Raw genomic sequence first — 448,495 nt, forward strand, 5'->3', positions numbered from 1 at the left:
ACGTACGCCTGGTGCCCGGTGTCGAAGATCAGCGGGTCGGCGGGCGATTCGAAGACCCGGTGCAGCGCGATGGTCAGCTCGACGACGCCAAGGTTCGGGCCGAGGTGGCCTCCGCTCGCCGCCACCTTCTCGACCAGGAACTCGCGGATCTCGGCCGCGAGCTCGCGCAGCTGCGGCGCCGTGAGGCCGCTCAGGTCTTCGGGCGACTCGACCCGGGAAAGCACTCCCACCTGACTTCGCTCCCTCCGGGACAACCCCGTGTGATTCGGACCAGTTTACGGACGCCGCCGTACGGGGCGAACCGGCGACCGCGGGGCGCGAACAGGGCTGGGCGCCGCGCGGTGCGTTTCGGTTCACGGTACCCGCTCACCGGTACCCGCCGCCGTGCCGTGAGAATCACACCGACGGCGACCACGGCGAGGGGAGCGACAGTGAGCGGGAAGAAGCACGGCGGCGCGGGGACGATCACGGTGACCGGGCACGGCACCGCGCGCGGTGTGCCCGACGTCATGCGGGTGGACATCGCGGTGGAGACGCGCGCCGACACCGTCGCGGTGGCCTACGGCCGGGCGGGCGAGCGGATCGCGGCGGTCACCGCCGCGCTGCGCGGGCACGGCGTGCGCCCCGCCGACATCGGCACCAGCAGGCTCTCGGTGCGCACCGAGACCACCTGGCAGCAGGAGCACGGCTCGCAGATCGTCGGCTACCTGGCCGACGCGGCGCTGGCGGTGTCGCTGCGCGAGCTCGGCGACGACGCCGACCCCGGCCCGGCGGCGATCATCGCGGCCGCGGTGGAGGCCGGCGGCGACGACGTCCGGCTGGGCGGGCTCACCTTCGGGCTCGCCGACCCGGAGGCGGTGCTGGTCACCGCGCGCGACGCGGCCTGGGAGAACGCGCTGGCCAAGGCGCGGCGGTACGCCGAGAGGGCCGGGCGCGCACTGGGTCCCGTGCGCGACATCGTCGAGGGCTCCGGGGCGGGTGCGCCGGTGCCCCAGCTGAAGATGGTCTCGGCGACGCTGGGCGGAGCCGAGTCCGGCTCGATGCCGGTGGAGCTCGGTGAGCAGGAGATGGCCGCGCACCTCCAGGTGACCTGGGAGCTCGCGGCGCCCGGGCCGGACCGCGCCGAGTAGGGCCGCCCCTTGGCCGCGTTCAGCGCTCCAGCAGGGCGAGGCACTCGACGTGGTGCGTGCCGGGGAAGGAGTCGACGACGCGCAGCTCGGTGAGCTCGTACCCGCCCTCCCGGTAGAGCCCGAGATCGCGGGCGAAGGCGGCGGGGTCGCAGCCGATGTGCACGATCCGGGCGGGGCCTGCGGCGGTGAGCGGCGCGATCACGTCGCGGCCCGCGCCCGCTCGCGGCGGGTCGAGCACGACGGCGTCGGGCAGCGGCGGGCGGGCCGCGAACCACTGCTCGACCCGCAGCACCTCCAGGTCGACCCAGGGCAGGTCGGCCAGCGCGGCCTGCCCCGCGCTGACGGCGCCGGAGGCGGACTCCACCGCGTGCACCGCGCCGCCCGGCCCGACCTGCTCGGCCAGCCCGGCCGCGAAGACCCCCGCGCCGCTGTAGAGATCCCACGCCCGCTGCCCCGGCTCCAGCCCGGACCACTCGGCGATCCGGTCGGAGTAGAAGTCGGGCGCGGCGCGGTGCGCCTGCCAGAAGGCGGTGGCGGGCAGCTCCCAGCGCCGCTTCCCCACCCGCTGCACGGCGGTGCCGTCGCCGTGCAGCAACCGGGTGGCGCGCGGGGCGTGCGCGGCGGTGCGCCGGGCAGCGGCATTGCGCCTGGACTGCTCGACCCGGCGCCTGCGCGCGGCCGCGGGCGCGGGCCGGTCGGGTGGCGCGATCTCCACCACGTGCCTGGTCCCGGCGGAGTCGACGGCGACGACCAGGTCGGCGCCCGGGGTGAAGCGCTCCTGCTCCAGCCACTCGACCGCGCCCGCGACCGGCTGCGGGCAGCGCAGGTCGGGGACGATGCCCGAGCTCCGGTAGCCGTGCACCCCGGCGCGGCCGTCGGCGTCGACCACCAGCCGGACCCTGGTCCGCCAGCCGCCGGTCTCGTCCGGCGGGCCGAGCGGCTCCACGGTGATGTCGCGCTCGATCAGCGCGATCCGGCGCAACTGCTCGGCGACCACGCTCGCCTTGAGCTGCCGCTGCAGCGCGGGGGTGGCGTGGGTGAAGTCGCAGCAGCCCGCGCCGCCGGGCCCGGAGACCGGGCAGGTGGCGGGCACCCGGCCCGCGGCCGCCTCGACGATCTCGATCGCGTCGGCCCTGGCGAACGAGCCGCCCCGATCCTCGGTCACCCTGGCGCGCACCAGCTCTCCGGGCAGCCCGTGCCGGACGAAGACCACCCGGCCCTCGTGCCTGCCGACGCAGAAGCCGCCGTGCCCGGGCGGCCCGAGCCGCACCTCGAATTCGTCGCCGACGCTCACGAGCGGTCCTCGTATCCGCGGCGCACCGCACCCGGCGCGTTCACCACACCCTGCTTTCTCGCCTTGGCCGAGGAGCTGAGCTGCCACGGCACGCTGGTCACCATGACGCCCGGCTCGAAGAGCAGCCTGCCCTTGAGCCGCAGCGCGGACTGGTTGTGCAGCACCTGCTCCCACCAGTGGCCGACCACGTACTCCGGGATGAACACCGTCACCACGTCGCGCGGGGCGTCCTTGCGCACTCGCTTCACATAGTCCAGCACCGGTTTGGTGATCTCCCGGTAGGGCGATTCGACCACCTTGAGCGGCACCGCCATATCGCTGCGCTCCCACTCGCGCACCAGCTTGCGGGTATCGGCGTCGTCCACGTTCACGGTCACCGCCTCCAGCGTATCGGGCCGCATGGCGCGGGCGAAGGCGAGTGCGCGGCGGGTGGGCAGGTGCAGCGTGGAGACCAGCACGATGGCGTGCGCGCGGCTGGGCAGCACGCCGTCCCACTCGGTCTCGGCCAGCTCGCGGGCGACCGAGTCGTAGTGCTTCCTGATCAGCTTCATCACCACGAAGATCGCGACCATCAGGAAGATCGCGATGTAGGCGCCCGCGAAGAACTTGGTCATCAGCACGATCACCAGCACGGTGCCGGTGGCGGTGAGGCCGATGGCGTTGATCACCCGGGAGCGCTTCATCCGCCTGCGGTGCTCGGCGTCGGTCTCGGTGCGCAGCAGCCGGGTCCAGTGCCGCAGCATGCCGGTCTGGCTGAGCACGAACGAGACGAAGACGCCGACGATGTAGAGCTGGATGAGCTTGGTCACCTCGGCCCCGAAGAGCACCACGAAGGCGATGGCGGCGCCGGAGAGGAAGAGGATGCCGTTGCTGAACGCCAGCCGGTCGCCGCGGGTGTGCAGCTGGCGGGGCAGGTAGCGGTCCTGGGCCAGGATCGAGCCGAGCACGGGGAAGCCGTTGAAGGCGGTGTTCGCGGCGAGCACCAGGATCAGCGCGGTCACGATGGTGATGAAGAAGAAGCCGATCGGGAAGCCGGCGAAGACCGCCTCGGCGAGCTGGGCGATCAGCGTCTTCTGGTGGTAGTCGGCGGGCGCGCCGATCAGGTGCGCCGGGTCGTGCGCGTAGACGACGCCGATCCGCTCGGCCAGCAGGATGATCCCCATGAGCAGCACGATCGCGATGCTGCCGAGCAGCAGCAGCGTGGTCGCGGCATTGCGCGACTTGGGCTTGCGGAAGGCCGGGACGCCGTTGCTGATCGCCTCGACGCCGGTCAGCGCGGCGCAGCCGGAGGAGAAGGCGCGCGCGATCAGGAAGGCGAAGGCGAGGCCGTAGAGGTGCTCCTCCTCGGCGTCAAGCCCGAAGCCGGCCGATTCCGCGCGCAGGTCGTCGCCGAGCACGTACACCTGGAACAGCCCCCAGCCGAGCATGATGAACATGCCGGCGATGAAGGCGTAGGTCGGCACCGCGAAGGCGGTCCCCGACTCCCGGACCCCGCGCAGGTTCACGGCGGTGAGCAGCGCGATCGCGACCACCGCGAAGAGCACCTTGTGCGTGGCGACGAACGGGATCGCGGAGCCGATGTTGGAGGCCGCCGACGAGATCGAGACCGCGACGGTGAGCACGTAGTCGACCAGCAGCGCGCTGCCGACGGTGAGCCCGGCGTTCGGGCCGAGGTTGGTGGTGGCCACCTCGTAGTCGCCGCCGCCGGAGGGGTAGGCGTGCACGTTCTGCCGGTAGCTGGCGACCACGACGGCCATCACCGCGGCGACGGCGAGCCCGACCCACGGCGCGTACAGGTAGGCGGAGATCCCGGCGGCCGAGAGGACCAGGAAGATCTCCTCCGGCGCGTACGCGACCGACGACATCGCGTCGGAGGCGAAGACGGGCAGCGCGATCCGCTTCGGAAGCAGGGTGTTCCCGAGCGAATCACTCCGGAACGGCCTGCCGAGCAGCACGCGCTTGGCGGCCGTCGTCATCTTGGACACCGGAGCGAGCATAGAGTGCCGTCCGGTCTCCCGCCCGCCCGACCGGGGCGTTTCCGAATGGAGGCGATCCCGCGGCGACGCCCGCCACGCCGGTGTTTGCCGGAGGGGCGCGCGGGGAAACGTGCCGGGAGGACAGCACGGGCGGTACGGTTCGGATGCCGGATCGGCCGCGGACCGGGCGCCACGGTTCAGGAACGAGGTTGTGGTGTACGTAGTGATCATGGGGTGCGGGCGGGTCGGCTCCTCGCTGGCGCGCGCGCTGATCCGGGTCGGGCACGAGGTGACGGTGATCGATCGCGATCCCAGCTCGTTCCTCCGCCTCGGCACCGACTTCCCCGGCAGGCAGGTGGTCGGCGTCGGCTTCGACCGGGATGTGCTGACCAAGGCCGGGATCGAGCGCGCCGACGCCTTCGCCGCCGTCTCCTCCGGCGACAACTCCAACATCATCTCGGCGCGGGTGGCGCGCGAGATGTTCGGCGTGGAGCGGGTCGTCGCCCGGATCTACGACGCCAAGCGCGCCGCCGTCTACGAGCGGCTCGGCATCCCGACCATCGCCACCGTCCCGTGGACCACCGACCGCTTCCTGCGCACCCTGATCGCCGACACCAGCACCACCACCTGGCGCGACCCGACCGGGACGGTGGCCGTCACCCAGCTGGCGCTGCACGAGGAGTGGTCCGGCCGCACCGTGCGCGACCTGGAGCGCGCCGTCGGCGTGCGGGTGGCGTTCGTGCTCCGCTTCGGCCGCGGGCTGCTGCCGGACACCAAGACCATCGTGCAGGCCGACGACGTCGTCTACGTGGCGGTGCCGTCGGGCAGCGTCGGCGAGGCCGTCGCCATGGCCGCCAAGCCCCCCGCGAGCGAGGACTGAGAATGAAGGTCGCCATTGCCGGAGCCGGCGCCGTCGGCCGCTCCATCGCACGCGAACTGCTGCGCGGCGGGCACCGGGTGATGCTGCTCGAGCGCGAGCTGTCACACCTCGACGAGGAGGCCATCCCGGACGCGATCTGGGTGCACGCCGACGCCTGCGAGCTCTCCCTACTCGAAGAGGCGGGGATGGAGACCTACGAGGTGGTCATCGCCGCGACCGGCGACGACAAGGTGAACCTGGTGCACAGCCTGCTCGCCAAGACCGAGTTCGGGGTGAGCCGGGTGGTGGCGCGGGTGAACGATCCGCGCAACGAGTGGCTCTTCGATTCGTCCTGGGGGGTGGACGTCGCCGTCTCCACCCCGCGGCTGCTGGCCTCGCTGGTCGAGGAGGCCGTCTCGGTCGGCGACCTGGTGCGGCTGATGACGCTGCGCCAGGGTCAGGCGAACCTGGTGGAGATCACCCTGCCGAACGACACCGCGCTGGCCGGCAAGCCGGTCCGCTCGCTGCGGCTGCCGAGGGACACCGCGCTGGTGACGATCCTGCGCGGGGGCCGGGTCATCGTGCCGCAGGCCGACGATCCCTTCGAGGGCGACGACGAGCTGCTCTTCGTGGCCTCGGTCGAGGCCGAAGAGGATCTGCGAGTAGCCCTCGCGGACCACGGCATCCGCCCCTGAGGCGGGCCCTGACGCGCTCAGGCGGCGGCGGTCTGCAGTTCTGCGGCGGTCTGCATCTCCTTGCGGAGCTTGTTGAGTGCGCGGTGCTGCATGACCCGGACCACGCCGGGGCTGGTGCCGATCGCCTCGGCGGTCTCGGCCGCGCTCCAGCCGAGCACGATCCGCATGACCAGCACCTGGCGGTGCGCGGGGGCGAGCACCTTCATCAGCTCGCGGGTCTCGGTCCTGCGCTCGGAGGCCAGCGCCCACTCCTCGGGGCCCGCGGCCGGGCAGGCCGTGTCCGGCATGTCGGCGGTCGGGTAGGCGGTGAGCTGGCCGCGGCGGAAGGCGTCGGCGACCTTGTTGGCGGCGATGCCGTAGACGAAGGCCAGGAAGGACTTGCCCTGGTCGCGGTAGCGCGGGATGGCGTTCACGGTGGCGATCAGGATCTCCTGCACCACGTCGTCGGCGGTGACCTGCAGGTGCGCGCTGTTGCCGAGGCGGGCCAGGCAGTACCGGCGGACCAGCGGCTGCACGATCCGCAGGATCTCGCCGACGGCCCGCTGGTCGCCTGCGGCGGCGGGGCCGATCAGCGCGTCCAGCTCGGCGCCGATGCGCCTGCTCTCGGAGTTCACCGCGGTGGCGGCCTTGGCGGGACGGCTCGAAGAGATCCGGGTGGAGTGCGTCGCGGTGGTGTGCTCGGTAACCATTGCTCCGAGGTCCTTTCTCGCCGTGTGGTATTCGGTGACGAGAAAATCGTCCGTCGAAACGGAGCTCGGAAACAGGTACCCCAGGGTGGGGAACACCCCCACCTCCCGGTGGTCCGGGCACCCCCTAGCGGGCGGCGTGCCGCCCGGCGGGCTTCGCGGTCTTGACCGGGGCGTGCCCGGCCCGGCGCACCGCCCACACGGTGACCACCAGCGCGACCGCGGTCAGCGGCCAGCCCATCCCGATCCTGGCGACCGCGAGCCAGCCGGTGTGGTCGGTGTCGTACAGCTCGGACTGCACCAGGTAGCGGGCGCCGAAGACGACCACCCAGGCCAGCGTGGCGAGGTCGTAGAGCCGGACGACGGCCTGCTCCTCGCGCCAGGCCGAGCCGTGGCCGTTCAGCACGCCCCAGATGACCCCGACCAGCGGCCTGCGCACCACGATCGAGCCGAGGAAGATCCCGGCGTAGACCAGGCTGGTGTAGATGCCGAAGAGGAAGTACCCCTTGGCCTCGCCCACCCGGTAGGCGATGAAGGCGCAGATCCCGACGCCGATGAAGCCGGAGATGGCGGGCTGGATCGGGCTGCGCCGCACCAGCCGCCAGACCAGGATCGCGGCGGCGACGCCGAGCGCGGCCCAGACCGCCGCGGTGAGCCCCCACAGCGTGTTCACCGGCACGAAGACCAGCACCGGGAGGGTGGAGTAGATCAGGCCGCTGATGCCGCCGAGTTGCTCGAGGACGGTCTGTTCGGAGCGCTCCGCCCGCGCTTCGGGTTCGGCGGCGGGCTCGTCCCTGGTCCCGGTGTCGTCACTGGTCGGCATACGTCAGCTGTTCCCACGCAGTTCGTAGTAGGGGTTGAAGATCACCTTGCGGCCGTCCCGCTCGCCGACCCGGCCGCGCACCAGGATCTTGCGGCCCGGCTCGATGCCGGGGATCCGCTTGCGCCCGATCCACACCAGGGTGATGGCGTCGGTGCCGTCGAAGAGCTCGGCCTCGATCGCGGCGCCCACCGCCTTCGAACAGGCTTCGACGCTGCGCAGCCTGCCGAGCATGGAGACCTCTTCGCCGCGGCGGCACTCGGAGGCGCGACACGCACCGGAGGCCTCGGCCGACTCGGCCAGCTCCTCGGCGTCCAAGTGGTCGATATCCGCGGTCAGCCTGCGGCCGAGGCGTCGGAAATATCCCGAGGCAGCGGATGACATGGCACGCTCTCCTGGCATTCGCGACGTGGGTTGCACGCCGTCGTGGTTTCTCGCGCAGGCCGGTTGTGGCCGCACAACGCCAACTGTAGATGGCGGGGAGTTGCCCCGCTACGCTCGGCCCGATGTTGCTCTTCTGCGAACCGGCCGCGGTGGTGGCCCTGCCGGGTACCGGCTCCGATTCGCACTTCGCGCAGCGCGCCTTCGGTGCCGCGTGCACCGCCCGTGACCTGCGGATCGTCGCGGTGCAGCCGGATCCGGGCGCGGTCGTCGCGAGCTGCCTGGATGCGCTGGATTCGGCCGCCCGCCGGTATGGCCGGGTGGTCGCGGCGGGGATCTCGCTCGGGGCGGCGATCGCGGTCGAGTGGGCGGGCGCGAATCCGGGGTCCGCGGCCGGGGTCGTCGCGGGGTTGCCTGCGTGGACCGGGGGGTCGGGCGGGGAGTCTCCGGCGGCGCTGAGCGCCCGGGTCACCGCGGAGTCGGTGCGGGCCGACGGGCTGGAGGCGACCATCGCGCAGATGCGGGCGAGCAGCCCCGCCTGGCTGGCGGAGACGCTGACCCGCTCCTGGCGCGGGTACGGCTCCGCGCTCCCGGACGCGCTCCTGGAGGCCGCGGACTACTCCTGGCCCGCCGAGCCGCTGCTGCGTTCGCTCGCCGTGCCGACGGTCGTGGTCGGGGCCGTCGACGACCCCATCCACCCGTTCCCCGTCGCCGAGCAGTGGGCGGCGCTCATCCCGGGCGCGGTCCTGCACAAGATGACGCTCGCCGAGTTCGGCGCCGACCCGGCCCTGCTCGGCCACCTCGCCCTCGGCACCCGCTGAGGGAGCTGGGTCAGTTGCGGTTGAGCTGCTGCATGGCCGAGCCCTCGGCGCCCCGGCGCGGCTGATCCGGCACCGGCTGCGGGACGACCGGGCGCGGCGCGGCCGCGGCGGCAGCGGCGGCCTGGGCGGCGGCCTGCGCCTGCGCCGCCTCGACCTGCTGCTGGTGCGCGGCGGCCAGCTGCTCGGCCAGATCCTTGGGCAGCACGACCGGCAGCGGGTCCCGGACCGGAAGCGGCTCGGTGCCCCGCCGGACGACGGTCTCGCTCATGATCGCCCGCGCCGCCCGCACGAGCGGCCCGTCGTCGGCGACCGAACCGGTCGGCCCCGCGGCGACGAGCCGCACCATCCAGCGGTACCCGTCGACGCCGATGAACCGCAGATCGGCGCCCTCGGTGACGGCGACCAGCTCGCGCCCCCACGGCCCGTTCTCGGTGGAGACCTGCGCGCCGTCCTTGCGCAGCGACTCGGCCAGATCGGCGGCGACCGTGCGCCACTGCCCGGATGTCTTGGGCGCGGCGTAGGCGGCGACGGTGAGCCGCCCGTGCTCGGTGGCCAGGTGCACCGCCTGCGGCGTGCCGTCCCCGGCCATCTCCACCTGCAGCTGCCCGCCCGGCGGCACCGGGATGATCACCGAGCCGAGGTCGAGCCGCTGGTCGGCGATCGCCTCCAGCTCCGCGGTGACGTCGGCGTAGTCGTACGGCCCGCGCGGGGTGTCCCCGCTCGCGCGGGCGACCGGCACCTCGGCCTCGACTTCGGCCTCGGCCTCGATCTCCGGCACGCTGTGCTCGGAGCGCCGTGCCGCCGCGTCGGCGGGCTCGTCCCCGGCGCGCCCCGGCCCACCGGCACGCCTGCGCCTGCCCTCGCGGCGCGGCGCGGGCTCAGGCGCAGGCGCGGCGGCGACCTGCACGGGGTGCTCGTCGGTGTCGTAGTCGTCCTCGAACGGCTGGAACCCCGGATCGCCCGGGTAGAGCACCGGGATCGGGTGCTCGTCGGTGTCGTACTCGTCACCGAAGTCGTCGTCGTAGTCGCCGTGCTCCCCGGCCCGGCCGCTGCCCTTCTTCCCCCGTCCGAAGATTCCCATCACGCCTCCTCGGCGAGGCTCGCGTGCCCGCCGCTCGATCCGTAGCCCCCCGCGCCCCGCGCGGTCTCGTCCAGCGTCTCGACCTCGATGAAATCCACCAGCTCCACCCGCTGCACGAGCAGCTGCGCGATCCGGTCGCCGCGGCGCAGCTCGATGGCGGTGCGCGGATCGTGGTTGATCAGGCAGACCTTGATCTCGCCGCGGTAGCCGGCATCGATCGTGCCCGGCGTGTTCACCACCGAGAGCCCGGTCTTCGCCGCCAGCCCGGAGCGCGGATGCACCAGCCCGACCGTCCCCTTCGGCAGCGCGACCGCGATGCCGGTGCCGACCAGCACCCGCTCCCCCGGCTCCAGCACCACGTCCTCGGTGGTGCACAGATCGACCCCCGCGTCACCGGCATGGGCGCGAGCGGGAAGGGGGATGCCGGGATCTGTCCGCAGCAGGGGTATCGGTGACAGTGCACTCACGGGGGACGAGCCTACGCGCAGGCGAGGCGGCTTCGTCGCCTAGTGTTGAGTCGTGTCCGACCTGCCCGATCCCGTGAGCAACCCCGCGAACCCGGGTGCCGACCGGCGCGCTTGCGCACCGGCGCCCGAACCGGCGACGCGCCCTCCGGCGCCGTCCTATCGGGAGCGGCTGTGGGTGCCGCTGTGGTGGTGGCCGATCGGCTTCGGGGTGGCGGCTCTGCTGGCCGCGGAGATCCACATGGGCGGGCACGGCGTGCGCGCGTGGCTGCCCTACGCGGCGCTGCTTCCGGTAGCGGCGTGGGTGCTGCTGTGGTTCGGCAGGCATCGCCTCGAGGTGGCCGCCGACGAGCGGGGCAACCCCGAACTGCGGGTCGACCGGGCACACCTCCCGGTCGAGTTCGTCGCCCGCGCGGCGATCGTGCCGCCCGCGGCGAAGAGCGCGGCACTGGGTCGCCAACTGGACCCGGCCGCGTATGTGCAGCACCGCCCGTGGGTGCGGCCGATGCTGCTGCTCGTGCTCAACGACCCGGACGACCCCACGCCGTACTGGCTGATCAGTACGCGCAGGCCCGAACGGGTACTCACCGCGCTCGGACTGCCGAGCGCGGCCGATTGATCGTGCGCTCGCTCAGGAGCCGCAATCCATGCAGATCAGCTGATTGCCCTTCTCGCTGGCGAGCCTGCTCCGGTGGTGTACCAGGAAACAGCTGGAACAGGTGAACTCGTCCGCCTGCTTCGGAATCACCCGAACGCTCAGCACTTCCTCGGACAGGTCCGCGCCGGGAAGCTCGAACGACTCCGCGGTATCGGATTCGTCGATATCCACGACGGCGGACTGCGCCTCGTTGCGACGAGCCTTCAGCTCCTCCAGCGAATCCTCCGACACGTCGTCGGATTCGGTGCGCCTCGGTGCGTCATAGTCGGTTGCCATGTCGTCTTCCCCTCGTCCTTACTCCGTATATCCCGGATCGGCGTGGTCACACCGATCCCTGTCGGGAATCGACCTGATCCACACCGCCCCGCCGGTGGCACACATCACACGGCTACCGGCTCTCCACCAGGAGCGGATCCGGGGATCCACGCCCGACGGCGCTTGGTGAACGCGGGACATGCCCTGCTTGTTCCCGCGACCGACCACGCCATTCCACCAGGGTGATTCGATCTGGGCCGCCAGACAATAGCGGACCACGGGGGAAAAGTCGCAACCGAAACACACTCGCCGCGCAACCGACCTTTCACCGACATCGGGCGACCGCTCGTCGTGCGCCGGGCGGCCACACCGTTACGCGTGGCGCTGCCCCGCCGTGACGTTTCGTAGAGTGTCACCGTGGTTTCACTGATCACCGAAGGACGCGCATCCGACCGCAGCGGTCGGCCCTTCATCCGCCGGCGCATCGAACCGTGGCTCATCCTCGTCGGCGTCCTGGCGTTGGTGTCGACGGTGATCTGGATCAAGGCACTCACCATGGAGGACACCGACACCACAGCGATGAGCTGCAACTCACCCAGTCCCGCCACCGGCCAGGGCGCCACCGCCCAGCCCGTCGCACTCGGCCAGCGGGTCGGCGCGGGCCGGCTCGACGAGGTGGAGCCCGCGCCCCTGCAGAGCACCAAGGTGCGCGTGCTGAACGCCAACAACCAGCGCGGCCAGGCCGCGCACGTCGCCTCCCAGCTCGGCGATCTCGGCTTCGCCGGGGCGCCGGGGCAGCCGGTCGGCAACGACCCGGTCTACGTCAACGGCGACCTGGAGTGCACCGGCCAGATCCGGTTCGGGGTGAACGGCCGCCCGGCCGCCGCCTCGGTCCAGCTGGTGGTGCCCTGCGCCGAGCTGATCGAGGACCAGCGCGGCGACGACAGCGTCGACCTGGTGCTCGGCTCGCTCTTCCGGGACATCCGGCCGAGCACCGACGCCGAGGAGGTGCTGCGCTCGCTGAAGAACCCGGCGCCGGGCGGCGCCGCGCTCGACGTCGAGCTGCTCGACGCCGCCCGCAAGGCGCAGTGCTGAGCCGATAGCGCGGCGCGACCAGCCGCCGCGTCCGGCCCGGCGGCGCAGGCGTCGCCGGGCCGGCTCAGGGCTGCGGGATGGGCGCGGCCGCGCCGGTGCGCTCGAAGAGCGCGAGCAGTTCGTCCGCGATCCCGGGCGCGGCGGCGAGCACCAGGTCGCCCGCCGCGCCGACCGCGGTGGCGGGGGGCAGCACCAGCCGCGCCCCCGCCTCCTCGGCGACCAGGGCGCCCGCCGCCCAGTCCCAGGTGTTCAGCCCGTGCTCGTAGTACGCATCAAGCCTGCCCGCGCCGACCAGGCACAGATCCAGCGCGGCGGCCCCGAGCCTGCGGATGTCGCGCACCGCGGGCAGCAGCCGTGCCACCAGCCCGGCCTGCTCGGTCCGGCGCGCGGTGCCGTAGGCGAAGCCGGTGCCGACCAGTGCCATCGACGCCTCCCGGACCGGGGTGCAGCGCAGGTGCTCGACGGTGCCGTCGGCGTCGACGCGCAGCGCGCCGAGCCCGCGCGCCGCGCTGTAGGTGGCGGCGCGCTCCACGTCGACCACCGCGCCCGCCACCGAGCGCCCGTTCCGCATCGCGGCCACCGAGACGGCGTACCCCGGCAGGCCGTAGAGGAAGTTCACGGTGCCGTCGATCGGGTCGATCACCCACGCGATCCGGTCGCCCGCCTCCGCGAAGTCGCCGCCGCCCTCCTCGCCGACCACCAGGTCGTGCGGGCGCTGCTCGGCGAGCAGGGCCCGCACCAGCTCCTCGGCCTCGGTGTCGACCACCGTCACCGGGTCGGTCGGGGTGCTCTTGGCCTGCACCGCGCCGTCGGCGACGATCCCGGCCGGGCCGAAGACCTCGGGGCGGCGGGCGCGCACGTGCGCGGCCGCGCTCTCGGCCAGCTCGACCGCGATCCGGCGCAGGTCGGCGGGGTCGGTGGTGGTCGCGTCGGTGGCGGCGGCGTCGAGCGCGGCCGGGTGCGGTGCTGGGGTGGGATGCGGCACGGCACCCATGCCATCACAGATCCCGGACGGGCGCGCGAGGGCGGTCGGCGATCATGGTCCGGCGCGCCCGACTACCCTTTGTCGTGCACGACACAGCGCCGTCGTCGGGCAACCCGACCTCACGCGGCACCGGGGACCTGTGCGGCGCGATGTGGACCACGACACCGGCACAGGAACGAGGGGTTGAGAGATGTCCGCTCGGGGGCACGCATTCGGGATCGACATCGGCGGCAGCGGTGTCAAGGGCGCTTCGGTGAATCTGGACACCGGTGAGCTCGCCCAGGAGCGCATCAAGATCGCGACGCCGCAGCCCTCCACCCCGCAGGCGGTCGCGGCGACCGTTGCCGAACTGGTCGCGAAGGCGGACTGGGACGGCCCGGTCGGCATCACGCTGCCCGCGGTGGTGCTGGACGGCGTCGCGCGCACCGCGGCCAACATCGACCGCGGCTGGATCGGCACCGACGCCCGCGCGCTCTTCGCCGAGGCGCTCGGCGGCAGGCAGGTCACCGTGCTCAACGACGCCGACGCGGCGGGGCTGGCCGAGGACCGCTACGGCGCGGCGCGCGAGTACTCCGGCTCGGTCCTGCTGCTCACCTTCGGCACCGGGATCGGCTCCGCGCTGATCTACCACGGCGCGCTGGTGCCGAACACCGAACTCGGGCACATGGAGGTCGGCGGGATGGAGACCGAGCACCGCGCCGCCGCCTCGGTCAAGGAGCGCAGGGAGCTGAGCTTCGAACAGTGGGCCGCCGAGGTGAGCACGGTGCTGATCGCGCTGGAGAACTTGTTCTGGCCGAATGTCATCGTGGCCGGTGGCGGCATCAGCCGGGACAGCGACCAGTGGATTCCGCTGCTCACGAACCGCACCCCGGTGATCCCCGCGCACCTCAGGAACACCGCGGGCATCGTCGGCGCGGCGATGGCGGTACACGACGGCATCACGCCCTGACGCGGAACGGCGCCACCTGGGCGCGGGCCGCGAATCTGCCCGTCGTTGGCATGGGTACCCTGGTTCGATCGTTACAATGGAACCTGTCCGGCGGAAAGCCGCCAACTCCCACCCGGCACACCGGCTCGCGCCGGTGCGAGCCGACAGCCGGCGCTCCGCCGGCGCCACCCGACAGACCGCTCCGCCGGATCACTCTGGCGTGACGCCGCACGAGACCGTCACGAAAGGGCGTACGTGGTAGCCACGAATACCCGTCAGACCGCCGAATCGGCCGACGCCGACTCCGCGGAAGCAACCGCCGCGCGGCCGGTCCGCAAGGCACCGGTGAAGAAGGCGCCTGCCAAGAAGGCCGTCGCCAAGAAGGCACCGGCGAAGAAGGTGGCCGCCGCCAAGAAGGCGCCCGCGAAGAAGGCGGGCACCAAGAAGGCAGGTCCGGACGGTGAGCCGGGCGGCGACGAGGGCACCGAGGAGGAGAATCTCGAGCTCGAGGATCTGGAGATCTCCGAGGACGAACTCGCCGAAGACGGCGAGGAGGCCGAGGACCCGGTCGCGGAGGCCACCGAGGCCCCCGAGGCCGAGGGTGCCGCCGAACCGACCCCCGCCGACAAGGCCTCCGGTGACTTCGTCTGGGACGAGGAGGAGTCCGAGGCGCTCCGCCAGGCCCGCAAGGACGCCGAGCTCACCGCCTCCGCCGACTCGGTGCGCGCCTACCTCAAGCAGATCGGCAAGGTCGCGCTGCTCAACGCGGAGGAGGAGGTCGAGCTCGCCAAGCGGATCGAGGCCGGGCTCTACGCCGCGGAGAAGATGCGCGAGTTCGCCGACTCCGGCGAGAAGCTGCCGGTGGCCACCCGCCGCGACTTCAACTGGATCATCCGCGACGGCAACCGGGCCAAGAACCACCTGCTGGAAGCCAACCTGCGGCTCGTCGTCTCGCTCGCCAAGCGCTACACCGGCCGCGGCATGGCGTTCCTGGATCTGATCCAGGAGGGCAACCTCGGCCTCATCCGCGCGGTGGAGAAGTTCGACTACACCAAGGGCTACAAGTTCTCCACGTACGCCACCTGGTGGATCCGGCAGGCCATCACCCGCGCCATGGCCGACCAGGCCCGCACCATCCGCATCCCGGTGCACATGGTCGAGGTCATCAACAAGCTCGGCCGCATCCAGCGCGAGCTGCTCCAGGACCTGGGCCGCGAGCCCACCCCGGAGGAGCTGGCCAAGGAGATGGACATCACCCCGGAGAAGGTGCTGGAGATCCAGCAGTACGCCAGGGAGCCCATCTCGCTCGACCAGACCATCGGCGACGAGGGCGACAGCCAGCTCGGTGACTTCATCGAGGATTCCGAGGCGGTCGTCGCCGTCGACGCGGTCAGCTTCACCCTGCTGCAGGACCAGCTGCAGTCGGTGCTGGAGACGCTCTCCGAGCGCGAGGCGGGCGTGGTCCGGCTGCGCTTCGGCCTCACCGACGGGCAGCCGCGCACCCTGGACGAGATCGGCCAGGTCTACGGCGTCACCCGCGAGCGGATCCGGCAGATCGAGTCCAAGACCATGAGCAAGCTGCGGCACCCCAGCCGTTCGCAGGTGCTCCGGGACTACCTGGACTAGGCACAGCCGCCACAGGGCCTCACGGTTTCCGCCGTGGGGCCCTTGTCGCGTTCCGGGGTCAGCCGAGTTCGGCGCGGTCGCCGGTGCCGAGCGGCAGCGAGTCGTCCTTGAGGTCGACGCCGGAGCGGCCGAGGGCGCGGGCGCCCTCGATCAGGGCGGCGACGATGCGGGCGGCGCGCTCGTAGCCGAGACCGTCGGGCGGGTGGATGTTGGAGAGGCAGTTGCGTTCGGCGTCGGTGCGGCCGGGGTGCGGGTGGTGGGTGAGGTAGATGCCGAGGCTGTCGGCGACCGAGAGGCCGGGGCGCTCGCCGATCAGCAGGACCAGGGTGGTGACGCCGAGCGCGGCGCCGATGTGGTCGCCGAGCGCGACCCGCGCCTGGGTGGCGAGCACCGGCGGGGCGGTGCTGAGCGCGGGGGGGAGCGCGGCGGTCAGGGCGGCGAGGGTGGCCGGGCCGTGTTCGGCGACGGCGAAGGCGGAGAGGCCGTCGGCGAGCACGAAGCCGACGTCCGCCGACACCTGCCCGGGCAGCTCGGAGCCGGGGAGCCTGCCGAGGTCGGGGCGGCGCAGGTACTCGTCGCGGTCGCGGGCGCGGCTGGCGACGACGGTGGCGTCGCCGAGGCCGCGGGCGGCGAGGTCGGCGGCGAGCGCGGCGGTGTCGAGGGCGGCGTGCACGGCGTCGCGGGCGGCGGAGTGCGCGGCGCGGAACTCCAGCACCCGCTCGGTCGGTAGCGCGTCACCGGCCCGGCCGAGCCCGATCCGCGCCTGCGTGCTGCGGCGCAGCGGCTCCCAGAACTCCGCGCCGCTCATCGCCCGGCCGCCAGTGCGCGCAGCGGCGAGGCGGCAGCGTCGACCGGGAGGATCCGGCCGCCCGCGTCGAGCATGCCGAGCCCGCGCAGCCAGTCCGCGAACTCCGGCGCGGGGCGCAGCCCGAGCACCCGCCTGGCGTAGAGCACGTCGTGGAAGCTCAGGCTCTGGTAGCCGAGCATCACGTCGTCGGCGCCGGGCACCGCGATGACGAAGGCGGCGCCCGCCGCGCCGAGCAGGGTGAGCAGCGTGTCCATGTCGTCCTGGTCGGCCTCGGCGTGGTTGGTGTAGCAGACGTCGACGCCCATCGGCAGCCCGAGCAGCTTGCCGCAGAAGTGGTCCTCCAGCCCGGCCCGGACGATCTGCTTGCCGTCGTAGAGGTACTCCGGGCCGATGAAGCCGACGACGGTGTTCACCAGCAGCGGCTCCAGCTCGCGGGCGACGGCGTAGGCGCGGGCCTCCAGGGTCTGCTGGTCGACCGGGCGGTCGCCCGCGCCGAGGTGCGCGCCCGCCGAGAGCGCCGAGCCCTGCCCGGTCTCCAGGTACATGACGTTCCCGCCGACGGTGCCGCGGCCGAGCGAGCGCGCCGCCTCCGCGCCCTCGCGCAGCAGCGCCAGGTCGACCCCGAAGCTCCGGTTGGCGCCCTCGGTCCCGGCGACCGACTGGAACACCAGGTCCACCGGCGCGCCGGTCTCGATCAGCCGGAGGGTGGTGGTGACGTGCGCGAGCACGCAGGACTGCACCGGGATGTCGAAGCGGGTGCGCACGTCGTCGAGCAGGCGGAGCAGCTCGCCCGCGGCGTGCGGGGAGTCGGTGGCCGGGTTGATGCCGATCACGGCGTCGCCGCAGCCGAGCAGCAGCCCGTCCAGCACCGCGGCGGCGATTCCGCGCGGGTCGTCGGTGGGGTGGTTCGGCTGCAGCCGGGTGGCGAGCGTGCCGGGGGCGCCGATGGTGGTGCGGAAGGCGCTGGTGACGCGCGCGGCGGCGGCCACGGCGATCAGGTCCTGGTTGCGCATGAGTTTGGATACGGCGGCGACCATCTCCGGGGTGAGGCCGGGGGCGAGGGCGCTCAGGGTGGCGGCGGCGGTGTCGGTGGCGGCGACGGTGAGCAGATGGTCGCGCAGCTCGCCGACGGTCTGCGCGGCGATCGGGGCGAAGGCGGCGCGGTCGTGCCGATCCAGGATCAGCCGGGTGACCTCGTCGGTCTCGCCCGGCACGACCTGGTCGTCCAGGAATGTCCGGAGCGGGACGTCGGCGAGCGCCCACTGCGCGGCGGCGCGCTCGGCGTCGGATTCGGCGGCGCAGCCGGCGAGCTCGTCCCCGCTGCGCCGCGGCGACGCCTTGGCCAGCAGCTCGACCAGGCCGTCGAAGCGGTAGCCGGTGCCGCGCAGCGGCTGCGTGAAGGTCGGCACGGTCACTCCCTCCTCCCGGCCGGGTACCGGGATCGCCCCGATTCTCGGCGGCCGGTGTTGCCCGGGCGTTACGGGTCAGCGACGGCGGCAGACCACGGCGACGATCCGGTCACCGAGCGATTCCGCGACGTAGAAGTGGTCGCCGCCGGCCGCGGTCGCCGCCCTGGCGATCTCCTCGACGGCGCGGTGGATGTCGCTGTGGCCGTAGCGGTTCAGCGCCAGCTCGACGGTGCCGATGGCTTCGTACCCGGTGAGATCGGCCCGCTGGATCTCGACTGCCCTCGTGCGCCGCATCACGTCAGGGTAGCCCCGGCACCGGCGCGCGCGAGCGGATTCGGGGCGGGGTTCCGGCAGACTGAGCGGGTGCCCGACTCGCCCCCCGCACCGTGGTTGCGCACCCTGGACGCGACCGACTGCGTGCGGGCGGTCACCGGCTGGCTGCGGGCTCCCGGGCTCGCCCGCCGGATCGGCCCCGCGCTGCGGGCGCACTTCGCGGGCGCGCCGGCCAGCACCGCCTACGTGTTCACGCTGCTGGTCACCTGGTGGACGCTGCGCGGGCTGAGCCCGCAGGCCGAGCGGGCGCTGATCCTCTCCGCCTCGACCAACCTGCACAACATGCGGGAGAACCCGATCCAGGTGCTGGTGGCGTCGGCGTTCTGGACCGAGGGCGGCTTCCCGTACTGGGTTCTCCCGCAGTTCCTGGTGGTGACGGCCTTCGCCGAGCGCAGGCTCGGGACGGCGCGCTGGATCGCGCTCTTCGCGGTCGGGCACGTGGGGGCGACGTTGCTCACCGTCACCGCGATCTCCTACGGCATCGATCACGGGGTGATCCCGTACCGCGTGGCGGTCGCGGCCGACGTGGGCAGCAGCTACGGGGCCACCGCGATCATGGCGGCGATGTCGTTCCTCTTCCGCGGCGGGTTGCGGCTGGTCTGGGCCGGGACGCTGGTGGCCGTGCTGGCGGCGGCCTACTGGATCGGGCCGACCTTCACCGACTACGGGCACCTGTGCGCGGCCGGCATCGGGCTGGTCGCCGGTGCGGCGGGCAGCGCCTTCCAGCGCAGGCGCGCCCGCCGCGCGGGACAGCCCGTGCGGTGAGCTCGGCGGCGGGGCCGCGGACGCGCGAGCGAGCCGCAGGCGGGCTCACACGCCGACGGCGGACGGCGGCGGGCCGCGGTGCAGCAGGGCGTACGCGGGCTCGGCGAGCCGCGCCGCGACCGGCCCGATGACCGCCATGAGCAGGACGTAGGCCGAGGCAAGCGCGGCGAGTTCGGTCGCGGCGGTGCCGATGCCGATGGCGAGCCCGGCGATCACGACGGAGAACTCGCCGCGCGCCACCAGCGCCGCCCCCGCCCTGGCCCGCCCCGGCGCCCTGATCCCCTGCCTGCCCGCCGCCCACCACCCGGTGGCCACCTTGGTCACCGTGCTGACCACCGCGAGCGCGACCGCCCAGCCGAGCACCGGCGGGATCGCCGCCGGGTCGGTGTTCAGCCCGAAGGCGACGAAGAAGATCGCGGCGAAGAGATCGCGCAGTGGCTCCAGCAGCTTCACCGCCTGCCGCGCCGTCGCGCCGGAGATGGCGATCCCGAGCAGGAACGCCCCGACCGCCGCCGAGACGTGCAGCGCGGAGGCCACCCCGGCCACCAGCAGCGCCGCGCCGAGCAGCTCGAGCAGGAACACCTCGCGGTCGTCGCTGGCCAGCAGCGCCGAGACCTGCCGCCCGTAGCGCAGCGCGAGCAGCAGCACGACGGTGACGCAGGCCAGCGCGGTGCCGAGCGCGCGCAACCCGCTGAGCACGCTCAGCCCGGCCAGCACGGTGGTCAGGATCGGCAGGTACAGCGCCATCGCCAGGTCCTCGAAGACCAGGATGGAGAGCACGACGGGGGTCTCCCGGTTGCCGAGCCTGCCGAGGTCGGCGAGGACCTTCGCGACGATCCCGGACGACGAGATGTAGGTGACCCCGGCCATCGTGATGGCCCCGGTCGCCCCCCAGCCGAGCAGCAGCGCCACCGCCGCGCCCGGCGTGGCATTGGCGACCAGGTCGACCAGCCCGGCCGGCCAGGAGCGGCGCAGCCCGGTGACGAGTTCGGGCGCGGTGTACTCCAGCCCGAGCAGGAGCAGCAGCAGCACGACGCCGATCTCGGCGGCCAGGTGGCCGAAGTCGTTGGCCGCGCTCAGCTCGACGAAGCCGCCCTGCCCGAAGGCGAGCCCGCCGAGCAGGTAGAGCGGGATCGGCGACATCCCGGCCCGCCCCGCCAGCCTGCCGAGCAGGCCGAGGACGAACAGCACCGCACCGAGCTCGAGCAACGCGAGCGCGGTGCCGTCCACCGGTCAGCCGTGGGTGAGGATCTTCGCGGCCGTGTCGAGCCCCTCGGGCGTTCCGACGACCACGAGCAGGTCGTCGGCGCCGAAGGTGAAGTCGGGGCCGGGTGAGGGGTAGACCTGCCCCGCCCGCATCACGGCGACGATCGACGCCTTGGTGCGGGTGCGCATACCGGTCTCCCCCAGCGTGCGGCCCTCGTACGGGGAGTCCGCCTTGATCGGCAGCTGCCTGGTCAGGATGCCAGGCATGTCGCGGTGGTCCTCGCGCAGCTGGGCGACGAGCTGCGGGGCCCCGAGCAGGTTGGCCAGCACCGCCGCCTCGTCCGCCGTGAGCGGGATCTCGGCCGCGCAGGCGTCCGGGTCGTCCACCTTGGAGACGATGAGATCGATGCCGCCGTCGCGGAGATCGACCACCCCGATCCGGCGGCCGGACCGGGCCTGGAAGTCCTTGCGCACCCCGATCCCGGGCAATGCTGTGACATCGACGTTCACGGACTCCAGCGTAGACCTGCCGACGGCCCCCGTCGCGGGAGACCGTCCGGCTGGTCGGTTCGGCGGATTCCGGTGCCGGTGCCGGTCAGCGCGCGAGTGGCGCGAAGACCCCGTCCCCGTCCGGCCGGTACTCGTCGATCGCGGTGACCGCTCCCGCGGGCAGCGGGCCGTAGAGGTGCGGAAACAGCATGGACTCCGGGTCGGTGGGTACCCCGGGCTCCCACTTCACCGGCGCGCCGAGCCGAGCCGGGTCGATCCGGAGCAGCACGAGATCCCGTCGCCCGGAGAACAACCGGTTGGCGGGCAGGTGCGCCTGCTGCGGGGTCGACAGGTGCACGAACCCGGCCACCTCCAGCGAGGCCGGGCGCAGCTCCCCCGACTGCCGCGCGGCCAGCCATTCCGCCAGCGTGCAGATGTGAACCAGGGTGTGAGTGTCATAGGTCACGGGTAGTCTCCCGATAGACAACTGGATCGGACTGTTCGAGTACGCGATTCGCGCGCTTTCGATGCTGAGCAGGGGTGTTCGCCCACGGCGGAAATCCCAGGTCGTGTTATCGAAAACACATCGGATACGCACCGGGAACAAACCCCGGACCGCGAACGTCTGTCAGAGTAGTCATACCCCTGCTGGGAAGTAGCGGATGTGAGCCCGCGGAGTGACCACGGGCCCGACACCAGGTGAACGGACTGTGTGCCGGAAGCCAGGACGGAGGAGTCATGCCAGGAACCCTGACCAGCACCCCACTGACCGCGGTCGATCGCTGCGACCGGTGCGGGGCCGCTGCCCGAGTGCGTGCCGTTCTGCCCGCGGGTGGCGAGTTGCTCTTCTGCCAGCACCACGCGAACGAACACATGGAGCGCCTGCGTGAGCTCGAGGCCGTGATCAACACGGAATCCGCTCCCGCTCTGTAGACCCCGTCCTCGCGTCCGACACAACAGCATCCGACAACAGAATCCGCGACAGCGGGCGATCCGATCCGGATCGCCCGCTGTTTCGTCTCCGGGGTCACGTTCGGGCCGCTCCGACCGGCTTTCCGCTCAGCAGGATTCCATCGATCAGCGCGCCGAGGCCGTACTCGAAGTCGCCGTCCGGGTCGCCGGGCGCCTGGTACCGCTCGCCCACCGCGGCCCCGACCCGCGCTGCCGTCGGGAACTCGCGCTCCGGCATGACGGCGGCGAGCAGCGGGCCGTGCGCGGCCCACCAGGCGGCGTTGTCGCCCGCCCGGCGCGCGGCCACCGCGGTCCCGGCATTGCCGGTGGCGAACTCGGTCAGCACCCGCACCGCCCGGTCCAGCGCGACGTCGTCGAGGCCGAGCCCCGTCAGCGCGGCCAGCTGCCGGTCGTAGCGGCGCAACCGGCCGGGGCCGAGCACCAGCCGCCACGGCGAGACCTCCAGCAGCCACGGGTGCGCGAGCAGCTCGGCGCGCACCTGCCGCGCCACCGCCGCCACCCGCTCGCGCGGGGCGCCGCCCGGCAGCGGGCCGTCGCGGGCCGCCAGCTCGTCCACCATGGCGGCGAGCAGCTCGTCCTTGCCCGGCACGTAGGTGTACAGGCTCATGGGCCGCAGGCCGAGCTCCGTGGCGACCGCGCGGATGGAGACCCCGGCCAGGCCGTCCCGGTCGGCCAGCGCCACCGCGGCCTCGACCACGGCGTCCACGTTCACCGTCTGGCGCGGGCCGCGGGTGGGCGGGCGCGGCGGCAGGTGGCGCCGCCACAGCAGGGCGATCAGCCGCGCGGCGCGCTCCTCGGCGGTCGGCTCGGCCACGGCTCCCCCTCCCGGGAACAAATCCCGTACGGTGTACGTTGTCGGTTTTCCGTACACCTTACGCTGTTCTCCGAAAGGGGCCGTACCCTGTCCGCACTGCAGGCCACCTACCTCCCGGACCGCCACCTCGTCGCGCTGTGGACCTGGTCCGGCGGCCCCGGCGCGGCCCCACCGGGCGCCGGGGAGCGGGAAACGCTGCCGCTTGTACTGCCCGGCCCGGACGGGCTCGCGGTCACCGCCGTGGCGTGCGCGCTGCTCACCCCGGCCGAGTTCACCGCCGACCCACGCACCGGCGCGGCCTCGCACGCCGCCTGGGCCGCGGCCTTCGCCGATCCGGCCGCCGCGCCCGCGCTGCCGCCCGCGGCGCACGCCGTGCCGAACGCCACCGGCACCGCCGTGCTGGCCCCGGAGCGCGCGCTGGCCGTCGCCAGGGAGACCGCCGCGGTGCCGGAGCGGCTGGCGGGCAGGCTGCACGCCGAGCTGCGGCCGTACCAGGCGCGCGGAATCGGCTGGCTGCACGAGACGGTCGCCGCGCACGGCGGCGCGGTGCTGGCGGACGAGATGGGGCTCGGCAAGACGGTGCAGGCCATCGGGTTCCTGGCCGACCGGGCGGGCGGGCCGAACCTGGTCGTGGCGCCGACCTCGCTGGTGGGCAACTGGATTCACGAGATCACCCGCTTCGCGCCGGAGCTGAAGGCGCGGGCGTGGCGCGGCGGCCCACCGGCGGCCGAACCGGGCACCGTGCTGGTCACCGGCTACCCGACGCTCCGGTTGCACCACCGCGAGCTGGCCGGATTCCGCTGGGAGACGGTGATCTTCGACGAGGCGCAGGCGCTGAAGAACCCGCGCACCCAGGTCGCGGTGGCCGCACGCGGAGTGGAGGCCGCCGCGCGGATCGCGCTGACCGGCACCCCGGTGGAGAACGACCTGGACGAGCTCTTCGCGCTGCTGCACCTGGTGGCGCCGCGGCTCTTCACGCACCGCAGCCGGTTCCGGCGGCGCTACGCCAAGCCCATCGCCGAGGGCGACGCGGGCGCGGCGGCCAGGCTGCGCGACGCGCTGGAGCCGGTGCTGCTGGCCAGGCGCAAGTCCCAGGTGGCCGCCGGGCTGCCCGCCAAGATCCGCAGCGACCTGCTCTGCGACCTCACCGCCGAGCAGGCCGCACTCTACGACCGGGTGCTGGACGAGGCCGCGGACACCGGGTTCGGCACCGGGCTGCAGCGGCACGGCCGGGTGCTCGCGGCGCTCACCGCGTTGAAACAGGTCTGCGACCACCCGGGGCTGATCACCGGCGACCTGGCCGAGATCGGCGGGCGCTCCGGCAAGGTCGACCTCTGCACCGACATCGTGGCCGCCAATCTCGCCAACGCCGCCCCGACCCTGCTCTTCACCCAGTACCGCGGCGCGGGCGAGCTGCTGGTCAGGCACTTCGCCGAGACCTTCGGGCTGGCCGTCCCGTTCCTGCACGGCGGGCTCGACCCCGCCGCGCGGGCCGGGATCGTGCGCGACTTCCAGCGGCCGGACGGCCCGCCGGTACTGGTCCTGAGCCTGCGCGCGGCGGGCACCGGGCTCACCCTGACCCGCGCCGCCGATGTGGTGCACGTGGACCGCTGGTGGAACCCGGCGGTCGAGGCACAGGCCACCGACCGGGTGCACCGGATCGGGCAGACCCGCACCGTCACCGTCACCACGCTCACCACCGCCACCACGGTGGAGGAGCACATCGCCCGGCTGCACGACCGCAAGGCCGCGCTCACCGACCTCGGCGACAGCGCCGGGATCGCGGCGCTGGCCCGGCTGGACGACGCCGGGCTGATGGAGATCCTGCGCCGATCGCGGGGTGCCGTCTGATGCCGGAGAACGAGTTCGGCTACACCCGGTGGGGCATGGACTGGGTGCGGCTCGCCGAGCCGCTGCGCAGCACCCGCCCCGAGCCGCTGCTGCCGCGCGCCCGCAGCATCGCCCGCAACAGCGGGGTGCGCACGGTGGTCGAGGGCAGGCTGGTGCGGGCGACCATCCAGCGCGGCGGGCAGGCCTCGGTGACGCACCTGGAGGTCGCCGCGCCCGCCGGGGCAGCGGTGGCGGCGGTGGCCGGGCTGGTGCCGGACCCGGCGCTGCTCGGCGACGACGCGCACGCGGTGCTGCGTGCGGCCGGGATCGACCCGGCGCCCGTGCTCGCCGCCACCGACTGCTCCTGCTCCGCGCGGCGCGAGCGCTGCGTGCACCTGCTCGCGCTCTGCTACGAGGTGGCGCGGCAGGTCGACGCCGAGCCCGCGCTGGCCCTGCGGATCGGCGGCTTCCTCGACCCCGCCACCGCCGCGCCGGACACCCCGGCGGCCCCGCGCCGCTGGATCCCGCTGGACGACATGGACGCGGCGGGCTGGTTCGACGCCCCACCGTGAGCCGTCGGCGTCCGCCGCGGCTCGCACCCGCCGAGATGGTCCGGACCGACCGCGCGGCCGGGGCCGCCGAGCGCAGCGCCGACCTGCCGCATCACGCGCGTTGCTGCCGCCGTCGACGGTGAGCACCGCACCGGTGATGGTGCGCCCCCGACTCCCCTGCCAGGAACGCCACCGTCTCGGCGACCTCGGTGGCGGTGCCGAAGCGGCCGAGAGCGGTGAGCGCGCGCTGGGCGTCGGCGTGCCCGCTGTCGCCGGGGTTCATATCGGTGTCGGTGGAGCCGGGCTGCACCACGTTCACGGTGATCTCGCGCGGCCCCAGCTCCCTGGCCGGCGCCCGGGTGAAGCCGTTCAGCGCCGACTTGCTCATGCTGTAGAGGAAGGCGGCGCGCGGGTGCACCGCCAGCGCCAGGTCCACCTCCGCGAGCGTGAACACGGCGAACGGCTTCGCCGGGAAGATCCCGGCATTGTTGACCAGGATGTCCAGCCCGCCGAGCTCGGCGGCGGTCCGCTCGACCGCGTGCGCGATGTCCGCGGGCTCCGCACTGTCCGCCCGCACGGTGAGCGCCCGCCGCCCGCGCGCCGCCACCTCCGCGGCGACGGCTTCGGCCCTGCCCCCTCGGCCCGATAGGTCAACGCCACATCGACCCCGTCCGCCGCCGGCCGGAGCGCGATCGCCGCCCCGATCCCCCTGCTGCCCCCGGTCACCAATGCCACCCGCATGCCCCACACCGCATGCAGGCACGCGGCCGACCCCGCGCATTCGAGCGCGCCGCGGCGTTGAACCGCGCCAGGGAGGTGTTCTGGGAGCACGGCTACGAGGGCACCTCGCTCGCCGACCTGACGACCGCCATGGGCATCGCCTCACCCAGCCTCTACGCGGCCTTCGGAAGCAAGGAGGCGCTGTTCCGCGAGGCCGTCGAGCTGTACGGCGCCACGTACGGCGGGTACACCGAGCGCGCGCTGCGCGAGGAGCCGACCGCACGGGCGAGCATCGAGGCGATGCTGCGCGACAACGCCGCCGCGTACACCGCGCCGGAGCTGCCGCACGGCTGCATGATCGTGCTCGCCGGCTCCACCTACACCACCCGCAACACGGCCGTGCGCGACTTCCTGGTAGCCGACCTCGGCGCCGCCATCGACGTGGCCATGGCCGCCTGACCCGCCTGACACCCGGCGCGCCGCCGCCGACCGGCGGCATTCCCACGGCCCGGCGCGCGCAGCCCGCGCGACCTCATCGGCGGCGCAGGGCCGCGATCCGCTCGTGCAGCTGGTCGGCGCTGGCCAGCGCGGTGGGCGGGCCTCCGCACTCGCGGCGCAGCTCGCCGTGGATCACCCCGTGCGGCTTGCCGGTGCGGTGGTGGTGCATGGCGACCAGGCTGTTCAGCTCGCGGCGCAGCTCGCCGAGCGCGGCGGCGGTGGCGACCCGGTCGGCGGCCGCGGCCGCCTGCGGCGCGGGTGCGGGGATCGCGGTGGCGGTGGCCGAGCGCTCGGTCACCTGCTTGGACTGCCGCTCACGCAGCAGCGCGCGCATCTGCTCGGCGTCGAGCAGCCCGGGGATGCCGAGGTAGTCGGCCTCCTCCGCGCTGCCGGTGAAGGTGGCGGTGCCGAACGAGGAGCCGTCGTAGATCACCTGGTCCAGCTCGGCGTCGGCGGCCAGCGCGACGAACGGCTTCTCGTCCTCGCCCGGCTCGTCCTGCTGCTTGTTGGCCTGCTCGAGCAGCGCGTCCTCCAGGCCGTCGGCCTGCCGGTGCGGTTTGCCGATGACGTGGTCGCGCTGCAGCTCGAGCTGCGCGGCGAGGTCGAGCAGCACCGGCACCGACGGCAGGAAGACGCTGGCCGTCTCGCCCGGCTGCCTGGCGCGCACGAATCGCCCGATGGCCTGGGCGAAGTACAGCGGGGTCGAGGCGCTGGTGGCGTAGACGCCGACCGCGAGCCGCGGCACGTCGACACCCTCGGAGACCATCCGCACCGCGACCATCCACGGCTCGTCGCTCGCGCCGAAGCTGCCGATCCGGGCCGACGAGGTCGGGTCGTCGGAGAGCACGAGCGCGGGTCTGCGGCCGGAGATGTGCTCCAGCAGCTCGGCGTAGTCGCGGGCGCGCTCCTGGTCGGTGGCGATCACCAAGCCGCCCGCGTCCGGCATGCCGGAGGCGCGCAGCTGACGCAGCCTGGTGTCGGCGGCCTGCAGCACCTTGGACATCCAGTCGCCTGCCGGGTCCAGCGCGGTGCGCCAGGCGCGCGCGGTGTGCTCGGCGCTCAGCGGCTCGCCGAGCCGGGCGCTGTACTCCTCGCCCGCGCTGTCCCGCCAGTGCGCCTCGCCGCTGTAGGCGAGGAAGACGACCGGGCGCACGACGCCGTCGGCCAGCGCGTCGGCGTAGCCGTAGGAGTGGTCGGCGCGGGAGCGGTCGAAGCCGGACTCGTCCGGCTCGTAGACGATGAACGGGATCCGGCTGTCGTCGCTGCGGAACGGGGTGCCGGTGAGCGCCAGCCTGCGGGTGGCGTCGCCGAAGGCCTCCGCAACGGCGTCCCCCCAGCTCTTGGCGTCGCCGGCGTGGTGAACCTCGTCCAGGATCACCAGCGTGCGCTTGTTCTCGGTGCGCACCCGGTGCTTGAACGGGTGCGCCGCCACCTGGGCGTAGGTCACCACGACGCCGTGGTAGTCGCCGGAGGTGCCGCCGGTGGTGTTGGAGAAGCGCGAGTCCAGCGCGATGCCGGAGCGGGCCGCGGCCTGCGCCCACTGGTGCTTCAGGTGCTCGGTCGGCGCGACCACGGTGATCTGGTCGACGGTGCGGTCGGCGAGCAGCTCGGCCGCGACCCGCAGCGCGAAGGTGGTCTTGCCCGCGCCCGGCGTCGCCACGGCGAGGAAATCGCGCGGCCGCGCCGTCAGGTACTTGGTCAGCGCACGCCGCTGCCAGGCCCGGAGCACGCCCCCGCCGCCGGGGGCCCCCGACGTCGTCGCTCCGGCCGCCGTCGCGGCACCACCTGACCCGGTCACGTCGTAGACCCTATCGGCCGCTCGCGGCGTGTCGCCAAACCGACGCGGCGGCGGGCGATATCCGTCACAGCCGCCGGGTCCGCGCGGGATTCATCGCACCGGATGCCCCGCCGGTCCGGTGCGCGAGCGACCGGTGAGTAATGCTGTAAGGACCATGACCGACACCACGCCCACCGGCTCCGGCGCGTCCTCGGCAACCGGGCAGCAGCCCGGCGAAGACGCGGCGCCGGTCCGCACCCGGCTGCGCCACGCGCGCGGGCAGGCGCTGCGGCTGATCGTGCGCACCGCGGTCAAGAGCTGGAACGGGTCGATCTTCGCGAAGTCGGCGGCCGCGGCCTTCTGGCAGACGCTGTCGCTGGCCCCGCTGCTGCTCGGCGTGCTCGGCAGCCTCGGCTACGTCGGCGGCTGGTTCGGCCCGGACACGGTGCAGATCGTGGAGGGCAAGATCATCGCGTTCAGCCGGGACCTGTTCAGCCCGGCGGTGGTCGAGGAGCTGATCGAGCCGACCGTGCAGGACGTGCTCGGCCGCGGCCGCGGCGCGGTGGTGTCGTTCGGCTTCGTGCTCTCGCTCTGGGCCGGCTCGTCGGCCATGGCGACCTTCGTGGACGCGATCGTGGAGGCGCACGACCAGCACGAGGCGCGGCACCCGGTCTGGCAGCGGATCTTCGCGCTGCTGCTCTACCTGCTGTTCCTGGTGGCGGCGGTGTTCATCCTGCCGCTGGTCGCGCTCGGCCCGGTGCTCATCGGGCGGGCGCTGCCGGACGGCTGGCGGGAGCCGGGGCTGCGGCTGCTCGACGGCTTCTACTACCCGGGCGTCGGGCTGCTGCTGATCGTCGGGCTGACCACGCTCTACAAGCTGGCGCTGCACCGCTCGCTGCCCTGGCTGCGGCTGCTCGGCGGGGCCCTGGTGGCCGGGGTCTTCTTCATGACGGCCAGCGAGCTCCTGCGCCGGTACCTGGCCTGGATCACCGCGTCCGGGGTGAGCTACGGGGCGCTGGCCACGCCGATCGCGTTCCTGCTCTTCACGTTCTTCCTCGGCTTCGCGGTGATCCTCGGCGCCGAGTTCAACGCCGCCGTGCAGGAGATGTGGCCCGTGCACGGGTCGCGGCTGGACCGGACCAAGGAGTGGCTGGCGCACCGGGTGCTCGGGGACGGGATCGTGCAGCGTCCGCGCTTCGGCGGCCGCCGCGGCGGGAGGGGCGACGCGCGGCGGCCCGCGGAGGCGGCACCCGGGCACGCCGAGGAGACCGGGGCTGAGCGCACCCGGCCGTAGCGCCGCGGTTCAGTCGCCCTTGCGCAGCTGCTCGTAGACCTTCTTGCAGTCCGGGCAGACCGGCGAGCCGGGCTTGGCCGAGCGCGTCACCGGGAACACCTCGCCGCAGAGCGCGACCACGTGTGTGCCCATCACCGCACTTTCGGCGATCTTGTTCTTCTTCACGTAGTGGAAGAACTTGGGGGTGTCGTCCGCGGTCGTCTCGTCGGTGGTGGTGTCCGGCCGCGCCAGGGTGTCAGTACTCACGCCCTCCATGATGCCGCACATCTCCCACCCCGGCCGATGCGCTCGGCGTCGAACGGTGGAACACTCGAACACATGCACCAGCACGGCGACCCCCGAGACGCCGACGAGCGCCGCACCGACCACTCCGCCACCGACACCCGCGCCAAACGATCGCGCGGCTTCTTCCGCGCGGGCGACGACTCCCCGGTCCTGATCACCGAGGCCGCGCCGTCCCTGGAGGAGCAGCACCGCGCCCGGGTCCGCCGGTACACCGTGATCATGGCGTTCCGCATCCCGTGCCTGCTCGGCGCCGCGCTGGCCTACAGCCTGTGGGCGAACGCGCTGATCTCGCTGCTGATCATCGCCGTCTCGGTACCGCTGCCCTGGATCGCGGTGCTGATCGCCAACGACCGCCCGCCGCGCACCAAGGACGAGCCGAGCCGCTGGGACCAGCCGCGCCCGGCGCTGGAATCAGGGCCGCACCGCGCCCTCGAGTGACGGGGCCGGCGGCCGCGCGATGAAGATCGAGAGCACCGCGGCCAGCCCGCACAGCCCGCCCGCCAGGTACCAGGCCAGCGTGTAGCTGCCCTGCAGGTCCCTGACCACGCCCGCGCCGGTGGCCGCGACGGCCGCGCCGACCTGGTGCGAGGCGAAGACCCAGCCGAACGCCACCGGCCCGTCGTCGCCGAAGATCTCCCGGCAGAGCGCGACCGTCGGCGGCACGGTGGCGATCCAGTCCAGCCCGTAGAAGATCACGAAGACCCACATGCTCGGCTCGGTCTGCGGCGCGAAGAGGTGCGGCAGGATCAGCAGCGAGAGCCCGCGCAGGCTGTAGTAGCCGACCAGCAGCAGCCGCGGATCCACCAGGTCGGTGAGCCAGCCCGAGCAGATCGTGCCGACCACGTCGAAGACCCCGACCAGGGCGAGCAGCCCGGCCGCCGTGGTCACCGGCATGCCGTGGTCGTGCGCGGCGCTGACGAAGTGCGTGCCGACCAGCCCGTTGGTCGAGGCGCCGCAGATGGCGAAGCCGCCGGCCAGCAGCCAGAAGCCGGGCTCGCGGAACGCGCGGCGCAGCACCGTGAGCGCGCGCAGCGCACCGCCCGCGACCGCGATCCTGGTCCCCGCCGTGCTGCCGTCGGGGGCGCCGTAGGCCAGCCGCCCCACGTCGCTCGGGTAGTCCCGGACGAAGAAGAGCACCAGCGGCACCACGGCCAGCGCGACGGCGGCCACCACGAGCGCGGGCAGCCGCCAGCCGTGCCGGTCGGCCAGCCCGGCGATCAGCGGGAGGAAGACCAGCTGCCCGGTCGCGCCCGCGGCGGTGAGCACCCCGGTGACCAGCCCGCGGTGCCGGACGAACCAGCGGGAGGTGATGGTCGCGACGAACGGCATGGACATCGAGCCGACCCCGACGCCGACCAGCAGCCCCCAGCTCGCCACCAGCTGCCAGGGCTGGGTCATGAACACCGTGAGCCCGCTGCCGAGCGCGACCAGCACCAGCGCGCAGGCGACGACGATCCGGATGCCGAAGCGGTCCATCAGCGCCGCCGCGAACGGCGAGATCAGCCCGTAGAGCAGCAGGTTCAGCGAGACCGCGGTGCCGATCGTCCCGTGCGACCAGCCGAACTCGTCGTGCAGCGGAGCCATCAGGACGCCGGGCACCGAACGGAAGGCGGCCGCGCCGATCAGCGCGACGAAGCCGACGGCCGCCACGGTCCAGGCCGGGTGCGGCCATCGGCCCGCGGCATCCGGGCGGCGGGCGGTACGCAGTGAGGTCACCGGCAGATCTTGCCGGAGGCGGAGTACGCCCGCGAGTGGCAGTTCTGCCAGGTTCCGCCGATATCCCGCCAGGTCGACAGCGGCAGCGGCTCCGCTCTACTGTCGGAGCGAATCGAGGCGAGGAGTTGCGAATGATCCAGTGGGTCTGGGCTTTTCTCGACCGTCCCGCCGCCGGATTCGACGAATCCGCGCGGTTCTGGGCGGCGGTCACCGGCACGACGGTCTCCGCGAAGCGGGGTGAATTCTCCGAGTTCGTCACGCTGGACCCCGCCTCCGGGCCGGGCACGCTGAAGATGCAGGCGGTGCCGGAGAGCGGCCGGGTGCACCTCGACCTGGACGTCGCGGATGTGCCCGGCGCGCGGGAGACCGCCACCCGGCTCGGCGCCGAGCTGGTGTTCGAGCACCCGGACTACGCCGTCTTCCGCTCCCCCGCCGGGGTCACCTTCTGCCTCACCCCCGACGGCAGGGCCGAGCCGGGCGAGCGGCCGCTCGTGCGCGGCCCCGGCGGCGTCACCACCCGGCTGGACCAGGTGTGCCTCGACATCGGGGCGAGCGATATCGAGCGCGAGACCGAGTTCTGGCGCAAACTCACCGGGCTGCCCTACCGGGTCGGCCGCCGCCCCGAGTTCGCGCTGCTGCGCGGCAGGCCCGGCCTCGCCTACGACCTGCTGCTGCAGCGGCTGGACGAGGACCGGCCCGCGAGCGCGCACCTCGACTTCGCCGCCGCCGACCCGGCGGCCGCCGCGCAACACCACGCCGAGCTCGGCGCCCGGGTCGTCGAACGCTTCGAGCACTGGATCGTGATGGCCGACCCGGACGGCCACCCCTACTGCCTCACCGCCCGCGACCCGCACGGAGTCTGAGCACCGGCGATGGTCCTGAGCACCGGCGATGGCTCTGAGCACCGGCGATGGCAGAGTAGCTGCGTGCCAGACGCCCCGAACCTCCTCGCCACCCGCACCGACCCCGCCGCCGCGCCGCTCGTCGCGCTCTGCCCCGGCCTGCGCACCGCGCTGGAGCGGGCGGGGTACGACGCCGACACCCTGCTCGCGGTGCTCGGGCCGGCGGCGCACGCCGCGCTCGGCCGCTCCGAGCCGGTCCCGGTGCGCCGCGCCGCCCGTGCCGCGGGCGACCTCGGCACGCTGATCGCGCTCTTCCTGCTGCACGACGACGTCCCGGCCGCCGCGGCGGCCGCGGCGCTGGCGCCGGCCGAACTCGCCGACGCGGTCGCCGCCGGGCTGCTGGAGCGGGACGGCGACGCGGTGCGCGCCGCGCTCGACCTGCGCCCGCTCGACGCGGGCGCCGGAACCCGCTGGATCATCTCCGACCTCGACGACTCCATGCGCCGCCGCACCCTGACCGAGGAGCACGTGCTCGGCGTCGGGCACGCCTCGCTCTCGCTGCTCCGCGCCACCCCCACCGACCCGGTGGGCACCGTGCTCGACCTCGGCACCGGCTGCGGCGTGCAGGCCGTGCACGCCACCTCCTACGCAGGCGCCGTCACCGCCACCGACGTGAACCCGCGCGCGCTCGCGCTGGCCGCGGCCACCTGCGCGCTGAACGGCCTCGAGGTCGAGCTGCTGGCCGGCTCCTGGTTCGAGCCGGTGGCCGGGCGGCGGTTCGACCGGATCGTGGCCAACCCGCCGTTCGTGGTCGGGCCCGCCCGGGTCGAGCACACCTACCGGGACTCCGGGCTCGCCCTGGACGGCGCCAGCGAGCTGGTGATCTCCACCGCGCCGGAGCTGCTCGCGCCGGGCGGCACCGCGGCGCTGCTCGCCGCCTGGGTGCACCGGGACGGCGCGGACTGGCGGGCCAGGGTCGCGTCCTGGCTGCCCGCGCACGGGGTGGACGCCTGGGTGGTGCAGCGCGACGTCGCCGACCCCGCGCTCTACGTCGGCACCTGGCTGCGCGACGCCGGGCTCGACCCGCGCGACCCGGACGCGCAGCGCCGCGCGGAGACCTGGCTCGACGTCCTCGCGGCCGAGGGCGTCACCGGAATCGGCTTCGGCTTCGTCTACCTGCGCGCGATCGACGGCCCCACCGAGCTGCTCGCCGAAGACCTCACGCACGGCTTCGACGACCCGCTCGGCCCGGAGGCCACCGCCTGGTTCGAGCGCTCGGCCTGGCTGCGCGCGGTCGCCGCCGACCCGGGGGTGGCCTGGAACGCGCGCTTCCGGGTCCCCGACACCACCGCGCTGGAACGCGTCGCGCTGGCCGGCCCCGACGGCTGGGAGCCGCTGCTCGCGCGGGTGCACCGCGGGGACGGGCCGCGCTGGCAGCACGAGGTGGACGAGGCCGGGATCGCGCTGCTCGCGGGAATGCGCCCGGACGGTCTGGCGTTGTCCGATCTGACGGAATTGCTCGCTCTCGCACACGGCTCCGGAGAGACCACCCCCGAGTTCGCGGACGCGGTGCTGACCCTGGTGACGGGGTTGGTCCGGCACGGTCTCGTCGTGCCCGCCTAGCCGCGCAGAGGCGTTCGGGCCGGGGTGTCCTTCTCAGGAACTTCTCAGCCGAAGGTGACGGAAAGCGCAGGCCAGAGCCTGTTTACCCGGACAGTCACCGGGAACTTTCTCACTGTCGGTTCCGTTGGTCCGAGTGAGACACCACCGACAGGAGGCAAGTCATGACAAGCCCCGCCACGACTCGTGTGCGCCCCAGCGATGCCGATATCGACGCCCAGAGCCCGGCCGCCGACCTGGTCCGCGTGTACCTGAACGGGATCGGCCGGACGGCGCTGCTCACGGCGGCCGACGAGGTGGAGCTGGCGAAGCGCATCGAGGCGGGTCTGTACGCGCAGAACCTGCTGGAGACCGGCAAGCGGCTCTCCGCCACGCGCAAGCGCGATCTGGCGGTCGTCGTCCGGGAGGGCCAGGCGGCCCGCTCGCACCTGCTGGAAGCCAACCTGCGGCTCGTGGTCTCCCTCGCCAAGCGCTACACCGGCCGCGGCATGCCGCTGCTCGATCTCATCCAGGAGGGCAACCTCGGGCTGATCCGCGCCATGGAGAAGTTCGACTACGCCAAGGGCTTCAAGTTCTCGACCTACGCCACCTGGTGGATCCGGCAGGCCATCACCCGCGGCATGGCCGATCAGAGCCGCACCATCCGGCTCCCCGTGCACCTCGTGGAGCAGGTGAACAAGCTGGCCAGGATCAAGCGCGAGCTGCACCAGCAGCTCGGCCGCGAGGCCACCGACGACGAACTGGCCACCGAGTCCGGCATCCCGGTGGAGAAGATCGCCGACCTGCTCGACCACAGCCGGGATCCGGTGAGCCTGGACATGCCGGTCGGCAACGACGAAGAGGCCCCGCTCGGTGACTTCATCGAGGACTCCGAGGCCACCTCGGCCGAGTCGGCGGTGATCGCCGGGCTGCTGCACCGCGACGTACGCAGCGTGCTCGCCACCCTGGACGAGCGCGAGCAGCAGGTCATCCGGCTGCGCTTCGGCCTCGACGACGGCCAGCCGCGCACCCTCGACCAGATCGGCAAGCTCTTCGGGCTCTCCCGCGAGCGGGTGCGCCAGATCGAGCGCGAGGTCATGACCAAGCTGCGCAAGGGTGAGCGGGCCGACCGGCTCCGCGCCTACGCCAGCTGATCCCCCGACGTCCTGGGCCGATCCCTCCGATCGGCCCAGCGTCACATCCGGAGACCGCTACTGCTGGTCGACCTGCACGTCGTAGTTGACCGTGTCGCCCTCGACGCTGGTCACCGTGACCGTAAGGCCGATGGTGTCGCCGCCCGCGTTCAGCGTGCAGCGCATGGTGGTGCCGACCTTGCCGGTGAGGTCACCGGGGCAGTCGATGGAATCGGGAGTCTGCCCGACCTCCTCGGCCAGCGTCTGCGACACCGACTTCTCCAGGTCGGCTTCGTCGATCTTCGGATCGCCACCGATCGACACCGAGCAGGCCGACAGCGCACACCCCAGCGTGAACAGGGTGGCGGCGCCGGCGAGCCGGGCCGTCCGCCCGCGCACCCGCGCGGTGGTACGAACAGACGGGTCGGTCTTGGTGATGGTCATGAGGTTCCCTCTCCGGTCAGACGCAGTGATCGCGACAAGATCGCCGCACCCGGGCTGGTTGTTACCCCCCTGACCCGTGCGACCCAGATTGTGCGACAAGATCGCCCGGCGCGGAGCATTTTCCGACGTCGTTCATTCGATGGATACCGCGATGCCGGAAGTTCGCTCCGCCCCCTCCGGTCAGGCCAATCGGCGCGGGCCGATATCGAAGCGGCTCGGCTCCGGGCCGAAGCGCGCCCGCGCGTACAGGATCGAGGCCTCCTGCGGCGCGGCCAGCACCGGATCGAAGGAGATCTCGCGCAGCTCGGGTAGATCGTCGAAGAGCGCCGAGATGCGCTGTGCCAGCTCGATCAGCGCCGCCTTGTCCACCCGCGGGCTGGCCGGCGTGCCGGATAGCAGCGGCGCCGCGCGCGGGGCGTCGATCAGCGCGGCCGCCTCGTCCTCGGTGAGCGGAAGCGCCCGGTACGCCCGGTCGCCGAGCAGCTCGATGATCAGGCCGGAGAGCCCGAACTCCAGCACCGAGCCGAACGACGGGTCGTCGGTGACCCGCAGCACGCAGCCGACGCCCTTGGTCGCCATCCGCTGCACGTGCAGCACCGGGTCGCCGCTGAGCCGCACCAGGTCCGCGTAGGCCTGGCGCACCGCCTCCGGCCGCCACAGGTCGAGCCGCACCCCGCTCAGGTCGGCGCGGCGCCGCCACAGCTCGCCGGTCGCCTTGGCCGCGACCGGGTAGCCGAGCTCCGCCGCCGCCGCGACCGCCTCGTCGGCACTGTGCACCTCGCGGAACTCCACCACCTCGATGCCGTAGCAGCCGAGCAGCCGCACGGTCTCCAGGTCGGTGAGCCAGCGCCCCTCCGGCGCCGTCGCCTGCCAGCCGTGCAGCAGCTCCGCCGCCCGCTCGGCGTCGATGCCGGGCGGGCGCACCACCGCGGAGACCGGGCGGGTGCGCCAGTCGGCGTAGCGCCACACCCGGGCCAGCGCCCGCGCCGCGCGCTCCGGGTCCGGGTAGGACGGGATGGAGCCGCGGGCCGGGATGGCATTGTCGCCGCGCACCGCGAGCAGGTTCGGCAGCCCCTCCTCGGCCATGAAGGTGGTGAGCAGCGGCTTGCGCGCCTGCTCCGCGACGGCAGCGACGGCCGCGCGGATGGCGTCGGCGAATCCGGCCATGGGCAGCGGCACCGGCGGGGCGAAGACCACGATCACGGCATCGACCTCGGCGCTGCGCAGCGCCGCCGCCACCGCGTCGAAGTAGTCGCCCGGTGTGGCCTGCGGGCCGAGATCCACCGGCTCCTGCTGGTCGGTGTGGTCGACCCAGCGCTCGGTCGGCCGGGGCCGCCGTGGCCGGGTGCGGTGCTGCCGCGCCGGCCGCTGCACGCGCAGCCCCTCGCCCCTGGCGGCGTCGACCGCGAGCCAGTTCAGCGCCGCGCTGTTGCCGACCACCGCGACCCGGGGGCCGGCGGGCAGCGGCTGGTAGGCCAGCAGCGCGGCGCAGTCGAAGAGCTCGGAGATGGTGTCCACCTGGACGATTCCGGCCTGCCCGAACAGGTCGCGCACGATCGAGCGGTCCATGTCGCCCTCGGGGGTGGCGCGGGCGGCGAGCCTGCCGCTGCTCACCGCGACGATCGGCTTGTGCCTGGCCACCCGGCGCGCGATCCGGTTGAACTTGCGCGGGTTACCGAAGCTCTCCAGGTAGAGCAGCACCACCTCGGTGCCGGGGTCGGTGTCCCAGTACTGCAGCAGGTCGTTGCCGGAGAGGTCGGCGCGGTTGCCCGCCGAGACGAAGGTGGAGAGCCCGAGGTTGCGCGCCGCGGCCTGGCCGAGGATGGCGACGCCGAGCGGGCCGGACTGGCAGAAGAAGCCGATCCGGCCGCGGTACGGCAGCAGCGGGGCCAGCGTGGCGTTCATCGCCACCGCCGGGTCGGTGTTGGCGATGCCGAGCGCGCTCGGCCCGACCACCCGCATGCCGTGCCCGCGGGCCGCGGCGACCAGGTGCCGCTCGGCGGCGACGCCGTCCTCGCCGGTCTCACCGAACCCGGCGGTCAGCACCACCAGCCCCTTCACCCGCTTGGCGAGGCAGTCGTCGAGCACCGAGTCGATGGCGGCGGCGGGCACCGCCACCACCGCGAGGTCGACCTCGTCCGGGATGTCGCGCACGGTCGGGTAGGCGTGCACGCCGCGCACCGAGCGACGGTTCGGGTTGACCGGGTACACCGGCCCCTGGAACAGCCCGGCCAGCAGGTTGGCCAGGACCACGCCGCCGACCCGGCCGGTGCCCGGCGTCGCGCCGATCACCGCGATGGAGCGCGGGGCGAGCAGGTTGCCGACGCTGCGCGCCTCGGAGGCGCGCTCGCGGGCGTCGCGCACCGAGACCAGCGCCTCGGTGGGGTCGATGGCGAACTCCAGGTGCAGCACCGAGCCGTCCCGCGACCGCTCCACCTGGTAGCCGGCGTCCCGGAAGACCGTGACCATCACGGTGTTCTCGGCCAGCACCTCGGCGACGAAGGTGGCGATGTCGTTCTCCGCGGCCGCGCCGGCGAGATGCTCGAGCAGCACCGAGCCGAGGCCGCGGCCCTGGTGCTCGTCGGCCACGACGAAGGCCACCTCGGCGGCGCGCGCGCCCGCCCGGTCCAGCAGCTCGTACCGGCCGACGGCGATGATCGCCTCGCCCAGCTCGCAGACCAGCCCCACCCGGTCGCGGTGGTCGACATGCGTCGAGCGGTACAGGTCCCGCGGCGAGATCCGCGGGTAGGGGCCGAAGTACCGCAGGTACCGGGTGCGCTCGGAGAGCCTGCCGTGGAACTCCTGCAGCCGCTCCGCGTCGTCCGGGGTGATCGCCCGCAGCCGCACCACGCCGCCGTCCGAGGCGAGCACGTCGGCGAACCAGTGCTGCGGCGGCGGGGGCGGCACCGCGGGCGTGCCGGGCTCGTCGGGGTACGGCTCAGTCACGGGGATCCTCCGGGTCGAGGCCGAGCAGCCCGAATGCGGCGCGGCGGGTGGCGAGCACCGCGGTGTCGACAGCGCGGCGGGCCCGGTCGACCTGGGCGTCGCCGGTCTCGACGGCGCCTCCCGGCCCGTCCCACGGCTGGTATCGAGTGTCGCCGCCCTCCCCCATGACCGTGGGCGGCTCCACCCGGGGCGCGACTACCCTCGCCCGCTCCCGCCACGCCTCCGGCAGCGGCGTCTCCGGTGGCAGCGGCCGGTCCAGCGCGGTGGCCAGCAGCTGGGTCCAGGCCCGTGGCACCACCCGGACCAGCCCGTATCCGCCGCCGCCGACCGCGAGCCAGCGGCCGTCGGCGTACCGGTCGGCGAGCTCGCGCATGGCCAGGAAGGCCGCCGTCTGACCGTCCACGGTCAGCTCCAGGTCGGCGAGCGGGTCCTCGCGGTGGGTGTCCACACCGCACTGGCTGATCAGGATCTGCGGCCGGAAGGCGGCCAGCGCGCCGGGCACCACCGCGTGAAACCCGCGTAGCCAGGCGGCGTCCCTGGTGCCGGGCAGCAGCGCCAGGTTCAGCGCGGTGCCCTCGGCGGGGCCCGCGCCGACCTCGTCCGGCCAGCCGGTGCTCGGCCACAGCGTGGCGGGGTGCTGATGGATGGAGACGGTCAGGACGCGCGGATCGCCGTAGAAGGCGCGCTGCACCCCGTCCCCGTGGTGCACGTCGACGTCGACGTAGGCGATGCGGTCGAAGCCGTGGTCGAGCAGCCAGGAGATGGCGACCGCGGCGTCGTTGTAGATGCAGAAGCCCGCGGCCGAGTTCGCCATCGCGTGGTGCATTCCGCCGCCGATGCTCACCGCCCTCCTGGTTCGGCCCTCGGCTATCTCCCGCGCCGCCGCGAGCGTGCCGCCGACGATCACCGACGCGGCGTCGTGCATTCCGGGGAATACCGGATTGTCGTCCGAGCCGAGCCCGAAGAGCGGCGCCGACGGGCGATTCCCCGGCGAACCGGAATCCGGGACGGCGTGTCGCACCGCGTCGATGTACTCCGGGGTGTGCACGCGCAGCAGATCCGGCATTCCGGCAGGCTCCGGACGCACCGTCTCGACCCCGGCGAGCAGCCCGAGTTCCCCGGCCAGCGCCATGGTGAGGTCGAGCCGCGCCGGTTTCATCGGGTGCTCCGGAGTCCAGGTGTACTCCAGGAATCGATCACTCCAGATGACCGTCGCGGAGGGTTCCGCCGAATCAGTGGCCATGCTCGCAACGCTAGCGGGAAGCACGGAACACCGCGAAGCGTTGACATGCAGTAGAAATACACGGGAGTGCGTTTCCAGTGGCGTGGCCGTTCCCGGGTAGAATTCGCGTTGACGAAGGGGTGACTGGTGAAGGATCTGGTCGATACGACGGAGATGTATCTCCGTACGATTTACGACCTGGAGGAAGAGGGCGTGGTACCCCTGCGCGCCCGTATCGCGGAGCGCCTGGAACAGAGCGGCCCCACCGTCAGCCAGACGGTCGCCCGGATGGAGCGCGACGGCCTGCTGCTGGTGGCGGGCGACCGGCACCTCGAGCTCACCGACAAGGGCCGTGGCATGGCGGTCGCGGTGATGCGCAAGCACCGCCTCGCCGAGCGTCTGCTGGTCGACATCATCGGGCTGGACTGGCAGAACGTGCACGCCGAGGCGTGTCGCTGGGAACACGTCATGAGCGAGGACGTGGAGCGCAGGCTGGTCGAGGTGCTCAACAACCCGACCACCTCCCCCTACGGCAACCCCATCCCCGGCCTGGACGAGCTCGGCGTGATCCCGGCGTACCCCGGCGAGGAGCAGCTGATCCGGCTCTCCGATCTGGTGCCGGGCCAGGTGCACGCGGTCGTGGTGCGCCGGCTCGCCGAGCACATCCAGACCGACCCGGATGTCATCGGCAGCCTGCGCGAGGCCGGTGTGGTGCCGGATGCGAGGGTCTCCGTGGAGAACCGCCCCGGCTCGGTGCTGATCACGGTGCCCGGCCACCAGGGCTTCGAACTGTCCGACGAGATGGCGCACGCCATCCAGGTGAAACTGGTCTGATACGTGAAACTTCTGGTCACGGGTGGTGCGGGCTACGTCGGCGGCGTCTGCGCGCAGGTTCTGCTCGAACGCGGCCACGAGGTGGTCGTGGTGGACGATCTGTCCACCGGCAACGCCGAGGGCGTGCCTGCGGGCGCCCGCTTCGTCGAGGGCGACATCGCCACCGCGGGCGTGGAGCTGATCGGCTCGGAGAGCTTCGACGGCGTGCTGCACTTCGCGGCGCAGTCGCTGGTCGGCGAGTCGGTGCAGCAGCCGGAGAAGTACTGGCACGGCAATGTGGTGAAGACGCTGACGCTGCTCGAGGCGCTGCGCCGCAGCGGAATCGGGCGCCTGGTCTTCTCCTCGACGGCGGCGGTGTACGGCGAGCCGGAGCAGGTGCCGATCACCGAGGAGGCGCCGACCAGGCCGACCAATCCGTACGGCGCCTCGAAGCTCGCCATCGACCACGCGATCACCTCCTACGCGGTGGCGCACGGCCTGGCGGCGACCAGCCTGCGGTACTTCAACGTGGCGGGCGCCTACGGCGGCCTCGGCGAGAACCGCATGGTGGAAACCCATCTCATCCCTCTCGTACTCCAGGTCGCGGCCGGGCACCGGGAGTCGATCGCGGTGTACGGCACCGACTGGCCGACCCCGGACGGCACCGCCGTCCGCGACTACATCCACATCCGTGATCTCGCCGACGCGCACCTGCTCGCGCTCACCGGCTCGGAGCCGGGTACGCACCGGATCTACAACCTGGGCAGCGGCACCGGCTTCTCGGTGCGCGAGGTGATCGCGGCCGTTCAGCGTGTTACCGGGGTGGAGATCGCCGCGGTGGACGCGCCCCGGCGGGCGGGCGATCCGGCCACCCTGGTGGCCGCCAGCGAGCGCGCCATCCGGGAGCTCGGCTGGCGCCCCGAGCACAACGACCTCGACGAGATCGTCGCCGACGCCTGGGAATTCCTGCGCGGCCTCGGCGCGCGGGCGCACTCCGCTCCCGCCTCCGCCAGCTCCTGACGCTCTCCGCCACCGGTCATCGGCGCGGCCCCAGGTCGAGCCCGAGATCGGTGGCGGACTCGTATCCGCACAGCACCAGCCTGCGCAGCTGCGCCGGGCGCATCCCCGAGCGCAGCGAGTTCTCCAGCAGCACCGCCATCGGGTGGCCGGGCAGCGCGTCCAGCGCGACATCGAAGGCGATGCCCGCGAAGGGGCCGTCACCGCGCAGGTAGGCGCTGTAACCGAGCAGGGCGGCGGCCTCGGCCCGGTCGGCGCCGGTGAGGGCGCGGGTGAGCAGCAGCCAGAGCCGCTCGGCGGCGGTGGCGTGCGGGCCGGCGGCGAGCGCGAACATGATGTCGCGCACCGCGCGGTCGCGCAGCGCGACCGCGATCCGGGCCAGCTCGCGCGGTTGCGGCTCCGCGCCCGATTCGAGCCCGGAGATCTGCCGGAGCACGAATTCGGCGGTCTGCCTGCTGTATTCGAGGGGCACGTTACGGCGCACGGCGTCGGCGTAGTCGGCCCTGGTGGCCGCCGCGACGGCGGGGAGTTCGCGCTCGACCGCGGCCGTCGGCTCCGGGTCGGTGGCGACCAGGTCGGTGAGTTCGGTGCGGGAGCCGCGCAGTGGCTGCCCGGACAGCACGTGACCGAAGGCCACCGGCGAATCCGCCGGGTCCGCGAGCGTGCCCGAAGCCGCCGGATCGAGCAGGTCCTGCCAGTGCGCTCCAGCTGTGAAGCCGGAGAGCGCGTAGGCGGCGCCGAGCGCGAGCCCGGCCGCGCCGAGGTGCTCGGCCAGCCCGGTCACCAGCGCGCTCCCCCGCCCGCGTTCCCCGCGCTCGTCGACGACGACGGCGATGATCTGCTCGACGCGGCCGGGACCCTGGATATCGGCGACGCACTCCGCCACGGCGTCGGCGGGCAGCGCGACGCCGCGCTCGGACTCCAGGTCGAAGCGGACCACCGCGTCCACCCGTGCCGTGCCGGGCGGCGCCTGCTGCCGGTCACCGGGTGCCCGCAGCACCACGATCACCAGCGAACGCTCCGGGGTGAACCCGACCATGGCGGGCACCGAGGCCAGGAGCGCGCCGGGCTCACTCAAAAGGACGGTGGGCGCGTCGTACGGGGGTTCGTCACCCTCGCCGCAGAGCAGCGGGGGCAGCGGGGGCAGCGGTCCGTGCGGCGGACCGGGAAGGGAGTGCGCTGGAGTGGACATGGGGCCACTGTGGCCCAGCACCCGCGTCCGGAGCCCGGCCCCGACCTGGGCGGAAGGAAACCTGGGGACAACCGCGCCCCTGTGCACAACTCAGCGCTCGCGCACCCGCTCGACCGCGGTCTCGAACAGCTCCTGCACCGGCCCCGGCTCCGGCTCGGAGCCGCCGAACACCATCCCGGTGACGGTGATGCGCACATCCCCCACCTGCCCGATCACCGTGCGCATGGTCTGGGTGAGCGCGGCCCCGCCACGATCCGGCAGCACCGTGCGGAGCAGCGCGAGCGCGTCGTCCGGGGCGGGCGCGGCGGCGGGCGGATCGTCGAGCAGGTCGGTGACGACGGTGGCGCCCGCGCCTGCCCGCTGCACCCGGATGCTCCCGCAGTCCTCCAGCCGGGTGCGCAGCCGGGCCAGCGGCTGATCGGTGCGGCTCAGCTCCACGGTGAGGCTGGCCCGCGACTCCTCGTCGGTGCCGACGGCGACGGCGGTGCTCCCCGGGTCGGCGCGGGCGGCGGGCGGGGTGCAGCGCGCCGGCTCGACGGTCGCGCCCGGCCCCACCCCGTCCAGGTCGCCCGCCGCCTGCACCGCGGCCTCGGCGGGCAGCCGCACCGCCGGGTACCCGTCCGGGAAGGACTCCGGCGCGGGCACCAGCTCGGTCAGCTCCGCGGTGACCGGCGCGCCGATCGTGGTCTGCTCGGCCGACCCCGGCGCGCCGGGCAGCACCGAGCCGCAGCCTGCCAGCAGCACCGCGCCCGCCGACAGCCAGCAGGCGGGCAGGAGGCGGTACCGGGGCAGCGAGACGGGGGTCACACCCCCACTCTGCAACACCCGCGCGGCGCACCGCGTCCTGCCACGCCGCGAATCGCAGGTGCGGAACGGGGATCCCCGGGTACTCCGGCAACAGATCAGGGAATGTCCCGGCACCGTCGGGGCGTTGACCGGAGCAGGTGCGCGACGACCGGGAACGGCCCGGTACGCGCCACGAGTTCCATGAGCGACAATGGAACAGGGTTCGCAACACGGCAGGCGGGCGTGTGAACCGGAGAGTTCCCCCGCCCCTCGTGTGGCGGATCGCTCAGGAAGGAGTACGCGATGGACAACGAGTCGCGGATGTACGAACTGGAGTTCCCCGCTCCACAGCTGTCGGCGGCCGACGGCTCGGGGCCGGTCCTGGTGCACGGGCTGGAGGGCTTCACCGACGCGGGTCACGCCGTGCGGCTGGCCACCACGCACCTGCGGGAGAGCCTGGAGAGCGAGCTGGTGGCCTCCTTCGACGTCGACGAGCTGCTGGACTACCGCTCGCGCCGCCCGCTGATGACCTTCAAGACCGACCACTTCGCCGACTACGCCGAGCCGGAGCTGAACCTGTGGGCGCTGCGCGACACCGCGGGCACCCCGTTCCTGCTGCTCGCCGGGATGGAGCCGGACCTGCGGTGGGAGAAGTTCACCACCGCGGTGCGGCTGCTCGCCGAGCAGCTCGGCGTGCGCCGCACGGTGGGGCTGAGCGCGATCCCGATGGCGATCCCGCATACCCGCCCGCTCGGCGTCACCGCGCACTCCTCGGACCGCGCGCTGATCGGCGACCACCAGCGCTGGCCCGGTGAGCTGCAGGTTCCCGGCAGCGCCTCGTCGCTGCTCGAGTACCGGATGGGCCAGCACGGCTACGAGTCGGTCGGGTTCAGCGTGCACGTGCCGCACTACCTGTCGCAGACCGCCTACCCGGAGGCCGCGCAGACGCTGCTGGAGAACGTCGCCGACAACGCCGGGCTGACCTTCCCGCTGGCCGCGCTCGGCGAGGCCGGGGCGCGGGTCCGCGAGCAGGTGAACGAGCACATCGCGGGCAACCCCGAGGTGGAGACGGTGGTGCAGGCGCTGGAGCGGCAGTACGACAGCTTCGTCACCGCGCAGGAGCGGCAGTCCAGCCTGCTGGTCGGCGAGGGCGAGCTGCTGCCCAGCGGCGACGAGCTCGGCGCCGAGTTCGAACGCTTCCTCGCCGAGCAGACCGGCACCGACGACAAGGACGATCCGGGCGCCGGCTGAGCCGCCGACCGAGCCGCCGCACCGGAAACCCCGGTGCGTAGGGTGGTCGGAGTGGATCTGACCGAGCTGCTCGACATTCCGGGCACCGACGCCGACGCGCTCTACGAGTCGTTCGGCGCCTGGGCCGCCGAGCGCGGGACGGCGCTCTACCCGGCGCAGGACGAGGCGCTGCTGGAGCTGGCCTCCGGCTCGAACGTGATCCTGGCCACCCCCACCGGGTCGGGCAAATCGCTGGTCGCGGTCGGCGCGCACCTGTTCGCGCTCACCCGCGGGGTGCGCAGCTACTACACCGCACCGATCAAGGCGCTGGTGAGCGAGAAGTTCTTCGCGCTCTGCGAGCTGTTCGGCGCGGAGCGGGTGGGCATGGTCACCGGCGACGCCGCGGTGAACGCCGACGCCCCGATCATCTGCGCCACCGCCGAGATCCTGGCCAACCTGGCGCTGCGCGAGGGTTCGGCGGCCGAGGTCGGCCAGATCGTGATGGACGAGTTCCACTTCTACGCCGACCCCGATCGCGGCTGGGCCTGGCAGGTGCCGTTGCTGGAGCTGCCTGGCGCGCAGTTCCTGCTGATGTCGGCCACGCTCGGCGAGGTCGACTTCTTCGCCGACGACCTGCGCCGCCGCACGGGGAAGGCCACCGCCGTGGTCAGCGGCACGGAGCGCCCGGTGCCGCTGACCTTCTCCTACGCCCGCACGCCGATCACCGAGACGCTGGAGGAGCTGGTCACCACGCACCAGGCCCCGGTCTACGTGGTGCACTTCACCCAGGCCGCCGCCCTGGAGCGGGCACAGGCGCTGACCAGCGTCAACTTCGCCACCCGCGCGGAGAAGGACGCGATCGCCGCCGCCATCGGCCATTTCCGCTTCGCGGCAGGCTTCGGCCGCACGCTGTCCCGGCTGATCCGGCACGGCATCGGCGTGCACCACGCGGGCATGCTGCCCAAGTACCGCAGGCTCGTGGAGCGGCTGGCCCAGGACGGGCTGCTCAAGGTGGTCTGCGGCACCGACACGCTCGGCGTCGGGATCAACGTCCCGATCCGGACCGTGCTGCTCACCGGGCTCACCAAGTACGACGGCACCCGGACCCGCAGGCTCAAGGCCAGGGAGTTCCACCAGATCTCCGGCCGGGCCGGGCGCGCGGGCTTCGACACCATGGGCACCGTCGTGGTGCAGGCCCCCGACCACGAGGTGGAGAACACCCGGCTGCTGGCCAAGGCGGGCGACGACCCCAAGAAGCAGCGCAAGGTGCAGCGGCGCAAGCCGCCGGAGGGCTTCGTCTCCTGGAGCGAGGAGACCTTCCTGCGCCTGGTCGACGCGCAGCCCGAGCCCATGGTCTCCCGCTTCCGGGTGACGAACTCGCTGCTGCTCAACGTGATCGCGCGGCCGGGCAACTGCTTCACCGCCATGCGGCACCTGCTGGAGGAGAACCACGAGCCGCGCCCGGCGCAGCGCAGGCACATCCTGCGCGCGATCCGGCTCTACCGCGCGCTGCGCGACGCCGGGGTGGTGCAGCAGCTGGACGAGCCGGACCGGTACGGCCGGATGGCGCGGCTCACCGTCGACCTGCAGCGCGATTTCGCGCTCGACCAGCCGCTCTCGCCCTTCGCGCTGGCCGCGCTCGAGCTGCTGGACCGCGCGGCGCCGAGCTACACCCTCGACGTGGTCTCGCTGATCGAGTCCACCCTGGAGGATCCCAGGCAGCTGCTGATGGCGCAGCAGCACAGGGCCAGGGGCGCGGCGGTGGCCGAGATGAAGGCCGACGGCATCGAGTACGAGGAGCGGATGGAGCTGCTCGAGGAGGTCACCTGGCCCAAGCCGCTGGCCGAGCTGATCGAGCCCGCCTTCGAGACCTACCGCGCCGGGCACCCGTGGGTCTCCGAGTTCGCGCCCGCGCCGAAGTCCGTCGTCCGGGACATGATCGAGCGCGCCATGACCTTCGCCGAGCTGATCGCGTACTACGAGCTGGCCCGCTCCGAGGGGGTCGTGCTGCGCTACCTCGCCGACGCCTACCGCGCGCTGCGCCGCACGGTGCCGGAGGCGGCGCGCACCGAGGAGCTCGACGACCTCACCGAGTGGCTCGGCGAGCTGGTGCGGCAGGTGGATTCGAGCCTGCTGGACGAGTGGGAGCAGCTCACCGCGCCGGGCGCCGAGGCCGACCAGCAGCAGCTCGCCTACGGCGCGGAGTCGGTGCGGCCGATCACGGCCAACGAGCGCGCCTTCCGGGTGCTGATCCGCAACGCGCTGTTCCGGCGGGTGGAGCTGGCCGCGCTGCGGCGCTGGGCCGCGCTCGCCGAACTCGACGCCGAGCCGGACTGGGAGACCGAGCTGGCGCCGTACTTCGCCGAGTACGGCGAGATCGGCACCGGGCCGGATGCCCGCGGCCCGCAGCTCTTCCGGGTCGAGCAGCGCCCCGAGTTCTGGCACGTCAGGCAGACCCTGGCCGACCCGGCCGGGGACCACGGCTGGGCGATCGAGGCCGTCGTCGACCTCGCCGAGTCCGATGCCGCGGGCGAGGTGGTCTTCGACGAGGTCACGGTGACGGCCGGGTGATCGACGGCGCGACCTCGCCGTACCTGGTCATGTATCCCGACCGGGTCACGGCCGCCTACCGCGCGCTCGGCGCGGCCCTGCCGGGAGCGCGAATCCGCTACGCGGTCAAGGCCACCCCCGTACCCGAGGTGCTCCTGGCGCTGGCCGCCGCGGGCGCGGAATTCGACGTCGCGAGCCCGGGCGAGATCGAGCTCTGCCTCGGCCTCGGGATCGCGCCGGAGCTGCTCTGCTACGGCAACACGGTGAAGAAGGCGGCGCAGATCGCCGGGGCGCACGCGCGCGGGGTGCGCCGGTACGCCTTCGACACCGCCGACGACCTGCGCCGGATCGCACTGCACGCACCGGGCGCCGAGGTGGAGTGCCGGTTCCTGCCCGCGACGCCGCCCGCGCGCACCCCGTTCGGCAGCAAGTTCGGCTGCGCCCCCGGCGAGGTGGCCCCGCTCCTGACCCAGGCCCGTGATCTGGGGCTGGTCCCCGCGGGGCCCTACTTCCACGTCGGCTCGCAGCAGACCGACCCCGCCGCCTGGCGGATCGGGCTGGAGCAGGCGGGCCGGATCGCCGCCGAGCTCGCCGCCGCCGGGATCCCGGTGCGCAGCGTGAACATCGGTGGCGGGCTGCCGATTCCGTACGCCGACCCGGCGCCCGGGCTCGCCGAGCTCGGCGCGGTGATCACCGCGGCGGCGCGCGCGCACCTGCCGCCCGGCACCGCGCTGGTGGTGGAGCCGGGGCGGGCGCTGACCGGCGCGGCGGGCGAGCTGCACTGCGAGGTCGTCGCGGTGCGCATCGCCCCGGACGGGCGGCGCTGGGTGTACCTCGACGTGGGCCGCTACAGCGGGCTGGCCGAGACGGAGAACGAGTACATCGTGTACCGGATCGCCACCGAACGCGACGGCGATCCGGTCGCCGAGGCGGTGCTGGCCGGGCCGACCTGCGACGGCGACGATGTACTGTATCAACGCACGCGCGTCCTGCTCCCGGCCACACTGCGAGCGGGCGATCGCGTCCGAATCCTCGACGCAGGCGCCTATACGGCGAGCTATGCGTCGGTGTCCTTCAACGGTTTTCCGCCCTTGACGGTGCATGTCACGGGCGCTGAGCGAGAGTGGGTGCAGTCATGACGGCGGAGTTCACCGGCAGGCACGTGCTGGCCGAGTTCGGTGGAGTCGACCCGGCGCTCTGCGACGATCCCGAACGCCTGGAGGCGGCGCTGCGCGCGGCGCTGGCCGAGGCGGGCGCGACCGTCTGCGACGTGGTGCGCCGCAAGTTCGAGCCGCAGGGCGCGACGGTGCTCGCGCTGCTCGCCGAGTCGCACGCCTCGCTGCACACCTACCCGGAGACCGGCGACATCTTCGTCGACGTCTTCACCTGCGGCAGCCTCGGCGCGGGCGCCGAACACGCCGTCGAGCTGCTGCGCAAGGCGCTCGACCCGGCGGAGGTGCGGATGTCGACGGTGCCGCGCGGGCGGGCCGGGCAGCGGATCGAGGAGCCGCTGACCCCGGGGCTGACCCGGGTGTGGGATATCTCCGAGGTCGTCGTCGACACGCACACCCCCTACCAGCACATGGTGATCGCGCGCACCGAGCAGGGCATCACGCTGTTCTCCGACAACGACCGGCAGTCCACCGAGTCCGCGCAGCTCACCTACCACGAGGCCATGATGGTCCCCGCCTTCGTGCTCGCCGAAAAGCTGGACACCGTGCTGATCATCGGCTCCGGCGAGGGTGTCGCCAGTCGAATGGCGGTGGCGGCCGGGGTCACCCGGGTGGACCACGTCGACATCGACCGGCTCGAGGTCGAGCTGTGCGCGCGGCACCTGCCCTACGGCTACACCCCGGACGAGCTGGACGCCGCGGTCCGCGGCGACGGCCCGGTCACCGTGCACTACGCCGACGGCTGGGACTTCCTGGCGCGGGCCGCCGCCGCGGGCACCCGCTACGACATCATCGTGATCGACCTCCCGGACGAGCGGCCGGAGCAGGCGCAGCACAACCGGCTCTACGAGGCCGAGTTCCTGGCCCGCTGCCGGGAGCGGCTCGCCCCCGGCGGGGTGCTCACCGCGCAGGCAGGCTGCGCCACGCTGTGGCGCAACGAGACCCTGAAGCGCTCCTGGCAGCGCTTCCACGAACACTTCGGCACCGTCGTGCACTACGGCAGCGACGAGCACGAGTGGTCGTTCCTGTTCGGCCTCGTCGACCGGATCGGCGACCCGGTGCCCGGCATGATCGACCGGCTCGTCACGCTGCCGTACCGGGCGAGCACCGTCGACGCGCGGGCGCTCCGGCGGGGCACCATCGAGCCGCGTTCGCTGCGGGGCTGAACCGCTCAGCGCGGCCGATACTCGCGGATCAGCGCGGCGAGCTGTTCGTAGTCGTCGCGGCGGCCGGTGGAGGAGCGGAAGACCAGCCCGATGGTCCGGCCGGGCGCGGGGGCGGCGAAGCGCGCGGTGTCCAGCGTGCCGCGCGCGGTCTCGGCGGAGACCGCGGAGTCCGGGATGAGCGTCACGCCGAGGCCGCCCGCGACGCACTGCACCACCGTCGCGAGCGACGCCGCCCGGGTATCGCCGACCGAACCGGGGTGCGCCTCGACGGTGCGGCACAGCTCGAGGGTCTGGTCGCGCAGGCAGTGCCCCTCGTCGAGCAGCAGCAGCGGCAGCGCGTCGAGCGCGGCGGGCGGCAGGTCGGCGCGCCCGCCCAGCTCGTGCCCCGTCGGGGTGACCAGCACGAATTCCTCGAAGTAGAGCTCGATCTCGCGGACGCCGGGGGCCTCGGTCGGCAGCGCGAGCAGCGCGACGTCGAGCACGCCGGTGCGCAGCCCGTCCAGCAGCCGGGCGGTCTGGTCCTCGACCACCTGCGGCAGCAGCCCGGGCATGTGCTCGCGCAGCCGGGGCAGCAGCGCGGGCAGCAGGTAGGGGGCGACGGTGGGGATGATGCCGAGCCGCAGCGTGCCGCCGAGCCCGTCGCCGGTGGCCGAGGCGAGGAAGCGATCCGCCGCGTCCAGGGTCGCGCGGGCCTGCGGTAGCAGCCGCAGCCCGGCTGCGGTCACCAGGACCCGGCGGGTGCTGCGCTCGATCAGCTGCAGCCCGAGGCCGTGCTCCAAAGCGGCCAGTGCCTGCGACAACGTGGGTTGGCTCACACGTAGCCGGGCAGCGGCCGTGCCGAAGTGCCGGTACTCGGCGACCGCTACGAACGCACGCAGCTGTGACAGGGTGGGCTGATAAATCTGATCAGACACGCCTATCAGTGTAGTGCGACCGATCACCTTTACCTTTAACTGGCAGCGCGGCAGGATCGCCCGTGAGCTCTTTCCATTCCGAACGATTCCGAGGAGACCGAGAATGGCCCTGCTGACCATCGGCGACCAGTTCCCCGCGTACAACCTCACCGCTGTCATCGGCGGTGACCTGTCGAAGGTCGACGCTCAGCAGCCCGACGACTACTTCACCCGGGTGACCAGCGACGACCACGCGGGCAAGTGGCGGATCGTCTTCTTCTGGCCCAAGGACTTCACCTTCGTGTGCCCCACCGAGATCGCCGCCTTCGGCAAGCTGAACGAGGAGTTCGCCGACCGCGACGCGCAGGTGCTCGGCGCCTCGGTGGACAACGAGTTCGTGCACTTCCAGTGGCGAGCCCAGCACGAGGATCTCAAGACCCTCCCCTTCCCGATCCTGTCCGACCTCAAGCGCGAGCTGGCCACCGCGACCGGCGTGCTCAACGCCGACGGCGTCGCGGACCGCGCCACCTTCATCGTCGACCCGAACAACGAGGTCCAGTTCGTCTCGGTCACCGCGGGTTCGGTCGGCCGAAACGTGGACGAGGTGCTGCGCGTGCTCGACGCGCTGCAGTCCGACGAGCTGTGCGCCTGCAACTGGAAGAAGGGCGATCCGACGATCGACGCGGGTGAGCTGCTCTCCGCCAGCGTCTGACCGCCCGGCCCCCGCACGTCCCCGAACCACGAAAGAGGAGCTGCCGCATGAGCATTGAGAACCTGAAGAGCGCCCTGCCCGAGTACGCCAAGGACCTCAAGCTCAACCTGTCGTCCATCACCCGCAGCACCGTGCTCTCCGAGCAGCAGCTGTGGGGCACCCTGCTGGCGGCGGCGGCCGCGACCCGGTCCGCCAGCACCCTGCGCGAGATCGCCGAGGAGGCCGCCGACACCCTGTCGGCCGAGGCCTACAACGCCGCGCTGGGCGCCGCCTCGATCATGGGGATGAACAACGTCTTCTACCGCGGCAAGGCGTTCCTCGGCGGCAGGTACGACGACCTGCGGGCCGGGCTGCGCATGCAGATCATCGGCAACCCCGGGGTCGCGAAGGCCGATTTCGAGCTGTGGTCGTTCGCGGTCTCCTCGATCAACGGCTGCCAGCACTGCCTGGAGGCGCACGAGCACACCCTGCGCGAGGAGGGCGTCTCCCGCGAGGTGATCTTCGAATCGCTGCGCGCGGCCGCCATCGTCGCCGGTGTGGGCCAGGCCGTGCAGTCGACCGAGGCGCTCGCCAGCGCGGCGGTCTGACCCGTTTCCGACCGGGCCGCGTCCACGCCGTGGACGCGGCCCGGTGGCGCAGGCACCGCGGGTAGGCTGGCCCGGCATGGGCATCCGAGTGGAAGTGGTCCGTGTGTTCACCGACGCGAGCGGCCGGTTCGGCAACCGGCTCGGAATCGCCCGCGCGGCCGACGTCGCCGAGCCGGAGCGGCAGGAGCTCGCCCGGCGCGCCGGGTACAGCGAGACGGTGGTGGTCGCCGAGCCGGTCGACGGCATTGCCCCGCTGCGGATCTACACCCCGGCCGTCGAGCTGCCCTTCGCCGGGCACCCTTCGGTCGGCACCGCCTGGTGGTTCCTGCGCCGCGGCATCCCGGTGACGGCGCTGCGGGTGCCCGCCGGGCTCGTCGCGGTGCAGAGCGCCGACGGCCTCACTTGGATCACCGCCAAGGCCGACTGGACCCCGGATTTCGTGTTCCACCGCTACCCGACGGCCGCCGAGGTGACCGCGCTCGACCCCGCGGACTTCCCCGGCGGCCCGCACTACGCGTGGGCGTGGAGCGACGAGCATCGCGGCAGCATCCGCAGCCGGATGTTCGGCCCGACCATGGGGATCACCGAGGACGAGGCGACCGGCGCCGCGGCGGTGGCGATCACCGCGCAGCTGCGCCGCGGGCTGCACATCACCCAGGGCGCGGGGTCGCACCTGTTCACCCAGTGGGATTCCGACGGCTGGGTCCGGCTCGGCGGGCGGGTCGCCGATGACTCCGCCGCCGAGTTCTGATCAGCTCCGCGACCGCGGGTGCCGCAGCTCGCCGATCCCCGCCACCGCGGCCGCGAGCAGCGCGAACACCACCGCGAGCACGACGAGTCCGAGGGTCAGCGAGACGTACCCCTGCTGCCTCGGGTCGAGGAACGGGTACGGATACCAGCCCACCGCGGGGCCGCGCAGCAGCGTGTACACCGCGTACGCCGCCGGGTACACCAGCCAGGCGCCGATCAGGCCGGGGGTGATCCCGAGCCGGCGCGGCACCAGGATCCAGTCGGCCAGCAGCACCAGCGGCAGGATGCGGTGCAGCACGTCGTTGATCCAGCGATCGGTAAGCATGACGTCGATATTCGCCAGCAGCACCGCGTACACGACGCCGGTGATCACCAGGTAGAGCGTGGCGGCGCCGCGCAGCAGCTGCCAGCGCCTGCCGTCCGGGTCGAGCGCGCCGCCGACCAGCAGCACCAGCACGCCGATCACGTTCGACTGAATGGTGAAGTAGCTGAAGTAGTTGCCGATCGAGAACTCCGGCACATTCAGGTTGCGCAGCGGGATCCAGAGCAGCGCCAGCACCCCGAGCGCGCCGAGAACGACCCGCGCCGCACGGATCCACCCGGCCGTCCCCGCAGCTGTCATCCGCCGATGATCGCACGCGGCGAGTCGGGCCGATGCTGTTCGGCGAATCCCCGGCTACCCCGCGGCGCGCGGTCGGGCCGCGCCCGCGGCGACGTGCCGCCTGCCACCGGTCGCTGTGCCGCTGGTCACCGGAGGAAAAGGCAGGCGCGGGAACAGCGCCGTCTTCGCTAGGCTGGTGGACGCAATGAGCAGCACAACCGCCACCGGACGCCGCGAGCTCCGCAGCCGCCTGGCGAACCTCTCGCTTCGCGACGAACACCGGCTGCGCCGCAGGCTGGATCGGGCCAAGGGCCCCGAGACGGCCGCGCTGGAAGCCGAGATCACCGCCGCCGAACAGCGGATCGAGGCGCGCCGCTCCGCCGTGCCCGCGATCAGGTACCCCGAGCAGCTGCCGGTCACCGCGCGGCGGGAGGACATCGCCGCCGCCATCGCCGCCAACCAGGTGGTGATCGTGGCGGGCGAGACCGGCTCCGGCAAGACCACCCAGATCCCGAAGATCTGCCTGGAGCTCGGGCGCGGCATCCGCGGCACCATCGGGCACACCCAGCCGCGCAGGCTCGCCGCGCGCACCGTGGCCGAGCGGATCGCCGAGGAGCTCGGCACCGAGCTGGGCGACGTCGTCGGCTACACCGTGCGCTTCACCGACCATGCCTCGGACCGCACCCTGGTCAAGCTCATGACCGACGGCATCCTGCTCGCCGAGATCCAGCGCGACCGGATGCTGCGGCGCTACGACACGATCATCATCGACGAGGCGCACGAGCGCAGCCTCAATATCGACTTCCTGCTCGGCTACCTGGCCCAGCTGCTGCCGCGCAGGCCCGATCTCAAGATCGTGATCACCTCGGCGACCATCGACCCGGAGCTGTTCGCCAGGCACTTCGCCGCGCCGGACGGCACCCCGGCGCCGATCGTGGAGGTGTCCGGGCGGTCGTTTCCGGTGGAGATCAGGTACCGGCCGCTCTCCCTGGAGCTGCCGTCGGCGCGGGACGACGACGACGACGAGGAATCCACCGTGGTGGATCGCGACCCGGTGGACGCCATCGGCGACGCGGTGCGCGAACTCTTCGCCGAGGGCGACGGCGACGTGCTGGTCTTCCTCTCCGGCGAGCGCGAGATCCGGGACACCGCCGACGCCCTGCGCGAGCTGAAGCTGCCGCGCACCGAGATCCTGCCGCTGTACGCCCGGCTCTCCGCCGCCGAGCAGCACCGGGTCTTCGCCCCGCACACGGGGCGGCGCGTCGTGCTCGCCACCAATGTCGCCGAGACCTCGCTGACCGTGCCCGGGATCCGGTACGTGATCGATCCGGGCACCGCGCGGATCTCCCGCTACTCCATGCGCACCAAGGTGCAGCGGCTGCCGATCGAATCGGTGTCGCAGGCGTCGGCGCGGCAGCGCTCCGGGCGCTGCGGGCGCGTCGCCGACGGCATCGCCATCCGGCTCTACAGCGAGGACGACTTCGAGTCCAGGCCCGCCTTCACCGAGCCGGAGATCCTGCGCACCAACCTGGCCGCGGTCATCCTGCAGATGACCGCGCTCGGGCTCGGCGACATCGAGAGCTTCCCGTTCCTGCAGGCGCCGGAGTACCGCGCCATCCGCGACGGCATCGCGCTGCTCCAGGAGCTCGGCGCGCTCGGCGCCGCCGGCGCGGAGACCGAGGCGGCGGTGCGCACCGAGGGGCAGCGGCTCGCGCTCACCGCCGTCGGGCGGGAGATGGCGCAGCTGCCGGTCGACCCGCGGATGGCGCGCATGCTGGTCGAGGCGCAGCGCACCGGGTGCCTGGCCGAGGTGCTGGTGATCGTGGCGGCGCTCTCCATCCAGGACGTGCGGGAACGTCCGGTGGAGCAGCAGCAGGCGGCGGACGCCAAACACGCGCGGTTCGTCGTCGACGGCTCCGACTTCCTCGCCTTCCTGAAGCTGTGGGACCACCTCGGGGAGCAGCGGAGGTCGCTCAGCGGCAATCAGTTCCGCCGCATGTGCCGCGAGGACTTCCTGCACTACCTGCGGATTCGGGAGTGGCAGGATCTGCACGGGCAGTTGCGCACCATCACCAGGCAGTTGGGGTGGGACGCCCCCGCGCCCGAGCCGGGGCGGCGCGGGCACGGTGGCGCCGACGACCCCGGCACCCGGCAGCGCGACGACGCGGCACCGGGCGGCAGCGCGCGGGGAGCCGCGGGCTCGGGAAATCCGCGCCGCCGTGGCGGCCGACCGGCGCGTGCGACGGAACCGGCACCGGCCCCGCAGGACGGCGAGACCACCTACGACGCCACCTCGATCCACCAGGCCCTGCTGGCGGGCATGCTCTCGCACCTCGGCCTCCGCGAAGCCGAGACCCGCGAATTCCTCGGCGCCCGCAACGCCAAGTTCATGATCTTCCCCGGCTCCGCGCTCGCCAAGAAACCCCCGCGCTGGGTGATGGCCGCCGAACTCGTCGAGACCTCCCGCCTGTGGGGCCGGATGGCGGCGAAGGTGGAGCCGGAGTGGGCCGAACGCCTCGCTGGCGACCTGGTGAAGCGCACCTACTCCGAACCACACTGGTCGGCCAAGCGCGGCGCCGCGCAGGCCTACGAGCGGGTCACGCTGTACGGCTTGCCGCTGGTCCCCCGCCGCGCCGTCGATTTCGGCCGGATCGACCCCGAGGTATCGCGCGAACTGCTCATCCGGCACGCGCTGGTGCAGGGCGAGTGGCAGACCAAGCACGAGTTCTTCCACCGCAACCGCGCCCTGCTCGAGGACGTCGCCGACCTGGAGCACCGGGCCCGCCGCCGCGACATCCTGGTCGACGACGAGGTGCTGTTCCAGTTCTACGACGAGCGGCTGCCCGCCGACATCGTCTCGGTGCGGCACTTCGACACCTGGTGGCGCACGGCCCGCAGGACCGAGCCCGCGCTGCTCGACTTCGACACCGCCACCGTGGTCAACGAGGGCGTCGCCGCGCTCGACCCCACCGACTTCCCGGACACCTGGCGGCAGGGCGAGCTCACCTTCCCGCTGACCTACCAGTTCGAGCCGGGCACCGAGGAGGACGGGCTGACCGTCCGGATCCCGGTGGAGCAGCTGGCGCACGTGCGCCCGGTCGGCTTCGACTGGCTGGTGCCCGGCATGCGGGCCGAGCTCGCCACCGCGCTGATCAAGACGCTGCCGAAGTCGCTGCGGCGCACCGTCGTCCCGGCGCCGGATTTCGCCGCGGCCGCGCTGTCCGCGCTCACCCCGCGCGCCGAACCGCTGGTCACCGGGTTGGCGCGGGAGCTGTCCCGGCTCGGCTCGGTGACCATCGCACCGCGCGACCTGGACACCGCCGCGCTCCCGCCGCACCTGCGCGCCACCTTCGCCGCGCTGGACCGGGCGGGCCGGGTGCTCGACCGGGACAAGAGCCTGGCCGCGCTGAAATCGCGGCTGGCCGAGGATGTCTCGCGCTCGGTGGCGAAGGCCACCGCGGGCGCCGAGCGCGCACCGGCGGCGGTGTGGACCTCGGAGTCGCTCGGCACCCTGGCCCCGACGGTGCGGCGCGAGGTCGCGGGCCAGACCGTCACCGGCTACCCGGCGCTGGTGCCGGAGCCGGCCGGTGTCGCGGTGCGGGTGCTGAGCTCACCGGCCGAGCAGGCCGCCGCCATGCGCGCGGGCACCCGCGCCCTGCTGCTGGCGGCGCTGCCCGGCAGCACCAAGGCGGTCACCTCGGGGCTGCCCCCCGCGGACCGGCTGGCGCTGGGCCGCAACCCGTACGGATCGCTGGACGCCCTGGTCGAGGATTGTCGCGCGGCCGCCGCCGACGAGCTGCTCGCCGCCGAGGGCGGGCCGGTGCGGGACCCGAAGGAGTTCGAGGCGCTCGTCGCCCGGGTGCGGCCGCGCTTCACCGGCACCGTCGCCGCGATCGTGCGGCTGGTGGCACCGGTGCTGGCCGCCGCCACCGAGGTGGAGATGGCGCTCGCCGACACCGCCGAACGCGACATCGCCGACGACGTCCGGCGGCAGCTCGACGACCTGGTCTATCCCGGCTTCGTCGCCGAGCACGGCACCCAGCGGCTCCGCGAACTCCCCCGCTACCTGCGCGCCGCCACCGCCCGGCTGCACGCCCTGCCCGCCTCCGCCGTCCGCGATCGCCAGGGCATGGACCAGCTCGACCGGGTCCTCACCGCCTACGACCGCCTGCTGAGCACCCTCCCCGAAGCCCGCCGCCGCAGCCGCGCCGTCACCGACGTCTGGTGGATGATCGAGGAGCTCCGGGTCAGCCTCTTCGCCCAGAAACTCGGCACCCCCTACCCGATCTCCGCCAAGCGGATCGAGAAGGCGATCGCGAGCATCCGGGCCTGAGCGGGCGGCTCCGAAACGCTCAGTCGGCGGCGACGGCGCGGGCCTCGCGCATCTGGGTGATCTCGCGTTCGAAATCCGCTGCGGAGGTGAAGGAGCGGTAGACGGAGGCGAAGCGGAGGTAGGCGACCTCGTCGAGGTCGCGCAGCGGGCCGAGGATGGCGAGGCCGACCTCGTGGCTCGGCACCTCGGGAGATCCCTTGGCGCGCACCGCGTCCTCGACCTTCTGGGCGAGCAGGTTCAGGGCGTCGTCGTCGACTTCGCGGCCCTGGCAGGCGCGGCGGACGCCGCGGATGACCTTCTCGCGGCTGAACGGCTCGGTGACGCCGCTGCGCTTGACCACCGAGAGGATGGCGGTCTCGACCGTCGTGAAGCGCCTGCCGCACTGCGGGCAGGAGCGGCGGCGGCGGATGGCCGTGCCTTCCTCCGCCTCACGGGAATCGACGACCCGGGAGTCGGGGTGCCTGCAGTACGGGCAATGCATCCGGGAGTCCTTCGTCCGAGCGGGTGCTCGCGGCCGGGCCGCGCGGGGAGCGCGCTGTCGCGACCCGGCGAGCACATGTGCCGGGCGCGTCCGCCGCGACACGGGGTGAACCGGCGCCACCCGGCGCGTTCACCGCTATCACAGGAAGGATACCCGGCCGGAGGCGGTGGCGGGTCGGCTCCACCCCTGCTCGGCGCCGGATACCGCACCGCTCATCCCCCGATCCGCCACTGGCCGGACAGGTCGGCGAGCAGTTCGGGCAGCCGGGCGACCAGCCTGCCGCGGGACAGCTTGGCCGGGAACGGCTCGGCCAGCACCCCGGCGGCGAGCACCGGGTCCCGCTTCAGGTCGATGTGCCTGAGCACCAGGTCCTCGGTGATGTAGCGCCAGCGATCGGCCCGATCGGCCCAGTTGAAGCCGGGCAGCGGGGTGCGCAGCACCAGGTCGCCGGCGCGCACGGTGGCGGGGGCGAAGGTGCCCGGCGCCCGCACGCCGGGGACCGCGGGCTTGGCCGCGATGGTGCTGACGTAGGTGAGTACCCGGCCGATGCCGTCCCTGGCCGCGGCGGTGGCGTCCCACTGCTCCGGGACGATGACGTTCTGTTCGCGGTCGGTCATCCGGTACAGCGCGTCGATCTGGCCCGCGGTGCCGCCCGCGGCGATCGCGGCCCAGGCGGCGCGCAGGTTGCCGTCGATCGCCCCCGCCGCGGCCAGCTCGTCGATGCCGGCCAGGCCGCGCGCCAGGTATGCCTCGTGCTGCGGTACCAGGTCGATGAAGATGTGTTTCTGCATGGCCATCAGCCGGGTCTGGTACCAGGTGATGTCGGCGGCGGTGAGCCGCGGCCCGACGCCGGCGAGCAGCGTGATGTCCTCCGGGGTGCGCTCGACCAGCTCCGGCGGGGTGCGCCGCAGCAGGTCGGCGACCGCGCTGCCGAGCGCGTGCAGGCCGGGCAGGTCGATGACCCGGCCCGCGTCGTCCATGTCGAAGAAGCCGGAGGCGAAGGAGCCGCCGGCGAGCCCGGCCAGCCCGGCCCACCAGAACTCCGGGTGCGCGCTCGCCAGCCGCAGGTAGTTCACGTAGACGAGGGTGAAGGTGTGCGCGTTGACCGCGGGGCCGCGCTGCGGATCCCAGCCCGCGAGGTCGATGCGCGCGTTGCCCGCGGCGACCACGAGCCAGTACTGCCGCAGCAGCGCGGTGTAGCGCCGGGCGGGCACCCCGGCCGCGCGGGCCTGGTCGAGCGCGGCGCCGAGCACCGCCGCGTCGGACGGCAGCCCCGGGTGGACGCCGCCCGCGCGCTCGCCGTCCGCGTCGACCACGGGCAGGTCGAGGTAGCCGGCGTACAGCGGGGCGGCCCGGACCGGGGCGAGCGTGCCGGGCAGCACGAGCAGACAGGCGAGCAGGACGGCACGGCAGAGGATTCCGAGCGCGGGAAACTCGGTGCGGGAGCGCGTCATTGCGGATCCGCCTCTCGGTCGCGGCGCAGCTGCGCGGGCGTGTGTGCCGCGACGATAGCAACCGGTTCCCGTTCGCGAGCAAGGTTCCGGCGAATCGCGCTACGTGAGCGGCACACTCCCCATCGGCACCGCGACCACCGCTGCGGCGCCGGACATCCCGGGCTCGGCGGCGGGTGCGGAGCGCCACTGCGCGAGCAGCAACATCGCGACCACGATCAGCGCGGTGACGAGCGCCGTGACGGCCAGCGTGGCCAGCCCGGCCCTCGCCTGTTCGACCCGGCGCAGCGGATGCGCGCCGCGCGGCCTGCGCGGCGGCGGCCGGTGATCGGCGAGCGCGCCGCGGCGGGGCCGCCCGTCCGCGGGGCGGCGCTCGTCGATCCGGCGCGGCCGCCTGCGGACGGGGGCGCCGCGGCGCACGACCACGCCGCGGCGCGCCGCGGGCGCCTGGCATCCCCCGGCGCGGCCCGGCCCGGGCTGCCCGGAATCGTCCGTGCTCCTGTCGAATTCGAGCGCTGTGCTCATCGGACATTCCTCCGTGTACCGGCACCCGCCGGTCGAGTTGCTGACTGTGGCTCGTCAGGGCCGTCGGGGGGACGGCGATGTTGCGCTGCTGCAACTGCCGGAACCGGCTCCGGCGTGCGGTTTCCCCGCCGCCGAGCGAACCGGTTCGCTCACATGTTCGAAAGAACGTATGTTCGATTTCTACCACGCGGGGCGGGTGCGCGCCAGCCGCGACACGGACTCGCGTCGAACAGGTGTTTGATACTCGGCCCGCGGCAGTCTAGGTTTGGAGCAACACCCGGGCGCGAGGCCCGGAGACGGACGCCCCGGGCGGCATCCGGGCGAGGCGCGGACAGGAAGGCGGGTTGCGGTGGGCCACAGGGACGACGCGGGCGACGAGGGCGGTCCCGGTACCCGGACTCGCGGTACCGACACGATCGGTGCCGAGAGCAACGGGGTGGGGGCGGATCTCACCGCGCGTCAGCGCCGGGTGCTCGACGTCATCCGGTCGTCGGTGAGCGAGCGCGGGTATCCGCCCAGCATCCGGGAGATCGGCGACGCGGTGGGGCTCACCTCCACCTCGTCGGTGGCGCACCAGCTGCGCGCCCTCGAGCGCAAGGGCTACCTCCGGCGCGACCCGAACCGTCCGCGCGCGGTCGACGTGCGCGGGCTGGACGAGGCCGTGCGCGCGGTGACGAGCCTGCCCGCGAACGGCGCGGTCGACACCGACGAGGTACCGGAGAGCGCCACCCCGACCCCGGCCTTCGTCCCGGTGCTCGGCCGGATCGCCGCGGGCGGCCCGATCCTGGCCGAGCAGGCGGTGGAGGACGTCTTCCCGCTGCCGAAGGAGCTGGTCGGCGAGGGCTCGCTGTTCCTGCTCAGGGTAGTCGGCCAGTCCATGGTCGACGCCGCGATCTGCGACGGCGACTGGGTCGTGGTGCGGCAGCAGAACGTCGCCGACAACGGCGATATCGTGGCCGCCATGCTGGACGGCGAGGCCACCGTGAAGACGTTCAAGCGCACCGGCACCGACGTCTGGCTGATGCCGCACAACGCGCACTTCGAGCCGATCGCGGGCAACGACGCGCAGATCCTCGGCAAGGTGGTCACCGTCATCCGCAAGATCTGACCCCGTGCCGGGGCCGGCCGAGTTCCCGGCGCCGCCGCGCGACGCGGCGGCGCCGGAACGGCTCTGGTACGCGGCCTACGGCTCGAACATGCACGCCGACCGGATCCGCTGCTACCTCGCGGGCGGGGTTCCCGCCGGCTCCACGCACCGCTATCCGGGCTGCCGGGATCCGCGCGACCCCGAGCGATCGGAACCGGTGTGGCTGCCCGGCACGCTGTACTTCGCCACCGAATCGCTGGTCTGGACCGGGGGCCGGGCCTTCTACGACCCGGACGGCGACGGCACCGTCGCCGCCAGGGCGTACCTGGTGACCGCCGGGCAGTTCGCCGATCTGGTGGCGCAGGAGATGTACCGCCCGCCCGGCACCGAACTCGACCTGGCCGAGGTACTCGTCGCGGGCCGGTCCGCCATCGGCCCCGGGCGCTACGAGACCCTGGTCCGGGCGGGCGCCATGGCGGGCATTCCGGTGCTCACCTGCACCGCGCCCGCCGACTACCGGGCGCTGCCCGGGAACCCGCCATCGGCGAGCTACCTCCGGCACCTCGGCGCCGGGCTGGCCGAGGCGCACGGCTGGCCGCCGCGGCGGGCCGCCCGCTACCTCGCGGCCGCGCCGGGCGCGCACGGACACTGGACCGAGCGGGCGGTGGAGGCGGTACTGCGCGGGCATGATCCCGGGCCGCTCGGGTAGTGCGGCCGCATGAACAGCACACGGCCCCTTGCCCTGGTAACCGGAGCCTCGCGCGGAATCGGACTGGAGATCGCGCGTCAGCTCGCTGATCGCGGATACGACCTGGTGCTCGCCGCCGAGGACGCCGCCATCGAGGACGCCGTCGCCGAACTCCGGCGCGACGACCGCGACGTGCGCGCCGTCCAGGTCGACCTGCGCACCGCCGACGGCGTACAGCGGCTGTACTCCGCCGCCACCGAGGACGAACGCCCGCTCGACGTCGTCGCGTTGAACGCGGGCATCGGGCTCGGCGGCGATTTCGTCGGCACCGACCTGGATGTCGAGTTCGACATCATCGCGCTGAACGTGCGCTCCACCGTGCACCTCGCCAAATTGGTCCTCGGCGACATGGTGCGCCGGGACAGCGGCAGGCTGCTCTTCACCTCGTCGGTGGCGTCGATGATGCCCGGCGCGAGGCAGGCGGTGTACAACGCCTCCAAATCGTTCGTGCAGTCCTTCGCGGAGGCGCTGCGCAGCGAGGTGCACGACACCGGGGTCAGCGTGACCTCGCTGATGCCCGGCCCCACCGACACCGATTTCTTCCGGCGCGCCGGCCTGCTCGGCACCGTGATCGGCCGCGGCCCCAAGGAGGATCCGGCGCTGGTCGCCAGGCAGGGGGTGGACGCGCTGCTGCGCGACGACCAGAAGGTGATCGGCGGGTCGTTCGGCACGAAGGCCATGGCCACGCTGGAGCACGTGCTCCCGGATGCCGTGAAGGCGACCGCGAACCGGGTGATGTCGGCCGCGCTGCCGAGCAGGCCGTGACGCCGTGCCCGCGCTGAACCGCGTCGTCGGGACGCGCCTGCTCTACTTCTTCATTCTCGGCGACGTGCTCGGCGCCGGGGTGTACGTGCTGATCGGCGAGATCGCGGGCCGCTCCGGCGGCGCGGTCTGGCTGCCGCTGCTGGTCGCGCTCGGGCTGGCCTGCCTGACCGCGGGCTCCTACGCCGAACTCGCCACCAAGTACCCGCGCGCGGGCGGCTCCGCGCACTACACCACGCTCGCCTTCGGCCCGGCCGCCGGCTCGCTGGTCGGGTTCTGCATGCTCGCCGCCGGGGTGGTCTCGGTCGCGGCGCTGGCCCGCGGCTTCGCCTCCGACTACCTCGCCGAACTGGTCACGCTGCCCACCCTCGCGGTGGTCGTGGTCTTCCTGCTGGTGCTGGCGGCGCTGAACATCCGCGGCGTGCGGGAGTCGCTCGGCGCCAACGTGGTCGCGACCCTGGTCGAGCTGGGCGGGCTGCTGCTGGTGATCGGGCTCGGTGCCTGGATCCTGCTGCGCGGCGACGCCGACCCGGGCAGGCTCACCGCCCTCGGCACCGCCGAACACGGTGCCGCCGGGGCGATCCTGGCCGGAGCGGTGCTGGCCTACTACTCCTTCGTCGGCTTCGAGACCTCGGTGAACCTGGCCGAGGAGGTCGCCGATCCGCGCCGCAGCTATCCGCGGGCGCTCTTCGGCGCGCTGCTCACCGCGGGCGCGGTCTACGCGCTGCTCGGGCTGCTCACCTCGGCGGCGGTGCCGACCGATGTGCTGGCCGGGTCGTCGGGGCCGCTGCTGGAGGTGGTGCGGATCGCGGGCGGCGTGCCGGAGCGGCTGTTCGCGGTGATCGCGCTGGTCGCGGTGGCGAACGGCGCGCTGCTCACCGGGATCATGGGGTCCCGGCTCGCCTACGGGATGGCGCGGGACGGGCTGCTGCCCGCCCCGCTCGCCCGGGTGCTCCCGCGGCGCCGGACCCCGTGGGTGGCCGTCCTGGTCACCACCGCGGCGTCGCTGGCGCTCGCGCTCACCGGCGAGATCGACGCGCTCGCCGAGACCCTGGTGCTGCTCCTGCTCGTGGTCTTCACCGGGGTGAACGCCGCGGCCGTCGCGCTGCGCCGGGACGCGGGCACCGGCGACCACTTCCGGGTGCCGATCGCGGTGCCGGTCCTCGGCATCGCCTCCTGCCTGCTGCTCGCCACGCAGGTGGCGGCGGAGGTCTGGCTGCGCGGGCTGGTCCTGATCGGCATCGGGGTGCTGCTCGCCGCGGTCAACGAGGTGCGGCGGCGGCGCGGCGGCGAACTGGCCGACACCGCCGATCAGGCGTCGAAGAGCAGGTAGAGCCCGGCGAAGGTGAAGCCGACCATGACCAGCACGAGCGCAAGCTGACCGGTGGCCCGGTGTGCCTTCGGCAGCACCCGCAGGCTGCGGTCGTGCGCGGCGGCGACGCCGAGCACGTGCCCGGTGACCACGGCGAGCACCTTGATCGTGCCGAGCACCGCCGGGTGGTTCGAGAGCAGGTAGGCGACGTCGCGGTCGGCGAGCCCGAGCAGGTTCCAGCCCCGGTCGAAGGGGTCGGCGAAGAGGATCGCGGTGGCCTGGCCCTTCTCGACCAGGAAGGTCAGGTAGTGCGCCACGATGTAGCCGGCCACGATCGGGGTCAGGCTGTGCGCGAGCGTGCCGGGCAGCAGGCGGCGCTCCGCCCTGCTGACGCCGCCGGTCGCGCGAGCGGCGCCCCAGAAGAGCACCGCCACGATCAGCACGAACCCGAGCAGCGCCGCGGTCTTCAGCAGGGTCGGCTGGCCGGAGTCGACGAGCTGCCGCCGCCAGACCGGGAACTGGGCGAAACTGTCGAAGGCGGTGGAGCCGAGCAGCACCGCCGCGACCGCCACCGAGCCGGGGAGCACCGGGGTGCCCGCGAGATTCGCGAGCGGCGCGCGCAGCACGAGCTCGCCGGTGCCAGCGCGCCTGCCGAGGGGGCTGAGCCTGCCGATCAGCGTGCTGTACACCTCGAGCGGGTCGGCGTGCTCGGCCCACGCGGTGCCGAAGACGACCAGCCCGGCCAGCGTGAGCAGCAGGTAGAGCCCGAGCCAGGTCGCCACCGCCCCGACCGCGCCCGGGTCCGGCGCGGCCAGCTCCAGCCAGACGAGGGCGAAGAGCCCGAGCACCGCGGGCCGGATCCCGAGCCGCTCCGGGTACGCCAGGAAGCCGCGCTCCGGCGGCCGCCGCAGCAGCGCGCAGAGCGCCCGGTGCAGCGCCCGCGCCGGGGAGAGCACCTTCCACACCGGCCCGGCCAGCAGCGAGAGCACCGCGACCCCGACCCACAGGTACACGTAGAGCACGCCGGGCACGGGGTTGCGCGCGGGATCACCCGAGCCGCCCAGCGCGACCGCAGCGACGAACGCCGTCGCCGCCACGCTCAGCGCCGCGAGCACCGCGCGCGTCCAGCGGGAATCGGCGGTCGCGCGCAGCGCCGCCGGCAGCGGGCGGCCGGGCGAGTCCGGGTCGAGCCGCGGCTCGCGCCAGGCGAAGAGCAGCAGCGCGAAGGAGAAGGTGAGGGCCCAGGCGGCGCCGATCAGGGCATAGCCGAGCGGGATCGGCAGATCGGTCGCCCCGCCGAGGCCGTGGGCGAGCAGCGTCATCGGACCAGGATCGTCGCCACCGTGCGGCCGGCGTCGTGCAGCTCGATCTCCACCCGGCCGGGCACGCCGACGGTGAAGGAGAAGCGCTGCCCGGCGACGGGTTCCACCTCGAAGGTGTGCTCGGGGTCGGCGTGCACGTGCAGCTCGTCCCCGGTGTCGCTGTCCACCACCAGCTCGATGGGCTGGCCGACGGCGGCCTCGACCCTGGTGTCGTCGGGAGTCACGGCGCCTCCCGCGAGCCGCACCGGGATGACCACCGCCTGCGGCTGGGCGACGACCGACGACGTAGGCGCCGAGCTCTGTTGGGCGGCACCGTGATCGGCGTGCCCGCCCTCGTCGGCGCTCGCGCAACCCGCGGTCAGCAGCCCGGCCAGCAGCACGAGGACGCAGCCCCGGCGCACGTTCCTCACGTGTCCTCCTCGGTCGGTTCGGTGTCGTCGTCGCCGGCCCTGCGGTCGCGGACCGCGATGAACACCACGACGCCGACGAGCGCGAAGGCGGGCAGGAAGGCCGGGATGGCCAGCAGGATCGAGTGATCCGCGAGCACGTCCACGCCGTCGTACCCGGCGGTCATGCCGATGCCACCGGCTCCGCGGCCTCGCTGTGGGTGGTGTGCGGGTAGCGGTCGTTGATCCGCCCCGCGCCCCAGGAGAGCGCCGCGACCAGGATCAGACTGCACGCCAGCACCACCAGCGAGGCCGCGCCGAACAGCCAGGACGGGTAGTCGAAGCTGCGCTCCCGCTGCAACACCGTGATCTCCGGCACGAACGGCCTGGTGAAGGTGTTCAGTGCCGGCACCTCCTGGGCGTTGATGCCGGGGTCGGCGGGCATGAACACCGGCAGCGCGGTGTGGACGCGGCCGTCCTGCACCCGCAGCACCGTCTTCCAGCTGCCGGAGACCGGCACCGCCGCGGTGGAGACGTAGTGCCCGGCCTCGACCCGCTCCAGCCGGTCCACGACGAGGCCGCGGCCGGGGCTCTCGCTGCCGACGCCGCCCTGCCAGCCGAGGATCTCGATCCACTCGGGATCGTCGCCGACCAGGTCGACGGGGTTCAGCCGGACGTCGGCGAAGACCATGCGCTCGCCGTTGCGCGGCGGCGCCTCGCTGAGTGTGACGGTCGCGGTGGCGTTCTCCGGCACGGTGTGCGCGAGGCCGTTGGCCACGGCGGCGCCGACGATCAGCACGGCCGCCACCACCAGGGTGCGGCGCACCGCCGGTTTCGGCAGCGGCTCGCCGCGCAGCACGGTGCCGAGCATGCCGCCGATGACGCCGCCCGCGATACCGACCGGCACCGACATGGCCAGCAGCTCGGGCCAGATCGACGCGGGCCACGGATTCACGAACATGGCGTCGACCCACAGCGATTCGAGCCACAGCCCGACGGTGGCGGCGGCGAGGCCGCAGAGCGCGCCCCACAGCACCGGCCTGCGGACCAGCGGCAGCAGCGCCAGCGCCTCGACCACCAGCGCGATCCCCAGGTACAGCGGGAAGACGTTGCGCGGGGCGTCGATGATCGGCCCGCCGACCAGCAGCGCGACGACGGTGCGCACCACCACCGCGAAGCCGACCACGACGAGCGTGCTGAACCGGCCGAGGACCAGCCGCGCCGCGACCAGGCTGACGGTGGCGGCGGCGACGATCAGCATGGGCTGGAACACCATCCGGAACTGCTGCACCCCGAAGTCGAACTCCACCTGGAAGACCGAGAGCCCGATCAGCAGCCCGCCGAAGGCGAAGGAGCGGAGCAGCCACATCCGCCTGCTGTCCGCCTCGTCCGGGCGCGGGCGGTTGTTCCTGCCCTCGAACTCCAGCAGTAGCACTCCGATCAGGGAGAACCCGGCGCCGCCGATCAGCATCAGGTGGGTGGGGCCCCAGAGCGTCACATCCTGGCCGAAAATGCGATGCCAGACGTCGTCGAGCGGGAAGCCGATGAGCGCGTAGAGCCCCGCGCCCGCCAGCAGGATGCCGCCGACCGGCGCGTACCAGGTGCGGGTGATCCGCACCGCGGCCGGGCCCGGCTTCTCGTCCAGCGGCAGCACGATCGCGGCCATGCCCGCCATGAACAGGAAGAACAGCCCGACCAGGATGAAGTAGTGCGCGGGGTTGGCCAGCGGCCCGGCGTCCCTGCCCTTGCCGACGTGCAGGCTGACGTCCCAGATGAAGCCGAGCAGCGCGGTCAGGATGGTGGCGAGGAAGAGCGCCAGCGGCAGCGCCACCCAGCCGGGCTGGTTGAAGTAGGTGCCGAGGCGGTCGGCCACGGCCCGCAGCCAGGTGATCCGGCGGTTTCGGTGCAGGTACCCGATCCACAGCAGGACCAGGGCGAGCACGCCCGCGGCGCCGGTCATGATCAGAACCTGATCGAGCGCCGCACCCCCACCTTCCCCTCCGGTCTGGGCGAACACTGATGAATCGGGCGCGGCGCTCGGCACGGCAGACCTCCAGTCGTTGAGACCTGTACTAAGTGTGACGAAAAGTAGCACGAACCGGACCACACAGGTATGGCCCGGACGTCCGAGGCATACCCACCGAAGTCCGGGCCATTCCCGCATTCCGTGTCGGTGGTCACACCGGCCCGGGCGACCCGTCAGCGCGCGGGCGCAGGCTCCGATGCGGCTACAGCGTGGCGGGCGAAGAGCCCGGTCCAGAACGCGATCCCGACGACGGTCGTGCCCGCGCCGAGCGCGCAGATCAACAGCCAGCCGCCCGCCTGGTAGGCGAAGCCGGCGACCACCGAGCCGACCACCCCGCCTGCGAAGTAGGTGACCATGTAGGCGGTGGTCAGCCGGCTGCGCACGGCCGGGTCGAGGGCGTAGACGGCGTTCTGGTTGGCCAGCTGGACGCCCTGGATGCCGAAGTCGAAGACCAGCAGCGCCACGATCAGCACCGACACCTGCTGCCCGCCCCAGGCCAGCAGCGCCCAACCGGCGAGTACGGTCAGCCAGACCCCGGTCGTCACCGCGCGCAGGTTCCCCCGGTCGGCCAGTTTCCCGACCAGCGGAGCGCCGAGCGCACCGGCCGCCCCGGCCAGCCCGAAGAGCCCGATCACGATCTCCGGGTAGTGGTACGGGCTGCCGTGCGCGCCGGAGAGCAGGAAGGCGAGCGCGGTCCAGACGGCGGAGAAGCAGGCCATGCTGAGGAAGCCGAGGATCATCCGGTGCCGGAGCACCGGGTGCCTGCGGATCAGAGTCAGGATCGAGGCCAGCACCGCGCCGTAGCGCTCACCGTCCGCCGCCCGCCCGCTCGCCGGGGCCAGCCGGTAGACCGCGATCGACGTGGCGAGCTGCAGCCCGGCGGCGACCAGCAGCACCGCGCGCCACCCCGCGACCTCTGCGACGGCGCCTGCCAGCACCCGGGAGAGCAGGATGCCGAGCAGCAGCCCGCTCATCACGGCGCCGACCACCTCGCCGCTCCGCTCCGGCTCGGCCAGCGCCGAGGCCCACGGCACCACGACCTGGGCCGCCGACGCCGTCACCCCGGTGGCGAAGACGCTCACCAGCAGCAGCGGGAAGACCGGGGTGAGCGCCGAGACCAGCAGCGCGAGCACCGAGGCTGCGAGCAGCGCGGGCACCATCCGCCTGCGCTCCAGGAAATCGCCGAGCGGCACCAGCAGGGCCAGGCCACACAGATATCCGACCTGAGCCGCGCTGACCAGCAGCGCGGCGGTGGCTGTCGAGACGGCCAGGTCGGCGGCGACCTCGTGCAGCAGTGGCTGCAGGTAGTAGAGACAGCCCGCGGAGGAGCCCGCGGCGATGGCGAACACGAGCACGACGGCTCGGGTGGCGCGAGTGGCGGGAGTGGCGGGCGCTGTGGTCATGGTCCGAGCATGCGCCGGAGCCGCGATCGACAAAAGCGATGGTTGTCGATGGTGCCATCGACAGCAGCGATACCATCGGGCGATGGAGCTGCGGCAGATCGAGTGCTTCCTGGCCTGCCGGGAGCACGGCTCGTTCACCGCGGCGGCGCGGTCGCTGAGCATGGTGCAGTCGGCGGTCTCGGCCAGCGTGGCGAAGCTGGAGCGCGAGCTCGGCGCGCGGCTCTTCGACCGCACCCCGCGCGCGCTGCTGCTCACCGAGGCGGGCGCGGCCGTGGTGGAGCCGGCGCTGGAGATGCTGCGGGCGCGGCGGGCCATCGGCGACGGGGTGGCGGCGGCGCGCGGCGAGGTGCGCGGGGAGGTGGTGCTCGGCAACCTGCTCAACATCCACCTGATCGACCTGGCGGGGGTGCTGGCCGGGCTGCACCGGCGGTACCCGGCGGTGACGGTGCGGATGCGGCAGAGCGCGGCGGGCGCCGCGGGCAATCTGGCCGGGCTGCGCGAGGGCAGTCTGGATCTGGCGCTGCTGGTCGGGGTCTCCGCCGAGCTGCCGGGGATCACCCGGTACCCGCTGGCCGAGGAGAGCGTGGTGCTCTGCACGGCCCCCGGTCACCCGCTGGCCGGGCGGCCGTTCCGCCCGGCGGAGCTGGACGGCGAGCGGTTCATCGACTTCCCGCCCGGCTGGGGCACCAGGACGGTGGCCGATGCGGTGCTGCCGCTGCGGCGCCCGGTGATCGAGGTGGCCGAGCAGGCGTTCGCGCTGGAGCTGGCGGCGAAGGGGTTCGGCGTGGTGCTGGTGCCACGGTCGGTGGCGGCGGTGGCGCCCGGCATCCGGTACGGCGAGCGGGCGGGCGCGCCGATCCCGTGGCACCTGACGGTCGGGCACGCCGCCGGGCGCACCCCGACCAATGCCGCGCGGACCGTGCTCACGGCCCTGCTCAACCGCTGACTCCACCGCCACGCCGCACCCCGGCGCAGCGAGCTCAGCCCTGCCGCGGCCGCCGCACGGCGAGCCCGAAGAGCCCGGCCAACGCCGCGAACACGGCGATCACGATCCAGGCCCGGTGGAAGACCTCGAGCGCCCGCTCCGGCCCCGCGGGGGTGCCGACCAGCGCGACCAGCACCGCGACGCCGACCGCGAGCCCGACCTGGCGCGCCATGCTGAGCACCGCCGAGCCGGTGGCGAAGCGCTCCGGCGGCAGCCCGCCGGTGCCGACCGCGAACGAGGTCGGCAGCACCAGCCCCACCCCGACACCGGTGACGAGCATCCCGCCGAGCAGCCCGCCCGCGTACTCCGGGTGCAGCGTGATGGCCTGCGACCACCAGAGCGTGCCCGCTCCGAAGACCACCCCGCCCGCCACGATCACCGGGCCGGGGCCGACCCGGGCGATCAGCCGCCCGGCCAGCAGCGCCACGATCGGGACCAGCAGCGGCCCCGGCGCGATGGCGAGCCCGGTGCGCAGCGCGGACCAGCCCCAGACGGTCTGCGCCCACAGCACCACCGAGAGCAGCATGCCGCCGAAGGCGATATTGAAGAACACGGCATTGCCGGTCATCAGCGCGAAGTTCGGGGCGCGCAGCAGCGCGGGCGCCACGATCGGGCTGTGGTGCCGCGCGGAGGAGACCGCGAAGCCGATTCCGCACAGCACCGCGAGCGCGAAGGCGCCGAGCACCCCCGGCGAACTCCACCCCCACTCCGGCCCCTGGACCAGGCCGAGCACCAGCCCGGCCACCGCCAGCGCGGCGAGCGCCGCGCCGCGCAGGTCGGGTAGGCCGCCGCCGTCGCCGGGCACGACCGGGAGCACGCGCAGCCCGGCCAGCAGCGCCGCCAGCCCGATCGGCACGTTCACCAGGAACACCAGGCGCCAGTCGGCCTGCACCAGGATGCCGCCGAGCACCGGGCCGAGCGCGGCGCCGAGCCCACCGAAGGCCACCCAGAGCCGCACCGCCATCGGGCGCCGCTCCGGCGGGCTCGCCGCGAGCACCAGCCCCAGCGAGGCCGGGGTGAGCACGGCGGCCCCGACGGCCTGCAGGATGCGGAAGCCGACCAGCGACTCCACGTTCCACGCGGTCGCGCAGAGCGCCGAGCCGAGCACGAAGAGGCCGAGCCCGAGCAGGAAGGTGGTGCGGATGCCGCTCCGGTCGCCCAGCCGCCCGGCGGGGACGAGCAGCGCGGCGAAGACGATGGCGTAGGCGTTGAGCACCCAGGAGAGCTCGGCGATCGGCACCCCGGCGAAGTCGGCGGCGATGTCGGAGAGCGCGACGTTGACGATGAACAGGTCGAGGCTGGAGAGCAGCACGCCCGCGTTCACCACGACGAGGACCTTGCGCAGGTCGGTGGCGGCGCGCGGCGCCGCGGTCACGGAGGTCACGGCGCGCCTCAGCCCAGCACGCGGCGGGTCTGCCTGGCGGTGGCGAGCAGCCGCCCGTCCGCGGCCCTGAGCTCGGTGTCGTCGACCGACCAGCCCCCGCTGGTGGAGGCGTTCACCGTCGTCACCAGAACCGGCTGTGCCGCAACCGGCTCCGCGTGCAGGTGCAGGGAGAAGGCGACGGTCGGCAGGGCGAGCGGGGCGCGCAACGCCGGGAACAGAGCGGGCGGCAGCGCGTCGGCGAGGATCGCCAGCACGGCGGCATCGATCGGGAACTCGGTGGCGCCACCGGGCTCCGGACGCAGCACGACCCAGGCGCGGAGCTCGCGCTCGGCCGAGCCGGTCAGCGGCAACACCTCGCTCGCCGGGCGGATCTCGAAATGCGCGCCCGCCGGGACGATCTCGGGCGGCAGCCGGAACTCCGCGCACTCCTCCGGCGCGGGCACCTCCGGGGCCGGTGTCCCCGCATAGGCGGCGACCTCGCTCGGGACCGTGCGCCCGAGCGTCACGGCGGCCGCAGCGACCACGACCCCGCCCTGCTCGGCCCGCACGTCCACCACGGCGGTGTTCCGCCCGACGGCGGTCGCCGCGGCGGCGAACTCCAGCACACCGGTGGCCGGACGGCCGAGGAAGCGCAGGTCGACCGCGCGCACCGGCAGCGGCTCGGCGGCGGCGCGCAGCGCGACCTCGACGAGCAGCGCCGCGACCACGCCGCCGTGCGGCCCGCTCCACCCCTGCCAGGTCTCGTCGACCCGCGCGGTGTGGCGGCCGTCCCCGGTCGCGGTCAGATCGAACACCCCGGCGAGGCCGGGGGTAGTGAGTTGCGTCATGCAACGCACTCTAGAACGCGTGAGTTCTTTCACGCAACCGACTACTCTGGAGTCATGCGCAGAACGAGCTTCGCCGACATGAACTGCTCCCTGGCCCAGTGCCTGGAGGTGGTCGGCGAGTGGTGGACGTTGCTGATCGTGCGCGACGCCCTGCTCGGCGTCACCCGCTTCGACGACTTCCGGAGCCGCCTCGGGATCGCCCGCAATGTGCTCACCCAGCGGCTGGAGCACCTGGTCGAGCACGGCATCCTGGCCCGCGAGCCGTACCAGGAGAACCCGGTGCGCCACGACTACCGGCTCACCGAGAAGGGCCGCGCGCTCTGGCTGGTGGTGACGGCCATGCGGCAGTGGGGCGACGAGTGGGCCGCCGCCGACGGCCCGCCGATCCAGCTGCGGCACAAGACGTGCGGCCACCTCATGACGGTCGAGCCGGTCTGCTCCGAGTGCGGCGAGCCGGTGCGCCGCGGCGAGCTGCGGGCGCTGCTCGGCCCCGGCGCCAGGGACGAATCGCTGCTGCCGACGCGGCGGTAGCGGCCGGATTGCCGAACATGCGGACGTACCAGACATACCTCCCGCTGCCGGGGCGGCCCGCAATTCCGTGATCGCGTCATCGAAGCCGGGCGGCGGCGGTGTCGGCGGGGCTGCGCGTTCGGCCACAGTGTGCGTGAGTTCCACGCCCTGGAGGACGCATGTGTTCTGCCATTCTCGACCTCGGCGCCGCGCCGGTCGACCCCGACGACTACATCCGGGCGTTGATGCGCTGGCATTTCGACCCCGCGACCGGTAGCCCGTACTGGCTGCGCCGAGCACGCACCCTCGATTTCGATCCGCTGACCGAGATCCGCGGCTTCGACGACCTCACCCGCTTCCCCAATGTCGTGGACGAATTCCGCGACGTCGAGATCGCGGAGCTGATTCCGCGCGGGCTCACCGGTGCGGACCGGGAGATCGCCGGGATCTTCGAGAGCGGCGGCACCACCGGGCTGCCGAAACGCTTCGTGATGTTCGAGCCGTGGATGGAGTTCGCGCTGGGCTGGGACGAGGTCGACTACGCCGGGCTCGGGACCGTGAACACGCTCGCCGTCGCGCCGAGCGGCCCGCACATGTTCGGCGAGTTCGCGACCCGGAGGGCGCGCAGACACGGTGGCGTGAAGTTCACCATCGACCTCGATCCGCGCTGGATCAAGCAGCTGCTCGCCCGCGGCGCCACCGAGGAGGCGGAGCGCTACGCCGAGCACCTGGTCGATCAGGTGGGGCACCTGCTCAGCACCCAGTCGATCGGCATCCTGATCACCACGCCGCCGCTGCTGGAGCGGGTGGCCCGGCGGCCGGAGCTGGTCGACTCGATCCGCAAGCAGGTGAAGTTCATCTGCTGGAGCGGCGCGCACATGGACGCCGACACCCGCGACATCTTCCGCACCGAGATCTTCCCGGGAATTCCGCTGAAGGGGCTGTACGGCAGCACCACCATCCTCGGCATGTCGCGCGAGCGCGGGGAGGACCACCCGGACGGGCTGCCGGTCTTCGACGCCCCGAGCCCCTACATCGCCTTCCGGGTGGTGGACCCGGCCACCGGGCGGGACGTGGCCTACGGCGAACGCGGGCAGGTGGTGATGAACCACCTCACGAAATACGCGCTGCTGCCGAACAACACCGAGCGCGACACCGCGCTGAAGCTGCCGCCGCTGCCCGGCGCGCTCGGCTGCGCCGTCGCCGACGTGGGACCGGTTCAGACCTTCGGCGATCGCGTCGTGATCGAAGGGGTCTACTGATGGACGTCCGGATCGACGCGCTCGGCCCGGCCGGCGCCTACCGCTCCCGGGAGCGGCTTCCGCTGACCGCGCTCTCCGGCGCGACCGTCGGCGAGATCAGCCAGGTGCCGCCGCTCTACGTGCGCCGCACGCTGACCGCCATGCGCGCCGCCACCGTGCTCCCGGTGCCGGAGCGGCTGGCCGCGCTGGAGCGGGCGGCCGAGCTCTTCCTGCACGGCACGGTGGCCGGGCTCGATCCGCACGAGTACGCCCGCCTGGTCTCCACCGTCTCCGGGGTGCCGCTCGCGGTGGTGCGGCAGTCGGTGCAGTGGGTCGCCGACGTGCTGCGGGCCCAGCGCGAGACCCGCACGCTCGCCATGCCGCGCGGCGCGGTGGACGCGTGGGACGCCGAGCGCACGCGCACCGGGTCGGGGGTCTGGACCCGCCGCGGCGACCTGTTCGCGGTGCACGCGGCGGGTAACACCCCCGCGGTGCACGGCCTCTGGCCGGAGGCGCTCGCGCTCGGCTACAAGGTCGCGGTGCGGCCGTCGACCCGCGAGCCGTTCACCCCGTTCCGGCTGATCACGGCGCTGCGCGAGGCGGGCTTCCCGCCGGACACGGTGACCCTGCTGCCGACCGACTACGCCGCCGCGGACGTGATCATCGCGGAGTCCGACTACGCCATCGTCTACGGCGGCCAGGACGTGGTGGACAAGTACGGCGGCGACCCGCGGGTGCTCACCCAGGGGCCGGGGCGCTCCAAGATCCTGATCACCGCGGAGGTCGACTGGCGGTCGCGGATCGAGCTGCTCGCGGGCTCGGTGAGCCACCTCGGCGGCACCGCCTGCACCTGCGCCACCGCCGTGCTGGTCGAGGGCGACCCGGAGCCGGTGGCGGCGGCGCTGGCCGAGGCGCTGGCCGCCATCCCGAGCCTGCCCGCCGACCACCCGGACGCCGTCCTCACCGTGCAGCCCATCGAGTCGGCCCGCGCGATGGACCGGTACCTGCACGCGGCCGCCGGGGACGCCAGGGCGCTGCTCGGCGGCGACACCATCGTCGACGAGCTGCCCGGCGGCGGCGCTGTGCTGCGGCCCGCGGTGCACCTGGTGCCGGACGGCGGCGACCCGCGGCTCGGGATCGAGCTCGGCTTCCCGTGCGTGTGGGTCGGGCGGTGGCGGCCGGAGGACGGCATCGCCCCGCTGCGGAACTCGCTGGTGCTCACCGCCATGACCACCCGGCGCGCCCTGATCGACCGGCTGCTGGACGAGCCGAGCATCACCAACCTCTACCTCGGCGACAACCCGACCACCTGGCTCCGCCCCGGCGTCCCGCACGACGGCTACCTGGGCGAACACCTCATGCGGAGCAAGGGCATGATCCGCGGCGCGCGCTGACCGGCGACCCGGTGCGCGGCCGCGCGCACCGGTGTCGCAGGATCGGAAGCATGGCTATCGACCTCCCCACCGTGGCGCAGATTCGCGAGATCCCGGCATCGCTCACCGCGGACGTGACCGAGCGCGAGATCGACGCCAACGGCCACATGAACGTCGTCTACTACCTGCGGCACGGCATCGTGGCCGCGGACGCGCTGCTGCAGACCGCCGGTCTCGACGACCGCTACCGCCGCGAGCGCGGGATGGGGCTCTTCACCACCGAGCACCACCTGCGCTACCTCAGCGAGCTGCGGCTCGGCGACTCGCTGGCGGTGCACGCCCGGGTGCTGGAGCGCAGCGCCAAGGCGGTGCACATGATGGCCTTCCTGGTCGACCAGGGCCGGGACCGGCTCGCCAACACCGTGGAGATCCTGCTGGTGCACGTGGATCTGGAGCTGCGCCGCTCGGCCCCCATCCCCGATGACCTGGCCGCCGCGCTGGACGAGATGATCGCCGCCTCCGGCAAGCTGGAGTGGGCGGCACCGGTCACCGGGGTGATGGGGATCCGTCAGCCCTCCTGAGCCACCGCCTCCTCCTTCGGCTCCGGGTCCGGCTCCGGTTTCGGCTCCGCCGGGGCGGGTTTCGGCAGCAGCGAGTAGGCGAGGCAGACCACCGCGAAGAAGAGGTAGCCGAGCGCGACCTGCGGGGCCGCCGCCCACGCCACCTCGGGGGCGTGGATCAGCCCGATCCAGCTGAGCACCGCGCCGACCAGCGCCGCGATCGCGGCGGCGTGGAACCGCTTGTCCAGCACGAAGGTCACCAGCGCGCCGAGCACCAGCCCGGCCAGCACCGCGCCCTCGCCGAGGATCTGCAGCCCGTGGTAGACGACGCCCGCCTGGCCGAGCGCCTCCTCCCCCACCTTCTCCGCGCTGGTGCCCGCGGCGCTCAGGGCGTTGTCGATCAACCCGACCGCCCACTCCGCCAGGTTCGGCAGCAGCGCCGCGACCACCGCGACCGCGTGCAGCTTCGGCACCGCCTGGAAGGCCTGGGCGCCGATGAGCAGCCCGATGTAGAGCAGGATCGGCACGATCGCCGGGATCGGCAGGATCGTGGCGAGCACGCCGAAGAGCCCGAGCAGGCACATCACCCCGATGGCCGCCCCCGCGGCGAGCGAGTAGCCGGTGCGGCCGCCCGCGTCCTTCCAGCCGGGGTGGCCGATGTAGACGGCGGGCGGGAACGGCGAGCCGAAGCCGGCGCCGAGCACCGCGCCGAAGCCGTCGGCCAGCAGCACGCTGCGCAGGTTGTAGTTGTCGCCCGCGGCGGCGGCGCTCTCCACGTTGCTCATGGCCTCGGTGAAGTTGTAGACGCCGAGCGGGATGGCCGTGGCGAGCAGCGGGGCCAGGTCGCCGAGCCCGTCGAAGAGCAGGTCGAGCCGTAGGTCGGGCAGCCCGAGCGCGATATCGCCGACCGCGGCGGAGACGTCCGGCGCGGACATGTACCCGCCGATCCAGCCGATGGCCGTGCCGACCAGCAGCGCGACCAGCCCGACCGGGACGTTGCCGGGCAGCTTCACGTCGGTGAAGAAGCCGATCAGGATGATGGCGAGCACCGGGAGCCCGATCCAGGCCGCCTCCCACATCTGCGCGGCCGGGCGCATGGCGATGAAGGTGATCGAGATCCCGGCCAGGGTGCCGAGCATGGCCGCGCGCGGGGTGATCTTCCGGATGAACGGCCCGACGAAGGCGCCGATCATCACGATCACGCCGATCATGAAGGCCCACGCCAACCCCGCCGACCAGGCCCGCAGGGCGTCGCCGGTCTGCAGGTAGATGGGCAGCATGACGACGAAGACCACGATGAACATGTGCGGCACGCTCGGCCCGTACGGCAGCGCGGTCACGGTGTCGCGGTTCTCGCGCCGTGCCAGCCTGCGGGCCAGCACCATGTAGTAGAGGTTGCCGAGCACCAGCGCGACGCCGAGCGCGGGCAGCACGGTGCCGAGCACGTCGCCGCTCGGGATCTTCACCACCGCGATCGAGAGCGTGGTGAGCGTGAGGACATTGACCAGGATGTTGAAGGCCAGCCCGAAGAAGGCGTTGGTGTCGCCCCTGGTCCACCACGGGAGCCGCAGCGGCGGGGCGGGTTCGGCCTGTTCGGCCGGTTTCGTGTCGAGCGTCATCGCGAGATCCTGTTCAACGGGCCGGGCTCGGGGCGGGGGCGAGCGCGTCGAGCACGGCCGCCGAATCGGCGGTCCAGCCGAAGATGCCGCCCTGGGCGGCGATCATGGCCAGCCCGACCCGCTGGAATTCGGGGAAGTACGAGCCGACGCAGTCGGCCACGACCAGGCACTCGTAGCCGCGGTCGTTCGCCTCGCGCACGGTGGTGTGCACGCAGACCTCGGTGGTCACCCCGGTGACCAGCAGCGAGGTGATGCCGCGGCGCTCCAGCTCGGCGGCGAGGCCGGTGCCGTAGAAGGCGCCCTTGCCGGGCTTGTCGATCACCACCTCGCCCTCGATCGGCGCCAGCTCGTCCACGATGTCGTGGCCGTACTCGCCGCGGATCAGGATTCGGCCGAAGGCGCCGGGGTCGCCGATGCGCTGGGACGGGGTGCCGCGGCGCAGTTTCGCTGGCGGGCAGTCGGAGAGGTCGGGCAGGTGCCCCTCCCTGGTGTGGATCACCGGCAGCCCGGCCGCCCGCGCCGCGGCGATCAGCCGGGCCAGCGGCGGGATCACGCTGCGTAGTTGCTCCACGTCGTTGCCGAGGCTCGCGCCGAATCCGCCGGGTAGCAGGAAGTCCCGCTGCATGTCGATCACCAGCAGCGCGGTGCCGCCCGGGTCGAAGGTGAACTGGTCCGGCTGAGCCGGGACGTGACGGGGAGTCATGGCGGTCGCCCTTCCGCGCCGAGCATCGGCACCCGTCGATTGTGAAAAGGGTGTGTGACTCGGGTGCGGCCCCCGTGTATCCGCTGTGTTAGCGATTCGGTCGCCGTGCCGGTAAATTGGAACAGGTTTCACTTCGAGGAGGCAGCGTGGATGTCGCGACCCTTGGCGACCTGGTGATGACCGGGTTCCAGAAGCTGGGCTTCATCCGGTATGCCGGAATCGAGGGCGTCGAGTTCGCCGAGGGGCGCAATGCCGTCGCCATGACGCCGGGCCGGGAGCACCTGAACCACAACGGCGACGTGCACGCCGCGGTGCTGTTCGGGCTGGCGGAGACGGCGGCCATGGGCGCGGCGGTCTCCGGGATCGCGGCGCACATGGCGGATTCGTTCGTGGTCGCCAGGGACGGCCGGATCGAGTACCTGGCCAGGGCGAAGGGTGCGGCGGGGCGGTTCCTGGCGACCGCCGAGCTTCCCGATGACACCCTGGAGAGGTTGCGCACCGAGGCGGCGGCGCGCAGGCCGGTGGAGTTCACCGTGCCGGTGCGGATCACCGGCGGCGACGAAACCGTGGTCGCCGCCGCGAGTTTCACCGCGGTCATCCGGCCAAGGCGGAGCTGACTCGCGAATACTGGAAGATACTGGACTTCACTGGAAGTTCTGATTACAGTCCGGCAGTGTGCCGGACAATGCCGAGCAACTCGAGGATCGCATCGCGGAACTGCGCGCTGCGGTTCGGCGCGCGGTCGCCGCGGGTGATCGCGCCACGGCCCGGCAACTGCGCGCGGAGCTGCGCCGCGCGGAGAACGACTGGGACGACGCCGTGCTCGGGCTGCAACCGGGCGCCGAGCCGGTCCGCGAGATCGTCCCCGCGGTCCCGGTGCGCGAGCACGTGCACCGGGCGCTCACCCTGCTCGGCGCGCCCGCCGCGCCGAAACTGGTGCTCGCGGTGCACGACGCCTTCTTCTCCGGCGACCTGGTCGCCGCCAGGCTGACCAGCCTGCGCCGGGACGAGGAGCGCTCCTTCCGGGCCGCGCCGCTGGCCCGGCCGTACTACATCTGCTCGGCGCTCAACGCCGACCTGCTCGCGCCCGCGCGCGGGCTGCTCGCGGTGAGCAGCTGGCCCACCGAACGGCGCGTGGTCGGGCCGCTCAGCCCGCGCGTCGACCTGCTGACCGCGACCATCCGGCTCGCCGAGCACCTCGCCGCGCTCCCCGACCCGGGGCCGGACGCCAGGCGGGTGGTGTGGAAGCTGGCCGTCTCGGTGCCGGGAGTGCGCGGCGCCCCGGACGCGATCGACCTCGAGCGGGTCGTCGAGTCCGCGGGCCGGGAACTGGCCGTGCACCGCGCCGACGACGCCGCGCACCGGCTGCGCGCCGCCGAGCGGGCGAGCGCGCAACTCGACGACACGGCACAGCTGTTCGGCGTCCGCCTGGCTGTGACCGGAACGCGACGAAAGGAGGCCGGGTGACCACTCCGCTCCCGGCACGCTTGGACCGGCTGCGCGGCACCGCGACCGGGTGCAGGCACAATGCCCGCACCATCGCGGCGCTCACCGCGAACCCCGGCTGCGCGCGGCGCGCCCTGCTCGACGCCGCCGCGGTGGACAAGACCGTGATCGCGCGGGAACTCGGCTTCCCGCCCCGCTTCGGCCAGTCCCAATTCGCCATCACCAGGGGCAATGCCTTCGAGGCGATGGTGAAGGCGAACGGCTGCGCCGAGCTGCTCGCGCTGCTCCGCACCGAGCTGGAGCTCAGCGTCCCCGAGGTCGAGTACTACGACCTCGCCTCGGTCGGCGACAACACCGCGAACGCGGTGCGCTACCGCCGGACACGGCAGCTCTTCGACCACGCCGTCGTCACCGGCGAGGGCACGCTCTTCGACCATCCGCTGCTCCGCCTCGACATCGCCGGGGCCACCGCGTATCTGGAGCCGGACGTGGTGGCGCTGCGGCTCGGCGGCCAATTCCACGTGGTGGAGATCAAGTCCTTCGCGGTGGTGGACGGCCAGGCCGACCCGGCGCAGGTGGCGGCGGCGGCCAGGCAGTCGGCGGTGTACGTGATCGCGCTGCGCGAGCTCATCGCCGACCTCGGCGAGGACCCGGACGCGCTGGTCTCGCACAACGGCATCCTGGTCTGCACCAACGACTTCACCAACCGCCCCACCGCCGCCCTGGTCGACCTGCGCAAGCAGATCGCGGTGGTCGGCCGCCAGCTCTCCCGGCTGACCTCGATCGAGCAGCTGCTCGACCAGCTGCCCGACGGCGTCAGCTTCGAGCCGGGGCCCGAGCTGGCCCGCACCGTCGCCGGAATCGACGCGCGCTACACCCCGGAGTGCATGGCGAGTTGCGAGCTCGCCTTCGCCTGCCGCGCCGAGGCCAGGCAGGAGGGAACGGTGGACGTGCTCGGCCGCGGCGTCTGCGACGACCTGGGCGGATTGGAGGACATCGCCACCGTGCTCGGCCTCGCCGACGGCTCGGTCGAGCCACCCGCCGAATTCGACGACATCGCCCGGCTGCTCCGGCAGGCGCGGCGGATGCGGCTGGAGATCGCCGGGTGAGCGTGCTGACCGCGCTGGCCAGGCTGGAGGCGGTGCGCGCCGGGCGCGCGCAGCCGATCGCCGGGGTCTGCCACACGCACCTGGCCCGGCGGCCGCTGGTGCTGGTCCCGCTGAAGCTGGCTGGCGAGGCCGCGGCGCCGCTCGCGCTGCTGGCGGGCACCGCGGCGGACGAGCCGCGGCTGCTCGTCGTGCCGCAGCCGCGCGACCGGGTGCTGCGGCTGCGCTTCATCGCGCAGCTGGCCGAGATCGTGCTGCCCTACGTCGCCGAGCACACCGTCGAGGTCGAGGAGAAGACCACGAAGGCGGGCGAGACCTACACCCGCTGCCTGGACGCCCCGCAGCTGTGGACGCCGAACGCCGCCGGGATCGAATTCCTGCGGCTGCTCGGGCGCTCGGTCCGCTTCCACCGCACCGAGGGCGAGAACCCGGTGCCGCCGGAGGTCCCGCTGCTCGGCCGCTGGCTCACCTGGTTCTGCGACCGCGCCGAGCACCCGGGCTCGGCGGTGCTGCTGCCGATGACCTCGGTGCTCGCCGCGCACTGGGCGAGCGGCCAGTCCGCGCTGGAGGATGCCAACCTGGCCGCGCTGCTCGGCTGGATCGCGCCGCCGCCGGGGCGCTCCGGCGCCGAGGCCGCCGCGCGCGCCGAGGATCCGCTCGCCGTTCCGCCCGCGGGCCCGGCCACCGACCCCGGCTTCGACAACGAGGAGCTGGCGCCACTGATCACCGGCTACGACGAGGCGCCGGAGGGCGCGGCGAAGGTCACCGCCGAGCAGCGGCTGCGCCGCGCCCTGCTGCGCCAGCTGGAGCCGACCTGGCAGCTGCTCTGGCAGGGGCTGAACCTGCTGCGCGCGCTGCCGGAGGGCGCGCACGTGCCCGGGCGCTGGAACGACGACATCGGCGCGTTCAGCTACTTCCTCGGCACGGTCCCGGAGGGGGTGCCGCAGCCGCGCCGCGACTCCGCGGTCTCGGCGGTGCGCAGGCTGCTGGACCGGGAGCGCGCGCTGGAGCGGTACGAGGCCGAGCGCGCCTTCGACGACCCGCGGCTCATGCTGGAGCACCGGCTGGCGGGCGCGGCCTTCCACGGCACCGTCGTCGACGCCGACCCCGCCCGGGTCACCGTGCCGGAGGGCAAGAGCAAGAAGGTGCTCCGCCCTGCCCTCCGGGTGCGGAGCAGCGACCCGTTCGTCCCGGTGCCCGGCGAGAAGCTGTGCAATATCGGCTACCCCAAGCAGTCGGGCGAGGTGCTCGAGGTCGACGGCGACACCGTCCTGCTGGAGCTCTCCGGCGGGATGGGCCGCAAGCTGGTCGCCGAGCCCGGCACCGTGCCCGGGGTCGGCACCGCGGTCGGCTTCGCCCGCTTCTCCCCCGCCGGGTCGTCCCGGCCCACCTCGCTGCCGAGCCGGGAGGAGACGCCGTGGACGCACGGCGGCCCGCCGCCGGAGTGGCTGCCCACCGCGGACACCTTCGAGGAGCTGTGACCGAAAATCTCTCCGCCGCCGCGGAATCCGCCGTCACCGGCATCCTCGCCGACCTGGCCGGCGGCACCGGCCGGGCCGTCGTGGTCGACTCGCCGCCGGGCGCGGGCAAATCCACCCTTGTGGTGCGTGCCGCGCGGCAGCTGGCCGAGTCCGGCCGCCCGCACATGATCGTGGCGCAGACCAACGAGCAGGTCGACGACCTGATCGAGCGGCTCGCCACCGCCGACCCGGCGCTGGCGATCGGCCGGGTGTCGAGCCAGAGCTACACCGAGTCCGCGCGCATCCGGCACCCGAACGTGGTGTCGCGACAGAAGATCGCCGACCTGGACGACCGCACGGTGCTGATCGGCACCGCGGCCAAGTGGGCCACCATCGACGACGGGCGCTGGGAGCACGCCATCATCGACGAGGCGTACCAGATGCGCTCGGACATGCTGCTGCGCATCGCGAACCGCTTCGAGCGCGGGCTCTTCGTCGGCGACCCCGGCCAGCTCGACCCCTTCGCCACCGTCGACACCGGGCGCTGGGCCGGGCTCGGCTGGGACCCGACGACCAGCGCGGTCGCGGTCATGCTCACCAACAACCCGGAGATCGTGCCGCACACGCTTCCGGTCTCCTGGCGGCTCTCCGCCTCCGCCGCACCGGTGGTGTCGGCGGCGTTCTACCCGTTCACCCCGTTCCGGGCGGGAACGGGCAGCGCCGACCGGCGGCTGGAGTTCGCCGCGCGCGGCCTGCGCACCCCCGTCGACCTGGTGCTGGACGAGGCCGCCGAGCACGGCTGGGGCTGGTACGAGCTGCCGCGGCGGCATACGCTGCGCACCGACAGCGCGGCGGTGCGCGCGGTCGCCGACATCACCCGCCGGGTGCTGGAGCGGGCCGCCACCGCGCACTCCGAGCAGGGCTCGCGGCCGGTCACCGCGGAGCGGGTGGCGATCGGCACCGCGCACCGCGACCAGGCCGAGGCGGTGCGCAACGCGCTGCGCGGCACGGTCGCCGACGGGGTCACGGTGGACACCGCGAACCGGCTGCAGGGGCGCGAGTACGACCTCACCGTCGTGCTGCACCCGCTCTCCGGCCGCCGCGACGCAGGCGCCTTCCACCTGGAGGCCGGGCGGCTCTGCGTGCTCGCCTCCCGGCACCGGCACGCCTGCGTGATGGTCGGGCGGGCCGGGATTCCCGAGCTCCTCGACTCGCATCCCTCCGCCGAGCCGGTGCACCTGGGGGTGCCGGTCAAGTTCCCGGACGGGTGGGAGGCGAATCACGCGGTGCTCAGCCACCTCGCGAAGCACCGGGTTCCCGCCGACGGGTAGTCGTCACGGGCGGTACCGCGCAGCGGGCACGAGCACTCGCCGCCGTGCCGTGCTGCGCCGCGGTGCGGAGCAGCTGCGCTCAAACCTCCGCGGGTGCCGCGAAAGTGGCGGCGAGGGCGCGCGGGACTTCCTCGGGGACGCCGACGTAGGCGAGGTAACCGTCCGGGCGGACCAGGTAGGCGGCGTCCTCGGCCGCGTAGGTGCGCGCGAAATCGCCCGCGCTGTCCCGGATCACCGGGAGCACCGTGGCGACCGGCGTCTCCGGCCCCGCCACCAGGTACACGTCGAGCTGCCCGTGCGCGGCCCGCCGCGCGTCGTCCGCCACCCGTTCGAGCGCGGCGAACCACTCCGGCCCCTGCTCCCCGCCTGCGTACAGCAGCAGCGTGTGGCCCGCCCCGGCGAGCAGCGAGAAGAGCCGGATCGGAAACTGCACGAGCTCCCGGGTGAGCCCCGACGCGTCCGGCGCGCGCCGCCCCGCCGCCACCCCGCCCAGCGCCGACGACAGCACGATCGGACTATCCCGGTAATCGAGCAGCAACTGCGCCTCGCGACGCAGTATCCGCTCCGGATCCCCCGCCCCGATCCCCTCCCTGGCGTGCCGCACCGTGCGCCCCACCACCTCCTCCCCGACGGGCCTGCGCTCGGCGTCGTAACTGCCGAGCAGCTCGACCCCGGCCACCCCGGCGACGGCGAGCGCCAGCTTCCAGCCGAGGTTGTGCGCGTCCTGGATGCCGGTGTTCATCCCCTGCGCCCCGGTGGGCGGGTGGATGTGCGCGGCGTCGCCCGCGACGAAGACCCGCCCGGTGCCGTAGCTGTCCACGATCCGGTGGCTGATCCGGAACACCGACGACCAGCGCAGGTTCCGCGCGGTCGCGGGCTCGGGGGCGAGCCGGTCGAGCACCGCCTGGATGTGGTGCAGCTCCGGCGCCCGGTCGCCCTCCATGCCGTGCGCCACGCCGTCGGTCACCGGCACGGCGAGCTCCTCCGGCGCCAGCATGGAGACCCGGTACCGGCGGTGTCCAGGCAGCGGGATGCAGACCAGCACGTCCGCGCCGCGGCTCGACCGCACGCCGTAGCCGGACGGCGCGGTCCAGTCCAGCTCCACGTCGCCGAGCATGTACTGCTCGGCGAAGGCCGCGCCCTCGAAGGTCAGCCCGAGCCCCTTGCGCACGGCGCTGTGCGCGCCGTCCGCACCGACCAGGTAGCCGGCCCGGACGGTCCGCTCGCCGTCCGGCCCGCGCAGCACCGCGGTGACGCCGGTGTCGTCCTGCGCGAAGGAGACCAGCGCGGTCCCGTACTCCACCCGGACCCCGCACCGCACCAGCCGCTCGCCGAGCACCCGCTCGGTCTCGTACTGCGGCAGCGCCGCGAAGCCGTACGGAATGTCCGGCGGCGGCTCCAGATCGAGCCGCGCCACCTCGGCGCCGTCCGCGTACACGAGCTGCCCCCGCATGCGCACCGCGGCGTCCAGGGTCTCGCGCAACACCCCCATCCCCTCGAACACCTCCAGCGTGCGCGGCTGCACCCCGACCGCCTTGGCGAACCGGGGCCGCTCGGGCAGCTGCTCCAGCACCCGGCAGCGCACCCCGCGCCGCGCCAGCTCCACCGCCGCGGCCAGCCCGACCGGTCCAGCGCCGACGACGAGCACATCCGGATCCGCCATCCGGCGAGTCTAGATCCGCGGCCCGTCGGTTAGCACACTTTCAGCAAACTATCTCCGGCTAGGGTGGCGCGGGTGCTGTCCGAGCTGAACCGCGCGCATCCCTGGAGCCACAACGACCACTACGCCGGCTGGGTGGTCCGCCGGGTCCGCGGATCCGGTGCCCGCCGCGTCCTCGACATCGGCTGCGGCACCGGCAATCTCGTCGCCCGGCTGCGCGACCACTGCGCCGTCACCGGGCTGGAGCGCGATCCGGAGACGGCGGCCGTCGCCGCGCACCGCTTCCGCGACGACCCCGCCGTCCGCATTCTGCCCATCGACTTCGCCGACCGCGATCGGGAAACCCGCTGGGACGCCATCACCCTGGTCGCGGTACTGCACCACCTCCCGCTCGACGCCACGCTGCGCGCCCTGCGCGAGAGCCTCGCGCCCGGCGGCAGACTCGTCGTTGTCGGCCTCCACCGCGACGTCACCATCGGCGACGCCCTCACCCGGCTCCCCGCCGTCCTGCTCAACCCGCTCATCGGCGTGCTGAAGCACCCCGCCCGCGCCACCGAGCCACCGCGGCACATGCGGGCCCCGATCGCCGAGCCGCGGGAGACGCTGGCCGAGATCCGGGCGGCGGCCGCCGCGGAGTTGCCGGGCGCGCGGATCCGGCGCCGGCTGTTCTGGCGCTACACCCTGGTCTACGACGACCGCGTTTGAGGACGCGGACGAGGGGTTAAGCCTGCGGACACGGGCGGCGCACGCCGCCACCCGCGACACGGAGGTCTCCCCCATGCCAGGAACGAGGAAGGTGCCCGCGCTGCTCGCACCCGCCGTCGGCGTGACCGCCCTGGTGGCGTGCACCGTCGCCCTGCTGCCGCTCACGGTGCAGGCCGCCGAGCCGCCCTGCGGGGTCAGCGGCGCGGACTACCAGGGCGTCACCTACCGGGTGGAGACCTCGGCCGCGGAGCCGACCGGCGAGTTCACCCTCGACCAGGAGACCGCCGCGCTGCGCACCGGCACCGGCGCACTGCACGGCAGCTGGAGCACGGTCGCCGCGGGCGAGGCCGGTTTCGCGCTGCGGGTGCGGCTCGATACCGATCAGCACGGCAACCCGGCGGGCACGGCGCTGGACCTGCGGGTCACCGGCTGCCGGGCGGACGGCCGGGTGACCGCGCTCGCCGGCGACCAGACGCTGCCGGACGGCACCGTCCGCCCGGTCAGCGCCGAGGCCGCCGAGAGCTGAGCGTGAATCGGGCCGCGCGCCGGGTACCCCTAGGCTGATCGCGCCGGTGACGGACCGGTGAACGAACGGGAGAGGCGAGCTGCGTGCTGCAGAAGTTCCTGGACAAGGGTGTCGTCGCGGTACTGGACCGGGCGGCGGAGGTGCAGACGCCCCTGGTGGCCCGCTACGCCGGATTCGTGCGCGACAGGCACCCGGAGGAGACGCCGGACCAGCTGGTGCGCCGGATCGAGAAGCACTACCTGGTGACGGTGACGGCCAGCGGCGTGGCGGCCGGGCTGAGCGCGGCGGTACCCGGCGTCGGCACGCTGATCGGGCTGGCCGCGGCGGGCGCCGACACGCTGCTGTTCCTGGAGGCGTCCACGGTGTTCGTGGTCGGCGCCAAGGAGGTGTCGGAGCGCTCCACCGGCACCGTGCGCGGGCCGCTGGTCTCGGCGGTGATCCTGGGCGGCGCCGGTGCCAAGGCGCTCGGCACCGCGGGCCGCTCGGCCAAGCAGTGGGACACCGCGCTGGCCAACCGGCTGCCGGTGATCTCGAAGATGTCCGAGGGCCCGGTGAAGCGCTTCGTGGTGCAGTTCCTGGTGAAGCGCGGCGCGCTGGCCTTCGGCAAGGTGATCCCGGCCGGGATCGGCGCGGTGATCGGCGGCGTCGGCAACAACGCGCTGGCCCGCGAGGTCATCCGCAACCTGCACGCCGCGCAGCGGGAACCGGCGCTAGTGCTCGACGGTGCGCGCCAGAATGCCGAGGGTGGCGCGTAGGGCGGACTCCGGGATCACCGGGAAGAGATCGTGCTTCCGGTACTTCTCCGCGATATTGCTCCAGTCGTAGTACGAGGTGACCAGCGTGCCGATCTCGCTCGGCTCGAGGAAGTAGCCGTAGCGGTGCTCGATCGGCGGCTGGATCTGCCCGGAGATGGTCCACTCGAGGTGGGCGTCCGGCTCGAACTCGGTGATGATCACCGTGACGTCGTACTTGCCCATCGGGAAGTCGTTGAGCGATTCGCGGTCCATGTGCACCACGAACCGGTCACCGGCCGCGCGCACCGGCTCGCCCTCCGCGGATTGCAGCATGCCGGAGCTGTCGATGGTCACGTGCCCGGCCGGGGAGCAGAGCAGGGCGAAGATCTGCTCGGGTGCGGCGGCGATCTGCCGCCGCACCTCGAAACGTTCGTCGGTCATGGGTTCAGCTTGGCACGGGCGGCTCGGCGGCAGGCTCCGGGCGTGGCCGGTGCCGCCACATCCGGTACCCGCGGTGTGCCGCGAAGACGCCCAGCACCGCCGTGACGCACCAGACCCCGATCGCGGTGTAGGCGAGCGGCGCCGAGAACTCGCCGATGGAGGCGCCGAGCGCCGTGTAGACGAAGGCGCGCGGCGCCGAGCCGATGAACGACCCGGCCACCATCTGCCAGAGCGGGACGCCGAAGGCGCCGAACACGTACGAGGCCAAGGCATCGGAGATGCCGGGGACGAAGCGCTGCCCGACCACCGCCCACAGCCCGCCGCGGGCGATCTGCGCGTCGATCCGGTCCGACCGCTCGGCGCCGATCAGCCCGCGCGCGCTCGCCCGCCCCGCGCGCCTGCCGAGCAGGCTGGTGATCATCGCGGTGCCGACGGCGGAGAACAGCGTCACGACGGTGCCGACCAGCGGCCCGAAGAGGAGTCCGCTGGTGGCGGCGAGCAGCGTCCCCGGCACGAAGATCGCCGCGAGCAGCGCCGAGACCGGGACGAAGACCAGCGGCGCGACCGGCCCGGCGGCGCGGACCAGCTCGCGCACCGCCTCGATATCGATCGCCTGCCGCACCGCGACCAGGTAGAAGAGCACCGCGAGGAACAGCACGAGAACGCCGAGCCGCACGGCGGCGGCGCGGCGGCTCGGTGCCGGGATCTGCTCGGTCATGATGCCGTCGATCCTGCCGGAAACCGGCCGCTCCGACGAGCCGGGGCCGGGGAGCCCGGCCGGTCAGCGCGCCGGGGCCGGTGCGGGCGGGTCGTCGTCCGGGTGCGGCGGGGTCCGGACCCGCGCCGCGATCCCCGCCGCCACCAGGCACGCCGCCGCGCCGACCAGCAGCGCGGCCCGCGGCCCGGCGGCATCGCAGATCCAGCCGGTGAGCGGGCTGCCGATCGGGGTGGTGCCGAGGTAGACGAAGACCCAGAGCGCCATGATCCGCCCCCGGTAGGCCGGGTCGGAGTGCAGCTGCAGCGCGGTCGAGGCCAGCGTGACGAAGCAGAACGCCGCGATCCCGGTCGCCACCAGCGCCACGCAGGCGATGGCGAGGTTCGGCGCCACCGCGGTCGCCGCCAGACACACGCCGAAGGCCGTTGCCGCCGCCACCAGGTACACCCGCCGCGGGTGCCGCACCAGCCCGACCGCGAGCGACCCCGCCACCGAGCCGACGCTGAGCATGGTGGAGAGCAGCCCGTAGGTGCCGCCGGTGCCGTGGAAGGTGTCCTTCGCCAGCACCGGCAGGATGACCGCGAAGTTGAAGGCGAGCAGCCCGACCAGCGCCATCATCACCAGCGGCAGCCAGAGCTGCTGCCTGGTGCGGGCGTAGCGCAGCCCGGCCGCCACCCCCTGCGGGGTCTTGGTGGCCGCGGCCGGTACCGCCAGCGGCCGGATGGCGAACAGCGCGCCGATCACCGCCAGGTACGAGACGGCGTTGACCGCGAAGCAGGGCGTGGTGCCGATGGTCGCGATCAGCACCCCGGCCAGCGCGGGCCCGACCACCCGCGCGCTGTTCATCACCACCCCGTTGACGCTCGCCGCGCTCGCCAGGTCGGCGGGCGGCACCAGCCGGGCGACGAACGCCTGCCGCGCCGGGCTGTCCACGATCTGCACCACGCCGCCGAGCACCGTCACCGCGATCACCAGCGGGACGTCGGCGTGCCCGCTCGCCGCCGCCAGCCAGAGCGCCACCGCGAGCACCGCCGACGCCGCCTGGGTGCCGATCAGCAGCTTCCGCAGGTCCACCCGGTCCGCGACCACCCCGCCCCACGGGCCGAAGAGCAGCGGCGGGACCCCGCTCGCGGCCAGCACGAGCCCGAGCGAGGCGGGCGAGCCGGTGATCCCGAGCACCAGCCAGCCGATCGCCGTCGTCTGCACGAAGGTGCCGCTGGCCGAGGCGATCTGCCCGCCGAAATACCACCGGAACGGCACCGAGCGCAGCGCGCGGAAGGCATTCGCGCGCGCCGGCCTCGGCCCGGCCGGGGCGGCCTCGGGGACGACCGCGAGCGCGTCCCGTTCCATCAGGGCCGCGGCGTGTCGCGCGGGAGGAGCCGGGCCGGCTCCACGATCACTCCGGCCTCGACCGGACCACCTGTCACCGTGCGGCGCATTCTCCCGACCTTCCGCCGTTCTCGACCGCCCCGCACAGTGACGCGGGGCATCCCCCACTCTGGCCGACGGCGTCCCCTCCGCGCCCCGCCGGACGTGCCGGGTTTCGCTGGAAAACGGCCACGCGGGGTCCCCCCGCACCCGCCGCGCACCGGCTACCGTTGGCGGATGCTCGATCACCTCGCCCTGCAGTGCGCCGACCCGGATCGAGCCGCCGCCTTCTACACCCGGGTCTTCGCCGCGCTCGGGGTGCGCGAGGCCATGCGCGTCGACCGCCCCGAGGGCACGGTCGTCGGTCTCGGCGGCCCGGACGGCTTCCCGCACCTCTGGCTCGGCCCGCGCGTCGACCACGGCCACCGCCCGGTACATGTCGCGCTCACCGCGGACTCCAGGGACGCCGTGCACGCGGTGCACGAGGCCGCCGTCGCCGACGGCGCCGAGATCCTGCACGAGCCCCGGCTCTGGCCGGAGTACCACCCCGGCTACTACGCGGTCTTCCTCCGCGACCCGGACGGCAACAACGTCGAGGCGGTACACCACCACTTCGGCGGCTGAACGCGAAAGCCCCCGGCCCGGCGGGGGCAGGGGGCGAGCGCGGTGGTGCTCAGGACAGCTTCAGCGACCGCCCGATGATCTCCTTCATGATCTCGGTGGTGCCGCCGTAGATCGTCTGGATGCGCGCGTCCAGGTAGGCGCGAGCGATCGGGTACTCCTTCATGTAGCCGTACCCGCCGTGCAGCTGGACGCAGCGGTTGATCAGGTCGAGCTGCTCCTCGGTGCTCCACCACTTGGCCATGGCGGCGTCCTCGGCGGAGAGCTTGCCGTCGTTCAGGTCCTGCACGAAGCGGTCGACGAGGACGCGCACCGCGGTGGTCTTTGTGGCCAGCTCGGCCAGCACGAAGCGGGTGTTCTGCAGGGCGCCGATCGGCTTGCCGAACGCCTTGCGGTCGCGCACGTACTGGATGGTCATCTCCAGGCACGCCTCCATGGCGCCCGCCGCCATGACGGCGATGGAGAGTCGCTCCTGCGGCAGGTTCTGCATGAGGTGGATGAAGCCCATGCCCTCGGTGCCGAGCAGGTTCTTGCCGGGCACCCGGACGTCGGTGAAGCTGAGCTCGGCGGTGTCCTGCGCCTTGAGCCCGATCTTGTCCAGGTTGCGGCCGCGCTCGAAGCCCGCCATGCCGCGCTCCACCACCAGCAGGCTGAAGCCCATGGCGCCCTTGGCGGGGTCGGTCTGCGCGACCACGATCACGATGTCGGCGTTGATGCCGTTGGTGATGAAGGTCTTGGCGCCGTTCAGGATCCAGTCGTCGCCGTCGCGGACCGCCTTGGTCTTGATGCCCTGCAGGTCGGAGCCGGTGCCCGGCTCGGTCATGGCGATCGCGGTGATGATCTCGCCGGAACAGAAGCCGGGCAGCCAGCGCTGCTTCTGCTCCTCGTTCGCCAGCTCCAGCAGGTACGGCGCGATGACGTCGTTGTGCAGCCCGAAGCCGAGGCCGCTGTACAGGCCGCGCACGGCCTCCTCGGTGACCACCGCGTTGTAACGGAAGTCCTTGACCCCGCCGCCGCCGTACTCCTCCGGCACGGCCATGCCGAGGAAGCCCTGCTTTCCGGCCTCCAGCCAGACGTCGCGGTCGACGAGGCCCTGCTCCTCCCACTTCGCGTGGTTCGGCGCGACGTGCTGATCGAGAAACTTGCGGAACGACTCCCGGAACAGATCGTGCTCGGGTTCGAACAGTGTGCGCTCCACGCCTACCTCCTTGTGCGGCACCGGCCGGGCCACCCCGGCGGTCGTTGCCTCACACGGTACCCGCAATGAGAATGGCTGTTCACTTCACACCCGAAATCGATACCTCCACCAGCCCCGCGACCAGCCCGGTCGGTGAGTATCAGCAATTCTCGGCAAACCTCGGCGGCGGGCGCGGCGCGGCGGCATCGTTCGACACCGCGCCGCGTGCGGTCGCATCAGCGGTGGCGTCGCTCCGCGGTGGCGTCGCTCCGCGGTGGCGTCGCTCCGCGGTGGCGTCGATCAGCGGTGGCGTCGCTCCGCGGTGGCGTCGATCAGCGGCGGTGTCGCTCAGCGGCGGCGGAGCAGCCCCTTGACCCGGCCGACCAGGCCGCGCCCGCTGTCCCGCTCGCGCTCGGCGAAGAGGAAGCGCAGCTCCTCCTCCAGCCCCTTGCGGACCACGTCGGCCAGCTCGGTGGCGGCGGATGCCACATCGGGGGCGCCGCGCCAGGGCGCCGGGTCGATGGGCGCGCCAACGGCGAAGTAGAACCGCTCCGGGCGCGGCACGACGGTGGGGCCGATGCCGCGCACCACCGGCGGGATCAGCCCGGCGGGCAGCCCGAGCGCCCGCGCGGCCCAGCGCACCGGGCGCATGACCGGGTGGTCGGCGTCGAGCACGATGTCGAAGGCGTCGTCGATGCCGATCATGGCGACCGGGACGATCGGCGCCCCCGCCTCGATCGCCATCCGCGCGAAGCCGGTGCGGCCGTCCCACTTGAGCATGTACTTCTCGTTCTTGCGGCGGGCCGCCTCCCTGCTCCCGCCGGGGAAGACGATCACCGCCTCCCCCTTGGCGAGCAGCGCCAGGCAGTTCGCCCGCGTCCCGCGGACGACGCCGTAGCGGTGCAGCACGTGCCGCACCCCGGGCACCGCCATGAGCACGTTCTCCGCGAGGCCGCGGATGAGCCTGCCGCGGCGGCGCAGCACCTCGGGCAGCAACAGCGGGGCATCGATGCCGCCGAGCAGGTTGTGGTTACCGACCAGCAGCACCGGGCCGTCGGCCGGGATGTTCTCCAGGCCGTAGAAGCGCGGGCTCGACCACGCCCGCAGCGGCGCGAGAACCGCGTCCAGCAGCCGCATCTCGATACCGCTCGGCGAAACCCGGAGCGGCGCACCATCGGTGAGCGTGCCGGAAGCGGTGGCGCCGGAGCGCGGCGCCACCGGTGAAGCCCCGCCCGAACGGTGCTGCGACATGGGTTGTCCTCCTGCTGGGCGATGCGACGCCGCTCAGCCTAACCACCCGGCAGCATCCTGGCTACCCCAGCGGATGCGCCCGAAACCACTGCCCCGCAGCGGGAGTGCCGTTCGGCCCTACCGCTCCGGCGCGGATCCGGCGAACGGGGTCAAGGCCGCGGCGAGCGCGTGCGGTACCCTGGCGCGCACCCGGGTACCGCCCTCCTCGTGCTCGGTGGCCAGGATCCGGCCCTCGGCGTGCACCCGGGCCAGCAGATCACCCCTGGTGTAGGGCAGCAGCACGGTGACGTCCACGTCCAGCCCGCCGAGCAGGGTGGCGACCCGCTCGCGCAGCGCCGCCATGCCCGCGCCGGTGGCGGCGGAGACGAAGACCGCGTCCGGCAGCTGGGCCCGCAGCCGGGCCAGCGCCAGCTCGTCCACCGCGTCGATCTTGTTGACCACCAGCAACTCCGGCGGCGCCGGGACGCCGGAATCCTTGACCACGTCGGTGATCACCTCGCGCACCGCCTCGATCTGCCCGGCGGGCAGCGGGTCGGCGCCGTCGACCACGTGCAGCAGCAGGTCGGCGGCGGTGACCTCCTCCAGCGTCGAGCGGAACGCCTCGACCAGCTGGGTCGGCAGGTGCCGGACGAACCCGACGGTGTCGGTGACCACGATCTCGCGGCCGTCGTCGAGCGCGGCCCGCCGCGTGGTGGGGTCGAGGGTGGCGAAGAGCGCGTCCTGCACCAGGAGTCCGGCGTCGGTGAGCGCGTTCATCAGGCTGGACTTGCCCGCGTTGGTGTAGCCGACGATGGCGACGGCGGGCACCCCGCCGTTCACCCGGCGGGCGCGCATGGTGTCGCGCGCGGTCTTCATCTCGCGGATCTGCCTGCGCAGCTTGGCCATCCGCTCGCGGATCCGGCGGCGATCGGTCTCGATCTTGGTCTCACCCGGCCCGCGCAGCCCCACGCCGCCGTTGCTGCCCGCACGGCCACCGGCCTGCCGGGACATGGACTCGCCCCAGCCGCGCAGCCGCGGCAGCATGTACTCCATCTGCGCCAGCGTGACCTGCGCCTTGCCCTCCCTCGAGGTGGCGTGCTGGGCGAAGATGTCCAGGATCAGCGCGGTCCGGTCGACCACCTTGACCTTGGCCACCTTCTCCAGCGCGGTCAGCTGCGCGGGGGTCAGCTCACCGTCGCAGATGACGGTGTCGGCGCCGGTCTCCAGCACCACGGCGCGCAGCTCCTCGGCCTTGCCGGAGCCGATGTAGGTGGCCGGGTCGGGGCGGTCGCGGCGCTGGATCAGCGCCTGCAGCACCTCCGAGCCCGCGGTCTCGGCGAGCGCGGCCAGCTCGGCCATCGAGGCGTCGGCGGCCGCGGCGCTGCCCTCGGTCCAGACCCCGACCAGCACGACGCGCTCCAGGCGCAGCTGCCGGTACTCGACCTCGGTGATGTCGGTGAGCTCGGTGGAGAGCCCGGCCACCCGGCGCAGCGAGCTGCGCTCGTCGAGCTGCAGCTCGCCGACGGTCGGGTCGGCGGACCAGCCGGTGCGGGCCATGCGCTCGGCGTGCCGGGCGAGCGTGTCGTCGGAGTCGGTGGCGGCGGACTCGGCGGCGGCATCGGCAGCAGCGGGCTCGATGTCGAAGGCGTCCTCGAACGTCACCGGGAGCGGGAACCTGTCAGATTTTTTCATACGCTCTCCATGCTGCCACTCTGCGGCGAGCGGCGCACCGTGATATTCACCCGGACGCTCAGTGCTCGAGCCACCACTCGCCCGCGAGCCGCCCGTGCGCGAGCAGCACCGACGGTCCGCGCAGCCACGCCTGACCGCCCGCGAGCCGGACCGAGACGGCGCCGCCGGGCACCCGCACCCGCACCTCGCCGGAGTCCTCGGCGATCCGGAAGCCCTCCCGGTGCAGCACCGCGGCGGCGGCCGCGACGGTGCCGGTGCCGCAGGAGCGGGTCTCGCCGACGCCGCGCTCGAAGACGCGCATGTCGACGGCGGGTTCCGCGCCGGGCGGGAGCGGGGTGACGAATTCGATGTTCACGCCCTGCGGGAAGAGGTCGGGGTCGTAGCCGGGGGGCACGGTGAGGTCGAGTTTGGCCAGGTCGTCGCCGGAGAGGTCGGCGGCGATGCAGGCCAGGTGCGGGTTGCCGACATCGATGCCGATGCCGGGGTAGGCCCAGCCCGCGAGCGACGCGGTGGACGGGCCCAGCTCGCGGACCAGCCCCATCGCCACCGTCACCTCGCCGTGCACCGCGTCCCCGCTGTGCACGGTCACCGGCTTGGCGCCGGCCCGGCTGCCGACCACGTAGTCGGTGCGCGGTTCCCAGCCCGCGGCCGCCAGGTAGTGCGCGAACACCCGCACGCCGTTCCCGCACATCTCCGCGATCGAGCCGTCGCCGTTGCGGTAGTCCATGAACCAGTCGTCGCTCGCGACGCCCTCGGGAAGCGCGTCGAGCACCCCCGCGTCCAGCAGTTTCCCGGCCTTGGCGACCCGGAGCACCCCGTCGGCGCCGATCCCGGCGCGACGATCGCACAGCGCCGCGACCTTCGACGCGGTCAGCTCGAGCACCGCTTCCGGATCCGGCAGCACCACGAAGTCGTTCTCGGTGCCGTGCCCCTTGCTGAACTCGACCGCATCCAACTAAAAGCTCCTGTGTTCTCTGTCCGCTGGCGCGGACTGGGTTCGCGGCCCTTGGGGGTCCCGCGATCGGGCGTCCGAGACTTGCGGCTTCGCCGCTTGCGCTTCGGACGCCCGAGCGCGGGACGGGCCGCGAACCCGGACGGGGGTCATTTGCTGTGCTGGGGACGGTAGTCCTGATGTCGCTGTCTGGCTATTTCGTACAGGGCGACGGTGGCGGTGGCGGCGGCGCCGATGGTGTCGGCGGCGCCGGGGACGGTGAGCTGGTCGGTGCCGGGCCAGGTGCCGCGCTCGTCGCCGACGACGACCACCGCCGCCTGGTCGAACGGGTACTCGTCGACCGGTGTTCCGGTGGTGCCTGGCAGCACGACGCGGGTGGGGATGCCACGGCGGCGCTGGCGCTCGGCGAAGGTGAGCACCTGGGCGGCGCCGCCCGCGCGGAAGACCGGGACGGCGAAGAGCGAGCCGGTGGAGGCGCGCACGGTGCGCGGGTCGTGGTGGTCGGCGCCGGGGCCGGTGATCACCACCCCGGCCGCGCCGAAGGCGTCGGCGGTGCGGATGAGGGCGCCGAGCACGTCCGGCGAGTCGGGGCGGTCGGCGACCAGCACCACCGGCGGCGGGCCACCGGGCACGCCGGGCGCGAAATCGTCGAGTTCGCCGGGGCGGGAGACGGCGACCGCGACCAGCTCGGGCACGCCATCGCCGAGCTCGGCCATGAGCTCGGGCACCAGCCCGACCCGGGGCAACCGGCTGGTGTCGAGCACCTCGCGCGCCCAGCCGGAGAGCTCGGGCCCGCCGAGCCGGTAGACGAGCGTCTCCAGCGGCCAGCCGCAGGCCAGCGCGCGGGTGATCGGCCGGACGCCGTGCACCAGGAAGCGGCCGTCGCGCAGCCGCTTGCCGCGGTTCGTCAGATACCCCTGCCACACCTGGACCGAGGCCGTGCGCGGCCGCGCTGATCGGCTCACTGCGCTGAACGTTCCTTTCCCGTGCCTGCCGGTTCGCCCGCCGCGTGCGCGGCCACCGCCGCCAGCGCGGCCGTCCGCAGCGCCGGGTCGGCGCCGTCCAGCCAGTGCACCCGCGGGTCGCGGCGGAACCACGAGCGCTGCCTGCGCACATACCGCCTGGTACCGATCAGCGTGCGCTCGACCGCGTGGTTCAGGTCGTATTCGTCATCGAGGTGCGCGAGGACTTGTGCGTATCCGATGGCGCGGCGCGCGGTCACCCCGTCGCGCAGCCCGCGGTCGAGCAGCCCGCGCACCTCGTCGACCAGCCCGGCCTCGAACATGTGCGCGGTGCGGAGCTCGATCCTGGCGTCCAGCTCGGCGGTCTCCCGGTCCACGCCGAGCAGCAGCGTGTTCCAGCGCGGGGCGCCGATCACCGGCGCGGACGCGGCGAACGGGCGACCGGTCAGCTCGACCACCTCCAGCGCGCGCACCATGCGCCTGCCGTCGGTGGGCAGGATGGTGTCGGCGGCCACCGGGTCGGCCGCGCGCAGCGCCGCGTGCACCGCGGCGAGCCCCCGCTCCGCCAGGACCCCCTCCCACCTGGCCCGCACCTCCGGGTCGGTGGCCGGGAACCGCCACTGGTCGAGCAGCGCCTGCACGTACATCATGGAGCCGCCGACGATCACCGGCACCCGCCCGCGCGCCCGGATCGCCTCGACGTCGGCGGCGGCCGCGGCCTGGTACGCGGCGACCGTCGCGGTCGCGGTGACCTCCAGGACGTCGAGCTGGTGGTGCGGGATGCCGCGGCGCTCGGCGGGCGCCAGTTTGGCGGTGCCGATATCCATCCCCCGATACAGCTGCATGGCGTCGATGTTCACGATCTCGCCGCCGAGCTGCTCGGCCAGGTACAGCCCGAGGTCGGACTTGCCGGTGGCGGTGGGGCCGATCACCGCTACCGGTGCGCTCACCCGGGCCGCCACAGCCCGGCGTGGTACCCGACCCCGAACGGCGCGTCCTGGAAGCGGGTCTCCGCCGCGACGGCGCCGTCCCGGCCGAAGAGCCCGGCCAGCGCCTGGTAGACCGCGCGGCCGCGGAGCACGAGGTCGGCGCAGAGCGCGGGGTCCAGCTCGAGCAGCGCCGCCCGGTCGCCGGTGGCGAGCGCGGTGTCCAGCGCGCGCTGCACCGCGGGGGCGCGTTCGTCCAGGTAGCCGGGGGACGCGGTGGTGAGGGTGGCGGCGCCGTCGGCGATCACCAGCACGCCGCGCGGTTCCGGCGTCGCGTCGAGTTCGGCACGCAGCCGGGCGCCGAATACCACCGCCTCGCGCGCCGACGTCTCCTCGGGCAGCAGCCGGACCTCGGCGTTCCCGCCGGGGGCGACGGCGCCGCGGGCCCAGCCCGCGATCAGCACCGGCAGTTCGAGCTCGGGATCCGGTTCGGCGACGGCATCCGGGCCGAGCGCGACCCGGAGCTCGGCGCCGTAGCCGCGGAAGGTGCCGACGGTCTCCGGGCCGTACCGGCCCCGCCCGGTGCCGAGCACCGTCCAGCTGCCGGATTCCGCCGCCAGGGCGCCGAGTACGTCGAGCACCGCCGCCCGCAGCGCGGGCACGCCCGGTTCGGCCGCGGCACCGCACAACTCGGGAACGAGGACGGGTGGCGCGGGCATCAGAGCCGCGACGGAGAACACCCCGACAACGGTAGCCGCCGGTTGTCCGGCGGCCGCCGCGGGTTCGAGTGTCTCTGCCGCAAAACCCCCGGACATTGATAGTGTTCGGGAAGCGACAACCCAGGTCACCACGGGTCGGGCGACCTGGTGGTCCCCTTCGCGGGGGCGTGGATCGAATGGTCTCGAGGGCTCGCACCGGGTTGAATGGGGTGAGCCAGGGCGTAATCAGGCAGCCGTGACGCGCGGCAGGGACGAGGAGCAATGACCGACACCAACGGAACCGCCGACGCCGGCCGCCCCGCGCAGGCACCGCACCCGTCCGGTGCGCCCAAGCCCGGCGGCGCCGTCCCCCGTCCCCCGAAGCCGCACGCCGTCAAGCCCGCTCCCGGCCCCGCCGCCCAGCATCCGCATCCCGTCGTGGTCCCCGCCGTCAGCGACCCGAGCAAGTGGGGCCGGGTCGACGAGGACGGCACCGCCTGGGTGCGGACCGCCGACGGCGAGCGTCAGATCGGCTCCTGGCAGGCCGGTGACGCCGCCGAGGGGCTGGCGCACTTCGGCCGCCGCTTCGACGACCTGGCGACCGAGGTCGCGCTGCTGGAGGCCAGGCTCGCCGCCGGCGCCGACGCCCGCAAGACCAGGGCCGCCGCCGTCGCGCTGGCCGAGTCGCTGCCGAGCGCCGCCGTGATCGGTGACGTCGACGGCCTCGCCGCCCGGCTCGCCGCCATCGCCGAGCACTCCGAGGAAGCCGCCGCGCACGCCCGCGAGGAGAAGGAGCGCGCCCGGCACGAGCACACCGAGCGCAAGGAGGCGCTGGCCGCCGAGGCGGAGAAGATCGCCGCCGAATCCACCCAGTGGAAGTCCGCGGGCGATCGGCTGCGCGAGATCCTGGACGAGTGGAAGACCATCCGCGGCGTCGACCGCAAGGTGGACGACGCGCTGTGGCGCCGCTACTCCAAGGCGCGGGAATCCTTCAACCGCCGCCGCGGCGCGCACTTCGCCGAGCTCGACCGCGAGCGCGCCACCGCCAAGACGCGCAAGGAGGAGCTGTGCGTGCAGGCCGAGGCGCTCTCCGGCTCCACCGACTGGGTCGGCACCGCCGCCGTCTTCCGCGACCTGCTCAACGACTGGAAGGCCGCGGGCCGGGCGCCGCGCGAGGCGGACGAGGCGCTGTGGCGGCGGTTCAAGAGCGCGCAGGATGTCTTCTTCGCGGCGCGCAACTCCGCCGCCTCCGAGCGGGACGCGGAGTTCGAGCACAACGCCACCGCCAAGGAGGAGCTGCTCCGCACGCACGCGAACATCGACCCCGCCACCGACCTGGAGACCGCCCGCGCCGCGCTGCGCGACCTGCAGGAGAAGTGGGACGCGCTGGGCAAGGTGCCGCGCGAGCGGATGCAGGACCTGGAGGGCAAGCTGCGCGCCATCGAGAAGAAGGTGCGCGAGGCGGTCGACGCCCAGTGGCGGCGCAGCGATCCGGAGGCGGTCGCCCGTGCGGCGCAGTTCCGCGAGCGGGTGCAGCAGTTCGAGGAGCAGGCCGCCAAGGCGCAGGCCGCTGGCAAGAAGCGGGATGCCGAGCGGGCCCTGGAGCAGGCCAAGCAGTGGCGCGAGTGGGCCGACGCCGCCGAAGGCGCGGTCAGCAACCTCTGAACCGAGGCCCCCGGAAGCGGATCACGCGTGCCGGGCCGACCTCGCGGGGTGCGGCCGGTACGGCGACAGGCTCAGCGTTCGCCGAAGCGCTTCTTGCGCTCCGCTTCCTCCGCGGCGGCGGCGACGGCACGCCGCTGCTCCTCGGCCGCGAGGTGCACGGCGGTCCGGCTCCAGACCACCTTCACCCAGTGGAAGGTGAGCAGGGCGGCGGCGAGGGTGCCGATGATCAGTCCGACGCCCGGCCCCGCGCCGATGTAGTTGTTCAGCCCGGGCGTCTGCCGGTGCCAGATGGAGAAGACGCCGAACGCACTCGCGATCGCCGACCCGGCGAGCGCGACCCAGGCCAGCGCCCAGCGCCTGGTCATCAGCGCGAGCAGCGAGAAGCCGACCCCGAAGACCGTCACGAACCAGACGAAGATCCGGGAGGGAAGCCCGATGTGCTCGATCCGCGCCGCGTCGGTGCCGAGCAGCACGTCGAAGCCGCGCGCCGACCCGGCGTGCGCGAGCACCAGCGAGATCAGCAGCGCGAAGACCGCGACCGCCACCACCAGCGCGCGGGCCCCCGGGTCGATCTCCCCCGCGACCCGCCGCTCGACGGCGTCGATCTCGGCGCGCATCTGTTCCAGGTTCTCGACCGGATTCACGTCGTCTCCTTCTCGGCCCGGCCCGTCGCCGGGATCGGCGGGACCGGTCACGATCCGCACTCGGTGGCGCAGCCGGCGGCCACCGGCTGCGCGGCCGGGGCGCCGATGGCGGGCAGCCCGAGCCCGACCCCGATGGGGGCGGTCTTCGGGGTGATCCCGCGCTCGTGCGCGTCCCCGGCCCTGGTCCGGCGGTGGGCGGTGATCGGCGAGTCGGCAATCAGGTGGTGCGGCGCGGCGCCGGTCACAGTGACGGTCACCAGGTCGCCGGGGCGGATGCCCGAGCCCTCCGGGCGGCTGTCACCACTGACGCCCTCCCGGCGGCTGTCAGCACTGACGCCCTCCGGGCGGAAGTGCACCAGCCTGCCGTCCCTGGCGCGGCCGCTCATCCGGGCGGTGGCGGCGTTCTTCTTCCCCGCGCCCGCGGCGACGAGCAACTCCACCTCGGCGCCGACCAGCGCCCGGTTGCCCGCCAGCGACATCTCCTCCTGCAGCGCGATCAGCCGCTCGTAGCGCGCCTGCACCACGGCCTTCGGCAGCTGGTCCGGCAGTTCGGCGGCCGGAGTGCCCGGCCGCTTCGAGTACTGGAAGGTGTACGCGCTGGTGAAGCGGGCCCGCCGGACGACCTCGAGGGTCTGCTCGAAGTCCTCCTCGGTCTCGCCCGGGAAGCCGACGATGATGTCGGTGGTGATCGCGGCGTGCGGCATGGCGGCCCGCACCTTGTCGATGATGCCCAGGTAGCGCGCCTGCCGATAGGAGCGGCGCATGGCCTTGAGCACCCGGTCCGAGCCGGACTGCAGCGGCATGTGCAGTTGCGGACAGATGTTCGGGGTGGCCGCCATCGCCTCGATGACGTCGTCGGTGAACTCCGCCGGGTGCGGCGAGGTGAAGCGCACCCGCTCCAGGCCGTCGATGTCGCCGCAGGCGCGCAACAGCTTGGCGAACGCGCCGCGATCGCGCGGCTCGGCCGGGTCGGCGAACGAGGCGCCGTAGGCATTGACATTCTGCCCGAGCAGCGTCACCTCCAGCACGCCCTGGTCGACCAGCGCCTGCACCTCGGCGAGCACATCGCCGGGGCGCCGGTCCACCTCCTTGCCGCGCAGCGCGGGGACGATGCAGAAGGTGCAGGTGTTGTTGCAGCCGACGGAGATGGAGACCCAGCCCGCGTAGGCGGACTCGCGCTTGGCGGGCAGCGTGGACGGGAACGCCTCCAGCGAGTCCAGGATCTCCACCTGGGCCTCGGCGTTGTGCCTGGCACGCTCCAGCAGCACCGGCAGCGACCCGAGGTTGTGCGTGCCGAAGACCACGTCCACCCAGGGCGCGCGGCGGACGATGGTGTCCCGGTCCTTCTGCGCCAGGCAGCCGCCGACCGCGATCTGCATGCCGGGCCGGCCCGCCTTCGCCGGTGCCAGGTGCCCGAGCGTGCCGTAGAGCTTGTTGTCCGCGTTCTCCCGCACCGCGCAGGTGTTGAGCACCACCAGATCGGGCTCCGCCCCCTGAACTGCCCGGACGTACCCGGCCTCCTCCAGCAGCCCGGAGAGCCGCTCGGAGTCGTGCACGTTCATCTGGCAGCCGAAGGTGCGCACCTCGTAGCTGCGGCCGGAGCCGGCCTCCGCGGCCGGGAGCACCGCCGTCCGTCCCATCGAATTCACCCGCTCAGCCTACGGGGGGCACCGGGGGTGAGCAGACGAGGGTACCGCCAGGTTACGGCGATATGTCGAATCGGCGCGGCGCGGCGGTGTGTCACTGAAAGCAGGGCAAAACCCGGTTTCCCCTTTAAGGTCAGTGACCATGACCGACGACGCCGCCGTATCCGGGGCCACCGGAGATATCCCCGCCGCTGCGCCGACGGGTGCCCCGCCGATGATCACAATACGCAAGGTGGACAAGCACTTCGGCGCGCTGCACGTGCTCCGCGACATCAACCTGGAGGTGCCGCGCGGACAGGTGGTGATCGTGCTCGGACCCTCCGGCTCCGGCAAGTCCACGCTCTGCCGCACCATCAACCGGCTGGAGCCGATCGACTCCGGCGAGATCGCGGTGGACGGCGTCCCGCTGCCCGCCGAGGGAAAGGCACTGGCCGCGCTGCGCGCCGATGTCGGCATGGTGTTCCAGTCGTTCAACCTGTTCGCGCACAAGACGATCATCGACAACGTCATGCTGGCGCCGCTCAAGGTGCGCAGGCTCAAGAAGGACGAGGCGCGCAAGCAGGCGGTGGCGCTGCTGGAGCGGGTCGGCATCGCCGACCAGGCGGACAAGTACCCCGCGCAGCTCTCCGGCGGGCAGCAGCAGCGCGTCGCCATCGCCCGCGCGCTGGCGATGAATCCCAAGGTCATGCTTTTCGACGAGCCCACCTCCGCGCTCGACCCGGAGATGGTCAACGAGGTGCTCGAGGTGATGGTCTCGCTGGCCAAGGAGGGGATGACCATGGTCGTGGTCACCCACGAGATGGGCTTCGCCCGGCGCGCGGGCGACCGGGTGCTCTTCATGGCGGACGGTCAGGTCGTCGAGGACGCCGAGCCCGAGACGTTCTTCACCGCGCCGAAATCGGACCGGGCGAAGGACTTCCTGGGCAAGATCCTGAGCCACTAGGAATAGAGAGAAGGAACTCGATGAGGATCAACCGCGCGTTGCGCACCGGGATCGGTGCGGTCGCTCTGGCGCTGGCCGTGGCGAGCACGGCCGCCTGTGGTGGCGGCTCCGACAAGTCCGCCGTGGCGAACGCCAAGGACGGCAAGCTCACCATCGGCATCAAGTTCGACCAGCCCGGCCTCGGTCTGCGCAACAAGGACGGCTCCTACAGCGGGTTCGACGTCGAGGTCGCCAAGTACGTGGCGGGCAAGCTCGGGGTGCAGCCGGACCAGATCACCTTCAAGGAGTCGCCCTCCGCCCAGCGCGAGACGCTGATCGAGAACGGCCAGGTCGACCTGGTCATCGCCACCTACTCGATCAACGACAAGCGCAAGGAGAAGATCGACTTCGCCGGGCCGTACTTCGTGGCGGGACAGTCGCTGCTGGTCAAGGCGGACAACACCACGATCACCGGGCCGGAGTCGCTGACCGGCGGCAAGAAGCTCTGCTCGGTCAAGGGCTCGACCCCGGCGCAGAACGTCAAGGACAAGTACGCCAACGACGTGCAGCTGCAGGAGTACGACACCTACTCGCTCTGCGTCGAGGCGCTGCGCAGCGGCTCGGTGGACGCGGTGACCACCGACGACATCATCCTCGCCGGTTTCGCCGCCCAGTCGCCCGGCCAGCTGAAGGTGGTCGGCAAGCCGTTCACCACGGAGAACTACGGCGTCGGGCTGAAGAAGGGCGACCAGGAGACCCGCGACGCGGTCAACGACGCCATCGAGGCGATGATCGCCGACGGCTCCTGGGCCAACGCGCTGAACCAGACCTTCGGCGCCACCGGGTACCAGATCCCGTCACCGCCGACGGTCAACCGCTACTGACCCGCTCGACGAGGGCGGCCCGGCCTGCCGGGCCGCCCTCTGTGTTTCCTCCCTGTCCACCCTCGATCGCAAGGGACGCGCGCTCGTGTTCGATCTGATCTCGCGCTACGACGACCAGATACTGGATGCCTTCTGGGTGACCATTCAGCTGACCCTGCTCTCCTCCATCGGCGCACTGGTGCTCGGCACGATCGTGGCCGGGCTGCGGGTGTCGCCGGTGCCGATCGCCCGTGGCGTCGGCGCCGCCTACGTCACGCTGATCCGCAATACCCCGCTCACCCTGATCATCGTCTTCTGCTCGCTCGGGCTGTACTCCACCATGGGGCTCACGCTGGGCGGCGCGACGCTGAACGCCATTAACTTCCGCTGGGCCATCGTCGCCCTCAGCGTGTACACCGCCGCGTTCGTCTGCGAATCACTGCGCTCCGGCATCAACACGGTGGCGCTCGGGCAGTCCGAGGCGGGCCGCTCGCTCGGGCTCGGGTTCAGCCAGAACCTGCGGCTGATCGTGCTGCCGCAGGCCTTCCGCGCGGTGGTCGCGCCACTGGGCAGCGTGCTGATCGCGCTCACCAAGAACTCCACCATCGCCTCCGCGATCGGCGTCGCCGAGGCGGCCGCGCTGATGGCGACCATGAACGAAACGGAAGCCGACCTGCTGGCGATCGGCGCGATCTTCGCGCTCGGCTTCGTGATCCTGACCCTGCCCACCGGCCTCTTCTTCGGCTGGCTGGCCAAGCGATTCGAGGTAACCCGATGAGCGGCGCGTCTTCGGTCCTCTTCGACGCCCCCGGCCCCAAGGCCAAGCTGCGCAACCACCTGTACACGGCGGCCGTGCTGGTGCTGGTGGTCGCCGGGCTGTGGCTGGCGCTCTCCGCCTTCGCGGACAAGGGCCAGTTCACGGCGGACAAGTGGACGCCGTTCCTGGAGGCCTCGGTCTGGAAGACCTACCTGCTGCCCGGTCTGCGCGGCACGATCGTCGCCGCGCTGCTCTCCATCGTGCTCGCGCTGGTGGTCGGCATGGTCTTCGGCATCCTGCGGCTCTCCGAGCACCGGCCGGTGCGCTGGTTCGCGAGCGTGGTGGTCGAGCTGTCGCGCGCCATCCCGGTGCTGATCCTGATGATCTTCCTGTTCGCGGTCTTCGCCGAGTACGACCTGTTCATGTCGGAGGATCTGGCGCTGGCCGCGGTGGTCACCGCGCTCACCATCTACAACGGGTCGGTGATCGCGGAGATCGTGCGAGCCGGGATCCGCTCGCTCCCCCGCGGGCAGACCGAGGCGGCGGTCGCGCTCGGGCTGCGCAAGAACCAGCTCATGAGGCTGATCCTGCTGCCGCAGGCGATCACCGCCATGCTGCCCGCGCTGATCTCGCAGATGGTGGTGGCGCTCAAGGACTCCGCGCTCGGCTACCAGATCACCTACGTCGAGATCGTGCGCTCCGGGCAGCAGCTCGGGTCGTCGGAGAGCAACACCATCCCCGCGCTCATGGTGGTCGCGCTCGTCATGATCCTGCTGAACAGCCTGCTCACCTTCGTCGCCACCCAGGTGGAGCGGCGGCTGCGCACCAGGAAGAAGAAGGGCACCACGGTGCTCGCGGCCGACTCGGTGGTCACCGATGCCGCGCCGGGTGTGGACATCACCAAGAAGTAACCTCCGGCCGTCGCCGGGCACCCCCCATGCCCGGCGACGGCCGATTCCCTGGCGCCGGTGACCCGGCGCGAGGCCGGGTTGCACGCGGACGGCTGGCACGACATGCACCTGCACGCCCTGGTCACGCCGGGGTGAGGGGGCATTCGCCCGGACTCGGGTCACTCCTCCGCGAGTTCGGTGCCTCCGCTGTACCCGGCGGCGTCGAGTTCGGCGCGGACCACCGGGAAGGCGACCGAGGCCGGGTAGCCGCGGCGGGCGAGCATGCCGGAGAGCCGGCGGAGTGCGGTGTCGCGGTCGACGCTCGCGGGCAGGCTGCGCAGCTTGCGGCGCACCAGTTCGGCGGCGCGCTCCTGTTCGTCGTCGCCGCTGATGCCGTCCAGCGCGGCCGCCGCCGTCTCCGGCGCGACCCCCTTGCGGCGTAGTTCCTGGGCGAGCGCGGCCCGCCCCCGCCCGGAGAAGGTGTGCCTGGCCTGCACCCACTGCTCGGCGAAGGCGGCGTCGTCGACCAGCCCGACCTCGGCGAGCCGGTCGACCGCGGCCGCCGTCACCTCGGCGTCGAATCCCTTGGCGGACAGCCGCTGCACGAGTTCGGCGCGGCTGCGAGCGCGGACGGCGAGCAGGCGAAGACAGGCTTCCTTCGCCTGCTCGACCGTCCCACCCTGCGGGGCACCCCCCTGCGCCGCGCGGCCGGAGCCGGACGGCGCGGGTTCCTCCCGCCCGGGCCCGGCCGCCACCGGACCCGCCCGCCGACGGCCGGCACCACCGCGGCCGTCCGGCGGAAGATCACTTCCCCCCGGCTTGCTCTCCAGTTCCCGCAACCGCCGCCGGACCTCGTCCACCGGATCGGGCCGAGCGCGGCGGTTGCGGACGGGCTCAGAAATCGGCGGGCACCTCGGCGCCCTCGGCCGCGGTCACGTCGGCACCGATGCCGAGCTTCTCCTTGATCTTCTTCTCGACCTCGTCGCGCACGTCGATGTTCTCCAGCAGGAACTTCCTGGCGTTCTCCTTGCCCTGGCCCAGCTGGTCGCCCTCGTAGGTGTACCAGGAGCCGGACTTGCGGATGAAGCCGTGCTCGACGCCCATGTCGATGAGCGAGCCCTCCTTGGAGATGCCGTGGCCGTAGAGGATGTCGAACTCGGCCTGCTTGAACGGCGGCGAGACCTTGTTCTTCACGACCTTGACCCGGGTGCGGTTGCCCACCGCGTCGCTGCCGTCCTTGAGCGTCTCGATGCGGCGCACGTCGAGCCGGACCGAGGCGTAGAACTTGAGCGCCTTGCCACCGGTGGTGGTCTCCGGCGAGCCGAACATGACGCCGATCTTCTCGCGCAGCTGGTTGATGAAGATGGCGGTGGTGCCGGAGTTGTTGAGCGCGCCGGTCATCTTGCGCAGCGCCTGGCTCATCAACCTGGCCTGCAGCCCGACGTGGCTGTCGCCCATCTCGCCCTCGATCTCGGCGCGCGGGACGAGGGCGGCCACCGAGTCGATGACGATGATGTCGATGGCGCCGGAGCGCACCAGCATGTCCGCGATCTCCAGCGCCTGCTCACCGGTGTCCGGCTGGGAGACGAGCAGCGCGTCGGTGTCGACGCCGAGCTTCTTCGCGTACTCCGGATCCAGCGCGTGCTCCGCGTCGATGAACGCGGCGACGCCGCCGGCGGCCTGGGCATTGGCCACCGCGTGCAGTGCGACGGTCGTCTTACCCGAGGACTCCGGGCCGTAGATCTCGACGACCCGGCCGCGCGGCAGCCCGCCGATGCCGAGCGCGACGTCGAGGGCGATGGAGCCGGTCGGGATCACCGAGATGGGCTGCCGCGCCTCCTCGCCGAGCCGCATGACCGCGCCCTTGCCGAAGCTCTTCTCGACCTGGGCGAGCGCCAGCTCCAGTGCCTTGTCGCGGTCGTAAGCCTGTGGTGCCATGTCGATCCCCTTCACTCGGGAAGCTGATGTGGTAGGCGCTCCGGCTCAGGGGGAGAAGAAGCGCTTCCTCGTGGTTGGCGCCCACACTAGAGCGCGGCACCGACAAGTTCCGGGCTCAGCCTAGACGAACAAATGTTCGAGTCAAGCCGCCCCGCCGCGCGGCCGTCACCACCGGCCGCGGGGCACGTCGAACTCGGCGCAGAGCGCGCGCCAGACCTCGCGGGGATCGACCCCCGCCTCGATGGCCTGCGCCCCGGTGCGCCCGCCGAGCGCGAGGATCACGTGGTCGGCGAGCAGCGTGTCGCCCCTGGCCACACCGAATTCGGTGTGCAGGAGTTCGGAGAATTCGGTCAATCGCACCGTGTCGAAGATACCGGCGGGCCGGCGATTCAGCGCACCGCGGCCCGCCGGAGCACCCCGCGACACAGCTCGACCGGGTCGGCGACCTCGGCGATGCTCGCCGCGGCGGCCCCGGCGGCGGCGGTGTAGCCGGGCTGCTCGAGCACGCGCAGCACCGCGGCCCGCACGGCGGCGGCGGTCAGCGGCCGGATCAGCAGCGAGCCGCCCTGGCGGGCGGCGCGGTTGGCGAGCTCCCACTGGTCGCCGCCGCCGGGAACGGTGACCACCGGCACCCCGGCGAGCAGGCTCTTGGCCAGCAGCCCGTGCCCGCCGCCGCCGACCACCACCGCGGCCTCCCGGAGCAGCACGTCCTGCCTGCCGAGCCCGGCGCGCACCCAGCCGGGCAGCCCCGGCGGCGGGGCGTCCAGCATCGAGACCGCCACCCGGACCCCGGCGCCGTCCAGCGCCTCGACCACGGTCTCCACCATCCCGGCGACCCCGGTGTGCGCGGTGGACGGCGCCACCATGACCAGCGGTTCGGTGCCGGGCGGCGGCTCGAGCACGGCGTCGGTCGGCTCCCAGAGCAGCGGCCCGACCACGTGCGTGCGCGCGGGCCAGTCCGGGCGCGGCACCTCCAGCGCGGGCAGGGTGGCGATCAGCCGGGCGGCGGGGCCGGGATCGGCGCCGGGCAGCCCGACCCCCTCGCGGGCCGCCGCGCGCTGCCGGTGCCCGGCCCTGATGTCGCGCGCGGTGAGCGCGCGCAGCACGGTGTCCCTGGCCCGCCCGCGCACCCCGGTGCCGGGGGCGAGCCCGCTGCCGATCGGCGGCAGCCCCTTCGACGGCAGGTAGAGCGGGTGCGGCGAGAGCTCGAGCCAGGGCACGCCGAGCCGCTCGGCGGCCATCCCGCCACCGGCGGTGAGCACGTCGGAGACGACCAGGTCGGGGCCGACGGCGTCGAGGTCGGACAGGATCTCGGTGGAGATGTGCGCGGCGCGCTCGTGGATCCGCCTGCCCGCGTCGGCGTCGTCGTCGACGGCGCGCGGCGCCAGCCCCCTGAGCCGGCGCACCGCGATCCCCGCGGCCGCGGCGGTCTCGAACCAGCGCGAGCCGGTGAAGAGCACCGCTTCGTCCCCGGCGGCGCGGAAGCGCTCGCACAGGGCCAGCGCGGGGAAGGCATGTCCTGGGTCGGGTCCGGCCACCACGGCTACGCGCATCCGCCCACCCTGCCACACCGCTGCGGCGGGGTCAGTCGCGGAAGTGGTACAGCGTGAAGCCGACCGCCCGCGCGGCCGGGAAGTCGGCGCGCGGCCCCGTCCCCCGCTCGACGATCTCGGCGACCTGCTCCTCGACCGGCCGCCCCGGCGCGAGTACCTCCAGGTAGCGGCGGTGCGCGGCGAGCGAGGCGTGCGCCTGCGGGATGACCTCGGTGACGTCGACGGCGTGGTCGCCGCCCGGCTCGAAGACGGCGGCCCAGCGCGCGGTCCACGGCGGCAGCTCGGCGAGCTCGGGGAAGATCCACTCGTTGCCCGCGTCGGCGACGGCGTCCAGCGCCGCCCGGCCGGTGGCCCTGTGGTCGGCGCTGTTCGGGTAGCCGGGCGCCCAGACCGGGCCGAAGTGCATGAGCACCACCAGCTCGGGGCGGTGCCGCCGGATGGCGGCGGCCAGGTCGCGGCGCAACGCGAGGCTCTCCTCGATCCGGCCGTCCGGGTAGCCGAGGAACTCCACCGCGCGCACCCCGACCTCGGCGGCCGCGGCCCGCTCCTCGCGCTCGCGCAGCGGCCCCGCCTCGGCGGGCGGCACCCCGGCCATCCCGGCCTCGCCGCTGGTGACCAGCAGGTACCCGATGTCCTTCCCCTGGCCGGTCCACCGGGCGACCGCGGCGGCGGCCCCGTACTCGATGTCGTCGGGGTGGGCCGCGATCACCAGCCCGCGCTGCCAGTCCTCCGAAAGCTGCTGCATACCCGCCGAAGTTACCGCTTGCCCGCCGTCACGGAGCTACAACTTCTGCACCGTGTTGTCTCCGCTCCCGACCACCGCCTTGTAGAGCAGGTACAGCCCGCCGACGATCACGGCCAGCACCAGCAGCGGGAACAGCCCCTTCAGCAGCGCCCCGATGATCGCCACCGCGATCCACACCAGCGCGACCACTCCGATGATCTTCCACACCATTGCCATCTCTCCTTCGATTCGTCCCGGCTTCGAGCATGGCAGCCGAACGGCGGCGAAACAGCAGGTGAAGACTGATATCAGGGTAGATTTCGGGGTTGCCACCGACCCCGCCTCCGGCGGTATCCGCACGTACCCTGACGGTGTGGCCATCTCGCGTCGGCAGTTCGGGCGGTTCGGCGGCGCCGCCCTGGCGGTGCTCGCCGGTACGGCCGCGGCGAGCAGCGCCCGGTTCCCGGCGCCGCGCCGGCTCGGCGACCCGTTCGCGCTCGGTGTCGCCTCCGGCGACCCGACGCCGGACGGCTTCGTGCTCTGGACCCGGCTCGCCCCCGACCCCACCGCCCCGGACGGCCTCGCGGGCACCCCGCTGGCACCGATCAGCGTCGACTACGAGGTGGCGCACGACGAGCAGTTCCGCGCGGTGGTCGCCCGCGGCACCGCCGTCGCGACCCGCGACCTCGGGCACAGCGTGCACCCGGAGATCAGCGGGCTGGAGCCGGACCGCTGGTACTACTACCGCTTCCGCGCGGGTTCGGCGATCTCCCCGGTCGGCCGCACCCGCACCGCGCCCGCGCTCGGGCAGCGGCTGGCGCGGATGCGCTTCGCCTTCGCCTCCTGCCAGTCCTGGACCTCCGGCTACTTCACCGCCTACGACCACCTGAGCCGCGAGGACCTGGACCTGGTGGTGCACCTCGGCGACTACATCTACGAGATGGGCTGGCTGCGCGGCCGCGCGGGCCAGGAGGTCTGGGAGCCGCAGCTCGGCGGCGAGGCGGTCGACCTGCGCGGCTACCGGCTGCGCTACGCGCAGGCCAAGGCGGAGGCACCGCTGCGGGCCGCGCACGCCGCCTTCCCGTGGCTGGTCACCATGGACGACCACGAGGTGGACAACAACTGGGCCGCGGATGCGCCCGGGCTCGGCGTCACCGTGCAGCGGCTCCGGCCGCTCTTCCTGAAGCGGCGCGCCGCCGCCTTCCAGGCCATGTACGAGCACCAGCCGCTGCGGCTGGCGCAGCTGCCGCGGGGGCCGTCCATGCTGCTGCACCGGCGCTACCGCTTCGGCGACCTCGCCGACTTCACCATGCTCGACACCAGGCAGTACCGCACCGCGCAGGCCTGCGGCGACGGCAATGTGGTGACCGGCTGCGCCGAGCGCGCGAACCCGGAGCGCACCATCCTCGGCGCCGGGCAGCGGGAGTGGTTGCTGGACGGACTGGCGAACTCGACCGCGCGCTGGCAGGTGCTCGGCAACCAGGTGGGGATGAGCCGCACCGACATGGACACCGGCCCCGAGGTGGCGCTGCCCACCGACCCGTGGGACGGCTACCTCGCCGACCGGGCCGCCGTGCTCGGCGCCGCCACCCGGCTCGGCGGCCGGAACATGGTGGTGATCACCGGCGACCGGCACGAGAACCACGCCGCCGACCTGCGCCGCGACCACGCCGAGCTCGACTCGCCGGTGGTCGCGGCCGAGTTCACCGGCACCTCGATCACCAGCGGTGGCGACGGTGCCGACATGACGCCGCGCGGGCGCACGATGCTGGACGCCAACCCGGATATCAAGTTCTTCAACGGGCAGCGCGGCTACGTCCGGGTCGAGCTCGACCACGAGCTGTGGCGCACCGACTTCCGGGTGCTGCCGTACGTGCGCAGGCAGGGAGCGCCGATCGAGACCAGGGCGACGTACGTGGTCGAGGACGGGGTGCCTGGGGTGCGGGAGGCGTGGCGGGCGGAGCCGCCGCGCGGGGCCGGGGGCGCGGGCGAGCGGCCGGACAGCGCGGAGGCGGCGCCGACCCGCTGATCAGAGCGGGAGCTCCGGCCACCACCGCCGGTACAGGTCGTCGCCGGTGTGGAAGTCCCAGTTGGCGTCGATGACCACCCAGGCGCGGGCGGGGTCGTCGAATTTGACCGTCAGCATGCCGGTGTTCGCGCCCGGGTAGTGGCTCCAGCGGACCCGGCCGGTGCCGGAGGGGCGGGTCCACGGCTCCTCGCGGGTGGTGGCGTTCTCGATATTGGTGGTGAAGTCACTGTCCCGGCGCGGGTCGCCGCGGCGGTAGGACCAGACGTAGTACTTCACGCCGTCGTCCTGGGTGCACTCCAGGGCGGGGGCGCCGCCGTTGTTCAGCACGTTCATGCTGGTACAGCGGGCGCCGCGGTAGCCGGTGGCGGCGGGGTCCGGCGGGAGGAGGCCGGGGAAGAGGGCGACGAGGTCGGCGTCGCGGCCCCAGGCGGGGTTCGCCGGGCGCGGCGTCGTGGTGGGGGTCGTCGTCGGCGGGGCGGTGGTGGCCGTCGCGGTCGGTTCGGCCGGGGTGCCGGTGCCGGTGACGGTCGACGGGCTGGCGGCGAGGGTGACGGCGGTGCTGACGACGAGCACCGCCGCGAGCGCCGCAGCCGCGCGGAACCAGGTGTTGGACAGGAGGCTTCGCCGCTGATCCGGCGCGGGCTCGAGGTGGGCGACCTGCTGCGGGACACCCCGGACGAGCCCCGGACCGCTCGGCTGCGGTGCACTCGGGACGGGATTCGAGGCGTCCGGCGGCAGCAGGGGTGGTGCCGGGATGGGCGGGTCCGGGTGCGGGCGGATCAGGGTGGGGTCGCTCGGGGCGGGGACGTTCGCCGGGCGGACCGGCGGAATCGGCACACCGGCCAGGGGTGACACCGCCTGCGAGACCACGGCGTCGAGGGCGGCCCGGGCGGCGGCAGCGAAGGAGCGGCAGTCCGGGAACCGCTGCTCCCGATCCTTCGCCATGGCGGTCGCGATCACCGCGTCCAGCCCGACCGGCAGCCCTGGCACCACGGCGGACGCTCGCGGCGGCGGCTCCATGAGGTGCGCGCCGAGCACCGCGGCGGGCGTGCTGCGGGTGAACGGCAGCGCGCCGGTGAGCATCTGGAACAGCGTGGCGCCGAGCGCGTAGATGTCGGCGCGATGGTCGAGCGGGTCGCCCCGGATCTGTTCCGGCGCCACGTACCCGAGCGTGGCGATCAACGCTCCCGCCCCGGTGAGCGCGGTGTCGTCGGTGCGGCTGCGCGCGATCCCGAAGTCGGTGACGAAGACGTGGTCCGCCCCGTCGTCGTCGGCGACGAGCAGGTTGGCCGGTTTGACGTCGCGGTGCAGCAGCCCGCGCCGATGCGCGGAGTCGAGTCCGGCCGCGGCCTGGGTGAGGATCTGCACCGCGCGCCGCGGGTCGAGCCTGCCGCCGTCGGCACGGATCAGCTCGGCGACGTCCGGCCCGGCGACGAAGCGCATCGACATCCAGAGCAGGTCGTCCTCGGCGCCGCGGTCGTAGATCTCCACGATGTTCGGGTGGTCGAGCTGCACCGCCAGCTCGGCCTCGCGCCGGAACCGGGCGCGGAACTCCGGGTCGGCGCCGGCCACCGGGTCGAGCACCTTGAGCGCCACCGAGCGCGGCAGCCGCGGGTGCCGCGCCAGGTAGACGGTGCCCATGCCGCCCGCGCCGAGGGTGCGTTCGATGCGATACCCGGCGAACACCGTGCCCGGGGTCAGGGTCATGGGGGCGGCCCTCCTCAGAGCGGGGCGCCGGCGAACCAGCGGTCGTAGACGTCCCGGCCGCCGCGGCCGCCGGAGGCGCCGACCGTGCAGAAGCTGCGGGCGGGGTCGTCGAAGGCGATGTCGAGCAGGCCGTAGCCGCCGGTGGTGTCGGTGGCGTAGCGGAGGCTGCCGGTGCCGCTCGGCCTGGTCCAGCGCTCTTCGTGCAGGGCGGCGTAGCCGCTCCCCGCCCGGGTGTAGGTGACCGGGCGGCGGGTCGGGTCGCAGCGGATGTTGACGTTGAAGCCGTCGTCGGTCTCGGCGGGGCAGTGCAGCCAGGCGCCGCGGTCGTCGTTCAGCGCGCAGCGCATGCCGAGGTAGCCGGTGCCCTCCGGGTCGGCCGGGACCAGGCCGGGGAACGCGCCGGCGATGTAGGCGGCACTGCCCCACGCGGACGTGGGCGGTGCCGTGGTCGTCGGTTGGCGGGAGGTCGGCGGCACGGTGGTGGCCGTCGTTGTCGCGGGGGTGGCGGTGCCGGTCGGGTCGGAGCGGGTGAAGACAACGAGCGTCGTCGCGGCCAGGATGCCGAGCAGCACGAGGGCGCCTGCGGCGACGGGCCAACGGCTCCGCCTGCCAGGCGCGGAGCCGGGAGCCTGCTGCGGCCCGCTCACGAAAGCACCGCCGGGAGGCGGGCCGGTGGGGGCGCCCGCGGCCGGGGGTCCGGGAGCGGGACGCCCCGACCCGGCCGCGCTCCCCGCGCGATAGGCAAGCGGTGAACCGGTACTGCCTTCCGGCCCCGCCGCCGAGAACCCGGACGACATCGAAACCCCGGAAGGGGGCACGCCATCGGCCCCCGCGGGGCCGAGCGCGGCCACCGCTGCCTCCGCCAGCGCCCCGCAGCTCGCGAACCGCTCCCCCGGCTCCTTCGCCATGGCCTTTGCGATCACCGCGTCCAGCGCGGGCGGCAGCGCGGGGTTCAGCGCGGAGGCGCGGGGCGGGGGCTCGAAGAGGTGCGCCGCCATGGCGGCGGCCGGCTGCCGCGAACCGAACGGCTTTCCGCCGGTGAGCAGCTCGAAGAGGGTGCAGCCGAGCGAGTACACATCGGCGCGCCGGTCCACCGGGCCGCCGGTGAGCAGCTCCGGCGCGGCGTAGGCGAAGGTGGCCAGCACCGAGCCGGTGACGGTGAGCGAGGTGGGCGCGTCGAGCGGCCTGGCGATGCCGAAGTCGGTGAGCCGGACGACGTCGTTCCCCTCGTCGTCGACGGCGACCATGATGTTGGCCGGTTTGACGTCGCGGTGCAGCAGGTCGTTGCGGTGCGCGGCGTCGAGCCCGCGCGCGGCGGCCGCGACGATCCGCACGGCGCGCGCGGGCGGCAGCTCGGCGGGCCCGCGCCGGATCAGCTCGGCGGCGTCCACCCCGTCCACGTACCGCATGGCGATCCAGAGCGTCTCGCCCTCGGCGCCGCGGTCGTAGACGGCGACCACGTTGGGGTGTTCCAGGCGGGCGGCCAGATCGGCCTCGCGTTCGAACCGGGCGCGGAACTCCGGGTCGGCCCCGAGCCCGGGGTCGAGCACCTTCAGCGCGTCCCGCCGCGGCAGCCGCGGATGCTGGGCGAGGTACACCGCGCCCATCCCACCGGCCCCCAGCGGGCGCAGGACGCGATAACCGGCGAATATCTCGCCAGGGCGCAGCACCACGAAACGACCTCCTCCCGGACTGGAGGATACCTACTCCGCGGCGTTGTCAGGTGTGCGCGGGATGCGCCGTCCGGTAGGCCGCGACCACCTCGTCCGGCACCCGGCCGCGCGAGGAGATGTCGAAGCCGTTCTCCCTGGCCCAGCGCCGGATGGCGGTGGCGTCCTCGCCCGCGCGCCCGGCGGCGGGCTGCTCGCCCGCCCGCCTGCGGCGGCCGCCGACCCGGCGGGCGTGCCGCACCCACTCCCCGAGCTCGGCGCGCAGGCGCTCGGCGTTCGCCGACGACAGATCGATCTCGTAGGTGACGCCGTCGAGGCCGAACACGATGGTCTCGTCGGCCGCCGACTCCCCGTCGAAATCGTCGACCGTCGTCACGACCACCCGCTGCGCCATAGTTTTCCTGTCCTTCTGCCGAAACCGTTCGGAGACAGGACATTACACACCCGTGCCGCCCGATGCCCGGTAGCCGCGCCGGAAAACGCTACCGGCCGTGCGGCGGAAGGGGGGCGCGGCCGTCGTCGGCGAGCTCGGTGAGCGCCTGCGCCCAGCCGTCGAGGCGGTCCGCGGCGTGCCTGAGGTCGGCGACGATGAGATCGAAATTGTAGTGCACCACACCGGTTTCCGGCACCGCGAGCAACCCGCCCGCTGCGGCGACCAGCTGCTCGTACTCCGCCACCCCGGCGTCGAGCCGGGTGACCGCGGCGCGGACGGTGTCGCGCAGCGAACCCGCGGTCGCGGGGTTGGCCTGGCCGATGGCGTCGGCGGCCTGCTCCATGGCCTGCACGTCGGTGATCAGCGCGGCGAGCGCCGCGGCGCCGGAGCCCGCGGTCTCGCGCAGGTCGGCGAGCTCGTCCAGCGGGAGCCGTCCGGTGCGCGCGATCTGGGTGACCAGCGCGTGCAGGGCCCGCTCGGCCCGGTCCAGCCTGCCAGCGGCGGTGCGGGCGGCGGAGCGCGGCGGCGGCAGTTTGCGCGGCCGGTAGGCGGCCTGCGGCAGCGGGAGCTGCCGCAGCTGCAGGTAGCGCCGCGCGCTGATCGCGCCGCCGGTGACCAGCGCCACCGCGCCGCCGCCGAGCACGACGACGGCCCAGACCGGCGCGGAGAGCACGGCCAGCCCGACCGCGCCGACGGTGGTGAGCCCGCCCGCGGTGCCGAGCCGCAGGCTGGTGCGCCGGGCCCGGCGCCGCTTGCGCAGCTCGCGCTCCCTCGGGTCGGCCCAGCGCCGCACCGCCACCAGGGCGTTCTCGCCGATGTCCCGCAGCGTCGCCGCCGCGGGCGCCGGGACCTGCTGCACGGCGGTGGTTTTCGCGCGGCCGAGCCACGTCGGGCCCGGCTCGGGCTGCTGGCGGCTCATCGGGCCGGCCTCCCCTTCTCGGTCGAACCGCACCGGCCGGGCCGGTGCGGGCTCACTGCTGGGCGGTCTGCCCCTTGTTCAGGTCGGCCTGCTGCACAGCCGGATTGGGCTGCGGCTGGGCCTGGCCGACGGCCGGGTTGGCGCCGCCCGCCGGCAGCGACTCGCCGCGCATGGAGGCGCGGATCTGCTCCAGCTTGCTGTGCCCGGCCATCTGGACGCTGGCCTGCTGCACCTCGAGCATCCGGCCCTGCACCGTGTTCTGCGCGAGCTCGGCGGAGCCGAGCGCGTTGGCGTAGCGGCGCTCGATCTTCTCCCGCACGGCGTCCAGGCTCGGGGTGCTGCCCGGCGCGGAGAGCGTGGAGTCCATCTGCTGCAGCGAGGCCGAGACCTGCTCCTGCATCTTGGCCTGCTCCAGCTGGCTGAGCAGCTTGGTGCGCTCGGCGACCTTCTGCTGCAGCAGCATGGCGTTCTGCTCGACCGCCTTCTTGGCCTGCGCGGCCGCCTGCAGCGACTGGTCGTGCAGCACCTTGAGGTCCTCCACCGACTGCTCGGCGGTGACCAGCTGGGCGGCGAACGCCTCGGCGGCGTTGGTGTACTGCACGCCCTTCTCGGTATCGCCCGCGGCGATGGCCTGGTCGGCGAGCAGCACGGCCTGCCGTGCGTTGGCGTTCAGCTTCTCGACCTCGTCGAGCTGCCGGTTCAGCTTCATCTCCAGCTGGCGCTGGTTGCCGATCACCGATGCGGCCTGCTGGGAGAGCGCCTGGTGCTGCCGCTGGGCCTCCTCGATCGCCTGCTGAATCTGGACCTTGGGGTCGGCGTGCTCCTCGATCTTGGAGTCGAAGAGGGCCATCAGGTACTTCCAGGCCTTCGCGAACGGATTAGCCATCGGTTGATCCCGCCTCCATCTGACGCGCCACGTCGCGACGCGGCTGCGGTGCGCGACCGTCACGCACCCGTTGTCGGTTCCTATCCTCCACCATGTGGAGCCCGGATCCACCGCGACCGGGCACCCCGAATCTAGTCGCAGACAGCGTCCGCGCGCAGTGTGCGGCGCCGATCACCAGCTGTTCACCAGGGCGAGGGCGTCGCCGCGCGGGGCCGGGATCACGATCCTGGTCTCCACCGGGAGCGGGCGGCCCGCGCCCGGCGTCATCACCACGCTGCCCGGCACGATCGCGTCCGCGCCGGGGAGGTCGGCGGCGTCCGGTGCGCCGACCGCGTCCGGGCCGGTGCCGATCCCGGCCGGAACCGGGACCGCCTCGTCCGGTGCCTGCCACGCGGGCGGGTCGTCCGGCGCGGCGCGCGTGGCCGACATGGTGGCGCCCGCCGGGGCGGCGGCGGCCTCCGATCCGGCGCCGCGCTCGGCACCGGAGTCGGTGAAGCCGGCCGGCTCGGCGCTCCGGTCGGCCGCGGGCTCCCGGCCCGGCTCGGCGGGGGCGCCGGCCAGCACCGGCTCCAGCTCGCCGAGCGGCCCGAATCCGTCGGCGTCGGCCATGATCGTGCTCACGTCCCAGAGCACCCGGGAGAGCGGCACGTCGAGCGCCGAGCAGATGGCGGCCAGCAGTTCACTGGAGGCCTCCTTACGCCCGCGCTCGACCTCGGAGAGGTAGCCGAGGCTGACCCGGGCCGAGGTGGACACTTCGCGCAGGGTGCGGTGCTGCGCGAGACGCGCACGCCGCAGACTGTCCCCGATCGCCTCTCGCAGCAGCGTCATGTCGTACTCCTCTTCCTCGCACACCGACCGCCACCTCCCCGCGCGGCTCGCGGAGCCGGTGGCGGCGCGGCCGGACCTCCGGCGCACACCGTTCTCTGGCACAACGCGCCGCGGCGCCGATCGGTTCCCGCGTTCGCTCCGGGTTCACCCGGATTTCACGGCGCGAATCCGCCCGGCGCGGCTCCGGGTTCTCCCGGGTCACCACTGGTTTCCCGGACCCGGCGTCAGGACCGCTCGGCGGCCAGCACCGTGCGCAGCAACTCCTCGACCGCCGCGCGCGTCGCACCGATTCTGATGGTCCACCGGTCACCGGCGAGTTTCAACCGCTGGGTGGTGATGTGCCCGGCGCCCGCGACCGCGAGGAAGACGGTGCCGACCGGCTGCCCGCCCTGCGGGTCCGGCCCGGCGACCCCGGTGAGGCCGACCCCCCAGTCCGCGCCGCAGCGGGTGCGGGCGCCGACCGCGAGCTGCTCGGCGGTGCCGGCGGCGACCGGGCCGAGCCCGGCCAGCAGCTCGGCGTCGACGCCCGCCAGGGTGTGCTTGAGATCGGTGGCATAGACCACGAGCCCGCCGCGCAGGACGGTGCTCGCGCCCGGAACGCCCGCCAGGGCGGCGGTGAAGAGCCCGGCGGTCAGCGATTCGGCGGCGGCGACGGTCTGCCCGGCGCCGCGCAGCGCGGCGACCAGCTCGGTGGCGCCGACCACGGCCAGCGGATCGCCCGTCACGATTCCCTGGCCCGCCCCGGCCCGGCCAGCCAGACCCGGACCGCCTGGCCCACGTAGTCGAGCCCGGTGGCGACGGTGAGCACCAGCGCCAGATACATCAGCACCATGCCCGCGGTCTCGAAGGCACCGCTGAGCGGGAGCAGCAGCACGCCGATCGCCAGCGTCTGCACCAGCGTCTTGAGCTTGCCGCCGCGCCCGGCCGGGATCACCCCGCGCCGGACCACGACCAGCCGGAGCAGCGTGACGCCGATCTCCCGCCCGCAGATCACGATGGTGATCCACCAGGCCAGGTCGCCGAGCATGGAGAGGCCGACGAGCGCGGCGCCGACCAGTGCCTTGTCCGCGATCGGGTCGGCGAGCTTGCCGAAATCGGTGACCAGGCCGTACTTGCGGGCCAGCTGCCCGTCGAAGCGGTCGGTGATGGCGGCGACCGCGAACAGCACGGTGGCGCCGATCCGCCAGCCGGTGTCGTGGCCGTCGGCGGTGAAGAGCGCCAGCACGAACAGCGGGACGATCGCGATCCGCAGCATGGTGAGCATGTTCGCGATGTTCATCAGCGGCACGGCGGGCTCGTGCGGCACGTGACCCTCCTGCGGCGCGCGCTGATAGCCGGGGCCGACGACGGGGGTGCTCCACCCCCGGTCGATCTCCTCGGGCTGCGCGCTCACGACGGCCCCTGGCCCGCGGATCGCACGCGGCGATACCGGGAGCGGACGGGTCGGATGCGCGGCACAGGATCAGCCTATCGGTAACTGCCCCCGCTACTGTTCACCCCATGACTTCTCGGGCACCGACCGGTGCTTCCACCAGCGACGCGAACTCCGTCGCGCCTCCCGGCGCGCCCGCTTCCGCCGTGGTGGTGCGCCGAGCCCGCACCGCGGACGTGCCGGGGATCAAGGGGCTCATCGATGTCTACGCGGGCCGCATCCTGCTGGAGAAGAACCTGGTGACGCTGTACGAGGCGGTCCAGGAGTTCTGGGTGGCGGAGCAGGACGGCAGGCTCGTCGGCTGCGGCGCGCTGCACGTGCTCTGGGCGGACCTGGGCGAGGTGCGCACGGTGGCGGTGCACCCGAGCGTGAAGGGCCACGGCGTGGGCAAGCTCATCGTGCGCAGGCTGGTCGAGGTGGCGCGGGAGCTGGGGCTGCACCGGGTGTTCGTGCTCACCTTCGAGGTGCCGTTCTTCGCCGGGCACGGGTTCGTCGAGATCCACGGCACGCCGGTGACCGCCGAGGTGTACGCGGAGATGTGCCGCTCGTACGACACCGGCGTGGCCGAATTCCTGGACCTCAGCTACGTGAAGCCGAACACGCTCGGCAATACTCGGATGCTGCTGACCCTGGATTGAGGAGATCGCCCGTGCCCACCTTCGCCGTGCACTACACCTACTCCGACGGCACCGTGCCCGGCCGCGATGTCCATCGCGCGGAGCATCGGAACTGGCTGGGGTCGCTCGTCGACGCCGGGAGTCTGCTCACCAGCGGGCCGTATCCCGACGGGTCGGGGGCCCTGCTCATCTTCCGCGTCGAGACCGAATCGGAGCTGGGTGATCTGCTCGAGCGGGATCCGTTCGCCCGCGAGGAGCTGATCGACGCGGTGCGCGTCGCGGAGTGGTTGCCGGTGCTCGGCGCGTTCTCGGACTGAATCTCGCGTCCGAGGGGTGCGGCGGGGGCGGCACACCCGACGGTGTGCCGCCCCCGCACCCCTGCTGGGGCTGCTCCGGCCCGCTTCAGCGGCTACTTCGGCTCCACCGCCTCCGGTTCCTCCGCGCGCGGCTTCGCGGTGCCGCGGGTGCGGAGGAGGCTGGCGACGGTGGCGACCGCGAGGATGCCGATGATCACCGAGAGCGAGACCGGGGTGGAGATCTCGGGGACGGAGACGTGCTCGCCGCCGTTGATGAAGCCGAGCGTGTTCTCGTGCAGCGCGTGCAGCACCAGCTTGACGCCGATGAACGCCAGGATGGCGGAGAGGCCGTAGGAGAGGTAGACGAGCCGGTCCAGCAACCCGCCGATCAGGAAGTACAGCTGGCGCAGCCCCATGAGGGCGAAGGCGTTCGCGGTGAAGACCAGGTACGGCTGCTCGGTGAGGCCGTAGATCGCCGGGATGGAGTCGAGCGCGAAGAGCAGGTCGGCGAAGCCGATGGCGAGCAGCGCCAGCAGCATCGGGGTGACCACGCGCTTGCCGTCGATCCGGGCGAGCAGTTTGTCGCCGTGGTAGTCGTCGGTGGTCGGCACCAGCTTCTTGGTGATCCGGACGATCGCGGAGTCCCGCTTCTCCTCGGTCTCCACCTCGTGCCCGCTGTCCTTGAGCAGCTTCGCGGCGGTGTAGATCAGGAAGGCGCCGAACAGGTAGAACACCCAGCTGAAGGCGCTGATCGCGGCGGCGCCGACGGCGATGAAGCCGCCGCGCATCACCAGCGCCAGCACGATGCCGATGAGCAGCACCTTCTGCTGGTACTTCCGCGGCACCGCGAAGGTGCTCATGATGATCAGGAAGACGAACAGGTTGTCCACCGAGAGCGCCTTCTCGGTGACGAAGCCCGCGTAGTACTCACCGGCGTAGGTGCCGCCCCACTGCCAGGCGACGAAGCCGCCGAAGAGCAGCGCGATCCCGATATAGACAGCGGACCACGAGCCGGATTCCTTGAAGGTCGGCTCGTGCGGTGTGCGCACGTGCGCGAAGAAGTCGAAGACGAACAATCCCAGGATCACCACGATGGTGATCACCCATACGAGTCCGGTCACCTGCATGCGCGGGTCCTGTCGACGGCGGCGGCGGTCATGGCACCCAGCATGCCCGAATTGTCCGAGGTTTGCCGCAAGGCAGCGGAACCGGGTGCTTCGTCACATCGGACGGTACACCTCAGTCCGCGTCGGCCGGCTCCGGATCGCCGCCGCCACGGATGGCGAACAGCACGCCGTCCAGCTCGTCCGGCTTGACCAGAACATCCCTGGCCTTGGAGCCCTCGCTCGGCCCGACCACGCCCCTGGTCTCCATGAGATCCATCAGCCTGCCCGCCTTGGCGAAGCCGACCCGCAGCTTGCGCTGCAGCATCGAGGTGGAGCCGAACTGCGAGGTCACGACCAGCTCCACCGCCTGCAGCAGCACGTCGAGGTCGTCGCCGATATCGGCGTCGACCTCCTTCTTCTCGCCTGCCTTCGCCGCGGTGACGCCCTCGGTGTACTCCGGCTCGGCCTGGTTCTTGGCGAACTCGACGACGGCGTAGATCTCCTCGTCGGAGATGTAGGCGCCCTGCAGCCGGGTCGGCTTGCCCGCGCCCATCGGCAGGAAGAGCCCGTCGCCCATGCCGATCAGCTTCTCCGCGCCGGGCTGGTCCAGGATGACGCGCGAGTCGGTGAGCGAGGAGGTCGCGAAGGCCAGCCGGGAGGGAACGTTCGTCTTGATCAGGCCGGTGACCACGTCCACCGAGGGCCGCTGGGTGGCGAGCACCAGGTGGATGCCTGCCGCGCGGGCCTTCTGGGTGATCCGGACGATCGCCTCCTCGACGTCGCGCGGGGCGGTCATCATCAGGTCGGCGAGCTCGTCCACGATGGCCAGGATGTACGGGTACGGCCGGTACACCCGCTCGCTGCCGAGCGGGGTGGTGATCGCGCCGGACTTCACCTTGCGGTTGAAGTCGTCGATGTGCCGCACCTTGCTGGCCTGCATGTCCTGGTAGCGCTGCTCCATCTCCTCGACCAGCCAGGCCAGCGCGGCGGCGGCCTTCTTGGGCTGGGTGATGATCGGCGTGATCAGGTGCGGGATGCCCTCGTAGGGGGTGAGCTCGACCATCTTGGGGTCGATCAGGATGAGCCGCACCTCCTCCGGCGTCGCCCGCTGCAACAGCGAGACCAGCATGGAGTTCACGAAGCTCGACTTGCCGGAGCCGGTGGAGCCCGCCACGAGCAGGTGCGGCATCTTGGCCAGGTTCGCCGAGACGAACTCGCCCTCGATGTTCTTGCCGAGCCCGATCACCAGCGGGTGGTGGTCGCTGCGGGTGGAGCCGGCCTTGAGCACGTCGGCCAGCCGGACCAGCTCACGGTCGGAGTTCGGCACCTCGATGCCGACCGCGGACTTGCCCGGGATCGGCGCGAGCAGCCGGACGTTCTCGGTCGCCACCGCGTAGGCGATGTTCCTGGCCAGCGCGGTGATCTTCTCGACCTTCACGCCGGGGCCGAGCTCCACCTCGTACCGGGTGACCGTCGGGCCGCGGACGAAGCCGGTGACCGCCGCGTCGATCTTGAATTGCACCAGCACCTCGGTGATCGCCTCGATCATCGATTCGTTGGCGGCGCTGCGCTTCTTCGGCGGGTCGCCGTCGGTGAGCAGCGAGAGCGGCGGCAGCGTGTAATCGCCCTCGATCACCCGGTCGGCGACGAACTCCGGCTCGGCGGGCGGCGGCGGGGTCTGGTCGACCGGCTTCGGGGCGGCGCGCCTGCGGGCGGGCCGCGGGGCGGGCTCGGGGTCGAGCGGCGGCTCGATCGGCTTGGCGTCGCGCAGCGGCGGTTCGCCGAGCAGCTCGGTGGGCGCGGAGGAGCCGGGGAACTCGTCGGTCGGGTAGTTCTCGGCCGGGGTGCGGCCGCGGCGGCGGCGCGGGCGCGCGGGCGGGTCGTCGTAGCCGGGCGGGTCGAGCGTGCCGTAGCCGGTGTCGAAGGGGTGCGCGGCGTCGTAGTCGGTGTACTCGTCGCCGCCGGACTGGGTGCCGAAGTAGCGGCGCAGCACGTCGGGCACCTCGCGCACGGTGATGCCGGTGAGCAGCAGCACGCCGAAGGCGATGCAGAGCACCAGGATCGGGGCGGCGAGCCACGGGGTGAGCCCCTGGCCGAGCGGGCCGCCGGTGACGAAGCCGAGGAAGCCCGCGGCCCTGGAGCGGCCGTGCGCGTCGGTGGGGGCGCCCGCGGCGAGGTGCCAGAGGCCGAGGAAGGGCAGCCCGACCAGCAGCCCGCCGAGGACCAGGCGGGGCCGGATCTCCGGGCGCGGCTCGGTGCGCATGAGGATCACCGCGACGGCCGCCGCGCCGAACGGGACCGCGGCGGAGGCGGAGCCGCCCACCGCGCGGATCACCGTCTCCACCCAGCGGCCGACCGGGCCGCCCGCGGAGAGCCAGACGGCGGCGGCGACCACGGCCGCGAAGGCGAGCAGCCCCAGCGCGATGCCGTCGCGCCGGTGGCCGTGGTCGATATCGCCCGCCTTGCTCACCGTGCGGGTGGCGGCCCCGACGCCGCGCGCCAGCATCGACCAGCCGCCGGTGACGGCGCGGGTGAGGACGGCGAGCGGGGCGGTGTTCGAGCGGGCCCCCGCCGGACGCCTGGCCGGGCGGCGGGCGGCACCGGCCCGCGCGGTCGCGCCTGCCCGGGCGGTGGCGCCCGCGCGCGGCGTGCTGCGTGCCCTCGGGGCCGGCGCCGCTGCCCGCGGCACCCCGGAAGCGGCGGGCGCGGAACCGGTCCGGGGAGCCCGCCCCCGCGCCGATCCCGCGCGCGGCCGAGCCGACGTGGTGCTGCGGGGCTTACCTGCCATGGCCCCAGGCTAGCCCCAAATACCCCGCGGAAACCATCCGCAACACTGTTCCCGCGCGTCTCGTGCGCCGGTCACGCGGTGGTTCGCCGCCTAGAGGGAGCGGTCCAGAGCGAGGACCGCGCGGACCGAGTCCTCGGGACCGGAGGTCTCGATCCGCACCTTGTCGCGCCCGAAGGCGTGCAGCAGCAGCTCGGCGGGCGCGCCGAGCAGGACCACCGGCTCCCCGGAGCCCGAGCCGATCCGCGCCTCGTCCCCGTCCGGGGTGCGCAGCACGATCGGCGCGGGCGACTTCCGGTAGGCCATCTTCCCCATACGCCGCACGGTCTTCCAGAGCTGCCGCTGCTCATCGCCGGGAAGTTCGCGTGGCTCCCACGTCTCGCCCCCGCGGCGCACGTCCTCGTGGTGCACGAAGTACTCGGCGAGGTTGGCGACGGCGTCGATCGGCTTGAGCGGCGACCACCACGGCGGGCCGGTGCGCACCTCCTCCAGCAGCTCGGGGAACGGCCGCTCGGCGGCACGCGCCTGCACCCGCTCCAGCCGCGGCGCGAGCGCCTTGATCATGATGCCGGGCGCTGCGTCCGGCCTGCGCTCCCGCACCACCAGGTGCGCGGCGAGATCACGAACGCTCCAGCTGCCGCAGAGCGTCGGTGCGTCCGGACCCGCGGCCGCCATCGTCGCCACCAGTTCGCGGCGTTCCTTCTGTGCCATGCTCATCCTGCCGAAGATACCCAGCGCGCGCCGCACTGTGTATTTTGTTGCTTCGGTCCATCGGGTCGTGGATCTTCCGGACAGAAGGGCAACTCCCCCGTGAAAAAATTCGTCTCCGGCGTCGCCGTCGCCGCCGCGGTCGGCTCCGCGCTGACGCTCGGCGCTCCCTCCGCACACGCCGTGCAGTCCTACTACGGCGCGATCGCGCTCTCCCCCGGCACCGGGCTGATCGGCTACTCCTACGACTACGCCGACGTCGACCAGGCCACCGCGAAGGCGCTGGCCAGCTGCGGCGCCGCGGACTGCGAGTCGCTGGTGTGGTTCGCCAACGGCTGCGGCGCCGTCGCCTACTCGGAGCGCACCGCCACCTGGAGCTGGGCCTACGGCGCCTCGCGCCGCTCCGCGCAGTCGCTGGCGCTCAACGAGAACTACTCCGACGCCACCATCGTGCACTGGAACTGCACCTCCAACCACAGCAACTGACGGGGAACACCGTGAAGCACCCTTTCCGCACCGCCGTCGCGGTGCTCCTGACCACGGCCGCCTGCACCCTCGCGGTCGGCTGCAGCAGCTCCTCGGACGACACGGCGTCGGACAGCACCGTCGCCACCGCCACCCGCGACGCCGATGCCGGCCAGGCACAGGGCGGCAGCGACAACGGCACCAAGGCGACCGGCGCCGCGCCGACCACGGCGGCTGCGCCTGTGCTGGCCAAGCCGACGGTCGCCGAGCTGAACGACCGGCTCACCAAGGCCTTCGACCCCGCGGTGCCGAACGCCGAGAAGACCAGCTGGATCCAGAACGCCGAGCAGGACCCCTACCTGGTGCAGAACCTGGTGGCGGCGGCCGAGCGGGAGAACGTCACCGTGAAGGTGACGAACGTGCAGGAGCCGGCGGGCGGCAAGGTCAAGGCCGACGCCGACGTCTCGATCGGCGGCACGCCGGTGCAGAACGCCTTCATCGAGTTCGTCTCCGAGGGCGGGCAGTGGAAGGTCTCGAACACCTTCGCCTGCAACGTCGTCAAGAGCGCGAAGATCGAATCGGCCGCCTGCGAGGGCTGAGCCGAGGCACGAGAAGAGCCCGCCGGAGATCTCCTCCGGCGGGCTCTGTCGTCTCGGTGGGGCTGAGTCGTCTCCGTGGGTCAGACGCCGATGACGGTGGGGATGATCATCGGGCGGCGGCGGTAGACGTCGGCCACCCAGCGCCCGACCACCCGGCGCACGCTCTGCGCGATCCGGTGCGTGTCGGTGACGCCCTCGCCTGCCAGCCGCTGCAGCTCGGCCTCGACCAGCTCGGCCGCCTGGGCGAGCGCGCCCGGGTCGTCGGAGAAGCCGCGGCCGCTGAGCTCCGGCGGGCTGACCGTCTTGCCGGTGTCCTGGTCGATGGCGACGGTGATCGAGATGAAGCCGCCCTCGCCGAGCACCAGCCGGTCCGACAGGGTGGATTCGCCGACGTCGCCGACGGAGAGGCCGTCCACGTAGACGTGGCCGACCGGCACCCGGCCGACGATGGAGGCGATGCCGTCGACCAGGTCGACGACGACGCCGTCCTCGGCCAGCACCACCCGCTCCTCCGGCACGCCGGTCGCCACCGCCAGCGCGGCGTTGGCGCGCAGGTGCCGCCACTCGCCGTGCACCGGCATGGCGTTGGTCGGCCGCACCGCGTTGTACAGGTAGAGCAGCTCGCCCGCGGAGGCGTGGCCGGAGACGTGCACCTTGGCGTTCTGCTGGGTGATCACCTTCGCGCCGAGCCGGGCGAGGCCGTTCACCACGGTGAAGACCGAGTTCTCGTTGCCCGGGATGAGCGAGGAGGCCAGCACCACCAGGTCGTCGGCGCGCACGTTGATCTGCCGGTGGTCGCCGCGGGCCATCCGGGAGAGCGCCGAGAGCGGCTCGCCCTGGGACCCGGTGGAGATCAGCACCAGGCGGTCGCCGGGCAGGCTCGCGGCGCCGTCCATGGTGACCTCGACGCCGGAGGGGACGGTCAGGTAGCCGAGGTCCTGGGCGATCTGCATGTTGCGGACCATCGAGCGGCCGACGAAGCAGATGCGGCGACCGTAGCGCTGGGCCACGTCGACGACCTGCTGGATCCGGTGCACGTGGCTGGCGAACGAGGCGACGATCACCCGGCCGCGCGCCTTGCCGATGACGGTGTCGAGCACGCCGCCGATCTCGCGCTCCGGGGTGACGAAGCCGGGCACCTCGGCGTTGGTGGAGTCGACCAGGAAGAGGTCGACGCCCTCGTCGCCGAGCCGGGAGAAGCCGGCCAGGTCGGTGAGCCGGTTGTCCAGCGGGAGCTGGTCGAGCTTGATGTCGCCGGTGTGCAGCACGACGCCCGCCGGGGTGCGGATGGCGACCGCGAGCGCGTCCGGGATCGAGTGGTTGACGGCGAAGTACTCGCAGCCGAACGGGCCGTGCGTGGTGTGCTGGCCCTCGGTGACCTCGACCAGCTTCGGGTGCAGCCGGTGCTCGCGGCACTTCGCCGCGACCAGCGCGAGGGTGAAGCGGGAGCCGATCACCGGGATGTCCTGGCGCAGCCGGAGCAGGAAGGGCACAGCGCCGATGTGGTCCTCGTGGCCGTGCGTGAGCACCACCGCGACCACGTCGTCCATCCGGTCCTCGATGGGCCGGAAGTCCGGCAGGATCAGGTCGACGCCGGGCTGCTGGTCCTCCGGGAAGAGCACGCCGCAGTCGACGATCAGCAGCTTGCCGCCGAACTCGAAGACGGTCATGTTGCGGCCGATCTCGCCGATGCCGCCGAGCGCGAAGACGCGCAGGCCGTTGCGCGGGGCCTTCGGCGGCGTGCCGAGCCGGTCCTGCGCGGCCACGACCGGCTGGTCCGGCGCGGGCTCCGAGCGACGCCCGGCCGGCCTGCCGCGGGTGTTGCGGCGGTTGCCCTGCCGGTCGTTGCGGCCGCTGTCGCGCGCGGCGGGCTCGGCGGCGGGGGCGGCGCTCTCACGGCTCGCGGAGCCGCCCGAACGGTCTGTTCGCTCGATCGTCTCGGCACCCGCATCCTCGGCCACCGGCCGCCCGCCGGACGGGTCACCCTTCGCCGCGGCCACCGCGCGCCCTCCGGTGCCGGTCGCCGCGTCGGCGCGGCCGGGATCGGCGGCGGCAGGCGCGGTGTTCGCGCTACCGGTGGCGGCGCGGCTCGTCGCGTCGCCCTCGGCTACCGCTGCCGCCGCCTCGGCGGCGGCGTCGATCTCCGGAGCGGCGCTCTCGGTGACCGGCCGCTCACTCTCCGGGAGCGGCGGGCCCGCGGTGCGGCTGGCGGAACGTCTCCGTGGTCGGCTCATACAAGTACCCCCGCGGCCCGCAGATCGCCGGCCAGCTCGTCGAGTTGGGCGGTGGATGGCATGAGCTGCGGCAACCGCGGCTCACCCACGTCCACGCCGAGCAAGCGCAGCCCGCCCTTGGTCATCGCCACGCCGCCGAGGCGCGCCATGGCGTTGTTCAGCCCGATCAGATCGGCATTGAGCTGCCGGGCCCGCACCACGTCACCGGCCGTGTAGGCGGTGAGCAGGTCGCGTAGCCGCTCCGGCACCAGGTGCCCGATAACGCTGATGAATCCGGCCGCGCCGACCGACAGCCAGGGCAGGTTGAGCGCGTCGTCACCGGAGTACCAGGTGAGCCCGGTCTCCGCGATCAGCCCGGCGCCCATGTTCAGGTCGCCCTTGGCGTCCTTCAGCGCGACGATCCGCGGGTGCTCGGCGAGCACCCGGATGGTGTCCGAGGCGATCGGCACCACCGAGCGCGGCGGGATGTCGTACAGCGTGACCGGCAGGTCGGTGGCGTCGGCGACCGCGGTGAAGTGCGCGACCAGCCCCTCCTGGGACGGCCGCGAGTAGTAGGGCGTGACGACCAGCAACCCGTGGGCGCCCGCCCGCTGCGCGTTGCGCGCCAGGTGGATCGAGTGCGCGGTGTCGTAGGTGCCCGCGCCCGCGATCACGGTGGCGCGCTCGCCGACGGCGTCGACGACGGCGCGCAGCAGATCGGCCTTCTCGGACTCGGTGGTCGTCGGCGACTCGCCGGTGGTGCCGGAGACGGCGAGCAGGTCGACGCCGCGGTCGACCAGGTGTGCCGCCAGCGCGACGCCCGCGTCGACGTCCAGCTTCCCCTCGGGTGTGAAAGGGGTCACCATGGCGACGCCGACCGAGCCGGACGCCCGGAGCGGGGTGGGCGTCGTTTCACCGTTCCTCATGGTGAGAAAGGCTACCCGGTCGCGCTTGCGCGCTCGACACCCTCGTCCGGCCACCGGTGTGCCGCGCCGCCGCCGGACGCGCGAACCGGCCGCACACCGACTCGCCGACATCACGGCGACGCCAAGTGATGTCATCGCTTCCTTGCCATGACACCGCTGAGACGCCATGCTGGTGTCATGGATCTCGACAGCTACACCGCCCGCCTCCGCGCCGACCTGGTCGCCGCGGCCGCGCTCGGCGACGAGAAGACCCGCGCCACCGCCGAGGCGCTCGCCACCGCCGTGGAGAGTTCGGCCCGGCTGATGCTGCTGGCCGCGCTCTCCGACCTGGCCGCCGAGGTGAGCACGGCGCTCGGCGACCGCACGGTGCACGTCTCGGTGCGCGGCGCGGACGCCGCGGTCGACGTGCGCCCGGTCGCCAAGGACGGCACCGGCGCCCCGCCCACCTTCGAGGAGATGACCGGCGATATCAGCCGGGTGACGCTGCGCCTGGTGGAGCAGCTGAAGTCGCGCGCCGAGGAGGCCGCGGCGCAGAGCGGTCAGTCGCTCAACTCCTGGCTCTCGCACGCGGTCAGCAACACCCTGCGCGACCAGATGCGCGGCTACGGCGGCGGCTACGGCACCGGGCCCAGCGCCAGGCCGGAGCCGCGCGCCGACAGCTGAGCCAGCTGCGGCATCAGGTCGCCGCGATCGCCGAGCACCACGTCGTCCAGCTCCAGCCAGTCGGCCATCTCGCGCAGCGCCCCGGCCAGCGCGGCCGCGGTGTACGGGGTGGCGTGGCCGGGCTCGGCGAAGGCGGCGGGCACCAGCAGCCGCCCGCTGCCGCGCTCGGCGCGCAGGTCGACCCGGCCGACCAGCTGCCCGTCCAGCAGGAACGGGAAGACGTAGTAGCCGTGCACCCGCTTCGCCTCGGGGGTGTAGATCTCGATCCGGTAGTGGAAGCCGAACAGCCGCTCGGTGCGCGGGCGGCAGAAGACCAGCGGGTCGAACGGGCAGAGCAGCGCGGCGCCTTCGATCCGGCGCGGGGCGGGGGCGCCCGCGCGCAGGTAGCCGGGGCGGTCCCAGCCCTCGACGGCGACCGGGATCAGCTCACCCGCGTCCACCAGCTCGGCGATGGCCGGTTCGGTCTGCTTGCGCTGCATCCGGTAGTAGTCGCGCAGGTCGGGTTCGGTGCCGACGCCGAGCGCGGTGGCGGCCCGGCGCACCAGCTCGCGCACCGCCTCCTCGCGCGGTACCGCGCGGGCGTGCAGCTCGGGCGGGATCACCCGCTCGGCCAGGTCGTAGTACCTGGTGAAGCCGGAGCGGTGGCTCACCGAGAGGGTGCCCGCCGCGAAGAGCTGCTCGCAGATGGTCTTGGTGTCGGTGAGATCCCACCAGGAGCCGCGCGGGCGCGGCTTGTCCAGCTCCAGGTGCTTCTCGATCTGGGTGGCGGTGGCGGCGCCGACCTCGGTGAGCACGTCGACGATGTCGGCGCCGAGGGTCGGGTTGCGCTCCACCACCCGGCGCATCCCGGCCCAGCGGCCGTGCTCGTACTCCGCCATCCGCCAGCGGAACAGCGGCCAGTCCTCGACCGGGATCAGCGCAGCCTCGTGCGCCCAGTACTCCACCAGCCTGCGCGGGGTGCGCGCCCGGTGCCGCCAGATCGCGTCGTCCAGCACCGAGCGGTCGTAGCCGCCGATCCGGCTGAACACCGGCGCGTAGTGCGCCCGGACCACCGCCGAGACCGAATCGATCTGCAGCAGCTGCGTTCTGGCGAGGACGTCGAGGACCGTCCTGCGGGTGGTGACGGCGGGCCTGCGCCGCCCGAACCCCTGGGCCGCCAGCGCCGTCCGGCGCGCGACGGCCGCACTCATCGTCCGCATGCCGCGCAGGATCTCACGGGGGTCCGACAGGTCAGGTGGAGACCCGGACGGCACCGGCCGCGTCGATCTCGATCCGCCGGTCCCCGGCGCCCGCCGCGGCGAGCACGGTGGCCAGCACCCGGCGCCCCATCGGCAGCACCCGCACGGTGACGGTGCCGTCGGTGGCGGCGTCCAGCTCGCCCGCGGCGGCGTCGACCACCCGCTCGCGCACCCACCGCGGCACCCCGGCGAAGCCGCCGTCGTCCAGCAGCACCACCTCGACCCCGCGCGCCCGCGCGCCGCGGGCGGCGGCGCTCAGCTCGTCGGTGACCAGCTGCGGGGCGCGCAGCCCGTCCCTGAGCTCGGCCTCGAGCAGCCTGCACTCCTCGCGGTCCCGCCCGTTCAGGTCCGCGCCCGCGGCGATCCGCTCCAGCATGGGCCTGGCCAGCCGGTCCAGCCGGGCGAGCTGCCGATCGCGCTCGCCGTTCTCGGCGGCGAGGGTGGCCTCGGCGGCGGCCCGCAGCGTCGCCTCCTCGCGCAGGGTGTGCAGCGAGCGCTGGGTCGGCCGCATGACGGCGGCGAAGAGCGAGACCCCGGCCACGGTGCCGATCGGCACGACGGTGCCGACGAAGGAGCCGCCGGTCATCCCCTCGGCCGCGGCCAGCACCGCGATCACCCCCGCGGTGGCGGCCACCCCGATCCAGGCGGCGCCGAGCCTGCCGCGCAGGACCAGCAGGGCGAGCACGTAGGAGGCGGCGAATGCGGTCGAGACCTGCGGGGTGTCGCCGCGGTTCGGCAGCCCGGTCATGGTGAGCACGGCAGCCAGCGGGGCGGCGAGCACCACCAGCGCGGTCGCGCTGACGGGCAGCGGGTCGACCGGGATGACCAGCACCAGCAGCCCGGCGGCGGCCAGCGCGAGCAGGGCGAGCAGCGCGGGCACCGGCGGCGACCCGGCGAAGTTGCGCACCATGTAGAGCACGATGATGGCCTCGAAGCCGACCAGGAAGAGCCAGGCGGCGCCGTCGCGCAGGCCGAGCAGGTCACGCAGCGCGAAATCGGTGTCCCGGTCAGCCATCGTTGCCCCACACCAGCGTCACGGTGGTGCCGCCGCCGCGATGTGATTCCACGAAGCCGGCGCCGCCGGGGAGCCTGCTCATCCGGCCGAGGATGCTGACCGCGACGCCGAGCCGGTCCGGCGGCACGGCGCCGGGGTCGAAACCGGCGCCGTCGTCGCGCAGCACCACGCGGATCCCGCCCGCGCCGATCGTCACGGTGACGGTGCGGCGCACCGCGCGGCCGGGAACGGTGGCGTGCCGCAGGCTGTTCCGCGCCGCCTCGGTGAGCGCGGCGGCCAGCGTCACCGCGGCCTCCAGCGGCATATCCAGGTCGCCGCCGACGCCGGGGCGCTGCGCGCCGAACTCGATCTCCGGGTTCACCTCGTGCACCGCCGAGCGCAGGAAGCCGATGGCGGACTGCGCGTCCAGCCGGTCCGGCGCGATCCCGCCGCCGCGCACCGCGTCCAGCTGCGCGATCGTGCGCTGGGCCTGCTTGTGCAGCACGCTCGGCTCGGTGCAGCCGCCGCGCGAGGCGTCGAGCAGCGTGGAGAGCACGGCGTCGTGGATGAGCGCGGCGAAGCGGGCGCGCTCCCGCTCCCTGGCCGCCGCCCCGGCCACCGCGGCCGCGCGCCTGCCCTCCAGCGCGGACTCCCGGTCCACCCTGGCCGCCGCCGCCCGCGCGTAGATGACGCACCAGGCGAAGAGCGCGGCCAGCCCGCCCGACCTGGCCACCGCGTTGCCGAAGGCAGCCGGGGTGACCTCGGGCAGCACCGCGGCATTGGCCGCCGAGATCAGCACGCAGCCGAGCACCAGGTACCCCACGGCGAGCGAGAGCCGCCAGGAGAGCGCCGCCGCCAGCACGCCGAGCACGAGCACCCGGTACAGCCAGATCTGCTCCGCCCCGGTGGCCAGCACCGGGTAGGTGCTCGGCACCATCAGCGCGGCCGCCAGGAAGCTCACCGCCGCCACGGCGGCCGTGCGCTGGATCGCCCTGCGGTTCATCGCCACCGACACCACCGCGAGCACCGGGAACAGCCCGAAGGCGAGCACCACCGTGGCCAGCACCCGGCCGGGGTCGGCGCCGCGGCTCTGCTCCGCGATCTCCGGCAGCTCGATCAGCCCGACGATCACCCCGGCGATGCCGACGCTCAGCCCGAGCCTGCGCAGGATGCGGTCGGCGGCGGGCTCGGCGGCCGGGCCCGCCGCGATCGAGAGCAGCCCGCGGACCCAGCGGCCCGCTGGCACCCGGACGGAATCGACGGCGGCGATGGCGCCCGGGGTCATGCCCTGCTGTTGCGCTCGGGCATCGGGAGCCAACCGTCCTCCACCGCGCGCTTGTACAGGTCGGTCTTGGTCGGCGCGGGTCGCCCGGCGTCGGCGTACTTCTGCCGGATCCGGCCCAGGTAGTCGTTGACGGTCTGCTCGGAGAGGCCGGTCAGCCGGGCCACCCGGGATGCCTTCTCGCCGGAGGCGTAGAGCATCAGCACCTCCTCCTGGCGCGGGCTCAGCCCGACGTCGGAGAGCTGCGGGTCGCCGTCGATGGCGGCGGCCCAGTCGGTGGTCACCACCTGTTCGCCGGAGGCCGCGCGGCGCACCGCGGCCACCACGGTCGGCACGTCCTCGGACTTGCGCAGCACCCCGAGCACCCCGGCCCGCGCCGCGGAGCGCACCAGGAACGCGTTGTCGGCGCCGGTGAAGACCAGCACCTCGATCCCCCGCCCGCGCAGCGCGCGCACGTTGTCCTCCGGCACGGAGCCGTCGGCGAGCCGCAGATCCAGCACGGCGAGGTCGAGCTCCGCTGTCGCGGAGAGCAGTTCACCCACGGTGCCCGCGGTGTGCACCAGATCGAGGTCGGGTTCGGGGGCCAGCATCGCCGCGAGGCCGATCGCCACCGATTCGTGGTCCTCCACCAGCCCGATCCGCCGGGCCGGTGCGCCGTCCTCGCCCCAGGTCACCTCGGTACTCCCATCCCGGCCGTCGTGTACAGCACGTTCAGGAAGTATGCCGGGTCGGGGGTGCGCAGTCAGCCCACCAGAATCGGGGGCGCGGTCATCCCATCAGTTGCGCGGCGATGGTGCCGCCGAGTTCCCAGCACTGCTCGAGATCGGCCTTGGACGGCTTGCCGGAGACGACGACGTGCTCGGCGGCCTTGACCCAGCCGAGGCCGGTGGTGATGGAGTCGACCGCGCGGACCGCGCCCTCGGTGCCCTCGTTGCCGTGCAGGTAGAGGCCGAAGGGGCGGCCGCGGGTGGTGTCGATGGCCTGGTAGTAGACGGTGTCGAAGGCGTGTTTGAGGGCGCCGCTCATGTAGCCGAGGTTGGCTGGGGTGCCGAGGAGGTAGCCGTCGGCCTCCAGCACGTCGATCGGCGCGACGGTGAGCGCGGGGCGGCGGACGACCTCGACGCCCTCGATCTCGGGATCGGTGGCGCCGCGCAGCACCGCCTCGAACATCTCGTGTGTGTGCGGCGACGGCGTGTGGTGCACGATCAGCAGGCGGGGCACGGGCTCACCGGTCCAGGCGTTCCAGGGCGACGGCGCGGCGCATGGCCTCGCGGGCGCGGGAGCGGTCGCCGGCCAGGTCGTAGGCGCGGGCCAGGCGGTAGGAGGAGCGCCAGTTGTCCGGGTCGGCTTCCCATTCGGCCTTGACCCGGTCGAAGAGCGCGTCGGCGGCGGGCCGCTCCACCCGGCCGGAGGGGCGGCGCGGCAGCTCGGCGGTGTCGAGTTCGCGGCCCTCGGCGTGCATGCGGCGGGCCAGGTGCTGGTGCGCCAGCGCGGCGCGCAGGGTGGCGACCACGATCCAGACCCCGAGCAGCGGCAGGATCAGCACGCCGACGCCGATCGCGACGGCCGCCGCCGCGCCGGAGGTGAGCAGCTCGATCGCGATCCGGCCGAGCAGCAGGAAGTAGAAGCCGAGCGCCAGCACCAGGGCGGCGATGAAGGCGACCCGCCTCAGCACGTCGCCCGCGGGCGCGGATTCGGTCACAGATCCAGGAACGGGTCGAGCCCGACGGTGAGGCCGGGGCGGGCGGCGATGCTCCGGACGCCGAGCAGCACGCCGGGGGCGAAGGAGTTCCGGTCGATGGAGTCGTGCCGGATGGTCAGCGTCTCGCCCTGGGTGCCGAAGAGCACCTCCTGGTGCGCGACCAGCCCGGCGAGCCGCACCGAGTGCACCCGCACCCCGTCGACGTCGGCGCCGCGCGCGCCGTCCAGCTCGGTGCTGGTGGCGTCCGGGCTGCGGCCGACCCCGGCCTTCGCCCTCGCCTCGGCGATCAGCCCGGCGGTGCGGTAGGCGGTGCCGGACGGCGCGTCCGCCTTGTTCGGGTGGTGCAGCTCCACCACCTCGACCGACTCGAAGAACCGCGCCGCCTGCTCGGCGAAGCGCATGCAGAGCACCGCGCCGATGGCGAAGTTCGGCGCGATCAGCACACCGGTCTCCGGGCTCTCCGCCAGCCGGTCGCGCACCTCGGCGAGCCTGCCGTCGTCGAAGCCGGTCGTCCCGACCACGGCGTGGATTCCGTGCTCGATCAGGAACTTCAGGTTGCCCATCACCACGTCGGGGTGCGTGAAGTCGACGACGACCTCGGTGTTCGCGTCGGTGAAGGCGGTCAGCGCGTCGTCCTTGTCGACGGTGGCGACCAGCTCCAGGTCGTCCGCCGCCGTCACCGCGGCGCAGATGGCCCGGCCGACCCTTCCCTGCGCGCCGAGTACTCCGACCCGAATCGTCACCGCTGCTCCTCTCGTCCCGAACTCCGGTGAGCCTATCGTCAGAACAGGATCACCTGGCGCAGCGCGTTCCCCGCGGCCAGCTCGTCCATGGCGGCGTTGATCTGCTCCAGCCCGATCCGGGCGGAGACCAGCCGCTCCACCGGCAGCCTGCCCGCGCGCCACAGCCGCACGTACTCCGGGATGTCCCTGGCGGGCACCGCGGAGCCGAGGTAGCTGCCGACGATCGAGCGGCCCTGCGCCACCAGCGCCAGCGGCGAGATGCTCGCGCGGGCGTCCGGGGCGGGCAGCCCGACGGTGACCGTGGTGCCGCCGGGCGCGGTCGCGGCCACCGCGGTCTCGAAGGCGCGGATATTGCCCGCGGCCTCCACCACCACCTCGGCCTGCACACCCCGCTCGGCCACCTCGGCGGGGGTGAGCGCGGCGGTGGCGCCGAGTTCGCGGGCCAGCGCCAGCTTCTCCGGCACGGTGTCGACGGCGATCACCTCGCCGACCCCGAGCGAGGCCGCGACCAGCAGCGCCGCCATCCCGACGCCGCCGAGCCCGACCACCATGATCCGGTCGCCCAGCGCGGGCGGCGCCGAGTTGAGCAGCGCACCGCCGCCGGTGAGCACCGCGCAGCCGAGCACCGCGGCGACCTCGGGCGGGACGTCGTCGTCGACCGGGACCACCGAGCGGCGGTCGACGACGGCGTGCGTGGCGAAGGCGGAGACGCCGAGGTGGTGGTGCACCTCCGCGCCGTCGCGGCGCAGCCTGCGGCCACCGCCGAGCAGCTCGCCCGCGTTGTTCGCGGCGCTGCCGGGGATGCACGGCGTGCGGCCCTCGCTGGCACAGCCTGCGCACTCGCCGCAGCGCGGCAGGAAGGTCATGACGACGCGCTGCCCGACGGCGATGTCCGGCTCGCCGGGGCCGACCGCCTCGACCCGGCCGGAAGCCTCGTGCCCGAGCAGCATCGGCACCGGGCGCACCCGGTTGCCGTCGACCACGGAGAGGTCCGAGTGGCACAGCCCCGCCGCCTCGATCCGCACCAGCAGCTCGCCCGGCCCCGGCTCGGCCAGCTCCAGCTCGGAGATGGTGAGCGGCGCCGATTCGGCGAACGGGGCGGGCGCGGCGATGCGCTCCAGGACGGCTCCACGGATCCTCATGGCGCCGACGCTACCCGGCGGTGCGGCGGCGCAGGCCGAGCCCGGCGGCGACGAGGCAGGCCACGGCGGCGGCAGAGACGAACCACGGGAAGACCGTGCTCAGCCCCCAGGTGTTGGCGGCCCACCCGGCGAGCACCGTCGGCAGCGCCATGGCGGTGTAGGCGAGCAGGTAGTAGGCCGACATGGTCTCGCCGCGCCGGTGCTGCGGCACCACGTTCGAGAGGTGCCGCAGCGAACCACCGAAGCCGAGCCCGAAGGTGCCACCGAGGAACACCCCGGCCAGCAGCACCGCGACCCAGCTGTGCGTCGCCAGCGCCGGAATCAACGCGAGCAGCGCGAAGGCCATCCCGATATCGCCGACGACGGCGGCCCGCCGCGCCGGAACGCGGGTGGCGACGAGCTGCACCAGCGCGGCGGAGAGCGCGGTCGCGGCCACCACCGCGCCGCCGAAGACCAGGTTGTGGATGCCGGTCTGGCGCGCGGCCAGCGACGGGTAGAGCGAGAGCAGCACGCCGAGCACCGACCACGCCGCCATCACGCCGATCGCGGAGAACCAGAAGTCGCCGCGGATCTCGGCGGGCACCGACGGCCTGGCGATCCGGATCCGCCCGGCCACCCGGGCCGCGTGCGGCTCGCGCAGCGCGATCACCCCGGCCGCGATGGCCAGGCAGACCACGCTGATCACCACGTACGGCGTGCGCAGCGGGTACGGCGCGTACTGGGCGAGCAGCGCCGAGCCGAGGATCGTCACCGCCATCCCGACGTTGAACGCCACCCCGCTGAGCTGCCCGGAGCGCGCACCGCGGTGCGGCCGCAGGTCGAGCAGCGCGGCCGCGCCCGCCACCACGGTGGCGCCGACCGCCAAGCCGTGCAGCGCGCGGGCGAGCACCAGCATGGGCACCGAGTCGGCGGCCACGAAGACCACCAGCCCGGCGATCATGGTGCCGAAGGCGCCGAGCAGCACCGGCTTGCGGCCGAGCACGTCGGAGATCCGGCCGGCCACCAGCACCGCCACCAGCGCCGCGACGGCGTACACCGCGAAGATGACCGTGGTGGTGAGCGGCGACAGGTTCCACTCGGACTCGTAGAGCCCGTAGAGCGGGGCGGGCGCGCCGGAGACCCCGAGCGCGACCCCGGTCGCCGCCAGGACCAGGGGATAGGCCCAGCGCTGCACCGCCGGCTGGGCGATGGTCGCGGTCATCGCGGCTCCCGTCCGATAGGTTTGATGGTTGTCGAACCGCACTCGACCATACGGCCCGGGTACGATAACCATCAAACCTGAGTGAGGTAGATCATGAGCGAAGTGTCGACGCCGGTGGCGCCGCTGTCCGCCGTGCTCGGCGCGCTGCAGGACCCGGTCCGGCTGGAGATGGTGCGCCGGCTGGCCAACGCCGATGGCCCGGTGCGGTGTGCGGCGCTCTACGACGCGATCAACAAGTCCACCGCCACGCACCACTTCAAGATCCTGCGCGAGGCGGGGGTGATCGAGCGGCTCACCGTCGCGGGGAACACCTGCCAGCGGCTGCGCCGCGCCGAACTCGACACCGCGCTGCCCGGGCTGCTGCCCGCGGTGGTGGCAGCCGCCAACCGCGGCGGCGGCTGAGCCGATGGCGGCTCGGCACCTCAGCCGCCGACACAGCCGGGGCCGAGCAGCGCCTTCAGCTCGCCCAGTAGCGCGGGCGACGGATCGACCCGGTAGCCGGGGACGGCGAGCCGGTACTCGCGATGCACCCCGTGCAGCACTATCCGCACCTCGGCGCCGCCCGGATGTCTGCGCAGTACCTCGCGCAGCGTACGCACGGTGTCGGGAGTGCAGCCCCGTGCGGTCAGGTGCAGGTCGAGCGGGCGGTCGGTGAGTTCGGGCACGGTAACCCGTTCGCCGAGCAGCGAACGCCGCCCCTCGCGCACGCTGACCCTGGCCGCGATCACCACCACCGCGTCCTCGGCGAGCAGCGCGGCCGCCGTGGCGTAGGCGGCCGGGAAGAAAAGCACCTCGGCGGCGGCATCCAGCTCCTCCAGCCGCACCACCGCCCACGGATCGCCCTTGCGGGTGACCCGCCGATCGACCCCGGCGACCAGCCCGCCGACCACGACCGTCCGGCCGTGCGGGAGCGCGCCGAGCGCGGTCAGCGGGGTATCGGTCAGCGCGGCCAGCACCGCCGCCAGTCCGTCCAGCGGATGCCCGGACACATACAGCCCGAGCATGTCCCGCTCGAAGGCGAGCCGTTCGCGTGGCTCCCACTCGACCTCGGGCACCGCGGGCTCGAGCAGCGCCGCCGCCTCCGGCTCCGCCTCGGCGAACAGGTCGTACTGGCCGAGCGCGGCCGCCCGCCGGGATGCCGCCGCCGCGTCCACCGCCGCGCCGTGGATCTCGTGCAGTCCGCGCCGCGGATATCCGAGCGAATCGAAGGCACCCGCCTTGATCAGCGACTCCGCCACCTTCCGCACCCCGCCCGCCCTGGTCAGGTAGTCGCCGAACCCGGTGAACGGGCCGGTACCGCGGGCTCGGAGGACCTCGGCCACCACCGGTTCGCCCACGTTGCGCACCGCGCCGAGCCCGAACCGGATGTCCGCGCCGACGCTGGTGAAGGTCGCCGCCGACTCGTTGACGTCCGGCGGCAGTACCCGGATCCCGCGGCGCCTGCAGTCGGCCAGGTAGACCGCGGACTTGTCCTTGTCGTCGCCCACCGAGGTGAGCAGCGCCGCCATGAACTCGGCCGGATGGTTGGCCTTGAGGAAGGCGGTCCAATACATGACCAGGCTGTATCCCGCCGCGTGCGACTTGTTGTACGCGTACCCCGCGAAGGGAAGCACCGCCTCCCAGAGCGCGGTCACCGCCGCGTCGCTGTAGCCATTGCCGCGCATGCCCTTGCGGAAGGTCTCGAACTCGCGGGCCAGCACCTCGGGCTTCTTCTTGCCCATCGCCCGGCGCAGCAGATCGGCTTGGCCCAGCGAGTACCCGGCCACCTGCTGCGCGATCTGCATGATCTGCTCCTGGTAGACGATGAGCGCGTAGGTCTCGGCGAGAATCTCGCGCAACGGCTCATCCAGCTCAGGGTGGATCGGGGTGACGGCCTCGCGCCCGTTCTTCCGGTCCGCGTAGGCCCAGTGCGCGCCGACGCCCATCGGCCCGGGCCGGTACAGCGCGTTCGAGGCGATCAAGTCGTTGAACTCGGTGGGCGCCATGCGCAGCAGCAGCTCGCGCATCCCGGCCGAATCCATCTGGAAAACACCGAGATTGTCGCCGCGGGCCAGCATGGCGTAGGTGGCGGCATCGTCCAGCGCCAGCGTCTCGGGATCCAGCTCGATGCCGCGGCCGCCGCGCAGATTGTCCAGGCAGTCGCCGATCACGGTGAGCGTGCGCAGGCCGAGGAAATCCATCTTGAGCAGCCCGAGCTCCTCGCAGGACGGGTAGTCCCAGCCGGTGATGACCGCACCGTCCTGCCTGCGCTTCCACAGCGGCACCACGTCCAGCAGCGGCTCACTGGAGAGGATCACCGCGCAGGCGTGCACCCCGGCGCCGCGCACCATGCCCGCCAGCCCGGCGGCGGTGTCGTGGATCCGGCGCAGATTCGGGTCGGCCTCCAGCAGCGCGCGCACCTCGGCGGCCTCGCCGTACCGTTCGTGCGCCGGATCGGTGATGCCCGCGATCGGAATGTCCGCTGCCGCCACCGGCGGCGGCAGCGCCTTGGTGATCCGGTCGGCCAGCGCGAAGCCCGGCTGGCCGAAATGCACCCGGGCGGCGTCCTTGTACGCGGCCTTGGTCTTGATGGTGCCGAAGGTGATCACCTGGGCCACCCGGTCCGCGCCCCAGCGGTCGGTGGCGTAGCGGATCATCTCGCCGCGCCTGCGGTCATCGAAGTCGATATCGATATCCGGCGCCGACGGCCGCTCCGGATTCAGGAAGCGCTCGAACAGCAGGCCGTGCTCGATGGGGTCGATATTCGTGATGGCGAGTGCGTAGGCCACCAGTGAGCCCGCCGCGGAACCGCGCCCCGGCCCCACTCGGATGCCGACCTCGCGGGCGTGCGCCACGAGATCCCCGACCACCAGGAAGTAGGCCGGAAATCCCTTGTCCCTGATGATGTCCAGCTCGTATCCGGCTCGCTCGCGGTAGCCCGCGGGCACCCCGGCCGGGAAGCGGCGGCACAGCCCGGCCTCGACCTCGCGGCGCAGCCAGCTGTCCTGGGTGTGGCCCGTCGGCACCGGGAACACCGGCATCCGATCGCGGAACGCCCAGACCTCGTCGTACGGCTCGACCCGCTCGGCCAGCTCGAGCGTGGCGTCGCAGGCGCCGGGCACCTCGGCGTCCCACAGCGCGCGCATCTCGGCCGCCGATTTCAGGTAGTAGCCGTCGCCGTCGAACCGGAAGCGGCCCGGGTCGGCGAGCGTGCGACCGGTCTGCACGCAGAGCATGGCCTCGTGCGCCTCGGCCTGCTCCCGGTGCACGTAGTGGCAGTCGTTGCTGGCCAGCGGGGGGAGCCCCGCCTTCCGGCCGACGGCGAGCAGATCTTCGCGCACCCGGCGCTCGATGGTCAGGCCGTGATCCATGAGCTCGAGGTGGAAGTTGCCAGTCCCGAAGATGTCCCGCCACGTCCCCGCCGCCGCCACCGCCTCGTCGAACTGCCCGAGCCGCAGCCGGGTCTGCACCTCGCCCGACGGGCAGCCGGTGGTGGCGACGATGCCATCGGCGTGCGCGGCGACGAGTTCGGCGTCCATCCGCGGCCATTTGCCCAGCTGCCCCTCGAACGAGGCCAGGGTGGCGAGCCGGAAGAGGTTGCGCAGCCCGGTGGCGTTCACCGCGATCATGGTCATGTGCGTGTAGGCGCCGGAGCCCGCGACATCGTCGCCCTTCTGCCCAGGCTCGCCCCAGAACACCCGTTCGGTGCGAAACCGCGATTCCGGCGCCACATACGCCTCGATCCCGATGATCGGCCGCACCGCGGAATTCCTGGACTGCCGGTGGAACTCGGCCGCGCCGTACAGGTTCCCGTGGTCGGTCATCCCCACCGCGGGCATGCCGAGCCGCTCGGCCTCGGCGAAGAGCGCACCGGTCTTCGCCATGCCGTCCAGCATCGAGAACTCGGTGTGGTTGTGCAGGTGCACGAAAGATCCCGGCATTACCATCCTCGGTTGTGATCGCGTCGGCACGATGCGGATCATCTGACCAGCTGAGCTCGGCCTGGTCGAACAAGAGACACGCAGTCAGGGACAACCGAAGGATGTACGTGGAGCACGGGACGGATCTGGATCTGGCGGCGGTGCGCGGGTTCCTCGCGGTGGCCGACGAGGGGCAGCTCACGCTGGCCGCGGTGGTGCTCGGCATCAGCCAGCAGGCGGTGTCCAAGCGGATCGCCAAACTGGAAGCAGCACTGGGGGTCACGCTCTTCGAGCGGGTGCGCACCGGGGCGGTGCCGACGGTGGCGGGCACCCGTTTCCTGCCGCACGCGCGGTCACTGCTGGCTCTGGCCGAGGAGGCGGTGGCGACGGTACGGGCCTTCCCGCGGCCACTGCGGGTCGCGGTGCTCGGTGAGCGGCAGGCGGCCATGCGCTCGATGCGCTTCTACCTGGATCGGCACCCCGGCTCGAATATCGAGATCGTGCTCTCCGATGCCTTCGTCACCTCGCGGGACGCGCTGCTCAGCGGGCGCGCGGACGCCGCCTTCGCCAGAGCGAACGGCGGGCCGCGCCCGCTGCCTGCGTATATCTCGGCCGCGCCGGTGCTACTGGAGCCGCTGCACCTGCTGGTCGGGCGGCGGCACCCGCTGGCCGGGCAGGCCGCGGTGCCGCTGGCCGAGCTGGCAGGTAGCTCGGTGTGGGTGCCGGGCGCGGCGGTGCCGTCCGAGTGGGCGGATTTCTATCGTGACCTGGGCGAGTTCGCGGATATCGAGATCGATACCGCGCGCCCGGAGCCGGGCTCGGGGATCGGGCGCATGGTGGAGCGGATCGCTGCCTCGGACGTGCTCTGCACCTTCAACGGCGACGACTTCGACACGCCCTACCACCCGGAGCTGCGGCGGGTCCGGGTGGTCGACCCGGCCCCCGCCTACCCGCACGCCCTGCTCTGGGACGCCACCGACCCGCACCCCGACCTCACCGAGCTGCTCGCCCACTGCCGCGCGCACTACAACGCCGACACTGCGGCCTCCTGCTGGCTCCCCGAACCCGACCGCCCGCTCTTCGTGGGCTGACAACGCCCGCGAGCACCGCGGTGGCACGTCCCTAGTTCTCCACCAACCGCCGCACCGCGACCGGAAGATCGCGGGTCCGCCGGTACGGCCCGGCGACGGCGGCGGCCATGGGCCGGGCGAGCAGGGTGCGGGCGACGGCGTCGACCTGCTCGGTGGTGACCGCGTCGATCCGCGCCAGCGTCTCGGAGACGCTGCGGTGGTTGCCGTAGTTGAGCTCGCTGCGCCCGATCCGGTTCATCCGGGAGCCGGAATCCTCCAGGCCGAGCACGAGCCCGCCGCGCAGCGACCCCTTGGCCCGCGCGCACTCGGCATCGGTGATGCCGTTCGCCGCCACGTCCTCGAGCACGCCGCGGGCCAGTGCGGCGACGGTGCCGAGGTTCTCCGGCTGGCAGCCGAGCGCGACCGAGAAGGCGCCGGTGTCGGCGAAGGTGTCGACCCCGGAGTACACCGAGTAGGCCAGCCCGCGCTCCTCCCGGATGGCCTGGAAGAGCCGCGAGCTGAGCCCGCCGCCGACCACGGTGTTGAGCACCGAGAGCGGCCAGCGCTTGTCTCCCTCGTGCCTGCCGTAGGCGCGCACGCCGAAGGCCAGGTGCGATTGCTCGCTGTCCCGGTTGCTCCAGTGCAGGGTGGGCGTGGTGCGGGTGCGGAAGCGCCCCTCGCGCCGGGGCGCGGGTGCGGCGGCCGGGTCGAGCCGGTGCGCGAAGGCCCGCTGCACCAGCTCGACGGTGTGCTCGTGCTCGATATTGCCCGCGACCGCGACGACCATCCGCTCCGGCCGGTAGCGGCGCTGGTGAAAGGAGCGCAGCTGGGTGGAGCGCATGGCCTCGATGGACTCCACCGAGCCGATGACCGGGCGCCCGATCGGGTGGTCGCCGAAGAGCGCGGTGAGAAAGGCGTCGCCGACCAGATCTTCCGGGTCGTCGTCGCGCATGGCGATCTCCTCGAGCACCACCTGCCGCTCGACCTCGACGTCGGCGGCCCGGCACAGCCCGTTCAGCACCACGTCGGAGACGAGTTCGACCGCGAGCGGCAGGTCCTCATCGATCACGTGCGCGTAGTAGCAGGTCTGTTCCTTGGCGGTGAAGGCGTTGAGCTCGCCGCCGACGGCGTCCACGGACTGCGCGATGTCCAGGGCGCTGCGGGTCGGGGTGGCCTTGAACAGCAGGTGTTCCAGGAAGTGCGCGGCGCCGGCGACGCCGGGGCCCTCGTCCCTGGAGCCGACGCCGACCCAGACGCCGACGGAGGCGGAGCGCACGCCGGGCACGTGCTCGGTGACGATGCGCAACCCACCGGGCAGCTCGGTGCGGCGGACCCCGCTGTCCGAGCCGAGCTCCTCGGCGGTGGCGGTTCGGAGCGACGAACCCCCCTGCTCACCGCGGAGCAGAGGGGCCGTCGTGTTCTCGGTACTCACAGATACCGTGTCTACTCGCTTTCGGCGGTGGCGGCCTCGGGGGCCGCGGCTTCGACGGTGTCCTCGACCGGGACCAGCGAGATCTTGCCGCGGTTGTCGATATCGGCGATCTCGACGCGCAGCTTGTCGCCGACGTTGACCACGTCCTCGACCTTGGCGACGCGCTTGCCGTTGCCCAGCTTGGAGATGTGCACCAGCCCGTCGCGGCCGGGCAGCAGCGAGACGAACGCGCCGAAGGCGGTGGTCTTCACGACCGTGCCGAGGAAGCGCTCGCCGACCTTCGGCAGCTGCGGGTTGGCGATGGCGTTGATCATGTCGATCGCGGCCTGGGCCGACGGGCCGTCGGTCGCGCCGACGAACACGGTGCCGTCGTCCTCGATGGAGATGTTGGCGCCGGTCTCCTCGGTGATCTGGTTGATGACCTTGCCCTTGGGGCCGATCACCTCGCCGATCTTGTCCACCGGGATCTTGATCGCGGTGACGCGCGGGGCGTACGGGCTCATCTCGTCCGGGCTGGTGATGGCCTCGGCCATCACGTCGAGGATCGTGGTGCGGGCGTCGTGCGCCTGCGCCAGCGCACCGGCGAGCACCTGCGAGGGGATGCCGTCCAGCTTGGTGTCGAGCTGCAGCGCGGTGACGAAGTCGCGGGTGCCCGCGACCTTGAAGTCCATGTCGCCGAAGGCATCCTCGGCGCCGAGGATGTCGGTGAGCGCGACGTAGCGCACCTCGTCGGTGCCGTCGGCGCCGGTGATGGTGTCCGAGACCAGGCCCATCGCGATGCCTGCGACCGGCGCCCTGAGCGGCACGCCCGCGTTCAGCAGCGAGAGCGTCGAGGCGCAGACCGAGCCCATCGAGGTGGAGCCGTTGGAGCTCAGCGCCTCGGAGACCTGCCGGATGGCGTAGGGGAACTCCTCCTGGCTGGGCAGCACCGGCAGCAGGGCGCGCTCGGCGAGCGCGCCGTGGCCGATCTCGCGCCGCTTGGGCGAGCCGACCCGGCCGGTCTCACCGGTGGAGTACGGCGGGAAGTTGTAGTGGTGCATGTAGCGCTTGCTGGTCTCCGGGCCGAGCGAGTCGACCTGCTGCGCCATCTTCACCATGTCCAGCGTGGTGACGCCGAGGATCTGGGTCTCGCCGCGCTCGAACAGCGCCGAGCCGTGCGCCCGCGGGATCACGGCGACCTCGGCGGAGAGCGCGCGGATGTCGGCGAGGCCGCGGCCGTCGATCCGGAAGCTGTCGGTCAGGATGCGCTTGCGCACCAGCTTCTTGGTGAGCGAGCGGAAGGCGGCGCCCAGCTCCTTCTCCCGGCCGGCGAAGGTCTCGCCGAGCTGGTCGAGGACGGTGAGCTTGATCGAGTCGATCTTCTCCTCGCGCTCCTGCTTGCCCGCGATGCCGAGCGCCTCGCCGAGCTGCGCGCCCGCGGCGGTCTCGACGGCGGCGAAGACGTCGTCGGCGTAGGGCGGGAAGAGCGGGAACTCGCCGGTCGGCTTGGCGGCCAGCGCGGCCAGGTCGGCCTGCGCGCGGACCAGCCGGGCGATGAACGGCTTGGCGGCCTCCAGCCCCTCGGCGACGACGGCCTCGGTGGGCGCCTGCGCACCCGCGTCGACCAGCGCGATCACGTTGGTGGTCGCCTCGGCCTCGACCATCATGATGGCGACGTCACCGGAGTCGACCACGCGGCCGGCCACGACCATGTCGAAGACGGCGTGCTCGAGCTGCTCGACGGTCGGGAAGGCGACCCACTGCTGGGCGCCGCCGACGGCGGGGTCCTGCAGCAGCGCGACCCGGACGCCGCCGACCGGGCCGGAGAACGGGAGCCCGGCGATCTGGGTGGAGGCGGAGGCGGCGTTGATCGCGACCACGTCGTACAGGTCGTTCGGGTCGAGGCTCAGGATGGTGACGACCACCTGGATCTCGTTGCGCAGCCCGTCGACGAAGGAGGGGCGCAGCGGCCGGTCGATCAGCCGGCAGGTGAGGATCGCGTCGGTGGAGGGCCTGCCCTCGCGCCGGAAGAAGGAGCCCGGGATGCGGCCCGCGGCGTACATCCGCTCCTCGACGTCCACCGTCAGCGGGAAGAAGTCGAAGTGGTCCTTGGGTGCCTTGCCCGCCGAGGTGGCGGAGAGCAGCATCGTCTCGTCGTCCAGGTAGGCGGCGACCGCGCCTGCCGCCTGCTGGGCCAGCCGGCCGGTCTCGAAGCGGACCGTGCGGGTGCCGTAGGCGCCGTTGTCGATCAGCGCGACGGACTCGAACACGCCGGGCTCGACCTCGACGGCCGTGGAGTTACGTTCGATGGTGTCGGTCATATGTTCTGTTCAACCTCTCGTCTTCGCCGGATCCAGCGCCCGTCGGGCGCGACCCGGCATTTCGTCAGCCGTTCCGGACACGGACACGCGGCAGCCTCGTGCTGCGCAACGCGCGCACCCGGCCGTTCCCCCTTGGGAGCGGCGACGCGGAGGCGGTCATCGATCGAAGCCCGCCGGACGGTTTCCCCACCGTGCCGGGAGGCCACTACCGAAGACCGACGCCACGCGACGGGTGCGTCCGGCTGTTGCCGTAGTTGTCCGGGCGCGAGATCGGGTCTCGCTGCCACAGAGGAGCCAACGTCCAGATTGTACGTCTACCCGCGGGTAAATCCCCCGGACCCCCCGCCCTTCAGCGCCCAGCGCTGGTCACAGCGCCTTTCCGGCGCGCCAGAAGGAAGAGAATATTTTCTCGGGGGCGCAAGCGCCCCCGACCCCCCCGGGGCCGAGCGCCCCGAACCCCGTCCCGCAGGGCCGAGCGCGCCGAATCCCGGCCTACGGGGCCGAGCGCCCGAATCCTGACCTACGAGGCGAGCGCGCGGAATCCTGGCCTACAGGGCCGAGCGCCCGGATCCACGTCCTGCGGGGCCGAGCGCCCCAAATCCCGGGCTACGGGAGAGGGCCCGAATCCCGGGCTACGGCGCGAGCGCCCGAACCACGTCCTGCGGGGCGCAATAATCAGAAGCCTGATCCCTCTGCGCAGCGCCGAGTACAGATGCGGGTAGCGAGGGACGTTCGCAGCGACCCCTCGGTATCGCCCGAGTAGCGAGATCCCCTACCGACCCGGCCCCGTCGGGGGGCGAGTCTTACGAGCCCCGTTCGCGGCCGGCTCGCGTTCGAGCACTCGAAGCGCATGCGCCGCAGGCGCGAGTCTCGAGTGCTCGAACGCGAGCCTTGGGGGCCGCGAACACGCGCGCCGAAGGCGCGCCATCAAACACAGCTTACCGACGCAGGCCAAGCCGCTCGATCAGCGACCGGTAGCGTGCGATGTCGTTGTCCGCCAAATACTTCGACAGCCGCTTACGACGCCCGATCAGCGCCATCAGCCCGTGCCGCGTGTGGTGGTCGTGCTTGTGCTTCTTGAGGTGCTCGGTGATGTCGGCGATCCGCTTCGACAGCATCGCGATCTGGGCCTCCGGCGAGCCGGTGTCCTTCTCGTGCAGGCCGTATTCGGCGAGGATGGCGGACTTCTGTTCGGTGGTCAATGCCATGCGGCGACGCACTCCTGTTTCTCAGTTCCGCGCGGATGGTGTCCGGGAACTCCCGGCCGGGCGCCGCCGCGGACCGCAGCAAACCCGAGGAACCACCTTACCGGAGCGTTATCCGCGGGCGAGCACCGCCCTGGCGGCGTCGACGTCGCCCGCCATGGCGTCGACCAGCTCGTCGACAGAGTCGAACTTGCGCATTCCGCGCAGGTGCTCGACGAAGTCGACGGCGACGTGCTGCCCGTAGAGGTCGGCTTCGCGGTCGAGGACGTAGGCCTCGACGGTGCGCGCGCGCCCGGAGAAGGTGGGGTTGGTGCCGACCGAGATGGCGGCCATGGCGCGCTGCCCGGGGGCGACGGTGTCGATGGTGGGGCCGGGGCCGAGCACGGTGAACCAGCCGGCGTAGACGCCGTCGGCGGGGATGGCGGCGTGCATGGGCGGGGCGACGTTGGCGGTGGGGTAGCCGAGGGTGCGGCCGCGGCCGTCGCCGTGCACGACGACGCCTTCGACCCGGTGCGGCCTGCCGAGCGCTTCGGTGGCGTTGGCCATGTCGCCGGCGTCGACGCAGGCGCGGATGTAGGTGGAGGAGTAGGTGACGGTCTGTTCGCCGAGCAGGGTGACGGCGTCGACTTCGAAGCCCCAGCGCAGCCCGAGTTCGCGCATGGTCTCGACGGTGCCCGCGGCTTTCTTGCCGAAGGTGAAGTTGTCGCCGACCACGACCTCGGCGACGTGCAGCCGTTCGACCAGCAGGTCGTGCACGTAGCGGGAGGGGGTGAGTTTCATGAAGTCGTGCGTGAAGGGCATCACGCAGAACACGTCGACGCCGAGTTCCTCGGCGAGCTCGGCGCGCCGGGTGAGGGTGGTGAGCTGGGCCGGGTGCGAGCCGGGGCGCACGACCTCCATGGGGTGCGGGTCGAAGGTCATGAGCACCGCGGGGACGCCGCGCGCGGCGGCCGATTTCACCGCCCTGCTGATGAGTTGCGCGTGGCCCCGGTGCACACCGTCGAACACACCGATGGTGACTACGCAGCGTCCCCAGTCCGCGGGCACGTCGTCGAGACTTCGCCATCTCAGCACAGTGCGCAGCCTACGCACTGTGCGCGCCGATGCGTATTCGGGCCGGGCCCCGGATGCTCGAGGTCACGACCGGTGGTCGGGGCGGTGAATCGGAGGTTGCCGGTGGCGGTGTGTCGTGTGGATCGGGCGTGGCGCGCATAAGCTCGAAATGTGCCCGGGAAACGAGACATGACGACCCGCCGCGAGCTGACCGACGCGCCGGAAGCTGCGGCGGGCGGGGCCGCGACGGTGGCGCCGGTGCTGAGTTCGGTCGCGCAGGACTATTTGAAGGTGATCTGGACGGCGCAGGAGTGGTCGCCGGAGAAGGTGTCGACGAAGCTGCTGGCGGAGCGGATCGGGGTGTCCGCGTCGACGGTCTCCGAGGCGGTCCGGAAGCTGGCCGATCAGGGGCTGGTGCTGCACGCGCGGTACGGCGCGATCACGCTGACCGAGGACGGCAGGCTCGCGGCGATCGCCATGGTGCGCAGGCATCGGCTGCTGGAGACGTTCCTGGTGAGCGAGCTCGGCTACGGGTGGGACGAGGTGCACGACGAGGCGGAGATTCTCGAGCACGCCGTCTCCGAGCTGCTGATGGCGCGGATCGACGCGAAACTCGGGTATCCGGATCGGGATCCGCACGGTGATCCGATTCCGTCGGTGGACGGTGCCGTGCCGACGCCGCCCGCTCGGCCGCTGAGCGAGTTCGCGGCGGGTGAGTCGGGGCGGGTGGCGCGGATCTCGGATTCCGACCCGGATATGTTGCGGTACTTCGATTCGGTGGGGATCGCGTTGGACACGGTGATCGCGGTCGTCGAGCGGCGGGATTTCGCCGGCACGATCGCGATCCGGATCGGCACCGCCGAAACCCCGATCGATCTCGGTCAGCCCGCCGCCGAAGCTATTTGGGTGACCATCTGACCGCAGGTGCGCGGACCTGAATCGCGGCCGCGCCGGAGGTGCGGACCCCCGGCGGGCCGACACAGCACTACGCCGGAAGCGACTTCGCGGCCACCAACTGGCGAGCACGGTCGGCAATCGCGCCGCCGAGTTCCGCCGTCGTCGCGCTACCTCCGAGGTCGGGGGTGAGCACCTCCCCGGCGCCGAGCACCTCGTCCACCGCCTGTTCGACGGCAAGAGCCGCCCCTTCTTCGCCGAGGTGGCGCAGCAGCATGGCACCGGCGAGGATCTGCGCGACCGGGTCGGCGATCCCCTGACCGGCGATGTCCGGCGCGCTCCCGTGCACCGCTTCGAACATGGACGGCGCCGAGCGGGTCGGGTCGATATTGCCGGAGGGCGCGAGCCCGAGCCCGCCGGTGACCGCGGCGGCCAGGTCGGAGAGGATGTCGCCGAACAGGTTCGAGCCGACGATCACGTCGAGCCGATCCGGGTGCAGCACGATCTCGGCGGCGAGCGCGTCCACGTGCATCTGCCTGGTCTCCACTCCGGGGTAATCGAGCGCCACCTCGTCGAAGATCCGGTCCCAGTACGGCATGGAGTGGATCAGCCCGTTCGATTTGGTGGCCGAGCAGAGCTTTCCGGACCGCTCGGCGGCGCGGTCGAAGGCGTACCGGATGATCCGTTCACAGCCGACCCGGGTGAACACCGACTCCTGCAGCACGAATTCGTCCGGCCGCCCGGGGTTGTGCGTGCCCCCGATCTCGGAGTACTCCCCCTCGGAGTTCTCCCGCACGATGAGGATGTCCAGCTCCTCGGCGGTCCGCCCGCGCAGCGCGGATTCGGTGCCCGGCAGCAGCTTCACGGGCCGCAGGTTCACGTACTGCCCGAAGGCCCGCCGCAGCGGGATCAGCAGCCCCCACAGCGAGATGTGGTCCGGCACCCCGGGAAACCCGACGGCGCCGAGCAGGATCGCGTCGAACCCGGCGAGCCGGGCGGGACCGTCCGGCGGCATCATGGCGCCGGTGCGGAGATAGTTCTCGCAGGACCAGTCGAACTCGGTCCACTCCAGCCCGGGCAGTACGGCGTCCAACACCGCCACCGCCTCGACCGTCACGTCGACCCCGATCCCGTCGCCGGGGATGGCGGCAATCCGATAGCTCACAGTCGCACTCCGATGTACTTGGTCTCGAGGAACTCGTCGATTCCGGAGAAGCCGCCCTCGCGCCCGAGGCCGGACTCCTTGACGCCGCCGAACGGCGCCGCCGGGTTGGACACCACGCCCTGGTTCAGCCCGACCATGCCGGTCTCCAGCGCCTCGCACACCCGCAGCCCGCGCCGCAGGTTCTCCGTGAAGACGTAGGCGACCAGGCCGTAGGGGGTGTCGTTGGCCCGGGCGATCGCCTCCTCCTCGGTGTCGAAGACGCCGATGGCGGCGACCGGGCCGAAGATCTCGGTGTGGCACAGCTCGGCCGCGTCCGGCACGCCGGTCAGGACGGTGGCCGGGTAGAAGTTCCCCGGCCCGTCCGGCCGCGCGCCGCCGGTGAGCACCTCGGCGCCGCGCGAGGTGGCGTCGGCCACCAGGTGCTCCACCTTGGCGAGGGCGTCGGTGTCGATCAGCGGGCCGACGACCACGTCCGGGTCGGTGCCGCGGCCGATCGGCAGCGCCGCCATCCGCTCGGCGAGCCGGCTGCCGAACTCGTCGGCGACCCCGCGCTGCACCAGGATCCGGTTGGCGGCGGTGCACGCCTGCCCGATATTGCGCATCTTGGCGGCGAGCGCGCCCTCCACCGCCTCGTCGAGGTCGGCGTCGTCGAAGACCAGCAGCGGGGCATTGCCGCCGAGCTCCATCGAGGTGCGCATGACGGTGCCCGCGCACTGCTCGAGCAGCGTCTTGCCGACCGCGGTGGAGCCGGTGAAGGAGAGCTTGCGGGAGCGCGGGTCGCGGATCATCGGCTCGATCACCGCGGCCGGGTCGGTGGTGGTGACGACGTTGACCACCCCGGCGGGCAGCCCGGCCTGCTCCAGCACCGCGGCGAGCGCCAGCATGGAGAGCGGCGTCTGCTCGGCGGGTTTGATCACGCTGGTGCAGCCTGCCGCGAGCGCGGGGGCGATCTTGCGCGCGCCCATGGCGATCGGGAAGTTCCACGGCGTGATCAGCAGGCTCGGCCCCACCGGCTGCTTGGTCACGAGGAAGCGCGAGCCGCCGGTCGGCGCCTGCATGTAGCCGCCGTCCAGCCGGACCGCCTCCTCGGCGAACCAGCGGAAGAACTCGGCGGCGTAGGCGATCTCGCCGCGCGCCTCGGCCAGCGGCTTGCCCATCTCCAGGGTGAGCACCAACCCGAGCCGGTCGACGTCGGCGAGCAGCGCGCGGTGTGCCCGCATGAGCAGGTCGCTGCGCTCGCGCGGCGGGGTCGCGGCCCAGTCGCCCTGCGCCTCGGCGGCGGCGGCGAGCGCGGCGATGCCGTCCTCGGCGCTCGCGTCGGCCACCTCGGCGATGGTCGCGCCGGTGGCCGGGTCGACCACCGGGAAGGTGCGCGCGCCCTCCCGCCACTTGCCGCCGATGAACAGCCCCGTCGGCACGGTGTCCAGCGCGGCCCGCTCGTCTGACTGGGTTGGCATCCGGTCTCCTCTCACCTGGCGATGGCATTCCCTTGTCGGGACCGCCGCAGTCATGGTAGGCATATTGTCAACAATCCGACAACAGACAATCTTCGGATTCCTATGGAGGGCGGATCCCCATGACCCAGCTGTCACCGGCGCTGAAGCAGGCCACTCCCGTCGTGGTCGAGCGGGGCGAGGGGTGCTACCTCTACGCCACCGACGGCCGCCGCTACCTGGACTTCACCGCGGGCATCGGGGTCACCAGCACCGGGCACTGCCACCCCCGCGTGGTCGCGGCGGCGCAGGAGCAGGTCGGGAAGCTGATCCACGGCCAGTACACGACGGTCATGCACCAGCCGCTGCTGCAACTCACCGAGCGGCTCGGCGACGTGCTGCCCAGCGGGCTGGACACGCTCTTCTACAGCAACTCCGGCAGCGAGGCGGTGGAAGCGGCGCTGCGGCTGGTGCGGCAGGCCACCGGGCGCCCGAACGTCGTCGTGTTCCACGGCGGGTTCCACGGCCGCACCGTCGCCGCGGCCACCATGACCACCTCCGGCACCCGGTTCTCGGCCGGGTTCAGCCCGCTCATGTCCGGCGTGCACGTCGCCCCCTTCCCCACCGCCTTCCGGTACGGCTGGAGCGAGGAGGAGGCCACCGCCTTCGCGCTGCGCGAGCTGGACTACATCCTCGCCACGCTCACCTCGCCCGCCGAGACCGCCGCCTTCATCGTGGAGCCGATGCTCGGCGAGGGCGGCTACATCCCCGGTAACACCGCGTTCTTCCACGGCCTGCGCGAGCGCGCCGACCGGCACGGCATCCTGCTGGTGATCGACGAGATCCAGACCGGATTCGGCCGCACCGGGAAGTTCTTCGGGCACCAGCACTTCGACGTCCGGCCGGATGTGATCACCATCGCCAAGGGGCTGGCCAGCGGCTTCCCGATCTCCGGGATCGCGGCCTCGGCCGAGCTCATGGCGAAGGCGTGGCCCGGCTCGCAGGGCGGCACCTACGGCGGCAACGCGGTGGCCTGCGCCGCCGCGCTCGCCACGCTGGACGTCATCGAGTCGGAGGGGCTCGTCCAGAACGCGGCCGACCGCGGCGCCGAGTTGCTGGCCGGGCTGCGCGAACAGCAGACCAAGCAGATCGGCGACGTCCGCGCGCTCGGGCTGCTGGCCGGGTGCGAGTTCACCACGGCCACCGGCGATCCCGACCCGGAGACGGCGGCCATCGCGCAGAAGGCCGCGGTCGCCAAGGGGCTGCTGCTGCTCACCTGCGGCGCGCACATGAACGTGGTGCGGATGATCCCGCCGCTCGTCGTCACCGACGCGCAGATCCGGGACGCGCTCGGCATCTGGTCCGAGGTGCTCGCCGAGCTCTGACCCGGCCCGCCGGAAAAATCTTCGAAGAATGTTTCGTGCCGTGTCGATCCGGCGGGCCGCCCGTTCGACCAGGGGGTGAGAGGGTCCGAGCGGGACCCGCACACCGAGGGAGACGGACGAATGAAGTACATGCTGATCATGCGCGCCACCGACGAGGCGTACGCGGCCATGGGCGCGATCGACATGAACGAGATGCTGGAGACGGTCGGGCGCTTCAACGACGAGCTGATCCGGGCCGGGGTGCTGCTCGCCGCGGAGGGGCTGGACGACCCGGCCGAGGGCGTCGTCATCGACTACTCCACCGACCCGCCGGTGGTCACCGACGGCCCCTACGGCGAGACGAAGGAGCTGTTCGGCGGCTACTACATCCTGAGCGTTGCCTCCAAGGAGGAGGCCGTGGAGTGGGCGAAGCGGCTGCCCGCGGGCGGCCCCGGGTTCAAGACCGAGATCCGCCGGGTGCCCGAGATCGGCGAGTTCCCGCAGGACAACGTGTGGATCCAGAAGGAGCGCGCCTGGCGCGAGGCGACCGGCCAGCTGTGAGCGGTGCGGCCGGGCGGGCGGCGGTCGCGGCGGTGTGGCGGATCGAGTCCGCGCGGATCGTCGGCGCGCTCGCCCGCTACACCGGGGAGTTCGCGCTGGCCGAGGATGTCGCGCAGGAGGCGCTGGCCGAGGCGCTGGTGGCCTGGCCGCGCGGTGGCGTGCCGCGCGATCCGGCCGGGTGGCTGCTGACCGCGGGCAAGCGGCGCGCCATCGACGCCTTCCGGCGCAATGCCGCGCTCGGTGACCGGTACGCCGCCTTCGCCCGCGAGCTCGGCGAGGGCGGTGCCGCCACCGGTGCCGAACCGGCCGCGGCGGAGCCGTGGGATCCGGACCGGATCGACGACGACGTGCTCGCGCTCATGTTCGTCGCCTGCCACCCGATGCTCGCGGCGGAGGCGCGGATCGCGCTCACGCTGCGGGTCGTCGGCGGGCTCACCAGCGACGAGATCGCCGCCGCCTTCCTGGTGCCGACCGCGACCGTGCAGGCGCGGATCACCAGGGCCAAGAAGACGCTGGCGGCGGCGCGGGTGCCGTTCGAGGTGCCCGCGCCGGAGCAGCGCCGGGAGCGGCTGGGGTCGGTGCTCGGCGTGCTGTACGTGATCTTCACCGAGGGGTCGTCGGCGAGTTCGGGGGCGGAGCAGCTCCGGCTCGATCTCGCGGCGGAGGCGCTGCGGCTGGCCCGGGTGCTGGCCCGGCTGGTGCCGGATCAGGCCGAGACGCACGGGTTGCTCGCGCTGCTGGAGTTGACGGCGGCGCGGTTCCCGGCGCGGGTCGGGGCGGACGGGGAGCCGGTGCTGCTGGAGCGGCAGGATCGGCGGCGGTGGGATCGGGACGGTATTCGCCGTGGGCGGGCGGCGCTGGCGCGAGGGGCCGCGATCGGGTTGGGGGCGTACGGGGTGCAGGCGGCTATCGCCGAGCGTCACGCCGTGGCGGGGACTTTCGGGGAGACCGATTGGGAGCGGATCGTGGTGCTGTACGAGGCGCTGGGGCGGATCGCGCCTTCGCCGGTGGTGCGGTTGAACAGGGCGGTGGCGGTGTCCATGGCGCGGGGGCCCGCGGTCGCGCTTCCGCTGGTGGACGAGCTGATCGCCGAGGGGGCGCTGCGGGGCTCGCAGCTGGTGCCGAATGTGCGGGGCGAACTGCTCGCCCGGCTCGGGCGGAATGCCGAGGCCCGGGTCGAGTTCGCGAATGCCATCGCGTTGTGCCGCAACGAGAAGGAGCGCGGCGTGCTGGAGCGGCGGGTGGCGGAGTTGCCGCCGTGAATATCGCCTGCGTCGGCTCCGCCTCCGCGCTCGACTGATTCTCGCGTTCGGCAGGACGCGGCTGTCGCGGTCTCGCGTTCGGCAAGACGCGGCTGTCGCGGACTCGCGTTCGGCAGGACGCGGCTGTCGGGGACTCGCGTTCGGCGAAACGCGCACGCCACGCTCCGCGGGCGCGGACGAGCCACGATGTCCGATGCCGTGCGCGCCTCCACCTTCCGCCGCGCTCCGCGGGCGCGGACGAGCCGGGGGCTCAGCCCAGGACCTGCTCCGCGTAGCGCGCCACGGCCAGGACGAGGCCGTCTGCGTGGCGGGGGCCGACGATCTGGAGGCCGACGGGCAGCCCGGCGGCGGTGCGGCCGACGGGGATGCTGATGGCGGGCTGCTGGGTGAGGTTGAAGGGGTAGGTGAAGGGGGTCCACTCGGGCCAGCCGCGCAGCCCGCTGCCGGGCGGCACGTCGTGCCCGGCCTCGAAGGCGGGGATGGGAACGGTCGGCGTGATCAGGACGTCGTGGTCCCGGTGGAACGCCCCCATGGTGATGCCGAGCTGCGCGGCGACATTGCGCGCCTCCAGGTACTCGACGGCGCTCACGGCGTCACCCCGCGCCCAGGCCGCACCCAGCCCGGGATCGACCCGCTCCCGGCTGCCCGCCGGGAACCCGGCCAGCATGGTCGCCGCCCCCGCCGCCCACAGGATCTCGAAGGCGTCCAGCGGGTCGCCGAAGCCGGGGTCGGCGGCGGTCACCGCGAGCCCCGCCTCGGCGAGGCGCCGCACCGCCGCCTCGGTGATCGCGGCGACCTCGGGATCGACGGTGGCGAAGCCGAGCTCCGGCGACCACGCGACCCGCAGCCCGCGCACGTCCCGGTGCACCTCGTCGCGGAAGGCGGCGAGCGCGGGGGCGAGCGCGGTGGGGTCGCGCGGGTCGGGCTGCGCGAGGATGTCGAGCAGCAGCGCGGCGTCCTCCACCGTGCGCGTCATGGGTCCGGCATGCGCGAGCGGCCCGAACGGGCTGGCCGGGAAGAGCGGCACCCGCCCGTGCGTCGGCTTGAACCCGACGATCCCGCAGAACGCCGCCGGAATCCGGATGCTGCCCCCGCCGTCGGTGCCGACCGAGACCGGCCCCATCCCGGCCGCGACCGCCGCCGCGCTCCCCCCGGACGACCCGCCCGCGGTGGTACCCGGCGCCACGGGATTCCGCGTGATGCCGGTCAGCGGGCTGTCGGTCACCGCCTTCCAGGCGATCTCCGGCGTGGTGGTCTTGCCGAGGAACACCATGCCGTCCGCGCGCATCCGCGCGGTGACCGGGCTGTCCACCGTCCACGGCCCGGCCGGGTCGACCGAGGTGGAGCCGCGCCGGGTGGGCCAGTCCTCGGTGAGGAAGATGTCCTTGATCGAGACCGGGACGCCGTCGAGCAGCCCGCGCGCGCGGCCGGCGTGCCAGCGCTCCTGCGAGTCCTTGGCCTGCACCAGCGCCCGGTCCGGATCGACCAGGCAGAAGGCGTTCACCGCCGGGTCGCGGTCGGCGATCGCCGCCAGCACGGCCTCGGTCGCCTCCACCGGCGAGAGCGTGCCCGCCGCGTACGCCGCGACCAGCTGCGCGGCGGTCATGGCGGCGGGGTCGGCCGGGGTGGTGTTCGCGGGGTTGCTCATCGAGGGGGGCTCCTTCAGCCGGGCACGTACCCGAGTTGTTTGTCGACCACATTGCGCAGGGGCCGCCCGGCGACCCAGTTGTCGAAGTTGTCGGCGAACGCGGACAGGATCGCCCCGCTCCAGCCGACCCAGTCCCCGGAGTTGTGCGGGGTGATCCGGACGCCGGGCAGCGTCCAGAGCGGATGCTCCGCGGGCAGCGGCTCCGGGTCGACCACGTCCAGCGCCGCGCCCGCGATCGCCCCGGTGCGCAGCGCGTCGACCAGCGCCCCGGTCACCACCAGCTCGCCGCGGCCGACATTGACGAAGCGCGCGTGCGGTTTCATCGCGGCGAAGGCGGCGGCGTCGAACAGGTGCCTGGTCCGCTCGGTGAGCGGTGCGACCGCCACCACGTAGTCGGCGTGCGGCAGCTCGGCGTGCAGGTCGGTGCCGACGGTGCCGAAGTCCGGGTCGCCGGTGCGCTCCCGCCTGCCGATGGCCGAGACCCGCATGCCGACGGCGCGCAGCAGCCGCGCGATGGCCCGGCCGATCCCGCCGGTGCCGACGATCAGCACCGAGGCGCCCGCGACCCGCTCGGTCTCCCGGTGCTCCCACTCGCGCCGGTGCTGCCGGAGCAGCGCGCCGCCGAAATCCTTGGCGAAGCCGATGATCTGGCCGAGCACGTACTCGGCGATGGCCGCGTCGAAGACCCCGCGGGTATTGGTCACCACCGCCTCGCTCGCGATCAGCGCCGGGAACATCGCCGCGTCCACGCCGGTCGAGCCCATGTGCACCCAGCGCGGCGCATTCGCGCGCGGCCAGGCGGCGGGCAGCGCGTCGGTGCCGAAGTCGAGCACGAAGAGCACATCCGTCCCCGGCAGCGCCGCCGGGAGCCCGGCGGCATCGGTCCAGCGCAGCTCGGCGCGTTCGGCGACCTGCGCGAGCGCCCCCGGCTCGGGCGGGCGGCCGCCGTGCAGGACGGTGATCACAGGGGCCTTTTCCACGTTGACACCGTAGGATCGCATCGTATGATTGTCAACAATCCGATCGCGTGCCGCAGCACCGATCGTCGGAAGCGCGCTGGCAGAGGGGCCGCAGTGGATTTCAGTTTCCCGGGTATCGAGCATCCCGTCGCTCAGCGCGACATCTTTTTCCAGCCGGTGAACCGGAAGTCGACCGCGGAGATGATCGCGGACCGGCTCCGGGACGCCATCATGCGCGGCAGCCTCGCGCCCGGCGCGCAGCTGGGCGAGGCCGACCTGGCGGCGCAGTTCGCGGTGAGCAGGGGGCCGGTGCGTGAGGCCATGCAGCGGCTGGTCTCCGAGGGGTTGCTGCACAGCATCCGGCACCGCGGCATCTTCGTCATCGAGCTCGCCTTCGACGACGTGGTCGACATCTACCGGGCCCGCACCGCCCTCGAGGGCGGCGCGCTGGAGCTGATCCTGGACGGCCGCAGGGAGCTCGCCGCCGCGGCGCTGGCCCCGAGCGTCGCCGAGATGACGGCCAGGGCGGAGGCCGGGGACGCGGCCGGCGTCTCCGACGCCGACCAGGCGTTCCACGAGGCGCTGGTGCACAGCTCGGGCAGCCCGCGGCTGGTGCGCGCGGCCCGCACCCTGCTGATCGAGACCCGCATGTGCCTCGGCGCGCTGCAGACCACCTACCCGGACCTGCGCGAGCAGGCGCGCGAGCACGTCGGGCTGCGCGAGGCGATCGCCGCGGGCGCGCCGGAGCGGGCGCGGAAGCTGCTGGTCGAGCACATGACCGACGCGGTCGAGCGGCTGCGCCCGCGGATCAGCTCGTGACCGGCTTCTTCTCGTCGGCGTCGGCCAGCGCCAGGTAGACCAGCGGCAGCAGCACCTCGAGCGCGGTGAGCACGAGCACGAACGGGTGCGGCAGGCCGTGCACGGCGATGGAGAGGAACCGGCCCACCGCGCCGAGCAGCATGATGCCCGCCAGGAGCCGGATCGCGTTCGCCGGGATGGGGGTACGCCGGGCGGCCAGGATCCAGGCCAGGCCGTAGCCGGCGAAGACCGCGCCGAAGAAGCGGGCCTGGCTGTCCGCGGTGGCGCCGGGCGCGCCCATGTCCGGAAACACCGCCTCGCCGAACGCCAGGTGCGAGAGCCCGATGAGCGTGCACACCACCCCCATGACCAGTGCCAGCCAGCGCAGTACCGACGATCCCATGATTCCCTCCCGAGGTTAGTAGACGTCTGTCTACTATGACGCCCGGGTAGACGCGCGTCAACTAAGCTGGCGTGATGGTTCGCCGTCGTCTGACCCCGGAGCAGCGCCGCGCCCAGATCGTCGAAGCGGGAGCGGGCCTCTTCGCCGACCGGCCGTACGAGGCGGTGCTGATGGAGGAGGTCGCCGCCGCGGCGGGGATCTCGCGCGCGCTGCTCTACCGGCACTTCCCCGCCAAGCGGGACCTCTTCGTCGCCGTCTACGAGCAGGCCGCGGCGCGGCTGCTGGTCGACTCCTCGTTCGACCCCGAACTACCCGTGCCGGAGCAGATCTCGGCCGCGCTGGACACCCACCTGGACTACTTCGAGGCGAATCCGCACGCCGTGCTCGCGGCGAACAAGGTGCTCGCCGCGGACCCGACCGTTCAGGGCATCATCGCGGGCGAGCTCGGTGAGCTGCGCCGGCGCCTGCTCGACGAGCTCGGGCTGCCCGAAGCACGCCGGGCAGCCGCCGAGTCGGTGATCGGCGCCTGGCTCACCTTCGTCCGGGTGCTCACCGTGGACTGGCTCGAAAACCGAACCCTGACCCGCGCCGACATGCACGCGGTCAGCACCGGCGCCCTGGTGGGCGCCCTCGCCCCGCTACTCGGTGACGACGCCTGACGGATCCGCACGAAGCGCCGGTCAGAAACCCGCGGGCCGCACGACCATGACCGACGCCGCGCGCTTCCCGCTCTCCCGAAGCAGCGCGATGGCCTTCCCCGAGGGATCGACCGCGGCGTACACGTCGTCCCGCCCCACCGGCTCCAGCCACCGCCCGTTGCGCAGATCCTCCGCCTGCGTCGGGTCGATCTCGCGCAGCGGGAAGGCCGCGCGGACGGCCTCGTCCATGGGCAGCGAGAGCGTGGGCGATTCGGCGAGCGCCTCGAGGGTGCGCGCGTGTTCGAGGGTGAACGGCCCGACCCGCGTGCGCCGCAGCGCCGTCAGGTGCCCCCCGACCCCGAGCGCGGCGCCGAGATCACGGGCCAGCGCCCGGATGTAGGTCCCGGACGAGCACTCGACCTCGACCTCGAGATCCACGAACTCCCCCCGATCGTGCCGCGCGAGCACCGCGAACCGCGAGACGGTGACCGGCCGCGCCGCGAGCCGCACCTCCTCCCCGGCCCGGTGCCGGGCATACGCCCGCTCCCCGTCGATCTTGATCGCACTCACCGTCGCGGGCACCTGCTGGATATCCCCGGTCAGCGCGGTCACCTCCGCCGCGACGGCCGCGTCGGTGACGTGCCCCGCGGGCACCGTGGCGAGCACCTCCCCCTCGGCATCGTCGGTCGTCGTACTCGCCCCGAGCCGGATGACCGCCGAGTACGCCTTGGTGGTGAGCGTCAGCAACCCGAGCAGCTTGGTGGCCCGCTCCACCCCGAGCACCAGCACCCCGGTCGCCATCGGGTCAAGCGTGCCCGCGTGCCCGATCTTCCGCGTCCCCAGGATCCGCCTGCACCGGCCGACCACGTCGTGGCTGGTCATGCCGGGGTCCTTGTCGACGATCAGCAGCCCGCCGAGCGCGTCCATCAGGCGGTCGCGATCGCGGTCAGGATCAGCCCGCCCGCGATCTGCCAGCGGCCGTCGAAGTCGAGCAGCGGCCTGCCGCCGTCCTTGGTACCGCCGGGGACGAGCAGCTTCGTGTGGAAGGTGCCGGAGCCGGAGTCGGCGTCCGCCGCGTCGACGGTGAAGGTGATGTGCGCGTCCTCGAAGCCGAGCCAGCGCAGCGTCAGCGGGAACCACGCCTTGTAGGTGGCCTCCTTGGCGCAGAAGAGCAGCCGGTCCAGGTGCAGCGGGCTGCCGGTCTCGCGCAGCCACTGCCGTTCCTCGGGCAGGCTGACCGAGTCGAGCACCCCGTCGGGCAGCTCCGCGTGCGGCTCGGCGTCGATGCCGACCGAGCGGAAGCGCAGCGCGTGTGCGAGCGCGGCGGCGCGGTAGCCGTCGCAGTGCGTCAGGCTGCCGACGATTCCGCGCGGGAAGAGCGGCATGCCGCGCTCCCCCTTGCCGATCGGCACCTCGGGCTCGCCCAGCTGGGCCAGCGCCTGCCTGGCACAGTGCCGCGCCCCGATGAAATCGCGCCTGCGCTTCTCCACCGACTTGGCGATGAGGTGCTCCTCGGCGGGGTGCGCGCGCAGCCCCTCCGGGTACTCCAGCAGCTCCGCGGCGGCGATCCCGGACGGCAGAATGTTCTCGATCATCGGCGTCGAGCCTAGTCCAGCCGCTGTCAGACGCCGCGCCGGCGCTGCGCCTTCGCCCGCATCTCCGCCGCCGCGGCCGCCATCTCCGGGGTGATCCGGAAGTGGCCGCCGAACTCGTTCAGCGAACCCGGCGGGTACTCGGGGGCGGGCAGGATCTGGCGCAGCAGGTTGTCCGGCAGGCCGCGGCGCTGCCACTCGCGCGGGTAGCCGAGCGAGACCTCCTCGAAGCGCACGCCGTCGTACCAGGAGGTGCGCGGGATGTGCAGGTGCCCGTAGACCGAGCAGACGGTGTTGTAGCGGGTGTGCCAGTCCGCGGTCAGCGTCGTACCGCACCAGAGCGAGAACTCCGGGTAGAAGAGCACGTCGGTGGGCTCCCTGACCAGCGGGAAGTGGTTGATCAGCACCACCGGCGTGTTCGGCTCGAGCGCGTTCAGCCTGCGCTCGGTGGCCTGCACCCTGGCGTGGCACCAGGCGTCGCGGGTGAGGTACGGGTCCGGCGAGAGCAGGAACTCGTCGGTGGCGACCACATTGCGCTCGCGCGCCACCCCAAGCCCCTCGGCCTTGGTGGTGGTGCCCGCGGGCAGGAACGAGTAGTCGTAGAGCAGGAACATCGGCACCAGCGTGACGGCGCCGCCGTGCTCCTCGGCGCCCGCGCCGCGCCACACGGCGTACGGATCCTCCGGGGTGAGCACGTCCAGGTCGCGGCAGAGCGAGACCAGGTAGTCGTAGCGCGGCGCCCCGTGCATCTGCACCGGGTCCTTCGCGGTGGTCCACAGCTCGTGGTTGCCCGGCACCCAGATGACCTTGGCGAACCGGCTGCGCAGCAGCTCCAGCGCCCAGCGGATGTCCTCGGTCTTCTCCGCGACGTCGCCCGCGACGATCAGCCAGTCCTCCGGCGAGTCCGCGCGGATCTGCTCGACCACGGGCTTGTTGCCCTGGTGGCCGACGTGGATGTCGCTCACCGCCATCAACTTGGGTATCACTCGATCCACGGTGCCACACCCGGCGGCGGGCCGGTCGGGCAGCACGCCGCCGGGCGGGCCGTCACTTCTTCGAGCGGCGCAGCCCCGCGGTCAGCTGGGCAAAAATCCGCAGCACGCCGCGCGCCCCCATCGGGAAGAACGCCGCCCGCATGAACTCCAGGTAGCGGGGGTTGTACCGGGCCACGTAGGAGATCGAGGAGTCCACCGACTCGACCTGGTGCCACCAGAACATCGGGATGTAGAGCACGTCGCCGGTGTCGAGCAGCACGTCGTAGCTCTCCGCCTCGCGCAGCCGCGGGACGGCAGCGAGCTCCGGATCGAAGGCGTCCGGCAGCCCGGTGTAGGGGTCGTTCACCCGCTTCGGCACCCGGCCGTAGACATTGCGGTACTCGTCCGGCGGGAAGAGCCGGACCCGCTTGCGGCCGTGCAGCTGGATGAGCAGGCCGTGCCAGGGGTCGTTGTGCAGCGGCGTCAGGTTGCCGGCCTGCCCCATCCACACGCTGCTCGCGGCGGTGCTCTGGGTGCGGCCGCCGATGCGCTCGGGAAGCTGTTCGGCCAGCGGCGCGGGATCGGCGGCGGCGCGGGAGTAGTACTTCTTCGCCGGATTCGGGGAATCGAACATCGCCGTCATCACGTCGCCGTACTCCAGCAATTCCACCGGCGAAGTCTCCTGGGTGAAGACATTGGTGGTGCTCGTCAGCGCGTACACCTTTTCGGTGCGGTACTTCTCGCGCAGCCGCTCCGGCTGGTAATTATCGAATACCGACCATCGGCTCGCGGCGCTCCGAATCACCACCGGGGTCTGCCGATCGAAAACCTCGGTCAATTCGAGATTCTCGTGTTCGGGTACCGCCCGCCCCGCGGTGCCGCCCCGGCGCGGGCGCAGCCGGTCGCGCACGCTGCGGCCGAGCCACAGCGCGCCGCTCGCGCCGAGAATCGGGGCCAGCGTCAGCGGCCTCTCGTCGTACCCCTTGTTCGACATTCCCCGCAGTCCTTTCGATGCTCCTCGATCAAACGCCAACAGGAATAGAGCACCGACTATAACGACGGTTTCCGGGCCGGGAAACACCCAGAAATCAGGGCCTCTGAATGTCCGCGCCGACCCGGGCCCAGCGCCCGGAAATCGCGCGGGAACCGACCGCGAGCAGCCGGGCGAGCATGAAAGCAACCAGTCCGGACCAAATTCCGGCGACGCCCCAGCCGAAAGCCAGCGCGAACCAGATCGCGGGCAGGAAAGCGACCAGCGCGGCCGCCATGGTCGTGGTGCGCAGATACGCGGCGTCGCCCGCGCCGAGCAGCACGCCGTCGAGCGCGAACACCACGCCCGCCACCGGAATGATGGCGACGAAGAACCACCAGATGACGCCGATCCGGTCCAGTACCGCCGGGTCGGTGGTGAACAGCGGCGGCAGCGCGGCGGCGGCGAGCGCGAAGCAGCCGGCCAGCGCCACCGCGAAGAGCAGCGACCAGCGGGTCACCCGGGCGGCCAGCCCGCGGGCACCGCGCGCGTCACCGCCGCCGAGCGCGGCGCCGACCAGCGCCTGGGCGGCGATGGCGAGCGAGTCGAGGGTGAGCGCCAGGAAGTTCCAGAGCTGCAGCACCACCTGGTGCGCGGCGACCGAGGCCGCGCCGAACCGGGAGGCCACTGCGGCGGCGGAGACGAAGCAGGCCTGGAAGGCGAGGCTGCGCACGATGAGGTCGCGGCCGAGCACCAGCTGGACGCGCATGATCGCGCCGCGCGGGCGCAGCGCCGCGCGCTCCCTGACCAGCGCGAACAGAAAGAGCGCTGCGGTCACGGCCTGGCCGGCGACATTCGCCACCGCGGAGCCGGGCAGCCCCCAGTGCGGGGCGAACCACAGCCCGTGCACGAGCAGCGGGCAGAGCAGCGCCGAGAGCGCGAGGCCGCACACCACGTAGATCAGCGGCCGCCTGGTCTCCTGCACGCCGCGCAGCCAGCCGTTCCCCGCCATGGCAATGAGAATGAGCGGGACCCCGAACAGCGCGATCCGCACCCAGGGCAGGGCCTGGCCCGCGATCTCCGCGTCGCCGGCGATCACCCGGATGAGCGGGCCCGCCGCCGCCTGCACCGCGAGCAGCAGCGCCAGCCCGATGCCGAGCGCCAGCCAGGTGGCCTGCACGCCCTCGGCCACCGCACCGGCCCGGTCCCCCGCGCCGTGCCTGCGCGCGGAGCGCGCGGTCGTGCCGTAGGAGAGGAAGGTGAGCTGGGTGCTCGCCAGCGTCAGGATCAGCCCGCCGACCGCGAGCCCGGCCAGCGCCTGCGCGCCGAGCCTGCCGACCACGGCGAGGTCGAAGAGCAGGTAGATGGGTTCGGCGACGAGCACGCCGAGCGTCGGCACGGCGAGTGCGAGCAACCGCCGCGGCCCGGCGTCGGCCGCGGCGCGAGATGGCTCCGCGGTGATCGGCCTGCCGGGTAGGTCGCTCTGCTCACCTTCGCTCATTCGAGCGCGGCGAGCAGGGCGGCGAGGATCTCGTCGGCGGTGCCGTGCGCGGTGTACCCGGCGGCGAAGCGGTGTCCGCCGCCGCCGAGCGCGGTGGCGACGGCGGACACGTCCACCCCGTCGGCCGCTCCCGGCCCGCTGTTGCGGGAGCGCAGTGAGACGGTCCAGCGGCCGTCGACCGTGCGGTGCTCCTTGAAGACGGCGGCGATCCCGGCCTCGGCGCTGGTGCGCACGATATCGATGACGCTCTCCACCTCCTCGGCGCCGAGCCCGTCGGCGTCGGCCCGGCGCACGAAGGCGTAGGCCAGCCCGATCCCGCCGCGCACGCCGGGCGCGAGCCGCGCGCTGCCGAGCACCGAGGCGAGCATGGGCAGCCAGCCGAACGGGTGCGTGTCGAGCAGCCCGCGCGAGATCTCGGCGCCGTCGATCCCGGTGCCGAGCAGCCGCTCGGCCAGCCCGTGCGTACCCGGCCCCACCCAGCGGAACGACCCGGTGTCGGTGACCAGCCCCGCGTACAGGCAGTGCGCGACCGGCGCGTCGATCTCCTCGCCCCAGGCGTCAAGCACCCGGGCGACCAGCCCGGCGGTCGATTCGGCATCGGGGTCGATCAGGTTGATCGCCCCGAACCGGGTGTTCGAGCGGTGGTGGTCGATCACCAGCGTGCTGCCCGCGCCTGCCAGCCGGTCGCCGAGCGCGCCGAGCCGCCCGGCGCTGCCGCAGTCGACGGTGACCAGCAGGTCGACCTCGGCGGGCACCTCCGCGGGCGGGACGAGCAGCTCGGCGCCGGGCAGCGTGCGCAGGGAGACCGCGAGCGCCGCCGGTTCGGCGAACGAAACCCACACCGGGATCCCGCGCCTGCGCAGCACCAGCGCCAGTGCGAGCCCGCTGCCGACGGTGTCGGCGTCGGGCTGCACGTGACAGAGGATGGTGACCGATCGAGCCGCGTCCAGCGCTCGTACCGCCGGGCCGAACTCGACCGGCTCATCCGTGGAGATCATGCTCGGTGCCGATTACTCGTCGTCGCGTTCGCTCTTGTACGGGTCCGGATCACCGGCCGGGGTGGCGTTCGCCGCCACTCTGGCGACCTCGTCGTCCAGTTTCTTGGCGCGGGCGAGTAGCTCTTCCATCTCGCGCGCGGCGTCCGGCACGGTGTCGAGCACGAAGGCGAGCGTCGGGGTGAACTTGATCCCGGTGCCCGCACCGACCTTCGAGCGCAGCACGCCCTTGGCCTTCTCCAGCCCGGCCGCGGCGGCGGTGTAATCCGGCTCCGCGTCGAGGGTTTCGCCGAGCACCGTGTAGTAGACGGTGGCGTCGCGCAGGTCGCCGGTGACCTTCGCGTCGGTGATGGTGATGAAACGCAGCCGCGGGTCCTTGATCTCGTACTCGATCGCGGTCGCCACGATCGAGGAGATCCGCTTCGCGAGGCGGCGTGCCCTGGCCTGATCCACCATGGCCGGTTCCTCCTGTCCTGATATGGGAACGGCGTCGGCGCGGACGTTCTCAGTCCTCCGGTCCGAAGATGCGGCGGCGCACCGCCAGCAACTCTAGCTCCGGACGCGCGGCCACGTGCCGCTCACAACGGTCGAGGACCGTTGTCAATTGATCCATTCCCGCGCTCACCAGCGCCACACCCAGCTGGGAGCGGCGATGGAGATCGTGGTCACCGCCCTCGGCGGCACTCACCCCGAAGCGCTGCAACTCGGCCAGTACCGGCCGGATCACCTTGCGCTTCTCCTTGAGCGAGTGCACGTCCCCGAGCAGGATGTCGAATTCGAGTGCACCGAGGTACACGTTCACCTCCGGGTAGGGCCGCACGAGGGCGCCCCGACCCGGAGGCCGGGGCGCCCCGACGGTGCGAACCGTCAGTCGCGCGGCTTCTCGCGCAGCTCGTACGCCTCGATGATGTCGCCGTCCTTGATATCGGAGTAGGTGACGGTCATACCGCATTCGAAGCCCTCGCGGACCTCGGTCGCGTCGTCCTTCTCCCGGCGCAGCGAGGAGATGGTGATCGTCTCGGCCACCACCACGTTGTCCCGCAGCAGGCGGGCCTTGGCGTTGCGCTTGACCGAGCCGGAGAGCACCATGCAGCCGGCGATATTGCCGAACTTCGAGGAGCGGAAGATCTGCCTGATCTCGGCGCGACCCAGCTCGACCTCCTCGTAGATCGGCTTGAGCAGGCCCTTGAGCGCCTTCTCGATCTCGTCGATCGCCTGGTAGATCACCGAGTAGTACCGGATGTCGACGCCCTCGCGGTTGGCCAGCTCGGTGGCCTTGCCCTCCGCACGGACGTTGAAGCCGATGATGATCGCGTTCGAGGCGGACGCCAGGTTGACGTTCGTCTCGGTGACACCACCGACACCGCGGTCGATGATCCGCAGCCGGACCTCGTCGCCGAGGTCGATCTGCAGCAGCGCCTCCTCCAGCGCCTCGACGGTGCCGGAGTTGTCGCCCTTCAGGATCAGGTTCAGCTCGCTGGTCTCCTTCAGCGCGGCATCCAGATCCTCGAGGCTGATCCGCTTGCGGCTGCGGGCCTGCAGCGCGTTGCGCTTGCGGGCGTTGCGCCGGTCGGCGATCTGCCTGGCGATCCGGTCCTCGTCGACCACGAGCAGGTTGTCACCCGCGCCGGGTACCGAGGTGAAGCCGATGACCTGCACCGGCCGCGAGGGCAGTGCGGCGTCGACGTCGTCGCCGTGCTCGTCCACCATGCGGCGGACGCGGCCGTAGGCGTCGCCGGCCACGATCGAGTCGCCGACCCGCAGCGTGCCGCGCTGGATCAGCACGGTGGCCACCGGGCCGCGGCCGCGGTCGAGGTGCGCCTCGATGGCGACACCCTGCGCGTCCTGCTCCGGGTTGGCCCGCAGGTCGAGCGCCGCGTCCGCGGTGAGCAGCACGGCCTCCAGCAGGGCGTCGATATTGGTGCCCTGCTTGGCGGAGATGTCGACGAACATGGTGTCGCCGCCGTACTCCTCGGCCACCAGGTTGTACTCGGTGAGCTGCTGCCGGATCTTCTCCGGGTTCGCGCCCTCCTTGTCGATCTTGTTCACCGCCACCACGATCGGCACGTCGGCCGCCTGGGCGTGGTTGATCGCCTCCACCGTCTGCGGCATGACGCCGTCGTCGGCCGCGACCACGAGGATCGCGATGTCGGTGGCCTTCGCGCCGCGGGCACGCATGGCGGTGAACGCCTCGTGGCCCGGGGTGTCGATGAAGGTGATCAGCCGGTCGGTGTCGTTCAGGTGCGTGAGCACCTGGTAGGCGCCGATGTGCTGGGTGATGCCGCCGGCCTCGCCCTCGCGGACGTTGGCCTTGCGGACGGTGTCGAGCAGGCGGGTCTTGCCGTGGTCGACGTGGCCCATGACGGTGACCACCGGGGGCCGCTGCTCGAGGTCGCCCTCGTCGCCCTCGTCCTCGCCGTAGGTGAGGTCGAAGCTCTCCAGCAGCTCGCGGTCCTCGTCCTCCGGGCTGACCACCTGGACGACGTAGTTCATCTCGCCGCCGAGCAGCTCCAGCGTCTCGTCGTTCACCGACTGGGTCGCGGTGACCATCTCGCCGAGGTTGAACAGCGCCTGGACCAGGGCTGCCGGGTTCGCGTCGATCTTCTCCGCGAAGTCCGAGAGCGAGGCACCGCGGGCGAGCCGGATGGTCTCGCCGTTGCCGCGCGGCAGCCGGACGCCGCCGACGGCGGGCGCCTGCATCGAATCGTATTCCTGGCGCTTCTGCCGCTTCGACTTGCGACCGCGCCGGGGCGCGCCGCCGGGACGGCCGAAGGCGCCCGCGGCGCCGCCGCGGCCACCGGGACCACCCGGACGGCCACCGCCGCCACCGGGACGGCCGCGGAAACCGCCGCCACCCGCGGGAGCACCGGTACCGGCGGGAGCACCGGTACCACCGCCGCCGCCGCGGTAGCCACCGCCACCGCCACCGCCGCCGGGACGACCGCCGCCGCCGGGCGCACCGCCGGGACGACCGCCACCGGGACGACCGGCACCGCCCGCACCGCCGGGACGCGCAGCACGCTGCGGCATCGCACCCGGGTTCGGGCGCGGCGGCATCGAGCCGGGGCTCGGCCGCGGGCCACCCGGACGGGGGCCACCGGGACCGGCCGCGGCGGCCGGACGCGGCGCGCCACCCGGAGCCGGACCCGGACGCGGCCCCGGACGGGGGCCACCGGGACCTGCGGCCGGACGCGGCGCGGGCCGCTCCCGATCGGGCGCGGAGGAGAAGGGGTTGTTACCGACGCGCGGCGGCTTCGGACCGGGCTTGGGGCCACCGGGACGGGGGCCACCGGCCTGCGGGCCGCCGGGGCGCTGCTGCTGCGGCTGACCGGGGCGCTGCTGCTGCTGTTGCGGCTGCGGCTGGCCGGGACGCGCGCCACCGGGGGCGGGGCGCTGACCGGCAGGCGCGTTCTGCGCGGCCGGGGGGGCGGCGGCGGGCGGCGGGGTGGCCGGACGAGCCGGGCCGGGCTTGACGGCCGGGCCGGGACGCGGGGCATCGGCCGCCGGGCGCTGCGCGGGGGCAGCGCCGGTCTGCGGGGCGGCCGCGGCGGCGCCGTTGCTCTCCCGCTGGGCGGGCGCCGGGGCGCCGTTGCGCTCGGGGCCGCGATCGGACGGGGTACGGGGGCCGGGGCGGGGACCGCCACCGGGCTGCGGACGCGCGGCCGGCCTGGCCGCGCCATCGCCACCGGAGCGGACTCCGGAATCGCCGCCGGGGCGCGCCCCGGACCTGGTGCCGTTCGACGACTTGCTCGAGAACGACTCACGCAGCCTGCGGGCGACGGGGGCTTCCACCGTCGACGACGCCGACTTCACGAACTCGCCCTGCTCCTTGAGCGTTGCGAGTAGTTGCTTACTGGTGACACCGAGTTCTTTGGCCAACTCGTGCACGCGGGCCTTGCCTGCCACTGCTCTCCTCTACTGAGAGGCCGAGCAGCTCCGCCGTTCCTGGGACGGCAGCCCGCACGACCTCGGATTATCTCCGATGGACGATCATCGTTGGTACTTCACGGTGTGCTCATGAGTGCTCGTGCCTGTTCTCGAGGTGATGCTCCAGGGCTGAGATATCCAGAAGTCCGGACACTCGTAGTGCTCTGCCGAACGCCCGGCGCTTGTGCGCCGCGCTCAGACAAGACGAAACGGGGTGCAGCCAGGCACCCCTTCCGGGAAGTCTGTGCCGCGGATCCGGGACGACCTTCGGGGCGCCGTCTCCGGCCTCCTCCGCTCGCACCACGATCCGCAACAGATCGGCGGCCAGCTCGCGTTTCCGGCATCCGATACAAGTCCGGACCGGCCCCGCGTGCTGAACCTTCTTCCATGATACCGCTGCCGGGGCCGGAAGATCGAACCGCTCCCCCCCGATCGATTCGGTCAACTCCGATTGGCCTCGCTGCGCACCCCGTCGCCGACCTCGGGAGCGGCATCGCTGCGGATGTCGATCCGCCAACCGGTGAGCCGCGCGGCGAGCCTGGCGTTCTGCCCTTCCTTGCCGATGGCCAGCGACAACTGGTAATCCGGCACCACCACGCGGGCCGCGCGGGCCTCCGGATCGACCACTGTGACCGAAACCACCTTGGAGGGCGAGAGCGCGTTGCCGACGAAGGACGCCGGATCGTCGGCGAAGTCGATGATGTCGATCTTCTCGCCGGCCAGCTCGCTCATGACGTTGCGCACCCGCTGCCCCATCGGCCCGATGCAGGCGCCCTTGGCGTTCACCCCGGAGACCATGCTGCGCACCGCGATCTTGGAGCGGTGCCCGGCCTCGCGGGCCACCGCGACGATCTCCACCGAGCCGTCCGCGATCTCCGGAACCTCCAGCGCGAAGAGCCTGCGCACCAGGTTCGGGTGCGTGCGGGAGAGCGTGATCTGCGGACCGCGCTGGCCGCGGGAGACCCCGACCACGTAGCACTTGACCCGGTCACCGTGCTCGTAGTGCTCGCCGGGCACCTGCTCGGCCGGCGGGATGAGCCCCTCGGTGCCGTTCACCTCGCTGCCGATCCGGACCACGATGGTGCCCCTGGCGTTGGCCCTGGCGTCGCGCTGCACCACACCGCCGACGATGTCGCCCTCGTGCATGGCGAACTCGCCGAAGGACTTCTCGTTCTCCGCGTCCCGCAGCCGCTGCAGCACCACCTGGCGGGCGGTGGTGGCCGCGATCCGGCCGAACCCCTCCGGGGTGTCGTCCCACTCGGAGAGCACGGTGCCGTCGGCGTCCACCTCGCGCGCCATCACCCGGACCACGCCGGTCTTCTGGTTGATGTCGATGTAGGCGTCGGGCTGGTGCCCTTCGGTGTGCCGATAGGCGGTGAGCAGCGCCGACTCGATCGCGGCGATCACCGTCTCGATGGAGATGCCCTTGTCGGTGACGATGGCGCGCAGAGCTTCGATCTCGATGTTCATTCCACGATCCCTTCGGTCTGCGGCTCGGTGGCACTGCCGCTCTGCGGCTCGGTGGCACTGCCGGACGACACTTCGTCGCCGGGTAGCGGGGTCGCGCTCTCGGTGCGCGGGTCGGGGCGGCCGGGGACGACGCCGCCCGCCAGTTCCAGCTCGGCGGCGCCCGGTGCGTTGAACTCCACCTGCACCACCGCCTCGGCGATATCGGCGAGCGCCACGGTGACCCGGTGCGGGTTGCGCCTGCCGCCGAGCACGAGCGCGATCGAGTCGCCGGTGAGCGCGCCGATGCGCGCCTCGAAGCTGCCGCCGACCCCCGGCTCCGGATTCGGCGCGCCGGGACGCAGCGTGATCCGCGCCTTCCGGCCCCGCGCCCGGCGCCAGTGCCGCTCCGCGTCCAGCGGGCGCTCCACGCCGGGGGTGGTGACCTCGAGCAGGTAGGCGGCCTCGCCGAAGTCGCCCGCCTCGTCCAGCACCTCGGAGAGGTCGGTGCTCAGCTCCGCGACGGTGTCCAGATCGGTGGCGGCGTCCCGGTCGACCACGATGGTGACCTTCGCCTGCCCGCTGCGGCCGCCCGCGATCGAGACCCCCTCCAGATCGAAACCTCGGCCCTCGACGAGGCCAGCGACGAGCTGGCTCACCCTCTCCTCGGTCGGCAACGACATGTGGGCGGCTCCTGGTTCAGTTGTACGGGGGTCGGAAGTTCCTGTGCCGAGGGTCTAGCGTAACGCGCCCGGAGAGTGTAGAACGCAATCCGCTGGTCGGCGACGTCCCCCCGGCGGCGAGCCGGAGCGAACTCCGGGCATCCGAGACGCGACGGAGCCGCCGCTCCCGGCGGGGCGGCGGCTCCGGTCGAGGCTGCGGCTAGAGCGCCGCTTCGATGGCGGCGGTGACCTCGGGGGCATCCGGGGTGGTGCGCGGGCGGAAGCGGCCGACGACCTTGCCCTCCCGGTCGACCAGGAACTTCTCGAAGTTCCACTGGATATCGCCCGCGGTGCCGTCGGCGTCGGCGGTCTCGGTGAGCGTCCGGTACAGCTCGTGCCGCTCGTCGCCGTTCACGTCGGTCTTCTCCAGCAGCGGGAAGTCGACGCCGTAGGTGGTGGAGCAGAACTCCTGGATCTCCTCCGCGCTGCCCGGCTCCTGACCCATGAACTGGTTGCTGGGGACGCCGATCACGGTGAAGCCGCGCGGCCCGTACTGCTTCTGCAGCTCGACCAGGGCGCTGTACTGCGGCGTCAGGCCGCACTTGCTGGCGACGTTCACCACGAGGGCGGCGCGGTCACCGACCACGTCGGCCAGGGTGGTCTGCTCGCCGGCCAGGGTGCGCACCGGTACGTCTCGGATGCTCATTCGTCTCGGACCTGCCGTTCTTCGTAGTGTCCCGCCCCGCAGCCACGCTACCGGACCCGGTTGAATCGGTTCCGCGCGGACAACTTTGGGGCCCGGGTTCCGATGCCTGCCCGGCCACCGCGGTCTGGCACGATGGGGCCCGTGCCGAACCGCCATGCCGCGTCCCGACCCGTGGTCGATCGCCGTACCGCCCTGCGTGCCGGGGCCGGTGCCTGCGCGGGGCTGCTACTGCTCGGCGCGGCCGCGGGCTGCGCGAGCGACCCGGTGCACGATCCGGACCAGCTGGCCGGGCAGGAGGAGCGGGCCCGCGTCGACGCGGCCGCGGCCACCGCCATGGCGGCCACCGAACCCGCCCGCGCGCGAGCCCTCGCGACGGTGGCGGCCGAGCGCACCGCGCACGCGGACGCGCTGCGCGCCGAGATCGCCAGGGTGGTCGGCCACTACGGCGACGGCACCACCCCCGTGCACCGCACCCGCGCCGCGCTGCCCGCCGAGCCGACCGTCGACCCGATCACCGGCGCGACCGGCGGCAGCGCCGCCCCGCCCACCCCGCAGCAGCTGCGTGACCGGCTCACCCGTTCCCGCCGTTCGGCGGCCGACCTGGCGCGCACCCAGACCGGGTACCGCGCCGGGCTGCTCGCCTCGATCAGCGCGGCCTGCGCCGCGCACGCGGAGGTACTGCTCGCATGACCCCGGACCAGGAGGCGCTGAGCACCGCGCTGGACGCCGAGTACGCCGCCGTCTACGCCTACGGGGTCATCGCCGCGTACGCCGCTGACGAGCGCTACACCGTCTTCGCCGAGCACGCCGCCGCGCACCGCGCCCGCCGGGACGCCACCGTCGACGCGCTCGCCGCGAGCGGGCTCACCCCGCCCGCGCCGAGCGCCGCCTACACCGCCCCGTTCCCGGTCACCGACCCGGTGACGGCGGCCAGGCTCGCGGTCGCCGTCGAGACCGACACCGCCGTTGCCTGGCGCTCGGTGGTCGAGAAGGCGACTACGCCCGAGCTCCGCACCACCGGGGTGGAGGCGCTCACCGAGGCCACCTTGCGGTTGGCGACCTGGCAGTCGATTCTCGGTGCCGAGCCACCGACGGTCGCCTTCCCCGGAGCGGTCTGAGGGGCATCGCCCCGGCCCCGCGGTGCTCAGCGCGCCGCGGAATCGCGCGGCGACCCATCGGGGCCGCGCGGACACCGACCGATCGGGCCGCGCGACGCCTCGCCCCGTCCGAGCCGACAGTCGGCGCCGCGCGGGTGGCGACGAATCAGCCGCGCACGCGCGCGACGACCGCGGCCACTGCCTCGGCGGCCGGGATCTCCTCCGCCTCCCCGCCGAACCGGTCGCGCAGCTCGACGACGCCCTGCGCCCAGCCGCGACCGATCACCAGCACCAGCGGCACCCCGAGCAGCTCGGCGTCCTTGAACTTGACGCCCGGCGAGGCGGTGCGATCGTCGAAGAGCACCTCGAGCCCGGCGGCGTCCAGCCCGGCCACGACCTCCTCGGCCCCGTCCCGCGCGGCCCCGTCCTTGTTGGCGATGACAACGTGCACGTCGTAGGGCGCGACGGCGGCGGGCCAGCGCAGCCCCTTCTCGTCGTGCTGCTGCTCGGCGATCACCGCGACCATCCGCGAGACGCCGACCCCGTACGAGCCCATGACCAGCCGCACCGGCTTGCCGTTCTCCCCGAGCACGTCCACCTCGAACGCGTCGGTGTACTTGTACCCGAGCTGGAAGATGTGCCCGATCTCGATCCCGCGCGCGGTGACCAGCGTGCCGTTCCCGTCCGGCGCGGGATCGCCGTCGCGCACCTCGGCGGCTTCGATGGTGCCGTCCGGCGTGAAGTCGCGACCGGCCACCAGCCCGACCACGTGCTTGCCCGGCGCGTCCGCACCCGTGATCCAGGCGGTGCCGGTGCCGACCCGCGGGTCGACCAGGTACCGAATCCCGTTGCGCTGCAACCCGCGCGGGCCGATGTAGCCCTTCACCAAAAACGGGTTCGCGGCGAAGTCGGCCTCGCCGAGCAGGTCGAACTCGGCGGGCTCCAGCGCCGCGCCGAGCCGCTTGCCGTCCACCTCGCGGTCACCGGGGATGCCGATGCCGACGATCTCGGTCTTGCCGTCCGGGTGCCGCAGCTTCACCATGACGTTCTTGAGCGTGTCGGCGGCGGTGACCGCGCCGATCCCGGCGCCGTTCGCCCACTCCACCAGTGCGGTGATGGTCGGCGTATCCGGGGTGTCGTGCTCGACGGCTTCCGGCAGCCCCTCGATCGGCAGCGGCTCCGGCGCGGGCGTCACCACGGCCTCGACATTCGCCGCATACCCGGACTCCGAGCGCACGTAGGTGTCCTCACCCACCTCGCTCTCGGCCAGGAACTCCTCCGACGCGCTACCGCCCATGGCCCCCGAGGTGGCCGCCACGATCGCGTACCGCACCCCGAGCCGCTCGAAGATCCGCTGGTACGCCTCGCGGTGCGCGGCGTAGCTGGCCTTCAACCCGGCCTCGTCCAGATCGAAGGAGTACGAATCCTTCATCACGAACTCGCGCCCCCGCAGAATCCCCGCGCGCGGCCGCTCCTCGTCCCGGTACTTGGTCTGGATCTGGTACAGCGTGACCGGCAGATCCTTGTACGAGTTGTACTCACCCTTGACGGTGAGCGCGAACAACTCCTCGTGCGTGGGGCCGAGCAGGTAATCGGCGCCCTTGCGGTCGCGCAGCCGGAAGAGCGCGTCGCCGTACTCGGTCCAGCGCTTGGTCGCCTCGTAGGGCTCGCGCGGCAGCAGCGCGGGCAGCGAGATCTCCTGCGCCCCGATGGCATTCATCTCTTCCCGCACCACGTCCTCGACCCGGCGCAGCACCCGCAGCCCCAGCGGTAGCCACGAGTACACACCCGGCGCGATCCGGCGGACGTAGCCCGCGCGCACGAGCAGTTTGTGGCTGGGCACCTCGGCGTCGGCCGGGTCGTCGCGCAGGGTACGCAGGAAGAGGCGAGAGAGGCGGGTGATCACGGTTGCACAGGGTAGTCCGTGCTGGTCCGGCGGTGACCGGGGGTGCCGGGCCGCCCCGCCGTCGGCCCCGGGTCACTTGGCCAGTGCGGCATCTCCCCACACGGCGTAGCCGGCGTTGCTGCACAGCCCCATGTTGCCCTCGACGAACAGATACCTGACCTTCAGGTTGAGCACACCGGCGACCGGAACCGTCACCGTCGGCGATTGCCCCACCGGGAGACTTCCCGAGGAGTACACCAGCGAATCGTCCGCGTAGACCTCGAACTGGACCACCGATCGGGTGTCACCGCCGTCCCGAAGGCCGACCACGGAGGTGAATTGCGACCATTTCCGGCCCAGATCGTAGGTGTAGGCGACGTCGGTCTGACACCCGCCGATCCGGCCGTAGATCGAATGGGGATAGGTGGTGCCGTTGACGTTGGTGGTTCCGGTCGACGGGGACGAGCCCGAGGTGTCCAGGTCGGCGAGGAACTGCTTCGACTGCGCGACCGCACCGGGTGTCGTCGTGGTGGCGCGCGCCGTGGTGGTCGTTGTCGTCGAACTCGCAGGCGGTGCGGTCGTCGTCGGTCGCGGGTCCGACTTCGGCGACTTGGCCGAGGACTGGGTACTGGTGGCGGTGGCCGAGCCGCTGTCGCCGTTGCCATCGATGTAGTGCTGAGCGACCGCCACGCCCGCGGTGGCGAGCCCGAGCACGATCACCACGATCACCACGTGCCGCACGCCGAGCCAGGGCGGACGTGGAATCCAGTTCGCGGCCACGGCCAGCGTCACCGCGAGGAGTATGGCCAGAACGACGAGGACGATCTGCGGTACGGTCATTTCTCCCACCCGTTTCAGCCGCGATGCGGCGCACTTGCGCTGCCTCGCCCTGGAGTTCGGCAACCGTTCGGCATCAGCTGCCGAAGGGTGATCTTGCCTCATCTCCGCCGTATTCGTCCGCCGAGCCTCCGTGGTGCCCGACCGGGCAGGCACGCCCCCGCAACGGGCGGGCTGCCGCCCGAGCCGGTCCGGGTCGAGGACTTTCCCGGCTGAACTACCCTTGACGCTCGTGCTGGTGCTGCTGCCTCCCTCCGAGACCAAGTCCGACGGCGGCCGCGGCGGCCCGCTCGACCTCGGCTCGCTCTCGCTGCCCGCGCTCACCCCGGTCCGGTCGGCGCTACTGGACGCGGTGGAGAAACTCGCGGCCGACCCGGCGGCGGCCGCGGCGGTGCTCGGGCTCGGCAAGTCGGCGGAGGCGGAGATCGCCCGCAATGCCGCCGTCCGCACCTCCGCCACCCGCCCCGCGCTGGAGCGCTACACCGGCGTCCTCTACGACGCGCTCGACGCCCGCTCCTTCACCCGCGCGCAGAAGGCGAAGGCGCTGCAGCGGCTCGCCGTCGGCTCCGCGCTCTTCGGCGTGGTCCGCGCGAGCGACCCGATCCCCGCCTACCGCCTCTCCGGCGGCACCCGCCTCCCCGGGCTGCCCACCCTGCCCGCGCTCTGGAAGGACGCGCTCACCCCCGCGCTGCTCGCCGAAGCCGCGGGCGGGCTCGTCGTAGACCTGCGCTCCGGCAGCTACCAGGCGCTCGGGCCGGTCCCCGGCGCCGTCACCGCCACCGTGCTCACCGAGCAGCCGGACGGCAGCCGGACCGTCGTAAGCCACTTCAACAAGCACCACAAGGGCCTGCTCGCCCGCGCCCTCGTGCTCACCCGCGCCGACCCGTCGGACGTGCGCGGCGTCGGCCGGATCGCCGCCAAGGCCGGGCTCCGCATCGAGATCGCCTCCCCCACCGAACTCCTCGTCCTCACCTGAAAAACAATTCGCGCGAGCACCGGGCGCTCCCGTAGCGTCGTTCCCGCACCGGGGGGGCGAAAGACGGTGTGTGGCAACGATTCGGGGAGGTGGACCATGACGAAGCTCAATCAGATCATCGCCGTCGAGAAGGGCGTGAAGAGCGGTTCGGCGCGCGAGCTGGCCGAGGCGAGGGCACTGCTGCAGAAGCAGGCGCTGCTCGCCGGCATCGCCCGCACGTACCAGCCCAAGGACGAGGAGGGCGAGCAGCTTCCGGCCGAGTCCACCCGCGTGCAGGTCACCTCCGAGGAGGTGCTGCGGCGCACCGCGGCCACGCTCACCCGGCTCTTCGACGTCACCGCGACCAAGGACTGGGCGAACACCACGGCCACCGCCGACGTCACCGTGGACGGCGAGGTGCTGCTGGCCCAGGTGCCGGTCTCGTACCTGCTCTTCCTGGAGAAGCAGCTGGCCGAGCTGCACCAGTTCGTGAAGTCGCTCCCGGTGCTCGACGGCGCCGAGTCCTGGTCCTTCGACGACTCCACCGACACCTGGCGCACCGACCCCGTGCGCACTATCCGGACCAGGAAGGTGCCGCGCAACCACGTCAAGGCGGAGGCGACGGAGAAGCACCCGGCGCAGGTCGAGGTGTACTACGAGGACATCGCGGTCGGCTACTGGACCACGGTGAAGTTCTCCGGCGCGCTGCCCGCGCGGCGGGTCAACGAGCTGGTGCAGCGGGTCGAGACGCTGCGCGAGGCGGTGCAGTTCGCCCGCGAGGAGGCCAACGGCGCCGAGGTGGCCGACCGCCGCACCGGCGACGCCGTCTTCCGCTACCTGTTCCGCTGACCCCACGAACTCCCCCGCCGCGAGCCGGGGGATGCGCTCCCCGAGCGCAAAAACTCACGCTGATCGATCAGCCTGACTCTCAAGTTCAGACTCTCGCTCCAGCACGAGTATTCGTCGCCCTTGTTCCGGCCTCGCGGCCCGGACGCACGGCGACGGGGTGCCGGTTCGAATCCGGTTCTCGGTGTTCTCCTACCGAGGTGGTCCAACGGAAGGGCACGTCGCAGTCACCATGATCCGGCCGCAGGGGTCGGCGCAGGCACGGGGCGACTCATTTCCGGGGCCCGGGAGCAGGCCAAGCTCCCGGGTCCCTCCCGTCTGCTACGCGGAGACCTCGGCCATGAGCGTGCGGGAGCTAACGCGTCGAATGCGTTGCCGGATCAGTCGGTATCGAGCAGCAGGCTTGGTGCCAGCCCGAAATCCTCAGCGACCTCTGCGTTGGTCTGCTCGGAATCCCACTCCGCGTCCAGCTCGGGCTGCCCGCGCAACGAGCCGCGACCGGTCCGGTCGGCTCGGTGAACGAGCGGTCCCACGTCGATCGGCTGATCGGTTCGGCTGATGACAACTTCCTTCCCGTGCTCAACTGCGCATGCCTTCCGCGATACCGCGATGTTCGAACACGGTGATGGCAAGGAGCGGAGACGTACGCTCGGCGATGTGCGCATGATTCTGGCCCTCTGGGACGTCGACGGCACTCTGATCAGCAACGGCGGGGTATCGAAGGACACCTATCGAGGAGCATTCGAGCTGCTCACCGGCGTATCGGCGGTGCACACCCCGCGGACGGCCGGCGGTACCGACGTGCCGATCATGCACGATCTGGCAGCTATGCACAGCGTGACTCTGACGGCCGAAACCGAGGATATTCGCAATGCGTTGGAGCAATCCCTGGCAGCACGGAGAACCGAGCTTGCCGCGCGCGGACGCTCGCTGCCCGGGGCGCACGACGGCATCACCGCCCTCGCGGCAATGGACGGTGTGGTCCAGTCGGTACTGACGGGCAATATCCGTCCGAACGGATTCGCGAAGCTGGATACCTTCGGCCTGGCAGGTCCCCCGCTGGATTGGGATATCGGGGCCTTCGGCTCCGATGATTCCGTTCGCTCGAACCTGGTCTCGATCGCGCAGAAGCGGGCACGCGTGAAGTACGGAACGGAGTTCACGCCGAACGACACGGTGCTCATCGGAGACACGCCCAACGACGTTCGCGCAGGAAGGGAAGGTGGCGCCAAGGTGATCGGCGTCGCGACCGGGAAGGACGATGTCGATACACTCGTGCGCGCCGGAGCCGACGCAGTGCTTCCAGACCTTGCCGACACGGCTGCATTCCTGTCTGCATTCAAGCAGGTTCTGGCATAGCCCGGCCGGAACCGGAGAATGCCCGCCAGAATATCGATTCCCTGATGTCGACGGCTGATCCCCACACCCGTTCGAAGCTGCGGTCGTACATGTCGAAGAAGTCGCCGCCGCGCACCCGGCGCACGTGCAGGATAGGTGCGAGGTAGCCGTATGCGCCGTAAACATGCTGGTTGATCAGCATCTGGTTGTCGTATCGGAAGATGGAGTTGTAGAGGCACGTCCGATGTAGAAGGAATTCGACACCGGGTTTTCCGACCAGCGGGCTGTAGTAGGTCAACGCCATGCGGATACGGGCGGGAATAGCCTCGTACAGAAGCTCTTCTTCCCCTCGCAGAGCCATCTCGGGCGAATCCGGATCACCGAGCAGGATTCGAACGCGGACTCCGTCTTCGGCTTTGCGACGAATGATGTCGATCGATTCCGGATTCTGCTCGGGAAGGAAGAGGCTGGCGTTGGCGAACAGCCAGAGCTCTTCCCGCGTCGATGACAGCAGGTCGAGCCACAGACGTCGCGGGGTGTCTGCGCGGTGTGGGTAGATATCGACGATCTCCGCCCGCGTCGCATGCTCGACCGGTATCTCCAGTTGCGGCCACAACGATCCGCTGCTCGCCCCCAGGAGTTGGGCGGCCCGGCGAGCCGTGGCCCGGCGTGGAACGACCCCCTTCGTGACCCAGCGCTGCACACTCTTCGGATCCAGGCTCAGTTGCTCCGCCAACCCCTGCGTGCTGTAGCCGGCATCGTCGAGGGCGACGCGGAGCCGTTCGTTCGGCTTCTGCGAGCTCATCGAGCCCATCCCCCCAAGGACGTTGCGGACGTTTCCGCCTCAAGGTAACGCCCCCGAACGTGCTGCGGACACGGTTTCGGGCGACCCGTACTTCGAAGTGCACTGAGGGCAGGTCAGCACCGGAGGCTCGGTGCCGACGGCCATCGACCGCCGAAAATTGCTGGGAGACAGCGTCCATGCCCGTGGGAATGCTCGCCGTGATCGTCACAATCGTTGCAGGGCTCGTTCTCTGGTGCGGAGTTGGAGTCGCACTACACCGTCAGGCCGACCGTAGCGGGGTGGCGCCGGAAGATTCGAGGGCGCACGGCGGCATACTCGATCGCGTTGCCGCAGAGGGCACCCTGCGGAGCGATTCATGGCAACTCGAGCCGACCCATCGCGCGCCGAGCATGCCGTACAGCCCCGAGCGGGCGCACGCCGAGATGCGGCGGCACCGCGATTGCGGCACCGATACCTGCGCGGCCAAGCACGCGGCGTTCTGGACTCTGGTCGATGACGGGCAGATCGTGCCCGACGCGAGGGCAGTCCGCTGAACGCCGGCGAACTCCCGAAGCGGCAGGCGTCGACCGGACCGAAGCGTCCCGTCCACTGCGACGTACCGATCGAACTGTTGGAGCGATACCTGCGAGCTCTGCGTGAGCGGACGGAAGCCACCCTCGGAGCGGCAACTCGCTGACCCGGTCGCCAGAACAGCAAGGCCAGTTTCGACCGCAGGCTACGCACTCACCCTTGCTGGGCTGCCTTCTCCGCATGCTGCGCCTCGGCCAACTGCGCAGGCGTGTAGCGCAGGGTCAAGGCGACCGCGCCGATGAGGAGGGCCAGGAGGGCGCAGCAGAAGAGGACGAGGGTGTAGCCGTTGCCCAGGGCGTCGATCTCCAGGTCGGTCATGTCGGTGGCGGGGACGCCGACGACGCCGCCGACGGCGAGGGTGCGGGAGGCGGCGATGGGGGTGAAGAGGCCGATGGCGATGGGGGTGGCGAGGTTCATGAACATCTGGCCGACGGCGGCGAGCGGGCCGATGTCGGCGGCGGGAACACCGACCAGGACGCAGATCGGGGCCAGCACCATGGCGACGCCGACGCCGAAGCCGATCACCACGAGCAGGGGCAGCAGGATGGTGAAGTAGTCGACGTCGCCCTTCAGGGTGGAGGCGAAGGCCAGGCCGCAGGCGAGGACGGCGCTGGCGACCAGGAGCAGCCAGCGCGGGGCGACCAGGAGCGCGAGCTTGGAGGCCAGCGCGCCGCCGATGCCGATGCCGACGGTGAACGGGATGGCGGCGAGGCCGGCGGTGAGCGGGCTGTAACCGAGCACGTTCTGCAGGAACTGGGCCACGAAGAAGGTCATCGCGCCGAGCATGCCGCCGGCCAGGAAGATGAGCAGGAAGGTGGCGATCCGGTCGCGCCGGTCGAAGAGCGACCAGGGCAGCAGCGGGGAATCGACGCGGCGTTCCAGCAGGACGAAGACGATCAGCAGCAGCAACCCGCCGACCAGCGCGCCGATGATGTAGGGGCTGTCCCAGCCGAGCTGCGGCCCCTCGGTGGCGCCGAAGACGATGGCGGCGCAGGCGATGGTGCCGAGCAGCGCGCCGCGCACGTCGAGGGTGGTGCGCTGGTGCGCGGTGTCGGAGAGGGTGGCGACCGCGCCCGCGATGATGAGCGCGCCGATCGGCACGTTGATCAGGAAGATCCAGCGCCAGGAGACCTCGGTGAGCGCGCCGCCGACCACCAGGCCGCCGACCGAGCCGACCCCGACCATCGAGCCGAGGATCGCGACCGCCTGGTTGCGCGCCTTGCCGGGCGCGAAGGTGGTGGCGACGAGGGCGAACGCGGTGGGCGCGGCGATCGCGGCGCCCGCGCCCTGGAGGGCGCGCGCGGCGAGCAGCATCCACTCGGCCTGGGCGAGGCCGCAGAGCAGCGAGGCGACGGTGAAGACCGCGACGCCGCTGATCAGCATGCGCTTGCGGCCGAAAGAGTCACCCAGACGGCCGCCGAGCAGCATCAATCCGGCGAAGGTGAGGCCGTAGGAGGTGACGGTCCAGGCGCTGCCCGCGCTGGAGAGCCCCATCTCCTCCTGCAGCCGGGGGAGCGCGAAGATCACGACGGTGCCGTCGAGCACCACCATGAGCTGCAGGCCGCTCAGTACCAGGATGGCGAGCCCGAAGGCGCGCCCGGTCACCGGGTAGTGCGGGGTCACCGCGGGGTCTCTGAGCACCCGGCCACTGTAAATCATGCGTCACAGACACCCATCCGGGTGCATGGCCGGGAACGCCAGGCGGCGACCAGCGGATTCCGGGCCGCGCGCCAGTTACACAGGGGCCGAGTCAAACCCGGCGGTCGGGCCGATGACGACAATCGCCGGGGGCCGGATGCCCTCGGCCTTGACCCGCTCGGCCACGGTGCCGAGGTCGGCGCGGAGCACCCGCTGGGTGCGCAGCGTACCCTCCTGGATCACCGCGGCGGGGGTGTCGGCGGCGCGCCCGCCGTCGAGCAGCGCGGCGGCGAAGCGGTCCAGCCGCTCGACCGCCATCATGAGCACGAGCGTGCCGCGCAGCGTGGCCAGGGCGGGCCAGTCGACGAGGGAGTCCGGGTGGTCGGGTGCCACGTGGCCGCTGACCACGACGAACTCGTGGGTGACGCCGCGGTGCGTCACCGGGATGCCTGCCGCGGCGGGCACCGAGATGGGGCTGGTGATGCCGGGCACGACGGTCACCGCGACCCCGGCCTCGACGCACGCCTCCAGCTCCTCGTAGCCGCGGCCGAAGACGTACGGGTCGCCGCCCTTGAGCCGGACCACGAACTTGCCCGCCCTGGCGCCATCGACCAGGGTCCGGTTGATCTCCTCCTGTGCCATGGACCGGCCGTACGGGATCTTGGCGGCGTCGATCACCTCGACCTCGGGGCCGAGCTCGGCGAGCAGCTCCGGCGGGGCCAGCCGGTCGGCGACCACCAGGTCGGCCCTGGCGAGCAGCCTGCGGCCGCGCACGGTGATCAGATCGGGGTCGCCGGGCCCGCCGCCGACCAGCGCGACGCCGGGAACCACCGGGTCGGAGTCGTCGGTGACGACCCCGGACTGCAGCGCCTCCAGCAGCGCGCTACGCACCGCGGCCGAGCGGCGGTGCGCGCCGCCTGCCAGCACGCCGAGGCTGAGCCCGTCGTAGCGCGCGGTGGCGGGGGTGACGGCGGTGCCGAGCCGCGCGACATCCGCGCGCACGCAGAAGATCCGGCGCGCGGTGGCCTCGGCCACGATGGCGGCGTTGGTCTCCGGCTCGTCGGTGCAGGCGATGGCGTACCAGGCGCCGTCCAGGTCGCCGTCGGCGTAGTCGCGCAGTTCCAGGGTGAGCTGCCCGGCGCCGGCCATCCCCTCGACGGCCGGGGTGACCGCGCGGCTGACGACGTGCACCTCGGCTCCGGAGGCGATGAGCAGCCCCAGCCTGCGCTGGGCAACCGAACCGCCGCCGACCACGACGACGCGCCTGCCGTTCAGATCGAGCCCGACGAGATAGTTGGGATCGCCGGCATCGGGAGGAGTATCGGACACGGGGAATCAGCCTACGGAGCGCCACAGAACCGACCGGTGGGCACCCCGGTGACGACCCCGTCTATCGTTCCGCGCACCGGATAAGTTACGCGAAATTCGGATATCACTGTTGGACTTATGTCCTGATCAGTCGGGCTTCGTGTGATCTCCGGTTCATTCCGGTCACGAGCGGGACAGAGTGCCGTGGAGTGCCCGATTCTCCGATAGTCTCGCCGGTATGGCTGCTGGTAACCGGCGCTCGACGCGAGCGGACGACCCACCGGAGAACCGGCCGGTGCGGCGCAGGCCCGCGGATCGCCGGGCGCAGATCGCGAACGTCTCCGCGGAGGCGTTCGGCGCGCACGGCTACCACGGTGTGAGCATGGAGGAGATCGCGACCAAGCTCGACATCACCTCCACCGCGCTGTACCGGCACTACCCGAGCAAGTACGCGCTGTTCCGGCAGGAGGCGCTGCGGCTCAGCGGGATCAGCGCGGAAGCGGTGCGGCTGCCGCCGGAGTCGGTCGACTGGGACGCGGAGCAGCGCTGCGCGCACGTCGTCGAGGCGCTGCTCGCGGTCTCCATCACCAACCGGCGGCGCGGCGCGCTGCTCCGCTGGCAGCACCGCTACCTCGAAGCGGAGGACCGGCGCACGCTGGTCGCCCAGATGGCGGCGACCGATGCCGCGATCCGGGAGCGGATCGCGGAGCTGCGGCCGGGGCTGCCCAGCGCGGAGCGGGCGGTGCTCACCGCCGCGGTGATGAGCGTGATCGGCAGCATCTCCGACCACCGGGTCGCGGTGCCGACCCGGCCGCTCACCGCGCTGCTGGCCGGCGCCTGCCGGGATATCGCCGGAAGCACGCTGCCCGCCGGGACCGGCGCCGAGGTGCCGACGCCGCCTCCGGCCGCGGCGACCTTTACCCACGAGGTGGTGCTGCAGAAGGCGGTGGAGCTCTTCCACGTGCGCGGCTACCCGGGGGTGAGCGTCGAGGACATCGCGGCGGCCGCCGGGCTGCCCGCCTCCTCGGCGGTGTACCGCTTCTACCGCAGCAAGGGTGACCTGCTCGCCGCCGCGTTCCGGCGCGCGGCGGACCGGGTGTCGGCGGCGATCGGGCCCGCCATCGCGGGCACCGACGGGCCGGGGGCCGCGCTCACCCGGCTGATCGAGCTGTACGTGGACGGGTCGTTCGCCGAGCGCGAGCTGACCTTCGTCTACTACGCCGAGATCGGCAACGTGCCCGCGGCCGACCGGACCACGCTGCGCAATATCCAGCGGCTCAACGTCGAGGAGTGGGCCAAGCTGGTGACGGCGGTGCGCTCCGGGTTGAGCGCGGCGCAGGCGCGGGTGCTCGTGCACGCGGCCTTGGCGCTGGTGGTCGATCTCGGGCAGTGGATGGGGCCGGAGCACCCGGAGTGCACCAGGGCACGGGTGGTGCACCTGATGCGGGTGATCCTGCTCGGCACCGAGGACTAGGGCTGGTTCGGCGCCAGCGGTGAGTTGACGTTGTTCACCAGCCAGCGGCCGTCGATCTTCTGCAGCCGCATGACCATGGAGAGCTGGCCGGGGGCCGGTTTGCCCTGGGTGCCGAGGGAGGTGATGGTCTGGCCGATCACGACGATGGCCTCGGCGGAGGTCTCGTCGGCGCTCTTGATGGCGCACTGCACGTCGTCGGCCTTGGAGATCACCTCGCCCTTGGCGAGGACGTCGCGGAGTTCCTTGCTGGTGTCGGCGAACTGCTGCTTCCAGTCGCCGGTGGCGCCGTCCAGGACGCCCTGGAAGTAGGCGTCCAGGTTCTTGGCGTCGTACTCGGCCAGGACGGGGGCGTAGGTGCAGGCGGCTGCCTGGGCCTCGGCCCTGGCGTCCTCCAGGGCGTTGAGGTTGTTGTTCTGCACGAACAGGGTGATCGACGTGGCGATCGCGGCGACGAGGAGTGCCGCGGTGGCGGCGAGGGCGATCACCGGGCGGGTGAGTTTGCGCCCGGACGCCGTGCTTTCCGACGCCGGCTCGGTAGCCGCGGTCGTGGACGACTCGCCTGCGGCCTCGACAACAGAGGATTTGGCCAGCTTCCCGCTTGCCGGGGCGGCTGCGCCGGCCGCCGGCGTCGCGGGGGCGGCCGGTTTGCCACCGGTGGCAGCCTCCCCTGCGCCAGCACCGGATTTCTCGGCACCGGCAGCAGACCCCCCTGCGGCGGTGCCCGGCTCCTCGGCGGCAGCAGAATCCCCTGTAGCAGTGGCCGGCTGCTCGGCAGCGGCACCGGACTCCCCTGCGCCAGCACCGGACTTCTGGGCCGCGGCAGCAGACTCCCCTGCGCCAGCACCGGACTTCTCGGCGTCGGCAGCAGACCCCCCTGCGGCGGCACCGGAGTTCTCGACGGCGGTGGCCTGGTCCGCTCCTTCGGCGGGAACTTCGTCCTTGTCGGTCGGATCGCTCATGAGCGGGAGAGTCCTATCTGCCGGGAATGGGTCGGGAGAGTTCGTCGCCGGTGACGCCGGGCGGCGGGCCGGAGCCGTTGTCCGGGACGTTGGGGCGCGGGGCGTTGGCCGACCCGCGCACCTGCAGCGCGGGGTTGCTGGTGACACAGTAGTTGTAGAGCCGGACCCTGGTGTCGGTGGAGGTGAGCGTTGGCACCACCGGGATGGTGTCGTAGTCGCAGGTGGGGCGCGGCCACGGGTCGACGAGGGTGTGGAAGAAGCCGTCGTGCGCCGGGATGCCGAGCGCCTCACTGCCTTCGCGCAACGCGGGGAAGAGCGCGGCGATGGCGGGGGCGCGCAGCTTGGCCGCCCTGGTGATGGCGACGAAGTTGGTCACCAGGTTGGTGATCGGGTCCTGCGTCTCCTCGATGAACCCGCCGAGCGTGGCGAGCTGCCCCGGCGCCAGGTCGAGGAAGTCCCGCACCTCGGCGTCGGCGGCGGTGAGCTGGCGGAAGAGCGCGCCCGCGCCGGTGGTGAGGGTGGTGAGGTCGGGCTGGGCGAGCGAGGTGGTGTCGGCGATCACCTGGAGGTTGCGGATGAGCTGCTGGGTCTGCGGCAGCATGCCGTCCAGCCCGGCCAGCGCCTGGCTGATCCCAGAGACCATGTTGCGCAGCCGGTCCGGGCCGCCGCGCAGCGCCCGGTCCAGCTCGTCCACGATCACGGTGAGCCGCTCCGGGTTCAGGCTGCCGATCAGCCCGCTCAGGTTCAGCAGCAGCGACTGCACCGGCACCGGGGTGTCGGTGCGGGAGACGTCGATCAGCGAGCCGTCGCCCAGGTACGGGCCGCCCTCGATGTCCGGGCGGAAGTCGAGGTACTGCTCACCGGCGGCGGAGAGCCGCCCGACCGCGACCGTGCCGCCCACCGGGATCCGCACATCGGAGCTGATCTCGGCCACCGCGGCGACCCCGGGCCCGGAGACCCGCACCTCGGTGACCTTGCCGATCCGGCTGCCCCGGAAGGTGACGTCGTTGTTCGCCGCCAGCCCGCCGGAGTCGCGCAGCTGCACGGTGACCGCGTAGGTGCGGTCGGGCAGCAGGTCCAGCCGCATGACGGCCACCGCCAGGTAGCCGCTGCCGAAGATCAGCACGACCACCAGCCCGAGGTTGGCGATCGCGATCCGGTTGCGTACCAGCCAGTTCCACAGCGGGATGTTCATCGCGGGCCCTCCTGCGGCGCGGGCAGGCCGTTCAGCCTGCCCATGACCTTCTCCAGCACCTGGGTGAGGCTGCCGATGAAGGCGGGGATGTCGGTGCCGTCCGGCAGCCGGCTGCCGGTGGGGTCGGTGAGCGCGCCGACACTGAGGTAGGAGACGGTGGCGGCGACCGCGAGCGTCGGCCCCTCGATCGAGGTCATCAGCGACGGGTAGATGGTGTGCAGCCCCTCCAGCATCTGGTTCAGCTCGTCGCCGGTCTGGGTGAAGCCGGTCATGAGCCGCTGGATGCTGTCGAAGAGGCTGACGAAGTCCTGCCCGCTGGTCTGCGAGAAGTCGCCGAGCGCGGCCATGGTGACCGCGACCTTGTCGATCAGCCCGGTGATGTCCCTGTTGTTCTCGGCGACCAGGCCGAGCAGGTCGGGGAAGGTGTCCGCGGCGGCGCCGAGCTCGGCCTTGCGCGCGGCCAGCTCGCCGGTGAGCGCGTTGACGCCGTTGAGCAGCCCGTCGATGTCGGCGGTGCGGCCGTTGAGCGCCGCGATCACCGCGGTCATCTCGGTGATCAGGTGCGCCAGCTGCGGCGCGCGCCCGCCGAACATGGAGTTCATCTGCGCGGTGATCTCCGCGGCCTGATTCAGCCCGCCGCCGTTGAGCAGCATGGCGACCGAGAGCATCAGCTCCTCCACCGAGGCGCCGGCCGCGGTGCGCTCCACCGGGATGACGTCGCCCGGCTCGAGCAGGCCGGAGCCCGCGCTCGCCGCGGGCAGCGTCATGGCGACGTAGACGTCGCCGAGCGGGGTGCCCTGGCGCAGCTCCGCGGTGGTGCCTGCGGGGAGCTTGATGTCCTCGCGGATCTCCATCGTCACCTCGGCGACGAAGTTCGTGGTCTGGATGGCGCTGACCACGCCGATATCGGTGCCGCCGATGCGCACGTGCGCGCGGTTCGGCAGATTCAGCGCGTCCCGGAAGGCGGCGCGGATGGTGTAGCCGGGGCCGCCGATGCCTGGCTCCGGCATGGGGACGTCGTCCACCGTGACGGCGCAGCCGGTGAGCGCGAAGCTCAGCGTGGTGGCGCAGGCCGCGGCGCGGAGCAGGGCCCGCCTCATTTCGTGAGTCCGAGCAGCGCGGCGGTGAGCCCGAAGTCGGGCCCCATGTCCTGGAGTTTGCCGGTGCGGCAGCCGTCCAGCCGCGCCTGGATGCGCTCGCAGAAGAGGCTGAGCTGCTCGCTGTCGAGCGCCGCCTTGTCCAGCAGGCCGTGCAGCCGCAGCGCCCGGTGCTCCCGGCTCACCGAGTTGGAGATGTTCTGGAAGACCAGCGGCGCCACGTCGATGATCTCGGTCAGGCCGCGGGCATTGGCCCGCATCTGGGCGGCGATCTCGACGAAGCGGGTGATCGCCCCGGCCAGCTGGTCCCGGTTGTCGCCGACCACCGTCGCGGTGTTGGTGACGAAGTCGTTCAGCTGGGTGAGCACCGCCTGCAGCCCGGGCGCCTGCTCGCCGAGCAGCGCGACCAGCTCGGTGAGCCTGCCGCTGAAATCCCGGACGGTCGAGTCGTTGTCGGCGATCACCTGGGTGATCTCCTGCAGCTTGGCGATGGTGGTGGCGATCTGGTCCTTGTTGGCCAGCGTCACCTCGAAGGCCGAGCTGAGCGCGTCGAGGGTCTCGGCGAGCCGGTCGCCGTTGCCCTCCAGCAGCGGGAAGAGCACCCGGCTCGCGAGCGGCCCCTCCTCGCTGTCGCCCTTGAGCGCCGCGCCGAGCTGGTCGAAGTTCTCCAGGATGCGGTCCAGCTCCACCGGGACCCTGGTGCGGGCCATCGGGATGTGGTCGCCGTCGGCCAGGGTCGGGCCGTCCCCGCCGTACGCGGGGGCCAGCTCGACGTGCCGGTTGGTGATCAGCTGCGGTGAGATGAGCGCGGCCATGGCGTCGGCGGGCACCTGCACCCCGGCGTCGAGCGACATGGTGACCTCGACGTAGGAGCCGCGCGGCGTGACGGTGTCGACCTGCCCGACCGGGACGCCGAGCACGGCCACCTCGTTGCCCGCGTACAGCCCGGCGACGCTCTCGAAGTCGGCGCTGACCTTGATCCGTTCGCCGAGGTACTGCCCGGGCAGCCGGCTCACGGTGTCCGGCAGCAGCGAGCAGCCCGCCGCGGTGAGCGCGGCGACCGCGAGCGCGGCGATTTTGGCGAAGCGCGTGTGCGCGGTGTTCTTCATCAGTTGCACCCCGGTGCGAGCTGGGCGGAGCAGAGCCAGTTGTCCGGCAGCAGCCACGGCGCCCAGACGTCGCCGTAGGGCCCGTTGCCGAGCACGTTGTTGAACTGGCGCAACCCCACCGGCATGATTTCGTAGAGCCGGTCCAGGTTGTCCCGGTTCTTCTCCAGCCCCTCGGTCATCGTGTTCAGGTTCTCGATCAGCGGGCCGAACTGGCCGTTGTTCTGCACACCCATCTCCTGCAGCAGCGCGGAGAGCGCCGCCACGTTGTCGAGTAGTTTCCGCAGCAGGTCCTGCCGCAGCGCCACCGCGTTGCCGATGGCCTCACCGCGGGTGAGCAGCACCAGCACGCTGTTGCGGTTGTCCGCCACCAGCTGCGAGACCTGGTCCATGCTCTTCAGCAGGGTGTCGACCTCGTCGCGGCGGTTGTTCACGACCCTGGCCAGCGAGCCGATGCTGTCCAGCGCGGCCACGGTGAGCTGCGGCGACTCCCCCATCTGCTGGGTGAGCAGGTCGAGCGCCTCGCGCAGCTTGCCCGGGTCGATCCGCTCGATCCGCTCGAAGGAGGCGGTGTAGCGGGAGTCCTGGATCACCTTGGCCAGGTTGTACGGGACGGCGGTGTTGCTCAGCGGAATCCGGTCGCCGGGCAGCCCCTTCCCGTCGCCGGGGATCAGGTCGATGTGCAGCCTGCCGAGGATGGTGGACATCTCGATCGCGGCCCTGGCGTCCGCGCCGAGCTCGATGTCGCGGCGGATGCGGAGCACCGCCACCACCTTCTGCCCCTCCAGCTCGACCTTCTGCACCTCGCCGACCTCGATGCCGGAGATGTCGACGGTCGCGCCCGGCCGCAACCCGGCGGCCTGGGCGAACTCCGCCTCGACGCTCTTGCTGCCCAGCTGGGCCCGGGAGATCACGCTGGAGCCGACCAGCAGCAGCACCACCGCCGCGGCCGCGGCGAAGCCGAGCCAGAGGAAGCGGTTGTCCCGATAACGCGGCAGCCTCATCGGCAGACCTCCGATTGTGAGTCGCCGCCGACCTGCGAGACCAGCCCCGGCGGGAGCAGGACGCCCCAGAGCGAGACGTCGAGCCGGCAGATGTAGGCGTTGCCGTAGGCGCCGTAGCCGGAGAAGCGCGCGAGGCCGTTCAGGAAGTCGGGCAGCTCGACCGCGGCCCGATCCAGCGAGGCGCCGTTGAGCAGCAGCAGCGCGACGCCGGTGGTGGCGGTGTCCTGGGCGCGGGCCAGATCCGGCTGCACCATGCCGACCAGGTTCACCAGCGAGTCGGTGGAGCGGGCGACCGTCTCGACCGAGCTCTTCAGGTTCTCGCCCTGGGCGTAGAGCGCGTCCATCAGCGCCCTGGCCTGGGTGATCAGCGTCTCCAGCTCGTCGGTGCGGTTGGCAAGGCCTGCCATCACGCTGCTCAGGTTGGAGATCACCGCGGCCAGCAGCTCGTCGCGCTCGCCGAAGGTGCTCGCCAGCTCGGCGGCCTGGGTGACCAGCGCGCTCAGCGAGACGCCGTCGCCCTGCAGCGCCTGGATCAGCGTCTCCGAGAGCGAGTTCACCTGGTCCGGTTGCAGCACCCCGAAGAGCGGCTCGAAGCCGGAGAGCAGCGCCGAGACGTCGAACGACGGCTCGGTGTGCTCGACCGGGATGGTGCCGCCCGGCTTCAGCTCGGTGCCCGCCTGCTCCCCCGGCATCAGCGCGATGTAGCGCTGGCCGATCAGGTTCTGGTAGCGGACCAGCGCCTTCGTGGTGGTGCTGAGGTGCTGGCGGTCCTGGATGCTGAAGTCGATCTTGGCGTGGTAGCCGTCGACGAAGTCGATGTCGTCGACCCGGCCGACCCGCACGCCCGCCACCCGCACGTCGTCGCCGACCCGGACGCCGAGCACGTCGGTGAAGACCGCCGAGTAGCCGTCGGTGTCGCCGGGGACCGAGCGCTGCAGCGTCGACCAGATCGTCCAGGTGAGCATGGTGGCGAGCACCGCGAACAGGCTGAACGTGACAAGTGCCCTGGCGGATTTCACGCCGCACCTCCGTCGTGGATCTCCAGGGAGCCGCCCGCGAGCAGCGGGGTCAGCAGGAGCAGTTGCGCGGCGGTGGGTTTGCCGCCGGTGAGGGCGGCGACCGCCGCGGCGCCGCGCAGGCGAAGGGGTCTGGTCGCGGCGACCGGCTTCGCCGTTCCCGGTGCGCCGGGGACCGCCGCGGCGGGGCGGTCGGGGTCGAGCCGGCCCGCGGCCGGGCCGAAGTCCTGCCCGTCGGGCGCCACGTCCTGCGGCGCCCCCGCTCCGGGCGTACCCGGCTGCCCGGCCCCGGGCGCGGGCACCACACCGGGGACAGCCCCCTGCGTGCCGGGAGTCTGGCCCCCGGGGAACCCGAAGAGGCCGGGGATGGACGGCAGCCCGGGGATCGCGGGCAACCCGGGGATCAGCGGCTGGGCAGCCGGTGCGGCGGGCGCGGCGACCGGGGGTGGCCCGGCGGCATCGAGCCATTGCGGCAGCATCTGCGCCGGGTACTCCTGCTCCGGGGCGACCTCGGGGACCGTCGGCCCCCCGCAGCGCGGACCGGCGAGCTCGCCGTAGCGCGGGCAGTCCGCGGCGGTGTACTGCTGGAACGGCGTGAAGCTGACGTCCATCTTCCAGACCATCTGCTTGCTCGGCCCGAAGCTGAACACCCCCTCCAGCTGCTCCAGCGCGTAGTTCAGGTTGTGCACCGCGAGCGGGATCGTCTCGGCGTCGCCGGCCAGGCTGCCGAACAGCCCGGCGAGCCCGGGCACCAGCTCCTTGGCGGAGTCCGGGTTGCGGGCGAACAGCTCGTTCACCGAGTCCACCGCGCCGCCCGCCGTGGCGAGCAGGTTGACCAGCCCCTCCCTGCGCTCGGTGAGCGTGCGCGCGGTCGTCACCGATTCGGCGAGCACGCCGACCAGCTCCGGCGCCGACTTGCTCAGCTCGGTGGTGGCCCGGCCCAGGTCGCCGAGGAGCGAGCCGACCTCGGGGATGGCGTGCACCTCGGTCATCCAGTGGTCGAGCCGCTCGATGGTGGAGCCGGGGGCGCGGGCGCCGGGGTCGAGCGCGGCGGAGAGCGTGGCGAGTACCCGGCCCAGCTTCTCCGGCTGGATGTTCTCCAGCACGTCGCGCAGCACGGTGAGCGTGGTCTGCAGCTGCACCGTCGCCTCGCCGGTGTCCTCCGGGATGACGGCGCCGGAGCGCAGCCCGTCGGGGCTGCCGCCCTGGTCGACGAGTTCGATCGCGGTCACGCCGAACAGGTTGTTCGGGATCACCCGCGCGGTGACGTCGGCCGGGATGGTGCCCGCGATGCCCGGCTTCAGGTGGATCTCGGCGCGCTGGCTCTGCCCGCGCGCCACCACCTCGACGGCGTCGACGGTGCCGACCACCATGCCGCGGAACTTCACGTCGGCGCGCGCGGGCAGCCCGTCGCCCGTGCTGGTGAGCAGCGCCGTGACCGGGACCTTCTTCTCGAAGTACCCCTCGTAGCGCAGCGCGAGCAGGCCGAGCACGAGCAGCGTGATCAGCACCAGGACCAGCCCGGCGAGCGAGAGTTTGGCGGCGGTGGGGCCGCGGCCACTGGGATCGAGCAGCATCGTCCCCCCTACCCGGAGATCCGGAAACCGGGGTCGATGCCCCAGATTGCGAGTGTAAGAACAAGATTCGCGAAGACCATCAGGACGATCACCATCTTGATCGCCTGCCCGGCGGCCACCCCGACGCCCTCCGGCCCGCCGGTGGCGGTGTAGCCGTAGTAGCACTGCACGAAGGTCGCGATGAGCACGAAGATCACCACCTTCAGCACCGAGAAGAAGACGTCGGTGCCGATCAGGAACTGGAAGAAGTAGTGGTCGTAGGTGCCCGCCGAGGTGCCGCCGAGGAACAGCACCGAGAGCTTGGTGGCCAGGTACGCGGTGGCCAGCCCGACGGTGTAGAGCGGGACGATGGTCACCGTGGCGGCGATCATCCTGGTGGTCACCAGGTACGGAAGCGGCCGGATGGCAATGGATTCCAGCGCGTCGATCTCCTCGGAGATGCGCATCGAGCCGAGCTGCGCGGTGAACCGGCAGCCCGCCTGGATGGCGAAGGCGAGCGTCGCCAGGATCGGTGCCAGCTCGCGCGTGGTGGCGAAGCCGGAGATGGCGCCGGTGAGCGGGCCCATGGTGAGCAGGTTCAGCGCGTTGTACGACTCCATGCCGACGGTCAGCCCGCCGAACGCGCAGAGGATGATCACCACCCCGACGGTGCCGCCGCCGACAACGAGCGAGCCGTTGCCCCAGCCGACGTCGGCGGTGAGCCGCAGCACCTCCTTGCGGTAGTGCCGCAGCACGAACGGGATCGCCGCCAGCGCCTCGACGAAGGTCAGCGCGTGGTGCCCGAGCCGCATGTTGGCCCGGTAGGGCACCGCGAGCACCTGCCCGCTGCGGCGCAGCGGCCGCAGCGCGGGCGGGGTGTACGAGCTGCCCATCTCAGATCACCTTCGTCGGGAAGAGCGTGTTGTAGAGCTGCGTGAGGATCACGTTGGTGGCGAAGAGCATCAGCGCCGAGGTGACCACCGCGGAGTTCACCGAGTTGGCGACGCCACCAGGCCCGCCCTTGGTGTGCAGCCCGATGTCGCAGGCGATGATCGCGGTGAGCAGCCCGAAGATCGCCGCCTTGACCAGCGCCACGATCAGGTCGTTGGCGACCGCGAAGGAGGCGAACGAGCCGATGAACGAGCCGGGCGTGCCGTCCTGGGCGTAGACGTTGAACATGTAGGCGGTCGCGAAGCCGACGAAGACCACGAAGCCGCAGAGCAGGATGCTCACCAGGATCGCGGCGACCAGCCGCGGCGCCACCAGCCTGCGCACCGGGTCGACGCCCATCACCTTCATGGCGTCGATCTCCTCGCGGATGGTGCGCGAGCCGAGGTCGGCGCAGATCGACGACCCCACCGCGCCCGCGATCATCAGCGAGGTCACCAGCGGGGCGCCCTGCCTGATGATGCCGAGCCCGGCCACCGCGCCGATGAAGGTGGTCGCGCCGACCTGGTTGACCAGCGCGCCGACCTGAATCGAGACCACCACCGCGATCGGGATGGCGACCAGCACGGTCGGCGCCGCCGAGACGCCGACCATGAAGGCGCACTGCTTGATGAACTCCTGGTACGGGAAGCGGCGCTGGATGATCGCCTCGAAGAGCCCGATCAGCGCGTCCCGGCCCAGCAGCACCTGCCTGCCCAGGGTCTCCAGGGACTTCTGCGGATGCCTGCGCCACAGCCCGCGCAGGTCGTCGAAGGCCCGATCCAGGTCGGTACGACCGGCCGGTCGCTGGGTGATGGTCACGCTGGCCTTTCTTGCCGGAGCCCTGTGGATGTTAATACGGATTCCGCAAATGCGGAACCGAAACAACCAGTTGACATGAGAGACTCGGGCTCGGATGTTTCGCGATGTTCGCTACGTCAGAGCGGAAGGAGGGGAAGCAGGTCCTGCCCGGTGAGGCCGCGCTGCAGCAGCACGAGCAGGACGCCGAGGAGCAGTACCCCGGCCGCGGCGGCTGCCAGCACGGCGAGCCAGAGGCCGAACCGGAGCACCGGGTTCACCCGGATCCGGCCGCCGAGGACCTTCACCAGGATCACGACGACGTCGATGATCCAGACCAGCGCCATCACGTCATCGTCACGTTCGCGACGAGCAGCACCGGCCAGCACACGATCGACCCGAGGAACGAGGCGATCACGTCGATGCCGTGCAGGTTCCGCAGGTGCGCGGTGTGCGTGATGCTCCAGATGACCCCGACGACGCCGTAGGGGATGCCGAGAATGATCAGCGTCCCGATGAACTCGGACACCTTCATCTCGTAACTCAACAACCGGTCGAGCTTCGCGAGCACGTACCGCTCCTTCCGTTCTCCGCTGCGGCGGAACGCTGCGATAGTACGCACGATCCCGCCGATCTGGAAAGAACATCCCGACACTTATTCCGCTTCTAAGTTGTGAAACGCCACTAAAACGCCGGGTATCCGGCTTCTCAGGAATGCGAATCACCGATAACATACACGGGAGCACCCGATCCGGAGGAGACCGATGACCGCCGCTGAACCGCTGCCCGCCCGCGTGCTCACGCTGGAGCGGACGCGTATCCCCATCCACGGCGCGCACCGGCCGTTCACCAAGCGGCCGCTCGCGCTCAGCGACGCGCTCGACTTCTGGCAGTTCGCCGGCGCCGCGGCCAACGTGGTGATGCAGATGGCCCACCCGGGCGTCGGGTACGGCGTCGCGGAGAGCCGGGTGGAGTCGGGGGCGCTGATGAAGCACCCGTGGAAGCGGGCCCGCACCACCACCCAGTACCTCGCGGTCGCCATCCTCGGCACCGAGGAGGAGCGGAACACGCTGCGCGAGGCGATCAACGTCGCGCACCGGCAGGTGCGCTCGGAGCCGGGCGCGCCGGTCAAGTACAACGCCTTCGACCGCAAGCTGCAGCTGTGGGTCGCGGCCTGCCTCTTCATCGGCTTCGAGGACACCTACCAGCTGCTCAACGGCCGGATGAACGACGAGCAGCGGGAGGCGTTCTACGCCACCACCTCGACGCTCGGCACCACGCTGCAGGTGACCGAGGACCAGTGGCCGCCGACCCGCGCCGCCTTCGACGAGTACTGGGTGCGCGCCTGCCAGGACGCCGTGCTCGACGAGTACGTCCGCACCTACCTGGACGCGCTGCTGAACCTGCGGATGATCCACTGGTACATCCGGATCCCGTTCCGCGGGCTGCTGAAGTTCCTCACCACCGGCTTCCTGGCGCCGCACTTCCGCGAGCAGATGGGGCTGCGCTGGACCGCGGCCGACCAGCGCCGCTTCGAGCACCTCTTCGTCTTCGTCGGCTTCGTCAACCGCTTCATCCCGCGGCCGCTGCGGCACAGCGGCAGCCTCGGGCTGATGGCCGACGCGCGCAGGCGGATGCGGCGGGACAAGCCGCTGATCTGAGCGCACCGCGGAACGCCGCCACCCTCGGGTGGCGGCGTTTTTTGTTGACAGATCGTTGGGTTTTCACAACACTTCGATGTATGAGCCCAGTGCGACGGGGGGAAACCCGTCCGATCTTCAACCGCATCGCGGTGCTGCGCGCCGAGCGCTCGCTGAGCCGGGCCCGGCTGGCCGAGCTCGTCGAGGTGAACCCGCAGACCGTCGGCGCGCTGGAGCGCGGCGACCACTACCCGAGCCTGGACCTGGCGCTGCGGCTCTGCGAGGTGTTCGGGCTGCCGGTGGAGGCGGTCTTCGCGCGCACCGAGTTCACGCCGTTGTCGGCCGAGATCTATCGACGTACAGGAGAGTGAGATGTCCGCGACCGATCTGCTCGCGAACTATCAGGAATTCCGGACCAGGCGATTCCTGCGCAACGAGGCGCGCACCGGCGCCTGGCTGCCCGGCTGGCGCACCCGCTCCCGCCGCCGCGCGCTGGTGCTCGCACTGGCCGCGCTCTTCGCGGCGATGGTCGCCGTCGGCGCGGTGTGCGTGGCGAACCTGCGGGTCGGGCAGCTGCTCTGGATGATCCCGGTGCTGCTCTTCCTGCCGACCTGGACGGTGCTGCAGGTGGTGTCCAGCAGGCAGAGCGACGCGCCGCGGAACGCGCTGGACGAGTACGAGATCGCCGAGCGCGACGCCGCCAGGTCGATCGGGCTCACCGTCACCCAGAGCGTCGCGCTCGTTCCGGCCTTCGCGCTGGTCATCGGCGCATCGATGGAGTCGCTGAGCGTCGGGTTCGGCTACGCCTGCGGGCTGTGGACGATCACCGCGCTGCTGATCGGCGGCTGCTCCCCGGCCATGATCCTGGCCTGGAACCGGCCCGACCCGGAGCCGGAGGTCACGCTGTGAGCGGGACTCTGGAGCTCGACGGGCTGCGCAAGCGGTTCGGCGAGGTGACCGCGCTGGACGGGGTCGGGTTCGCGGTGGCGCCGGGCGAGATCTTCGGCTTCGTCGGCAGCAACGGCGCGGGCAAGACCACCACCATGCGGATCGTGCTCGGCGTGCTCGCCGCCGACGCGGGCAGCGTCCGGCTCGGCGGCCGCCCGGTGGACGCGGCGCTGCGCCGGACCATCGGCTACATGCCGGAGGAGCGCGGGCTCTACCCGAAGATGAAGGTGGGCGAGCAGCTCGAGTACCTCGCCGAGCTGCACGGGTCGAGCCGGGCGGCGGCGCGGAAGGCGGTGCGGCACTGGACCGAGCGGCTCGGCGTGGCCGATCGGAGCGGCGACACCGTCGACTCGCTGAGCCTCGGCAACCAGCAGCGGGTGCAGCTGGCCGCCGCGCTGGTGCACGACCCGGCCCTGCTGGTGCTGGACGAGCCGTTCTCCGGCCTCGACCCGGTCGCCGTCGACGTGATGAGCGCGGTGCTGCGGGAGAAGGCCGACGCCGGGGTGCCGGTCGTCTTCTCCAGCCACCAGCTGGAGCTGGTGCAGCGGCTCTGCGACCGGGTCGGGATCATCGCGGCGGGGCGGATGCGGGTCACCGGCTCGGTGGCCGAGCTGCGCGCGGGCGGGCAGCCCCGGCTGCTGGTCCGGGCGCCGGAGGCCGCGCCGGACTGGGCGGCCGCGCTGCCCGGCGTGCTCGGCTGGGAGCGCGACGGCGACCGCACCGTGCTCACCCTCGCCCCGGACGCCGACGAGCAGGCGCTGCTCGCGGCGGCGCTGCGCACCGGCCCGGTCCGCGAATTCGCCCCGCAGCGGCCGACCCTGACCGAACTGTACCGAGAGGTGGTGGCGGGATGACCGCGCCGAACCGGCTGCGCACCGTCGCCCTGATCGCCCGGCGCGAGTTCCTGGTGCAGCTGCGCGCCAAGAGCTTCCTGATCAGCACGGGGGTCGTGCTGCTTGCACTGGTGGCCGGGATCGCCGGGATCGCGGCCTTCGGCGGTGAGGCGGAGGAGCGCACCGCGACCGTCGCGGTGGTCGGGGACGACTCGCTCACACCGTGGCTGGAGAGTTCCGGCGCCGCCATCGGGACGACGGTCACCGTAGCGGTCGTCCCGGACGAGTCTGCCGCCCGCCACGAAATCACCTCCGGCACGGCCGATGCCGCGCTGGTTCCCGGCACCGGGGGCGCGGTCGTGGTCACCGAGACCGGGCTGGACGACGAGCTGCGCGCGGTGCTGGCGAGCGCGCTTGCCGGGCACGCCCAGGAGCAGGCGCTGCGCGCGCTCGAGGTGGACCCGGCGGCGGTGCGCGCCGCCGCCGAGGTGCGGCTGGACGAGCGGGCCATCGATCCGCCCGACCCGGCCGCCGGGGAGCGCGCCGTGCTCTCCATGTCGGTGGCGTTCGTGCTCTACCTGCAGATCCTGCTCTTCGGGGTGTACGTGGCGATGGGCGTGGTCGAGGAGAAGTCGAGCCGGGTCGTCGAGGTGCTGCTGGCGACGGTGCGGCCGCTGCAGCTGCTCTGGGGCAAGATCATCGGGCTCGGCGTGGCCGGGCTGCTCCAGCTCACGCTGTACGGGGTGGCCGGTGTCGGCACCGCGCTCGGCACCGGGGTGCTCACGCTCACCGGCACGGCGCTCGGCACGCTGGCGGGCGCGCTCGGCTGGTTCGTGCTCGGCTTCCTGTTCTTCGCGGTGCTCTACGCGGCGGCCGGCTCGCTGGTCTCCAGGCAGGAGGATGTCAACTCCACGACGACGCCGCTCACCGTGCTCATCGTCGCCATGTTCGGCATCGCCTCGGTGGCGGTGCGCGACCCGGACGGCGCCCTGAGTGCCACGCTGAGCTGGGTGCCGCCGTTCTCCGCCATCCTCATGCCGCTGCGGATCGCGGCCGGGGTGGCGACGCCCGCGCAGATCGCGGGCACCGTGCTGCTCATGGTCGCGGTGACCGCCGGGCTCTCGCTGCTCGCCGCCCGGGTGTACGAGCGATCGGTGCTGCGCACCGGCGGGACCGTCTCCTGGCGGCAGGCGCTGCGCGGATAGCGCCCGCGGGTTTCTCTCCGTTCCCCCTCCGCCCCAACTGGAACCCGTTACATTCACGGCCGGGGGCGCGGGAAGCGGGAGGTACCGGGATGGGCGACGAGGCCGACCCGACGCAGCGACACCGATTGACCGTCAGCGCGGGCGATCTGGACGATTTCGGCGCGCGCCTGACAGCGTGGCTGGACGAGCGGGTGAGCGCGGACCACCCGCCCGCCGTGACCGTGACCGGCCGCCCGGAATCCGGCGGCATGTCGAGCACCACCATCCTCTTCGACGCGCACTGGACCGTCGACGGCCGCGCCGAGGGCGGCTCGTTCGTGGCCAGGATGGCGCCGGAGGCGGCCGCCTTCCCGGTCTTCCCGCAGTACGACCTGGCCGCCCAGTTCCGGGTGATCTCCGAGGTCGGTGCGGCGAGCCCGGTCCCGGTGCCGCCGCTGGTGTGGCTGGAGGAGAGCGACGCGCCGCTCGGCACGCCGTTCTTCGTCATGCGCCGGGTGGACGGCGTTGTCCCGGCGGACAACCCGCCGTACGTCTTCGTCGGCTGGCTCTTCGACGCCACCCCGGAGCAGCGCGCCGAGGTCGGAATGGCCACCGTCGACGTCATCGCGGACGTGCACGCCATCCCGCACGCCGAGGCCCGCTTCGGGCTGCCATCCGGGCCGGGGCAGCCGCTGCGCAGGCACGTGCGGGCCCAGCGCGCCTGGTATGACTGGGCGCTCGCCGACGACGGCTACCGCATCCCGATCATCGAGCGCGCCTTCGACTGGCTGGACGCGAACTGGCCCGCCGACCCCGGCCCCGCGGTGCTGTGCTGGGGCGACGCCAGGCCGGGGAACATCATCTGGGAGGAGTGGCGCCCGCTCGCGGTGCTGGACTGGGAGATGGCCGCGATCGTGCCGCGCGAGGTCGACCTGGGCTGGATCATCTTCATCCACCGCTTCTTCCAGGACATCGCGGAGCGCTTCGAGCAGCCGGGGCTGCCCGACTTCCTGCGCCGCGCGGACGTGGTGGCGCGGTACGAGTCCCGCACCGGCCACACCGTGCGCGACCTCGACTTCTACCTGGTGTACGCGGCGCTGCGGCACGCCATCGTGATGGCGCGGATCAAGCGCAGGATGATCCACTTCGGCGAGGACACCGACACCGCTGACCGCGACGACTACGTCATGCACCGGGCGAGCCTGGAGGCGCTGCTCGACGGAGCCTATCGCTGGGAGTGACCGACTACGCCGCCGCGCCGGGCCCGCTCCCGTGCGCGCGGGTGACCACCGGCGACCGAAACTTCTACGAGCGCTCCTACCTGAATCGCACGACCGGGACGGCACCTTCCTGATCCCAGGCTCGGCACCTACCCGAATCTCGGTATGGTGGGCGCGCTCCTGACCGTCCGGCGAAGGCAGAGCCAGCGCGCGGTGTGCTTCTCCAACGCAATGGGCCCGCGCCTGCTGGGGCAGCGGGCGGGCGAGATCCGGCTGGAGGTGCTCATCAAGCCGCTGCACCGGATGCAGCTGATCTGTGAGCACGACGACCTCGCCGCCGACATCACCTGGACCGGCGCCTTCCCTGCCGTGCAGGAACAGCCGCACCTCAAGCCGGCCGGGGCGCGGCCGGTGTTCGATACCAGCCGCTGCCGGACGAGCGGCGCACGTTGAACGACGCGGTCTCCGGTGCAGAAGCTGCTTGAGCTGACGACGCCGGACGGGAAGCCGCTGCCGATCGGGGTCGAGGTCGGCACAGGGATCGGGCTGCACGTCGGCTGCGGGTACGGCGTTGATCCGGACTGGCAGCACGAGCAGTGGAAGGGGCGGGGGGTCGTCAGCAGTCTGTACGACCTTGCCGACCCGGAGATCGTGTCCAGGCCGCCGTGGGGGGTCAGCGATTTCGTGGCGCGGGCGCGGTGCGGGGAGGCCGAGGAGTGGGGTTGGTTTGAGCACGCGAGCATCGGGCGGCACGACAGCGGACTCGCCGATCTGGGTTCGGTGGCGCCGTAGTCGCGAGCGCAGCGGAGGCCCTCTTCCACAGCCCTCGAACGCGAGCAGGTTCCATGTGCGCAAACAACCCATCACCTGAGCTTCAACCTCTTCCTCGATTCCAACGGAATCCCGATTCTATCGAGAAGTGCGTCGGCATTACGCCGTGCACTATGCGCTGCCGTGTCGTCTCCGACCGCAACCAAGCTCTCAGACAGCCGAATCAGTGTTTCAGCCTCCTGATAGCCATCTCCGATGGCTTGCCATAAGACTACAGCCAACCGGTATGCGTCTACCGATTGAGAAAAATCTCCCATCCGATAGCGGACATCGCCAAGTAACGCCAGAGCGGTACATTCGCCATCACGGTCGCCCTCGCGCTGACACTGTTCGAGGGCGTCGGTGGCAAGAACAATCGACTTGGCGAATTCGCCGAGGTTGGACTGGCTACGCGCCAAGTCGATCATCGCCCGTGCCCGACCATGGTGGTCAATGGCGGTATAGATCTCAAGTGCTTCTGCTGCGCACCTTCGAGCGTCCCGATAACGCCCCTGCCAGTTGAACAGTCGACACAACATCAGCAACGTGTGCGCCTGACCATCTCTATCTCCTAGTTGCCGATAGTTCTCAAGTGCACGCTCCTGCAACTCACGAGCCTCCCCGAAGCGCCCAAGGCGGGCGTTCGCGGTGCCGAGTATACGATTGATCCGAGCCTCGGCCGCTGCATCTTCGAGAATCCGGGCAGACTCTGCTGCGGTCTCGAGGATTTCGGACCATTGACTCCATCGCACCTGGCGGTACATGAACGTCGTCAACACTGCTGCCAACTGCCACGCAAACTGATGAAAACCGGATGCTGCCGCAATCCTGATAGAGGCAAGCAGTACGTCGAGTTTTGAGGCGAACCAATCGGCAGCGTCCCGCTGACCGAAGAATCGGCGAGAAGCCACTGAAACCTCTTCCGCAGCACCCAAGGGTTCCCAATAGGAGTCAAGGTGACGATCCGCATCGGACGCGGTACTGAGGAGGTAGCTGAAGAATCGCGCCAATGCCGAGTGCCGCACCTCTTCCGATTCTTCATATTCGAGCCTATCGCCCGCATAGATTCGTAGCAACTCATGCATCTGAAACTTTCCGGCCGTACTGGCCTCGATCAGACTGCTCCGGAGAAGACCTTCGAGTAGTTTCCCCGCGACATCCGGTGTGGTGTCGGCGAGCGCCGATGCATCGAACCTGTCGAATGCTGTCCCCGGCACCAAACCCAGCAACCTGAAAAGTCTCGCAGAATCATCGTCCAAAGTTTCATATGACGCTCCAAGCACCGATCGCAGATTGAAATCGGCTCCTTCCAGCGCATCGAGCCGGTTGTCCGGCGCACGGAGGCGATCAACCAATTCAGTGAGCGGATAAACGTTCATCGCCGCCTGTGCGCCGACGATATTCAACGCGAGCGGTAGCCCGGTGCATAACCGAGCGATCCGTTCGAGTAGGAGCGATTCCAAGTCGTCGAACTCACGACCGATCCGCTTCTTCAGCAGATCCACGGAATCCGGCACAGACAGCTCTCCTACCGTGATGTTAACGGCACCGTAGTCGGCGACCAGCGTAGACAATTGCTGACGGCTGGTGACGACGGTGAAACATAGTTCACCTCCGGGCAGGAGAGGTGTGACCTGCGACGCATCTTGAGCATTGTCGAGAACGACCAGAATTCGCTTTTCGGCCACAACGGTGCGGTAGAGAGATTGCACCGAACTCAGATCGTCCGGAATCGCTGCATCCGGGATTCCAAGACCGAACAAGAAGGTGTGCATCGCACTCAGCGCCGATGCCGGTTGATGTGAATCGAATCCGTGAAGATCCACATAGAGACAGCCGTCGCGGAACTTTTTTCGGTTTCGATGAGCCCATGCCAGTGCCAGCGACGTCTTGCCTACTCCGCCTGTACCAGAGAGGACACAGATCACAGGACTCGCGCCGGGGTGGTCGAACTGCTCCGCAAAAGCTCCATCTAGAACACCAAGCTCGCGGGTGCGACCAACGAAGGTGCGCGTGGGGGGTGGGAGTTGCTGTGGAGCAACAGAAACAATAGCGAGCGAAGGTCCAAGACGCTTCCCGCCGGGAGCGTCAGCCGCCTCCCACAACCTGCGGAACTCGCCCACATCGGCGTTCATGGCCTCGACCAGAGCACTGACCGTAGCCCAGGCCGGGATGCGGCCGACCCTCTCGATAGCCGTGATCAAGTCGGTGCCGACGTGGGCTCGATCAGCGAGTTGCGGAACTGAGATCTTTGCGGCACGACGTGTTTCGACAAGAGCATCCCCGAGCCTCTCGGCAGCAGTCGGTTCTGCCAGGAGCGCAGTCTCGTCGACGCCCAGAGCCACAGCGAGCACGGCCAGCTCTTCGACAGTCACCGCCTGCCGTACACCGGACTCGATCTTCGCAATCGTGCTTCGCGTGAGCACGCCTCTGCAATGGTCAGCCAGTTTTTGCGCTGACCACCCTCGTTGCGTCCGCAATCGACGCACACGGTACGCAACGTTGTGCGTGGCAATCGGCCGGGCCATACCCTCTCCGCGGTTGGTGGAGCAACTATGAGCATAGTACTTGCAAAACTGCTCCGCAACGGAGCATTCTGGGAGCTGCAGTACTGGTCCACTTCGGGGAGTAGTTGTGAAGAGAGTCCTTTGGCCGCTGCGGTCGCGAGAACGTGACGCTGCCGCTTCGCCCATGCTCCGTCGATGCTCGGTGCTGGGCACAACGACAGAGGAGAATTCGTGAGGCGCGTGGAGAGCAGGATGCAGCCTCCACACGCCCGGGATAGATCAACGCCTGCGAATTTGCTCGACTCGATCGATCGACAGGTAGCGCAGGCGATTCTGGACGACGCGGTGCTGGAGCGATACATGCGATTACTTCGCTTCGCCCGCACCACTATGATCAGCGTCGGATGCGTCTTGCTGGCCCTGTGTCTTGCAATCGGTTGCGGCGTCGGCGTTGCCGCACTGCTGGCTAGCTCGACTCCCTCGACCGCGATAGGTTTCGGAGTGCTGGGGAGCACTGCGACGCTCGGCTTCGCCGCCCTTCGGTTTCGAGTAGCCCTTCGACGCCTGCGAAATCTCGATAGCACCGCACGACCCAACCCCGCAGCGGCTGCAGAGCCCTCGTCCGAACCAACAGACGTCTGATCGCTAACTCGGCTTGCCAAGGTCTGCGGCTGCGATCGTGACCACTCCGCGATAAGCAGTCTTCGGAACGATCAGTTCGCCACCTCCTGCAATCAGCGCGGCCGCTTCGGCGACAGAAGCGGTGCCTATTGATCCTGCTCGGATCGAGGGGTTCGGCACCCACACTTTGGTCAGTTCAGCAGCGGTATAAGCGCGAAGCGGGATACCGAGGCGCTCGGCTGCCTCCTGCGGACCCGCTTCGGCGGCGCGGGCCTTGAGAGTCGCCAGAGCGGCAATTTCATGCTCGCCGAGCACGGCACCGATGGCCGCGAGGATTGTTGCGGCTGCCGTCTCGGGGCGGAGCCCGATACCGACGACGAGTGGTTTAGGCATCGATGCGGGTGGCGGCGAAAGCGGTTGCGGCGGCGGTGAAGCGGGCGATGGCGGCGGGGTCGCCCGCGGGGTGGGTGTGCAGGTAGGAGGCGTGCACCGCGTGGGTGACCGCGCCCTCGGTGACCGGGCTGCCGTCGCTGCCGCGCCAGCCCCAGGCCCGCACCGGGGCGCCGGTGCGGAGCAGCCGGGTGCGGTGGAACTCGTGGCCGCGCACCCGCTGCCCGGCCCGCCAGAGCGGGGAGTCGGCGAGCGCGACGGCGTCTCGGTAGCCGAGGGTGAGCCGGGGGCCGAACTCGGCGTCGGCGTCGATCACCCCGGCCATGCGGTGCCCGTCCAGGGAGCGGGCCAGGTAGAGCAGCCCGGCGCACTCCGCGTGCACCGGGAGCCCGGCCGCGGCGAGCGCGGCGACCTCGTCGAGCAGCGGGGTGTTCGCCGCCAGCCGCTCGGCGTGCTCCTCCGGGAAGCCGCCGGGGACGACGAGCCCCGCGGTGCCTGGCGGCAGCGGGTCGTGCAGCGGGTCGAACACCTCGACCCGCGCGCCCGCCGCCTCCAGCAGCTCCCGGTGCTCGGCGTAGCCGAAGGTGAACGCCGCTCCCCCGGCGATCGCCACCACCGGAGCCGCGTGCTCCGCGGCGGCAGGCGACCACGCGGCGAGCCGGGCACCGCCCGTCGGCGTCCGGGCCGAGTCGCCCTGCTCGGCGGTGAGCGGCGGACCGCCGCCGGGGCTGCCCTCCGGCCGACCGCCGAGCGCGGCGACGGCCTCCCGCAGCGCCGCGGCCGGGTCCCAGGCTTCGCCCGCGACGGCGGCACCGGCGAGGGCGGCGACGGCGGCGAGGTCGACGTGCGCGGCGACGAGATCGGTCATGGCGGCCACCGCCGCACGCGCGGGCGCGCCGTGCTCGACGGCGGGGATGAGCCCGAGGTGCCGGGAGGGCAGCTCGAGTTCGGCGAGCCGGGGCAGCGCCCCGAGTACCGGCAGCCCGACCCGCTCGCAGGCCGAGCGCAGCACCTGCTCGTGCCGCGCACTGCCGACCCGGTTCAGGATCACCCCGCCGAGCCGCACCCCGCTGTCGTAGGTGGCGAACCCGTGCAGCAGCGCGGCCAGCGACTGGCTGTGCCCGCGGGCATCGACCACCAGCACGACCGGCGCGCCGAGTATGCCGGCGACCTGCGCCGTCGACCCCTCCGCGATCGGCCCCGCGCTCTCGTCGATGCGCCCGTCGAAGAGCCCCATGACGCCCTCGACCACGGCGAGGTCGCAGCCGCGCGACCCGTGCCGGTACAGCGCGGGCACCCGCTCGGCGCCGACCAGCACCGGATCCAGGTTGCGGCCCGGCCGCCCGGCGGCCAGCCCGTGGTACCCGGGGTCGATGTAGTCCGGGCCAACCTTGAACGGCGCCACCCGGTACCCGGCCCGCCGCAGCGCCCCGATCAGCCCGGTTGCCAACGTGGTTTTGCCACTCCCCGAGGCCGGCGCGGCCACCACGACCGCGGGAACTCCGCTCACCGTCCACCTCCGGGATGCGCGCGCGGGGACGGCCGAGCGCGACCGCGGCGGTCCCGCGCCCCGCCCCGGCAGCGCGCCTCGGCGCGACGAATCCCCGGCAGGCGAATGCTCACCATTCGATCCCGCGCTGTCCCTTGCGCCCGGCATCCATCGGATGCCTGACCTTGGTCATCTCGGTGACCAGGTCGGCGGCATCCAGCAGCGCCTGCGGGGCGTCCCGGCCGGTGATCACCACGTGCTGCTGCCCCGGCCGCCCGACCAGGGTGCGCACCACCTCGTCCACGTCGACCCAGCCCCACTTGAGCGGGTAGGTGAACTCGTCGAGCACGTAGAAGCGGTGCTGCTCGGCCGCGATCCGCCTGGCGATCTCCTGCCAACCGGCCAGCGCGGCCGCCGCGTGGTCGTCCTCGCTGCCCTGCTTGCGGGTCCAGGACCAGCCCTCGCCCATCTTGTGCCACTCCACCGGCGCACCCGCCCCGGTCTGCTCGTGCAGCGTACCGAGCGTGCGGAACGCCGCCTCCTCGCCCACCTTCCACTTGGCGCTCTTCACGAACTGGAAGACGGCGATGTCGAAGCCCTGGTTCCAGGCGCGCAACGCCATCCCGAAGGCGGCGGTCGACTTGCCCTTGCCCGGCCCGGTGTGCACGGCGAGCACCGGCTGGTTGCGGCGCTGCCTGGTGGTGAGGCCGTCGTCGGGGACGGTGGCCGGAATGCCCTGCGGCACGGAGATCTCCTTCGGAACGGGTCAGGCGGCGGCGCGGACCACGCCGGCGACGGCGTCGCCGGTGAGCTCGGCGAGCCGCACGCAGCCGCCGCCGAGCTCGCGGGCCAGTTCGGCGGCGAGCCCGAGCCGGACCAGGCCGCGCTCGCAGTCGACCACCATGGCGGTGACGGCGTCCGTGGCCAGCCCGCGGGCGGCGGCCCGGGCGCGCGGCAGCGGCTCGACGCCGCCGGTGGCCCTGCCGTCGGTGAGCAGCACCAGCATCGGGCGGCGGCGCGGGTCGCGCACCTTCTCCCTGGCGACGAGGGTCCGCGCGGCGAGCAGCCCGGCCGCGAGCGGGGTCTTGCCGCCGGTGCGCAGCCCGGCGAGCCTGCGCACCGCGATATCCACCGACGAGGTGGGCGGGAGCACCAGCTCGGCCTCGCTGCCGCGCAGCGTGATCACCGCGACCTTGTCGCGGCGCTGGTAGGCATCGCGCAGCAGGGTGACGACGGCGCCGGTGACGGCGCCGATCCGGTCGCGCGCGGCCATCGAGCCGGAGGTGTCGACCAGGAAGATCACCAGGTTGCCCTCGCGGCCCTCGCGGTGTGCGCCGCGCAGGTCGTCGGCGGCCAGCCGGAGCGGGCCGGTAATCCGGCCGCGGGCCCGCTGCCGCGGGGCGGCGGCGAAGACGGTGCCGAGCAGGTGCAGGCCGGTTCCGGTGGTCGCGGTCGGGCGGACGACGCGGCCGAGGCGGCTCTCGGCGCGCGAGCGGCGGCCGGGGGCGCCCTCGCCGATGCCCGGGACCTCCCAGCGCGGGGCGGTGACCTTGGCGGCGACCGGCGTGCCCGCGCGCCGTTCCCGGCCGCCGGAGCCGGGGCCGTCCGGTGGGGAGTCGGGGTCGTCGCCGCCATCGGGGCCGGGGCGTTTCCGGCCCGAGGCGGAACGGTCGGAGCCGTCGGCCGCCGGGTCGCCGCGGTCCGGACCCGCACCGGAGCTGTCCGAGCCGTCGGCCGTGGGGCCGCTGTGCTCCGAGCCGGCGTCGGAGCGGTCGGCCCGGTCGGAGCCGTCGGCCGCCGGGTCGCTGTCATCCGAACCCGCGCCGCCCTGCTGATCCGCGGTCGAGCCGTCGGCGGAGTCCGTGCCGTTCGCGGGGTCGCCGTCGGCGTCCCGGCCCGACGGCGAACCCTTCGCCTTCTCGGCCTCCGCGGCGGCATCCCGCATGGCCTCGTCCAATTGCTCCTCGGTGATCCCGGGCTCGTCGAACGGATCCCGGCGACGCCGGTGCGGCAGCGCCAGCTCCGCCGCGACCCGCACGTCCTCCTCGGTCACCAGATCCGCCCCACGCCAGGCCGCGTGCGCGGTGGCGGTCCGCGCGACCACCAGGTCCGCGCGCATCCCGTCGACGTCGAAGGCGGCGCAGAGCGCGGCGATCCGGCGCAGCTCCACATCGTCCAGCCGGACGAACGCGAGCCGGTCGACGGCGTCGCGGATGCGCAGCGCCTCGGCGCGGTCGGCGGCTGCGTAGCGGTCGGCGAACCCGGCCGGGTCGGCCTCGTAGTCGAGCCGGCGCCGCACCACCGCCATCCGGACGTCGACCTCGCGCGAGGCGGCCACCTCGACGGTGAGCCCGAACCGGTCGAGCAGCTGCGGCCGCAGCTCCCCCTCCTCCGGATTCATGGTGCCCACCAGCACGAACTTCGCCGGGTGGGTGTGCGAGACGCCGTCCCGCTCGACGTGCACGCGGCCCATGGCCGCGGCGTCGAGCAGCACGTCGACCAGGTGGTCGTGCAGCAGGTTGACCTCGTCCACGTACAGCACGCCGCGGTGCGCGGCGTGCAGCAGCCCGGGCCGGAACGCCTGCTCGCCGTCGCGCAGCACCCGCTCCAGGTCGATCGAGCCGACCACCCGGTCCTCGGTGGCGCCGACCGGCAGCTCGACCAGCCGGGCCGGGCGCGAGCCGGTCTCGTCGACCACCGGCGGCAGCAGCTGCGCGAGCGCGCGCACCACGGTCGACTTGGCGGTGCCCTTCTCGCCGCGGACCAGCACGCCGCCGATCCCGGGGTGCACCGCGCACAGGATCAGCGCGAGCTGCAGCCGCTCCTGCCCGACGACCGCGGAGAACGGGAACCCCGCCTCGGCGGGCGGGGCGGGGTTCCCGGTCTCGATCTCTTCCATCTGGTACACCGACACGGCTTCGACTCTAGGCGCGGCGGGGGCGCCGCCGGACACCGCCTCGGCCCGCGGGCAGCTCCGGGCTCACCCGCGCCGCATGGGCGTGTGCGGGATGCCGTCCTCCACGAACTCCGGCCCCTCGGCGGTGAAGCCGTGCTTGGCGTAGAGCTCGACGAGGTGGCTCTGCGCGTTCAGCCGCACGGGGTGCGAGCCGACCTCGGCCAGCGCGGCCTGCAGCAGCCGGGTGGTGTAGCCCTGGCCGCGGACCGGCCGCGCGGTGCAGAGCCGCCCGATGCGGAACGACTTCACGCCGTCCTCGTGCTCCTCGAGCAGCCGAAGCGTGGCGATGACCGTGCCCTCGTCATCGAGCCAGAGGTGCCTGGTCTCCGGGAGCAGGTCGCGGCCGTCCAGCTCCGGGTACGCGCACTTCTGTTCGACCACGAAGATCTCCACGCGCAGTTTCAGCAGCTCGTAGAGGGTGGCGGTGTCCAGATCCTGGGCCCAGGACCGCTTGAGCGCAACCGTTGAGATCATCGACTCTTGCTATCACACCTGGGCGGGGGCCGCGACTCCGGCGGTGTCCAGATTCAGCGTCTTGCTGGTCCAGCTCCACACCTCGCGGAACAGCTCCGTGTTGTCGGAGAGCTTGACGCCGAGCGAGGGCACCATCTCGCGCAGCTTCGGGGTCCAGCCCTCGTACTCGTCCGGGAAGCAGCGCTGTAGCACGTCGATCATGGCGCTGACCCCGGTCGACGCACCCGGCGAGGCACCGAGCAGCCCGGCGATGGTGCCGTCGCCCGCGGCGATCACGGCGGTGCCGAACTCCAGCACCCCGCCCATGCCCTTGCGCCGGATCACCTGGACGCGCTGGCCCGCGGTGATCAGCTCCCAGTCCCTGCCCTTGGCCCGCGGCACGAACTCGCCGAGCGTCTCCACCCGGCCCGCCTCGGACTTGAGCAGCTCGGAGATCAGGTACTTGGTCAGGCTCAGCTCGGTGACGCCGACGCCGAGCAGCGAGAACAGGTTGTCCGGGCGGATCGACTTGAACAGGTCGGTGTTCTTGCCGTCCTTGAGGAACTTCGGCGTCCAGCCCGCGTAGGGGCCGAAGAGCAGGCCGTTGCGGCCCTTGATGACCCTGGTGTCGAGGTGCGGCACCGACATGGGCGGGGCGCCGACGGCGGCCTTGCCGTACACCTTGGCGTGGTGCTGCCCGATGAGCTCCGGGTTCGTGCTGCGGAAGAACTGGCCGCTCACCGGGAAGCCGCCGAAGCCCTTCGCCTCCTTGATCCCGGCCTTCTGCAGCAGCGGCAGCGCGCCGCCACCGGCGCCGACGAAGACGAAGCGGCTGATCAGCGTGCGGGTCTGCCTGGTGCGGACATTGCGCACCCGGACCAGCCACTGGCCGTCGGACTGCTTGGACAGGTCGAGCACCTCGTGCCCGAAGGCCAGGTCCACCCCGGTGCGGCCGAGGTAGGCGAGGAGCTCGCTGGTGAGCGCGCCGAAGTCGATATCGGTGCCCGCGTCGGTCCAGTTCAGCGCGACCGGGTCGCTGTAGTCGCGGCCGCGCGCCATGAGCGGCAGCCTGCGGGCGAACTCGTCCGGGCTGTCGATGTACTCCATGCCCTCGAAGAGCGGGTGCGGCGCCAGCGCGTCGTAGCGGGCGCGCAGATAGCGCACGTTCTCTTCGCCGTGCACGAAGCTCACGTGCGGGATCGGGTTGATGAAGCGGGATGGCTCGCCGAGCAGGCCGTTCTGCACGCCGTAGGACCAGAACTGGCGGGAGACCTGGAAGCGCTCGTTGATGTCGACGGCCTTGCTGATGTCGACGGTGCCGTCGGGGTTCTGCGGGCTGTAGTTCAGCTCGCAGAGCGCGGAGTGTCCGGTGCCCGCGTTGTTCCACGGGTCGCTGCTCTCGGCCGCGGCGGCGTCCAGCCGCTCGAAGAGCGAGATCGACCACTCGGGCTGCAACTGCCGCAGCAGTGCGCCGAGTGTGGCACTCATGATGCCTGCGCCGATGAGTACGACATCGGTTTTCTGGGTCTGAGCAGCATTCGGCACGGGTGTCGACTTCCTTGTCACTCTGCGCGGTTGCCCGCGGCTTCCGGCTGGAGGTTACCCACCGTTCACCTGTGCCCAATTGTGCACCTCGGGAATCGGCGTTCCCGCAGCGAACCTGCCGAATGTGACATAGATACCTCCCGGTAAGCCGGGCTCGGCAGGGCGCTTCCGCCGCGATAGATTGGGCACTGTGACGAACGAAACCTCGCTCGACCCGGCGCCCACCTCCTCCGGTGGCGACCCGTGGCAGCCGGATGTCCTCGGCACGAACTACCAGCAGCGCACGCTCCCGCTCGGCCCGGATCCGGACGGCGAGGGCGAGATCTTCGGCACCCTGGTGCGCTACCGGCCCGAGGAGACGGCGTCCAGCCCCGCTGACACGGAGACCCCGGCCGTGCTCTATCTGCACGGCTTCACCGACTACTTCTTCCAGCAGCACGTTGCCGAGCACTTCGCCGCCCGCGGCCACCGCTTCTACGCGCTCGACCTGCGCAAGTGCGGCCGCTCGCTGCGCGACGGGCAGAGCCCGCACTTCGTCACCGACCTGGCCTCCTACGACGCGGAGCTGGACGAGGCGCTGCGCATCGTGCGCGCCGAGACCGGCGCCCCGGTGCTGCTGGTTGCGCACTCCACCGGCGGGCTGATCCTGCCGCTGTGGCTGGACCGGTTGCACGCCCGCACCGGCGCCGCCGCCGCGGGCGTGATCGGGCTGGTGCTGAACAGCCCGTGGTTCGACCTGCAGGGCCCCGCCTACTACCGCAGCGTCGGCACCCCGGTGATCGACGTGCTCGGCCGCTTCCGCAAGACCGCCGCGCTGCCCGCGCCCGCGATCACCGCCTACGGCGACAGCCTGCACCACACGGTGTCCGGGGAGTGGGAGTACAACCTGGACTGGAAGCCGCTGAGCGGCTTCCCGGTGCGCTTCGGCTGGCTGCGCGCCATCCGCCGCGGCCACGCCAGGCTGCACCGCGGGCTGAGCATCGGGGTGCCCGCGCTGATCCTGCGCTCCCGGCTGACGAAGTTCGCCCGGCAGTACGGCCCCGCCGTCGACGTGGCGGACGCGGTGCTCGACGTCGAGCAGATCCAGCGCTGGTCCGGCTGCCTCGGCGACCGCACGAACATCGTGCCGATCGAGGGCGCGCGGCACGACGTCTTCCTGTCGAGCGAGAAGCCGCGGGCCGAGGCCTTCGGTGAGCTGGACAACTGGCTGGACTGGCTGGCCGCGTTCCGGACGTCCGGCTAGCTCACCAGGGGCTGGTGCGCAGCACGATCTCGGTCGCGAATTCGTGCGTTGCCTCGGCGGCGACATCGTCGACGTCCAGCTCGACCACCCGGAACTCGCCGTAGACGAAGCGGCCGGAGCCGTCCGCCACCGCGCGGGTGGTGCGCTTGGTGACCACCATGGTCACCGGCAGCTCCATCGGCCGCACGCCGGAGTCGGCGACCGCGCCCTCGGTGTCGGCGCCCGCCGGGTGCCCGCGGTCGGCGACGGTCAGGCTGATGAAGCGGCCGAACGGCCCGGCGCAGAGCTGCCAGGCGAGTTCGGCGCCGCGGCCGTAGCCGGCGACGTGGGTGTAGGGCACGCTCAGCTGGTCGAGCAGCGCGTGCAGGTCGGCCGGTTCCAGCCCGTCGATGCTCTCCGGGGTGACGGTGCGCAGGTCGGAGACGTGCAGCCGGGCCGAGACCCCGTCGAAGACGTCGGGCGGGGCGCCCGCGTCCGGCAGCAGCAGCACGGTGTGCCTGGAGTCCGGGCCGTCCACCCGGACCGTCCAGGAGCGGTCACCGACCGTGATCTGGCGCGCTGTCATGACCGGAAACGGTACACGGCCGCCCGATCCGCGATGCCGGGTTCGCCCGGATAGCGGGTGCTCGGGAGAGCGGCCGCATGCCCGCGTGGGGGTCGAAGGTGACGGTGCGGTCGCGCCCCGCCTCCCGGCCCAGCTGCTCGACCAGCGCGTCGGCGAAGTCGGCGCCCGCGGTTCGTCAACAGGGTGCGGTGAGCCCGCTGCCGATCACCGGCAGCCCGGCGGGCGGGCCGTCGGCGAGCAGCCGCTCCAGCGCGGGCAGGTCGGCGTGCTCGGTCACCAGGTCGGCGAGCAGGTCGAGCTGGGCGGTGCGCAGCGCGGCCACCGAGACCTCGGCCGCCGGTTCGAAGCCGGTGCGGCCCGCCGCCGCGGCGACGGCGCGCAGCCAGCCGCGGCGCAGCTCGTCGCACTCCAGCAGCCCGTGCAGGTGGGTGCCCCAGATCGCGCCGCGGACACTGCCTTCCGGCTGCCCTTCCAGCTCCAGCCAGGCGGGGTCGCCGGTCCGGGTGACCCGGCCGTGGTGGATCTCGTAGCCGTGCACAGGGATCAGCGACGCACGTTCCCGCCCGGCGCTGCGCCGCAGCACCTTCGGGTCGGCGAAGGTGACCTCGAGGTCGAGCAGCCCGAGCCCGGGCACCGCGCCCGCGCCGGACTCCACCGGGTCGACGATCCGGCCGCCGAGCATCTGGTACCCGCCGCACACCCCGAGGATCGGCTTCCCCTCGGCCGCCCTGGTCTTCAGGGCGTCGGCGAGACCGGTGCGGCGCAGCCAGGCCAGGTCGTCGACGGTGGCCTTGCTGCCGGGGAGCACCACGAGGTCGGCACCGGCGAGCCGGGATGGCTCGGTCACCCAGCGCACCGCGGTGCCCGGTTCGCAGGCGAGCGCCTCCACGTCGGTGGAGTTGGAGATGCGCGGGAGCCGGATCGCGGCGACCGACAGCCACTCCCGGCCGCGCGGCGGGGCCGGGCGGCCGACCGGGGCGTCGGCGACGGTGCCGAGCGAGTCCTCGGCGTCCAGCCAGAGCTCCTCGGCGTAGGGCAGCACGCCGAGCGTGCGGCGGCCGGTGAGCGCGGCGAGCTGGTCCAGCCCGGGGCGGAGCAGCTCGACGTCGCCGCGGAACTTGTTCACCAGGAAGCCCGCGATGAGCCGCTGGTCGTCGGGCTCGAGCACGGCGACGGTGCCGAACAGGTGGGCGAGCACCCCGCCGCGGTCGATGTCACCGACCACGATCACCGGCAGCCCGGCCGCGCGGGCCAGCCCCATGTTGGCGAGATCGGTGGCGCGCAGGTTGATCTCGGCGGGCGAGCCGGCGCCCTCGCAGATCACCGCGTCGAAATCGGCGCGGAGGGCGGCGAGTTCGTCGGCAACGACCTCGCGCAGCGCGGTCCGGTGCCGGAAGTAGTCGCGCGCGCCGACGGTGTCGACGGCCTTGCCGCGCACCACCAACTGGGAGCGGTGGTCACCGCCCGGCTTGAGCAGGATCGGGTTGAACCGCACGCTCGGTTCCAGCCCGCAGGCGCGGGCCTGCAGCGCCTGCGCCCGGCCGATCTCCCCGCCGTCCAGCGTGACAACCGAGTTGTTGGACATGTTCTGCGCCTTGAACGGCGCCACCCGGACCCCGCGGCGGGCCAGTGCCAGGCACAGCCCGGCGACGACGACGCTCTTGCCCGCGTCCGAGGTGGTCCCGGCGACGAGCAGCGCGCCGCCGGGCGTCACGGCAGGGTGAGGATCTCGGCGCCGGTCTCGGTGACCACGAGGGTGTGCTCGAACTGCGCGGTCCAGCGCCGGTCCTTGGTGACCACGGTCCAGCCGTCGTTCCAGACCTCGTAGTCGATGCCGCCGAGGTTGATCATGGGCTCGATGGTGAAGGTCATCCCCGGCTCGATGATCGTCTCCACGGCGGGCTGGTCGTAGTGCAGCACCACCAGGCCGTTGTGGAAGGTCGGGCCGACGCCGTGGCCGGTGAAGTCGCGGACGACGCCGTAGCCGAAGCGGTTGGCGTAGGACTCGATCACCCGGCCGACGACGTTCAGCGCGCGGCCCGGCCGGACCGCCTTGATCGCCCGCATGGTGGCCTCCTCGGTGCGCTCCACCAGCAGCCTGACCTCCTCGTCGACCTCGCCTGCCAGGTAGGTGGCGTTGGTGTCGCCGTGCACGCCGTCGATGTAGGCGGTGACGTCGATGTTCACGATGTCGCCGTCCTGGATCACGGTGGAGTCCGGGATGCCGTGGCAGATCACCTCGTTCAGCGAGGTGCAGCAGGACTTGGGGAAGCCCTTGTAGCCGAGGGTGGAGGGGTAGGCGCCGTTGTCGATCATGTACTCGTGCGCGATCCGGTCCAGCTCGTCGGTGGTGACGCCGGGGGCGACTGCCTTACCCGCCTCGGCCAGCGCCCGCGCCGCGATCCGGGAGGCGAGCCGCATCTTCTCGATGGTCTCCGGCGTCTGCACCCAGGGCTCGGAGCCCTCGACGGCCGTCCGCTTGCCCACGTACTCGGGGCGCTCGATGGCGTGCGGCACCTCCCGCTCGGGCGAGAGCGTGCCGGGAACGAGGGGCTGGCGAGTGCGCACGGACATGAAGACAGGGTAGTCGGCGTCAGCCGGTCGCGGCGGGCAGCTCCGGGATCGGCACCGGGCCCGCCCCGGTCTCGTAGGTGTTCGCCACCAGGGCCGCCCGCAGGTACCAGAGCCCGTCCAGGTTCATCGGGTCCAGTCCGGTGTGCTGCGCGATCCGGCGCATCCGGTGGTCGATGGTGTTGGCGTGGATGTGCAGCGTGCGCGAGGTGCGCTGCCGGTTGCGGTCGTTGCGCAGGTGCACGACGAGGGTGTTCAGCAGCTCCGGCTGTGCGCGCAGCGGGTCGAGCACCGCGGCCAGCCTGCGCCTGCCCGGGCCGGGGCGGGTGATCTGGTACTCCACCGCCAGATCGGCCATCCGGTAGAGCCCGGCCGGGCGGTGCAGGCGCTGGGCGAGGTCGAGCAGCTGGTGCGCGTCCCTGGTGGCGGCGGGCACCTCGCCGGTGCGCGCGTGCACGACGGTGCCGAGCAGCGGGACGCCTGCTGCACGCTGTATTCCGTCGAGCAGTTCGGCGGCGGGAGCCTCCGTCGGCAGGTCCTGGGCGAGCAGCACGGTGCCGCCCCCGGCGGCGAGCAGCGCGGGCGGCGGGCCGCCGGGCCCGGCGGCCAGCTCCAGCCGCATCCGGCGCAGCCTGCGCCGCTCCTCGCGCTCGTCGCGGACCGCGCGGTCGTCCGGCGTCTCGGTGGCGACGCCGAACGCGAGCACCGCGTAGGCGTCCGCGATCGGGAAGCCGCTGCCGCGGAGCTGCGCCGAACCTGCCTCGCCCGCGATCAGCGCGCTCGCCATCCGGCCGCCCGCGTCGTCCCGCGCGGTGCCCTGCGCCCGCAGTTCGCGCAGGTAGCTGCCGGTGAAGGCGGTGACGAGGCGGTCGAGCACCTCGGCCAGCCGCTGCCCGGCCACCACAAGGGCCCTGCTGTCCGCGCCGGTGGCGCGGGTGCCGAGCAGCTCGAGCACGAAGCGGAAGCCGAGGTGGGTCGCGTGCTGCACCGCCTCCAGGTCGACGCCCTCGGATGCCCAGTCGCCGATCCGGGCGCGCAACCGCTCCGGCACCTCGGCGGCCGGGCCGCCCTGCAGCGCGACCGCCACCAGCTCCAGGCACCCCCGGATCACCTCGGCGGCCTCGCGCCGGGACGCCCCGCACGGCATGGTCGCCCCGCGCGGCGCGACGCCGCCGGCGACGTGCCCGAGTAGCTGGTGCGAGAGCCGGGGGTCGTGGCGCAGGTAGCCCGCGGCGGGCATTCCGGCGATCCTGAGTTCCCGGGTCGCGCACGGGCTGCTCGTCCGCATCCGTCCTCCGTACTATCGTGACTCAACTCTCTCAGCAATAACTGTAACTATGGGTGGACATATTCGGCTACAGACAGTTACCGCCAGCCGATCCCGCCGTCATTGGACGAAGCGTGGAAGATTGACTCAGTATCTACTGAGACAGTTGGCCGGACCGAAAGGAAACGGATGACCGGCAGGGAGTACCGGGTCGCCGAACTCGCGGAGGCAGCGGCGGTACCGGTGCGGACGGTGCGCTACTACCAGGAGCGCGGCCTGCTCGCGCCGCCCGAGCGCAGGGGCCGGAACGCCTTCTACGGCGAAACGCACCTGGAGCGGCTGCGGCTGATCGCCGACCTGCTCGCCCGCGGACACAGCCTTGAGGGCATCGCCGACCTGCTGACCAGCGCCGAACAGGGTGGTGGCGTCTCCGAGCTGCTCGGCTTCGAGTCGGCGGCCGCGACGGCGTGGGGCGACGGGGAGGTCACGCTCGACCTGCCGCAGATGCTGGAGCGGTTCGGCGACCAGGTGACGCCGCAGGCCATCGCCGAGGCGGTCGCGCTCGGCTACCTGCGCCTGGAGGGCGACCAGTTCGTGTACACCAGCTCGCGGCTTCTGGCGGGGGCATCCGCACTGGTGGCGACCGGTATCCCGCTGTCCGCCATCCTCGCGGTGAGCTGGGAGCTCGAGGCGGCCTTCGACCGGATGGCCTTCGCCTTCGTGCAGATCTTCCGCACGCACCTGGTGAGCAAGGTGCTCGAGCACCCCTCCCCCGCCGAGCTGCACCAGCTCGCCGAGACCCTGGCCGCGCTGCGCCCCAGCGTCCGGCAGATCGCGGACGAGCACCTGGCGCGGGCCATGGATCGGCGGATCGGGATCGACCTGCCGGAGGTGTCCCAGCAGATCAGCCGGGCCACCGGCGAGTAGGGAATCTTCGGCGCGGCCTCGACGTTCCGACAAGTAGTTGACGTAGAAACATCTCGAGACGGGACGCACCGTGGAACTGGGACTCACCACCTTCGCCGAACGCTATCCGGCCGACGGCCGCCCGGCGCCGAGCGCCGCCGAACGGCTGCGCCAGGTCGTGGACGAGGCCGTCGCCACCGAGGCCGCCGGGCTCGACGTCTACGGCGTCGGCGAGCACCACCGGGTCGACTTCGCCGCCTCCGCCCCCGCCGTCGTGCTCGCCGCCATCGCCGCGCGCACCGAGCGCATCCAGCTCACCAGCGCGGTCACCGTGCTCAGCTCCGCCGACCCGGTCCGCGTCTACCAGGACTTCGCCACCCTCGACGGGCTGTCCAACGGCCGCGCCGAACTCATGGCCGGGCGCGGCTCCTTCACCGAGTCGTTCCCGCTCTTCGGCTACGACCTGGCCGACTACGACCAGCTCTTCGACGAGAAACTCGCCCTGCTGCTGAAGCTCCGCGACGAGGAGCCGGTCACCTGGCAGGGCGAGTTCCGCGCCCCGCTGGACAAGGCGATCGTCTACCCGCGCACCGACAACCGGCCCCTCCCGGTCTGGATCGCCGTCGGCGGCAGCCCCGAATCCGTCGCCCGCGCAGGACTTCTCGGCCTCCCGCTGGCCATCGCCATCATCGGCGGCGAACCCGCCCGCTTCAAGCCGCTGGTCGACCTCTACCACCGCGCCCTCGCCGAAGGCGGGCACGAGCGCCAGCCCGTCGCGGTGCACGCGCACGGCTACCTCGCCGACTCCGAAGAGGCCGCGATCAGCGAATTCTGGGAGCCCTACACCCGCGCCATGAACGTCATCGGCCGCGAACGCGGCTGGGGCCGGATGACCCGCGCCCAATTCGACGCCATGCGCGGCCCGGAGGGCTCACTCTTCCTCGGCACACCGGACGTGGTCGCCGAGAAGATCGCCGGTGTCCGCGACACCCTCGGGCTCGACCGCTTCATGCTGCACACCAGCGTCGGCACCCTGCCCCCGGAGAAGGTGCACCACGCCATCGAGCTGCTCGGCGCGAAGGTGGCCCCGCAGCTGCGCTGACCGATCGGCGCGTTTCTCGCGGGGGGCGGCGGGGCATCAGGCCGGGCACGGCCCCCAGAAGCTGTTGGGCAGCGCGAGACCTTCTCCGTTGGGCAGCGCGGCCGGTGGGGTCGCGGCGACGGCGGCGGCGTCGAGCGCGCGCAGCCCGGCGCGGACCGCGAGCAGCTCGATGCTCGGCCGGCCGAGCGCGGCCCGCTCGGCGGCGGAGAGCGGCTGCCCACCGGCCTCGATGAGCCGCTCCACACCGTCGACCCCGTACGCCTGCACCGACTTCTCCAGCGAGTACAGCCCCACGGGCCCGTCGACGGCGGAGACCGCGGCGCGCACGTCGGTGGCCATCACCTCGAGATCCCGGTAGGGGCCGACGCCCGCCTCGCCGAGCGTGATCCCGCCCTCGTCGCCGTAGAGCCGGCGGATGTCGTCGCCGTAGTTCAGCTGCATGCTCGGCCCGGGGTCGGCACCGGAGGCCTGGATGTAGACGGTGCGCATCGTCATGAAGAGGATGCCGTTGTACTCGCCGCGGCCGATGAGCGGCATGTCGAAGAAGTCGGAGAAGGCCGCCGCGCCGTCCAGCGCGTCGTCGATCGCGAACGGGTAGGCCGACGCGGTGACGGCGTAGCCGCGGCTGCGCAGGTCGCGCACGATCGCCCGATAGTTCTCGGCGGCGCGGCACTGGCGGCGCGGGCCCGCGTTGGCGGCGAGCGCGGCCAGTCCGGCCGCGGGGTCCTCGGTGATTTGGAAGATCGCGTCGGTGTCCTGGATCGAGGACTCGAGGTCGAGCGCCACGTCGGTGAAGTGCAGCTCGTTGCCGCGGGCCCAGCGGTCGAACTCGTCGACGGCCAGGGCCACGATCGCGCTGTTGTCCTCGTTGGACCAGTAGCCGTCGCCGTAGGGGATCTGGATCAGGCCCTTGACCGGGATGTCGCGGCGCGCGGCCTCGCGCAGGAACGGCAGCACCTCCTCGCGCTGCGGGTAGCCGGCCGGGATCGGGCCGAAGTCGCGGCGGTAGCGCAGGTTGAAGCCGAGCGGGGTGCGGGTGCGCTCGAGCACGTCCCACAGCTCGGGGGTGTAGGCGCCGAAGTCGCGCAACAGGTTCCAATAATCCTCGGACTTCGGCACTCCGTAACCGGCCAGGCCCGAGGAGCCGTGCATCTCCTCACCGACCCAGAACATCAGGCGGGAGGCTGGTGCTTCGGCGGCGGCGGGAGTGGGGACGGCGAGCAGCGCTGCGGCGAGCACAGCGGTGAGGAGCGTCTTCATGCGGGACATTGCCTCCGAAAGCGGATGGGTAGGAGCCTCCGCAGCGTAGGCGACAATTGAAACTTTTGGTACTGATTTCATTCTATAAGTACCTACTGGCGACAGGGCGGGCTCGTGGTACGTTGAGAACTAAATCAGTACCACTAGTCTCACGGAGTTGTGATGAACAGCCTCAGGCACAGCATCCTGTCCACGATGGAGAACATCGGCGGCCGCCACGACGATCCGGCGGTCTACGGCGGCCCCGCCGGTGATCCCGGGCTCTGCGGCCCCGACAGCGTGTCGTGGAAGATCCACAGCGACCTCGCCTCGGTCATGGGGGCCGCGACCGGCGCGATCGTCATGGAGTTGCTGCACCCCTCGGTCATGGCCGGTGTGTCGCAGATGTCGAACTACCGCGAGGACCCGTTCCGGCGCGCCCGCACCACCCTCGGCTACGTGCTGACCACCACCTTCGGCAACACCGATGCCGCGACCGGGCTCATCGAGCAGGTCAAGCGCATCCACGGCTATATCAACGGCACCCGGCCCGACGGAACCCCCTTCGACGCTCTCGACCCGACACTGCTGACCTGGGTGCACATCTGCATCCCGTGGATGATCCTGCGCAGCTACGAGCGCTACCGGGCACCGCTCACCACCGCCGAGAAGAACCGCTACCTCGCCGAGCAGGCCGTCATCGGGCGCATGGGCGGCGGGCGCGACGTCCCCGAGTCGATGGCCGAACTCCAGGATTACGTCGAAGCGATGCGCCCGCACCTGGCCGTGACCGAACAGACCCTGGAATTCTTCGAGTTCCTGATGACCGCGCCGCTGCTGCCGGTGCGCGCCCCCGGACCGCTGGATCGCGCACTGCACGCCTACGTCGCGCACGCGGGAATGAGCCTGACCCCCGAGTGGGTCCAGCGGCTGACCGGCTTCCACCACTCCCAGCCCGTGCACAACCTGCTCTTCGCTCCCTACCTGCACGGCAATCCCGCGCTCACCCGATGGGTCGTCGGCGAGCCGCCGTACTACCGTCTGGCCAAAGCCCGCGCGACCGGCGCGCCCGCGCCGCGGACCGCCGCCGCGGCACCGATCGGCCGATGACCCGCGACCCGATCGCACTGCCGGAGCCGCTCGGCCACGCCACCGTGCCTGCCGATCCCGCGGCCGAACGCATCCTCGACGCCGCCGTCGCCGAAACCGCCGCCGTCGGTGTGGAGCGGCTCCGAATGGAGGACGTCGTACGCCGCAGCGGCCTCGGCCGCACCACCGTCTACCGCCGCTTCCCCAGCCGCGACGAACTGATCCGAGCACTGGTCACCCGCGAGACCCAGCACTTCCTCGCCGCGGTCGCCGCGGGCATGGACCAGGTCGACCGCCCCAGCGACCGCGTGGTCGAGGCGCTCCTGGCCGCGGTCTCCTTCGCCGGCGAGCACCCGATACTGCGGCGCCTCGCCCGGACCGCGCCCGGCAGCGTTGTCGAACTCGCCGGGAACCCCGGCACCGAATTCCTCACCACCGGGGCGGCATTCATCGCCCGGCACCTGCACGGCGAAGGCCAGGGGCCACCCGGCCGCGAGGCGCGCTGGGTCGCCGATGTCTTCGCCCGCCTGTTCCTCACCTACCTCGCCCTGCCCCCCGCCGACCCGGACATGGGCAGCGAAGCCGGACTCCGCGCCTTCGCCCGGGGCGTGCTGACCCCCATGGCCGAACGCGTCACCCCGGCCTCACCCGCTGACGAACGCGGAAGCGAGCCGCGCACCGATCCGGAGCCGTCCTAGCGCGAACGATCCGGTGTCCGCTGAGAACCCGGATGCTATGGCCGCTACCGGGAACAGCGGGGTCGGCGGCGGTGAGCGCCGGGTCGGTCGGACCGTCTTGCCCGGGCGGGCTCCTCCTCGCGAGGCACCGCGGACACCGGCGCACCAGCCCGCGGCGCCCCTGCCCCCGGATCTCCGGAGCGCCGCAACCGCGTGGGGATCAGCAGATCGGCGGCCAGCTGTTGGGCTGCCGCGAGTTTCCGGCAGCGAGCGCGCCTGCCAATGTGTTCTCCGCCCCGATCAGCCCGCGCGCCGCGATCGCGGCGGGCGAGAGCGCGCTCGCCCGCTCGAGTTCGCCCCCGGTCAACGGGTTTTCGACGGCGTCGAAGAGCCGGGCGACCCCGTCGAGGCCGTAGTCGGCGAGCGCTTTGTCGAGGGAGTAGATGCCGACATCGCCGGTCGTGAGCGCGGCGGCGAGCCGAGTGTCGGTGACCATTTCGTTCAGGTTGTCCTTGTACGGGCCCTCTCCGGCCTCGCCGAGGCTGAAGGTGGCGGCGTCGCCGTACCAGCGGCGCATGTCCTGGATATAGGCGGCGTGGATCGAGGGGCCGGGATCGGTACCGAGCAGCCCGGCATACACCGAGCGCATCGCCATGAATGCCACCTCGCGGAAGGTGCCCGGCCGGGACAGGGGCATGTTCAGCCCGTCCGTGAACGCGGTGTCGCCGTCGATGATGTCGTCGAACAGGAACGAGTACGTGGCCGCCGTCGTGGGGTACCCGTGCTCCTCCAGCCAGGCCACGACCCGTTCGTATCCGCGCGTCGCCGCGCACTGTCCTGCCGGGTCGATATTCCCCCCGAGCATCTGGACGACCGGAGCCGGTTGCCGCGGCAGGTTGCCGAGCGTCGCGGTGTCGGCGAGGGGCGCCTCGAGATCCAACAGCACCTGCTGCGGCCGGAAGCCGATCTCGCGGGCCCAGGTGTCGAAGTCGCGGACCATCTGTTCGTGCAGGGTGAGGTTGTCCTCGGTCGCCCAGTAGCCATCGCCGTAGGGCACGGTCAGCCACGCCACGACACCGACGTTGGCGCGCTCCGCGGTCCGCAACAGTGCGGGGAGCTCGTCGAAGTGCGGTTTGCCCGCCGGGATCGGCCCGAAGTCGCGCTGCCACCGCATATTGATCGAGATCCGGGCGTGCCGATCGCCGAGTAGCTGCCACAGCTCCGGGGTGTAGCCGCTCAGGTCGCGCGGCACGGTCCAGTAGGTCTCCGGGTCGGGAGCCTGGCCCGCGGTGAAGCCGTGCAGGGTGGAGACCTCCTCGGCGGCGCCGAAGACCAGGCGCGAAGGCGTTGGCGCCGAGGAGGGTTCGGCGTGCGAGAGGGGGGCAGCGTTGGACAGTAGCAGCGCCAACGCGACCGTCAGTACCTTCTTCCACATACCGCGAGACGATATAGCAGGTACTGATTGAATACCAACCGTACCTACCATTCCGACCGGAGGCACCCTGTTCAGAAGGCGTACGGGCCGAAGCGTCCCCAGACCAGGAGCCCGGCCAGCACGAGATAGAGCGCGTTCAACGCGATGGGCAGAGCTTCGCGGTACCGGTAGTGCGTGGTCATCGCGCCGAGCATGAGCAGCACCCAGCACAGGGCGGTGACCGGCACCAGTACGGGCGCGATGTCCAGGACCGCGGGCAGGATCAGTCCGGCGGCCGCGAGCAGTTCCAGCACGCCGAGGGTTCGGACGGCACGGGGGTGGGTCTTGCCGGTCCACCGACCGCCGGGAGCGGCGGCCAGTGTCCGGATCGGCACGAAGGTCTTGGTCGCCCCGCCTGCCAGTGCCACCGCGGCGAGCAGTGCGGCGACGATCCAGAGGATGAGGTTCATGGGATTCTCCTCGCGAATTCGGTCGATCGATTCGCACACTGGACACCGGGCCGCCTTCGGTTGTGACAAACACCTGTCACGGCACGGCGGCGGCCGGTGTCCGGTGTGTGACCGCCGAGATCGAGGAGACCCAGTGACCGACACCGACCCGCACACCGAGACCTTCGTATCGCACCGCAACCTGCTGTTCACCGTGGCCTACGAGATCCTCGGCTCGGCGAGCGACGCGGAGGACGTGCTGCAGGAGAGCTGGCTGCGCTGGGCCGAGGTGGAGCTGGGCGCGGTCGTGGACCAGCGCGCCTACCTGGTGCGGATCGTCACCAGGCAGGCGCTGAACCGGCTGCGCACGCTGGGCAGGCGCAGGGAGTCCTACGTCGGGCCGTGGCTGCCGGAGCCGCTGCTCACCGCCCCGGATATCGCCGCCGACGTGGAGCTCGCGGACAGCGTCTCGATGGCCATGCTGCTGGTGCTGGAGACGCTCGGCCCGACCGAGCGCGCGGTATTCGTACTGCGCGAGGTGTTCGCGTTCGACTACGCCGAGATCGCCGCCGCGGTCGGGAAGACGCAGGCGGCGGTGCGCCAGATCGCGCACCGGGCGCGCGGGCACGTCACCGCGCGCAGGCCGCGCGGCACAGTCTCGGCCGAGCAGACCCGCTCGGTGCTGGACGCTTTCCGGCGCGCGGCGAGCACCGGTGACCTGCGCGGGCTGCTCGACCTGCTCGCCCCGGACGTGCTGCTGGTCGGCGACGGCGGCGGTATCGTCCAGGCCCTGCCGCGGCCGGTGCGTGGTGCGGATCGAGTAGCCCGGGTGCTGACGTCGGCCAAGGTCACGGCGGTCGTCGGACTGCTGGAGCCGACAACTGCCAATGGCTGGCCCGCGCTGGCGCTCCGGGTGGACGGCGTCATCGACACGGTGCTCTCGATCCACGTCGAGGCGGGCCGGATCACCGGCATCTACGCCGTGCGCAACCCGGAGAAGCTCTCCCACATGACCCGCGCCAATCCGCTCACAACGTGGTGACCGCCCGGTCACCGAACATCAGTTCTTGCACTGCTGTTCCCAGGACACGCGCGCGCTCTCACCGAACCAATACACCTCGGGCGAGCCGATGGTCTTCCCCAGCTGAGCGATGGCGGCGTAGGCGATATCAGCCGGAATCAGCGACTTGCCGATGTTGCACACGTTCTCGAAGGCCTGCTCCGGCGTGCGCACCTGCAACAGGCAGAGTTGCTGCATGGTGGTCTCGCCCAGCGGCAGCCCCCAGATGCGCTCCACCACTTCGACTGCGACCTCCGTCGGGATCCCACCCTCCTGGAATTTGCGGCTGACCTCGGCACTGCAGGTCTCATTCGAGGGCGCGTCCGGGGCGAACGGCTTCTCTTCCTCCGGTGTGACAGCGCCGCCGCCGTCGAGATCGACGAAGGCGGAACGCTCGCGAATCAGGCTCGTGCCGTCCCCGCACCGCTGCAGGATCTCGTAGCGCCCGTTGGGTAACCCGCCGAACTCGGCCTGCCAGACACGGGGGAACACGCGAACGAAGTCGCGGGTACCGAGCTGGGAGTTCGTCTCCAGATTGCGCGCTGCCGCCCAACATCCGTACGGAAAGGAGCCCACCGTCGTCTGAATCGCCCGCAGTGTGATGGTTCCGGGGGTCGTGGAGATCACCAGCTGTCCGCCGAAGTACGGCGAGGTGGCGTAGGGATGTACGTAGTCGGCGTGCGCAGACCCGGCCCCGATCGCACCGAACACGCTGAACAAGGCGGTACCGACCGCAGCCACGGCGGCCCGCTTCAACGATTTCACGATTCGATCTCCCTCGGTGCTGCCGCTGGGCGGCATGGCAATGAGCCGACTGCTGACGACGGCACTCAGTGGAGCACCTTCGACATTGCCGCCACCATCGGTCATTCAACCGACTCGTGCCGGAGTCTGCCCCCGGCAACGGGCGCGGACACTACAGCCTGGACTCCAGCCACGCCCGCCCCCGCCGCGCGGAGGCGCGGGAGAGCCAGGCGTCCTGCACGATCTCGGTGAGCTCGGCCAGCCCGATCCGGCCGATCTCGCTGCCGCGCACCAGCACCGACGGGTGGCCGTCGAAGTGCGTGGTGCTGAAGAAGGGCGTGCCCGGGTCCTGGATCAGGGCCAGTTTGTCGGCCTCGGACTCCACCCAGAGCACGATGACGTCGTCGTACTTCTCCCCGGTCTCCGGGTCGACGGCGTCCGGGCGCGGAGTGCGGAAGAAGACGAAGGATTTGCCGCCGACCTGGTAGACGGCATTGCCCCGCCCGCCTTCGACGCGGGTGGTGTGCGGCATGGCGGCGGCGATCCGGTGCACGTCGTCGACGCGGGCGGGGCGGTCGGCCATGCCGCTACGCTACGCCGCGGGGAGGCCGCCGAAGAAGGCCCGCAGGTCCTGGATCAGCAGGTCGGGGGTCTCCATGGGGGCGAAGTGGCCGCCGCGGTCGAACTCCGACCAGTGCACGACGGTGTTCTGCTTCTCCGCGATCCCGCGCACGACGGACTTGCCGCTCGGGAAGACCGCGACGCCGGTGGGAACGCCGGAATTCTGCAGGGCGGCGCCCCAGGACTCGGACTCCTTGTAGAGCAGCAGCGAGGAGCCCGCGGTGCCGGTGAACCACAGCACGCTGATCGCGGTGAGCAGCGCGTCCCGGTCGATGGCCTGATCCGGCAGCTCGTGCGCGGGGTCCATGTAGGTGTGCACGACGTCGAGGGTCCAGGCGAGCAGCCCGGCGGGTGAGTCGGTGATCGCGGGGGCGAGGGTCTGCGGGCGGGTGGAGTGGATGCCCGCGTAGCCGGAGGTGTCGTTGCCGCTCCAGTCCTGGAGGGCGGCCAGCTTCTCGCGGTCGGCGTCGGAGTAGCCGGAGCCGTCGTCGTCCCAGGCGGGGATGGTGATCGGGTCGTTGAGGTGCACGCCTAGCAGCCGCTCGGGCGCGATCCGGCCGAGTTCCGGCGCGATGAACGAGCCGGCGTCGCCGCCCTGCGCGCCGAACCGCTCATAGCCGAGCCGGGTCATGAGTTCGGCGATCAGCACCGCCGAGCGCTCGGTCGCGGCCGCACCCGCTACACCCGTCGGCCCGGAGAAGCCGAAGCCGGGCAGGGTCGGGATCACCAGGTGGAAGGCGTCACGCTCGGTGCCGCCGTGCGCGACCGGGTCGGTGAGCGGGCCGATCACCGCGCGGAAGTCGGCGAACGGCCAGCCGTGCACCAGGACCAGCGGGGTCGCGTCCGGCACCGCCGACCTGATGTGCGCGAAATGCAGCCGCTGCCCGTCGATTTCGGTGACGAACTGCGGAATGTCGTTGAGCGCGCGCTCCTGTGCGCGCCAGTCGAACCCGCCGCGCCAGTACTCGGCCAGCTCCCGGACGTAGCTCGTCGGGATGCCGTAGCTCCAGCCGACGCCGGGCAGCTCGGCGGGGTACCGGGTGGCGCCGAGCCGGGCGATCAGGTCGTCGACGTCGGGCTGCGGGATGTCGATCCGGAATTCCTCGATGGTGCTCATAGCCGTAACGCTACGAGCCGGTTAGGCCGGATCTCGTCCTAACCGGATGGCATGCTGGAATCCGTGAACGATCCATCGGCCCGCCTGCTGCGGCTGCTCGGCCTGCTGCAGACCCCGCGCGACTGGCCGGGCACCGAACTGGCGGGCCGGCTCGGCGTCAGCGCGCGCACGGTGCGCCGCGACATCGAGCGGCTGCGCGGGCTCGGCTACCCGGTGCACGCCACCCAGGGCAGCGTCGGCTACCGGCTCGCGGCGGGCGCGACGGTGCCGCCGCTGCTGCTCGACGACGAGGAGGCGCTGGCCGTCGCGGTGGGGCTGCGCACCGTCACCGGCGGCACGGTGAGCGGGATCGAGGAGGCCTCGCTGCGCGCGCTGGCCAAGCTGGAGCAGGTGCTCCCCTCCCGGCTCCGGCACCGGCTGACGGCCATGCAGCGCAGCATGGTCCGGGTGAGCGGGGCCGGGCCGCGGGTCGACCCGAACGTCCTGATCGCCATCTCCGAGGCGACGCACCGCCGCGAACGGCTGCGCTTCGACTACCGCGACCGCGGGGGCGCGGCCACCATCCGCGACGTCGAGCCGGAGGCGGTGGTGAACTTCAGCAGGCACTGGTACCTGGTCGCCTTCGACGTGGACCGCGCGGACTGGCGCTCCTTCCGGGTGGACCGCCTGCACCCGCGCACCCCGACCGGGCCCCGCTTCACCCCGCGCGAGCTGCCCGGCGGCGATGTGGTGGCGTACCTGTCGCGGCAGCTCTCCGTCGCCGCGTGGCCGTACCGGGCGACCGTCACCCTGCACGCCTCCGCCGAGCACCTCGCCGACCGGGTGTGGCCGGGCATGGGCACGCTGGAAGCGGTCGACGACACCCGCTGCCTGCTGCATCTCGGCGCCGACTCGCCGTGGGCGCTCGCCTGGATGCTCACCGCGGTGGACGTCGACTTCACCGTCGGCGGCCCGCCGGAGCTGGTGGACGCGGTGCACGCGCTCGGCGACCGGTGCCTAGCGGCGATCGCCGACCAGGACCGGCACTGACGGCTCGGGCGCCGGCATGACCGCCGCGACCACTCCGATGACCGGCCACCGCCGGCGCGAAACCCGTGCGCCCCGAGGCGGGGAGTGTCAAGACGAATGCCGAACCGGACGGCGGGGTATTTACAGTGGCAGGCGGCGCGATGGCCGCGCCGGACCGGAAGGAGATCCATGCGCTCCGCGCTGCTCGCCGTTTCCCTGCTCACGGGGGCCCTCGCCCTGGTCGGCTGTGCTGCCGACGACTCGGCGGGCACCACCGCCGCCGCGGCCGATTCCTCGCTGACCGTCGGCGGCGAGCCGACCTCGAGCGCCCCCGCCACCACGAAGCCGGTCACCGACGGCACCCCGGTGACCATCCAGGCGGGCACCGGCACGGAGATGTTCGGCGTCCCCGACGTGCGGGTGCGGATCACCACCTGCGACACCGACACCGAGCTGGCCACCGTGGTGACCGATCGCGACGGCACCGCCACGCACGGCGTCACCGAGGCAGGCTGCTACCGCGCGACGGTGCTCTCGGTGCCCGGCGGCTGCCACCCCAACGAGGTGGCGACCAGCACCGTCGTGGTGAAGCTCGGCGAGCCCGCGTCCACGCGGTTTCTCATCCACTGCGCCTGAATCCCCGCCGCTACCATCGGCGGTGACGGCCAACCCCCTCACAGCGGAGCGCGACGATGACCGACGGTGACGACATCCGGCTCAGCGACGAGGAGCGGCTGCACGCGCTGAACGTCCTCGGCGAGCACTACGCGGCGGGCAGGCTGGACGGCGACGAGTTCTACGAGCGCTCCGGCGCGGTCGCCGCGGGCCGGACCGTCGGCGCGCTGCGCGAGCCGTTCCGCGGGCTGCCCGGCGGCGTGCCGCTGCGCGAGGAGGGCGGGTCGATCCGGCGGGTCGGCGACGCGGTGCCGCAGCCGCTCACGAAGCAGGAGGAGAGCTCGCCCGCGGCCGAGCTGGAGTCGCTGCGGCACCGCGGCAAGGTGGTGGAGACGGTCGACGGGGTGATCCTCGGGCTCACCCTGCTGGTGTTCCTGGTGCTGCAGTTCGCCGTCGACTGGAGCTGGGCGTGGCTGGTCTGGCCGTCGCTGGCGGTGACGCTCTCGGTGTCCCGGCTGCTCTACCACTTCGGGGACGAGGACGAGAAGATGTACAAGGAGCTCAAGAAGGCCGACGCCAAGTCCCGGCGCAAGCGGCTGGAGCAGGCCGGGGTGCGGATCCGCGAACTCGAGGACAAAAGGGACGAATCATAGGTGCACGGGCTGGTCCCGAAGGCCGATCTCCGATAGCTTAGGTTAGCCTGCCCTGAACAAGCGCGGGCGGAACCAGGAGTGAGGGTGTCGACGGTACCGGCGATCGAAATCAGCGGTCTGGTCAAGAAATACGGCGAGGTGACGGCGCTCGGCGGCGTCTCCTTCGAGGTGGCCCGCGGGGAGGTGCTCGGGCTGCTCGGCCCCAACGGCAGCGGCAAGACCACCACGGTCACCCTGCTCGCCACCCTGCAGCGCCCGACCGCGGGCAGTGCGCGGATCTGCGGCCACGACGTGGTCGCCGAGGCCGCCCGGGTGCGCGAACTGGTCTCGCTGACCGGGCAGTACGCCGCGCTCGACGAGGGGCTGAGCGCGGTCGAGAACCTCGCCGTCTTCGGCAGGCTCACCGGGCTCGGCGGCAAGAACCTGAAGGCCAGGATCGCCGAACTGGTCGAGCAGTTCGACCTCGGCACCGTGCGCGACCGCCGGGTCGGCGCGCTCTCCGGCGGCATGCGGCGCCGGGTCGACATCGCGAGCGCGCTGGTCACCCGGCCCGAGGTGCTCTTCCTGGACGAGCCGACCACCGGACTGGACCCGCGCAGCCGCGCCGCGGTCTGGGACACCGTCGCCGGGCTGCGCGAAGCGGGCATCACCGTGCTGCTCACCACGCAGTACCTGGAGGAGGCGGACCGGCTCGCCGACCACATCGTCATGCTGCACCGCGGCGAGATCGTCGCCGCGGGCACACCGGGCAGCCTGAAGAAGGAAGCAGGCGCCGCCGTCTGCGAGGTCACGCTGGCGCACCGCGCCGACACCGCGCGGGTGCTGGAGCTGCTCGGCGGGCTGGAGCTGGTCGAGGCGCCGGAGGAGAGCCAGGCGCACCCGCGGCTGGTGTTCCGGGCGCCGCACGGCATGGCCACCGTCGCCGACGCCATCGCGCGGCTGGACGGCGCTGGTATCGAGGTCGTCGACATCGGGCTCCGCCAGCCCTCGCTGGACGAGGTGTTCCTGCAGCTCACCGAGGTGACGCCGTGACAGCTCCCGCGCGCGCGTCGGTCGGGCTGCTTCCAGCGACCGGCACCCTGGCCAGGCAGAAGATCCTGGCCGCGCTGCGCTCCGGTGAGGTGCTCTTCGCCGTCTTCGGGCCGATCGTCTTCTTCGTCTGCTTCTACGGGCCGCTGCACCGCCAGTTCGAGCGCGCGGGCGGCGATTACGCGCAGTTCATCACGCCGATCATCCTGCTGCAGGCGGGGATCTTCACCGCGATCACGGCGACCGAGATCGCGGGCAACGACGCGCGGGCCGGGGTGCACGAGCGCATGATGTCGCTGCCGATCCCGCGCACCGCGCCCTTCCTCGGCCGGATGGCGTGGGTGGTGGTGCGGATGCTGCTGACCCTGGCCGCCGGGCTCGGCATCGGGCACGCGCTCGGCTTCCGGTTCGCGGGGGCGCTCGCCGACTCCGCGCTCTTCGCGCTGCTGGTGGTGGCGTTCGGGCTGTCGCTGAGCATGCTCACCGACGCGGCCGGGTCGGTGGCGAAGAACGCGGTCTCGGTGGCGACGGTGCTGATGATCCCGCAGCTGATCCTGGTGCTCGCCTCCACCGGGCTGGTTCCGGCGCAGGGCTTTCCGGAGTGGGCGCGGCCCTTCGTGCGGAACCAGCCGATGTCGGTCTTCACCGACGCGCTGCGCGGCCTCGCGGCGGGCGCCGATCCCGAGCTGACCGCCGTCCTGGCCTGGACGGCCGGGCTGCTCCTGGCCGGGACCGCGGCCATCGTCGCGGCGGGCCGAGCGCAGGTGAACCGATGACCACCACCTGGCAGGAGCGGCGCGCGGTGCCGCTCGGCGCGCAGTCGCTGGTGCAGGCGGGCGCGCTGCTGCGCACCTGGTCGCGCGATCCGGGGATCGTGGTGCAGTCGCTGGTCTTCCCGGCGTTCATGCTGCTGATGTTCCAGCTGGTGCTCGGCGAGACCGTGACCACCATGGGCGGCGGCGACAGCGTCTACGGCAACACCGGGCTGGTCGCGCTGGTCGGCGCGCTCTTCGGCACGCTCGCCACCGCCATCACGCTCATCCACGAGCGCGACACCGGGCTGCTCGCCCGCATGTGGACGCTGCCGGTGCCGCGGGCCGGGTTCATCGCGGGCAGGTTGCTCGCCGAGGCGGTGCGCGCCGGGCTCGCCACCCTCGTGCTCTTCGCGGTCGCGGTGCCGCTCGGGTTCCGCTTCGAACACGGGCCGCTCGCCGGCATCGGCGCGGTGCTGGTTCCGATGATCTTCGGGGTCGGCATCGCGGTCCCCGTGCTCGCGCTCGCCACCCTCGCCTCCGGCAAGGGCGCGGTGCAGCAACTCGGCGGCCTCTTCCTGCTGCTGCTCTTCTTCAACGGCGGCTTCGCCCCGGTGGACCAGTACTGGGGCTGGATCCAGCCCTTCGTCCGGCACCAGCCCATGACGCCCGCCATCGATGCCGTCCGCGGGCTCACCGAGGGTGGGCCGGTCCTCGCCCCCCTGCTCACCACGGTGCTGTGGACGGTCGGGTTGATCGCGGTGTTCGGGCCGATCGCGGTGCGCGGGTATCGACGGGCGGCGGAGCAGCGGTAGGGCCCTTCCCCGGTCGGGCCGTCGGTTCAGCGGGGGTGGTGGGTGGGGGTGCCGTCGGCGGCGCGCATGACGACGCGGTCGCCGTCGCGGATCATGGTGAAGACGGCGGTGGGCGGGTCGAAGCGGGTGTCGGGTGGGGTGTGGAAGGTGGGGGCGGGGGGTTTGCGGAGGCGGGGGCGGCGGGCGTCGTGCAGGTCGAGGCCGCCGGGGCGGGAGAGGATGCCGAAGCGGGCCGGGTTGCCTGCGAACCAGATGGCGTCGCTGGTGGCGTCGAGGAGGGCGGCGGCGGTGTTGCCGCGGGAGCGCAGGACGAGGGTGCCCGCGATCCGGCCGTCCAGGTCGATCAGGATCACCCAGTCGCGGCCGTTCTCCGGCACGTGCTCGAACCAGAACTGCTGCCATGGGTTGCGCAGGGCGCGGCGGCGGCGCCGGTAGCGCAGGAACAGCGGGAGCGCGAGGACCAGGGTCCAGAGGACGAAGGCCGCGCCGGTGAAGGTGGAGCCGGTGGCGGCGAGGCGCTGGAGTCCGGGGCTGGTCGCGGTGGACTCCAGGTAGAGCAGGACACCGGTGGCGGGGCCGAGCGCGAGCGTGCCGAGCAGCGCGCCCCAGGCGCGCAGCGCGACCCAGCGGAGCCGGAGCCGGGTCTCGCGCCACTCGCGGGCGGGTTCGGGCGGGGTGCGGAGGGCCGGGTCCGGCCTGCTCGATCTCATGGGCGTCCAACGTCCGACGGGGTAGTGCTGGACGACAGGGTATCGGCCCGGGCGCCGATCCCGCTCGCGCACAGGGGTTTTGTCCGGCAACGTCGGCGTACCCGGTCACCGGACCGGGCAGCCCGGTGACCGGTGCGGCTCAGCCGGGGATGAGGCTCGCCGCCGACGACCGCCGCAACTTCCCGGACGGCGTCTTGGGCAGCGCCCCCTTCTGCACGACGACAACGACCGCGGGCGCGATCCCGACCTCGTCGTGCACCGCGCGCGCCACCTCGCGGCGGATCCGCTCGCTCTCGTCGGTGTCCCCGGCCGACTCGGATTCGGCGATCACCGCGATCCCCTCGCGCGCCATGCTCGGCAGCCGGATGCCGAGCGCGGCGATGCTGCCCGGGCGCACGCCCGCGATCCCGGAGGCGGCGTGCTCGACCACGGTGGGCGCGATATTGCGGCCGGCGACGATGATGACGTCCTTCTTCCGCCCGGTGACGACGGCCTCGCCGGCACCGGTGAGGTAGCCGAGGTCGCCGGTGTCGAGCCAGCCGTCGGCGTCCTGGGCGTCGACGTAGCCGTCGGGGCCGAGGTAGCGCTTGGTGACGGCGGCGCCGCGGACCAGGATGGTGCCGATCCGGTCGGCGGGCAGCACCGCGCCCCGCTCGTCGACGACGCGCAGCTCGATGCCTGGCACCGGCGGCCCGAGCCGCACCAGGGTGCGCGGCTGCTCGATCCCGTCCCGGACAACGGCGCCGGTGCGCTCGGCCTGCGCCCCGTCCACCACGTCGACGGCGAAGTGCTCGCGCATCCTGGTGAAGGTGACCGCGAGCGTGGTCTCCGCCATCCCGTAGGCGGGCATGAGCGCCTCCGGCCGCAGCCCGAATCGCGTTGCCTCGGCGATGAACTCGTCCAGCGTGGCCCGGTCGACCACCTCGGCCCCGTTCACCGCGACGCGCAGCGAGGAGAGGTCGTAGGCGCCGTCGGGTGCCCGGCGCAGCCGCCGCGCGAGCACCGAGTAGGCGAAGTTCGGCGCGGCGGTGACGTGCCCGCCGAAGCGCCCGATCAGCTCGGCCCAGGAGAGCGGGTTCTTCAGGAAGGCCAGCGGGTTGGTGATGACGGTGGTGGCCCGCGCCAGCATGGGGGTGAGCAGCATCCCGATCATGCCCATGTCGTGGTAGAGCGGCAGCCAGCTCACCACGACGTCGCCGGAGCGGAATCCGGCGGCGTCGGCCATGGCGACCTGGTTCTGCATGATGTTGCCGCCGGAGATGGCGACCGCCTTCGGCACGCCGGTGGTGCCCGAGGTGAGCTGCAGGATGCAGAGGTCGTCGCCGACGGTGAGCACCGGCTCGGCCGGGGTCGCGTTCGCGGTGAGTTCCTCGACGACCACGATCGGCGCGCCCAAGTCGAGCTCGCGCACCACGTCGGTGAAGGGCGCGCCGACCGCGACGACGGCGGCGTCCAGCATCCGCACCACGGCGCGGGTGTCTTCGAGCCACTTCACCAGGTCGGTGCGCGGGGTCGGCTGGTGCAGCATGGTGAAGGCGGCGCCGCGCAGCCAGGTGGCCTGCACCAGCACCGCGACATCGGCGGCGTCGCCCGCCAGGATCGTCACCGAGCTGCCCGGCCCGACCCCGGCTTCGGCGAGCCCGGTGGCCGCGCGGCGGGCCGCGTCCTGGATCTGCGCCCAGCTGCGGTAGGTGAGGGCGTCGGCGCCGTCGCCGCTCCACAGCCCGGAGATCTCCGAGGGCGGCTGCCCGAAGAGGATGTCGGTGAGCCTGCTCATCGGTTCGCGCCTTCCTGCACGGCTGCCTCGCGCAGCACGCGGTCGAAGTTCTCGGCGAAGGTCGCGGCGTAGCCGTCGGCCAGCGCCGCGGGGTCGGTGACGATGCCGAACGAGGTGCGGCCGCCGAGGATCAGGCTCGTCACCGAGAAGGAGTAGCCGACCAGCGGGGAGATCGGGGTCAGCGTGGCGATCGGGTTTCCGAGCACCGCGCGGACCTTGGAGAAGCCGGGGTTGATGCCGATGTGGATGTCCGGGCTCATCCGCCGCATGGAGGCGTTGGCGATGGCCCGGTGCACCGGCCACGGGATCTTCGGCGCGTCGTCGGTGGCGGCCAGCGACAGCTCGGGGCGCTTGGCCGCGACGAAAGCCAGCTCGGCGCGGGCCCGCTCCAGCTGACGGCCGATATCGGGCTCGGAGCCGAGCAGGTTGAGCAGCGAGACCAGCACGGCATTGCCGGTGTGCCGGAACGCCTGGTCGTGCGTGACCGGCAGCGTCACCCGCAGCACCTCGGAGCCGGTCCCGCGCGGCGGCGCGAGGCTCAGGGTGCGGCCGATGGCGGCGAGCAGGAATTCGTGCACCGAGGCGCCGTGGTTGCGCGCGGCGCGGCGCAGCTCGCGGGTGGAGGCGCTGGTCAGCGCGACCTCCCTGCGGCCGGAGCGGCTCAGCTTCGGCCAGGACCGCCCGGCCCTGCCCGCCTTCCACTGGTCCTCGAAGGCGGTCTTCGACTCCTTCAGCACCTCCGGCTCGATCCCGGCGATCCGGTAGCGCGGGGAGGTGGCGAAGCGCTCGAACTCGGTGAGGTCGGCGGGGGTGCCGTCGGCGAGCAGCGCGGCGAAGGCGGCGCCCGCGATGCCGTCGGAGAGCGCGTGGTGCACCCGCAGCAGCACGTACTGCACGCCGCCGTCGGCGGGGGTGAAGAGCGTGATGTGCCAGAAGGGATCCGGGCGCGGGAGCGCGCTCTCGTGCAGCGCGGCGAGCCGCCGGTGCAGGTCGGCGGCGTCGCGGTACTCGGCGGCGGTGACCTGCCGGTCGATGTCGACCCGGTCGGTGAGCACCGCTTCGGCGCGGCGCCAGCGGCCGTTGCGGACACCGAGCCGGAAGATGTCGAAGAGCCGCACCCGCTCGCGCACCCGGGCGCGCACCTCGTCGATGTGCAGCCGCGGGCCCGGCGCCAGCTCCAGCACCATGGCCCAGTGCATGGGGCTGCGCGCGGTGTCCAGGTGCAGGTAGGTGAAGTCGGCCGGGGCGAGCTGGACGGGACTGTTCATGCCGGGGCCACCTGACTCTTGTACATGGCTTCGTACCGTTCGTGATCGGGTTGCATGGCCGCGGCGACCAGTTCCCACAGCACCTCGTCGGTGCCGCCGCCGACCCGGGCCAGCTTCATGTCGCGCCACCAGCGCCCGACCGGGGTCTCGGACTCCAGGTAGCCGGAGCCGCCGAAGATGTGCAGGCACTCGGAGGCGACCTCGTTGCCGAGGTTCGCGGCGGTCACCTTGAGCGCGGCGGCGGTGCGCAGGTTGATCTTTCCCTCGGCGGCCACCCCCGCCAGCGCGTAGCGCAGCAGGTCGGTGCGGGCCCGCAGGTCGGCGACGCGCAGCCGCAGCGCCTGGTGGTCGAAGAGCCGCTTGCCGAACTGGGTGCGGTCCAGCATGCGGGCGTGGGTGATGCCGAGCATCGACTCGCAGGCGGTGGCGATCTGCCCGGCCACCGAGTAGCGCTCGTGCGCCAGCCCCCAGCTGATCACCGCGAGCCCGGTGCCCGCGCGGGCGACCAGCGCCTCGGCGGGCACCCAGGTGTCGATGGTGACGGCGGCGGTGTCCAGCGGCCCCGCGCCGAGTTTGCGGTACGGGGTGTCGATGGCGACCTGCGAGGTCGGCACCATGACCAGCGCGACATTGCCCTCCGCGCCGCCCGGCGCCCGCCCGACCACCAGGATCTGGTCGGCGATCGGCGAGAGCGAGACGTACTTCTTGTGCCCGGCGACCCGGTAGCCGCCGTCGTGCGGCTCGATGACCGTGCCGACGTGCTGCAGATCCGACCCGCCCGCCTCCTCCGAGGCCGCGATGCAGAGCACCGCCTCGGTGCGGATGGCCCGCTCGGCGAGGTCGCGCAGGAAGTCGGTGCGGCCGAAGCGGCGCAGCACGGCGATGGCGGAGTCGTGCAGGCTCACCCCGACGCCGATGCCCGCCGAGTTCAGCGCGCCGAGCCTGCCCGCGAGCGCGAAGTGCTCGCCGAGGTCGGTGATCTTGCGGTCCCGCCACTTGTGCGCGAAGACCCCGGCCGCGCCGAGGTGCTCGAGCAGCGCGCGCGGGAAGCGCTCGTCCCGCTCGGCCTGCTCGGTCCACTGCCGCACCCGGTCGCCGAAGGCCGCGTCGAGCAGCTCGTCGTAGGCGGTCATCGGGTGCTGCCCGCCTTCGATCGGACCAGGTCCTCCAGCTCGCCGACGGATGCGGTCTCGGCCATCTCCCGGTCGGTGAGCTGCACCTGGAGCCGCTCCTCGATGGCGACGACGCCGATGGCGAAGGCCACCGAGTCCAGCCCCAGATCCTCGATGAGCAGCGAGGAGCGGGTGACGTCGGCCATCGGCAGGTCGAGGTCCTCCTCGAGGATGCTGCGCAGCGTTTCCGCGATCTGATCGGACATCAGTGGTCTCCTTGGTCGAGTACGTCGTCGGTGGCATCGGAGACGACGTCGTCGTCGTCGGTGACGCCGAAGCTGGTGAACGCCGTGTGCCGTTGCAGCCGGTAGACCTCGCGGCCGAGCACGGCGTTGAGGATCCTGGCGTTGCGCACCGCGCCGATGTCGAGGTTGGGCGCGGAGACGCCGACGGCGTGCGCCTCGGCGGCGGCGACGAAGAGCCTGCCCGCAAGCGCGGGCTCGGCGGCGACGGAGTGGTCCCGCTCGATCACCGGACGGCCCCTGCTGTCCCGGTGCAGCCGGCCGGCGATCGGTGCGAGGAAGTCCGGCTGCCGCGGCCGGTACCCCGTGGCGGCGATGACCAGGTCGGCGGTGTGCGCCAGCGCGGCGCCGGTGTCGAGGTGCCTGCCCCTGACCCGCAGCCCGCCGTCGTCGAGCGCGTCCAGCCCCTCGACCGCGACGCCCTGGCGCAGCTGCACCGGCTGCGCCTTCTCCAGCAGCTGCCTGCGGTAGAGCAGGTCGTGCAGCCGCTCCAGGGTCTCCGCCGAGATGCCCTTGTGGAACTGCCAGTGCCCGGAGCGCACCCGGTCCCTGGTCTCCTCGGGCAGGCCGTGGAAGTACTCCATGTAGGCGGGGGTGGTCATCTCCAGCGAGAGCTTGGTGAAGTCGAGCGGGGCGAACCACGGGGTCCGGGTCCACCAGCGCACGGCGGGGCCGCCGCGCAGGTTCGCCTCCAGCAGGTCGGCGACGATCTCGGCGCCGGACTGCCCGGAGCCGATCACCGTCACCGCGCCCGCCGCGTGCGCGCGCTCCTGATGGGTCAGGTAGTCGGCGCTGTGCACCAGCGCGGGCGAGGTGGTCGAGAGCGCCTGCGGCAGCGCCGGTTCGGTGCCGATGCCGACGACGACGTGCCCGGCGGTGATGGTCGAGGTGGTGCCCGCGGTGGTCACCGCGACCTCGAAGACACCCGCCTCGTCCAGCCAGCGCACCTCCTCCACGGTGCTGCGCCAGCGCAGCGACGGCAGCCGCCGCACCACCCAGAGCAGGTACGCCTCGTACTCGCGGCGGGTCGGGAAGAAGTCCTCGCGCACCAGGAACGGGTAGAGCCGGTCCACGTCTGCGAGGTAGCCGAGGAAGGAGAGCGGGTGCGTCGGATCGACCAGCGAGACCAGGTCGGAGAGGAAGCTGACCTGCAGCTTGGCCTCGTCGAACATGAGCCCCGGATGCCACCGGAACTCGTCCGCCGAGTCGACGACCAGCACGTTCACGTCGTCCACGGTGGAGGCCAGCGCGGCGAGCCCGAGGTTGAACGGCCCGCAGCCGACGGCGAGGATGTCGACGTCACTCATGGATCGTCGCCATCTCGTCGCTCTGCTCCAGCGCCTCGGACTCGACCTCGAGCGCGACCCGGAGCAGCTCGTCGAAGAGCGCGTCGATATCGCGCTCGGTGGTCTCCGGGTTGAGCAGGGTGAGTTTGAGGCAGGTGCGCGGCTCGCCCGAGCCGCCGACCCGCACCTGGGTGCGGCCGATGAGCGCGGTGCCGGAGCTGATCAGCCGCCTGCGCAGCTCGGCGTTGACCTGGTCCAGGTCGAGGTCCTCGCAGCGGTAGCGGAAGACGACGGTGGTGAGCGTGACCGGGGCGACCAGCTCCAGCTGCGGCTCGGCGGTGATCCGGCGCTCGGCGTACCCGGCGAGGTCGTGGCAGCTCTCCAGCATGGCGCCGAGGCCGTTCCGGCCGTAGGCGAGGAAGGTGGCGGCCACCTTGAGCACGTCCGGGCGGCGGGTGGTCTGCAGGGTCTGGCCGAGCAGCCCGCCGTAGCCTGCCTCGACGTCGTCGTCCGGGTTCAGGTAGGCCACCGAGCGGCTCAGCGAGGCGAAGCGCTGCTGGTCGGCGAGGAGCAGCACGCTCGCCGCGGCCGGCTGCCAGCCGACCTTGTGCAGGTCGAGGGTGATGGAGTCGGCGCGCTCGATGCCGGTGAGCAGCCCGGCGAGCCGGTCGGAGAAGAGCGAGCCGAAGCCGTAGGCGGCGTCCACGTGCAGCCAGACCCCGTGCCGCGCGGTGATCTCGGCGAGCGCGGGCAGCGGGTCGACGCTGCCGAAGTCGGTGGTGCCCGCGGTGGCGACGACCGCGACCGGGGTGTGGCTGTGGCCCAGCTCGGTGAGCAGCGCGTTGAGCGCCTCCGGGATCATCCGGTGCTCGGCGTCGACCGGCACCGGGATGGCCGCGGCCTCGCCGAGGCCGAGCGCGGCGCAGGCCCGGTGCACCGAGAAGTGCGCGATCCGGGAGCAGAGCACGATCGGGCGGTGCAGCCCGCTCACCCCGTCCTGCCTGGTGTTCACGCCGTGCCCGGCGGCGGTGTAATCCCGGGCGATGAGCAGCGCGAGCAGGTTCGAGTAGGAGCCGCCGGGGCCGAAGACGCCGCCCGCGGTCTCGGTGAAGCCGGCCAGCCGGGCCAGCGCGTTGATGGTCCACTGCTCGATGGCGAGCGTTGCCGGGCCGGAGTCGTAGGTGTCCAGCGAGGCGTTGGTGGCGCTGGCCAGCGCGTCCGCCACCACCGCGACGGTGAGCGGCGGCGGCTGCAGGTGCGCGGCGGTGAGCGGGTGGGTCAGGTCGAGGCCGTAGGCGGCGACCAGCTCGGCGAGCCGGGCGAGCGCGGTGGCCGGGCCGACCCCGCTCTCCGGGATGCGCTCCGGCCCGAGCCGCTCGGCGACGGCGGCGAGCATGGCGAGCGGGTCGCCCGATGGCAGCGGGGCGCCGTGGTGCCGCCCGCCGACCGCGGCGGCGAGCTGCGCCAGCCCGGTGCCGACCTCGGACCAGCCCGCGCCGGGACCGGCGAAGCGGGACGCTCTCCCCCACGGGAGCACGGATTCAGCTGACACGGGGAGTCCTCGTTTCACGATTCGGTTCGGTGAGCTCGCGGGCCAGGGCGGCGACGGTGCCGTCCAGCGCGGCGGGCACCCGGGCGACCAGCGCGGTGAGCAGCGCCGCGGCGCGCCGCGCGAACGCGGCGTCGACGCTGCCGAGCTGGTGGTCGACCTCGAGGTGCACCCGGTCGTCGGGGGCCAGCTCGAAGGCGAAGGTCAGCGGGTAGGGGGCGATACCGGTGAAGACCGATTCGCAGGTGACGCGGGCGCCGTCCGGCACCGGGATGCCGCGCAGCGGCGCGCTGCGGACCGAGGCCATGATCTCGGCGACCGGGAAGCGCCCGCCCGCGCCGCGCAGCGCGGTGAGCACGGTGCCGTAGTCGACCCCGGCGAACTCCATGGCCCGGTAGACCACCGCGACGGCGGCGCGCAGCGTCTCCCGCACGCTCGCCGCCGGGTCGACGGCGAAGCGCATGGGGACGATGTTGCCGCTGTAGCCGACCCGGTCCGGGCGGTCGCCCGGCTGCCGGTTGTCGGCGGGGACGAGCAGTACGTGGTCCTCGGCGCCGGTGAGCGCGTGCACGCCGAGCGCGGTGACCGCGATGAACAGGGCGTTCGCGGTGCCGCCGAGCTCGCGGGCGACCGCGTCCAGCGCGGCGACGGCGGCCGGGTCGACCGGCTCGGTGAGCTTGGCGCCCGCGGCCTCGTCCATCGGGGCTAGCCAGCTCTCCGCCGGGGTGACCCGCGGGAGTTCGCCGGAGAGCGGGAAGCGGATGCCTTCGGCGGCCCAGGTCTGCGTGGCGTGCTCGACCGCGCGCTCGACCTGCGGGGCCGGGCGCTGGATCGGCGGCACCGCGGCGGCGTCCGGCCAGGTGCCGGAGATCAGGGTGCCGAGCAGCAGCGGCCACGAGGTGTCGTCCACCGCGAGGTGGTGCACGACGAAGAGCACGGTGACGCCGTCGCCGTCGGCCGTCACCCGGACCCGGAGCGGCGGCTCCTCGGTGAGCCGGAAGGGGATCGCGACCAGCTCGTCCGCGGTCGCGGCGGGCGCGTTCCAGGCCCACTCCGCGCCCGGCGCGATCCACTCCCCCGCGGTGTCGCCGGGTACCCGGCGGGGAACGCCGGAGCCGTCCACGGTGACCAGCGAGCCGAGCACAGCGGCCTCGCGGACCACCAGCTCGACGGCCTCGACCAGCCCGGGCACGGTGTAGGAGCCGTCGAAGCGGAGGATCAGCCCGATGGTGTGCGAGAGCGAGTCCGGGTCGAGTTCGTAGATCTTCCACATGCGGCGCTCGGCGATGCCGAACTCGCCGGTGTCCAGCCGCGGCAGCGCCGGGGCGGCGAAGCGGTGCGCGCCGGCGAGCCCGGCGGCCGCCAGCCGCCTGCGCACCAGCTCCAGCCGGGTGTCGGTCAGTACGGTCATGCTTCTCCCTGCGTGAACCGGTGGACGGCGGCGGCGTTCGCGCGCAGCACGGCCCAGTCGCTGACGATGTCGATGAGCTCGCCGCGGGCCCAGCGCGGCGCCTGGTCCTGGAAGTGCGGCGAGCGCGGGTCGCCGCTCACGCCGAGCGGCACGATCCAGCGCCCGGCGTCCCGGTCGGCGAGATCCCAGACGTAGCGCGCGGCCGAGCCGACCGCGCAGGCGTGCGCGAAGCCGACCGCGCTGCCGTTGGCGAGCACGCACTCGGCGTCGCCACCGAGCGGGTACCGGCCGGGCCGGACGGCGGCGGAGAGCTCCGGGTGCCGCGGGGTCGCCCCGGCCAGGTCCATGCCGTGGATGGGGGCGAGCAGGTGCACGTCCCCCCAGGCCGGGACGGTCTCCAGCACCGCGACGGCCTCGACCGCGGCGGTGAGCGCCGCCGTGATCCCGACCCCGAGCCGCGGCCCGTGCTCGAGCACCGAGTCGAGCGCGGCGGCCAGCCGGGTGCCCGCCACGAACCACGGGTCGAAGACCAGGGGGAACGCGTGCGGCGCGGCCAGCCCGGCCAGTGCGGGGTCGCGGGTGATCCCGGCCACGAACCGGGCCCTGACCTCGGCGAAGAGGTAGGCGTCGGTGCTCTCCGCGGCCATGGCGCGGTCCCAGCTCAGCAGCCGTGCGCGCAGCTTCCCGGCCTCCGGGCTCAGCTCGGTGAGCCCGCGGAGCCGGTCGAGCAGCGCGGCGGCCTGCTCCAGCTGGACGTCGCCGTGGATGGCCTCGCAATCGGCCACGCCCACCGAGGGATTCGCGGTGAGCAGGGTGTCGATCCGGTCGGCGCGGAAGGGCGGGACGCACTCGGTGGTGACCGGTTGCAGCGGGAGCACGCCGGGGATGCGCTGGTTGGCGATGACCGAGTGGTCCGGCACCGCTGCGTCGAAGCCGTTGTCCCGCACCGATTCGGTGGCATAGCCCCGCCACCGGTAGCGGGCGTCCCAGGCCGGGACCGGGAGCCAGTAGTTCTCGGCGGCCCGCACCGGCATCCGGCCGGTGACGTGGTGCGTGAGCCGCCCGGCGGTGTCGCCGATGACGATGCGGTTGGCCGGCTCGGCCCATCCCCGCAGCGCCGTCTCGACCGCGCCGGTCGAGGTCGCGAAGAGCAGGTCCAGCGCGGGGTCGAAGGTGACCTCGGGGTCGGCGAGCATGGGGGTGCGCAGGCTCAGCGCGAAGGCGGCGTCCGGGCCGCCGACGATGACCGGGCCGTTGCCGGTGACCACGATCTCGACCGGCACCGGGGCGGCGTCGCGGACCAGGATCTGCTCGGTGTGCACGGCTGCCGGAGTGGGCCCATCGGGGGTCTCGGCGAGCACGCCGTCCGCGCTCCGGGTGAGCTTCTCCAGGTAGAGGTCCTGGTAGTCGCCCATGGCATTGGTGATCCCCCACGCCACCGACCCGGCGTGCGCGAAGTGCGGCACCCCCGGGACGCCCGCGAAGGCGAAGCCGACCACGTCGAACTCCGGCGCCGCCAGGTGGAACTGCTGGTAGATGCCGGGCAGCTCCAGGAACCGGTGCGGGTCACCGGCGATCAGCGGCGCGCCGCTCGCGGTGCGGGCACCGGCGACGCCCCAGGCGTTGCTTCCGGAGATCGCGTCGCCGAAGGTCGTCGCATCCGGTTGCGCCCCGCCAGCGTCGGGGAAGTGGCCGAGCAGCTCGGTGAGGAACGCCTCGTCCGGCCGCGCGGGCACGGTCGGCTCGGCGGGGTCGGCCCCTTCGCAGTCGAAGAGCGCCAGCGCGTCGAGGCCGAGCGCGCGGCAGGCGTGCAGCCGCCACAGCTTGGTGAGGAAACGCCCGAAGAGGATGTGGTGCACCAGGAACACCGCGATCGGGGTCCACGGCTGCCAGGGCGCGGGGCGGTGGCCGAACTCGGTGAGCTCGGGCGCCTCCGCGGCGTCCAGCGTGCTGTTGATGCCGTCCACGTAGGCGCCGATCAGCGCGCGGGTGCGCGGCGACGACGCCTCGAGGATGCGGCGGGCGGCGGCGTCCATCCGGGAGCGGCGGGCGAATTCGTCCCAGCCGACGGCGGTCGCGCCGAACACCTCGGCGGTGCGGCCCTCGGCGCGCAGCCGCAGGAACTCCAGCTGCCAGGCCCGGTCCACGCCGCAGGCGACGCCCTGCCCGTACAGCGCACCGGCGGCGGAATCGGCGCTGATGTGCGGGATGCCGCAGGCATCGCGGATGATCTCGATCGTCACGGGACCGCGACCTCCCGCTCGGCGGGCCGGTACGCGGCGACCGGGTTGGCGAGGGCGTGGTCGCCCGCGACCAGGGTGGCGTAGGAGTTGCCGAGGTCGACCATGCGCTTGTTGTTGCCGAGCTGCAGCTGGTTCAGGTGGATGGCGGGGAAGGCGGGGGTGAAGAGATCCCAGCGGCGGAAGCGCTCCGCGAGCTCCGGGTGCCGCTCGCGGTAGTCGAGCAGGCTCGCCGCGACCAGGGCCCAGAAGCGGTCGTCCGGCAGCAGGCCATCGGCGTGCAGGATCAGCGCGAGATGCCGCAGGAAGTCGTCGAAGACGTCGGAGAGGATGCCCATGGCGCGGATCTCGTCCGGCTCCTCGGTCACCGCGCGGCGGGCCGCCTCGGGCAGCCCGGCGGGGTCGCCGAAGATCGAGACCTCCTCGCCGATGTCCTTGAGCACGGCGCGCACCGGCACCCCGGCGTCGAGCACCAGGATGAGGTTCTCGCCGTGCGGGGAGAACTTCAGCTCGTACCGGTAGAGCAGGTGCAGGATCGGGTGCAGGTAGCAGCGCAGGTAGCGGGTGAGCCACTCGGCGGCGGGCAGCCCGGAGCGCTCGACGAGGGCGCGCACCAGCGGCGTCCCCTCGTGATCGACGTGCAGCAGCGCGGCCATGGTGGTGAGCTGCTGGCCCGGGCGGGCCAGCAGGACCGGGCTCTGCCGCCACAGCGCCGAGAGCAGCTTCCGGTACTCCGAGCCGGGCCGGGTGAGCGCGGTGAGCTCGGTGTTCCGGTAGCCGATGGCGGCGACCTCGTAGAGCACCGCGAAGCCGAGCTCGTCCAGGTAGGGGTCGCCGGCGAGCTGCTCGCGCACCCAGTCGTTGATCAGCGGGGTGGTGCGCATGTAGTCCGCCGACATCCCGCGGGTGAAGCCCATGTTGACGATGGAGAGCGCCAGCTTCACGTAGTGCCGCTCCGGCGTCGTGGTGTCGAAGAGCGAGCGGATGGACTGCTGCGGCTGGTACCGGTCCTCGGTCTCGCCGACCGGGACGATGCGCTGCTCGGCGAGGTCGATCGCGTAGACGCGCTGGATCCGCTCGGTCCACTGCCACGGGTGCACCGGCATGAAGTAGTAGTCGCCGGGGTCGAGGCCGCGGCCGGTGAGCACCGCGGTGAAGCGCGCGAGCGTCTCCGCCCCCAGCTCGGCCTCGACCAGCCCGGGGTAGTCGACGCCGGACATCGCGGCGAAATCGGTGTTCGCCCTGAGCACCGCCAGCCACGGCAGCGCGAACCGCGCGCCCCACTCCGGGGCGTAGCGCCGGACGTCGTCCGCGCTGAAGCCCAGCCTGCCCGCATTGGCGAGCAGGCAGGGGTGCCCCTCGGTCATGGTGCGCTCGATGGTCTGGAAGTCGGCGGCGGCCAGCTCGGCGGCCGGGATCCGCCGCTCGTCCGGGCGGCCCGCGCCGATCAGCAGGGTGTTGCGGAACTCCTCCAGGTACTCCGGCAGCGCCTCCGGCGCGATGCCGAGCGCGGTACCCAGGTCGATCACCAGGGCGATGGCGTCGATCGGCAGCTCGGCGCCGTCGCGGGTGCGGCGCAGCGACGCCGGGTCGATGTGCCAGCTGTCCAGCGCGAGCAGCTCGGCGCGGAAGGCGTACTCGGTGCGGCCGTCGCCGGAGCGCACCAGGTACGCCCCCGGCGCAGTGGTGTCCCAGCGGACGAAGCGCTCGTGGCAGAGCTCGGCCAGCACCTTGACCGCCATCCGGCGGTGGTAAGCGGGCCAGTACGAAGTGTGCGACACGTCGGCCTCTCAGGAATCGGTGCGCCGGAAGGCGGGGGCGAGGAAGCGGCCGTTGCCGGTGGCCCGGACGAAATCGGCGCGGGTGCAGTAGCTCAGCCGCGCCACCTTGTCGCCGACCGGGTGGTCGCCCGCCACCGCGAACCCGACCGCGGCGTTCAGCCGCTGTACGTCGAGGTTGCGGACGTCCGGCTCCACCACCACGCGCTCCGCGCCGAGCTCGAAGAACGCGGTGCGCATGATGTGCAGCATCACCGCGCCGGTGAAGCCGCTGAGCCTGCGGTCGGTGCTCGCCACCAGCAGGTGCATGCCGATATCGCCGGGCTCGGCGGCGTAGCCGGTGCCGGGAGCGGTCAGCTCGCTGGTCGCCGGGTTGTAGAGCTCGAAGAGGAACTCACGAGTGCCCTCGTAGTACCCGATGCGCAGCCCGTACTTCGGGTCGCCGCCGATCTCGGCGCTGTGCCGGATGAGCTCATCGACCTCGGCGACGGTGCTGTTCAGCATCCCCCAGTACGCGGCCTTGGGGTCGGTGAGCCAGCCGTGCGCGATCTCCGCGTCCCGCTCGGGCTCCATCGGCCGCGACTCGAACGGGTAGTGCGGTGTGGCACCGGCGATCTCGTCCTCGACCTCGGTGTCGGTGAGTCGCAGCACGGCGAGCACGGTCTCCGCGACCCGGCCCGCGCGCTCGCCCTCCAGCTCGGTGATGCGCTCGGCCAGCCCGGCCACCGAGCGGCGCACGAAGATGTCGGCCACCGTGAGATCGGGGGTGTCCAGCCACTGCCTGGCCTGCGCCACGAAGGCGGTGGCGAGCACGGAATCGCCGCCGAGCGCGAGGAAGTCGTCGGTGACGCCGAGCGGGCGGGTCGGCAGGATCTCGCCGAGCACGGTGACCAGCGCCCGCTCCAGCGGGGTGCGCGGCTCGACCGCGGCCCGCTCGTCGGCGCCTGCCAGCTCGCGGATCCTCGCTCGGTCGTACTTGCCGTTGGCGGTCAGCGGCAGCGCCTCGACCAGGGTGATCGTGCGCGGGATCATGTGCGGCGGCAGCACGTCGGCGAGCGCGGTGCGCAGCGCCTCGCCGTCGGCCGCGCCGTCGGCCGCGCCGACGACCGCGGCGCGCAGCTCGCGCCCGTCCGACCAGGCCACCGCCGCGCGCACCGCGTCCAGGCCGAGCAGCCCGGCCTCGACCTCGCCGAGCTCGACCCGGTAGCCGCGCACCTTGACCATGTGGTCGGCGCGGCCGAGGAACTCCAGGAAGCCGCCGGGGAGGTAGCGGGCCAGGTCGCCGGTGCGGTACCAGCGCACGCCGTCGCGCAGCAGGAAGCGGTCGGCGGTGCGCTCCGGATCGGCGCGGTAGCCGTCGGCGACGCCGGCGCCGCCGATCCAGAGCTCGCCGGGGACCAGGTCCGGCCGGTCCCGCCCGGCGGCGTCGACCACCCGGCAGCGCACCCCCGCCAGCGGGGTGCCGTACGGCACGAAGGCGGCGCCCGCAGGCACCCGCGGCGCCTCGCAGACGGTGGAGTGGATGGCCGTCTCGGTCGTGCCGCCGAGCCCGGCCACCCGGCACTCCGGGAGCTGGGCCGCGACCCGGTCGAGCAGCGCGACGTCGACCTTGTCGCCGCCGAGCAGCACCACGCGCAGCGATTCCGGCAGCGGGACCAGGTCGAGCAGCATCCCGAGGATCGACGGCACGCAGTTCAGCACCGTCACCGACCGCTCGGCGAGCAGCCGGGCCCAGGTGTCGACCCTGGTGTGCTCGTCGTCGCCGGGGACGACGACGGCGCCGCCCACCGCGAGCGGGGCGAAGATGTCGAAGACCGAGAGGTCGAACTCCAGCGAGGAGACCTGCAGTGTTCGGTCCTCCGGGCCGAGTTCGTACCGCTCGACCAGGTCGGTGAGGGTCGCGACCGCCGCCCGGTGCGGCACCTGCACGCCCTTGGGCAGCCCGGTCGAGCCGGAGGTGAAGAGCACGTAGGCGAGGTCGTCCGGGCCGACCGGCACCGGCTCGGCCGGGTCGGCTTCGCGGGCCGCGCCGATCTCCAGCGCCACCGCGTCCGGCCAGGCCGCTGGCCGGTTCGTGAGCACCGCGGCCGGTGCCGCCACCGCGGCGATGCGCTCCCGGCGGGCGGCGGGCTGAGCCGGGGCCAGCGGGACGTAGGCGGCGCCCGCGGTGAGCACGCCGAGCGCGGCCGCGACCTGGTCGCCGCCCTTGGGCAGATCGATGACGACGGTGTCGCCGGTCCGCACCCCGGCGGCGCGCAGCGCGCCGGCGATCCGGCGGGCCTCGTCGGCGAGCTCGGCGTGCGAGCGGGTGCGGTCGTCCGCGACGACCGCGGGGGCGGCGCCGCGCCGCTCGGCCAGGGCGAGCACCCGGCCGTGCAGGGTGCCGTCGAAGTGCGCGGTCTCCGGCAGCGGCCGCTCGGCCGCGAGCCGCTGGGCGCGGAGCTCGTCCGCGAGCGGGTCGGGGGCCGGGATGTCCCAGTCGCCCGCGATGAGCAGGTCGAGCAGCCGCACGTAGTAGCCGAACATGGCCTCGGCGGCGCCGGGCTCCAGGTCGGACGCCCGCACGTCCCAGTTCAGCAGCAGGGTGCCTGCGAGCTCGGTGACCTGGGCGTCGAGCAGCACCTGCGGGCCCTGCGAGACGATCCAGGACGGCTCGCCGAGCACCTCGGTGACGGCGGGCGAGAACAGCTCGCCCAGCCCCAGCGCGCTGGTGAAGACCACCGGCGAGACCACCGGCTCGCCGCGGTGCCTGCCGAGCTCGCGCAGCACCTCCAGCCCGCCGACGCTGCCGTGCGCGGCCGCCTCGTGCAGCGCGGTGCGCATGGCGCCCGCCCGCTCGGCGAGCGTGCGGGGTTCGGTGAGGTCGACGTCGACGAGCAGCGAGGAGGTGAAGTCGCCGACCACCCGCTCCACGTCGGGGTGCACCGGCTCGCGGTCGAAGAGCGGGACGGTGAGCAGGAAGCGCGGGCTCGCCGACCAGGCGCCGACCGCCTCCGCGAAGACCGCGGCCACCGCCGCCGCCGGGGTGGTGCCGCGCCGGTGCGCCTGCTCCTCGAGCCGCTTGCGGTCGGCGGCGTCGATGGCGTGGTGCAGCCGCACCGTGCCGGGCGCGGTCGCGCCGCGCCGGGCCGCCTCGTTCAGCGGCAGCTCGGGCGGGCCGGGCAGGTGCGGAATCCGCTCCCGCCACCAGGCCAGGTCGGCGTCCTTCGGCACCCGGCCGGTGCGGGCCGCGGAGAGCGCGGGGAAGGTGACGCCGAGCGGGGGCAGCGTCTCGCCGCGGTAGAGCCGGGCCAGGTCGTCGACCAGGACCCGGTAGCTCATGGCGTCGGCGGCGATCATGTCCACGTCCAGGTGCACCCGGGTGCGGCCGTCGCCGAGCAGGCTGAGCTCGGCGCGCAGCACGGCGCCGTCCTCGATCGGCAGCGCGCGGTGCGTGCCGTCCCGGCGCAGCTCGGCCAGTGCCCGCTCGGGGTCGGGCACGGCGCGCAGGTCGTGCACCGCGATCGCCTCCGGGTGCGCGGCGCCGATCACCTGGGTGCCGTCCGGCAGTACCCGCACCCGGAGCATGGGGTGCCGCTCCAGCAGCGCGGCGACCGCGGCCTCGAACCGCTCCGGCGCGGCCAGCGCGCCGTCGAACTCGATGTACAGGTGCGCGGCGACCCCGCCGAAGGCGTGGCTGTGCGAGCGGCCGATCCAGTACGCGTGCTGCATGGGCGCCAGCGGGAACGGTTCGGTCGCGACGATGTCGGGAAGTGCCACTTCCGGCTCGCCGAGTTCACCGAGCAACAGGGTGGTCCAGGAGCGCAATGTGGGGTTGGCGGCCAGGCGGGCGAAATCGATGTCGTGGCCGCGCTTCCGCCATCTGCCGGAGAGCCGCATCATGCGCAGGGAATCCAGCCCCTGCTGGATCAGATCACCGTCGAAATCCAGCGATTCCGGCGCGATTCCCAGTACCGATCCGACTTCCGCCCGGACGTCGAAATCCGTCTCCGAACGAACGACCACCATCGACAACGCCTCTCACAGAGTTTTACTTAGGGTACCCTAATTCGCCGCCCTGTCGAGTGTGATCTGTTGTGGCACAACAGCATTCACCTGAAACGGGCGCGCAGATATACCGTGCCGTTTCCGGCCCGTTCGACAGTCTTTTTCGGTTGTGCGCGTCAGCCGACACCGGCGGATATCCGCCAGCCGGCCGCGTCGTTCTGCTGCCACCAGAAATCGGCGAACCGGCCGGAGGCGGCGAGCAGCTCCTGCACGGTGCCGTCCTCGACCACCCGGCCGTCCTCGACGAAGAGCACCCGGTCGGCGCCGGCGATCGTGCTGAGCCGGTGCGTCACCACGATGCGGGTCCGGCGCTGCGGGTCGTTGGTGACGGCGGCGACCACCGCCGCCTCGTTCTCCGCGTCCAGCGCGCTGGTTCCCTCGTCCACCGCGAGCACGGCGGAGGGCTTGAGCAGTGCCCGCGCGATCGAGACCCGCTGCCGCTCACCGCCGGAGAGCGCCGTGCCCGCCTCGCCGACCACGGTGTCGAGGCCGTCCGGCAGCCGCTCCGCGAACTCGTCGACCCTGGCCAGCCGGAGCGCGGTGGCGAGCCGCTCCCCGTCCGCGCCGGGGTCGCCTGCGAGCACGTTCTCCCTGATGGTCCCGGCGAAGAGGTACGGCTGCTGGAAGACGACGGCGGCCGCCGCGGGCCTGGCCGCCGGGTCGAGCGCACCGAGATCGGCGCCGCCGACCAGCACGGTGCCCGCGTCCGGCGCCTCCAGCCCCGCGACCAGCGCGAGGATCGTGCTCTTGCCCGCGCCGGACGGCCCGACGATCGCGGTGACCTCGCCCGCGCCGAACTCGATATCCAGTCCGGCGAGCACCCGGTCGGCGCCGTAGCCGAAGTGCACGTCGCGCAGCTCGACGGGGGCACCGGCGGCCGCGGCGGGCGGCTCGGTCGCACCGGACGCCGGGCCCGGCGCGGCGGTGACGGTCCTGATGTCGCGCAGCGTGTTCCGCGCGCTCTCCAGCGCGCCGGAGAGGTCGCCGATGGCGGCGAACGGCTCCAGGAACCGGACAACGACGACGATCAGCGCGATGGCCTCCGGCACGCCGATGCTGCCGCGCACCGCGAGCCAGGCGGTGGTGCCCGCCAGCGCGAGCAGCGCCAGCTGGCTCGCCAGCCCGAAGAGCACCTGCCCGGGAATGCTGAGCAGCAGCAGCCGGACGGTCGCGCCGTGCTGCGCGTCCAGCGCCGCGCCGGTCTCGCTGCGCGCAGGCGCCACCCGCCCGGCCGCGCGCAGCGCCGCCTGGGTGCGGGCGAATTCCAGGATGCGTGCGGTGAGCGCGCTGTTCGTGTCGGTGGCGACCCTGTCGGCGGTGCGGGTGAGCCGCAGCGTCGCCGCCAGCGCGCCGAGCAGCAGCACCACCGCGAGCAGCGCGACGACCCCCAGTTGCCAGGCGATCGGCAGCAGCGCGAGCCCGATCGCGATCGGCAGCAGCAGCCCCTGGATGACCGGGGTCATCAGGTAGCCGACCATGCCGACCAGCTCCGGCCCGGTGGCCGCGATGGCCCGGCGGGTGATCGCCGAGTTCTCCGCGTCGAACCAGCGCAGCGGAATCCGCGCCACCTGCGCGGAGACGGTGCGCTGCGCCGAATCGAGAATGCCGAAGCCGAGGTCGAAGCCGACCCGGGAGGCGACCGAGTCCACGATCCAACCGGCCACGACCGCGCCGGTCAGCGCGCCGACCCAGGGCCACGCCGCCGCCGGATCGGCGCCGAAGAGCGCGGTGACCAGCGGCACGATCAGCACCACCGCGACCGCGCGGAGCAGCGTGGAGACGACGGTCAGCGTCAGGTAGCCGGCGAAGAGCCTGCGCCGTGCGGCCGGGACGAGGGCGAGAACGGTGCCGATCATCGCGCGAACTCCTTGGTCTCGGCGGCATTCCAGAGCCGGGCGTAGCGGCCGTCGGTGGCGAGCAGTTCGGGGTGCGTCCCGCTCTCGGCGATCCGGCCGCCGTCAAGCACGACGATCCGGTCGGCCTCGGTGACGGTGCGCAGCCGGTGCGCGATCACCAGCACGGTGCGCCCGGCGGCGAGCCGGTCCAGCGCCCGCTGCACCAGGTACTCCGACTCCGGGTCGGCGAAGGCGGTGGCCTCGTCCAGGATCAGCACCGGGGTGTCGGCGAGCAACGCCCGCGCGATGGTGAGCCGCTGCCGTTCGCCGCCGGAGAGCGCGGTGTCCGCGCCGAGCACGGTGTCGTACCCCTGCGGCAGCCGCAGGATCCGGTCGTGCAGCTGGGCGTCGCGGGCGGCCTGTTCGACCGCGGCGGCGTCGGCGTCGGGCACCGCGAGCGCGATGTTCTCCCGAACCGTCCCGTGCACCAGCTGGGCGTCCTGGAAGACGAAGCCGACCCGGGTGTACAGCTCCTCCGGGGTGAGGCAGGCGATATCCCGGCCGCCGACCCGGATCTCGCCGGACCCGAGGTCGTGGAAGCGGGCGAGCAGCGCGGCCAGCGTCGACTTGCCCGCGCCCGACGGGCCGACGAGCGCGGTCACGGTGCCCGGCTCCAGCGTGAGCGAGACATTCTCGACCACGGGAACGCCTGCCCGGTAGCCGAAGGTCACGTCGTCGAAGACCACCCGGCCCGCCGGCTCCGGCCGCTCGGTGCCGCCCGCGCGCACCTCGAGCGCGGGTTCGTCGAGCGTGATCTGGATGTCGCGCGCGGCGAGGTTGCCCTCGCGCAGCCCGGAGAGGCCGTAGCCGATGCTCAGCAGCCGGGAGCCGAAGGTGGTGCCGAGGAAGAGGAAGGGGAGCAGGTCGACCGGGTCCAGCCGGTCGGTGGTGATCAGCGCGGTGCCCGCGACGGCGATCAGCCAGAGGAAGGTGACCGGGCGGGTGATCAGGTCCATCAGCGACTTCTTGCCGACGAACGGGCGCTGCCAGCCGTCCAGGAAGGCGATGTAGCCATCCAGGCTGCGCCGGAACGGGGAGGCCGCGGCGCCGCCGAAGACCCGGATCACCGGCTGGCCGTCCAGGTACGAGGTGGCCTCGGCGTTCATCCGCTCGGCCCAGCGCTGCGACTGCACGATCTTCGGCCCGGACTGGGCCATCATGGTCAGCATGGTGAGCACGGCGCCGAGCACCGGGATCAGCAGGATCAGCCCGAGCCGCCAGTCCACCCAGAACAGGTAGCCGAGCACCGCCAGCGGGGCGACCACCGCGGCGACGGCGTCGGTGACGGCGTGCGTCACCAGGTAGTGCAGCGACAGCGTGCTCCCGGTGACCAGCTTGCTCACCTGGCCCGAGCTGCGCGCGGTGAACCAGCCGAGCGGGAGCCGCGCGAGCGTGCCGAGCAGCCGGGCGCGCAGGTCGCGGCCGAAGCGGGCGTCGACCGCGTGCAGCCAGAGTTGCAGCGCCGACTCCAGCAGGGTGCCCGCGCCGAACAGGGCGAGCGCCCAGAGGCCGAGCGACCACAGCGTGCCGGAGCCGCTGCCTGCCAGCAGGTTCCTGGCCAGTTCGACCAGCAGCACGTAGGGGGCGAGCTGGAGCAGGGTCAGCACCACCTGCAGCACGCCCGCGACGATCAGCTTGGGCCGGATCTCGGCGAACAGCCTGCTACCGGCCTGCGAACGCCAGCGTCCGGGGGTGGGCGGCGCGGGCGCCGCACCGGAGACGGTGCCCGGCACGGCCGCCGTCGACGCGGCGGCGGCGTTCCCGCCGTTCGCGGCAGCGGTCACGGTCGCGGCGACATCGGTCCCGGCGGTAGCGGTCCCGGCGGTAGCGGTCCCGGCGGTAGCGGACCCGGCGGTAGCGGACCCGGCGGTAGCGGACCCGGCAGCAGCGGCAGCGGCGGACCCGGCAGCAGCGGCAGCGGCGGACCCGGCAGCAGCGGCAGCGGCGGACCCGGCAGCAGCGGCAGCGGCGGTCCCGGCAGCGCCGGCGGCCGTCGTGCGCACGGTACGGGGGGCCGCGTCCGCGGCGGGCGCGGCACCCGCCCGCTCGGCGTCCCGCTCGGCGGCGTCCCGCTCCTTGCCCATGGCCCGGCCGTGCACCCAGTACGCCTGGGCGTAGATGTCGGTCTTGGGGAAACCGAACTCCTTGAGCCGGCTCCGGACGTGCTTGAGCGAGGCCGATTCCGGCCCGGCCCAGCAGTACCAGTCCGCCCAGTCACGGGTCTCCAGCGCCTCGGCGAGCGCCGACTCCGAGCTGCGCGGCACCCAGTGCACCCGGGCCAGCGGGTGCGGGGTGAGCGGGATGAGCAGGTCGTCGTCGTGGTGCCGCTCCAGGTACACCTCGACGGCGACCTGCGGCGGTACCGCGGCCAGGATGGTGTTGATCGCCGGAATCGAGGCCGAGTCGCCGACCAGCAGATACCCGGCGGGCAGGTCGTCGCCGACGCTGAAGTTCTTGGAGCCGAACGAGGTGACCTCGATGGTCTCGCCCCCGGTCACCCGCATCGCCCAGGCGGACGCGGGCCCGGCAGGCTCGTGCAGCACGAAATCGACCGCGAAGCGCCCGGTCTCGGGCTCCGCCTCGGCGATCGTGTACCCGCGCTGGAACTCGCTCTCCGACCCCGCCGGATCCGGGAACCAGAACCGCAGCCAGGCGGTCGGCTCCACGCTGATCTCGGCGAAGAGCGTGGGCGCGGTCAGCCAGACGCGGAGCAGCCGCGGGGTGGTCTGCTCGGTGCCGAGCACCGTCGCGGTGTGGTAAACCACGCCGAAGCCGCGGAGCACCGCACCCTGGAAACCTCTGCGAGCCATGCCGTTTCCTTTACTGGTCGTTCTGCACGTCGGCGCGGGTGAGCCGCACGGTCCCGGCGGCGAAGATCGCGACGCAGATGGCGGCGAAGTAGAGCAGCGAGCCGTTCTGCCCGCCGAAGGCGCTGTCGAAGGTGGCCATCTGCCCGACCCCGAGCTCCCCGTTCTTGAACGGCGAGAGCTGCTGCAGCGTGATCCCGAGGTCGCCGGGCACGAAGGTGACGAAGGTTTCCACCCCGAACTTCCAGAGCAGCACGATCATCACCACCAGCCCCGGCTTCGGCAGCAGCGCGGCGAGCCCGAGCCCGAGCGCGCAGACCAGCACCGTGAAGAACGGGATGCCGAGCCAGAGCCGGATGCCGTCGGCGGAGAGGATGTCGACCCGCCCCCAGATCTCCGGGAACAGCAGCGGGAACCCGCCGAGCATGATCAGCGTGGTGAGCGCGGCGGTGACCGCGCCGATCAGCCCGTACACCACCAGCTTCGCCACCGGGAGCAGCCAGCGCCGCGGCTGGATCCGGAAGACGATCTGCGCGGTGTCGTCCTTGAACTCACCGGCCAGCGCGGAGACCGCGCCGACCATGAGGATGAAGGTGGAGAAGACCAGGATCCAGTAGGCGGCGTTGTCGGTGTCCATGCCACCGCCGCCGTTGAGCTGGTTGGACTCCACGGCTTTTGCGATGCCGAAGTTGAGCAGGGTGGGGATCAGCACGGCGAGCGGGAGCACCGTGTACCAGAGCGGGCTGCGCCGGGAGAGCTTGGCGAACTCGCTGCGCACCGCGTTCATCAGGAGGGTCACGGCCGCGCTCCGCTCGCCGCGTACTCCACGCTGCCCCTGGTGATCTCCAGGTAGGCGGCCTCCAGCGGGCGCTCTCCGGAGCCGCGGGCGACGGTCTCGTCCCGGCTCGCGTCCCAGAGCACCGCGCCTGCGCCCATGACCACGATCCTGGTGCCGGTGATCGCCACCTCGGTGAGGTCGTGCGAGGCGACGAGCAGGCAGGTGCCGTCGGCCGCGAGCCCGGTGAGCAGCTCGCGCAGCCACAGCGTTCCCTCGACGTCGAGGCCGTTGGCGGGCTCGTCCAGCACGATGGTGCCCGGCTCGCCGAGCAGCGCCGCGGCGATACCGAGCCGCTGCAGCATGCCGTAGGAGAACCGGCCCACCGGACGTTTCGCGGCCGGGCCGAGCCCGACCCGCTCCAGCAGCGCGCCGACATCGGCGCGCCGGAGCCCGCCGAGCGCGGCCTGCCAGCGCAGGTGCTGCTCGGCGGTGTGCCGCGGGTTGCGCGCGAAGGCGCCGAGGGCGAAGCCGATGGTGCCGAGCGTGCTCGCCAGCTCCGGCAGCCCCTTCCCGTCGATCCGGATCCGCCCGGCGTCCGGGCGGACCAGGCCGGCGATCATCCGCATGACCGTGGTCTTCCCGGCGCCGTTCGGCCCGAGCAGGTAGGTGATCGCCCCGTCCTCGGCGGTGAAGCTCACCTCCCCGACGGCAACCCGGTCACCGAACTTCCTGGTGACGCCCTCGACGCTGATCATGTCGCGGCCCCGCGCTCGCTAGCGGCTCAGTAGCCGAAGCTCGGGTTGCCCGCGCACTGGAGCTGCTGGCAGATCCGCTTCCAGTCGAACTTCCAGAGCCCGGCGTCCCGGATGAAGTGGTAGGTGGTTGTCTGCGCCGGGATGCCCGCCATCAGGCCGTGCACGGTGACCGAGAGGGTGTTGCCGTCGGTCTGCACCGGGCCGATAGCGCGGCCCTGCAGCGAGAAGAAGTCCATGGTCCGGCTGTACTGCATGACCTTCTCCAGCTCGGCGCGCGCGCCGGGGCCGTTGTAGCTCACCTCGACCTTGGGGTCGATGCCGATGTTCGGATTCCAGAAGGCCGCGAACGCACGCTCCAGTTGATCCAGGCTCGGCTGCTCCGCACGCACGTACAGATCGCCCGCCTTGGCGTCGCGGATCGAGACATCCGCGCTCGCCGGCGCCGCGGCCAGCAGGAGACTCACCACAATTGCGGCAAATAGGACGACACTGGCCTTGATCGACTTGACCATGACACACCTTCCGACGGTCCCGAGAGGGAGAGGCGGTGCCACACGCAGCCGCCGAACGTTGCCAACGATAACCGCGGAAAGTTTGGTAAGTCAAACCTAAGTTTTGAGTCGGTCAAGCCGGAGTAAAGGTGCCCAGCGCTTGCCCAGCACTCCGGGGTACGGGTGAAAGTGCGTGGTGGCGGGTTCGGTTCGGGTGCGAACGCCGAGTGGCGGCATCCATCCGGCAAGCGGTGGTCAGTCGGCCAGCAGGACGCCGGCCCAGCGGTCGGCGTCGAGGAGGACCGCGGCGGGAAGCCCGGTGGCCGCGGCGAGGGCGCCCGGGTGCAGCCGGTCGTAGGCGCGGCCCGCGGCGGTGGCGGCGGCCGGGGGCAGCAGCAGCCAGTCGGCGGCGAGCCGGGTCGGATTCCAGCGCGGCGTCGCGTGCCCGGCGTCCTCGGTGACGTCGAGCATGCGGTGCCTGCGCAGCCCGCGCCAGAGCTCCCCCCACCGATCGAAACCGGTTGTCGCCGAGGTGCTTTCGGGGATCAACGGCCGCGGCAGCTGCGCGGCCCGCACCAGCGCGAGCACCGGCAGCCCGAAGGCGCGGGCGAACTGCAGGCGGCGGGCGCCGTCGCCGCGCAGCTCGTAGACCGGGCCTGCCGGGCCCTCGACCCGCACCAGCCGGATCGGCCTGGCGCCGCCGCCGAGCAGGAAATCGTCCATCCAGGAGCGGAGTTCGGGCTCGGTCTCCGCGACGCGCAGGGTGCGGCAGAAGCCCGCGAGTGACCAGCGGTCGTCGTCGGTCAGCGCGCGGGCGCGGCCGGGGACGGCGAGCACGGTGCGCGGGTCGACCCAGTCCAGGCTCTGCGCGCCTGCCCGCGGGCCGTCGGCGGGGACGTAGGGCACCGGCGGGGTGCCGTCGAAGACCGCGAGCCGCTCCACCAGCGGCGCCGCCGCGTCCACCTCCGCGATGCTGGCGTACAGCCAGTCCCTGAGCTCGGGTTCGCCCGCCGGGATCCGGTCGCGGAGCTGCCCGAGCCCGGCGCGCAGCGTGTCGCGCTGCGGGCGGTCGGCGGCGGCGCGCAGCAGCCGGGGCCAGCCGGGGTCCTGGTCGAGGTGCCCGGCGCGCACGTGGTCGAGGTCGGCGGGCGCGGGGGCGAGGGAGACGACGGGGCCGGTGGTGGCGGTGGCGCCGTAGCGGCGCAGCAGGGTCGCCATGTCCTCGACGGTCGGCGCCCAGCCGCGCACCACCCGCTCCCCCACGCGCGCCTCGAAGACGCCTCGGACGTCACGCCACAGCATCGGCGGGCTCCGCGAGCCGGATCCGGGCGCCGGGGCGCAGGTTGGTCCTGGTGATGTCGCCGCCGTAATGAGCAAGGACCCGCTGGTCCATGACCCGCCGCCACAACGGCGGGAACGCCGCGAACACGATCATCGACGCATACCCCGCAGGCAACTGCGGCGCCACCTCCGAAGTCCGCAACGTCTGATACCGCCGCCCCGGATTCGCATGATGATCACTGTGCCGCTGCAGATGGAACAAGAAAATATTCGTCACCAGACGATCACTGTTCCACGAATCCCGCGGCGAACACCGCGCCCACCGACCATCCGGACGCCGCTCCCGCAACAACCCGTAATGCTCCACATAATTCACCGTCTCCAACAACGCCGCACCGATCACCGCCTGCAACAGCAACCACGGCAACACCCCCCACCCGAACGCCACCACCAGACCACCGAACAACACCACCGTCATCGACCACGCCTGCAAAACATGGTTCCGCGGCGACCACCAACCCACACCCCGCCGCGCCAGCCGCTCCCGCTCGATCCGGATCGCCGACCGGAAACCACCCGAGACAGAGCGCGGCAGGAACGCGTACAGCGACTCCCCCAACCGGGCACTCGCCGGATCCTCCGGCGTCGCGACCCGCACGTGATGGCCCCGGTTGTGCTCGACGAAGAAATGCCCGTACCCCGACTGCGCCAGCGCGATCTTGGCCAGCCACCGCTCCAGATGCTCGACCCGATGCCCCAGCTCGTGCGCGGCATTGATCCCGATACCGGAGACCAAACCGAGAGTCGTGGCGAGCCCGAACTTGTCGAGCACGCTCAACTCCGAACCAGCCCACATCCAGCAGGCGATCAACAACCCCACCATCTGGATCGGCAGGAACAGATACGTACACCACCGGTAATACCGATCCGCCGACAACCGCTCATAGTCCTCGTCACGCGGATTCGACCCGTCCTCCCCGACCAGCCAATCCAACACCGGAATCGCCACCAGCACGATGAACGGCCCGATCCACCAGAACACCGCCCACCCCGTCTGCAACACCAGCTGCGACGGCAACAGCGCCGATGCGGGAGCGATCAACCCGAGAACCCACAGGGGCCGCTTCGGATCAACACCCGTACGGGTCACGGCGGCACCTCGACAGATCCTGGAGCGACGGCACCGTCCACTCGAACGACAGCAGGGACGGCCGGCCCGAACGACGTGCCCACGTCGTTGTGCGCATCCGGGCCGACCGCGACGACCCTAAGGTTTCCGTCGCCCGTGCGGACGGTTCCCGCGATTCGCCGTCCGGGCGAGCGCGGCGGGGTCACGCCAGCTCGAAGCACGATTACCGGCGTTACAAGTTCCGGTCGATCTGGCGGGACACATCAATCCCCACTCGACGGTGCACGTTCGATGCAGCTACCCGACCACTGATTGACTTATTCGGACTGCCCCGACACCCGGGCGCACACTGGGACCGCTCATCGCCGGGAGCTCGGCCGATGCCCATCGATCACCACCGAGCACCGCACACACCCATAGCGACACCGGCGGCGGCATGACCCAAATCTCGTCGGCAGGCAATTCCCCTGAGCAGCGGGGCAAATCGACGGCACAGTGCACCCGCATCGTGTTCTATCGTGGGCGATGTTCCGGAAGTTACGCGCGTACGCAATCCGGAGCGGAACGATTCCGCACCGAGTCTCCGACGACTCGCCGACCCCATCGGGAGCATCGTGCATCGCAATCCGCCTTTCGATCATGACGAGTTCCGCGACCCGCGGCCACCGCTGCCCCGGCGGACCCCGAACGCGCACCGGGTACCCGCCCCCGTGGCGGCCACCTCCGACGTGGTGCTGCGCGCCGCGGACGCCGTCGCCGCCTGGGCCCGCACCCCCGAGTTCCTGGCGGAGGGCACCGACACCTGGTGGACCCCGGAGCTCGCCGACCCGGAGCCGACGCAGCGCCGGGCCTGACCGGCCGAGGCCCTTGTGACCCTTGTCACAGCATCGCCCTGACCGTATGGTGAGGAAGCTTTCCGTCGCCGATCAGCCCCGGCGGCCCCGGAGAGCGGAGTGCCGACGATGGAGATGCGATGGGCGGTCCGGCCCCCGGTGGCAGCGTGCAGCCCATGCGCCGCATCCCCCTGTCGACCCGGACGCTGTGGGACTGGGGCCTGGAGAAGTACCGCCTCGACGTCATCGCGCTGAGCGTGGCCGACGCGGTGCAGCACGCGGGCGGGTGGCTCTTCGACCGCCGCACGGCGGGGTGGGAGGTCACCGTCCTGGTCCCCGGCGCCGCCGACGACACCCCGCTGCGCATTCTCGGCGCCGAACTCGCGAGCCTCGACCACGCGCTCGCCACCGGCGGCCGCGGCCGCACCCCGCACGCCATCGCCATGGCGTCGGGGATCTGTCTGCGCGAGCCGCGGGCGAGCGAGGGGCTGCACCTCGCGCTGCTCGACCGCGGGCTCGAGGTGGTGGTGTGGGGCGAGTACGCCCCGCCCGCGAGCGCGAAGCTGCTCAGCCCGGTCGAGTACCGGCCCAGCCAGGCCGCACTGGCCTTCAAGACCAGGGCCATGGTGGCGGCCGGGCTCGGCGTGGCCGCCGGGCCGGTGGAGGATTTCCGCAGCGGGGTCACCGTGCACCCGCCCATCGCCACCGACCTCGGGCCCGCGGGGCCGTATCCGGCGGCGATACCGCTGAACCGTTGATCCGTAGACCGTGAACGGAACGTGATTCACGCTCTTTGAGAATGCCATTTCCGTAGTGGTAGGCTACTGTCTGTAACCCGCCGGGGGGCAGAGTCACACCGGAGTAGTCATGGCAGTGCCGCGCGTGATCCAGGTTCGAGGCACAGGCCACGACGAGCGATTCGGACGGTTCGAGGACATCGAGCCGCTCTTCCCGATGACCGAGCTGCTCTCGGCCCTGAGCGGCAGCCGCTGCGCCGAGCATCCGATCGCCCGCTGGTGCGTCGATCTGCTCGCCCTGCACCAGCAGCAGGACATCTGGGCCGACGGGCTGGCCGCGCATCGCACCGACCTCATGCACGCCATCGACGTCTGGACCGTCGGGCACGTGCCGCAGCACCGCAACGGCGCCCGGCTGCACACCGAGACCGTCGGCTCGGTGGTCGACCGCATCGCCCGCGCCTACGCCCGCTTCCAGCGCGTCATGGCCGGCCACGACGCCGCCGACCCGAAGGTGCACGCCGCCTGGACCCAGGTCGCCGAGCTCTTCGTCGCCTATCAGGACCTGATCGTCGAGGTGATGCGGGGCCAGCGCAGGCTGCCCGCTCCGGAGGCCGATCGCTGACCCGCAAACCGGGTGATACAACTGGCTGGGACGGGCAGCGGTGCCCGCGTGGCGAGAGGTGTTGTCCGTGGACGAGGCGTCCTTCCGGCAGTTGTTCGATCTGAGCGGGCGGACCGCCGTCGTCACCGGGGGGACCAGGGGCATCGGGCTCGCGCTCGCCGAGGGGTTCGCCTGCGCGGGCGCGCGCGTCGTGGTAGCGAGCCGGAAGCCGGAAGCCTGCGAGCAGGCCGCCGCCCGGCTGCGTGAACTCGGCGCCGACGCCATCGGCGTTCCCACCCACCTCGGCGAGCTCGACGCGCTGCACACCCTGGTCGAGACGGCCGAGCTGACCTTCGGCGGCATCGACATCGTGGTGAACAACGCCGCCAACGCGCTGGCCCAGCCGTTGGCCACGATGCAGCCGGAGGCGGTACGGAAGTCGTTCGGGGTGAATGTCTACGGCCCGCTCTTCCTGGTGCAGGCCGCGCTGCCGCAGCTGCGCGCCAGCGAGCACGCCGCGGTGCTGAACCTCGGCTCGGTGGCCGCGCTGCAGTTCGCGCCGGGGCTCTCGATGTACGCGGCGGCCAAGGCCGCGCTGCTCTCCTTCACCCGCTCGATGGCGGCCGAGTACGCCGCCGACGGCATCCGGGTGAACGCCATCGTGCCCGGCGCGGTCGACACCGACATGGTGCGCAAGAACCCGCCGGAGTTCGTCGAGGCGATGGCGAAGGTGCCGCTGCTGCGCCGGATCGCGCGCCCGGACGAGCTGGTCGGCGCCGCGCTACTGCTCTGCTCGGACGCGGGCAGCTTCATCACCGGCCAGAGCCTGCTGGTGGACGGCGGCACCGTCGCACGCTGATCCTGGCCCGGAGATGACAGCCCGCTGTACCGAAAAAGTATCTCTCCGTTAACATTCCGCGTCCAAAAAGACTCTACGGTTTCCAATAACCGAGGAGGCGCAGAGTGATCGATCGAATGTCGTCGTACGACCATCCCGACCTGGACGTGGCTGCCCGGCTGCGGGAATACCCCCTGATGGACGCGCTGCTGTGGCGGCGGTCCCGCCGGTTCGCCCCGGGCATGACGCTCGGCACCGGCCCGCTCGCGCACCCGAGCACCGCTCCGCCGCGGCCGCTGACCCTGGCGGAGCAGGCCGCGCTCGCCTTCGCCGCCTGCGGCATCACCGGCAACTCGCTCGGCGAGTTGCCCTACGGCACATCGGGTTCCGGCAACATCATGATGCAGTTCGTCGGCCGCACCGTCGCGAGCGGCGACTCCGTGCACAGCGTTTCGCTGATCGTGATCGATGACGACGGCGCCTGGCTGGTGCGCCGCCCGCAGGAGCTGGAGCGCACCGAGCTCCCCCAGCTGATCGAGCTCGCCAGGGCGGGCGAGCTGGTGCCGCTCTACGAGCGGATGCGGGTGCGGATCGCGGACAGTCGGCCGGAGCTGCCCCGCGAAGTGCCGTTCACCCCGCCGTTCAACAACTACTCGACCAATGTCCCCGGCACGACCTACTTCGTCCCGGTCGCCGAATTGACCGCGCTGGCAATCAATCTCATGCTCACCGCCTTCGGCGACGACATGTCCTACTTCCTGGTGGACGACCGCAACCGATTCGCCCCCGCCGGGCTCGGCAAGTTCGCTCGCTCCAAAGGCGGCCACCTGAACGACGACCTCGCCGCGGGCCGGGTCGGCACCGTCAGCATGATCGAGAGCTGGCTGTACGAGTTCGCCGCGGTGGAGCAGGGCGCCATGCTGCAGAACCTGGGGCTGATGTCGCAGGCGCTCGGGCTCGGCGGATTCCCGCACTTCGCCGCGCACCCCTACGGCTGGTTCGAGGCGCTCGGCTTCGACATGCAGCCGATTCCGTTCTCCCGCACCATCGGCGGCGATCCGCTGATGACCGCGATGCTCAAGCTCACCGGGCGGGACATCCCGGTCCCGACCGCGGTCGGGCTGCACCGCGCGGGCGAGCCGCTCATCCAGCCGTACTGCCCGCCCGCCTACCCGTCCATGGCGGAGGCGGTGCTGGCCTTCATCGACGTCAAGTACGGCGCCGCGCACGGCAGCTTCCGGGACGGCAGCGGGGCGAACGGGTTCCGGGACGGGGGCGCGGTGCAGTCCGGCATCGGGCCGTACTCCGACCGTGCCATCGCTGCCACCATCGCCTGCTGCGAGTACCTGCACCGCAGGTACGGCCGGATTCCGGGGGGCAGCGGCCCCTTCCGCACGGTGCTCGCCTACCAGGCGAGCCACGTCGACACCGAGTTCTACGACCGCTTCTACCGGCCCGGCGCGCTCAGCCCGACCCAGCGCGAACGCGCGGCGGAACGGACGCGCTGACCGGCCGTTCATCCCCCCGCCACCCGCGCGTACCGGTGACCGCGCAGAATGGCTGCTCGTGCGAGTGGCGATCATCGGCGGCGGGGTGCCCGCGGCGGTGCACGCGTGGACCGCGGTGCTGCGCGGGCACACCGTGACGCAGCTGGACGACGGGGCGCCGCTCGCGGGCTCCGGCGCGCTGCGCGCGGGCTCGGTGGCCGCGGCCGACCTGGAGCGCGCGGCACACGCGCTATCGCTGTGGCGGGAGATCGGCGGCCGGGTGCCCGGTGTCGGGTTCCGGGTGAGCGGGTCGATCACGGTGGCGCGGACGCGGGCCGAGCTGGCGGTCGCCGAGGCGGCGGCCATGGACACCGCGCGGGGGTTCACGCTGCTGGAGCCGGAGCGGGCCCGCGCGCTGGAACCGGCGCTGCGCGGGCCGCTGCTGGCCGGGCTGCACTGCGTCGCGGACGCCGTGCTCACCCCGCACCAGGCGGTTCCCGCGCTCCGCGCGCACCTGGCCGGGACCGGGCGCTGCACCGCGCGCGGCTGCTCGGCCCGAGCCATCGCCGAGACCGCGGCGGGGGTGCTGATCCGGGCCGACGACGGCTCCACGCTCGCCGCCGACGTCGCGCTGCTCTGCCCGAGCCCGGGGCGGGCCGCGCTCGCCGGGGAGTTCACCGGCGCCGGACCGGTGCCGCTGCTGCGCGCCCAGCGGCTGCGCACCGGCCCGCTGGAGCGGCGGCCGGACGCGATCCTCGCCGACGGCGACCAGTTCCGGCACCGCCCCGGCTACCCGGCGGAGCCGGTCGCGCGGCTGGCCGCGGAGCAGGCGCAGACCGCGGCCGCCGCCGAGTACGGCATGCACGTGCTCGCGGTGCCGCGGCTGGACGGCGGTCTCACGCTCGGCGCGACCGGCGAGCGCGAGCCGTTCCCCGCCGAGCTGGCCGAGCCTGCGGCGGAGCACCTGCTCGCCGTCACAGGGGAATGGCTGGACACCGAGCTCACCGTGCGCGGCCGCTGGGCCGAGCTCGCCTGCGCCGTCGAGCGCGCCCCGTGGCTCGCGCCGAGCGGGCGAATCCTGGTGCTGGACAGCGCCGGACCGGACGCCACGCTCTTCGCCCCCGCCGTCGCGGAGCAGGCGGCGGACCGGCTCGGCCTCTGAAACCGGCCCACCTACTGGCCGGGCAATCTCCGGCGCCCGCCCGCCACGTCGGTGACCAGATCGGTGTACCCGTCGACCAGCTCGGCGAGGTGGTACCAGTGTTTATGGGTCTTGTCGCTGCGCGCGCCCTCGGAGTCGATCGCCCGGTTCGCGGCGACCCAGCTGCGCGCCATCCGATCCACCACCGCGCCGAGCGTCTCGGTGTGCAGCGCGGCCCCGTCCCGATGCTCGGGCGCCTCCCTGGCGATCCACTCGTCGATCAGCTCGACCAGCGCGGCGCGGCGGGCGTCCAGCTCGGCGATCTCGCCGGGGTCGCCCAGCTCGAGGCGGCGTTCGTGCAGGCCGGCCAGGGCGTGCGCGGAGCGGAAGGGCTCGTGCTCGCTCATCCGGCGGCCTTGGAAGGCGGACAACAACTGCGGGGCGGTCGGCAGCCCGCCGATCGTGGGAGCGCTCACCGGAGCACCCCGCGCTCACCCGTCACCACTGCTGCGCGCTGGCCCATGATCGGCTCTCGTTCCTTCGTCCCGGTCGCCTCGGTCACCCGTCGGGTGACACGGATCATGCTCTCACCGATGCAAGAACGCAACATTGCAAATGCACACATGTGCAGCACATCCCGGCGTGTCTCCTGGCCCGGGCACGGCGGTCCGGGTGCGTGCAACATACCCTCCGCGGAGCGTTCCCACGTGCACGAGCATTCCGTGCTGGTAACACCGTCGCGTCGGCAAGGAGCTGTCGACACCCGGTCCCGACACGACCGTGCGGCGCGAAATCGACTCGCGCGGGGCCGGATCGATCAATGCGGCAATGCTGCGGGCAACGCGCACCCTGGCAACGCGCGAGAATTGAAATCTGCCCGATCGTTCTGTCCGGCAGCCGGATTCCGGCGCGCGGCTCAGCCGGTGTGCGCGATGACCCGCTCCGCGAACCGGGACAGGCTCGCGATCTTGGCGTCCAGGCTCTCGGTGTCCGGCTCCCGGGTGTACGGATTCCGGAACCCGACGATCACGTCGGTGACGCCCTTGTCCGCGAGCCGGCGCACGCCGTCGACGGTGAAGCCGTCCAGCGCGATGACGTGGATCTCGAAGTCCTCGCTCGCGCCGTATTCGGTGCGCAGCGCGTCGAGTTCGAGCAGCAGGCGGTCGAGTTCGTCCGGGTCGCCGCCCGCGTGCATCCAGCCGTCGCCGCGCTGGGCGGCGCGGCGCAGCGCCGGGCGGCTGTGCCCGCCGATCAGCAGCGGGACGGGCTCGGTCGGCACCGGCGAGATCTTGATCGGCGGCAGATCGTAGAACTCGCCGTGGAATTCGAAGTAGCCGCCCGCGGTGAGGCCGCGCAGGATGTCGAGGCACTCGTCCATCCGGGCGCCGCGCCTCTCGAACGGGACGTCGAGGAGCTCGAAGTCGTCCGGCCACGGGCTGATTCCCACGCCGAGGCCGAGCCGGTTGCCGCTCAGCGCCGCCACCGACGCCGCCTGCTTGGCCACCAGCACCGGCGGGCGGATCGGCAGTTTGAGCACGAACGGGGTGAAGCGCAGCGTCGTCGTCGCCGCGGCCAGCGCGCCGGCCAGGACGAAGGTCTCGACGAACGGCTTGTCCTCCAGGAACTCCCGGCTGCCGTCCGGGGTGTACGGATAGGTCGCGTCGGAATCGCGGGGGTAGGCGATGCTGTCGGCGATCGCCATCGAGGTGTACCCGGCGGCCTCCGCGGCCCGCGCCAGCGGGACGTAGTAGGACGGGTCGGTCATCGTCTCCGCGTAGGTGAACCGCATCGTCGGCCTCCGTTTCGATCGGCGTCGCCCCCATTCGATCATCGGGGACTACGGGGCGTCCTCGATTCGCGCGACGAACTCACGCGGTGAGCGCGGTGACGACGGCGGCGGTGGCCTCGGCCAGCGCGGCGTCGGCGGGGGTGGCGGCCGGGTTGCCGGTGGTGCTGTCGGTGAGCAGCACCAGCAGCAGCGGGGTGCCGTCCGGGGACCACAGCACGCCCGCGTCGTTGACCGTGCCGTAGTTGCCGCCGCCGGTCTTGTCGGCGGCGGTCCAGCCCGGTGGGAGGGCGGCGCGGATCCGGCGGGCGGAGGTGGTGCTCGCGGCCATCCAGTCGGTCAGGGTCCGGCGCTGCGCCTCGAGGAGGGCGCTGCCGAGCAGCAGGGCGTCGTAGCCGGTGGCCAGGGCCTCGGCGGTGGTGGTGTCGGCGAGCGTGCCGCGCTCGGCCAGGTTCAGGTCGGGCTCCCAGCGCTCGAGGTTCGTGGCGCGGTCGCCGACCGTGCGGGCGAAGGCGGTGAGCGCGGCGGGGCCGCCGATCCGGCGCAGCAGGAGGTTGCCCGCGGTGTTGTCGCTGCGGGTGAGCGCGGCCGCGCAGAGCTGCGCGTAGCTGAGTTCGGTGCCCTGCGCGGCCTGGGTGATCGGGGAGTTCACCACGATGTCGTCGGGGCGCACCGGGACGGTGTCGTCCAGGCGCAGCGCGCCCTCGGACTCCAGCCGCAGGATCGCCGCGGCGGCGTAGACCTTGAAGGTGGAGCACAGGGCGATCGGTTCGCCCGCGCGGTGCGTGACGGTGCGGTCGCGGTAGCGGGCGTACACCGCGAGGCGCACGGCGTGCCGGTCCTGGATCGCGGCGAATGCGCTGTCCAGCGCCGGGTTCGCCGGGGTCGTGGCCGGGGCCGCTGGGGTCGAGGCCCGCGGTTCGGTGCCGCAGGCGGCGAGCGCGCCCGCGGCGAGGACGGTGGCCAGGAAGCCACGGCGGCTCGGGCGATGCGAAGGGCGAATGGCCGCCGCCGAGCGCGGCACCGGAGTGTGGCCGGAAGCGGGATCACCCGGCACGGCGAAAACGGGGCCGGTGCCGGTGTCGGGGCAGCCGGAAGCGGGATCACACGGCACGGCGAGAACGAGGCGAGAGTCGGTCACCGGGTCAGCGAAGCATCGGACAAAGGGTGCTGACCAATACGCTGGGCCGGCGCGAGCCGGTCGGGCTGGATATCACCGCAGGTCGACGCCGCCGATCCGGCCGCTACGCACCGCACCGCGGGTCCCGGCGGCCGGGCCGCCCGGAGTACCGCTGCTTCAATGCAGGGCATGGACCTGCTCCGCCACCTCCGGTTCTTCGTCGCGGTCGCGGACGAGGGGCACTTCGGCCGCGCCGCCGCCGCGCTGGACATGACGCAGCCGCCGCTCTCCCAGGGGCTGCGCAGGCTGGAGCGGCACCTCGGGGTCGAGCTGATCCGCCGCACACCGCGCGGCGCGGTGCTCACCACGGCGGGCACCGGACTGCTCCCGCGCGCCCGGCTGCTGGTCGACGACGCCGAACTGCTCCGCGCCGAGGCCGCGCGGATCGCGCGGACCAGGGGCAGCGTGCGCTGGGGCGCGATCCCGGCGCTGCCCGCCGCCCTGGTCACCGCCTGCGTGGCGGCGCTGCGTGCGGCACCGGCGGCGCCGTCGGTGGCGACCGTGACCGGCAGCACCGTCGACCTGGTGGCCCAGGTCCGCTCCGGCGCCTGCGATGCCGCCGTGCTCGAACACCCGGCGCTGGTGGACGGCGTGGTCGCGGGCCCGGTGGTGAAGCTGCCGCGCGCCGTCGCGGTCCCGCGCGACCACCGCAGCGCATCCGCCGAGCGCCCCGGCTTCGCCATGCTGGCCGGGCTGCCGTTCCTCACCACCGCGCGGGCAGGCAACCCGCCCGCGCACGACGCCGCCCGCGACCTGCTCCGCGAACGCGGGCTCGATGTCCCGCTGCACACCGCCGACGACGACCGCGCGCTGCTCGCCGCCGTCGCGGCCGGAGCGGGCTTCGGCTTCAGCGCGCTGCCGCAGGCCGAGACGCCGGGCGTGGCCTGGCTGCGGCTCGCACCCGACGCGACCGCGCTGCGGGTCCGCGTGATCCACCGCCCCGGCGCCGAGGAAGCGGCAGCCGCACTCGACGCCGTCCTCTTCCGCGAGCGCCTGCGGTGAGCGACCACCCCCGCGCGGTCGCCGCGCAGCGCGTTCGCGCGGTCTTCGCGGACGCCGGGTGCACCGGCTGGCTGCACGCCCGCCGCTGCGACGGCTCCGGCACCGAGGTCACCGTGCGCGGCACCGAGCGAGTGGTCACGGCCTCGGTCTACAAACTGCCGCTGGTCCTCGCCTTCTGCCGCGCGGTGGACGAGGGCAGGCTCGACCCGGCCGAACGGCTCACCGTCGACCCGGCGGAGTGCACCACCGGCCCGACCGGCCTCGCCGCCCTGCACGACCCGGTGACGCTGAGCCGCCGCGACCTCGCCACCTCGATGATGACCGTCTCCGACAACGCCGCCGCCGACGTGTTGCTCGGCGAGGTCGGGATCGGCGCGCTGCACGACCTGCTGGACGAGCTCGGCCTCACCGCGACCAGGATCGTCGGCGGCACCGCCGACCTGCACCGCGCTCTGGTCTGCGACACCGACACGCACAGCACCGCGGAAGCCTTCGCCGCGCTCGCCGACCTGGACGAGGCGTGGTCGGTCTCCGCCTACGACCCGGCCTTCACCAGCGCCACCACCCCCGAGGAGACGACGCGGCTGCTGCGCGCGGTCTGGGCGGGCGCGGTGCTCTCCCCCGAGCAGACGGCGTTCGTGCAGCGGATCATGCGCAAGCAGGTGTGGCCGCACCGGATCGCCGCCGCCTTCCCGCACCGCGGGGTCGCGGTGGCGGGCAAGACCGGGACCATCGGCACCATCCGCAACGAGGCGGCGGTGGTCGAGTTCCCCGGCGAGCACCCGGTCGCGGTCGCGGTCTTCACCCGCGCGGCGCGGGCCGAGCCGGTGCTCCCGGTCGTCGACGCCGCCATCGCGGAGGCCGCCCGGATCGCCGTCACGGCGCTCCGCAAGCCACTGCCCGAGCCGTGACAGCGCGCCAGTCGCCCCGTGCAGCGGCTGGCTGGGGGCCATCCGGCCGGAATCCTGAACCGGGGCGTAGTGCTCCGGCTACGCCCGCTTCTCGGCGAGCGTGGCGAGCCGGTCGATCGAGGCGGTGAGCTTGTCGGCGGTGGTGGCGCGGGCGCGCACCTCGCGCTTCTCGTCGTGCAGGTTCGTCCAGTCGTAGGTGTGCGTCACGGTGGTGCGGTCTTCGCCCGCGGGGGCGAGTTCCCAGCGCCACAGGTGCCCGATCGGGTCCGTGCCCGGCTCGGCGGGCTTCCAGGCGATCAGCCTGCCCTCCTCGAACTCCACCACGTGGTTCTCCCGCACCGCGCCCGCGGTGAGGGTGGTGCTGAACACCTCGCCCACCGCGCGGACCCGGTGCCCGGGCGCGGATTCGGCCAGATTGTCGTTGCCGTCCCAGCTCGGCTGGGCGGCCGGGTCGGCGATGAGTTCGAATACCTCGGCCGCGGGCGCGGCGATCTCACGGGAGGCTCGGACGATACGGGTCTCGGTCACGGCCCCGATGCAATCACCGGTCGCGGCGGCCGGCAACCATTCGGCTCACGCGGCGACGAATCCCCGGTCCCGCAGCCAGTCCCTGGCCACGTCGGCCGGGTCCTCGCCGACCACGTCGACCCGGCGGTTCAGCTCGGTGATCTCGTCGTTGGTGAGCGCGTCGGAGACCGGCGTCATGATCCGCTCGATCTGCGGGTACTTCGCGGCCAGCTCGACCGGGAGCGTGACCGCCGGGTTGTAGTGCGGGAAGAAGCCGAGGTCGTCGGTGAGCACCACCAGATCCAGCCCCTTGACCCGGCCGTCGGTGGTGTAGACCTCGCCGAACGGGCAGTCGGTGCCCGCCGCGGTGGAGTTGTAGATGATGCCGGTCTGCAGCACCGGGCGCTGCACCGAGTTCGGGTCGAAGCCGTAGGCGGCGGCCATGCCGGGGTAGCCGTCCCTGCGCACGTTGAACTCGGTGTCCACGCAGGTGCGCGCGGCCGCCGGATCGCGCTTCGCCAGCTCGGCGTACTGCGAGAGCGTGGTCACGCCGGTGCGCTCGATCACCCCGCGGGAGGCCGCGAGGGCATAGGTGTTGTCCATCGGCGCGAGCGCGACCCAGTCCATCCCGTTCTCCGCGATGTCCTCGTCGCGCACCGCGACGAACTGCTCCCGCGGGTCCTTGAGCGGGTTCTCGTGGCCGAGGTAGTTGATCCAGCCGTTGCCGGTGTACTCGTAGGTGAGGTCGACCTGCCCGGTGATCTGCGCGTCCCTGGTGCTGCGCGAGCCGACGATCGCGGTCAGGTCGCGCACGTCGGCGCCGGCCGCCTGCAGCGAGAACGCCAGGATGTAGCCGAGGATGACCTGCTCGGTGAACTCCTTGGAGCCGACCGTGAGCTCGACGCCGTCCAGCCCCTCGTCGGTGGCGATGCTCGCCGGGCCGACCTCGAAGGGAAGGGTGGAGCCGGACTGCAGGCCGCAACCGGTGCAGACGGCGACCACAGCGGCGAGTACGCCGGCCAGCGGCGCGAGAATCCTGCGTCGGCGCACGGTGCTGCCCTCCGATCCGGAACGGCCTCCGAGCCTAACGGAGACCGGCCGGCTCCGGACGGGACGACGCACCGACACCGGGCAGCAGCGGCGCGGCGACCACCGGCGAGTAGTTGTCCGGGTCGCCCGCGACCGTCGTGCTCCGCCTGCCGCGGACGTCGACCGGGATGTCGCCCGCCAGCGTCACCCGGTGCAGCCGGCGGCGGTGCTCGCCGAAGTCGGCGACGCCGTAGTGCTGGGTGGCGCGGTTGTCCCAGAGCGCGACGTCGCCGTTGCGCCAGTCCCAGCGGACCGTGTTCTCCAGCCGGATGACCCGGTGCTGCAGCAGGTCGAGCAGGGCGCGCGAGTCGCGCGGCGAGACGTCGAGCAGGTGCTTCACGAACTGGCCGAGCACCAGCGACTTGCGGCCGGTCTCCGGGTGGATCCGGACCACCGGGTGCCTGGTCTCGAACCGCTCGGCGGTGAACTCCTGGTAGTAGGCGTTCTCGCCGTAGTTGCTCTCGCGGCCGTGCTCGGCGTAGTCGTAGCGGTTGGTGTGCAGCGCCCAGAGCTCCTCGGCCAGCACCTGGAGCGGGGCGGGCAGCGCGTCGTAGGCGGCGGTGGTCGAGGCCCAGACCGTGGTGCCGCCGTACGGCGGCAGGGTGACCGCGCGCAGCAGCGACGCCTTCGGCACCCGGTCCACGAAGGTGACGTCGGAGTGCCAGGCGTTGGCGGCGCCCTCCAGCTCCAGCAGCAGCGCGCCGCGCGACTTCACGGTCGGGTGCGGCTCGGTCGGGGTGCCGAGCCTGGCGGCGGCCTCCCACTGCGATTCCCGGTCCAGGTGGTGCTGGTCACGGAAGAAGAGCACCTGGTGCTCGGCGAGCGCCACCTGGATCGCGGTGGCGGTGGCATCGTCGAGCTGGGCGCCGAGCGTCAGCCCCCGCACCTCGGCGCCGAGCGCGCCACCGACCTTGCGGATATCGAGTACCGGCAGGTCGTCGCGGGTCAGCGCTGCGCGGGGAAGGGGCGCCACGGCCGTCATCGGATCCTCCTCGAACTCGACATCTAGCGATCCCCAGGAATCTAGGGGCGCCGCCGAGCCCGCGGAACGGTTGCGATCACCGTGCGCGAATCACGCTATCCGGCGGGTGCTGGTCTCCCCGCGGCCTCGGCCGCGTTGTCGGCGGTGAGCCGGTACACCACGCGCTCCAGCGTCGGCAGGATGGTGGAGATCTCGACCGTGCCGGTGGCGAACCCCCCGATCAGCGAGAGCACCACGTTGCCGAGGATCACCACGAGGTCCTCGAGGTAATCGGGGTCCAGGTTCTGGATGGCGTCGGCGACCCACGGGACGAGCACGGTCAGCCCCTGCTCGTCGAGGAGCTGCCCGCACGGCCCCTGCCTGGCGTAGTGGTACGCCTCCAGCATCCGGGGCTGCCGCTCCCAGGGCTCGAAGACACAGCGCAGCACCCGCATGAGCGAGTCGCGGGTGGCCTCGCCGGGCGGCGCGGGCTCCAGCTCGGCGTAGGCCTCGTCCGCCATCCAGTCCTTGATGGCGCGCACGATCAACTCGTCCCTGGTGGCGAAGAGCTTGTAGACGGTGGTCAGCGAGACGTGCGCGCGCTTGGCGACGACCCGCAGCTGGACCGCGTCGAAGCCCTCCGTCTGCAACAACTCCAGCACCACCGCGACGATCTGCCGCTGCGCCTCGGTGTCCTGCCCTCTCGCCACACCCTTACGGTAACTTCGTTACCTGGTAACCGTGTTACCAATCGCCGTCTCCGAGCTACGCTGCCACAAACTGGAACAGGTTTCAGGAAGTGGTGACGATGAAGCTGGTGCACGCGCTCTGGGGCCCGGGCGAGCTGCTCGGCGACCCGGCCCGCACGGGGCTGCGCACGGCCGGGGCCACCCGGATCCAGGTGAACCTCGCGGACGCCGCGGTGGCCGGAGCGCTGCTGCGGCTCACCACCTTCGCGGAGCCGGTGGCCGCGGTGGTGGCGACGGAGGTCCCGGACGAGGCGGCGGGCGCGCGGGTCTCGGCGGTGCTCACCGGTTTCGCCGAGCGGGTGGCGGGCTGGTGGGTCGAGGAGCACCTGCCGCTGCCGCCGCCCGCGGTTCCCCCCGGCGAGCGGGCGCCGGGGCTGGCGAACATCGCCTTCCTCCGCCGCCCGGCCGAGCTGCCCTACGCCGAGTGGCGCTCCGCGTGGCTGGAGCACCACACCGCGGTCGCCATCGAGACCCAGGCGACCTTCGGCTACGTGCAGAACCGGGTGCTCGGCCCGGCCACCGAGGGCGCACCGGAGCTCGCGGCGATCGTGGAGGAGCTCTTCCCGATCGAGGCGCTCACCGACCCGCACGCCTTCTACGGCAGCGGCGGCGACGATGCCGAGCTGCACCGCAGGACCGGCGCGATGCTGCGCAGCGTCGCGACCTTCGGCGCCGACCGCGACCTGGACGTGGTCCCGACCAGCCGCTACCTGCTGGCCTGACCGGCCAGCTCGCTCAGCAGCGCGCGGGTGCGGTCCGCGCTCTCGCCGCGGGTGAAGAGCGCGCCGACGAAATCGGTGGCGCCCGCCGCGGCGATCTCCGCGATCCGGGCCGCCACCTGCTCCTCGCCGCCGATCAGCGCCAGGTCGACCGGGCCCGCGACACCCTCGCGGTCCATCATGGCGCGGTACGAGGGCAGGTTCCCGTAGAAGCCGAAGGCCTTGCCCGCGCCGGCGCGCGCGTCCTCGACGTCGTCGGTGACGCAGACCGGCAGCGCGCAGACGACGCGCGGCGCCGGCTTGCCCGCCTCGGCCGCGGCCTCGGCGATCACCGGGACGATGTGCGAGCGGACGGTGGCCGGGCCGGTCATCCACAGCGTGGTGCCGTCGGTCTCGCGCCCGGCGAGCCGCAGCATGCGCGGGCCGAGCGCGGCGAGCAGCACCGGAACCCGGCCCTCGTTCGGCACGGTGAGCGCGAGTTCGGCACGCACCGTGTCGCCCTGGAACGAGGCGGGCCGGTTGTCCAGCAGCGGAAGCAGCACCCGCAGGTACTCGGTCATGTGGTGCGCGGGCCTGCCGAAGTCGTAGCCGTACATGTTCTCGATCACCGGGCGGTGCGAGAGCCCGACGCCGAGCGTGAGCCGGTTGTCGCCGAGCGCGAGCGCGGTGGTGCGGGCCTGCTGTGCGAGCGCGGCGGGGTGCCGCGGGTAGCTGGGCACCACCGCCGTCCCGAGCTCGATGCCCGGCACCCGGCTGCCGGCGACGGCGATGGCGGTCAGCGCGTCGACGCCGAAGATGTGCGAGAGCCACGCCGAGGAGAACCCCGCCGCGGCTGCGGCCGCCAGCTCGTCGGTCAGCCGGGTGAGGGCGTCGGGGCCCGAGGTCTCACCGAGCAAGATGCCGATACGCACGATCCGTCTCCTCCGCTCAGGCGGGCGAGCTCGCCCGCGCCGGTTCCGCGGGCCAGCATAGGCGCGCGGCGTCGCGCTGCTGGATCCGGAGGAAGAGGCGCAGCAGCACCTGGGTGAGGTCGAGGCCGAGTTCGGCGGCGCGGAGCTGGGCCAGTTCGACGGCCATCGCGTCGTGCACCGCGGCCGAGTCGCTGAGCACCTCGTCGAGCACCATGCCGCTGACGGCCTGGTCGCGGGTGAGCGGGATGTCGGGCAGCCAGTCGAGTCGCCAGGTACCGAATTCGTCGAGCCGAGCCTGTTCCGGGCTGACCGTGCTGGTGATCGTGGTCGCGGTGCTGTGCAGTGCCATGGTCCCCTCCGTTCGCGCTGCGAATGCTCGATCACGACCGCGCCGGTGTTCTGGGGCGGGCCGATGGTTCGCGTTGTCCGAGGACGAGCGGCAGGGGGATCGAGCGGAGACTCACCGGAAAGGCCGGGAACCTGCCTCCTGCCGCAGCGAGGTGTCCGTGGTCGGTACCTCCTCGCTGCCGGGGGCGGATTGTTTAGTTATGCTACCGAGCGCCTACTTGTGCCGTCAATTGTGCTTGAAGGCTTTTCAGTGACACTTCCTATGCTTTCGCCGATACTGGAGGTTGCGATTATGCGTCCTGAAGGGGGTTTCCGTGCCGCTTTCCCCAGTCCGAGCCGTCCGCTCCGAACTCCCGCGTCCGACCAGCAATTCCGGCGCGAAGGGTCTCGCTCCGCCTACCGGCCTCCGGTGCCCTATGCTCACGCCCCGTGACACATCGTGTGCTTCGCTGTGCCGCCCGCTCGGAGGGCTCCCGTGACTGAACCGGGCGAACCGATCGGCGCGCTCGTGCGCCGGCTGCGGATCGAGCGCAGCCTGACCCAGGCGGAGCTGGCGCAGCGGGCCGGTTGCTCGCGCAGCCTGGTGCAGCAGATCGAGAACGGCTCCCGGGTGCCCCCGCTCTCGCTGCGCGAGCGGCTCAGCCTCGCGCTCGGCGAGGAGTTGCCCGGTGCCCCCGCAGAAGCGGGCGACAGCGGGCTGCACGAGCTGCGGATGCGGTTCAACGTGCTACTCGGCAAGGATCCGCAGGTGGTCGAGCGCGCGCTGCGGATCGCGCAGAGCCTGCTGGACGCCTCCGGTGCGCGGGACGGGATCGAGCCGCTGCGGCTGATCGCCGATCGGCAGCTGGAGCGCGCCGAGGAGATCCTGACCCAGATCCCGTCGCGCAGCGCCACGGTCTGGGAGTGGAACACCGTCAACGACTGGCTCACCATCCTGGACCAGGCCAGCACGTCGGTGCGCGCCATCCACACCGCCGACCTCGGCACCATCGGTGGTGACGTCGGCGACGAATACCACGCCGCGATCCTGAAACTGGCGGACGAATCGCTCCCGCCGCGGATCGAGGTGCGGCGGATGTACGTGCTCGATGACATCAGCGATGTTTGGCCGTACGACGACAAACTCTGGCGACAGACCCGGGCGGGCGTCGAAAGTGTTCTGGTCAAGCGGGAACACGCCCGCAACGCGCAGAGCATGCTCGTTGTCGACGACCGCTACGTCGCCATCGGCGAGTACGACTACTCGCAGCAGGCCAGGGTGGCCACCCGCTTCTCCGTGCTCAACCATGATGTCGCCTTCGCGGTCAAGCGATTCGAGAAGCTTTACGCGCTGCGGCTCGCCGGCACCGCCGTCCCGGTGAACGACGTGGTGGCGGAGCCTGCGCTGGCGGGGTACCGGCGGCTTTCCGACGGCGACTGCCGGATGCAGTTCCGGGAGGCGCTGGCCGAGCGCTGGGCCAGGATCGCAGCCGATCCGGCCGGGGGGGCGGAGTGACCCCATCCGCGCTCGCCACCGTCACCCAGCGGTCCGAACAGCGCAAACGCCGGGTGAAGCGGCTGCTCACCCGCGATCATCCGTTCCCCGGTACCGGCGACCGCAGCTACACCGGGGTCATCGACGCCTACCACGGCGAGACCGGGCTCGGCCCGCACCCGGCCGCCGTCGCGGCGCTGGACCTGGCCTGGCACGAGTTGCTGCACGGCACCCCGCCGGACGATTACGCCGACGGCAGCCGCTACGACAAGCGCCAGCCCACGGTGCTGCGCGAACTGGCCGCGCGCAGGATGTTCGGCAGCCTGGAGCAGCCGGCCCCCGGGGTGCCGGGGGTCCGGGTGCGGCCGGAGGAGGTGATCGTCTGCGCTTACACCAGCACCATGCTGCTGGAGGAGGCGATCGCCACCATCGCCCGCCCCGGCGGGGTGCTGGTGTGCCCGGAGGGGTTCTACAAGAGCGCGGGCCTGCACGTGGAGAAGTACGGCCTGCGCATCGTGACCTGCCCGGTCGGTCCGGACGACGGCTTCACCATCGACCCGGTGCGGCTGCACCGCTGCCTCACCGAGCTGCGCGCCACCGGCGAACTCTGCGGCGTGCTACTCACCCTGCCGGGCAACCCGGTGGTGGCGCACTACTCGGCCGCCGACTTGGCCGCGATCGGCCGGGTGCTGCTCGCCGCCGACACCCCGGTGATCTGCGACGCCGCCTTCGATCACCTGGTGAGTGGGCACATCCCAATCGTCGCCGTCGACCGCAGGCTCTACGACAGGGTGCTCACCATCACTGGGAACTCCAAGGGCTACAACGCCTTCGGGCCGTGCAAGATGGGCGCGGCGTGCAGCGGCGACACCGCATGGCTCGCCCGGATCGCGGACCGGCTAACGCTCTCCTTCCAGCGCGAGACCACCCACCTGGCCAGGGCGATCGTCGAGCACACGCCGGACGAATACTTCGCGGGCAACCGCACCCTCATGCGCGCGCAGATGGACCGGGCGATCTGCCGGGTCCGCGAGATCGACGACCGGCTCGGCTTCGCCGCGCTGCGCCCGCTCGGCTCCCCGGAGGGGATGTTCCTGGCGCTTCGGTTCGACGCCGGGCTACTCGACGCCGCAGGCGTTCGGGACAGCGCGGAACTGGAGGATCTGCTGCTGATCGCCGCTGGGGTGGACAGCGTCGCGCTGGACCGGACCGGTTCGGCCCGCCCGGGGGTCCGGTTGAACGTGCTCGCGCCGCGCCGCGCGCCGGGCCAGGAGTGCCGCGACCTGCTGGCCGAACTCCTGGATCGGATCGAGCGGCTGCTGCTGGACATGTCGGCCGGGCTCAGGTATTCCGACGTGCTCGCGGCGCTGGATCTCGAACCGCTGCACCCCGTGGTTGCGATCGGCGGTGCGCCATTCCACGGCCCGCCGGGGCCGACGGACAGGCCGCTGGCCACCGTGGGCGCACCGTTGCGCGGATGAGCGGTCACCGCACCGGCGATCGTGTCGTGATCGGCGTCTGGCGCGAGACGGCGCGCGGTGAGACCCGGGTCGCGCTCACCCCCGCGGCGGTGCGCCGGCTCACCGATCACGGTCTCGACGTCACCGTCGAGACCGGCGCCGGCGAGCGCGCCGGCTTCGCCGACAGCCACTTCCGGGCCGCGGGCGCGCGCATCGCTCCTGATGCGGGCGCGGTCGGCGCCGCCGCCGATATCGTCGCGTGGGTCAAGACGCCCGCCTTCGCGCTCTCCGGCGACCGGCTCCGGCCGGGCACAACCCTGATCGGCTTCCAGGACCCGCACCAGCGACGCGAGCGGATCGACGCGCTCGCCGGGCACGGTATCCGCTCGATCGCGTTCGAATCGGTGCCCCGCACGGCGGCGACCGCGGAGTACGACGCCCTCACCCCGATGAGCCGGGTGGCGGGTGGCGTCGCTTACACCGCTGCCCGCGCACTGCTCCCGGCGGCGACCCGGAAGCGGCCGATCCGCAGCCTCGTCCTCGGCTTCGGCGCGGCGGGGCGCGCCGCGCTGGACGCCGCGCTGGCAGCGGGTGACACCCCGCCGACCGTCGTCGCCGCGCGCCGGGAGACCGAACCCACCGCGCTCGCCGCCGGCGCGCGTGCCTGCGTCACCGCGGCGGGCCCCGCAGCGATCCGGGCACTCGTCCCCGAGGTCGCCCCGGATATCGTGCTCTGCGCGGCCCTGCACCGCGGCGACCCCGCCCCGCTGCTGCTCGATGACGCCGCCCTCGGCCTGCTCGCCCCCGGCAGCGTGGTGGTCGACCTGGCCGCCAAGGCGGGTGGAAACTGCAGCGCCACCCGCCGCGACACCACTCGTACCCTGCCGAACGGCGTCGTCGTCACGCACCGCAGCAACTATCCGGCGGCGCGCCCGGGCGAGGCGAGCCACGCCTACGCGGCCGCCACAACAGCCATGATCCTGCGATTGGTAGCGGGTGGCGAACCTCCGACGGTGAACCAGAACTGAACGAATCCGACAGGTCCGCTGGATTGTTCCGGCGGGGGCGACCGGGGTGCACTGCACCTCGTTCGCCGGAATTCGAGGGGTCTCCGCATGTGTTGTCGTAGCCCGTTCCCGCGGCGGTCCGTCTAGTGACCGCCCCCGGCGCGCCGGCGCGCGGCCGTTTCGCAGGCAGCATCGGATCCACATCGACACCCTGCGGCTGGACCCTGCCGCGCTGCGATACCAGATCGATGTCCTCGGTGCGGATCGGGTGGTGCTCGGCACCGACCGCCCATCCGCACGGTGCCGAGCTGACCGGAGCAAGGGTGGCCGGTCTAGGCCACCCTCGCTGCTCAGCTCGTCCAGGCTGCGGCGATCCGCTCGACCCCGAGTTCGATATCGGCGCCGGTGGCGTTGCTGAAACCGAGCCGGATCCGGTCGGTGTGGCCGCCGTTGCCCTCGGGGTCGAAGTAGCGCCCGAGCGCGAACTCGACCCCGAGCGCCCTTGCCCGCTCGCGCAGTGCGACGAGGTCGAGCCCGGGCTGGGTGGCCCGCAGCCACAGGAAGATCCCGCCTTCGGGCTCGTCGAACGCCACCCGCTCCCCCAGCCGGGAGCGCAGCGCCGCGGTGAGCGCGCCGGACCGCTCCCGGTACAGCTCCCTGCCGGTGGCCAGCACGTCGTCGAAGAAGCCCGGTTCGGTGAGCACACCGGCCAGCGCCGTCTGGGTGAGCAGCGAACTGTGCTGGTCCACGTTGGCGCGCAGCCGGGTGAGCACCGGGAGCAGCCACTCCGGCGCGACGACCCAGCCCGATCGCAGCCCCGGCCCGAGCGTCTTGGAGAAGGTGTTCACCCGGACCACGGCGTCGCTCGCCGGCGGCAGATCCGGCAGCGCGGCACCGGCGAACCGCAGCGAGCGGTACGGGTTGTCGGAGACCACCACGAAGCCGTACCGCTCGGCGAGCGCCACCGTCCGCGCCCGGTCGGCGGCGGCGAGCGTCGCTCCGGTGGGGTTCTGGAAGTCCGGGATGAGGTAGAGCAGCTTGATCCGCAGCCCGTCGCGCAGCCGCCGCTCGAGCGCGTCCAGGTCGAGTCCGGCCGCCGAGCTCGGCACCCCCACGACCCGCGCCCCGTACTGCGCGAGCACCCGCAGCGCGACCGGGAAGGTCGGGTTCTCCACCGCGACGACGTCGCCGGGGTCGAGCAGTGCGGCGCAGAGCAGGCTGAGTCCGTGCAGCGCGCCGTTGGTGACCAGCACCCGGTCGGAGGTCGTCCCCTCGTGGTCGGCGATCCACTCGCGCAGCGGCTCGATGCCGGGCGCCACCGAGTACTGCAGCGCGGTGGCACCGGTCAGGGCGGTGCTGAAGGCAGCGGCCAATTCCGCGGTGGGCAGGGCCTCGGTGGCGGGCGCCCCGCCGACCAAACGAACGGCTCCCGGCGGGAGCGGCACGGCCGGACCGAACCCACCGGCCGGTTCGTATGTTGCGGAACGGGAGAGGATAGCGCTGCTGGTCACGGCAGACAACGCTAGAGCGGGCGACCGCGCGGGAACCCGGTTCGGATCGGCCGGATGCCAAGTCGCCGACACGTCGCGCGACCCGTGAACGGTGGCGCCGCCCGAGCGGTACCGTTGAGGTCAGCCCGCGCCGGATCCGTCCCGTGCGCGGGCCCGCACGGAAGGGGTGGCATGGCAGGCAAGCGCACGGTGCTCACCGTCGGGCTGCGCCGGCTGGCGGCGATGCTGCTCGAGATGCGGGAGGACGCGCAGCTCGGCAAGGAAGAGGTCAGCAGCCGCACCGGCATCAACATCACCACGCTGTACCGGATCGAGACGGCGCAGGCGCGGCCGCAGCGGCGCACGCTGATGGCGATGCTCGACCTGTACGACGTCGACGACAAGCAGCGCGAGGAAGCGATCGAACTGCTCACCACGGCGCTCAAGCCGGGCATGGCGCGGGCCTACGAGGGCAGCGTCTCCGAGGTCTACGCGGCCTACATCAACTTCGAGTCCGAGGCACTCTCGGCGCGGCACTACCAGACCTCGACGGTGCCGGGGCTGCTGCAGACCTACGAGTACGCCAACGCCGTCATCGACACCTCCATGCCGAAGCTGGAGGCGTCCATGATGGAGAGCAGGGCCAAGGCCAGGATGGACCGGGGGGTCAACCTCACCAAGGACGAGCCGCTGGAGCTCTGGGTGGTGATGGACGAGGCGGCCATCCGCCGGGTGGTCGGCGGCCCGGTCACCATGCGCGGCCAGCTGGAGCGGCTGCTGCAGGAGATCAAGCGCAAGAACGTGATCCTGCAGATCCTGCCCTTCGACGCGGGCGCGCACCCGGGCATGGCGGGCGCCTTCACGCTGCTCGACTTCCCGAACCCGGCCGATCCCGAACTGGTCTACATCGAGGGATTGGCAGGCGACGAGCTGATCGAGGGGCACACCGAGATCCGCCGCTTCGGCGTCATCTTCGACCAGCTGCGCGCCATGGCGCTGAGCCCGCGCGACTCCGCGGCCATGATCGCCGCCGCCGCGGCGGAACTCGCCGAGATCGGCGACTGAAACCGCAGCGGATTGGGTAATTCCCTCTGCACCACCGAGTGCTGAAGGAGGTGCGCCATGGCCGAGGTGACCGCCGACAGCGCCACCGAACCCGAGCTGAAACGCGTCATGGGTCCGGGGCTTCTGCTCTTGTTCGTGGTGGGCGACATCCTGGGAACCGGGATCTACGCGCTCACCGGCAAGGTCGCCAACGAGGTCGGCGGCGCCGTCTGGGTGCCGTTCCTCGTCGCCTTCGTGGTCGCGCTGATCACCGGGTTCAGCTACCTGGAGCTCGTCACCAAGTACCCGCAGGCCGCGGGCGCCGCGCTGTACACGCATAAGGCGTTCGGCATCCACTTCGTCACCTTCATGGTCGCCTTCGCGGTGATGAGCTCCGGCATCACCTCGGCCTCGACGGCGGCCCGCGCCTTCGCCGCCAACTTCGCCGAGGCGTTCGAGCTCGGCATCGGCGACGGCATCGGCATCACGCTGGTCGCGCTCTCCTTCATCCTCGTGATCGCCGCGATCAACCTGCGCGGGGTGAGCGAGGGCGTCAAGCTGAACGTGGTGCTCACCTGCATCGAGCTGACCGGGCTGCTCATCGTGATCGCCGTCGGGCTGTGGGCGCTCGGCTACGGCAACGGCGACTTCGGCCGGATCACCGAGTTCGAGACCGGCGACCGCTCCGCGCTCGGCGGCGTCATCGCCGCCACCACGCTCGCCTTCTACGCCATGGTCGGCTTCGAGGACTCGGTGAACATGGCCGAGGAGTGCAAGCAGCCGAGCAAGATCTTCCCCAAGGTACTGCTCGGCGGGCTGCTGCTGACCGGCCTCATCTACGTGCTGGTCTCCATCACCGCGGTGGCGCTGGTGGAGCCGAGCGAGCTCGGCGCGGGCGAGACCCCGCTGCTGAAGGTGGTCGAGATCGGCGCCCCCGGCTTCCCCACCGGCATCTTCGCCTTCATCACCATGTTCGCCGTAGCCAATTCGGCGCTCATCAACATGCTGATGGCGAGCAGGTTGCTCTACGGGATGGCGCGCCAGCACGTTCTGCCGCGCGCCTTCGGCGCGGTGCACCCCCGCAGGCACACCCCGCACGTCTCGATCGTCTTCACCACCGTGCTCGGGCTGGCGCTGATCCTCTTCGTCGGCCAGGTCCCCGAACTCGGCGGCACCACCGCGCTGCTGCTGCTCGCGGTCTTCACCATCGTCAACATCGCGGTACTCGTCCTGCGCCGTGATCCGGTCGAGCACAAGCACTTCCGCACCCCGACCATCCTGCCCATCATCGGCGCGCTCAGCTGCGGCTTCCTGGTCACCCCCTTCACCGACCGGAATCCGCAGCAGTACCTGATCGCGGGCATCCTGCTCGGCGTCGGCGCACTGCTCTGGGCGGTGAACCAGCTCGCGCTGCGCAAGCAGGCGAAGCCGGTCGCGCCGGAGGCTGCTGAGCGCTGACGACTCCGAAGACCCTCCCCTCCGAGCGGCAACCGGACGTCGAGTGGCCTGCCGCCGTGGAATGAGCCCGGGCGGGGGCTACCCTCGACCGGTGGCAGCCCCGACCCCAGCCCCGCACCCCGCCCTCACCGCGCTGACCCCGCTGCTCGGCGTCTGGCGCGGCAAGGGCCACGGCGAGTACCCGACCATCGACTCCTTCGACTACCTGGAGGAGGTGGAGTTCGGGCACATCGGCCGCCCGTTCCTCACCTACCGGCAGCGCACGCGGGCCGCCGACGACGGCCGCCCGCTGCACGCTGAGGTCGGCTACCTGCGCTGCCCCGCGCCGGATCGGGTAGAGCTGATCCTGGCCCACCCCACCGGCATCACCGAGATCTACGAGGGCACGCTCGACACCGCCGATGGCGTCATACGGCTGGAGCTGACCACCACCGGAATCGGGCTCAGCAGCACCGCGAAATCGGTGACCGCGATGGGCCGCTCGTTCACCGTCCGGGACGACGCGCTGGACTACTCGGTGCGGATGGCCGCCGTCGGCGAGCCGCTGCAGCACCACCTGGCAGCCACGTTGCAGCGCGCCGAGCCGTAGCCCGCGGCGGCCGGGTCCCCGCTCGCGTAGCACGCGCCGAGCACGTCCCCGCCCTCAGTACTCCGGCGGCAGGGCCGTGAACATGTCCCTGGTCACCGCGACCGCGTTGTCCGAGCTGCCGCCCTTGACCAGCAGGGTGGCGAAGGCGAGGTCGCCGCGGTACCCGACGAACCAGGAGTGCGAGCCGCCCTCCACCTCGGCCTCGCCGGTCTTGCCGTAGACCTCGCCCTGGTCGACGATCCGCTCGGCGGTACCGCCGGTGACCACCTTGCGCATCATGGTGCGCAGCCCGTCGATCGCCGCGGGCGCCGGGTCGGGGCGCTCGCCGTCGACCTCGGTGGTGCGGCCGCCGATCAGCCACGGTGTCGGCGCCCGCCCGGTGGCGACGGTGGCCGCCATCAGCGCCATGCCGAACGGGCTCACCACCACCCGGCCCTGGCCGATGCCGTCCTCGGTGCGCTGCACCAGCTCCTCGGCAGGCGGCACCGAGCCGGAGAAGGTCGGCAGCCCGGGGACGGTGTAGGTCGCGCCGACCCCGAGCGACGCGGCGGCACTGTGCAGTGCGTCGCCGGGCAGCTCGCTGGCGAGCTTGGCGAACGAGGTGTTGCAGGAGCGCTCGTACGCGGTGGCCATCGGCACGCTGCCCACCGAGAAGAGGTCGTAGTTCGGAATCGTGCGCTCGCCGATGGTGATCCGGCTCGGGCAGGGCAGCACGGTGTCCGGATCGGCGAGCCCGGCGGTCATGGCGGCGGTCGCGGTCACCGTCTTGAAGATCGAACCGGGCGGGTACTGGCCGATGGTCGCCATCGGGCCGTCCCGGTCGGTGGCCTCGTTCTGCGCGACCGCCAGGATCGCGCCGGTGGACGGCCGGATCACCACCATCATGGTCTGCTCGTCGCGGCGCACGTCCACCGCGCGCTGCGCCGCGTTCTGCACGAACCGGTCGACGCTGAGCGCGAAGGACGGCGCGGGCTGCGCGGCCACCTCGGTGAGCACGTCGGTGTCGGCGCCGTTGGCGTTCACCGTGACGACGCTCCAGCCGGCCCTGCCGTCCACCTCGGTGATCACCGTCTGCCGCACCTGGGTCATCAGATCGGGGGCGAACTTCCGGTCGGTCGGCACCATGTCCCACTCCGGGACAAGGGTGACGCCGGGCAGCCCGATGAGCTCGTTCGTGACCTGGTCCGCCTCCACCTCGTTCAGCGCGATCACGGTGTGCGGGCCGCGCGCGGCGCGGGCGGCGGCGAGGATCTTCGGCGGGGTCAGCTCGGTGTCGAAGCGGTGCAGCGCGCGGGCCAGCGTGGTGGCGGTGCTGCCCGGGTCGGCGGCGGCGCCGGTGTCGAAGGTGACCCGGGAGACCCGGCCGGGCACCAGCACGTCGCTGCCGGAGGACTCGTTCACCCTCGCCTTCGGCGCGGGGTCGGCGCGCAGCACCATGGACTGGGTGTCGCCGAGCCGGGGGTGGATGTCGGCGGAGGTCCAGCGCACCGCCCAGCGACCATCGATCTTGCCCATCTGCAGCTGGCCGGTGTAGCTCCAGACCCGATTCTTCGGCAGCCGCCACTCGTAGGTGTACTCCACCGTCGCGGTGTCGCCGCTGACCCTGGCCTGCCCCGTCGTCGCCGCCAGGCTCTCGGCCTGGAGGTTCTTCCACGCGGACTCCAGTGCGGGCCCGGCCTTCTCGGGGAGGCCGGTGAGTTCGGCGGCGTCGTCGGTGCGACGTTCGGCGAAGGCCTCGACGAAGGCGTCGGCGGCGGGGATCGGGCCCTGCGGGCCCGCCGAGCAGCCGACGGCGGCCAGCACCGTGCAGACCGTCGCCGCGAGCGTGGTGACCATCCGGATCGACACGGCCCGATGGTAACCGGCGATCGACCGGCAAACCCCGATGGCGCACCGGGAGTTCGGCCGCTCAGTCCAGCAGAACGGTGGCGAAGGTGGCGATCTGCTGGAAGCCGACCTTCCGGTACGCGCGGCGCGCGGCGCCGTTGTAGTCGTTGACGTAGAGGCTGGCGGTGCGGCCGGAGGCGACCACCGCGTTCGCGACCGCCGCGGTGCCGGTGGCGCCGTGCCCCTTCCCGCGGTGCTCCGGGTGCACCCAGACGCCCTGGATCTGCCCGGTGCGCCGGGAGAGCGCGCCGACCTCGGCCTTGAAGACGACCTCGCCGTCGTCGAATCGAGCCCAGGCCCGGCCGGATTCGATCAGCCCGGCGATCCGCCTGCGGTAGCCGCGCCCGCCGTCGCCCGCCCTGGGGTCGACGCCGACCTCCTCGATGAACATGGCGATGGCGGCCTCGAGGTAGCGGTCCAGCTCGTCCGGGCGCACCTTGCGCACCTCCGGGTCCGCGGTGATCACGGCGTACCCGGCCAGGGCGAGCAGCGGCTGCACGCCGCGCACCTCGCGCTCCGGACCCCAGTGCCCGGCCAGCGCCTCCCAGAGCGGCAGCGCCAGCTCACGGCGGCCGACCACCGAGGAGCACATGCGCGGGAAGCGCAGCGCGCGCTCGGCGAAGGCCTTCACGGAGGCGGCGTCACCGCGCAGCGGCACCAGGTTCGCGCCGGAGAAGCACAGCGAATCGCCTGGATCACCCCGGCTCCACAGCTCGCCGTAGCCGTACCCGGCATCCAGGCCGTACTCCTGCAATCGGGCCGCGACCATGCACGACGCGACCGGATCGGTATCGAGGACGCGCAGCACCTGCGCGAGATCCCGGTTCGCGAGCTGTCGCGCGGCCGGGTGCCGCGCCCGACGCGCCGGCTCCAGCAGACTCCGCACAACGCCAAGCCTGCCACGAACCGGGCCGGAGCGGTACAGCAAGTACCGAACCTTGATCTTCTACCCGACGGTAACCACCGGATCGCCGGATTCGGCTTCGCCCATCTGCTCGGCGATCCGCATGGCCTCTTCGATGAGGGTCTCGACGATCTGCGACTCGGGGACGGTCTTGATGACCTCGCCCTTGACGAAGATCTGGCCCCTGCCGTTGCCGGAGGCGACGCCGAGATCGGCCTCGCGCGCCTCGCCGGGGCCGTTCACGACGCACCCCATGACGGCGACGCGCAGCGGCACCTCCATGCCCTCCAGCCCTGCGCTCACCTCGTTGGCGAGGGTGTAGACGTCGACCTGGGCCCGCCCGCAGGACGGGCAGGAGACGATCTCCAGCTTGCGCGGCCGCAGGTTCAGCGACTGCAGGATCTGCCCGCCGACCTTGATCTCCTCGGCGGGCGGCGCGGAGAGCGAGACCCGGATGGTGTCGCCGATCCCCTCGCCGAGCAGCGCGCCGAAGGCCACCGCCGACTTGATGGTGCCCTGGAACGCGGGCCCGGCCTCGGTGACCCCGAGGTGCAGCGGGTAATCGCTCTGCGCGGCCAGCTGCCGGTACGCCTCCACCATGACCACCGGGTCGTTGTGCTTGACCGAGATCTTGATGTCGCCGAAGCCGTGCTCCTCGAAGAGCCCGGCTTCCCAGAGCGCCGACTCCACCAGCGCCTCCGGCGTGGCCTTGCCGTACTTCGCCAGCATCCGCTGGTCGAGCGAGCCCGCGTTGACGCCGATCCGGATCGGGATGCCCGCGGCCCCGGCCGCCTTGGCGACCTCCTTGACCCGGCCGTCGAACTCCTTGATGTTGCCGGGATTCACCCGCACCGCGGCGCACCCGGCGTCGATCGCGGCGAAGATGTAGCGCGGCTGGAAATGGATATCGGCGATCACCGGGATCTGCGACTTCTTCGCGATGGTCGCCAGCGCGTCGGCGTCTTCCTGGCGCGGGCACGCGACCCGGACGATGTCGCAGCCGGAGGCGGTGAGCTCCGCGATCTGCTGCAGCGTCGCGTTGATGTCGTGCGTCTTGGTGGTCGTCATGGACTGCACCGAGATCGGATGATCGCTGCCGACGCCGACACCGCCGACCATGAGCTGGCGGGTCTTGCGCCGGGGTGCGAGGACGGCCGCGGGGGCGGCGGGCATCCCCAATCCGATGGTTGTCACTTCTCGGCTGCCTTCTTCCTCAGGTGCGTGGTCGAGCCGTTGCGTCATCGAGCTTAGTCGCGCTCCGCGGGTGGGGCCGGTGTGAGGCCGCCGACAGCCGCGGTCAGGGGAACAGTTTGACCGGGTTGACGATGTCGGCGGTGAGCGTGAGCACCATGTACGCGCCGCCGAGCACAACGGCCGCGTAGGTGAGCGGCAGCAGTTTCAGGTAGTCGACCGGGCCGCCGGGGGCCAGCCCGCGCCAGGCGCGCAGCGAGTTGCGCGCCTTCTCGTAGAGCACGACGGCCATGTGCCCGCCGTCCAGCGGAAGCAGCGGGAGCAGGTTGAAGGCGCCGAGGAAGAAGTTCAGGCTGGCCAGGACCAGGATGAAGATGCCCCAGAGCCCGCGCTCGGCGGTCTCGCCGCCGATCCGGCTGGCGCCGTACACGCTGACCGGGGTCTCCGGATCGCGCTCGCCGCCGGTCACCGCGGTCCACAGCGCCGACACCTTGGCAGGCATCTGGGCCAGCGACTCCATGGTGCGCACGAACATGTCGCCGGTGAAGGCGAGCGAGGCGGGCACGGCGCCGAGCACGTCGTACTTCTGCGGCGGCTCGGCGCCGTAGGAGCCGACGCCGACGGCGCTGACCTCGCGCGGGTTCTGGCCGTTGTCGTCGTAGCGCACGGTGCGCTCCGGCGTCACCGCGACGGTGAGCGTCGCCCCGTCCCGCTCGATCGTGTAGTCGAAGGTGCCGGTCTGCTTCTGGGTCTCGCGCTGGAAGTCCTTCCAGGTGCTCACCGCGACACCGTTCACCGCGGTCACCACGTCGCCGCGGCGCAGCCCGGCGCGCTGCGCCGGACCGGTGCCCGCGCACTCCTGCAGGGTGCCGTCCGGGTTGGCGGTGGCGACGCAGTTCATCGCGCCGAGCTTGGTCTCGACCGGGTCCAGCTGCGGCAGCCCCCAGCCGATCGCGAGCACCACCACGAGCAGGAAGCCGAGCAGGAAGTTCATCGCGATGCCGCCGAACATCACCACCATGCGCTTCCAGGTGGCCTGCCGGTACATGGCCCGGTCCAGATCCTCCGGCGGCACCTCGTCCAGCGCGGTCATCCCGACGATGTCGCAGAAGCCGCCGAGCGGGAGCGCCTTGAGGCCGTACTCGGTCTCGCCGCGCTGGAAGGAGAAGACCTTCGGGCCGAAGCCGATGTAGTAGCGCCGCACCTTCATGCCGGTCGCCTGGGCCGCCCACATGTGGCCGCACTCGTGCAGCGCGACCGAGATCGTGATGCCGAGGGCGAACAGGGCGAAGCCCAACGCGAACACCATCTGAACTCCAGTCCTCCTGCGAATTCGACCCCCGGCGCCGGACGCCTGTGGTCAACAGTAGCGGTGCGGGACCGTACCAGCCCGAGCGATCAGGCCGATCGCCCGCGCACCGCGGCGGCGGCGAAGGAGCGCGCCCACCCGTCGGCGGCCAGCACCTCGGCCAGCGAGCCCGGCTCGGCCCGCCACTCGTCCGCGCCCTCGACCGCCTCGGTGACGATCCGCACGATCTCCGGGAAGCGGATCGCGCCGTCCAGGAAAGCCTGCACCGCGACCTCGTTGGCGGCGTTGTAGACCGCCGTCACGCTGCCGCCGAGCGTGCCCGCCCGGCGGGCCAGCTCGACCGCGGGGAAGACCGCGTCGTCCACCGGCTCGAAGGTCCAGGTGGCGGCGGTGCCGAAGTCGCAGGCGGCGGCGGCACCGGGGATCCGGTCCGGCCAGCCGAGCGCGAGCGCGATCGGCAGCTTCATGTCCGGCGGGCTGGCCTGCGCGAGCGTCGAGCCGTCGGTGAAGGTGACCATGGAGTGCACGATGGACTGCGGGTGCACGGTGACGTCGATCCGGTCGTACGGGATGCCGAAGAGCAGGTGCGTCTCGATCAGCTCCAGCCCCTTGTTCACCAGCGAGGCCGAGTTCAGCGTGTTCATCAGCCCCATGGCCCAGGTCGGGTGCGCCTTGGCCTCGGCCGGGTTGACGTTCTCCAGCATCTCGGTGGTCCAGCCGCGGAACGGCCCGCCGGAGGCGGTGAGCACCAGCCGGTCCACCTCGTCGGCGCGGCCGCCGCGCAGGCACTGGGCGAGCGCCGAGTGCTCGGAGTCGACCGGGACGATCTGCCCCGGCGCGGCCGCGCGGGTCACCAGCGAACCGCCCGCGACCAGCGACTCCTTGTTCGCCAGCGCGAGCCGGGTGCCGGATTCCAGCGTCGCCAGCGTCGGCTCCAGGCCGAGCGAGCCGACCAGCGCGTTCAGCACCACGTCGGCCTCGGTGCGGCGGACCAGCTCGGTCACCGCGGCGGGGCCCGCCAGCTCCAGGTCGAGCCGGTGCGCCGCGCGCGGATCGGCCACCGCGACATTGCTGGTCCCGGTCGCGGCCATCTGCGCGGCCAGCAGCTCGGGGTTCCCGCCGCGGGCGGCGAGCCCGACCACCTCGAACCGGTCGGGGTTGGCGGCGATCACCTCCAGCGCCTGGGTTCCGATGGATCCGGTGCTGCCGAGCAGCAGGACTCTCACGATGTCGGACACCGCCCCATTGTGGCAGCCCTGCTGGCTACGACATGCGGTCGTATGTCACGATATCGGGCGTAGTCGTATCCCCGCCAGAAGGAGCGATCGTGGCCGCCACGGAACTCGAACCCGCCGACAGCGAGCGCGCGGTCGTGCACCGCGTCGACACCGCCGACGTGCCGTCGGCCGCCTGGGGCTGGAGCGGGGAATCGCCGAAGACCTTCCGCATCGCGGGCTGGTTCGTCGCGCTCGCCCTGCTCGCCATGATCATCGGAAACCACAACGGCAGGGTCGAGGACATCTTCCTGGTCGGCTTCGCGCTCTCCATCGCCGGCCTGTTCGTCTACGACGCGATCCACCGGCGTCGGCCCAGGTAGCTCCCGTTCGCCCGCCACCGGGCCGAGCAGCGGCGTGTGGGCGCCGCCCGATCTGCCCTGCCCCGGCACGGGGCCGCTGACCCCGTCCGCGCTCAGCGACCGCGGCGGCGGCCCTGCTTCGGCGCGGATGCGCGCGGGGCGCCGCGCTTGGCCGCAGCTTTCTTCGGCTGCGCGCGATTCGACTTCGCGGGCTCGACACGGGCCGAGGGCGTGCGGGCCGGCTTCGCGGGCTCGGCGCGGGCCGAGGGCGAGCGGGTGCTGCGCGCGGTGCGGCCGCGCACCACGCCGACGAACTCCTCGACCGGCTCGGTGGTCGCCGCGCTCGGCCAGGCCAGCGCCACCTCGGTGCCGGGCAGGTCGGTGACGGTCCGGTAGACCAGGTCGCGCCTGGCGTGCAGCCGCGCGATGGAGTGCGGCAGCACCGCGACGCCGACCCCGGCGGCCACCAACTCCAGGATTCCCGCCGCGCCGTCGATATCGTCCCCGTCGTGCCGCTGCCAGCCGGCCAGATCCGCCTCGGCGATCTCGTCGTACGCCGCCACCGGGTGCTCTTTCGGCACCACGGCGACCGCCAGCTCCCGGTACAGCGAAATGACGCTCAGCCCGTCCCGCTCCACCGGCAGCCGGACGAAGCACATGTCGACCTCCCCCGCGCGCAGCGCCCGCTCCTGCTCGGCCTGCGCCAGCGGCACCGTGGTCAGCGGAGCCTCCGGGAACCGCTCGGCCCAGATCCGCTCCCACTTCGACACCGTCACCCCGGGCGCGAACCCGACCCGCAGCGACGCGGCCTCCGGCTCGGCCACCGGCCGCGCGGTGTGCGCGAGCACCGCCCGCGCCTGTTCCCGGAGCGCCGCCCCCGCCTCGGTCAGCTCGGTCGGCTGCGCACCGGGCACGAAGAGCCGCTCCCCCAGCTCCTGCTCCAGCTCGATCACCGTGCGGCTGAGCCGCTGCCTGGCGATGCCGAGCGCCCGCGCGGCGCGCGCGAAGTGCAGTTCGTCGGCGACCGCGACGAACTGCCGCAGCCGCTCGGGGTCGATCGAATCGGGGCTGCTCACCCGGGTGACAGTAGTGCACCGCCGCGGCGGATAAGATGCTCGGCGTGCCGAACCCGCAGACCATGAAACCGCTCACGGCCGCCGCCAAGCTGGGCATCTACCTGCCCGCCGCGCCGGAGGAGTTCCGCACGCACCCGATCACCCGCGAGGAGCTGACCGCGCTGCGCGAGAATCCGCCGGAGTGGCTGCGCGAGCTGCGCCGCACCGGCCCGTTCCCGCGCGACGTCGTCGCCCGCAAGCTCGGCGTCAGCAACAGCGGGCTGGCCCGCGCCGAGGTCTCCGACCACCTCACCGCCACCGAGATCGAGGCGCTGCTCGCCGACCCGCCTGCGTGGCTGCTGCGCGAGCGCGAGAACCTGCGCACCGTCGAGGCCGAGGCCACCCGGGTCGAGGAGGAGCGCGAGCGCAGGCGGGCGGCGAGCAACCGCCCGCAGAAGAACTACTAGTTCTCCGCGGCCAGCTGCCCGCAGGCGGCCGCGATCTCCTGGCCCCGGGTGTCGCGCACCGTGCACGGCACGCCCTGCTCGTTCACCCGGCGCACGAACTCCCGCTCCACCGGCTTCGGGCTGGCGTCCCACTCGCTGCCCGGGGTCGGGTTGAGCGGGATCAGGTTCACGTGCACCCGCGAGCCGAGCGCCCGGTGCAGCTTCTTGCCGAGCATGTCCGCGCGCCACGGCTGGTCGTTCACGTCCCGGATGAGCGCGTACTCGATCGAGATCCGGCGGCCGGTGGTGTCGGCGTAGTAGCGCGCGGCCTCCAGCACCTCCGCGATCGGCCAGCGGTTGTTCACCGGAACCAGGGTGTCGCGCAGCTCGTCGTCGGGGGTGTGCAGCGAGACGGCCAGCGTCACCGAGAGCCCCTCGTCGGCCAGTTTGCGGATGGCGGGGGCCAGCCCGACCGTGGAGACGACGACATTGCGCTGCGAGATGCCGAACCCGTCCGGCGCGGGCGCGGTGATCCGGCGGACCGCGGCGACCACCCGCTTGTAGTTGGCCAGCGGCTCACCCATCCCCATGAAGACGATGTTGGAGAGCCGGCCCGGGCCGCCCGCCACGTCGCCGTCGCGCAGCGCGGCCGCCGCGGCGCGCACCTGGTCGACGATCTCGGCGGTGGAGAGGTTGCGGTCCAGCCCGCCCTGGCCGGTGGCGCAGAAGGGACAGGCCATGCCGCAGCCGGCCTGGCTGGAGATGCAGAGCGTGTTGCGGTCGGGGTAGCGCATGAGCACGCTCTCCACCAGCGTGCCGTCGCCCGCACGCCAGAGCGTCTTGCGGGTGCTGCCGTCGTCGCAGGCGACGTGCTTGACCACGCTCAGCAGCGGCGGGAAGAGCGCGTCGGCGACCCGCTCGCGCAGCGGGGCGGGCAGATCGGTCATCAGGCTCGGGTCGGCCTGCAGCCGGGCGTAGTACTGCCTGGCGATCTGGTCGGCCCGGAACCTGGGCAGCCCGAGTTCGGCCACGGCGGCGCGCCTGCCCTCCGCGTCGAGATCGGCGAGATGCGTGCGCGGCATCCCGCGGCGCGGGGCATCGAAAACGAGCGGAAGGGAGGCGACCATAGTGCTACCAGTGTCCCATCCGCGCGTAATCGCGCTGGTAGCGGGTATCCATGCGCCATGACCACCACACCGGCACCCGAGCCGAATCCGCTGTCCGAGGCGACCGCCGATCCGCTCGGCGACACCGCGGGCACGCAACCCCGTGAAGTCTCCGCACCGGTGCAGCGCAAGAAGGTCTCGGTCTCGTCGAAAACCGGCTACGCCTGGAGCGGCCTCGTCGCGGGCGCCGTCATCCTCATCGTGCTGCTGATCTTCATCCTGCAGAACCTGGACCAGGTGCCGGTGAGCCTCTTCTTCTGGGACTTCACCCTGCCGCTCGGCGTCACCGTGCTGCTCAGCGTGATCATCGGAGCGCTGCTGATGTCGCTGGTCGGCGGGCTCCGCATCCTGCAGCTGCGCCGCCTGGCGAAGCACCCGCGCTGACCCGCTACAACAGCGCGGAGAGCACCAGCCAGGCGACGAACGCCGACGGCAGCATGGAGTCCAGCCGGTCCATGATGCCGCCGTGCCCTGGCAGCAGCGTGCCCATGTCCTTGATCCCGAGTTCCCGCTTGATCTGCGATTCGATCAGGTCACCGATGGTGGCGACGGTGACCAGCCCGACGCCGAGCACGACGCCGATCATGGAGTTGGCCTCCAGCAGCAGCGTCACCGTGAGCAGGCCGCCGATCACCGAGAAGAGCAGCGAGCCGCCGAACCCCTCCCAGGACTTCTTCGGGCTGATCGAGGGCACCATCGGGTGCCGCCCGAACAGCACGCCCGCGACGTAGCCGCCGACATCCGAGCACACCACCAGGATCATGAAGGTGAGCACCCGCAGGTTGCCGTCCGGCTCCAGCAGCAGCAGCACCGAGAACGAGGCGAGCAGCGGGATCCAGGAGAGCGTGAAGACGGTGATCGCCGTGTCCCGCAGGAAGTTTCGCGGGGCGACGCTCAGGCCGTGATCGAACAGCCGCCACACCATGCAGACCAGCACCGTGCCGGCGAAGGCGCCCGCGACCCCGTTCGCGCCGAACGGCCAGCCGAGCCAGAACACCGCCTGCCCGCCCACGATGAGCGGGACCCGCGGCACCAGGACGTCGGCCTCGCGCAGCCGCTTCGCCACCTCCCAGGTCGCGATGCCGATCGCGGTGCCCGCGACCAGGATGAAGACCTTCGGGACGAAGAGCAGGATGGCGATCAGCGAGAGCCCGAGCCCGAGCCCGACGCCGAGCGCCGCCGGTAGGTCCCGGCCCGCCCGCGAGCTGCGCGCCGCCGCCGGAGCGGGCTCCGGCGGCGCGGCAGCCGGGGTCGGCGCGAAGGCCGCTCCGGCAGGCGGAGGTTCTGTGCCCGGCGGCGTCGGCTCCTCGGCCGCAGCGGCTTTCTCGACCACGATCGTCCCGTCGCTCAACTCAAAAGTTCCCGTTCGTTCCCCGACCTCGTGGCGGACCCGCGATCGGATCTCAGACCTCGAGCAGTTCGGCTTCCTTGTGCTTGACCAGGTCATCGACCTGGGCCACGTACCTGGCGGTGGCCTTGTCCAGTTCCTTCTCGGCCCGGCCCACCTCGTCCTCGCCCGCCTCGCCATCCTTCTGGATGCGGCCGAGTTCGTCCATCGCCTTGCGCCGGACATTGCGGATGGCGACCTTCGCGTCCTCCCCCTTGCCCCTGGCCTGCTTCGCCAGCTCGCGGCGGCGCTCCTCGGTCAGCTGCGGGATGGAGATGCGGATGATGTCCCCGTTGTTGGTGGGGTTGACACCCAGATCGGAGTTACGGATGGCAGTCTCGATCGGCCCCATCTGACTCTTCTCGTAGGGCTTGATCACGACCATGCGCGGCTCCGGCACCGTGATGCTGGACATCTGGGTGATCGGCGTCAGGCTGCCGTAGTAGTCGACGACGATCCGGTTGAACATGCCGGGGTTGGCGCGCCCGGTGCGGATGCTGCCGAGATCGTCCTTCGCCACCGAGACGGCCTTCTCCATCTTCTCCTCGGCGTCGAAGAGCGCTTCTTCAATCACGACCGTTTCCTCCACAGCATCGTCATTCCGGTTCCGCGGGCGAGTGCCGCGCGGGGTCGCGGTCTCAGGACCTGACCAATGTGCCGATCTTCTCACCGGCAACGGCCCGGGCGATATTGCCCTCGATCAGAAGATTGAACACCAGCATCGGCATCTGGTTGTCCATACACAGGCTGAAGGCCGTCGCGTCGGCGACCTTGAGCCCGCGCTCGATGACTTCCCGGTGCGTGATCTCGGTGTACAGCACGGCGTCGGCATCCAGCCGCGGATCGGCGCTGAAGACCCCGTCCACCGCCTTCGCCATGAGTACCACGTCGGCGCCGATCTCCAGCGCGCGCTGTGCCGCCGTCGTGTCGGTGGAGAAGTACGGCATGCCCATCCCGGCGCCGAAGATCACCACCCGGCCCTTCTCCAGGTGCCGCTTGGCGCGCAGCGGCAGGTAGGGCTCGGCGACCTGCCCCATGGTGATCGCGGTCTGCACCCGGGTGTCCACCCCCTGCTTCTGCAGGAAGTCCTGCAGCGCAAGGCTGTTCATCACGGTGCCGAGCATGCCCATGTAGTCCGAGCGGGCGCGCTCCATGCCGCGCTCCTCGAGCTCGGCGCCACGGAAGAAGTTGCCGCCGCCGATCACCACGGCGACCTGCACGCCGGTGGCGACGACCTCCGCGATCTGCTCCGCAACGGTCAGCACCACGTCCGGGTCGAGCCCGACCCGGCCGCCGCCGAACATCTCGCCGCCCAATTTGAGCAGTACCCGGTCGTAGCCTGGGCGAGCGATCCCCGGGTCCGTCATCGGTGCTGATCTCCTTAGGAGCTGGTTCCGGCGCGGGCCGGAACGTACTGGCTGCGGGCGCTCCGGGCGCGCCGACGTACCCGCTCGGGCGGGGAGGGCGACACACGGATGCCCCTATCCTGCCTCATGCCCCGCGCCGGACGCCGAAGGCCCCCCGGTGAACACCGGGGGGCCTTCGGGTGCCTGGTGCGGCGGGGTCAGCTGGCGCCGACCTCGAACCGGGCGAACCGGGTCACGGTGACGCCGGCGTCGTCCAGCAGCGCCTTGACGGTCTTCTTCGAATCGGTGACGGAGGCCTGCTCGAGCAGCACCACGTCCTTGAAGAAGCCGTTCACGCGGCCCTCGGTGATCTTGGGCAGCGCCGCCTCCGGCTTGCCCTCCTCGCGCGCGGTCTGCTCGGCGATGCGGCGCTCGTTCTCCACCAGATCGGCCGGGACCTCGTCGCGGGTCACGTACTTGGCCTTGAGCGCGGCCACCTGCATGGCGGCGGCGCGCGCGGCCTCGGCGGCGCTGTCGCCCTCGCCCTCGTACTCGATCAGCACGCCGACGGCGGGCGGCAGATCCGAGGCCCGCTTGTGCAGGTAGGTGGCGACCGGGCCGTCCAGCGCGACGACCCGGCGCAGCTCCAGCTTCTCGCCGATCTTGGCGGCGAGCGCCTGCAGCGCACTGTCGGCGGTCTCGCCGTCGCCCAGGTCCACCGCCTTCAGCGCATCCAGGTCGGCGGGCTTGGCCGCGGCGGCCGCGGAGACGATCTTGTCGGCCAGCGCCTGGAACTCGGCGTTCTTCGCGACGAAGTCGGTCTCCGAGTTGATCTCGATCAGGACGCCGCCCTTGGCGGCGACCAGGCCCTCGGCGGTGGTGCGCTCGGCACGCTTGCCCACGTCCTTGGCGCCCTTGATCCGGAGCAGCTCGACGGCCTTGTCGAAATCGCCCTCGGTCTCGACCAGGGCGTTCTTGCAGTCCATCATTCCGGAGCCGGTGAGCTCGCGGAGCCGCTTCACGTCGGCAGCGGTGTAGTTCGCCATCGGTGGCGAGCCTCCTTCGAGAAAGGGGGTGAATACCGGTCAGCGGTGGTCACGGTGGCAGTGCGCCGTGACCACCGCTGGAACAGCAGGTAACGAACCGGTCGATCAGGCCTCGGCGGGTGCCTCGGCCGGAGTCTCGACCGGTGCCTCGGCGGGAGCCTCCGCCACGGCCTCGGCCGGAGCGGCCTCCGCCGGAGCGGCCTCCGCCTCGGCGGCGGGGGCGGCCTGCGCGAGCAGCTCCTGCTCCCACTCGGCCAGCGGCTCGCCTGCGCCCGCCTCCGGCTTGTCGTCACTCGCGGAGCCACCGGCCCGCGCCTGCACACCCTCCGCGACCGCGGAGGCGACGACCTTGGTCAGCAGCGCGGCGGAGCGGATCGCGTCGTCGTTGCCCGGGATCGGGTAATCGACCAGGTCGGGATCGCAGTTGGTATCCAGGATCGCGATGACCGGGATGTTCAGCTTGCGCGCCTCGCCGACGGCGATGTGCTCCTTGTTGGTGTCGACGACCCAGATGGCCGACGGCACCTTCGCCATGTCGCGGATACCACCGAGGGTCCGGTCCAGCTTGGTCATCTCACGCGTGAGCATGAGGATTTCCTTCTTGGTGCGACCCTCGAAGCCACCGGTCTGCTCCATCGCCTCGAGCTCCTTGAGGCGCTGCAGACGCTTGTGCACGGTGGAGAAGTTGGTCAGCATGCCGCCGAGCCAGCGCTGGTTCACGTAGGGCATGCCCACGCGGGTGGCCTCGGCCGCGATCGACTCCTGCGCCTGCTTCTTGGTACCGACGAAGAGCACGGTGCCGCCGTGGGCGACCGTCTCCTTGACGAACTCGTACGCCTTGTCGATGTAGGTCAGCGTCTGCTGCAGGTCGATGATGTAGATGCCGTTGCGGTCGGTGAAGATGAACCGCTTCATCTTCGGGTTCCAGCGCCGGGTCTGGTGTCCGAAGTGCGCGCCGCTGTCGAGCAGCTGCTTCATTGTTACGACAGCCATAGCTCCCGTATCTCACTTTCGTTGCCGGTTGTCGCAACGGGTCGGTGACCCGCTGCCCTGGCGTCATCGAATCGCCGGCCCGCCGGTGAGGGCGGGACCAGCCGACGATTCCCCGTCTTCGACGGACACCGATCGAGGCGAGCGATCAACCTGCGAAGAGGAAGCTCTGTTCGAACAGCGCCGAGGCGACGGGCACGATGGCGCGCGAAGTCGGTCGGTGCGATGCACGGACCGCTCGGCCAGTCTACGTCGGGGAACGTCCGGGAAGAAATCGCCCCCGGTGGTTTATCCCCAGGTAGCGGGTTGTCCACAGGCGCGCGGTGGGGTCTCGCGGAGGCCGGGGTGGTTCGGCAGGCTCGGTTCCATGCCTCCATCCACCGCCCGAACCCTGCTGTTCTCCGTGGTCGTAGCCCTCGCGGCCGCACCCGTCGCCGGTGCCGCGCCGCCCCCCGGCGCAGCTCCACCCGCCGGTGCCGTTCCATCCGCCGGCGCAGTTCCACCCCCCGGTGCCGTTCCGAGCGCTGCCGCGCTCGCCGATGCCGCGGCCGGGTGGCCGGGCACGCTCGCCACCGAGCCACGCTTCGACTGGCCACTACGGCCGCGGCCCGCGGTCCTGCGCGTTTTCGACAACCCCGCGCACGACTGGCTGCCCGGTCACCGCGGCGTCGACCTCGGCGGCGCGCCGGGCAGCCCGGTGCTGGCCCCCGGCGACGCCATCGTGGTCTTCGCAGGCACCGTCGCGGGCAGACCGGTGGTCTCACTCCGGCACGACGGCGGCCTCCGCACCACCTACGAGCCGGTCGAGGCCGATGTCGCCGCCGGCGCGAGGGTCACCCGCGGCTCCCCCATCGGCACCCTCACCACCGGCCACGAGGGCTGCCCCGCCCCCGCATGCCTGCACTGGGGCGCCCGCCGCGACCCGACAATCCGCAACCGGCCGCAGTACGTCGACCCGCTCGGCCTACTCCGCCTCGCCCCACTGCGGCTGAAACCCCTGGTAGCGCCATGAACCCTTTCCCGCACCACCCGCGGCCGGGCATGATCGCCCCATGCCCGACTCCCCCTTCACCTACCCCGATGTCGGCGCCACCCGTGGCCCGCTCCCCGCCGGCTACGACCACCTGGAGGTGCGCCGCGCCATCGCCAAGGGCGAGGCCGAGTTCCGCCGCCTCGGTGACGCCGTGCTCGCCTACCGCATGCAGCGCGGCCTCGGCATCTTCCGCAGCGCCGATACCCCCGTCGCGCAGCCTGGCAGCCTCGTCACCGTCCGCCTCGGCGTCGGCCCCCTCGGCATCCCCGCGCCCTGCCGCGTCGTCTACGTCCTCGACGAGGGCGACCGCCGCGGCTTCGCCTACGGCACCCTCCCCGGCCACCCGGAATCCGGCGAAGAACTCTTCGCCGTCGAGTACGACCGCCCCACCGACACCGTCTACGGCATCGTCACCGCCTTCTCCCGCCCCGCCGCCTGGTACACCCGCCTCGCCGGCCCCGTCGGCCGCCTCGCCCAGCGCACCGCGGCCTCGGCCTACCTGGCGACGCTCCGGCGCACCCCGGTCGGGTGGAAGTAGGGCCGCGGCCACGAACCCTCCCCGCGCACGCCGTGCGCTCCGCACAGCCGGACCACCGAGGTGCCCCAGAGCCACACTGCCGAGAAACAGCGCGGCCGGACTATCGAGCCGGAGCGATCAGCGTGATCAGCACGGCCAGGCAGCCGACCACAGCGACCACCCCGGTCGCGAACGCGATCGATCGAGCGGCCTCGCCGAACCGGCCGCGCCGGAGGTCTCGACCCCGGCGGAATCCGGCGACCGCCAGTACGCCCATGGCGACCGCCGCCGAGCAGGGCACGACCGCCGCCGGCGCCCAGCCCCGATGCAGGGCCGCATTCGCGAGCAGGAGCGCGACGCCTGCCGCGCCGATCGCTGTTCGCCGCCACGCCAGTACCGTGCGCTCGATCGCCAGCCCGGTATCGCCCTCCCCCGCAGGGTCGTTCATTCGACCAGCACCGCGATGGCGGCGATGAGGGAGATGAAGGCGATGCCGAACGCCAGGATCGGCACCATCACCGTCTCCGGCAGCGCCCGGCCGGCGTGCATCGCCCGCGTGACCTGGCGCCAGCGCAGCAGCGCGCCCACCGCCAGCACGACGGCGAGCGCGACGCAGCTGACCGCGATCGCCCGCCGGAATCCGGTCACCAGGAACGGCTGGACCAGGGTGTGCACGGCGACACCACCCGCGAGTAAGCCGAGCGAGGTGCGGATCCAGGCCAGGAAGGTGCGCTCGTTGGCGAGGGTGAACCGGTAGTCGACTCCCGGCCCCGGCTCGTTCTCGACCTCGTCCACCGCACTCCCTTCATCGCCTGCCCACCCGCCCGGACGCTATCGCGCAATCGTGTCCCGATGCGGGGAACGCGCTCATGCCCGCGGATGCGCTTGATCGTGCACCTTGCGCAGCCGCTCGATCGACACGTGCGTGTAGAGCTGCGTGGTCGCCAGGCTGGTGTGGCCGAGCAACTCCTGCACCACCCGCAGATCCGCGCCTCCTTCGAGCAGGTGGGTCGCGGCGGAGTGCCGCAGCCCGTGCGGTGCGACGTCCGGTGCGCCGGGGATGGCGGAGACCACCTCGTGGACCACGGTCCGAGCCTGCCGCTGGTCCAGCCGCTTTCCGCGCCGCCCCAGCAGCAGTGCCCGCCCGGAGGACGGGACCGCGAGAGCGGGGCGCCCGAAGCGCAGCCAGTCGTCCAGCGCGGCGTCGGCGGGCTTGCCGAAGGGGGCGGACCGCTCCTTGTTCCCCTTGCCGAGCACCCGGAGCACGCGGCGCTCGCGGTCTAGGTCGTCGATGTCGAGCCCGCACAGCTCGCCGACCCGGATGCCGGTGGCGTAGAGCAGCTCCACGATCAGCCGATCGCGCAGCGCCATCGGATCCCGCTGCGCCGCCCCCGATTCGGCGGCATCCATCGCGGCGGCGGCGTGCTCGGTGTTCAGCACCGCGGGCAGGGTGCGCGGCCGCTTCGGGGATGCGAGCCGCAGTCCCGGGTCGACGGTGAGCCGTCCCGTGGCCGTGAGCCAAGCGGTGAACGTCCGGGCCGATGATGCTCGGCGCGCCATGGTGGTTCGCGCGACCCCCGACGACGACTGCTCCGCGAGCCAGGATCTGAGCAGCGCCAGATCCAGCTCCCGCACGGCGGAATCCGCGGCCCGCGCCACGAGGTGCGCGAGCAGCGAGCGCGCGTCCCCCACGTACGCCCGCACGGTGTGCGCGGAGCGATTGCGCCCCAGCGAAAGGTGCCGCTCGTACTCGGCGAGCAGCGCGCGCAGATCGTCGGGCAGAGCCTCCATCCCCCTACCGTGGCGTGTCACTCGCGCGTCCGCAAGAACCCGCGCCGTCCAGCCGCACGCCCCCCACTACTCGCGGGCGCACGGCGGAATGGGTGCCGACGTGCCGCGCGTGCGGCGCCACAGACCACACCGCCCCGCCGCGCAACCGCCACTACTCGCGGGCGCACGGCGGGATGGGCGCCGGCGTGCCGCGCGTGCGGCGCCGAAGACCACACCGCCCCCGCCGCGCAACCGCCACTGCTCGCGCGTGCGCGGCGGGGAACGGGCGCGGTGGCCCGCGGACCTCCCGACGAGACTGCGGGCCACTCAGTTGCGCTGCGTTCGGCGCCGGCCGGAGCCCTGCGACCCGACATTGTCGAGACGCAGGGGGCCGGCTTCGCTCATCACCTCCTCCACATCGGTGACGAGGACGGCTTCCCCCTCGCGGATCATGCGGTGACAGCCGACCGAGAGGGCCGAGGTGATCGGCCCCGGGACGGCGAGAGTCGGCCTGCCGAGGCGGCGACCCCACTTCACCGTGTTGCGGGCACCGCTGCGGACGCCGGCCTCGGTGACGAGGACGGCGTCGGCGAGGCCGGCGATCAAGCGGTTGCGGGCGAGGAAGTGGTGGCGGTGAGCGGTGATGCCCGGCGGGTATTCGCTGACGACCAGCCCGGTCTCCGCGATCTCGGCTAGCAGGCCGGCGTGCTGCAACGGATAGGGGCGGTCGAGGCCGCAGCCGAGGACGGCCACGGTGGTGCCGCCGACGGCGAGCGCGGCGCGGTGCGCGATCGCGTCGATGCCGTAGGCCGCGCCGGAGACGACCGTCCAGCCCCGCGCCGCCAGGTCACCGGCGAGCTCGCTGGTGGCCTGCGCGCCGTAGCCGCTGGCGCAGCGGGTGCCGACCACGGCGACGGCCCGCTCGGTGCACGCGGTCAGCGACGCCGCTCCGCGCACCCACAGCGCGAGCGGCGCCGAGCCGTCGGGATCATCGATCAGGCGGGTGAGGCCGAGCATGCGCCAGGCGGGCCATTCGGGGTCGTCGGGCGTGACCACGCGACCGCCGAGCCGGACGATCGCGGCGAGGTCGTCGGCAACCCGGTCGGTATCCCGGCGGGCCTCGGTCGGGCCGCGCAGCGCGCCGGGCAGGTCGCGTTCCCGCACGGCCCGCGCCGCCTCGATGACGCCGACGGCGTCGATGAGCGCGGCGAGCGGGGCGCACGGGCCGAGGACGACCCGGGAGAGGTAGACCCAGGCGAGCATCCGCTCCTCGGGGGTGCTCACGGCGTGCCCCACTGCCGGAAGCGCAGCGCGGCGAGGACGTCGTGCTCGGCGGGCTTGTCGCCGCGGCGCAGATCGCACAGCGTCCACGCGACCCGGAGCGCGCGGTCGGCGCCGCGCGCCGAGACCCGGCCCACTCGCATCGCCCGCTGCACTGGAGCCAGCGTCTCGGCGGTCAGCGCCGAACGGCGGCGCAGCACGTGGCCGGGCACCTCGGCGTTGGTCGACCACCCGTCGGCGCGCCAGCGCGCGGCCGCGCGCTCGCGGGCCTCGACGACCCGTGCCCTGACCTCCGCGCTGGACTCCGCCGGCCCGGCGCCGAAGGGGGCGCTCTGCTCGCCGTTCATCCGGACCCACAGGTCGATGCGGTCGATCAGCGGGCCGGAGAGTTTGCCGAGGTAGCGCCTGCGCGCGGCGGGCGTGCACCGGCAGTCGACATCCCGCGCCGGGGCGCACGGGCACGGGTTGGCGGCGAGGACCAGCTGGAACCGGGCGGGGTAGCGGGCGACGCCGTCGCGCCGGGCCACCCTGATCTCGCCCTCCTCCAGCGGGAGCCGCAGCGACTCCAGCACCCGTCCGCTGACCTCGGCGCACTCGTCGAGGAAGAGCACCCCGCGATGGGCCCGCGAGACCGCGCCGGGGCGCGCCATGCCGGAGCCGCCGCCGATCATGGCGGTCACGGAGGTCGAGTGGTGCGGTGCGACGAACGGCGGGGTGGTGAGCAGCGGCCGATCGCCGGCGAGATCGCCCGCCAGCGAGTGGATGGCGGTGACCTCGAGCGCCTCGGCGTCGGTGAGCGGGGGCAGCAGGCTCGGGAGGCGCTGGGCCAGCATGGTCTTGCCGATGCCCGGCGGCCCGGTGAGCAGCAGGTGGTGCCCGCCCGCCGCGGCCACCTCGAGGGCGTGCCTCGCCTCCTGCTGGCCGGTCACCTCGCCCAGGTCACCGCCGGCGAACACCTGGCCGGGGCGGGTGCCGTCGGGTTCGGCGAGCACGCCGTCGCCGCGCAGCCAGGCGAGCAGGGTGCGCAGATCGGGGGCGCCGAGGACCTCGATGCCGTCGACGAGCCCGGCTTCGCCGAGGGCGGGCTGGGGCACCACCACCGTCGGCACCCCGGCTATCCGGGCCGCGAGCACGGCGGGCAGGATGCCGCGCACCGGACGCACCCGGCCGTCCAGGGCGAGTTCGCCGAGCAGCACGGTCTTCGCGAGCCGGTCGCCGGGGATGCTGCCGCCCGCGTGCAGCACCGCGATGGCGAGCGCCAGGTCGTAGACGCTGCCGAGCTTGGGCAGGGTGGCCGGGGAGAGCGCCAGGATGACGCGGCCGTCCGGCCACTTCTCGCCGGAGTTGACGACCGCGGCGCGGATGCGGTCGCGGGATTCCTGCAGCGCCGCGTCGGGCAGCCCGACCAGGTGCACCGAGGGCAGCCCCTGGCCGATATCGGCCTCGACCTCGACCAGCTGCCCGTCGACCCCGGCGACGGCGACGGAGTGCGCGCGTCCGAGTGCCATCAGAACACCGACTGCAGGTGGTCGATGACGGGCTGGTGGCCGCGCTGCAGCAGCACCGAGACCACGTCGAAGCGGAGCCGCCGCCACGGCCGCTCCTGCTCGGCCAGCCAGAGCAGGGCCAGCCGCCGGATGCGCTGCCGCTTGGCGAAGGTGACCGCCTCGGCGGGGATGCCGAAGCCGAGCCCGGTGCGGGTCTTCACCTCGACGAAGGCGGTGAGCTCCGGCGTGCGGGCGATGAGGTCGAGCTCGCCGTAGCGGCAGCGCCAGTTGCGGGCGATGATCTCCATGCCCGCGGTTTCCAGGTACCGGGCGGCGAGTTCTTCGCCGTACGCGCCGAGGGTGCGGCGATCCGCGCCGTTGGCCGGGCGCGGCACCGCGGCCGCGATGGCCGCGAGCGAGTGCGGGGAGAGCGGGCTGTCACCTGCCAGAGTTTCGTTGGTCACGCCGGCAAGCCTGACGTGACCGCCGCCCACTCCCGCCGCACCGACCTGGGGAAACAGATTCCCTGTGGATCAGCGCGCCCCTGTGGACAACCGCGCGCTACTCGGGCAGCCGCAGGTCGGGTTTCTCCAGCTCCTCGATGTTCACATCCTTGAACGTGATCACGCGGACGTGTTTGACGAAGCGCGCGGGACGGTACATGTCCCAGACCCAGGCGTCGCTCATCCGCACCTCGAAGTACACCTCGCCATCGGCGTTCTGTGGCCGTAGCTCGACCGAATTGGCCAGGTAGAAGCGCCGCTCCGTCTCCACCACGTACGAGAACTGACCGACGATGTCCTTGTACTCGCGGTACAGCGAGAGCTCCATCTCGGTTTCGTACTTCTCGAGGTCCTCGGCACTCATCGGGTGGGACGTCCTCCTTCTCGCCGCAGTGCGTCGTCGGGGGTAATCATCGCGCATGCGCGGGCGCGGCAGCCATCCGGAGGCCCCCCTCGGCCGCCGGGGGCCGCGCTTCGCCGAGTTCGCGCACGTTCTTCCAGCTCCGCCGGTGTTCGCTGCACGGCCCGAGCCGGCGTAGCGCCTCGAGGTGCTCGGGGGTGTTGTAGCCCTTGTGCGCGGCGAAGCCGTAGCCGGGGAAGCGGCCGTCCAGCCCGGTCATGATCCGATCGCGGGTGACCTTGGCCAGGATGCTGGCGGCGGCGATGCAGGCGGCTGCCGCGTCGCCGCCGATCACCGGCAGCGAGGGCACCGTGATGCCCGGCACCCGGAACCCGTCGGTGAGCACGTACCCGGGGGTGTGCGCCAGCCCGGCGACGGCCCGGCGCATGCCCTCGATATTGGCGACGTGGATGCCGATGGCGTCCACCTCCCAGGCGGGGACGGTGACCACCGTCCAGCTCAGCGCGAGCCGGGTGATCACCGGGTACAGCTCGTCGCGGGCGGCCTCGGCGAGCTTCTTGGAGTCGTCGAGGCCCGCCAGCCGGTCATAGGCCTTCGGCGGGAGCAGGCAGGCGGCGACCACGAGCGGGCCCGCGCAGGGGCCGCGCCCCGCCTCGTCGACGCCGGCCACCGGGCCAAGGCCGCTGCGGATCAGCGCGGCCTCCAGCGTGCGCAGCCCGCCGGCCGGACGCATGACGACGCGCGGCGGCCACTTCCCGGATCGGATCACTGAACTCTGCACCATGTCGATTATGCTGCGGCCACCGACATTTCGGCCGGCCGGCTCACTCCGCCTGCGGATCCTCCGCGCGCACCGGGCCCATCCGGCCGGGCGGCCAGATTTTGAAGACGGTCTTGCCGCGCACGTTGTCGACCGGCACCGTGCCCTGCAGCTCGTCGCCGACGTGCGCGCGGGAATCCGCCGACTCGTTGCGGTTGTCGCCCATCACCCACAGGTGCCCCTCCGGCACGGTGACCGGCCCGAACACCCGGCCGGCCGGGTAGACGGCGTTGGCCTGGCCCTGGCGCCACGGGAAGTCGTCCTTGACGTACGGCTCGTCCAGCGGCTTGCCGTCCACGGTGACCCGGCCCTGCGCGTCGCAGCACTGCACGGTCTGGCCGCCGACCGCGATCACCCGCTTCACCAGATCGTTCTCGTCCGGGGGGACCAGCCCGAACCAGGAGAAGAAGTTCTGCACGCCGCGCACCACCGCGTTGTCCGAGCGGATCGACCGGTAGCTGGTGTTCCAGCTCGGCGGGCCGACGAAGACGACGACGTCGCCCGGCTCCGGATCGGCGGTGTAGTAGCTGATCTTCTGCACGTAGATGCGGTCGCCGATGGCCAGCGTGGGATCCATCGACTGCGACGGGATGACGTACGGGCGCCCCACGAAGGAGACCATGAGCGCGGCGATCACCGCCGCGATGACGATCAGGACCGGCAGCTCCTGCCAGAACGGCCGCTGCTTGCGCTGCTGCTGCTTGCGCCGCGACGCCCGGCCGCCCTCCCCCGACCTGCCCTCGCCCGCTCCGGACACGCCCACCGAACCGCTTTCGTCTGCCACGCCGAACAGAGTAGCCGTCGACCTGGAGCTGACCGCACACACTTCGGCCCGGCACCGCGAACGAATCGGGTGCCGGGCCGAAGGAGATTTCAGCGCGGAGCGCGCGAGCGCGCCCCGGCGGGGAAGCTCAGCGCTTCTCCTTGATCTTGGCGGCCTTGCCGCGCAGGTCGCGCAGGTAGTACAGCTTGGCCCGGCGGACATCGCCGCGGGTGACCACCTCGATGTGGTCGATGTTGGGGCTGTGCACCGGGAAGGTGCGCTCCACGCCGACACCGAACGACACCTTGCGCACGGTGAAGGTCTCGCGGATGCCGCCGCCCTGACGGCGGATCACGACGCCCTTGAAGACCTGGATGCGCTCCTTGGAGCCCTCGATGACCTTCACGTGCACGTTCAGCGTATCGCCCGGGCGGAAGGCCGGGACGTCGCTGCGCAGCGACTTCTCGTCGACGAAGTCAAGGGTGTTCATTTTCGTCCTTAACGGTTCATGGTGGAACAGAGGACCCTGGCGGCACTGGCGTGCTCGGCCGGTTCGTGCTCGGTACAAGGGATGCCGGAGCCGGGAAACGGCCCGGGGCAACCCGAACAGTGTGCCAGACGAGCTGGTCCGCGCTGAAATCGGGGCCGATCAGCTCTTCCCCGCCGGCTCGCTCGGCTGGAAGTGCCGGTGCTGCGCGGCGGGCGCGGGCACCACCTTGCGGGCCAGCTCCTCCTCGGCCGCGGTGCGCACGTGGTCGACGTCGGGCTTCCCGGCCACCAGGTCCTGCACGAAGATCTTGGCCCGGATTACCGGGCGCCGGTAGCGCCGCTCGCGCACGACGGCGCGGGCCATCAGCCTGCGCCGCCGGTCCGCGTAGCGCCAGCGCGCCCACGGCGCGCCCGGCCTGCTCAGCCGCAGCGCCCCGACCACGAGCAGCGGCAGGAAGAACATGCCGAAGAGCCCGGTCCAGATCTTGCCCTTGGCGATCACGATCGCCGCGAGCACCAGGTTCACCAGCGCGAAGACCGCGACGACCACCCGGACGGCGATGCCGGGATCGGCGCGGAAGTCGTTGATCTCCAGCAGCCACAGCGGGTGGAAGCCGAGCAGCAGCAGCCCGGTGACGGCGATCGCGACGAACACCGCGTCCACCGAGGTGCGGCCCTGCTTCTCCCAGTACACGTCGCGCAGGTAGAAGATCAGCGCGAACTCGTCCAGCACCAGCGCCGCGCCGACCCCGAAGGCGGCGGCGAGCATGGCCGCGGTGGAGCGGCTCGACGTCTCGGTGGTGGCCACCATGCCGATCCCGGAGGCCAGCACCAGCACCACGCCGAACACCATGTGGTGGATGTGGGTGTCGCCCGCCCTGATGTTCCCCGGCCACCAGCGCACCTTGGCCCTGATCATCCGGACGCTGACCCGGATGATCACGAACCCGACGATGAAGCCGAGCAGGAAGCACAGCAGCGGCAACCGGCCCTGCGCGATCACGTCCTGTTCGAGCCACCGCCGCAACACCGCGCTCCCTCTCGGTCTACTTGCCGAGCCCCGCTCGGCGCAGGGCGTCGGCCATGGCGCCGTTCGCCGGAGCGGGGCGGCGCTGCTGCTGGCCGCCCTGTTTGCCCTGGCCGCGCCCGTCGCCCTGCGGCTTTCCCTGTCCATTCTGCCTGGGTTTGCCGCTGCCGCCCCGGTTGCGATCGCGCTGACCGCCGCGCTCCTCGCGCCCGGCCGGTTTGCCCGGCTCGTCGTCCAGCCGGAGCGAGAGCCCGATGCGCTGCCTGGCCACGTCGACCTCGAGCACCTTGACCTTCACCACGTCGCCGGACTTCACTACGCTGCGCGGGTCGTCGACGAAGCTGTGCGACATGGCCGAGACGTGCACCAGGCCGTCCTGGTGCACCCCGACGTCGACGAAGGCGCCGAAGGCGGCGACATTGGTGACCACGCCCTCCAGCACCATGCCCGGTTCCAGGTCGGCGACCTTCTCCACGCCGGCGGCGAACTCGGCGGTCTTGAACTCCGGGCGTGGGTCGCGGCCCGGCTTCTCCAGCTCGGCGATGATGTCGGTGACCGTCGGGACGCCGAAACGCTCGTCGGTGAAGTCGACCGGCTTCAGCGCGCGCAGCACGGCCGGGTTGCCGATCACCTCGGCGATGCCGCTGCCGGTCGAGTCCAGGATGCGGCGGACCACCGGGTACGCCTCGGGGTGCACGGCGGAGGTGTCGAGCGGGTCGGCGCCGCCGCGGATGCGCAGGAAGCCCGCGCACTGCTCGAAGGCCTTCGGGCCGAGCCGGGGCACCTCCCTGAGCGCGGTGCGGCTGTGGAACGGGCCGTTCTGGTCGCGGTGCGCGACGATGCTCTCGGCGACCGTTCCGCTGATACCCGAGACCCGGGCGAGCAGCGGCACCGACGCGGTGTTCACGTCGACGCCGACCGCGTTCACCGCGTCCTCGACCACGACGCCGAGCGAGCGGGCCAGCAGCGTCTCGGAGATGTCGTGCTGGTACTGCCCGACCCCGATCGACTTCGGATCGATCTTCACCAGCTCCGCAAGCGGATCCTGCAGCCTGCGCGCGATGGAGACGGCCCCGCGCAGCGAGACGTCCATGTCCGGCAGCTCCTGCGAGGCGTAGGCCGAGGCGGAGTACACCGAGGCGCCCGCCTCGGAGACCACGATCTTGGTCGGCTTGTTCTCCGGGATCCGGGAGATCAGCTCGACGGCGAGCGCGTCGGTCTCGCGGGAGGCCGTGCCGTTGCCGATCGCGATCAGCTCGACGCCGAACCTGGCGACCAGCGCGGCCAGCACGGCCAGCGACTTCTCGGTCTGCCCCTGCGGCTTGTGCGGGTAGATGACCTCGGTGGCGACGGCCTTGCCGGTCGCGTCGACCACGGCCACCTTGACGCCGGTGCGGTACCCCGGATCCAGCCCCATGGTGGTGCGGGTGCCCGCGGGGGCGGCGAGCAGCAGGTCGCGCAGGTTGGCGGCGAAGATGTCGACCGCGTCCTTCTCGGCGGCCTGCCGCAGCCGCATCCTGGTGTCGATGCCGAGGCTCACCTGGAGTTTGGTGCGCCAGGCCCAGCGCACGGTGTCGAGCAGCCAGCCGTCGGCGGCGCGGCCGCGGTCGGCGATATCGAAGCGGGTGGCGATCCGGCCCTCGTAGACGGTGCGCTCGCCGGGCTGCGGCTCCTCGGTGTCCGGCTCCAGCTTCAGCGCGAGGATCTCCTCCTTCTCGCCACGGAGCAGCGCGAGAATGCGGTGCGACGGCAGCGATTCGAAGGCCTCGGCGAACTCGAAGTAGTCGGCGAACTTGGCGCCGGCCTCCTCTTTACCCGGGCGAACGGCCGCGCTGACCCGGCCGCGCTTCCACATCAGCTCGCGCAGCTCGCCGACCAGGTCGGCGTCCTCGGCGAAGCGCTCGACCAGGATGGCGCGGGCGCCCTCCAGCTGCTCGGCGGTGTAGCCCGCCGGGTCGGTGGCCGGGTCGCCGATCAGGGCGTCGGCGACCGGCTCGTGCCCGGCCTCGCGCGCGATCTGCGCCTTGGTGCGCCGCTTCGGCTTGTACGGGAGGTAGATGTCCTCCAGCCTGGCCTTGGTGTCGGCGAGGAGCAGCTGCCGGTGCAGCTCGTCGTCGAGTTTGCCTTGGCCGCGAATGGATTCCACGACGGCGGCGCGGCGCTCGTCCAGTTCACGCAGGTAGTGCAGCCGCTCCTCCAGCGTGCGCAGCTGCGCGTCGTCCAGCCCCTCGGTGACCTCCTTGCGGTACCTGGCGACGAAGGGGACGGTGGCGCCGCCGTCGAGCAGCTCGACGGTGGCGCGCACCTGGCTCTCCCGGACGCCGAGTTCCTCGGCGATACGGCGGTCGACGCTGGGCACACCGGCGCTGGGCAGAGCGGAACTCTCGGGCACTGTCGTCACGAGGCGCCACCCTACCGGCGACCATCGACGCCGGGGGTCAGGCGTCCTGGCGACCGAGCAGTTCCCCGGCCAGTGCACGCATTTCGGCCTTGCGCACCTTCCCGGTGACGGTCATCGGGAACTCCTCGACCAGGTGCACGTAGCGCGGGATCTTGTAGTGCGCCAGCTTGCCGGTGCAGAACTCGCGCAACCGCGCGGCGTCCAGCGGGGCCGCGCCGGGGCGCAGCCGGATCCACGCCATCAGCTCCTCGCCGTAGGTGGCGTCCGGCACCCCGATCACCTGCGCGTCCAGCACGTCCGGGTGCGCGTAGAGGAACTCCTCGATCTCGCGCGGGTAGATGTTCTCGCCACCGCGGATCACCATGTCCTTGATCCGGCCGGTCACCGCGAGGTAGCCGGCGCCGTCCATGACGGCGATGTCGCCGGTGTGCATCCAGCGCGCGGCGTCGACGGCCTCCGCGGTCTTGGCCGGTTCGCCCCAGTACCCGAGCATCACCGAGTAGCCGCGGGTGCAGAGCTCGCCGGGCTCGCCGCGCGGCAGCGTCCGCCCGGTCACCGGGTCGACGATCTTGACCTCCAGGTGCGGCCCGACCCGGCCGACGGTCTCGGTGCGCCGCTCCAGGCTGTCGTCGCGGCGGGTCTGGGTGGAGACCGGCGAGGTCTCGGTCATGCCGTAGCAGATGGAGACCTCCGCCATGTTCATCCGGTCGATGACCCGCTTCATCACCTCGATCGGGCAGGGCGAGCCCGCCATGATGCCGGTGCGCAGCGTGCGGAGGTCGTGCTCGGCGCCGGCGTCGAGCGCGGCGAGCATGGCGATGAACATGGTCGGCACGCCGTAGAGCGAGGTGCAGCGCTCGGCGGCGACCGCGGCCAGGCTCGCCTCCGGGTCGAACGATGGCGCCGGGATGACGACGGCGGCGCCGTGCGTCGTGCTCGCCAGATTGCCCATCACCATGCCGAAGCAGTGGTAGAAGGGCACCGGAACGCAGATCCGATCGTGCTCGGTGTAGCCGCACAGCTCACCGACGAACCAGCCGTTGTTCAGGATGTTGTGGTGGCTGAGCGTGGCGCCCTTGGGGAATCCCGTCGTCCCCGAGGTGTACTGGATATTGATCGGGTCGTCGGCGGAGAGCTCCGCGGCGACGGCGGCGAGCCGGGCGGCCTCCGCTTCGGTGGCCGCCAGCGCTTCCCACTCCGGCGAGCCGAGCACCAGCACCGATTCCAGCTCCGGGACCGCGGCGCGCACCTCGCCGACCATCGCGACGTAGTCCGAGGTCTTGAAGGACTCGGCGGTGATCAGCGTCCGCACCCCGGCCTGGCGGAGCACGAACTCCAGCTCCGAGGTGCGGTAGGCCGGGTTGATGGTGACCAGGATCGCGCCGATCTTCGCGGTGGCGTACTGCACCAGGAACCACTCCGCGCAGTTCGGCGCCCAGATCCCGACCCGGTCACCGGTGCGGACGCCGTGCTCGAGCAGCCCGGTGCCGATGGCGTCGACCGCCGCGACCAGTTCCCGGTAGCTCCAGCGGCGGCCGGATGGGCGGTCGACCAGGGCTTCGCGCTCCGGGTGCGCGGCGGCGACGCGATCGAGGTTGCCGCCGATGGTGTCGCCGAGCAGCGGGGTGTCGGCGCGGCCGCTGTCGTAGGCGGGGGCGCTGTCGTAGGCGGGGGCTCTCACCGGGCGCCGCCGCGGCGGAGCAGGTAGCGCTGCACCTTGCCGCTCGGGGTCTTGGGCAGCGTGTCGACGAAGTGCACCCGGCGGGGGTAGGCGTGCGCGGCGAACTTCTGTTTGACCAGCTGCTGCAGCTCGGCGGCGAGCTCGTCGTCGCCGGTCGCCTCCCTGCCGAGCACGACGAAGGCCTCCAGCACCTCGCCGCGCAGCTCGTCCGGCATCCCCACCACCGCGGCCTCGGCGACCCCCGGATGCAGCAGCAGCACGCTCTCCACCTCGAACGGGCCGATCCGGTAGCCGGCCATGATGATCACGTCGTCGTCCCTGGCCGAGAAGCGGAAGAAACCGTCGGCGTCCCGCGAGCCCGCGTCGCCGGTGAGGTACCAGCGGCCGTCGGCGGTGAAGCGCTGCGCGGTGCGCTCGGGGGCGTCCAGGTAGCCGGTGAACCAGAGCAGCGGGCTGTTCCCGGTATCGATGGCGACCCGGCCGAGCTCGCCGGTCGGCGCCTCGGCGTCGGCGTCGTCGGCGAGCACCGCGCAGTGCCAGCCGGGCAGCTGCCTGCCCATCGAGCCGAGCGGGACGGTGGCGTCCAGCGCCTCGTGCCAGGCGTTGCCGATGACCATGCCGTGCTCGGTCTGGCCGTAGTGGTCGCGGACCGGGACGCCGAGCGCCTCGGCCGACCACTCCACCACCTCGGGGGTGAGCGGCTCGCCCGCCGACGAGGCGCGGCGCAGCGTGACGCCCTCCGGAGCGGGCTCGGCGCGCAACGCCCGGTAGACGGTGGGCGCGGCGGCGAAGTTGGTGACGCCGAAGCGCTCCAGCACCTGCCAGGTGAGCGCGGGCGAGAACGGCGCGTGCAGCAGCAGGGTGCGGATCCCGGACGCCAGCGGGGCCAGGATCGCGTAGTACAGCCCGTAGGCCCAGCCCGGGTCGGCGCCGTTCCAGAAGACGTCGTCCGGCCGTACGTCCAGCGCGAACTCCTGGTACGCGTGGAACGAGGCGAGTGCGCGCAACGGGATCGGCACGCCCTTCGGGGTCCCGGTGGTGCCGCTGGTGAAGAGCTGGACCAGCCCGCCGTCGCCGCCGACGGTCACCGCGGCGGCCAGCGGGTCGTCGGCCGAGTGCCCGGCGAGCAGCTCCTCGAAGCGCAGCGCGCCCGGTTGCTCGCCACCCGCGACGATCACCCCCCACGGCGCGTCGGCCGGGATGTCGTCGCCGGGAAGCAGCTTCGCGGCCTGGTCGGCGTCGGCGATGACCCAGCGGGCATCGCCGGCCGTGAGCCGGAAGGCGATGGCGGGCGAGGCGAAGGCGGTGAACAGCGGCATGTGCACCGCACCGCGGCGCCAGATGCCGAGCAGCGCCACGACCAGCTCGGCCGACTTGGCCATGAGCGTGGCCACCCGGTCGCCGGGGCCGACGCCGAGCTCGCCGAGTGCGGCGGCGAACCGCTCGGAGCGCTCGCGCAGCTCCCCGTAGGTGAGGTCGGTGTGGCTCAGGTCGGACTCGACCACGGTGACCGCGACCCGGTCGGCCGGGTGCCGGTCGCAGAGCAGCACCGCCGCGGTGGCGGCCGGGCTGTCGTAGGTCGCCAGCAGGGTGCGTACCCGCTGGTCCGGGTCGCTGTCGGGCACCGTCGTCTCGGTCGCCATGTGGTCCTCCCTCGTGCGGCTCCGGATCGGCGCCGGAGTCCGCCTAGAATGTGGGACACGTCACGTTCCGCACTACCCCCGAAAAGGGGTGACCCGAGATGAGCCCCGATCGCGTGCCCGGCGAGCACCTGCTCCGCCCGCGCGACGGCGACGCGCTGCGCGCGGCACTGCGGCTGGTGGCGCGGGAGGCCGGGGTGCCGGTGGCGTTCGGCGGCGAGATCGCGCGGGACGCGCTGCTGCTCTCCGAGTTCGTCGGCACCACCACGAACGCGCTGCGCGGGCTCACGGTGCTGCGCATGTCCGGCCTCGGCGGGCAGGTCATGGCGAGCGGCTCCCCCGCCTCGGTGGCCGACTACCGCAGCGCCTCGTCCATCACGCACGACTACGACCGGCCGGTGCTCGGCGAGGGCATCCGCTCGGTGCTCGCGGTACCGGTGCTGGTCGAGCGGCAATCCCGCGCGGTGCTCTACGCCGCGAACCGCGGCGGCTCCCCGCTCGGCGGCCGCACCGCCGAGCTGATGATCGGCGCGGCCAGGCAGCTGGCCCGCGAGATCACCGTGCGCGACGAGGTGGACCGGCGGCTGCGGCTGCTCCGGCTCGCCGAACCGGCGCCCGCGGGCGCGGAGAGCGAGGAGCTGCGCGACATCCACGCCGAGCTCAGGGAGATCGCGGCCGCCGTTCCCGACCCCGAGCTGCGCGCCCGCCTCGACACCGTCGGCGGCCGGATCACCCACGTGCTCGCCGGAGCGCCCGCCGCCGACGCGCCCCGGCTCTCCCGCCGCGAGCTCGACGTGCTCGCCCAGGTCGCGCTCGGCTGCACCAACCAGGAGGTGGCGACGCGGCTCTCGCTCGGCCCGGAGACGGTGAAGAGCTACCTGCGCAGCGCCATGAGCAAGCTCGACGCACACACCAGGGTCGAGGCGGTCGCCAGGGCCAGACGGGCTCGGCTGCTGCCCTAGGACCCTGTCGGTGCCCCGTGCAAAGATCGGCGCCGACAACTACTTCGGGGGGAGTTCGGCATGGAGTGGAATCGAGCGGTACGGGCGCTGGCGGCGTTCGGGCTGGTCATGGTGGTGGCGGCGTGCGGGGGCCCGCGGCGTCCCGGCCGCAGGGCGGGCTGGAGCTGTCCGGGATCCACACCGTCGAGCTCGGCGGCTTCGATGACGCGGGGGTGACCGAGTCCGGCATCTACACCGTGCGCGGCGACACGATTCTCGGCTGGAGCCCGGACGGCGAGCAGCGGTGGGCGATTGCGCGAGCCGGGAGTGCGCCGGATCCGCGGCGCACCACGCCGGTGCTGTTCCACGACGTGCTGCTGGTGGGATGGCAGGACTCCCCCGGCTACGTGGCCTACTCCGCCGATACCGGCGCGGAGCTGTGGAGCACCGCCGCCGACGGGTGGTGGGAGAGCGGCGTCGAGGACGGCAGCGTCGTGCTCCGCGATCCGGCGACGAACCGGCCGCGCTGGACCGCCGATCCGGCGCGGTGGAGCTGCGCGGCGCCGTTCACCGAGGACAACCTCTCCGTCCTGCTGACGCGGGAGGTCGCGCTGCTGCGCTGCCCCACCCGCTTCGCCCCGGACGGTACCGGCCTCGACCTCGCGGTGGCCGCGTTCGACCGCCTGACCGGGGCCGAGCTGTGGCACCGGAGGCTCACCGGCACCGACACCTTCGTGGTCGATTCGTCCGACACCCTGACCGTGAAGTCCGGCGGCGAGCGGGTGTTCCTCGCCCTGCGCAGCGGCGACGAGCTCGGCCGTCAGCCGGTCGGCGAGCAGTCCCGCTACCGCTTCGCCCGGCCCGGCGGCACCGCGCTGATCATGGACAGCACCACCCTGGCGAAGAACACCGAGATGCGGTTCGTGGAGCCGGACGGCGGGGTGCGCTGGACGGCGCCGCTCGCCGCAGACGAGGAAGTACTGCTGAGCGTCGGGTCGCCGGACGGCGCACTGCTGGCGACGCTGCGGCCGCGCAGCGGCGGGCGCGACGACGGGTCACTGCTCGCCTACGACGTACGCACCGGCGAGCGCACCCGCGTCGCGGGGGCGAGGCCGACATCGCGCGGAGAGGAACCGCTGCTCACCATGCCGGTCGCGCAGACCGCGCAGTTGAATCCCGCACCGTGGGGCGTGCTGGTGCTGGGCGCGGACGGCCGGGCCGCGGTGATTCCGTCCGGCTGAGCGGAGCCGGGGCGGGTCCCGTCCGGTCGAGCGGTCAGGCCGGGTCGGGAACGCCGTCGTCGCCGGGCAGCAGATCCGGTCGGCGGGCGCGGGTGCGCTCCAGCGCCTGCTCGTGCCGCCAGGCCGCGATCTTGGCGTGGTCGCCGGAGAGCAGGATCGGCGGCACTTCGAGATCGCGCCAGATCACCGGCCTGGTGTAGCTGGGGCCCTCGAGCAGCCCGTCGGAGAAGGAATCCTCGCGGTGCGACTGCTGGTTGCCGAGCACGCCGGGCAGCAGCCGGACCACCGCCTCGACCATGACCAGGACGGCGGCCTCACCGCCGATGAGCACGTAGTCCCCGATGCTCACCTCCTCGACCCGCACCCGGCGGGCGGCATCGTCGAAGACCCGCTGGTCGATGCCCTCGTACCGGCCGCAGGCGAAGACCAGGTGCCGCTCGGCCGCCCAGCGCTGGGCGGTGGCCTGGGTGAACGGCACCCCCGCCGGGGTCGGCACCACCAGCAGCGCGTCGTCGGGGCAGACCTCGTCCAGCGCGACACCCCACACGGAGGGCTTCATGACCATGCCCGGCCCGCCGCCGTACGGCGAGTCGTCCACCGACCGGTGCACGTCGTGCGTCCAGTGCCGCAGATCGTGCACATCGATGGCGATCAGCCCGCGGTCGATGGCCTTGCCGAGCAGCGCGGCGCGCAGCGGCTCCAGGTACTCCGGGAAGATCGTCAGCACATCCAGTTTCACGACGGCCTCATTCCGGATCGAGCAACCCCTCGGGCGGGTCGATCACCACGACGCCCTCGGCCACCGAGACGGTCGGCACGATGGCGGTGACGAAGGGGATCAGCAGCTCCCTGCCGTCCTCGGCGCGCACCGAGAGCAGCTCGCCCGCTGCCGAGTGCAGCACCTCGGTGACGGTGCCGACGGCGGTGCCGTCGGTGAGCCGCACCGCGAGCCCCTCGAGTTCGTGGTCGTAGAACTCGTCCGGGTCATCACCGGGCGGCAGATCGGCGCTGTCCACCAGGAACAGCGTGCCGCGCATGGCGTCCGCCGCATCGCGACCGTCCACCTCGCGCAGCCGCACGAGCAGCCGGCCCGAGTGTTCGCGGGCCGACTCCACGGTGAACTCCGTGCCACCGGTGCGCGCCCGCGGCGGCCGTCCGAGCAGGACGGTGCCCGGCGCGAACCGGGAGTCCGGATCGTCGGTGCGGATCTCGACGACGAGTTCGCCGCGCACACCGTGCGACTTGGCGACCCGTCCGACGACGAGTTCCATCTAGGCGTCGGTGTCGACCACGTCGACCCGGATGCCGCGGCCGCCGATCCCGGCGACCAGCGTGCGCAGCGCGGTGGCGGTGCGGCCGCCGCGGCCGATGACCTTGCCCAGGTCGTCCGGGTGGACGTGCACCTCGACGGTGCGGCCGCGCCTGCCGGTGATCAGCTCGACCCGGACGTCGTCGGGATTGGCGACGATGCCGCGCACCAGGTGCTCGACGGCATCGGCGACAACGACGCTCATTACTCGGCGGCTTCTGTCGACTCGGCCGCAGCGTCGTCGGCCTTCTTGGCCTTCTTCTTCGGCGTGGTGGCCGCGCCGGACGGCTCGCCGTCGGCGGCGGCCAGCGCCGCGTTGAAGAGGTCGAGCTTGCTCGGCTTCGCGGCCTTGACCTTCAGGGTGCCCTCGGTGCCCGGCAGGCCCTTGAACTTCTGCCAGTCGCCGGTGATCTCCAGCAGCCGCTGCACCTGCTCGGTCGGCTGGGCGCCGACGCCGAGCCAGTACGCCACGCGCTCCGCGTCGATCTGGATCAGCGAGGGCTCTTCCTTCGGGTGGTACGTGCCGATCGACTCGATGGCCCGGCCGTCGCGGCGGGTGCGGGCGTCGGCGACGACCACGCGGTACTGCGGGTTGCGGATCTTGCCCAGGCGGGTGAGTCTGATGCGAACAGCCATGGCTGTGAGTTCTGCCTTTCGGTGGTGGCCGCCGCGGGGGCGGCCCGATGGTCACTGCGCGATTCAGCGACCCGCACGGTCTGCGGGTCCGGTTTCGCGCTCGAAGTGTGTGACCGCCGCGCGGTACGGAACCGGAGACGGGCTGACACGCGTCCAGAAGGACGGTGGATCATTGTGCCAGACGGGTGCGGCCCGCCCGAAATCGGCTCGGTCAGCCCCGCCGGTAGCGCAGCAGCACCACGCCGGAGCGGAAGGCCCGCGATTCGGCGAGCCGCAGCGGCGGCACCCCGGTGGCGTCCGCGAAGAGCCGGGCGCCGGTACCGACCACCACCGGATAGACGAAGAGCCGGTACTCGTCCACCAGGTCGGCGGCGATCAGCGCGTGGCAGAGCCGGATACTGCCGGTGAGCACGATGTCGCGGCCCGGCCGGGCCTTGATTCCGGCGATCTCCTCGGCGAGCGGGCCGCGCAGGATCTCCGAGTTCGCCCAGTTCGGCTCGGTCAGGGTCCGGGAGACGACGTACTTGGTGACGGTGTTCAGGTGTTCGGTGACGCCCGAGGTGTCGTCGGTCCGCGCGGGCCAGAAGCCGCGCATCTCCTCGAAGGTCGTCCGGCCGAAGAGCACCGCGTCCGAGGCGGCGGCTTGCTCGCGCAGGGCGGCATCCAGGTCGGCGGTGGCGGCCGGGTCGCTGCCTGCCACCGAGAACCAGTCGGCGGCTTCGATCACCCCGTCGACGGTGATGTTCTGGGTCACGACGAGTTCGCGCACGGCTTTCCTTCCGATCGGTGGTGCTTCCATCGATAGCGACGAAGCGGCGGCGCGGAATTCAGCGGTGCGCGGTCACCGGATCACGGCGCGGGTAGGGGCTGCCGCGCAGGACGACCGCGCGCGGGGCGGTCAGCGCGGCGGGGTCGGTGCGCGGGTCCCGGTCGTAGAGCACGAAGTCGGCGGGGGCGCCCTCCTCGAGCACCGGGCGGCCGAGCCAGCGGCGGGCGTCCCAGGAGGCGGCGCCGAGCGCGTCGTGCGGGGAGAGCCCGGCGCCGGCCAGCGCGCTGATCTCGTCGGCGATCCGGCCGTGCCGGATCGAGCCGCCCGCGTCGGTGCCCGCGTAGATCGGCACCCCGGCCTCGTGTGCGCGGCCGACGGTGTCGCGCACCCGGCGGTGCAGGTCGCGCATGTGCGCGGCGTAGACGGGGAACCTGCCCGCCCCGTCGGCGATCCCGGGGAAGGTGTCGATATTGACCAGCGTGGGCACCAGCGCGGTGCCGTGCTCGACCATCAGCGCGACGGTGTCGTCGGTGAGGCCGGTGCCGTGCTCCAGGCAGTCGATCCCGGCGGTGATCAGCCCGGGCAGTGCGTCCTCGCCGAACACGTGCGCGGTGACCCTGGCGCCGTTGGCGTGCGCGGCGGCGATCGCCTCCCGCAGCACCGCGTCGCTCCACAGCGGGCGCAGGTCGCCGACCGCGCGGTCGATCCAGTCGCCGACGATCTTCACCCAGCCGTCGCCGAACCTGGCCTGCTCGGCCACGATCTCCGGCAGGTCGCGCTCGTCGTCCAGCTCGATGCCGAGCTCCCGGATGTAGCGCTTGGGCCGGGCGATGTGCCTGCCCGCCCTGATGATCCGCGGCAGCTCCGCGTGCTCGTCCACGAACCGGGTGTCGATCGGCGAACCGGCGTCGCGCAGCAGCAGCGCCCCCGCCTCCCGCTCGGTGACGGCCTGCTCGATCGCGCCGTCCCGGTCCTCGTGGCCGCCGCCGTACCGGATGCCGACGTGGCAGTGCGCGTCCACCAGCCCCGGCACGATCCAGCCGTCGCGCGCGAAGGTCTCGGCGCCGGGCACGGGCTCATAGGTGACCCGGCCCTCGTGCACCCAGAGGTCGCGCACCTCGGCCTCGGGCAGAACAACGCCGCGCAGATGCACCGCCGACCTCCTTCGCCCCGGAGGGGCGAGCCGCTACTGCTTGGGGAACTTCAGCTTCGAGAGGTCGAAACCCTCCAGCCCGGGCGGCAGCTGGTCCAGGCCGGCGGGCATGTTGGAGATGTCGGGCATGCCGGGCGGAAGGCCGGGCATGCCGGGGAACCCGCCGCGCACCTTGGGCGGAGTCGGCCCGCGGCCGCCCTTCTTCCCCTTCTTGCCCTTGCGGTTGTTCCGCCGGTTGGCGCCGGGCATGCCCATCTGCCTGCCCATGGCCGCCATCATCTTCCTGGCCTCGAAGAACCGGTCGACCAGCTGGTTCACGTCGGAGACCTGGACGCCGGAGCCGTTCGCGATGCGCAGCCTGCGCGAGGCGTTGATGATCTTCGGTTCGGCGCGCTCGGCCGGGGTCATGCCGCGGATGATGGCCTGCACCCGGTCCAGCTGCTTGTCGTCGACGGCGGCGAGCGCGTCCTTCATCTGGCCGGCGCCGGGGAGCATGCCGAGCAGGTTGCCGATCGGCCCCATCTTGCGGATGGCGAGCATCTGCTCGAGGAAATCCTCCAGCGTGAGCTCACCGCTGCCGATCTTGCGCGCCGCCTCCTCGGCCTGCTGCTGGTCGTAGACCTGCTCGGCCTGCTCGATGAGGGTGAGCACGTCGCCCATGCCGAGGATGCGGCTTGCCATCCGGTCGGGGTGGAAGACGTCGAAGTCCTCCAGTTTCTCGCCGGTGGAGGCGAACATGATCGGCGCGCCGGTGACGTTGCGGACCGAGAGCGCGGCGCCGCCGCGGGCGTCGCCGTCCAGCTTCGTCAGCACGACGCCGGTGAAGCCGACGCCGTCGCGGAACGCCTCGGCGGTGTTCACCGCGTCCTGGCCGATCATGGCGTCGAGGACGAAGAGCACCTCGTCCGGCTGCACGGCGTCGCGGATGCCGGCGGCCTGCTGCATCAGTTCCGCGTCGATGCCGAGCCGGCCTGCGGTGTCGACGATGACCACGTCGTACTGCTTGGCCCGCGCCTCCGCGATGCCGGACTCGGCGACCTGCACCGGGTCGGCGGCGGAGACGCCGAGCTGGTTCTCCCCGCCGAGGCCGGTGCCGGGGTGCGGCGCGAAGACCGGGACGCCCGCGCGCTCGCCGACCACCTGGAGCTGGGTGACCGCGCCGGGGCGCTGCAGGTCGCAGGCGACGAGCAGCGGCTGATGGCCCTGGCCGCGCAGCCATTTCGCGAGCTTGCCCGCGAGCGTGGTCTTACCGGCGCCCTGCAGGCCGGCCAGCATGATCACGGTGGGCGGGTTCTTGGCCAGCGTGAGCCTGCGGGTCTCGCCGCCGAGAATGCCGACAAGCTCCTCGTTGACGATCTTGACGACCTGCTGCGCCGGATTCAGCGCCCCCGACACCTCGGCGCCGTTGGCGCGCTCCTTGATCCGGGCGATGAAGCCGCGCACCACCGGAAGCGCGACGTCGGCCTCCAGCAGCGCCAGCCGGATCTCGCGCGCGGTGGCGTCGATGTCGGCCGGTGACAGCCGCCCCTTGCCGCGCAGATCCTTGAGGGCACCTGTCAGCCGGTCGGACAGTGATTCGAACACCGATCGCGCTCCTGGACTCGGGGGGACGACATTTCCCGTCCAGGGTAATCGGCTGACGCGGCGCGGCACGCGGCGGTCGGGAAGTCGACCGCCGCCGCCTCAGCGCCGCGGCCGCGGGCGGGGCCGCTGGGTGCCGTAGTCGTGGTTCTCCACCGCGATGAGGAACACCGCCTCGCGGCCGGTGAGGCCGAGTTCGGCCGCGGCCGCGTCGAGTTCGCCCGCGCCGTCGGCGCCGCCGGTCGCCACCGCCGAGGCGATGGTCATGGCGGTGACGGCCTGCGGTGCGCTGAGGGTGCGGCCGGGCAGCCAGGACACCACCCAGCTCCCGTCGCCGACGCAGCGAGCGATGTGCCTGGTCTCGTCGCTGGTCATCAGCGACGCGGAAACCACCTCCAGCGCCAACGGACCTACCTCTCATCGACGTTTCCGGTCAACCGATAGTAATCTGCGTCACATTCGATGCGGAAGCTGAATCGCGTCGGACGATCAGCCGACAGCCGAATCCCCCGCCTCCTCCGGCTTCTTCGGGGCGGGCTGCGGCACCACCTCCAGCACGCTCCGCTCCAGCGCCGCCCTGCGCTCCGGGGTGTCCCCGGCGCCGAGATCGAGGCAGAAGGTGTCGACGACCGCCGACCCCATGGTGACCACCTTGGCCCACCGCACCGAGGCCGCGGCATCCGCGAAGACCGCCGCCAGCCGGGTCAGCAGGCCGAGCCGGTCCTCGGCTCGCAGCTCGAGGAGCACCCCGCCCTCCGACGCCTCCGACCAGAGCACCCGCGGCTGCGCCTGCGCGTAGGGGCCGGGGCCGGGGCCGTCGGCGTCGCGCTCCCGCTTGGCCAGCACCGCGCCCGGGTCGAGGTCGCCCGCGATGGCCCGGATGAGTTCCTGGCGCAGCAACCCGGCGTCCGGCGGGCCGCCGAAGCGCGGGGTCACCACGAAGGTGTCGACGGCCGAGGCCCCCTCCACCCCGAGCGCGGCCGAGAGCACCCGCAGCGAGTGCAGCGCGAGCACCCCGGCGGCGTCCGAGAGCAGCCCGGGAGAATCCGGGGCGATCACCGTGACGGTGTAGGTGTGCTTGCCGTCGCCCGGTTGCAGCTCCACGTGCACCCCGCCCGCCGCAGCTTTGGCCAGCAGCTCCGGCGCGATCGGCTCCGGGGCGGGCAGTTCGTCGCCGCGCATGACGGTCCGGCAGCGCCGCACCAGATCACCGATCAGCGAGGCCTTCCAGTCGCCCCAGACACCGGGGCCGGTGGCCAGCGAGTCCGCCTCGGCCAGGGTGTGCAGCAGCTCCAGCAGCTGGACGTCGCCGTCCAGCGCCGTCACCACGTGCTCCACGGTGGCCGGGTCGGCCAGGTCCCTGCGGGTGGCCGTGTCCGGCAGCAGCAGGTGGTGCCGGACGATGGCGCTGAGCGTGCGCACATCCGACGGCCAGAGCCCGAGCCTGCGCCCGATGTGCGTGGCCAGCTCGGCGCCGACGATGCTGTGGTCGCCCGCGCGGCCCTTGCCGATGTCGTGCAGCAGCGCGCCGAGCGCGAGCAGGTCCGGCCTGGCCACCCTGGTGCTGCCCGCGCCCGCGTAGGCGACGGTCTCCATGAGGTGCCGGTCGACGGTCCAGGTGTGGATGGCGTCCCGCGGTGGCAGGTCGCGCACGGCGCCCCACTCCGGTAGCAGCCTGCCCCAGAGCCCGGTGCGGTCGAGCGCCTCGATCACGCCGATGGCGTTGCGGCCGGCGCCGAGCAGCACGAGCAGGTCGTTCAGCGCGTCCTTGGGCCAGGGCTCGCGCAGCTCCGGCGCGTCCTCGGAGAGCCGGTTCAGCGTGGTGGCCGACATCGGCAGCCCGGTGACGGCCGAGGACGCCGCCACCCGCAGGATCAGCCCCGGGTCGCGCTGCGGCCTGGCGTCGCGGGCGAGCACCACCTCGCCCGCGTGCTCGACGACGCCCTCGTCGATCGGGCGGCGCACCGGCATCCGGCGCAGCCGGGCCAGGCCGCGGCGGGGCAGCGCGTTGGCCGCGGTGCGCAGCCCGACGTCGACCGAGTAGCTCACCGTCCGCGCCGAATCGCTGAGCGTCCTGGCCAGGTCGAAGCGGTCGCCGATGCGCAGCGCGGCGCCGATCTCGTCGGCGTCCTGCGCGCGCAGCTGATCGCGGGCGCGGCCCGCCACCCGGTGCAGCTCGGTGCGCACGTCGAGCATTCTGCGGTGCGCGTGCTTCAGCCCGCCGCCGGGCACGTCCGGGCCGAGACCGGGCATGGCGTCGGTGAGCTGGGCGATGGCGAGCGCGTCGAGCAGCTGGATGTCGCGCAGCCCGCCGCGGCCGTTCTTCAGGTCGGGCTCGGCCCGGTGCGCGATCTCGCCGCTGCGCTGCCAGCGCGTGCGGGTCTGCGCGATCAGGTCGTCGAAGCGGGTTCTGATGCTGGTGCGCCACTCCCGGCGCACCCCGCCGATCAGCAGGTTGCTCAGGTCGGCGTCGCCGACGATGTGCCTGGCCTCCAGCATGCCGAGCGCGGCCGGGATGTCGTCGGCGGCGACCCGCAGCGCCTGCGGCACCGTGCGCACGCTGTGGTCCAGCTTGATGTGTGCGTCCCAGAGCGGGTACCAGAGCTGATCGGCCACCTCGGCCACCCGGGCCGGGTCCACGTCGTCGTGCAGCAGCACCAGGTCGAGGTCCGAGTAGGGCAGCATCTCGCGCCGCCCGAGCCCGCCGACGGCGACCAGCGCCAGCCCGCTGTCCGGCCCGATGCCGAGTTCGGCGCCCTTGCCGGTGAGCCAGAGTTCGAACAGATCGACCAGCGCCGACCGCAGTGATTCCGCGTCCAGCCGCGGATTGCGCGGATGACCCCCCTCGAGCAGCTGTGCCCGTGCCCGGACCAGATCGGCAGCCCCGTTGTTCTGATTGTTGCCCATAGTCACCGCCCGTTCCACGCGCGCGACCCCGCTCCGGCCGGTGCTCCGGCCGGAGCGGGGCCGCCGCTCTCTCGTGCTGGATCCGGGGCCGATCCGTCCACCGGCCCCGGAGTACTACAGTGCGTCGCTTCCGCGTTCGCCGGTGCGCACCCGCACCACGGTCTCGACCGGGGTCACCCAGACCTTGCCGTCACCGATCTTGCCGGTGCGCGCGGCCTCGACGATCACCTCGACGACCTTGTCCACCGAGGCGTCGTCGACGACCACCTCGACGCGCACCTTCGGCACGAAGTCCACCGAGTACTCGGCGCCGCGGTAGACCTCGGTGTGACCCTTCTGCCTGCCGTAGCCCTGCACTTCGCTCACGGTCATGCCGAGGATTCCGGCCTGCTCGAGTGCGCCCTTCACGTCCTCGAGGGTGAACGGTTTGACGATGGCGGTGATCAGTTTCATGCGTTATGCCTCCTTGACGGTGGTACGTGCCGTGCCACCCACAGCAGCGAAATCGTATGCGCTTTCCGCGTGCTCGGACTCGTCCGCGCCCAGCGCCTCGTCCTCCTCGGACACCCGGAGGCCGATGGTGAACTTGATGGCGAAGGCGATGATCGCGGTCGCGACCACCGAGTAGGCCAGCACCGCGAAGGCACCGACGGCCTGCAGCTTCAGCTGCTCCAGACCACCACCGTAGAACAGCCCGGAGACCGCCGCCGGTGCTTCCGGCGCAGCGACCAGCCCGACGAGCAGGGTGCCGACCAGGCCACCGACCAGGTGCACGCCGACCACGTCGAGCGAATCGTCGAAGCCGAAGCGGAACTTCAGCCCGACCGCGAGGGCGCAGAGCGCACCCGCCACGACGCCGATGACCAGCGCGCCGACGGTGTTCACCGAGGAACAGGACGGGGTGATGGCGACCAGACCGGCCACGATGCCCGAGGCGGCGCCCAGCGAGGTGGGCTTGCCGTCGCGGATCTTCTCCACCACGAGCCAGGCGAGCATGGCGGCGGCGGTGGCGAGGGTGGTGGTCAGGAAGGTGGCGCCGGCGATGCCGTTGGCGCCGAGCGCGGAGCCCGCGTTGAAGCCGTACCAGCCGAACCACAGCAGCCCGGCGCCGAGCATGACGAACGGCAGGTTGTGCGGGCGGAACGGGGTCTTGGGCCAGCCCCTGCGCTTGCCGAGGACGATCGCGAGCACGAGGCCGGCCGCACCGGCGTTGATGTGCACCGCGGTGCCGCCCGCGAAGTCGATGGCCTTGAGGTTGTTGGCGATCCAGCCGCCCTGCTCGCCGGTGTAGCCGTCGAACGCGAAGACCCAGTGCGCCACCGGGAAGTAGACGACGGTGGCCCAGATGCCGGCGAAGACCAGCCAGGAGCCGAACTTGATGCGGTCGGCGACCGCACCCGAGATGAGGGCGACGGTGATGATCGCGAACATCAGCTGGAAGGCGACGAACACCGAGAGCGGGATGGTGCCGAACAGCGGGATGCCGGCAGGCGCTGCCGGGTCGGTCGAGGCGAGGTACTCACCGCCGAAGACCTTGGCCAGTCCGAAGTACTGGGTCGGGTCGCCGATCAGGTTCGCCTTGTCCTCGCCGAAGGCGACGGAGAAGCCGTACAGCGCCCAGAGGATCGTGATGAGCCCCATGGCGCTGATGCTCATCATGATCATGTTCAGCACGTTCTTGGCGCGGACCATGCCGCCGTAGAAGAACGCGAGTCCTGGCGTCATCAGCAAGACGAATGCCGCGGCAGCCAGCATCCATGCGGTATCACCGGCGTCCGGCGCGCCTATCGTGGGAAAATCCACCTTGATGTCCTCCTCATCTCGGGCCCGGCCGACTTCGGCATCAGGACCTGGGAAGAAGAATCCTCACCTGGTGTTTCATCCGGCGATCCACTGTGTTTCACCTACGTGAACGGGTGCGCCGGTTGTGTTGCGACCACGTTTCGTCGGGCCCACAGCGGTCGTTCGGGCCGCTGTGGGGCGCACCACGAGGCTATTTCTCAGCCGAGCAGCGCGTCGACGAAGGCGCCCGGCTCGAACGGGGCGAGGTCGTCCGCGCCCTCGCCGAGGCCGACCAGCTTCACCGGGACGCCGAGCTCGTGCTGCACCTGGAAGACGATGCCGCCCTTCGCGGTGCCGTCCAGCTTGGTGAGCACGACGCCGGTGATCTCGACGACCTCGGCGAAGACCCGCGCCTGCGCCAGGCCGTTCTGCCCGACGGTGGCATCGAGCACCAGCAGCACCTCGTCGACGGCGGCCTTCTTCTCCACCACCCGCTTGACCTTGCCGAGCTCGTCCATCAGCCCGGTCTTGGTGTGCAGCCTGCCCGCGGTGTCCACCAGGACGGCGTCGACGCCGCGCTCGATGCCGACGGTCACGGCGTCGAAGGCGACCGAGGCCGGGTCCGCGCCCTCGCGGCCGCGCACGGTGTCGGCGCCGACCCGCTCGCCCCAGGTCTGCAGCTGGTCGGCGGCGGCGGCGCGGAAGGTGTCGGCCGCGCCGAGCAGCACCCGGCGGCCGTCCGCGACCAGGACCCGGGCCAGCTTGCCGGTGGTGGTCGTCTTGCCGGTGCCGTTCACGCCGACCACGAGCAGGATCGACGGGTGGTCGTCGTGCGGGAGCGCGTGCACCGCGCGGTCCAGCTCCGGGCGCAACGCCTCGACCAGGACGGTGCGCAGCACCGCGCGGGCCTCGTCGGTGCTGCGCACGCTGCGCGCCGCCATCTCCTCGCGCAGCCGCTGCACGATCACCGCGGTGCTCGCGGTGCCGAGGTCGGCGAGGACGAGGGTGTCCTCGATCTCCTCCCACGAGTCCTCGTCCAGGTCGCCGCCGCCGAGCAGGCCGAGCAGGCTCTTGCCGACGGCGTTCTGGGAGCGGGAGAGGCGGCCGCGGAGGCGGGTGAGGCGGCCGGAGGTCGGGGCGATCTCGTCGGCGGCCGAGGTGCCCGCGGCGGGGGCCGTACCCGGCACCGGAGTGGACGGTGCGGTGTCGGCGGTCGACGGGGTGGCGCCCGGCGCGGCCGGGGCGGTGGCCGGCGTGGCCGGGGCGGTGGCCGGCGTGGCCGGGGCGGTGGCCGTGCCGTCACCGGTGGTGCCCGCGGCGGGCAGGGTGTCTTCGGTAGGCGCAGTGGCGGACGGGGCCGCGGCAGTATCGGCTGGGGTGTCGGCGGGGGCGGCCGGGCCCGCGTCGGGGGTGTCCGTTTCGGTCGGTGCGGTAGCGGTGGGATCGCCGGGGTGGGTGACCGTTTCGGACGGCTCCACGTCCGCGTCGGGGAGCCGGACCTCGGTGATCCCGCGCCGGTGCGCGTCGCGCGGGACGGCGGCGTCGTCGCCGACGTGCGGCTGCCCCTCGGTGTCGGTGCGGTCGCGCAGCACCGGCTCCGGTTCCGCGGTGGCGGCACCGCCCCTGCTGAAGCTGAACCCGCCCGCGGCGGTATAACCGCCGGAGCGGTCGGTCAACTCCTTCTCCTCCGCCGGCGCGGTCAGCGACACCCGGCGGCGCTTGGACAGGACGTAGCCCGCGACCAACACCACCAGCACGACGGCGGCGATCACGGCGATCAGAATCCAGGCTTCGGCACTCACACCGGACATCCTTGCAGAGCCCGGCTGAGCCGCTGGTCAGGGTGCCCGCGCGCCCGCAGACCGGCCATCGAGATTTCTTGTCCTGCGGAACTTCTCGGCAGAGGCCAATAGGATCGGCGGCGTGACCGATCGAAACGTGCTTGGGGGGCCGCTGGAAGAGTGCGGCACCGATCCTCTCACCGGCTTCTACCGTGACGGCTGCTGCAGTACCGGCCCGGAGGATCTCGGCAGCCACACCGTGTGCACCGTCGCGACCGCGGAGTTCCTGGAACACCAGGCCTCCATCGGCAACGACCTGAGCACCCCGCGCCCGGAGAACAACTTCCCCGGCCTGCAGCCGGGCGACCGCTGGTGCGTCGTCGCGGTGCGCTGGCTGCACGCGCACGAGGACGGGGTGGCCGCGCCGGTGGTGCTGGCCGCCACCCACGAGAACGCGCTCGAGGTGATCTCCATGGAGATCCTGCGGAAGTACGCGGTCGACGTCCCGGACGACGTCAGCGACCTCCTCTAGCTCGAGACGGCGCCCGGCTCGCGCCGGTGCCGCCCGCTCTCCCCCGGAACGCCGTACTCGGTCACCGTTCCGGAGGGCAGTCCCGCGCGTCTGCGGCGGTGCGCCCGCTGCCTGCACGCGGGCGAGCAGTACCGCGCCGGGCGCCCGGTCGCGGGCCGGTGGACCGGCTGCGCGCAGACCGGGCAGGCGGATTCCGGCGCGGCGCTCGGCCCGGTTTCGTCACTCGGTTTCGTCTCGGTGGCGGACAGCGCGTCGAGGATCACGCGGGCGGGCCGGGATATCCCCGGCTCCGGTCGCATCCGCTGCACCGCGATGGCGCCGGTGACGACGGCGAGCGCGTCGGCGGCGTCCAGGTCGGCGCGGACCGCGCCCTGCCGCTGCGCCGCGGCGAGCAGGTCGCCGAACTCGCGCTGGAAGCGGGCGCCCGCGCTCTGTACCAGCGCCTTCGGCCAGCCGTCGTCGGACCGCACCTGCTCGCAGAGCTCCTGCGCCCGCGGGGTGGTGAGCACCAGCTCCCGGCAGACCGCGAAGAAGGCGCTGCCCGGGTCGGCGGCGGTGGCGTGTTTGGCCGCGACCGCGGCGAGATGGTCGATGCGCTGGTGCACGACCGCCTCGACCAGGTCCGACTTGGCCGGGAAGTGCCGGTAGACGGTCCCCGCACCGACGCCTGCGGCGCGGGCGATCTCGGTCAGCGAGACGCCGGTGCCGCGCTCGGCGAAGGCGCGGCGGGCGGCCGCGAGGACCAGGGCGCGGTTGTGCCTGGCATCGGCCCTTGCAAGTTCGACGGCCACTTTCGTCACGGCCTTTCGTTCCGGGGGCTGTGCGGGGTTCGGCCCGAATTCTAGCCTCGGAAACGGGTCGATCGACCCGATTCCGGGGCGCTCGGCGCCCCCGCAGAGAAGGGCCGTCATGGCTGAACACTCCGATTCCGTGCTCGTCGTCGGCGCCACCGGGCAGCAGGGCGGCGCGACCGCGCGCGGGCTGCTCGCCGCCGGGGTTCCGGTGCGGGCGCTGGTGCGCGATCCCGCCGCGCCCGCCGCCGTCGCGCTGGCCGCCGCGGGCGCGGCGCTGGTCACGGGCGATCTCGACGATCCGCCCGGCCTGGCGGCCGCGGTGGCCGGGGCACGGGCGGTATTCCTGATTCCGCCTTCGGTTTTCGGCGCGGGCGGCTGGGACTCCGATCGGGAGGCCGCGCGCGGGCGCGCGGTGGTCGACGCGGCGCGCAGGGGCGGGGTCGAGCAGATCGTGTTCAGCGGGGTCGCCCGGACGCCCGGGCACGATTCCCGCGATCTCGACGGCAAGACCGCGATCGAGGAGGCGGTGGCGGAGTCCGGGCTGCGGTACACGCTGCTGCGGCCGGTGCGCTTCATGGAGAACTACCTGCTGCGCGGGTTCATGGTCGACGGGATCGTGGACGGCGTGAACCGGCACATCTTCCCGGCCGACGAGCCGCTGTTCATGATCGCGCTCGCCGATATCGCCGACTTCGCGGTGCTCGCGCTCACCGATCCAATGCGCTTCGACGGGCAGTCGTTGCAGCTCGCGGGCGACGCGCCGACGCCGCGCGCCGCGGCCGACGCGATCTCCGCCGCCACCGGGGACGCAGTGCGGTACCACGAACTCTCCGAAGCCGAGGCGGACGCCATCGCCCCGATGATCGGCGACGCCTGGCGCGCGGTCCGCCGCAGCGGCGGCTGGCAGGCGGACCTGCCCGCCCTCCGCGCACTGCATCCCGGCCTCCGCGACCTGGACACCTGGCTGCGCACCGGCGGCGCCGACGCCATCGGCGCACTCGGCGCGGACACCGGTTCCACGGCGGCAACGCCGTCGACCCGGTAGGCGGCCGAGCCGGGCGCAGAAACCGGTTCACGGCGTCAACGCCGTCGACCCGCTGGGCGGCGGCACAGCTGCCGCGCGGCACCGGTCCGCCCGCCGGGGCCCTACCCCGCGGGGGCGGCGGCGGGGGCCAGGTTCTCGCCGCGCAACCGCTGCGAGATCACCTGGGTGATGCCGTCCCCGCGCATGCTGACGCCGTAGAGCGCGTCGGCGATCTCCATGGTCGGCTTCTGGTGCGTGATGACGATCAGCTGGCTCTTCTCCCGCAGCTGCTCGAAGAGGCCGATGAGGCGGCGCAGGTTGGTGTCGTCGAGCGCCGCCTCGACCTCGTCCATGACGTAGAACGGCGACGGCCGCGCCCGGAAGATGGCGACCAGCAGCGCCACCGCGGTCAGCGACTTCTCGCCGCCGGAGAGCAGCGAGAGCCGCTTGACCTTCTTGCCCGGCGGCCGCGCCTCGACCTCGATCCCGGTGGTGAGCATGTTCGAGGGATCGGTGAGCACCAGCCGCCCCTCGCCGCCGGGGAAGAGCCGCGCGAAGACCCCGACGAACTCGCGCTCCACGTCGGCGTAGGCCTCGGCGAAGACCTGCAGGATCCGCGCGTCCACCTCGGCGACCACGTCGAGCAGGTCCTGCCTGGCGTTCTTGACGTCCTCGAGCTGGGTGGCGAGGAAGTTGTAGCGCTCCTCCAGCGCGGCGAACTCCTCAAGCGCGAGCGGGTTCACCTTGCCGAGCGTGCCGAGGTCCTTCTCCGCCCGGCGCGCCCTGCGCTCCTGGGAGGCGCGGTCGTAGGGCATGGGCTGCGGCGGGGTCACCGCCTCGCCGCGCTCCCGCGCCTGCTCGTACTCGTGCAGCTCCAGCTCGGACGGGGGCAGCGGGACGTCCGGGCCGTACTCGGCGATGAGGTCGTCCAGCGCGATCCCGAACTGCTCGGCGATGGTCGACTCGACCTGCTCGATCCGCAGCGCGGCCTCGGCCTTGGCGACCTCGTCCCGGTGCACCGCGTCGGTGAGCTGGGTGAGCTGCGCGGTGAGCGCCCGCACCCGCTCCTTGACCCGCTCCACCTCGGCGGCGACCTCGGTGCGGCGGCGCACCAGCTCGTCACGCCTGGCGGCGGCCCGCGCCACCACCCGCTCCAGCTCGCCCGCGACCTGCGCGCCGGACTCCGCGACGGCGGCGGCCACCGCGGCGGCCTTGCGCCTGGCGGCCTGCGCGCGCTCGGCCCGCGCCCGCGCCTCGCGCTCGGCCCGCGCCGCGCGGCGCAGCGAATCCGCCTTGCCGTGCACCGACTGCGCACGCTCCTCCGCGGTGCGCACGGCGAGCCGCGCCTCCACCTCCATGGTCCTGGCCTCGGCGAGCGCGGCGGCGGCCTCCTCGCGCTCCCGGCCGGCGGCCTCGGTGCCCGCCGCACCGTAGCCGTCGGCGTCGATCCTGGCCTGCTCGAGTTCGGCGTTGCGCAGCCGGTCCTCCAGCTCGGCGAGGGTCGCCAGGCTCTGCTCGCGGCCGGTCTCGGCGGCGGCGCGCTGGTCGTAGAGGCGGGCGCTCTCCTTCTCGGCGGTGCGGGTGGTCTCGCCGAGCCTGGCCAGCCGCTCGTACACCGCGACCAGCGCCTGGTCCGATTCGTGCAGCGCGAGCAGGGTGTGGTCGACCGCCTGCCTGCGATCGGTCTGCTCGTCGAGCGCGCCCGCGAGCGCGGCCTCCAGCTCGGCGGCGCGGCGCTGGGCCGCGGTGAGTTCGGTGGCGGCGGCGTCGATCTCGGCCTGGATCTCCAGCCTGCTCGGCGCCCGCTCGGAGCCGCCGAGCACCCAGCCGGTGCCTGCCAGGTCACCGTCCCTGGTGACGACGCGCAGCTCGGGGCGGGTGCCGAGGAGTGCGGTCGCGGCGGCGAGGTCGTCGACGACGGCGACCGTTGCGGTCAGCGCGAGCACCGCGGGGGCCAGCTCGTCCGGGTACTCGACCACGGCGGCGAGCGCGGTGGCGCCCGCGGGCAGCTCGGCGGGGGCGATCGCCCGCCCCCCGGTGTGGAACACCAGCCCGACCCGGCCGCCGTCGGCCTCCTTGACGGCGCGCAGCGCGTCGTAGGCGGCGGCTTCGGACCCGGCGGCGGTGGCGTCGGCGAGCGGGCCGAGCACCGCGGCCACCGCGGCCTCGAAGCCGGGCCGCACCCGCAGCACCCCGGAGAGCGGCCCGAGCAGCCCGGCCGGGCTGTGCTCGGCGAGCCAGGCGGTGCCGTCCTTGCGGGTCAGGTTCATGCCGAGCGCCTCGATGCGGGCGCTCAGCGAGGCCACCCGCTTGGTGGCGTCGCGATCGTCCTGCCGCAGCTCGGCCACGCGGGCATCGGCGAGCTCCAGCGCCGCGACGGCGTGCTCGTGCTGGGCGTCGAGCCCGGCCTCTCCCGCGTCCAGCTCGGCCAGCTCGGCCTGGACGTCGTCGAACTCGGCGCGGGCGGTGTCGGCGCGCCTGCCCGCCTCGGTGATCGCGCCGGAGATCCGGGTGATCTCGGTGTCCGCGGACTGGGTCTTGTGCCGCAGCGTCTCGACCTGCCCGGCGAGCCGGGCCAGCCCCTCCCTGCGGTCGGCGATGGCGCGCACCGCGGCGAGGTGTGCCTGCTCGGCGGCCTTGGCGGCCTGCTCGCGCTCGGCCAGCGCGTCGCGCGCGGCCTCCAGCGTCTCCATCGTCATCTCGACGGTCTCGCGCAGCTCGGCCTCCTCGGCCGCCACCCGGTCGGCCTCGGCCTCCAGCTGCTCCGGGTCGCGGCCGGTACCCGCCTGGGTGGCGGTGTCCAGGTGCCTGGCCCGGTCGCCCGCGATCCGGATGGTGGCGTTGACCCGCTCGGCCAGGGCGGAGAGCTGGAACCAGGTCTGCGCGGCCGCCTCGGAGCTCGGGGTCAGCTCGGCGAGCTGGTGCTCCTGCCCGGCCAGCGCGGCGCCGGCGGCGTCCAGCTCGGCCTGCACGGTGATCTGCTGCTCGCGGGCGTAGGCCTCCTTGCTCTGCCTGCCCGCGAGCTCGCCGCGCCTGGTCACCAGGTCGTCGGCGGCGAGCCGGAGCCGGGCGTCGCGCAGGTCGGCCTGCACGGTGGCGGCGCGGCGCGCCACCTCGGCCTGCCTGCCGAGCGGCTTGAGCTGGCGGCGCAGCTCGGAGGTGAGGTCGGTGAGGCGGGCCAGGTTGGCCTGCATCGCCTCGAGTTTGCGGACCGCCTTCTCCTTGCGCTTGCGGTGCTTGAGCACACCCGCGGCCTCCTCCACGAAGGAGCGGCGGTCCTCCGGCCGCGATTCGAGGATGGCGGCGAGCTGCCCCTGGCCGACGATGACGTGCATCTCCCGGCCGATGCCGGAGTCGCTGAGCAGCTCCTGGACGTCCATCAGCCGGCAGGTGGAGCCGTTGATCTCGTACTCGCCCGCGCCGTCCCGGAACATCCGCCGGGTGATCGAGACCTCGGCGTAGTCGATCGGCAGCGCGCCGTCGGAGTTGTCGATGGTCAGCGTGACCTCGGCGCGGCCGAGCGCGGCCCGGCCCTGGGTGCCCGCGAAGATCACGTCCTGCATCTTGCCGCCGCGCAGCGCCTTGGCCCCCTGCTCGCCCATCACCCAGGTCAGCGCGTCCACCACATTCGACTTGCCGGAGCCGTTCGGGCCGACCACGCAGGTGATGCCCGGCTCGAAGCGCAGCGTCGTCGCGGACGCGAAGGATTTGAAGCCCTTCAACGTCAAGCTCTTCAGATGCACGGCCGGGACCTTTCCGTGGATGAGGCGGGTTTGCTCCGACGACAGCGAGGGGGCGCGGCGAGCAGTCATCGTATCCGCCGGCGGTGACCTCGGTCGCCGGCATCGCTGCGTGCCGGGGCCACCGGTTGACCACAACGCCGGTGTGCCCGGCATTAGCCGACGTCACAGCGGTGCGCGCGGGGCTGCCACGGGGCGGGGATCGCGCCTACGATCCACCTGATCCCACCTTCTCCCGTCAGGAGCATCGACCCGTGGCTGCGCTGTCGTCCCGCCACGGCACCGCGTTCCGGTTGCTGCGCGTCGGCGCGCTGCTCGTCGCCTGCCTGGTGTTCCTGTGGGGGTGCGAGGTGAGCCGCAGTTCGACGCTCGGGGACGTGCCGGAGTACCTGGTGCTCGCCGGGCTGGCCGCGGTGGTCGGGTTCGCCGCCGCCTGGTTCGAGATCAGGGCGGTCCGGGCCGGGCGGCGCACGGTGACCATGGACGACGGGCGGTGGCGGGTGGTCGCGCGGGTCGGCGGCGACGGTGCGCTGGTCTTCGTCGGGCACGACGAGGAGCCGGCGGACTCGGACGACCCCGAGGACGCGCCCTCCGGCTGGGTCTGGACCTTCCCCGCGGACTCGATCGACGCGGTGCGCACTGTGCTGCACACCGCCTGCTTCCCCGATGACGACCCGCTCGAGCTGGCCGAACTCGAGCTGCTCGAGCTGCTCGGCGAGGCGGCGGGGGTGCTCGACCCGGTCGCGCGGGCCGACCCGGGGGCGTGGTTGCACGGGCACGGGGTGCGCGGGGAGCGGCACGAGTGGGGGGTGGATCCGACGCAGACCACCCGCACGCTGCCGATCGTCGGCACACCGCTCGCCGGGCCGGTGCGCCGGGGTGCGAAGCGACGCGCGGCCGGTGCGCACAAGCGCTCTTCGGACGAGACCCGGCGTAGCTCCGCCGACAGTCCCGGGCGTGCGCAGGACGGCTCCGCCGGTGCGGCGGCCGAGCGGAATCGGCGCGACGCCGCGTCCGGATCGGAGCGGCCGCGCGGCGAGCAGAAGCGAAGGCCCGACCGCGGTGCGGCGAATCGCTGGGATGCGGCGCAGGCCCGGCGGGCCGGGCACACCGCAGGCTCCATGGCGAAGCGTGCGGATGGGCGCCTCGGGAGCGAATCGCAGGGTCCACGCGGCACCGGGAGTTCGGAGTCCGCCGCGGAGCGCGGAGCCGAGCGACGGGAACGCGGAGCCGCCGGGCGGACCGGTCGGCGCGCCGCGGACGCGCGCTCGGCACCGGACGGCGAAGCCGCCGGTTCGCGCCCCGCCCGGCGCTCGGGCGAGGCCGCACCCCGGCCCGATCGCACACAGCAGGCAAGCGGAGGACAGCCGGTTCCCGGGCAGGACCAGCGGTACAGCGGGCCGATCCGGCGCCGCGGGGTCGGCAGGCCGCAGCGCCAGGACCCGGACAGCTGGTGGGAGACGGCCGACGGCCCGACCGACCGCACCTACCGGGAACCACCCCCGCCCCGCCTCTCGAACCCGCGCAGGCGCGCGGACGAGTGAATCAGCCGAGCGCCCGCCGCACCGCCCGCGCCCCGGCCCCGGAGCGGCAGGCCCGCCCCTCGAACCCGGTGACCACGCGGAACGCGAGCACCGCGCCCCACGGCCCGATCACCCAGACCGGCCAGAAGTAGGTGAACTCGCCGACCCCGAGCGAGATCGCCGCCCAGATCACCAGGACGAGCAGGCTCACCCCGGCCCAGCTCGCGAACTCGATCTGCTGCCAGAGCGGCAGCCCCCGCACCCCGCGCCCGCGCGGCTTCGGCTGCGCGGCGGCGGAATCGGCGAGCCGCGGCAGGTCGGCGAGCACCGGGGCGAGGTCGTCGCGGAACCGGGTGGCGTAGACCCGGGCGACCCGCTCGTCGTACTCGCCCAGATCCAGCCGCCCGTCCGCGAGGTGCCTGCCGAGCAGCGTCACCACCGCGTCCCGCTCGGCATCGGAGGCGCGGGTACCGGTGGCGATGTCCATGCTCGAGTCCTCTCGGCGGGGAGGGAACGCGGCGTCACCCTCCACTATGGAATATAACCATGATGGTTTTTCCACAGTGGAATGTCAAGGTCTCAGAGAATCGCGAAGGCCACCACGAGCCCGAGCGCGAAGTGCGCGGCGGCGACGACCAGCACCGCCGGGGTGTACGCCTCGGAGTGCAGCGCCGCGCCGATATCGATGCCGAGCGCCTTCTCGATCACCCGCACCGATACCACCTGCGCGATGATGCCGACCAGCCCGAAGATCAGCGAGGCGATAAGCCCCTCCAGCAGCTTGCCGGACGCCGCGAAGATCGCGAGCACCACGATGAACGCCATGCTCAGCATGCCCGCCGCCGTCACGACGATGGCGTTCGGCTTGCCCTCCAGCACCAGCTGGCGCAGGCGCCCGGGGGTGGTGAGGTCGATGGCGTAGAAGCCGACGAGCATGAGCACCAGGCCGACGAGGGCGTAGAGCAGGATCGCGCCCACCCCTTCGCCGAGCGAACTCCAGTAGCCCGATTCGAGGGCGACAGCGGCGGTCATCGTGGTCCTTCCGATGGATTGACGATCAGTCGTCGGTGGGGATGCGGTGCGGGACGAAGGCGGAGCCGTCGTCGGTGATCAGGCCGGCGGTCTCGCGGATGCCGAGCCCGGCCGAGCTGTCGCCGACGATCCAGGCGCCGAGCACCGGCCGCATGTCGTCGAACTGCGGCAGCGGGTCGAGCAGCTGGTAGACGAAGCCCTCTTCGCCGTACATGCCGCCGGTCGCGGTCTCCATCCCGGCGCCGACGATGGTCATGTTCGCGCCCTCGCGGCCGAGCTTCGGCTTGCGGATGTACTCGGTGAGCTCGTTCGGCTGATCGAGGTAGGCGGGCAGCAGGTTCGGGTGGCCGGGGTACATCTCCCAGAGCACCGCGAGGATGGCCTTGTTGCTGAGCAGCGTCTTCCACAGCGGCTCGATCCACATGGTCTGCGGCAGGCTCGCGACGACCCGCTTGCCGAAGTCGTCGTCGAGCACCCACTCCCACGGGTAGAGCTTGAAGATCGCCTGGATCGGGTCCTCGGCCAGGTCGACGAAGCGCTCCAGCTCGGTGTCGACGCCGACCTCCTCGATCGGCAGCCCGATGGTGTCGAAGCCCGCCTCGGCGGCGGTCTCCTGGATGTAGGCGGTGGTGACGCCGTCCTCGCCGGTCGGCTCGGCGCCGGACCAGCTGAAGTGCAGCTGGTCGCTGGGGAGGATGGCACGCAGCTCGCCCCAGCGCTCGACCAGCTTCTCGTGCAGCGAATTCCACTGGTCGTGGTCCGGGTACAGCGCGGTGAGCCAGTGCCACTGCAGGATCGCCGCTTCCAGCAGCGAGGTGGGGGTGTCGGCGTTGTACTCCAGCAGCTTCGCCGGGCGGCGGGCGTCGTAGCGCAGGTCGAAGCGGCCGTAGACGTGCGGGTCGGCGCGGCGCCACGACTCCGCGATCGGCTGCCAGCTCCACTCCGGCAGCCCGAAGTCGCGGTACCGCTCGGTCAGCACGACCTGCTCGACCGCCTTCAGGCACATGCTGTGCAGCAGTTCGACATCCGCCTCCAGGGCGAGGATCTCCGGCATGTCGAACTCGTAGTAGACCGATTCGTCCCAGTACGGCCGGGGCTTGCCCTGCGCGTCGCGGCCGGGGGTGCCGTAGACCAGCCCCTGCTCCTCGACGATCTGCTGCCAGCCCTTCCGTGGTTCCACGCGGACCCGTCGCACCGCTAGGAACCTCCGCCGATCTTGCTGCCGAGGCCGCCGCGCTGCACCGTGGTTCCGGTCTTGGTCTTGATCTCGGTGTTCTTCGGCTTCACCGTCGTCCCGCCGGTCGGCTTGCCGCCGATCGCGGTGGAGCCGCCGTAGTAGTAGCGGTACTGCGGCCAGCCCGCCAGCAGGACGACGCCCGCGGTGTCGCCGACGAAACCCGGGCGGCCGGTGCCGCAGTAGGTGTCCTCGACGACGATCTCGTTGCCGTTCTGGTCGGTGGCGACGCAGGACGCGGTCACCGTCTCCGGGGCGGAGAGCGCCAGGTAGGCGAGGTAGCCGCCGCCGACCAGCGCGGCGACGCCGACCACGGCGGCGCCGCCGATGAGCACCCGGTTGCGGGAGCGCTTCTTCGCCGCGGCGGCCTCGGCGGCGGCGCGCTCGGCGTCGCGGGCCTGCTTGCGCGCCTTGTCCCTGGCGCGGGACTCGGCCACCGTCGGTGGGCGGGGCTGCGTCACCCCCGCCCGCTGCTGCTGAACGCGCCCCGCGCGCTTCCCGCTCTCGGGCGGAGTGCTTCCCGCAGGTGCGCCCGCTCCGTGCGCGCCGGGCAGCGAGCCCGGGGGCGGTTGGAAACCGCCCGCCTGCGGCTGGGCGCCGGGCCACGGAAAGGGGGGCGGGGCATGCTGCTCCGCCGCCGAAAACGGCTGCGTGCCAGGTTGCCCCGCGGCCGGGAACGGCTGCGTGCCGGGCTGCCCTGCCGCCGGGAACGGCTGTGTACCGGGCTGATCCGCGCCCGGCGCGGGGCGGGAATCCGGCTCTTCCGCGGACGGCTGCGGACCGGAAGCGCCGGTCGGCGCAGCGGATCCCGCGCCGGGCGCGGGCACGTTCGCCGCCGAACCCTCCTCGTAGACCGGGCCGGTGGCGGCGGCGGTCCCTTCCTCCCACTGCGGCCGGCTGCCGTCGTTCCGTTCGTCCCCCCGACGGGGTTCGTCTGTGCTCACGCCGCTACCGCTCCTCGAATCCGGACAGATCGCCCCGCGCGGGCTCCCAGCTTTCCACAACAAGACCGACCCGGCCAGGCGTATCGGGCGAGCGGAGCAGGGCGAGCAATCGCTCGGCGGCCCGCCGCGGCCCCTCGGCGACCACGTGCACCCGCCCGTCGGCGGTGTTGGTGGCGTGCCCGGCGAGCCCGAGTTCCAGCGCGCGCGACCGCGTCCACCAGCGGAAACCGACGCCCTGCACCTGCCCGTGCACCCAGGCGGAGAGCCGCTCGGCCTCGGCCACTACAGCTCCACGTCGAAGGAGAGCGTCACCTTGCTCCCGGACTTCAGCGTCCGGCCGACGGTGCACACCTTGTCGACGGCGCGCTGCACGCTCACCAGCAGCCGCTCCCGCTCGACCTCGGAGAGCTCGCTGAGGTCGAGCTCGAAGACCTCGTCGATCTCGGGGTAGACCTCGTTCTCCCGGTCCGGGTCGCCGGAGACCCGGATGGTGGCGTCGAAGTGCTCGCCGAGCTTGCGGGAGAGCGAGAAGTCGGCGCTCAGCCCGGAGCACGCGGCGACCGCGATCTTCAGCAGCTCGCCGGGGGTGAAGGCCTCGGGGGTGCCCGCGGAGGCGATGCGCACCACCGCGTCCCGCTCGTTGCGGCCGGTGTAGGCGCGGGTGCCGGTGCGCTCCACCCGGAGCGCCGACGTGTTCTGCTCGGACATGGTCACGATCCTGCCATTCGCCGGGACGGTCGTGCCGGGCAACACCGCGCGGGGCGGGGGCATTCCGCTCACTCCTGGAACCGGTACCCCATGCCCGCCTCGGTGAGCAGGTGCCTCGGGTGCGCCGGGTCGTCCTCCAGCTTGCGCCGCAGCTGCGCGAGATAGACCCGCAAATAGTGGGTTTCGGTGGCGTAGGAGGGGCCCCACACCTCGCGCAGCAGCTCCTTGCGGCCGACCAGCTTGCCCCGGTGCCGCACCAGCATCTCGAGCATCCCCCACTCGGTCGGGGTGAGGTGCACCGGTTCGCCGTGCCTGGTGACCCGCTTGGCGGCGAGGTCGACGGTGAACGAGTCGGTGATCACCACCGGCTCGCCGCCGGTGTCGGCGCCCGCCCGCCGCACCGCGGCGCGCAGCCGGGCGAGCAGCTCGTCCATGCCGAACGGCTTGGTGACGTAGTCGTCGGCGCCCGCGTCCAGCGCCTCCACCTTGTCGGCGGAGTCGGTGCGGGCGGAGAGCACGATCACCGGCGCCGCGCTCCAGCCGCGCAGCCCGGCGAGCACCTCGGTGCCGTCCATGTCCGGCAGCCCGAGGTCGAGGATCACCACGTCCGGGTGCCGGTCGGCGGCGGCGCGCAGCGCGGCGGCGCCGGTGCCCGCGGTGACCACGTCGTAGCCGCGCACCGAGAGGTTGATCCGCAGCGCGCGCACGATGTGCGGCTCGTCGTCGACCACGAGCACGGTCGTCGCCGCGGGGACCGGATCACTCATGCGCGCTCCCGCGCCGTGCCGGGTGGGCCGGCGGCGAGCACCGTCGGCGGCGGGGCCGGATCGGTCATGACGGCTCCTCGGCTGCGGGCAGGTCGACGAGCATGGTCAGCCCGCCGCCCGGCGTGGTCTCGGCGTGCACGGTACCGCCCATGGCCTCGGCGAAGCCGCGCACCACGGAGAGCCCGAGCCCGACGCCGGTGGTGTTGTCCCGGTCGCCGCGCCGCTGGAAGGGCTCGAACACCTGCTCCTCGGCGCCGCGCGGGATGCCGGGGCCGGTGTCGGCCACCGCGACGGTCACCCGGTCGCCGTCGCGCTCCGCGCTGACCCGCACCGGGGCGTCGCGCGGGGCGTGCCGCAGCGCGTTGTCCACCAGGTTGGCCAGCACCCGCTCCAGCAGCCCGGGGTCGGCGGCGACCGCGATCTCGCCGACCTCGACCTCGACCCGCTCCATCGATGCCCGGCGCACCCCGCGGGTGCCCATGCCGATGCCGACGAGCGCGCGGTGCACCGCCTCGTCCAGGTACACGGTGCGGACCCGGGGCGCGACCACGCCCGCGGCGAGCCGGGAGGAGTCGAGCAGGTTGTCCACCAGCGCGGTGAGCTGGTCCACCGACTCCTCGACGGTCTCCAGCAGCTCCTCGGTGTCCTCCGGGGAGAACTCGACGTCCTCGCTGCGCAGGCTGGAGACGGCGGCCTTGGCGCCGGCCAGCGGGGTGCGCAGGTCGTGCCCGACGGCGGAGAGCAGCGCGCGGCGCAGCCGGTCGGCCTCGCGCAGCGCCACCGCGGCCCCGGCCTCCTCGGTGAGCCTGGCCTGCCGCACCAGCCCGGCCGCCTGGTTGGCGACGGCGGCGAGCACCGGCCGGTCGGCGGCGGCGAGCGGCCGCCCGGCGAGCGCGAGCACCAGCCCCCCGTCCCCGGACTCGACCACCGTGTCGGCCTCGGCGGGCCGCGCGGGCGGATCGGCCCCGACCGCGGCGACCACGGCATCGCCGTCCAGCACGGCGGCCCAGCGCTGCGCGTAGGTCTCCCTGAGCTGCTCCAGCAGCCGGGTCAGGTCGGCGCCGTGCAGCACCGCGCCGGCGAACCGGGTGAGCAGCTCGGCCTGGCGCGAGGCCCGGCGCGCCTGCTCGGCCCGCGCCGCGGCGATGTCGACCAGCGCGGCCACCGCCACCGCGACCACGAGCAGCACCACCACCGCGACGAAGTTGTCCGGCTCGGCGACCGTGAGGCTGTAGCGCGGGGCGGCGAAGAACCAGTTCAGCAGCAGCCCGGAGAGCAGCGCCGAGACCGTCGCGGGCAGCACCCCGCCGAAGAGCGAGACGGCCACCACCCCGACCACGAAGACCGAGGAGAGCCCCGGCAGGTCGAGCACCCCGTCCAGCAGCCAGGCGCAGAGCGCGCAGACCAGCAGCGGCATCAGCACCGCGGCGGGCCATGCGGCGGCCGGGCGCCGCGGCCGCAGCGCCGCGCGCCGCAGCGGGCGGTGGGTCTCGGAGTGGGTCACCATGTGAATGTCGATCTTGCCCGACCGCCGGACGACGGCGGCGCCGATACCCTCGTCGAGCAGCCGCGCCCAGCGCGAGCGGCGCGAGGTGCCGAGCACCAGCTGGGTGGCGTTGACCTCGCGGGCGAAGCCGAGCAGCGCGGCCGGGACGTCCTCGCCGGTGACGGTGTGCAGCGAGGCGTCCAGCGCGCCGGCCAGCTCGCGCAGCCGGGCCAGCCGCGCGGCCGAGACCCCGGCGAGGCCGTCGCCGCGCACCACGTGCAGCACCGCCAGCTCGGCGCTGGCCTTCCCCGCGATCCGGGCCGCGCGGCGCACGATCGTCTCCGACTCCGGGCCGCCGGTCACCGCGACCACCACCCGCTCGCGCGCCTCCCAGGTCGCGGTGATCCGGTGCTCGGAGCGGTACTTCGCGAGCGCGGCGTCCACCTGGTCGGCGAGCCAGAGCAGCGCGAGCTCGCGCAGCGCGGTGAGGTTGCCCGGCCGGAAGTAGTTGCGCAGCGCGGCGTCGGCCCGGTCGGCGGCGTAGACGTTGCCGTGCGCGAGCCTGCGCCGCAGCGCCTCCGGGGTGATGTCGACCAGCTCCACCTGCCCCGCCCCGCGCACCACCGCGTCCGGCACCGTCTCCCGCTGCTCGATCCCGGTGATCTGCTCGACCACGTCGTTCAGGCTCTCCAGGTGCTGCACGTTGACCGTCGACACCACGTCGATCCCGGCCTCGAGCAGCTCGTCCACGTCCTGCCAGCGCTTGCGGTTGCGGCTGCCGGGCGCGTTGGTGTGCGCGAGCTCGTCCACCAGCGCGATGCCGGGCGCGCGGCGCAGCACCGCGTCCACGTCGAGCTCGTCCAGCACGGTGCCGCGGTACGGCACCCGCCGCGGCGGGATGCGCTCGATCCCGTCGAGCAGCGCGGCCGTCTGCGCCCGGCCGTGCGTCTCGACGACCGCGGCGACGACGTCGCGGCCGCGTTCCCGGCGACGGTGCGCCTCGGCGAGCATGGCGTAGGTCTTGCCGACGCCGGGCGCCGCGCCGAGGTAGATCCGCAGTTCGCCGCGGTTCACCACCCGCGCACGCGCTGCACACGGGTCGCGGCGATGCCGCACAGGAAACCGGCCACCGCGGTCACCACCACCTTCATCGTTCCTCGGTATCCCCGATCACTCTGCCCGCGCGGAGCGCCGCGCGCGGGCGTCTTTACGGTTCGTTGACGGCATCGCCGCCTTTCCTGACGCTTTCGTATCGCGTTGTACCGCAGGGACGTTCACGTCGTGCGGCGAGACCGGCGAGCACCCCGCGTCAAGAAACCGTCAAGGCGGGGCGCCACCCCGCCAAGAAGCCGTAAGGAGCGGTGGAAAAGCCGCGCCGGCGTCGTTCACTCGAACGAGCGTGCTCCACCGCGGAGCAGCTCGAGGAGGTTCGACCCGATGTCCGTCGTCGTGTTCACGGTGCTCACCGTGGCCGTGTTCGCCCTGTTGGGCCTGGTCCAGCGCGGGGTGGAGCGGCTGTGATCGCGAATATCGCCGGCCTGGCGCTCGCGGTGCCGGTCGCGCTGCTCGCGCTGGCCGCCCTGCTCTTCCCCGAGAGGTTCTAGGTGAACGACACGGTCAGGGCGGTGCTGCTGGTCGGCTCGCTGGTGGCGGCGCTCGCGCTGGTGCACGTGCCGCTCGGCGACTACATGCACCGGGTCTACTCGGGGACGAAGCACTCGCACGCCGAGCGGCTGATCTACCGGGTGATCGGGGTGCGCCCCGAGGTCGAGCAGAGCTGGCCGGTCTACGCCCGCGGCGTGCTCGCCTTCTCGGCGGTGGGCGTGCTCGCGCTCTTCGCCTTCCAGCTGGCGCAGCGGGTGCTGCCGCTGCACCTGAACGATCCGGGCACCGAGCTGACCCCCGCCCTGGCCTGGAACACCGCGGTCAGCTTCGTGACCAACACCAACTGGCAGAACTACGCGGGCGAGAGCACCCAGGGGCACCTGGTGCAGATGGCCGGGCTCGCGGTGCAGAACTTCGGCTCCGCCGCGGTCGGCATGGCGGTCGCGGTCGCGCTGGTGCGCGGCTTCGCCCGCACCCGCACCGGTGAGCTCGGCAACTTCTGGGTCGATCTGGTGCGCGGCACCGTGCGCATTTTGCTGCCGCTCGCCTTCGCCGGCGCGGTGCTGCTGCTGGTCGGCGGCGTGGTGCAGAACTTCCAGCTGCACGACCGGGTCGCGCAGACGCTCACCGGTGCGGCACAGCCGATTCCGGGCGGGCCGGTGGCGAGCCAGGAGGCGATCAAGGAGCTCGGCACCAACGGCGGCGGCTTCTTCAACGCCAACTCCGCACACCCGTTCGAGAACCCGTCCGCCTGGACCGACTGGCTGGAGATCTTCCTGCTGCTGGTGATCTCCTTCTCGCTGCCGCGCACCTTCGGCCGGATGGTCGGCAGCCCGAAGCAGGGCTACGCCGTCCTCGCGGTGCAGGCCGTGCTCGCGCTCACCGGCATCGCGCTCACCGTGTTCTTCCAGCTGCGCGCGGACGGCACCGTGCCGACCGCGATCGGCGCCGCCACCGAGGGCGTGGAGCAGCGCTTCGGCGTGGTCGACTCGGCGGTCTTCGCGGCAGGCACCACGCTCACCTCGACCGGCGCGGTGAACTCGTCCCATGACGCGTACACCAGCCTCGGCGGCATGATGACGATGATCCACATGCAGCTCGGCGAGGTGGCGCCGGGCGGCGTCGGCTCCGGGCTGTACGGGATCCTCGTGCTCGCGGTGATCACCGTGTTCGTGGCCGGGCTCATGGTCGGCCGCACCCCGGAGTACCTGGGCAAGAAGATCACCCCGCGGGAGATCAAGCTGGCCGCCGCCTACATCCTGGTGACGCCGCTGGTGGTCCTGATCGGCACCGCGCTCGCGGTGGCGATGCCCGGCCAGCGGGCGAGCATGCTCGCCGCCGGGCCGCACGGCCTCTCCGAGGTGCTCTACGCCTTCACCTCGGCCGCCGCCAACAACGGCTCGGCCTTCGGCGGGCTCTCCGGCAACACCGAGTGGTTCAACACCGCGCTCGGGCTGGCCATGCTCTTCGGCCGGTTCCTGCCGATCGTGCTGGTCCTCGCGCTGGCGGGGTCGCTCGCCGCGCAGGGCCGGACCCCGGAGTCGGCGGGCACACTGCCCACCCACCGCCCCCAGTTCATCGGCATGGTCGCCGGCGTGACCGTTGTCCTGGTCGCGCTCACCTTCCTGCCCGCCCTCGCGCTCGGCCCGCTCGCCGAAGGAATCGGTTCATGACCTCCACGCTCTCCTCCCCCGCCCCGGCCGCACCCGCGCCGGAGCCGCGCCGCCCCGGCGCGGTGCGCGCGGGCGTGCTCGACCCGGCCATGCTGCTCACCTGCCTGCCGCAGGCGCTGCGCAAGCTGGACCCGCGCACGCTCTGGCACAACCCGGTCATGCTCATCGTCGAGGTCGGCGCGGCCTGGTCCACCGTGCTCGCGGTGGCCGACCCGAGCTTCTTCGCGTGGGCGGTCGTGGCCTGGCTCTGGCTCACCGTGCTCTTCGCCAACCTGGCCGAGGCGGTCGCCGAGGGACGCGGCCGCGCGCAGGCGGATTCGCTGCGCAGGGCCCGCACCGACACCGTCGCCCGCAGGCTCGGCGAGGATGGCGCCGAGCAGCGGGTGCCCGCCCCCGAGCTGCGCCGCGGCGATCGGGTCGTCATCGAGGCGGGCGAGGTGGTGCCCGCCGACGGCGACGTGGTGGACGGCATCGCCTCGGTCGACGAATCGGCGATCACCGGCGAATCCGCGCCGGTGATCCGGGAATCCGGCGGCGATCGCTCGGCCGTCACCGGCGGTACGACGGTGCTCTCCGACCGGATCGTCGTCGAGATCACCCAGGAGCCGGGCGCCGGCTTCATCGACACGATGATCGCCCTGGTCGAGGGGGCGAAGCGGCAGCGGACGCCGAACGAGATCGCGCTGAACATCCTGCTCGCCGCGCTCACCGTGGTCTTCCTCTGCGCGGTGGTGACGCTGCAGCCGATGGCGATCTACGCGCGCGGCAACGACACCGGGGTGGCCGATACCCTCGCGCTCACCGCCGACGGCATCTCCGGCATCGTGCTGGTCGCGCTGCTGGTCTGCCTCATCCCGACCACGATCGGCGCGCTGCTCTCGGCCATCGGCATCGCCGGGATGGACCGGCTGGTGCAGCGCAATGTGCTGGCCATGTCCGGCCGCGCGGTGGAGGCGGCGGGCGACGTGAACACGCTGCTGCTGGACAAGACCGGCACCATCACGCTCGGCAACCGGCGAGCCTCGGAGTTCCTGCCCGCCCCCGGCATCACCCCCGACGAGCTGGCCGCCGCGGCTCAGCTCTCGAGCCTCGCGGACGAGACCCCGGAGGGGCGCTCGATCGTGGTGCACGCGAAGGAGGCGCACGGCCGCCGCGCGCGCACCACCGGCGAGCTGCCGGGCGCCACCTGGGTGCCGTTCACCGCGCAGACCAGGATGTCCGGCGTCGACCTCGCCGACGGCCACCGGCTGCGCAAGGGCGCCGCCACCGCGGTCGTGGAGTGGGTTCGCTCGGCGGGCGGTTCGGTGCCGGACGAGATCGGCGCGCGGGTCGAGCGGATCGCGGGCGCGGGCGGCACCCCGCTGGTCGTCGGCGAGGTGCGCGACGGCACCGCGCGGGTGCTCGGCGTGCTCGCCCTGGTCGACGTGGTCAAGGACGGCATGCGCGAGCGCTTCGACCAGATGCGCCGGATGGGCATTCGCACCGTGATGATCACCGGCGACAACCCGGCCACCGCCGCCGCCATCGCCGCACAGGCCGGGGTGGACGACTTCCTCGCGGAGGCCACTCCGGAGGACAAGCTCGCGCTCATCCGGAAGGAGCAGGAGGGCGGGCGGCTGGTCGCCATGACCGGCGACGGCACCAATGACGCTCCCGCGCTGGCCCAGGCCGACGTCGGGGTCGCCATGAACACCGGCACCTCCGCGGCCAAGGAGGCGGCCAACATGATCGACCTGGACGCCGACCCGACCAAGCTGATCGAGATCGTGGCGATCGGCAAGCAGCTGCTCATCACCCGCGGCGCGCTCACCACCTTCTCCATCGCGAACGACATCGCCAAGTACTTCGCGATCATCCCGGCGCTGTTCGTCCCGCTCTTCCCCGGCCTGGCGGCGCTGAACGTCATGCGGCTGGCCAGCGCGCAGTCGGCGATCCTCTCGGCGGTGATCTTCAACGCAGTGGTGATCGTCGCGCTGATCCCGCTGGCGCTGCGCGGGGTGCGGTACCGGCCGAGCGGCGCCGCCGGGCTGCTCGGGCGCAACCTCGCGATCTACGGCATCGGCGGCATCGCGGTGCCGTTCCTCGGCATCAAGCTCATCGACCTGTTCGTCCACCTTCTCCCCGGGATGTCCTGATATGCGTACGACCACCTGGATCCGGCAGCACCTGGCCGCGGTGCGCGCGCTGGCCGCGCTCACCGTCGTCACCGGGCTCGCCTACCCGCTCGCGGTGACCGCCGTCGGGCAGCTGCCCGGGCTGCGCGAGCGCGCCGACGGGTCGGTGCTCACCGTCGACGGCACGGTGGCGGGCTCCCGGCTGCTCGGCCAGTCCTTCACCGCCGCCGACGGTTCCGCGCTGCCCGCGTACTTCCAGAGCCGCCCCTCCGCGGCGGGCGACGGGTACGACACCCTGGCAAGCGGCGCGAGCAACCGCGGCCCGGAGGACATCGTCGACACCGCCGCCGCGCCGAGCCTGCTGACCGAGGTCTGCGCGCGGAGCAGAGAGGTCGGCGACCGCGAAGGGGTCGACGGCTCCCGCCCGTTCTGCACCGCCGACGGCGTCGGGGCGGTGCTCGCTGTCTTCGGCCCGCGCGGCGCCGACGGCACGGTGACCACGCCGGTGCGGGTGGTGAGCGTGAACCAGCCGTGCCCGGCCCGCCCCTTCCTCGGCGGCTACCGCGGCGTTCCCGTGGAATGCGCGACGGAGCGGGAGGATTGGTCCGTGGCCCGGCTGGTCCCGGTGCGCGGCCCGGCGAGCGCCACGCCCGTGGTGCCCGCCGACGCGGTCACCGCGAGCGGCAGCGGGCTCGACCCGCACATCTCCCCGGAGTACGCCGCGCTGCAGCTGCGCCGGGTGGCCGCGGCCCGCGGGGTGCCGGAGGAGCGGGTGCGCGCCCTGGTCGACGCGCACACCGACGGCCGCGCGCTCGGCTTCCTCGGCGAGCCGACGGTGCACGTGCTGGAGCTGAATCTGGAACTGGACCAGCGCTATCCGGCGCCGTAGCAGAACGCGGCCGCCGCCAGGTACTGGCGGCACTCGGGGCCGTGGCCCGCGTGCATGCTGCAGATGAAGCGGGCGCGGTCGGTGTCGAGCGGGACGGTGGGCTCGGCGGCACAGTCGCTGTGCTGCGAGCTCCACAGGTCCCTGGTATCCAGCGAGGTCTGCATGGTCGCGCCTCTCGGTGTTCGGTTATCGGGGGGAGTTCACTCCGCGATCAGCTTCCACTCGTCCGGCAGCCGGACCTCGGCGACCTCGTCGCCCTTGGCCTGCACGTCGACGGTGACGCCGCCGAGCCGCAGCGCGGAGAGCGTCACCGTCCCCCAGGAGGCGGGCAGCCGCGGCCGCACGCCGAGCGTGCGCTCAGGCACATTCGGCTCCAGCCCGAGGAAGGAGCGCACCAGCAGCATCGGGGCCGCGCTCGCCCACGCCTGCGGCGAACACGAGGTCGGGTAGGGAACCGGCGCCGCGAAGCGGGAACGCGGGAAGCCGCAGAACAATTCGGGAAGCCGGCCCCCGAAGGCGGCGGCCGCGTCGAGCAGCCCGCCCGCCAGCCGGGTCGCCAGCTCGACCGCGCCGGGCACGTGCTCGTAGCGCAGCAGCCCGGCCACCGCGAGCGCGGTGTCGTGCGGCCAGATCGAGCCGTTGTGGTAGCTCATCGGGTTGTAGGCGCCCATGTCGGAGCCGAGCGTGCGCAGCCCGAAGCCGCTGTCCATCCCCGGGCCGCCGAGGTGTCGCACGATCTGCTCGGCGTGCTCGTCGGTGGCGATGCCCGCCCAGAGACAGTGCGCCACATTGCTGGTCAGCGCGGTAACCCGGCGCTTGTCCCGGTCCAGCGCGACGGCGTACCAGCCGCGCTCGGGCAGCCAGAACTTCGCCGCGAAGTTCTGCTTCATCTCGGCCGCCTTGTCGCGCAGCTTGGCCGCCACCCGCACCTCGTCGAAGGCCTCGGCGAGCTCGGCGCGGGCCAGTACCGCGGCGTAGGCGTAGCCCTGCACCTCGCAGAGCGCCAGCGGCGCCTCCGGCAGGTGCCCGCTCGCGTCGTTGATGCCGTCGAAGCTGTCCTTCCAGCCCTGGTTGATCAGGCCGCGGTCGGTGGCGCGGCGATACTCGACGAAGCCGTCGCCGTCCCGGTCGCCGTAATCGCGCAGCCAGCGCAGCGCGGCGTCGGCGGCGGGCAGCAGCGCCTCCACCGCCTCCCGGTCGGCGCCCCAGCGGTGCGCCTCGTTCAGCAGCATGACGAAGAGCGGGGTGGCGTCGGCGGTGCCGTAGTAGATGTTGCCGCCCAGCACCTGGCCGCTGGCCGGGCCGCGGCGCATCTCGTGCATGATCCGCCCCGGCTCCTCCTCGGTGAGCGGATCCACCCGGCGGCCCTGCAACTCGGCGAGCTGCTGCAGGGTGCCGACCGCGAGGTCGACCTCGAGCGGCAGCGCCATCCACGCGGTCAGCAGGCTGTCCCGGCCGAAGAGCGTCATGAACCAGGGCGCGCCCGCCGCGACGAACGGGCGGCCGTCGCCGTGCTCGTCGTGGATCTGCAGCGCGCCGAGATCGCTCTCGGTGCGGCGCAGCACCTGGGCGAGCACCGGGTCGTCGGCGCGCACGTCGGTGGCGGAGTCGCGCCAGGCCGCGATCTTGCGGCCCGGCGCGCTGATTCCGTAGTTCTCGGACTGGACGCGCTGGTTGCCGACGGTGGGCTGGGCGATGATCTCGGTCTGCCAGAGCTCGCCGGGCGGGACCACCACCCGCCACACCAGGGTGCCCGGCAGCACCACCGGCTCCACCGTCGACGACACCGAGAGCCCGCGCATCCGCTCGGCCCGGTCGTGCAGCAGCAGCTCGCCGTCGCTGACGGTGACCTCGGCCCTGGTGTGCCCGGCCCGGCCCTCCTTGACCGCGAACAGGTCGACGAAGTCCGCGTCGACGTGCAGCTCCAGCGTGACCGCGGTCGGTTCGCGGCCCATGTTCTCCAGCGTGACCGTCTCGTGCATGCCCTCGGCCACCAGCCGCTCCCTGACCACGAGCAGCGTGCTGTCGGCGATCCCGGCCTGCGGTGGACGGCGCAGCACGAACCTGGCCGCGAACGCCTCCGGGCTCAGCACGGAGAGCGAATCGGCGGGTTTGCCGTCCACCAGCAGCTCCCAGCGGGAGATGACGCGCGCGTCCCGGTAGAACAGGCCGTGCGGCAACCCCGGCGCGATATCGCCGAGCCGGTTGGACAGGCAGAAGGTGCCGCCCTCCACCAGGGTCACCGAGGCCCCGCAGCCACCGAGACCGGTGGGTTCGCCTGCGTTGAGCGGGGCGGGCGCGTCGGCCGTCATGCCCGGCCGCTCGTCACGAAGGTCAGCGCGGTCGAGCCGGCGAAGCGAACGGCGCGCTCGCGCAGCAGCTTCCGGTAGACGTCCTCGTAGCCGCGGCCGAGCGTCTCGGCGCCGAAGTTGGCCGCCACGTGCGCCCGGCAGGCCGCCGGGTCGTAACCGCGCACCTCGGCGATGGCGGCGGGCAGCTCGGCGGGGTCGTCGCAGATCCGCCCGGTCACCCCGTCCACCACGACCTCGGGCACCGCGCCGCCGCGCAGCGCCACCACCGGGGTGCCGCAGACCATCGCCTCGATCATCACCATGCCGAACGGCTCCTCCCACCGCACCGGGAACAACAGGCAGCTCGCCTCGGAGAGCAGCCTGCGCTTGGCGGTGGCATCGGCCATCCCGAAGACGTGGTCCTGCTCGCCGAGCAGCGGGCGGACCTTCTCCTCGAAGTAGTTCTGCTCCGCCGGTTCGCTGCACTTGCCCGCGAGTACCAGGGGGATACCCGCTTCGTGGGCCGCTTGAACCGCCAGATGCGGCGCCTTGTCCTCGGTGTAGCGGCCGAGGAAGAGCGCGTACTCCTTCTTCTCGGCCTGGAACGGCCATTCGTCCACGTGCAGGGCGTTGTGCACCCGCCCGACCCAGTTCAGGTCGGGGGCGAGCGCGCGCTGCCGGTCGCTGATCGCGACCAGCGCCACCTCGTCGCCCATCTCGCGGTAGTAGCGGTAGCTGTCGTCCTGCACCGGGCCGTGCACGGTGACGACGGTGGGCAGCCCGAGCCCCGCGTAGGCGGGGGCGTTGAGCGGGCCCGCGAAGGTGTGGTCGTGCACCAGGTCGACCCCGTCGGTGCCGGCGAGCCGCTCGATCGCGCGGCGCACCCGCAATGCGTGCACCACCTCGGGAAACGGCTCGCCGAGCCGCTCCGGGACCGCGCGGTCCCACAGCGGCAGGAAGTTCGCCTTGGTTCCGGGCTCACCCGCACCGAGCAGGGTCACCTCGTGGCCCAGGCCGACGAGCGAATCCACCAGGTCGGCGACGACCGCCTCGACCCCGCCGTACGCCTTGGGCGGCACATCGAAGTACGGGGGCACCACCATGGCGATCCGGAACCGATCGGGACGACGACCGAGCGACAGCAGATCCGCGGTATCGAACTGCGCCGGGATCGGCGCTGACAACCCTGCGCTCATGACCCTCCTTCCAGGGGAACAACCTTGGAGCACATCCACCCGGCACACCGGTGTACCGGGCGCAGAAAGATGGCCGCCGCGGCGGAGGTGAAGACCGAGCAGCACCGCCGTCCATGGGGCAGGTCGGCCTGGGAGGGGTGCGGAACGCCAGAGAAGTTCCCAGGGGGGCCGCCGACAACATAGCCCACTTTCGGCGCTCGAAACCTCGAAACCGAGAGCCGACGGCGCGTCGGCGAATACTCAGCGCACGATGGAAATTGCCGCTTCCCCGTAAGGGATCAGGAATTTCAGCGTTCGCTCGGCTTCTTCGCGGATCGCAGCATCATCCGAGTTACCGATCGGATGCCAGGGCTCGACGCGCAGCGTGCTCCCCGCCAGCGACCACCGGCCGTGCACGAAACCGTCCACCAGGTACACCGGCACGCCGGCCGACGCCTCGGCCGCGGTGCGCCGCCGGTCGGCCTCGCTCACGATGCGGCGCCGGTCCCGGTAGCCGAGCACGGCGTTGTCGAAGGCGGGCAGGAAGCGCACCGGCACCGGGGTCTCCGGGTCGGCGAGCACCGCGTCCGGCAGGTCGAAGAGTTCGCGGCCGTCCGGGTCGCGCAGCACCCGCAGCTCCGGCCGCAGCGCCGCGAAGACCGGGGCCAGCCTGGTCGCGCCGGACCACGCCTGCGCGTCGGCCACGGTCGCCGGGCCGAAGGCGGCCAGGTAGCGCCGCACCAGCGTCGCCGGCTCCGGCGCGGGGGCGAGCGGGCCGAGCCGCGCCTCCGCCAGCCCGACCGTGACGTAGCGGTTGCGCCAGCGCCCCCACTCGCCGCACTCCGGGCCGTGCACCAGCGGCACCATGACCTCGACCGCCTCGGCCAGCCTGCGCACGTGCCGCTCCGGAAACCGCTCCGCCAGCGCGGTTCCCAGCTCCCCGCGGGTGAGCAGCCGGTCGCCGAGCAGCTCCCGGCCCGCGGCCGCGAGCGCGGCGTGGTCGATGCCGTCCAGCTCGTCGCGGTAGTACGCCGAGCGCACCGCGCCCGCGACCAGCTCGTGCAGGGTGGGGCGGAGCCAGCGGAAGTCGGCGGCGGTGGTCAGGTGCACGGTGCGGCGCAGCGTGGTCGAGCGCACCACCTCGCCCGCGATCAGCGCTGCCGCCAGATCGGCGCGGTCGAACCGCCGCAGCCGATTCCAGAGCCCCAGGTACGGCCAGTTCGGCTCCTGCCCCTGCACGGCGACCAGCTCCTCGATCAGCGCCGCCGGGGTGAGCGGGGCGGGCTCGATCAGGTGCTGGCGGGTGAGCAGGGTGCGGTTCAGGGCGCGCAGCGAGAGGTCGGGCACCGCTCCATCATCGCGGGTGGCACCGACATTCAGCCGCTGTCGCCGCAGCGCGCTGGGTTCGGCAGGTCGCGGCAGGGTTCGGTGCCGTGCGCGCGCAGGACGTCGCTGCCCGCCTCGTCGGTGAGGTAGCGCAGGAACGCGGCGGCCGGGGAGCCGGGCGGGGCGGCGCCGTAGCTGTAGGCGAACTCGATGCCCCACAGCTCGTAGCGCCCGGCGAGCGCTGCCTGCCGGTCGGGGGCGACGCCGTTCAGCGCGGGGGTGCGCAGCCCGGCCCTCGTCGCCTCGCCGAACTCGCTGTACCCGATGGCGCCCCTGGTGTCCCGCACGGTCTGCAGCAGGTCGCCGGTGACCTCGGCGGTGCAGCGGGTCGGACCGGACAGTTCGCGGCCCTGGACGGCGAGGCAGCTGGTGTGCGGCACCGCGGGCTGTGACCCGCCGAGCACCCGCTGCTCGAACACCGCGCGCGTCCCCGAGCCGGGGGCCCGCTCCACCAGCACCACCGGCAGTGGCGGGCCGCCGAGCTCGCTCCAATCGGTCACCCGCCCGGCGTAGATGTCGCGCAGCTGCGCGGTGGTCAGCGAGGGCAGGTCGAGCTCGGGGTGGGTGACGACGGTGAACACCGCGACCGCCAGCGAGCGGCGGTCCAGCTTCGGGTAGTTGGCGCCGATCGGGTTGTCGCCGATGGCGATCAGCGTGCCGTCGGTGGAGGCGGCCCTGGTCAGCCGGTCCAAGCCGCGCTCGGTGCCCTCGAAGGCGAAATCGAAGCGCAGGTCGCGGCATTCGGCGCGGTACCGCTCCGCCGCGTCCTGGATCACCGGCCGCAGCGCGGACGACCCGACGACGGTGAGCTCACCGGCGGCACAGCCGCGCGGCGGCCGGTCCCCGCGGACCACCCCGACCACCAGCTGCGCCGCCACCACCAGCACCAGGAACCCGACCAGCAGGAACATCCCGCGCGATGCCCCGGTCCGGCTGCGGGTCTCCAGCAGCCGCCCGCCCTTGATCCCGCCGCGCAGCTCGGGCTCCGGGTCCGCGCCGGACCGGCCCTGCCGCCGCAGGATGACGAGCACCTTGTAGTGGTCGCCGCGGTTCAGCGGCACCCTGGGCAGGTCGACCACGCCGCGGCCCGCGCTCGCGTCCCAGCGATGGGCGATCCCCGAACGGGCGTCGAGACACTCGGCGAGGCCGGGGTGGCTCAGCTCGGTCACCGCCATGCCGATCACCCGGCGCTGCGGGAAGTGCACGTGCAGCCCGGCCCTGCCGTTCTCGAGGGTCTGGTAGTCGCTGGTGTCGATGGTGGTGGCACCGGAGTTCTCGATCCGGACCAGCACCACCGAGAGGTCCTTCAGATCGGTGGCGCCGTCCGGAGATTCGGGCCGCAGGCGGGTGAGCACGCCGGGGAACACCGATTCGATCTCGCCGGTGACCGGGGTGTCCATCTGCACCCGGTAGCCGAGCCTGCGCCTGCCGACCACGACGAATTCCCAGAGGAACGCGCTGATCGGCACCGCCACACCGATGAGCGCGAGGACGATCTCGATCGGAAACCCGTTCACGCTCCCGCGCTCCCCCCGTATTCGGTTGCCGTGAGCACAGTTTCGACGGCGGGGCCGGGGACCGACACCCGGGGCGGGACAGTTCGCCGAGTGTTCCCCTCGGGTTCAGCGCCCGGTGGTCCAGGCCAGCAGCTCGGCCAGCGGCCAGGTGTTGACCACCCGCTCCGGCGGGACCCCGTTCGCCAGCGCGCGCTCGCAGCCGTAGCCGAGCCAGTCCAGCTGGCCGGGGGCGTGCGCGTCGGTGTCGATCGAGAACAGGCACTCCATCTCGACGGCGAGCCGGAGCAGCCGGGCGGGCGGGTCGCGTCGCTCCGGGCGGCTGTTGATCTCCACCGCGGTGCCGTAGGCGCGGCACGCCTCGAAGACCACCTCGGCGTCGAACTGCGACTCCGGCCTGGTGCCGCGGCCGCCCTCGACCAGCCGCCCGGTGCAGTGCCCGAGCACGTCGACGTGCGGGTTGGCGACGGCGTAGACCATCCGCTCGGTCATGGCGGCGCTGTCCTCCCTGAGCCGGGAGTGCACACTGGCCACCACCACGTCGAGCTCGGCGAGCAGCTCGGGCTCCTGGTCCAGCTCGCCGCCGGCCAGGATGTCGACCTCGATCCCGGTGAGCACCCGGAAGGGCGCGATCTCCGCGTTCAGCTCGGCGACCACGTCGAGCTGGCGGCGCAACCGCTCGGCGGAGAGCCCGTTGGCGACGGTGAGCCGCGGCGAGTGGTCGGTGAGCGCGCAGTACTCGTGCCCGAGCGCGGCGGCCACCGCCATCATCTCGGCGATCGGGCTGCCGCCGTCGGACCACTCCGAGTGGGTGTGCAGGTCGCCGCGGAGCCGCTGCCGCAGCGCCGCCCCCGCCGGGCCGATCGGCGCGGCCGCCTGCCGCAGCTCGGCGAGGTACCGCGGCACCTCCCCCGCCTGCGCCTCGGCGATCACCGCCGCCGTCTTGGGGCCGATCCCGGCCAGCTCGCGCCACGAATTCGTCGCCGCGCGCTCGGCGAACTCGGCCTCGGGCAGCCCGCCGACCACGTCGGCCGCGCGCCGGTACGCCTTGACCCGGTGGGTCTCGGCGCGCGAGCGCTCCAGCCAGAAGCCGATCTCGCGCAGCGCCTCGACCGGGCCCGGTGCGGTCACGGGCGCAGCGCGGCGTACTTGAGGAAGGCGACCCCGTCGGCGAAGACCCGGCTGGTGACCACCCGGAAGCAGGCGGGCTCGGGCAGCCGCGAACCGGCGCCGAAGAGCGGGCGGCCCGCGCCGAGCACAATCGGGTACAGCTTGAGGAACACCTGGTCGATCTCGGGCAGCAACGCCTGCGCCAGCTCGCCGCCGCCGCACAGCCAGATGCCGAGGCCGTCCTCGCGCTTGAGCGCCCGCACCGCGGCGACCGGGTCGCCCGCGATGAGCTCGACGTCCGGGTCCGGGTTCTCCGGCAGCGTGCCGGAGACGACGTACTGCCGCAGGTGCGAGTACGGGCTGGCGGTACCGGTGCGCACCCCGAAGTCGTGCGTGCGCCTGCCCATCACGACGGTGTCGAAGGTCTGGTTCGGCTTGTCGACGCCGAGCGCCTCGCGGACCTTGGTCGGCAGCGTCTCGGGGTAGTGGCTGTTGATGTAGGGGCCGTGGTCGCCGCCGACCGGGAAGAAGTCGACCGAGCCGTCCTCGGTCGCGATGAAGCCGTCGATGGTCGAGGCCACGTAGTAGGTGAGCTTGCGCATGCGTCCTTCCCTCTCAGGCGCCGGTGCTCACACGGTAACGCGCTTTCCGGCGCGGGCACGCGGCTTCGGCTGGCAGCGCGGGCAGGAGAAGGACGACCGGTTCATGAACCTCTCCCGCACCATCGGCGCACCGCAGCGGCGGCACGGCTCGTCGACCCGGCCGTAGGCGTCCAGCGAGCGCTCGAAGTACCCGGAGTTGCCGTTCACATTGACATACAGCGCGTCGAAGGAGGTGCCGCCCGCGGCGAGCGCGGCGGTCATCACCTCGGTGGCGGCGTCCAGCAGGGTGCGCAGCGCGGGGCGGGTCAGCCCGGCGGCGCTCCTGGTGCCGTGCACGCGGGCGCGCCAGAGCGCCTCGTCCGCGTAGATGTTGCCGATCCCGGAGACCACGCCCTGGTCAAGCAGCAGCCGCTTGATCTCGGTCTGCCTGGCACGCAGCGCGGTGACCGCGGCCTCCCGGTCGAAGCGGGGGTCGAGCGGGTCGCGGGCGATGTGCGCGACCGGCGCGGGCAGCGGCGTCCCGTCGACGGTGACCAGCGGGGCCAGCGCCCAGCCACCGAAGGTGCGCTGGTCGACGAAGCGCAGCTGGGTGCCGTCGCTCAGCCCCGCGGTGATGTGCGCGTGCTTCTGCCGCGGCGCCGCACCCGGCTGCACCAGCATCTGCCCGCTCATCCCGAGGTGCACGACGAGCGCGAGATCCGGCTCGTCGAAGGTGAGCCAGAGGAACTTGCCGCGGCGCTCGGCGCTCGCGACGGTCAGCCCGGAGAGCCGGGCGGCCAGGTCGGCCGCGCCCGCCGGGTGCCTGCGCACCGAACGCTCGTGCGTGACGGTGACCGACTCGATCACCCGGCCGACCACGTGCTCGGCCAGCCCGCGCCGTACCACCTCGACCTCGGGGAGCTCCGGCACGTCAGGCGTCGGCGGCGGCTTCGGCGGTCAGCGCCTGGTAGGCGGTGCCCGCGGCCTTCTGCTCGGCTTCCTTCTTGGAGCGGCCGACCCCGGTGCCGTAGGGCCGTCCGGCGATCACCGTCGTCGCGGTGAACTCCTTGTCGTGGTCCGGGCCGGTGGAGCTGATCTCGTAGCTGGGCACGCCGAGGCCGCGCTCGGCGGTGAGCTCCTGCAGGCTGGTCTTCCAATCCAGGCCCGCGCCCATCCGCGGGCCGCGCTCGAGCAGCTCGGCGAAGAGCCGCAGCACGACGGTGCGGGCCACCTCGATGCCGTGCTCCAGGTGCACCGCACCGAGCAGCGACTCCATGCCGTCGGCGAGGATGCTCGGCTTGTCCCGGCCGCCGGTGAGCTCCTCGCCCTTGCCGAGCAGCAGGTGCGTGCCGAGCCCGCCCGCGCCGAGCGCCCGCGCCACCTCGGCCAGCGCGTGCATGTTGACCACGCTGGCGCGCAGCTTGGCGAGCTCGCCCTCGGACTTCTCCGGGTGCTCGTGGTAGAGCTGCTCGGTGATGCTGAGCCCGAGCACCGAGTCGCCGAGGAACTCCAGGCGCTCGTTGGTGGGCAGCCCGCCGTTCTCGTAGGCGTACGAGCGGTGCGTCAGCGCGAGCCGCAGCAGCTCCGGCTGCAGTTCGACGCCGAGCGCGGCGAGCAGGCTCGCATGGTCACCGGAGGCGTGGGCGCCGTCCCTACTGGATGTCACGTCGATACGAGGGGCTCGCTCAGACGGCGGCGGTGACCTGGCGGCCCCGGTACGTGCCGCAGTTCGGGCAGGCGATGTGCGGCAGCGTCTTCTCGCCGCAGGCCCGGTTCGGGCAGGTGATGAGGGTGGGCGCGACAGCCTTCCACTGGCTGCGCCGCGACCTGGTGTTGGAACGGGACATCCGGCGCTTCGGAACGGCCACGACTACTTCTCCTCTGTACGCGAGCGTGCCTGGTCGGCAGCACGATCTGACGGTGGGTGGTCCTGGGGACCGGGGGACGCGACATCCGCATCGGAGGCGAACTTCGCCAGTCCGGCCCAGCGAGGATCGAGTATCTCATGCCCGTGCCCGGAACCCGCAATCGCCATCCGGACACCGCACTCGGGGCAGAGCCCGGCGCAGTCCGGGGCGCAGAGCGGCTGCAGCGGCAGCTCCAGCCCGATCGCGTCGATGACCACCGGCTCCAGGTCGATGAGGTCGTCGACCAGCCGGTGGACGTCGTCCTCCTCGGTGGTCTGCTCGGTGGCGCTGTCCGGGTAGGCGAACAGCTCGGTGATCGACAGCTCGACGGAGTCGGTGAACGACTCCAGGCAGCGCGAGCACTCGCCCGCCACCGGCGCCGAGACGGTGCCGGTGACCAGCACGCCCTCGGAGACGGCCTGCAGCGTGAGGTCGAGATCGATGGGCGCGCCCTCGGGGATGTGCACGAGGTCGAGGCCGATCCGCTCGGTGGCGGTGACCTCGCGGCGCAGCTCGCGCATGGTGCCGGGGCGGCGCCCCAGGCTGCGGGCATCCAGTACGAAGCCGCCGACCTGAAGCCCGTGCGAAGCCGGGCGACGGCGCGCGGCGGAACCGGCGGACATCACGAATTCACTCCGATACTGAAGGGGGATGGGCAACCACCCCACAGTACGCGACGGGCAGCTCCGCGCCCCAATCGCGGGTCAGCGCCGGTAGTCGGCGACGTACTCGGGGGCCGGGTACTCGGCGGCGTAATCGGGCGCCTTCCCCGCCTCGGCGCGCAGCTGGTGCCTGCCCCGGACGACGGTGCGCAGCGTGCTGTTCAGCGTCTCCTCGAAGTCGGCCAGCTTGCCGTCGACGTAGTGGTCGCACTCGTCGCGCATGCGGTCGGACTCCCCGTGCGCGGCATCGATCACCCGCGCCGACTCGGCGTGCGCGGCGCGCACCACCTCGGTCTGCGCCACCAGCCGGGCCCGCTCGGCCTCGCCCTCGGCGACCGAGCGCTCGAAGGATGCCTTGCCCGCCTCGATCATCCGCTCCGACTCGACCCTGGCCCGGCCGGTGACCGCGTCGTACTCGGCATTGGCGTCGGCGACCAGCCGCTCCGCCTCGGCCTGGGCGCCGGTGACCAGGTGGTCGGCGTGCGCGTTGGCATCGGCCACCATCCGGTCGGCGTGCGCCTTGGCCTCGGCCAGGATGCGGTCGGCCTCGGCGCGCGCGGACTCGAGGGTGTCCCGCGCCTGCTCGTCGGCGCCGGTGACGGTGGCCTCGGCGGAGGTGCGGGCATCGGTGACGATCTTGTCCCGGTGGTCGAGCACGTCCTGCGCGTCGTCGAGTTCACCGGGCAGCGCGTCCCGCACGTCGTCGAGCAGCTCCAGCACCTCGCCGCGGGGCACGATGCAGTTGCGGGTGGGCGGGATGCCGCGTGCCTCCTCGACGATCGCCACGAGCTCGTCGAGCGCTTCGAATACGCGATACATGCTGTCACCCTCCTCGGCACACACTTCGCCTGTGCTCCAGTCTGCCCGGAGCGGCGGGGTTGACCCCGGCACGCGGCCGGTGTGTCGAGCGGTTGCGGGAAATCACAGGATTCCCTCAGGAGCAAGTGGAGAGCGAACCTCCGGTTGATGTAGAATACTCGCGGAGGTCGACAAGATCTTCGCAAGCGAATCGCAGGCTCCACCCAGGATTCTGCGGATAGGCAGCCGCCGTGCCGAGCACCCGCCCTCGAGCGGGCAGCGGGAATCCCCCGCGACGCCCGGTGCCAGGCTCTCGCGATCGGAACGCGTATGACCGTCCTGCACCCGCGCACCGCGGTGATGTCGCATCTCACCACCCTCATCGCGCCGTGGACGCCGATGACCGCTGCCGCGCGCGGCCCCGCGGGCGACCCGGCGGAGACAGGTGCCGACGACCGGGTCCGGCGGCAGCCGAGGCGGAGCAGGCGGGTTGCCAGGCTGCGCGCGGCCGGTGGGGCCGCGCTCGTGCGGGCCACCCAGCGCGGCCGCGCCGGGCTGGTCACCCTGCTCACCTACCTGCGCGGCGACCGCGCCCCCGCCCAGCTGGTGCGGTTCGCCATGGTCGGGATGGCGAGCAATGTCGTGTACGTGGCGTTGTTCCTCGCGCTGCTCGGGTCGGGGACGCTGCCCGCGAACACGGTCGGCTCGATCGCCAGCACCATCGTCGCCAACGAGCTGCACCGCCGGCTCACCTTCCGCGCCGCGGATCGGGTCGGCTGGTTCACCGCGCAGTGGGAGGGCGGCGGGCTCGCCGTCGCCGGGCTGCTCATCACCTCCGCGGGCCTGGCCGCGCTCGAGGTGGCCTCCCCCGGGCTCGGCGGCCTCGGCCAGGCCGCCGCCGTGCTCGCGATCACCGCCGCCGTCGGCACGCTGCGCTTCCTCGCGCTGCGCGGCTGGGTCTTCTAGCCCTGCTCGGCGAGCCGGGCCAGCAACGCCTTGTGCACGACGGGCGGCAGCATGTCGGCGACGTCGCCGCCGAACCTCGCGACCTCCTTGACCAGTGAACTCGAGAGGTGGGTGAACGCCGGGTCGGCAGGGATGAAGAAGGTGTCGACCCCGGCGAGCTTCTTGTTCATCAGCGCCATCGGCAGCTCGTAGCCGAAGTCGCCGGGATCGCGCAGCCCCTTCACGATGGCGGTGACGCCCTGCTCCCTGGCGAAGTCGACGGTCAGCCCCTGCCACGACGCGATCCGCACATTCGGCAGGTGGGCGGTGGTCTCGCGGAGCAACTCGATGCGCTCCGGCACGGTGAACATCCCCTGCTTCTTCGGGTTCACATTGACGGTCACGATCACCTCGTCGAACTGCGCCGCCACCCGCTGGAAGACGTCGAGGTGTCCGTTCGTCACCGGGTCGAACGAGCCCGGGCACAACGCTCCTGCCATGCCGCAGACGCTAGCAGCCGGTGGCGGTGTGGCTCAGCCGGGAGCGGCGAACTCGGCCAGCTCCAGCCGGGTTTCGCCGTACCGGCGTGGCTTCTCGGCGAGAAACCCGTTCGGCCAGGTGATCTCGGCCCCGCGAGCCGAGCGCTCGACCACCACCAGCGCCTCGGGCGCCAGCCAGCCGCGCGCGAGCGCGGTGAGATCGCCCTCGACGGCGGCGACGCCCAGGTCGTAGGGCGGGTCGGCGAAGACGAGGTCGAACGGCTCGGCGGGCGGCGTCGCCAGCACGGCGCAGACACTGCCCGCCCGCAGCTCCGCCCCCGGCAGGCCGAGCTCGGCGATATTGGCCCGGATCACCGCTCCCGCCTTCCGATCCGACTCCACCAGCAGGGCGAAGCCCGCCCCCCGGGAGAGCGCCTCCAGCCCGAGCGCCCCCGACCCGGCGTAGAGGTCGAGCACCCGCACCCCGTCGAAGTCGAGCCGGGCGGCGAGCGCGCTGAACAGCGCCTCGCGCACCCGATCCGAGGTCGGCCTGGTCCCCGCGGGCGGCACCCGGAGCCGCCGCCCGCCCGCCACCCCGGCGACGATCCGCGTCATTCCGCCGCGGACTCCCGCCCGGCGAGCTCGAGCAGCAGGTCGCCGCCCTCCACCTGCTGGACGGTGCTGATCGCGATCCGCGCGACCGTGCCGGGCCGCGGCGCGGTGATGGCGGCCTCCATCTTCATGGCCTCGATGGTGCCGATGGCGTCGCCCGCCGCGACGGTGTCGCCCTCGCTCACCGTCAGCGTAACCACGCCCGCGAACGGCGCCGCCACGTGCCTGGAGTCGTTGCGGTCGGCCTTCTCCGCCGACTTCACCTCGCCCGCGATCGAGCGGTCCCGCACCGCCACCGGACGCAGCTGGCCGTTGAGGATGCACATGACCGTGCGCATCCCGCGCTCGTCCGGCTCGGAGATCGCCTCCAGCCCGATCAGCAGCGTGACGCCCTTCTCCAGCTGCACCCGGTGCTCGTCCCCGCGACGCAGGCCGTAGAAGAACTGGTTCGCCGACAGCCCCGAGGTGTCACCGTAGGTCTCCCGGTGCGCGAGGAACTCACCGGTCGGGCCCGGGAACAGCAGCCGGTTCAAGGTGCCGCGGCGCTCCAGGGGTTCGCCGTCGAGCGCCTTCTCGTCCTCGTCGCTGAGCGGGGTCACCGGCTTCGGGTCGGTCCGGCCCTCCAGCGCGCGGGTCCGGAACGGCTCGGGCCAGCCACCGGCCGGGGTGCCGAGCTCGCCGCGCAGGAACCCGATCACCGAATCCGGGATGTCGTAGCGCGCCGGGTCGGCGGCGAACTGCTCGGCATCGACCCCGGTCCCCACCAGCGCCAGGGCCAGGTCACCGACGACCTTGGAGGAGGGGGTGACCTTGATCAGCCTGCCCAGCATCCGGTCCGCGGCCGCGTAGGTCGCCTCGACCTCCTCGAACCGGTCGCCCAGCCCCAGCGCGATGGCCTGCTGCCGCAGATTCGACAGCTGCCCGCCCGGGATCTCGTGGGTGTACACGCGCCCGGTCGGGGCCGGAAGCCCGGACTCGAACGGCGCGTACACCTTCCGCAGCGCCTCCCAGTACGGCTCCAGATCGCACACGGCCTGCAGGTTCAGCCCGGTGTCGAACTCCGAATGCGCCGCCGCGGCGACGATCGCCGACAGCGCGGGCTGGCTCGTCGTGCCCGCCATCGCCGCGCTCGCCCCGTCGACGGCATCCGCGCCCGCCTGCCAGGCGGCGAGGTAGGTCGCGAGTTGCCCGCCGGGGGTGTCGTGGGTGTGCACGTGCACGGGCAGGTCGAAGTTCCTGCGCAGCGCGGTCACCAGCTTGGTCGCGGCCGGCGCGCGGAGCAGCCCGGCCATGTCCTTGATCGCCAGCACGTGCGCGCCCGCCTGCACGATCTGCTCGGCCAGGCGCAGGTAGTAGTCGAGGGTGTAGAGGTTCTCGTTCGGATTCGCCAGGTCGCCGGTGTAGGAGAGCGCGACCTCGGCCAGCGCCGTTCCGGTCTCGCGGACCGCGTCGATCGCGGGACGCATCTGGTCGACGTTGTTCAGGGCGTCGAAGATGCGGAAGATATCGATCCCGGTCGAGGTGGCCTCGGCGACGAAGGCCCGGGTCACCTTCTCCGGATACGGGGTGTAGCCGACGGTGTTGCGCCCGCGCAGCAGCATCTGCAGGCAGATGTTCGGGATCGCCGCACGCAGCGCCGCCAGCCGCTCCCACGGATCCTCGTAGAGGAACCGCAGCGCCACGTCGTAGGTGGCCCCACCCCAGCACTCCACCGACAGCAACTCCGGCGTCGACCGCGCGACATGCCCGGCCACCCCCAGCAACCCGTTGGTCCGCACCCTGGTGGCCAGCAGCGACTGGTGCGCGTCGCGGAAGGTGGTGTCGGTGACGCCGACCGCCTTCTGCTCCCGCAACGCCTTCGCGAACCCCTCCGGCCCGAGCGCGCGCAACCGCTGCCGCGACCCGTCCGGCGGCGGCGCCGAGAGATCCAGCGCGGGCAGCTTGTCGTGCGGGTACACCTGCGTCGGCCGCTCCCCGTGCGGCTTGTTCACCGTGACGTCGGCGAGGTAGTTCAAGATCTTGGTCCCGCGGTCGCCGGACTCCGGCAACCGCAGCAGCTGCGGCCGCTCGTCGATGAACGACGTGGTCACCCGCCCCGCCCGGAAGTCGGGGTCGTCCAGCACGGCGAGCAGGAACGGGATATTGGTGGTCACGCCGCGGATCCGGAACTCCGCGAGCCCCCGCCGCGCCCGCGCCACCGCGAGCTCGAAATCGCGGCCCCGGCAGGTCAGCTTGACCAGCATGGAGTCGAAGTAGGCGCCGATCTCCGCGCCCAGGTTCGCCCCGCCGTCCAGCCGGATACCCGCGCCGCCGGGGGTGCGGTAGGCGGTGATCCGCCCGGTGTCGGGCCGGAAGCCGTTCGCCGGGTCCTCGGTCGTGATCCGGCACTGCAGCGCCGCACCGCGGATCGTCACCGCGTCCTGGCTCAGCCCGAGGTCTTCGAGGGACTCCCCCGCCGCGATCCGCAGCTGCGACTGCACCAGATCCACGTCGGTGATCTCCTCGGTCACCGTGTGCTCGACCTGGATCCGCGGGTTCATCTCGATGAAGACGTGGTTCCCGCGCTCGTCCAGCAGGAACTCCACCGTCCCCGCGCACGAGTAGTCGATCTCGCGGGCGAAGGCCACCGCGTCCGCGCAGATCCGCTCCCGCAGCTCCGGATCGAGGTTCGGCGCGGGCGCCAGCTCGATCACCTTCTGATGCCTGCGCTGCAGCGAACAGTCCCGCTCGAACAGGTGCATCACATTGCCGTGCTGATCGGCCAGGATCTGCACCTCGATGTGGCGCGGGTTCACCACCGCCTGCTCCAGGAACACGGTCGGATCGCCGAACGCCGACTCCGCCTCGCGCGAGGCCGCCTCGATCGCCTCACGCAACTGTTCGGGCTCGGCGACCCGCCGCATCCCGCGGCCACCGCCACCGGCCACCGCCTTGACGAAGATCGGGAACTGCAACTCGGCCGAGGCCGCGACCAGCTCCTCCACATCCGCGGATGGCTCGCTGGACTTCAGCACCGGCAGCCCGGCGGCGCGGGCGGCGGCCACCGCCCGTGCCTTGTTGCCCGCCAGCTCCAGCACCTGCGCGGAGGGGCCGATGAAGGTGATGCCCTCGGCGGCGCAGGCGGCGGCCAGGTCGGGGTTCTCCGAGAGGAAGCCGTAGCCGGGGTAGATGGCGTCGGCGCCCGCGGTCTTGGCGGCATCGATGACGGCCTCGATCGAGAGGTAGGCCCGGACCGGATGGCCCTCCTCGCCGATCTGGTAGGACTCGTCGGCCTTGAGCCGGTGCACCGAGTTGCGATCCTCGTAGGGGAAGACCGCGACCGTCCCGATCCCGAGCTCGTAGGCGGCGCGGAAGGCCCGAATAGCGATCTCACCGCGATTGGCGACCAAGACTTTCGAGAACATCAGCCCAACGTACCGAACCCGGCGAGCTGGGCGAACACCGATTCCCGTATTCGGAACTTCTTCACAACCGACCCTCGCAGGGTTGCGAAGTCCCGTTCATACGGATGTCACATGACGCCGCTGACGACGGGGTGCAGTAGGCGTGACGGCCACCCCGGCGTTAGAGTGGCGACTTTCCGATCACGCACCCTTCGCACGCTACGCAGCAGCGCAGGGGCCTGAAAGACCTTGCGGTATCGAAATTCCGCGTGCCGAACCGCGCCGTTCTGCGATGATTGCGAAGGCAAAGGTCTACCATCTGCCGGGTGCGCAAGATGTACGCGGGCGCCCGGCTGCGGCGGCTGCGCGAGGAACGCAGGATGACCCAGGCCGCGCTGGCCAAGTCGCTCGACCTCTCACCCAGTTACCTGAACCAGCTGGAGCGGGATCAGCGCCCGCTCACCATCCCGGTGCTGCTCAAGCTGAACTCGACCTTCGACCTGGACGTCCAGTTCTTCGCCACCGACTCCGACGCCAGGCTCGTCTCCGACCTGCACGAGGTGCTGGTCGACGCGGCGGGCGGCGACACCGCGCCGGTCACCGAGGTGGAGGAGCTGGCGACCAGGCTGCCCGAGGTGGCCCGGCTCGTGGTCGGGATGCACCGGCGGCTGCGCGCCGCCACCGACCAGCTCGACCTGCTCTCCTCCCGGATGGACGCCCCGGCGGGCGCCCCCGGCGCGCCCATGCCCTACGAGGACGTGCGCGACTTCTTCTACGACCACCACAACCACATCCCCAGCCTCGACCAGGCCGCCGAGCAGCTCTTCGAGCAGTCCGGGCTGACCGTCGGCTCGCTCGACCGGCAGCTGGCCCGGGTCGCCGAGGACCGGGCCGGGGTCACCGTGCTGGTCCGCGGCGACGGTGCCGACCCGGCCATCCCCAAGCGGCAGTACGACCCGGAGAGCCGCACGCTCACCCTGGCCCGCCGGCTGCGGCCGGGGCAGCGCGCCTTCCAGATCGCGGCCACGCTCGGCTTCCTGCTGCACGGCAGGGAGATCGACGCGGTGCTCGCGGAGACCCCGTCGCTCACCGGCGAATCCCGGTCGCTGGCCCGGATCGGGCTGGCGCACTACTTCGCCGGGGCGCTGGTGCTGCCCTACGGCCGCTTCCTGCGCTCGGCGGAGGAGCTGCGCTACGACATCGACCTGCTCGGGCTGCGCTTCGAGGTCGGGTTCGAGACGGTGTGCCACCGGCTCTCCACGCTGCAGCGGCAGGGCAGGCGCGGGGTGCCGTTCTTCTTCGTCCGCACCGACCGGGCGGGCAATATCTCGAAGCGGCAGTCCGCCACCGCGTTCCACTTCTCCCGGGTCGGCGGCTCCTGCCCGCTCTGGGTGGTGCACGAGGCGTTCGCCAACCCGGGGCGGATCCTCCCCCAGATCGCCGAGATGCCGGACGGGCGCCGCTACCTCTGGATCGCCCGCACCGCCACCCCCGGCCCGCGCGGGTACGGGGCCCCGGCCAAGGATTTCGCGGTCGCGCTCGGCTGCGACCTGGAGCACGCGGAGCGCACGGTGTACGCGCGCGGGCTGCGGCTGGACGACCCCGATGCCGCGGTGCCGATCGGCGCCGGGTGCAAGGTCTGCGACCGCGCCACCTGCACCCAGCGCGCGTTCCCGCAGATCGGGGCCCCGCTCGCGCTGCCGGAGCACGTCAGCACCGACCTCCCCTACCCCCGGCTCGGTCGCGGGTAGCGCGCGTCAGGATTTCGCCAGGTACTCCAGGCGCTCGCCGTCGACGGCGGCGCGCATCATGGCCGCCAGGCCGGGGTGCGCGTCGAGGCCGGGATCCTCCGCCACCACCGCGCGCGCGAAATCCTTCGCCGCGCTGATCGTTTCGAGATCGTCGAGGAGCGAGAGCAACCGCAGCGAGCGCGCGGTCCCGCTCTGCGCGGAGCCGAGCACGTCGCCCTCGCGGCGCTGCTTCAGGTCGAGCACCGCCAGCTCGAAACCGTCGGTGGTGGCGGCGACCGCCTCCAGCCGGGCCATCGCGGTCCCGCCCGGCGCGGCATCGGTGACCAGCAGGCACAGGCTCGCGTGCGCGCCGCGGCCGATCCGCCCGCGCAGCTGGTGCAGCTGGCTGACGCCGAACCGGTCGGCATCCAGGATCACCATGACGGTGGCGTTCGGCACGTCCACCCCGACCTCGACCACGGTGGTGCAGACCAGCACGTCCACGCTGCCCGCGTTGAAGGCCCGCATCACCTCGTCCTTCTCGTCCGCGGGCAGCCTGCCGTGCAGCAGCCCGACCCGGAGCCCGGCCAGCGCACCGCCCCGCAGCTCCTCGTAGACGTCGAGCACCGCCTGCGTGTTCGGCGGCTCCTTCTCGGCGGCCTTCCCCTTCTTCGGCTTCGCGGGGTGTTTCCCACCCTCGCCCCGCCCGTCGTCGTCCCCGATCCGCGAACACACCACATACGCCTGCCGCCCGGCCCGAACCTCCTCGGTGATCCGCTCCCAGGCCCGGTGCACCCAGCCGGGGTGCTGCCTGCGCGGCACCACCCTGGAGGCGATGGGCGAGCGGCCGCGGGGCAGCTCGGTGAGCGTGGAGGTCTCCAGGTCGCCGAGCGTGGTCATGGCGATGGTGCGCGGGATCGGGGTCGCGGTCATCACCAGCAGGTGCGGGCTGATGCCGCCCCTGGCCTTGGCGCGCAGCGCGTCCCGCTGCTCGACGCCGAAGCGGTGCTGCTCGTCCACCACCACCATGCCGAGGTCGAAGAACTCCACCGCGTCCTGGATCAGCGCGTGCGTGCCGATCACGATCCCGGCCTCGCCGGTGACCGCGGCCAGCAGCGCCGCCTTGCGCGCCGCGGCAGGCATCGAGCCGGTGAGCAGCACCACCCGGGTGGCGTGCTCGGCCGCGCCGAGCTCACCCGCGGCCGCGAGCTCGCCGAGCATGGCGCGCAGCGAGCGGTGGTGCTGCGCGGCGAGGACCTCGGTGGGGGCGAGCAGGGCGCACTGCTTGCCCGCGTCGACGACCTGCAGCATCGCGTGCAACGCGACGATGGTCTTGCCGGAGCCGACCTCGCCCTGCAGCAGGCGGTGCGTGGGGCGCTCCCGGCCCAGATCGGCGGAGATCTCGTCGATCACCTGCCGCTGCCCGGCGGTCAGCTCGAAGGGCAGCTTCGCGGCGAAGGCGGCGGCGATGCCGTCCCGGCGCGGCGGGCAGGGGTGCGCGGTGCGGCCCTCGACCTCGTGCCTGCGCTCGGCGAGCACCAGCTGCAGCGCCAGCGCCTCGTCGAAGCGCAGCCGGTCCCTGGCGCGGTCGATGTCGGCGCGGTGCTCGGGCAGGTGGATGAGGCGCAGCGCCTCGGTGATCTCCAGCAGGCCGCGCTCCGCGCGCACCGGCTCGGGCAGCGGGTCGTCCAGCGGGTCGAGCTGCTCGAGCACCTGCCGGACGCAGGCGAGCAGGTCCCAGCTCTGCACCTTCGCGGTCGCCGGGTAGACCGGGACGAACTCGCGCTCGAAGAACGCGGTGTCGACGCCATCGGCGCCCTGCGCGCTGCGCGCCAGCCCGGCCAGGTCACCCGCGCCGCGCACGGTGGTCAGGGCGGCGGGCTCGTCCTCCTCCGGCAGGATCAGGTAGCCGGGGTGGTTCAGGCTCCACTGGCCCGGCCGCCAGTAGTTGACGGTGCCCGACATCATGGCCCGCACCCCCTGCTTCACCGCGTACTTGACCTTGTCGCCGTTGAAGAAGGTGACGTCGACCGGGCGGCCCGAGCCGGTGTCGAGCGCGACCTTGAGCAGCGAGCCGCGGCGGTTGCGCATGGGCCGCAGGTCGGCCTTGGTGATCCGGCCGATCACGGTGACGTGCGCGCCGTCCTCCGGCTCCTCCTCGGTGAGCGGCTGGCCCTGGGTGGCGTAGCGCAGCGGGTAGTGCCGGAGCAGGTCCTCCGCCGTCCGCATGTCGAAGGCGTCGGCCAGCGAATCCGCCGCCTTCACGCCGAGCAGGTGATCGAGCCGATCGCCGAGTGTCGCCATTGTCTACTCCACACCTATCTGCACCAGGTCCTCCGGCTGCCCGCCGGTGTAGACCGCGACCTCGATTCCGGAGAATCGCTCCTCGATATGCCCGGTCAGCGCGGCGGCCAGCCCGTCCGGGGCCGCCGCGCCCATGAGCAGCGTCACCAGCTCGCCACCGAAGGCGAGCATTCGATCCAGCAGCACGATCCCGGCGGTCGCCGGGTCGCGCTCGATCACCACCACGTCCAGCCCGGCCAGGCCGAGCCCCTCGCCCGGCTCGCAGGTGCCGACCATGGTGAGCGCGCGCTGCCCGGCCACCCGCACCGCCCCCCAGCGGGTGCCCGCCGCCGCCTCGGACATGGCGAAGGCGTCGTCCACCGCGATCCGGCCGCGGTCGTGCACCGCGAGCGCGGCCATGCCCTGCACCATCGAGCCGCTCGGCAGCAGCAGCACGTCGCGATCGGCGTCGCGGGCGGCGATGCCGACGGCGACCAGCTCGTGCGCGGGCAGCGCGCCGTTCGGCAGCACGAGCACCTCGCGGTTCGGCATCCGGCGGATGGCGCCGAGCAGCTCGCTCGCGGTGATCGTGCCCGCGCCGCCGGGGAGCACGATCGCGCCCGCCGTGCGGAACAGCGCGGCGGCGCCGTCGCCCGCGGCGACGGCGAGGATGCCGCGGTCGGCGGGGCCGCTGGTGCGCACCGGGGCGTGTGGCCCCACCGCGGTGATCACGAAGCTCTCGATGCGGATGTCGCGCACGGCGCCCGCCGCCATGCCCGCCTCCACCGCGGCGCCCGCGTCCGCGCAGTGCACGTGCGCGGACCAGGTCTGCTCGCCGTCGCCGACCACGACGACGGAGTCGCCCAGCTCGCCGAGCCGATCCCGCAGCTGCTTGACCCTGGTCTCGTCGGTGCCGCTCAGCAGGTACATGACCTCGAAGCAGGGCGCGTGCTTCGCACCGGGTGCCGGGCCGACGAGGTCGGCGACCGCGCTCCCCGCCCGGCCGGGCGGCGGTGCGCAGGCGGCGGCGCGCGGCGGCTGCCTCGGCAGCGGGTCGGGCTCGAGGACGTCGAGCGCGGTGGCCGCACCGGGAGCGGGGCGGTAGACGGGGCGGTGCGGCGCGGAGCCGCCGGTCAGCTCGACCAGCGCGTCGAGCAGGACCAGGAGCCCGCGCGCCCCGGCGTCGACGACCCCCGCCGCGCGCAGCACCCCGAGCTGGTCCGGCGTCTGCCCGAGCGCGTCCGCCGCACCCTCCGCCGCCGCCACCGCGACCGCGACGGGGGTGTGCTCGGCGCACGCCCTCGCCGCGGCCGCCGCGGCGTCGAGCACGGTGAGGATGGTCCCCTCGACCGGCGTGCTCAGCGACTCCCGCACCAGCGCCGCCGCCCTGGCCAGCGCGGCCCGCAGCACCGCGGCGTCCACCGGGACCGGCCGGTCGCCCTCCGGCCGCACCGCGTCCGCGATCCCGCGCAGCACCTGCGACAGGATGATCCCGGAGTTGCCCCGCGCCCCCGCGGTCGCGCCCCTGGCCATGGCCGCCGCGACCGCGTGCACATCGGCGCCCGGCGCCCCACCCGCGGCCACCATGGCGGCCCGCATGGTGGCGAGCAGGTTCGTCCCGGTGTCCGCGTCGGCGATGGGAAAGACGTTGAGCGCGTTGATCTCCGAGCGGGTACGCTCCAATCCGGCGAGGCAGAGCCTGCCCCAGCGCAGCAGCGCGGTACCGTCCATTCCGTCCCGCACTCCGGGCACCAGCCACCCTCTCCGTCGTCCGTGGACCCCCACCCCGCCGCCGCACGCCAGGTTAGCGGGCCGCGGAGGACCGGCGGGACCCGGTTTGGTGGATCACCGGGGCTCCCGATACCCTTGCAGGGTTGCCTCGCGCGGCCACCTCGTTCGTTCCCATTCGACGAGCGGTTCGCGCAGGCCGGTACCCCGGGTCCGGCGAGGCAGTGACGATACGGTTTCCGGATGTCCCGCGTTCCCCGCGGGCGTCCCCACATGACATGAAGGAGCTCGCGACTATGGCTGCCGTCTGCGACGTCTGCGCCAAGGGCCCCGGCTTCGGTAAGTCGGTCTCGCACTCGCACCGGCGCACGAACCGTCGCTGGAACCCGAACATCCAGACCGTTCGGGCGCAGGTGGCGCCGGGCAACACCCGGCGGATGAACGTCTGCACCTCCTGCCTCAAGGCGGGCAAGGTCGTTCGCGGCTGAGTCCGTCCGGCCGAACCGGACTTCGCGCCCCGGCACCCGCAGGGTGATCCGGGGCGCTGTCGTCGGTGCCGCCCCGTCGTGACGATCGTTCCGATGGCGCCCGAGCACGCGCAGGCGGTCACCGACTGCCACGTGTGCTGCTGGCGCGAGGCGCACGCCGAGCTGCTTCCGCCGCACCTGCTCGACGCGCTGCGCACCGGGCGCGGGGCGAACCGCTGGCGCCGGGTGGCGGGTGACCCGCTGATCGAGACCCGGGTCGCGCTCGCCGACGACGACGTACTCGGCTTCGCCTCGGTCGGTCCAGCCCGCGATGCCGTCGCGCCGACCGCTCTGGAGCTGCACGCCCTCTACGTGCGGGCCGCCGAGCACGGCACCGGGCTCGCCGACGCGCTGCTCGACAGCGCCCTGCCCGCCGATGCCCCGTGCACGCTCTGGGTACTGGCCGCGAACCCGCGGGCCCGCGGCTTCTACCGGCGGCACGGCTTCCGCGACGACGGCGCGCGCGGCCTCGATCCGTTCGCGTTGCTACCGACCCTCCGGATGGTCCGCACCGCGCTCGCATAGGGTGCCAGTCATGTCTTCCGAGTATGTGGAAACCGTCGACGGCGTCCTACAGATCACCATTGCCACTCCCGCGAACGGGACTTCCCTCGATTTCACCGGGGTCAACGCGGGCAGCGCCGCGCTGCGCGACCTCGATCCCGGCATCGGCGCCGTGCTGCTGCAGGGCACCGGCGGCAACTTCTGCGCCGGCGGTGACGTGCGCGGCTTCGCGGCCGCCGCGGATCGCGGCGCGCACATCCACGGGCTCGCCACCGACCTGCACGAGTTCGTCCGGCTGCTCGACGCCGCGCCGGTGCCGGTCGTCGTCGCGGCGCACGGCTGGGCCGCGGGCGCGGGCATGAGCCTGGTGCTGGCCGGCGATATCGCGCTCGGCGGGCCGAAGACGAAGCTGCGCCCCGCCTACCCGGGAATCGGGCTCTCGCCGGACGGCGGCATGTCCTGGACGCTGCCGCGGGTCGTCGGGGCGGGCCGGGCCAAGGAGATTCTGCTCACCGACGCCGTGCTGAGCGCCGACGAGGCCGTGCGCATCGGCATCCTCAGCCGCCTGGTCCCGGACGAGGAGGTGCACAGCGAGGCCCTCCGCCTCGCCCGCACCCTCGCCGCGGGCCCGCGCTCGGCCTACGCCACCATCAAGTCCCTGCTGCTGAGCTCGCGCACCGCGAGCCTCAGCGACCAGCTCGACAGCGAGACCGAGGCCATCGCCGCCTCGGCGAACAGCCCCGCGGGGCGCGAGGGTGTGGACGCGTTCGTCGAGAAGCGTCGCCCCAGCTTCTCCTGACGGCTAGCGGGCGATGCCAGCAACGAAGTCGGCGACCGCGTCGGTGAAGGCGTCGTTGTCGTCGCCCGCGGCGGTGTGGGCGGCGTCGCCGATCTCGGCGAGTTCCGCGTGCGGGACGAGCTCGAGGAAGTTCGCGGCGCCCGCCGCGCTGACGACGTCGGACCGGCCGCCGCGCACCAGCAGCACCGGAATGGTGACGGCGCGCGCGGCGGCCTCCATCTGGTCGGTCATGTCGAGCGCGTCCTCGACCCGCCCCGACATCATCGCCGGGTCCCAGTGCCAGTACCAGCGGTCTCCGCGCTTGCGCAGGTTGCGCAGCAGCCCGGCGGTGCTGCGCGGGCGCGGGCGGTGCGGCAGGTAGGCGGCGACGGCGTCGGCCGCCTCGTCCAGGGTGGCGAAGCCGTCGGTGTGCTTACCAAGGAAGTCGAGCACCCGCTCGACGCCGGCCGGCTCCGGCCGGACCACGATGTCGACCAGCACCAGCGCCCGGATCAGCTCGGCGCCGGGCGCGGCGGTGGCGAGCAGCCCGGTGATCCCGCCCATGCTCGCCCCGACCACAACGGCGGGGCTGCCCAGCGTGCGCAGCACGGAGTGCAGATCCTCGACCATGCGGTTGCGGCCGTAGTCGCCGTCCGGCGCCCACTCGCTGTCGCCGTGGCCGCGCGCGTCCAGGGTCAGCACGCGCAGCCCGGCGGCGGCGAGCCGCACCCCGGTGCGCTTCCAGGAGTGCCTGGTCTGGCCGCCGCCGTGCAGGAAGACGACCAGCGGGCCGTCGGCGGGGCCGAACACCTCGCCTGCCAGCTCCACCCCCGACCCGGGTAGCCGCACGGTCACCGGCTCGGCTATATCGTTCGCAGTACTCACGAAATGCAGAATGGCACAGGTTCCGACTGGAACCTGTGCCATCCGGCGAAAACGATCGTCAGCAGTCCAGCCGCATCGCGCTGAAAGTGCGCTGGAAGAGGCAGGCGATCTTGGCGTTCACCGACGACGAGATCGTCGATGAACCGGTCGAGGTGAACTCCTCACCGATCGGAGCGGGCGCGCTCTCGGTGGCCGCGGGCTGGTAGGGCTCCAGCGGAATCGGGGCAGCGCTCGCGGTCGCGGCGCCGCCGGTCACGGCTGCGGCGACGGCGAAAGCGGCCGCCGTTCCGCGCCAGGCGCGGACGGAGGGTCGGGTCATGCGGGTTCTCCTCACTCGGTTGTGCACGCGCGTGATCTCGCTCGCACGTCGGTCTTTCCTCCGGCGCCCGCTCAGGGCAGGCGCCAGTCCACCGGCTCCGCACCGAGTTCGTCGAGCAGTTCGTTGACGCGCGAGAACGGGCGGGAACCGAAGAAGCCGCGCGACGCCGAGAGCGGCGACGGGTGCGCGGATTCGATGAAGGGCACTTCGCCCTCGGCCAGCAGCGGCTTCAGCGACGCCGCGTCCTTACCCCAGAGGATCGCCACCAGCGGCTCGTCGCGGCCGACGAGCGCGCGGATGGCCTGCTCGGTGACGGCCTCCCAGCCCTTGCCCCGGTGCGAGGCGGGCTGGCCGGGGCTCACCGTGAGCACCCGGTTCAGCATGAGCACGCCCTGGTCGGACCAGGGGCTGAGATCGCCGTTGGCCGGGGTCTCGAAGCCGAGGTCCTTGGTGTACTCGGCGAAGATGTTGGCCAGGCTGCGCGGCACCGGCTTGACCTCCGGCGCCACCGAGAAGCTCAGCCCCATGGCGTGGCCGGGGGTCGGGTACGGGTCCTGCCCGACGATCAGCACGCGGACCGCGGCGAACGGGCGCTGGAAGGCGCGCAGCACGTTCTCCCCGGCCGGGAGGTAGCCGCGGCCGGCCGCGTTCTCCGCGCGCAGGAACTCGCCCATTTCACTGATCCGGCCCTCGACCGGGGCCAGGGCCTGCGCCCAGCCCGCATCGATGATGTCCGCCAACGGTTTCGCCACGGCCGACAACCTATCGCGGATCACCGACAGGCGGCGACTCCGCCCCGGAGAACGATTCCCAGCCGCGGGGGCCCGCGTGCCCGGCGCCGTCGACGGTGACGCCGCTGCCTGCGGTGACGCGGCCGATCGCACGCCAGCCCGGCGGGAGTTCGGTCTCCGCCGGCCAGGTGGCGACGAAGGCGTGGTCCTCGCCGCCGGTCAGGATCCATTGCGCCGCATCGTGTTCCAGTGCGGTCGCGAGTTCGGCGAGGGCGGGGTCGGCGAGCGCGGCGGAGTCGAGGTCGACGGCGACGCCGGAGGCTTCGGCGATGTGCGCGAGATCGGCGAGCAGGCCGTCGGAGGTGTCGGCCATCGCCGTCGGGCGCGCGCCCGCCCGCAGGGCGTCGAGCACCGCCGGGTAGGGCGGTCGCGGGGCGCGATGCGCGGCGAGCGCGGCGGTGCGCAGGGCATCGGTCCGCGGGGCGGTGCCGAGGCCGGCCTCGGGCGCGTCGCCGCCTGCCGCCCGCGCGCCCCGGCCATCCCCCGCGCCGACTATCGGCGCGGCCCGGCCTGCGCCGGTCGCGAAGATGTTCGGGGTCGCACCCGCTTCGGCAGCCCACCCACCCGGGCCGACACGCGGTGACGCGGGTGTCTCCGCGAGCAGGATGTCCAACCCGGCGGCCGACCACCCCAACCGCCCGGCCACCGCCACCACGTCCCCGGCCCGCGAGCCGGAGCGCAGCACCGGAGCGCGACCCTCGAGATCGCCGAAGGCGGTCACCGAGATCACCAGCTCCGGGCTGCGCACCAGATCACCGCCTGCGATGGAGGCGCCGCAGGCGCGCCCCGCCTCGGCCCACATCCCGGCGGTGAGGCCGTCGATCACCGCGACCGGCGTCTCGCCGGGGCAGCCGAGCGCGACGACGAAGGCGGTCGGCACCGCGCCCATGGCGACCACGTCGGCGGCGTTCTGCGCGATCGCCTTGCGGCCGATCTCCGCAGGCGCCGACCAGTCCAGTCGGAAGTGCCGGTTCTGCACCAGCATGTCGGTGGTGACCGCCAGCCTGCCGTCCGGCGCGGCGAGCACGGCGGCGTCGTCACCGGGGCCGAGCAGGACGCCGGGCGCCTGCGCGCGGCCCGCGTTGATCCGCGCGATGAGCGCGAATTCGCCCAGTTCGCGTACGGTCGCGGTGCTGTCGTCGGCGCCGATGACCCCTCCTCGCCGTCCCGGTCGGAAACGCCCCGACGGTACCCTGGGCGGGCCCGCGCACACCGCGCCGGGCCGGACGACCAGGAGGGAGCGGTTGGCATGGCCGCCGACGCGCCGGATCGGAACGAGGGCGAGCACCCGGCAGGCAAGCCCGACCATGGCCTCGGCGAGCGCGAGGCCGAGACGCAGGCCCCGGAGGACAGCGAACCGACCGCCCCCGGACGCAGCCCGGCCGAGCACGGGGACGCCCCGGCCGACGGCGACACAACGCCCGCCACCGCGAACCCGCGCCCCTATCCCCCGGCCCTGATCGCCACCGCCGTCGCGCTCCCGGTGATGCTGATCGTCGGCATCCTGGTCGCCGCCTTCATCGCTGCCCGCGCCCCGGTCGAGCGCGAGCCGATCGCCCTCGGCCCGGTCCCCGCCCCGCAGGCCGATGGCCCCGCCTGCACCGCCCTGCTCCCGGCGCTCCCGGACGACATCGACGACTACCGCCGCGCCGAGCTGGTCGCCCCGGCCCCGCCGGGCACCCGCGCCTGGCAGCGCGACGACCCGGCCACCGAGCCGATCGTGCTCCGCTGCGGCCTCGACCGCCCCCTCGAGTTCAACCGCGCCTCGGCGCTGCAGATCGTGAACAACGTGCAGTGGTTCGAGATCCGCGACCCCGCGGCCGCGGGCAGCACCTGGTTCGCGGTCGACCGCGAGACCTACCTCGGCTTCACCGTGCCGGACGGCTCCGGCCCGACCCCGCTGCAGGCGGTCTCGGACGCGATCACCGCCACCATGCCGGAGCGCCCGCTCGACCCGAACCCGCTGCCGAACTAGCGCAGCCCGGTCCCGCGGGCCAGCGCCGTCTCGATCAGCGTGCTGACCAGCGCCGGGTACTCGACCCCGGTCGCCTCCCACATCCGCGGGTACATGGAGATGGGGGTGAAGCCGGGCATGGTGTTGATCTCGTTGATCACCGGCCCGCGCTCGGTGACGAAGAAGTCGACCCGGGCCAGCCCGGTGCAGTCCAGCGCGCGGAAGGCGCGCACCGCGAGCTCGCCGATCTCGGCGGCGACATCGTCGTTCAGCTTGGCGGGCACGTCGAATTCGCAGACCTCGTCGAGGTACTTGGTCTCGAAGTCGTAGAAGTCGGGGGCGGCGGTCTCCGGCATCCGGATCTCCGCGGGCACGCTGGCCGCGACCCGCCCGTCCGGGAACTCCAGCACCCCGCACTCCACCTCGCGCCCGACGATCGCGGCCTCCACGATCACCTTGGGGTCGTGCTCGCGCGCCGTCGCGATCGCCGCGTCCAGCCGGTCCCAGTCGGCCACCCGGGTGATGCCGATCGAGGAGCCGCCGCGCGCGGGCTTGACGAAGACCGGGAGCCCGAGCGCCGCCCGCTGCTCCGCGGTCAGCGTCGGCACGCCGGGGCGCAGCACGACCTGCTCGCCGACCGGGAGGCCGTCGGCGGCAAGCAACTTCTTGGTGAACTCCTTGTCCATGCCGGCCGCACTGGCAAGCACCCCCGGCCCGACGTAGGGCACCCCGGCCAGCTCGAGCAGCCCCTGCAGGGTGCCGTCCTCGCCCCAGGGCCCGTGCAGCACCGGGAAGACCACGTCCACCGCGCCGAGCGCCGCGGCCGGGTCGTCCAGCGCGACCAGGGCGCCGGGGCGGCTCGGGTCGGCGGCGAGCGCGAGCGCGGTGCCGGTGCCGTCCACCGCGGGCAGCGCGCCGTGGCTCATGCCGAGCGCGGCCACCTCGGCGCCGCCGAGCACCCAGGTGCCCTCGGTGGTGATGCCGATCGGTACCGCCTCGAAGCGCCGCGGATCGAGGTGGCGCAGCACGCTGCCCGCCGACACGCACGACACCGCGTGCTCGCTGCTCCGCCCGCCGAAGACGACGGCGACCCGAATCCGGTTCGTCATGCAGGGAACCGTACCTGTAAAGGGGGCACGCGCGAGTTGCCCCGGCCCGCACCGGGTGGTGCAGCTCTCACTCCGGCTTGATTCGCCTGCCCAGCAGGTTGCCCACCGCCTCGCGCACCGACAGCCCCTCGTGGCAGACCAGGTTCACCGCGTCGGTGAGCGGCATCTCGACATCGTGCGCGGCCGCGAGCGCGCGCACCGATCCACAGGACTTGACGCCTTCGGCCACCTGCCCGTGCGTGGCCTCCTGCGCCGCCTCCATGGAGCCGCCCGCGCCGAGCACGTGCCCGAAGGAGCGGTTGCGGGAGAGCGGGGAGGTGCAGGTGGCGACCAGGTCACCGACGCCGGCCAGCCCGGCGAGGGTGACCGGCTCGGCGCCGAGCGCCACCCCGAGCCGGATGATCTCGGCGAGCCCGCGGGTGATCAGGCTGGCCACCGAGTTGTCGCCGAGCCCCATGCCGGAGGCGATGCCGCAGGCCAGCGCGATGACGTTCTTGCAGGCGCCGCCGATCTCGCAGCCGACCACGTCCACATTGGTGTACGGCCGGAAATACCCGGTGGCGCAGGACTCCTGCAGCGCGACCGCGCGCGCCTCGTCGCTGCAGGCGATCACCGTCGCGGCGGGCTGGCCGGTGGCGATCTCCCTGGCCAGGTTCGGCCCGGAGAGCACCGCGACGCTGCCCGGGTCGGCACCGGTCACCTCGGCGATCACCTGGCTCATCCGCAGCAGGGTTCCGGTCTCGATGCCCTTGGCCAGGCTGAGCAGCGAGGCGTCGTTCTCGTCGAGGGCCCTGCGCAGCGCGGGTTTCCAGTGTTCGAGGTTGCCGCGCAGCGACTGCGACGGCACCGCGAGCACCACGATGTCGGCGCCGTCCAGCGCGCGCTCGTGGTCGTCGGTGGCGGCCACGGTGGGGAGTTGCACGTCGGCGAGGTAGAACGGATTGCGGTGCTCGGTGGCGAGCGCCTTCGCCACCTCCGGCCTGCGCGCCCAGATCGTGACCTCGGTTCCGGCGTCGGCCAAGACCTTGGCGTACGCAGTACCCCATGAACCCGCACCCAGTACCGCCGCCCGTGTCATCCGCCCAATATGTCATGGAAGGATCGGGGTCATGCGTCCGCACGCCGTGCACGCCGTCATCGCGGTGAAGAGCCTGGACCGCGCCAAGAGCCGGTTGGCCGATCGGCTACGCCCGGAGCATCGCTCGCGGCTGGCGCTCGCCATGCTCACCGACACCGTGCACGCCGCGCTGGCCGCTGCGCCGATCGATTCGGTCACCGTGGTCACCCCGGACGAGGCGGTTGCCGCGCTGGCCCGTGCGCTCGGCGCCGTCGCGCACCCCGACCCGGGCGGCCCCGGCGCGGGGCTGGCCCCGGACGGGCTGAACAACGCCCTGACCGCGGCCGCCGAGGCGGTGCGGCGCCGCCACGGCCCGGTCGCGCTGGTGGCGATGCAGGCGGATCTGCCCGCGCTGCGCCCGGCCGAGCTGGCCGAGGTGCTGGCCGCGGCGCCGCCCGGCCGCCGCGCGATGGTCACCGACCACACCGGCGAGGGCACCGCGGCGCTACTGCAGCTGGACGGGTTCGCGCCGCTGGCGCCACGATTCGGGCCGAGTTCGGCGCTGCGTCACGTGACCGGTGGCGCCTTCCCGCTGGACGGCGACTGGCCGGGGCTGCGGCACGACGTGGACACCGGCGCCGATCTGGAGCTGATCCTCCGGCTCGGAGCCGGCCCGGCGACCACTGCTGTCCTGACCGACATCGGGTATCCGAGCGCCGTTCACGAACCGGTCCACCCGGTATGCTAGATAGTCGCCACGGCCCGGGTGAGACACGCGGCACTCACCGATGCCGCACTGCGCACCGAGCGGTTCGTAGGGGATGATCGAAGGCGTGAGCGATACGGAAATCGTCAAGCAGCAGTTGCTCCCCACTGCCCCACCGGCTGCCACCCCGCTGCTGGCCGATCCGGCGACCGCACAGTTGCCACGTGATCGCTACCTCAACAGGGAACTCAGCTGGCTGGACTTCAACGCCAGGGTGTTGGCGCTCGCGGAGGACGAGTCGCTGCCGTTGCTGGAGCGCGCCAAGTTCCTCGCGATCTTCGCCTCGAACCTGGACGAGTTCTACATGGTGCGGGTCGCCGGGCTGAAGCGGCGGGCGGAGACCGGGCTGCTGGTGCGCTCCGCGGACGGCCGGTCGCCGAGCGAGCAGCTCGAGCTGATCGCCGCGCGGGCACGGGAGATCGCGCAGCGGCACGCGGATGTCTTCCTCGACTCGGTGGATCCGGCGCTCACCGAGGAGGGCATCGAGATCATCTGCTGGGGCGACCTCTCGGTCGCCGAGGCCGAAAAGCTCTCGGGCTACTTCCACGACCAGGTCTTCCCGGTGCTCACCCCGCTCGCGGTCGACCCGGCGCACCCCTTCCCGTACATCAGCGGGCTGAGCCTGAACCTGGCCGTCACGGTGAAGGACACCACCACCGGCGGCGAGCACTTCGCCCGGGTCAAGGTGCCGGACAACGTGGATCGCTTCGTCCGGGTGCGGCGCACCGAGACGGCCACCCCGATCGCGGCCTTCCTACCCATGGAGGAGCTGATCGCGGCCCACCTCGATCTGCTCTTCCCCGGCATGACGGTGGTGGAGCACCACTCCTTCCGGATCACCCGCAACGCCGATTTCGAGGTCGACGAGGACCGGGACGAGGACCTGCTGCAGGCGCTGGAGCGCGAGCTGGCCCGGCGCCGCTTCGGCTCCCCGGTGCGGCTCGAGGTCTCCGACGACATGACCGAGCACATGCTCGACCTGCTGCTGCGCGAACTCGAGGTCGACCCGCGCGATGTCATCCAGGTGCCGGGGCTGCTCGACCTCTCCTCGCTCATGCAGGTCTACGGCGTCGACCGGCCGAATCTCAAGGACACCCCCTACGTTCCGGCCACCCCGGCCGCGTTCGGCGAGCGGGAGACCCCGCGCAACGTTTTCGCCGCGCTGCGCGAGGGCGACGTGCTGGTGCACCACCCCTACGACTCCTTCTCCACCAGCGTGCAGCGCTTCATCGAGCAGGCGGCGGCCGACCCGCAGGTGCTCGCCATCAAGCAGACGCTGTACCGCACCTCCGGCGACTCGCCGATCGTGAACGCGCTGATCGACGCCGCCGAGGCGGGCAAGCAGGTGGTCGCGCTGGTGGAGATCAAGGCGCGCTTCGACGAGCAGGCCAACATCAAGTGGGCCCGCGCGCTGGAACAGGCGGGCGTGCACGTGGTCTACGGCCTGATCGGGCTCAAGACGCACTGCAAGACCTGCCTGGTGGTACGGCGCGAGGGCTCCACCATCCGGCGCTACTGCCACATCGGCACCGGCAACTACAACCCGAAGACCGCGCGGCTCTACGAGGACGTCGGGTTGCTCACCGCCGCACCGGAGATCGGCGCCGACCTGACCGACCTGTTCAATTCGCTCACCGGCTACTCCCGCAAGGAGGACTACCGCAACATCCTGGTCGCCCCGCACGGCGTGCGGGCCGGGATCATCGAGCGGATCCAGCGCGAGACCGAGCTGGCCCAGCAGGGCGAGCAGGCCCGGATCCGGTTGAAGGCCAATGCCCTCGTCGACGAGCAGGTGATCGACGCGCTCTACCGCGCCTCGCAGGCCGGGGTGCAGGTGCAGATCGTGGTCCGCGGCATCTGCGGGCTGCGCCCGGGCGTGCCGGAGATGAGCGAGAACATCGAGGTGCGCTCGATCCTCGGCCGGTTCCTCGAGCATTCCCGGGTGATGCACTTCCGCGCGCAGAACGAGTTCTGGATCGGCTCGGCGGACATGATGCACCGGAACCTGGACCGCCGGGTCGAGGTCATGGCCCAGGTGAAGGATCCCAAGCTGCGCGAGCAGCTGGACGGGGTCTTCGACTCCGCGCTGCACCCGGCCACCCGGTGCTGGGTGCTGCGGGCGGACGGCAGCTGGCTGGCGCAGCCCGGCGGCGGCGACCCCGGCGACGAGCAGGTGCGCGACCACCAGGAATCGCTGATGCGGCTGCGGAGGCCGGAACAGCAGTGAACGAGGCGCGGGATGACAGCTCCCTCCTTGATCCTCGCGTGACCGCCGACATCCACGCCGCGGGCGCCGTGCTGTGGCGCCCGGCGCGGGCCTCCGGCGCGGGCGAGATCGAGATCGCGCTCGTGCACCGGCCCAAGTACCGGGACTGGTCGCTGCCGAAGGGCAAGCTGGAGCCGGGCGAGTCGCCGGTGCTGGCCGCCGTGCGCGAGGTCACCGAGGAGACCGGCGTGCGCTGCGTGCTCGGCCGCTACCTCGGGCACGTGACCTACCCGGTCCCCGGGCACCGCAGGCTCAAGCGGGTGGACTACTGGGCGGCGGAGGCGCGCGATGGCGAATTCGGCCCCAACGACGAGGTCGACGACCTGGTCTGGCACTCGCCGGACAAGGTGATGCGGGAACTCTCCTACCCGATGGATCGGCAGGTGCTGCGCACCTTCGGCATGCTGCCCCCGCGGACGAGCACGCTGCTCCTGGTCCGGCACGCCAAGGCCGGGCAGCGCGGCAAGTACGCGGGCCCGGACCGGGAGCGCCCGCTGGAGCCGGCCGGCGCCGAGCAGGCGCTGACGCTGGTGCCGAACCTGCTCGCCTTCGGTGCGCGGCAGGTGTTCTCGGCCGACCCGGTGCGCTGCGTGCAGACGGTGGCACCGCTCGCCGATTCGCTCGGGGTCGACGTCGGGCTGGAGCCCGCGCTCTCCGAGGACGCCTACGCCGTCGATCCGGCGGCCGCGCTGACCCGGATCCGGGAGCTGGTGTCGGACAGCACCGTCCGGGTGGTGTGCAGCCAGGGCAAGGTGATCCCGCACCTGATGCGCGAGTGGGCCGCGGCCGACGGCCTCACGCTGCCGCCCGCGCGGAACCGCAAGGGCAGCGTCTGGGTGCTCTCCTTCGTCGACGGCCGCATGGTGGCCGCCGACCACCTGGACCGGCGGCTCTACGTGGACAGCACCGAGGAGTAGCGGGCGCGAGAACGGCCCCGGGGTCGGTGTACCGGGGCCGTTCTCCGTCTGCCTGCGGGCCGGTGGGACGATCTGGTCCTCCGGCTGCGCCGCACCGCGTTCCGATGGCACCGACCGGTCGCGGTGGACGCCGGTACGGATGTCACGGACACCGTCGTGAGCTGGGTTCAGCTACTGCGGCGGGCCGGTGCCTTCTTGGCCGCGGTGGTCTTCTTGGCCGCCGTGGTCTTCGCCGCGGTGGTCTTGGCCGCGGTGGCGGTCTTCTTGGCGGGGGCCTTCTTCGCCGCCGCCGTCTTGGTGGCCGCCGCCTTGGTGGCGGTGGTCTTCTTGGCCGGAGCCTTGGTGGCGGCCGTCTTCGTGGCCGCGGCGGTGGTCTTCTTGGCCGGAGCCTTCTTCGCCGCGGTCTTGGTGGCGGTGGCCTTGGTGGCCGGTGCCTTGGTCGCGGTGGTCTTCTTGGCCGCGGCCTTGGTGGCGGGGGCCTTGGTCGCCGCCTTCCGGGCGGTGGTCTTGGCCGGTGCCTTGGTGGCGGCGGCGGTGGTGGTCTTCTTGGCCGCCGTCGCCTTCTTGGCCGCCGCGGTCTTCTTGGCGGCCGTCTTCTTCGCGGCCACCGGCGCATTCACGCCGCGCTTCACCGCCGGGCCGCTCGCCGCGAGTTTCTGCTTACCCGCGATGACGGCCTTGAACTGCGCACCCGGCCGGAATGCGGGCACCGAAGTCGGCTTCACCTTGACGGTTTCGCCGGTGCGCGGGTTCCTGGCGACGCGCGCCGCGCGCTTGCGCTGTTCGAAGACGCCGAATCCGGTGATGGTGACGCTCTGACCCTTGTGGACGGCGCGGACGATGGTGTCGACCACGTGCTCGACTGCCGCGGTGGCCGTGCGCCTGTCCGTACCCAACTTTTCGGTCAGAACGTCGATCAGTTCCGCCTTGTTCATTGAATCCTCCGCAGACTAATGGCCCGTCGTCGGACCGACTAGGTACCACGGTAAACCCAGTTTGGGCAAGAGTCTATGTGCCACGCCAAAATTCATGTGGTTTAGCACACGTCCAGCTACCGGCCTCCATGTAGCGCAGCTAACGGCCCGAGGTGATTACGCCTGCGAAATACGAGCTGGCAGGGTGGCGGGTTTCCATGCCGGCCTTTGGCTTTCATAGGCCCCGATCCGGGCTTCCTGGCGGAGTGTCAGTCCGATATCGTCCAGACCCTCCAGGAGACGCCACCGAGTGTAGTCGTCAATGTCGAACGGCAACACGACGGTTCCTGCCGCCACGGTGCGTGCCCGCAGGTCCACAACCAATTCCAACCCCGGCTGTTCCTCGAGCAACTTCCAGAGCATTTCGACATCATTCTGTGACATCTGCGCGGCGACCAACCCGCCCTTACCCGCATTCCCACGGAAGATGTCGGCGAAACGCGACGAGATCACCGTTCGAAAGCCGTAGTCCGACAGTGCCCACACCGCGTGCTCACGGGACGACCCGGTGCCGAAATCCGGCCCGGCGACCAACACGCTGCCCCGATCATAGGGCGCGGTGTTCAGAATGAAGTCCGGATCGGTCCGCCAGGCCGCGAAGAGCCCGTCCTCGAATCCGGTGCGGGTGACGCGCTTGAGGTAAACCGCGGGAATGATCTGATCGGTGTCGATGTTCGAGCGGCGCAGCGGCACGCCGATGCCCTTGTGCACGGTGAACGGTTCCATGGAAATTCCTCCGGGGTGGGGTTCGAGTGGTCGTCAGTCCAGATCCGCGGGTGAGGAGAGCGTTCCGCGCACCGCCGTCGCGGCGGCGACGAGCGGCGAGACCAGGTGCGTCCGGCCGCCCTTGCCCTGCCTGCCCTCGAAGTTGCGATTCGACGTCGAGGCGCAGCGCTGACCCGGCTCCAGCTGATCGGGATTCATTCCCAGGCACATCGAGCAGCCCGCCTGCCGCCATTCCGCGCCCGCCGCGGTGAAGATATCCCCGAGCCCCTCCTGCTCGGCCTGCGCGCGCACCCGCATACTTCCGGGCACCACGAGCATGCGCACGCCGTCGGCGACGCGCCTGCCCTGCAAGATATCGGCGACCGCGCGCAGATCCTCGATCCGGCCGTTGGTGCAGGAGCCGACGAAAACAGTGTCGACGGTGACCTGGCGCAGCGGAGTGCCGGGAACGAGATCCATGTAGCGCAGCGCCTTGGCGGCCGAATCGCGCTCGGACTCGTCGGCGATCTCCGCCGGGTCCGGCACCGTCGCGCCGAGCGGCAGCCCCTGGCCCGGGTTGGTGCCCCAGGTGACGAACGGGGTCAGCGCGGCGCCGTCGATGTGCACCTCGGCGTCGAAGACCGCGCCCTCGTCGGTCGCCAGCTGGTCCCAGGCCGCGACGGCGGCGTCCCAGTCGGCGCCCTGCGGCGCGTGCGGGCGGCCCTTCAGGAACTCGTAGGTGGTCGCGTCCGGGGCGATCATGCCCGCCCGCGCACCCGCCTCGATCGACATATTGCAGACCGTCATCCGCGCCTCCATGGACATGGCCCGGATCGCCTCGCCCCGGTACTCGAGGACGTAGCCCTGGCCGCCGCCGGTGCCGATCTTCGCGATCACGGCCAGGATCAGGTCCTTGCTCGTGACGCCGACGGGCAGCTCGCCGTCCACGGTGATGGCCATGGTCTTGAACGGGCGCAGCGAGAGCGTCTGGGTGGCGAGCACGTGCTCCACCTCGCTGGTGCCGATGCCCATGGCGATCGCGCCGAAGGCGCCGTGCGTGGAGGTGTGGCTGTCGCCGCAGACCACCGTCATGCCCGGCTGGGTGAGCCCGAGCTGCGGCCCGACCACGTGCACGATGCCCTGGTCCAGGTCGCCCATCGGGTGCAGCCGGATGCCGAACTCGGCGCAGTTGTGCCGCAGCGTCTCCACCTGGGTGCGGGAGACCGGGTCGGCGATCGGCTTGTCGATGTCGGTGGTCGGGACGTTGTGGTCCTCGGTCGCGATGGTGAGGTCCGGCCTGCGCACCGGGCGCCCAGCCGCGCGCAGCCCGTCGAAGGCCTGCGGGCTGGTCACCTCGTGCACCAGGTGCAGGTCGATGTAGATGAGGTCGGGCTCGCGGGCGGCGCCCTCGCCCTCCCCGCGCGCGACGATATGCTGCTCCCACACCTTCTCGGCCAGTGTGCGTGGACGATCGGCCATTCTTGGATCACCTTCCGTACCAGGGGCTGGTGGATTCGTTTTTGAATCCCAGAATACGAGACGTTAGTATCGTTCTATGAGACAGCATAGCGGCATCGGGGTCCTGGACAAAGCCGTGACGGTGCTGTACGCCGTGGCCCAGGAGCCGTGCGGGCTGAACGAGCTCTGCGCCCGCACCGGGCTGCCCAGGGCCACCGCGCACCGGCTGGCCGTCGGCCTCGAGGTGCACCGCCTGCTGGCCAGGGACAACCAGGGCCGCTGGCGGCCGGGCCCCGCCCTCGCCGAGCTGGCCGTCGGGGCGACCGACCCGCTGCTGGACGCCGCGGGCGCGGTACTGCCCCGGCTGCGCGAGATCACCGGCGAGAGCGTGCAGCTCTACGCGCGGGACGGCCACTCCCGGGTCTGCGTGGCCGCGCTGGAGCCGCCGGTCGGGCTGCGGGACACCGTTCCGGTGGGGTCGCGGCTACCGCTCACCGCCGGTTCGGCGGCGAAGGTGCTGCTGGCCTGGGCCGACCCCGAGCTGCAGCGCGACCTGCTCGCCGAGGCGGTCTTCGGCGAGCGCGCGCTGGCCGAGGTGCGCAGGCGCGGCTGGGCGCAGAGCGCGGCCGAGCGGGCGGCGGGCGTGGCGAGCGTCTCGGCCCCGGTGCGCGACGTCTCCGGCGCCGTGGTCGCGGCGATCTCGGTCTCCGGCCCGATCGATCGGATGGGCCGCAGGCCGGGGGCGCGCTGGGCCGCCGACCTGGTCGCGGCGGCGGAGGCGCTGCAGAAGCGGCTCTGAACCGACTGCAACGCGTTCTAGAGTGGCGGCATGGGAGTCAACCAACGCACGCAGATCGTGATGGCCGAGGCCGAGATCACCCGCTTCCTGGAGACCAGCCGGGTCGCCACCTTCGCCACGCTGGGCAGGGAGGGGGTGCCGCACCTGACCGCGATGTGGTACGCCCTGCTCGACGGCGAGGTGTGGTTCGAGACCAAGGCGAAGTCGCAGAAGGCGGTGAATCTGCGCCGCGATCCGCGGGTGACCTGCCTGGTCGAGGCCGGCGACACCTACGACCAGCTGCGCGGGGTGTCGATCGAGGGGCGCGCCGAGGTGGTGGACGACCCGGAGCGGCTCTTCGCGGTGGGGGTGAGCGTCTGGGAGCGCTACACCGGACCGTACACCGAGGAGCTCCGGCCGCTGGTCGAGCAGATGCTGCACAAGCGGATCGCGGTGCGGGTGGTGCCGGAGCGGGTGCGCTCCTGGGATCACCGCAAGCTGGGGATGCCCGCGATGCCGCTGGGCGGGAGCACGCTCGGCGAGCCCTCCTGACTGACGAAAAGCGCGAGGCCCCCGATCCGAGTGGATCGGGGGCCTCGCGGTTGTAGCCCCGACGGGATTCGAACCCGCGCTACCGCCTTGAGAGGGCGGCGTCCTAGGCCGCTAGACGACGGGGCCAGGACTTACTTGTGCTTCCCTTGTGGGAGGCGGTTGCCAGCTTAGCTGGCGGGAGCCCGGCGACCAAATCGCCGGGGTCCGAACGCTTTCGGCGATCGGCTCTCCGCTGGGGTACCAGGACTCGAACCTAGAATGGCTGAACCAGAATCAGCTGTGTTGCCAATTACACCATACCCCAATGACCAGGCGACCCCGACCTCGCTTCCGGCTGAATGCGAGGGGGCGTTTTCCGGCCGGGAAGAAGAGTACCAAAGGGGCCGGGGTAAACTACAAATCGCCTGGTCAGACCCCTGTTTCAGCCCTCGGGGCGCCACTGGAGCGCGGCGTTCAGCCTGGCCAGCGAGAGTTCCCGCCCGAGCAGCTCCATCGACTCGTACAGCGGCGGGCTGATGTGCGACCCGGTGATCGCCACCCGCACCGGCGCGAATGCCTTCCTCGGTTTCAACTCCAGTTTCTCGATCAATGCGACGCGCAGCGCCTCCTCGATCGCGGCGGTGGTCCATTCCGGCAGCGCTTCGAGTGCGCCGAGCGTGGCCCGCAGTACCGGCTCGGCGGCTTCGCCGAGATTCTTCGACCCGGCCGCGGGGTCGATCGAGAACTCGCCGACGGGGGCGAACAGGAATCGCAGCAGCCCCCACGCGTCATCCAGAACCACGATCCGGGTCTGGACCAACTCGGCGGCCGCGGCGAAGACCTTCTCGTCGATTTCCGCGCCGATCCGGCCCTGCCCGGTCAGGAACTCCCGGAGCCTGCGGGCGAAATCTCCGGCCTCCAGCAAACGGATGTGTTCCGCGTTGATCGCGTCGGCCTTCTTCTGGTCGAAACGGGCCGGGTTGGAATTCACCGAGGAAATGTCGAACGCCTCGACCATCTCCGTCATGGAGAACACGTCGCGGTCGTCGGCGAGGCCCCAACCGAGCAGCGCGAGGTAATTCAGCAAACCTTCGGGAACAAAGCCGCGATCGCGATGGGCGAACAGGTTGGACTCCGGATCCCGCTTCGACAACTTCTTGTTGCCCGGCCCCATGACGAAGGGCAGGTGACCGAACTCGGGGGTGAACTCGGCGACCCCGATCCGGCGCAGCGCGGCATAGAGCGCGAGCTGCCGCGGGGTCGACGAGAGCAGGTCCTCGCCGCGCAGCACGTGGGTGATCCGCATGAGCGCGTCGTCGACCGGGTTGACCAGCGTGTACAGCGGATCCCCCGACCCGCGGGTGAGCGCGAAATCGGGCACCGTCCCGGCCTTGAAGACGGTCTCCCCGCGCACCAGGTCGTGCCAGCCGAGGTCCTCGTCCGGCATCCGCAGCCGCACCACCGCGGGCCGCCCCTCGGCCTTGTACGCCGCGATCCGCTCGGCCGTCAGCTCCCGGTCGAAGTTGTCGTAGCCGAGCTTCGGATCGCGTCCCGCGGCGCGGTGCCGAGCCTCGACTTCGTCCGGCGTGGAGAAGGATTCGTACGCCTCACCGGCCGCCAGCAACCTCTGCACGACGTCCAGATGCTGCCCCCGGCGCAGGGATTGGCGGTACGGCTCGTAGGGCCCGCCGACCTCCGGGCCCTCGTCCCAGGTGAGGCCGAGCCAGCGCAGCGCGTCCAGGATCGCGGCGTACGACTCCTCGGTGTCGCGGGCCGCGTCGGTGTCCTCGATCCGGAAGACGAAGGTGCCGCCGTGGTGCCGGGCGAACGCCCAGTTGAACAGCGCGGTGCGCACCAACCCCACGTGCGGGGTCCCGGTGGGCGACGGGCAGAAGCGGACCCGAACTTCGGTCATGGCTCTCTTTCAGCGTTTCGTGGCAACGGGATTGGTCAGCGTACCTATTCCCTCGACGGTCACGGAGACGTTCTGGCCCGCCTGCACCGGGCCGACGCCCTCGGGGGTGCCGGTCAGCAGCACGTCGCCGGGGAGCAGCGTCATCACCGTACTGACGAACTCGATCAACGTCGGAATGTCGTGCAGCAGCAGGGATGTCCGGCTGCGCTGGCGCACCTCGCCGTCGAGCTCGGTGGTGATCTCCAGATCGCCCGGGTCCAGCTCGGTCTCGATCCACGGCCCGAGCGGGCAGAAGGTGTCGTACCCCTTGCCCCTGGTCCACTGCCCGTCCGACTGCTGCTGGTCGCGCGCCGTGACGTCGTTCGCGACGGTGTAGCCGAGGATGACGTCGCGCGCCTTCGCGGCGGGCACGTCCTTGCACGGGCGGCCGATCACCACCGCCAGCTCGCCCTCGTAGTCGACCCGGGAAGAGCTGGGCGGCAGGATGATCGGGGCGTTCGGGCCGACGATGGCGGTGTTCGGCTTGAGGAAGATGACCGGCGATTCCGGTGCCTCGCCGCCCATCTCCGCGGCGTGCGCGGCGTAGTTCTTGCCCACGCACACCACCTTGCTCGCCAGGATCGGCGCGAGCAGCCGCACGTCGGCCACCGGCCAGCTCCGGCCGGTGTAGGTAGGGCTGCCGAACGGATGCTCGGCGATCTCCCGCGCGACACTCTCGGATCCCTCGCCCTCGATACGGGCGAAGGCGACTCCGTCGGGACTGGCTACTCGACCTAGGCGCATGGCCGCAGTCTATCGACCCGGTGCCACCTGCTCGAACACACCCGACCGAGCGGTCCGCTCCGATCCGGTGTACCGTGACCTCAATGTTCATTTGGTGAGATGACTATCCCAAATTGTGGGAATGCGAGGTGGCTCATGGTGGCGACGACGGCGGCCGTCGGCGAACGGCGGCGCTGGGCCATGCTCGGGCTCGGGGTGTTCGCGCAGGCCGCGAGCGCGGTCTTCATCCACGGCGTGCCGTTCCTGCTCCCCGCGCTCACCGACGGCGGGATGGCGCTGCCCACCGCGGGGCTGCTGGTCGCCATGCCCACCGTCGGGCTGGTCTGCACGCTGATCGCCTGGGGCTGGGTGGTGGACCGGATCGGCGAGCGCAAGGTGCTCGTGGCCGGGCCGCTGATCACCGCCGTCGCGGGCGGCGCGGCCGCGTTCACCGCGCACCCGATCGCGCTCGGCGCCTTGCTCTTTCTCGGCGGTGCGGGGGCCGCCAGCACCAACGGCGCGAGCGGGCGGGTGATCGTCGGCTGGTTCCCGCCGCACCGGCGCGGGCTCGCCATGGGCATCAGGCAGACCGCGCAGCCGCTCGGGGTCGGGATCGGCGCGCTCGCGATCCCCGCGGTGGCCGCGCAGCACGGGGTGCCCGCCGCGGTGCTCGTCCCGGCGGTCATGGCGTTGCTGGCGGCGGCGGCGTGTGCGGCCGGGATCATCGATCCGCCGCGGCCGCAGCGCTCGGAGGCCGATCCGGGGCTGCTCGCCAACCCCTACCGGGGCGACGGCACGCTGTGGCGGGTGCACCTCGTCTCGGTGCTGCTGGTGGTGCCGCAGGGCACGCTGTGGACCTTCGCGCTGCTCTGGCTGCACCGGGACGCGGGCTGGTCGCTGGCCGCGGCCGGGCTCCTGGTGACCGGCACCCAGGTGCTCGGCGCGATCGGCCGGATCGGCGCGGGCGCCTGGTCCGATCGGGTCGGCAGCAGGCTCGGCCCGCTGCGCACGGTGGCGATCGCGGCGGTCGCCTCGATGGCCGCGCTGGCGCTGGCCGCCTGGACCGAGTGGTGGTGGGTGGCGATCCCGCTGCTGGTGGTGGCGTCGGTGATCACGGTGTCGGACAACGGGTTGGCCTTCACCGCGGTCGCCGAGATCGCCGGGCCGTACTGGAGCGGGCGCGGGCTCGGCGTGCAGAACACCGGCCAGAACCTGGCCATGGCGGCGGTGCCGCCGGTCTTCGGCGCCGTCATCGACGCCGCCGGCTTCCCCGCGGTCTTCATCGCCGCCGCGGTGATCGCCACGGTGGCGGTCCCCCTGGTCCCGCGGGACCGTCAGCACGCGGTCGGCGCGAACCGCTGAAACAGCTGTGCCCCACCCGAACCCGGGTGGGGCACAGGCCATCGAAGCCTAGACCGCCGCGGCGATCCGATCCCCGACCTCGACGGTCGAGGCCGAACCGGAGCGCCCGGCCAGATCCTTCGCCACCGCGCTCTCGATCCGCCCCGCCTGCTCGGTGTGCCCGAGGTGGTTGAGCAGCAGCGCCACCGAGAGAATCGCGGCGGTCGGATCCGCCTTCGACTGCCCGGCGATATCCGGTGCGCTCCCGTGCACCGGCTCGAACATGCTCGGGTTGGCCCCGGAGGCGTCGATGTTGCCGCTCGCCGCCAGCCCGATCCCGCCGCTCACCGCGGCCGCCAGGTCGGTGATGATGTCGCCGAACAGGTTGTCGGTGACGATCACGTCGAAGCGGCCCGGGTCGTTCACCATGTGGATGGTGGCGGCATCGATGTGCTGGTACGCCGTGGCGACGTCCGGGAACTCGGCCCCCACCTCGGCCACCGTGCGCTGCCAGAGCGACCCGGCGAAGGTGAGCACATTGGTCTTGTGCACCAGCGTGAGGTGTTTGCGCCGCGCCCGCGCCTTCGCGTAGGCGTAGCGCACCACGCGCTCGATGCCGAAGCGGGTGTTGGTGCTCACCTCGGTGGCGACCTCGTGCGGGGTCGCCACCCGGATGGCGCCGCCGGTGCCGGTGTACGGCCCCTCGGTGCCCTCGCGCACCACGACGAAGTCGATATCCGGCGACCCGGCCAGCGGGCTGGAGACCCCCGGGTACAGCTTCGACGGCCGCAGGTTCACGTGGTGGTCGAGCGCGAACCGGGTGCGCAGCAGCAGCCCGCGCTCCAGGATCCCGCTCGGCACCGACGGGTCGCCGATCGCGCCGAGCAGGATGGCGTCGTGCTGCTTCAGCTCCGGCAGCACCGAGTCCGGCAGGATCTCGCCGGTCGCGTGGTACCGCTTGGCGCCCAGGTCGTACTCGGTGCGCTCGACGCCGGGCAGCACCGTGTCCAGCACCTTGAGCGCCTCGGCGACGACCTCGGGGCCGATTCCGTCACCGGGGATGACAGCAAGCTTCATGGTTGCTCCGTTGTTTTCCGGGCCGCTCAGGACAGGTCGATCTGCGCGATCTTGGTGGCCCCGACGGCCTCCGCGATGGCGCCCTCCACGTCGGCGGGGACCTCCTGGCCGACCCGGAGGATCACCGTCGCGCCGTCCTTGTCCGCGTCCTGGGTGAGCTGCGCGGCCAGGATGTCGACCCCGGCCTCGCCCAGTTTGGTGCCGATCTTGCCGAGCGCGCCCGGCTGGTCGTCGTAGTTCAGGATGGCCAGGTTCAGCCCCTCGGCGCGCAGGTCGTAGTTGCGCCCGTTGATGTTGACGATCTTCTGCACCTGCTGCGGCTCGGTCAGCGTGCCCGCGACGTTGAGCGTGCGGCCGTCGCCGAACACCGCGCGCAGGTCGACCAGGCTGCGGTGGCTCGGGCTCTCCGACACCGTGGTCACCTCGGCGCTGATCCCGCGGTCCTGCGCCAGCGCGGGCGCGTTCACGAAGGTCACCTGGTCCTCGATGAGCGCGGAGAAGATGCCGCGCAGCGCCGCGAGCTTCAGTACCGCGACCTCCTGGGCGGCCAGCTCGCCGCGCACCTGGACCTCGAGGCTCACCGGCAGCTCGTCGGAGAGCCCGCCGAGCAGGGCGCCCTGCTTGCGCACGATCTCCAGCCACGGCGCGACCTCGTCGGCCACCGCGCCGCCGGTGACGTTCACCGCGCCGGGCACGAACTCGCCCGCCAGCGCCAGCAGCACCGACTTGGCGACATCGGTGCCCGCCCGGTCCTGCGCCTCGGTGGTGGAGGCGCCCAGGTGCGGGGTCACCACGACCTGCGGCAGCTCGAAGAGCGGGCTGTCGGTGCACGGCTCGGTCTCGAAGACGTCGAGCCCAGCCGCGCGCACGTGCCCGGAGGTGATGGCCTCGGCCAGCGCGACCTCGTCGACGAGCCCGCCGCGCGCCGCGTTCACGATGATCACGCCCGGCTTGGTCCTTGCGATGGCCTCGCGGCCGATGATGCCCTTGGTCTCCGGGGTCTTCGGCAGGTGCACCGAGATCAGGTCGGCCCGCTCCAGCAGCTCGTCCAGGGGCAGCAGCTCGATGCCGAGCTGCGCCGCCTTGGCCGGCGACACGTAGGGGTCGTAGGCGACGATCTTCGTCTCGAACGCGGCGAGGCGAGCGGCGAAGAGCTGGCCGATCCGGCCCAGCCCGACCACGCCGACCGTCTTGCCGAAGATCTCCACGCCGTTGAACTTGCTGCGCTTCCAGGTGTGCTCGCGCAGCGTCGCATCGGCCTGCGGGACCTGGCGGGCGGCGGCGAGCAGCAGGGTGACGGCGTGCTCGGCCGCGGTGTGGATGTTCGAGGTGGGCGCGTTCACCACCAGCACGCCACGCTCGGTGGCGGCCGGAACCTCCACATTGTCCAGCCCGACCCCGGCCCTGGCCACGATCTTCAGCCGCTTGCCCGCATCCAGCACCTCGGCGTCGACGGTGGTGGCGGAGCGCACCAGCAGCGCGTCGGCCTCCGGCACCGCGGCCAGCAGGGCCGGACGGTCCGGGCCGTCCACCCAGCGGACCTCGACACCGTCACCGAGCGCGTCGACGGTCGACTGGGCGAGCTTGTCGGCGATCAGGACAACAGGACGGCCAGCTTGGCTCACGGTGGGTTACTCCTGGGGAAGGGGGTTGGTTGCCACCGAGCAGCTTAATAGCCCAGGACAGCGCGATGGACGCCCCCCTCGGCCGCCGCCGCCCGCGGTGTGGCCGAAACACACCTCGGGCCCCGCACCTGTCCAGGTGCGGGGCCCGAGAGAGACCTGAGGGATCAGGGAACGAGACGCACGTCCTGCGCCTGCGGACCCTTCTGACCCTGCCCGATCTCGAACTCCACCCGCTGACCCTCATCGAGGGAGCGGAAGCCGCTGCCGCTCACAGCCGAGTAATGCACGAAGACGTCGGGGCCCCCGCCGTCCTGCGCGATGAAGCCGAAGCCCTTCTCGCTGTTGAACCACTTCACAATGCCTTGAGCCATTTCATTTCTTTCCTGTAGACGAGCCGGGAAACTTCTGTTGCAACTCCCGGTCTCGCCGTCCAGCTTGCCAGGTGTGGGGGGATTCCTCCACCTGGAAGAGGTGGGGGAAGTGTGAGGTAAATGACGTGGCGGAGGGTGATTTCCCGTGCATGACCGGGGCTTCTGCCGGACTCGCGTGATGTGAAGCTGGCTGTCCAGGTCATCAATCTTAAGTAACTCCCAGGATCGGACGCCAAGTGCAGCGAGTTGTTCGGACACGATGTCCGGAGCAATAGCGAAGCCCGGCCGCCGCCGGAGCATCCGAGCCCGGAACCTGCGCCCCTCAGGTAGGACCGTCGTCTCTGCCGAGGATCGCCCGCAGCTCGTCCGGGCGCAGCCACACCGCTCGACGGTGGATCATCCGATGGCAGTTCGCGCACAGGAGAATCAGGTCGGACGGCTTTGTCTTGGTCTCCCCTGAGGCGTGCAGCGGCACGATGTGGTGGCACTCGATGTAGCCGCTGCCGTGCTCTCCGTAGCTCTCGGCGAAATTGAACTCGCAGACTTCACAGGCCAACGGTCGACCCGCGCGGAGAACGGCCGCAATCTTCGCGTCACGAATACCCTGGTTCCGCTCGCGCCGGTAATGCCGGGCAGCGAGCAGGCGCCCCTCCTTGACTTCGACGGAATCAGGGAATGCGATATCGACAGTGAAACCCAGTTCTTTCAACTTGCCGGGGCCGCCTCGTACCAGCTTCCGGATCTCTTCCGCGGCCCGCTGCATCGTCTCCGGGGCCGCCAGGAAATCGTTCAGCACTTCCTGGTCCAGCGACGACCCGCGCGTCTGCTTCCCGACATAGCCGGGATGCCGGGTCGCGATGTCGGTGGTCTTCCGCGAGACGCTTCCGGCACTCCGGAATCTAGGATCACCGGTCAGTTCTTCGTGCAGCGGAAGCTGGCGCAGATGCTCCGACAGCGCCGCCACTCTGCGGTCGTGCTCACGCAGCTCGCGCCAACCGTTGGCACGCACGAGATCGCACGCAAGGATCAACTCGTCCCGGGTCCACTTCGGGTAGGCCACCACGATGCCAGCCTAACGATCACCAGAAAGCCAGAGTCTCTGCCAGGGACGAGTAGTCGAGCACTCGCCCCTGTCCCGTGATCTCCGCCCAGGCGTCCTTCTGTTCCGAGGTCCCCGCCTCCGCCACGGCAGCCTCCATCTCCCGGTAGGCAATGTGGTAGGTGGCATCGACTTCTCCGGTACCGCGGGCGATCGAAGCCAGCCGAGTCGGCAGCGGTTCCGCCGTCACGGTCACCAGGTGCGGAAGCCTCCCGCGCCGGTGCCGGATCATGATGCTGTTCTCGTGCCGGATGTTCTGGACCCGATCCGATCGAATGGTCCACTTGCAGGAAATTGCGGCGTGCAGGCGTAGATCCACGGACTCCGGGCCAGCTCGCAGCCCGACGAGGACATCAGGCTTGATCAAGTAATCGGTTCCGAGCGTGACCCGGAGATTCGGATCCTTCGCAATGACTTTGTTCAGCTCGTCCAAGTGCCTGTACTGGGCGTACTCGATGATCCTGGCGCCGCGCCGAACCTCCCACGCGCGCAGCGGGCTCAACCTCGGCAGTTCGTTCGCCGCGTCCGCCGCTACCTGCACCTCCAGCAACTGACCTGGATTGCCGGGAGGTGGAGGGTCGCTTTTGCCCGTCCGATTCGGGTTCTGCTGGCCGAGGTGATCCAGGACCAGGGCCGCGATGCGCAGGCTGGTCCCATTGTCGACGTCTGCGCTGTTGGGCACCCAGCGCCACCCCAGTGCATGTGTGCCCCTACTGCCCCGCCAACCGAGCAGATCTGTCCCGAAAGTTGTCCCCATGCGGACATTGAACCGCACGGAGCGTCCGTCGCTTCGATCCGGAGCTCATCACCTAGGATCGCTCACATGTTCGGATCCGCCCTCGAGAACGCCGACAACGGTGGCAACAGCGTCGGGCAGGGGTTCGTGCTCCCAGATGCGGACAACCCGCCAGCCTGCCGCGCGAAGCGCACCGCTGACGCGCTGGTCCCGGTCGATGTTCCGCTGCAGTTTGGGGCTCCAGTACCACTCGTTGGTAGTCGGCCGGCGGCCGTGCACCGGGCATGCGTGCCAGAAGCAGCCGTCGACGAAGACAGCCAGCTTGCGGGCGGTGAAAACGATGTCCGGACGGACCTTGACCTCGCCGAGGTCGAGCCTGAGGTCCTTGCGGTACCGGTAGCCGAGGTGATGCAGCGCCTTGCGCAGCGCAATCTCGGGTTTCGTGTCGGTGCGGCGGTTCGCCTGCATGTTTCGCGAACGCCCGGCGCTCAGGGGCGCCGGGAAGGTCCCTCGTTCGTGCGCTCTCGCGCGTGCCGCTGCACGTTTGGCGTCGGTCATACCGTCCTGGTTTCAGCCCGGGAATTCTCGCCGGGAAAGATACCCTCCGGCGTTCCCTCCTCCTTCCGAAAGGTCCGTCCGTGAGCGAGCTCAGCGTCGTCGAAATCTGCGCCGGAGCCGGCGGCCAGGCACTCGGACTGGAGCGCGCCGGATTCGAGCACGAACTCGCGATCGAACTCGATCCGATGGCCGCGGCGACGATGCAGCTGAACCGCCCGCACTGGAAAGTCGCGGTCGGCGACGTCGCAGATCGCAACGTTTTCGATCCCGCCCTGTATGCACCTCACAATCGTCCCGGAGGCCGGCCGATCGATCTGCTGGCCGGTGGTGTCCCGTGCCCGCCGTTCTCGATCGCGGGCAAACAACTCGGTGCGGACGACGAACGCGATCTCTTCGCATGGGCGGTCGAGCAGGTTGCGGTGATCCAGCCCCGTGCCCTCCTGCTGGAAAATGTGCGCGGGCTCAGCATGCCCCGGTTCGCCGGCTACCGGCAGCACATCCTCGATCGTCTGCAGGAGTTCGGCTATTCCGCCGAATGGCGGCTGATCCAAGCCTCGGATTACGGCGTCCCCCAACTGCGGCCGCGCTTCGTCCTGGTGGCGATGGCACCGGATGAATTCCGCTACTTCCGCTGGCCCGACAAGCAGGGCGAGCCGCCTACCGTCGGCGAAGCACTGGGCAAGCTGATGGCGGAGCGCGGCTGGAAGGAGGCGAAGAAGTGGGCGAAAGGCGCCGACGCTATCGCCCCGACGATTGTCGGCGGTTCCAAGAAGCATGGTGGAGCCGACCTGGGACCGACGCGGGCGAAGCGCGCCTGGGCCGAACTGGGAGTCGACGCCTACGGCGTACACGACACGGCGCCACCGTACGAGAAGCGCCCGATGACCGAGTACGGCCCCAAGCTCACCGTCGAGATGGTCGCCCGGCTGCAAGGCTGGCTCTTCGTGCGCAATGACGAGCACGCCGCGCAGCTCGCCGAACAGCGACCGGAAGGGCACGAGTTCGCATGGCGGTTCGCCGGCGGCAAGACGGCGCAGTATCGGCAGATCGGCAATGCTTTCCCGCCGCCCGTTGCACGCGCCCTCGGACTCGCCATCGCAACCGCGCTGCGGTGTGAAGGCAAGGCTGTCGAGCGCGAAGACATCAGCTTCACCGACCCGATCTACCGGGTGCTTCGAGAGCAGGACAGCTACCTCACGGCCGAGCAGATCGCCGATCGAGCTGGGCTGACAGCCGAGGCACCCGAGATCGAACGTCGTATCAGTGTGCTCAGCAAAGATTTCGAGATCCTGATGGAACAGCACAGCGCAGGAGTGACGTACAAGCTGGGCGCCTTCCGCGCTTTTACAGGACAGGAAGACCATGCGCGGCACGAGTTTTACCGGAAGAACCTTTCCCGAGTGAGCTGACTGCTCGAGGCACCGCTGCCCGGAGTCGTACCAGGAGCCACCCGGTCACCGGCGGCGTCGGCGTCAGTTGTCGCGCCCGTGTACGTTGTCCGGGTGCCACCGCGTGATCGTCATCCGCTCGTGCAGCCGGGCAACATCTGTGTCAGCGACGCTAACGGAGCTCTCGAGCATGTCGTCCAGCACCCAGCAGAGGACGAAGAACTGCAGCGGGTCCTCAGCTGGCTGCAAGAACGGCCGCTCGAGCAACTTTTCACCACTGCAGTGGATCAGGCTGTTCAGTACGTACTCGACGGTGCCCGAACCTGGCGGTTCGATCTCAACTCGACCGAAGTGGACAGTGACGAGCGAGCGAGCGTCGGGACCAAGCTGCAGTACCACGTCATTGCAGCACTGGGTCTGATAAAAGAGAAGCCCCTCGACACCACAATCGCTGACATCGCGGTCGAATTGAAAGGTACTGTCCGTACCAACTGGATGATTCCTCGCGAGGGGCAGTGCCAGATCTGCATGCTTTTCCAAGTCGATGCTGCGAACGATCGGCACCGCGCCTTCCTGATGCGCACACACCGGGTCTGGCTCAACCGTGGCAATCAGGACATGAAGCGCTCGATACGTCAAGATGCACTGAACACCTACGCAGTGCCTCTCCTGGATTGGACTCCGCTACCGCGCAATCCGCTGAAGATGCTCACAGCTGAGCAGCACGCCGTTGTTTTCGATCTGCACAAGGGCCAGGCAACGCGGCTCACAGCGTTATTCGGCTTCCTGCCCGACGTGGTCATCCCACGCATATCGATTCTGACTGTCTGCGCCAACAAGCAAGACCCCATGCGCCGTACTCGCCAGATCAAGGCAAAGGTCCGTGCTGAACACGGACTGGAGTTGCTCTGCGGGACGTGGCAGGCCGATCGCGACGCCGCCGCAGCGTGGGGGTTCCTGCTTCCGGATGAGTCCTGGGTTGCGCTCCGGAGTCCAGAGGCACCCGGCGATGACGCTGCGGCAGCCCCCGTCAGTGACGTTCTCTTCTGATCGTACGCACGCCTGTGTTCGGCGATCGATTTCGAGTGAGCGATTCTCCCTCAGACATCAGGATCGAGTTCGGACCACGGGATTTCGATGGGGAACGGAAAGGCTGTGCGAATGCCGTCCTCGTCCTCTGCAGTCCACTCTCCCACGACAAGGTAGTTCGCCGGACGGAGCGGGCGGACACCGTGGGGGAGCTGTCCGTGGCCAGTCTCCAGAGCATGGGCGTGAACGGCTGCGACAGCGTTGCCGGTGGAGCTGAGCGTCACCTCCCAGTACCAGGGCGTGCCAGCCCCGGAGTAGCGAGACCTCCCGACCTCCCTGTCGGAATAAACGGACAGTATTTTCCCGGCCATCAGTGTGCCGGCGGGGGAATCCCGCCTGGCGTCGAAGGGACTCGCTTCGCCACGGACCACGTTCCCGTCAGCGACGAAGTGGTATTCGGCTGCGCTCTCGCGGGCACAGCGATTGAGTGCGTTACAAAGCCGGGCGGCGACTTGGTGGTAGACGCCATTAACCTGCGACGTGGTCATTGCACCGATCGTAGGGTGGATCAGTTCACCAACCCTTCTCGGCTGCAACCACCTCACCCGAGGCGATCGCATCCACCAGCCGCTGGTGATCAACGATGGTCTGATCCGCGTACGCCAGTGCGAAACGACCCATCGCTCGGTCGAAGACATCCGAACTGCCGAGGTAGGACCCGATGGCGACGCGGTCACCGGAGCGGGCGTGCGCGCGGGCCAGGGTGCGGCCGCACAACGCGCCGTAGGCGCGGAGGACGCCGGGGGTCATGGTGTCGACGTCCGCCGACCCCTTCATGTCCCGCAACTGCCGCCAGTAGAAGAAGCGCCCCGCCGGACCGGTGCACCATCCCAGGAAGATGTCCGCGGTGGACTGGATGACTCGCTGACCGTGCACCACCCGACGCCCCTGATGCCGATACTGGCTCGGCTCGAGGTGCGCCGCGAGCACCGACTGTTCGGCCTCCTTCACCTGGAGGAACAGCGGATCACCGGTGTCGCGATCGGCCAGTAGGACGATGAAGCAGCGGGTGCCGACGCTGCCCACTCCGACGACTTTGCGCGCCGCGTCGACCACCCGGTACCGGTCGAGCAGAACGCGGCGCTCCTCGGGGAGCGACTCGCGGTAGGCGTGGAAGACGGCAGTCACGGCGTCGGCGTCGATCTGCTCGATGGGGACGAGCAGGGGTGGGCGGTGGCGGATGCGGGGACCGTCCGGCCCGGGCTCGGTGAGTTTGCCGACGGCTTGCAGGGTGGTGCGGGCGCGGGCGGCGTCGAGGGTGTGTTCCATTCGGCGGCGGCGGGCGGGTTTGCGGACGAGGTCGAGGCCGGATTCGGCGTCGGTGCGCTGGTACCAGACCGAGAGCCCGTCCATGGCGGCGTACTCGCGCATGGCGGCGCGGTAGGCGCCGGCGGCGGATTCGGCGCAGCGGACAGCGCAATCGTCATCGAAGCCGTTGGCTCGGGCGGCCACGGCGAGGCCGGCGACCAGGCGTTTGACGTCCCATTCGAAGGGGCCGGGAAGGGTCTCGTCGAAGTCGTTGAGGTCGAAGACGAGGGCGCGCTCGGGGGAGGCGAAGAGGCCGAAGTTGACGGGGTGCGCGTCGCCGCAGAGTTGTACGGTCAGGCCGGTGTGCTCGCTCGCGGCCAGGTCGGCGGCCATGACGGCGGGGGCGCCGCGCAGGAACGGGAACATGCCGCTGACCATGCGGGCGTAGCGGATGGGGACCAGTTCGGGCACGCGGGTGGCGGCCTGCTGCTGGAGGACGGCGATGGGGTCGGGGCGGCCGGGGGGCGGCGACCACTCCCCCAGCGCCGAGCGCGGGACGCGGCGGCGCAGCTCCTTCGCCGCGGCGGCGCCGAGCGGCGCCGAGCGGGCGTTCGGGGTCTGGTCGCCGGAGCCGTCGCGGCCGATGGACACCGCCGAAGTCGTCATCGAGTCAGTGTCCGCCCGACGGGGACGACTCCGCAAGGGTTCGGCAAATAGTGGGCTACCGAAAGTAGTGGCACCCGGAACAAGGCCGACCCGCGGTACCGGGGTATCAGGGTTGTCTCATACGAAGGGATGAAAGTCTCCCCGAAGCGGGGAACACCCCTGGCTTTTGCGCGGCGAGCGGAGCAGGGTTGAGGGGCAATCCTTCCCCGCCGGAGTGAAAGGAACCATCGTGTTCGCCCTATCAACCCCCCGCAAGGCGCTGATCCGCCTGGTCGTCGCAGGCGCGCTCGCCGCGGCGCCGGTGGTCGCGCTCGCCGCGCCCGCCGCCGCCGACCCGGCCTCGGGCCCGATCGTCACCGAGGTCCGCCACGACCGGTACGACCGGCACCAGCGCAACGATCCGTGGCGCGATCCGTTCGCGCGCAACCCCTTCCAGCAGCAGTGCAACTGGTGGAATCCGAACGCTCCCTGGTGGGAGCGGTGCGACTACAACCCCTGGAACAACAACAACCCGTGGAACAACAACCCCTTCCAGCAGCCGTTCAACCGGAACTTCGGGCCGGGCACATTCGGCAGCAGCTGATCCGGCCGGGCCGGCGGCGGGGCTCCGGCACGGACGAAACGACAGGGCCCGGTCGCTGCGGCGACCGGGCCCTGTCCGTGCGAGAAATCAGGCGGTCTCGGTGATCGGCCGGTCGACCCAGCTCATCAGCCCGCGCAGCTTGGCGCCGGTGACCTCGATCGGGTGCTCGGCGTTCTGCTTGCGCAGCCCCTCGAGCTCCTTGTTGCCACCCTCGACATTGGCGACGAGGCGCTTGACGAACGAGCCGTCCTGGATGTCCTTGAGGATGTCCTGCATCCGCTTCTTGGTGTCGGCGTCGATCACCCGCGGGCCGGACACGTAGCCACCGAACTCGGCGGTGTCGGAGACCGAGTAGTTCATCCGCGCGATGCCGCCCTCGTACATGAGGTCGACGATCAGCTTCAGCTCGTGCAGCACCTCGAAGTAGGCCATCTCCGGCGCGTAACCGGCCTCGACCATGACCTCGAAACCGGTCTTGACCAGTTCCTCGGTGCCGCCGCAGAGCACGGCCTGCTCGCCGAAGAGGTCGGTCTCGGTCTCTTCCTTGAACGTGGTCTTGATGACGCCCGCCCGCGCGCCACCGATGGCGGCGGCGTAGGAGAGCGCCAGCGCCTGGCCCTCGCCCTTCGGGTCCTGGTCGACCGCGATGAGCGCGGGAACACCCTTGCCGTCGACGAACTGGCGGCGCACCAGGTGGCCCGGGCCCTTGGGGGCGACCATGGCGACGGTGACGAAGGCCGGGGCCTTGATCAGCCCGAAGTGGATGTTCAGGCCGTGGCCGAAGAACAGCGCGTCGCCGTCCTTCAGGTTCGGCTCGATGTCGTTCGTGAAGATCGACGCCTGGGCGGTGTCGGGGGCGAGCACCATGATGACGTCGGCCCACTCCGACACCTCGGCGGGGGTGCCGACGGTGAGCCCGGCCTCCTCGGCCTTCGGCCGCGACTTCGAGCCCTCGGCGAGCCCGACCCGGACATCGACGCCGGAATCGCGCAGGCTCAGCGAGTGCGCGTGGCCCTGGCTGCCGTACCCGATGACCGCGACCTTCCGGCCCTGGATGATCGAGAGATCGGCGTCGTCGTCGTAGAACAGTTCGACTGCCACTGTGGTTTCGTCCCTTCTGAAACGGTGAGTCCCCGCGCGGCGGGGAACGATTGTTGAACTAGCGGGTCGCGGTGATGGACTTCGGACCGCGGCCGAGCGCGACCACACCGGACTGCACGATCTCGCGGATACCGTACGGCTCGAGCATCCGCAGCAGCGCGTCGAGCTTGGACCTGGTGCCGGTCGCCTCGACGGTCAGCGCGTCCGGCGAGACATCGATGACCTTGGCGCGGAACAGCGTGACCGCCTCGATCACCTGGGTCCGCACGCTGGCATCGGCGCGCACCTTCACCAGGATCAGTTCGCGGGCCACCGAGGCGTCGGGGTCCTGCTCCACGATCTTGATGACGTTCACCAGCTTGTTCAGCTGCTTGGTGACCTGCTCGAGCGGCAGGTCCTCGACGGTGACGACGATCGTCATCCGGGAGATCTCCGGCACCTCGGTGGCGCCGACGGCGAGCGACTCGATATTGAAGCCACGCCGGGAGAACAGGCTCGCGACGCGCGCGAGCACACCCGGCTTGTCCTCCACCAGAACGCTGAGAGTGTGGGTGGTGCTCACTGTTCCTGTCCGTTCTGGCCGTGGGTCAGCGCCTCGTGGATCACGGCGGGCTCGGCGGCCTGCTCGTCCTCGTCGAAGAGCGGGCGGATGTCGTGCGCGAACATGATCTCGTCGTTGCTGGTGCCCGCGGCGACCATCGGCCAGACCTGGGCGTCCTTGCCGACGATGAAATCGATCACCACCGGCCGGTCGGTGATCGACTGCGCCTCGCGGATCGCGGCCTCCACGTCCTCTTCCCGCTCCACCCGGATGCCGTGGCAGCCGAGCGCCTCGGCCAGCTTGACGAAGTCCGGGATGCGGAGGGTGTGCGTGCCGAGGTCGGTGTTGGAGTAGCGCTCCTGGTAGAAGAGCGTTTGCCACTGCCTGACCATGCCGAGGTTGCCGTTGTTGATCAGCGCGACCTTGATCGGCACGCCCTCCACCGCGCAGGTGGCGAGCTCCTGGTTGGTCATCTGGAAGCAGCCGTCGCCGTCGACCGCCCAGACCTCTTTGTCCGGCGCGCCCATCTTGGCGCCCATGGCCGCCGGGACGGCGTAGCCCATGGTGCCGAGGCCACCGGAGTTCAGCCAGGTGCGCGGCTTCTCGTACTTGATGAACTGCGCGGCCCACATCTGGTGCTGGCCGACGCCCGCGCAGTAGATCGCGTCCGGTCCGGCGAGCCTGCCGAGTGCGTCGATGACGAACTCGGGGGAGAGCGAGCCGTCGCTCGGCGGGGTCCAGCCGAGCGGGTAGGAATCGCGGAGCCCGCCCAGGTAGGTCCACCATTCGGCGAGGTCGAGCAGCGGGGTGCGCGCGGCGGCCGGGTCGCCCTTGAGCGTCTCGATCAGCTCGGCGATCACCTCGCGGCAGTCGCCGACGATCGGCACGTCGGCGTGCCGGTTCTTGCCGATCTCGGCCGGGTCGATGTCGGCGTGGATGACCTTGGCGTTCGGCGCGAAGGAGTCGAGCTGGCCGGTGACCCGGTCGTCGAAGCGGGCGCCGAGCACGATCAGCAGGTCCGACTTCTGCAGCGCGGCCACGGCGCCGACGGTGCCGTGCATGCCGGGCATACCCATGTTCAGGGTGTGCGAGTCCGGGAAGGCGCCGCGCGCCATCAGCGTGGTGACCACCGGGATGCCGGTCAGCTCGGCCAGCTCCAGCAGCTTGTCCGAGGCCTCGGCCTTGATCACGCCGCCGCCGACGTAGAGCACCGGGCTCTTGGCCTCCAGGATCATCCTGGCCGCCTCGCGCACCTGCTTGCCGTGCGGCTTGGTGACCGGGCGGTACCCGGGCAGCCGCAGCTCCGGCGGCCAGGTGAAGGTGGTCTGCGCCTGCAGCACGTCCTTCGGGATGTCGACCAGCACCGCGCCGGGGCGGCCGGAGGCGGCCAGGTAGAACGCCTCGGCGAGGATCCGCGGGATGTCGGCGCCGTCGGTGATCAGGAAGTTGTGCTTGGTGATCGGCATGGTGATGCCGGAGATGTCGGCCTCCTGGAAGGCGTCCGTTCCGATCAGCCCGCGGCCGACCTGGCCGGTGATGGCGACGATCGGCACCGAGTCCATCTGGGCGTCGGCGATCGGAGTCACCAGGTTGGTGGCGCCGGGACCGGAGGTCGCCATGCAGACGCCGACCTTGCCGGTGGCCTGCGCGTAGCCGGTGGCCGCGTGGCCCGCGCCCTGCTCATGCCTGACCAGCACGTGCCGCACCCGGGTGGAGTCGAAGAGGGGGTCGTAGACGGGAAGGATCGCACCGCCGGGAATCCCGAATACCGTGTCGACCTCGAGCTCCTCGAGCGACCGCACGACGGACTGCGCGCCGGTGACCCGCTCGGGCGGGAGCTGGCGACGCGTGGCCGCGGTTGCAGTCGCGACGGGTGTCTGCGAAGTGGCCGAAGGCGCAGGCTTGCGGGCCGAGGGCCCGGGCCTGGCGGTAGGTGCGCTCACCGTCTTTCCTCACTGCTTGTGGTCTTGAACCCCGAACACAAAAAAGCCCCCGATCAGCATGGCTGTTCGAGGGTGGCGCGTCGCAACGCGAGCTGTCGTAATCGACTAGGAAGTCGTGCTCAACGCTGGACGCGCCGGCCGAGTACGAGAAGCTCGATTGGATTCACGCGTTCGACGTTAAGCGCGCGTGAACCGTCGAGTCAAACAGCCGACCCTCGCCGTCCCATTATGTGGGAGCACCGTGGTTGCTCGAGTCCGCTCGGCCGAATGCGAGGATGGGGGGGTGTCATCACCGCATCAGTCCGTGCCACCACCTGCATCGTCCCACATCGCCGAGGCGGGATCCGCCACGGGTGGGCGCCTGCGGCGGATCGCGGCGGTCGCGGTGCCGCTGCTCTACCTGGTATTCCTCGCCGTGGCGTTCGCACTGGAGTGGCCGCAGTGGCTGCGCTGGGGCGTGATCCCTCTGGTCGGGGTGCTGAGCTGGCTGCTCTGGCCGCGCTCGCCGCACGGCGTCGAGCCGGGCGTGCGGGTGATCCGGGTGCCGCAGCTGGCCTACATCGGTGTGCTGATCCTGACCTTCAGCGTCTTCTTCCCCTTCGTCGGCAGGCCCTCCCTGCTGTGGCCGCTGCTGCTGATCCCGGTCGTGATGCTGCTCTGGGTGGAGCGCACCCGGACCACGGTGACGCCGGAGGGGCTGGAGCTGCGTACGGTCTTCACCTCCGAGTCGGTGGAGTGGTCGCGGGTGGCCGGGGTGCGGCTGCCCAAGCGCGGGTTCGTGCGGGCGCGGCTCACCGACGAGTCCGAGGTCAAGCTGCCCGCGGTGGGGTACGACCGGCTGCGCGAGCTGATCGCGGCCTCGGACGGGCGGATTCCGGATGTCTTCGCCCAGGCCGAGGAGGCGATCCGGGAGCAGTCGGCGGCCGAGCGGGCCGCGGCGGCAGCAGCAGCGGAGGACGCGGCGGAGCCGTCCGCGAAGGGCGAGTGAACCGCCGCCGGTGACCGGCGGTGCGTCGGGGGGCGCACGACCGGTGACCGGCGGCGCGCGGGGGCGCGAGTACCGTTGAAGCGCCGCAGGTGCGGCCGTCGTGTTTCTCCCCGACCGGCCGCCCGCGGTCGCTCCAGCCCGCGACCAGACGAGGACGCCCCATGCCACCGCTTCGTTCCCGCACCACCACCATCGGCCGCAATGCCGCGGGCGCCCGCGCGCTCTGGCGGGCGACCGGGATGACCGACTCCGACTTCGGGAAGCCGATCGTCGCGATCGCGAACTCGTACACCCAGTTCGTGCCGGGCCACGTGCATCTCAAGGACGTCGGCGAGATCGTGGCCGAGGCGGTGCGGGCGGCCGGTGGCGTTCCGCGCGAGTTCCACACCATCGCCGTGGACGACGGCATCGCGATGGGCCACGGCGGGATGCTCTACTCGCTGCCGAGCCGCGAGATCATCGCGGACTCGGTGGAGTACATGGCGAACGCGCACACCGCGGACGCGCTGGTCTGCATCTCGAACTGCGACAAGATCACGCCCGGCATGCTGAACGCGGCCATGCGGCTGAACATCCCCGCGGTCTTCGTCTCCGGCGGGCCGATGGAGGCCGGGAAGGCGGTGGTGGTCGGCGGGGTCGCGCAGGCGCCGACCGACCTGATCACCGCCATCTCGGCGAGCGCCAACGCCGCCGTCTCCGACGAGGGGCTGGACGAGGTCGAGCGCAGCGCCTGCCCGACCTGCGGCTCCTGCTCCGGCATGTTCACCGCCAACTCGATGAACTGCCTCACCGAGGCGCTCGGGCTCGCGCTGCCGGGCAACGGCTCCACGCTCGCCACGCACGCCGCGCGCCGGGCGCTCTTCGAGCGGGCTGGCACGGTCGTCGTCGACATCGCGAACCGCTGGTACCGCGAGGACGACGCCTCGGTGCTGCCGCGCAACGTCGCCAACGCCGACGCCTTCCGCAACGCCATGGCGCTCGACGTCGCCATGGGCGGCTCCACCAACACCGTGCTGCACACCCTCGCCGCCGCGCAGGAGGGCGAGATCGACTTCGACCTCGGCACCATCGACGAGATCAGCCGCCGGGTGCCGTGCCTCGCCAAGGTCTCGCCGAACTCCGATTACCACATGGAGGACGTGCATCGGGCCGGTGGCATCCCGGCCATCCTGGGCGAGCTGCGCCGGGCCGGGCTGCTGGCGGAGAACGTCTCCACCGTGCACACCGCGAGCTTCGACGAGTGGCTCGACACCTGGGACATCCGCTCCGGGAAGACCTCGGCGGAGGCGGTGGAGCTCTTCCACGCGGCGCCGGGCGGGGTGCGCACCGTCGAGCCCTTCTCCACCGAGAACCGCTGGTCGTCGCTGGATACCGACGCCGCGGGCGGCTGCATCCGCGATCTGGAGCACGCCTACACCGTCGAGGGCGGGCTGGTGGTGCTGCGCGGCAACATCGCGCCGGACGGGGCGATCCTGAAGACCGCCGGAATCGACGAGGAGCTGTTCTCCTTCCAGGGACCGGCCGTCGTGGTCGAGTCGCAGGAGGAGGCGGTGTCGCTGATCCTCGGCAAGAAGATCCAGGCGGGGGATGTGCTCGTTGTCCGCTACGAGGGGCCGTCCGGCGGGCCGGGCATGCAGGAGATGCTGCACCCCACCGCGTTCCTCAAGGGCGCCGGGCTCGGCAAGAAGTGCGCGCTGATCACCGACGGGCGGTTCTCCGGTGGCACCTCCGGGCTCTCCATCGGGCACATCTCGCCGGAGGCGGCCAGCGGGGGCGCAGTCGGGCTGATCCAGAACGGGGATCAGATCCGGATCGACGTCGCCACCCGGGCGCTGGAGGTGCTGGTCGACGACGCGGTGCTGGCCGAGCGGCGGGCCAAGATGGAGGCGGCGGAGCGGCCGTGGCAGCCTGTGGACCGGGTGCGTCCGGTGACCACGGCGTTGCGCGCCTACGCGGCGCTGGCGACGTCGGCGGACAAGGGTGCTGTGCGGCGCGTGCCGTGAAACGGGAGTCGGCACCCCTCGGGTGAGGGGTGCCGATCCGGCGCGAGATGCCGATCCGGCGCGAGGTGCGCGCGTGCACGGGGTGCGCGGACGCGCGTGGTGACGTGGGGCGGCGGGTCGCCCCGGAAGTCGCGGAGCCCGCCGAACCGCCGGGGCTGCTCCGCGCGGAGCGGCCCGTCCGTACCGGCGGGCTGCGGTCAGCCGGCGAGCGGGTTGCCGCCGTGCAGGTACCACCAGGTCAGCGCCGCCGCGGCGACGGCGAGTACCAGGATCAGGAGCGAGCCCCAGCTGGGGCGGGTAGCCCAGCCGCGGCCGCGGTCGAGGGACCAGCGGCCGGGGCCGGTGAGCAGCACCGCGACGGCGGTGCCCGCGAGCACGCTCTCCAGCTCGACCGCGCCGGGCCCGGCCTTGTACTGGAAGCCGGGGTACATGCCCTGCTTGAAGGCCCACGCGTCGAGGATCACCGCGAGTACCGCGCCCGCGGCGAGCGGCGTCGCGAGGCCGAGCACGAGCAGGATTCCGCCGCCGATCTCCCCGGCGATGAGCAGCGGGGCCGCCAGCGAGGCGTGATCCCAGCCGCCCTGGGCCAAGAAGTCCCGGGTGCCGTCGAAGCCGGGCCCGTGGAACCAGCCGAACAACTTCTGCACACCGTGGTAGACGAAGGTCGCGCCGACCACGAGGCGCAGCACGAACAGCCCGAAGTCCAGGGTGCCGCGCCGGTCGTCGCGGTTGCGGCGCAGGCGGTCCGGGTCGGCCGGGGCATTGGCGGCGGGCGGGATGCTGGCATAGGAGTAGGTCGCGTCGTCGGCGGGCGGCTGCGGCGCGGTGGTGGGCAGCACCTCGGTGCGTGCCTCGGCATTGGGTAGATCGTCCGGGTCGAGCCCGAGCTCGTCGTCGGTCCGCGGGACCTCCTTGCCCAGGTTCGGGCGGGCGAATTCCTGGGTCACGTGCTGGTCCATGGGGCTGCCGACATTGCCGACGGCGCCGGTCTGCGGGATGGGACCTGCGGGCGACCGGCCGGCGTCACCGGAATCCGGTGCGCCCTTCGACTTCTCCGTCACAACCGTCCACCCTAGGCCGAATCGGGCGACGCGCGGAATGGTTCCCCGCGGTGTGTCCGGTTCGGGGGTGGAGCGGCGTGCCGCGAAGTTCTTCCGTAACGTCTGAACCATGAATGTGGTTGCCGTCGGCCGGGTGGCGCTCGGCCTGGTGCTCGCCTCGACCGTGCTCGCCGGCTGCGCCCGCTTCGACGACTCCGCGTCGAGCCCGTTCACCCCGGAGCCGACCTTCGGCGGCGCCGAGATCGGGCCGAGCGAGAAGCAGCCGCCGTCCTCGACGCCGCGGCCGACCGGGCCGTGCATCGACCCGGATCCGGCGGTCGTCGCGACCTGCCTGGACCCCACCGCGGGGCTGGTCGCCGTCGGCGACGGCGCGCTGGTGGCGGAGCGGCGCACCGGGCGCATCCTCAAGGTGGTTCCGGAGCAGCCCCCGGTCGAGATCGCCAGGATCGACGTGGACGGCTCCGGCGACGGCGGGCTCAACGACCTCGCGCTCTCGCCCACCTACCGGGAGGACGGGCTGATCTACGCCTACGTCACCACCGGGTCGGACAACCGGGTGGTGCGGATCGCGGCGGGCGGACCGCCCAAGGAGATCCTCACCGGGATCCCGAAGGGGGCCACCGGCAACCACGGCGCGCTGGAGTTCGTGACGCCGGAGAAGTTGCTCGTGCTCACCGGCGACGCCGGGAATCCCGGCGCCGCGCAGGCGCCCGGCACGCTGGCGGGCAAGCTGCTGAGCATCACGAACCCGCGCTCCGGTGGCGGGGTGCGGCCCGAGACGCTGCTCTCCGGGATCGGCACCGCGGGCGACGTGTGCCGGGACGCGGTGGACGGGGTGTGGATCACCGACCGCACCGCCACCGAGGACCGGTTGCAGCGGCTCGGGCCGGACAACACCGCGATCACCGCCTGGACCTGGCCGGATCGCCCCGGCGTCGCCGGCTGCGCGACCACCGCCGACGGGGTGGCGGTCGCGCTCGGCAATGCCAGGGCGCTGGCGCTGGTGACGGCGGATCCGGCGACGCGGGCGGTGACGACGGCGCCGACGCTCTTCGCGCAGGACAAGTACGGGCGGCTCAACGGGGCGACGCCGGGGCCGGACGGTGCCGTGTGGGTCGGGACCATCAACAAGGACGGTGGGCAGCCGGGGCCCAATGACGACCGGGTCGTGCGGATTCCGCCGCCCGCCGGTGGTGGAGGTGGTCCGGACTAGCGTCCGGAAAGGGGGGTTTTCCCGGGGGCAAGCCCCCGGACCCCCGGTTCCGCCTGTCGGCGGGGACGCCGGGCCGGGCGGCCCGACCCGCCGGTGCCCACCCGGGCGGCCCGACCCGCGGGTGCCCGCCTGGGCCACCCGGTTCAGGCGCAGGCGGCGAGGACGAGTTCGCGGACTCGGGCGGCGTCGGCCTGGCCGCGCGTCGCCTTCATGACGTCGCCGACGATCTTGCCCGCCGCCTGCACCTTGCCGGAGCGGATCTTGTCGGCGATGTCGGGGTTGGCGGCGAGCGCCTTCGCCACCTCGGCCTGCAGCGCGCTCTCGTCGCTGACCATGCCGAGCCCCTTCGCCTCGACGATGGCGGCGGGCTCGCCCTCGCCGTCGAGGACCAGGTCGACGACCTGCTTGGCGACCTTGTTGTTCACCGTCTTGGCCTCGACCAGCCCGATCACGGCGGCGACCTGGGCCGGGGTGATGGGCAGCTCGTCGAGCGCGACCCCGCGCTCCTTGGCCTTCTCGGTGAGGTAGGCGACCCACCAGGAGCGCGCCTCGTTGGCCGAGGCACCCGCGTCGACGGTGGCGATGATGAGGTCGAGCGCGCCCGCGTTCACCAGGTCGCGCATGACCTCGTCGGAGAGCCCCCAGTCGGACTGGATGCGGGCCCGGCGCAGCCACGGGTACTCCGGGATGGTGCCGCGCAGCCGCTCGACCCACGCGGGGTCCGGCGCGATCGGCTCCAGGTCCGGCTCCGGGAAGTAGCGGTAGTCCTCGGCGGTCTCCTTGCGGCGGCCGGGCGAGGTGGAGCCATCGGCCTCGAGGAAGTGCCTGGTCTCCTGCACGATCTCGCCGCCGCCGGTGAGCACGGCGGCCTGCCTGCGCATCTCGTAGCGGACGGCGACCTCGACGCTGCGCAGCGAGTTCACGTTCTTGGTCTCGGTGCGGGTGCCGAAGACGTCGGCGCCGATCGGCATGAGCGAGACGTTGGCGTCGCAGCGCAGCGAGCCCTGGTCCATCCGGACATCGGAGACGTCCAGCGACTTCAGCAGGGTACGCAGCGCGGTGACGTAGGCGCGGGCCACCTCGGGGGCGCGCTCCCCCGCCCCGGTGATCGGCTTGGTGACGATCTCGATGAGCGGCACCCCGGCCCGGTTGTAGTCGAGCAGCGAGTGGCTGGCGCCGTGGATGCGCCCGGTCGCGCCGCCGACGTGCAGCGACTTGCCGGTGTCCTCCTCCATGTGCGCGCGCTCGATGTCGACCCGGAAGGTGCTGCCGTCGTCGAGCACCACGTCCAGGTAGCCGTTCTGCGCGATCGGCTCGTCGTACTGGCTGATCTGGTAGTTCTTCGGCTGGTCCGGGTAGAAGTAGTTCTTCCTGGCGAACCGGCCCCACGGCGTGATCGTGCAGTTCAGCGCGAGCCCGATCCGGATGGCGGACTCGACCGCCTGCTGGTTCACCACCGGAAGCGCGCCGGGCAGCCCGAGGCACACCGGGCACACCTGGGTATTCGGCTCGGCGCCGAATTCGGTGGGGCAGCCGCAGAACATCTTGGTCGCGGTGGACAACTCGACGTGGACCTCCATGCCGAGCACCGGCTCGAACCGGGAGAGGACGTCGGCGTAGTCCAGCAGATCGACCGTGGGTGCGCTCATGCGCCCAGTCTAAATAAGGCTCAGCGCGGCGGAATCCGGGTGGTCAGCCAGTCGGTCATATACGCGAGCGCGGCCGGGTCGATCGTGGTCTCGATGGCCGCGTACTCCGAGGGCGAGCCGGTGCCCGCCGGCTGCAGCAGGTGGTTCAGCCCGGGGAAGGTGTGCACGGTCGGGTCGGGGGCACCGGCCAGCAGGTCGCGCATGGGCTGCTCGCTCTGCGCGGGCGGCACCTGCAGGTCCTTGCCGCCGAAGACGGCGAGCGTCGGCACCCGGACGGCGCGCAGCGCGGGCGCCGGGTCGTAGGCGAGGAAGGAGCGCATGACCGGCGCCTCCTGGGCGTCCAGCGCGGCCGGGGTGCTGCGCTGCTCCGGCGGCAGCCCCGCCTCCTGCCGCTCGGTGGCGGCCCGCGCCGCCGCGGTGTCACCGGCGACGAGCAGCGCCGACCACTCGGCGACGTACTCCTGCTGCGCCCGCGCCTCCTCGGGGGTGGCGCCCGCCGCGGTGAGCAGCAGCCCGTTCTGCTCGATCAGCACGTCCCGGCCCGGCACCGAGGGCCCGGCCATGAGGACGAGGAAGTCGATCTGCTCGCCCTGCTTCGCGGCGGCCAGCGGCGCGAGGTAGCCGCCCTCGCTGTGCCCGAAGAGCCCGATCCGGCCCTGATCGATCTCGGAGCGGCCGCGCAGGAAGGTGGTGCCCGCGGCGATGTCGCCGGCGAGCACGTCGTAGGTGGCCGTGTTCAGGTCGCCGCCGGTGCCGCCGACGCCGCGGTCGTCGGTGCGCAGCACGGCGTACCCGGCGCGGGTCAGGGTGTCGGCGACGAGCAGGAAGACCTTGTGGCCCATCAGCTCTTCGTCGCGGTTCTGCGGGCCGCTGCCGGTGACGAGCTGCACGGCGGGGAACGGGCCGGTGCCATCGGGCAGCGTGAGGGTGCCCGCGACGGTGATGTCGCCGCTGGTGTAGCTGACGTCCTCGGAGCGGTACGGGAAGGGCGGCTTCGGCTCCTGCGGCCGGGCGGGCGGCGGCAGCGCGCCGCGCTCCAGGCTCAGCGGGAAGCTCTGCCCGGCCTGGGTGAAGTCACCGGTGATCCGGTCGTCGGCATAGCGGCCCTGGAAGACCGGGTCGCCCGGGATGTCCTGAAGCGCGAACCGGACCTTCTCGGGATCGGTGGTGACCTCGGTGAGCGGCCCGTCCTGGACGCCCTGCGCCGGGATGTCGATGGTGGCTCCGCCGTCGGCGAAGGTGACCCCGATGGGCAGCGGCTGCCCCGGCACCTCGATCGAGCCGTGCCACTCCCCCGCGACAGGGTCCGCGGGCGCGCTGTCGCCGGAGCACCCGGCGACGAGGGCGAGGATCGCGAGCAGGACTATCGGGAGCAGCCGTCGATCGCGCATGGTTCCAGTCATACCCGTTCCGGGGCGGCGCGGAACTCGAGTCCGAGCCCGGCTCTACATTCCGCGCACGTACGCGATGGACCCGGCGATGGCGTCCATGTCCATCCGCAGCGACGGATCCCGCTCCTGCACCTCGGCGAACTCGAGCAGCGCGTCGGCGACGGTGCTGCGCCTGGCCACGCCGATCAACTCCTGCCGGACGTACTCGCCGAGCGGGAGCCCGGCGGCATCGGCCCTGCGGGCGAAGACCGCGACCGCCTCGGTGGGCAGGTCGTAGTGGCTCCACAGCGCGACGGCGTCCGGCTCGGCGAGGCTCGGCTCCGGAACGCCGCGCTCGGCGCGGAACTCGACCACGCCGTCGATCGGCACCCGGCGGCGCGCCAGCGTCAGCAGTTCCTGGCGGACGTGCTGCTCCGGCGAGCGGCCGTCGGCCCTGGCCCGGCGGCGCAGCACCGCCGCGGCCGCCTCCGGTAGTTCGTCCACACGCAGATCGACCATGGCGGACAGGCTAATGGTCCCCGCCGCGGCGCGCAGCCCCCGGTCCGCCAAGCCCCCTGCGCGCTCAGCCGAAGAAGGCCTCGGCCTCGCGGTAGCGATCGGCCGGAACCCGCTTGAGCTGCTTGGTCGCCTCGGCCAGCGGCACCAGGTCGATGGCGGTGCCGCGCAGCGCCACCATCTGGCCGAAACGGCCCGCGTGCACCGCCTCGGCGGCATGCAGGCCGAACCGGGTGGCGAGCACCCGGTCGTACGGGGTCGGGCTGCCGCCGCGCTGCACGTGGCCGAGCACGGTGGTGCGCACCTCCTTGCCGATGCGCCGCTCGATCTCGACGCCGAGCTGCTGCGCGACGCCGGTGAAGCGCTCGTGCCCGAACTCGTCGATGCCGCCCTCGCGCAGCGCGAAGCCGGAGTCCTCGGCCGGGTGCGAGCCCTCGGCGACCACGCAGATGAAGTGCTTGTCGCCGCGCTGGAAGCGGCGCTTGATCATGGCGCAGACCTCGGCCACGTCGAACGGCTCCTCCGGGACGAGGGTGAGGTGCGCGCCCGCCGCCATGCCCGCGTTGATCGCGATCCAGCCCGCGTGCCTGCCCATGACCTCGACCAGCATGACGCGCTGGTGCGATTCCGCGGTGGTGTGCAGCCGGTCGATGGCCTCGGTGGCGATGGAGAGCGCGGTGTCGTGGCCGAAGGTGACGTCGGTGCAGTCGATGTCGTTGTCGATGGTCTTGGGCACGCCGACCACGGGGACGCCCTCGTCGGCGAGCCAGCTGGCGGCGGTCAGGGTGCCCTCGCCGCCGATCGGGATGAGGGCCTCGATGCCGTTGTCGTCCAGCGTCCGCTTGATCTGGCCGAGCCCGGCGAGCAGCACGTCCGGGTTGGTGCGGGCGGTGCCGAGGATGGTGCCGCCCTTGGTGAGCAGCCGATCGGTGCGGTCGTCGTTCTGGATGACGATCTTGCGGTCCTCCAATAGCCCGCGCCAGCCGTCCTGGAAGCCGACCACCGCGTCCCCGTAGCGGCCGTTCGCGGTGCGAACGACGGCTCGGATCACGGCATTCAGTCCCGGACAGTCCCCGCCTCCGGTCAAGACTCCGATGCGCATGGCGTTCATCTTGCCCCGCAGCGCCATCCGGTGCCGCTCCGCCCCCGTGAACCCTGGGTAACGGGAATCAGCGCCCGCACTTGCCGCTCGGCAGCTCCCTCAGGTGCGCCGCGAGCACCGTCGCCATCCGGTTCAGCGTTTGCATGCCGTCGCTGAAGGCGCCGGAGTCCGGCTTGGCGGCGACGGCCACCGCGACCTGCCCGGACGGCCCGTCGAGCAGGCCGAACTGCCGCACCAGGTAGTCGCCGGACGGGTCGGGGCCCCAGCCGCCCTTGAAGTCGGCGCCTGCGATGCTGCCCATCCCCCACCGGTGCGCGGGCACGATCTCGGCCATCAGCGAGGTGACGCCGGCGGAGCCGCTCAGACAGGGCAGCTTCGCGGCGAACCTCACCTGGTCGGCCAGGCTCCACTCGGCCTGGCCGAAGGCCGAGTGCTCGGCGCGGGGGCGGGTGGCGGGCACCGTCGTGGTGGTGTCGCCGCCCTCGCGCAGCACCGCCTCGACGGCGGTGGCCGCCTCCTGCCCCGATCCGAGCGACTGCCAGAGCGCGTCGGCCGCGGTGTTGTCCGATTCGGTGATCGCGGCGGTGGCGGCGTAGGTGTTGGTGCCCGGCACCTTGCGCTGCGCGGCCAGCACCAGCGGGACCTTGATGGTCGACCAGGCCGGGCCGGTACTCCAGGTGCCGAAGCTCAGCGCCGAGGTGCCGCCGACCGGCATCGCCGCGAGCCCGATCGTGCCGCGGGTGCTCGCCTGGAGCTCGGCGAAGTCGGCGGCGAGGGTGCCGGGCAGCGCGTACGACAGGTCGTGCTGCTCGGTGCGGGCCGCGGCCTCGGTGATGGTGGTCTCGTCGGTCCCGGAGACGTTCGTACCGGTCGCACACGAGGTGAGCAGGGTGGCCGCCGCGAGCACGGCGCAGCCGATGACCGCGCGGACACGGCCGGATCGATCAGCAGACATTCCTCGACACATTCTCGTTGCGAAACTTCCGCACAACGTACTGTGTCCGCGCCCGGCGCGCCGCATCGATCGGCGGCCGGGCCTACCTTCCGGGGTGTGCTCGCGGATCGCCCGACGTCAATCGCGCAGCGGCCGCCAGGTGGCCACGCCCCAGATCACCACCGCGTTCAGCGCGATGATCAGGATCGACCACCACGGGTAGTAGGGCAGCCAGAGGAAGTTGCCGACGATGGAGACCGCCGCGATCATGATCGCCGTCACCCGCGCCCAGCCCGCCCCGGTGACCAGCCCGAGTCCGGCGAGCACGAGCAGCACGCCGAGCACGATGTGGATCCAGCCCCAGGTCGTCAGGTCGAAGGCGTAGACGTACTCCGGGCCCGCGACGAACAGCTCGTCGTCGAGCACCGCCGAGATGCCCTCCAGCAGCGAGAGCGCGCCGACGGTGAGCAGCAGGATCGAGGCGCCGATGGAGGTGCCCGCCGCCAGGCCCTGCCGGAGTGTGTGGTCCTGCTCGATGTGCGTTTCGGTCGTGTGCGTCATCCTCGACCCCTTCCGTTGGTGGACGCGCCCTCACCCTCCCGCCGCGGCCGGGCCGGGCGCCTCATCCGTTTCGGGTGAATCCGCCGCGCGGCCGCTGCTGCCGATGAGCACGTCCACCCAGCGGGTGGAGGGATCGATGTCGAGCAGCAGCGCCTTGGCGAGCAGGGTGAGCGGCACCGCGAGCAGCGCGCCGAGCGCGCCGAGCACCCACCCCCAGAACACCAGCGAGAGGAAGGTGACGGTGACGCTCAGCCCCACCGCGTCGCCGACGAACTTGGGCTGGATGATCGACTGGATCACGAAGTTGATCACCGAGTAGACGACGAGCACCCAGAGCATGAGGGAGGGGCCGCCCTCCAGCAGCGCCAGCGCGGCGGGCGGGATCACGCCGATGACGAAGCCGATGTTCGGGATGTAGTTGGTGACGAAGGAGACCAGCGCCCAGAGCACCGGAAGCGGCACCCCGAGCAGCCACAGCGCCGTGCCGTCGAAGACCGCGACCACGAAGCCGAAGACGGTCGAGACCACCAGGTAGGAGCGGGTGCCGTGCACGAAGGTGGCGAAGGCGGCGGCGATGTCGGGGCGCATCCGGGTGACCACCGCCATGCGCGAGCCGATGCTCATGCCGTCGAAGGCCATGAACATCAGCAGCGCGAGCACGAACACCAGGTTCGTGAGCACGCCGAGCAGCCCGCCGAGCACGCCGTCCAGCGTGGCGACGACGGTGCCGACATCGATCTCGCTGAGCGCGGCGTGGATCCGGTCCTGCGAGATGCCCGCGTTCGCCAGCTGCTCGCGCGCGGTGTCGAGCAGGGCGGTCAGCTCGTCGGCGTAGCGCGGCAGCTCGGAGGCGAGCTGCGCCGCCGAGAAGAGCAGCGCGGCGACCAGCGCGACCAGCACGACGACGACGGCGCCGAGCGCGGCGAGCAGCCCGAGCCAGCCGGGGCCGCCGCGGCTGCGCACCCAGCCCTGCACCGGCTGCACCGCGACGGTGAGCATGAGCGCGAGGAAGACCGGGCCGAGCACGCCGGCGAAGGCCCGCATGCCGACCACGACGACGACGGCGCCCGCGCCGGCGAGCAGGACGATCAGCCCGCGCGGGATCGACCACCCCGCCGCCCCGTCCGGGGACACGGCGGCGCCCCTACCCCGCGGCGATCGGGCCGGGCCGACTTCGTGCGGCGCGGGAGCTGTCCACCCGGTTTCCGGCCACGGGAGCGTCCTTTCGTCCGCGGACGCGCTCCGGTGGCGCGCCCGCGCACGAGGCTAAGCGCGGCGCCGGTGCCGCCGCCTCGCCCGAATCGGGTGAAATCCCCGGTCAGTACACGTAGACCACGGCGTTGTCGCCGCCGGTGCAGGTGACCACCTTGCCATCCGGGGTGCAGGTCATCGTGTAGCGGCGGCCGGTGACCGGGCTGATCGCCTCCACCGACTGCGGGGTGCCGCCCGCCGCGCTGTACGCCTCCTGCACCGCCTCGGCGAAGCCGCAGCTGGTGGCGCCGCTCCCGGTCGCGGTCCGGGAGTACGGCGTGCTCGCCGAGCCCTGCTCGCACGGCGAGGCGCCCGCGGGCAGGCTGACCGCGCCCGCGCTGGTGGTCGCGGAGGTGGTCGAGGTGCGCGAGGCCGAGGTGGTGCTGCTCCCGGTCGTCGTGCTGCTCGTCGGTGCGGTGGTGGTGGTCGGGTCCGGCCTGGTGGTGGTGGCCGGGCCGGTGGGGGCGGCGGCGCCGGTGAGCCCGGCGGTCGGGGCGACGGCGGTGGCGTTCGGGCCCGCCGCCGACGGAACCGCGCTGTCGCCGCCGGCGAAGCGCTGCCAGCCGATGGTGCCGACGACCGCGATCGCGAGCAGCACGACGACGGTGGCGAGCACCGGCCCGAGCGCCGCGCGGGCGCGCGACCTCGGCTTCGGCTCCTCCTCGTAGTACCCGTCGTCGGCGTAGCCGTCGGGGTCCTGCGGGCCGTACGGGTCGTAGGAGCCGTAGCGGTCGTCGTCGTAGTTCGGGTCGCCGTAGTTCGGGTCGCCGTACCCCTGCTCGGGGTAGCCCTGCTCGCCGTAGCCCTGCTCGGGGTAGCCGTCGCGGTCGGCGTAGCCGTCGTCGTAGCCGGGCTCGGGGTACCCGGCGGGGCCGAGGTACTCGGTCCGCGGGTTGTCGCGGTCGTAGCCGGCCGGGTCGACGGCCGGCTCCACCGCGGAGTACGCCTGCTCCGGGATGTAGCGGGTGGTCTCGGCCGCCGGTTGGGGCGGCTCAGCGGCGTAGCGCGTCGTCTCTGCGGCCAGCGGTCCGGGCTGCCCGAGCGGCGGCTCAGCGGCGTAGCGGCTCGTCTCTGCGGCCTGCCGTGGCGACTCGGCGGCGTAGCGGCTCGTCTCGGCGGCCTGCCGTGGCGGCTCGGCGGGGTAGCGGCGGGTCTCCGGGGCGGCGCCGGTGACCGGCGGGATGTACTGGGTGGTCTCGTTCGCCGTCGCGTCCGGGGGCTGGTAGCTCTCCGGCGGCAGGTACTGCTGGCCGCCCGCGTACAGGTGCGCGTCCGGGAAGGCGCGCATCTGGCCGCTGCCCGGCGGGGGCTCCGGCGCGGGCTCCGGCTCCGGCGGGAGCGAGAACTGCACCTCGCCGAGGCGCACCTCGGTGGCGCCGCTCGGCCGCACCACCTTGTGCTCGCCGGTGGCGTCGGCCTTGCGCTCGGATTCCGGGAGCAGGTGGTCGGGCACCCGGACCACGAGCGTGGCGCCGGTGGCCGGGTTCGGCACGGGGGTGCCCGCCGGAACGGGCCTGGGCGCGGCCGGGTCCGCGGCGGCGTCCGGTGGGGTCGGCTGCGGCTGGATGGGGTGGCCGCCGGTCGGCGGGCGGCCGGGGCCACCGGGGTAGGGGCGTGGGCCGGGCGGGGTGATCGGATGTCCTCCGGTACTCGAAAGGTGCGGCTGAGCCGGCGCGGGGCCGGTGCCGGGGCCGCGGAGCGCGGCGGGGGTCGGTGCGGCGTCGTCCGGGGCGCCGGCGCCGCCGAAGGGGGTGCCGGGAGACTGCGCGGAGACCGCGGCGGAGCCGAAGCCGGGTGCTCCGGCAGCGGCGGGCCCGCCGGCGCCGAGGCCGGCGGCGGGCGTGGCGAACGGGTTCACGGTGCCGTTGCCACGGAGCGCGGTTGGCTCGGGCTCCGGCTCGCCGAAGGCGGCGAACTCCGGTGCGGCGGCGTGCTGCGGTGCAGCGGCGGGCTGCGGTGCGGCGGAGAACTCCGGTGCGGCGGCGAACCCCGGTGCGGCGGCGGGCTCGGGCGGCGCTTCGGCGGCGCCGGTCTCGAACCAGGACTGCGGGGCCGCGGCGGCCGGGCGCACCGATCCGGCGGCGCCGCCGACGGCGGCGCGTGCGGCGCGGGCCAGGTCGAGCGCGCCCGCGTACCGCTCCCCCGGCCGCTTGGCCAGCCCGCGCGCGATGACCTCGTCCAGCCCGGCGGGCACACCGGCGCGCCGCAGGCTCGGCCGCGGCGGGGGCTCGGTGAGGTGCGCGCGGATGAGCACGTTCAGTGAGCTCGCCGGGTACGGCGGCACCCCGGTCAGGCACTCGTACAGCACGCAGGTCAGCGCGTAGGTGTCGACGGCGGCGGTGACCGGCCCGGAGTCGAAGCGCTCCGGCGCGGTGTAGGCGTAGGAATCCAGCCCGACCCCGACCATGGTGACGGCGGCGTCGCCCTCGGTGTCGGCGATGCCGAAGTCGGTGAGGTAGGCGAAGTCGGTGGCGGTGAGCAGGATGTCGGAGGGCTTGACGTCCCGGTGCACCAGCCCCGCGGTGTGCGCGGCGTCCAGCGCGGCGGCGATCTGCTCGACGACGCCGACCGCGCGCTCCGGCGCCAGCACGCCGTCGCGGGCCAGCACGGCGCGCAGGTCGACCCCGGCGATCAGCCGCATGTCGAGGAAGAGCGTCCCGTCGATGACGCCCCAGTCGTGGATCGGGACGACGTGCGGGTCGGCGAGCCGCGCCGCCGCCTGCGACTCCCGGCGGAAGCGGACCTGGTAGACCGGGTCGCGCGCGAGCTCCTCGGTGAGCAGCTTGACCGCGACCGTGCGGTTCTTGACGGTGTCGAAGGCCTCGTACACCTCGCCCATACCGCCGCGGCCGAGCACCGACCGCAGTTCGTACGGCCCGAAGCGGGTGCCCGTCCGTGTTCCGTGTGCCACGCCGTCGGTCTCCACCCCGTCCTTCCCTCACCGTCCGGTTCCAGACGCGCCGCGCGTCAACCTGTGGATTCTCCTGGGGAAACCACCCCGTGGTCAAACGCGAAGACGATAGCGGCCGCGCGGTCGCGCAGGGCGAGCTTGCCGAAGATGTGTCCCACATGACTTTTCACCGTGACCTGGCCGATCCCGAGCGCCCGCGCGATCTCGCCGTTGGCCAGGCCGCGGCCGATCAGCTGGAGCACCTCGTACTCGCGGGCGGTGAGCTCGGCCAGCCGCCCGGCGTCGCGGTCCACCGCGGGCCGGACCCGCCGGTACCCGGCGAGCACCCGGTCGGTGACCGACGGATCCAGCCAGGAGCCGCCGGCGGCGACCGTGCGCACCGCCCGGATCAGGTCCTCGGCGGGCGAGTCCTTGAGCAGGAACCCGGCCGCGCCCGCGCGCAGCGCGCCGGAGAGCAGCTCGTCGTCATCGAAGGTGGTGAGCACGAGCACCGGCGGCGCGGCGGGGTCGTGCCGCAGCGCGCGGGTGGCGTCGATGCCGCCGACCCGCTTCATCCGCAGGTCCATGAGCACCACGTCCGGGCGGGCGGCGGCGATCGCGGCGGGCACCTCGTCGCCGTCGGCGCACTCGGCGATCGCGAAGCCGTCCCTGCGGCGCAGGATGCGGCGCAGCCCGCCGCGGACCAGCTCCTGGTCGTCGACGACGAGCACGGTGACCGGATCGTCCGGCCCGGCCGCCGTCATCGCCGCTCCCGGTCGGCGATACCGCTGTCCAGGGCGCCGCGCACCGGGCAGCAGCCGCCGGAGCGCGCCTCGGCCAGCGGCACCCTGGCCCTGACCGTCCAGTACCCGTCCCGCGCGCCCGCGCTGAGCTCGCCGCCGAGCAGCTCCGCGCGCCTGCGCATGCCGGTGACGCCCATGCCCGCGGGGTCGCCCGCCCGGCCGGACGGCAGCGAGTTGCGCACGGTGAGCGTGACGTGCCCGGCGCCGACCGCGAGCCGCACCGCGCCGCTGGCGCCGGGCGCGTGCTTGGCGACGTTGGCGAGCGATTCCTGCCCGATCCGGTAGAGCCCGAGCCCGGCCGCCGCGGAGACGGCGTCCGGGTCGCCCTCGGTGCGGAAGCTCAGGTCGAGCCCGGCCCGGACGAAATCGCCGACCAGGTCCGCGATCTCCCCGACGCCGGGCTCCGGCGCCGGGGAGGCGGGGCGGGTGTCGAGCAGCCCGACGGTGCGCCGGATGTCGGCCATCGCCTGTCTGCCGAGGCGCTCGGCGTCGACCAGCGCCTCGGTCGCCTCGGTGACGTCCTCGTCGGTCTGCAGCGCGCGGCGGGCGGCGGTCAGATGCAGCAGGGTGATGCTCAGCGAGTGCGCGATCACGTCGTGCACCTCGCGGGCGATCCGGCGGCGCTCCTCATCCGCCGCCTGCGCACTGCGAATGGCCTGGTAGGCCCGCTCCTGGTAGAGGAAGCGGCGCTGGTTGCGCAGCATCTCGCCGCACATCCAGCCGAGCAGGACGCCGACGCAGTACATCGGCAGCCCGGCCAGCCCGGTGCCGATCCCGGCCCAGCCCAGGTGCCCGGCCAGGTCGAAGCCGATCAGCAGCGCCAGCGCCACCAGCGCGCTCGGCACGCTCACCCGCTTCGGGGTGACGGCGGCGATCTCGCCCACCGCGACCACCAGGATGAACGGCGCGAAATCGCCGTCGACCGGCTGCACGAGCAGCGCCGCGGTGGCGGCCAGCGCGGGCAGCCCGAGCGTGGCCGGGTTCGGCTCGACGGCGGTGAAGGTGAACAGCGCGAGCGCGCCGAGCAGCAACCCGACGGCGATCACCGGGAGCATCGTCGGCAGGTAGGCGTGCCGCTGGAATCCGGCGGCGATCGCGATGGAGAGCATGGCCGCGTCGGCGAGCAGGATCACCGAGGGCGGGTAGTCGACCGGCGGGTTGTCCAGCCTGGCCCGGATCGCGGCGACCGTGCGGTCGCGCAGCGCGGGCAGCCGGTCGCGCACCGCGGCACTCCGCCGCACCGGCTCGGGCACTCCCATCCGCCCAGGTTACCGCCGGGGTGACGGCGCGCACATCGTGCCGGGGCCGGAGCCGCCTCCACCCGTGGGCGGAGCGGTGAAAACGTCCCTTGGCACGAGGACGGGCGGGCGCCGCGCGCCGTACCGTGGGAACGGCACCGCACCGATCAGGGGGACTCATCCGACCGATCCGCCGCCCGCCCGGCGCCGGTGATGCTTCGATCGGAGGGGAGCGGGCAACACGCGGGGAATCGCCCCGAGCGAGGGAGTACGCGATGACGCAACCGGCCATGCTGGAGTTGAGCGGAGTCGGCAGGCACTACCGGGTCGGTGATCAGGTGGTGCGTGCCCTGGACGGTATCGACCTACAGCTGCGGAGCGGTGAATTCACCGCGATCGTCGGGCCGTCGGGTTCCGGCAAGAGCACGCTGCTGCACCTGCTCGGCGCGCTGGACCGCCCCGATACCGGATCGATCAGGTTCCGGGGCACCGAGATCGGCGCGCTGGACGAGGAGAAACAGGCCGAGTTCCGGCGCAGCCAGGTGGGTTTCGTCTTCCAGTTCTTCAACCTGCTGCCCACGCTGACCGCCTGGGAGAACGTCGCCATCCCGAAGCTGCTGGACGGCACCGGGTTACGCCGGGCCAAGCCCCGCGCGCTGGAGCTGCTGGACCGGGTCGGGCTGGCGGACCGCGCCGAGCACCGGCCCGCCGAGCTCTCCGGCGGGCAGATGCAGCGGGTCGCGGTGGCGCGGGCGCTGGTCATGGAGCCGCCGCTGATCCTCGCCGACGAGCCGACCGGCAACCTCGACTCCCGCACCGGTGCCGCCATCCTGGAGCTGCTCGGCGAGATCGCCGGGAACGGGAACGCCGTCGTCATGGTGACCCACGACCGGAGCGCGGTGGCCGCGTGTGACCGCGCGATCACGTTGCGCGACGGGCGGATCGGGTCCGACGAGCGAGCCGGGGCGATCACGGCATGAGCGCGTCAAGCTCTGAGCGTAGCCACGGAGGGCCGCGCGCATGCCGGGACGGCGCAGCATGAGCGCCGGGTGGGATCGGCTGCGGTTGTTCAATCTGGGGGAGCTGCTCGCGCATCGCGGGCGGACCGCGCTCTCCCTGATCGTCATGGCGGTGTCGGCGGCGCTGCTGGTAGCGGTGCTGAGCATCTCCGGCTCGGTCACCGGATCGGTCGACGCGCTCACCAGGAGCCTGGCCGGCGCCGCCGAACTGGAGGTCACCGGCGTGACCGACGCCGGTTTCGAGCAGTCGCTGCTGCCCGCCATCGCCGCGACGCCCGGGGTGGCGCACGCCGTCCCGATGCTGCGCACCCAGGTCGGCACCGGCGCGAACCGGCAGCTGCTGATCGGCGCGGACGCGAGCATCGGCGCGCTGGACAGCGCGCTCACCGCGCCGATGGCGGGCCAGGCGGGCAAACTGCTCACGGTGCCGCGCGGCGTCCTGGTCGGCGCCGCCACCGGGCACGCCGAGGGCGACACCTTCCCGCTCGGCCTCGGCGAGGTCACCGTCGCGGGCGTCCTCGACGACGACACCTCCGCCAAGCTCAACGGCGGCCACCTGGTCGTCGCCCCGCTCCCGCTGGCACAGCTGGTCACCGACCGGCCGGGCAGGCTCGACTCGATCCAGGTGGTGCTCGCCCCCGGCGCCGACCCGGCAGCGGTGCGCACGGCGCTCACCGCCGCGGTCGGCGGCCGCGCGGTGGTCGCCGATCCGGGGCTGCGCACCGTGCAGGCCAGCGGCGCCATCCAGATCGTGCGCTACTCCACGCTCATGTCATCGGCGGCGGCGCTCATCGTCTCCGCCTTCCTCATCTACAACGCCATGAGCATGGCGGTGGCGCAGCGCAGGCCCACGCTCTCGCTGCTGCGCGCCATGGGCGCGGCGCGCGGCCCGATGGTCCGCGACCTGCTCGCCGAGGCGGCGGTGATCGGCCTGATCGGCGGCGCGCTCGGTGCCGTGCTCGGAACCCTGATCGGGCGCGGCGCGATCGACGCGCTGCCCGCCGCCATCCTGGAGTCGGTCGAGGCGCGCACCGAGTACCTGGTGCCCTGGTACGCGATACCGCTCGCCGTCGCGGCCTGCGTCATCGCCGCGGTGGTCGCGGCGGCGGTGGCGGCGCGGCAGGTCTACCGGGTGGCCCCGGTGGAGGCGCTGGTGCCGCTCGACGCCGGGACCACCGAGGCGGATTCGCGGGGGCTGCGGATCGCGGCGGGGGCGCTCGGCGCCGCGCTGGTCGCGGTCGCGATCGTGGTCGCCACCACCGACCTCGGGCGGTACTCGCTGGCGGCGGTCTCGCTCTCGTTCACCGCCTCGGTGCTGCTCGCCTTCGCCGCGACCCGGCCGATCGTCCGGGCCACCGCGGCGGTCGCCGGGCTCTTCGGCGCGCCGGGCACGCTCGGCGCGACCACGCTGGAGCGGGCGCCGCGCCGGGTCTGGGCCACCGCCATGACGGTGCTGATCGGCGTCGCGGCCACGGTCGCGGTCGGCGGCGCGGGCACCAATATGGTCGACTCCGCGACGACGACCTTCGACCAGCTCGCGGAGAACGACTTCTACGTCAGTCCGGCCTCACTGGAGCAGTTCCCCACCGGCCCGCTGCTGCCGCCAACGGTGCGCGACGAGGTGGCACGGCTGCCCGGCGTGGCGGGCGTGCGCCCGGCGCAGATGGCCTTCGCCACGCTCGGCACCGGCCGGATCATGCTGCAGGGGTACGCGGCCACCGACCCCGGCTCGCCGAACTGGCGCGCGGTGCGCCCCGACGTGCTGCCCGGGCTCGCCACCGGCGACGGCGTGGTGATCTCGCGCGACATCGCCCGCACGCTCGGCGTCGGCGAGGGCGACCGGATCAGCCTGCCGACGCCGAGCGGCACCCGCACCGTGACGGTGCTCGAGGTGATCCCGTACTTCTCCGCCATCTCCGGCGTGGTCATGCTCGACCTCGACCACATGCGCGACTGGTACCAGCGCCCCGGCGAGACCATCCTCGCCGTCGACCTCGCGCCCGGCGCCGACCCCGCCGCGGTGCGCGCCGAACTCCAACGCGCGATCCCGCCCGAGCTGTACGTGACCTCGGGGGACGACTCGGTGGAGGCGATCTCGTCGAGCATGCGCCAGGGATCGGCGCTGAGCACCATGATCCTGTGGATCGTCGTGCTGGTCTCGACGGTGGCGCTGCTCAACACGCTCATGCTCTCGGTGCTGGAGCGGCGCAGGGAGCTGGGGGTGCTGCGGGCCATCGGCACCGGGCGCCGCTTCCTGCTGCGCTCGGTGCTGGCCGAGGCGGCCGGGATCGGGCTGGTCGGGGCCGTGCTCGGGCTCGCGGTCGGGGCGGCGGTGCAGTATCTGGCCACGCTGGCCATGGGGCACGCCATGACCATCGACATCGTCTACCGGCCCGGCGCGATCACGGTGCTGTACGGGGCCATCGCGCTCGGGCTGGCCATGCTCGGGGCGATTCCGCCCGCGCTGCGCGCGGCCCGGATGCCGGTGGTGGAGGCGCTGGCGGTCGACTGACCGCTACAGCGGTGCCTCCTCCCACCAGTCGTCGACGACGGCCTGCGCGGAGGGATCCGGGCCGGTGCCGCTCGCCTCGCCGTGGTTGGCGACGGAGATCAGGAAGGCCGCGCGCTGCGGATCGTCGCCGAAGCTCACGATCAGCCGCGCGGTGCTCTTCGGCTGGGTGAAGGGGCCGGCCGGGTCGGGGCGGAGCCAGCGGTGCAGCGTCACCGGGGCGCCCTCCTTGCGCTCGACGGACCTGGTGTGCGCGGGCAGCGAGTCGATCACGGCGCGGGCCGCGGCCGGGGCGGGGAACTGCAGCACCACGTAGCTCAGCGAGCCGGGGTCGGTGCCGTCGCGGTCGCAGCGCCAGGCGCGGGTCCAGGTGCCGACGCTCAGCGCGAGCTCCTCGAAGCGGATCCGGTCCTCGTCCGGGGTGACCAGGACACAGCGGGCGCCGAGGTACCCGGTGCCGTCCGCGTCCCTGCCCGCCGGGACCAGCCGCGGGAAGGCGCGGCGGCTCACCGCGAGCGGGTCGGCCTCCGCCGTCGCCGTCTGCGTCGTCTGCGTCGTCTGTGCCGGGGTCGGGGCGATCGCGCGGCCCTGCGTGGTCGACGAGCCCTCGTCGCCGTCGGTGCGCAGGACCACGAACAGGATGCCGACCAGCACCAGCAGTGCCACGACGACGACCACCAGCCAGCCGAGGAGCAGGGTGCCGATGATCCGGCGGCCCCCGCCCCGCCGCCGCGGTGGGCGCGGGCCGGGCGTCATCCCGTGGCCGGGTCCGGGCGGCAGTGCGCCGCCGTTCCCGTTCCGCGGAGGTCCGGCCTGCGGAGGTCCGGCCTGCGGACCGCCTTGCGGAGGTCCGGCCGGCGGAGGTCCGCATTGCGGGGAAGCACCTTGCGGCACGCCGGGCGGGTTCGGCGGAGGTTGTCCGGGCGGCACCGCTCCCACACCGGGGGCGTTGGGTGGATGGACCGCGGGTACCGGCCCGGGGGCGTTGGGCGGTATCGGAGCGCCCGGAGCCGCGCTCGGTGCGCCCGGCGGAACCGATCCCGGCGCGCCGACGGGCGCGACCGCGGCGAGACCACCGCTCGCGGGCGCGTTCAACGCCGCCCGCGCCGCGGCGGCGAACTCCCCGCAACTCCCGTACCGGTGCGCCGGATGCTTCGCCATCGCCTTGGCGATCACCAGGTCCATGGCGGGCGCGATCCCGGGCCGCCGCGGCGCGATCGGCGCGGGAACCAGGTTGAGGTGCCCGTGGATGATGTCCGCCGGGTTCGGCGAGTCGAACGGCCCGATCCCGAGCAGCAGCCAGTACAGCGCGCAGGCGAGGGAGTACTGGTCGGTGCGGTGGTCGAGCGGATTGCCGGTCATCTGCTCCGGCGAGGCGTAGGCGAGGGTGGCGGTGAACATCCCGTCCTGGGTGAGGTGCGTGGAGTCCTCGCGCAGCCGGGCGATCCCGAAGTCGGTGAGGAAGACCCGCTCGCCCTGCCCGCCCTGCGAGCGGGCCAGCATGATGTTCCCCGGCTTCACGTCCCGGTGCAGGATGCCCATGCTGTGCGCGTAGTCGAGCGCCGCAGCGACGCCCTCGATGATCTGCACCGCGCGCTCCGGCGGCAGCTCGGTGACGTCGACGGCGCCCGCGTCGATCCCGTCCACATACTGCATGGAGATCCAGAGCTGCCCGTCCTCGGTGCCGCGGTCGTACACCGCGACGATCGAGGGGTGGTCCAGCTGCGCCACCAGGTCGGCCTCGCGCTCGAAACGCGCCCTGACCTCGGTGTGCGTGAACAGCTCGCGATTCAGCAGCTTGAGCGCGATCAGCCGGTCCATCCTCGGCTGCCGGGCCAGGTACACCGAGCCCATGCCGCCCGCGCCGAGCAGCCGCTCCACGCTGAATCCCGCGAACACCTCACCGCGCTCCAGCAACACGCCCCCTTCCGGTGACACCCAGGCTGAGAGCCTACCCGCAGCCCTCACCACCACGGAGTTTCGGTTTCGAGGGAAAATCGGTGAAACTGATTCCGCGGGGCGTGCCCCGCGAGTTGTCGAATGGCTTGTCGTGCACCGCCGGAGATCGAACGCACTACGCGGGTGGCAGTTGGTGGTGGGGAGGACGCGCGTGGTGAGGTCGAAGTGGCGGGCCGGTGGCCCCGGACGGCTACGGCGCGGGGCCGGGTGGTCGATCCGGACCCTGATGGTGACCGTCGTCCTGGTGAGCTCCTCGTGCGCGCTGCTCTCCGGCAGAACCGATTCCTCGCCCGTCACCGTGGCCACCCAGACCGGCGCCGCGGACTGGCGGGCCAGAGTCACCTATCGCCCGAACGCGCTGGTGGCGGACTTCAACCGGCTGGACGAGGAGCTCCCCGGCCAGGTCGGGCTCGCGGTGCTCCCGGTCGGCGGCGGCCGGATGACGGTGCTCGGCGACTGGACCTCGGGTGTCGCCTGGTCCACCATCAAGGTCCCGCTGGCGCTGGCCGCGCTGCGCCGGGACTCGGAGGCCGCCTACGAGGCGGCCGAGGCCGCGATTACGGTCTCCGACAACGACGCCGCGTGGGAGCTGTGGCAGCAGCTCGGCGACGACGCCGAGGCGGGCGCCGCGGTGCAGGAGGTGCTCGACGAGGCCGGGCACTCCGGCACCGGCAACGCCGTCACGCACCCCGAACTGGACGGCTCCTCCTACGGCAGCACCGAGTGGAGCCTGACCGATCAGGCCACATTCGCCGCCGAGCTGCCCTGCCTCTCCGGCAGCGAGATGGTGACGGCGCTGATGGGGTCGGTCACCCCCGACCAGTCCTGGGGGCTCGGCCGCTTCTCGACCGCCCAGTTCAAGGGCGGCTGGGGTCCGGACGACGACACCGGCGAGTACACCGTGCGCCAGTTCGGCACGGTCGGCACCGTCACCGGCCGGGTCGCGGTCGCGATGGCGGCGCGCGCCGACTCCGGCAGCTACGAGGACGGCACCGCGCTGCTCGACACCCTGGCCCAGCTACTGGCCAGGCACATCGGGACGCTGCCGAGCGGCGGCTGCCCGCACTGAGCGCTCACCCCGGGGTGACCAGCCCCGATTCGTAGGCGAGCACGACGGCCTGCGCCCGGTCGCGCAGGTTCAGTTTCGAGAAGATCTTCGAGACATGGGTTTTCACCGTCTGCTCGGCCACGAAGAGCGTCTCCGCGATCTCGGTGTTCGACATGCCGCGGGCGACCAGTTCCAGCACCTCGCGCTCGCGCGGGGTGAGCTGCTTCAGGTGCGGCGCGGGCTTGACCCGGCCGGCCCGGCGGCGGGTGACGTCGGCGATCAGCCTGCGGGTGACGGTCGGGGCGAGCAGCGCCTGCCCCTCGGCGACCACCCGGACCGCACGCACCAGCTCCTCGGCGGGCGCGTCCTTGAGCAGGAAGCCGCTGGCGCCGATGCCGAGCGCCTCGTAGACGTAGTCGTCGATGTCGAAGGTGGTCAGCATCAGCACCCGGACCGGCGGGTCGAACCCGGCGGCCAGGATCGCGCGGGCGGCGTCGAGGCCGTTCATCTCCGGCATGCGGACATCCATCAGGACCACGTCCGGGCGCAGCCGGGCGGCCTCGGCCACCGCGGCCCTCCCGTCCGCCGCGTCGCCGACCACGCTGATGTCCGGCTGGGCCGCGAGCAGGGCGCCGAACCCCTGCCGCACCATCGCTTGGTCGTCGGCGATCAGCACCGTTATTGCCACCCGCCCACCCTAATTGCCCCGGGGTGCCCGCCCCCGTTTCCGGGGGTGCCGCCTCACCGCTTGCCGAGCGTCGCCGGCTGCGGCGCCACCGTCATCCCGGCGGCGAGCGGAAGCCGCGCCCGCACGTCGTACCCGCCGCCGGGGCGTGCCCCCGCCACCAGCTCGCCGCCGACGGCGACCGCGCGGGCGTGCATCCCGGCGACTCCGTGCCCGCCGTTCCCGGTGGGGCCCGGCGTTCCCGGCCCGTTGCCGATCCACACCGCGAGTTCGGTGCCGCACACCACGTCCACCCGCACATCGGCCCCGGCCGCGTGCCTGGAGGCGTTCGACAGCGACTCCTGCACGATCCGGTAGAGCGCGAGCCCGACCGTCTCCGGCACCCCGCTCAGCTCGCCCTGCACCGTCCAGGTGAGCGGGACGCCTGCCCGCCGGGTGGCGTCGAGCAGGGCGGGCAGGTCGGCGGCGGTCGGCTGCGGCGCGTGCTCGGGCAGCTGGCCGTCGCTGCGCAGCACGCCGAGCATGCCGCGGATCTCGTTCAGCGCCTCGCGCGCGGTGGCGCCGATGGACTCGAACTCGGCGCGCGCCCCCGCGCTCACCCCGTCGACCCGGTACGGCGCGGTCTGTGCCTGCACCACGACCAGCGACATGTGGTGCGCGACCACGTCGTGCAGGTCGCGGGCGATCCTGGCCTTCTCCTCCAGGATGGCTCGCCGCGCCCGCTCCAGCTCGTTCTCCTCCTCGAAGGCGGAGAGCTGCCGCCGGGAGAGCACCAGCCAGCGGATGAGCAGCGCGAAGAGGACGAGCGCGCCGAACCCGAGCGGCCAGCCCAACTCCGCCCCCGGGCCGGGCATGGTGGCGCCGACCAGCAGCGAGGTCGCCAGCCATGCCACCCCGACCAGCGGCATCGGCGCGCGCAGCCCGACCGCGAAGAGCAGCACGATCAGGCAGATCAGCTGCACCACCTGGAACGGCAGGTCGCTGCCCGGCTGGTGCGGCACCGCCGCCGCGATGAGCAGCGCGGAGCCCGCCGAGACCGCCCAGCCCAGCGCCGGATTCACCCGCACCAGCAGGATCGGGAAGGCGGCGAGCGCGGCCAGGAACGGCTGCACCGGCGGCGTGACCACGTGCGTGACGTGCAGCGTCGGCCAGGCCACGGAGTAGAAGGCGACGACGACGACCGCGGTGCAGGCGTCGACCCACAACTTCGCGGGGATACCCCGCATCCGCCGTTTCACGCCGCGCTCCGCCGCGCGGTTACCCTGATTTCCCTCATGACCTCGACAGTAGGAACTCCGGTGGGGACTGTCCTCACTCCGGTGGATGACGCGACCCCCCTACCCGGGTACGGGCCCCCCGATCCACTCCCCCGCCGGAACCGGCGCGGGAAGCGACCCGAGCGGGAGGTTGCGACCGGCCCGGCGTCCCTAGCGTCGACCGGCATGAGCAGATGGAAGCGCAGCACCCCGCATCGCCGGCTCGCGGCGGTCACCGCGACCGGGGCGGTGCTCGCCCTCGTCGTCGCGCCCGCCCTGACGCTCACCGCGGGCGAATCGGCGGCCAGCGCGCCGGTGCCCGCCGAGGACACCGACACGGCCGCCGCTGTGCTCGCGCTGAGCGCCGACGAGCTCGACATCGCCGTGCCGCAGGGGTTTTCCGAGCACTTCGGCTACCGCCCCGCCCTGCTCGACGGCCTCGTCGTGCGCCCGGACGGCGACTGCTCCTCCCCCGTCACGCTGCCCACCGAGTTCGAACTGCCATGCAAGGGCCACGATCTCGGCTACGACCTGCTGCGCTTCGCCGACCAGCGGGGCGCCCCGCTCGGCCCGTGGGCGCGCCGCGACCTGGACGCCGCGCTCACCGCCCACATGCACCGGGCCTGCGACGTCCGCCCGGACGAGTTCTCCCGCACCCGCTGCCACTTCATGGCCGACGTGGCGAGTGGCTTCGTCAGGGCCAACTCGCGCAGGCAGGACTTCGGGGCCCCGGTGGTCGAGGAGGTGACGGTGCCCGACCCGGAGGGGAACAACGCGGGCATGCTCGCCGGGGCCGGGGTGCTCGCCTCCGGCGCGGTGGCGCTGCGCTTCTCCCGCCGCGGGAAGAAGCACGGTACGGGGGCACGGTCGTGATCGTCGACTGCACCCCGCGGGTTGTCGCCGTCGCGCTCCCCGAGCGCGCCGACCCGCTGCCCCGCGTGACCACCACGCTCGCAACGGGGTTCGCCGTCGTGGCCTCGCTGGCCCCCGGCCTGCTGCCCCGCGGCCCGCTCACCCAGGCCGTCCTCACCGCCCTGCTCGTCGCGCTCGCGCTCGGCGCCGCACGGGCGGTCCCGAACCGCGACCGCACCTCCGGCGACCCGTCGGAGGTCGCCGATCGCGGCGCGGTCCTCGCGCTCACGGGGTGCGCGGTGCTCGTCGGCTGCGCGGCGGCGTGGCTGTGGCAGAACACGCTGCGCGCCGCCATGGCCGCGCCCCTGATCACCCCGGCGCACTGGGCGCTGTGGGCGCTGTTCAGCACCGCGCTGCTCACCGCGCCGGCGCTGCTCGTGCGCGGCGTGCGCCTGGCCCCGCGGCGCGCCGCGGTCGGCGCGCTGGCGCTCGGCGTCGCGACCGCCGTCCTGGTCCCGCTGCCGCCCGGCGCGCAGGCCGTGGCGAGCCCGAATTCACCGCTCCCCTACACCCGCTCGGGCTCCGCGCACTCGACCGTCGCGTGGGACTCCCTCGGTACCCAGGGCCGCCGCTTCGTCGCCGACGGCAGCGCCGACGCCGTCCGCGTCTACATCGGCCTCGACTCCGCCCGCACCCTGGACGACCGGGTCACCCTCGCGCTGCGCGAACTGCGGCGCACCGGCGGCCTCGCCCGCCGCCACCTGGTGCTCGCCGTCCCGACCGGCTCCGGCTGGCTGGACGCCGGGGCCGCGCAGGGCATGGAGAGCCGCTTCGCCGGCGATGTCGCGGTCGTCGCCCTGCAGTACTCCGCCGCACCGAGCTGGGTCACCTTCGTCACCGGCCGGGAGCGGGCGGCGGAATCCGCGCGCGCCCTCTTCACCGCGCTGGAGCGCGAGCTGACCGCGCTCCCCGACCCGCCGCGGCTCTACGTCTACGGCCAGAGCCTCGGCGCCTGGGGCGGCAGCGCCGTCTTCGCCGACGACGCCGACCAGCGGCGCCGCACCTGCGCGGTGCTCTGGGCGGGCCCGCCCGCGGGCGCGGTGCACCGCGCGGGCGCCACCGTCCTGGCCAACCGCTCCGACCCGGTCGTGCACTGGTCACCCCGATTGCTCTGGCACCGCCCCGATCTCACCGCCACCCGCCCGGACGCCCCGGTCCCCGAGTGGCAGCCGGTCCTGTCCTTCCTGCAGACCGGAGCCGACCTGCTCGGCGCCCTCGACGCCCCCGCGGGCCACGGCCACCGCTACGGCACCGACCAGGGCACCGCACTCGGCGACTGCGCCGCGCACCTTGCCCCGAAGTGAAACTTGTTCTAGTTTCGCCGGTATGGCCTTCGTCCTCGATCACGTCGTCGAGATCGACGCCCCCGCCGAACTGGTCTGGGACGTCGTCACCGACCTGCCGCGCTACGGCGAGTGGAACCCCTTCGTCCCGGAGTGCCGCAGCACCCTGGAGCCGGGCGACCCCATCGACATGCACGTCCGGCTCCGCGGCGCGAAACCGCGCAGGCAGCGTGAGTGGATCGTCGAGCACACTCCCGGCAGCACGCTCGGCTACCGGATGAAACCGGTCCCGCTCGGCACCTTGCACAGCCTGCGCACGCACACGGTGACCGCGCTCGACGCCGGGCGCACCCGCTACGCCTCGCACTTCGAGCTGAACGGCTGGCTGCACCCGCTCGTCGGCACCCTGCTCGGCGCCGACCTGCGCCGCGGCTTCAGCGGCATGACCGAGGGCGTCAAGACCCGCGCGGAAGCCCTCCGCGCGGGCTGACGTCAGGCGATCGGGCTGACGTCAGGCGATCGGCCCGCGCGCGACCTCGTACGCCGCGCCGACCCGGTACAGCCGGTCGTCGGCGAAGGCGGGCGCCATGATCTGCAGCCCGACCGGCATGCCGTCGTCCGCGCTGAGCCCGGACGGCACCGACATGGCCGGGTGCCCGGCCAGGTTGGTGGGCAGGGTGCAGAGGTCGGAGAGGTACATGGCGAGCGGGTCGTCCACCTTCTCGCCGAGCTTCCACGGGGTGAACGGGCTGGTCGGCGAGATCAGCACGTCGACCTGCTCGTAGGCGCGGTCGAAGTCCTGCGCGATCAGCGTGCGCACCTTGAGCGCCTGGCCGTAGTAGGCGTCGTAGTACCCGGCCGAGAGCGCGTAGGTGCCGAGCATGATGCGCCGCTTCACCTCGGGGCCGAAGCCGGCCGCCCTGGTCAGCGCCATCACCTGGTCGGCGCTGTGCTTGCCGTCGTCGCCTGCCCGCAGGCCGTAGCGCATGGCGTCGAAGCGGGCCAGGTTCGAGGAGACCTCGGACGGCATGACCAGGTAGTAGGAGGGCAGCCCGTACTCGAAGTGCGGGCAGGAGACCTCGATCACCTCGGCGCCGAGCTCCTTCAGCACCGCGACCGCGGCGTCGAAGGAGGCGAGCACGCCGGACTGGTAGCTGTCCGAGTGCAGCTCCCGCACCACGCCGACCTTCACCCCGGCGAGATCGGCGCGCGCCCCCTCGCGGGCGGCGGCGACCACGGCCGGGACCGGCACGTCGCGGGAGGTGGAGTCGCGCGGGTCGTGCCCGGCGATCACCTCGTGCAGCAGCGCGGTGTCGAGCACGGTGCGGCCGCAGGGCCCGCCCTGGTCCAGCGAGGAGGCGCAGGCGACCAGGCCGTACCGGGAGACGGTGCCGTAGGTCGGCTTGGTGCCGACGGTGGCGGTGACCGCGGCGGGCTGCCGGATCGAGCCGCCGGTGTCGGTGCCGATCGCGAGCGGCGCCTGGTATGAGGCGAGCGCCGCCGCCGAGCCGCCGCCGGAGCCGCCGGGAATCCGGGTGGTGTCCCAGGGATTCCGGGTGGGGCCGTAGGCCGAGTTCTCGGTGGAGGAGCCCATGGCGAACTCGTCCATGTTGGTCTTGCCGAGGATCGGGATGCCCGCGGCGCGCAGCTTGGCCGTCACCGTGGCGTCGTACGGCGAGATCCAGCCCTCGAGGATCTTCGAGGCGCAGGTGGTCGGCATGTCGGTGGTGGTGAAGACGTCCTTGAGCGCCAACGGGACTCCGGCCAGCGGCGAGGCAGGCTCCTCGCCGGCGGCCAGGCTCGCGTCCACCACGCGGGCGGCGGCCAGCGCCGCCTCCGGCGCGATGTGCAGGAAGGCGTGGTACTCGCCGTCCACCTCGGCGATCCGGTCCAGGTGCGCGCGGGTGACCTCCTCGGAGGAGAGCTCGCGGGCGTGGATCTTGGCGGCCAGCTCGGCGGCGGAGAGCTGCGTGGCGTCGCTCATTCGCCCTCCCCCAGGATCTGCGGCACCAGGAAGCGCTGCTCCTCGACGGCGGGGGCGCCCGCGAGCGCCTGCTCCGGGGTGAGGCACGGCCGCACCTCGTCCAACCGGGTGACATTGGCGACCGGGTTCGGCGTCGCGGTGGCCGGGACGTCCGCGGCGGCCACCTCGGAGATGGTCCGCACGTGGCTCAGGATCGAGTCCAGCTGTCCGGCGAACTGATCCAGTTCGTCGTCGGACAGCGCGAGCCGGGACAACCGGGCGAGGTGTGCGACCTCGTCGCGGGAGATGGCGGGCACCGCGGGACCCCTTTCGGCGTCGGGGATGGTGGGTTCGAGCAGGTCGTCCCCGGCACGTGGCGCCGGGGGCGACGGACCGCTACAGCCTAGTCCGCGCGGCCGGGCGGATTCCCCCGCCCCGGCCCCCGCGTGAAATCGACTGTGGTGTACGTCACTGCGCCGAGTTCGGGTCGATAACCCGGCGTCCCGGGTGTAAGTATTGCGTGACCCGGGTATCCGTACAGAGCCTCGGCTACCACGAAAGGAACGCGCGTGTCTTACCTGCTCCGCGTGCAACTTCCGGATCGCCCGGGAAGCCTCGGTGCACTCGCGCTGGCGTTGGGATCGGTCGGGGCCGACATCATCTCGCTGGACGTGGTCGAGCGCGGTGCCGGGTTCGCCGTCGACGACCTCGTGGTCGAGGTTCCGCCCAACGCGCTCCCGGACACCCTGATCACCGCCGCCGAATCGATCGGCGACGTCATCGTCGACTCGATCCGCCCCTACTCCGGCCTGCTCGACACGCACCGCGAGCTGGAGCTCATCGACCAGGTCGCGAGCGCGCGCGACGACCGGCTGCAGGTGCTCGTCGACGGGGTCCCCCGGGTGCTGCGGGTCGGCTGGAGCACCATCATCGACACCGGGCCGCAGGGCGCCTACCGGGTGGTCGGCAGCCAGAGCGCGCCGCAGACCCAGGCCGGCTCCGCGCCGTGGCTCCCGCTGGACAAGCCGACCGTGCTCGACCCGGAATCCGAATGGGTGCCGGAGATCTGGCGCGACATGGACACCAAGCTGGCCGCCGCGCCGCTCGGCCACCACGGCCGCGCGCTGCTGCTCGGCCGCCCCGGTGGCCCGGACTTCCGCCCGTCCGAGGTGGCCCGGCTCGGCTACCTGTCCGGGATCGTCGCCGGGGTGCTCTAACCCGGCTCGATGATCTGCCAGCGGTCCGGCTTGCCCGCCGGGTAGATCACCGGCAGCGTGTCGCCGATCGCGGGCCAGTAGGCGCCGTCCCAGACCAGCCGCCGGTAGACCTGCGTGCTCGCGACGCCGGGGCCGGTGAGATCGCCGGTCACGGTGACGAACTGCTCGCCGAACGCCTCCGGCCGCGGGCTCACCCCGGTGATGTGGAGCGAGCCCCGCTCGGGCTCGGCGATCGGCACGCCGCGCCTGCCCCGCCGGTAGAGCACCACCAGCGCGACCAGGGTGGCCGCCATGATCAGCAGCATCGCGAACTCCAGCACGCCACCACCGTACCGGGCATTCCGGGCGCTCAGTCGGCGGCGAGCTCGCTGGTGCCGTGCTCGGTGCGGCGGATGGTCCAACCGCGCCCGGTCGCCTGCGGTTCGCGGCTGGTGAAGATCAACTGGGCGCCACGGGAATTGATCTCCGGGGCGCGGAAGAGTCCGATCAGGCGCTGTGCGGTGGCGGCGGGGAGCGCGGCGTCGAGGTCGTCGACGGCGAGCACCCGGCCGATGTCGATGGCGTCGAGCACGGCGGGGAGCAGCCGCAGCAGCGCCAGCGCCGACGCCGGTTCGTCGGCGAGCGCGAAGGGCGCCTCGATCCCGGCGTGCAGCAGCCGGACACCGGGGCCGGAGCGCGCCGCCATCCGAGCGAAGAGCGCGTCGCGGGCGCCCCGCAGCGCGGTGAGCTCCCTGGCCAGCGCGGTCTCGGTGAGCCCGTGCTGCTGCAGCAGCAGGTCGGCGTGGCCGGGGCGGGTGGCGCAGAGCTCGAGCTGTTCGGCGCCGCCCGCCAGGTCGCGGTCGAGTTCGGCGAGGTACTCGGCGTAGCGCGGGTCAGGCTCAGGGAGCAGCAGATCGGTGATGCCGAGCCCGGCCTCGCCCGCCAGCTCCAGCAGCCGGACCGCGCCGCGCGGCTCCCGGGAGAGGTAGCCGCCGAGCCGCAGCGCGACCGCCGCCGGGTCGAGCGGGCCGCGCTGCACCTCGAGCAGCGCGGCGAACCAGCGGTAGGCGGGCACCAGCGCCTCCGCCTCCAGCTGCCCGGCCAGCGCGAGCAGCAGCGCGTTCGGCCGGACCAGCGGGACAAGCGCGCCGAGGCCGAACCGCGCGGCCTCGAACGTCGGCCCGATCCGCACCTGCTCGCCCTCGCGCTCGAAGACGATGCGCCTGCGGCCGCGCGGGTGGGTGTGCAGCCACTCGGCCGCGACCTCGGCGTCGGTGAGCCGGAAGCCGTAGCTGTACGGCACGCCCTCGGCGACGAAGCCCGCGACGAACTCGGTGGGCCGCTGCGCGAAAGCCGGGTGCGGGGTGCGCGGCGGGCCCGCGTAGGGGTCCCAGCCGGTGGCCGAGTGCAGCACCGCGTCCCGCATGCGGTCCAGCGCGTCGATCAGGTTCGACTTTCCGGCGGCCGGAGCGCCGGTGATCCCGGTGACCGGCACCGCGACCGGGCCGCTGCCGCGGACGGGCCGCAGCTCCTGCGGGTCGGCCAGCGACCTGTGGTTCGTCACCCGGAAACTGCGCAGCATCGGGCTATCGTCGCAGCCCGCCGCCCGGCGGGCGAAGGCCGGGCGGGGTAGCATCCCCGGTGCCACGGCCGGTGTCGCTCCCGTGGCTGCATCTTGCCGGACCCGTTGCGAACAGGTGGTCGCCCCATGAATCGAAATGCTGCCGTCACCGCCGTTGCCGCGCCGCGGCCGGATACCGCCGCGGTGCGCTTCGTCGCGGGCGGCTGCGCGGTCTCCGCCGTCGCGCTCGGGCTGGTGCTCGCCGCCCCGGACGCGAAGGCCGATTTCGAGTGCGCCGAGGGCAATGCCCGCATCTTCTTCCACGACTCGACCTACACCTGCCAGTCCGGCAGCACCGGCTACGGGCTGAGCCCCGCCGTGGTGAAGGTCTGCTCGAACAGCGGCTCGAACGTCGTGGTCGAGGTGCAGAGCGAGCGCAAGAAACTGCGCCGCACGGTGGAGCTGAGCAACAACCACTGCGCCAAGTTCGACCCGCGCGGCACCACCGGCGTCACCGTCTCCGTCAGCTAGTCCGCCGCGGGCGGGCGCACCGCGTCCGGCCCGTCCGCGAGCAGTGTGCGGAAGCCGTCCTCGTCCAGAATCGGCACGCCGAGCTCCTCCGCCTTCGCCGCCTTGCTGCCCGGCGCCGCGCCGACCACGACGAACGCCGTCTTCTTCGACACCGACCCGGCCGCCTTCCCGCCGCGCGCCAGGATCGCCTCCCGCGCCTCGTCCCGGGAGAAACCGGGCAGCGAGCCGGTGACCACGATCGACAGCCCGGTCAGGTTCCGCTCGATCCCGGCGTCCCGCTCGTCCGCCATCCGGACCCCGGCGGCGCGCCACTTGGCCACGATCGCCCGGTGCCAGTCCACGGTGAACCACTCGGCCACCGCGGCCGCGATGGTCGGGCCGACACCGTCGGCGGCGGCCAGCTCCTCCAGCGTCGCGGCCTCGATCCGCTCCATGGTCTCGAACTCGGCGGCCAGCGCCCGCGCCGCGGTTGGCCCGACGTGCCGGATCGACAGCGCGACCAGCACCCGCCAGAGCGGCCGATCCTTCGCCGCGTCCAGGTTCTCCAGCAGCCGTCCGCCGTTGGCGGAGAGGCTGCCGTTCTTGTTGACGAACAGCGGGGTGCCGAGCAGCCGCGGCTCGTCCAGGTCGAAGAGGTCGCCCTCGTCGGTGATGGCGCCGGAGCGCAGCAGCTCGTTCGCGGCCTCGTAACCGAGCGCCTCGATGTCGAAGGCGCCGCGCCCGGCCACGTGGAAGACCCGCTCGCGCAGCTGGGCCGGGCAGGAGCGGGTGTTCGGGCAGCGGATGTCCACGTCACCCTCGCGCTCCGGGGCCAGCGACGTCCCGCACTCCGGGCAGTGCGTCGGCATCTCGAAGGCACGCGCGTCGGCGGGCCTGGCATCCACCACCGGGCCGAGCACCTCGGGGATCACATCGCCCGCCTTGCGGATGGTGACCGTGTCGCCGATCAGCACGCCCTTGCGCACCACCTCGGCGGCGTTGTGCAGCGTCGCCATCGAGACCGTCGAGCCCGCGACCGAGACCGGCGCCATCACCGCGAACGGTGTCACCCGCCCGGTGCGGCCGACGTTCACCCTGATGTCGAGCAGCGTGGTGGTCGCCTCCTCCGGCGGGTACTTGAAGGCGATCGCCCAGCGCGGCGCTCGCGAGGTGGAGCCGAGCCTGCGCTGCAGCGCGACCTCGTCGACCTTGATGACCTGACCGTCCAGCTCGTGCTCGATGTCGTGCCGGTGCTCGCCCCAGTAGGTGACCCGCTCGATCACCGCGTCGATCCCGCGCACCCGCCGGGTGTGCGCGGAGACCGGCAGCCCCCAGGCGGCCAGCGCGTCGTACGCCTCGGACTGCGAAGCAGGCGCGTAGCCGCGGATCCGGCCGAGGCCGTGGCAGATCATCCGGAGTCCACGCCGCGCGGTGACCGCCGGGTCCTTCTGCCGCAGCGAACCGGCGGCGGTGTTGCGCGGGTTCGCGTACGGCGGTTTGCCGTCGGCGACGATGGCGGCGTTGAGCGTCGCGAAGTCGGCCAGCCGGAGGTAGACCTCGCCGCGCACCTCGAGCAGCTCCGGAATCGGGAACGTCGCGCTCGGGGTGAGCACGTGCGGGATGTCGTCGATGGTGCGCGCGTTCAGCGTGACGTCCTCGCCGGTGCGCCCGTCGCCCCTGGTCGCGCCGCGCTCCAGCTTCCCCTCCCGGTAGACCAGGTTCAGCGCGACGCCGTCGATCTTGACCTCGCACAGGTAGTGCAGGTCGGGCCCGGTCTCCGCCTCCACCCGGCCCGCCCAGGCGCGCAGCTCGTCCAGGTCGAAGACATTGTCGAGGGAGAGCATGCGCTCCAGGTGGTCCACCGGGGTGAAGTCGGTGGCGAAGCCGCCGCCGACCAGCTGCGTCGGCGAATCCGGGGTGCGCAGGTCGGGGTGTGCCTCCTCCATGGCTTCGAGGCGGCGCAGCAGCGTGTCGAACTCGCCGTCGGTGACGATCGGCGCGTCCCGCACGTAGTAGCGGAACTGGTGCTCACGCACCTCGTCCGCGAGCTGCTGCCAGGCGCGCTGCTCCTCGGCCGTGGCCGGAGCGGGGGCCTCGGGTTCGGTCACAACTGGCACGATAGTCCAGGGGCATGACCTATCCGGGGCGGATCGCCGCACGTCGGCGCGGTGCGAACCGATCAGCGCGAGCCAGGGCCGCGAGATTTTCAACCGAACGCGAAGCGGGCGACCTACGCGTACGCGGACCTACTCCGCGCCGAGCGTCTCCGGTTCCTCGGTATAGGCCCGGGCGATATCGGCGGTGAGATCCAGCGCGCGGCGCGCCCACTCGGGCGTCGCGCCCGCCAGCCCACAGGCCGGGCTGACCAGCACCCGCTCGGCCAGGGTGCGCCGCGGGAACCCGAGCCGGTCGACCAGCCGAGCCCCTGGCTCGGCGAGTTCCCGCCACCCCGGCGCACCCGCGGGCTCGGTACTCGGCACCAGCCCGAGAACCAGCAGCTTCCCCGCATCCAGCGTCTCACCGACACCGTCCAGATCGCGCGCACGCAGCACCGCGACGTCGATCGCCAGCGCGGCGGCACCACTGGCCCGGAAGAGCGCGAGCGGCGGCGGCTCGGCACAACTGTGCACGATCACCGGCACCCGCTGTGCCCGGATCACGGTGTCAAGCAGATCCAACGCCTCCGGCTCGGGCAGCGGGCGCACCGTATCCAGCCCACTCACTCCCCGCAGTGCCCCCTCGAGCACCGAACCCGCGAGCGGTTCGTCGAGCTGCAACACCACCGGCGCATCCAACCGCTTACCGACCTCGGCGGCATGCCGAGCCAGCCCCTCGGCCAGCGACTCCGCGAGATCCCGCCGGGCACCGGGATCGGTGAGCACCCGATGCCCGTTGACCAGCTCGACCTCGGCAGCCAACGTCAAAGGCCCCGCGACCTGCAGCTTCACCGGCCGCCCCGTGCCGGGCGCCCCCACCTTCGCCCACGCCTCCTCGAGCGCGTCCAGATCCGTGCGCAGCAGATCGTACGCACGCCGCGCGACCCCACCCGGCCGCGCCGCGAACCGATACCCGCGGGTCGTGCTGTCGAACGGCAGATCCACCAGCAACGCACACCCGCGACCGAGCAGATCGGCCCCGACCCCGCGCGCGGGCAACTCCACCAGGTGCGCCAACCCGGGCAACTCCCCCACCACGGTGGCCGCCGCCTCCCGCGGATCCGTCCCCGGCCAGGAGCCGACTCCCGTGGCGACCCCGCCGCGCAGCGCGGCTTCGACGGCGGCGCTCACCGGGCGCCTGCCAGCGGCGCGGTGCTGTCGGTCCCCGCGATGGTCCCGCTGCCGATGACCTCGTCACCGGCGCCGTCCGGCCGGTAGAGCACCGCGGCCTGCCCGCGCGCCACACCCGTCAGCGGCTCGCGCAGCCGCACGGTGAGCCCGGAGTCGGTCGCCTCGGCCACCGCGGGTGCCGTCCCGCCGTGCGCGCGCACCTGCACGACGCAGTCGATGGCACCGTCGGGCGCGGCCCCCGAGGTCCAGATCGCCCGCTCGGCACGGACCGTCCACACCCGCAACTCCTCGGCAGAGCCCACCCTGACCTCACCGGAGTCCGGGTCGATCCCGGTGACGTACCGCGGCTTCCCGTCCGGCCCCGGCCCGGGCAAGCCGAGCCCCTTGCGCTGCCCGATGGTGAACCCGTGCACCCCGTCGTGCTCGGCGAGCCTCCGCCCGTCGGCGTCGACGACGGCGCCGGGCCGCACACCGATCCTCGCCCCGAGAAACGCCCTGGTATCGCCGGACGGAATGAAGCAGATGTCGTGGCTGTCCGGCTTGTCCGCGACGGCGAGCCCGCGCGCGGCGGCCTCGGCGCGGATCTCCGGCTTCGGGGTGTCGCCGACCGGGAACATGGCCCGGCTCAGCTGCTCTGCGGTGAGCACCGCGAGCACGTAGGACTGGTCCTTGTCGGCATCGACGGCACGGCGCAGCACCCCGTCCGCCAGCCGCGCGTAGTGCCCGGTGGCGACGGCGTCGAAGCCCAGCGCGACCGCGCGATCGGCCAGCGCCGCGAACTTGATCTTCTCGTTGCAGCGCAGACAGGGGTTCGGCGTCTCGCCCGCGGCGTAGGAGGCGACGAAGTCGTCGATCACGTCCTCCTTGAACCGGTCCGCGAAATCCCAGACGTAGAACGGAATCCCGAGCACGTCGGCGGCGCGGCGCGCATCACCGGCGTCCTCCTTCGAGCAGCAGCCCCTCGACCCGGTGCGCAGCGTCCCCGGCGTGGCCGAGAGCGCCAGGTGCACCCCGACGACGTCGTGCCCGGCGTCGACGGCGCGCGCCGCCGCCACCGCGGAGTCGACACCGCCGCTCATCGCGGCGAGAACCCGCATCAGTACGCTCCCTTCGCGCTCGTGAGCCCGGCCGCCCTGGCCCGCTCAACCACCCCCGGCAACACCGTGAGCAGCGTCCGCACATCGTCCTCGGTGGAGGTGTGGCCCAGCGAGAAGCGCAGCGAACAGCGCGCCTGCCACGGCTCGACCCCCATGGCGACAAGCACGTGGCTCGGCCCGGCGACCCCGGCCGTGCAGGCGGAGCCGGTGGAGCACTCGATACCGGCCGCGTCCAGCAGCATGAGCAGCGAATCGCCCTCGCAGCCGGGGAAGGTGAAGTGCGCGTTGCCCGGCAGCCGCAGCTCACCGGCCGGGCCGTTGAGCACCGCCTCCGGGTCGACCGCGCGCACCCCATCGATCAGGGCGTCGCGCAGCTCGCGCAGCTCCTTGGTGCGCGCGGGTAGCTCCGCGACGGTCTGCCGCAGCGCCGCCGCCAGCCCCACCGCGCCGGGGATATCCGAGGTGCCGGAGCGCAGATCGCGCTCGTGCCCGCCGCCGTGCAGCAGCGGAACGCACGGCACCTGCCTGCCGAGCAGCAGCACGCCGACCCCGTGCGGCCCGCCGACCTTGTGCCCGGCAAAGCTCGCCGCGGCCAGCCCCGCCGCGCCGGTATCGATCGGCAGCTGCGCCGCCGCCTGCACCGCGTCGCTGTGCAGCGGCACGTCGAACTCCCGCGCCACCGCCGCCAGCTCCGCGATCGGGGCGATCGTCCCCACCTCGTTGTTCGCCCACATCAGCGTGACCAGCGCGACCTCGTCAGCGTGCTCCGCCAGCGCCGCCCGCAGCACCGCGGGCGTCACGAACCCCTCGTGGTCCGCGGCCAGCCAGGTGACCTCGGCGCCCTCGTGCCGCTCCAGCCACTCCACCACGTCCAGCACCGCGTGGTGCTCGGTGGCGCCGACCAGGATCCGGCGGCGCCGCGGCTCGGCATCGCGCCGCGCCCAGAAGATGCCCTTGATCGCCAGATTGTCGCTCTCGGTACCCCCCGAGGTGAAGATCACCTCGGACGGCCGGGCGCCCAGATCCGCCGCGATCGACTCGCGCGCCTCCTCCAGCATCCGGCGCGCCGCCCTGCCCGATCCGTGCAGCGAGGAGGCGTTGCCGACCTGCCCAAGCGCAGCCGTCATCGCCTCGAGGGCGGCGGGGTACATCGGGGTGGTTGCCGCGTGATCGAGGTAGACCGTCTTGGGTGCCATCCGCGAGGAGGTGCCCGGGCAAGCCGACATCATGACCATCAAAGGATAGCGGCCCCGCTCCGCTCCTTATTCCCCGCTGCTCGATGGGTTACGCCGCCCGTTCGGCAGCGGTGGAGATCACCGGCGTTCAGGGTGTGCGGCAGTTCGGGGGGGTGGGTCCGGCGCGATCACCGCCAGGGTGGTGCGCGCTCATGAGCCGGGGGTGGAGAGCTGGTCGGCGGGCGGGGTGTAGACGGCGGGGTCGATGTCGAGGGCCAGGAAGGTGTTGTCCGAGCAGCCGGTCCAGAGCTGGTTGCCGTGCCAGTTCGGGCCGGAGAAGCACCAGTCGGTGGAGAGGTCGCCGAAGCCGATCATCCCGGTGCGCGAGCTGAGCGCTTCGGCGGGATCGAAATTGCCTTCGTTCAGCGCGGTGATCACCGCGGGCGCCTGCAGTAGCGGCACGCCGATGATCGACGCCAGTGCGTGCGGGGAGTTCCACAGCTCGGTGTTGCGCCCGGTTCGGGCGGGCGGGTTGTAGTAGGCGATCTCGCGCACGGCGAACGGGTCGCGCACATCGAAGACCCGGATGCCGGAGGAGACCCAGCCGCAGGCGAGCGCGGTCGGGTTCGCGGGGCGGTCGGCGGTGCAGTAGTGGGCGTCGTAGCCGAACAGGCTGCCGCCGGAGCTGGAGGCGAGGGCGCTGTCCTGGTGCTGCGGCAGGTTGATCTCGAGCTTGATCGTGTTGACGATCCGGGGGCGGGTGTCGTCGGCGACGTCGATGAGCTTCACGCCGCCGGAGCCGGCCTCGTCGACGGTGAACAGGTAGCGATGCCCGTCGTAGGTGACCGGGATGGCGTGCTGGGTGGCCCAGCCGTCGCTCCAGGTCATCCGGGACAACACCGGCACCTGGGGATTCGGGTCGCGCCGCTGGACCGCGCTGGTGTCGAGCACGTACAGCCCGCCCATGTTGTCGGCGAGATAGAGGCGGTTGCCGTCGTCGCTGAGCCCGACGCCGTGCGTCGACCGTCCCGGCATTCCCTGCCAGACCACCCGCGGGATGGCCGGGTCGCGCAGATCGACCGCGCTGAGCACGCCGGGAACGGTACCCGAGGCCCAGTAGGTGTTGCCGTCGGGCGAGAAACCGCCCTCGTGCGCGACGATCGACAGCAGCTGGGCCGGGTCGGTGCCCGGCCCCGGATTGAGCAGCCGGGGGTGCGCGCAGTCGGAGATGTCGTAGACCGAGAGCAGCCCGGCACCGGTGAGCAGCGGGACACCGGCCCCGACCAGCAGTTTGCGCGTCGTGTTGACCTTCAACGTCTCCCAGGTCCCGGCCAGCATGGCCGGCTCGGTCAAAGTGGTCGACAGCACCGGCTCGCGCGGGTCGGAGACGTCGAGCACCTGCACGCCCTGGGCCGGGCCCGCCAGGTTGCCCGGGAAGAGACTGCCGACGTAGACGCAGTGCTCGAAGCTCGCCGAGGTGATTCCGCCGCCCCGCCCGGCGTAGCCGCCGACCCGGGTGATGTTGCAGCTGTAGCCGAGCGTGCTGCGCCGCGAATCCCGGTCCGCCGCGGGCACATCGCCCTGCATCCCGGTCTCCGGCGCGGAGCCGGGGCCGCACTCGGCCTTCCCGACCGCGGTGTCGGTGATCGCGCCGATGTGCTGCACGCCGCCCACCGCGGGCGGCCCGGCCGCCGATGGCGCCGCCACCACCATCAGGGCCAGAGCCACTCCGGCCGCTCCGGCACGGCATACCCGATCGCGCATTCTCGAAGTCATGGATCCCGCCCTCCGCGATGAGGGCCGCCTTCCGCTACCTGCCCTTCGTGGCAGGCGCCCCGGCCGTCAGCGGACGAGATGGCGCCGGTCACGCAACCGGAGTTTTTCTCCGGTTGGTAGCGTAGTGTGCGTGGCAGCACCCCGACGCGTCAACAGAGGGCCCGCGGCAGCAGCGGGCAATCGGGCGGCCGTCCTCTCCGCCGCCAGGGCCGTGTTCGGTCTGCACGGCCCGTCGGCCCCGATGTCACTGATCTGGACCACCGCCGATGTCAGCCCCGGCGTGCTGTACCGGCACTTCCCGGACCGGGAAAGTTTGGCGCACGCGGTCATCGAGCAGAACGTCGAAGCGCTGGAGAAGATCGCCGCCCGCCCGGACTGCACGCTCGACGACCTGCTCGCCGCCGTGCTCGACCAGCTCGTCGAGTGCTCCGCCTTCGTCGACGCCCGCCGCCCCGGTGACCACCACGACCCCGGGCATGCCGCCACCGCGCTGCGCTTCCGCGCCCTGCTCGAGGAGAAGCTCGGCACCGGCCACACCTTCCGGCCCGGCACCACCGCCGGCGAACTCGTGCTCGCGGTCGGACTCGTCTCCGCCCTCCTCACCAAAACCGCCGCCCCCCTGCGCCGCACCGTCGCCGCCGACGCCTGGCAGCTGCTGACCATCGGGCTGCGCGACACCGGTGCCGCCTCCGCACCGCTCGCCCCCGAAGGCTGACCTGCGGATTTCCTGCCCACCATGCGTAGACTGGTTCGGTGAAGCAACTAACGATCGGTGTAGTTGCGACCTCCCGCAAAGAGGACGAGCACCGGTTGGCGATCCATCCCGCACACTTCGATCGGATCGACCCGGGGCTGCGCGCCCGCGTCTTCCTCGAGCACGGCTACGGCGACCGGTTCGGCTACCCGGACGAGCAGCTGGCGCCGCTGGTCGGCGGTTTCGGGACGCGCGCGGAACTGTTCGCCGAGCGCGATGTGCTGCTGCTCCCGAAGCCGGTGGCCGACGATCTGGCGACCATGCGGCCGGGGCAGATCGTGTGGGGCTGGCCGCACTGCGTGCAGGACGAGCGGATCACCCAGGTGGCCGTCGACCGCGGCCTGACCCTGATCGCCTGGGAGGCGATGCAGCACTGGACGAAGGAGGGCAACTTCAGCGTCCACGTCTTCCACAAGAACAACGAGCTGGCGGGGTACTGCTCGGTGCTGCACGCGCTGCAGCTGCGGGGCACCAGCGGCGACTACGGGCGGCGGATGCGCGCGGCCGTGATCAGCTTCGGGGCTACCGCGCGCGGCGCGGTCCGGGCGCTCTCGGCGCTCGGGATCAGCGATGTCACGGTGTTCACGCAGCGCAGCGTCTCCGCGGTCGCCTCGCCGTTCGCCTCGGTGCGGATGCAGCATTTCCAGCGGGATCCGGCCGATCCCAGCCGAATCCTGGCGCTGAAGGCTCCGGAACCCGGCCCGCTGGCGCAGGTGCTCGCCCAGTACGACGTCGTCGTGAACTGCATGTTGCAGGACACCGACGAGCCGCTGCTGTTCGTGCGCAACGACGATCTGAAGCTGTTCGCGCGCGGCACCCTCTTCATCGACGTCTCCTGCGACGCGGGCATGGGCTTCGAGTGGGCCCGCCCGACCTCGTTCGCGGAGCCGATGTTCACCGTCGGCGCCGACCTGTACAACTACGGCGTCGACCACAGCCCCTCGTTCCTGTGGAACTCGGCCACCTGGGAGAACTCCGAGGCGCTACTGGAGTACCTGCCGATCGTGCTGGCCGGGCCCGACGCCTGGGACGGCAGCGAGACGATCCGGCGCGCGATCGAGATCCGGGAGGGGCGGATCCAGAACCTCCGGATCCTCTCCTTCCAGGGTCGTGCCGCGGCCTATCCGTACGCCGTCGTGTAGGGGCGGGCTACTCGCCGAACCCGGCCAGGGTGGCGGTGTCGAGGACCTCCGGGGCCTGTTCGCGCACGTCGGCACAGGTGCCGGTGGTGACGGTGTCGACGAGGCCGGGCGGCGCGGCTGTCGTCTCGGGAGCGGCCCCCGGGTACCGCGCCGAGGGCGGCGGCGGCGAAGCGGGGGCGGCGGAGCTGGCCGCGTGCGTCCGCACCTGCCGCGGCTGCGCCGAAGCGCGCCGGGGGCTGCTGACCACCCTCCCCTGACCGGCCGCCCCCCTGCCCGCGCAACAATCAGGGGATGAGGTGCGCGCCGAAGGGGTTGTCGAGCGCGATTTTCCAGCTGTCGTCGGCCTGTCGGCGCAGGGTTGCCACCGACAGCCCCTGCTGGGCGATGGGGGTGCCGTCGGGAGCGGTGCCGGTCATCGTCCAGGGGGCGATGTGCACGGCGATGTCACCGGCGACCATGACCTCGTGGCCGCTGTCGTACCGGAAGTCGGGCCGCACCGCGGCGAAGGCCGCGAAACCGGCCCGCAACTGCTGCTCACCGAATGCCGATGCGCCGGGCTCGAACGCCACGACGGCGTCGTCCAGGTAGAAGGACATGACGGTGTCGATGTCGCCGCGTTCGAGGGCGGCGGTCATCGCGGAGACGGTGTCGATCACGCGCTGTCGCATGCGGATTCCTCGGTTCGAGTGCTGGGAAGCGCCGGGCGAACAGCTCGTTCGAACACCTGGCCGACCGACCATAGCCACAACATTTCGGTTATGCAAATGTTCCCGGTATGCTGGGTGCATGAAACGTCCCGTGGGAAAGTCGACGTGCCCGATGAACATGTTCCTCGAGGTGTTCGGCGATCCGTGGACGCTGCTGGTGCTGCGCGACATGCTGCTGGTCGGCAAACGGCGCCCGGTGGAGTTCCTCGATTCGGCCGAACGGATCTCGACCAGCGTGCTGCTGGACCGGCTCAAGCGCCTCGAGGCCGCGGACCTGGTGGCGCGCGTCGGCAGCGGTG

425 protein-coding genes, 2 tRNA genes and 3 pseudogenes (2 of these 430 running past the window's edge) are annotated in these 448,495 nt (G+C 72.5%); 149 read left to right on the forward strand and 281 right to left on the reverse strand.

The window, feature by feature from the left end; genetic code table 11:
* A protein-coding gene (gene dxs / locus LTT61_RS09030) for a 1-deoxy-D-xylulose-5-phosphate synthase (RefSeq protein WP_233019478.1) crosses the window boundary here: on the reverse strand, positions 1 to 230 show its 5' end (the start). It extends 1,669 nt beyond the left edge of the window; 230 of the gene's 1,899 nt are visible here — the first part of the coding sequence; the start codon lies at positions 228 to 230; its stop codon lies beyond the left edge, outside the window.
* Between the two features lie 201 nt (positions 231 to 431).
* On the opposite strand from dxs, the gene LTT61_RS09035 reads away from it, so the two are divergent.
* Positions 432 to 1,130, forward strand: a complete 699-nt coding sequence (locus tag LTT61_RS09035; RefSeq protein WP_233019479.1) for an SIMPL domain-containing protein — start codon at positions 432 to 434, stop codon at positions 1,128 to 1,130.
* A 19-nt stretch (positions 1,131 to 1,149) separates the two neighbouring features.
* On the opposite strand, the gene LTT61_RS09040 is transcribed toward LTT61_RS09035, so the two are convergent.
* Positions 1,150 to 2,424 (reverse strand): class I SAM-dependent RNA methyltransferase, encoded by a 1,275-nt coding sequence (locus LTT61_RS09040; protein WP_233019480.1) that lies wholly within the window; start codon positions 2,422 to 2,424, stop codon positions 1,150 to 1,152.
* Complete coding sequence (locus LTT61_RS09045; protein WP_233019481.1) at positions 2,421 to 4,409, reverse strand: APC family permease; 1,989 nt, start codon at positions 4,407 to 4,409, stop codon at positions 2,421 to 2,423. The genes LTT61_RS09040 and LTT61_RS09045 overlap by 4 nt, the downstream gene beginning before the upstream one ends.
* Before the next feature lie 205 nt (positions 4,410 to 4,614).
* On the opposite strand from LTT61_RS09045, the gene LTT61_RS09050 reads away from it, so the two are divergent.
* Positions 4,615 to 5,280, forward strand: a complete 666-nt coding sequence (locus LTT61_RS09050; protein ID WP_233019482.1) for a potassium channel family protein — start codon at positions 4,615 to 4,617, stop codon at positions 5,278 to 5,280.
* Positions 5,281 to 5,282: 2 nt separating this feature from the next.
* Complete coding sequence (locus LTT61_RS09055; RefSeq protein WP_233019483.1) at positions 5,283 to 5,954, forward strand: potassium channel family protein; 672 nt, start codon at positions 5,283 to 5,285, stop codon at positions 5,952 to 5,954.
* Positions 5,955 to 5,971: 17 nt separating this feature from the next.
* On the opposite strand, the gene LTT61_RS09060 is transcribed toward LTT61_RS09055, so the two are convergent.
* The 3 genes from LTT61_RS09060 to LTT61_RS09070 form a co-directional block, all read right to left on the reverse strand.
* Positions 5,972 to 6,643: a sigma-70 family RNA polymerase sigma factor gene (locus LTT61_RS09060; RefSeq protein WP_233019484.1), complete on the reverse strand. Its 672-nt coding sequence runs from the start codon at positions 6,641 to 6,643 to the stop codon at positions 5,972 to 5,974.
* A 124-nt stretch (positions 6,644 to 6,767) separates the two neighbouring features.
* Positions 6,768 to 7,463 carry a DUF3159 domain-containing protein gene (locus LTT61_RS09065; RefSeq protein WP_233019485.1) on the reverse strand — a complete coding sequence of 232 codons (696 nt, stop codon included), beginning with the start codon at positions 7,461 to 7,463 and terminating at the stop codon, positions 6,768 to 6,770.
* 3 nt (positions 7,464 to 7,466) lie between these two features.
* A complete protein-coding gene (locus LTT61_RS09070; protein WP_233019486.1) occupies positions 7,467 to 7,844 on the reverse strand; it encodes an OB-fold nucleic acid binding domain-containing protein in 378 nt (125 codons plus the stop codon).
* Positions 7,845 to 7,966: 122 nt separating this feature from the next.
* Here LTT61_RS09070 and LTT61_RS09075 point away from each other — a divergent pair, with 122 nt between their 5' ends.
* Complete coding sequence (locus tag LTT61_RS09075) at positions 7,967 to 8,662, forward strand: alpha/beta fold hydrolase (protein ID WP_233019487.1); 696 nt, start codon at positions 7,967 to 7,969, stop codon at positions 8,660 to 8,662.
* A 10-nt stretch (positions 8,663 to 8,672) separates the two neighbouring features.
* On the opposite strand, the gene LTT61_RS09080 is transcribed toward LTT61_RS09075, so the two are convergent.
* Both LTT61_RS09080 and dut read right to left on the reverse strand, forming a co-directional pair.
* Positions 8,673 to 9,743, reverse strand: a complete 1,071-nt coding sequence (locus LTT61_RS09080) for a DUF3710 domain-containing protein (protein ID WP_420094756.1) — start codon at positions 9,741 to 9,743, stop codon at positions 8,673 to 8,675.
* Entirely contained in the window at positions 9,743 to 10,210 is a 468-nt protein-coding gene (dut, locus tag LTT61_RS09085) for a dUTP diphosphatase (RefSeq protein ID WP_233019488.1), read from the reverse strand. Before dut ends, LTT61_RS09080 begins: the two co-directional genes overlap by 1 nt.
* A 52-nt stretch (positions 10,211 to 10,262) precedes the next feature.
* Between dut and LTT61_RS09090 the strand changes: the two genes are divergently transcribed.
* A complete protein-coding gene (locus tag LTT61_RS09090; RefSeq protein ID WP_420094757.1) occupies positions 10,263 to 10,826 on the forward strand; it encodes a DUF3093 domain-containing protein in 564 nt (187 codons plus the stop codon).
* A 12-nt stretch (positions 10,827 to 10,838) separates the two neighbouring features.
* On the opposite strand, the gene LTT61_RS09095 is transcribed toward LTT61_RS09090, so the two are convergent.
* Positions 10,839 to 11,141 carry a DUF4193 domain-containing protein gene (locus LTT61_RS09095; RefSeq protein ID WP_233019489.1) on the reverse strand — a complete coding sequence of 101 codons (303 nt, stop codon included), beginning with the start codon at positions 11,139 to 11,141 and terminating at the stop codon, positions 10,839 to 10,841.
* Positions 11,142 to 11,537: 396 nt separating this feature from the next.
* Here LTT61_RS09095 and cei point away from each other — a divergent pair, with 396 nt between their 5' ends.
* Complete coding sequence (gene cei, locus LTT61_RS09100; protein ID WP_233019490.1) at positions 11,538 to 12,215, forward strand: envelope integrity protein Cei; 678 nt, start codon at positions 11,538 to 11,540, stop codon at positions 12,213 to 12,215.
* A 64-nt stretch (positions 12,216 to 12,279) separates the two neighbouring features.
* Here the strand turns inward: cei and LTT61_RS09105 are convergent, their stop codons facing one another.
* The gene (locus LTT61_RS09105) at positions 12,280 to 13,209 is read right to left on the reverse strand and encodes an inositol monophosphatase family protein (protein ID WP_233019491.1); all 930 of its coding nucleotides are present in this window, start codon (positions 13,207 to 13,209) and stop codon (positions 12,280 to 12,282) included.
* A gap of 181 nt (positions 13,210 to 13,390) precedes the next feature.
* Between LTT61_RS09105 and ppgK the strand changes: the two genes are divergently transcribed.
* Positions 13,391 to 14,149: a polyphosphate--glucose phosphotransferase gene (gene ppgK, locus LTT61_RS09110; protein WP_233019492.1), complete on the forward strand. Its 759-nt coding sequence runs from the start codon at positions 13,391 to 13,393 to the stop codon at positions 14,147 to 14,149.
* A 129-nt stretch (positions 14,150 to 14,278) separates the two neighbouring features.
* A pseudogene (locus tag LTT61_RS09115) lies at positions 14,279 to 15,754 on the forward strand (RNA polymerase sigma factor); the annotation flags it as partial.
* A 58-nt stretch (positions 15,755 to 15,812) separates the two neighbouring features.
* Here LTT61_RS09115 and eutC read toward each other — a convergent pair.
* The 3 genes from eutC to LTT61_RS09130 all read right to left on the reverse strand — a co-directional run bounded on the left by eutC (position 15,813) and on the right by LTT61_RS09130 (position 18,265).
* Positions 15,813 to 16,562: an ethanolamine ammonia-lyase subunit EutC gene (gene eutC, locus LTT61_RS09120; RefSeq protein ID WP_233019494.1), complete on the reverse strand. Its 750-nt coding sequence runs from the start codon at positions 16,560 to 16,562 to the stop codon at positions 15,813 to 15,815.
* On the reverse strand, positions 16,559 to 17,971 hold the full coding sequence (locus tag LTT61_RS09125) for an ethanolamine ammonia-lyase subunit EutB (protein WP_233019495.1): 1,413 nt from the start codon (positions 17,969 to 17,971) through the stop codon (positions 16,559 to 16,561). Before LTT61_RS09125 ends, eutC begins: the two co-directional genes overlap by 4 nt.
* 75 nt (positions 17,972 to 18,046) lie before the next feature.
* Positions 18,047 to 18,265, reverse strand: coding sequence for a hypothetical protein (locus LTT61_RS09130; protein WP_233019496.1), 219 nt, complete (start codon positions 18,263 to 18,265; stop codon positions 18,047 to 18,049).
* A gap of 69 nt (positions 18,266 to 18,334) precedes the next feature.
* Between LTT61_RS09130 and LTT61_RS09135 the strand changes: the two genes are divergently transcribed.
* Positions 18,335 to 19,069 carry a rhomboid-like protein gene (locus LTT61_RS09135; protein WP_233019497.1) on the forward strand — a complete coding sequence of 245 codons (735 nt, stop codon included), beginning with the start codon at positions 18,335 to 18,337 and terminating at the stop codon, positions 19,067 to 19,069.
* 45 nt (positions 19,070 to 19,114) lie between these two features.
* Here the strand turns inward: LTT61_RS09135 and LTT61_RS09140 are convergent, their stop codons facing one another.
* The 3 genes from LTT61_RS09140 to LTT61_RS09150 all read right to left on the reverse strand — a co-directional run bounded on the left by LTT61_RS09140 (position 19,115) and on the right by LTT61_RS09150 (position 21,230).
* Entirely contained in the window at positions 19,115 to 20,299 is a 1,185-nt protein-coding gene (locus tag LTT61_RS09140; protein ID WP_233019498.1) for a cation:proton antiporter, read from the reverse strand.
* Between the two features lie 3 nt (positions 20,300 to 20,302).
* Entirely contained in the window at positions 20,303 to 20,785 is a 483-nt protein-coding gene (locus LTT61_RS09145; protein WP_233019499.1) for a cation:proton antiporter regulatory subunit, read from the reverse strand.
* An 85-nt stretch (positions 20,786 to 20,870) separates the two neighbouring features.
* Positions 20,871 to 21,230, reverse strand: a complete 360-nt coding sequence (locus tag LTT61_RS09150) for a DUF952 domain-containing protein (protein ID WP_233019500.1) — start codon at positions 21,228 to 21,230, stop codon at positions 20,871 to 20,873.
* Positions 21,231 to 21,502: 272 nt separating this feature from the next.
* Here LTT61_RS09150 and LTT61_RS09155 point away from each other — a divergent pair, with 272 nt between their 5' ends.
* Complete coding sequence (locus tag LTT61_RS09155; protein WP_233019501.1) at positions 21,503 to 21,697, forward strand: DUF7455 domain-containing protein; 195 nt, start codon at positions 21,503 to 21,505, stop codon at positions 21,695 to 21,697.
* A 94-nt stretch (positions 21,698 to 21,791) separates the two neighbouring features.
* Here LTT61_RS09155 and LTT61_RS09160 read toward each other — a convergent pair whose 3' ends face one another.
* Positions 21,792 to 22,550: a TetR/AcrR family transcriptional regulator C-terminal domain-containing protein gene (locus tag LTT61_RS09160; protein ID WP_233019502.1), complete on the reverse strand. Its 759-nt coding sequence runs from the start codon at positions 22,548 to 22,550 to the stop codon at positions 21,792 to 21,794.
* 135 nt (positions 22,551 to 22,685) lie between these two features.
* Between LTT61_RS09160 and LTT61_RS09165 the strand changes: the two genes are divergently transcribed.
* Together LTT61_RS09165 and LTT61_RS09170 are read left to right on the forward strand one after the other, a co-directional pair.
* The gene (locus LTT61_RS09165; protein ID WP_420094800.1) at positions 22,686 to 24,401 is read left to right on the forward strand and encodes a DEAD/DEAH box helicase; all 1,716 of its coding nucleotides are present in this window, start codon (positions 22,686 to 22,688) and stop codon (positions 24,399 to 24,401) included.
* On the forward strand, positions 24,401 to 24,952 hold the full coding sequence (locus LTT61_RS09170; protein WP_233019504.1) for a hypothetical protein: 552 nt from the start codon (positions 24,401 to 24,403) through the stop codon (positions 24,950 to 24,952). Before LTT61_RS09165 ends, LTT61_RS09170 begins: the two co-directional genes overlap by 1 nt.
* Positions 24,953 to 25,043: 91 nt before the next feature.
* Here the strand turns inward: LTT61_RS09170 and LTT61_RS09175 are convergent, their stop codons facing one another.
* Positions 25,044 to 25,538 carry an SDR family oxidoreductase gene (locus LTT61_RS09175; protein ID WP_233019505.1) on the reverse strand — a complete coding sequence of 165 codons (495 nt, stop codon included), beginning with the start codon at positions 25,536 to 25,538 and terminating at the stop codon, positions 25,044 to 25,046.
* A 146-nt stretch (positions 25,539 to 25,684) separates the two neighbouring features.
* Here LTT61_RS09175 and LTT61_RS09185 point away from each other — a divergent pair, with 146 nt between their 5' ends.
* A complete protein-coding gene (locus LTT61_RS09185) occupies positions 25,685 to 26,110 on the forward strand; it encodes a TetR/AcrR family transcriptional regulator (protein WP_233019506.1) in 426 nt (141 codons plus the stop codon).
* Between the two features lie 73 nt (positions 26,111 to 26,183).
* Here LTT61_RS09185 and LTT61_RS09190 read toward each other — a convergent pair whose 3' ends face one another.
* Complete coding sequence (locus LTT61_RS09190) at positions 26,184 to 27,947, reverse strand: DEAD/DEAH box helicase (RefSeq protein ID WP_420094758.1); 1,764 nt, start codon at positions 27,945 to 27,947, stop codon at positions 26,184 to 26,186.
* A gap of 154 nt (positions 27,948 to 28,101) precedes the next feature.
* On the opposite strand from LTT61_RS09190, the gene LTT61_RS09195 reads away from it, so the two are divergent.
* Positions 28,102 to 29,220: a YihY/virulence factor BrkB family protein gene (locus LTT61_RS09195; RefSeq protein WP_233019507.1), complete on the forward strand. Its 1,119-nt coding sequence runs from the start codon at positions 28,102 to 28,104 to the stop codon at positions 29,218 to 29,220.
* A gap of 9 nt (positions 29,221 to 29,229) precedes the next feature.
* Here LTT61_RS09195 and LTT61_RS09200 read toward each other — a convergent pair whose 3' ends face one another.
* Entirely contained in the window at positions 29,230 to 29,466 is a 237-nt protein-coding gene (locus tag LTT61_RS09200) for a DUF3039 domain-containing protein (protein ID WP_233019508.1), read from the reverse strand.
* Between the two features lie 72 nt (positions 29,467 to 29,538).
* On the opposite strand from LTT61_RS09200, the gene LTT61_RS09205 reads away from it, so the two are divergent.
* A complete protein-coding gene (locus LTT61_RS09205; RefSeq protein WP_233019509.1) occupies positions 29,539 to 29,943 on the forward strand; it encodes a DUF3099 domain-containing protein in 405 nt (134 codons plus the stop codon).
* Here the strand turns inward: LTT61_RS09205 and LTT61_RS09210 are convergent.
* Positions 29,917 to 31,221, reverse strand: coding sequence for an MFS transporter (locus LTT61_RS09210; RefSeq protein WP_233019510.1), 1,305 nt, complete (start codon positions 31,219 to 31,221; stop codon positions 29,917 to 29,919). The two genes, LTT61_RS09205 and LTT61_RS09210, sit on opposite strands and share 27 nt — an antisense overlap.
* Positions 31,222 to 31,352: 131 nt before the next feature.
* Between LTT61_RS09210 and LTT61_RS09215 the strand changes: the two genes are divergently transcribed.
* From LTT61_RS09215 to LTT61_RS09225, 3 genes are all read left to right on the forward strand, one after another.
* Positions 31,353 to 32,084, forward strand: a complete 732-nt coding sequence (locus LTT61_RS09215) for a VOC family protein (protein WP_233019511.1) — start codon at positions 31,353 to 31,355, stop codon at positions 32,082 to 32,084.
* A 63-nt stretch (positions 32,085 to 32,147) separates the two neighbouring features.
* Positions 32,148 to 33,686, forward strand: a complete 1,539-nt coding sequence (locus LTT61_RS09220; protein ID WP_233019512.1) for a DUF7059 domain-containing protein — start codon at positions 32,148 to 32,150, stop codon at positions 33,684 to 33,686.
* A gap of 161 nt (positions 33,687 to 33,847) precedes the next feature.
* A complete protein-coding gene (locus LTT61_RS09225) occupies positions 33,848 to 34,816 on the forward strand; it encodes a sigma-70 family RNA polymerase sigma factor (protein ID WP_233019513.1) in 969 nt (322 codons plus the stop codon).
* Between the two features lie 57 nt (positions 34,817 to 34,873).
* Here the strand turns inward: LTT61_RS09225 and LTT61_RS09230 are convergent, their stop codons facing one another.
* The 3 genes from LTT61_RS09230 to LTT61_RS09240 form a co-directional block, all read right to left on the reverse strand.
* Positions 34,874 to 35,239: a DUF4333 domain-containing protein gene (locus tag LTT61_RS09230; protein WP_233019514.1), complete on the reverse strand. Its 366-nt coding sequence runs from the start codon at positions 35,237 to 35,239 to the stop codon at positions 34,874 to 34,876.
* A 180-nt stretch (positions 35,240 to 35,419) separates the two neighbouring features.
* The gene (locus LTT61_RS09235; protein ID WP_233019515.1) at positions 35,420 to 38,185 is read right to left on the reverse strand and encodes a bifunctional GNAT family N-acetyltransferase/acetate--CoA ligase family protein; all 2,766 of its coding nucleotides are present in this window, start codon (positions 38,183 to 38,185) and stop codon (positions 35,420 to 35,422) included.
* Complete coding sequence (locus LTT61_RS09240) at positions 38,178 to 39,428, reverse strand: acetoin utilization protein AcuC (RefSeq protein ID WP_233019516.1); 1,251 nt, start codon at positions 39,426 to 39,428, stop codon at positions 38,178 to 38,180. Before LTT61_RS09240 ends, LTT61_RS09235 begins: the two co-directional genes overlap by 8 nt.
* A gap of 126 nt (positions 39,429 to 39,554) precedes the next feature.
* On the opposite strand from LTT61_RS09240, the gene LTT61_RS09245 reads away from it, so the two are divergent.
* On the forward strand, positions 39,555 to 40,241 hold the full coding sequence (locus tag LTT61_RS09245) for a metal-dependent transcriptional regulator (RefSeq protein ID WP_233019517.1): 687 nt from the start codon (positions 39,555 to 39,557) through the stop codon (positions 40,239 to 40,241).
* 3 nt (positions 40,242 to 40,244) lie between these two features.
* Entirely contained in the window at positions 40,245 to 41,240 is a 996-nt protein-coding gene (gene galE, locus LTT61_RS09250; RefSeq protein WP_233019518.1) for a UDP-glucose 4-epimerase GalE, read from the forward strand.
* A 16-nt stretch (positions 41,241 to 41,256) separates the two neighbouring features.
* On the opposite strand, the gene LTT61_RS09255 is transcribed toward galE, so the two are convergent.
* Both LTT61_RS09255 and LTT61_RS09260 read right to left on the reverse strand, forming a co-directional pair.
* Positions 41,257 to 42,429: a DUF4192 domain-containing protein gene (locus LTT61_RS09255; protein ID WP_233019519.1), complete on the reverse strand. Its 1,173-nt coding sequence runs from the start codon at positions 42,427 to 42,429 to the stop codon at positions 41,257 to 41,259.
* Positions 42,430 to 42,519: 90 nt separating this feature from the next.
* A complete protein-coding gene (locus LTT61_RS09260) occupies positions 42,520 to 43,236 on the reverse strand; it encodes a sensor domain-containing protein (RefSeq protein ID WP_233019520.1) in 717 nt (238 codons plus the stop codon).
* A gap of 282 nt (positions 43,237 to 43,518) precedes the next feature.
* On the opposite strand from LTT61_RS09260, the gene LTT61_RS09265 reads away from it, so the two are divergent.
* From LTT61_RS09265 to speD, 4 genes are all read left to right on the forward strand, one after another.
* The gene (locus LTT61_RS09265; RefSeq protein ID WP_233019521.1) at positions 43,519 to 44,466 is read left to right on the forward strand and encodes a PAC2 family protein; all 948 of its coding nucleotides are present in this window, start codon (positions 43,519 to 43,521) and stop codon (positions 44,464 to 44,466) included.
* 75 nt (positions 44,467 to 44,541) lie between these two features.
* Positions 44,542 to 47,016, forward strand: a complete 2,475-nt coding sequence (locus tag LTT61_RS09270) for a DEAD/DEAH box helicase (protein ID WP_420094801.1) — start codon at positions 44,542 to 44,544, stop codon at positions 47,014 to 47,016.
* Positions 47,013 to 48,134 (forward strand): type III PLP-dependent enzyme, encoded by a 1,122-nt coding sequence (locus LTT61_RS09275; protein ID WP_332909237.1) that lies wholly within the window; start codon positions 47,013 to 47,015, stop codon positions 48,132 to 48,134. The genes LTT61_RS09270 and LTT61_RS09275 overlap by 4 nt, the downstream gene beginning before the upstream one ends.
* On the forward strand, positions 48,131 to 49,333 hold the full coding sequence (gene speD, locus LTT61_RS09280) for an adenosylmethionine decarboxylase (RefSeq protein WP_233019523.1): 1,203 nt from the start codon (positions 48,131 to 48,133) through the stop codon (positions 49,331 to 49,333). Before LTT61_RS09275 ends, speD begins: the two co-directional genes overlap by 4 nt.
* 5 nt (positions 49,334 to 49,338) lie before the next feature.
* Here the strand turns inward: speD and LTT61_RS09285 are convergent, their stop codons facing one another.
* Positions 49,339 to 50,247, reverse strand: coding sequence for a hydrogen peroxide-inducible genes activator (locus tag LTT61_RS09285; RefSeq protein WP_233019524.1), 909 nt, complete (start codon positions 50,245 to 50,247; stop codon positions 49,339 to 49,341).
* Between the two features lie 103 nt (positions 50,248 to 50,350).
* On the opposite strand from LTT61_RS09285, the gene LTT61_RS09290 reads away from it, so the two are divergent.
* The 3 genes from LTT61_RS09290 (at position 50,351) to LTT61_RS09300 (ending at position 52,276) form a co-directional block, all read left to right on the forward strand.
* A complete protein-coding gene (locus tag LTT61_RS09290; RefSeq protein ID WP_233019525.1) occupies positions 50,351 to 50,938 on the forward strand; it encodes a peroxiredoxin in 588 nt (195 codons plus the stop codon).
* 47 nt (positions 50,939 to 50,985) lie between these two features.
* Positions 50,986 to 51,525 (forward strand): carboxymuconolactone decarboxylase family protein, encoded by a 540-nt coding sequence (locus LTT61_RS09295; protein ID WP_233019526.1) that lies wholly within the window; start codon positions 50,986 to 50,988, stop codon positions 51,523 to 51,525.
* 76 nt (positions 51,526 to 51,601) lie between these two features.
* Positions 51,602 to 52,276 carry a PhzF family phenazine biosynthesis protein gene (locus LTT61_RS09300; protein WP_233019527.1) on the forward strand — a complete coding sequence of 225 codons (675 nt, stop codon included), beginning with the start codon at positions 51,602 to 51,604 and terminating at the stop codon, positions 52,274 to 52,276.
* Here LTT61_RS09300 and LTT61_RS09305 read toward each other — a convergent pair whose 3' ends face one another.
* Entirely contained in the window at positions 52,277 to 52,897 is a 621-nt protein-coding gene (locus LTT61_RS09305) for a Pr6Pr family membrane protein (RefSeq protein ID WP_233019528.1), read from the reverse strand.
* A 184-nt stretch (positions 52,898 to 53,081) separates the two neighbouring features.
* On the opposite strand from LTT61_RS09305, the gene hrpA reads away from it, so the two are divergent.
* A complete protein-coding gene (hrpA, locus tag LTT61_RS09310; protein WP_233019529.1) occupies positions 53,082 to 57,209 on the forward strand; it encodes an ATP-dependent RNA helicase HrpA in 4,128 nt (1,375 codons plus the stop codon).
* Between the two features lie 19 nt (positions 57,210 to 57,228).
* Here hrpA and nrdR read toward each other — a convergent pair whose 3' ends face one another.
* The 3 genes from nrdR to LTT61_RS09325 all read right to left on the reverse strand — a co-directional run bounded on the left by nrdR (position 57,229) and on the right by LTT61_RS09325 (position 59,666).
* Complete coding sequence (gene nrdR / locus LTT61_RS09315) at positions 57,229 to 57,690, reverse strand: transcriptional regulator NrdR (protein WP_233019530.1); 462 nt, start codon at positions 57,688 to 57,690, stop codon at positions 57,229 to 57,231.
* Positions 57,691 to 57,902: 212 nt separating this feature from the next.
* Positions 57,903 to 59,144: a hypothetical protein gene (locus tag LTT61_RS09320; RefSeq protein ID WP_233019531.1), complete on the reverse strand. Its 1,242-nt coding sequence runs from the start codon at positions 59,142 to 59,144 to the stop codon at positions 57,903 to 57,905.
* A 99-nt stretch (positions 59,145 to 59,243) separates the two neighbouring features.
* The gene (locus LTT61_RS09325) at positions 59,244 to 59,666 is read right to left on the reverse strand and encodes a hypothetical protein (RefSeq protein ID WP_233019532.1); all 423 of its coding nucleotides are present in this window, start codon (positions 59,664 to 59,666) and stop codon (positions 59,244 to 59,246) included.
* A gap of 415 nt (positions 59,667 to 60,081) precedes the next feature.
* On the opposite strand from LTT61_RS09325, the gene lexA reads away from it, so the two are divergent.
* The 4 genes from lexA to LTT61_RS09345 are packed head-to-tail and all read left to right on the forward strand — an operon-like array spanning position 60,082 to position 63,596.
* A complete protein-coding gene (gene lexA / locus LTT61_RS09330) occupies positions 60,082 to 60,774 on the forward strand; it encodes a transcriptional repressor LexA (RefSeq protein ID WP_233020930.1) in 693 nt (230 codons plus the stop codon).
* A gap of 4 nt (positions 60,775 to 60,778) precedes the next feature.
* The gene (locus tag LTT61_RS09335; RefSeq protein ID WP_233019533.1) at positions 60,779 to 61,462 is read left to right on the forward strand and encodes a histone deacetylase; all 684 of its coding nucleotides are present in this window, start codon (positions 60,779 to 60,781) and stop codon (positions 61,460 to 61,462) included.
* Positions 61,463 to 61,471: 9 nt separating this feature from the next.
* Positions 61,472 to 62,266 carry an SDR family NAD(P)-dependent oxidoreductase gene (locus LTT61_RS09340; protein ID WP_233019534.1) on the forward strand — a complete coding sequence of 265 codons (795 nt, stop codon included), beginning with the start codon at positions 61,472 to 61,474 and terminating at the stop codon, positions 62,264 to 62,266.
* Positions 62,267 to 62,270: 4 nt separating this feature from the next.
* Positions 62,271 to 63,596, forward strand: coding sequence for an APC family permease (locus LTT61_RS09345; RefSeq protein WP_233019535.1), 1,326 nt, complete (start codon positions 62,271 to 62,273; stop codon positions 63,594 to 63,596).
* Here LTT61_RS09345 and LTT61_RS09350 read toward each other — a convergent pair.
* The 5 genes from LTT61_RS09350 to LTT61_RS09370 all read right to left on the reverse strand — a co-directional run bounded on the left by LTT61_RS09350 (position 63,575) and on the right by LTT61_RS09370 (position 68,712).
* Positions 63,575 to 64,897 carry a hypothetical protein gene (locus LTT61_RS09350; protein ID WP_233019536.1) on the reverse strand — a complete coding sequence of 441 codons (1,323 nt, stop codon included), beginning with the start codon at positions 64,895 to 64,897 and terminating at the stop codon, positions 63,575 to 63,577. The genes LTT61_RS09345 and LTT61_RS09350 overlap by 22 nt on opposite strands.
* Positions 64,894 to 65,307 carry a hypothetical protein gene (locus tag LTT61_RS09355; RefSeq protein ID WP_233019537.1) on the reverse strand — a complete coding sequence of 138 codons (414 nt, stop codon included), beginning with the start codon at positions 65,305 to 65,307 and terminating at the stop codon, positions 64,894 to 64,896. Before LTT61_RS09355 ends, LTT61_RS09350 begins: the two co-directional genes overlap by 4 nt.
* Entirely contained in the window at positions 65,304 to 65,471 is a 168-nt protein-coding gene (locus tag LTT61_RS09360; protein WP_233019538.1) for a hypothetical protein, read from the reverse strand. The genes LTT61_RS09355 and LTT61_RS09360 overlap by 4 nt, the downstream gene beginning before the upstream one ends.
* Entirely contained in the window at positions 65,468 to 67,243 is a 1,776-nt protein-coding gene (locus LTT61_RS09365) for a hypothetical protein (RefSeq protein ID WP_233019539.1), read from the reverse strand. Before LTT61_RS09365 ends, LTT61_RS09360 begins: the two co-directional genes overlap by 4 nt.
* Positions 67,244 to 67,482: 239 nt before the next feature.
* Positions 67,483 to 68,712: an MFS transporter gene (locus tag LTT61_RS09370; RefSeq protein ID WP_233019540.1), complete on the reverse strand. Its 1,230-nt coding sequence runs from the start codon at positions 68,710 to 68,712 to the stop codon at positions 67,483 to 67,485.
* Positions 68,713 to 68,794: 82 nt separating this feature from the next.
* Between LTT61_RS09370 and LTT61_RS09375 the strand changes: the two genes are divergently transcribed.
* Positions 68,795 to 69,658: a LysR family transcriptional regulator gene (locus LTT61_RS09375; protein ID WP_233019541.1), complete on the forward strand. Its 864-nt coding sequence runs from the start codon at positions 68,795 to 68,797 to the stop codon at positions 69,656 to 69,658.
* A gap of 34 nt (positions 69,659 to 69,692) precedes the next feature.
* Here the strand turns inward: LTT61_RS09375 and LTT61_RS09380 are convergent, their stop codons facing one another.
* A complete protein-coding gene (locus tag LTT61_RS09380) occupies positions 69,693 to 71,081 on the reverse strand; it encodes an MFS transporter (protein WP_233019542.1) in 1,389 nt (462 codons plus the stop codon).
* 8 nt (positions 71,082 to 71,089) lie between these two features.
* Positions 71,090 to 71,908, reverse strand: coding sequence for an acyl-CoA thioesterase (locus LTT61_RS09385; RefSeq protein ID WP_233019543.1), 819 nt, complete (start codon positions 71,906 to 71,908; stop codon positions 71,090 to 71,092).
* Between the two features lie 54 nt (positions 71,909 to 71,962).
* Here LTT61_RS09385 and LTT61_RS09390 point away from each other — a divergent pair, with 54 nt between their 5' ends.
* From LTT61_RS09390 to LTT61_RS09405, 4 genes are all read left to right on the forward strand, one after another.
* Entirely contained in the window at positions 71,963 to 72,439 is a 477-nt protein-coding gene (locus LTT61_RS09390; RefSeq protein WP_233019544.1) for a winged helix-turn-helix transcriptional regulator, read from the forward strand.
* 158 nt (positions 72,440 to 72,597) lie between these two features.
* The gene (locus LTT61_RS09395; protein WP_233019545.1) at positions 72,598 to 73,680 is read left to right on the forward strand and encodes a phenazine antibiotic biosynthesis protein; all 1,083 of its coding nucleotides are present in this window, start codon (positions 72,598 to 72,600) and stop codon (positions 73,678 to 73,680) included.
* Positions 73,680 to 75,053, forward strand: a complete 1,374-nt coding sequence (locus tag LTT61_RS09400) for an aldehyde dehydrogenase family protein (protein ID WP_233019546.1) — start codon at positions 73,680 to 73,682, stop codon at positions 75,051 to 75,053. Before LTT61_RS09395 ends, LTT61_RS09400 begins: the two co-directional genes overlap by 1 nt.
* Positions 75,054 to 75,103: 50 nt before the next feature.
* Positions 75,104 to 75,613 carry a thioesterase family protein gene (locus LTT61_RS09405; protein ID WP_233019547.1) on the forward strand — a complete coding sequence of 170 codons (510 nt, stop codon included), beginning with the start codon at positions 75,104 to 75,106 and terminating at the stop codon, positions 75,611 to 75,613.
* Here LTT61_RS09405 and LTT61_RS09410 read toward each other — a convergent pair.
* Complete coding sequence (locus LTT61_RS09410) at positions 75,601 to 77,211, reverse strand: regulator (protein WP_233019548.1); 1,611 nt, start codon at positions 77,209 to 77,211, stop codon at positions 75,601 to 75,603. The two genes, LTT61_RS09405 and LTT61_RS09410, sit on opposite strands and share 13 nt — an antisense overlap.
* A 13-nt stretch (positions 77,212 to 77,224) precedes the next feature.
* The gene (locus tag LTT61_RS09415; RefSeq protein WP_233019549.1) at positions 77,225 to 77,914 is read right to left on the reverse strand and encodes a cysteine hydrolase family protein; all 690 of its coding nucleotides are present in this window, start codon (positions 77,912 to 77,914) and stop codon (positions 77,225 to 77,227) included.
* 146 nt (positions 77,915 to 78,060) lie between these two features.
* On the opposite strand from LTT61_RS09415, the gene LTT61_RS09420 reads away from it, so the two are divergent.
* The 5 genes from LTT61_RS09420 to LTT61_RS09440 are packed head-to-tail and all read left to right on the forward strand — an operon-like array spanning position 78,061 to position 83,257.
* The gene (locus tag LTT61_RS09420; protein ID WP_233019550.1) at positions 78,061 to 78,531 is read left to right on the forward strand and encodes a PaaI family thioesterase; all 471 of its coding nucleotides are present in this window, start codon (positions 78,061 to 78,063) and stop codon (positions 78,529 to 78,531) included.
* Between the two features lie 58 nt (positions 78,532 to 78,589).
* Positions 78,590 to 79,381 (forward strand): hypothetical protein, encoded by a 792-nt coding sequence (locus LTT61_RS09425; protein WP_233019551.1) that lies wholly within the window; start codon positions 78,590 to 78,592, stop codon positions 79,379 to 79,381.
* Complete coding sequence (locus LTT61_RS09430; protein WP_233019552.1) at positions 79,378 to 80,469, forward strand: hypothetical protein; 1,092 nt, start codon at positions 79,378 to 79,380, stop codon at positions 80,467 to 80,469. The genes LTT61_RS09425 and LTT61_RS09430 overlap by 4 nt, the downstream gene beginning before the upstream one ends.
* Entirely contained in the window at positions 80,466 to 81,947 is a 1,482-nt protein-coding gene (locus tag LTT61_RS09435; RefSeq protein WP_233019553.1) for a hypothetical protein, read from the forward strand. Before LTT61_RS09430 ends, LTT61_RS09435 begins: the two co-directional genes overlap by 4 nt.
* Positions 81,944 to 83,257: an AAA domain-containing protein gene (locus LTT61_RS09440; protein ID WP_233019554.1), complete on the forward strand. Its 1,314-nt coding sequence runs from the start codon at positions 81,944 to 81,946 to the stop codon at positions 83,255 to 83,257. The genes LTT61_RS09435 and LTT61_RS09440 overlap by 4 nt, the downstream gene beginning before the upstream one ends.
* A 79-nt stretch (positions 83,258 to 83,336) precedes the next feature.
* Here LTT61_RS09440 and LTT61_RS09445 read toward each other — a convergent pair whose 3' ends face one another.
* Complete coding sequence (locus LTT61_RS09445) at positions 83,337 to 84,920, reverse strand: FAD-dependent monooxygenase (RefSeq protein WP_233019555.1); 1,584 nt, start codon at positions 84,918 to 84,920, stop codon at positions 83,337 to 83,339.
* Positions 84,921 to 84,992: 72 nt separating this feature from the next.
* Between LTT61_RS09445 and LTT61_RS09450 the strand changes: the two genes are divergently transcribed.
* From LTT61_RS09450 to LTT61_RS09460, 3 genes are all read left to right on the forward strand, one after another.
* Positions 84,993 to 85,622: a class I SAM-dependent methyltransferase gene (locus LTT61_RS09450; RefSeq protein ID WP_233019556.1), complete on the forward strand. Its 630-nt coding sequence runs from the start codon at positions 84,993 to 84,995 to the stop codon at positions 85,620 to 85,622.
* A 73-nt stretch (positions 85,623 to 85,695) separates the two neighbouring features.
* Positions 85,696 to 86,148 (forward strand): hypothetical protein, encoded by a 453-nt coding sequence (locus tag LTT61_RS09455; protein WP_233019557.1) that lies wholly within the window; start codon positions 85,696 to 85,698, stop codon positions 86,146 to 86,148.
* Positions 86,149 to 86,231: 83 nt separating this feature from the next.
* A complete protein-coding gene (locus LTT61_RS09460) occupies positions 86,232 to 86,903 on the forward strand; it encodes a hypothetical protein (protein ID WP_233019558.1) in 672 nt (223 codons plus the stop codon).
* Here the strand turns inward: LTT61_RS09460 and LTT61_RS09465 are convergent.
* The 3 genes from LTT61_RS09465 to LTT61_RS09475 all read right to left on the reverse strand — a co-directional run bounded on the left by LTT61_RS09465 (position 86,859) and on the right by LTT61_RS09475 (position 89,388).
* On the reverse strand, positions 86,859 to 87,323 hold the full coding sequence (locus LTT61_RS09465) for a polyketide cyclase (RefSeq protein WP_233019559.1): 465 nt from the start codon (positions 87,321 to 87,323) through the stop codon (positions 86,859 to 86,861). The genes LTT61_RS09460 and LTT61_RS09465 overlap by 45 nt on opposite strands.
* A gap of 4 nt (positions 87,324 to 87,327) precedes the next feature.
* Complete coding sequence (locus LTT61_RS09470) at positions 87,328 to 88,041, reverse strand: TVP38/TMEM64 family protein (RefSeq protein WP_233019560.1); 714 nt, start codon at positions 88,039 to 88,041, stop codon at positions 87,328 to 87,330.
* Between the two features lie 63 nt (positions 88,042 to 88,104).
* A complete protein-coding gene (locus tag LTT61_RS09475) occupies positions 88,105 to 89,388 on the reverse strand; it encodes an MFS transporter (RefSeq protein WP_233019561.1) in 1,284 nt (427 codons plus the stop codon).
* Between the two features lie 255 nt (positions 89,389 to 89,643).
* Here LTT61_RS09475 and LTT61_RS09480 point away from each other — a divergent pair, with 255 nt between their 5' ends.
* The gene (locus LTT61_RS09480) at positions 89,644 to 90,030 is read left to right on the forward strand and encodes a VOC family protein (protein ID WP_233019562.1); all 387 of its coding nucleotides are present in this window, start codon (positions 89,644 to 89,646) and stop codon (positions 90,028 to 90,030) included.
* A gap of 49 nt (positions 90,031 to 90,079) precedes the next feature.
* Here the strand turns inward: LTT61_RS09480 and LTT61_RS09485 are convergent, their stop codons facing one another.
* From LTT61_RS09485 to LTT61_RS09515, 7 genes are all read right to left on the reverse strand, one after another.
* Positions 90,080 to 91,225 carry an acyl-CoA dehydrogenase family protein gene (locus LTT61_RS09485; protein WP_233019563.1) on the reverse strand — a complete coding sequence of 382 codons (1,146 nt, stop codon included), beginning with the start codon at positions 91,223 to 91,225 and terminating at the stop codon, positions 90,080 to 90,082.
* 327 nt (positions 91,226 to 91,552) lie between these two features.
* Positions 91,553 to 92,455 carry a lysophospholipid acyltransferase family protein gene (locus LTT61_RS09490; RefSeq protein ID WP_233019564.1) on the reverse strand — a complete coding sequence of 301 codons (903 nt, stop codon included), beginning with the start codon at positions 92,453 to 92,455 and terminating at the stop codon, positions 91,553 to 91,555.
* 117 nt (positions 92,456 to 92,572) lie between these two features.
* Positions 92,573 to 93,991: a GTPase HflX gene (gene hflX, locus LTT61_RS09495; RefSeq protein WP_233020931.1), complete on the reverse strand. Its 1,419-nt coding sequence runs from the start codon at positions 93,989 to 93,991 to the stop codon at positions 92,573 to 92,575.
* 193 nt (positions 93,992 to 94,184) lie between these two features.
* Positions 94,185 to 95,081 carry a diaminopimelate epimerase gene (gene dapF / locus LTT61_RS09500; protein ID WP_233019565.1) on the reverse strand — a complete coding sequence of 299 codons (897 nt, stop codon included), beginning with the start codon at positions 95,079 to 95,081 and terminating at the stop codon, positions 94,185 to 94,187.
* A 146-nt stretch (positions 95,082 to 95,227) separates the two neighbouring features.
* Positions 95,228 to 96,043, reverse strand: a complete 816-nt coding sequence (locus LTT61_RS09505) for a TrmH family RNA methyltransferase (protein ID WP_233019566.1) — start codon at positions 96,041 to 96,043, stop codon at positions 95,228 to 95,230.
* Positions 96,040 to 96,990, reverse strand: coding sequence for a tRNA (adenosine(37)-N6)-dimethylallyltransferase MiaA (gene miaA / locus LTT61_RS09510; protein WP_233019567.1), 951 nt, complete (start codon positions 96,988 to 96,990; stop codon positions 96,040 to 96,042). Before miaA ends, LTT61_RS09505 begins: the two co-directional genes overlap by 4 nt.
* Positions 96,987 to 97,706, reverse strand: coding sequence for a hypothetical protein (locus LTT61_RS09515; RefSeq protein WP_233019568.1), 720 nt, complete (start codon positions 97,704 to 97,706; stop codon positions 96,987 to 96,989). Before LTT61_RS09515 ends, miaA begins: the two co-directional genes overlap by 4 nt.
* A gap of 240 nt (positions 97,707 to 97,946) precedes the next feature.
* Between LTT61_RS09515 and LTT61_RS09520 the strand changes: the two genes are divergently transcribed.
* A complete protein-coding gene (locus tag LTT61_RS09520; protein ID WP_233019569.1) occupies positions 97,947 to 99,329 on the forward strand; it encodes a DUF349 domain-containing protein in 1,383 nt (460 codons plus the stop codon).
* A gap of 71 nt (positions 99,330 to 99,400) precedes the next feature.
* Here the strand turns inward: LTT61_RS09520 and LTT61_RS09525 are convergent, their stop codons facing one another.
* Both LTT61_RS09525 and miaB read right to left on the reverse strand, forming a co-directional pair.
* A complete protein-coding gene (locus tag LTT61_RS09525; protein WP_420094759.1) occupies positions 99,401 to 100,024 on the reverse strand; it encodes a hypothetical protein in 624 nt (207 codons plus the stop codon).
* Positions 100,021 to 101,613 (reverse strand): tRNA (N6-isopentenyl adenosine(37)-C2)-methylthiotransferase MiaB, encoded by a 1,593-nt coding sequence (miaB, locus tag LTT61_RS09530; RefSeq protein WP_233020933.1) that lies wholly within the window; start codon positions 101,611 to 101,613, stop codon positions 100,021 to 100,023. The genes LTT61_RS09525 and miaB overlap by 4 nt, the downstream gene beginning before the upstream one ends.
* Positions 101,614 to 101,833: 220 nt before the next feature.
* Here miaB and LTT61_RS09535 point away from each other — a divergent pair, with 220 nt between their 5' ends.
* From LTT61_RS09535 to LTT61_RS09550, 4 genes are all read left to right on the forward strand, one after another.
* Complete coding sequence (locus tag LTT61_RS09535) at positions 101,834 to 102,562, forward strand: amino acid ABC transporter ATP-binding protein (RefSeq protein WP_233019570.1); 729 nt, start codon at positions 101,834 to 101,836, stop codon at positions 102,560 to 102,562.
* Between the two features lie 20 nt (positions 102,563 to 102,582).
* The gene (locus LTT61_RS09540; protein ID WP_233019571.1) at positions 102,583 to 103,425 is read left to right on the forward strand and encodes a glutamate ABC transporter substrate-binding protein; all 843 of its coding nucleotides are present in this window, start codon (positions 102,583 to 102,585) and stop codon (positions 103,423 to 103,425) included.
* A gap of 85 nt (positions 103,426 to 103,510) precedes the next feature.
* On the forward strand, positions 103,511 to 104,182 hold the full coding sequence (locus LTT61_RS09545; RefSeq protein WP_233019572.1) for an amino acid ABC transporter permease: 672 nt from the start codon (positions 103,511 to 103,513) through the stop codon (positions 104,180 to 104,182).
* Positions 104,179 to 105,072, forward strand: a complete 894-nt coding sequence (locus LTT61_RS09550) for an amino acid ABC transporter permease (RefSeq protein WP_233019573.1) — start codon at positions 104,179 to 104,181, stop codon at positions 105,070 to 105,072. Before LTT61_RS09545 ends, LTT61_RS09550 begins: the two co-directional genes overlap by 4 nt.
* A gap of 158 nt (positions 105,073 to 105,230) precedes the next feature.
* On the opposite strand, the gene recX is transcribed toward LTT61_RS09550, so the two are convergent.
* The 6 genes from recX to LTT61_RS09580 form a co-directional block, all read right to left on the reverse strand.
* A complete protein-coding gene (gene recX, locus LTT61_RS09555; protein ID WP_233019574.1) occupies positions 105,231 to 105,806 on the reverse strand; it encodes a recombination regulator RecX in 576 nt (191 codons plus the stop codon).
* 139 nt (positions 105,807 to 105,945) lie between these two features.
* Positions 105,946 to 106,989 carry a recombinase RecA gene (gene recA, locus LTT61_RS09560; RefSeq protein WP_233019575.1) on the reverse strand — a complete coding sequence of 348 codons (1,044 nt, stop codon included), beginning with the start codon at positions 106,987 to 106,989 and terminating at the stop codon, positions 105,946 to 105,948.
* A gap of 165 nt (positions 106,990 to 107,154) precedes the next feature.
* Positions 107,155 to 107,349, reverse strand: coding sequence for a DUF3046 domain-containing protein (locus tag LTT61_RS09565; protein WP_233019576.1), 195 nt, complete (start codon positions 107,347 to 107,349; stop codon positions 107,155 to 107,157).
* 29 nt (positions 107,350 to 107,378) lie between these two features.
* Positions 107,379 to 108,542, reverse strand: coding sequence for a glycosyltransferase (locus tag LTT61_RS09570; RefSeq protein WP_233019577.1), 1,164 nt, complete (start codon positions 108,540 to 108,542; stop codon positions 107,379 to 107,381).
* A 31-nt stretch (positions 108,543 to 108,573) separates the two neighbouring features.
* Positions 108,574 to 109,287 (reverse strand): PIG-L deacetylase family protein, encoded by a 714-nt coding sequence (locus LTT61_RS09575; protein WP_233019578.1) that lies wholly within the window; start codon positions 109,285 to 109,287, stop codon positions 108,574 to 108,576.
* 36 nt (positions 109,288 to 109,323) lie between these two features.
* Positions 109,324 to 109,497 carry a hypothetical protein gene (locus LTT61_RS09580; RefSeq protein WP_233019579.1) on the reverse strand — a complete coding sequence of 58 codons (174 nt, stop codon included), beginning with the start codon at positions 109,495 to 109,497 and terminating at the stop codon, positions 109,324 to 109,326.
* 142 nt (positions 109,498 to 109,639) lie between these two features.
* On the opposite strand from LTT61_RS09580, the gene LTT61_RS09585 reads away from it, so the two are divergent.
* Positions 109,640 to 111,295, forward strand: coding sequence for an alkaline phosphatase D family protein (locus LTT61_RS09585; RefSeq protein ID WP_233019580.1), 1,656 nt, complete (start codon positions 109,640 to 109,642; stop codon positions 111,293 to 111,295).
* Here the strand turns inward: LTT61_RS09585 and LTT61_RS09590 are convergent, their stop codons facing one another.
* The 8 genes and pseudogenes from LTT61_RS09590 to pgsA all read right to left on the reverse strand — a co-directional run bounded on the left by LTT61_RS09590 (position 111,296) and on the right by pgsA (position 119,017).
* Complete coding sequence (locus tag LTT61_RS09590) at positions 111,296 to 113,002, reverse strand: serine/threonine-protein kinase (RefSeq protein ID WP_233019581.1); 1,707 nt, start codon at positions 113,000 to 113,002, stop codon at positions 111,296 to 111,298. It lies immediately after the preceding gene.
* A gap of 14 nt (positions 113,003 to 113,016) precedes the next feature.
* Positions 113,017 to 114,675, reverse strand: coding sequence for a serine/threonine-protein kinase (locus LTT61_RS09595; RefSeq protein WP_233019582.1), 1,659 nt, complete (start codon positions 114,673 to 114,675; stop codon positions 113,017 to 113,019).
* A gap of 46 nt (positions 114,676 to 114,721) precedes the next feature.
* Positions 114,722 to 115,066 carry a histone-like nucleoid-structuring protein Lsr2 gene (locus tag LTT61_RS09600; RefSeq protein ID WP_233019583.1) on the reverse strand — a complete coding sequence of 115 codons (345 nt, stop codon included), beginning with the start codon at positions 115,064 to 115,066 and terminating at the stop codon, positions 114,722 to 114,724.
* An 88-nt stretch (positions 115,067 to 115,154) separates the two neighbouring features.
* Entirely contained in the window at positions 115,155 to 116,024 is an 870-nt protein-coding gene (gene pspM, locus LTT61_RS09605; protein ID WP_233019584.1) for a phage shock envelope stress response protein PspM, read from the reverse strand.
* A 52-nt stretch (positions 116,025 to 116,076) separates the two neighbouring features.
* The gene (locus LTT61_RS09610) at positions 116,077 to 116,910 is read right to left on the reverse strand and encodes a PspA/IM30 family protein (RefSeq protein ID WP_233019585.1); all 834 of its coding nucleotides are present in this window, start codon (positions 116,908 to 116,910) and stop codon (positions 116,077 to 116,079) included.
* A gap of 489 nt (positions 116,911 to 117,399) precedes the next feature.
* Positions 117,400 to 117,738 (reverse strand): annotated as a pseudogene (locus LTT61_RS09615) (helix-turn-helix domain-containing protein); the annotation flags it as partial.
* A gap of 224 nt (positions 117,739 to 117,962) precedes the next feature.
* Positions 117,963 to 118,463, reverse strand: a complete 501-nt coding sequence (locus tag LTT61_RS09620) for a CinA family protein (RefSeq protein WP_233019586.1) — start codon at positions 118,461 to 118,463, stop codon at positions 117,963 to 117,965.
* Entirely contained in the window at positions 118,460 to 119,017 is a 558-nt protein-coding gene (pgsA, locus tag LTT61_RS09625) for a CDP-diacylglycerol--glycerol-3-phosphate 3-phosphatidyltransferase (RefSeq protein WP_233020934.1), read from the reverse strand. The genes LTT61_RS09620 and pgsA overlap by 4 nt, the downstream gene beginning before the upstream one ends.
* A 221-nt stretch (positions 119,018 to 119,238) precedes the next feature.
* Here pgsA and LTT61_RS09630 point away from each other — a divergent pair, with 221 nt between their 5' ends.
* On the forward strand, positions 119,239 to 119,808 hold the full coding sequence (locus LTT61_RS09630) for an amino-acid N-acetyltransferase (protein ID WP_233019587.1): 570 nt from the start codon (positions 119,239 to 119,241) through the stop codon (positions 119,806 to 119,808).
* Between the two features lie 11 nt (positions 119,809 to 119,819).
* Complete coding sequence (locus LTT61_RS09635) at positions 119,820 to 120,104, forward strand: YciI family protein (RefSeq protein WP_233019588.1); 285 nt, start codon at positions 119,820 to 119,822, stop codon at positions 120,102 to 120,104.
* A 92-nt stretch (positions 120,105 to 120,196) separates the two neighbouring features.
* Here the strand turns inward: LTT61_RS09635 and LTT61_RS09640 are convergent, their stop codons facing one another.
* The 3 genes from LTT61_RS09640 to LTT61_RS09650 all read right to left on the reverse strand — a co-directional run bounded on the left by LTT61_RS09640 (position 120,197) and on the right by LTT61_RS09650 (position 124,691).
* Complete coding sequence (locus LTT61_RS09640; RefSeq protein ID WP_233019589.1) at positions 120,197 to 121,210, reverse strand: TerC family protein; 1,014 nt, start codon at positions 121,208 to 121,210, stop codon at positions 120,197 to 120,199.
* A 112-nt stretch (positions 121,211 to 121,322) separates the two neighbouring features.
* A complete protein-coding gene (locus LTT61_RS09645; protein WP_233019590.1) occupies positions 121,323 to 123,977 on the reverse strand; it encodes a DNA translocase FtsK in 2,655 nt (884 codons plus the stop codon).
* Positions 123,978 to 124,067: 90 nt separating this feature from the next.
* Positions 124,068 to 124,691: a TIGR03085 family metal-binding protein gene (locus tag LTT61_RS09650; RefSeq protein WP_233019591.1), complete on the reverse strand. Its 624-nt coding sequence runs from the start codon at positions 124,689 to 124,691 to the stop codon at positions 124,068 to 124,070.
* Between the two features lie 93 nt (positions 124,692 to 124,784).
* Between LTT61_RS09650 and LTT61_RS09655 the strand changes: the two genes are divergently transcribed.
* Entirely contained in the window at positions 124,785 to 125,168 is a 384-nt protein-coding gene (locus tag LTT61_RS09655; RefSeq protein ID WP_233019592.1) for a DUF4189 domain-containing protein, read from the forward strand.
* 11 nt (positions 125,169 to 125,179) lie between these two features.
* Positions 125,180 to 125,746, forward strand: a complete 567-nt coding sequence (locus LTT61_RS09660; protein WP_233019593.1) for a hypothetical protein — start codon at positions 125,180 to 125,182, stop codon at positions 125,744 to 125,746.
* Positions 125,747 to 125,826: 80 nt separating this feature from the next.
* Here the strand turns inward: LTT61_RS09660 and LTT61_RS09665 are convergent, their stop codons facing one another.
* Complete coding sequence (locus tag LTT61_RS09665) at positions 125,827 to 127,980, reverse strand: ribonuclease J (protein WP_233019594.1); 2,154 nt, start codon at positions 127,978 to 127,980, stop codon at positions 125,827 to 125,829.
* Complete coding sequence (gene dapA / locus LTT61_RS09670) at positions 127,977 to 128,885, reverse strand: 4-hydroxy-tetrahydrodipicolinate synthase (protein WP_233019595.1); 909 nt, start codon at positions 128,883 to 128,885, stop codon at positions 127,977 to 127,979. The genes LTT61_RS09665 and dapA overlap by 4 nt, the downstream gene beginning before the upstream one ends.
* A 177-nt stretch (positions 128,886 to 129,062) precedes the next feature.
* Between dapA and LTT61_RS09675 the strand changes: the two genes are divergently transcribed.
* Positions 129,063 to 129,548, forward strand: coding sequence for a hypothetical protein (locus LTT61_RS09675; protein ID WP_233019596.1), 486 nt, complete (start codon positions 129,063 to 129,065; stop codon positions 129,546 to 129,548).
* Here the strand turns inward: LTT61_RS09675 and LTT61_RS09680 are convergent.
* The 9 genes from LTT61_RS09680 to LTT61_RS09720 form a co-directional block, all read right to left on the reverse strand.
* Positions 129,500 to 130,747 (reverse strand): winged helix-turn-helix domain-containing protein, encoded by a 1,248-nt coding sequence (locus tag LTT61_RS09680; RefSeq protein WP_233019597.1) that lies wholly within the window; start codon positions 130,745 to 130,747, stop codon positions 129,500 to 129,502. The genes LTT61_RS09675 and LTT61_RS09680 overlap by 49 nt on opposite strands.
* A 31-nt stretch (positions 130,748 to 130,778) precedes the next feature.
* On the reverse strand, positions 130,779 to 131,801 hold the full coding sequence (locus tag LTT61_RS09685) for a hypothetical protein (protein WP_233019598.1): 1,023 nt from the start codon (positions 131,799 to 131,801) through the stop codon (positions 130,779 to 130,781).
* Positions 131,794 to 133,065 (reverse strand): ATP-binding protein, encoded by a 1,272-nt coding sequence (locus tag LTT61_RS09690; RefSeq protein WP_233019599.1) that lies wholly within the window; start codon positions 133,063 to 133,065, stop codon positions 131,794 to 131,796. The genes LTT61_RS09685 and LTT61_RS09690 overlap by 8 nt, the downstream gene beginning before the upstream one ends.
* On the reverse strand, positions 133,062 to 133,736 hold the full coding sequence (locus LTT61_RS09695) for a response regulator transcription factor (protein WP_233019600.1): 675 nt from the start codon (positions 133,734 to 133,736) through the stop codon (positions 133,062 to 133,064). The genes LTT61_RS09690 and LTT61_RS09695 overlap by 4 nt, the downstream gene beginning before the upstream one ends.
* Positions 133,737 to 133,830: 94 nt before the next feature.
* Entirely contained in the window at positions 133,831 to 134,283 is a 453-nt protein-coding gene (locus tag LTT61_RS09700) for a flavodoxin family protein (RefSeq protein WP_233019601.1), read from the reverse strand.
* A 4-nt stretch (positions 134,284 to 134,287) separates the two neighbouring features.
* Positions 134,288 to 134,764, reverse strand: a complete 477-nt coding sequence (locus tag LTT61_RS09705; RefSeq protein WP_233019602.1) for a hypothetical protein — start codon at positions 134,762 to 134,764, stop codon at positions 134,288 to 134,290.
* Positions 134,761 to 135,507 (reverse strand): 4-hydroxy-tetrahydrodipicolinate reductase, encoded by a 747-nt coding sequence (gene dapB / locus LTT61_RS09710; protein WP_233019603.1) that lies wholly within the window; start codon positions 135,505 to 135,507, stop codon positions 134,761 to 134,763. Before dapB ends, LTT61_RS09705 begins: the two co-directional genes overlap by 4 nt.
* A 38-nt stretch (positions 135,508 to 135,545) precedes the next feature.
* Positions 135,546 to 136,649 (reverse strand): alcohol dehydrogenase catalytic domain-containing protein, encoded by a 1,104-nt coding sequence (locus tag LTT61_RS09715; protein WP_233019604.1) that lies wholly within the window; start codon positions 136,647 to 136,649, stop codon positions 135,546 to 135,548.
* Positions 136,650 to 136,659: 10 nt separating this feature from the next.
* A complete protein-coding gene (locus LTT61_RS09720) occupies positions 136,660 to 137,850 on the reverse strand; it encodes an MFS transporter (RefSeq protein WP_233019605.1) in 1,191 nt (396 codons plus the stop codon).
* Between the two features lie 93 nt (positions 137,851 to 137,943).
* Between LTT61_RS09720 and LTT61_RS09725 the strand changes: the two genes are divergently transcribed.
* Positions 137,944 to 138,252, forward strand: coding sequence for an ArsR/SmtB family transcription factor (locus LTT61_RS09725; protein WP_233019606.1), 309 nt, complete (start codon positions 137,944 to 137,946; stop codon positions 138,250 to 138,252).
* Positions 138,253 to 138,272: 20 nt separating this feature from the next.
* On the opposite strand, the gene dnaE is transcribed toward LTT61_RS09725, so the two are convergent.
* Positions 138,273 to 141,770 carry a DNA polymerase III subunit alpha gene (gene dnaE, locus LTT61_RS09730; RefSeq protein ID WP_233019607.1) on the reverse strand — a complete coding sequence of 1,166 codons (3,498 nt, stop codon included), beginning with the start codon at positions 141,768 to 141,770 and terminating at the stop codon, positions 138,273 to 138,275.
* A gap of 107 nt (positions 141,771 to 141,877) precedes the next feature.
* Between dnaE and LTT61_RS09735 the strand changes: the two genes are divergently transcribed.
* Positions 141,878 to 142,840 carry a LysR family transcriptional regulator gene (locus LTT61_RS09735; RefSeq protein ID WP_233019608.1) on the forward strand — a complete coding sequence of 321 codons (963 nt, stop codon included), beginning with the start codon at positions 141,878 to 141,880 and terminating at the stop codon, positions 142,838 to 142,840.
* Positions 142,841 to 142,871: 31 nt separating this feature from the next.
* Here LTT61_RS09735 and LTT61_RS09740 read toward each other — a convergent pair whose 3' ends face one another.
* The 4 genes from LTT61_RS09740 to LTT61_RS09755 form a co-directional block, all read right to left on the reverse strand.
* Positions 142,872 to 144,137: a M16 family metallopeptidase gene (locus LTT61_RS09740; RefSeq protein ID WP_233020935.1), complete on the reverse strand. Its 1,266-nt coding sequence runs from the start codon at positions 144,135 to 144,137 to the stop codon at positions 142,872 to 142,874.
* A 125-nt stretch (positions 144,138 to 144,262) separates the two neighbouring features.
* Entirely contained in the window at positions 144,263 to 146,551 is a 2,289-nt protein-coding gene (locus LTT61_RS09745; protein WP_233019609.1) for a polyribonucleotide nucleotidyltransferase, read from the reverse strand.
* Between the two features lie 938 nt (positions 146,552 to 147,489).
* Complete coding sequence (gene rpsO / locus LTT61_RS09750; RefSeq protein WP_233019610.1) at positions 147,490 to 147,759, reverse strand: 30S ribosomal protein S15; 270 nt, start codon at positions 147,757 to 147,759, stop codon at positions 147,490 to 147,492.
* A 108-nt stretch (positions 147,760 to 147,867) separates the two neighbouring features.
* Positions 147,868 to 148,830, reverse strand: a complete 963-nt coding sequence (locus LTT61_RS09755; RefSeq protein ID WP_233019611.1) for a bifunctional riboflavin kinase/FAD synthetase — start codon at positions 148,828 to 148,830, stop codon at positions 147,868 to 147,870.
* Between the two features lie 168 nt (positions 148,831 to 148,998).
* Here LTT61_RS09755 and LTT61_RS09760 point away from each other — a divergent pair, with 168 nt between their 5' ends.
* A complete protein-coding gene (locus tag LTT61_RS09760; RefSeq protein WP_233019612.1) occupies positions 148,999 to 149,727 on the forward strand; it encodes a metal-dependent transcriptional regulator in 729 nt (242 codons plus the stop codon).
* A gap of 67 nt (positions 149,728 to 149,794) precedes the next feature.
* Here the strand turns inward: LTT61_RS09760 and LTT61_RS09765 are convergent, their stop codons facing one another.
* On the reverse strand, positions 149,795 to 150,868 hold the full coding sequence (locus LTT61_RS09765; RefSeq protein ID WP_233019613.1) for a tartrate dehydrogenase: 1,074 nt from the start codon (positions 150,866 to 150,868) through the stop codon (positions 149,795 to 149,797).
* Positions 150,865 to 152,325 carry an NAD-dependent succinate-semialdehyde dehydrogenase gene (locus LTT61_RS09770; protein WP_233019614.1) on the reverse strand — a complete coding sequence of 487 codons (1,461 nt, stop codon included), beginning with the start codon at positions 152,323 to 152,325 and terminating at the stop codon, positions 150,865 to 150,867. The genes LTT61_RS09765 and LTT61_RS09770 overlap by 4 nt, the downstream gene beginning before the upstream one ends.
* 119 nt (positions 152,326 to 152,444) lie before the next feature.
* Here LTT61_RS09770 and LTT61_RS09775 point away from each other — a divergent pair, with 119 nt between their 5' ends.
* The 3 genes from LTT61_RS09775 to LTT61_RS09785 all read left to right on the forward strand — a co-directional run bounded on the left by LTT61_RS09775 (position 152,445) and on the right by LTT61_RS09785 (position 155,488).
* A complete protein-coding gene (locus LTT61_RS09775) occupies positions 152,445 to 153,686 on the forward strand; it encodes an aspartate aminotransferase family protein (protein ID WP_233019615.1) in 1,242 nt (413 codons plus the stop codon).
* Positions 153,687 to 153,806: 120 nt separating this feature from the next.
* The gene (locus LTT61_RS09780) at positions 153,807 to 154,226 is read left to right on the forward strand and encodes a YciI family protein (RefSeq protein ID WP_233019616.1); all 420 of its coding nucleotides are present in this window, start codon (positions 153,807 to 153,809) and stop codon (positions 154,224 to 154,226) included.
* Positions 154,199 to 155,488 (forward strand): RNA polymerase sigma factor, encoded by a 1,290-nt coding sequence (locus LTT61_RS09785; protein ID WP_233020936.1) that lies wholly within the window; start codon positions 154,199 to 154,201, stop codon positions 155,486 to 155,488. The genes LTT61_RS09780 and LTT61_RS09785 overlap by 28 nt, the downstream gene beginning before the upstream one ends.
* A gap of 250 nt (positions 155,489 to 155,738) precedes the next feature.
* Here the strand turns inward: LTT61_RS09785 and LTT61_RS09790 are convergent, their stop codons facing one another.
* Both LTT61_RS09790 and LTT61_RS09795 read right to left on the reverse strand, forming a co-directional pair.
* Positions 155,739 to 157,136 carry an amidase gene (locus LTT61_RS09790; protein WP_233019617.1) on the reverse strand — a complete coding sequence of 466 codons (1,398 nt, stop codon included), beginning with the start codon at positions 157,134 to 157,136 and terminating at the stop codon, positions 155,739 to 155,741.
* 14 nt (positions 157,137 to 157,150) lie between these two features.
* Positions 157,151 to 158,116 (reverse strand): D-2-hydroxyacid dehydrogenase, encoded by a 966-nt coding sequence (locus LTT61_RS09795; RefSeq protein ID WP_233019618.1) that lies wholly within the window; start codon positions 158,114 to 158,116, stop codon positions 157,151 to 157,153.
* A 180-nt stretch (positions 158,117 to 158,296) separates the two neighbouring features.
* On the opposite strand from LTT61_RS09795, the gene LTT61_RS09800 reads away from it, so the two are divergent.
* Positions 158,297 to 158,914, forward strand: coding sequence for a GntR family transcriptional regulator (locus LTT61_RS09800; protein WP_233020937.1), 618 nt, complete (start codon positions 158,297 to 158,299; stop codon positions 158,912 to 158,914).
* On the opposite strand, the gene LTT61_RS09805 is transcribed toward LTT61_RS09800, so the two are convergent.
* A complete protein-coding gene (locus LTT61_RS09805) occupies positions 158,904 to 159,296 on the reverse strand; it encodes a DUF4345 domain-containing protein (RefSeq protein WP_233019619.1) in 393 nt (130 codons plus the stop codon). The genes LTT61_RS09800 and LTT61_RS09805 overlap by 11 nt on opposite strands.
* 74 nt (positions 159,297 to 159,370) lie before the next feature.
* Here LTT61_RS09805 and LTT61_RS09810 point away from each other — a divergent pair, with 74 nt between their 5' ends.
* Positions 159,371 to 159,955 (forward strand): TetR/AcrR family transcriptional regulator, encoded by a 585-nt coding sequence (locus tag LTT61_RS09810; protein WP_233019620.1) that lies wholly within the window; start codon positions 159,371 to 159,373, stop codon positions 159,953 to 159,955.
* A gap of 21 nt (positions 159,956 to 159,976) precedes the next feature.
* On the opposite strand, the gene truB is transcribed toward LTT61_RS09810, so the two are convergent.
* The 13 genes from truB to LTT61_RS09875 all read right to left on the reverse strand — a co-directional run bounded on the left by truB (position 159,977) and on the right by LTT61_RS09875 (position 172,707).
* Positions 159,977 to 160,861 carry a tRNA pseudouridine(55) synthase TruB gene (gene truB / locus LTT61_RS09815; RefSeq protein ID WP_233019621.1) on the reverse strand — a complete coding sequence of 295 codons (885 nt, stop codon included), beginning with the start codon at positions 160,859 to 160,861 and terminating at the stop codon, positions 159,977 to 159,979.
* Complete coding sequence (gene npt, locus LTT61_RS09820) at positions 160,861 to 161,529, reverse strand: 4'-phosphopantetheinyl transferase Npt (RefSeq protein ID WP_233019622.1); 669 nt, start codon at positions 161,527 to 161,529, stop codon at positions 160,861 to 160,863. The genes truB and npt overlap by 1 nt, the downstream gene beginning before the upstream one ends.
* A 26-nt stretch (positions 161,530 to 161,555) precedes the next feature.
* A complete protein-coding gene (locus LTT61_RS09825; RefSeq protein WP_233019623.1) occupies positions 161,556 to 162,512 on the reverse strand; it encodes a metallophosphoesterase family protein in 957 nt (318 codons plus the stop codon).
* 61 nt (positions 162,513 to 162,573) lie between these two features.
* Positions 162,574 to 163,494 carry a cupin-like domain-containing protein gene (locus LTT61_RS09830; protein ID WP_233019624.1) on the reverse strand — a complete coding sequence of 307 codons (921 nt, stop codon included), beginning with the start codon at positions 163,492 to 163,494 and terminating at the stop codon, positions 162,574 to 162,576.
* A 94-nt stretch (positions 163,495 to 163,588) separates the two neighbouring features.
* A complete protein-coding gene (locus LTT61_RS09835; protein ID WP_233019625.1) occupies positions 163,589 to 164,971 on the reverse strand; it encodes an MATE family efflux transporter in 1,383 nt (460 codons plus the stop codon).
* A complete protein-coding gene (locus LTT61_RS09840) occupies positions 164,968 to 165,969 on the reverse strand; it encodes a DHH family phosphoesterase (protein WP_233019626.1) in 1,002 nt (333 codons plus the stop codon). Before LTT61_RS09840 ends, LTT61_RS09835 begins: the two co-directional genes overlap by 4 nt.
* Positions 165,970 to 165,981: 12 nt before the next feature.
* A complete protein-coding gene (gene rbfA, locus LTT61_RS09845) occupies positions 165,982 to 166,422 on the reverse strand; it encodes a 30S ribosome-binding factor RbfA (RefSeq protein ID WP_233019627.1) in 441 nt (146 codons plus the stop codon).
* A gap of 49 nt (positions 166,423 to 166,471) precedes the next feature.
* Positions 166,472 to 166,762, reverse strand: a complete 291-nt coding sequence (locus LTT61_RS09850; protein ID WP_233020938.1) for a DUF503 domain-containing protein — start codon at positions 166,760 to 166,762, stop codon at positions 166,472 to 166,474.
* Between the two features lie 71 nt (positions 166,763 to 166,833).
* Positions 166,834 to 169,872, reverse strand: coding sequence for a translation initiation factor IF-2 (gene infB / locus LTT61_RS09855; RefSeq protein WP_233019628.1), 3,039 nt, complete (start codon positions 169,870 to 169,872; stop codon positions 166,834 to 166,836).
* A gap of 109 nt (positions 169,873 to 169,981) precedes the next feature.
* A complete protein-coding gene (locus LTT61_RS09860; RefSeq protein ID WP_420094802.1) occupies positions 169,982 to 170,326 on the reverse strand; it encodes a YlxR family protein in 345 nt (114 codons plus the stop codon).
* A gap of 8 nt (positions 170,327 to 170,334) precedes the next feature.
* Positions 170,335 to 171,363, reverse strand: coding sequence for a transcription termination factor NusA (gene nusA, locus LTT61_RS09865; protein ID WP_233019629.1), 1,029 nt, complete (start codon positions 171,361 to 171,363; stop codon positions 170,335 to 170,337).
* Positions 171,360 to 172,022 (reverse strand): ribosome maturation factor RimP, encoded by a 663-nt coding sequence (gene rimP / locus LTT61_RS09870; protein ID WP_233019630.1) that lies wholly within the window; start codon positions 172,020 to 172,022, stop codon positions 171,360 to 171,362. The genes nusA and rimP overlap by 4 nt, the downstream gene beginning before the upstream one ends.
* 199 nt (positions 172,023 to 172,221) lie before the next feature.
* On the reverse strand, positions 172,222 to 172,707 hold the full coding sequence (locus LTT61_RS09875; protein WP_233019631.1) for a glutathione peroxidase: 486 nt from the start codon (positions 172,705 to 172,707) through the stop codon (positions 172,222 to 172,224).
* 132 nt (positions 172,708 to 172,839) lie between these two features.
* Here LTT61_RS09875 and LTT61_RS09880 point away from each other — a divergent pair, with 132 nt between their 5' ends.
* Both LTT61_RS09880 and LTT61_RS09885 read left to right on the forward strand, forming a co-directional pair.
* Positions 172,840 to 173,397, forward strand: a complete 558-nt coding sequence (locus tag LTT61_RS09880) for a hypothetical protein (protein ID WP_420094760.1) — start codon at positions 172,840 to 172,842, stop codon at positions 173,395 to 173,397.
* Entirely contained in the window at positions 173,394 to 173,825 is a 432-nt protein-coding gene (locus LTT61_RS09885) for a ferritin-like domain-containing protein (protein ID WP_233019633.1), read from the forward strand. The genes LTT61_RS09880 and LTT61_RS09885 overlap by 4 nt, the downstream gene beginning before the upstream one ends.
* Before the next feature lie 145 nt (positions 173,826 to 173,970).
* On the opposite strand, the gene LTT61_RS09890 is transcribed toward LTT61_RS09885, so the two are convergent.
* Both LTT61_RS09890 and LTT61_RS09895 read right to left on the reverse strand, forming a co-directional pair.
* Complete coding sequence (locus LTT61_RS09890; protein WP_233019634.1) at positions 173,971 to 175,710, reverse strand: proline--tRNA ligase; 1,740 nt, start codon at positions 175,708 to 175,710, stop codon at positions 173,971 to 173,973.
* 72 nt (positions 175,711 to 175,782) lie between these two features.
* Positions 175,783 to 176,529, reverse strand: coding sequence for an NPCBM/NEW2 domain-containing protein (locus LTT61_RS09895; RefSeq protein ID WP_233019635.1), 747 nt, complete (start codon positions 176,527 to 176,529; stop codon positions 175,783 to 175,785).
* 229 nt (positions 176,530 to 176,758) lie between these two features.
* On the opposite strand from LTT61_RS09895, the gene yaaA reads away from it, so the two are divergent.
* The gene (gene yaaA / locus LTT61_RS09900) at positions 176,759 to 177,502 is read left to right on the forward strand and encodes a peroxide stress protein YaaA (RefSeq protein ID WP_233019636.1); all 744 of its coding nucleotides are present in this window, start codon (positions 176,759 to 176,761) and stop codon (positions 177,500 to 177,502) included.
* 96 nt (positions 177,503 to 177,598) lie between these two features.
* A complete protein-coding gene (locus LTT61_RS09905) occupies positions 177,599 to 178,330 on the forward strand; it encodes a hypothetical protein (RefSeq protein ID WP_233019637.1) in 732 nt (243 codons plus the stop codon).
* A 377-nt stretch (positions 178,331 to 178,707) separates the two neighbouring features.
* On the opposite strand, the gene LTT61_RS09910 is transcribed toward LTT61_RS09905, so the two are convergent.
* The gene (locus LTT61_RS09910; RefSeq protein ID WP_233019638.1) at positions 178,708 to 178,860 is read right to left on the reverse strand and encodes a hypothetical protein; all 153 of its coding nucleotides are present in this window, start codon (positions 178,858 to 178,860) and stop codon (positions 178,708 to 178,710) included.
* A 25-nt stretch (positions 178,861 to 178,885) separates the two neighbouring features.
* On the opposite strand from LTT61_RS09910, the gene LTT61_RS09915 reads away from it, so the two are divergent.
* The gene (locus LTT61_RS09915) at positions 178,886 to 179,686 is read left to right on the forward strand and encodes an HAD family hydrolase (protein WP_233019639.1); all 801 of its coding nucleotides are present in this window, start codon (positions 178,886 to 178,888) and stop codon (positions 179,684 to 179,686) included.
* On the opposite strand, the gene LTT61_RS09920 is transcribed toward LTT61_RS09915, so the two are convergent.
* On the reverse strand, positions 179,667 to 180,470 hold the full coding sequence (locus tag LTT61_RS09920) for an XRE family transcriptional regulator (RefSeq protein ID WP_233019640.1): 804 nt from the start codon (positions 180,468 to 180,470) through the stop codon (positions 179,667 to 179,669). The genes LTT61_RS09915 and LTT61_RS09920 overlap by 20 nt on opposite strands.
* 278 nt (positions 180,471 to 180,748) lie before the next feature.
* On the opposite strand from LTT61_RS09920, the gene LTT61_RS09925 reads away from it, so the two are divergent.
* Entirely contained in the window at positions 180,749 to 181,003 is a 255-nt protein-coding gene (locus LTT61_RS09925; RefSeq protein WP_233019641.1) for a hypothetical protein, read from the forward strand.
* Positions 181,004 to 181,193: 190 nt separating this feature from the next.
* Here LTT61_RS09925 and LTT61_RS09930 read toward each other — a convergent pair whose 3' ends face one another.
* Positions 181,194 to 182,681, reverse strand: a complete 1,488-nt coding sequence (locus LTT61_RS09930) for an MFS transporter (RefSeq protein ID WP_233019642.1) — start codon at positions 182,679 to 182,681, stop codon at positions 181,194 to 181,196.
* Between the two features lie 93 nt (positions 182,682 to 182,774).
* Positions 182,775 to 184,007, reverse strand: coding sequence for a uroporphyrinogen-III C-methyltransferase (cobA, locus tag LTT61_RS09935; RefSeq protein WP_233019643.1), 1,233 nt, complete (start codon positions 184,005 to 184,007; stop codon positions 182,775 to 182,777).
* A gap of 217 nt (positions 184,008 to 184,224) precedes the next feature.
* Here cobA and LTT61_RS09940 point away from each other — a divergent pair, with 217 nt between their 5' ends.
* Positions 184,225 to 185,460, forward strand: a complete 1,236-nt coding sequence (locus tag LTT61_RS09940; protein ID WP_233019644.1) for a TetR/AcrR family transcriptional regulator — start codon at positions 184,225 to 184,227, stop codon at positions 185,458 to 185,460.
* Here the strand turns inward: LTT61_RS09940 and LTT61_RS09945 are convergent.
* From LTT61_RS09945 to LTT61_RS09995, 11 genes are all read right to left on the reverse strand, one after another.
* Positions 185,457 to 186,419 (reverse strand): hypothetical protein, encoded by a 963-nt coding sequence (locus LTT61_RS09945; protein ID WP_233019645.1) that lies wholly within the window; start codon positions 186,417 to 186,419, stop codon positions 185,457 to 185,459. The genes LTT61_RS09940 and LTT61_RS09945 overlap by 4 nt on opposite strands.
* A gap of 13 nt (positions 186,420 to 186,432) precedes the next feature.
* Positions 186,433 to 187,614, reverse strand: a complete 1,182-nt coding sequence (locus LTT61_RS09950; RefSeq protein ID WP_233019646.1) for an MCE family protein — start codon at positions 187,612 to 187,614, stop codon at positions 186,433 to 186,435.
* Positions 187,611 to 188,714 (reverse strand): MCE family protein, encoded by a 1,104-nt coding sequence (locus LTT61_RS09955; RefSeq protein WP_233019647.1) that lies wholly within the window; start codon positions 188,712 to 188,714, stop codon positions 187,611 to 187,613. Before LTT61_RS09955 ends, LTT61_RS09950 begins: the two co-directional genes overlap by 4 nt.
* Complete coding sequence (locus tag LTT61_RS09960; protein ID WP_233019648.1) at positions 188,711 to 189,820, reverse strand: MCE family protein; 1,110 nt, start codon at positions 189,818 to 189,820, stop codon at positions 188,711 to 188,713. The genes LTT61_RS09955 and LTT61_RS09960 overlap by 4 nt, the downstream gene beginning before the upstream one ends.
* The gene (locus tag LTT61_RS09965; protein ID WP_233019649.1) at positions 189,820 to 190,821 is read right to left on the reverse strand and encodes an MCE family protein; all 1,002 of its coding nucleotides are present in this window, start codon (positions 190,819 to 190,821) and stop codon (positions 189,820 to 189,822) included. The genes LTT61_RS09960 and LTT61_RS09965 overlap by 1 nt, the downstream gene beginning before the upstream one ends.
* Positions 190,818 to 191,840: an MCE family protein gene (locus LTT61_RS09970; RefSeq protein ID WP_233019650.1), complete on the reverse strand. Its 1,023-nt coding sequence runs from the start codon at positions 191,838 to 191,840 to the stop codon at positions 190,818 to 190,820. The genes LTT61_RS09965 and LTT61_RS09970 overlap by 4 nt, the downstream gene beginning before the upstream one ends.
* Positions 191,837 to 193,414 carry an MlaD family protein gene (locus LTT61_RS09975; RefSeq protein WP_233019651.1) on the reverse strand — a complete coding sequence of 526 codons (1,578 nt, stop codon included), beginning with the start codon at positions 193,412 to 193,414 and terminating at the stop codon, positions 191,837 to 191,839. Before LTT61_RS09975 ends, LTT61_RS09970 begins: the two co-directional genes overlap by 4 nt.
* An 8-nt stretch (positions 193,415 to 193,422) precedes the next feature.
* A complete protein-coding gene (locus tag LTT61_RS09980; RefSeq protein WP_233019652.1) occupies positions 193,423 to 194,286 on the reverse strand; it encodes an ABC transporter permease in 864 nt (287 codons plus the stop codon).
* 1 nt (position 194,287) lies between these two features.
* A complete protein-coding gene (locus LTT61_RS09985) occupies positions 194,288 to 195,142 on the reverse strand; it encodes an MlaE family ABC transporter permease (RefSeq protein WP_233019653.1) in 855 nt (284 codons plus the stop codon).
* A 116-nt stretch (positions 195,143 to 195,258) separates the two neighbouring features.
* A complete protein-coding gene (locus tag LTT61_RS09990; protein WP_420094761.1) occupies positions 195,259 to 195,465 on the reverse strand; it encodes a hypothetical protein in 207 nt (68 codons plus the stop codon).
* The gene (locus tag LTT61_RS09995) at positions 195,465 to 195,689 is read right to left on the reverse strand and encodes a hypothetical protein (RefSeq protein ID WP_233019655.1); all 225 of its coding nucleotides are present in this window, start codon (positions 195,687 to 195,689) and stop codon (positions 195,465 to 195,467) included. Before LTT61_RS09995 ends, LTT61_RS09990 begins: the two co-directional genes overlap by 1 nt.
* Positions 195,690 to 195,882: 193 nt before the next feature.
* Here LTT61_RS09995 and LTT61_RS10000 point away from each other — a divergent pair, with 193 nt between their 5' ends.
* The 8 genes from LTT61_RS10000 (at position 195,883) to LTT61_RS10035 (ending at position 201,735) form a co-directional block, all read left to right on the forward strand.
* Complete coding sequence (locus tag LTT61_RS10000; protein ID WP_233019656.1) at positions 195,883 to 196,779, forward strand: oxygenase MpaB family protein; 897 nt, start codon at positions 195,883 to 195,885, stop codon at positions 196,777 to 196,779.
* An 80-nt stretch (positions 196,780 to 196,859) separates the two neighbouring features.
* Positions 196,860 to 197,129: a helix-turn-helix transcriptional regulator gene (locus tag LTT61_RS10005; protein ID WP_233019657.1), complete on the forward strand. Its 270-nt coding sequence runs from the start codon at positions 196,860 to 196,862 to the stop codon at positions 197,127 to 197,129.
* Position 197,130: 1 nt separating this feature from the next.
* Complete coding sequence (locus tag LTT61_RS10010) at positions 197,131 to 197,667, forward strand: hypothetical protein (RefSeq protein WP_233019658.1); 537 nt, start codon at positions 197,131 to 197,133, stop codon at positions 197,665 to 197,667.
* Positions 197,664 to 198,560 (forward strand): ABC transporter ATP-binding protein, encoded by an 897-nt coding sequence (locus tag LTT61_RS10015; RefSeq protein ID WP_233019659.1) that lies wholly within the window; start codon positions 197,664 to 197,666, stop codon positions 198,558 to 198,560. Before LTT61_RS10010 ends, LTT61_RS10015 begins: the two co-directional genes overlap by 4 nt.
* Positions 198,557 to 199,744, forward strand: a complete 1,188-nt coding sequence (locus LTT61_RS10020) for an ABC transporter permease (RefSeq protein ID WP_233019660.1) — start codon at positions 198,557 to 198,559, stop codon at positions 199,742 to 199,744. The genes LTT61_RS10015 and LTT61_RS10020 overlap by 4 nt, the downstream gene beginning before the upstream one ends.
* 89 nt (positions 199,745 to 199,833) lie before the next feature.
* Positions 199,834 to 200,964, forward strand: coding sequence for a phosphotransferase family protein (locus LTT61_RS10025; protein WP_233019661.1), 1,131 nt, complete (start codon positions 199,834 to 199,836; stop codon positions 200,962 to 200,964).
* Between the two features lie 144 nt (positions 200,965 to 201,108).
* The gene (locus tag LTT61_RS10030) at positions 201,109 to 201,396 is read left to right on the forward strand and encodes a hypothetical protein (RefSeq protein ID WP_233019662.1); all 288 of its coding nucleotides are present in this window, start codon (positions 201,109 to 201,111) and stop codon (positions 201,394 to 201,396) included.
* Positions 201,397 to 201,411: 15 nt separating this feature from the next.
* Positions 201,412 to 201,735 carry a hypothetical protein gene (locus tag LTT61_RS10035; RefSeq protein ID WP_233019663.1) on the forward strand — a complete coding sequence of 108 codons (324 nt, stop codon included), beginning with the start codon at positions 201,412 to 201,414 and terminating at the stop codon, positions 201,733 to 201,735.
* Positions 201,736 to 201,806: 71 nt separating this feature from the next.
* On the opposite strand, the gene LTT61_RS10040 is transcribed toward LTT61_RS10035, so the two are convergent.
* The 7 genes from LTT61_RS10040 to mqo all read right to left on the reverse strand — a co-directional run bounded on the left by LTT61_RS10040 (position 201,807) and on the right by mqo (position 211,657).
* Positions 201,807 to 204,446 (reverse strand): tetratricopeptide repeat protein, encoded by a 2,640-nt coding sequence (locus LTT61_RS10040; protein WP_332909238.1) that lies wholly within the window; start codon positions 204,444 to 204,446, stop codon positions 201,807 to 201,809.
* Positions 204,447 to 204,905: 459 nt separating this feature from the next.
* Positions 204,906 to 205,274 carry a cobalamin biosynthesis protein gene (locus tag LTT61_RS10045; RefSeq protein ID WP_233019665.1) on the reverse strand — a complete coding sequence of 123 codons (369 nt, stop codon included), beginning with the start codon at positions 205,272 to 205,274 and terminating at the stop codon, positions 204,906 to 204,908.
* Positions 205,267 to 206,781, reverse strand: coding sequence for a cobyrinate a,c-diamide synthase (locus tag LTT61_RS10050; protein ID WP_233019666.1), 1,515 nt, complete (start codon positions 206,779 to 206,781; stop codon positions 205,267 to 205,269). Before LTT61_RS10050 ends, LTT61_RS10045 begins: the two co-directional genes overlap by 8 nt.
* A 109-nt stretch (positions 206,782 to 206,890) precedes the next feature.
* Entirely contained in the window at positions 206,891 to 207,505 is a 615-nt protein-coding gene (gene cobO, locus LTT61_RS10055) for a cob(I)yrinic acid a,c-diamide adenosyltransferase (protein ID WP_233019667.1), read from the reverse strand.
* A gap of 21 nt (positions 207,506 to 207,526) precedes the next feature.
* Complete coding sequence (locus LTT61_RS10060) at positions 207,527 to 209,659, reverse strand: VWA domain-containing protein (RefSeq protein WP_233020940.1); 2,133 nt, start codon at positions 209,657 to 209,659, stop codon at positions 207,527 to 207,529.
* An 81-nt stretch (positions 209,660 to 209,740) separates the two neighbouring features.
* Entirely contained in the window at positions 209,741 to 210,190 is a 450-nt protein-coding gene (locus LTT61_RS10065; RefSeq protein ID WP_233019668.1) for a GNAT family N-acetyltransferase, read from the reverse strand.
* 12 nt (positions 210,191 to 210,202) lie between these two features.
* Entirely contained in the window at positions 210,203 to 211,657 is a 1,455-nt protein-coding gene (mqo, locus tag LTT61_RS10070; protein WP_233019669.1) for a malate dehydrogenase (quinone), read from the reverse strand.
* 247 nt (positions 211,658 to 211,904) lie between these two features.
* Here mqo and LTT61_RS10075 point away from each other — a divergent pair, with 247 nt between their 5' ends.
* A complete protein-coding gene (locus LTT61_RS10075) occupies positions 211,905 to 212,957 on the forward strand; it encodes an alpha/beta hydrolase (protein ID WP_233019670.1) in 1,053 nt (350 codons plus the stop codon).
* Between the two features lies 1 nt (position 212,958).
* Here LTT61_RS10075 and LTT61_RS10080 read toward each other — a convergent pair whose 3' ends face one another.
* The 4 genes from LTT61_RS10080 to LTT61_RS10095 form a co-directional block, all read right to left on the reverse strand.
* Positions 212,959 to 213,522 carry an alpha/beta hydrolase gene (locus LTT61_RS10080; protein ID WP_233019671.1) on the reverse strand — a complete coding sequence of 188 codons (564 nt, stop codon included), beginning with the start codon at positions 213,520 to 213,522 and terminating at the stop codon, positions 212,959 to 212,961.
* 175 nt (positions 213,523 to 213,697) lie between these two features.
* On the reverse strand, positions 213,698 to 215,236 hold the full coding sequence (locus LTT61_RS10085; RefSeq protein WP_233019672.1) for a cobyric acid synthase: 1,539 nt from the start codon (positions 215,234 to 215,236) through the stop codon (positions 213,698 to 213,700).
* Complete coding sequence (gene map, locus LTT61_RS10090) at positions 215,233 to 216,096, reverse strand: type I methionyl aminopeptidase (RefSeq protein ID WP_233019673.1); 864 nt, start codon at positions 216,094 to 216,096, stop codon at positions 215,233 to 215,235. The genes LTT61_RS10085 and map overlap by 4 nt, the downstream gene beginning before the upstream one ends.
* A 19-nt stretch (positions 216,097 to 216,115) precedes the next feature.
* Positions 216,116 to 217,381, reverse strand: a complete 1,266-nt coding sequence (locus tag LTT61_RS10095; RefSeq protein ID WP_233019674.1) for a PucR family transcriptional regulator — start codon at positions 217,379 to 217,381, stop codon at positions 216,116 to 216,118.
* Between the two features lie 168 nt (positions 217,382 to 217,549).
* Here LTT61_RS10095 and LTT61_RS10100 point away from each other — a divergent pair, with 168 nt between their 5' ends.
* Entirely contained in the window at positions 217,550 to 218,287 is a 738-nt protein-coding gene (locus LTT61_RS10100; RefSeq protein WP_233019675.1) for a MerR family transcriptional regulator, read from the forward strand.
* A gap of 70 nt (positions 218,288 to 218,357) precedes the next feature.
* Positions 218,358 to 219,368, forward strand: coding sequence for an LLM class flavin-dependent oxidoreductase (locus tag LTT61_RS10105; RefSeq protein ID WP_233019676.1), 1,011 nt, complete (start codon positions 218,358 to 218,360; stop codon positions 219,366 to 219,368).
* A gap of 36 nt (positions 219,369 to 219,404) precedes the next feature.
* Here LTT61_RS10105 and LTT61_RS10110 read toward each other — a convergent pair whose 3' ends face one another.
* The gene (locus tag LTT61_RS10110) at positions 219,405 to 220,628 is read right to left on the reverse strand and encodes a hypothetical protein (RefSeq protein ID WP_233019677.1); all 1,224 of its coding nucleotides are present in this window, start codon (positions 220,626 to 220,628) and stop codon (positions 219,405 to 219,407) included.
* Positions 220,629 to 220,790: 162 nt separating this feature from the next.
* Here LTT61_RS10110 and LTT61_RS10115 point away from each other — a divergent pair, with 162 nt between their 5' ends.
* Positions 220,791 to 221,717, forward strand: a complete 927-nt coding sequence (locus LTT61_RS10115) for an oxygenase MpaB family protein (RefSeq protein ID WP_233019678.1) — start codon at positions 220,791 to 220,793, stop codon at positions 221,715 to 221,717.
* Positions 221,714 to 222,394, forward strand: coding sequence for a TetR/AcrR family transcriptional regulator (locus tag LTT61_RS10120; protein ID WP_233019679.1), 681 nt, complete (start codon positions 221,714 to 221,716; stop codon positions 222,392 to 222,394). Before LTT61_RS10115 ends, LTT61_RS10120 begins: the two co-directional genes overlap by 4 nt.
* 199 nt (positions 222,395 to 222,593) lie before the next feature.
* Here LTT61_RS10120 and LTT61_RS10125 read toward each other — a convergent pair whose 3' ends face one another.
* Both LTT61_RS10125 and LTT61_RS10130 read right to left on the reverse strand, forming a co-directional pair.
* Positions 222,594 to 223,808, reverse strand: coding sequence for a hypothetical protein (locus LTT61_RS10125; RefSeq protein WP_233019680.1), 1,215 nt, complete (start codon positions 223,806 to 223,808; stop codon positions 222,594 to 222,596).
* A gap of 71 nt (positions 223,809 to 223,879) precedes the next feature.
* Positions 223,880 to 224,257, reverse strand: coding sequence for a DoxX family protein (locus tag LTT61_RS10130; protein ID WP_233019681.1), 378 nt, complete (start codon positions 224,255 to 224,257; stop codon positions 223,880 to 223,882).
* 133 nt (positions 224,258 to 224,390) lie between these two features.
* Here LTT61_RS10130 and LTT61_RS10135 point away from each other — a divergent pair, with 133 nt between their 5' ends.
* On the forward strand, positions 224,391 to 225,278 hold the full coding sequence (locus LTT61_RS10135; protein WP_233019682.1) for an RNA polymerase sigma-70 factor: 888 nt from the start codon (positions 224,391 to 224,393) through the stop codon (positions 225,276 to 225,278).
* A gap of 18 nt (positions 225,279 to 225,296) precedes the next feature.
* On the opposite strand, the gene LTT61_RS10140 is transcribed toward LTT61_RS10135, so the two are convergent.
* The 3 genes from LTT61_RS10140 to LTT61_RS10150 are packed head-to-tail and all read right to left on the reverse strand — an operon-like array spanning position 225,297 to position 227,778.
* Entirely contained in the window at positions 225,297 to 226,166 is an 870-nt protein-coding gene (locus LTT61_RS10140; protein WP_233019683.1) for a hypothetical protein, read from the reverse strand.
* A 46-nt stretch (positions 226,167 to 226,212) separates the two neighbouring features.
* Entirely contained in the window at positions 226,213 to 226,623 is a 411-nt protein-coding gene (locus LTT61_RS10145) for an MmcQ/YjbR family DNA-binding protein (RefSeq protein ID WP_233019684.1), read from the reverse strand.
* Between the two features lie 9 nt (positions 226,624 to 226,632).
* The gene (locus LTT61_RS10150) at positions 226,633 to 227,778 is read right to left on the reverse strand and encodes an epoxide hydrolase family protein (protein WP_233019685.1); all 1,146 of its coding nucleotides are present in this window, start codon (positions 227,776 to 227,778) and stop codon (positions 226,633 to 226,635) included.
* Positions 227,779 to 227,841: 63 nt separating this feature from the next.
* On the opposite strand from LTT61_RS10150, the gene LTT61_RS10155 reads away from it, so the two are divergent.
* The 6 genes from LTT61_RS10155 to LTT61_RS10180 all read left to right on the forward strand — a co-directional run bounded on the left by LTT61_RS10155 (position 227,842) and on the right by LTT61_RS10180 (position 232,650).
* The gene (locus LTT61_RS10155; RefSeq protein ID WP_233019686.1) at positions 227,842 to 228,807 is read left to right on the forward strand and encodes a helix-turn-helix transcriptional regulator; all 966 of its coding nucleotides are present in this window, start codon (positions 227,842 to 227,844) and stop codon (positions 228,805 to 228,807) included.
* 168 nt (positions 228,808 to 228,975) lie between these two features.
* Positions 228,976 to 229,422, forward strand: coding sequence for a hypothetical protein (locus tag LTT61_RS10160; RefSeq protein WP_233019687.1), 447 nt, complete (start codon positions 228,976 to 228,978; stop codon positions 229,420 to 229,422).
* 56 nt (positions 229,423 to 229,478) lie between these two features.
* Entirely contained in the window at positions 229,479 to 230,054 is a 576-nt protein-coding gene (locus tag LTT61_RS10165) for a DUF1707 SHOCT-like domain-containing protein (protein WP_233019688.1), read from the forward strand.
* Positions 230,055 to 230,138: 84 nt separating this feature from the next.
* Positions 230,139 to 231,086 (forward strand): ATP-binding cassette domain-containing protein, encoded by a 948-nt coding sequence (locus LTT61_RS10170; protein ID WP_269821869.1) that lies wholly within the window; start codon positions 230,139 to 230,141, stop codon positions 231,084 to 231,086.
* Positions 231,083 to 231,859: an ABC transporter permease gene (locus LTT61_RS10175; protein ID WP_233019690.1), complete on the forward strand. Its 777-nt coding sequence runs from the start codon at positions 231,083 to 231,085 to the stop codon at positions 231,857 to 231,859. The genes LTT61_RS10170 and LTT61_RS10175 overlap by 4 nt, the downstream gene beginning before the upstream one ends.
* Positions 231,856 to 232,650: an ABC transporter permease gene (locus LTT61_RS10180; protein ID WP_233019691.1), complete on the forward strand. Its 795-nt coding sequence runs from the start codon at positions 231,856 to 231,858 to the stop codon at positions 232,648 to 232,650. Before LTT61_RS10175 ends, LTT61_RS10180 begins: the two co-directional genes overlap by 4 nt.
* A gap of 26 nt (positions 232,651 to 232,676) precedes the next feature.
* On the opposite strand, the gene LTT61_RS10185 is transcribed toward LTT61_RS10180, so the two are convergent.
* The 19 genes and pseudogenes from LTT61_RS10185 to LTT61_RS10270 form a co-directional block, all read right to left on the reverse strand.
* The gene (locus LTT61_RS10185; RefSeq protein WP_233019692.1) at positions 232,677 to 233,360 is read right to left on the reverse strand and encodes a hypothetical protein; all 684 of its coding nucleotides are present in this window, start codon (positions 233,358 to 233,360) and stop codon (positions 232,677 to 232,679) included.
* Between the two features lie 139 nt (positions 233,361 to 233,499).
* Positions 233,500 to 235,137: a long-chain-fatty-acid--CoA ligase gene (locus tag LTT61_RS10190; protein WP_233019693.1), complete on the reverse strand. Its 1,638-nt coding sequence runs from the start codon at positions 235,135 to 235,137 to the stop codon at positions 233,500 to 233,502.
* Positions 235,134 to 236,405, reverse strand: coding sequence for a wax ester/triacylglycerol synthase domain-containing protein (locus tag LTT61_RS10195; RefSeq protein WP_233019694.1), 1,272 nt, complete (start codon positions 236,403 to 236,405; stop codon positions 235,134 to 235,136). The genes LTT61_RS10190 and LTT61_RS10195 overlap by 4 nt, the downstream gene beginning before the upstream one ends.
* Positions 236,402 to 237,538, reverse strand: a complete 1,137-nt coding sequence (locus LTT61_RS10200; protein ID WP_233019695.1) for an acyl-CoA dehydrogenase family protein — start codon at positions 237,536 to 237,538, stop codon at positions 236,402 to 236,404. The genes LTT61_RS10195 and LTT61_RS10200 overlap by 4 nt, the downstream gene beginning before the upstream one ends.
* Positions 237,535 to 237,783, reverse strand: a complete 249-nt coding sequence (locus tag LTT61_RS10205; protein ID WP_233019696.1) for an acyl carrier protein — start codon at positions 237,781 to 237,783, stop codon at positions 237,535 to 237,537. The genes LTT61_RS10200 and LTT61_RS10205 overlap by 4 nt, the downstream gene beginning before the upstream one ends.
* Positions 237,783 to 239,126, reverse strand: coding sequence for a lysine N(6)-hydroxylase/L-ornithine N(5)-oxygenase family protein (locus LTT61_RS10210; RefSeq protein WP_233019697.1), 1,344 nt, complete (start codon positions 239,124 to 239,126; stop codon positions 237,783 to 237,785). The genes LTT61_RS10205 and LTT61_RS10210 overlap by 1 nt, the downstream gene beginning before the upstream one ends.
* Positions 239,119 to 240,657, reverse strand: coding sequence for a pyridoxal phosphate-dependent decarboxylase family protein (locus LTT61_RS10215; protein WP_233019698.1), 1,539 nt, complete (start codon positions 240,655 to 240,657; stop codon positions 239,119 to 239,121). Before LTT61_RS10215 ends, LTT61_RS10210 begins: the two co-directional genes overlap by 8 nt.
* Entirely contained in the window at positions 240,647 to 242,065 is a 1,419-nt protein-coding gene (locus LTT61_RS10220) for a peptide synthetase (protein ID WP_233019699.1), read from the reverse strand. The genes LTT61_RS10215 and LTT61_RS10220 overlap by 11 nt, the downstream gene beginning before the upstream one ends.
* Entirely contained in the window at positions 242,062 to 244,308 is a 2,247-nt protein-coding gene (locus tag LTT61_RS10225) for a penicillin acylase family protein (RefSeq protein WP_233019700.1), read from the reverse strand. The genes LTT61_RS10220 and LTT61_RS10225 overlap by 4 nt, the downstream gene beginning before the upstream one ends.
* The gene (locus LTT61_RS10230; protein WP_233020941.1) at positions 244,305 to 246,047 is read right to left on the reverse strand and encodes an IucA/IucC family protein; all 1,743 of its coding nucleotides are present in this window, start codon (positions 246,045 to 246,047) and stop codon (positions 244,305 to 244,307) included. Before LTT61_RS10230 ends, LTT61_RS10225 begins: the two co-directional genes overlap by 4 nt.
* Before the next feature lie 48 nt (positions 246,048 to 246,095).
* The gene (locus tag LTT61_RS32925) at positions 246,096 to 246,656 is read right to left on the reverse strand and encodes a GNAT family N-acetyltransferase (RefSeq protein WP_420094803.1); all 561 of its coding nucleotides are present in this window, start codon (positions 246,654 to 246,656) and stop codon (positions 246,096 to 246,098) included.
* 27 nt (positions 246,657 to 246,683) lie between these two features.
* A pseudogene (locus LTT61_RS10235) lies at positions 246,684 to 250,091 on the reverse strand (amino acid adenylation domain-containing protein); the annotation flags it as partial.
* Between the two features lie 155 nt (positions 250,092 to 250,246).
* Complete coding sequence (locus LTT61_RS10240; RefSeq protein ID WP_233019702.1) at positions 250,247 to 251,986, reverse strand: ABC transporter ATP-binding protein; 1,740 nt, start codon at positions 251,984 to 251,986, stop codon at positions 250,247 to 250,249.
* Positions 251,983 to 254,835 carry an ABC transporter ATP-binding protein/permease gene (locus LTT61_RS10245; RefSeq protein WP_233019703.1) on the reverse strand — a complete coding sequence of 951 codons (2,853 nt, stop codon included), beginning with the start codon at positions 254,833 to 254,835 and terminating at the stop codon, positions 251,983 to 251,985. The genes LTT61_RS10240 and LTT61_RS10245 overlap by 4 nt, the downstream gene beginning before the upstream one ends.
* A gap of 10 nt (positions 254,836 to 254,845) precedes the next feature.
* Positions 254,846 to 255,631, reverse strand: coding sequence for an ABC transporter permease (locus LTT61_RS10250; protein WP_233019704.1), 786 nt, complete (start codon positions 255,629 to 255,631; stop codon positions 254,846 to 254,848).
* Positions 255,628 to 256,365: an ABC transporter ATP-binding protein gene (locus LTT61_RS10255; protein ID WP_233019705.1), complete on the reverse strand. Its 738-nt coding sequence runs from the start codon at positions 256,363 to 256,365 to the stop codon at positions 255,628 to 255,630. Before LTT61_RS10255 ends, LTT61_RS10250 begins: the two co-directional genes overlap by 4 nt.
* A 26-nt stretch (positions 256,366 to 256,391) precedes the next feature.
* Positions 256,392 to 256,877: a hypothetical protein gene (locus LTT61_RS10260; RefSeq protein ID WP_233019706.1), complete on the reverse strand. Its 486-nt coding sequence runs from the start codon at positions 256,875 to 256,877 to the stop codon at positions 256,392 to 256,394.
* Positions 256,878 to 257,111: 234 nt separating this feature from the next.
* Positions 257,112 to 258,158: a hypothetical protein gene (locus LTT61_RS10265; protein ID WP_233019707.1), complete on the reverse strand. Its 1,047-nt coding sequence runs from the start codon at positions 258,156 to 258,158 to the stop codon at positions 257,112 to 257,114.
* Positions 258,145 to 259,287 carry an alkane 1-monooxygenase gene (locus LTT61_RS10270; RefSeq protein ID WP_233019708.1) on the reverse strand — a complete coding sequence of 381 codons (1,143 nt, stop codon included), beginning with the start codon at positions 259,285 to 259,287 and terminating at the stop codon, positions 258,145 to 258,147. The genes LTT61_RS10265 and LTT61_RS10270 overlap by 14 nt, the downstream gene beginning before the upstream one ends.
* Positions 259,288 to 259,880: 593 nt before the next feature.
* Here LTT61_RS10270 and LTT61_RS10275 point away from each other — a divergent pair.
* The 6 genes from LTT61_RS10275 to LTT61_RS10300 all read left to right on the forward strand — a co-directional run bounded on the left by LTT61_RS10275 (position 259,881) and on the right by LTT61_RS10300 (position 264,927).
* Positions 259,881 to 260,120: a hypothetical protein gene (locus LTT61_RS10275; protein ID WP_233019709.1), complete on the forward strand. Its 240-nt coding sequence runs from the start codon at positions 259,881 to 259,883 to the stop codon at positions 260,118 to 260,120.
* A 119-nt stretch (positions 260,121 to 260,239) separates the two neighbouring features.
* On the forward strand, positions 260,240 to 260,857 hold the full coding sequence (locus LTT61_RS10280) for a hypothetical protein (RefSeq protein ID WP_233019710.1): 618 nt from the start codon (positions 260,240 to 260,242) through the stop codon (positions 260,855 to 260,857).
* 109 nt (positions 260,858 to 260,966) lie between these two features.
* Positions 260,967 to 261,461 (forward strand): DUF4254 domain-containing protein, encoded by a 495-nt coding sequence (locus LTT61_RS10285; protein ID WP_233019711.1) that lies wholly within the window; start codon positions 260,967 to 260,969, stop codon positions 261,459 to 261,461.
* 67 nt (positions 261,462 to 261,528) lie between these two features.
* Positions 261,529 to 262,299, forward strand: coding sequence for an SDR family NAD(P)-dependent oxidoreductase (locus LTT61_RS10290; RefSeq protein WP_233019712.1), 771 nt, complete (start codon positions 261,529 to 261,531; stop codon positions 262,297 to 262,299).
* 104 nt (positions 262,300 to 262,403) lie between these two features.
* Positions 262,404 to 263,786, forward strand: a complete 1,383-nt coding sequence (locus tag LTT61_RS10295) for a hypothetical protein (RefSeq protein WP_233019713.1) — start codon at positions 262,404 to 262,406, stop codon at positions 263,784 to 263,786.
* A 58-nt stretch (positions 263,787 to 263,844) separates the two neighbouring features.
* Positions 263,845 to 264,927, forward strand: a complete 1,083-nt coding sequence (locus tag LTT61_RS10300; protein WP_233019714.1) for an NAD(P)/FAD-dependent oxidoreductase — start codon at positions 263,845 to 263,847, stop codon at positions 264,925 to 264,927.
* A gap of 11 nt (positions 264,928 to 264,938) precedes the next feature.
* Here the strand turns inward: LTT61_RS10300 and LTT61_RS10305 are convergent, their stop codons facing one another.
* The 3 genes from LTT61_RS10305 to bla form a co-directional block, all read right to left on the reverse strand.
* A complete protein-coding gene (locus tag LTT61_RS10305; protein ID WP_233019715.1) occupies positions 264,939 to 265,382 on the reverse strand; it encodes a DUF4254 domain-containing protein in 444 nt (147 codons plus the stop codon).
* Positions 265,383 to 265,822: 440 nt separating this feature from the next.
* Positions 265,823 to 266,695, reverse strand: a complete 873-nt coding sequence (locus tag LTT61_RS10310; protein ID WP_233019716.1) for a TIGR03619 family F420-dependent LLM class oxidoreductase — start codon at positions 266,693 to 266,695, stop codon at positions 265,823 to 265,825.
* Positions 266,696 to 266,774: 79 nt separating this feature from the next.
* A complete protein-coding gene (gene bla, locus LTT61_RS10315) occupies positions 266,775 to 267,833 on the reverse strand; it encodes a class A beta-lactamase (protein WP_233019717.1) in 1,059 nt (352 codons plus the stop codon).
* A 168-nt stretch (positions 267,834 to 268,001) separates the two neighbouring features.
* On the opposite strand from bla, the gene LTT61_RS10320 reads away from it, so the two are divergent.
* Together LTT61_RS10320 and LTT61_RS10325 are read left to right on the forward strand one after the other, a co-directional pair.
* On the forward strand, positions 268,002 to 268,874 hold the full coding sequence (locus tag LTT61_RS10320) for a LysR family transcriptional regulator (protein ID WP_269821870.1): 873 nt from the start codon (positions 268,002 to 268,004) through the stop codon (positions 268,872 to 268,874).
* On the forward strand, positions 268,871 to 269,785 hold the full coding sequence (locus LTT61_RS10325; RefSeq protein WP_233019719.1) for a serine hydrolase: 915 nt from the start codon (positions 268,871 to 268,873) through the stop codon (positions 269,783 to 269,785). Before LTT61_RS10320 ends, LTT61_RS10325 begins: the two co-directional genes overlap by 4 nt.
* Before the next feature lie 78 nt (positions 269,786 to 269,863).
* Here LTT61_RS10325 and LTT61_RS10330 read toward each other — a convergent pair whose 3' ends face one another.
* The 4 genes from LTT61_RS10330 to LTT61_RS10345 all read right to left on the reverse strand — a co-directional run bounded on the left by LTT61_RS10330 (position 269,864) and on the right by LTT61_RS10345 (position 273,052).
* Positions 269,864 to 270,313: an SRPBCC family protein gene (locus LTT61_RS10330; RefSeq protein WP_233019720.1), complete on the reverse strand. Its 450-nt coding sequence runs from the start codon at positions 270,311 to 270,313 to the stop codon at positions 269,864 to 269,866.
* A 45-nt stretch (positions 270,314 to 270,358) separates the two neighbouring features.
* Positions 270,359 to 271,342, reverse strand: coding sequence for a glycine betaine ABC transporter substrate-binding protein (locus LTT61_RS10335; protein ID WP_420094762.1), 984 nt, complete (start codon positions 271,340 to 271,342; stop codon positions 270,359 to 270,361).
* Positions 271,343 to 271,376: 34 nt separating this feature from the next.
* Positions 271,377 to 272,363, reverse strand: coding sequence for a TauD/TfdA dioxygenase family protein (locus LTT61_RS10340; protein ID WP_233019721.1), 987 nt, complete (start codon positions 272,361 to 272,363; stop codon positions 271,377 to 271,379).
* Positions 272,364 to 272,458: 95 nt separating this feature from the next.
* Entirely contained in the window at positions 272,459 to 273,052 is a 594-nt protein-coding gene (locus LTT61_RS10345; RefSeq protein ID WP_233019722.1) for a TetR family transcriptional regulator, read from the reverse strand.
* Between the two features lie 98 nt (positions 273,053 to 273,150).
* Here LTT61_RS10345 and LTT61_RS10350 point away from each other — a divergent pair, with 98 nt between their 5' ends.
* The gene (locus tag LTT61_RS10350) at positions 273,151 to 273,813 is read left to right on the forward strand and encodes a hypothetical protein (RefSeq protein WP_233019723.1); all 663 of its coding nucleotides are present in this window, start codon (positions 273,151 to 273,153) and stop codon (positions 273,811 to 273,813) included.
* On the opposite strand, the gene LTT61_RS10355 is transcribed toward LTT61_RS10350, so the two are convergent.
* Positions 273,798 to 274,721 carry a TIGR03564 family F420-dependent LLM class oxidoreductase gene (locus LTT61_RS10355; RefSeq protein WP_233019724.1) on the reverse strand — a complete coding sequence of 308 codons (924 nt, stop codon included), beginning with the start codon at positions 274,719 to 274,721 and terminating at the stop codon, positions 273,798 to 273,800. The two genes, LTT61_RS10350 and LTT61_RS10355, sit on opposite strands and share 16 nt — an antisense overlap.
* 16 nt (positions 274,722 to 274,737) lie before the next feature.
* The gene (locus tag LTT61_RS10360) at positions 274,738 to 275,070 is read right to left on the reverse strand and encodes a hypothetical protein (protein WP_233019725.1); all 333 of its coding nucleotides are present in this window, start codon (positions 275,068 to 275,070) and stop codon (positions 274,738 to 274,740) included.
* A 474-nt stretch (positions 275,071 to 275,544) separates the two neighbouring features.
* On the opposite strand from LTT61_RS10360, the gene LTT61_RS10365 reads away from it, so the two are divergent.
* From LTT61_RS10365 to LTT61_RS10375, 3 genes are read left to right on the forward strand one after another with little or no spacing between them, the layout of a single operon-like run.
* Entirely contained in the window at positions 275,545 to 276,564 is a 1,020-nt protein-coding gene (locus tag LTT61_RS10365; RefSeq protein ID WP_233019726.1) for a helix-turn-helix domain-containing protein, read from the forward strand.
* A complete protein-coding gene (locus LTT61_RS10370) occupies positions 276,561 to 278,024 on the forward strand; it encodes a pyridoxal phosphate-dependent aminotransferase (protein ID WP_233019727.1) in 1,464 nt (487 codons plus the stop codon). The genes LTT61_RS10365 and LTT61_RS10370 overlap by 4 nt, the downstream gene beginning before the upstream one ends.
* Positions 278,021 to 279,031, forward strand: coding sequence for a hypothetical protein (locus LTT61_RS10375; RefSeq protein WP_233019728.1), 1,011 nt, complete (start codon positions 278,021 to 278,023; stop codon positions 279,029 to 279,031). Before LTT61_RS10370 ends, LTT61_RS10375 begins: the two co-directional genes overlap by 4 nt.
* Positions 279,032 to 279,360: 329 nt before the next feature.
* Here the strand turns inward: LTT61_RS10375 and LTT61_RS10380 are convergent, their stop codons facing one another.
* Positions 279,361 to 280,521 (reverse strand): PLP-dependent aminotransferase family protein, encoded by a 1,161-nt coding sequence (locus LTT61_RS10380; RefSeq protein ID WP_233019729.1) that lies wholly within the window; start codon positions 280,519 to 280,521, stop codon positions 279,361 to 279,363.
* 171 nt (positions 280,522 to 280,692) lie between these two features.
* Here LTT61_RS10380 and LTT61_RS10385 point away from each other — a divergent pair, with 171 nt between their 5' ends.
* The 3 genes from LTT61_RS10385 to LTT61_RS10395 all read left to right on the forward strand — a co-directional run bounded on the left by LTT61_RS10385 (position 280,693) and on the right by LTT61_RS10395 (position 283,591).
* The gene (locus tag LTT61_RS10385; protein WP_233019730.1) at positions 280,693 to 281,565 is read left to right on the forward strand and encodes a helix-turn-helix domain-containing protein; all 873 of its coding nucleotides are present in this window, start codon (positions 280,693 to 280,695) and stop codon (positions 281,563 to 281,565) included.
* 57 nt (positions 281,566 to 281,622) lie between these two features.
* Entirely contained in the window at positions 281,623 to 283,002 is a 1,380-nt protein-coding gene (locus LTT61_RS10390; protein ID WP_233019731.1) for an APC family permease, read from the forward strand.
* Positions 283,003 to 283,063: 61 nt separating this feature from the next.
* Positions 283,064 to 283,591 (forward strand): peroxynitrite isomerase, encoded by a 528-nt coding sequence (locus LTT61_RS10395; protein ID WP_420094763.1) that lies wholly within the window; start codon positions 283,064 to 283,066, stop codon positions 283,589 to 283,591.
* A gap of 54 nt (positions 283,592 to 283,645) precedes the next feature.
* Here LTT61_RS10395 and LTT61_RS10400 read toward each other — a convergent pair whose 3' ends face one another.
* The 5 genes from LTT61_RS10400 to dxr all read right to left on the reverse strand — a co-directional run bounded on the left by LTT61_RS10400 (position 283,646) and on the right by dxr (position 290,120).
* Positions 283,646 to 285,427: a penicillin-binding transpeptidase domain-containing protein gene (locus LTT61_RS10400; RefSeq protein ID WP_233020943.1), complete on the reverse strand. Its 1,782-nt coding sequence runs from the start codon at positions 285,425 to 285,427 to the stop codon at positions 283,646 to 283,648.
* Positions 285,428 to 285,500: 73 nt separating this feature from the next.
* Positions 285,501 to 286,364: a GNAT family N-acetyltransferase gene (locus tag LTT61_RS10405; RefSeq protein WP_233019733.1), complete on the reverse strand. Its 864-nt coding sequence runs from the start codon at positions 286,362 to 286,364 to the stop codon at positions 285,501 to 285,503.
* 60 nt (positions 286,365 to 286,424) lie between these two features.
* On the reverse strand, positions 286,425 to 287,555 hold the full coding sequence (gene ispG / locus LTT61_RS10410; RefSeq protein ID WP_233020944.1) for a flavodoxin-dependent (E)-4-hydroxy-3-methylbut-2-enyl-diphosphate synthase: 1,131 nt from the start codon (positions 287,553 to 287,555) through the stop codon (positions 286,425 to 286,427).
* 124 nt (positions 287,556 to 287,679) lie between these two features.
* Complete coding sequence (locus LTT61_RS10415; protein WP_233019734.1) at positions 287,680 to 288,882, reverse strand: M50 family metallopeptidase; 1,203 nt, start codon at positions 288,880 to 288,882, stop codon at positions 287,680 to 287,682.
* Between the two features lie 89 nt (positions 288,883 to 288,971).
* Positions 288,972 to 290,120, reverse strand: a complete 1,149-nt coding sequence (gene dxr / locus LTT61_RS10420) for a 1-deoxy-D-xylulose-5-phosphate reductoisomerase (protein WP_233019735.1) — start codon at positions 290,118 to 290,120, stop codon at positions 288,972 to 288,974.
* An 89-nt stretch (positions 290,121 to 290,209) separates the two neighbouring features.
* On the opposite strand from dxr, the gene LTT61_RS10425 reads away from it, so the two are divergent.
* Positions 290,210 to 290,479, forward strand: a complete 270-nt coding sequence (locus tag LTT61_RS10425; RefSeq protein ID WP_233019736.1) for a DUF2631 domain-containing protein — start codon at positions 290,210 to 290,212, stop codon at positions 290,477 to 290,479.
* Positions 290,480 to 290,571: 92 nt separating this feature from the next.
* Here the strand turns inward: LTT61_RS10425 and LTT61_RS10430 are convergent, their stop codons facing one another.
* Positions 290,572 to 291,534, reverse strand: coding sequence for a LysR family transcriptional regulator (locus LTT61_RS10430; RefSeq protein ID WP_233019737.1), 963 nt, complete (start codon positions 291,532 to 291,534; stop codon positions 290,572 to 290,574).
* Positions 291,535 to 291,569: 35 nt separating this feature from the next.
* Here LTT61_RS10430 and LTT61_RS10435 point away from each other — a divergent pair, with 35 nt between their 5' ends.
* Positions 291,570 to 291,980 carry a DUF5997 family protein gene (locus LTT61_RS10435; protein WP_233019738.1) on the forward strand — a complete coding sequence of 137 codons (411 nt, stop codon included), beginning with the start codon at positions 291,570 to 291,572 and terminating at the stop codon, positions 291,978 to 291,980.
* On the opposite strand, the gene rlmN is transcribed toward LTT61_RS10435, so the two are convergent.
* Entirely contained in the window at positions 291,977 to 293,086 is a 1,110-nt protein-coding gene (gene rlmN / locus LTT61_RS10440) for a 23S rRNA (adenine(2503)-C(2))-methyltransferase RlmN (RefSeq protein WP_233019739.1), read from the reverse strand. The two genes, LTT61_RS10435 and rlmN, sit on opposite strands and share 4 nt — an antisense overlap.
* A gap of 57 nt (positions 293,087 to 293,143) precedes the next feature.
* Here rlmN and LTT61_RS10445 point away from each other — a divergent pair, with 57 nt between their 5' ends.
* Positions 293,144 to 293,509 (forward strand): LapA family protein, encoded by a 366-nt coding sequence (locus tag LTT61_RS10445; RefSeq protein ID WP_233019740.1) that lies wholly within the window; start codon positions 293,144 to 293,146, stop codon positions 293,507 to 293,509.
* Positions 293,510 to 293,513: 4 nt separating this feature from the next.
* Here LTT61_RS10445 and LTT61_RS10450 read toward each other — a convergent pair whose 3' ends face one another.
* The 5 genes from LTT61_RS10450 to rpsB all read right to left on the reverse strand — a co-directional run bounded on the left by LTT61_RS10450 (position 293,514) and on the right by rpsB (position 297,897).
* On the reverse strand, positions 293,514 to 294,476 hold the full coding sequence (locus LTT61_RS10450) for a phosphatidate cytidylyltransferase (RefSeq protein ID WP_233019741.1): 963 nt from the start codon (positions 294,474 to 294,476) through the stop codon (positions 293,514 to 293,516).
* A 52-nt stretch (positions 294,477 to 294,528) separates the two neighbouring features.
* Entirely contained in the window at positions 294,529 to 295,086 is a 558-nt protein-coding gene (gene frr, locus LTT61_RS10455) for a ribosome recycling factor (protein WP_233019742.1), read from the reverse strand.
* 64 nt (positions 295,087 to 295,150) lie between these two features.
* On the reverse strand, positions 295,151 to 295,879 hold the full coding sequence (gene pyrH / locus LTT61_RS10460) for a UMP kinase (protein ID WP_233019743.1): 729 nt from the start codon (positions 295,877 to 295,879) through the stop codon (positions 295,151 to 295,153).
* A gap of 197 nt (positions 295,880 to 296,076) precedes the next feature.
* On the reverse strand, positions 296,077 to 296,904 hold the full coding sequence (gene tsf, locus LTT61_RS10465) for a translation elongation factor Ts (RefSeq protein ID WP_233019744.1): 828 nt from the start codon (positions 296,902 to 296,904) through the stop codon (positions 296,077 to 296,079).
* A 105-nt stretch (positions 296,905 to 297,009) separates the two neighbouring features.
* On the reverse strand, positions 297,010 to 297,897 hold the full coding sequence (rpsB, locus tag LTT61_RS10470) for a 30S ribosomal protein S2 (RefSeq protein WP_233019745.1): 888 nt from the start codon (positions 297,895 to 297,897) through the stop codon (positions 297,010 to 297,012).
* A gap of 364 nt (positions 297,898 to 298,261) precedes the next feature.
* On the opposite strand from rpsB, the gene LTT61_RS10475 reads away from it, so the two are divergent.
* Positions 298,262 to 298,906, forward strand: a complete 645-nt coding sequence (locus LTT61_RS10475) for a M23 family metallopeptidase (protein ID WP_420094764.1) — start codon at positions 298,262 to 298,264, stop codon at positions 298,904 to 298,906.
* A 40-nt stretch (positions 298,907 to 298,946) separates the two neighbouring features.
* On the forward strand, positions 298,947 to 299,465 hold the full coding sequence (locus tag LTT61_RS10480; protein ID WP_233019746.1) for a DUF1990 family protein: 519 nt from the start codon (positions 298,947 to 298,949) through the stop codon (positions 299,463 to 299,465).
* 100 nt (positions 299,466 to 299,565) lie between these two features.
* Here the strand turns inward: LTT61_RS10480 and LTT61_RS10485 are convergent, their stop codons facing one another.
* The 14 genes from LTT61_RS10485 to LTT61_RS10550 form a co-directional block, all read right to left on the reverse strand.
* Positions 299,566 to 299,892: a DUF202 domain-containing protein gene (locus LTT61_RS10485; protein ID WP_233019747.1), complete on the reverse strand. Its 327-nt coding sequence runs from the start codon at positions 299,890 to 299,892 to the stop codon at positions 299,566 to 299,568.
* Entirely contained in the window at positions 299,889 to 300,239 is a 351-nt protein-coding gene (locus tag LTT61_RS10490; protein WP_233019748.1) for a YidH family protein, read from the reverse strand. The genes LTT61_RS10485 and LTT61_RS10490 overlap by 4 nt, the downstream gene beginning before the upstream one ends.
* Positions 300,240 to 300,311: 72 nt before the next feature.
* Positions 300,312 to 301,235, reverse strand: coding sequence for a tyrosine recombinase XerC (locus LTT61_RS10495; protein WP_233019749.1), 924 nt, complete (start codon positions 301,233 to 301,235; stop codon positions 300,312 to 300,314).
* Positions 301,236 to 301,541: 306 nt separating this feature from the next.
* A complete protein-coding gene (gene dprA, locus LTT61_RS10500) occupies positions 301,542 to 302,498 on the reverse strand; it encodes a DNA-processing protein DprA (protein ID WP_233019750.1) in 957 nt (318 codons plus the stop codon).
* Complete coding sequence (locus tag LTT61_RS10505; RefSeq protein WP_233019751.1) at positions 302,495 to 304,003, reverse strand: YifB family Mg chelatase-like AAA ATPase; 1,509 nt, start codon at positions 304,001 to 304,003, stop codon at positions 302,495 to 302,497. Before LTT61_RS10505 ends, dprA begins: the two co-directional genes overlap by 4 nt.
* Positions 304,003 to 304,377: a YraN family protein gene (locus LTT61_RS10510; RefSeq protein WP_233020946.1), complete on the reverse strand. Its 375-nt coding sequence runs from the start codon at positions 304,375 to 304,377 to the stop codon at positions 304,003 to 304,005. Before LTT61_RS10510 ends, LTT61_RS10505 begins: the two co-directional genes overlap by 1 nt.
* Before the next feature lie 166 nt (positions 304,378 to 304,543).
* Entirely contained in the window at positions 304,544 to 304,849 is a 306-nt protein-coding gene (locus LTT61_RS10515) for a DUF2469 domain-containing protein (protein ID WP_011210678.1), read from the reverse strand.
* 46 nt (positions 304,850 to 304,895) lie between these two features.
* Entirely contained in the window at positions 304,896 to 305,630 is a 735-nt protein-coding gene (locus tag LTT61_RS10520) for a ribonuclease HII (RefSeq protein WP_233019752.1), read from the reverse strand.
* A 40-nt stretch (positions 305,631 to 305,670) separates the two neighbouring features.
* Positions 305,671 to 306,450: a signal peptidase I gene (lepB, locus tag LTT61_RS10525; RefSeq protein WP_420094765.1), complete on the reverse strand. Its 780-nt coding sequence runs from the start codon at positions 306,448 to 306,450 to the stop codon at positions 305,671 to 305,673.
* Positions 306,451 to 306,577: 127 nt separating this feature from the next.
* A complete protein-coding gene (gene rplS / locus LTT61_RS10530; protein WP_233019753.1) occupies positions 306,578 to 306,919 on the reverse strand; it encodes a 50S ribosomal protein L19 in 342 nt (113 codons plus the stop codon).
* A 159-nt stretch (positions 306,920 to 307,078) separates the two neighbouring features.
* Entirely contained in the window at positions 307,079 to 307,945 is an 867-nt protein-coding gene (locus LTT61_RS10535; protein ID WP_233020948.1) for a hypothetical protein, read from the reverse strand.
* Between the two features lie 19 nt (positions 307,946 to 307,964).
* The gene (locus tag LTT61_RS10540; protein WP_420094766.1) at positions 307,965 to 310,346 is read right to left on the reverse strand and encodes a Tex family protein; all 2,382 of its coding nucleotides are present in this window, start codon (positions 310,344 to 310,346) and stop codon (positions 307,965 to 307,967) included.
* A 37-nt stretch (positions 310,347 to 310,383) separates the two neighbouring features.
* On the reverse strand, positions 310,384 to 312,027 hold the full coding sequence (locus LTT61_RS10545) for an AMP-binding protein (RefSeq protein WP_233019754.1): 1,644 nt from the start codon (positions 312,025 to 312,027) through the stop codon (positions 310,384 to 310,386).
* Positions 312,024 to 313,670 carry an AMP-binding protein gene (locus LTT61_RS10550; protein ID WP_233019755.1) on the reverse strand — a complete coding sequence of 549 codons (1,647 nt, stop codon included), beginning with the start codon at positions 313,668 to 313,670 and terminating at the stop codon, positions 312,024 to 312,026. The genes LTT61_RS10545 and LTT61_RS10550 overlap by 4 nt, the downstream gene beginning before the upstream one ends.
* 98 nt (positions 313,671 to 313,768) lie before the next feature.
* Here LTT61_RS10550 and LTT61_RS10555 point away from each other — a divergent pair, with 98 nt between their 5' ends.
* The gene (locus LTT61_RS10555; protein WP_233019756.1) at positions 313,769 to 314,629 is read left to right on the forward strand and encodes a LuxR C-terminal-related transcriptional regulator; all 861 of its coding nucleotides are present in this window, start codon (positions 313,769 to 313,771) and stop codon (positions 314,627 to 314,629) included.
* Positions 314,630 to 314,751: 122 nt separating this feature from the next.
* Positions 314,752 to 315,849: a PQQ-binding-like beta-propeller repeat protein gene (locus LTT61_RS10560; protein ID WP_233019757.1), complete on the forward strand. Its 1,098-nt coding sequence runs from the start codon at positions 314,752 to 314,754 to the stop codon at positions 315,847 to 315,849.
* 34 nt (positions 315,850 to 315,883) lie between these two features.
* Here LTT61_RS10560 and trmD read toward each other — a convergent pair whose 3' ends face one another.
* The 12 genes from trmD to ftsY all read right to left on the reverse strand — a co-directional run bounded on the left by trmD (position 315,884) and on the right by ftsY (position 327,788).
* Complete coding sequence (gene trmD / locus LTT61_RS10565; RefSeq protein WP_233019758.1) at positions 315,884 to 316,588, reverse strand: tRNA (guanosine(37)-N1)-methyltransferase TrmD; 705 nt, start codon at positions 316,586 to 316,588, stop codon at positions 315,884 to 315,886.
* 7 nt (positions 316,589 to 316,595) lie between these two features.
* A complete protein-coding gene (gene rimM, locus LTT61_RS10570) occupies positions 316,596 to 317,120 on the reverse strand; it encodes a ribosome maturation factor RimM (protein ID WP_233019759.1) in 525 nt (174 codons plus the stop codon).
* Positions 317,121 to 317,363 carry an RNA-binding protein gene (locus LTT61_RS10575; RefSeq protein ID WP_233019760.1) on the reverse strand — a complete coding sequence of 81 codons (243 nt, stop codon included), beginning with the start codon at positions 317,361 to 317,363 and terminating at the stop codon, positions 317,121 to 317,123. It lies immediately after the preceding gene.
* Entirely contained in the window at positions 317,363 to 317,794 is a 432-nt protein-coding gene (gene rpsP / locus LTT61_RS10580; protein WP_233019761.1) for a 30S ribosomal protein S16, read from the reverse strand. The genes LTT61_RS10575 and rpsP overlap by 1 nt, the downstream gene beginning before the upstream one ends.
* Positions 317,795 to 318,005: 211 nt before the next feature.
* Entirely contained in the window at positions 318,006 to 318,563 is a 558-nt protein-coding gene (locus tag LTT61_RS10585; RefSeq protein ID WP_233019762.1) for a dihydrofolate reductase family protein, read from the reverse strand.
* A 58-nt stretch (positions 318,564 to 318,621) separates the two neighbouring features.
* Entirely contained in the window at positions 318,622 to 319,716 is a 1,095-nt protein-coding gene (locus LTT61_RS10590) for an amidohydrolase family protein (RefSeq protein WP_233019763.1), read from the reverse strand.
* A gap of 33 nt (positions 319,717 to 319,749) precedes the next feature.
* On the reverse strand, positions 319,750 to 321,300 hold the full coding sequence (ffh, locus tag LTT61_RS10595) for a signal recognition particle protein (RefSeq protein ID WP_233019764.1): 1,551 nt from the start codon (positions 321,298 to 321,300) through the stop codon (positions 319,750 to 319,752).
* 99 nt (positions 321,301 to 321,399) lie between these two features.
* The gene (locus LTT61_RS10600; RefSeq protein WP_233019765.1) at positions 321,400 to 321,702 is read right to left on the reverse strand and encodes a hypothetical protein; all 303 of its coding nucleotides are present in this window, start codon (positions 321,700 to 321,702) and stop codon (positions 321,400 to 321,402) included.
* 84 nt (positions 321,703 to 321,786) lie between these two features.
* Complete coding sequence (locus tag LTT61_RS10605) at positions 321,787 to 324,204, reverse strand: [protein-PII] uridylyltransferase (RefSeq protein ID WP_233020950.1); 2,418 nt, start codon at positions 324,202 to 324,204, stop codon at positions 321,787 to 321,789.
* Positions 324,205 to 324,318: 114 nt separating this feature from the next.
* A complete protein-coding gene (locus LTT61_RS10610) occupies positions 324,319 to 324,657 on the reverse strand; it encodes a P-II family nitrogen regulator (RefSeq protein ID WP_233019766.1) in 339 nt (112 codons plus the stop codon).
* A 3-nt stretch (positions 324,658 to 324,660) separates the two neighbouring features.
* On the reverse strand, positions 324,661 to 326,007 hold the full coding sequence (locus LTT61_RS10615) for an ammonium transporter (protein WP_233019767.1): 1,347 nt from the start codon (positions 326,005 to 326,007) through the stop codon (positions 324,661 to 324,663).
* Between the two features lie 197 nt (positions 326,008 to 326,204).
* Complete coding sequence (gene ftsY, locus LTT61_RS10620) at positions 326,205 to 327,788, reverse strand: signal recognition particle-docking protein FtsY (RefSeq protein ID WP_233019768.1); 1,584 nt, start codon at positions 327,786 to 327,788, stop codon at positions 326,205 to 326,207.
* A gap of 121 nt (positions 327,789 to 327,909) precedes the next feature.
* Here ftsY and LTT61_RS10625 point away from each other — a divergent pair, with 121 nt between their 5' ends.
* The gene (locus LTT61_RS10625; RefSeq protein WP_233019769.1) at positions 327,910 to 328,299 is read left to right on the forward strand and encodes a DUF2237 family protein; all 390 of its coding nucleotides are present in this window, start codon (positions 327,910 to 327,912) and stop codon (positions 328,297 to 328,299) included.
* On the opposite strand, the gene LTT61_RS10630 is transcribed toward LTT61_RS10625, so the two are convergent.
* Positions 328,296 to 329,099, reverse strand: a complete 804-nt coding sequence (locus LTT61_RS10630; protein WP_233019770.1) for a TetR/AcrR family transcriptional regulator — start codon at positions 329,097 to 329,099, stop codon at positions 328,296 to 328,298. The genes LTT61_RS10625 and LTT61_RS10630 overlap by 4 nt on opposite strands.
* Before the next feature lie 109 nt (positions 329,100 to 329,208).
* On the opposite strand from LTT61_RS10630, the gene LTT61_RS10635 reads away from it, so the two are divergent.
* The gene (locus tag LTT61_RS10635) at positions 329,209 to 330,138 is read left to right on the forward strand and encodes an NmrA family NAD(P)-binding protein (RefSeq protein ID WP_233019771.1); all 930 of its coding nucleotides are present in this window, start codon (positions 329,209 to 329,211) and stop codon (positions 330,136 to 330,138) included.
* 101 nt (positions 330,139 to 330,239) lie between these two features.
* Here LTT61_RS10635 and smc read toward each other — a convergent pair whose 3' ends face one another.
* Positions 330,240 to 333,860 carry a chromosome segregation protein SMC gene (gene smc / locus LTT61_RS10640; RefSeq protein ID WP_233019772.1) on the reverse strand — a complete coding sequence of 1,207 codons (3,621 nt, stop codon included), beginning with the start codon at positions 333,858 to 333,860 and terminating at the stop codon, positions 330,240 to 330,242.
* A 251-nt stretch (positions 333,861 to 334,111) separates the two neighbouring features.
* Between smc and LTT61_RS10645 the strand changes: the two genes are divergently transcribed.
* The gene (locus LTT61_RS10645) at positions 334,112 to 335,401 is read left to right on the forward strand and encodes a hypothetical protein (protein WP_233019773.1); all 1,290 of its coding nucleotides are present in this window, start codon (positions 334,112 to 334,114) and stop codon (positions 335,399 to 335,401) included.
* A 1-nt stretch (position 335,402) separates the two neighbouring features.
* Here the strand turns inward: LTT61_RS10645 and LTT61_RS10650 are convergent, their stop codons facing one another.
* The 8 genes from LTT61_RS10650 to LTT61_RS10685 all read right to left on the reverse strand — a co-directional run bounded on the left by LTT61_RS10650 (position 335,403) and on the right by LTT61_RS10685 (position 342,625).
* Entirely contained in the window at positions 335,403 to 335,867 is a 465-nt protein-coding gene (locus LTT61_RS10650; RefSeq protein WP_233019774.1) for a DUF1707 SHOCT-like domain-containing protein, read from the reverse strand.
* Between the two features lie 92 nt (positions 335,868 to 335,959).
* The gene (locus LTT61_RS10655) at positions 335,960 to 336,412 is read right to left on the reverse strand and encodes a DUF350 domain-containing protein (protein WP_233019775.1); all 453 of its coding nucleotides are present in this window, start codon (positions 336,410 to 336,412) and stop codon (positions 335,960 to 335,962) included.
* Between the two features lie 25 nt (positions 336,413 to 336,437).
* On the reverse strand, positions 336,438 to 337,607 hold the full coding sequence (locus LTT61_RS10660) for a glutathionylspermidine synthase family protein (protein WP_233019776.1): 1,170 nt from the start codon (positions 337,605 to 337,607) through the stop codon (positions 336,438 to 336,440).
* A gap of 2 nt (positions 337,608 to 337,609) precedes the next feature.
* Positions 337,610 to 338,107, reverse strand: a complete 498-nt coding sequence (locus LTT61_RS10665) for a hypothetical protein (protein WP_233019777.1) — start codon at positions 338,105 to 338,107, stop codon at positions 337,610 to 337,612.
* Between the two features lie 487 nt (positions 338,108 to 338,594).
* Entirely contained in the window at positions 338,595 to 338,873 is a 279-nt protein-coding gene (locus LTT61_RS10670) for an acylphosphatase (protein ID WP_233019778.1), read from the reverse strand.
* Positions 338,873 to 339,298: an OsmC family protein gene (locus LTT61_RS10675; protein ID WP_233019779.1), complete on the reverse strand. Its 426-nt coding sequence runs from the start codon at positions 339,296 to 339,298 to the stop codon at positions 338,873 to 338,875. Before LTT61_RS10675 ends, LTT61_RS10670 begins: the two co-directional genes overlap by 1 nt.
* A gap of 68 nt (positions 339,299 to 339,366) precedes the next feature.
* Entirely contained in the window at positions 339,367 to 340,065 is a 699-nt protein-coding gene (locus LTT61_RS10680) for a response regulator (protein ID WP_233019780.1), read from the reverse strand.
* 64 nt (positions 340,066 to 340,129) lie between these two features.
* Positions 340,130 to 342,625 carry a sensor histidine kinase gene (locus tag LTT61_RS10685; RefSeq protein WP_233020951.1) on the reverse strand — a complete coding sequence of 832 codons (2,496 nt, stop codon included), beginning with the start codon at positions 342,623 to 342,625 and terminating at the stop codon, positions 340,130 to 340,132.
* Between the two features lie 530 nt (positions 342,626 to 343,155).
* Here LTT61_RS10685 and kdpA point away from each other — a divergent pair.
* From kdpA to LTT61_RS10700, 3 genes are read left to right on the forward strand one after another with little or no spacing between them, the layout of a single operon-like run.
* Positions 343,156 to 344,829 (forward strand): potassium-transporting ATPase subunit KdpA, encoded by a 1,674-nt coding sequence (gene kdpA, locus LTT61_RS10690; protein ID WP_233019781.1) that lies wholly within the window; start codon positions 343,156 to 343,158, stop codon positions 344,827 to 344,829.
* Positions 344,826 to 346,964: a potassium-transporting ATPase subunit KdpB gene (gene kdpB, locus LTT61_RS10695; RefSeq protein WP_233019782.1), complete on the forward strand. Its 2,139-nt coding sequence runs from the start codon at positions 344,826 to 344,828 to the stop codon at positions 346,962 to 346,964. Before kdpA ends, kdpB begins: the two co-directional genes overlap by 4 nt.
* 1 nt (position 346,965) lies before the next feature.
* On the forward strand, positions 346,966 to 347,832 hold the full coding sequence (locus LTT61_RS10700) for a potassium-transporting ATPase subunit C (RefSeq protein ID WP_233019783.1): 867 nt from the start codon (positions 346,966 to 346,968) through the stop codon (positions 347,830 to 347,832).
* Here LTT61_RS10700 and LTT61_RS10705 read toward each other — a convergent pair.
* From LTT61_RS10705 to LTT61_RS10760, 12 genes are all read right to left on the reverse strand, one after another.
* Complete coding sequence (locus tag LTT61_RS10705; RefSeq protein ID WP_233019784.1) at positions 347,817 to 347,996, reverse strand: hypothetical protein; 180 nt, start codon at positions 347,994 to 347,996, stop codon at positions 347,817 to 347,819. The two genes, LTT61_RS10700 and LTT61_RS10705, sit on opposite strands and share 16 nt — an antisense overlap.
* 36 nt (positions 347,997 to 348,032) lie before the next feature.
* Positions 348,033 to 350,144, reverse strand: a complete 2,112-nt coding sequence (locus tag LTT61_RS10710; RefSeq protein WP_233019785.1) for a glycogen debranching N-terminal domain-containing protein — start codon at positions 350,142 to 350,144, stop codon at positions 348,033 to 348,035.
* Positions 350,141 to 351,226 carry a glycosyltransferase family 4 protein gene (locus LTT61_RS10715; protein ID WP_233020952.1) on the reverse strand — a complete coding sequence of 362 codons (1,086 nt, stop codon included), beginning with the start codon at positions 351,224 to 351,226 and terminating at the stop codon, positions 350,141 to 350,143. The genes LTT61_RS10710 and LTT61_RS10715 overlap by 4 nt, the downstream gene beginning before the upstream one ends.
* A 333-nt stretch (positions 351,227 to 351,559) precedes the next feature.
* Complete coding sequence (locus LTT61_RS10720) at positions 351,560 to 352,645, reverse strand: winged helix DNA-binding domain-containing protein (protein WP_233019786.1); 1,086 nt, start codon at positions 352,643 to 352,645, stop codon at positions 351,560 to 351,562.
* Positions 352,646 to 352,674: 29 nt separating this feature from the next.
* Entirely contained in the window at positions 352,675 to 354,201 is a 1,527-nt protein-coding gene (locus LTT61_RS10725) for a PstS family phosphate ABC transporter substrate-binding protein (protein WP_233019787.1), read from the reverse strand.
* 105 nt (positions 354,202 to 354,306) lie between these two features.
* Positions 354,307 to 355,329: a PHP domain-containing protein gene (locus LTT61_RS10730; RefSeq protein ID WP_233019788.1), complete on the reverse strand. Its 1,023-nt coding sequence runs from the start codon at positions 355,327 to 355,329 to the stop codon at positions 354,307 to 354,309.
* Positions 355,326 to 355,910, reverse strand: a complete 585-nt coding sequence (locus LTT61_RS10735) for a dihydrofolate reductase family protein (RefSeq protein WP_233019789.1) — start codon at positions 355,908 to 355,910, stop codon at positions 355,326 to 355,328. Before LTT61_RS10735 ends, LTT61_RS10730 begins: the two co-directional genes overlap by 4 nt.
* Before the next feature lie 27 nt (positions 355,911 to 355,937).
* Entirely contained in the window at positions 355,938 to 356,819 is an 882-nt protein-coding gene (mutM, locus tag LTT61_RS10740; RefSeq protein ID WP_233019790.1) for a bifunctional DNA-formamidopyrimidine glycosylase/DNA-(apurinic or apyrimidinic site) lyase, read from the reverse strand.
* A gap of 1 nt (position 356,820) precedes the next feature.
* Entirely contained in the window at positions 356,821 to 357,555 is a 735-nt protein-coding gene (gene rnc / locus LTT61_RS10745) for a ribonuclease III (RefSeq protein ID WP_233019791.1), read from the reverse strand.
* Positions 357,556 to 357,574: 19 nt separating this feature from the next.
* Positions 357,575 to 357,757: a 50S ribosomal protein L32 gene (rpmF, locus tag LTT61_RS10750; RefSeq protein WP_067658664.1), complete on the reverse strand. Its 183-nt coding sequence runs from the start codon at positions 357,755 to 357,757 to the stop codon at positions 357,575 to 357,577.
* Between the two features lie 2 nt (positions 357,758 to 357,759).
* Positions 357,760 to 358,419 (reverse strand): YceD family protein, encoded by a 660-nt coding sequence (locus LTT61_RS10755; RefSeq protein ID WP_233019792.1) that lies wholly within the window; start codon positions 358,417 to 358,419, stop codon positions 357,760 to 357,762.
* Positions 358,420 to 358,500: 81 nt separating this feature from the next.
* Positions 358,501 to 359,277, reverse strand: a complete 777-nt coding sequence (locus tag LTT61_RS10760) for a DivIVA domain-containing protein (RefSeq protein ID WP_233019793.1) — start codon at positions 359,275 to 359,277, stop codon at positions 358,501 to 358,503.
* Between the two features lie 309 nt (positions 359,278 to 359,586).
* Here LTT61_RS10760 and LTT61_RS32930 point away from each other — a divergent pair, with 309 nt between their 5' ends.
* Complete coding sequence (locus LTT61_RS32930; protein ID WP_420094767.1) at positions 359,587 to 360,222, forward strand: GtrA family protein; 636 nt, start codon at positions 359,587 to 359,589, stop codon at positions 360,220 to 360,222.
* Here LTT61_RS32930 and coaD read toward each other — a convergent pair.
* The 3 genes from coaD to LTT61_RS10780 are packed head-to-tail and all read right to left on the reverse strand — an operon-like array spanning position 360,219 to position 364,696.
* On the reverse strand, positions 360,219 to 360,701 hold the full coding sequence (gene coaD, locus LTT61_RS10770; protein ID WP_233019794.1) for a pantetheine-phosphate adenylyltransferase: 483 nt from the start codon (positions 360,699 to 360,701) through the stop codon (positions 360,219 to 360,221). The genes LTT61_RS32930 and coaD overlap by 4 nt on opposite strands.
* Before the next feature lie 33 nt (positions 360,702 to 360,734).
* On the reverse strand, positions 360,735 to 361,295 hold the full coding sequence (gene rsmD, locus LTT61_RS10775) for a 16S rRNA (guanine(966)-N(2))-methyltransferase RsmD (RefSeq protein WP_233019795.1): 561 nt from the start codon (positions 361,293 to 361,295) through the stop codon (positions 360,735 to 360,737).
* A complete protein-coding gene (locus LTT61_RS10780) occupies positions 361,292 to 364,696 on the reverse strand; it encodes a pyruvate carboxylase (RefSeq protein WP_233019796.1) in 3,405 nt (1,134 codons plus the stop codon). The genes rsmD and LTT61_RS10780 overlap by 4 nt, the downstream gene beginning before the upstream one ends.
* A 314-nt stretch (positions 364,697 to 365,010) precedes the next feature.
* On the opposite strand from LTT61_RS10780, the gene LTT61_RS10785 reads away from it, so the two are divergent.
* A complete protein-coding gene (locus LTT61_RS10785; RefSeq protein WP_233020954.1) occupies positions 365,011 to 366,426 on the forward strand; it encodes a short-chain fatty acyl-CoA regulator family protein in 1,416 nt (471 codons plus the stop codon).
* 6 nt (positions 366,427 to 366,432) lie between these two features.
* Here the strand turns inward: LTT61_RS10785 and recG are convergent, their stop codons facing one another.
* Together recG and LTT61_RS10795 are read right to left on the reverse strand one after the other, a co-directional pair.
* Positions 366,433 to 368,709: an ATP-dependent DNA helicase RecG gene (gene recG / locus LTT61_RS10790; protein ID WP_233019797.1), complete on the reverse strand. Its 2,277-nt coding sequence runs from the start codon at positions 368,707 to 368,709 to the stop codon at positions 366,433 to 366,435.
* A gap of 3 nt (positions 368,710 to 368,712) precedes the next feature.
* A complete protein-coding gene (locus tag LTT61_RS10795; protein ID WP_233020955.1) occupies positions 368,713 to 370,419 on the reverse strand; it encodes a DAK2 domain-containing protein in 1,707 nt (568 codons plus the stop codon).
* 293 nt (positions 370,420 to 370,712) lie between these two features.
* Between LTT61_RS10795 and rpmB the strand changes: the two genes are divergently transcribed.
* The 3 genes from rpmB to LTT61_RS10810 all read left to right on the forward strand — a co-directional run bounded on the left by rpmB (position 370,713) and on the right by LTT61_RS10810 (position 372,246).
* Positions 370,713 to 370,904 (forward strand): 50S ribosomal protein L28, encoded by a 192-nt coding sequence (rpmB, locus tag LTT61_RS10800; protein WP_011210730.1) that lies wholly within the window; start codon positions 370,713 to 370,715, stop codon positions 370,902 to 370,904.
* 78 nt (positions 370,905 to 370,982) lie between these two features.
* Positions 370,983 to 371,468: a GNAT family N-acetyltransferase gene (locus LTT61_RS10805; RefSeq protein WP_233019798.1), complete on the forward strand. Its 486-nt coding sequence runs from the start codon at positions 370,983 to 370,985 to the stop codon at positions 371,466 to 371,468.
* A gap of 10 nt (positions 371,469 to 371,478) precedes the next feature.
* The gene (locus LTT61_RS10810; RefSeq protein ID WP_233019799.1) at positions 371,479 to 372,246 is read left to right on the forward strand and encodes an enoyl-CoA hydratase-related protein; all 768 of its coding nucleotides are present in this window, start codon (positions 371,479 to 371,481) and stop codon (positions 372,244 to 372,246) included.
* Positions 372,247 to 372,249: 3 nt separating this feature from the next.
* On the opposite strand, the gene LTT61_RS10815 is transcribed toward LTT61_RS10810, so the two are convergent.
* The 4 genes from LTT61_RS10815 to LTT61_RS10830 all read right to left on the reverse strand — a co-directional run bounded on the left by LTT61_RS10815 (position 372,250) and on the right by LTT61_RS10830 (position 375,334).
* Positions 372,250 to 373,110 (reverse strand): alpha/beta fold hydrolase, encoded by an 861-nt coding sequence (locus LTT61_RS10815; protein ID WP_233019800.1) that lies wholly within the window; start codon positions 373,108 to 373,110, stop codon positions 372,250 to 372,252.
* A 58-nt stretch (positions 373,111 to 373,168) separates the two neighbouring features.
* On the reverse strand, positions 373,169 to 373,429 hold the full coding sequence (locus LTT61_RS10820; RefSeq protein ID WP_233019801.1) for a hypothetical protein: 261 nt from the start codon (positions 373,427 to 373,429) through the stop codon (positions 373,169 to 373,171).
* Positions 373,430 to 373,500: 71 nt separating this feature from the next.
* Positions 373,501 to 374,181: a uracil-DNA glycosylase gene (locus LTT61_RS10825; RefSeq protein ID WP_233019802.1), complete on the reverse strand. Its 681-nt coding sequence runs from the start codon at positions 374,179 to 374,181 to the stop codon at positions 373,501 to 373,503.
* Between the two features lie 10 nt (positions 374,182 to 374,191).
* Entirely contained in the window at positions 374,192 to 375,334 is a 1,143-nt protein-coding gene (locus LTT61_RS10830) for a thiamine-phosphate kinase (RefSeq protein WP_420094804.1), read from the reverse strand.
* 135 nt (positions 375,335 to 375,469) lie between these two features.
* Here LTT61_RS10830 and LTT61_RS10835 point away from each other — a divergent pair, with 135 nt between their 5' ends.
* Positions 375,470 to 376,195, forward strand: a complete 726-nt coding sequence (locus LTT61_RS10835; protein ID WP_233019803.1) for a DUF3515 domain-containing protein — start codon at positions 375,470 to 375,472, stop codon at positions 376,193 to 376,195.
* On the opposite strand, the gene LTT61_RS10840 is transcribed toward LTT61_RS10835, so the two are convergent.
* Entirely contained in the window at positions 376,192 to 377,283 is a 1,092-nt protein-coding gene (locus tag LTT61_RS10840) for a D-alanine--D-alanine ligase family protein (protein ID WP_233019804.1), read from the reverse strand. The genes LTT61_RS10835 and LTT61_RS10840 overlap by 4 nt on opposite strands.
* A gap of 67 nt (positions 377,284 to 377,350) precedes the next feature.
* Complete coding sequence (locus LTT61_RS10845) at positions 377,351 to 378,361, reverse strand: NAD(P)H-dependent glycerol-3-phosphate dehydrogenase (protein ID WP_233019805.1); 1,011 nt, start codon at positions 378,359 to 378,361, stop codon at positions 377,351 to 377,353.
* Between the two features lie 31 nt (positions 378,362 to 378,392).
* Here LTT61_RS10845 and cofC point away from each other — a divergent pair, with 31 nt between their 5' ends.
* From cofC to LTT61_RS10860, 3 genes are all read left to right on the forward strand, one after another.
* A complete protein-coding gene (cofC, locus tag LTT61_RS10850; RefSeq protein ID WP_233019806.1) occupies positions 378,393 to 379,088 on the forward strand; it encodes a 2-phospho-L-lactate guanylyltransferase in 696 nt (231 codons plus the stop codon).
* 73 nt (positions 379,089 to 379,161) lie between these two features.
* Positions 379,162 to 381,333, forward strand: coding sequence for an RNA degradosome polyphosphate kinase (locus LTT61_RS10855; protein WP_233019807.1), 2,172 nt, complete (start codon positions 379,162 to 379,164; stop codon positions 381,331 to 381,333).
* Positions 381,334 to 381,371: 38 nt separating this feature from the next.
* Positions 381,372 to 382,289: an NUDIX hydrolase gene (locus tag LTT61_RS10860; protein WP_233019808.1), complete on the forward strand. Its 918-nt coding sequence runs from the start codon at positions 381,372 to 381,374 to the stop codon at positions 382,287 to 382,289.
* A gap of 167 nt (positions 382,290 to 382,456) precedes the next feature.
* Here the strand turns inward: LTT61_RS10860 and LTT61_RS10865 are convergent, their stop codons facing one another.
* The 3 genes from LTT61_RS10865 to leuC form a co-directional block, all read right to left on the reverse strand.
* Positions 382,457 to 383,224, reverse strand: a complete 768-nt coding sequence (locus LTT61_RS10865) for an HU family DNA-binding protein (RefSeq protein ID WP_233019809.1) — start codon at positions 383,222 to 383,224, stop codon at positions 382,457 to 382,459.
* Positions 383,225 to 383,380: 156 nt separating this feature from the next.
* Complete coding sequence (gene leuD, locus LTT61_RS10870; RefSeq protein ID WP_233019810.1) at positions 383,381 to 383,989, reverse strand: 3-isopropylmalate dehydratase small subunit; 609 nt, start codon at positions 383,987 to 383,989, stop codon at positions 383,381 to 383,383.
* A gap of 33 nt (positions 383,990 to 384,022) precedes the next feature.
* Complete coding sequence (gene leuC, locus LTT61_RS10875) at positions 384,023 to 385,447, reverse strand: 3-isopropylmalate dehydratase large subunit (protein ID WP_233019811.1); 1,425 nt, start codon at positions 385,445 to 385,447, stop codon at positions 384,023 to 384,025.
* Positions 385,448 to 385,523: 76 nt separating this feature from the next.
* Between leuC and LTT61_RS10880 the strand changes: the two genes are divergently transcribed.
* Both LTT61_RS10880 and LTT61_RS10885 read left to right on the forward strand, forming a co-directional pair.
* Positions 385,524 to 386,225, forward strand: a complete 702-nt coding sequence (locus tag LTT61_RS10880; RefSeq protein WP_233019812.1) for an IclR family transcriptional regulator — start codon at positions 385,524 to 385,526, stop codon at positions 386,223 to 386,225.
* A 30-nt stretch (positions 386,226 to 386,255) separates the two neighbouring features.
* The gene (locus tag LTT61_RS10885) at positions 386,256 to 386,756 is read left to right on the forward strand and encodes a pyridoxamine 5'-phosphate oxidase family protein (protein WP_233019813.1); all 501 of its coding nucleotides are present in this window, start codon (positions 386,256 to 386,258) and stop codon (positions 386,754 to 386,756) included.
* 53 nt (positions 386,757 to 386,809) lie between these two features.
* Here the strand turns inward: LTT61_RS10885 and LTT61_RS10890 are convergent.
* The 4 genes from LTT61_RS10890 to LTT61_RS10905 form a co-directional block, all read right to left on the reverse strand.
* A tRNA-Glu gene (locus tag LTT61_RS10890) sits at positions 386,810 to 386,882 on the reverse strand.
* 106 nt (positions 386,883 to 386,988) lie between these two features.
* Positions 386,989 to 387,060, reverse strand: a tRNA-Gln gene (locus LTT61_RS10895).
* A 117-nt stretch (positions 387,061 to 387,177) separates the two neighbouring features.
* A complete protein-coding gene (gene gltX / locus LTT61_RS10900) occupies positions 387,178 to 388,650 on the reverse strand; it encodes a glutamate--tRNA ligase (RefSeq protein WP_233019814.1) in 1,473 nt (490 codons plus the stop codon).
* A 9-nt stretch (positions 388,651 to 388,659) separates the two neighbouring features.
* Positions 388,660 to 389,433, reverse strand: a complete 774-nt coding sequence (locus LTT61_RS10905; protein ID WP_233019815.1) for a fumarylacetoacetate hydrolase family protein — start codon at positions 389,431 to 389,433, stop codon at positions 388,660 to 388,662.
* Positions 389,434 to 389,568: 135 nt separating this feature from the next.
* Between LTT61_RS10905 and LTT61_RS10910 the strand changes: the two genes are divergently transcribed.
* A complete protein-coding gene (locus LTT61_RS10910) occupies positions 389,569 to 390,774 on the forward strand; it encodes an MFS transporter (protein ID WP_233019816.1) in 1,206 nt (401 codons plus the stop codon).
* Positions 390,775 to 390,822: 48 nt separating this feature from the next.
* On the opposite strand, the gene LTT61_RS10915 is transcribed toward LTT61_RS10910, so the two are convergent.
* From LTT61_RS10915 to LTT61_RS10940, 6 genes are all read right to left on the reverse strand, one after another.
* The gene (locus LTT61_RS10915; RefSeq protein WP_233019817.1) at positions 390,823 to 391,830 is read right to left on the reverse strand and encodes a 3-isopropylmalate dehydrogenase; all 1,008 of its coding nucleotides are present in this window, start codon (positions 391,828 to 391,830) and stop codon (positions 390,823 to 390,825) included.
* A gap of 26 nt (positions 391,831 to 391,856) precedes the next feature.
* On the reverse strand, positions 391,857 to 393,455 hold the full coding sequence (gene serA / locus LTT61_RS10920; RefSeq protein WP_233019818.1) for a phosphoglycerate dehydrogenase: 1,599 nt from the start codon (positions 393,453 to 393,455) through the stop codon (positions 391,857 to 391,859).
* Positions 393,456 to 393,619: 164 nt separating this feature from the next.
* Positions 393,620 to 393,826 carry a cold-shock protein gene (locus LTT61_RS10925; protein WP_233019819.1) on the reverse strand — a complete coding sequence of 69 codons (207 nt, stop codon included), beginning with the start codon at positions 393,824 to 393,826 and terminating at the stop codon, positions 393,620 to 393,622.
* 322 nt (positions 393,827 to 394,148) lie between these two features.
* Complete coding sequence (locus LTT61_RS10930; protein ID WP_233019820.1) at positions 394,149 to 394,889, reverse strand: HNH endonuclease; 741 nt, start codon at positions 394,887 to 394,889, stop codon at positions 394,149 to 394,151.
* Positions 394,890 to 394,905: 16 nt separating this feature from the next.
* Positions 394,906 to 395,607, reverse strand: a complete 702-nt coding sequence (locus LTT61_RS10935; protein ID WP_233019821.1) for an NgoMIV family type II restriction endonuclease — start codon at positions 395,605 to 395,607, stop codon at positions 394,906 to 394,908.
* A gap of 123 nt (positions 395,608 to 395,730) precedes the next feature.
* A complete protein-coding gene (locus tag LTT61_RS10940) occupies positions 395,731 to 396,219 on the reverse strand; it encodes a very short patch repair endonuclease (protein WP_269821871.1) in 489 nt (162 codons plus the stop codon).
* An 80-nt stretch (positions 396,220 to 396,299) separates the two neighbouring features.
* Between LTT61_RS10940 and LTT61_RS10945 the strand changes: the two genes are divergently transcribed.
* Both LTT61_RS10945 and LTT61_RS10950 read left to right on the forward strand, forming a co-directional pair.
* Complete coding sequence (locus LTT61_RS10945; RefSeq protein ID WP_233019822.1) at positions 396,300 to 397,628, forward strand: DNA cytosine methyltransferase; 1,329 nt, start codon at positions 396,300 to 396,302, stop codon at positions 397,626 to 397,628.
* 93 nt (positions 397,629 to 397,721) lie between these two features.
* Positions 397,722 to 398,657, forward strand: a complete 936-nt coding sequence (locus tag LTT61_RS10950) for a NaeI family type II restriction endonuclease (RefSeq protein WP_233019823.1) — start codon at positions 397,722 to 397,724, stop codon at positions 398,655 to 398,657.
* 50 nt (positions 398,658 to 398,707) lie between these two features.
* On the opposite strand, the gene LTT61_RS10955 is transcribed toward LTT61_RS10950, so the two are convergent.
* Positions 398,708 to 399,184 (reverse strand): Uma2 family endonuclease, encoded by a 477-nt coding sequence (locus LTT61_RS10955; protein ID WP_233019824.1) that lies wholly within the window; start codon positions 399,182 to 399,184, stop codon positions 398,708 to 398,710.
* Between the two features lie 25 nt (positions 399,185 to 399,209).
* On the reverse strand, positions 399,210 to 400,610 hold the full coding sequence (locus LTT61_RS10960) for a DUF2252 domain-containing protein (RefSeq protein ID WP_233019825.1): 1,401 nt from the start codon (positions 400,608 to 400,610) through the stop codon (positions 399,210 to 399,212).
* A gap of 229 nt (positions 400,611 to 400,839) precedes the next feature.
* Between LTT61_RS10960 and LTT61_RS10965 the strand changes: the two genes are divergently transcribed.
* On the forward strand, positions 400,840 to 401,193 hold the full coding sequence (locus LTT61_RS10965; RefSeq protein ID WP_233019826.1) for a hypothetical protein: 354 nt from the start codon (positions 400,840 to 400,842) through the stop codon (positions 401,191 to 401,193).
* An 87-nt stretch (positions 401,194 to 401,280) separates the two neighbouring features.
* Here the strand turns inward: LTT61_RS10965 and ilvC are convergent, their stop codons facing one another.
* The 3 genes from ilvC to LTT61_RS10980 are packed head-to-tail and all read right to left on the reverse strand — an operon-like array spanning position 401,281 to position 404,778.
* Positions 401,281 to 402,294, reverse strand: a complete 1,014-nt coding sequence (ilvC, locus tag LTT61_RS10970) for a ketol-acid reductoisomerase (RefSeq protein ID WP_233019827.1) — start codon at positions 402,292 to 402,294, stop codon at positions 401,281 to 401,283.
* Positions 402,295 to 402,352: 58 nt separating this feature from the next.
* Positions 402,353 to 402,856, reverse strand: coding sequence for an acetolactate synthase small subunit (gene ilvN, locus LTT61_RS10975; protein ID WP_233019828.1), 504 nt, complete (start codon positions 402,854 to 402,856; stop codon positions 402,353 to 402,355).
* Positions 402,853 to 404,778 (reverse strand): acetolactate synthase large subunit, encoded by a 1,926-nt coding sequence (locus LTT61_RS10980; protein WP_233019829.1) that lies wholly within the window; start codon positions 404,776 to 404,778, stop codon positions 402,853 to 402,855. The genes ilvN and LTT61_RS10980 overlap by 4 nt, the downstream gene beginning before the upstream one ends.
* A 283-nt stretch (positions 404,779 to 405,061) precedes the next feature.
* Here LTT61_RS10980 and LTT61_RS10985 point away from each other — a divergent pair, with 283 nt between their 5' ends.
* Both LTT61_RS10985 and ilvD read left to right on the forward strand, forming a co-directional pair.
* Entirely contained in the window at positions 405,062 to 405,766 is a 705-nt protein-coding gene (locus LTT61_RS10985) for a PH domain-containing protein (RefSeq protein ID WP_233019830.1), read from the forward strand.
* A gap of 161 nt (positions 405,767 to 405,927) precedes the next feature.
* Positions 405,928 to 407,769, forward strand: a complete 1,842-nt coding sequence (gene ilvD / locus LTT61_RS10990; RefSeq protein ID WP_233019831.1) for a dihydroxy-acid dehydratase — start codon at positions 405,928 to 405,930, stop codon at positions 407,767 to 407,769.
* Between the two features lie 197 nt (positions 407,770 to 407,966).
* Here the strand turns inward: ilvD and LTT61_RS10995 are convergent, their stop codons facing one another.
* Complete coding sequence (locus tag LTT61_RS10995) at positions 407,967 to 408,830, reverse strand: DoxX family protein (protein ID WP_233019832.1); 864 nt, start codon at positions 408,828 to 408,830, stop codon at positions 407,967 to 407,969.
* 109 nt (positions 408,831 to 408,939) lie between these two features.
* Between LTT61_RS10995 and LTT61_RS11000 the strand changes: the two genes are divergently transcribed.
* Entirely contained in the window at positions 408,940 to 410,043 is a 1,104-nt protein-coding gene (locus LTT61_RS11000; RefSeq protein ID WP_233019833.1) for a PQQ-dependent sugar dehydrogenase, read from the forward strand.
* A gap of 143 nt (positions 410,044 to 410,186) precedes the next feature.
* Here the strand turns inward: LTT61_RS11000 and gatB are convergent, their stop codons facing one another.
* The 10 genes from gatB to LTT61_RS11050 form a co-directional block, all read right to left on the reverse strand.
* Complete coding sequence (gene gatB, locus LTT61_RS11005) at positions 410,187 to 411,692, reverse strand: Asp-tRNA(Asn)/Glu-tRNA(Gln) amidotransferase subunit GatB (RefSeq protein WP_233019834.1); 1,506 nt, start codon at positions 411,690 to 411,692, stop codon at positions 410,187 to 410,189.
* 20 nt (positions 411,693 to 411,712) lie between these two features.
* Positions 411,713 to 413,083 carry an alpha/beta hydrolase family protein gene (locus LTT61_RS11010; RefSeq protein WP_233019835.1) on the reverse strand — a complete coding sequence of 457 codons (1,371 nt, stop codon included), beginning with the start codon at positions 413,081 to 413,083 and terminating at the stop codon, positions 411,713 to 411,715.
* A 54-nt stretch (positions 413,084 to 413,137) separates the two neighbouring features.
* On the reverse strand, positions 413,138 to 413,581 hold the full coding sequence (locus tag LTT61_RS11015; protein WP_233019836.1) for a hypothetical protein: 444 nt from the start codon (positions 413,579 to 413,581) through the stop codon (positions 413,138 to 413,140).
* Between the two features lie 64 nt (positions 413,582 to 413,645).
* Positions 413,646 to 414,680, reverse strand: a complete 1,035-nt coding sequence (locus tag LTT61_RS11020; RefSeq protein ID WP_233019837.1) for an ATP-dependent 6-phosphofructokinase — start codon at positions 414,678 to 414,680, stop codon at positions 413,646 to 413,648.
* A 67-nt stretch (positions 414,681 to 414,747) separates the two neighbouring features.
* A complete protein-coding gene (locus LTT61_RS11025; protein WP_233019838.1) occupies positions 414,748 to 415,635 on the reverse strand; it encodes a class A beta-lactamase-related serine hydrolase in 888 nt (295 codons plus the stop codon).
* A gap of 117 nt (positions 415,636 to 415,752) precedes the next feature.
* Complete coding sequence (locus LTT61_RS11030; RefSeq protein WP_233019839.1) at positions 415,753 to 416,175, reverse strand: DUF7144 family membrane protein; 423 nt, start codon at positions 416,173 to 416,175, stop codon at positions 415,753 to 415,755.
* A gap of 30 nt (positions 416,176 to 416,205) precedes the next feature.
* A complete protein-coding gene (locus LTT61_RS11035; RefSeq protein WP_233019840.1) occupies positions 416,206 to 417,309 on the reverse strand; it encodes an AI-2E family transporter in 1,104 nt (367 codons plus the stop codon).
* Positions 417,310 to 417,493: 184 nt separating this feature from the next.
* The gene (locus tag LTT61_RS32640) at positions 417,494 to 420,337 is read right to left on the reverse strand and encodes a protein kinase domain-containing protein (protein ID WP_269821872.1); all 2,844 of its coding nucleotides are present in this window, start codon (positions 420,335 to 420,337) and stop codon (positions 417,494 to 417,496) included.
* 56 nt (positions 420,338 to 420,393) lie between these two features.
* The gene (locus LTT61_RS11045; protein ID WP_233019841.1) at positions 420,394 to 421,080 is read right to left on the reverse strand and encodes a response regulator; all 687 of its coding nucleotides are present in this window, start codon (positions 421,078 to 421,080) and stop codon (positions 420,394 to 420,396) included.
* Positions 421,077 to 422,378, reverse strand: a complete 1,302-nt coding sequence (locus LTT61_RS11050) for a sensor histidine kinase (protein WP_233019842.1) — start codon at positions 422,376 to 422,378, stop codon at positions 421,077 to 421,079. The genes LTT61_RS11045 and LTT61_RS11050 overlap by 4 nt, the downstream gene beginning before the upstream one ends.
* Positions 422,379 to 422,632: 254 nt before the next feature.
* Between LTT61_RS11050 and LTT61_RS11055 the strand changes: the two genes are divergently transcribed.
* Complete coding sequence (locus LTT61_RS11055) at positions 422,633 to 423,337, forward strand: ABC transporter ATP-binding protein (protein ID WP_233019843.1); 705 nt, start codon at positions 422,633 to 422,635, stop codon at positions 423,335 to 423,337.
* Positions 423,338 to 423,395: 58 nt separating this feature from the next.
* Entirely contained in the window at positions 423,396 to 425,888 is a 2,493-nt protein-coding gene (locus LTT61_RS11060; RefSeq protein ID WP_233019844.1) for an ABC transporter permease, read from the forward strand.
* A gap of 3 nt (positions 425,889 to 425,891) precedes the next feature.
* On the opposite strand, the gene LTT61_RS11065 is transcribed toward LTT61_RS11060, so the two are convergent.
* Positions 425,892 to 427,823 carry a serine/threonine-protein kinase gene (locus tag LTT61_RS11065; protein WP_233019845.1) on the reverse strand — a complete coding sequence of 644 codons (1,932 nt, stop codon included), beginning with the start codon at positions 427,821 to 427,823 and terminating at the stop codon, positions 425,892 to 425,894.
* A gap of 172 nt (positions 427,824 to 427,995) precedes the next feature.
* On the opposite strand from LTT61_RS11065, the gene LTT61_RS11070 reads away from it, so the two are divergent.
* Positions 427,996 to 428,913, forward strand: a complete 918-nt coding sequence (locus LTT61_RS11070; RefSeq protein ID WP_233019846.1) for a hypothetical protein — start codon at positions 427,996 to 427,998, stop codon at positions 428,911 to 428,913.
* A gap of 4 nt (positions 428,914 to 428,917) precedes the next feature.
* Here the strand turns inward: LTT61_RS11070 and LTT61_RS11075 are convergent, their stop codons facing one another.
* Positions 428,918 to 429,580: a response regulator gene (locus tag LTT61_RS11075; protein WP_233019847.1), complete on the reverse strand. Its 663-nt coding sequence runs from the start codon at positions 429,578 to 429,580 to the stop codon at positions 428,918 to 428,920.
* A gap of 53 nt (positions 429,581 to 429,633) precedes the next feature.
* Positions 429,634 to 430,803: a sensor histidine kinase gene (locus LTT61_RS11080; protein WP_233019848.1), complete on the reverse strand. Its 1,170-nt coding sequence runs from the start codon at positions 430,801 to 430,803 to the stop codon at positions 429,634 to 429,636.
* A 216-nt stretch (positions 430,804 to 431,019) separates the two neighbouring features.
* On the opposite strand from LTT61_RS11080, the gene LTT61_RS11085 reads away from it, so the two are divergent.
* Genes LTT61_RS11085 through LTT61_RS11100 form a run of 3 tightly spaced genes read left to right on the forward strand, consistent with a single transcriptional unit; the run spans position 431,020 to position 433,518 of the window.
* Positions 431,020 to 431,706 (forward strand): hypothetical protein, encoded by a 687-nt coding sequence (locus LTT61_RS11085; protein ID WP_233019849.1) that lies wholly within the window; start codon positions 431,020 to 431,022, stop codon positions 431,704 to 431,706.
* On the forward strand, positions 431,703 to 433,049 hold the full coding sequence (locus tag LTT61_RS32645; RefSeq protein ID WP_269821873.1) for an alpha/beta-hydrolase family protein: 1,347 nt from the start codon (positions 431,703 to 431,705) through the stop codon (positions 433,047 to 433,049). The genes LTT61_RS11085 and LTT61_RS32645 overlap by 4 nt, the downstream gene beginning before the upstream one ends.
* A 22-nt stretch (positions 433,050 to 433,071) precedes the next feature.
* On the forward strand, positions 433,072 to 433,518 hold the full coding sequence (locus tag LTT61_RS11100) for an SRPBCC domain-containing protein (RefSeq protein WP_233019850.1): 447 nt from the start codon (positions 433,072 to 433,074) through the stop codon (positions 433,516 to 433,518).
* A 21-nt stretch (positions 433,519 to 433,539) separates the two neighbouring features.
* Here LTT61_RS11100 and gatA read toward each other — a convergent pair whose 3' ends face one another.
* A complete protein-coding gene (gatA, locus tag LTT61_RS11105) occupies positions 433,540 to 435,012 on the reverse strand; it encodes an Asp-tRNA(Asn)/Glu-tRNA(Gln) amidotransferase subunit GatA (protein WP_233019851.1) in 1,473 nt (490 codons plus the stop codon).
* Complete coding sequence (gene gatC, locus LTT61_RS11110) at positions 435,009 to 435,308, reverse strand: Asp-tRNA(Asn)/Glu-tRNA(Gln) amidotransferase subunit GatC (protein ID WP_233019852.1); 300 nt, start codon at positions 435,306 to 435,308, stop codon at positions 435,009 to 435,011. The genes gatA and gatC overlap by 4 nt, the downstream gene beginning before the upstream one ends.
* Positions 435,309 to 435,560: 252 nt before the next feature.
* Between gatC and LTT61_RS11115 the strand changes: the two genes are divergently transcribed.
* Complete coding sequence (locus LTT61_RS11115; protein WP_233019853.1) at positions 435,561 to 436,208, forward strand: amino acid-binding protein; 648 nt, start codon at positions 435,561 to 435,563, stop codon at positions 436,206 to 436,208.
* Here the strand turns inward: LTT61_RS11115 and LTT61_RS11120 are convergent.
* On the reverse strand, positions 436,205 to 436,528 hold the full coding sequence (locus LTT61_RS11120) for a hypothetical protein (RefSeq protein ID WP_233019854.1): 324 nt from the start codon (positions 436,526 to 436,528) through the stop codon (positions 436,205 to 436,207). The two genes, LTT61_RS11115 and LTT61_RS11120, sit on opposite strands and share 4 nt — an antisense overlap.
* A gap of 29 nt (positions 436,529 to 436,557) precedes the next feature.
* Complete coding sequence (locus tag LTT61_RS11125; RefSeq protein ID WP_233019855.1) at positions 436,558 to 437,769, reverse strand: AAA family ATPase; 1,212 nt, start codon at positions 437,767 to 437,769, stop codon at positions 436,558 to 436,560.
* A 126-nt stretch (positions 437,770 to 437,895) separates the two neighbouring features.
* Between LTT61_RS11125 and LTT61_RS11130 the strand changes: the two genes are divergently transcribed.
* On the forward strand, positions 437,896 to 438,279 hold the full coding sequence (locus tag LTT61_RS11130; protein ID WP_233019856.1) for a hypothetical protein: 384 nt from the start codon (positions 437,896 to 437,898) through the stop codon (positions 438,277 to 438,279).
* Here LTT61_RS11130 and ligA read toward each other — a convergent pair.
* The 5 genes from ligA to LTT61_RS11155 all read right to left on the reverse strand — a co-directional run bounded on the left by ligA (position 438,276) and on the right by LTT61_RS11155 (position 445,593).
* The gene (ligA, locus tag LTT61_RS11135) at positions 438,276 to 440,366 is read right to left on the reverse strand and encodes an NAD-dependent DNA ligase LigA (RefSeq protein ID WP_233019857.1); all 2,091 of its coding nucleotides are present in this window, start codon (positions 440,364 to 440,366) and stop codon (positions 438,276 to 438,278) included. The genes LTT61_RS11130 and ligA overlap by 4 nt on opposite strands.
* A gap of 138 nt (positions 440,367 to 440,504) precedes the next feature.
* A complete protein-coding gene (locus LTT61_RS11140) occupies positions 440,505 to 441,545 on the reverse strand; it encodes a methionine synthase (protein WP_233019858.1) in 1,041 nt (346 codons plus the stop codon).
* Positions 441,542 to 442,642, reverse strand: a complete 1,101-nt coding sequence (gene mnmA / locus LTT61_RS11145) for a tRNA 2-thiouridine(34) synthase MnmA (protein WP_233019859.1) — start codon at positions 442,640 to 442,642, stop codon at positions 441,542 to 441,544. Before mnmA ends, LTT61_RS11140 begins: the two co-directional genes overlap by 4 nt.
* A complete protein-coding gene (locus LTT61_RS11150) occupies positions 442,642 to 443,868 on the reverse strand; it encodes a cysteine desulfurase family protein (protein WP_233020959.1) in 1,227 nt (408 codons plus the stop codon). Before LTT61_RS11150 ends, mnmA begins: the two co-directional genes overlap by 1 nt.
* 159 nt (positions 443,869 to 444,027) lie before the next feature.
* Positions 444,028 to 445,593: an LVIVD repeat-containing protein gene (locus LTT61_RS11155; RefSeq protein ID WP_233019860.1), complete on the reverse strand. Its 1,566-nt coding sequence runs from the start codon at positions 445,591 to 445,593 to the stop codon at positions 444,028 to 444,030.
* 130 nt (positions 445,594 to 445,723) lie between these two features.
* On the opposite strand from LTT61_RS11155, the gene LTT61_RS11160 reads away from it, so the two are divergent.
* On the forward strand, positions 445,724 to 446,308 hold the full coding sequence (locus tag LTT61_RS11160; protein ID WP_233019861.1) for a TetR/AcrR family transcriptional regulator: 585 nt from the start codon (positions 445,724 to 445,726) through the stop codon (positions 446,306 to 446,308).
* Between the two features lie 38 nt (positions 446,309 to 446,346).
* Positions 446,347 to 447,489, forward strand: a complete 1,143-nt coding sequence (locus LTT61_RS11165) for a N(5)-(carboxyethyl)ornithine synthase (protein WP_233019862.1) — start codon at positions 446,347 to 446,349, stop codon at positions 447,487 to 447,489.
* 7 nt (positions 447,490 to 447,496) lie between these two features.
* Here the strand turns inward: LTT61_RS11165 and LTT61_RS11170 are convergent, their stop codons facing one another.
* Positions 447,497 to 447,694 (reverse strand): hypothetical protein, encoded by a 198-nt coding sequence (locus LTT61_RS11170; protein ID WP_233019863.1) that lies wholly within the window; start codon positions 447,692 to 447,694, stop codon positions 447,497 to 447,499.
* A gap of 79 nt (positions 447,695 to 447,773) precedes the next feature.
* Positions 447,774 to 448,157 (reverse strand): YybH family protein, encoded by a 384-nt coding sequence (locus tag LTT61_RS11175; RefSeq protein ID WP_233019864.1) that lies wholly within the window; start codon positions 448,155 to 448,157, stop codon positions 447,774 to 447,776.
* Positions 448,158 to 448,275: 118 nt separating this feature from the next.
* On the opposite strand from LTT61_RS11175, the gene LTT61_RS11180 reads away from it, so the two are divergent.
* Positions 448,276 to 448,495, forward strand: partial view of a winged helix-turn-helix transcriptional regulator gene (locus LTT61_RS11180; RefSeq protein ID WP_233019865.1) — the 5' portion only. The gene runs 206 nt beyond the window's last position; the window shows 220 of its 426 coding nt (coding positions 1-220); it begins with the start codon at positions 448,276 to 448,278; its stop codon lies beyond the right edge, outside the window.

The organism is Nocardia asteroides, assembly GCF_021183625.1.
Classification (GTDB): domain Bacteria; phylum Actinomycetota; class Actinomycetes; order Mycobacteriales; family Mycobacteriaceae; genus Nocardia; species Nocardia asteroides_A.

Excerpts from the sequence above, each read along its gene's own strand:
- LTT61_RS10220 (WP_233019699.1), bottom strand. The coding sequence starts at position 242,065 with ATGACCGTACTGACCGACACCCGGCTGGAGCTGGTGCGCAGGCGGCTG.
- LTT61_RS10125 (WP_233019680.1), bottom strand. The coding sequence starts at position 223,808 with ATGTGGAAGAAGGTACTGACGGTCGCGTTGGCGCTGCTACTGTCCAAC.
- LTT61_RS09230 (WP_233019514.1), bottom strand. The coding sequence starts at position 35,239 with ATGACCATCACCAAGACCGACCCGTCTGTTCGTACCACCGCGCGGGTG.
- LTT61_RS09265 (WP_233019521.1), top strand. The coding sequence starts at position 43,519 with ATGGACAACGAGTCGCGGATGTACGAACTGGAGTTCCCCGCTCCACAG.
- LTT61_RS09610 (WP_233019585.1), bottom strand. The coding sequence starts at position 116,910 with ATGGCTAATCCGTTCGCGAAGGCCTGGAAGTACCTGATGGCCCTCTTC.
- LTT61_RS09775 (WP_233019615.1), top strand. The coding sequence starts at position 152,445 with ATGACCCAGCTGTCACCGGCGCTGAAGCAGGCCACTCCCGTCGTGGTC.
- LTT61_RS10360 (WP_233019725.1), bottom strand. The coding sequence starts at position 275,070 with ATGGCACTGCACAGCACCGCGACCACGATCACCAGCACGGTCAGCCCG.
- LTT61_RS09805 (WP_233019619.1), bottom strand. The coding sequence starts at position 159,296 with ATGGGATCGTCGGTACTGCGCTGGCTGGCACTGGTCATGGGGGTGGTG.
- LTT61_RS11130 (WP_233019856.1), top strand. The coding sequence starts at position 437,896 with ATGAATCGAAATGCTGCCGTCACCGCCGTTGCCGCGCCGCGGCCGGAT.
- LTT61_RS09320 (WP_233019531.1), bottom strand. The coding sequence starts at position 59,144 with ATGACGCGCTCCCGCACCGAGTTTCCCGCGCTCGGAATCCTCTGCCGT.
- LTT61_RS11175 (WP_233019864.1), bottom strand. The coding sequence starts at position 448,157 with ATGCGACAGCGCGTGATCGACACCGTCTCCGCGATGACCGCCGCCCTC.
- LTT61_RS09300 (WP_233019527.1), top strand. The coding sequence starts at position 51,602 with ATGGGCATCCGAGTGGAAGTGGTCCGTGTGTTCACCGACGCGAGCGGC.
- LTT61_RS10210 (WP_233019697.1), bottom strand. The coding sequence starts at position 239,126 with ATGAGTGACGTCGACATCCTCGCCGTCGGCTGCGGGCCGTTCAACCTC.
- LTT61_RS10025 (WP_233019661.1), top strand. The coding sequence starts at position 199,834 with ATGGGCGACGAGGCCGACCCGACGCAGCGACACCGATTGACCGTCAGC.
- LTT61_RS10375 (WP_233019728.1), top strand. The coding sequence starts at position 278,021 with ATGAGCGGTCACCGCACCGGCGATCGTGTCGTGATCGGCGTCTGGCGC.
- recG (WP_233019797.1), bottom strand. The coding sequence starts at position 368,709 with ATGGCGACACTCGGCGATCGGCTCGATCACCTGCTCGGCGTGAAGGCG.
- LTT61_RS10165 (WP_233019688.1), top strand. The coding sequence starts at position 229,479 with ATGACCGACGGTGACGACATCCGGCTCAGCGACGAGGAGCGGCTGCAC.
- LTT61_RS10205 (WP_233019696.1), bottom strand. The coding sequence starts at position 237,783 with ATGTCCGATCAGATCGCGGAAACGCTGCGCAGCATCCTCGAGGAGGAC.
- LTT61_RS10650 (WP_233019774.1), bottom strand. The coding sequence starts at position 335,867 with ATGGACATCGCCACCGGTACCCGCGCCTCCGATGCCGAGCGGGACGCG.
- LTT61_RS10810 (WP_233019799.1), top strand. The coding sequence starts at position 371,479 with ATGTCTTCCGAGTATGTGGAAACCGTCGACGGCGTCCTACAGATCACC.
- LTT61_RS32925 (WP_420094803.1), bottom strand. The coding sequence starts at position 246,656 with ATGGAGCCCGAGCGGGACGCGGAGATCGCGCACGGCTGGCTCACCGAC.
- LTT61_RS10705 (WP_233019784.1), bottom strand. The coding sequence starts at position 347,996 with ATGCAGACCTCGCTGGATACCAGGGACCTGTGGAGCTCGCAGCACAGC.
- LTT61_RS11060 (WP_233019844.1), top strand. The coding sequence starts at position 423,396 with ATGAGCGCCGGGTGGGATCGGCTGCGGTTGTTCAATCTGGGGGAGCTG.
- LTT61_RS09600 (WP_233019583.1), bottom strand. The coding sequence starts at position 115,066 with ATGGCGCAGCGGGTGGTCGTGACGACGGTCGACGATTTCGACGGGGAG.
- rimP (WP_233019630.1), bottom strand. The coding sequence starts at position 172,022 with ATGTCGTTGCCGACCGAGGAGAGGGTGAGCCAGCTCGTCGCTGGCCTC.
- LTT61_RS10925 (WP_233019819.1), bottom strand. The coding sequence starts at position 393,826 with ATGGCTCAAGGCATTGTGAAGTGGTTCAACAGCGAGAAGGGCTTCGGC.
- LTT61_RS10415 (WP_233019734.1), bottom strand. The coding sequence starts at position 288,882 with ATGGTGTTCGCGTTGGGCTTCGCCCTGTTCGCCCTCGGCATCACGATC.
- LTT61_RS10150 (WP_233019685.1), bottom strand. The coding sequence starts at position 227,778 with ATGAGCACCATCGAGGAATTCCGGATCGACATCCCGCAGCCCGACGTC.
- LTT61_RS09535 (WP_233019570.1), top strand. The coding sequence starts at position 101,834 with ATGATCACAATACGCAAGGTGGACAAGCACTTCGGCGCGCTGCACGTG.
- LTT61_RS09195 (WP_233019507.1), top strand. The coding sequence starts at position 28,102 with ATGACCGACACCACGCCCACCGGCTCCGGCGCGTCCTCGGCAACCGGG.
- LTT61_RS10715 (WP_233020952.1), bottom strand. The coding sequence starts at position 351,226 with ATGGTGGTGCCCCCGTACTTCGATGTGCCGCCCAAGGCGTACGGCGGG.
- LTT61_RS10115 (WP_233019678.1), top strand. The coding sequence starts at position 220,791 with ATGAACAGCCTCAGGCACAGCATCCTGTCCACGATGGAGAACATCGGC.
- LTT61_RS09770 (WP_233019614.1), bottom strand. The coding sequence starts at position 152,325 with ATGCCAACCCAGTCAGACGAGCGGGCCGCGCTGGACACCGTGCCGACG.
- truB (WP_233019621.1), bottom strand. The coding sequence starts at position 160,861 with ATGGACGCGCTCGGCGGGCTGCTGATCGTCGACAAGGACCCCGGCATG.
- recA (WP_233019575.1), bottom strand. The coding sequence starts at position 106,989 with ATGGCACCACAGGCTTACGACCGCGACAAGGCACTGGAGCTGGCGCTC.
- LTT61_RS09575 (WP_233019578.1), bottom strand. The coding sequence starts at position 109,287 with ATGCAGCAGCTTTCGGAGGACTGGCAGCGCGGGCTGGTGATCGCGGCC.
- hflX (WP_233020931.1), bottom strand. The coding sequence starts at position 93,991 with ATGGCCCGCACCGGCTGGTCCGCCGACCCGACCGTCGGCGAGCTGCAG.
- LTT61_RS10340 (WP_233019721.1), bottom strand. The coding sequence starts at position 272,363 with ATGACGGCCGTGGCGCCCCTTCCCCGCGCAGCGCTGACCCGCGACGAC.
- rsmD (WP_233019795.1), bottom strand. The coding sequence starts at position 361,295 with ATGACGCGGATCGTCGCCGGGGTGGCGGGCGGGCGGCGGCTCCGGGTG.
- rpsB (WP_233019745.1), bottom strand. The coding sequence starts at position 297,897 with ATGGCTGTCGTAACAATGAAGCAGCTGCTCGACAGCGGCGCGCACTTC.
- LTT61_RS09155 (WP_233019501.1), top strand. The coding sequence starts at position 21,503 with ATGCCAGGAACCCTGACCAGCACCCCACTGACCGCGGTCGATCGCTGC.
- LTT61_RS10005 (WP_233019657.1), top strand. The coding sequence starts at position 196,860 with ATGAGCCCAGTGCGACGGGGGGAAACCCGTCCGATCTTCAACCGCATC.
- nusA (WP_233019629.1), bottom strand. The coding sequence starts at position 171,363 with ATGAACATCGAGATCGAAGCTCTGCGCGCCATCGTCACCGACAAGGGC.
- LTT61_RS09470 (WP_233019560.1), bottom strand. The coding sequence starts at position 88,041 with ATGACCGAGCAGATCCCGGCACCGAGCCGCCGCGCCGCCGCCGTGCGG.
- LTT61_RS09665 (WP_233019594.1), bottom strand. The coding sequence starts at position 127,980 with ATGAGCCGACCACGGAGACGTTCCGCCAGCCGCACCGCGGGCCCGCCG.
- LTT61_RS10180 (WP_233019691.1), top strand. The coding sequence starts at position 231,856 with ATGACCACCACCTGGCAGGAGCGGCGCGCGGTGCCGCTCGGCGCGCAG.
- LTT61_RS10395 (WP_420094763.1), top strand. The coding sequence starts at position 283,064 with ATGAGCCCGGGCGGGGGCTACCCTCGACCGGTGGCAGCCCCGACCCCA.
- LTT61_RS09370 (WP_233019540.1), bottom strand. The coding sequence starts at position 68,712 with ATGACCACAGCGCCCGCCACTCCCGCCACTCGCGCCACCCGAGCCGTC.
- LTT61_RS09760 (WP_233019612.1), top strand. The coding sequence starts at position 148,999 with ATGACGACCCGCCGCGAGCTGACCGACGCGCCGGAAGCTGCGGCGGGC.
- LTT61_RS10400 (WP_233020943.1), bottom strand. The coding sequence starts at position 285,427 with ATGGTCACCACGCTCGCGGCGACGGTCTGCACGGTGCTGGCCGCCGTC.
- LTT61_RS10820 (WP_233019801.1), bottom strand. The coding sequence starts at position 373,429 with ATGACCCGACCCTCCGTCCGCGCCTGGCGCGGAACGGCGGCCGCTTTC.
- npt (WP_233019622.1), bottom strand. The coding sequence starts at position 161,529 with ATGATCGAGAACATTCTGCCGTCCGGGATCGCCGCCGCGGAGCTGCTG.
- pgsA (WP_233020934.1), bottom strand. The coding sequence starts at position 119,017 with ATGAACATCGCGAACATGCTCACCATGCTGCGGATCGCGATCGTCCCG.
- LTT61_RS10655 (WP_233019775.1), bottom strand. The coding sequence starts at position 336,412 with ATGACCGCCGCTGTCGCCCTCGAATCGGGCTACTGGAGTTCGCTCGGC.
- LTT61_RS10880 (WP_233019812.1), top strand. The coding sequence starts at position 385,524 with ATGAGACAGCATAGCGGCATCGGGGTCCTGGACAAAGCCGTGACGGTG.
- LTT61_RS10845 (WP_233019805.1), bottom strand. The coding sequence starts at position 378,361 with ATGACACGGGCGGCGGTACTGGGTGCGGGTTCATGGGGTACTGCGTAC.
- LTT61_RS10260 (WP_233019706.1), bottom strand. The coding sequence starts at position 256,877 with ATGGTCAAGTCGATCAAGGCCAGTGTCGTCCTATTTGCCGCAATTGTG.
- LTT61_RS10200 (WP_233019695.1), bottom strand. The coding sequence starts at position 237,538 with ATGACCGCCTACGACGAGCTGCTCGACGCGGCCTTCGGCGACCGGGTG.
- LTT61_RS09885 (WP_233019633.1), top strand. The coding sequence starts at position 173,394 with ATGACCCCGGACCAGGAGGCGCTGAGCACCGCGCTGGACGCCGAGTAC.
- LTT61_RS09070 (WP_233019486.1), bottom strand. The coding sequence starts at position 7,844 with ATGTCATCCGCTGCCTCGGGATATTTCCGACGCCTCGGCCGCAGGCTG.
- leuD (WP_233019810.1), bottom strand. The coding sequence starts at position 383,989 with ATGGAACCGTTCACCGTGCACAAGGGCATCGGCGTGCCGCTGCGCCGC.
- LTT61_RS10265 (WP_233019707.1), bottom strand. The coding sequence starts at position 258,158 with ATGCTGTGGCGTGACGTCCGAGGCGTCTTCGAGGCGCGCGTGGGGGAG.
- LTT61_RS10230 (WP_233020941.1), bottom strand. The coding sequence starts at position 246,047 with ATGGCGGTCAAGGTGCTGGCCGAGCTCTGCCACGAGCGCTTCGTCCGC.
- LTT61_RS09205 (WP_233019509.1), top strand. The coding sequence starts at position 29,539 with ATGCACCAGCACGGCGACCCCCGAGACGCCGACGAGCGCCGCACCGAC.
- LTT61_RS10040 (WP_332909238.1), bottom strand. The coding sequence starts at position 204,446 with ATGGGCGAAGCGGCAGCGTCACGTTCTCGCGACCGCAGCGGCCAAAGG.
- LTT61_RS10010 (WP_233019658.1), top strand. The coding sequence starts at position 197,131 with ATGTCCGCGACCGATCTGCTCGCGAACTATCAGGAATTCCGGACCAGG.
- LTT61_RS09745 (WP_233019609.1), bottom strand. The coding sequence starts at position 146,551 with ATGACCGACACCATCGAACGTAACTCCACGGCCGTCGAGGTCGAGCCC.
- LTT61_RS09685 (WP_233019598.1), bottom strand. The coding sequence starts at position 131,801 with ATGGCTGACCGGGACACCGATTTCGCGCTGCGTGACCTGCTCGGCCTG.
- LTT61_RS09055 (WP_233019483.1), top strand. The coding sequence starts at position 5,283 with ATGAAGGTCGCCATTGCCGGAGCCGGCGCCGTCGGCCGCTCCATCGCA.
- LTT61_RS09215 (WP_233019511.1), top strand. The coding sequence starts at position 31,353 with ATGATCCAGTGGGTCTGGGCTTTTCTCGACCGTCCCGCCGCCGGATTC.
- LTT61_RS32930 (WP_420094767.1), top strand. The coding sequence starts at position 359,587 with ATGACCGTCCTGCACCCGCGCACCGCGGTGATGTCGCATCTCACCACC.
- LTT61_RS09375 (WP_233019541.1), top strand. The coding sequence starts at position 68,795 with ATGGAGCTGCGGCAGATCGAGTGCTTCCTGGCCTGCCGGGAGCACGGC.
- LTT61_RS10185 (WP_233019692.1), bottom strand. The coding sequence starts at position 233,360 with ATGAGATCGAGCAGGCCGGACCCGGCCCTCCGCACCCCGCCCGAACCC.
- LTT61_RS10780 (WP_233019796.1), bottom strand. The coding sequence starts at position 364,696 with ATGTTCTCGAAAGTCTTGGTCGCCAATCGCGGTGAGATCGCTATTCGG.
- LTT61_RS11020 (WP_233019837.1), bottom strand. The coding sequence starts at position 414,680 with ATGCGCATCGGAGTCTTGACCGGAGGCGGGGACTGTCCGGGACTGAAT.
- LTT61_RS10065 (WP_233019668.1), bottom strand. The coding sequence starts at position 210,190 with ATGATCTCAACGGTTGCGCTCAAGCGGTCCTGGGCCCAGGATCTGGAC.
- LTT61_RS10840 (WP_233019804.1), bottom strand. The coding sequence starts at position 377,283 with ATGACGAACCGGATTCGGGTCGCCGTCGTCTTCGGCGGGCGGAGCAGC.
- LTT61_RS09830 (WP_233019624.1), bottom strand. The coding sequence starts at position 163,494 with ATGTCGAACAAGGGGTACGACGAGAGGCCGCTGACGCTGGCCCCGATT.
- LTT61_RS09895 (WP_233019635.1), bottom strand. The coding sequence starts at position 176,529 with ATGACCGTACCGCAGATCGTCCTCGTCGTTCTGGCCATACTCCTCGCG.
- LTT61_RS10195 (WP_233019694.1), bottom strand. The coding sequence starts at position 236,405 with ATGAACAGTCCCGTCCAGCTCGCCCCGGCCGACTTCACCTACCTGCAC.
- LTT61_RS10505 (WP_233019751.1), bottom strand. The coding sequence starts at position 304,003 with ATGGCACTCGGACGCGCGCACTCCGTCGCCGTCGCCGGGGTCGACGGG.
- dnaE (WP_233019607.1), bottom strand. The coding sequence starts at position 141,770 with ATGCCGGGATCTTTCGTGCACCTGCACAACCACACCGAGTTCTCGATG.
- LTT61_RS10635 (WP_233019771.1), top strand. The coding sequence starts at position 329,209 with ATGGCTGAACACTCCGATTCCGTGCTCGTCGTCGGCGCCACCGGGCAG.
- LTT61_RS10350 (WP_233019723.1), top strand. The coding sequence starts at position 273,151 with ATGAAGCTGGTGCACGCGCTCTGGGGCCCGGGCGAGCTGCTCGGCGAC.
- LTT61_RS09095 (WP_233019489.1), bottom strand. The coding sequence starts at position 11,141 with ATGGCAACCGACTATGACGCACCGAGGCGCACCGAATCCGACGACGTG.
- LTT61_RS10735 (WP_233019789.1), bottom strand. The coding sequence starts at position 355,910 with ATGCGCAAGCTCACCTACTACGTGGCCTCGACCATCGACGGCTTCATC.
- LTT61_RS09810 (WP_233019620.1), top strand. The coding sequence starts at position 159,371 with ATGGTTCGCCGTCGTCTGACCCCGGAGCAGCGCCGCGCCCAGATCGTC.
- LTT61_RS11125 (WP_233019855.1), bottom strand. The coding sequence starts at position 437,769 with ATGCTGCGCAGTTTCCGGGTGACGAACCACAGGTCGCTGGCCGACCCG.
- LTT61_RS10795 (WP_233020955.1), bottom strand. The coding sequence starts at position 370,419 with ATGGACGGTACCGCGCTGCTGCGCTGGGGCAGGCTCTGCCTCGCCGGA.
- LTT61_RS10020 (WP_233019660.1), top strand. The coding sequence starts at position 198,557 with ATGACCGCGCCGAACCGGCTGCGCACCGTCGCCCTGATCGCCCGGCGC.
- LTT61_RS09170 (WP_233019504.1), top strand. The coding sequence starts at position 24,401 with ATGCCGGAGAACGAGTTCGGCTACACCCGGTGGGGCATGGACTGGGTG.
- LTT61_RS09835 (WP_233019625.1), bottom strand. The coding sequence starts at position 164,971 with ATGAGCGAAGGTGAGCAGAGCGACCTACCCGGCAGGCCGATCACCGCG.
- LTT61_RS09130 (WP_233019496.1), bottom strand. The coding sequence starts at position 18,265 with ATGCGGCGCACGAGGGCAGTCGAGATCCAGCGGGCCGATCTCACCGGG.
- LTT61_RS09105 (WP_233019491.1), bottom strand. The coding sequence starts at position 13,209 with ATGGGTGCCGTGCCGCATCCCACCCCAGCACCGCACCCGGCCGCGCTC.
- LTT61_RS10190 (WP_233019693.1), bottom strand. The coding sequence starts at position 235,137 with ATGAGCAGGCTCACCGACATCCTCTTCGGGCAGCCGCCCTCGGAGATC.
- LTT61_RS10100 (WP_233019675.1), top strand. The coding sequence starts at position 217,550 with ATGACCGGCAGGGAGTACCGGGTCGCCGAACTCGCGGAGGCAGCGGCG.
- dapA (WP_233019595.1), bottom strand. The coding sequence starts at position 128,885 with ATGAGGAACGGTGAAACGACGCCCACCCCGCTCCGGGCGTCCGGCTCG.
- LTT61_RS09340 (WP_233019534.1), top strand. The coding sequence starts at position 61,472 with ATGAACAGCACACGGCCCCTTGCCCTGGTAACCGGAGCCTCGCGCGGA.
- LTT61_RS10575 (WP_233019760.1), bottom strand. The coding sequence starts at position 317,363 with ATGAGCGTCGTTGTCGCCGATGCCGTCGAGCACCTGGTGCGCGGCATC.
- LTT61_RS09725 (WP_233019606.1), top strand. The coding sequence starts at position 137,944 with ATGAGCGAAGTGTCGACGCCGGTGGCGCCGCTGTCCGCCGTGCTCGGC.
- LTT61_RS09915 (WP_233019639.1), top strand. The coding sequence starts at position 178,886 with ATGACAACTTCCTTCCCGTGCTCAACTGCGCATGCCTTCCGCGATACC.
- LTT61_RS10610 (WP_233019766.1), bottom strand. The coding sequence starts at position 324,657 with ATGAAACTGATCACCGCCATCGTCAAACCGTTCACCCTCGAGGACGTG.
- LTT61_RS09880 (WP_420094760.1), top strand. The coding sequence starts at position 172,840 with ATGGGGCCCGTGCCGAACCGCCATGCCGCGTCCCGACCCGTGGTCGAT.
- LTT61_RS10385 (WP_233019730.1), top strand. The coding sequence starts at position 280,693 with ATGGCAGGCAAGCGCACGGTGCTCACCGTCGGGCTGCGCCGGCTGGCG.
- LTT61_RS10095 (WP_233019674.1), bottom strand. The coding sequence starts at position 217,381 with ATGCGGACGAGCAGCCCGTGCGCGACCCGGGAACTCAGGATCGCCGGA.
- LTT61_RS09520 (WP_233019569.1), top strand. The coding sequence starts at position 97,947 with ATGACCGACACCAACGGAACCGCCGACGCCGGCCGCCCCGCGCAGGCA.
- LTT61_RS11025 (WP_233019838.1), bottom strand. The coding sequence starts at position 415,635 with ATGTCTGCTGATCGATCCGGCCGTGTCCGCGCGGTCATCGGCTGCGCC.
- LTT61_RS10140 (WP_233019683.1), bottom strand. The coding sequence starts at position 226,166 with ATGACCGATGGTGGCGGCAATGTCGAAGGTGCTCCACTGAGTGCCGTC.
- gltX (WP_233019814.1), bottom strand. The coding sequence starts at position 388,650 with ATGACCGAAGTTCGGGTCCGCTTCTGCCCGTCGCCCACCGGGACCCCG.
- map (WP_233019673.1), bottom strand. The coding sequence starts at position 216,096 with ATGTCCGTGCGCACTCGCCAGCCCCTCGTTCCCGGCACGCTCTCGCCC.
- gatA (WP_233019851.1), bottom strand. The coding sequence starts at position 435,012 with ATGAGCGACGCCACGCAGCTCTCCGCCGCCGAGCTGGCCGCCAAGATC.
- LTT61_RS10160 (WP_233019687.1), top strand. The coding sequence starts at position 228,976 with ATGCGCTCCGCGCTGCTCGCCGTTTCCCTGCTCACGGGGGCCCTCGCC.
- rlmN (WP_233019739.1), bottom strand. The coding sequence starts at position 293,086 with ATGGTCGCCTCCCTTCCGCTCGTTTTCGATGCCCCGCGCCGCGGGATG.
- LTT61_RS10700 (WP_233019783.1), top strand. The coding sequence starts at position 346,966 with ATGCGTACGACCACCTGGATCCGGCAGCACCTGGCCGCGGTGCGCGCG.
- LTT61_RS10905 (WP_233019815.1), bottom strand. The coding sequence starts at position 389,433 with ATGCGCCTAGGTCGAGTAGCCAGTCCCGACGGAGTCGCCTTCGCCCGT.
- LTT61_RS09060 (WP_233019484.1), bottom strand. The coding sequence starts at position 6,643 with ATGGTTACCGAGCACACCACCGCGACGCACTCCACCCGGATCTCTTCG.
- LTT61_RS10680 (WP_233019780.1), bottom strand. The coding sequence starts at position 340,065 with ATGAGTGATCCGGTCCCCGCGGCGACGACCGTGCTCGTGGTCGACGAC.
- LTT61_RS10915 (WP_233019817.1), bottom strand. The coding sequence starts at position 391,830 with ATGAAGCTTGCTGTCATCCCCGGTGACGGAATCGGCCCCGAGGTCGTC.
- LTT61_RS10255 (WP_233019705.1), bottom strand. The coding sequence starts at position 256,365 with ATGATCAGCGTCGAGGGCGTCACCAGGAAGTTCGGTGACCGGGTTGCC.
- tsf (WP_233019744.1), bottom strand. The coding sequence starts at position 296,904 with ATGGCGAACTACACCGCTGCCGACGTGAAGCGGCTCCGCGAGCTCACC.
- LTT61_RS09080 (WP_420094756.1), bottom strand. The coding sequence starts at position 9,743 with ATGGGAATCTTCGGACGGGGGAAGAAGGGCAGCGGCCGGGCCGGGGAG.
- LTT61_RS09395 (WP_233019545.1), top strand. The coding sequence starts at position 72,598 with ATGTGTTCTGCCATTCTCGACCTCGGCGCCGCGCCGGTCGACCCCGAC.
- LTT61_RS10245 (WP_233019703.1), bottom strand. The coding sequence starts at position 254,835 with ATGGCTCGCAGAGGTTTCCAGGGTGCGGTGCTCCGCGGCTTCGGCGTG.
- LTT61_RS09675 (WP_233019596.1), top strand. The coding sequence starts at position 129,063 with ATGGATCTCGACAGCTACACCGCCCGCCTCCGCGCCGACCTGGTCGCC.
- LTT61_RS11100 (WP_233019850.1), top strand. The coding sequence starts at position 433,072 with ATGGCCTTCGTCCTCGATCACGTCGTCGAGATCGACGCCCCCGCCGAA.
- LTT61_RS09075 (WP_233019487.1), top strand. The coding sequence starts at position 7,967 with ATGTTGCTCTTCTGCGAACCGGCCGCGGTGGTGGCCCTGCCGGGTACC.
- LTT61_RS11050 (WP_233019842.1), bottom strand. The coding sequence starts at position 422,378 with ATGGGAGTGCCCGAGCCGGTGCGGCGGAGTGCCGCGGTGCGCGACCGG.
- LTT61_RS10445 (WP_233019740.1), top strand. The coding sequence starts at position 293,144 with ATGACCACCACACCGGCACCCGAGCCGAATCCGCTGTCCGAGGCGACC.
- LTT61_RS10240 (WP_233019702.1), bottom strand. The coding sequence starts at position 251,986 with ATGATCGGCACCGTTCTCGCCCTCGTCCCGGCCGCACGGCGCAGGCTC.
- LTT61_RS11085 (WP_233019849.1), top strand. The coding sequence starts at position 431,020 with ATGAGCAGATGGAAGCGCAGCACCCCGCATCGCCGGCTCGCGGCGGTC.
- LTT61_RS11055 (WP_233019843.1), top strand. The coding sequence starts at position 422,633 with ATGACGCAACCGGCCATGCTGGAGTTGAGCGGAGTCGGCAGGCACTAC.
- LTT61_RS09490 (WP_233019564.1), bottom strand. The coding sequence starts at position 92,455 with ATGTCGCAGCACCGTTCGGGCGGGGCTTCACCGGTGGCGCCGCGCTCC.
- LTT61_RS10910 (WP_233019816.1), top strand. The coding sequence starts at position 389,569 with ATGGTGGCGACGACGGCGGCCGTCGGCGAACGGCGGCGCTGGGCCATG.
- LTT61_RS09975 (WP_233019651.1), bottom strand. The coding sequence starts at position 193,414 with ATGCTGCTCGATCCCAGTGGCCGCGGCCCCACCGCCGCCAAACTCTCG.
- LTT61_RS10940 (WP_269821871.1), bottom strand. The coding sequence starts at position 396,219 with ATGACCGACGCCAAACGTGCAGCGGCACGCGCGAGAGCGCACGAACGA.
- LTT61_RS10755 (WP_233019792.1), bottom strand. The coding sequence starts at position 358,419 with ATGTCCGCCGGTTCCGCCGCGCGCCGTCGCCCGGCTTCGCACGGGCTT.
- rpmB (WP_011210730.1), top strand. The coding sequence starts at position 370,713 with ATGGCTGCCGTCTGCGACGTCTGCGCCAAGGGCCCCGGCTTCGGTAAG.
- LTT61_RS10080 (WP_233019671.1), bottom strand. The coding sequence starts at position 213,522 with ATGACAGCGCGCCAGATCACGGTCGGTGACCGCTCCTGGACGGTCCGG.
- LTT61_RS09550 (WP_233019573.1), top strand. The coding sequence starts at position 104,179 with ATGAGCGGCGCGTCTTCGGTCCTCTTCGACGCCCCCGGCCCCAAGGCC.
- LTT61_RS11010 (WP_233019835.1), bottom strand. The coding sequence starts at position 413,083 with ATGCGCGATCGACGGCTGCTCCCGATAGTCCTGCTCGCGATCCTCGCC.
- LTT61_RS09640 (WP_233019589.1), bottom strand. The coding sequence starts at position 121,210 with ATGCAGGTGACCGGACTCGTATGGGTGATCACCATCGTGGTGATCCTG.
- LTT61_RS09945 (WP_233019645.1), bottom strand. The coding sequence starts at position 186,419 with ATGAGCGATCCGACCGACAAGGACGAAGTTCCCGCCGAAGGAGCGGAC.
- LTT61_RS11080 (WP_233019848.1), bottom strand. The coding sequence starts at position 430,803 with ATGCGGGGTATCCCCGCGAAGTTGTGGGTCGACGCCTGCACCGCGGTC.
- LTT61_RS09645 (WP_233019590.1), bottom strand. The coding sequence starts at position 123,977 with ATGGCAGGTAAGCCCCGCAGCACCACGTCGGCTCGGCCGCGCGCGGGA.
- ispG (WP_233020944.1), bottom strand. The coding sequence starts at position 287,555 with ATGCCCGCCGCCCCCGCGGCCGTCCTCGCACCCCGGCGCAAGACCCGC.
- ppgK (WP_233019492.1), top strand. The coding sequence starts at position 13,391 with ATGTCCGCTCGGGGGCACGCATTCGGGATCGACATCGGCGGCAGCGGT.
- LTT61_RS10865 (WP_233019809.1), bottom strand. The coding sequence starts at position 383,224 with ATGAACAAGGCGGAACTGATCGACGTTCTGACCGAAAAGTTGGGTACG.
- LTT61_RS09225 (WP_233019513.1), top strand. The coding sequence starts at position 33,848 with ATGACAAGCCCCGCCACGACTCGTGTGCGCCCCAGCGATGCCGATATC.
- LTT61_RS10605 (WP_233020950.1), bottom strand. The coding sequence starts at position 324,204 with ATGGGCAACAATCAGAACAACGGGGCTGCCGATCTGGTCCGGGCACGG.
- LTT61_RS10130 (WP_233019681.1), bottom strand. The coding sequence starts at position 224,257 with ATGAACCTCATCCTCTGGATCGTCGCCGCACTGCTCGCCGCGGTGGCA.
- rpsO (WP_233019610.1), bottom strand. The coding sequence starts at position 147,759 with ATGGCATTGACCACCGAACAGAAGTCCGCCATCCTCGCCGAATACGGC.
- LTT61_RS10555 (WP_233019756.1), top strand. The coding sequence starts at position 313,769 with ATGAGCCCCGATCGCGTGCCCGGCGAGCACCTGCTCCGCCCGCGCGAC.
- kdpB (WP_233019782.1), top strand. The coding sequence starts at position 344,826 with ATGACCTCCACGCTCTCCTCCCCCGCCCCGGCCGCACCCGCGCCGGAG.
- LTT61_RS10000 (WP_233019656.1), top strand. The coding sequence starts at position 195,883 with ATGACCGCCGCTGAACCGCTGCCCGCCCGCGTGCTCACGCTGGAGCGG.
- LTT61_RS09255 (WP_233019519.1), bottom strand. The coding sequence starts at position 42,429 with ATGTCCACTCCAGCGCACTCCCTTCCCGGTCCGCCGCACGGACCGCTG.
- LTT61_RS10785 (WP_233020954.1), top strand. The coding sequence starts at position 365,011 with ATGTACGCGGGCGCCCGGCTGCGGCGGCTGCGCGAGGAACGCAGGATG.
- LTT61_RS10320 (WP_269821870.1), top strand. The coding sequence starts at position 268,002 with ATGGACCTGCTCCGCCACCTCCGGTTCTTCGTCGCGGTCGCGGACGAG.
- LTT61_RS10280 (WP_233019710.1), top strand. The coding sequence starts at position 260,240 with ATGGGCGGTCCGGCCCCCGGTGGCAGCGTGCAGCCCATGCGCCGCATC.
- LTT61_RS09905 (WP_233019637.1), top strand. The coding sequence starts at position 177,599 with ATGACGAAGCTCAATCAGATCATCGCCGTCGAGAAGGGCGTGAAGAGC.
- miaB (WP_233020933.1), bottom strand. The coding sequence starts at position 101,613 with ATGGGACGGACGGCGGTGCTCCCGGCCGCGGAGGCCGGCTCCGGCCGC.
- LTT61_RS09950 (WP_233019646.1), bottom strand. The coding sequence starts at position 187,614 with ATGAACATCCCGCTGTGGAACTGGCTGGTACGCAACCGGATCGCGATC.
- LTT61_RS09990 (WP_420094761.1), bottom strand. The coding sequence starts at position 195,465 with ATGGCGCTGGTCTGGATCATCGACGTCGTCGTGATCCTGGTGAAGGTC.
- LTT61_RS10435 (WP_233019738.1), top strand. The coding sequence starts at position 291,570 with ATGCTCGGCGTGCCGAACCCGCAGACCATGAAACCGCTCACGGCCGCC.
- LTT61_RS10515 (WP_011210678.1), bottom strand. The coding sequence starts at position 304,849 with ATGAGTGCCGAGGACCTCGAGAAGTACGAAACCGAGATGGAGCTCTCG.
- LTT61_RS09840 (WP_233019626.1), bottom strand. The coding sequence starts at position 165,969 with ATGATCTCCACGGATGAGCCGGTCGAGTTCGGCCCGGCGGTACGAGCG.
- LTT61_RS09780 (WP_233019616.1), top strand. The coding sequence starts at position 153,807 with ATGAAGTACATGCTGATCATGCGCGCCACCGACGAGGCGTACGCGGCC.
- LTT61_RS09295 (WP_233019526.1), top strand. The coding sequence starts at position 50,986 with ATGAGCATTGAGAACCTGAAGAGCGCCCTGCCCGAGTACGCCAAGGAC.
- LTT61_RS09410 (WP_233019548.1), bottom strand. The coding sequence starts at position 77,211 with ATGACGCTCGACACGAAACCGGCCGAACAGGCCGAACCCGCCCCGCCG.
- LTT61_RS10060 (WP_233020940.1), bottom strand. The coding sequence starts at position 209,659 with ATGGAAGAGATCGAGACCGGGAACCCCGCCCCGCCCGCCGAGGCGGGG.
- LTT61_RS09715 (WP_233019604.1), bottom strand. The coding sequence starts at position 136,649 with ATGAGGATCCGTGGAGCCGTCCTGGAGCGCATCGCCGCGCCCGCCCCG.
- LTT61_RS09305 (WP_233019528.1), bottom strand. The coding sequence starts at position 52,897 with ATGACAGCTGCGGGGACGGCCGGGTGGATCCGTGCGGCGCGGGTCGTT.
- LTT61_RS09290 (WP_233019525.1), top strand. The coding sequence starts at position 50,351 with ATGGCCCTGCTGACCATCGGCGACCAGTTCCCCGCGTACAACCTCACC.
- LTT61_RS09185 (WP_233019506.1), top strand. The coding sequence starts at position 25,685 with ATGCAGGCACGCGGCCGACCCCGCGCATTCGAGCGCGCCGCGGCGTTG.
- LTT61_RS09955 (WP_233019647.1), bottom strand. The coding sequence starts at position 188,714 with ATGAGGCGGGCCCTGCTCCGCGCCGCGGCCTGCGCCACCACGCTGAGC.
- LTT61_RS10710 (WP_233019785.1), bottom strand. The coding sequence starts at position 350,144 with ATGACGGCCGACGCGCCCGCCCCGCTCAACGCAGGCGAACCCACCGGT.
- LTT61_RS10390 (WP_233019731.1), top strand. The coding sequence starts at position 281,623 with ATGGCCGAGGTGACCGCCGACAGCGCCACCGAACCCGAGCTGAAACGC.
- LTT61_RS09480 (WP_233019562.1), top strand. The coding sequence starts at position 89,644 with ATGCTCGATCACCTCGCCCTGCAGTGCGCCGACCCGGATCGAGCCGCC.
- rplS (WP_233019753.1), bottom strand. The coding sequence starts at position 306,919 with ATGAACACCCTTGACTTCGTCGACGAGAAGTCGCTGCGCAGCGACGTC.
- LTT61_RS10885 (WP_233019813.1), top strand. The coding sequence starts at position 386,256 with ATGGGAGTCAACCAACGCACGCAGATCGTGATGGCCGAGGCCGAGATC.
- LTT61_RS09400 (WP_233019546.1), top strand. The coding sequence starts at position 73,680 with ATGGACGTCCGGATCGACGCGCTCGGCCCGGCCGGCGCCTACCGCTCC.
- LTT61_RS09475 (WP_233019561.1), bottom strand. The coding sequence starts at position 89,388 with ATGGAACGGGACGCGCTCGCGGTCGTCCCCGAGGCCGCCCCGGCCGGG.
- LTT61_RS09875 (WP_233019631.1), bottom strand. The coding sequence starts at position 172,707 with ATGAGCATCCGAGACGTACCGGTGCGCACCCTGGCCGGCGAGCAGACC.
- LTT61_RS10760 (WP_233019793.1), bottom strand. The coding sequence starts at position 359,277 with ATGTATCGCGTATTCGAAGCGCTCGACGAGCTCGTGGCGATCGTCGAG.
- LTT61_RS09365 (WP_233019539.1), bottom strand. The coding sequence starts at position 67,243 with ATGACCGGCGCCGCGGGCGTGCTCGCCCTGGTCCTGCTGTGGATCGGG.
- LTT61_RS09960 (WP_233019648.1), bottom strand. The coding sequence starts at position 189,820 with ATGAAGAACACCGCGCACACGCGCTTCGCCAAAATCGCCGCGCTCGCG.
- LTT61_RS10960 (WP_233019825.1), bottom strand. The coding sequence starts at position 400,610 with ATGACGACTTCGGCGGTGTCCATCGGCCGCGACGGCTCCGGCGACCAG.
- LTT61_RS09940 (WP_233019644.1), top strand. The coding sequence starts at position 184,225 with ATGGCTGCTGGTAACCGGCGCTCGACGCGAGCGGACGACCCACCGGAG.
- LTT61_RS10495 (WP_233019749.1), bottom strand. The coding sequence starts at position 301,235 with ATGGAGGCTCTGCCCGACGATCTGCGCGCGCTGCTCGCCGAGTACGAG.
- LTT61_RS09690 (WP_233019599.1), bottom strand. The coding sequence starts at position 133,065 with ATGACCCCGGGCGCCATCGCCGCCGTCGATTCCGTCCGGGTGCCAGCG.
- LTT61_RS09965 (WP_233019649.1), bottom strand. The coding sequence starts at position 190,821 with ATGAGGCTGCCGCGTTATCGGGACAACCGCTTCCTCTGGCTCGGCTTC.
- cofC (WP_233019806.1), top strand. The coding sequence starts at position 378,393 with ATGCGTCCGCACGCCGTGCACGCCGTCATCGCGGTGAAGAGCCTGGAC.
- LTT61_RS11015 (WP_233019836.1), bottom strand. The coding sequence starts at position 413,581 with ATGGTCGATCTGCGTGTGGACGAACTACCGGAGGCGGCCGCGGCGGTG.
- LTT61_RS09800 (WP_233020937.1), top strand. The coding sequence starts at position 158,297 with ATGATCGCGGACCGGCTCCGGGACGCCATCATGCGCGGCAGCCTCGCG.
- LTT61_RS10480 (WP_233019746.1), top strand. The coding sequence starts at position 298,947 with ATGCCCGACTCCCCCTTCACCTACCCCGATGTCGGCGCCACCCGTGGC.
- rbfA (WP_233019627.1), bottom strand. The coding sequence starts at position 166,422 with ATGGTGGATCAGGCCAGGGCACGCCGCCTCGCGAAGCGGATCTCCTCG.
- LTT61_RS10835 (WP_233019803.1), top strand. The coding sequence starts at position 375,470 with ATGGCCGCCGACGCGCCGGATCGGAACGAGGGCGAGCACCCGGCAGGC.
- LTT61_RS11045 (WP_233019841.1), bottom strand. The coding sequence starts at position 421,080 with ATGACGGCGGCCGGGCCGGACGATCCGGTCACCGTGCTCGTCGTCGAC.
- LTT61_RS10550 (WP_233019755.1), bottom strand. The coding sequence starts at position 313,670 with ATGGCGACCGAGACGACGGTGCCCGACAGCGACCCGGACCAGCGGGTA.
- coaD (WP_233019794.1), bottom strand. The coding sequence starts at position 360,701 with ATGGCAGGAGCGTTGTGCCCGGGCTCGTTCGACCCGGTGACGAACGGA.
- LTT61_RS09455 (WP_233019557.1), top strand. The coding sequence starts at position 85,696 with ATGCCAGGAACGAGGAAGGTGCCCGCGCTGCTCGCACCCGCCGTCGGC.
- LTT61_RS10310 (WP_233019716.1), bottom strand. The coding sequence starts at position 266,695 with ATGCGGTTCACCTACGCGGAGACGATGACCGACCCGTCCTACTACGTC.
- nrdR (WP_233019530.1), bottom strand. The coding sequence starts at position 57,690 with ATGCATTGCCCGTACTGCAGGCACCCCGACTCCCGGGTCGTCGATTCC.
- LTT61_RS10045 (WP_233019665.1), bottom strand. The coding sequence starts at position 205,274 with ATGCCTAAACCACTCGTCGTCGGTATCGGGCTCCGCCCCGAGACGGCA.
- LTT61_RS09360 (WP_233019538.1), bottom strand. The coding sequence starts at position 65,471 with ATGACCGCCGGGTACGACGGCGTGGACGTGCTCGCGGATCACTCGATC.
- mqo (WP_233019669.1), bottom strand. The coding sequence starts at position 211,657 with ATGAGTGCCACACTCGGCGCACTGCTGCGGCAGTTGCAGCCCGAGTGG.
- LTT61_RS09650 (WP_233019591.1), bottom strand. The coding sequence starts at position 124,691 with ATGAGCATGGCACAGAAGGAACGCCGCGAACTGGTGGCGACGATGGCG.
- LTT61_RS09680 (WP_233019597.1), bottom strand. The coding sequence starts at position 130,747 with ATGCGGACGATGAGTGCGGCCGTCGCGCGCCGGACGGCGCTGGCGGCC.
- LTT61_RS09540 (WP_233019571.1), top strand. The coding sequence starts at position 102,583 with ATGAGGATCAACCGCGCGTTGCGCACCGGGATCGGTGCGGTCGCTCTG.
- eutC (WP_233019494.1), bottom strand. The coding sequence starts at position 16,562 with ATGAGCGGCGCGGAGTTCTGGGAGCCGCTGCGCCGCAGCACGCAGGCG.
- LTT61_RS09350 (WP_233019536.1), bottom strand. The coding sequence starts at position 64,897 with ATGACGCTGCTCGCCCACGGCCTCGGCGGGGCGACCGATCTGCCGATC.
- LTT61_RS10145 (WP_233019684.1), bottom strand. The coding sequence starts at position 226,623 with ATGGCCGACCGCCCCGCCCGCGTCGACGACGTGCACCGGATCGCCGCC.
- LTT61_RS09465 (WP_233019559.1), bottom strand. The coding sequence starts at position 87,323 with ATGACCGACGAACGTTTCGAGGTGCGGCGGCAGATCGCCGCCGCACCC.
- LTT61_RS09570 (WP_233019577.1), bottom strand. The coding sequence starts at position 108,542 with ATGCGCGTAGCCGTGGTGGCCGGACCCGACCCAGGACATGCCTTCCCC.
- LTT61_RS11000 (WP_233019833.1), top strand. The coding sequence starts at position 408,940 with ATGAATGTGGTTGCCGTCGGCCGGGTGGCGCTCGGCCTGGTGCTCGCC.
- LTT61_RS09630 (WP_233019587.1), top strand. The coding sequence starts at position 119,239 with ATGACTTCTCGGGCACCGACCGGTGCTTCCACCAGCGACGCGAACTCC.
- LTT61_RS10520 (WP_233019752.1), bottom strand. The coding sequence starts at position 305,630 with ATGGTGCAGAGTTCAGTGATCCGATCCGGGAAGTGGCCGCCGCGCGTC.
- ilvD (WP_233019831.1), top strand. The coding sequence starts at position 405,928 with ATGCCACCGCTTCGTTCCCGCACCACCACCATCGGCCGCAATGCCGCG.
- LTT61_RS09720 (WP_233019605.1), bottom strand. The coding sequence starts at position 137,850 with ATGACCGCGACCATCGCCCAGCCGGCGGTGCAGCGCTGGGCCTATCCC.
- LTT61_RS09385 (WP_233019543.1), bottom strand. The coding sequence starts at position 71,908 with ATGACGCAACTCACTACCCCCGGCCTCGCCGGGGTGTTCGATCTGACC.
- LTT61_RS09065 (WP_233019485.1), bottom strand. The coding sequence starts at position 7,463 with ATGCCGACCAGTGACGACACCGGGACCAGGGACGAGCCCGCCGCCGAA.
- rpsP (WP_233019761.1), bottom strand. The coding sequence starts at position 317,794 with ATGGCTGTTCGCATCAGACTCACCCGCCTGGGCAAGATCCGCAACCCG.
- leuC (WP_233019811.1), bottom strand. The coding sequence starts at position 385,447 with ATGGCCGATCGTCCACGCACACTGGCCGAGAAGGTGTGGGAGCAGCAT.
- LTT61_RS10030 (WP_233019662.1), top strand. The coding sequence starts at position 201,109 with ATGGTGGGCGCGCTCCTGACCGTCCGGCGAAGGCAGAGCCAGCGCGCG.
- LTT61_RS09405 (WP_233019547.1), top strand. The coding sequence starts at position 75,104 with ATGGCTATCGACCTCCCCACCGTGGCGCAGATTCGCGAGATCCCGGCA.
- rimM (WP_233019759.1), bottom strand. The coding sequence starts at position 317,120 with ATGGAACTCGTCGTCGGACGGGTCGCCAAGTCGCACGGTGTGCGCGGC.
- mnmA (WP_233019859.1), bottom strand. The coding sequence starts at position 442,642 with ATGCGGGTTCTCGCCGCGATGAGCGGCGGTGTCGACTCCGCGGTGGCG.
- LTT61_RS11150 (WP_233020959.1), bottom strand. The coding sequence starts at position 443,868 with ATGTCGGCTTGCCCGGGCACCTCCTCGCGGATGGCACCCAAGACGGTC.
- LTT61_RS11030 (WP_233019839.1), bottom strand. The coding sequence starts at position 416,175 with ATGACGCACACGACCGAAACGCACATCGAGCAGGACCACACACTCCGG.
- LTT61_RS09590 (WP_233019581.1), bottom strand. The coding sequence starts at position 113,002 with ATGACCCTGACCCCGGGCACGGTGTTCGCCGGGTATCGCATCGAACGC.
- pspM (WP_233019584.1), bottom strand. The coding sequence starts at position 116,024 with ATGAGCCGCCAGCAGCCCGAGCCGGGCCCGACGTGGCTCGGCCGCGCG.
- speD (WP_233019523.1), top strand. The coding sequence starts at position 48,131 with ATGACGGCGGAGTTCACCGGCAGGCACGTGCTGGCCGAGTTCGGTGGA.
- LTT61_RS10285 (WP_233019711.1), top strand. The coding sequence starts at position 260,967 with ATGGCAGTGCCGCGCGTGATCCAGGTTCGAGGCACAGGCCACGACGAG.
- LTT61_RS09790 (WP_233019617.1), bottom strand. The coding sequence starts at position 157,136 with ATGAGCAACCCCGCGAACACCACCCCGGCCGACCCCGCCGCCATGACC.
- pyrH (WP_233019743.1), bottom strand. The coding sequence starts at position 295,879 with ATGACGGACCCGGGGATCGCTCGCCCAGGCTACGACCGGGTACTGCTC.
- LTT61_RS10855 (WP_233019807.1), top strand. The coding sequence starts at position 379,162 with ATGATCGAAGGCGTGAGCGATACGGAAATCGTCAAGCAGCAGTTGCTC.
- LTT61_RS09920 (WP_233019640.1), bottom strand. The coding sequence starts at position 180,470 with ATGAGCTCGCAGAAGCCGAACGAACGGCTCCGCGTCGCCCTCGACGAT.
- LTT61_RS10485 (WP_233019747.1), bottom strand. The coding sequence starts at position 299,892 with ATGAACGACCCTGCGGGGGAGGGCGATACCGGGCTGGCGATCGAGCGC.
- LTT61_RS10675 (WP_233019779.1), bottom strand. The coding sequence starts at position 339,298 with ATGTCCGAGCAGAACACGTCGGCGCTCCGGGTGGAGCGCACCGGCACC.
- LTT61_RS09325 (WP_233019532.1), bottom strand. The coding sequence starts at position 59,666 with ATGAGCACAGCGCTCGAATTCGACAGGAGCACGGACGATTCCGGGCAG.
- LTT61_RS09980 (WP_233019652.1), bottom strand. The coding sequence starts at position 194,286 with ATGGGCAGCTCGTACACCCCGCCCGCGCTGCGGCCGCTGCGCCGCAGC.
- LTT61_RS09580 (WP_233019579.1), bottom strand. The coding sequence starts at position 109,497 with ATGGTGTGGAAGATCATCGGAGTGGTCGCGCTGGTGTGGATCGCGGTG.
- LTT61_RS09445 (WP_233019555.1), bottom strand. The coding sequence starts at position 84,920 with ATGGCGGATCCGGATGTGCTCGTCGTCGGCGCTGGACCGGTCGGGCTG.
- LTT61_RS10475 (WP_420094764.1), top strand. The coding sequence starts at position 298,262 with ATGCCTCCATCCACCGCCCGAACCCTGCTGTTCTCCGTGGTCGTAGCC.
- LTT61_RS09390 (WP_233019544.1), top strand. The coding sequence starts at position 71,963 with ATGCGCAGAACGAGCTTCGCCGACATGAACTGCTCCCTGGCCCAGTGC.
- gatB (WP_233019834.1), bottom strand. The coding sequence starts at position 411,692 with ATGAGCGCACCCACGGTCGATCTGCTGGACTACGCCGACGTCCTCTCC.
- LTT61_RS10110 (WP_233019677.1), bottom strand. The coding sequence starts at position 220,628 with ATGAAGACGCTCCTCACCGCTGTGCTCGCCGCAGCGCTGCTCGCCGTC.
- LTT61_RS11155 (WP_233019860.1), bottom strand. The coding sequence starts at position 445,593 with ATGACTTCGAGAATGCGCGATCGGGTATGCCGTGCCGGAGCGGCCGGA.
- LTT61_RS09240 (WP_233019516.1), bottom strand. The coding sequence starts at position 39,428 with ATGGCCACTGATTCGGCGGAACCCTCCGCGACGGTCATCTGGAGTGAT.
- LTT61_RS10120 (WP_233019679.1), top strand. The coding sequence starts at position 221,714 with ATGACCCGCGACCCGATCGCACTGCCGGAGCCGCTCGGCCACGCCACC.
- LTT61_RS09415 (WP_233019549.1), bottom strand. The coding sequence starts at position 77,914 with ATGACTCCCCGTCACGTCCCGGCTCAGCCGGACCAGTTCACCTTCGAC.
- hrpA (WP_233019529.1), top strand. The coding sequence starts at position 53,082 with ATGAGCAGCACAACCGCCACCGGACGCCGCGAGCTCCGCAGCCGCCTG.
- LTT61_RS10955 (WP_233019824.1), bottom strand. The coding sequence starts at position 399,184 with ATGACCACGTCGCAGGTTAATGGCGTCTACCACCAAGTCGCCGCCCGG.